The sequence below is a fragment of the Corynebacterium sp. LaCa54 genome (assembly GCF_046717495.1).
GTDB lineage: Bacteria > Actinomycetota > Actinomycetes > Mycobacteriales > Mycobacteriaceae > Corynebacterium > Corynebacterium kefirresidentii.
In genome coordinates this window covers 393,436-848,322 of sequence record NZ_CP177115.1, presented here as the reverse complement: position 1 = coordinate 848,322, position 454,887 = coordinate 393,436, and the positions used below count along the sequence as shown (strand labels likewise).

At 58.9% G+C, this 454,887-nt stretch carries 434 protein-coding genes, 3 tRNA genes, 3 rRNA genes, 1 other RNA gene and 10 pseudogenes (2 of these 451 cut by a window edge); 202 read left to right on the top strand and 249 right to left on the bottom strand.

The window, feature by feature from the left end; translation table 11 throughout:
- The 3 genes from ACLI1M_RS04275 to ACLI1M_RS04265 all read right to left on the bottom strand — a co-directional run.
- Positions 1–1,143, bottom strand: partial view of a PhoH family protein gene (locus ACLI1M_RS04275; RefSeq protein WP_411706693.1) — the 5' portion only. 222 nt of this gene lie to the left of the window's left edge; the window shows 1,143 of its 1,365 coding nt (coding positions 1–1,143); it begins with the start codon at positions 1,141–1,143; the stop codon falls past the left edge of the window.
- Between the two features lie 183 nt (positions 1,144–1,326).
- Complete coding sequence (locus ACLI1M_RS04270; protein ID WP_023021889.1) at positions 1,327–1,953, bottom strand: LGFP repeat-containing protein; 627 nt, start codon at positions 1,951–1,953, stop codon at positions 1,327–1,329.
- Between the two features lie 144 nt (positions 1,954–2,097).
- Positions 2,098–2,772 (bottom strand): LysR family transcriptional regulator substrate-binding protein, encoded by a 675-nt coding sequence (locus tag ACLI1M_RS04265; RefSeq protein ID WP_023021890.1) that lies wholly within the window; start codon positions 2,770–2,772, stop codon positions 2,098–2,100.
- Positions 2,773–2,843: 71 nt separating this feature from the next.
- Here ACLI1M_RS04265 and ACLI1M_RS04260 point away from each other — a divergent pair, with 71 nt between their 5' ends.
- The gene (locus tag ACLI1M_RS04260) at positions 2,844–3,173 is read left to right on the top strand and encodes a DUF5997 family protein (protein WP_023021891.1); all 330 of its coding nucleotides are present in this window, start codon (positions 2,844–2,846) and stop codon (positions 3,171–3,173) included.
- Here ACLI1M_RS04260 and glyA read toward each other — a convergent pair.
- Positions 3,170–4,453: a serine hydroxymethyltransferase gene (gene glyA / locus ACLI1M_RS04255; RefSeq protein ID WP_023021892.1), complete on the bottom strand. Its 1,284-nt coding sequence runs from the start codon at positions 4,451–4,453 to the stop codon at positions 3,170–3,172. The two genes, ACLI1M_RS04260 and glyA, sit on opposite strands and share 4 nt — an antisense overlap.
- A 117-nt stretch (positions 4,454–4,570) precedes the next feature.
- Here glyA and coaA point away from each other — a divergent pair, with 117 nt between their 5' ends.
- On the top strand, positions 4,571–5,497 hold the full coding sequence (coaA, locus tag ACLI1M_RS04250; RefSeq protein ID WP_023021893.1) for a type I pantothenate kinase: 927 nt from the start codon (positions 4,571–4,573) through the stop codon (positions 5,495–5,497).
- 3 nt (positions 5,498–5,500) lie between these two features.
- Here the strand turns inward: coaA and ACLI1M_RS04245 are convergent, their stop codons facing one another.
- Genes ACLI1M_RS04245 through mca form a run of 3 tightly spaced genes read right to left on the bottom strand, consistent with a single transcriptional unit; the run spans position 5,501 to position 7,495 of the window.
- A complete protein-coding gene (locus tag ACLI1M_RS04245) occupies positions 5,501–6,277 on the bottom strand; it encodes an isoprenyl transferase (protein ID WP_023021894.1) in 777 nt (258 codons plus the stop codon).
- Positions 6,278–6,289: 12 nt separating this feature from the next.
- Complete coding sequence (locus ACLI1M_RS04240; RefSeq protein ID WP_200287832.1) at positions 6,290–6,601, bottom strand: hypothetical protein; 312 nt, start codon at positions 6,599–6,601, stop codon at positions 6,290–6,292.
- Positions 6,602–6,604: 3 nt separating this feature from the next.
- Positions 6,605–7,495 carry a mycothiol conjugate amidase Mca gene (gene mca / locus ACLI1M_RS04235; RefSeq protein ID WP_023021896.1) on the bottom strand — a complete coding sequence of 297 codons (891 nt, stop codon included), beginning with the start codon at positions 7,493–7,495 and terminating at the stop codon, positions 6,605–6,607.
- A 95-nt stretch (positions 7,496–7,590) separates the two neighbouring features.
- On the opposite strand from mca, the gene ACLI1M_RS04230 reads away from it, so the two are divergent.
- The 3 genes from ACLI1M_RS04230 to ACLI1M_RS04220 all read left to right on the top strand — a co-directional run bounded on the left by ACLI1M_RS04230 (position 7,591) and on the right by ACLI1M_RS04220 (position 9,023).
- The gene (locus ACLI1M_RS04230) at positions 7,591–8,061 is read left to right on the top strand and encodes a DUF4307 domain-containing protein (RefSeq protein WP_023021897.1); all 471 of its coding nucleotides are present in this window, start codon (positions 7,591–7,593) and stop codon (positions 8,059–8,061) included.
- 120 nt (positions 8,062–8,181) lie between these two features.
- Entirely contained in the window at positions 8,182–8,703 is a 522-nt protein-coding gene (gene greA / locus ACLI1M_RS04225) for a transcription elongation factor GreA (RefSeq protein WP_200287834.1), read from the top strand.
- A gap of 41 nt (positions 8,704–8,744) precedes the next feature.
- The gene (locus ACLI1M_RS04220; RefSeq protein WP_023021899.1) at positions 8,745–9,023 is read left to right on the top strand and encodes a hypothetical protein; all 279 of its coding nucleotides are present in this window, start codon (positions 8,745–8,747) and stop codon (positions 9,021–9,023) included.
- Positions 9,024–9,064: 41 nt separating this feature from the next.
- Here ACLI1M_RS04220 and ACLI1M_RS04215 read toward each other — a convergent pair whose 3' ends face one another.
- From ACLI1M_RS04215 to ACLI1M_RS04195, 5 genes are all read right to left on the bottom strand, one after another.
- Entirely contained in the window at positions 9,065–10,564 is a 1,500-nt protein-coding gene (locus ACLI1M_RS04215) for a hypothetical protein (protein WP_411706692.1), read from the bottom strand.
- A gap of 349 nt (positions 10,565–10,913) precedes the next feature.
- On the bottom strand, positions 10,914–11,636 hold the full coding sequence (locus ACLI1M_RS04210; RefSeq protein ID WP_411706691.1) for a DUF3558 family protein: 723 nt from the start codon (positions 11,634–11,636) through the stop codon (positions 10,914–10,916).
- 360 nt (positions 11,637–11,996) lie between these two features.
- Positions 11,997–12,764, bottom strand: a complete 768-nt coding sequence (locus tag ACLI1M_RS04205) for a Bax inhibitor-1/YccA family membrane protein (protein ID WP_023021902.1) — start codon at positions 12,762–12,764, stop codon at positions 11,997–11,999.
- Positions 12,765–13,095: 331 nt separating this feature from the next.
- A complete protein-coding gene (locus ACLI1M_RS04200) occupies positions 13,096–13,989 on the bottom strand; it encodes a tyrosine-type recombinase/integrase (RefSeq protein ID WP_411706690.1) in 894 nt (297 codons plus the stop codon).
- 229 nt (positions 13,990–14,218) lie between these two features.
- Positions 14,219–14,710, bottom strand: a complete 492-nt coding sequence (locus ACLI1M_RS04195) for a hypothetical protein (protein ID WP_411706689.1) — start codon at positions 14,708–14,710, stop codon at positions 14,219–14,221.
- Between the two features lie 129 nt (positions 14,711–14,839).
- Here ACLI1M_RS04195 and ACLI1M_RS04190 point away from each other — a divergent pair, with 129 nt between their 5' ends.
- The 10 genes from ACLI1M_RS04190 (at position 14,840) to ACLI1M_RS04145 (ending at position 20,568) form a co-directional block, all read left to right on the top strand.
- A complete protein-coding gene (locus ACLI1M_RS04190; RefSeq protein ID WP_411706688.1) occupies positions 14,840–15,031 on the top strand; it encodes a helix-turn-helix transcriptional regulator in 192 nt (63 codons plus the stop codon).
- Positions 15,032–15,403 (top strand): hypothetical protein, encoded by a 372-nt coding sequence (locus ACLI1M_RS04185; RefSeq protein WP_411706687.1) that lies wholly within the window; start codon positions 15,032–15,034, stop codon positions 15,401–15,403. It abuts the gene before it with no gap.
- A 10-nt stretch (positions 15,404–15,413) separates the two neighbouring features.
- Positions 15,414–15,962, top strand: a complete 549-nt coding sequence (locus tag ACLI1M_RS04180) for a hypothetical protein (RefSeq protein WP_411706686.1) — start codon at positions 15,414–15,416, stop codon at positions 15,960–15,962.
- The gene (locus tag ACLI1M_RS04175) at positions 15,962–16,321 is read left to right on the top strand and encodes a hypothetical protein (RefSeq protein ID WP_411706685.1); all 360 of its coding nucleotides are present in this window, start codon (positions 15,962–15,964) and stop codon (positions 16,319–16,321) included. Before ACLI1M_RS04180 ends, ACLI1M_RS04175 begins: the two co-directional genes overlap by 1 nt.
- A gap of 115 nt (positions 16,322–16,436) precedes the next feature.
- Positions 16,437–16,742: a hypothetical protein gene (locus ACLI1M_RS04170; protein ID WP_411706684.1), complete on the top strand. Its 306-nt coding sequence runs from the start codon at positions 16,437–16,439 to the stop codon at positions 16,740–16,742.
- A 149-nt stretch (positions 16,743–16,891) separates the two neighbouring features.
- The gene (locus ACLI1M_RS04165; protein WP_411706683.1) at positions 16,892–17,437 is read left to right on the top strand and encodes a hypothetical protein; all 546 of its coding nucleotides are present in this window, start codon (positions 16,892–16,894) and stop codon (positions 17,435–17,437) included.
- Entirely contained in the window at positions 17,438–18,952 is a 1,515-nt protein-coding gene (locus ACLI1M_RS04160) for an AAA family ATPase (RefSeq protein ID WP_411706682.1), read from the top strand. It begins immediately after the preceding gene.
- Positions 18,953–19,267: 315 nt separating this feature from the next.
- Positions 19,268–19,402 carry a hypothetical protein gene (locus ACLI1M_RS04155; RefSeq protein ID WP_411706681.1) on the top strand — a complete coding sequence of 45 codons (135 nt, stop codon included), beginning with the start codon at positions 19,268–19,270 and terminating at the stop codon, positions 19,400–19,402.
- 2 nt (positions 19,403–19,404) lie between these two features.
- On the top strand, positions 19,405–19,641 hold the full coding sequence (locus ACLI1M_RS04150; RefSeq protein ID WP_411706680.1) for a hypothetical protein: 237 nt from the start codon (positions 19,405–19,407) through the stop codon (positions 19,639–19,641).
- A gap of 12 nt (positions 19,642–19,653) precedes the next feature.
- A complete protein-coding gene (locus ACLI1M_RS04145; protein WP_411706679.1) occupies positions 19,654–20,568 on the top strand; it encodes a hypothetical protein in 915 nt (304 codons plus the stop codon).
- Positions 20,569–21,562: 994 nt separating this feature from the next.
- Here the strand turns inward: ACLI1M_RS04145 and ACLI1M_RS04140 are convergent.
- The 4 genes from ACLI1M_RS04140 to ACLI1M_RS04125 all read right to left on the bottom strand — a co-directional run bounded on the left by ACLI1M_RS04140 (position 21,563) and on the right by ACLI1M_RS04125 (position 23,769).
- Positions 21,563–21,636, bottom strand: a tRNA-Leu gene (locus tag ACLI1M_RS04140).
- Positions 21,637–21,675: 39 nt separating this feature from the next.
- Positions 21,676–22,641 carry a Ppx/GppA phosphatase family protein gene (locus ACLI1M_RS04135; protein ID WP_023021903.1) on the bottom strand — a complete coding sequence of 322 codons (966 nt, stop codon included), beginning with the start codon at positions 22,639–22,641 and terminating at the stop codon, positions 21,676–21,678.
- A gap of 10 nt (positions 22,642–22,651) precedes the next feature.
- A complete protein-coding gene (locus ACLI1M_RS04130; protein ID WP_411706678.1) occupies positions 22,652–23,200 on the bottom strand; it encodes a DUF501 domain-containing protein in 549 nt (182 codons plus the stop codon).
- Positions 23,201–23,208: 8 nt separating this feature from the next.
- Positions 23,209–23,769: a septum formation initiator family protein gene (locus tag ACLI1M_RS04125; protein ID WP_239205314.1), complete on the bottom strand. Its 561-nt coding sequence runs from the start codon at positions 23,767–23,769 to the stop codon at positions 23,209–23,211.
- A gap of 98 nt (positions 23,770–23,867) precedes the next feature.
- Here ACLI1M_RS04125 and ACLI1M_RS04120 point away from each other — a divergent pair, with 98 nt between their 5' ends.
- The 3 genes from ACLI1M_RS04120 to ACLI1M_RS04110 all read left to right on the top strand — a co-directional run bounded on the left by ACLI1M_RS04120 (position 23,868) and on the right by ACLI1M_RS04110 (position 26,312).
- Positions 23,868–24,395 carry a ribonuclease gene (locus tag ACLI1M_RS04120; protein WP_340440236.1) on the top strand — a complete coding sequence of 176 codons (528 nt, stop codon included), beginning with the start codon at positions 23,868–23,870 and terminating at the stop codon, positions 24,393–24,395.
- A 37-nt stretch (positions 24,396–24,432) separates the two neighbouring features.
- Complete coding sequence (locus ACLI1M_RS04115) at positions 24,433–25,017, top strand: hypothetical protein (RefSeq protein ID WP_301732730.1); 585 nt, start codon at positions 24,433–24,435, stop codon at positions 25,015–25,017.
- A gap of 119 nt (positions 25,018–25,136) precedes the next feature.
- Complete coding sequence (locus ACLI1M_RS04110) at positions 25,137–26,312, top strand: HNH endonuclease signature motif containing protein (protein ID WP_340440234.1); 1,176 nt, start codon at positions 25,137–25,139, stop codon at positions 26,310–26,312.
- Here the strand turns inward: ACLI1M_RS04110 and eno are convergent.
- The 3 genes from eno to ACLI1M_RS04095 all read right to left on the bottom strand — a co-directional run bounded on the left by eno (position 26,302) and on the right by ACLI1M_RS04095 (position 29,031).
- A complete protein-coding gene (eno, locus tag ACLI1M_RS04105) occupies positions 26,302–27,579 on the bottom strand; it encodes a phosphopyruvate hydratase (protein WP_023021909.1) in 1,278 nt (425 codons plus the stop codon). The genes ACLI1M_RS04110 and eno overlap by 11 nt on opposite strands.
- Positions 27,580–27,669: 90 nt before the next feature.
- On the bottom strand, positions 27,670–28,431 hold the full coding sequence (locus tag ACLI1M_RS04100; RefSeq protein ID WP_308767404.1) for a lytic transglycosylase domain-containing protein: 762 nt from the start codon (positions 28,429–28,431) through the stop codon (positions 27,670–27,672).
- A 6-nt stretch (positions 28,432–28,437) separates the two neighbouring features.
- The gene (locus ACLI1M_RS04095; protein WP_239205309.1) at positions 28,438–29,031 is read right to left on the bottom strand and encodes a MazG nucleotide pyrophosphohydrolase domain-containing protein; all 594 of its coding nucleotides are present in this window, start codon (positions 29,029–29,031) and stop codon (positions 28,438–28,440) included.
- 57 nt (positions 29,032–29,088) lie between these two features.
- On the opposite strand from ACLI1M_RS04095, the gene ACLI1M_RS04090 reads away from it, so the two are divergent.
- Positions 29,089–30,564, top strand: a complete 1,476-nt coding sequence (locus ACLI1M_RS04090; protein ID WP_340440231.1) for an amino acid permease — start codon at positions 29,089–29,091, stop codon at positions 30,562–30,564.
- On the opposite strand, the gene mfd is transcribed toward ACLI1M_RS04090, so the two are convergent.
- The 3 genes from mfd to ACLI1M_RS04075 all read right to left on the bottom strand — a co-directional run bounded on the left by mfd (position 30,565) and on the right by ACLI1M_RS04075 (position 35,688).
- Positions 30,565–34,206 (bottom strand): transcription-repair coupling factor, encoded by a 3,642-nt coding sequence (gene mfd / locus ACLI1M_RS04085; RefSeq protein WP_340440230.1) that lies wholly within the window; start codon positions 34,204–34,206, stop codon positions 30,565–30,567. It lies immediately after the preceding gene.
- A complete protein-coding gene (locus ACLI1M_RS04080) occupies positions 34,207–34,812 on the bottom strand; it encodes a TetR/AcrR family transcriptional regulator (protein WP_239208004.1) in 606 nt (201 codons plus the stop codon).
- 159 nt (positions 34,813–34,971) lie between these two features.
- Positions 34,972–35,688 carry a trimeric intracellular cation channel family protein gene (locus ACLI1M_RS04075; protein ID WP_023021917.1) on the bottom strand — a complete coding sequence of 239 codons (717 nt, stop codon included), beginning with the start codon at positions 35,686–35,688 and terminating at the stop codon, positions 34,972–34,974.
- Positions 35,689–35,810: 122 nt separating this feature from the next.
- Between ACLI1M_RS04075 and ACLI1M_RS04070 the strand changes: the two genes are divergently transcribed.
- The 17 genes and pseudogenes from ACLI1M_RS04070 to ACLI1M_RS03990 all read left to right on the top strand — a co-directional run bounded on the left by ACLI1M_RS04070 (position 35,811) and on the right by ACLI1M_RS03990 (position 51,147).
- Positions 35,811–37,007, top strand: coding sequence for an MFS transporter (locus ACLI1M_RS04070; protein WP_411706677.1), 1,197 nt, complete (start codon positions 35,811–35,813; stop codon positions 37,005–37,007).
- Between the two features lie 68 nt (positions 37,008–37,075).
- On the top strand, positions 37,076–38,521 hold the full coding sequence (gene glmU, locus ACLI1M_RS04065; RefSeq protein WP_023021919.1) for a bifunctional UDP-N-acetylglucosamine diphosphorylase/glucosamine-1-phosphate N-acetyltransferase GlmU: 1,446 nt from the start codon (positions 37,076–37,078) through the stop codon (positions 38,519–38,521).
- A 15-nt stretch (positions 38,522–38,536) separates the two neighbouring features.
- Entirely contained in the window at positions 38,537–39,511 is a 975-nt protein-coding gene (locus tag ACLI1M_RS04060) for a ribose-phosphate diphosphokinase (protein WP_005323655.1), read from the top strand.
- A 253-nt stretch (positions 39,512–39,764) separates the two neighbouring features.
- Positions 39,765–40,418, top strand: a complete 654-nt coding sequence (locus ACLI1M_RS04055; RefSeq protein WP_023021920.1) for a 50S ribosomal protein L25/general stress protein Ctc — start codon at positions 39,765–39,767, stop codon at positions 40,416–40,418.
- A gap of 92 nt (positions 40,419–40,510) precedes the next feature.
- Positions 40,511–41,041, top strand: a complete 531-nt coding sequence (gene pth / locus ACLI1M_RS04050) for an aminoacyl-tRNA hydrolase (RefSeq protein ID WP_034656468.1) — start codon at positions 40,511–40,513, stop codon at positions 41,039–41,041.
- 5 nt (positions 41,042–41,046) lie between these two features.
- A complete protein-coding gene (locus ACLI1M_RS04045) occupies positions 41,047–41,907 on the top strand; it encodes a fumarylacetoacetate hydrolase family protein (protein WP_023021922.1) in 861 nt (286 codons plus the stop codon).
- A 76-nt stretch (positions 41,908–41,983) separates the two neighbouring features.
- Positions 41,984–42,871, top strand: coding sequence for a polyphosphate kinase 2 (gene ppk2, locus ACLI1M_RS04040; protein ID WP_086588148.1), 888 nt, complete (start codon positions 41,984–41,986; stop codon positions 42,869–42,871).
- Between the two features lie 29 nt (positions 42,872–42,900).
- Positions 42,901–44,079: a sensor histidine kinase gene (locus tag ACLI1M_RS04035; protein ID WP_200287868.1), complete on the top strand. Its 1,179-nt coding sequence runs from the start codon at positions 42,901–42,903 to the stop codon at positions 44,077–44,079.
- Positions 44,072–44,731: a response regulator gene (locus tag ACLI1M_RS04030; RefSeq protein WP_200287870.1), complete on the top strand. Its 660-nt coding sequence runs from the start codon at positions 44,072–44,074 to the stop codon at positions 44,729–44,731. The genes ACLI1M_RS04035 and ACLI1M_RS04030 overlap by 8 nt, the downstream gene beginning before the upstream one ends.
- 87 nt (positions 44,732–44,818) lie before the next feature.
- Positions 44,819–45,532, top strand: coding sequence for an ATP-binding cassette domain-containing protein (locus tag ACLI1M_RS04025; RefSeq protein WP_411706676.1), 714 nt, complete (start codon positions 44,819–44,821; stop codon positions 45,530–45,532).
- Positions 45,533–45,614: 82 nt separating this feature from the next.
- On the top strand, positions 45,615–46,985 hold the full coding sequence (locus ACLI1M_RS04020; RefSeq protein WP_411706675.1) for a hypothetical protein: 1,371 nt from the start codon (positions 45,615–45,617) through the stop codon (positions 46,983–46,985).
- An 18-nt stretch (positions 46,986–47,003) separates the two neighbouring features.
- Positions 47,004–47,123, top strand: a pseudogene (locus tag ACLI1M_RS04015) (HNH endonuclease); the annotation flags it as partial.
- 4 nt (positions 47,124–47,127) lie between these two features.
- Positions 47,128–47,688: an SMI1/KNR4 family protein gene (locus ACLI1M_RS04010; protein ID WP_200287878.1), complete on the top strand. Its 561-nt coding sequence runs from the start codon at positions 47,128–47,130 to the stop codon at positions 47,686–47,688.
- Positions 47,689–48,318: 630 nt separating this feature from the next.
- Positions 48,319–48,759: a hypothetical protein gene (locus ACLI1M_RS04005; protein WP_200287880.1), complete on the top strand. Its 441-nt coding sequence runs from the start codon at positions 48,319–48,321 to the stop codon at positions 48,757–48,759.
- A gap of 177 nt (positions 48,760–48,936) precedes the next feature.
- Positions 48,937–49,524, top strand: a complete 588-nt coding sequence (locus tag ACLI1M_RS04000; protein ID WP_411706735.1) for an HNH/ENDO VII family nuclease — start codon at positions 48,937–48,939, stop codon at positions 49,522–49,524.
- The gene (locus ACLI1M_RS03995) at positions 49,496–49,912 is read left to right on the top strand and encodes a hypothetical protein (protein ID WP_200287884.1); all 417 of its coding nucleotides are present in this window, start codon (positions 49,496–49,498) and stop codon (positions 49,910–49,912) included. The genes ACLI1M_RS04000 and ACLI1M_RS03995 overlap by 29 nt, the downstream gene beginning before the upstream one ends.
- Before the next feature lie 257 nt (positions 49,913–50,169).
- Positions 50,170–51,147 (top strand): Imm51 family immunity protein, encoded by a 978-nt coding sequence (locus ACLI1M_RS03990; RefSeq protein WP_200287886.1) that lies wholly within the window; start codon positions 50,170–50,172, stop codon positions 51,145–51,147.
- 383 nt (positions 51,148–51,530) lie between these two features.
- Here the strand turns inward: ACLI1M_RS03990 and ACLI1M_RS03985 are convergent, their stop codons facing one another.
- Entirely contained in the window at positions 51,531–52,985 is a 1,455-nt protein-coding gene (locus ACLI1M_RS03985; protein ID WP_375545473.1) for a glyceraldehyde-3-phosphate dehydrogenase, read from the bottom strand.
- 64 nt (positions 52,986–53,049) lie between these two features.
- Positions 53,050–54,033, bottom strand: a complete 984-nt coding sequence (locus ACLI1M_RS03980) for a nitronate monooxygenase (protein WP_411706674.1) — start codon at positions 54,031–54,033, stop codon at positions 53,050–53,052.
- Between the two features lie 35 nt (positions 54,034–54,068).
- On the opposite strand from ACLI1M_RS03980, the gene pth (ACLI1M_RS03975) reads away from it, so the two are divergent.
- Entirely contained in the window at positions 54,069–54,716 is a 648-nt protein-coding gene (gene pth, locus ACLI1M_RS03975) for an aminoacyl-tRNA hydrolase (RefSeq protein ID WP_316330722.1), read from the top strand.
- On the opposite strand, the gene ACLI1M_RS03970 is transcribed toward pth (ACLI1M_RS03975), so the two are convergent.
- Both ACLI1M_RS03970 and ACLI1M_RS03965 read right to left on the bottom strand, forming a co-directional pair.
- On the bottom strand, positions 54,713–55,405 hold the full coding sequence (locus ACLI1M_RS03970) for a potassium channel family protein (RefSeq protein ID WP_200435979.1): 693 nt from the start codon (positions 55,403–55,405) through the stop codon (positions 54,713–54,715). The two genes, pth (ACLI1M_RS03975) and ACLI1M_RS03970, sit on opposite strands and share 4 nt — an antisense overlap.
- Entirely contained in the window at positions 55,398–56,750 is a 1,353-nt protein-coding gene (locus ACLI1M_RS03965) for a TrkH family potassium uptake protein (RefSeq protein WP_411706673.1), read from the bottom strand. The genes ACLI1M_RS03970 and ACLI1M_RS03965 overlap by 8 nt, the downstream gene beginning before the upstream one ends.
- A gap of 80 nt (positions 56,751–56,830) precedes the next feature.
- Between ACLI1M_RS03965 and ACLI1M_RS03960 the strand changes: the two genes are divergently transcribed.
- Positions 56,831–57,667, top strand: a complete 837-nt coding sequence (locus tag ACLI1M_RS03960; RefSeq protein ID WP_340440216.1) for an SDR family NAD(P)-dependent oxidoreductase — start codon at positions 56,831–56,833, stop codon at positions 57,665–57,667.
- Positions 57,668–57,691: 24 nt separating this feature from the next.
- On the top strand, positions 57,692–59,326 hold the full coding sequence (locus tag ACLI1M_RS03955) for a peptide chain release factor 3 (RefSeq protein WP_411706672.1): 1,635 nt from the start codon (positions 57,692–57,694) through the stop codon (positions 59,324–59,326).
- An 82-nt stretch (positions 59,327–59,408) separates the two neighbouring features.
- Here ACLI1M_RS03955 and ACLI1M_RS03950 read toward each other — a convergent pair whose 3' ends face one another.
- A complete protein-coding gene (locus ACLI1M_RS03950; RefSeq protein WP_411706671.1) occupies positions 59,409–60,974 on the bottom strand; it encodes a TrkA C-terminal domain-containing protein in 1,566 nt (521 codons plus the stop codon).
- 152 nt (positions 60,975–61,126) lie between these two features.
- Positions 61,127–61,996, bottom strand: coding sequence for a patatin family protein (locus ACLI1M_RS03945; RefSeq protein ID WP_411706670.1), 870 nt, complete (start codon positions 61,994–61,996; stop codon positions 61,127–61,129).
- 25 nt (positions 61,997–62,021) lie between these two features.
- Here ACLI1M_RS03945 and ACLI1M_RS03940 point away from each other — a divergent pair, with 25 nt between their 5' ends.
- From ACLI1M_RS03940 to ACLI1M_RS03930, 3 genes are read left to right on the top strand one after another with little or no spacing between them, the layout of a single operon-like run.
- The gene (locus ACLI1M_RS03940) at positions 62,022–62,363 is read left to right on the top strand and encodes a hypothetical protein (protein ID WP_411706669.1); all 342 of its coding nucleotides are present in this window, start codon (positions 62,022–62,024) and stop codon (positions 62,361–62,363) included.
- Between the two features lie 11 nt (positions 62,364–62,374).
- Positions 62,375–62,752 (top strand): hypothetical protein, encoded by a 378-nt coding sequence (locus ACLI1M_RS03935; RefSeq protein ID WP_301716304.1) that lies wholly within the window; start codon positions 62,375–62,377, stop codon positions 62,750–62,752.
- 20 nt (positions 62,753–62,772) lie between these two features.
- Positions 62,773–63,312: a gamma carbonic anhydrase family protein gene (locus tag ACLI1M_RS03930; RefSeq protein ID WP_411706668.1), complete on the top strand. Its 540-nt coding sequence runs from the start codon at positions 62,773–62,775 to the stop codon at positions 63,310–63,312.
- Here the strand turns inward: ACLI1M_RS03930 and ACLI1M_RS03925 are convergent.
- Positions 63,309–63,962: a hypothetical protein gene (locus tag ACLI1M_RS03925; RefSeq protein ID WP_200287906.1), complete on the bottom strand. Its 654-nt coding sequence runs from the start codon at positions 63,960–63,962 to the stop codon at positions 63,309–63,311. The two genes, ACLI1M_RS03930 and ACLI1M_RS03925, sit on opposite strands and share 4 nt — an antisense overlap.
- A 231-nt stretch (positions 63,963–64,193) precedes the next feature.
- On the opposite strand from ACLI1M_RS03925, the gene ACLI1M_RS03920 reads away from it, so the two are divergent.
- From ACLI1M_RS03920 to ACLI1M_RS03910, 3 genes are read left to right on the top strand one after another with little or no spacing between them, the layout of a single operon-like run.
- Positions 64,194–66,572: an MMPL family transporter gene (locus ACLI1M_RS03920; RefSeq protein WP_411706667.1), complete on the top strand. Its 2,379-nt coding sequence runs from the start codon at positions 64,194–64,196 to the stop codon at positions 66,570–66,572.
- A complete protein-coding gene (locus ACLI1M_RS03915) occupies positions 66,565–67,164 on the top strand; it encodes a TetR/AcrR family transcriptional regulator (protein WP_411706666.1) in 600 nt (199 codons plus the stop codon). Before ACLI1M_RS03920 ends, ACLI1M_RS03915 begins: the two co-directional genes overlap by 8 nt.
- 42 nt (positions 67,165–67,206) lie before the next feature.
- Positions 67,207–68,382 (top strand): DUF6882 domain-containing protein, encoded by a 1,176-nt coding sequence (locus ACLI1M_RS03910; protein WP_411706665.1) that lies wholly within the window; start codon positions 67,207–67,209, stop codon positions 68,380–68,382.
- Here ACLI1M_RS03910 and ACLI1M_RS03905 read toward each other — a convergent pair.
- Positions 68,359–69,402 (bottom strand): 3-hydroxyisobutyryl-CoA hydrolase, encoded by a 1,044-nt coding sequence (locus ACLI1M_RS03905; protein WP_411706664.1) that lies wholly within the window; start codon positions 69,400–69,402, stop codon positions 68,359–68,361. The two genes, ACLI1M_RS03910 and ACLI1M_RS03905, sit on opposite strands and share 24 nt — an antisense overlap.
- A 68-nt stretch (positions 69,403–69,470) precedes the next feature.
- Between ACLI1M_RS03905 and ACLI1M_RS03900 the strand changes: the two genes are divergently transcribed.
- Together ACLI1M_RS03900 and ACLI1M_RS03895 are read left to right on the top strand one after the other, a co-directional pair.
- Complete coding sequence (locus tag ACLI1M_RS03900) at positions 69,471–70,268, top strand: HAD family hydrolase (RefSeq protein ID WP_411706663.1); 798 nt, start codon at positions 69,471–69,473, stop codon at positions 70,266–70,268.
- A gap of 120 nt (positions 70,269–70,388) precedes the next feature.
- The gene (locus ACLI1M_RS03895) at positions 70,389–74,081 is read left to right on the top strand and encodes an acyltransferase family protein (RefSeq protein ID WP_200287914.1); all 3,693 of its coding nucleotides are present in this window, start codon (positions 70,389–70,391) and stop codon (positions 74,079–74,081) included.
- Between the two features lie 184 nt (positions 74,082–74,265).
- On the opposite strand, the gene ACLI1M_RS03890 is transcribed toward ACLI1M_RS03895, so the two are convergent.
- Complete coding sequence (locus ACLI1M_RS03890; RefSeq protein WP_023021947.1) at positions 74,266–74,589, bottom strand: putative quinol monooxygenase; 324 nt, start codon at positions 74,587–74,589, stop codon at positions 74,266–74,268.
- Between the two features lie 86 nt (positions 74,590–74,675).
- Complete coding sequence (locus tag ACLI1M_RS03885) at positions 74,676–75,266, bottom strand: hypothetical protein (RefSeq protein ID WP_200287916.1); 591 nt, start codon at positions 75,264–75,266, stop codon at positions 74,676–74,678.
- A gap of 167 nt (positions 75,267–75,433) precedes the next feature.
- On the opposite strand from ACLI1M_RS03885, the gene ACLI1M_RS03880 reads away from it, so the two are divergent.
- Positions 75,434–76,348, top strand: a complete 915-nt coding sequence (locus ACLI1M_RS03880; RefSeq protein WP_239207990.1) for an AEC family transporter — start codon at positions 75,434–75,436, stop codon at positions 76,346–76,348.
- Positions 76,349–76,352: 4 nt separating this feature from the next.
- Here ACLI1M_RS03880 and ACLI1M_RS03875 read toward each other — a convergent pair whose 3' ends face one another.
- Positions 76,353–78,086 (bottom strand): alpha/beta-hydrolase family protein, encoded by a 1,734-nt coding sequence (locus ACLI1M_RS03875; protein WP_239207989.1) that lies wholly within the window; start codon positions 78,084–78,086, stop codon positions 76,353–76,355.
- A complete protein-coding gene (locus tag ACLI1M_RS03870) occupies positions 78,053–79,861 on the bottom strand; it encodes an ABC-F family ATP-binding cassette domain-containing protein (protein ID WP_248099114.1) in 1,809 nt (602 codons plus the stop codon). The genes ACLI1M_RS03875 and ACLI1M_RS03870 overlap by 34 nt, the downstream gene beginning before the upstream one ends.
- Before the next feature lie 92 nt (positions 79,862–79,953).
- On the opposite strand from ACLI1M_RS03870, the gene ACLI1M_RS03865 reads away from it, so the two are divergent.
- Positions 79,954–81,297: a hypothetical protein gene (locus ACLI1M_RS03865; RefSeq protein ID WP_248099115.1), complete on the top strand. Its 1,344-nt coding sequence runs from the start codon at positions 79,954–79,956 to the stop codon at positions 81,295–81,297.
- On the opposite strand, the gene ACLI1M_RS03860 is transcribed toward ACLI1M_RS03865, so the two are convergent.
- The 4 genes from ACLI1M_RS03860 to ACLI1M_RS03845 form a co-directional block, all read right to left on the bottom strand.
- On the bottom strand, positions 81,298–82,278 hold the full coding sequence (locus ACLI1M_RS03860) for a 4-(cytidine 5'-diphospho)-2-C-methyl-D-erythritol kinase (RefSeq protein ID WP_411706662.1): 981 nt from the start codon (positions 82,276–82,278) through the stop codon (positions 81,298–81,300).
- A complete protein-coding gene (gene rsmA / locus ACLI1M_RS03855; RefSeq protein ID WP_239207985.1) occupies positions 82,278–83,138 on the bottom strand; it encodes a 16S rRNA (adenine(1518)-N(6)/adenine(1519)-N(6))-dimethyltransferase RsmA in 861 nt (286 codons plus the stop codon). The genes ACLI1M_RS03860 and rsmA overlap by 1 nt, the downstream gene beginning before the upstream one ends.
- Positions 83,139–83,209: 71 nt before the next feature.
- The gene (locus ACLI1M_RS03850) at positions 83,210–84,391 is read right to left on the bottom strand and encodes a resuscitation-promoting factor (RefSeq protein ID WP_023021955.1); all 1,182 of its coding nucleotides are present in this window, start codon (positions 84,389–84,391) and stop codon (positions 83,210–83,212) included.
- Positions 84,392–84,676: 285 nt separating this feature from the next.
- Positions 84,677–85,504, bottom strand: a complete 828-nt coding sequence (locus ACLI1M_RS03845; protein WP_232212582.1) for a TatD family hydrolase — start codon at positions 85,502–85,504, stop codon at positions 84,677–84,679.
- A 25-nt stretch (positions 85,505–85,529) separates the two neighbouring features.
- On the opposite strand from ACLI1M_RS03845, the gene ACLI1M_RS03840 reads away from it, so the two are divergent.
- Both ACLI1M_RS03840 and ACLI1M_RS03835 read left to right on the top strand, forming a co-directional pair.
- Complete coding sequence (locus ACLI1M_RS03840; protein ID WP_023021957.1) at positions 85,530–86,024, top strand: GNAT family N-acetyltransferase; 495 nt, start codon at positions 85,530–85,532, stop codon at positions 86,022–86,024.
- A gap of 10 nt (positions 86,025–86,034) precedes the next feature.
- Positions 86,035–86,535: a GNAT family N-acetyltransferase gene (locus tag ACLI1M_RS03835; protein WP_023021958.1), complete on the top strand. Its 501-nt coding sequence runs from the start codon at positions 86,035–86,037 to the stop codon at positions 86,533–86,535.
- A 113-nt stretch (positions 86,536–86,648) separates the two neighbouring features.
- On the opposite strand, the gene metG is transcribed toward ACLI1M_RS03835, so the two are convergent.
- The 3 genes from metG to rsmI form a co-directional block, all read right to left on the bottom strand.
- A complete protein-coding gene (gene metG, locus ACLI1M_RS03830; protein ID WP_248099116.1) occupies positions 86,649–88,481 on the bottom strand; it encodes a methionine--tRNA ligase in 1,833 nt (610 codons plus the stop codon).
- A 151-nt stretch (positions 88,482–88,632) separates the two neighbouring features.
- Positions 88,633–90,489: a BCCT family transporter gene (locus tag ACLI1M_RS03825; protein WP_023021960.1), complete on the bottom strand. Its 1,857-nt coding sequence runs from the start codon at positions 90,487–90,489 to the stop codon at positions 88,633–88,635.
- Between the two features lie 247 nt (positions 90,490–90,736).
- Positions 90,737–91,591 (bottom strand): 16S rRNA (cytidine(1402)-2'-O)-methyltransferase, encoded by an 855-nt coding sequence (gene rsmI / locus ACLI1M_RS03820; protein WP_200287936.1) that lies wholly within the window; start codon positions 91,589–91,591, stop codon positions 90,737–90,739.
- A 24-nt stretch (positions 91,592–91,615) separates the two neighbouring features.
- On the opposite strand from rsmI, the gene ACLI1M_RS03815 reads away from it, so the two are divergent.
- On the top strand, positions 91,616–93,235 hold the full coding sequence (locus ACLI1M_RS03815) for a dolichyl-phosphate-mannose--protein mannosyltransferase (RefSeq protein WP_239205256.1): 1,620 nt from the start codon (positions 91,616–91,618) through the stop codon (positions 93,233–93,235).
- Between the two features lie 17 nt (positions 93,236–93,252).
- Here ACLI1M_RS03815 and ACLI1M_RS03810 read toward each other — a convergent pair whose 3' ends face one another.
- Positions 93,253–93,954, bottom strand: coding sequence for a zf-HC2 domain-containing protein (locus ACLI1M_RS03810; RefSeq protein ID WP_248099117.1), 702 nt, complete (start codon positions 93,952–93,954; stop codon positions 93,253–93,255).
- Positions 93,941–94,354, bottom strand: coding sequence for a DoxX family protein (locus ACLI1M_RS03805; protein WP_248099118.1), 414 nt, complete (start codon positions 94,352–94,354; stop codon positions 93,941–93,943). Before ACLI1M_RS03805 ends, ACLI1M_RS03810 begins: the two co-directional genes overlap by 14 nt.
- 154 nt (positions 94,355–94,508) lie before the next feature.
- Between ACLI1M_RS03805 and ACLI1M_RS03800 the strand changes: the two genes are divergently transcribed.
- Positions 94,509–95,225, top strand: a complete 717-nt coding sequence (locus ACLI1M_RS03800) for a DNA-3-methyladenine glycosylase I (protein ID WP_248099119.1) — start codon at positions 94,509–94,511, stop codon at positions 95,223–95,225.
- A gap of 14 nt (positions 95,226–95,239) precedes the next feature.
- Here the strand turns inward: ACLI1M_RS03800 and glpR are convergent, their stop codons facing one another.
- The 4 genes from glpR to ACLI1M_RS03780 all read right to left on the bottom strand — a co-directional run bounded on the left by glpR (position 95,240) and on the right by ACLI1M_RS03780 (position 99,784).
- Entirely contained in the window at positions 95,240–96,637 is a 1,398-nt protein-coding gene (glpR, locus tag ACLI1M_RS03795) for a gephyrin-like molybdotransferase receptor GlpR (RefSeq protein ID WP_248099120.1), read from the bottom strand.
- 143 nt (positions 96,638–96,780) lie between these two features.
- Positions 96,781–97,491, bottom strand: coding sequence for a GNAT family N-acetyltransferase (locus ACLI1M_RS03790; protein ID WP_023021967.1), 711 nt, complete (start codon positions 97,489–97,491; stop codon positions 96,781–96,783).
- Complete coding sequence (glp, locus tag ACLI1M_RS03785; protein WP_023021968.1) at positions 97,491–98,801, bottom strand: gephyrin-like molybdotransferase Glp; 1,311 nt, start codon at positions 98,799–98,801, stop codon at positions 97,491–97,493. Before glp ends, ACLI1M_RS03790 begins: the two co-directional genes overlap by 1 nt.
- Positions 98,802–98,857: 56 nt before the next feature.
- Positions 98,858–99,784, bottom strand: a complete 927-nt coding sequence (locus ACLI1M_RS03780) for a UTP--glucose-1-phosphate uridylyltransferase (RefSeq protein ID WP_034656428.1) — start codon at positions 99,782–99,784, stop codon at positions 98,858–98,860.
- 67 nt (positions 99,785–99,851) lie between these two features.
- Between ACLI1M_RS03780 and ACLI1M_RS03775 the strand changes: the two genes are divergently transcribed.
- From ACLI1M_RS03775 to mscL, 3 genes are all read left to right on the top strand, one after another.
- Positions 99,852–100,427: a 5-formyltetrahydrofolate cyclo-ligase gene (locus tag ACLI1M_RS03775; protein ID WP_023021970.1), complete on the top strand. Its 576-nt coding sequence runs from the start codon at positions 99,852–99,854 to the stop codon at positions 100,425–100,427.
- A 48-nt stretch (positions 100,428–100,475) separates the two neighbouring features.
- Entirely contained in the window at positions 100,476–101,156 is a 681-nt protein-coding gene (locus tag ACLI1M_RS03770; protein ID WP_023027832.1) for an SAF domain-containing protein, read from the top strand.
- 111 nt (positions 101,157–101,267) lie between these two features.
- Positions 101,268–101,762, top strand: coding sequence for a large-conductance mechanosensitive channel protein MscL (mscL, locus tag ACLI1M_RS03765; RefSeq protein WP_023021972.1), 495 nt, complete (start codon positions 101,268–101,270; stop codon positions 101,760–101,762).
- 125 nt (positions 101,763–101,887) lie between these two features.
- On the opposite strand, the gene ACLI1M_RS03760 is transcribed toward mscL, so the two are convergent.
- The 7 genes from ACLI1M_RS03760 to ACLI1M_RS03730 form a co-directional block, all read right to left on the bottom strand.
- On the bottom strand, positions 101,888–102,109 hold the full coding sequence (locus ACLI1M_RS03760) for a hypothetical protein (RefSeq protein ID WP_023021973.1): 222 nt from the start codon (positions 102,107–102,109) through the stop codon (positions 101,888–101,890).
- Positions 102,110–102,125: 16 nt separating this feature from the next.
- Positions 102,126–102,734 (bottom strand): molybdenum cofactor biosynthesis protein B, encoded by a 609-nt coding sequence (locus ACLI1M_RS03755; RefSeq protein ID WP_023021974.1) that lies wholly within the window; start codon positions 102,732–102,734, stop codon positions 102,126–102,128.
- An 85-nt stretch (positions 102,735–102,819) separates the two neighbouring features.
- The gene (locus tag ACLI1M_RS03750) at positions 102,820–104,268 is read right to left on the bottom strand and encodes a S1C family serine protease (RefSeq protein ID WP_248099122.1); all 1,449 of its coding nucleotides are present in this window, start codon (positions 104,266–104,268) and stop codon (positions 102,820–102,822) included.
- Positions 104,269–104,377: 109 nt separating this feature from the next.
- Positions 104,378–105,772 (bottom strand): sensor histidine kinase, encoded by a 1,395-nt coding sequence (locus tag ACLI1M_RS03745; RefSeq protein ID WP_248099124.1) that lies wholly within the window; start codon positions 105,770–105,772, stop codon positions 104,378–104,380.
- A 161-nt stretch (positions 105,773–105,933) separates the two neighbouring features.
- Positions 105,934–106,632, bottom strand: a complete 699-nt coding sequence (locus ACLI1M_RS03740) for a response regulator transcription factor (RefSeq protein WP_023021977.1) — start codon at positions 106,630–106,632, stop codon at positions 105,934–105,936.
- Between the two features lie 144 nt (positions 106,633–106,776).
- Entirely contained in the window at positions 106,777–106,950 is a 174-nt protein-coding gene (rpmF, locus tag ACLI1M_RS03735; RefSeq protein WP_005279913.1) for a 50S ribosomal protein L32, read from the bottom strand.
- A 15-nt stretch (positions 106,951–106,965) separates the two neighbouring features.
- On the bottom strand, positions 106,966–107,235 hold the full coding sequence (locus tag ACLI1M_RS03730) for a type B 50S ribosomal protein L31 (protein WP_005323793.1): 270 nt from the start codon (positions 107,233–107,235) through the stop codon (positions 106,966–106,968).
- 476 nt (positions 107,236–107,711) lie between these two features.
- Here ACLI1M_RS03730 and rpmB point away from each other — a divergent pair, with 476 nt between their 5' ends.
- The 6 genes from rpmB to ACLI1M_RS03700 all read left to right on the top strand — a co-directional run bounded on the left by rpmB (position 107,712) and on the right by ACLI1M_RS03700 (position 110,537).
- Entirely contained in the window at positions 107,712–107,948 is a 237-nt protein-coding gene (rpmB, locus tag ACLI1M_RS03725; protein ID WP_005279911.1) for a 50S ribosomal protein L28, read from the top strand.
- A gap of 2 nt (positions 107,949–107,950) precedes the next feature.
- Positions 107,951–108,115 carry a 50S ribosomal protein L33 gene (gene rpmG / locus ACLI1M_RS03720; protein WP_005279910.1) on the top strand — a complete coding sequence of 55 codons (165 nt, stop codon included), beginning with the start codon at positions 107,951–107,953 and terminating at the stop codon, positions 108,113–108,115.
- Between the two features lie 3 nt (positions 108,116–108,118).
- A complete protein-coding gene (gene rpsN, locus ACLI1M_RS03715; protein WP_005279906.1) occupies positions 108,119–108,424 on the top strand; it encodes a 30S ribosomal protein S14 in 306 nt (101 codons plus the stop codon).
- Positions 108,425–108,439: 15 nt separating this feature from the next.
- Positions 108,440–108,694 (top strand): 30S ribosomal protein S18, encoded by a 255-nt coding sequence (gene rpsR, locus ACLI1M_RS03710; RefSeq protein ID WP_005279904.1) that lies wholly within the window; start codon positions 108,440–108,442, stop codon positions 108,692–108,694.
- Between the two features lie 242 nt (positions 108,695–108,936).
- Positions 108,937–109,716, top strand: coding sequence for a putative nucleotidyltransferase substrate binding domain-containing protein (locus ACLI1M_RS03705; protein ID WP_239207978.1), 780 nt, complete (start codon positions 108,937–108,939; stop codon positions 109,714–109,716).
- A 101-nt stretch (positions 109,717–109,817) separates the two neighbouring features.
- Positions 109,818–110,537 (top strand): TetR/AcrR family transcriptional regulator, encoded by a 720-nt coding sequence (locus ACLI1M_RS03700; protein WP_239207977.1) that lies wholly within the window; start codon positions 109,818–109,820, stop codon positions 110,535–110,537.
- 7 nt (positions 110,538–110,544) lie between these two features.
- Here ACLI1M_RS03700 and ACLI1M_RS03695 read toward each other — a convergent pair whose 3' ends face one another.
- From ACLI1M_RS03695 to ACLI1M_RS03675, 5 genes are read right to left on the bottom strand one after another with little or no spacing between them, the layout of a single operon-like run.
- A complete protein-coding gene (locus ACLI1M_RS03695) occupies positions 110,545–111,177 on the bottom strand; it encodes a hypothetical protein (RefSeq protein WP_239207976.1) in 633 nt (210 codons plus the stop codon).
- Positions 111,178–111,201: 24 nt separating this feature from the next.
- The gene (locus ACLI1M_RS03690) at positions 111,202–112,149 is read right to left on the bottom strand and encodes a hypothetical protein (protein WP_248099126.1); all 948 of its coding nucleotides are present in this window, start codon (positions 112,147–112,149) and stop codon (positions 111,202–111,204) included.
- Between the two features lie 15 nt (positions 112,150–112,164).
- A complete protein-coding gene (gene purH, locus ACLI1M_RS03685; RefSeq protein ID WP_023021982.1) occupies positions 112,165–113,697 on the bottom strand; it encodes a bifunctional phosphoribosylaminoimidazolecarboxamide formyltransferase/IMP cyclohydrolase in 1,533 nt (510 codons plus the stop codon).
- Positions 113,698–113,724: 27 nt separating this feature from the next.
- Complete coding sequence (gene purN, locus ACLI1M_RS03680; RefSeq protein WP_023021983.1) at positions 113,725–114,333, bottom strand: phosphoribosylglycinamide formyltransferase; 609 nt, start codon at positions 114,331–114,333, stop codon at positions 113,725–113,727.
- Between the two features lie 22 nt (positions 114,334–114,355).
- A complete protein-coding gene (locus ACLI1M_RS03675; RefSeq protein WP_023027763.1) occupies positions 114,356–115,834 on the bottom strand; it encodes a DUF6350 family protein in 1,479 nt (492 codons plus the stop codon).
- Between the two features lie 647 nt (positions 115,835–116,481).
- Here ACLI1M_RS03675 and ACLI1M_RS03670 point away from each other — a divergent pair.
- Both ACLI1M_RS03670 and ACLI1M_RS03665 read left to right on the top strand, forming a co-directional pair.
- Positions 116,482–117,231 carry a M23 family metallopeptidase gene (locus ACLI1M_RS03670; RefSeq protein ID WP_023021985.1) on the top strand — a complete coding sequence of 250 codons (750 nt, stop codon included), beginning with the start codon at positions 116,482–116,484 and terminating at the stop codon, positions 117,229–117,231.
- A 633-nt stretch (positions 117,232–117,864) separates the two neighbouring features.
- The gene (locus tag ACLI1M_RS03665; protein WP_248099128.1) at positions 117,865–118,623 is read left to right on the top strand and encodes a M23 family metallopeptidase; all 759 of its coding nucleotides are present in this window, start codon (positions 117,865–117,867) and stop codon (positions 118,621–118,623) included.
- On the opposite strand, the gene pcrA is transcribed toward ACLI1M_RS03665, so the two are convergent.
- On the bottom strand, positions 118,620–121,133 hold the full coding sequence (gene pcrA / locus ACLI1M_RS03660; RefSeq protein ID WP_411706660.1) for a DNA helicase PcrA: 2,514 nt from the start codon (positions 121,131–121,133) through the stop codon (positions 118,620–118,622). The two genes, ACLI1M_RS03665 and pcrA, sit on opposite strands and share 4 nt — an antisense overlap.
- Positions 121,134–121,230: 97 nt before the next feature.
- Here pcrA and ACLI1M_RS03655 point away from each other — a divergent pair, with 97 nt between their 5' ends.
- The 3 genes from ACLI1M_RS03655 to pgi all read left to right on the top strand — a co-directional run bounded on the left by ACLI1M_RS03655 (position 121,231) and on the right by pgi (position 124,672).
- Complete coding sequence (locus ACLI1M_RS03655; RefSeq protein ID WP_086588683.1) at positions 121,231–121,554, top strand: chorismate mutase; 324 nt, start codon at positions 121,231–121,233, stop codon at positions 121,552–121,554.
- A 47-nt stretch (positions 121,555–121,601) separates the two neighbouring features.
- Positions 121,602–122,948 carry a Na+/H+ antiporter family protein gene (locus ACLI1M_RS03650; protein ID WP_248099132.1) on the top strand — a complete coding sequence of 449 codons (1,347 nt, stop codon included), beginning with the start codon at positions 121,602–121,604 and terminating at the stop codon, positions 122,946–122,948.
- An 86-nt stretch (positions 122,949–123,034) separates the two neighbouring features.
- The gene (gene pgi / locus ACLI1M_RS03645; RefSeq protein ID WP_248099134.1) at positions 123,035–124,672 is read left to right on the top strand and encodes a glucose-6-phosphate isomerase; all 1,638 of its coding nucleotides are present in this window, start codon (positions 123,035–123,037) and stop codon (positions 124,670–124,672) included.
- A 163-nt stretch (positions 124,673–124,835) separates the two neighbouring features.
- Here the strand turns inward: pgi and ACLI1M_RS03640 are convergent, their stop codons facing one another.
- Genes ACLI1M_RS03640 through ACLI1M_RS03630 form a run of 3 tightly spaced genes read right to left on the bottom strand, consistent with a single transcriptional unit; the run spans position 124,836 to position 130,910 of the window.
- Positions 124,836–125,249: a YccF domain-containing protein gene (locus ACLI1M_RS03640; RefSeq protein ID WP_023021991.1), complete on the bottom strand. Its 414-nt coding sequence runs from the start codon at positions 125,247–125,249 to the stop codon at positions 124,836–124,838.
- Between the two features lie 24 nt (positions 125,250–125,273).
- The gene (locus ACLI1M_RS03635) at positions 125,274–126,092 is read right to left on the bottom strand and encodes a DNA-formamidopyrimidine glycosylase family protein (protein ID WP_248099135.1); all 819 of its coding nucleotides are present in this window, start codon (positions 126,090–126,092) and stop codon (positions 125,274–125,276) included.
- An 18-nt stretch (positions 126,093–126,110) separates the two neighbouring features.
- The gene (locus ACLI1M_RS03630) at positions 126,111–130,910 is read right to left on the bottom strand and encodes an ATP-dependent helicase (protein WP_248099137.1); all 4,800 of its coding nucleotides are present in this window, start codon (positions 130,908–130,910) and stop codon (positions 126,111–126,113) included.
- 35 nt (positions 130,911–130,945) lie between these two features.
- On the opposite strand from ACLI1M_RS03630, the gene ACLI1M_RS03625 reads away from it, so the two are divergent.
- The 6 genes from ACLI1M_RS03625 to ACLI1M_RS03600 all read left to right on the top strand — a co-directional run bounded on the left by ACLI1M_RS03625 (position 130,946) and on the right by ACLI1M_RS03600 (position 134,172).
- A complete protein-coding gene (locus ACLI1M_RS03625; protein WP_200287954.1) occupies positions 130,946–131,704 on the top strand; it encodes a 3'(2'),5'-bisphosphate nucleotidase CysQ in 759 nt (252 codons plus the stop codon).
- Positions 131,705–131,714: 10 nt separating this feature from the next.
- Complete coding sequence (locus tag ACLI1M_RS03620) at positions 131,715–132,512, top strand: thymidylate synthase (RefSeq protein WP_200287956.1); 798 nt, start codon at positions 131,715–131,717, stop codon at positions 132,510–132,512.
- Positions 132,512–133,042 carry a dihydrofolate reductase gene (locus tag ACLI1M_RS03615; RefSeq protein WP_200287958.1) on the top strand — a complete coding sequence of 177 codons (531 nt, stop codon included), beginning with the start codon at positions 132,512–132,514 and terminating at the stop codon, positions 133,040–133,042. The genes ACLI1M_RS03620 and ACLI1M_RS03615 overlap by 1 nt, the downstream gene beginning before the upstream one ends.
- Positions 133,042–133,323: a glutaredoxin domain-containing protein gene (locus tag ACLI1M_RS03610; RefSeq protein ID WP_023021997.1), complete on the top strand. Its 282-nt coding sequence runs from the start codon at positions 133,042–133,044 to the stop codon at positions 133,321–133,323. The genes ACLI1M_RS03615 and ACLI1M_RS03610 overlap by 1 nt, the downstream gene beginning before the upstream one ends.
- A gap of 70 nt (positions 133,324–133,393) precedes the next feature.
- A tRNA-Arg gene (locus ACLI1M_RS03605) sits at positions 133,394–133,469 on the top strand.
- Positions 133,470–133,578: 109 nt separating this feature from the next.
- A complete protein-coding gene (locus tag ACLI1M_RS03600) occupies positions 133,579–134,172 on the top strand; it encodes a Type 1 glutamine amidotransferase-like domain-containing protein (RefSeq protein WP_411706659.1) in 594 nt (197 codons plus the stop codon).
- Between the two features lie 734 nt (positions 134,173–134,906).
- Here ACLI1M_RS03600 and ACLI1M_RS03595 read toward each other — a convergent pair.
- The 3 genes and pseudogenes from ACLI1M_RS03595 to ACLI1M_RS03585 form a co-directional block, all read right to left on the bottom strand.
- On the bottom strand, positions 134,907–135,329 hold the full coding sequence (locus ACLI1M_RS03595; RefSeq protein WP_200287959.1) for a DUF2871 domain-containing protein: 423 nt from the start codon (positions 135,327–135,329) through the stop codon (positions 134,907–134,909).
- Between the two features lie 803 nt (positions 135,330–136,132).
- Positions 136,133–137,352, bottom strand: a pseudogene (locus ACLI1M_RS03590) (IS30-like element IS1513 family transposase).
- A gap of 19 nt (positions 137,353–137,371) precedes the next feature.
- Positions 137,372–137,581, bottom strand: a pseudogene (locus tag ACLI1M_RS03585) (helix-turn-helix domain-containing protein); the annotation flags it as partial.
- Positions 137,582–138,006: 425 nt separating this feature from the next.
- On the opposite strand from ACLI1M_RS03585, the gene ACLI1M_RS03580 reads away from it, so the two are divergent.
- The 5 genes from ACLI1M_RS03580 (at position 138,007) to ACLI1M_RS03560 (ending at position 143,444) form a co-directional block, all read left to right on the top strand.
- Entirely contained in the window at positions 138,007–139,038 is a 1,032-nt protein-coding gene (locus tag ACLI1M_RS03580) for an ABC transporter substrate-binding protein (protein WP_411706658.1), read from the top strand.
- 32 nt (positions 139,039–139,070) lie between these two features.
- Positions 139,071–140,687: an ABC transporter permease gene (locus tag ACLI1M_RS03575; protein ID WP_411706657.1), complete on the top strand. Its 1,617-nt coding sequence runs from the start codon at positions 139,071–139,073 to the stop codon at positions 140,685–140,687.
- A 1-nt stretch (position 140,688) separates the two neighbouring features.
- Positions 140,689–141,717, top strand: coding sequence for an ABC transporter ATP-binding protein (locus ACLI1M_RS03570; protein WP_248100416.1), 1,029 nt, complete (start codon positions 140,689–140,691; stop codon positions 141,715–141,717).
- A gap of 192 nt (positions 141,718–141,909) precedes the next feature.
- Positions 141,910–142,338 carry an OsmC family protein gene (locus ACLI1M_RS03565; RefSeq protein WP_023022004.1) on the top strand — a complete coding sequence of 143 codons (429 nt, stop codon included), beginning with the start codon at positions 141,910–141,912 and terminating at the stop codon, positions 142,336–142,338.
- Between the two features lie 113 nt (positions 142,339–142,451).
- Positions 142,452–143,444, top strand: a complete 993-nt coding sequence (locus ACLI1M_RS03560) for a DUF1906 domain-containing protein (RefSeq protein ID WP_023022005.1) — start codon at positions 142,452–142,454, stop codon at positions 143,442–143,444.
- A gap of 2 nt (positions 143,445–143,446) precedes the next feature.
- Here the strand turns inward: ACLI1M_RS03560 and ACLI1M_RS03555 are convergent, their stop codons facing one another.
- The 6 genes from ACLI1M_RS03555 to ACLI1M_RS03530 form a co-directional block, all read right to left on the bottom strand.
- Entirely contained in the window at positions 143,447–144,493 is a 1,047-nt protein-coding gene (locus ACLI1M_RS03555) for a hypothetical protein (RefSeq protein WP_023022006.1), read from the bottom strand.
- Between the two features lie 39 nt (positions 144,494–144,532).
- Complete coding sequence (locus tag ACLI1M_RS03550) at positions 144,533–146,176, bottom strand: cation acetate symporter (protein WP_023022007.1); 1,644 nt, start codon at positions 146,174–146,176, stop codon at positions 144,533–144,535.
- On the bottom strand, positions 146,176–146,460 hold the full coding sequence (locus ACLI1M_RS03545) for a DUF485 domain-containing protein (protein ID WP_282439298.1): 285 nt from the start codon (positions 146,458–146,460) through the stop codon (positions 146,176–146,178). Before ACLI1M_RS03545 ends, ACLI1M_RS03550 begins: the two co-directional genes overlap by 1 nt.
- Positions 146,461–146,814: 354 nt before the next feature.
- The gene (locus ACLI1M_RS03540) at positions 146,815–147,678 is read right to left on the bottom strand and encodes an aldo/keto reductase (protein ID WP_200287976.1); all 864 of its coding nucleotides are present in this window, start codon (positions 147,676–147,678) and stop codon (positions 146,815–146,817) included.
- A 68-nt stretch (positions 147,679–147,746) separates the two neighbouring features.
- Positions 147,747–148,106 (bottom strand): FKBP-type peptidyl-prolyl cis-trans isomerase, encoded by a 360-nt coding sequence (locus ACLI1M_RS03535; protein ID WP_005323855.1) that lies wholly within the window; start codon positions 148,104–148,106, stop codon positions 147,747–147,749.
- A 123-nt stretch (positions 148,107–148,229) separates the two neighbouring features.
- Entirely contained in the window at positions 148,230–149,522 is a 1,293-nt protein-coding gene (locus tag ACLI1M_RS03530; protein ID WP_023022010.1) for a citrate synthase, read from the bottom strand.
- Positions 149,523–149,681: 159 nt separating this feature from the next.
- Here ACLI1M_RS03530 and serC point away from each other — a divergent pair.
- The 3 genes and pseudogenes from serC (at position 149,682) to ACLI1M_RS03515 (ending at position 152,623) form a co-directional block, all read left to right on the top strand.
- Positions 149,682–150,801 (top strand): annotated as a pseudogene (serC, locus tag ACLI1M_RS03525) (phosphoserine transaminase).
- A gap of 113 nt (positions 150,802–150,914) precedes the next feature.
- The gene (gene sepH, locus ACLI1M_RS03520; protein WP_023022012.1) at positions 150,915–151,790 is read left to right on the top strand and encodes a septation protein SepH; all 876 of its coding nucleotides are present in this window, start codon (positions 150,915–150,917) and stop codon (positions 151,788–151,790) included.
- A gap of 2 nt (positions 151,791–151,792) precedes the next feature.
- Positions 151,793–152,623, top strand: a complete 831-nt coding sequence (locus ACLI1M_RS03515) for a DUF6928 family protein (RefSeq protein WP_023022013.1) — start codon at positions 151,793–151,795, stop codon at positions 152,621–152,623.
- On the opposite strand, the gene ACLI1M_RS03510 is transcribed toward ACLI1M_RS03515, so the two are convergent.
- From ACLI1M_RS03510 to ACLI1M_RS03500, 3 genes are read right to left on the bottom strand one after another with little or no spacing between them, the layout of a single operon-like run.
- Positions 152,584–153,390, bottom strand: a complete 807-nt coding sequence (locus tag ACLI1M_RS03510) for a TrmH family RNA methyltransferase (RefSeq protein WP_200287979.1) — start codon at positions 153,388–153,390, stop codon at positions 152,584–152,586. The genes ACLI1M_RS03515 and ACLI1M_RS03510 overlap by 40 nt on opposite strands.
- Positions 153,391–153,399: 9 nt before the next feature.
- Positions 153,400–154,803 (bottom strand): NCS2 family permease, encoded by a 1,404-nt coding sequence (locus tag ACLI1M_RS03505; RefSeq protein WP_200287981.1) that lies wholly within the window; start codon positions 154,801–154,803, stop codon positions 153,400–153,402.
- 49 nt (positions 154,804–154,852) lie between these two features.
- Positions 154,853–155,521, bottom strand: coding sequence for a DUF3027 domain-containing protein (locus ACLI1M_RS03500; RefSeq protein ID WP_248100411.1), 669 nt, complete (start codon positions 155,519–155,521; stop codon positions 154,853–154,855).
- A gap of 38 nt (positions 155,522–155,559) precedes the next feature.
- On the opposite strand from ACLI1M_RS03500, the gene ACLI1M_RS03495 reads away from it, so the two are divergent.
- Together ACLI1M_RS03495 and ACLI1M_RS03490 are read left to right on the top strand one after the other, a co-directional pair.
- Positions 155,560–156,324, top strand: a complete 765-nt coding sequence (locus ACLI1M_RS03495) for a glutaminyl-peptide cyclotransferase (protein WP_248100409.1) — start codon at positions 155,560–155,562, stop codon at positions 156,322–156,324.
- Positions 156,325–156,330: 6 nt separating this feature from the next.
- Positions 156,331–156,909, top strand: coding sequence for a DUF2771 domain-containing protein (locus ACLI1M_RS03490; RefSeq protein ID WP_023022018.1), 579 nt, complete (start codon positions 156,331–156,333; stop codon positions 156,907–156,909).
- Here the strand turns inward: ACLI1M_RS03490 and ACLI1M_RS03485 are convergent.
- Positions 156,906–157,286, bottom strand: coding sequence for a cold-shock protein (locus ACLI1M_RS03485; RefSeq protein WP_005323875.1), 381 nt, complete (start codon positions 157,284–157,286; stop codon positions 156,906–156,908). The two genes, ACLI1M_RS03490 and ACLI1M_RS03485, sit on opposite strands and share 4 nt — an antisense overlap.
- Positions 157,287–157,607: 321 nt before the next feature.
- Between ACLI1M_RS03485 and ACLI1M_RS03480 the strand changes: the two genes are divergently transcribed.
- Positions 157,608–158,237 carry a resuscitation-promoting factor Rpf1 domain-containing protein gene (locus ACLI1M_RS03480; RefSeq protein WP_049360602.1) on the top strand — a complete coding sequence of 210 codons (630 nt, stop codon included), beginning with the start codon at positions 157,608–157,610 and terminating at the stop codon, positions 158,235–158,237.
- An 86-nt stretch (positions 158,238–158,323) separates the two neighbouring features.
- Here the strand turns inward: ACLI1M_RS03480 and ACLI1M_RS03475 are convergent, their stop codons facing one another.
- Complete coding sequence (locus tag ACLI1M_RS03475) at positions 158,324–158,509, bottom strand: hypothetical protein (protein WP_248100407.1); 186 nt, start codon at positions 158,507–158,509, stop codon at positions 158,324–158,326.
- Positions 158,510–158,575: 66 nt separating this feature from the next.
- Here ACLI1M_RS03475 and ACLI1M_RS03470 point away from each other — a divergent pair, with 66 nt between their 5' ends.
- Genes ACLI1M_RS03470 through ACLI1M_RS03460 form a run of 3 tightly spaced genes read left to right on the top strand, consistent with a single transcriptional unit; the run spans position 158,576 to position 162,833 of the window.
- Positions 158,576–160,591, top strand: a complete 2,016-nt coding sequence (locus ACLI1M_RS03470) for a helicase-associated domain-containing protein (protein ID WP_411706656.1) — start codon at positions 158,576–158,578, stop codon at positions 160,589–160,591.
- Positions 160,588–162,213 carry a DNA repair helicase XPB gene (locus ACLI1M_RS03465; RefSeq protein WP_248100403.1) on the top strand — a complete coding sequence of 542 codons (1,626 nt, stop codon included), beginning with the start codon at positions 160,588–160,590 and terminating at the stop codon, positions 162,211–162,213. Before ACLI1M_RS03470 ends, ACLI1M_RS03465 begins: the two co-directional genes overlap by 4 nt.
- Entirely contained in the window at positions 162,210–162,833 is a 624-nt protein-coding gene (locus ACLI1M_RS03460) for a DUF3239 domain-containing protein (RefSeq protein WP_023022023.1), read from the top strand. Before ACLI1M_RS03465 ends, ACLI1M_RS03460 begins: the two co-directional genes overlap by 4 nt.
- Before the next feature lie 203 nt (positions 162,834–163,036).
- Here ACLI1M_RS03460 and ACLI1M_RS03455 read toward each other — a convergent pair whose 3' ends face one another.
- The 11 genes from ACLI1M_RS03455 to ftsE all read right to left on the bottom strand — a co-directional run bounded on the left by ACLI1M_RS03455 (position 163,037) and on the right by ftsE (position 174,945).
- Entirely contained in the window at positions 163,037–164,284 is a 1,248-nt protein-coding gene (locus tag ACLI1M_RS03455) for an HNH endonuclease signature motif containing protein (protein ID WP_200287993.1), read from the bottom strand.
- A 179-nt stretch (positions 164,285–164,463) separates the two neighbouring features.
- Positions 164,464–165,603: a hypothetical protein gene (locus tag ACLI1M_RS03450; protein ID WP_248100401.1), complete on the bottom strand. Its 1,140-nt coding sequence runs from the start codon at positions 165,601–165,603 to the stop codon at positions 164,464–164,466.
- On the bottom strand, positions 165,591–165,818 hold the full coding sequence (locus ACLI1M_RS03445; RefSeq protein WP_023022027.1) for a hypothetical protein: 228 nt from the start codon (positions 165,816–165,818) through the stop codon (positions 165,591–165,593). The genes ACLI1M_RS03450 and ACLI1M_RS03445 overlap by 13 nt, the downstream gene beginning before the upstream one ends.
- A gap of 89 nt (positions 165,819–165,907) precedes the next feature.
- A 5S ribosomal RNA gene (gene rrf, locus ACLI1M_RS03440) occupies positions 165,908–166,025 on the bottom strand.
- Positions 166,026–166,160: 135 nt separating this feature from the next.
- Positions 166,161–169,226 (bottom strand): 23S ribosomal RNA (locus ACLI1M_RS03435).
- Between the two features lie 468 nt (positions 169,227–169,694).
- Positions 169,695–171,212 (bottom strand): 16S ribosomal RNA (locus ACLI1M_RS03430).
- The 16S, 23S and 5S rRNA genes sit together here, the layout of an rRNA operon.
- Positions 171,213–172,016: 804 nt before the next feature.
- Positions 172,017–172,397: a transfer-messenger RNA gene (gene ssrA, locus ACLI1M_RS03425) on the bottom strand.
- A gap of 62 nt (positions 172,398–172,459) precedes the next feature.
- Positions 172,460–172,816, bottom strand: a complete 357-nt coding sequence (locus ACLI1M_RS03420) for a DUF488 domain-containing protein (RefSeq protein ID WP_248099665.1) — start codon at positions 172,814–172,816, stop codon at positions 172,460–172,462.
- Positions 172,809–173,312: an SsrA-binding protein SmpB gene (gene smpB / locus ACLI1M_RS03415; RefSeq protein ID WP_005322310.1), complete on the bottom strand. Its 504-nt coding sequence runs from the start codon at positions 173,310–173,312 to the stop codon at positions 172,809–172,811. The genes ACLI1M_RS03420 and smpB overlap by 8 nt, the downstream gene beginning before the upstream one ends.
- Positions 173,313–173,356: 44 nt before the next feature.
- On the bottom strand, positions 173,357–174,259 hold the full coding sequence (gene ftsX, locus ACLI1M_RS03410) for a permease-like cell division protein FtsX (protein ID WP_248099667.1): 903 nt from the start codon (positions 174,257–174,259) through the stop codon (positions 173,357–173,359).
- Positions 174,256–174,945, bottom strand: coding sequence for a cell division ATP-binding protein FtsE (gene ftsE, locus ACLI1M_RS03405; protein ID WP_239208854.1), 690 nt, complete (start codon positions 174,943–174,945; stop codon positions 174,256–174,258). Before ftsE ends, ftsX begins: the two co-directional genes overlap by 4 nt.
- Before the next feature lie 109 nt (positions 174,946–175,054).
- Between ftsE and ACLI1M_RS03400 the strand changes: the two genes are divergently transcribed.
- Entirely contained in the window at positions 175,055–176,674 is a 1,620-nt protein-coding gene (locus ACLI1M_RS03400) for an AbgT family transporter (RefSeq protein ID WP_411706655.1), read from the top strand.
- 83 nt (positions 176,675–176,757) lie between these two features.
- On the opposite strand, the gene prfB is transcribed toward ACLI1M_RS03400, so the two are convergent.
- A complete protein-coding gene (prfB, locus tag ACLI1M_RS03395) occupies positions 176,758–177,861 on the bottom strand; it encodes a peptide chain release factor 2 (RefSeq protein WP_239208858.1) in 1,104 nt (367 codons plus the stop codon).
- A 60-nt stretch (positions 177,862–177,921) separates the two neighbouring features.
- Here prfB and ACLI1M_RS03390 point away from each other — a divergent pair, with 60 nt between their 5' ends.
- Positions 177,922–178,758 carry an inositol monophosphatase family protein gene (locus tag ACLI1M_RS03390; protein WP_023020827.1) on the top strand — a complete coding sequence of 279 codons (837 nt, stop codon included), beginning with the start codon at positions 177,922–177,924 and terminating at the stop codon, positions 178,756–178,758.
- The gene (gene hisN, locus ACLI1M_RS03385) at positions 178,751–179,533 is read left to right on the top strand and encodes a histidinol-phosphatase (RefSeq protein WP_248099671.1); all 783 of its coding nucleotides are present in this window, start codon (positions 178,751–178,753) and stop codon (positions 179,531–179,533) included. Before ACLI1M_RS03390 ends, hisN begins: the two co-directional genes overlap by 8 nt.
- Here hisN and ACLI1M_RS03380 read toward each other — a convergent pair.
- From ACLI1M_RS03380 to ACLI1M_RS03365, 4 genes are all read right to left on the bottom strand, one after another.
- Complete coding sequence (locus ACLI1M_RS03380) at positions 179,530–179,790, bottom strand: MarR family transcriptional regulator (protein WP_248099673.1); 261 nt, start codon at positions 179,788–179,790, stop codon at positions 179,530–179,532. The genes hisN and ACLI1M_RS03380 overlap by 4 nt on opposite strands.
- The gene (feoB, locus tag ACLI1M_RS03375; RefSeq protein WP_248099675.1) at positions 179,787–181,709 is read right to left on the bottom strand and encodes a ferrous iron transport protein B; all 1,923 of its coding nucleotides are present in this window, start codon (positions 181,707–181,709) and stop codon (positions 179,787–179,789) included. Before feoB ends, ACLI1M_RS03380 begins: the two co-directional genes overlap by 4 nt.
- The gene (locus ACLI1M_RS03370) at positions 181,709–181,954 is read right to left on the bottom strand and encodes a FeoA domain-containing protein (RefSeq protein ID WP_084279013.1); all 246 of its coding nucleotides are present in this window, start codon (positions 181,952–181,954) and stop codon (positions 181,709–181,711) included. The genes feoB and ACLI1M_RS03370 overlap by 1 nt, the downstream gene beginning before the upstream one ends.
- Positions 181,955–182,213: 259 nt before the next feature.
- Entirely contained in the window at positions 182,214–183,302 is a 1,089-nt protein-coding gene (locus ACLI1M_RS03365) for a S1 family peptidase (RefSeq protein ID WP_023020822.1), read from the bottom strand.
- A gap of 149 nt (positions 183,303–183,451) precedes the next feature.
- On the opposite strand from ACLI1M_RS03365, the gene ACLI1M_RS03360 reads away from it, so the two are divergent.
- Complete coding sequence (locus tag ACLI1M_RS03360) at positions 183,452–183,892, top strand: DUF1990 family protein (protein WP_023020821.1); 441 nt, start codon at positions 183,452–183,454, stop codon at positions 183,890–183,892.
- Between the two features lie 305 nt (positions 183,893–184,197).
- Here the strand turns inward: ACLI1M_RS03360 and ACLI1M_RS03355 are convergent, their stop codons facing one another.
- The 10 genes from ACLI1M_RS03355 to ACLI1M_RS03310 form a co-directional block, all read right to left on the bottom strand.
- Positions 184,198–185,019: a kinesin gene (locus tag ACLI1M_RS03355; RefSeq protein WP_200288006.1), complete on the bottom strand. Its 822-nt coding sequence runs from the start codon at positions 185,017–185,019 to the stop codon at positions 184,198–184,200.
- Between the two features lie 24 nt (positions 185,020–185,043).
- Positions 185,044–185,856: an ABC transporter ATP-binding protein gene (locus ACLI1M_RS03350; protein WP_023020818.1), complete on the bottom strand. Its 813-nt coding sequence runs from the start codon at positions 185,854–185,856 to the stop codon at positions 185,044–185,046.
- A 2-nt stretch (positions 185,857–185,858) separates the two neighbouring features.
- Entirely contained in the window at positions 185,859–186,842 is a 984-nt protein-coding gene (locus tag ACLI1M_RS03345) for a FecCD family ABC transporter permease (RefSeq protein ID WP_200288010.1), read from the bottom strand.
- Positions 186,832–187,764 (bottom strand): FecCD family ABC transporter permease, encoded by a 933-nt coding sequence (locus ACLI1M_RS03340; RefSeq protein ID WP_198010448.1) that lies wholly within the window; start codon positions 187,762–187,764, stop codon positions 186,832–186,834. Before ACLI1M_RS03340 ends, ACLI1M_RS03345 begins: the two co-directional genes overlap by 11 nt.
- Before the next feature lie 29 nt (positions 187,765–187,793).
- Positions 187,794–188,669: an ABC transporter substrate-binding protein gene (locus ACLI1M_RS03335; protein WP_248099677.1), complete on the bottom strand. Its 876-nt coding sequence runs from the start codon at positions 188,667–188,669 to the stop codon at positions 187,794–187,796.
- Positions 188,670–188,870: 201 nt separating this feature from the next.
- Positions 188,871–189,257: a hypothetical protein gene (locus tag ACLI1M_RS03330; RefSeq protein ID WP_374048530.1), complete on the bottom strand. Its 387-nt coding sequence runs from the start codon at positions 189,255–189,257 to the stop codon at positions 188,871–188,873.
- Between the two features lie 529 nt (positions 189,258–189,786).
- Positions 189,787–190,548, bottom strand: a complete 762-nt coding sequence (locus ACLI1M_RS03325) for a hypothetical protein (RefSeq protein WP_023020812.1) — start codon at positions 190,546–190,548, stop codon at positions 189,787–189,789.
- On the bottom strand, positions 190,541–190,921 hold the full coding sequence (locus ACLI1M_RS03320) for a hypothetical protein (RefSeq protein ID WP_248099679.1): 381 nt from the start codon (positions 190,919–190,921) through the stop codon (positions 190,541–190,543). Before ACLI1M_RS03320 ends, ACLI1M_RS03325 begins: the two co-directional genes overlap by 8 nt.
- A 362-nt stretch (positions 190,922–191,283) precedes the next feature.
- Positions 191,284–191,360: transfer RNA gene (locus tag ACLI1M_RS03315), tRNA-Met, on the bottom strand.
- Between the two features lie 154 nt (positions 191,361–191,514).
- Positions 191,515–194,505 (bottom strand): UPF0182 family protein, encoded by a 2,991-nt coding sequence (locus ACLI1M_RS03310; protein ID WP_248099681.1) that lies wholly within the window; start codon positions 194,503–194,505, stop codon positions 191,515–191,517.
- A 90-nt stretch (positions 194,506–194,595) separates the two neighbouring features.
- Between ACLI1M_RS03310 and ACLI1M_RS03305 the strand changes: the two genes are divergently transcribed.
- Complete coding sequence (locus ACLI1M_RS03305; protein ID WP_023020808.1) at positions 194,596–195,132, top strand: PPA1309 family protein; 537 nt, start codon at positions 194,596–194,598, stop codon at positions 195,130–195,132.
- Positions 195,133–195,178: 46 nt separating this feature from the next.
- Positions 195,179–195,841 carry a beta-N-acetylglucosaminidase gene (locus ACLI1M_RS03300; RefSeq protein WP_239208533.1) on the top strand — a complete coding sequence of 221 codons (663 nt, stop codon included), beginning with the start codon at positions 195,179–195,181 and terminating at the stop codon, positions 195,839–195,841.
- Positions 195,842–195,846: 5 nt separating this feature from the next.
- On the opposite strand, the gene ACLI1M_RS03295 is transcribed toward ACLI1M_RS03300, so the two are convergent.
- Positions 195,847–196,911, bottom strand: a complete 1,065-nt coding sequence (locus ACLI1M_RS03295; RefSeq protein WP_023020806.1) for a PDZ domain-containing protein — start codon at positions 196,909–196,911, stop codon at positions 195,847–195,849.
- A 93-nt stretch (positions 196,912–197,004) separates the two neighbouring features.
- On the opposite strand from ACLI1M_RS03295, the gene ACLI1M_RS03290 reads away from it, so the two are divergent.
- The gene (locus ACLI1M_RS03290; RefSeq protein WP_023020805.1) at positions 197,005–198,417 is read left to right on the top strand and encodes a zinc-dependent metalloprotease; all 1,413 of its coding nucleotides are present in this window, start codon (positions 197,005–197,007) and stop codon (positions 198,415–198,417) included.
- Here ACLI1M_RS03290 and ACLI1M_RS03285 read toward each other — a convergent pair.
- Positions 198,414–198,935: a M48 family metallopeptidase gene (locus ACLI1M_RS03285; RefSeq protein ID WP_023020804.1), complete on the bottom strand. Its 522-nt coding sequence runs from the start codon at positions 198,933–198,935 to the stop codon at positions 198,414–198,416. The genes ACLI1M_RS03290 and ACLI1M_RS03285 overlap by 4 nt on opposite strands.
- Before the next feature lie 36 nt (positions 198,936–198,971).
- On the opposite strand from ACLI1M_RS03285, the gene ACLI1M_RS03280 reads away from it, so the two are divergent.
- A complete protein-coding gene (locus ACLI1M_RS03280) occupies positions 198,972–199,883 on the top strand; it encodes a hypothetical protein (protein ID WP_234288121.1) in 912 nt (303 codons plus the stop codon).
- Here the strand turns inward: ACLI1M_RS03280 and ACLI1M_RS03275 are convergent.
- The 8 genes from ACLI1M_RS03275 to ACLI1M_RS03240 form a co-directional block, all read right to left on the bottom strand.
- Positions 199,861–201,918: an ATP-dependent DNA helicase UvrD2 gene (locus tag ACLI1M_RS03275; protein ID WP_248099685.1), complete on the bottom strand. Its 2,058-nt coding sequence runs from the start codon at positions 201,916–201,918 to the stop codon at positions 199,861–199,863. The genes ACLI1M_RS03280 and ACLI1M_RS03275 overlap by 23 nt on opposite strands.
- Positions 201,911–202,642: an NAD(+) diphosphatase gene (locus ACLI1M_RS03270; RefSeq protein WP_200288042.1), complete on the bottom strand. Its 732-nt coding sequence runs from the start codon at positions 202,640–202,642 to the stop codon at positions 201,911–201,913. Before ACLI1M_RS03270 ends, ACLI1M_RS03275 begins: the two co-directional genes overlap by 8 nt.
- Complete coding sequence (locus ACLI1M_RS03265) at positions 202,643–203,737, bottom strand: potassium channel family protein (protein WP_200288044.1); 1,095 nt, start codon at positions 203,735–203,737, stop codon at positions 202,643–202,645.
- A gap of 93 nt (positions 203,738–203,830) precedes the next feature.
- Positions 203,831–207,010: an ATP-dependent helicase gene (locus tag ACLI1M_RS03260; RefSeq protein WP_248099687.1), complete on the bottom strand. Its 3,180-nt coding sequence runs from the start codon at positions 207,008–207,010 to the stop codon at positions 203,831–203,833.
- Positions 207,003–210,110 carry an ATP-dependent helicase gene (locus ACLI1M_RS03255; RefSeq protein WP_248099817.1) on the bottom strand — a complete coding sequence of 1,036 codons (3,108 nt, stop codon included), beginning with the start codon at positions 210,108–210,110 and terminating at the stop codon, positions 207,003–207,005. The genes ACLI1M_RS03260 and ACLI1M_RS03255 overlap by 8 nt, the downstream gene beginning before the upstream one ends.
- 32 nt (positions 210,111–210,142) lie before the next feature.
- Positions 210,143–210,928 carry a hypothetical protein gene (locus ACLI1M_RS03250; protein ID WP_023020797.1) on the bottom strand — a complete coding sequence of 262 codons (786 nt, stop codon included), beginning with the start codon at positions 210,926–210,928 and terminating at the stop codon, positions 210,143–210,145.
- 9 nt (positions 210,929–210,937) lie between these two features.
- A complete protein-coding gene (locus tag ACLI1M_RS03245; protein WP_023020796.1) occupies positions 210,938–211,876 on the bottom strand; it encodes a DUF3152 domain-containing protein in 939 nt (312 codons plus the stop codon).
- Between the two features lie 61 nt (positions 211,877–211,937).
- Positions 211,938–212,162, bottom strand: a complete 225-nt coding sequence (locus tag ACLI1M_RS03240) for a DUF3107 domain-containing protein (RefSeq protein WP_023020795.1) — start codon at positions 212,160–212,162, stop codon at positions 211,938–211,940.
- Between the two features lie 71 nt (positions 212,163–212,233).
- Here ACLI1M_RS03240 and ACLI1M_RS03235 point away from each other — a divergent pair, with 71 nt between their 5' ends.
- Complete coding sequence (locus tag ACLI1M_RS03235; RefSeq protein ID WP_023020794.1) at positions 212,234–213,559, top strand: DEAD/DEAH box helicase; 1,326 nt, start codon at positions 212,234–212,236, stop codon at positions 213,557–213,559.
- Positions 213,556–214,794 (top strand): hypothetical protein, encoded by a 1,239-nt coding sequence (locus ACLI1M_RS03230; protein WP_248099688.1) that lies wholly within the window; start codon positions 213,556–213,558, stop codon positions 214,792–214,794. The genes ACLI1M_RS03235 and ACLI1M_RS03230 overlap by 4 nt, the downstream gene beginning before the upstream one ends.
- A 74-nt stretch (positions 214,795–214,868) precedes the next feature.
- On the opposite strand, the gene ACLI1M_RS03225 is transcribed toward ACLI1M_RS03230, so the two are convergent.
- Complete coding sequence (locus ACLI1M_RS03225) at positions 214,869–215,357, bottom strand: hypothetical protein (RefSeq protein ID WP_239205912.1); 489 nt, start codon at positions 215,355–215,357, stop codon at positions 214,869–214,871.
- A 496-nt stretch (positions 215,358–215,853) separates the two neighbouring features.
- Here ACLI1M_RS03225 and ACLI1M_RS03220 point away from each other — a divergent pair, with 496 nt between their 5' ends.
- Entirely contained in the window at positions 215,854–216,114 is a 261-nt protein-coding gene (locus tag ACLI1M_RS03220; RefSeq protein WP_005322377.1) for a WhiB family transcriptional regulator, read from the top strand.
- An 83-nt stretch (positions 216,115–216,197) separates the two neighbouring features.
- Positions 216,198–216,272, top strand: a complete 75-nt coding sequence (locus ACLI1M_RS03215) for a 50S ribosomal protein bL37 (RefSeq protein WP_100067784.1) — start codon at positions 216,198–216,200, stop codon at positions 216,270–216,272.
- A gap of 107 nt (positions 216,273–216,379) precedes the next feature.
- On the opposite strand, the gene ACLI1M_RS03210 is transcribed toward ACLI1M_RS03215, so the two are convergent.
- Entirely contained in the window at positions 216,380–216,652 is a 273-nt protein-coding gene (locus ACLI1M_RS03210) for a mycothiol system anti-sigma-R factor (RefSeq protein ID WP_023020791.1), read from the bottom strand.
- Positions 216,652–217,263, bottom strand: coding sequence for a sigma-70 family RNA polymerase sigma factor (locus ACLI1M_RS03205; RefSeq protein ID WP_023020790.1), 612 nt, complete (start codon positions 217,261–217,263; stop codon positions 216,652–216,654). Before ACLI1M_RS03205 ends, ACLI1M_RS03210 begins: the two co-directional genes overlap by 1 nt.
- Positions 217,264–217,291: 28 nt before the next feature.
- Between ACLI1M_RS03205 and ybaK the strand changes: the two genes are divergently transcribed.
- Positions 217,292–217,795 carry a Cys-tRNA(Pro) deacylase gene (gene ybaK / locus ACLI1M_RS03200; RefSeq protein ID WP_023020789.1) on the top strand — a complete coding sequence of 168 codons (504 nt, stop codon included), beginning with the start codon at positions 217,292–217,294 and terminating at the stop codon, positions 217,793–217,795.
- Here the strand turns inward: ybaK and ACLI1M_RS03195 are convergent.
- Positions 217,781–218,428 carry an SOS response-associated peptidase gene (locus ACLI1M_RS03195; protein WP_023020788.1) on the bottom strand — a complete coding sequence of 216 codons (648 nt, stop codon included), beginning with the start codon at positions 218,426–218,428 and terminating at the stop codon, positions 217,781–217,783. The genes ybaK and ACLI1M_RS03195 overlap by 15 nt on opposite strands.
- Between ACLI1M_RS03195 and aroA the strand changes: the two genes are divergently transcribed.
- Both aroA and rsgA read left to right on the top strand, forming a co-directional pair.
- Positions 218,427–219,728: a 3-phosphoshikimate 1-carboxyvinyltransferase gene (gene aroA, locus ACLI1M_RS03190; protein ID WP_034655798.1), complete on the top strand. Its 1,302-nt coding sequence runs from the start codon at positions 218,427–218,429 to the stop codon at positions 219,726–219,728. The genes ACLI1M_RS03195 and aroA overlap by 2 nt on opposite strands.
- Positions 219,721–220,746: a ribosome small subunit-dependent GTPase A gene (gene rsgA / locus ACLI1M_RS03185; protein WP_086587999.1), complete on the top strand. Its 1,026-nt coding sequence runs from the start codon at positions 219,721–219,723 to the stop codon at positions 220,744–220,746. The genes aroA and rsgA overlap by 8 nt, the downstream gene beginning before the upstream one ends.
- On the opposite strand, the gene ACLI1M_RS03180 is transcribed toward rsgA, so the two are convergent.
- The 12 genes from ACLI1M_RS03180 to ACLI1M_RS03125 all read right to left on the bottom strand — a co-directional run bounded on the left by ACLI1M_RS03180 (position 220,743) and on the right by ACLI1M_RS03125 (position 233,096).
- Positions 220,743–220,994 carry a hypothetical protein gene (locus ACLI1M_RS03180; protein ID WP_049359376.1) on the bottom strand — a complete coding sequence of 84 codons (252 nt, stop codon included), beginning with the start codon at positions 220,992–220,994 and terminating at the stop codon, positions 220,743–220,745. The two genes, rsgA and ACLI1M_RS03180, sit on opposite strands and share 4 nt — an antisense overlap.
- Positions 220,995–221,010: 16 nt before the next feature.
- Positions 221,011–221,526 (bottom strand): DUF6912 family protein, encoded by a 516-nt coding sequence (locus tag ACLI1M_RS03175; RefSeq protein ID WP_023020784.1) that lies wholly within the window; start codon positions 221,524–221,526, stop codon positions 221,011–221,013.
- Positions 221,526–221,936 (bottom strand): HAD-IA family hydrolase, encoded by a 411-nt coding sequence (locus ACLI1M_RS03170; RefSeq protein WP_023020783.1) that lies wholly within the window; start codon positions 221,934–221,936, stop codon positions 221,526–221,528. The genes ACLI1M_RS03175 and ACLI1M_RS03170 overlap by 1 nt, the downstream gene beginning before the upstream one ends.
- A gap of 585 nt (positions 221,937–222,521) precedes the next feature.
- Positions 222,522–223,340 (bottom strand): hypothetical protein, encoded by an 819-nt coding sequence (locus tag ACLI1M_RS03165; protein ID WP_248099690.1) that lies wholly within the window; start codon positions 223,338–223,340, stop codon positions 222,522–222,524.
- A 140-nt stretch (positions 223,341–223,480) separates the two neighbouring features.
- Positions 223,481–226,066, bottom strand: coding sequence for a preprotein translocase subunit SecA (secA, locus tag ACLI1M_RS03160; protein ID WP_239205926.1), 2,586 nt, complete (start codon positions 226,064–226,066; stop codon positions 223,481–223,483).
- A gap of 247 nt (positions 226,067–226,313) precedes the next feature.
- Complete coding sequence (gene hpf, locus ACLI1M_RS03155) at positions 226,314–226,958, bottom strand: ribosome hibernation-promoting factor, HPF/YfiA family (protein WP_023020779.1); 645 nt, start codon at positions 226,956–226,958, stop codon at positions 226,314–226,316.
- 145 nt (positions 226,959–227,103) lie between these two features.
- Positions 227,104–227,592: a ComF family protein gene (locus ACLI1M_RS03150; RefSeq protein ID WP_232212580.1), complete on the bottom strand. Its 489-nt coding sequence runs from the start codon at positions 227,590–227,592 to the stop codon at positions 227,104–227,106.
- Positions 227,593–227,769: 177 nt separating this feature from the next.
- A complete protein-coding gene (gene lpqB / locus ACLI1M_RS03145; protein ID WP_248099691.1) occupies positions 227,770–229,503 on the bottom strand; it encodes an MtrAB system accessory lipoprotein LpqB in 1,734 nt (577 codons plus the stop codon).
- Positions 229,504–229,505: 2 nt separating this feature from the next.
- Entirely contained in the window at positions 229,506–231,296 is a 1,791-nt protein-coding gene (mtrB, locus tag ACLI1M_RS03140; RefSeq protein WP_282439232.1) for an MtrAB system histidine kinase MtrB, read from the bottom strand.
- 68 nt (positions 231,297–231,364) lie between these two features.
- Entirely contained in the window at positions 231,365–232,057 is a 693-nt protein-coding gene (mtrA, locus tag ACLI1M_RS03135) for an MtrAB system response regulator MtrA (RefSeq protein ID WP_023027822.1), read from the bottom strand.
- 3 nt (positions 232,058–232,060) lie between these two features.
- Entirely contained in the window at positions 232,061–232,675 is a 615-nt protein-coding gene (locus tag ACLI1M_RS03130) for a dTMP kinase (RefSeq protein WP_248099693.1), read from the bottom strand.
- Positions 232,676–232,742: 67 nt separating this feature from the next.
- The gene (locus ACLI1M_RS03125; RefSeq protein WP_248099694.1) at positions 232,743–233,096 is read right to left on the bottom strand and encodes a DUF4259 domain-containing protein; all 354 of its coding nucleotides are present in this window, start codon (positions 233,094–233,096) and stop codon (positions 232,743–232,745) included.
- A gap of 248 nt (positions 233,097–233,344) precedes the next feature.
- Here ACLI1M_RS03125 and ACLI1M_RS03120 point away from each other — a divergent pair, with 248 nt between their 5' ends.
- Positions 233,345–234,142 (top strand): hypothetical protein, encoded by a 798-nt coding sequence (locus tag ACLI1M_RS03120; RefSeq protein WP_200288073.1) that lies wholly within the window; start codon positions 233,345–233,347, stop codon positions 234,140–234,142.
- A gap of 253 nt (positions 234,143–234,395) precedes the next feature.
- Here ACLI1M_RS03120 and manA read toward each other — a convergent pair whose 3' ends face one another.
- Positions 234,396–235,625, bottom strand: a complete 1,230-nt coding sequence (gene manA, locus ACLI1M_RS03115) for a mannose-6-phosphate isomerase, class I (protein ID WP_023020771.1) — start codon at positions 235,623–235,625, stop codon at positions 234,396–234,398.
- Positions 235,626–235,631: 6 nt separating this feature from the next.
- The gene (locus tag ACLI1M_RS03110; protein WP_248099695.1) at positions 235,632–236,654 is read right to left on the bottom strand and encodes an exopolyphosphatase; all 1,023 of its coding nucleotides are present in this window, start codon (positions 236,652–236,654) and stop codon (positions 235,632–235,634) included.
- 41 nt (positions 236,655–236,695) lie between these two features.
- On the opposite strand from ACLI1M_RS03110, the gene cobA reads away from it, so the two are divergent.
- The gene (gene cobA / locus ACLI1M_RS03105) at positions 236,696–237,433 is read left to right on the top strand and encodes a uroporphyrinogen-III C-methyltransferase (RefSeq protein ID WP_023020769.1); all 738 of its coding nucleotides are present in this window, start codon (positions 236,696–236,698) and stop codon (positions 237,431–237,433) included.
- 111 nt (positions 237,434–237,544) lie between these two features.
- Here cobA and ACLI1M_RS03100 read toward each other — a convergent pair whose 3' ends face one another.
- From ACLI1M_RS03100 to ACLI1M_RS03085, 4 genes are read right to left on the bottom strand one after another with little or no spacing between them, the layout of a single operon-like run.
- Entirely contained in the window at positions 237,545–238,594 is a 1,050-nt protein-coding gene (locus tag ACLI1M_RS03100; RefSeq protein ID WP_248099697.1) for a sulfite exporter TauE/SafE family protein, read from the bottom strand.
- Complete coding sequence (locus ACLI1M_RS03095; protein WP_408918798.1) at positions 238,588–239,274, bottom strand: sirohydrochlorin chelatase; 687 nt, start codon at positions 239,272–239,274, stop codon at positions 238,588–238,590. The genes ACLI1M_RS03100 and ACLI1M_RS03095 overlap by 7 nt, the downstream gene beginning before the upstream one ends.
- A 9-nt stretch (positions 239,275–239,283) precedes the next feature.
- Positions 239,284–239,535 carry a hypothetical protein gene (locus tag ACLI1M_RS03090; protein WP_023020766.1) on the bottom strand — a complete coding sequence of 84 codons (252 nt, stop codon included), beginning with the start codon at positions 239,533–239,535 and terminating at the stop codon, positions 239,284–239,286.
- Positions 239,532–241,208: a nitrite/sulfite reductase gene (locus ACLI1M_RS03085; RefSeq protein ID WP_248099701.1), complete on the bottom strand. Its 1,677-nt coding sequence runs from the start codon at positions 241,206–241,208 to the stop codon at positions 239,532–239,534. Before ACLI1M_RS03085 ends, ACLI1M_RS03090 begins: the two co-directional genes overlap by 4 nt.
- Positions 241,209–241,460: 252 nt before the next feature.
- Between ACLI1M_RS03085 and ACLI1M_RS03080 the strand changes: the two genes are divergently transcribed.
- Positions 241,461–242,816: an FAD-dependent oxidoreductase gene (locus ACLI1M_RS03080; protein WP_248099703.1), complete on the top strand. Its 1,356-nt coding sequence runs from the start codon at positions 241,461–241,463 to the stop codon at positions 242,814–242,816.
- On the opposite strand, the gene ACLI1M_RS03075 is transcribed toward ACLI1M_RS03080, so the two are convergent.
- A complete protein-coding gene (locus ACLI1M_RS03075) occupies positions 242,813–244,180 on the bottom strand; it encodes a phosphomannomutase/phosphoglucomutase (RefSeq protein ID WP_239208505.1) in 1,368 nt (455 codons plus the stop codon). The two genes, ACLI1M_RS03080 and ACLI1M_RS03075, sit on opposite strands and share 4 nt — an antisense overlap.
- 54 nt (positions 244,181–244,234) lie before the next feature.
- Complete coding sequence (locus tag ACLI1M_RS03070) at positions 244,235–244,702, bottom strand: DUF3499 domain-containing protein (protein WP_284835963.1); 468 nt, start codon at positions 244,700–244,702, stop codon at positions 244,235–244,237.
- Between the two features lie 95 nt (positions 244,703–244,797).
- Between ACLI1M_RS03070 and ACLI1M_RS03065 the strand changes: the two genes are divergently transcribed.
- Complete coding sequence (locus tag ACLI1M_RS03065) at positions 244,798–245,268, top strand: metallopeptidase family protein (RefSeq protein ID WP_248099705.1); 471 nt, start codon at positions 244,798–244,800, stop codon at positions 245,266–245,268.
- A gap of 80 nt (positions 245,269–245,348) precedes the next feature.
- Here the strand turns inward: ACLI1M_RS03065 and ACLI1M_RS03060 are convergent, their stop codons facing one another.
- The 3 genes from ACLI1M_RS03060 to ACLI1M_RS03050 form a co-directional block, all read right to left on the bottom strand.
- A complete protein-coding gene (locus ACLI1M_RS03060) occupies positions 245,349–245,597 on the bottom strand; it encodes a WhiB family transcriptional regulator (RefSeq protein WP_005528147.1) in 249 nt (82 codons plus the stop codon).
- Between the two features lie 567 nt (positions 245,598–246,164).
- On the bottom strand, positions 246,165–247,259 hold the full coding sequence (locus tag ACLI1M_RS03055; protein WP_248099707.1) for a sugar phosphate nucleotidyltransferase: 1,095 nt from the start codon (positions 247,257–247,259) through the stop codon (positions 246,165–246,167).
- Positions 247,260–247,359: 100 nt separating this feature from the next.
- The gene (locus tag ACLI1M_RS03050) at positions 247,360–248,259 is read right to left on the bottom strand and encodes a glycosyltransferase family 2 protein (protein WP_248099709.1); all 900 of its coding nucleotides are present in this window, start codon (positions 248,257–248,259) and stop codon (positions 247,360–247,362) included.
- 124 nt (positions 248,260–248,383) lie between these two features.
- Between ACLI1M_RS03050 and ACLI1M_RS03045 the strand changes: the two genes are divergently transcribed.
- The 10 genes from ACLI1M_RS03045 to ACLI1M_RS03000 all read left to right on the top strand — a co-directional run bounded on the left by ACLI1M_RS03045 (position 248,384) and on the right by ACLI1M_RS03000 (position 258,957).
- Positions 248,384–250,015, top strand: coding sequence for an LCP family protein (locus ACLI1M_RS03045; protein WP_239208501.1), 1,632 nt, complete (start codon positions 248,384–248,386; stop codon positions 250,013–250,015).
- A 25-nt stretch (positions 250,016–250,040) separates the two neighbouring features.
- Positions 250,041–250,706 carry a TIGR03089 family protein gene (locus ACLI1M_RS03040; protein WP_200288089.1) on the top strand — a complete coding sequence of 222 codons (666 nt, stop codon included), beginning with the start codon at positions 250,041–250,043 and terminating at the stop codon, positions 250,704–250,706.
- Between the two features lie 43 nt (positions 250,707–250,749).
- Entirely contained in the window at positions 250,750–251,487 is a 738-nt protein-coding gene (locus tag ACLI1M_RS03035) for a sulfite exporter TauE/SafE family protein (protein WP_239208499.1), read from the top strand.
- A 501-nt stretch (positions 251,488–251,988) separates the two neighbouring features.
- The gene (locus ACLI1M_RS03030) at positions 251,989–253,380 is read left to right on the top strand and encodes a hypothetical protein (RefSeq protein ID WP_200288091.1); all 1,392 of its coding nucleotides are present in this window, start codon (positions 251,989–251,991) and stop codon (positions 253,378–253,380) included.
- Positions 253,381–253,595: 215 nt separating this feature from the next.
- Positions 253,596–254,237, top strand: a complete 642-nt coding sequence (locus tag ACLI1M_RS03025) for an ABC transporter permease (protein WP_239208495.1) — start codon at positions 253,596–253,598, stop codon at positions 254,235–254,237.
- Entirely contained in the window at positions 254,234–255,436 is a 1,203-nt protein-coding gene (locus tag ACLI1M_RS03020) for an ABC transporter ATP-binding protein (protein ID WP_200288102.1), read from the top strand. The genes ACLI1M_RS03025 and ACLI1M_RS03020 overlap by 4 nt, the downstream gene beginning before the upstream one ends.
- Entirely contained in the window at positions 255,423–256,175 is a 753-nt protein-coding gene (locus ACLI1M_RS03015; RefSeq protein ID WP_200288104.1) for an ABC transporter permease, read from the top strand. Before ACLI1M_RS03020 ends, ACLI1M_RS03015 begins: the two co-directional genes overlap by 14 nt.
- Complete coding sequence (locus ACLI1M_RS03010) at positions 256,172–257,128, top strand: glycine betaine ABC transporter substrate-binding protein (RefSeq protein ID WP_200288106.1); 957 nt, start codon at positions 256,172–256,174, stop codon at positions 257,126–257,128. The genes ACLI1M_RS03015 and ACLI1M_RS03010 overlap by 4 nt, the downstream gene beginning before the upstream one ends.
- 161 nt (positions 257,129–257,289) lie before the next feature.
- Complete coding sequence (locus ACLI1M_RS03005; protein WP_411706653.1) at positions 257,290–258,609, top strand: amino acid permease; 1,320 nt, start codon at positions 257,290–257,292, stop codon at positions 258,607–258,609.
- 57 nt (positions 258,610–258,666) lie between these two features.
- A complete protein-coding gene (locus ACLI1M_RS03000) occupies positions 258,667–258,957 on the top strand; it encodes a YrhK family protein (RefSeq protein ID WP_234288124.1) in 291 nt (96 codons plus the stop codon).
- 260 nt (positions 258,958–259,217) lie between these two features.
- Here ACLI1M_RS03000 and ACLI1M_RS02995 read toward each other — a convergent pair whose 3' ends face one another.
- The 3 genes from ACLI1M_RS02995 to ACLI1M_RS02985 all read right to left on the bottom strand — a co-directional run bounded on the left by ACLI1M_RS02995 (position 259,218) and on the right by ACLI1M_RS02985 (position 263,977).
- Complete coding sequence (locus tag ACLI1M_RS02995) at positions 259,218–260,537, bottom strand: MFS transporter (protein ID WP_200288112.1); 1,320 nt, start codon at positions 260,535–260,537, stop codon at positions 259,218–259,220.
- Between the two features lie 399 nt (positions 260,538–260,936).
- Positions 260,937–262,211, bottom strand: a complete 1,275-nt coding sequence (locus ACLI1M_RS02990) for a threonine/serine exporter ThrE family protein (RefSeq protein ID WP_200289060.1) — start codon at positions 262,209–262,211, stop codon at positions 260,937–260,939.
- Between the two features lie 548 nt (positions 262,212–262,759).
- Positions 262,760–263,977, bottom strand: a complete 1,218-nt coding sequence (locus tag ACLI1M_RS02985; RefSeq protein WP_200288114.1) for an amidohydrolase — start codon at positions 263,975–263,977, stop codon at positions 262,760–262,762.
- Positions 263,978–264,284: 307 nt separating this feature from the next.
- Here ACLI1M_RS02985 and ACLI1M_RS02980 point away from each other — a divergent pair, with 307 nt between their 5' ends.
- The 5 genes and pseudogenes from ACLI1M_RS02980 to ACLI1M_RS02960 all read left to right on the top strand — a co-directional run bounded on the left by ACLI1M_RS02980 (position 264,285) and on the right by ACLI1M_RS02960 (position 270,282).
- Positions 264,285–265,217 carry a carbohydrate ABC transporter permease gene (locus ACLI1M_RS02980; RefSeq protein ID WP_200289061.1) on the top strand — a complete coding sequence of 311 codons (933 nt, stop codon included), beginning with the start codon at positions 264,285–264,287 and terminating at the stop codon, positions 265,215–265,217.
- Positions 265,218–265,244: 27 nt separating this feature from the next.
- The gene (locus tag ACLI1M_RS02975) at positions 265,245–266,090 is read left to right on the top strand and encodes a carbohydrate ABC transporter permease (protein WP_200289062.1); all 846 of its coding nucleotides are present in this window, start codon (positions 265,245–265,247) and stop codon (positions 266,088–266,090) included.
- 80 nt (positions 266,091–266,170) lie between these two features.
- The gene (locus ACLI1M_RS02970) at positions 266,171–267,493 is read left to right on the top strand and encodes an ABC transporter substrate-binding protein (RefSeq protein ID WP_049359450.1); all 1,323 of its coding nucleotides are present in this window, start codon (positions 266,171–266,173) and stop codon (positions 267,491–267,493) included.
- Positions 267,494–267,540: 47 nt separating this feature from the next.
- Positions 267,541–268,662: an ABC transporter ATP-binding protein gene (locus ACLI1M_RS02965; protein WP_248099711.1), complete on the top strand. Its 1,122-nt coding sequence runs from the start codon at positions 267,541–267,543 to the stop codon at positions 268,660–268,662.
- 225 nt (positions 268,663–268,887) lie between these two features.
- Positions 268,888–270,282 (top strand): annotated as a pseudogene (locus tag ACLI1M_RS02960) (GntP family permease).
- A gap of 8 nt (positions 270,283–270,290) precedes the next feature.
- Here ACLI1M_RS02960 and ACLI1M_RS02955 read toward each other — a convergent pair.
- The 3 genes from ACLI1M_RS02955 to ACLI1M_RS02945 all read right to left on the bottom strand — a co-directional run bounded on the left by ACLI1M_RS02955 (position 270,291) and on the right by ACLI1M_RS02945 (position 273,526).
- The gene (locus ACLI1M_RS02955; protein WP_200288118.1) at positions 270,291–270,800 is read right to left on the bottom strand and encodes a gluconokinase; all 510 of its coding nucleotides are present in this window, start codon (positions 270,798–270,800) and stop codon (positions 270,291–270,293) included.
- Positions 270,801–271,150: 350 nt separating this feature from the next.
- Entirely contained in the window at positions 271,151–272,092 is a 942-nt protein-coding gene (locus tag ACLI1M_RS02950) for a nucleoside hydrolase (protein ID WP_411706652.1), read from the bottom strand.
- A gap of 9 nt (positions 272,093–272,101) precedes the next feature.
- Positions 272,102–273,526, bottom strand: a complete 1,425-nt coding sequence (locus ACLI1M_RS02945) for an MFS transporter (RefSeq protein ID WP_200288122.1) — start codon at positions 273,524–273,526, stop codon at positions 272,102–272,104.
- A gap of 66 nt (positions 273,527–273,592) precedes the next feature.
- Between ACLI1M_RS02945 and ACLI1M_RS02940 the strand changes: the two genes are divergently transcribed.
- The 4 genes from ACLI1M_RS02940 to ACLI1M_RS02925 all read left to right on the top strand — a co-directional run bounded on the left by ACLI1M_RS02940 (position 273,593) and on the right by ACLI1M_RS02925 (position 278,089).
- Positions 273,593–274,201 (top strand): hypothetical protein, encoded by a 609-nt coding sequence (locus ACLI1M_RS02940; protein WP_200288124.1) that lies wholly within the window; start codon positions 273,593–273,595, stop codon positions 274,199–274,201.
- An 81-nt stretch (positions 274,202–274,282) separates the two neighbouring features.
- Positions 274,283–275,833 (top strand): alkaline phosphatase D family protein, encoded by a 1,551-nt coding sequence (locus ACLI1M_RS02935; protein WP_200288126.1) that lies wholly within the window; start codon positions 274,283–274,285, stop codon positions 275,831–275,833.
- 21 nt (positions 275,834–275,854) lie between these two features.
- Complete coding sequence (locus ACLI1M_RS02930; protein WP_301716074.1) at positions 275,855–276,760, top strand: polysaccharide lyase family protein; 906 nt, start codon at positions 275,855–275,857, stop codon at positions 276,758–276,760.
- Between the two features lie 135 nt (positions 276,761–276,895).
- The gene (locus tag ACLI1M_RS02925) at positions 276,896–278,089 is read left to right on the top strand and encodes an amidase (RefSeq protein ID WP_411706651.1); all 1,194 of its coding nucleotides are present in this window, start codon (positions 276,896–276,898) and stop codon (positions 278,087–278,089) included.
- Here ACLI1M_RS02925 and ACLI1M_RS02920 read toward each other — a convergent pair.
- Positions 278,086–278,595, bottom strand: a complete 510-nt coding sequence (locus tag ACLI1M_RS02920; protein ID WP_340439829.1) for a 2'-5' RNA ligase family protein — start codon at positions 278,593–278,595, stop codon at positions 278,086–278,088. The two genes, ACLI1M_RS02925 and ACLI1M_RS02920, sit on opposite strands and share 4 nt — an antisense overlap.
- Positions 278,596–278,698: 103 nt before the next feature.
- On the opposite strand from ACLI1M_RS02920, the gene ACLI1M_RS02915 reads away from it, so the two are divergent.
- From ACLI1M_RS02915 to ACLI1M_RS02890, 6 genes are all read left to right on the top strand, one after another.
- On the top strand, positions 278,699–280,597 hold the full coding sequence (locus tag ACLI1M_RS02915; RefSeq protein ID WP_023020735.1) for a fructose-specific PTS transporter subunit EIIC: 1,899 nt from the start codon (positions 278,699–278,701) through the stop codon (positions 280,595–280,597).
- Between the two features lie 558 nt (positions 280,598–281,155).
- Complete coding sequence (locus ACLI1M_RS02910; protein ID WP_023020734.1) at positions 281,156–281,719, top strand: CAP domain-containing protein; 564 nt, start codon at positions 281,156–281,158, stop codon at positions 281,717–281,719.
- Between the two features lie 211 nt (positions 281,720–281,930).
- Positions 281,931–282,692: a LamB/YcsF family protein gene (locus ACLI1M_RS02905; RefSeq protein WP_411706650.1), complete on the top strand. Its 762-nt coding sequence runs from the start codon at positions 281,931–281,933 to the stop codon at positions 282,690–282,692.
- Positions 282,692–284,266, top strand: coding sequence for a 5-oxoprolinase/urea amidolyase family protein (locus ACLI1M_RS02900; protein WP_023020732.1), 1,575 nt, complete (start codon positions 282,692–282,694; stop codon positions 284,264–284,266). Before ACLI1M_RS02905 ends, ACLI1M_RS02900 begins: the two co-directional genes overlap by 1 nt.
- Positions 284,256–286,037 (top strand): acetyl/propionyl/methylcrotonyl-CoA carboxylase subunit alpha, encoded by a 1,782-nt coding sequence (locus ACLI1M_RS02895; protein WP_023020731.1) that lies wholly within the window; start codon positions 284,256–284,258, stop codon positions 286,035–286,037. Before ACLI1M_RS02900 ends, ACLI1M_RS02895 begins: the two co-directional genes overlap by 11 nt.
- A 68-nt stretch (positions 286,038–286,105) precedes the next feature.
- On the top strand, positions 286,106–286,726 hold the full coding sequence (locus tag ACLI1M_RS02890; RefSeq protein ID WP_200288135.1) for a GntR family transcriptional regulator: 621 nt from the start codon (positions 286,106–286,108) through the stop codon (positions 286,724–286,726).
- On the opposite strand, the gene ACLI1M_RS02885 is transcribed toward ACLI1M_RS02890, so the two are convergent.
- The 3 genes from ACLI1M_RS02885 to ACLI1M_RS02875 all read right to left on the bottom strand — a co-directional run bounded on the left by ACLI1M_RS02885 (position 286,723) and on the right by ACLI1M_RS02875 (position 289,746).
- Positions 286,723–287,502, bottom strand: coding sequence for a putative hydro-lyase (locus ACLI1M_RS02885; RefSeq protein ID WP_198010446.1), 780 nt, complete (start codon positions 287,500–287,502; stop codon positions 286,723–286,725). The two genes, ACLI1M_RS02890 and ACLI1M_RS02885, sit on opposite strands and share 4 nt — an antisense overlap.
- Positions 287,493–288,656 (bottom strand): NRAMP family divalent metal transporter, encoded by a 1,164-nt coding sequence (locus ACLI1M_RS02880; protein ID WP_411706734.1) that lies wholly within the window; start codon positions 288,654–288,656, stop codon positions 287,493–287,495. Before ACLI1M_RS02880 ends, ACLI1M_RS02885 begins: the two co-directional genes overlap by 10 nt.
- A gap of 187 nt (positions 288,657–288,843) precedes the next feature.
- The gene (locus ACLI1M_RS02875) at positions 288,844–289,746 is read right to left on the bottom strand and encodes an endonuclease domain-containing protein (protein WP_248099727.1); all 903 of its coding nucleotides are present in this window, start codon (positions 289,744–289,746) and stop codon (positions 288,844–288,846) included.
- Positions 289,747–289,998: 252 nt separating this feature from the next.
- On the opposite strand from ACLI1M_RS02875, the gene ACLI1M_RS02870 reads away from it, so the two are divergent.
- Entirely contained in the window at positions 289,999–291,042 is a 1,044-nt protein-coding gene (locus ACLI1M_RS02870; protein ID WP_023020726.1) for an RNase H family protein, read from the top strand.
- 160 nt (positions 291,043–291,202) lie between these two features.
- Here the strand turns inward: ACLI1M_RS02870 and galK are convergent, their stop codons facing one another.
- The 6 genes from galK to ACLI1M_RS02840 all read right to left on the bottom strand — a co-directional run bounded on the left by galK (position 291,203) and on the right by ACLI1M_RS02840 (position 296,949).
- Positions 291,203–292,402 (bottom strand): galactokinase, encoded by a 1,200-nt coding sequence (gene galK, locus ACLI1M_RS02865; protein WP_239206257.1) that lies wholly within the window; start codon positions 292,400–292,402, stop codon positions 291,203–291,205.
- On the bottom strand, positions 292,395–293,489 hold the full coding sequence (gene galT / locus ACLI1M_RS02860) for a galactose-1-phosphate uridylyltransferase (RefSeq protein ID WP_200288140.1): 1,095 nt from the start codon (positions 293,487–293,489) through the stop codon (positions 292,395–292,397). The genes galK and galT overlap by 8 nt, the downstream gene beginning before the upstream one ends.
- Positions 293,489–293,731 (bottom strand): hypothetical protein, encoded by a 243-nt coding sequence (locus tag ACLI1M_RS02855; RefSeq protein ID WP_023020723.1) that lies wholly within the window; start codon positions 293,729–293,731, stop codon positions 293,489–293,491. The genes galT and ACLI1M_RS02855 overlap by 1 nt, the downstream gene beginning before the upstream one ends.
- Before the next feature lie 10 nt (positions 293,732–293,741).
- Complete coding sequence (locus ACLI1M_RS02850; protein WP_200288142.1) at positions 293,742–295,391, bottom strand: sodium:solute symporter family protein; 1,650 nt, start codon at positions 295,389–295,391, stop codon at positions 293,742–293,744.
- Between the two features lie 11 nt (positions 295,392–295,402).
- On the bottom strand, positions 295,403–296,302 hold the full coding sequence (locus ACLI1M_RS02845) for an aldose 1-epimerase family protein (protein WP_248099729.1): 900 nt from the start codon (positions 296,300–296,302) through the stop codon (positions 295,403–295,405).
- 203 nt (positions 296,303–296,505) lie between these two features.
- The gene (locus ACLI1M_RS02840; protein WP_198010445.1) at positions 296,506–296,949 is read right to left on the bottom strand and encodes a YdcF family protein; all 444 of its coding nucleotides are present in this window, start codon (positions 296,947–296,949) and stop codon (positions 296,506–296,508) included.
- A gap of 133 nt (positions 296,950–297,082) precedes the next feature.
- On the opposite strand from ACLI1M_RS02840, the gene ACLI1M_RS02835 reads away from it, so the two are divergent.
- The 6 genes from ACLI1M_RS02835 to rbsD are packed head-to-tail and all read left to right on the top strand — an operon-like array spanning position 297,083 to position 302,750.
- Entirely contained in the window at positions 297,083–298,072 is a 990-nt protein-coding gene (locus ACLI1M_RS02835; protein WP_200288146.1) for a LacI family DNA-binding transcriptional regulator, read from the top strand.
- Positions 298,069–299,613, top strand: coding sequence for a sugar ABC transporter ATP-binding protein (locus ACLI1M_RS02830; protein ID WP_248099731.1), 1,545 nt, complete (start codon positions 298,069–298,071; stop codon positions 299,611–299,613). The genes ACLI1M_RS02835 and ACLI1M_RS02830 overlap by 4 nt, the downstream gene beginning before the upstream one ends.
- On the top strand, positions 299,610–300,551 hold the full coding sequence (locus ACLI1M_RS02825; protein ID WP_023027820.1) for an ABC transporter permease: 942 nt from the start codon (positions 299,610–299,612) through the stop codon (positions 300,549–300,551). Before ACLI1M_RS02830 ends, ACLI1M_RS02825 begins: the two co-directional genes overlap by 4 nt.
- A gap of 12 nt (positions 300,552–300,563) precedes the next feature.
- Positions 300,564–301,478, top strand: a complete 915-nt coding sequence (locus ACLI1M_RS02820; RefSeq protein WP_248099733.1) for a substrate-binding domain-containing protein — start codon at positions 300,564–300,566, stop codon at positions 301,476–301,478.
- Positions 301,475–302,383 (top strand): ribokinase, encoded by a 909-nt coding sequence (locus tag ACLI1M_RS02815; protein WP_248099735.1) that lies wholly within the window; start codon positions 301,475–301,477, stop codon positions 302,381–302,383. Before ACLI1M_RS02820 ends, ACLI1M_RS02815 begins: the two co-directional genes overlap by 4 nt.
- The gene (gene rbsD / locus ACLI1M_RS02810; protein WP_023020714.1) at positions 302,376–302,750 is read left to right on the top strand and encodes a D-ribose pyranase; all 375 of its coding nucleotides are present in this window, start codon (positions 302,376–302,378) and stop codon (positions 302,748–302,750) included. Before ACLI1M_RS02815 ends, rbsD begins: the two co-directional genes overlap by 8 nt.
- Before the next feature lie 99 nt (positions 302,751–302,849).
- On the opposite strand, the gene purE is transcribed toward rbsD, so the two are convergent.
- Positions 302,850–303,350 carry a 5-(carboxyamino)imidazole ribonucleotide mutase gene (gene purE / locus ACLI1M_RS02805; protein WP_023027818.1) on the bottom strand — a complete coding sequence of 167 codons (501 nt, stop codon included), beginning with the start codon at positions 303,348–303,350 and terminating at the stop codon, positions 302,850–302,852.
- 24 nt (positions 303,351–303,374) lie between these two features.
- Complete coding sequence (locus ACLI1M_RS02800; protein ID WP_248099819.1) at positions 303,375–304,490, bottom strand: 5-(carboxyamino)imidazole ribonucleotide synthase; 1,116 nt, start codon at positions 304,488–304,490, stop codon at positions 303,375–303,377.
- Positions 304,491–304,569: 79 nt separating this feature from the next.
- Between ACLI1M_RS02800 and budA the strand changes: the two genes are divergently transcribed.
- Positions 304,570–305,301 (top strand): acetolactate decarboxylase, encoded by a 732-nt coding sequence (gene budA, locus ACLI1M_RS02795; RefSeq protein ID WP_023020711.1) that lies wholly within the window; start codon positions 304,570–304,572, stop codon positions 305,299–305,301.
- Here the strand turns inward: budA and ACLI1M_RS02790 are convergent.
- Entirely contained in the window at positions 305,279–305,719 is a 441-nt protein-coding gene (locus ACLI1M_RS02790) for a hypothetical protein (protein ID WP_023020710.1), read from the bottom strand. The two genes, budA and ACLI1M_RS02790, sit on opposite strands and share 23 nt — an antisense overlap.
- 36 nt (positions 305,720–305,755) lie before the next feature.
- Complete coding sequence (locus ACLI1M_RS02785; RefSeq protein WP_248099737.1) at positions 305,756–306,625, bottom strand: biotin--[acetyl-CoA-carboxylase] ligase; 870 nt, start codon at positions 306,623–306,625, stop codon at positions 305,756–305,758.
- Between the two features lie 44 nt (positions 306,626–306,669).
- On the opposite strand from ACLI1M_RS02785, the gene ACLI1M_RS02780 reads away from it, so the two are divergent.
- The 5 genes from ACLI1M_RS02780 to ACLI1M_RS02760 all read left to right on the top strand — a co-directional run bounded on the left by ACLI1M_RS02780 (position 306,670) and on the right by ACLI1M_RS02760 (position 312,694).
- On the top strand, positions 306,670–307,662 hold the full coding sequence (locus ACLI1M_RS02780; protein WP_248099739.1) for an ABC transporter ATP-binding protein: 993 nt from the start codon (positions 306,670–306,672) through the stop codon (positions 307,660–307,662).
- Positions 307,663–307,823: 161 nt separating this feature from the next.
- Positions 307,824–309,074 carry an ABC transporter substrate-binding protein gene (locus ACLI1M_RS02775; protein ID WP_248099741.1) on the top strand — a complete coding sequence of 417 codons (1,251 nt, stop codon included), beginning with the start codon at positions 307,824–307,826 and terminating at the stop codon, positions 309,072–309,074.
- 122 nt (positions 309,075–309,196) lie between these two features.
- The gene (locus ACLI1M_RS02770) at positions 309,197–310,201 is read left to right on the top strand and encodes a carbohydrate ABC transporter permease (RefSeq protein WP_023020706.1); all 1,005 of its coding nucleotides are present in this window, start codon (positions 309,197–309,199) and stop codon (positions 310,199–310,201) included.
- A complete protein-coding gene (locus tag ACLI1M_RS02765) occupies positions 310,201–311,022 on the top strand; it encodes a carbohydrate ABC transporter permease (RefSeq protein ID WP_023020705.1) in 822 nt (273 codons plus the stop codon). The genes ACLI1M_RS02770 and ACLI1M_RS02765 overlap by 1 nt, the downstream gene beginning before the upstream one ends.
- A 181-nt stretch (positions 311,023–311,203) precedes the next feature.
- Positions 311,204–312,694, top strand: a complete 1,491-nt coding sequence (locus tag ACLI1M_RS02760; RefSeq protein ID WP_248099743.1) for an alpha-amylase family protein — start codon at positions 311,204–311,206, stop codon at positions 312,692–312,694.
- A gap of 100 nt (positions 312,695–312,794) precedes the next feature.
- Here ACLI1M_RS02760 and ACLI1M_RS02755 read toward each other — a convergent pair whose 3' ends face one another.
- From ACLI1M_RS02755 to ACLI1M_RS02745, 3 genes are read right to left on the bottom strand one after another with little or no spacing between them, the layout of a single operon-like run.
- Positions 312,795–313,373, bottom strand: a complete 579-nt coding sequence (locus tag ACLI1M_RS02755; RefSeq protein ID WP_248099745.1) for a hypothetical protein — start codon at positions 313,371–313,373, stop codon at positions 312,795–312,797.
- Positions 313,374–313,375: 2 nt separating this feature from the next.
- Entirely contained in the window at positions 313,376–313,948 is a 573-nt protein-coding gene (locus ACLI1M_RS02750) for a hypothetical protein (RefSeq protein WP_049383651.1), read from the bottom strand.
- Positions 313,949–313,980: 32 nt separating this feature from the next.
- Positions 313,981–315,249: a hypothetical protein gene (locus tag ACLI1M_RS02745; protein ID WP_023020700.1), complete on the bottom strand. Its 1,269-nt coding sequence runs from the start codon at positions 315,247–315,249 to the stop codon at positions 313,981–313,983.
- Positions 315,250–315,599: 350 nt separating this feature from the next.
- Between ACLI1M_RS02745 and ACLI1M_RS02740 the strand changes: the two genes are divergently transcribed.
- Genes ACLI1M_RS02740 through ACLI1M_RS02720 form a run of 5 tightly spaced genes read left to right on the top strand, consistent with a single transcriptional unit; the run spans position 315,600 to position 319,069 of the window.
- Positions 315,600–317,060 carry an acyl-CoA carboxylase subunit beta gene (locus tag ACLI1M_RS02740; RefSeq protein ID WP_248099747.1) on the top strand — a complete coding sequence of 487 codons (1,461 nt, stop codon included), beginning with the start codon at positions 315,600–315,602 and terminating at the stop codon, positions 317,058–317,060.
- A gap of 8 nt (positions 317,061–317,068) precedes the next feature.
- Positions 317,069–317,278, top strand: coding sequence for an acyl-CoA carboxylase subunit epsilon (locus ACLI1M_RS02735; RefSeq protein ID WP_248099749.1), 210 nt, complete (start codon positions 317,069–317,071; stop codon positions 317,276–317,278).
- Positions 317,278–317,865, top strand: a complete 588-nt coding sequence (locus ACLI1M_RS02730) for a Maf family protein (protein WP_023020697.1) — start codon at positions 317,278–317,280, stop codon at positions 317,863–317,865. The genes ACLI1M_RS02735 and ACLI1M_RS02730 overlap by 1 nt, the downstream gene beginning before the upstream one ends.
- Positions 317,866–317,896: 31 nt before the next feature.
- Positions 317,897–318,313, top strand: coding sequence for a DUF3151 domain-containing protein (locus ACLI1M_RS02725; protein WP_034655777.1), 417 nt, complete (start codon positions 317,897–317,899; stop codon positions 318,311–318,313).
- A gap of 15 nt (positions 318,314–318,328) precedes the next feature.
- On the top strand, positions 318,329–319,069 hold the full coding sequence (locus ACLI1M_RS02720) for a hypothetical protein (protein WP_248099751.1): 741 nt from the start codon (positions 318,329–318,331) through the stop codon (positions 319,067–319,069).
- 123 nt (positions 319,070–319,192) lie between these two features.
- Here the strand turns inward: ACLI1M_RS02720 and ACLI1M_RS02715 are convergent, their stop codons facing one another.
- Both ACLI1M_RS02715 and ACLI1M_RS02710 read right to left on the bottom strand, forming a co-directional pair.
- Positions 319,193–320,116: a DUF4282 domain-containing protein gene (locus tag ACLI1M_RS02715; RefSeq protein WP_248099753.1), complete on the bottom strand. Its 924-nt coding sequence runs from the start codon at positions 320,114–320,116 to the stop codon at positions 319,193–319,195.
- 84 nt (positions 320,117–320,200) lie between these two features.
- Positions 320,201–321,262 carry a Cj0069 family protein gene (locus ACLI1M_RS02710; RefSeq protein ID WP_248099755.1) on the bottom strand — a complete coding sequence of 354 codons (1,062 nt, stop codon included), beginning with the start codon at positions 321,260–321,262 and terminating at the stop codon, positions 320,201–320,203.
- A 246-nt stretch (positions 321,263–321,508) separates the two neighbouring features.
- On the opposite strand from ACLI1M_RS02710, the gene ACLI1M_RS02705 reads away from it, so the two are divergent.
- The 7 genes and pseudogenes from ACLI1M_RS02705 to ACLI1M_RS02675 form a co-directional block, all read left to right on the top strand.
- Positions 321,509–322,372 (top strand): sulfurtransferase, encoded by an 864-nt coding sequence (locus ACLI1M_RS02705; RefSeq protein WP_023020692.1) that lies wholly within the window; start codon positions 321,509–321,511, stop codon positions 322,370–322,372.
- A gap of 154 nt (positions 322,373–322,526) precedes the next feature.
- The gene (locus ACLI1M_RS02700; RefSeq protein ID WP_248099757.1) at positions 322,527–324,290 is read left to right on the top strand and encodes an acetyl/propionyl/methylcrotonyl-CoA carboxylase subunit alpha; all 1,764 of its coding nucleotides are present in this window, start codon (positions 322,527–322,529) and stop codon (positions 324,288–324,290) included.
- A gap of 23 nt (positions 324,291–324,313) precedes the next feature.
- Positions 324,314–324,757 carry a hypothetical protein gene (locus ACLI1M_RS02695; RefSeq protein WP_248099759.1) on the top strand — a complete coding sequence of 148 codons (444 nt, stop codon included), beginning with the start codon at positions 324,314–324,316 and terminating at the stop codon, positions 324,755–324,757.
- Between the two features lie 43 nt (positions 324,758–324,800).
- On the top strand, positions 324,801–325,382 hold the full coding sequence (locus ACLI1M_RS02690; RefSeq protein WP_248099761.1) for an ATP-binding cassette domain-containing protein: 582 nt from the start codon (positions 324,801–324,803) through the stop codon (positions 325,380–325,382).
- Positions 325,379–326,401, top strand: a complete 1,023-nt coding sequence (locus ACLI1M_RS02685; RefSeq protein WP_239206229.1) for an ABC transporter permease — start codon at positions 325,379–325,381, stop codon at positions 326,399–326,401. Before ACLI1M_RS02690 ends, ACLI1M_RS02685 begins: the two co-directional genes overlap by 4 nt.
- Positions 326,402–326,543: 142 nt before the next feature.
- A complete protein-coding gene (locus ACLI1M_RS02680; RefSeq protein ID WP_248099763.1) occupies positions 326,544–326,921 on the top strand; it encodes a GntR family transcriptional regulator in 378 nt (125 codons plus the stop codon).
- Positions 326,918–327,964, top strand: a pseudogene (locus ACLI1M_RS02675) (DUF1648 domain-containing protein); the annotation flags it as partial. The gene ACLI1M_RS02680 and the pseudogene ACLI1M_RS02675, both read left to right, overlap by 4 nt.
- 253 nt (positions 327,965–328,217) lie before the next feature.
- Here the strand turns inward: ACLI1M_RS02675 and ACLI1M_RS02670 are convergent.
- Complete coding sequence (locus ACLI1M_RS02670) at positions 328,218–331,649, bottom strand: pyruvate carboxylase (protein WP_248099767.1); 3,432 nt, start codon at positions 331,647–331,649, stop codon at positions 328,218–328,220.
- Positions 331,650–332,026: 377 nt separating this feature from the next.
- Here ACLI1M_RS02670 and ACLI1M_RS02665 point away from each other — a divergent pair, with 377 nt between their 5' ends.
- The 3 genes from ACLI1M_RS02665 to ACLI1M_RS02655 are packed head-to-tail and all read left to right on the top strand — an operon-like array spanning position 332,027 to position 333,921.
- Positions 332,027–332,395 carry a GntR family transcriptional regulator gene (locus tag ACLI1M_RS02665; RefSeq protein WP_049359605.1) on the top strand — a complete coding sequence of 123 codons (369 nt, stop codon included), beginning with the start codon at positions 332,027–332,029 and terminating at the stop codon, positions 332,393–332,395.
- Complete coding sequence (locus ACLI1M_RS02660; protein WP_248099769.1) at positions 332,382–333,236, top strand: ATP-binding cassette domain-containing protein; 855 nt, start codon at positions 332,382–332,384, stop codon at positions 333,234–333,236. The genes ACLI1M_RS02665 and ACLI1M_RS02660 overlap by 14 nt, the downstream gene beginning before the upstream one ends.
- Before the next feature lies 1 nt (position 333,237).
- On the top strand, positions 333,238–333,921 hold the full coding sequence (locus ACLI1M_RS02655) for a transglycosylase (RefSeq protein ID WP_248099771.1): 684 nt from the start codon (positions 333,238–333,240) through the stop codon (positions 333,919–333,921).
- A gap of 305 nt (positions 333,922–334,226) precedes the next feature.
- Here ACLI1M_RS02655 and ACLI1M_RS02650 read toward each other — a convergent pair whose 3' ends face one another.
- From ACLI1M_RS02650 to upp, 4 genes are all read right to left on the bottom strand, one after another.
- The gene (locus ACLI1M_RS02650; protein ID WP_238801201.1) at positions 334,227–335,654 is read right to left on the bottom strand and encodes an NAD(P)H-quinone dehydrogenase; all 1,428 of its coding nucleotides are present in this window, start codon (positions 335,652–335,654) and stop codon (positions 334,227–334,229) included.
- Positions 335,655–335,724: 70 nt separating this feature from the next.
- Positions 335,725–336,915 carry a M20 family metallopeptidase gene (locus ACLI1M_RS02645; RefSeq protein ID WP_023020676.1) on the bottom strand — a complete coding sequence of 397 codons (1,191 nt, stop codon included), beginning with the start codon at positions 336,913–336,915 and terminating at the stop codon, positions 335,725–335,727.
- Between the two features lie 93 nt (positions 336,916–337,008).
- Complete coding sequence (locus ACLI1M_RS02640) at positions 337,009–337,383, bottom strand: helix-turn-helix domain-containing protein (RefSeq protein ID WP_248099772.1); 375 nt, start codon at positions 337,381–337,383, stop codon at positions 337,009–337,011.
- A 47-nt stretch (positions 337,384–337,430) separates the two neighbouring features.
- Positions 337,431–338,066, bottom strand: a complete 636-nt coding sequence (upp, locus tag ACLI1M_RS02635) for a uracil phosphoribosyltransferase (RefSeq protein WP_248099773.1) — start codon at positions 338,064–338,066, stop codon at positions 337,431–337,433.
- Between the two features lie 57 nt (positions 338,067–338,123).
- Here upp and ACLI1M_RS02630 point away from each other — a divergent pair, with 57 nt between their 5' ends.
- From ACLI1M_RS02630 to ACLI1M_RS02620, 3 genes are read left to right on the top strand one after another with little or no spacing between them, the layout of a single operon-like run.
- The gene (locus tag ACLI1M_RS02630; protein ID WP_248099774.1) at positions 338,124–338,402 is read left to right on the top strand and encodes a chemotaxis protein; all 279 of its coding nucleotides are present in this window, start codon (positions 338,124–338,126) and stop codon (positions 338,400–338,402) included.
- Positions 338,403–339,347 (top strand): C40 family peptidase, encoded by a 945-nt coding sequence (locus ACLI1M_RS02625; protein WP_248099775.1) that lies wholly within the window; start codon positions 338,403–338,405, stop codon positions 339,345–339,347.
- A gap of 51 nt (positions 339,348–339,398) precedes the next feature.
- Entirely contained in the window at positions 339,399–340,637 is a 1,239-nt protein-coding gene (locus tag ACLI1M_RS02620; RefSeq protein WP_248099776.1) for a hypothetical protein, read from the top strand.
- 327 nt (positions 340,638–340,964) lie between these two features.
- Here ACLI1M_RS02620 and ACLI1M_RS02615 read toward each other — a convergent pair whose 3' ends face one another.
- From ACLI1M_RS02615 to ACLI1M_RS02605, 3 genes are read right to left on the bottom strand one after another with little or no spacing between them, the layout of a single operon-like run.
- The gene (locus ACLI1M_RS02615) at positions 340,965–341,996 is read right to left on the bottom strand and encodes an alpha/beta hydrolase (RefSeq protein WP_248099778.1); all 1,032 of its coding nucleotides are present in this window, start codon (positions 341,994–341,996) and stop codon (positions 340,965–340,967) included.
- Positions 341,997–342,674: a type 1 glutamine amidotransferase domain-containing protein gene (locus ACLI1M_RS02610; protein WP_049383641.1), complete on the bottom strand. Its 678-nt coding sequence runs from the start codon at positions 342,672–342,674 to the stop codon at positions 341,997–341,999.
- A gap of 21 nt (positions 342,675–342,695) precedes the next feature.
- Complete coding sequence (locus ACLI1M_RS02605) at positions 342,696–343,586, bottom strand: adenosine deaminase (RefSeq protein ID WP_234288125.1); 891 nt, start codon at positions 343,584–343,586, stop codon at positions 342,696–342,698.
- Between the two features lie 39 nt (positions 343,587–343,625).
- Between ACLI1M_RS02605 and ACLI1M_RS02600 the strand changes: the two genes are divergently transcribed.
- Positions 343,626–344,819 carry a D-alanyl-D-alanine carboxypeptidase family protein gene (locus ACLI1M_RS02600; RefSeq protein ID WP_248099780.1) on the top strand — a complete coding sequence of 398 codons (1,194 nt, stop codon included), beginning with the start codon at positions 343,626–343,628 and terminating at the stop codon, positions 344,817–344,819.
- Here the strand turns inward: ACLI1M_RS02600 and ACLI1M_RS02595 are convergent.
- The 7 genes from ACLI1M_RS02595 to ACLI1M_RS02565 form a co-directional block, all read right to left on the bottom strand.
- A complete protein-coding gene (locus ACLI1M_RS02595) occupies positions 344,782–345,729 on the bottom strand; it encodes an RDD family protein (protein ID WP_248099782.1) in 948 nt (315 codons plus the stop codon). The two genes, ACLI1M_RS02600 and ACLI1M_RS02595, sit on opposite strands and share 38 nt — an antisense overlap.
- A 55-nt stretch (positions 345,730–345,784) precedes the next feature.
- Positions 345,785–346,864 carry a YhjD/YihY/BrkB family envelope integrity protein gene (locus tag ACLI1M_RS02590; RefSeq protein WP_248099784.1) on the bottom strand — a complete coding sequence of 360 codons (1,080 nt, stop codon included), beginning with the start codon at positions 346,862–346,864 and terminating at the stop codon, positions 345,785–345,787.
- Positions 346,865–346,967: 103 nt separating this feature from the next.
- On the bottom strand, positions 346,968–347,993 hold the full coding sequence (trpS, locus tag ACLI1M_RS02585; RefSeq protein ID WP_248099786.1) for a tryptophan--tRNA ligase: 1,026 nt from the start codon (positions 347,991–347,993) through the stop codon (positions 346,968–346,970).
- 120 nt (positions 347,994–348,113) lie between these two features.
- Positions 348,114–348,305: a hypothetical protein gene (locus ACLI1M_RS02580; protein WP_049383615.1), complete on the bottom strand. Its 192-nt coding sequence runs from the start codon at positions 348,303–348,305 to the stop codon at positions 348,114–348,116.
- A 51-nt stretch (positions 348,306–348,356) separates the two neighbouring features.
- The gene (locus ACLI1M_RS02575) at positions 348,357–349,328 is read right to left on the bottom strand and encodes a trimeric intracellular cation channel family protein (RefSeq protein WP_248099788.1); all 972 of its coding nucleotides are present in this window, start codon (positions 349,326–349,328) and stop codon (positions 348,357–348,359) included.
- Positions 349,328–350,245 carry an exodeoxyribonuclease III gene (locus tag ACLI1M_RS02570; protein ID WP_248099790.1) on the bottom strand — a complete coding sequence of 306 codons (918 nt, stop codon included), beginning with the start codon at positions 350,243–350,245 and terminating at the stop codon, positions 349,328–349,330. The genes ACLI1M_RS02575 and ACLI1M_RS02570 overlap by 1 nt, the downstream gene beginning before the upstream one ends.
- A gap of 21 nt (positions 350,246–350,266) precedes the next feature.
- Entirely contained in the window at positions 350,267–351,520 is a 1,254-nt protein-coding gene (locus ACLI1M_RS02565) for an MFS transporter (RefSeq protein WP_049383612.1), read from the bottom strand.
- A gap of 215 nt (positions 351,521–351,735) precedes the next feature.
- Here ACLI1M_RS02565 and ACLI1M_RS02560 point away from each other — a divergent pair, with 215 nt between their 5' ends.
- Positions 351,736–353,949, top strand: a complete 2,214-nt coding sequence (locus tag ACLI1M_RS02560; protein ID WP_248099791.1) for an NADP-dependent isocitrate dehydrogenase — start codon at positions 351,736–351,738, stop codon at positions 353,947–353,949.
- 69 nt (positions 353,950–354,018) lie between these two features.
- On the opposite strand, the gene pdxT is transcribed toward ACLI1M_RS02560, so the two are convergent.
- Positions 354,019–354,609, bottom strand: a complete 591-nt coding sequence (gene pdxT / locus ACLI1M_RS02555; RefSeq protein ID WP_049383610.1) for a pyridoxal 5'-phosphate synthase glutaminase subunit PdxT — start codon at positions 354,607–354,609, stop codon at positions 354,019–354,021.
- Complete coding sequence (gene pdxS / locus ACLI1M_RS02550) at positions 354,603–355,505, bottom strand: pyridoxal 5'-phosphate synthase lyase subunit PdxS (RefSeq protein ID WP_049383609.1); 903 nt, start codon at positions 355,503–355,505, stop codon at positions 354,603–354,605. The genes pdxT and pdxS overlap by 7 nt, the downstream gene beginning before the upstream one ends.
- A gap of 81 nt (positions 355,506–355,586) precedes the next feature.
- On the opposite strand from pdxS, the gene ACLI1M_RS02545 reads away from it, so the two are divergent.
- The 4 genes from ACLI1M_RS02545 to metX all read left to right on the top strand — a co-directional run bounded on the left by ACLI1M_RS02545 (position 355,587) and on the right by metX (position 359,645).
- Positions 355,587–356,891 (top strand): PLP-dependent aminotransferase family protein, encoded by a 1,305-nt coding sequence (locus ACLI1M_RS02545; RefSeq protein WP_248099793.1) that lies wholly within the window; start codon positions 355,587–355,589, stop codon positions 356,889–356,891.
- A 37-nt stretch (positions 356,892–356,928) separates the two neighbouring features.
- A complete protein-coding gene (locus ACLI1M_RS02540) occupies positions 356,929–357,090 on the top strand; it encodes a hypothetical protein (protein ID WP_200288222.1) in 162 nt (53 codons plus the stop codon).
- Between the two features lie 123 nt (positions 357,091–357,213).
- Positions 357,214–358,530 carry an O-acetylhomoserine/O-acetylserine sulfhydrylase gene (locus tag ACLI1M_RS02535; RefSeq protein ID WP_248099795.1) on the top strand — a complete coding sequence of 439 codons (1,317 nt, stop codon included), beginning with the start codon at positions 357,214–357,216 and terminating at the stop codon, positions 358,528–358,530.
- Positions 358,527–359,645, top strand: coding sequence for a homoserine O-acetyltransferase MetX (metX, locus tag ACLI1M_RS02530; protein ID WP_248099796.1), 1,119 nt, complete (start codon positions 358,527–358,529; stop codon positions 359,643–359,645). The genes ACLI1M_RS02535 and metX overlap by 4 nt, the downstream gene beginning before the upstream one ends.
- 81 nt (positions 359,646–359,726) lie before the next feature.
- Here the strand turns inward: metX and ACLI1M_RS02525 are convergent, their stop codons facing one another.
- The 3 genes from ACLI1M_RS02525 to ACLI1M_RS02515 all read right to left on the bottom strand — a co-directional run bounded on the left by ACLI1M_RS02525 (position 359,727) and on the right by ACLI1M_RS02515 (position 361,992).
- The gene (locus ACLI1M_RS02525; protein WP_049383605.1) at positions 359,727–360,707 is read right to left on the bottom strand and encodes an HNH endonuclease signature motif containing protein; all 981 of its coding nucleotides are present in this window, start codon (positions 360,705–360,707) and stop codon (positions 359,727–359,729) included.
- A 125-nt stretch (positions 360,708–360,832) separates the two neighbouring features.
- Positions 360,833–361,147: a DUF3017 domain-containing protein gene (locus tag ACLI1M_RS02520; protein ID WP_239208246.1), complete on the bottom strand. Its 315-nt coding sequence runs from the start codon at positions 361,145–361,147 to the stop codon at positions 360,833–360,835.
- Positions 361,144–361,992 (bottom strand): bifunctional methylenetetrahydrofolate dehydrogenase/methenyltetrahydrofolate cyclohydrolase, encoded by an 849-nt coding sequence (locus ACLI1M_RS02515; protein ID WP_023020649.1) that lies wholly within the window; start codon positions 361,990–361,992, stop codon positions 361,144–361,146. The genes ACLI1M_RS02520 and ACLI1M_RS02515 overlap by 4 nt, the downstream gene beginning before the upstream one ends.
- 23 nt (positions 361,993–362,015) lie before the next feature.
- Here ACLI1M_RS02515 and ACLI1M_RS02510 point away from each other — a divergent pair, with 23 nt between their 5' ends.
- The gene (locus ACLI1M_RS02510) at positions 362,016–362,486 is read left to right on the top strand and encodes a tRNA (cytidine(34)-2'-O)-methyltransferase (RefSeq protein WP_049383604.1); all 471 of its coding nucleotides are present in this window, start codon (positions 362,016–362,018) and stop codon (positions 362,484–362,486) included.
- On the opposite strand, the gene ACLI1M_RS02505 is transcribed toward ACLI1M_RS02510, so the two are convergent.
- Entirely contained in the window at positions 362,470–363,795 is a 1,326-nt protein-coding gene (locus ACLI1M_RS02505; RefSeq protein WP_248099797.1) for a PH domain-containing protein, read from the bottom strand. The two genes, ACLI1M_RS02510 and ACLI1M_RS02505, sit on opposite strands and share 17 nt — an antisense overlap.
- On the bottom strand, positions 363,792–364,253 hold the full coding sequence (locus tag ACLI1M_RS02500) for a PH domain-containing protein (protein WP_239208244.1): 462 nt from the start codon (positions 364,251–364,253) through the stop codon (positions 363,792–363,794). The genes ACLI1M_RS02505 and ACLI1M_RS02500 overlap by 4 nt, the downstream gene beginning before the upstream one ends.
- Before the next feature lie 111 nt (positions 364,254–364,364).
- Between ACLI1M_RS02500 and ACLI1M_RS02495 the strand changes: the two genes are divergently transcribed.
- From ACLI1M_RS02495 to ACLI1M_RS02480, 4 genes are read left to right on the top strand one after another with little or no spacing between them, the layout of a single operon-like run.
- On the top strand, positions 364,365–364,913 hold the full coding sequence (locus ACLI1M_RS02495) for a hypothetical protein (protein WP_248099798.1): 549 nt from the start codon (positions 364,365–364,367) through the stop codon (positions 364,911–364,913).
- Entirely contained in the window at positions 364,906–365,124 is a 219-nt protein-coding gene (locus ACLI1M_RS02490; protein ID WP_259824959.1) for a helix-turn-helix domain-containing protein, read from the top strand. The genes ACLI1M_RS02495 and ACLI1M_RS02490 overlap by 8 nt, the downstream gene beginning before the upstream one ends.
- A gap of 42 nt (positions 365,125–365,166) precedes the next feature.
- Positions 365,167–365,430 carry a helix-turn-helix transcriptional regulator gene (locus ACLI1M_RS02485; RefSeq protein WP_023020645.1) on the top strand — a complete coding sequence of 88 codons (264 nt, stop codon included), beginning with the start codon at positions 365,167–365,169 and terminating at the stop codon, positions 365,428–365,430.
- Positions 365,430–365,927 (top strand): hypothetical protein, encoded by a 498-nt coding sequence (locus tag ACLI1M_RS02480; RefSeq protein WP_239208242.1) that lies wholly within the window; start codon positions 365,430–365,432, stop codon positions 365,925–365,927. The genes ACLI1M_RS02485 and ACLI1M_RS02480 overlap by 1 nt, the downstream gene beginning before the upstream one ends.
- On the opposite strand, the gene ACLI1M_RS02475 is transcribed toward ACLI1M_RS02480, so the two are convergent.
- A complete protein-coding gene (locus ACLI1M_RS02475) occupies positions 365,924–369,043 on the bottom strand; it encodes an error-prone DNA polymerase (protein ID WP_411706649.1) in 3,120 nt (1,039 codons plus the stop codon). The two genes, ACLI1M_RS02480 and ACLI1M_RS02475, sit on opposite strands and share 4 nt — an antisense overlap.
- Before the next feature lie 137 nt (positions 369,044–369,180).
- On the opposite strand from ACLI1M_RS02475, the gene ACLI1M_RS02470 reads away from it, so the two are divergent.
- The 3 genes from ACLI1M_RS02470 to ACLI1M_RS02460 all read left to right on the top strand — a co-directional run bounded on the left by ACLI1M_RS02470 (position 369,181) and on the right by ACLI1M_RS02460 (position 371,823).
- Entirely contained in the window at positions 369,181–370,038 is an 858-nt protein-coding gene (locus ACLI1M_RS02470; protein WP_023020642.1) for a MetQ/NlpA family ABC transporter substrate-binding protein, read from the top strand.
- Positions 370,039–370,108: 70 nt separating this feature from the next.
- Entirely contained in the window at positions 370,109–371,146 is a 1,038-nt protein-coding gene (locus tag ACLI1M_RS02465) for a methionine ABC transporter ATP-binding protein (protein ID WP_023020641.1), read from the top strand.
- Positions 371,143–371,823, top strand: coding sequence for a methionine ABC transporter permease (locus ACLI1M_RS02460; protein ID WP_023020640.1), 681 nt, complete (start codon positions 371,143–371,145; stop codon positions 371,821–371,823). Before ACLI1M_RS02465 ends, ACLI1M_RS02460 begins: the two co-directional genes overlap by 4 nt.
- Positions 371,824–371,844: 21 nt before the next feature.
- Here ACLI1M_RS02460 and ACLI1M_RS02455 read toward each other — a convergent pair whose 3' ends face one another.
- On the bottom strand, positions 371,845–372,705 hold the full coding sequence (locus tag ACLI1M_RS02455; protein ID WP_200288236.1) for a sucrase ferredoxin: 861 nt from the start codon (positions 372,703–372,705) through the stop codon (positions 371,845–371,847).
- A gap of 109 nt (positions 372,706–372,814) precedes the next feature.
- On the opposite strand from ACLI1M_RS02455, the gene ACLI1M_RS02450 reads away from it, so the two are divergent.
- The gene (locus tag ACLI1M_RS02450; RefSeq protein WP_248099799.1) at positions 372,815–373,372 is read left to right on the top strand and encodes a hypothetical protein; all 558 of its coding nucleotides are present in this window, start codon (positions 372,815–372,817) and stop codon (positions 373,370–373,372) included.
- Here the strand turns inward: ACLI1M_RS02450 and ACLI1M_RS02445 are convergent.
- Positions 373,369–374,892 carry a Y-family DNA polymerase gene (locus ACLI1M_RS02445; protein WP_248099800.1) on the bottom strand — a complete coding sequence of 508 codons (1,524 nt, stop codon included), beginning with the start codon at positions 374,890–374,892 and terminating at the stop codon, positions 373,369–373,371. The two genes, ACLI1M_RS02450 and ACLI1M_RS02445, sit on opposite strands and share 4 nt — an antisense overlap.
- Positions 374,889–375,485: a hypothetical protein gene (locus tag ACLI1M_RS02440; RefSeq protein WP_248099820.1), complete on the bottom strand. Its 597-nt coding sequence runs from the start codon at positions 375,483–375,485 to the stop codon at positions 374,889–374,891. Before ACLI1M_RS02440 ends, ACLI1M_RS02445 begins: the two co-directional genes overlap by 4 nt.
- Before the next feature lie 130 nt (positions 375,486–375,615).
- Here ACLI1M_RS02440 and ACLI1M_RS02435 point away from each other — a divergent pair, with 130 nt between their 5' ends.
- The gene (locus ACLI1M_RS02435; RefSeq protein ID WP_239205811.1) at positions 375,616–376,035 is read left to right on the top strand and encodes a hypothetical protein; all 420 of its coding nucleotides are present in this window, start codon (positions 375,616–375,618) and stop codon (positions 376,033–376,035) included.
- A gap of 137 nt (positions 376,036–376,172) precedes the next feature.
- Positions 376,173–377,210, top strand: coding sequence for an HNH endonuclease signature motif containing protein (locus ACLI1M_RS02430; RefSeq protein WP_248099801.1), 1,038 nt, complete (start codon positions 376,173–376,175; stop codon positions 377,208–377,210).
- Positions 377,211–377,275: 65 nt separating this feature from the next.
- Here ACLI1M_RS02430 and guaA read toward each other — a convergent pair whose 3' ends face one another.
- A complete protein-coding gene (gene guaA, locus ACLI1M_RS02425; protein ID WP_023020633.1) occupies positions 377,276–378,850 on the bottom strand; it encodes a glutamine-hydrolyzing GMP synthase in 1,575 nt (524 codons plus the stop codon).
- A gap of 33 nt (positions 378,851–378,883) precedes the next feature.
- Between guaA and ACLI1M_RS02420 the strand changes: the two genes are divergently transcribed.
- Positions 378,884–379,255, top strand: a complete 372-nt coding sequence (locus ACLI1M_RS02420) for a hypothetical protein (protein ID WP_023020632.1) — start codon at positions 378,884–378,886, stop codon at positions 379,253–379,255.
- A 103-nt stretch (positions 379,256–379,358) separates the two neighbouring features.
- Here the strand turns inward: ACLI1M_RS02420 and ACLI1M_RS02415 are convergent, their stop codons facing one another.
- Together ACLI1M_RS02415 and guaB are read right to left on the bottom strand one after the other, a co-directional pair.
- Complete coding sequence (locus tag ACLI1M_RS02415; protein WP_239205805.1) at positions 379,359–380,522, bottom strand: GuaB3 family IMP dehydrogenase-related protein; 1,164 nt, start codon at positions 380,520–380,522, stop codon at positions 379,359–379,361.
- A 7-nt stretch (positions 380,523–380,529) separates the two neighbouring features.
- Positions 380,530–382,050: an IMP dehydrogenase gene (gene guaB / locus ACLI1M_RS02410; RefSeq protein WP_200288244.1), complete on the bottom strand. Its 1,521-nt coding sequence runs from the start codon at positions 382,048–382,050 to the stop codon at positions 380,530–380,532.
- A gap of 118 nt (positions 382,051–382,168) precedes the next feature.
- On the opposite strand from guaB, the gene ACLI1M_RS02405 reads away from it, so the two are divergent.
- The gene (locus ACLI1M_RS02405; protein ID WP_005326826.1) at positions 382,169–382,540 is read left to right on the top strand and encodes a DUF5319 domain-containing protein; all 372 of its coding nucleotides are present in this window, start codon (positions 382,169–382,171) and stop codon (positions 382,538–382,540) included.
- Between the two features lie 3 nt (positions 382,541–382,543).
- On the opposite strand, the gene ACLI1M_RS02400 is transcribed toward ACLI1M_RS02405, so the two are convergent.
- The gene (locus ACLI1M_RS02400) at positions 382,544–383,299 is read right to left on the bottom strand and encodes a hypothetical protein (protein ID WP_200288245.1); all 756 of its coding nucleotides are present in this window, start codon (positions 383,297–383,299) and stop codon (positions 382,544–382,546) included.
- Between the two features lie 65 nt (positions 383,300–383,364).
- On the bottom strand, positions 383,365–383,937 hold the full coding sequence (locus ACLI1M_RS02395) for a sigma-70 family RNA polymerase sigma factor (RefSeq protein WP_049359746.1): 573 nt from the start codon (positions 383,935–383,937) through the stop codon (positions 383,365–383,367).
- 306 nt (positions 383,938–384,243) lie between these two features.
- Between ACLI1M_RS02395 and ACLI1M_RS02390 the strand changes: the two genes are divergently transcribed.
- Complete coding sequence (locus ACLI1M_RS02390) at positions 384,244–384,546, top strand: WhiB family transcriptional regulator (protein ID WP_023020627.1); 303 nt, start codon at positions 384,244–384,246, stop codon at positions 384,544–384,546.
- Here the strand turns inward: ACLI1M_RS02390 and ACLI1M_RS02385 are convergent.
- From ACLI1M_RS02385 to ACLI1M_RS02365, 5 genes and pseudogenes are all read right to left on the bottom strand, one after another.
- A pseudogene (locus ACLI1M_RS02385) lies at positions 384,543–384,896 on the bottom strand (hypothetical protein); the annotation flags it as partial. The gene ACLI1M_RS02390 and the pseudogene ACLI1M_RS02385 overlap by 4 nt on opposite strands.
- Positions 384,897–384,981: 85 nt before the next feature.
- Positions 384,982–386,598 carry a chaperonin GroEL gene (groL, locus tag ACLI1M_RS02380; RefSeq protein WP_248099803.1) on the bottom strand — a complete coding sequence of 539 codons (1,617 nt, stop codon included), beginning with the start codon at positions 386,596–386,598 and terminating at the stop codon, positions 384,982–384,984.
- 8 nt (positions 386,599–386,606) lie between these two features.
- Positions 386,607–386,900, bottom strand: a complete 294-nt coding sequence (gene groES / locus ACLI1M_RS02375; RefSeq protein WP_005322702.1) for a co-chaperone GroES — start codon at positions 386,898–386,900, stop codon at positions 386,607–386,609.
- Positions 386,901–387,086: 186 nt separating this feature from the next.
- The gene (locus tag ACLI1M_RS02370) at positions 387,087–388,328 is read right to left on the bottom strand and encodes an FtsX-like permease family protein (protein WP_248099805.1); all 1,242 of its coding nucleotides are present in this window, start codon (positions 388,326–388,328) and stop codon (positions 387,087–387,089) included.
- Entirely contained in the window at positions 388,312–388,917 is a 606-nt protein-coding gene (locus tag ACLI1M_RS02365; protein WP_023020623.1) for an ABC transporter ATP-binding protein, read from the bottom strand. The genes ACLI1M_RS02370 and ACLI1M_RS02365 overlap by 17 nt, the downstream gene beginning before the upstream one ends.
- A gap of 112 nt (positions 388,918–389,029) precedes the next feature.
- On the opposite strand from ACLI1M_RS02365, the gene ACLI1M_RS02360 reads away from it, so the two are divergent.
- Both ACLI1M_RS02360 and ACLI1M_RS02355 read left to right on the top strand, forming a co-directional pair.
- A complete protein-coding gene (locus ACLI1M_RS02360) occupies positions 389,030–390,181 on the top strand; it encodes a sensor histidine kinase (RefSeq protein WP_239208232.1) in 1,152 nt (383 codons plus the stop codon).
- Complete coding sequence (locus ACLI1M_RS02355; RefSeq protein ID WP_200288249.1) at positions 390,178–390,813, top strand: response regulator transcription factor; 636 nt, start codon at positions 390,178–390,180, stop codon at positions 390,811–390,813. The genes ACLI1M_RS02360 and ACLI1M_RS02355 overlap by 4 nt, the downstream gene beginning before the upstream one ends.
- Positions 390,814–390,831: 18 nt before the next feature.
- On the opposite strand, the gene ACLI1M_RS02350 is transcribed toward ACLI1M_RS02355, so the two are convergent.
- The 11 genes from ACLI1M_RS02350 to ACLI1M_RS02300 all read right to left on the bottom strand — a co-directional run bounded on the left by ACLI1M_RS02350 (position 390,832) and on the right by ACLI1M_RS02300 (position 404,039).
- Positions 390,832–392,268 (bottom strand): purple acid phosphatase family protein, encoded by a 1,437-nt coding sequence (locus tag ACLI1M_RS02350; protein ID WP_239208231.1) that lies wholly within the window; start codon positions 392,266–392,268, stop codon positions 390,832–390,834.
- A 122-nt stretch (positions 392,269–392,390) separates the two neighbouring features.
- Positions 392,391–392,819 (bottom strand): hypothetical protein, encoded by a 429-nt coding sequence (locus ACLI1M_RS02345; protein WP_023020619.1) that lies wholly within the window; start codon positions 392,817–392,819, stop codon positions 392,391–392,393.
- A gap of 91 nt (positions 392,820–392,910) precedes the next feature.
- Positions 392,911–393,954, bottom strand: coding sequence for a tRNA (adenosine(37)-N6)-threonylcarbamoyltransferase complex transferase subunit TsaD (gene tsaD, locus ACLI1M_RS02340; protein WP_248099807.1), 1,044 nt, complete (start codon positions 393,952–393,954; stop codon positions 392,911–392,913).
- Between the two features lie 19 nt (positions 393,955–393,973).
- A complete protein-coding gene (locus tag ACLI1M_RS02335; RefSeq protein WP_248099809.1) occupies positions 393,974–394,456 on the bottom strand; it encodes a GNAT family N-acetyltransferase in 483 nt (160 codons plus the stop codon).
- Positions 394,453–395,160 carry a tRNA (adenosine(37)-N6)-threonylcarbamoyltransferase complex dimerization subunit type 1 TsaB gene (tsaB, locus tag ACLI1M_RS02330; RefSeq protein WP_239208227.1) on the bottom strand — a complete coding sequence of 236 codons (708 nt, stop codon included), beginning with the start codon at positions 395,158–395,160 and terminating at the stop codon, positions 394,453–394,455. Before tsaB ends, ACLI1M_RS02335 begins: the two co-directional genes overlap by 4 nt.
- Positions 395,160–395,669, bottom strand: coding sequence for a hypothetical protein (locus tag ACLI1M_RS02325; RefSeq protein ID WP_239208226.1), 510 nt, complete (start codon positions 395,667–395,669; stop codon positions 395,160–395,162). The genes tsaB and ACLI1M_RS02325 overlap by 1 nt, the downstream gene beginning before the upstream one ends.
- A gap of 163 nt (positions 395,670–395,832) precedes the next feature.
- Positions 395,833–397,422 carry an aspartate:alanine exchanger family transporter gene (locus ACLI1M_RS02320; RefSeq protein ID WP_248099811.1) on the bottom strand — a complete coding sequence of 530 codons (1,590 nt, stop codon included), beginning with the start codon at positions 397,420–397,422 and terminating at the stop codon, positions 395,833–395,835.
- Positions 397,423–397,511: 89 nt separating this feature from the next.
- Positions 397,512–398,012 (bottom strand): tRNA (adenosine(37)-N6)-threonylcarbamoyltransferase complex ATPase subunit type 1 TsaE, encoded by a 501-nt coding sequence (gene tsaE / locus ACLI1M_RS02315; protein WP_248099813.1) that lies wholly within the window; start codon positions 398,010–398,012, stop codon positions 397,512–397,514.
- Positions 398,002–399,105 carry an alanine racemase gene (alr, locus tag ACLI1M_RS02310; protein WP_248099822.1) on the bottom strand — a complete coding sequence of 368 codons (1,104 nt, stop codon included), beginning with the start codon at positions 399,103–399,105 and terminating at the stop codon, positions 398,002–398,004. Before alr ends, tsaE begins: the two co-directional genes overlap by 11 nt.
- 162 nt (positions 399,106–399,267) lie before the next feature.
- The gene (gene glmS / locus ACLI1M_RS02305; RefSeq protein WP_023020611.1) at positions 399,268–401,139 is read right to left on the bottom strand and encodes a glutamine--fructose-6-phosphate transaminase (isomerizing); all 1,872 of its coding nucleotides are present in this window, start codon (positions 401,137–401,139) and stop codon (positions 399,268–399,270) included.
- Between the two features lie 95 nt (positions 401,140–401,234).
- Positions 401,235–404,039, bottom strand: a complete 2,805-nt coding sequence (locus ACLI1M_RS02300) for an FAD-binding and (Fe-S)-binding domain-containing protein (RefSeq protein WP_411706733.1) — start codon at positions 404,037–404,039, stop codon at positions 401,235–401,237.
- 201 nt (positions 404,040–404,240) lie between these two features.
- Between ACLI1M_RS02300 and ACLI1M_RS02295 the strand changes: the two genes are divergently transcribed.
- Complete coding sequence (locus tag ACLI1M_RS02295; protein WP_248099814.1) at positions 404,241–405,074, top strand: dienelactone hydrolase family protein; 834 nt, start codon at positions 404,241–404,243, stop codon at positions 405,072–405,074.
- Positions 405,075–405,078: 4 nt separating this feature from the next.
- Here the strand turns inward: ACLI1M_RS02295 and ACLI1M_RS02290 are convergent, their stop codons facing one another.
- The 10 genes from ACLI1M_RS02290 to eccCa form a co-directional block, all read right to left on the bottom strand.
- Positions 405,079–405,336, bottom strand: a complete 258-nt coding sequence (locus ACLI1M_RS02290) for a hypothetical protein (RefSeq protein WP_034655755.1) — start codon at positions 405,334–405,336, stop codon at positions 405,079–405,081.
- Complete coding sequence (locus ACLI1M_RS02285) at positions 405,336–407,093, bottom strand: hypothetical protein (RefSeq protein WP_248099824.1); 1,758 nt, start codon at positions 407,091–407,093, stop codon at positions 405,336–405,338. The genes ACLI1M_RS02290 and ACLI1M_RS02285 overlap by 1 nt, the downstream gene beginning before the upstream one ends.
- Positions 407,090–407,404 carry a hypothetical protein gene (locus ACLI1M_RS02280; RefSeq protein ID WP_411706648.1) on the bottom strand — a complete coding sequence of 105 codons (315 nt, stop codon included), beginning with the start codon at positions 407,402–407,404 and terminating at the stop codon, positions 407,090–407,092. The genes ACLI1M_RS02285 and ACLI1M_RS02280 overlap by 4 nt, the downstream gene beginning before the upstream one ends.
- Positions 407,405–407,516: 112 nt before the next feature.
- Positions 407,517–408,860, bottom strand: coding sequence for a phosphoglucosamine mutase (gene glmM, locus ACLI1M_RS02275; RefSeq protein ID WP_411706647.1), 1,344 nt, complete (start codon positions 408,858–408,860; stop codon positions 407,517–407,519).
- Between the two features lie 189 nt (positions 408,861–409,049).
- Positions 409,050–409,583, bottom strand: a complete 534-nt coding sequence (rpsI, locus tag ACLI1M_RS02270; protein ID WP_023020604.1) for a 30S ribosomal protein S9 — start codon at positions 409,581–409,583, stop codon at positions 409,050–409,052.
- Entirely contained in the window at positions 409,583–410,026 is a 444-nt protein-coding gene (rplM, locus tag ACLI1M_RS02265) for a 50S ribosomal protein L13 (protein WP_023020603.1), read from the bottom strand. Before rplM ends, rpsI begins: the two co-directional genes overlap by 1 nt.
- Positions 410,027–410,428: 402 nt before the next feature.
- Positions 410,429–410,716: a WXG100 family type VII secretion target gene (locus ACLI1M_RS02260; protein WP_005322746.1), complete on the bottom strand. Its 288-nt coding sequence runs from the start codon at positions 410,714–410,716 to the stop codon at positions 410,429–410,431.
- Between the two features lie 69 nt (positions 410,717–410,785).
- Positions 410,786–411,100 carry a WXG100 family type VII secretion target gene (locus tag ACLI1M_RS02255; protein WP_023020602.1) on the bottom strand — a complete coding sequence of 105 codons (315 nt, stop codon included), beginning with the start codon at positions 411,098–411,100 and terminating at the stop codon, positions 410,786–410,788.
- A gap of 128 nt (positions 411,101–411,228) precedes the next feature.
- Entirely contained in the window at positions 411,229–412,353 is a 1,125-nt protein-coding gene (locus ACLI1M_RS02250) for a type VII secretion-associated protein (RefSeq protein ID WP_200288260.1), read from the bottom strand.
- Positions 412,354–416,073 (bottom strand): type VII secretion protein EccCa, encoded by a 3,720-nt coding sequence (gene eccCa / locus ACLI1M_RS02245; RefSeq protein WP_284835563.1) that lies wholly within the window; start codon positions 416,071–416,073, stop codon positions 412,354–412,356.
- Between the two features lie 151 nt (positions 416,074–416,224).
- On the opposite strand from eccCa, the gene eccD reads away from it, so the two are divergent.
- Both eccD and ACLI1M_RS02235 read left to right on the top strand, forming a co-directional pair.
- Positions 416,225–417,652 carry a type VII secretion integral membrane protein EccD gene (gene eccD / locus ACLI1M_RS02240; protein WP_200288262.1) on the top strand — a complete coding sequence of 476 codons (1,428 nt, stop codon included), beginning with the start codon at positions 416,225–416,227 and terminating at the stop codon, positions 417,650–417,652.
- Positions 417,653–417,708: 56 nt separating this feature from the next.
- Positions 417,709–418,848 carry a S8 family serine peptidase gene (locus tag ACLI1M_RS02235; RefSeq protein ID WP_234288126.1) on the top strand — a complete coding sequence of 380 codons (1,140 nt, stop codon included), beginning with the start codon at positions 417,709–417,711 and terminating at the stop codon, positions 418,846–418,848.
- Here the strand turns inward: ACLI1M_RS02235 and eccB are convergent.
- The 12 genes from eccB to secY form a co-directional block, all read right to left on the bottom strand.
- On the bottom strand, positions 418,838–420,124 hold the full coding sequence (gene eccB, locus ACLI1M_RS02230) for a type VII secretion protein EccB (protein WP_200288263.1): 1,287 nt from the start codon (positions 420,122–420,124) through the stop codon (positions 418,838–418,840). The two genes, ACLI1M_RS02235 and eccB, sit on opposite strands and share 11 nt — an antisense overlap.
- 75 nt (positions 420,125–420,199) lie before the next feature.
- Positions 420,200–421,081, bottom strand: a complete 882-nt coding sequence (truA, locus tag ACLI1M_RS02225; RefSeq protein ID WP_396335291.1) for a tRNA pseudouridine(38-40) synthase TruA — start codon at positions 421,079–421,081, stop codon at positions 420,200–420,202.
- A 147-nt stretch (positions 421,082–421,228) separates the two neighbouring features.
- On the bottom strand, positions 421,229–421,726 hold the full coding sequence (gene rplQ, locus ACLI1M_RS02220) for a 50S ribosomal protein L17 (protein WP_023020595.1): 498 nt from the start codon (positions 421,724–421,726) through the stop codon (positions 421,229–421,231).
- A 72-nt stretch (positions 421,727–421,798) separates the two neighbouring features.
- Complete coding sequence (locus tag ACLI1M_RS02215) at positions 421,799–422,809, bottom strand: DNA-directed RNA polymerase subunit alpha (protein ID WP_005322760.1); 1,011 nt, start codon at positions 422,807–422,809, stop codon at positions 421,799–421,801.
- Positions 422,810–422,923: 114 nt separating this feature from the next.
- Positions 422,924–423,529, bottom strand: a complete 606-nt coding sequence (rpsD, locus tag ACLI1M_RS02210; protein WP_005322762.1) for a 30S ribosomal protein S4 — start codon at positions 423,527–423,529, stop codon at positions 422,924–422,926.
- A 21-nt stretch (positions 423,530–423,550) separates the two neighbouring features.
- The gene (gene rpsK, locus ACLI1M_RS02205; protein WP_005322764.1) at positions 423,551–423,955 is read right to left on the bottom strand and encodes a 30S ribosomal protein S11; all 405 of its coding nucleotides are present in this window, start codon (positions 423,953–423,955) and stop codon (positions 423,551–423,553) included.
- Positions 423,956–423,958: 3 nt separating this feature from the next.
- Complete coding sequence (gene rpsM, locus ACLI1M_RS02200) at positions 423,959–424,327, bottom strand: 30S ribosomal protein S13 (RefSeq protein WP_005322765.1); 369 nt, start codon at positions 424,325–424,327, stop codon at positions 423,959–423,961.
- 183 nt (positions 424,328–424,510) lie between these two features.
- Complete coding sequence (gene infA / locus ACLI1M_RS02195) at positions 424,511–424,729, bottom strand: translation initiation factor IF-1 (RefSeq protein ID WP_004566852.1); 219 nt, start codon at positions 424,727–424,729, stop codon at positions 424,511–424,513.
- A gap of 299 nt (positions 424,730–425,028) precedes the next feature.
- On the bottom strand, positions 425,029–425,880 hold the full coding sequence (locus tag ACLI1M_RS02190; RefSeq protein ID WP_248100330.1) for a L,D-transpeptidase: 852 nt from the start codon (positions 425,878–425,880) through the stop codon (positions 425,029–425,031).
- 66 nt (positions 425,881–425,946) lie between these two features.
- Positions 425,947–426,741 (bottom strand): type I methionyl aminopeptidase, encoded by a 795-nt coding sequence (map, locus tag ACLI1M_RS02185; RefSeq protein WP_248100331.1) that lies wholly within the window; start codon positions 426,739–426,741, stop codon positions 425,947–425,949.
- A 2-nt stretch (positions 426,742–426,743) separates the two neighbouring features.
- Entirely contained in the window at positions 426,744–427,289 is a 546-nt protein-coding gene (locus tag ACLI1M_RS02180; RefSeq protein WP_023020592.1) for an adenylate kinase, read from the bottom strand.
- Positions 427,289–428,614: a preprotein translocase subunit SecY gene (secY, locus tag ACLI1M_RS02175; RefSeq protein WP_049360584.1), complete on the bottom strand. Its 1,326-nt coding sequence runs from the start codon at positions 428,612–428,614 to the stop codon at positions 427,289–427,291. Before secY ends, ACLI1M_RS02180 begins: the two co-directional genes overlap by 1 nt.
- A gap of 376 nt (positions 428,615–428,990) precedes the next feature.
- Between secY and ACLI1M_RS02170 the strand changes: the two genes are divergently transcribed.
- The gene (locus ACLI1M_RS02170; RefSeq protein ID WP_248100332.1) at positions 428,991–430,298 is read left to right on the top strand and encodes a class I SAM-dependent methyltransferase; all 1,308 of its coding nucleotides are present in this window, start codon (positions 428,991–428,993) and stop codon (positions 430,296–430,298) included.
- Positions 430,299–430,309: 11 nt separating this feature from the next.
- On the top strand, positions 430,310–431,812 hold the full coding sequence (locus ACLI1M_RS02165) for an FAD-binding oxidoreductase (RefSeq protein ID WP_248100334.1): 1,503 nt from the start codon (positions 430,310–430,312) through the stop codon (positions 431,810–431,812).
- Positions 431,813–431,921: 109 nt separating this feature from the next.
- Here ACLI1M_RS02165 and ACLI1M_RS02160 read toward each other — a convergent pair whose 3' ends face one another.
- The 7 genes from ACLI1M_RS02160 to rpsH form a co-directional block, all read right to left on the bottom strand.
- Positions 431,922–432,410, bottom strand: coding sequence for a hypothetical protein (locus tag ACLI1M_RS02160; protein WP_023020588.1), 489 nt, complete (start codon positions 432,408–432,410; stop codon positions 431,922–431,924).
- 239 nt (positions 432,411–432,649) lie between these two features.
- Positions 432,650–433,096, bottom strand: a complete 447-nt coding sequence (rplO, locus tag ACLI1M_RS02155; protein WP_005322777.1) for a 50S ribosomal protein L15 — start codon at positions 433,094–433,096, stop codon at positions 432,650–432,652.
- A 3-nt stretch (positions 433,097–433,099) separates the two neighbouring features.
- On the bottom strand, positions 433,100–433,285 hold the full coding sequence (rpmD, locus tag ACLI1M_RS02150; RefSeq protein WP_023020587.1) for a 50S ribosomal protein L30: 186 nt from the start codon (positions 433,283–433,285) through the stop codon (positions 433,100–433,102).
- A 3-nt stretch (positions 433,286–433,288) separates the two neighbouring features.
- Positions 433,289–433,912, bottom strand: a complete 624-nt coding sequence (gene rpsE, locus ACLI1M_RS02145; RefSeq protein ID WP_023020586.1) for a 30S ribosomal protein S5 — start codon at positions 433,910–433,912, stop codon at positions 433,289–433,291.
- 40 nt (positions 433,913–433,952) lie between these two features.
- A complete protein-coding gene (rplR, locus tag ACLI1M_RS02140; protein ID WP_005322788.1) occupies positions 433,953–434,354 on the bottom strand; it encodes a 50S ribosomal protein L18 in 402 nt (133 codons plus the stop codon).
- A 3-nt stretch (positions 434,355–434,357) separates the two neighbouring features.
- Complete coding sequence (gene rplF, locus ACLI1M_RS02135) at positions 434,358–434,894, bottom strand: 50S ribosomal protein L6 (RefSeq protein WP_023020585.1); 537 nt, start codon at positions 434,892–434,894, stop codon at positions 434,358–434,360.
- A gap of 15 nt (positions 434,895–434,909) precedes the next feature.
- Positions 434,910–435,293, bottom strand: a complete 384-nt coding sequence (gene rpsH, locus ACLI1M_RS02130) for a 30S ribosomal protein S8 (protein ID WP_005322799.1) — start codon at positions 435,291–435,293, stop codon at positions 434,910–434,912.
- A gap of 306 nt (positions 435,294–435,599) precedes the next feature.
- Between rpsH and ACLI1M_RS02125 the strand changes: the two are divergent.
- From ACLI1M_RS02125 to ACLI1M_RS02110, 4 genes and pseudogenes are all read left to right on the top strand, one after another.
- A pseudogene (locus tag ACLI1M_RS02125) lies at positions 435,600–437,891 on the top strand (FdhF/YdeP family oxidoreductase).
- 77 nt (positions 437,892–437,968) lie between these two features.
- Complete coding sequence (locus ACLI1M_RS02120) at positions 437,969–438,214, top strand: DUF6457 domain-containing protein (RefSeq protein WP_200288268.1); 246 nt, start codon at positions 437,969–437,971, stop codon at positions 438,212–438,214.
- Positions 438,214–439,044 (top strand): formate dehydrogenase accessory sulfurtransferase FdhD, encoded by an 831-nt coding sequence (fdhD, locus tag ACLI1M_RS02115; RefSeq protein ID WP_023020578.1) that lies wholly within the window; start codon positions 438,214–438,216, stop codon positions 439,042–439,044. The genes ACLI1M_RS02120 and fdhD overlap by 1 nt, the downstream gene beginning before the upstream one ends.
- A complete protein-coding gene (locus ACLI1M_RS02110; RefSeq protein ID WP_023020577.1) occupies positions 439,041–439,583 on the top strand; it encodes a hypothetical protein in 543 nt (180 codons plus the stop codon). Before fdhD ends, ACLI1M_RS02110 begins: the two co-directional genes overlap by 4 nt.
- Here the strand turns inward: ACLI1M_RS02110 and ACLI1M_RS02105 are convergent.
- Together ACLI1M_RS02105 and ACLI1M_RS02100 are read right to left on the bottom strand one after the other, a co-directional pair.
- Positions 439,480–439,941 (bottom strand): 3-hydroxyacyl-CoA dehydrogenase family protein, encoded by a 462-nt coding sequence (locus ACLI1M_RS02105; protein WP_316349567.1) that lies wholly within the window; start codon positions 439,939–439,941, stop codon positions 439,480–439,482. The genes ACLI1M_RS02110 and ACLI1M_RS02105 overlap by 104 nt on opposite strands.
- Positions 439,942–440,049: 108 nt before the next feature.
- Positions 440,050–440,378, bottom strand: a pseudogene (locus ACLI1M_RS02100) (3-hydroxyacyl-CoA dehydrogenase NAD-binding domain-containing protein); the annotation flags it as partial.
- 489 nt (positions 440,379–440,867) lie between these two features.
- On the opposite strand from ACLI1M_RS02100, the gene ACLI1M_RS02095 reads away from it, so the two are divergent.
- Genes ACLI1M_RS02095 through ACLI1M_RS02085 form a run of 3 tightly spaced genes read left to right on the top strand, consistent with a single transcriptional unit; the run spans position 440,868 to position 446,215 of the window.
- Complete coding sequence (locus ACLI1M_RS02095; protein ID WP_200288269.1) at positions 440,868–442,361, top strand: pyridoxal phosphate-dependent decarboxylase family protein; 1,494 nt, start codon at positions 440,868–440,870, stop codon at positions 442,359–442,361.
- 36 nt (positions 442,362–442,397) lie between these two features.
- Positions 442,398–443,747 (top strand): lysine N(6)-hydroxylase/L-ornithine N(5)-oxygenase family protein, encoded by a 1,350-nt coding sequence (locus tag ACLI1M_RS02090; protein ID WP_234288129.1) that lies wholly within the window; start codon positions 442,398–442,400, stop codon positions 443,745–443,747.
- Positions 443,747–446,215 carry a GNAT family N-acetyltransferase gene (locus ACLI1M_RS02085; RefSeq protein ID WP_259825592.1) on the top strand — a complete coding sequence of 823 codons (2,469 nt, stop codon included), beginning with the start codon at positions 443,747–443,749 and terminating at the stop codon, positions 446,213–446,215. Before ACLI1M_RS02090 ends, ACLI1M_RS02085 begins: the two co-directional genes overlap by 1 nt.
- A gap of 55 nt (positions 446,216–446,270) precedes the next feature.
- On the opposite strand, the gene ACLI1M_RS02080 is transcribed toward ACLI1M_RS02085, so the two are convergent.
- Positions 446,271–447,056, bottom strand: coding sequence for a formate/nitrite transporter family protein (locus tag ACLI1M_RS02080; protein ID WP_411706646.1), 786 nt, complete (start codon positions 447,054–447,056; stop codon positions 446,271–446,273).
- A 126-nt stretch (positions 447,057–447,182) separates the two neighbouring features.
- Here ACLI1M_RS02080 and ACLI1M_RS02075 point away from each other — a divergent pair.
- The 4 genes and pseudogenes from ACLI1M_RS02075 to ACLI1M_RS02060 form a co-directional block, all read left to right on the top strand.
- A pseudogene (locus ACLI1M_RS02075) lies at positions 447,183–447,563 on the top strand (ATP-binding cassette domain-containing protein); the annotation flags it as partial.
- Between the two features lie 26 nt (positions 447,564–447,589).
- The gene (locus tag ACLI1M_RS02070; RefSeq protein WP_034655739.1) at positions 447,590–447,928 is read left to right on the top strand and encodes an AAA family ATPase; all 339 of its coding nucleotides are present in this window, start codon (positions 447,590–447,592) and stop codon (positions 447,926–447,928) included.
- Positions 447,925–449,067, top strand: coding sequence for a hypothetical protein (locus tag ACLI1M_RS02065; protein ID WP_411706645.1), 1,143 nt, complete (start codon positions 447,925–447,927; stop codon positions 449,065–449,067). The genes ACLI1M_RS02070 and ACLI1M_RS02065 overlap by 4 nt, the downstream gene beginning before the upstream one ends.
- A gap of 108 nt (positions 449,068–449,175) precedes the next feature.
- On the top strand, positions 449,176–449,754 hold the full coding sequence (locus ACLI1M_RS02060) for a hypothetical protein (protein WP_248100343.1): 579 nt from the start codon (positions 449,176–449,178) through the stop codon (positions 449,752–449,754).
- A gap of 58 nt (positions 449,755–449,812) precedes the next feature.
- On the opposite strand, the gene rplE is transcribed toward ACLI1M_RS02060, so the two are convergent.
- Genes rplE through rplN form a run of 3 tightly spaced genes read right to left on the bottom strand, consistent with a single transcriptional unit; the run spans position 449,813 to position 451,054 of the window.
- Positions 449,813–450,364 (bottom strand): 50S ribosomal protein L5, encoded by a 552-nt coding sequence (gene rplE, locus ACLI1M_RS02055; protein WP_023020566.1) that lies wholly within the window; start codon positions 450,362–450,364, stop codon positions 449,813–449,815.
- A 2-nt stretch (positions 450,365–450,366) separates the two neighbouring features.
- On the bottom strand, positions 450,367–450,681 hold the full coding sequence (rplX, locus tag ACLI1M_RS02050) for a 50S ribosomal protein L24 (RefSeq protein WP_023027809.1): 315 nt from the start codon (positions 450,679–450,681) through the stop codon (positions 450,367–450,369).
- 4 nt (positions 450,682–450,685) lie between these two features.
- Positions 450,686–451,054 (bottom strand): 50S ribosomal protein L14, encoded by a 369-nt coding sequence (gene rplN / locus ACLI1M_RS02045; protein WP_005322812.1) that lies wholly within the window; start codon positions 451,052–451,054, stop codon positions 450,686–450,688.
- A 529-nt stretch (positions 451,055–451,583) separates the two neighbouring features.
- Between rplN and ACLI1M_RS02040 the strand changes: the two genes are divergently transcribed.
- Positions 451,584–452,501, top strand: coding sequence for a hypothetical protein (locus ACLI1M_RS02040; RefSeq protein WP_248100345.1), 918 nt, complete (start codon positions 451,584–451,586; stop codon positions 452,499–452,501).
- 175 nt (positions 452,502–452,676) lie between these two features.
- Positions 452,677–453,069: a multidrug transporter gene (locus ACLI1M_RS02035; RefSeq protein ID WP_248100347.1), complete on the top strand. Its 393-nt coding sequence runs from the start codon at positions 452,677–452,679 to the stop codon at positions 453,067–453,069.
- Between the two features lie 36 nt (positions 453,070–453,105).
- Here the strand turns inward: ACLI1M_RS02035 and ACLI1M_RS02030 are convergent, their stop codons facing one another.
- Positions 453,106–453,948 (bottom strand): ABC transporter ATP-binding protein, encoded by an 843-nt coding sequence (locus ACLI1M_RS02030; RefSeq protein WP_248100349.1) that lies wholly within the window; start codon positions 453,946–453,948, stop codon positions 453,106–453,108.
- Between the two features lie 85 nt (positions 453,949–454,033).
- Positions 454,034–454,887 carry the 3' portion of a FecCD family ABC transporter permease gene (locus ACLI1M_RS02025; protein WP_248100350.1) on the bottom strand. 181 nt of this gene lie beyond the right edge of the window, so the window shows 854 of its 1,035 coding nt (coding positions 182–1,035); its start codon lies off the right edge, out of view; its stop codon occupies positions 454,034–454,036.

Sequence of the window (454,887 nt, the reverse complement as noted above, 5' to 3'; positions counted from 1 at the left end):
ATTGCGCTCCAAGGACTGTGCCTCGTCCACAATAACGAAGGCATCATGCAGGGAGCGGCCGCGAATATGCGTCAAGGGCAAGACCTCAATCAGGCCGCGCTCATGTACTTCTTCCATCACGTTTTCAGACACCAAGCCTTCCAAGGTGTCATAGACTGCCTGCGCCCACGGGTTCATCTTGTCTGATTCGGTGCCCGGAAGGTATCCCAACGACTGCCCACCTACCGCATACATCGGGCGGAAGACTACGATACGGCGGTGTTCGCCGCGCTCGAGTACAGCTTCCAATCCGGCGCACAGGGCGAGTGCCGATTTACCAGTGCCGGCGCGTCCGCCAATGGAGACGATTCCGATATTTGGATCCATCAGCAAGTCCAAAGCTATGCGCTGCTCCGCGGAGCGTCCTTGCAGGCCGAAGGCATTGCTATCGCCGCGCACGAGCTCCACCACACCTTCCGCGGTGATGCGCCCCAGCGCGGACTGCGCTCCCGCTACTAGGGTAAGTCCGCAATGGACTGGTAGCTCCTCCACGGCAGTGCCCTTTTCAGTGTGAATGCCGTCTAGCATGACTTCCCCATCACGGTAGAGGGCGTCGATGACATACGAGCTGGTTTGCACGGTTGCCATTCCGGTATAGCCGGTCAGAACCACATCCTGGGCGTGGTACTCATCCGCCTGTACACCCACTGCGCCGGCTTTCACGCGCAGTGGCACGTCCTTGGTGACTAGCACGGTATCTTTACCTTCGTGTGCAAGGTTGAGGGCGCAGGCCAAGATACGGTGGTCCCCCTCTGGGCCACGGAAGGCAGAGGGCAACAAGGATTGGTCTTGATGGTTCAATTCCACGCGCAGGGTGCCGCCATCTACGTTCACGGGGACCGGCTGGTCTAGCGCCTCATAGGTAGCGCGCAGTTCCTCCAAAAAGCGAAGAGCTTGGCGGGCGAACCAGCCAAGCTCTGGGTGATGACGTTTTCCTTCCAGTTCAGAGATAACCACAACGGGAAGGACCACATCGTGCTCTGCGAATTTGCGCAGAGCCCAAGGGTCAGAAAGCAAGACCGAGGTATCCACTACATAAGTCTTGGTAGCGACGGTGTTATCGGTTGTGGCAAGCGGAGTAGAAAGTACAGAGGGACGAGTCATGGTGGCAGGGTTCTCCCTTGAAATGCGGTAGATCAAACTTCTTCCGTATAGCCCCAAATTCCGGGGTTGCCACCCAACGTAGGCACCGAAGGTTGAAATTACATGGGTGCAAGATGAACTTTAAGAAAACGAAAAATCCCTCCGCAGCAGATGCTGCGAAGGGATTACCTCAAAAAGAGCTTTTTACTTCTCTACGGAAGAGGTGAACTTGCCGCTCTCATCCTGGAGCCAGGAGATAACGCCATTGTCGAACTGCTGGGTCCAGCCCTTGCCCTCAGTAGCCTTCTCCTCGGCAGCCTTAGGCAGGCCTACCTCTGCGTCCAGACCGCCCTGCTCCTTCCAGGTTTCAGCGATCTTGCCGACGATTGGCTGAGCCTCATCGCCATCCTTAGCCATAGCCAGCAGGTTGCCGCCATCGAAGGTTGCCAAAGAACCCTTATCGGAGGACTCTACGCTCTGTACGTCGCCCCACTCAGCCTTCTTCTCCTCGATGGCAGACGCCAGAGCTGCCGGAACCTCCTGGTCGCCATTGGCGGTGGAGACGGTCTTGGTGTCGCCGTCCTTGGAATCAGCATCCTCAGACTCGGAACCATCCGCATCCTCAGACTCGGAGGATTCCGCGTCCTTATCCTTTTCGGAGGTAGCTTCATCAACGGCGGAGCCAGCAGCGTCGGAAGCATCAGCTGCTACGGAACCGGCGGTGTCCTTAGCGTCGTTAGCTGCATCCTCGGCATCGGAGCAAGCTACGAGAGCAACGGACAGGGTTGCGGCAGCAAAGCCACCTACGATACGACGAGTCATCTTCTGCATTTCTGCATCATCCTTTCATCAAGAAAGTAAGTTAATTCTAATTTTTATTAAATCGCCCTTCATGACGAACGAAACCCACCGTAATGACACCACCCAGCGGGCGCCACCCACACGGACAGGAAGCAGACAGCAAATACTAAAGTACTACCTCCGTTTGCGCTGCTTAAAAGCCTTCTTTTTATTTTGTAACGAATTGTTAACGTTTCTTCGCGCTTGCTTAGCCCTCGCCTTTTCCCTGGCGCTTCGCTTCGGTTTCTCCTGCCGTGAGGACCGTGCGGTGCGGCCCTTGGCGACGCCCACGAAGTCCTGAATTGCCTCTCCGTCATCCTCCTTGCGCCATACCAGCGCAATCTCCGTCACCGGCACGGACTCATCCTTTAGCCCGAGTGGCACCACCTGTTTCTTGCTGAGCACCTTGAGCAGGGGGCGCGGTGCAATCGCGATTCCCACATTGGCTGCCACCACTTGGAGGGCATCGCGGACCGCGGGGACATCAACGAGCCCGGAATCGGCGAGGCGGTAGTTGAGGTGTTCATCTGCGACGTCGGCAAGCGTGAGTTCCTCGCCTACTTCGGCATAGACCGAGTCCTTCGGAACCGCAATTCCTGGAGCCTCTTTATAAAGGCGCACCACATGAAAGGAGTCATCCACGCGGGCATCCGGCAGACGCGCGAGGGCCACATCCACCTCTCCACCTAGCAGCGGAGCTAGCGCATCGTCTGCATCAACGGTGTATAAACCACCATGAGCAGTATTTTCTTCGAATCGGCGGAACCACTTTCCAGGCTCCGTACCGGTGGCAAAAGCTAAGCGCAGCATAGAGGACAGTCTACTGAAAGTGCTACGGTAAAAGCGTGACTGAAGAACATAAGCAACCATCCGGCACCGCCATGCGTGCCCAGACCGCAGCGAAGAAGCTTGGCATCTACCTGCCCGCTGCGCCGGACGAGTTTCAAAATAGTGCCATTAGCCACGAAGAGCTGCGCGAATTGCAGCATAACCCGCCCGAGTGGCTGCAAACCTTGCGTCGCGAGGGTCCTCACCCCCGCCCGGAAGTCGCCCATAAGCTAGGCATCTCTGTTACCGCGCTCAAGAAAAACGATATGGATAAGCCGCTAACCACAGCGGAAATCAATCAGCTCCTCCAAGAGCAACCAGAATGGCTCCAGCAGGCCCGCGCCACCATGGCGCAGGCCCGTGGACATGAGGTAAAGGACTAGACCAGCTTCCAGTCCTCGAGGCCCTCATACAGCGGGTAGTGCTGGGCAATCTTGTCCACGCGTGCGCGGAGGGCCTCCACATCGGCGTTCTTGCCCTGTACCAAGGCGGTGCCGATGATATCTGCGACCTCGGTAAAGGCCTCAGCATCCAAACCGCGGGTTGCCAGCGCAGAGGTACCAATGCGCAGGCCAGACGTGACCATCGGCGGACGAGGGTCATTCGGGACGGCATTGCGGTTAACAGTGATGCCTACTTCATGCAGCAGATCCTCTGCCTGCTGGCCATCCAACTCGGAATTTCGCAGGTCAGCCAAGACCAAGTGCACGTCGGTGCCGCCGGTGAGCACGTCCACGCCAGCCGCCTTAGCATCCTCCGCGGTAAGGCGCTCCGCCAGAATGCGAGCACCCTCCAAGGTGCGCTCTTGGCGCTCCTTAAACTCCTCGGTCGCGGCAATCTTCATGGCAATGGCCTTCGCAGCGACTACGTGCATCAGCGGTCCGCCCTGCTGCCCTGGGAAGACGTTGGAATTGATCTTCTTGGCATACTCCTGCTTGGCCAAAATCATGCCGGAGCGTGGGCCACCCAGGGTTTTGTGCACGGTGGTGGACACGATATCAGCGTGCGGCACCGGGCTCGGGTGCAGGCCGGCGGCCACGAGGCCAGCGAAGTGAGCCATATCTACCCATAGGTAAGCGCCGACCTCATCAGCAATTTCACGGAAGGCCGCAAAATCCATGGTGCGCGGGTAAGCAGACCAGCCACCAATAATAACCTTTGGCTTCTCTTTCAGCGCTTGCTCCCGCAGCTTATCCATGTCCACGCGCATGGTCTCTGGGTCCACCTCGTAGGCGGCAACATCATAAAGCTTGCCGGAGAAGTTCAACTTCATGCCGTGAGTCAGGTGACCGCCGTGAGCGAGGGACAAGCCCAAAATCTTGTCTCCTGGCTCAGCAATGGTGGACAGCACCGCAGCGTTCGCCTGCGCACCGGAGTGTGGCTGAACATTGGCGAATTCCGCGCCAAAAAGCTCCTTCGCGCGGTTACGAGCCAGGTCCTCCACGACGTCGACATGCTCGCAGCCTCCGTAGTAGCGGCGGCCTGGGTAGCCTTCAGCGTACTTATTGGTGAGCACGGAGCCCTGCGCCTGGAGCACGGCGCGAGGCACAAAGTTCTCAGAAGCGATCATTTCCAGAGTTTCGCGCTGGCGGGAAATCTCTCCCTGGATAGCGCCGAATACGTCCGGGTCAAGGTCGCGGAGGTCAGAGGTAAAAGAAGCCATAAAGTGTGGTCCCCTTCTCAATATCAAGCGGTATGGGCTGCTGCATATCTTATCGTGCCCAGCACCCGAAGGGGGCATACTTTTACCCATGGATTAGGCAAGTGCGACAATAGAGCCATGGCGCGCACATTGGATTCGAGTCCCTACCTAGATTTTGACCGCGAGACCTGGCGTGGTTTGCGTAAATCCATGCCCCAGGTGCTCACGGAGACCGAGGTTGAAAAACTTCGCGGCCTAGGAGACCGCATTGACCTAGATGAGGTGGCTGATGTCTACCTCCCTCTCTCCCGCCTTATCCACATGCAGGTCACAGCGCGCCAGCAGCTCACCTCAGCTACTGAATCCTTCTTAGGAAATCCTCCAACGCACGTTCCGTTTGTCATCGGCGTGGCAGGTTCGGTGGCGGTAGGAAAATCCACCACTGCCCGTCTCCTACAGGTGCTGCTGCAGCGTTGGGATTCTCACCCCGAGGTCGCGCTCGTTACTACCGACGGCTTCCTCTTCCCCACCAAGACCTTAAAAGAACGCGGACTCATGCAGCGCAAGGGATTTCCGGAATCCTATGACCGGCGCGCATTGCTCCGCTTTGTCACCGACGTAAAATCAGGAAAGCCACTGGTCAAGGCTCCACTGTATTCGCATATCAGCTATGACATCGTGGACGGAAAATACCAGGAAGTCCATCAACCTGACATCCTGATCCTAGAGGGTCTCAATGTGTTGCAAACAAGCCCTACGCTCACCGTGGCGGATCTCTTTGACTTTTCAGTCTACGTTGATGCCCGCACCGATGATATCGAGCAGTGGTATATTAATCGCTTCCTCACCCTGCGCCACACCGCTTTCCGCGAACCTAATGCCCACTTCTCTGCCTTTGCAGATATGGACGATGAGGAAGCGCGCGCCCAAGCCCGTGAAATTTGGCAGTCCATCAACCTGCCCAACCTCGTAGAAAATATCCTGCCCACCCGCATACGAGCCTCTCTCGTACTCAAAAAGGGCTCGCATCACTTGGTGGAACAAGTGCGGATGCGCAAGCTCTAGCGCTTATTTACCAAAGCGGCGCGAACGTTGGGAATAGTCCCGCAGGGCACGGAGAAAATCCACCTTGCGGAATGCCGGCCAGTAGGTATCTGTAAACCAGATCTCCGAGTACGCGGCCTGCCATAGGAGAAAGCCCGAAAGTCGTTGTTCACCAGAGGTACGGATAACCAGGTCTGGGTCCGGAAGCCCCTTAGTGTACAGGTGCTCGCCAATGGAATCCGCGGTAACGCGATCCGCCATCTCCGCAGCAGAGGTTCCCTTCTCGGCTTCCGCGCGCACCAAGTTCTGCACTGCGTCTACGATTTCTTGGCGTCCGCCATATCCCACTGCCACATTGACGATGACTCCGGTATTGTCCTTAGTTTCCGCTGCCGCCGCCACCATGCGCTGGCGAATATCATCCGGGAGCAGATCAAGGTGGCCGACAAGGCGGACTTGGCAACCGACATCGCTGTGGGATAGGTGCGTAACCACATCCGAGATGATGTCAAAGAGCAGCTCTACTTCTTGTTCGCTGCGCTTTAGATTCTCCGTGGACAGCAAATAGATGGTGACTACTTCGATATCGGTATCGCTGCACCATGAGATCATCTCTCCAATTTTCTTCGCGCCTTGGCGGTGACCGTGGCTGATATCGGTAAAACCAGCCTCGCGCGCCCACCGGCGATTGCCATCGGCCATGATGGCAATGTGTTTGGGCTGCGGCTTGCCTTTAATAAGGCGCGCCAGACGGGCTTCATAAACCGGGTAAGCCAGCTGTTTGAGAGAACTCACGCTCATTAGTCTATCCGCCTAGAAAATGGACTTTTTGCGGTTATCGTAAATGCCAGCTTCTTTCATCGCCTCATCCACGGCTTCCTCATCAAATGGATCGATACCGTGGTCTTCCGCAAACATCATGCGGCGGCGGAAGCGTGAGTAACGGCGGTGAAAATTCCATCCCGCGATTAACACTGCAACTCCCATTAGGGCCAAGATCAGCAAGCCGATGGGCGAAGCTTTGCCAAATTCAGGACCCATTGGACCGCCTTCGGCGCCCTGGGTGCCTTGAGCAAGTACAAATGCATCATTTGTGGCTAGAACGAAAGAGCCATACACGCTCATGTCTTAAGCCTCCTCTTTTTCTTCGATGCCTGCAAAAAGGTTGTTTTCTGGCAAGGAGGTAGAAACGCGGGTTTTCGCCAGCTCAAACTCCTCGGTGGGCCACAGGCGTTGCTGTACCTCCACCGACGTCGCCAAGAAAGCACCAGCCGGATCAATCTGCGTGGCATGCGCACGCAGAGCCTCTTCGCGATTGCTGAAATAGTCTGCGCATTCCACCTGGGTCGTTACACGCGCCATGATATCTCCAAACGCGGTGTCCCAGCGCGCCAGCATCGGCCCATAGGGGCTAGTTTTGCCCTCCTCCAAGAGCAAATCATGGAACATCTTCATGCGCTGATAGACGAAGCCATGCGAGTAGTACAGCTTTAGCGGCGTCCACGCCTCACCCAACTCTGGGTGATACTCGGCATCGTCGGCCTTTTCCCACGCAATCATCGAGGCCCTATGCACCATCAAATGATCTGGGTGCGGATACCCGCCATTTTCGTCATAGGTGATGATGACGTGTGGGCGAAACTCGCGGATCACCTGGACAAATTCCTGCGCAACGGTGTCGTCTCCCTGCAACGCGAAGCAGCCCTCCGGTAGCAGCTCTTCCATAGACTTGCCTTCAACCGGATCCGGCAAACCGGAGTCGACGTAGCCCAGCCAGCGATGGTGCACGCCTAGCGCACGCGCAGCTTTAGCCATTTCTTCCCGACGAACCTCGCCCATATGTTCCTTGATCCCAGGGCGGTCCATGGCGGGGTTAATCACATCGCCGCGCTCGCCGCCGGTACAGGTCAGCACCAAAACCTCGTTGCCTTCTGCGGCATAGCGCGCGGTGGTTGCAGCCCCCTTGGAAGACTCATCGTCCGGGTGCGCGTGGATAGCTAGTAGGCGAAAATCGCTCACTGAAAATCCATCCCCTTATAAATCTAGGTTCTTTGAACAGATGATTATCCTAGTAGATAATTGGAAAACAGTGGTCCTCGGCTAGAGTGGGAAGCATGACTTCCGCCGGAAAATCTCGCTCAGCCGCCCGCTATGGCTCTCGGGGGCCTTCTGAAAAGAACTCAGGTAGCTGGACTAATAAGGCGCTGGTGCTGATCTTTATCGCCATTTTTATCGCGCTCATCTTCTTTGGCTTCCGGTACTTTCAACAAAAGGAGCGCGTGAACGCGCAGGTTTCCATCGTGACCCAAGAGGTTTTGAGCGATGACACCACCCGCGTCTGGGTCGACGTCACCCGTAACCACACCGATGAAGAGGCTTATTGCATTGTCCAAGCCTTTGATTATTCCAAGTCCGAAGTAGGCCGACGCGAGTTTCCTGTTCCCGCTGGCGGAAATGAAACCCAGCGTATCGCTGTTGACGTCCCGACCAACGCCCGCGCCGTCGCTGGCGGCGCTTATGGTTGCTCTGGCAATATCCCCGAATACTTGGATATGGATAACCCTGACTACGCGGAAAGCCGCTAGCCGCGTGTGCTAGGATTTGTAGCGCCTAGAACTGGGCATTTGCCTAGTTCCACTTTTACTTATGGCCCCAGGGACAACTAGGGGCTTTGACCACAATTCCTATCTACGGAAGGTTGCAGAATGGCTGAGCAGCAAAAGCAGTACATCACCCCAGAAACCAAGGCGAAGCTCGAGGCCGAGCTGCAGGAGCTTATCGATCATCGCCCAGTAGTCGCGGCTGAGATCAACGAGCGCCGTGAGGAAGGCGACCTCAAGGAGAACGCCGGTTACGATGCTGCTCGTGAAATGCAGGACCAGGAAGAGGCCCGCATCAAGCAGATCTCTGAGGTCCTCGCGAATGCCACCACCGAGCGCGGTGCTGTTCAGGAGGGTGTAGCCCACACTGGTTCCGTAGTTCACGTTTACTACAACGGCAACAAGGACGATAAGGAGACCTTCCTCATCGGTACCCGCGCCGCTGCTTCTGACAACAAGGATTTGGAAACCTATTCGGAGCAGTCGCCACTGGGCGCTGCCATCCTCGGCGCGCAGGAAGGTGAGACCCGCGAGTACACCGCTCCGAATGGCAAGACCATTTCCGTCACCATCGAATCCGCTGCGCCGTATGATTCTGCTAAGGCCGCTACTCCGCGCGAGTCCTAAACTTTAAGCCAATTACCACTTTGGAGAAAGAGCATATCCCCATGAAGAAGTTCTCCCGTTACGCTGCCGCTGGTCTCGTCTTCACCGCCGGCCTCTCCCTCGCTGCTTGCCACCCACCCAACCAGCAGGACTCTGATTCCAAGGTAGAAAATGCTTCTACCTTCACTGGTGAGGCCCCAATGCAAAAGGACGCTGACACCAGCTCTTCCGCACCTGAGTCCGTTGTTCAAGAGCAGCAGCCTGTAGTTGAGTCCGGTGTCCCTGAGGAGCCAGCACAGCCGCACCTGAATGGTACCGCCACCGAGCTGCCGCAGCAGTAAAAAGACGGAAGGGCCGAGGGTTTCCTCGGCCCTTTTTCATGTTATTTTTCCACGTTTACTTCCCGCACCCAGTCCCCGATTACGCCGGGCACTACAGCGGGCGGCTCGCCTAATAGGTCGCGTTTATTGGGGTCCTTTTCGACCTGCGTAGTCACGGACTTTACGCGCTTTTTCTCACTATCCTTACCGCGCATCCCCATCATCGGGCCATAAGCCCGCGCCCCGCCAGTAGAACGACCGGCATTGCCCCCGCGCGTTGCCGCGCTGTTTTCGCCGCTTCCGGTTCCAATACCAAGGCTGCCGCCCGCACCGGCACGCATACCGGGTCCTCCTACGGTTCCTGTACCGGCGCCAAGACCTGCGCGCGAACCAACTCCAGCGTAGGGAATTGCCGCGCCAGTTCCGCGTCCAAGGCTTTGGCCCAGTTGCGCACCTCTTCCGGCATGCCTTATATCGGCGCTACTGCTTAAGATTCCCGGGCCGGCTCCGAACCCACCACGCAGTGGCTGTTGCTTACCAAGAGCACCGCGACCGGCATCTGCAGGCCTTCCGGATGCCATCATTGGTGCCATACTCCCGCTCGCAGAATGTGCATTAACTGATGGCGCAACCGGGCCGCTACCGTTGAGCGCCCCCGTGCTCACTCCAGCACCAACGGGATGTGCTGTGCCACTAGGAACCTGCCCCATCACCCCATTCGCTGCGACAGCCCCCGGCATCGATGCCCCTTGGGTGGAAACTTCGTTACCCCCAATGGTTACTTGTTCTCCTAGCCCCAGCCTTTCCAGTGCATTCCTGCCACTGGTATGCATTTGTTGGTGAAACTCGCTGATTTCCTGCGGGCTCATCCCCACAGCATCCAACCCGTTTACGTTTCCATTGACAACGTCAAAGTTTCCGGGGCCCAAATCGCCTCGCGCAATCGCCTCCGCAATCTTTTTCGGCCACACCACTTCTTCGGTAGTGTAGCGCTGACCATCACCTTCCACTCCGGCAAGTCCCGCATCGACGCCTCCGCCTCCCGACGCCGGCGATTGCTCCATCAATGCATGCTGGTAAGGCATGGCCTCTATGGCGAATCGCTGCAGGTCTGGTTGCAGCATGGCCAATGCGGCCTTTTCCGCAATTTCACGCTCCACCGGTTCTGGGATTGCCATCACTTCCATAGCCATAGCCATCGCGGCCGGCTGCATCCCCATGAGCTTGGCATGGAATCCGGTTAGCTTCTCCCCCATGACCTTTGCATTTGCCACAAAATGGCTTCCCGACGCCGCCACCTCCCGAATCTTCGCCGCAGCCCTCGACGTAGCCTCGCTGTCATTCTCGCTTTCCAAAGACCCGGCTGCTTCCTCTAAGCCGCTGACAATATCGTCGACTTCCGACGCCAATGAGCTCCACCGCGCATTTGCCTCCGACACATTCCAAATCTGTGTCGACATCAGGTCCGTCGCGAGCTTCACGATGTCGGTGCCAACATTCACCACCGGCATAGAAAACCCGAAGGGACTGTACCCTGGCTCCGGCTGGTTCATAATCGGCATAGACTCAATGCCTATGTCCCCACCCGCATCCGCAATCTCCATTCCCCTGCTATTCGCGTCCTCCTGCGCCTGAAAGCCACGTGCTTCTCGACCTAAGCTGTCATCCAACCATTCAAGTTGTTGAGAAAACGCCCTAATCGAATTACTAGCCGAGCCTGGATCTGTCTCAAGCACTCGCTGGTGGACGGCCCCGACATGGTCTATCCCAATTACTGGAGAGAATCCCGCAGTAAGTGGTGACCTAGCTTGCGCTACTAGTGAGTTCATTTCGCGCCGCATTGTTGAAGTTTTTAATGCTGCAGACAAGATACTTTCCGTACGAATTTTCATTCTTCCCCCGAATTATTCATTAAAGTATTTCAGCCATTATTTGCTCGACTTCCGAGCATTTCTCTTGAAGATTGCTTTCAAAGCCGTAACCAGAATGGCTCACGGTAATATAGCCACGCTCTGTCTGAACTCCGCCAGTACAGAACATGTCATCAAACAACTCATTTTTGACAAATTCCACTGGCAACAGTTTTTCATCACCGTCCGACTTTTTGAGTTCTAACAGTTCCTCATCCGCCGGAGTCCTTATCGAGCTCGAAAATCCCACGACTCCCGATCGTTGAGAAGTGTCTGTAAGAGAATATGTGCAAAGAGAGAAGCCAGATTCCCTTACTACATCTCCTTCTAACTTCCCGACTCCCATATTTTTCAAAGCTTCATCTGGAATCTCCGTACACGGATCGAAAAGCTCGAAACTTGGATCAGCCGGATCGAATTCCCCCAGTGGCGGTAGGACACCGGATGATTCTCCCGGCCCCGTGGCGCCGGCCTCCCCCGGTTGGCCGGCGCCTTGCACATTTTCCTCGCCGTCGGTGCGTGCCGATTCCCCCCGATTGCTGTCCGCGTCATCCCCCAGGTCCCCGTTGGTTCCCCCTGCACCGTCGGCCGAACTAATGCCGCCAGTCTCGTCCACATTCGTGGTTTCCTCTGACGCGCTCCTCGTACCGATGTCCGCAACGCAGCTACCCAGCACAACGGAGCTACTGACCATCAACGTTGCTACGGTTACCTGACGCTTCACAACAATCCTTCGCGCACTCACTTTTCTGACGAGAGGAACAAGATAGTGAAGAAGAGAACTCTTCACTTCGTTTTCCTGTTCCGGTACACAGCATGCACGGAACTCCACGAATTTTCTACGCAACCAAGAAGGTTAACGGCGATTTAACAAAATTATTCGCCCCATATGTCACATCCATAACGCCTAAAAGGCGAAGTTTCCTGCTTATTAGCTGTACTACTCCTGAGACCACCCTTCTAGACCAAATAAAGCCTAAACCCTCACTTTATCCCCCGAACTACCCCACTAATTACACGCTTGTAAGCGTTTTATGGCAGCAAAAAGGCCCGCATCTCAGTGCGGGCCTACGTGAAAAGTTGATTAGTCTCGCTGGAAATAGCTCAAGAGACGAAGAATCTCAGTGTAGAGCCAGACCAAGGTCACAGCGAGGCCGAGAGCTACGCCCCAAGCATTGCTAGCGGGAGCGCCGGCACGGATCATACGGTCAGCCTGATCAAAGTCAGTCAGGAAGGACAGCGCACCAAGAACGATGCAAACAAGTGAAAAGATAATGGCAATCGGGCCGCCATCACGCAAAGGGTTGAAGTCGAAGAAGATTGCGCCCAAGAAGTTAACCAACGCCATGACAGCAACTCCGGCGACCAAGCCGAAGAGGATCTTGGTGAATTTCGGGGTCACCTTAACTGCACCGGTCTTGTACACGATCAACATGCCGATGAATACACCAATGGTTCCAACGATTGCCTGGCCGATGATTGCCATTCCGCCTTCACCTTGGAAGTTCACATTGGCAAACATGAAGGAGAAGCCACCAACGAATAGTCCCTCAAATACGGCGTAAATCAGTGTGACCGCAGCAGAACCCCACTTCTTGCCAAAAGAAGCAACCAGCACAGTAATGAAGCCACCGATGCCACCGACCAGAGTCAATGCCATGGCAATACCTGGATTTACCATTCCCAGCCCAAAATTGATGGCTGCGGCGACGATGATGACGCCGAGGGTGATGCCTGTCTTGGTGACGACGTCATCCACGGTCATTGGACGAGCAGCTTCGTCCCCGTATCCAGAATTTTGGCGGGTACTATTTTCGGTCAGAGAACTCATTACCGGATTGCTTGAACGCACGGTTGTCCTTTCTAAGAGAGGTGCAATTTAGCTATCTCAACCTGTTCAACGAGACACCGCCCTATAAAGTTCCGCAGTCTTTCCATGTAGCTAAAAGTTTTGCGAACAGTTTCCGCATAAAGGCTGTGGAGACTTACCAAAACAAAATCTCGAGACACCATAGGAACGATGTCTCGAGACTTCACACGGTGCCCCCAGTGGGACTCGAACCCACACTGAATCGTTCTAAATTCTAAGTCATGGGCTACTTTTCTGGCGGTTAACATTCCTGTTGTTGCAGGTAAGAAGTTTACCTATTCCGGCTAGAGTTAGGATTTTCGGCTATTTCTTACTATTTTTTGGACACTTTTTGGACACCATCTAGCGCTGCATTCACTAAATCGCCAATGGGGACACCATTGTCATTGCGTTGGACGTAAACCCGCTCCGTCAACAAGCTAGACGAGTGACCCAAAACCTCCGCAGCCTTGGCAGGACCCAATTCGTCATAGACGATAGTCCCGAGGGTGTTTCTAAGGGTGTGTATCGTCACCCAGCTAAATTCTTCGCCGCGCCACTGCCTAAGCCAACGGTTGAAATTGTTCTCCCAAAGATACGTGCCCGCCCCGGACGGGAACACCATCTCTAAGACTCCGTACTTTTCTTTTCGACGCTGCAGAATCTCAACACACATTCGGGACAACTGAATCGGACGAACCGCATTACCAGTCTTACCCCCATCTTGTCGAATTAAACCCGTGTCCTTCGAGTAGACCATTGATCCACTTACCCGAAGAATCGGCGGCTCATCCTCCAAGTCAATATCACTCCACTTCATCCCAAGAACCTCGCCAGCCCGCAGCCCAGTAGCCAAGCTAACGTCCACCACGTCCTGGAGCGTCTCATTGCCAGACTTAGCAATCTGCGTACGGAACCTAGGAATCTCATCCAACGTCAAAGCGCGGACTTCCTTTTGCTCAACGGCGACCGGTTCGACAACTTGCATAGGGTCGGACGGAATCAACCCGTATCTTGTCGCCATTTTGAAAGCGCCTTTAAGAACAGTACGAACATTCGGAGCAACGCCCGAAGGCAGGGCCTGGAGCCAACTATTCAAGTATGACGGAGTGACTTCCCGAATACGCATCTCCCCGAAGGCGGGCACAATGTGACGGTCAATTGAATTACGGTAACGGTCACGCGACTGGGGGCGAACCTTCTTCTTCGTCTCCAACCAGTGTTCCATCAAATCGGAGACTGGACTCGTCGTTGTGAGAACCTCCGAATCCGAAGCCCCTAACTTCTCTGTGCATTTCGCCTTAACAGCGTTGACGGAGCCGGATTTTGAATTGCCCCGCGCTCGAACACGGACTGTTTCGCCGTTCCATAGGCGAAGCCGCGTGGAAGACTGCCACTTCCCGGACTCCAACTGCTTGGAAGATATTTCACCCCACGTTCCCAGCGGCGTCGCCGGCCTACCGCGAGCCACTTCTAAATGCCCATTCTTTTCGTACGTCGCGTGCGAGTTCTATATGTGTGCCGATGGAGTCGAAGTATTTCTTCAGCTCCGTTAGTGCTGCAGTTGGAACATCACTGTCGATGGAAGCCAGAGCTTCATCAGCCCTGTTATACGAGTCCATGAACCCTTTAACAGCCAAATAGACCGCTTCCTCGTCCCTAACCAGATCTTGCTTGAGACTCAGATAAAATGCATCGTCCTCAGAAATGGGCCTTGCAATCATCCGGGTCAAGTCTTGTTGAAATAAATCGGCTATGGCCATCGCTTCGAGGGCTTTTGCGCTCTGCTCCCCAGATTCAATTCGCCGCAACGTTGTTGAGTGCATTGCTATCCCCCACTTGTCTTTAAGTAGGTCAATTAACGCTTGGCGCGAGATTGAACGAGATTTCCTAAGCGCACTTAAATTCGAGCCGAAATAATCTTTCTGTACGTCTTCGCCACCACTCATTACCTGCACCTTTCCAAAATGGTTCCAATCGTGTTGTTCGGTACGAACAGTTGATGTACACTCGGTGTTGCACGTAAGGAACAAACGGTTCCGAATGGTGCAACACATTACACATTGGAAAGGATACCCATGTCCCCAGCAACAACCACACTTAGGGCAGCAGCCGAGCTGCTCGGTATCTCTAAAAGCAGTGCGTATGCTGCAGCCCGCAACGGGACTTTCCCGACGAAAGTTATCCAGATTGGTGGGCGCTATGTCGTTCCAACTAACCCTCTTCTAGAGCTTCTGGGACTCGACGAGTTGCCGAAGGAGGTGGCGTAAGTGCGGAAACAGTATCTTCCTCAGGACTCGCTGGCGTATCTCGCTGATAGCGTGCTCGTTTCTCTCGACGTCGCTAACGAGGAAATCCAGGACATCGACGGCGCTTGCCCGGAGTTCGACGAGCTGCCCGAAAACCTGCAGAACGCTATCTACATCCTCGACGGCATCCGCGAAGCGGTCCGCAAAGAAGCCATGCACCACAACGTGCACCGCGCTACTCACTACAGCAACGGCCTTCCGGTTCGCCTGCATTACAAGGGCGAAGTCGTTACCGACCCCGAAGGCATGAGCTACCGGCCGGACAACATCACCACGATGCACCCCAGTGGCACGCCAGACGCTGTAATCCCACCCCAAGACAACGCCGCATAAGGAGAAGAAATTGACCACCCCTAATAAGAAAACCCTCGCAGGTGCTGCGAACACCAACGAGGGAGCAGGCGAGACTGGTAAAGGCTCGTACACCCGTAATCATAACAGCCGCGAACTTCGCCGCGCTATCGGCAAGGTTCAGGCCGCTATCTCCAACAACAACCGGGCCCTTCGCCAAATCAACGAGGAATCACTCAATGCCAGCCCGGCCGAGTTCCAGGAGCTCGACGCGGATTTTGGAGAAGTCCAGAGGACTAACACCATGCTGACTAAGCAGCTCCGCTCCCTCGTTGAGCAACACCACCAGGTGGTGCAACAGGAGCGTGACGCCGCCAAGCAGCATGAGGAAGAAAAAGCCCGCCACGATGCCCGCAGGCGCGAAGAAATCACTCGCATCACGGGAAATTCTGATTGGTCACCTATGGACCTGCAATACATGCTCGTCGAACGCTACCGCGAAGGCGGCGACTACATGACCGTCCTCGACGCCATGAAAGCTATTGATGACCTCGACCTACAGCGCGCCGGCCTGAACTCTTGGGGAGAAGGTGACGAGTAATGCAAGAACGCTACACAGTAGTTTCCTACAGCCCAGACTTCATCATTCTTCGACACCGCAATGAATACGTAAACACGGGATTTGCTGACTGTGCATCCGTCCATGTGGTGAAAGAAACCCGTGCAGACGGTCGCCGCAAATGGCGACGAGACGGATCCCACCTCAATAACTTCTACTCCGTTCTTTTCAGCCGTAGCAGTTGGAAGGTGTTCTCCATCTCTACAGAGTTTCGTGACAAGCGAAATGATGGTGCGCTCGTCCCTGGCGATAAGGAGTTCCAACTCATTGCTGACGAAGTTACCGAGTTCTTCACCCGCATGAGCACCACCACCATCGACGGATCGGAGGCCCGCAAATGACGGTAAACGCTGACGCTCTTCTTTCAGTAGCGGATCTTCTTCTCGTTGCTGACGCCGAAGACCTACTCCAGCACCTCGACCTCCCCAACACCCTCGCAGCATAAGGAGCACCAGCATGGCACGCCGAACCAAGCCGAAGTACATCCCCGAGATGAACATCACCAAGGAGACCTATGACGGCAAAGAAACCATTGACCAATACTGCGCAATGCGCAGCGACTACGGATATTCCGACATGGAGATGAATCCGCTCTACCTCGAATCGAGTATTCAAGACCGCCTCTTCGACATCCTGGCAGAGCACATTGACCAATACGACTTCAACATTTACCTAATCGCTGAAGTTATGGCGAACGCTGCGGTCGAAGCGCTTCGGAATACGGACTTAAACAAGTTCCCGTATGACCCTCACTACTACTAACCCCCATTAGCCCTACTGGCAGGCACCAGCGTTCGAGCCGCTGGAGGGCACCAGGCCCACGCAAACAGTGGTGGCAAACAGCGCGGGCGACCCGAGAAAAAACAACTGAATAACCAAAACAATCCAGACCTGTTTTAGGAGTACTCAAGTTGACGACTCACTCGTCCCAGATGCATGAGCAACACGCCCATGAATATCTGCGAATCCTCATCAGCGGAAAGCTATCCGCACACGAAGCCATCGAAGCCTTAAACCTCGTCGACGAAGACGATTATGGGGCCAACTGGCAAGCACGCACCATTCACCACGCCATCCGCGCCGCCGCTGATATAGCAACCCGCGACGGCCACGGCCTGGACCCACTTGTCGCCACCGACGTCAACGAAGTCCTCGTCAACAACGGAGACCTCGACAACGACGGTATGGGCCACACGTGGCTCCAGTTCATCAGCCCCCAAGACACCCCACCAGAGCTAAACAAAGCTCGACTCCCACAACTAGCGCGCCGCATCACCGAAGACTTCTTTAGGCTTCGCCACTCCGAAATCTACGCCGGGGCCAACAGCATGACCGCCCCACTTGTAGACCTCTGCACGCAAATGGACCGTGACCGCCAAGACCTTCTCGAAATCTACGGTCGCATGACCAAGCTCAGCACGAAGACGATGCACATCGTGAAGGGTGGTGCCGCATAAATGAGTGACAACACCACTAACAGCGCCCAAGCGCCCTTCGGTCGACGAGTATCCTTCCGAACACTGGCCGGCCAAGAATGGGACATCCCGGTATTCATGTGGGAACTCGAACACGAAGGCCAAACCACCGGAATCTTGCCCATGGGAGCCATGTCAATGGCTGCAGGCCGCCCCGCAGCAGGAAAGTCATCCTGGGGACGCGATACAGCCGCCCGAGTCAGTCGCGGCACTCTCCCCGGCGCACTCTACGGAACACCCGCCAACGTCCTCTATATCGCCGCCGAAGAGAACATTAAATACAACGTCATCCCCGGCCTTATCGCATCCGGAGCGGATATGAACCGCATCATCCGCCCCCGCGTCGACTTCCACGCCCCAGACGGCACCACGGAAGAAGTCGCCATCCTTCCCGAGCATGACATGCGCACCATCATCAACCTCTGCATTGAGCACGGCGTGAAGCTCGTCATCGTCGACCCCATCATGAACTTTATGAACGGCATCGACGCCAACCGCAATAACGAAGTCAGAGACAAACTCAAGCCCTGGACTCGACTGGCCGAAGAAATCGACGGTGTTGTCCTAGCCATCACACACCTCAACAAATCCGGAAACGGAGACGTAGTAGCTGGCATCACGGGCTCGTCAGCCTTCGGAGAAGTCACCCGCTGCGCACTAGGCTTCACCAAACTTCCAGACAGTGACGAGCGCGTTATGAGTGTTGAGAAGAACTCTATCGGGCTAGAAGGCGCGGCATGGAAGTATCGCATCGCATCCCGCACACTCACCCGAGAAGATGGTGTATCCCACGACTTCGGAGTCTTCGAACTCCTTGGGGAATCAGAGCAAACAGTTGGTGAAATCCTCCGTGACCAAGGCGAAGGAAACAGCACCGCCGAGCTTAAGACGATAGTCCTAGACTTCCTAGACCAATGCGGGGGAAGTGCCCCAGCCGTTGAGGTGCAAGCGGAGGTCAAGGCTGCTGGCATGGCCTGGAAGACCGCCCAGAATAAGCGCGGTAGTTGGGGAGTTCAGACAACCAAGATTGATAAGAAGTGGCACTGGTATCTCAAAGGCCATAAACCAGGGGAAATCCAATCCCCCCAACACACATGGGACCTTGGGACCTTGGGACCTTCACAGGTCAAGGGGCATAAATCAACATCCCAGCCGGGACCTTCCCCTACCACTCGGGACCTTGAAACCAACATCCCGAACAACAATCAACATCCCGACCGGGACCTTGAAAAACCACCCCTAACCACTGAACATCCCAACATCCCAACATCCCACGTGACTTGGGGGCCAGAAACCACCAACACCACCCAAACAGCCATCATCAACACTCTCAGCACCACCCACCCAATGAACCTCGGAGCCATCATGCGCCAAGTCAAAGAAGCCACCGGCTCAGGAGCCACCACAGGAGAAGAACTAGACCAAATGGAAAGCCAAGGCGTAATCATCCGCAACGTCAAAGGCGGATACCTCCTAGCCGTAAAGGAGACAGCATGAGGATCCGTATCCGACTTCCTCATAACCCGTGGCGTGACGGAACACTCCGCATCAAAAGGGTGGGCCGTATCGGAGGACACGACCGCCTGTCGGTCTCCCTCTTAACCAGCAAGGGCCAAGAAGTCAGCTTCGAAGTCCAAGACAAACACATCTACCAACTCGCCGACAGCATCGTCGACCACGCCGACGAGTACTTCCTCAATCAAAAGCAACACCAAGGAGAAGCCGCATGAGTACGCCACACCCCGCACGACCACCACCAACCACACCCCAACCCCGAAGACACAAACAACAACACACAGAAGGAGAAACACAATGCAAGACAACACCAACGAAATCCTCAACGAGATTCTCAACACCCTCAAAGAAATCCAGGGCGCTGTCACCTCCGACAAGGAAACCACGGCCGACAAGTTCGCAGCCGCATTCAACCAAGCACAAGGAGAATAAACATGACTCACTTCGACGAGAACGGCTACCGCGTATCAACGGGCCAACTCTTCGCAGCAGCAGCCGCCGAAGCACTAAACGGCCCACCACAACCCGACAAGGAAGCAGACCACCAGGAACCCAAGCCAGGGCCACGCCGCCCGCAACCAGTTCCCGAAGCCGGAACACCAACACCATTCCAACCTAAAGGCACGGGCGAACTCTTCGCCCTCGCAATGGAAGAAGCACTCTACCGATAAGGAGAAACAACAATGCCAGCCGGAGTCCCCAACTCATTCATCACTACCGACACGCTCTACACGTGGAGCCGCCAAGCACTGGACAACCTCTTCCTCATGTGGGGAATCAAGAAAGACCCCGAGTGCCCCGCCGCCCGCGAAGCCATCGTCAAGCTCAACGAATGGTCAACCTTCGCAGCCATGAACGGCACACCAAACACCAGCGCCAGCATCACGAACGCTAGCCCCGATGAATGGGAAGGCATCTACGACCAGGCCACAACCGCAGCCACCCGCGCCACAATGATCGCCAACGACAACGAGTCCGTCACCAACGTACTCAACTCGCAGGCACACCGCGCACTCACCAGCGACGAGCAAATCAACTATGTCCTCAAGACACTTCCACTCGACAAGGTTGAGAAGGAGTTCGCCAAAGCCGTTGAAGAAGTCGCACCCTACCTCGACGACCCCATGAGCGGCATCGCAGAGCACGCCACCGCGCTCTCCACCGTCGCCAAGACTAACCCTAAAATCGATGCCCTTATGGCCTACGTTGCCGAAGTAGCACGCGCACCACGCGCCGCAGCGGTCGCTGATGTCCCAGACCTCTTCGTCCTCGAATACCTGCGTGGAATCGGTGGCACCGGAGCACGCGTCAACTACCAAGACGAAGACGCCCACCTTCACCAACGAGTCTCCCACGCCAAGAGCATCCAAGAAGCCAACGAGGTCCACCGAATCATCACAGGCGAATGGGACGGAATCACCTTCTCCTTCCCACGCACAGTCGCCGAAATCCGCCGCCGCGCCAAGGCCTTCAACACCGCAGGCCAAACACACGCCCTAACCAAAGAATCCGAAAGGAGCGGAGAAGGCCGCACCAACCCGAACAACTCACCCAAACCCCACGACCCCAACACATGGGAAGAAGGCTGGGTGAAATAAACACCACACACCCCAACGCCACCACGGCCGCGGGGTGTTCCGCATAATCACACCACCCCGCACCACACCATGCATAAAGTGTGTATAAAACTTGCATAAACCCCTGGGGGATGCCCCTCTGGGGTCCTGAAATTCGGTCGGAAGGCATAGTGTCCAGCGGTTTATGCAAGTTTGAGGGTTTCGGCCTATTTTCGCGTTATGCATGGCTGTGTATATTTTTTAGGGTTATTCTGAGGGTAGTTTTCTTGGCGAAATGATTGGAGTGATGGAGTATGCCAGGCCCGGTTGCGAATCCGAATAGTCGGAGGAATCAGGGTAAGAATCTTGGGGGTGTGGTGCTGCCTTATGAAGGCAGGCCCGGGAAGGCCCCTGCATGGCCGCTAGAGGGCCGAGCGCCGGCCGGGTGGGCCGCACTATGGAAGATGCCCCAAGCGGTCGAATGGGAGCGTTTGCGGTGTGTTGAGGAGGTTGCTAATTATCTTCTCGTTCGCACTGCAGCACGTGAAGCGTTGGAGCGTGGGGAACCGAACGCCGCGCTGTTTGGTGAGGTTCGTCAGTGCGCGGATCGGTTGGGGTTGACGCCTATGAGCCTGAAGCGGCTGGGGTGGGATATTGCGGAGCAGGTGAATGGTGAGGTTCGTCGTTTGGATGCGGCGCGCCAGGACCGTTTCTTGAAATTGCTCTAATGTTCTCGTCCTGGCGGACGGTTCCCCATCAATAACTTGTGGGCTAGGTCCGGGAGCTATGTTGATTAGAGCCAAGCGCACCCACCGGCGAACCACAAACACGGCACGAATCAACACAGTGAAGACGGGGAGGACTGTAGTAACTACGCCCCTCGCTCTCCTCACATGTCCTCCGCTGGCCTTCTTCCCCGCCTTAAACGAGTCCGCCCCAACCTGGCATTGCAGGTCAGGGCGGATTTTTATTTGGACACTTTTTGGACAGTTTTCACTGTCCCGTCACTATTTCCCAGCGTTTCCGCTGGTAGTAGTGCCCCCAGTGGGACTCGAACCCACACTGAATCGATTTTAAGTCGACTGCCTCTGCCGATTGGGCTATGGGGGCAAGGCAAGGAATATTTTAGGCTACCTTCCCCCGCAAGAGTTAACGAGGGGTACCCTCTGCAGCAAGACCTGCAATAATGCCGTCGAGAATGTCCTTTTCACTAATGAAGAAACTACGCGCAGCGCAATTTCGCTCGATTAGTTGCATGATACCTTCCACGGCTACTGCCCCACCACCGATGACATCGGCACGGCCGGGGTGAATGACGGGGTTGAGGGCGCGGACGTCGGAAGGCAGGGCAATAAGCTGCTGCAAGAGCACGCGCAGGGCACCGAAACGGAGCTCAGAGCCGTGAATGGCATCGGCATCGTAACGCTCGAGGCCTTGCGCCAGTGCGGACAGTGTGGTGAAAGTGCCCGCACAGCCGACGATGGTACGAGCCTTAGAAATAGGTACTATGTCCTCGACCTCGGCTGTTCGCTCACCGACGTACTCCGAAGCGATCTCGATCTCCGATTCGGTAGGTGGATCGGTGCGCATGATGCGCTCGGTCAGCCTGACGCACCCCATGCGCGCCGAATGAGTACCCAAGATTTCGCCATCCGCCGTTCCTACAACGAACTCAGTCGAGCCGCCACCCAGATCAATCACGCAAAATGGACCGCGGTCCGGCTCTAAATCGGCCACAGCGCCATTAAAGGACAACAGGGCCTCTTCCTCGCCCGAAACAACTTCTGCCTGAGCACCTGGCTGGATTTGGCCGAGCAGCTCAGCGGTCATATCGAAGAATTCCTGCTGATTCTTGGCATCGCGAGTAGCAGAGGTAGCGACCATCCGCACCCGGGAGACCTTTTCAAACTTCATTTGGCGAACATAGCCCTCCAGGGCCACGCGTGCACGGTCAAGAGCCGCAGGGGCGATTTCACCTGTGGCATCCACGCCCTCTCCCAGACGGATGATTTCCATCGTACGAGTAATATCGCGGACCTTGCCATCATCTTGAACTTCAGAGATGAGCAGACGAATCGAATTTGTTCCGCAATCAATCGCAGCAACGCGAGTCATAGCATTCCTCCTATTCCGCGTTAGAAAACTCGAACTGCGCTAGGTCAATTCCCAAATCTTCTACCGTGGGCCAATCCTGGGGGATGGCACTTCCTCGAAGCTTGCCATGGTCGGCGGCCATAGCTACCGCTTCAGTTCCCAACCGGAAATGCTGCGGCCCCTCAGCCAGGGCGTAGGCAATGAGCACGTGCAGGCACTTCACGCGATCCGGCATACCTCCACCGGAGAAATCGGTGCCGAGATCTTCGATGTCATTGCGCTTGGACAAAAAGTATTCATGTGCACGCTGGTAATCAGCAGCCAAGTCCTCATCCTCACGCAGTCGGGATTCCATCCACTTCATGACGTGGGCAACTTCCAAGCGTGAAGCTTCGGCCGTAAGCCGTGGGTCAGTGAGGTAATAGAGGGTGGGGAATGGAGTGCCGTCGGCAAGCTTGGGCGCTGTCTTAATCACCGCAGGCCGGCCAGCTGGCGTGCGATAAGAAACCTCCAGCACTCCGCGCGGAGTGCGGCCCAATTGCTCAGTTACTACAGCGATGTCTGCATCAGTGACGGTCATGCGGACAATTATCGCACATCCGCTTTCTCTTCCGGTGCCGGCTCAATCGGAAGATGATTTACCTGCTCGGATGGCGCTTCTTCTTTAGGGGGTTCAGCCACGGAATCCCACAAGACCTCATACCAGTCGCGGGAATCTTCTTCCTTCTGACCGTCTGTGGTGAGCTGGTCTTCCGGCTTAATCTGCGGGTCAATGATGCGATAGGCAGTTTCGCCCTCATCAACAACCCCGAATCGGCGCCGCGCCTCCTGCTTGATGTACTCATCGGATTTATATTTATCAATCTTTTCCAGCAAAGCAGCTTTTTCATCTTGCTTGGCAGCGATTGACTCATTCAAGCGGGCAATTTCGGACCGGCCATGATAGTAATTGCGCAGGGGAACAGCGATAACCAGCAATACAACCAGCACGATAGCCATGATCACGCCTACTCCGGCGATACTCATCCGGTCTGGCTTTTGCTTCTGCTTTAGTTGTGCGCGCTGAGCTTTACGGACATCTGCAGCACGCGAGGCTACCGGAACCCTAGTGCGGCTCCGGTTTCGCTGCATCTTTCTTTCGCGTGCCATAGGTTTCCAATCCTAGCGTCGTCACTCCCGTAACAGAGACTTGGCACGCGCATTTTGGGTACACTAAAAGAAATTCTCCCTCCCAGTAAGGAATTTTTATGTCCCTCAAGCGCCTCCTACCCGTACTTACCGCAAGCCTATTTCTCGCCAGCTGCAGTCCCTCTGCCCAAGACGGTGAGTATCCCGTCTACGGCGACGATTACGATCTAAGCACCCAAGACGGCATGGCCGACTACCTCAAGGAATATAAGACCCTGCCAGATGATTACATCGACCACGATGCTAAGGAGCTAGGCGGGAACGATAAGCCGGAGAGCTTTGAAGCCAACGCAGCGTCCGTCAAGAAGGCCGGCGAAGTTACCTGTAAGAATGACGAACTGCTGCAAATCGCAAAGGACTTCTTCCAAGGCGATACGGACAAGCTAGGTAAAGCTGTAACGTCAGCAGGCGGACCCGATGAAAAATATGGTGACGTTTTTGAGGCCCTCGACATCCCCGATGACGCACCTGATAATGACAAGTATATGGCCGCAGCGATGACCCCGCTGGGGGCTGTTATGTCCTGTGGCGATGAGTTCAGCGATGAAGAACTGGAAAAGGTCGCGGCGTCCATGCACACGAGCTAAAGGCTCGAATCATATTCCCCTCACTTAAGGAATAGTCATGCCCCTCAAGCGCCTTCTTCTACTAGTAGCCGTCGGCACTCTACTGAGCGCCTGCAGCATTTCCGACCAAGAGGAAGAATCTACCGCCCAGACTAAATCCTCCACGCCCAACAGCACTACCAGCAGCGAGGTTCCCACCACCACAAGCAGAAGCTACGATCTCAATACCAAGAGCGGCTTCATCTACCACATCAAAGAGCATGGGACGATTCCGGACTACTATTTGAATGTGTTCGCCTCCGGAGCTTCCGAGGCCGAAGAAGGCCCCACCAGCTACGAGGTCAATGCCACGACCCTGAAGAAGGCGGGTGCTGTTGCTTGCAACAATGATCAGATCCTGGACGACGCCAAGTATTTGCTAACCCATGGCGAAGGCGCACTTGCGGAGCTTGCCGCCAAGCCCGAAGAGTTTGATCAGAAATACGCCCCCGTCTACGAAGCGCTTGATATATCAGCCGATGCCCCTCCTGAAGACAGGCTATTCAGCCTATACATGGCCAGTGTTGGCTCTCTGGCAACATGCGGTGATAAATACACCGATAAAGAACTCGAAGCAGTCGCTGACGCTATCTTCAGCCTATAGCCCTCCCCTGCAATTTCGCACACAATTTCGCTTTTGGCCTTGCAGGACTCGAATGAGTGTTTTAGACTAAGGGACGTAAATTCGATTAGGTGTGCGATTTATTTCAGGGGGACTATTTTGTGACAGCTACCGACACACCGTCAAAGAAGGCCTATTTTTCCACCAATAACCTCGACGACACCGTCTGCCTCCTGGCCTTGCTCCAGCGCATTCAATCTTGGCAGTTGTACCAATCTGTGCTTCCACGATTAGAGGACGATGTCGAATGCACCACCGCCGCTCTATCTAAGCGTGTGGGTCTGAGTTACTGGCGAGTTCTATCCGCGCTCCGCTCCCACCTACGCATGCAGGAATTGCCATTGACCACAGCGGTGCAAACCGAACATTGGATCCTAGACCTCCCGCGGCTGCACGTAATTGATGCCGAACTTGCCCCGCTTGGCGACGACGCAGAAAGCATCCAACTAGTCGATGCCGCCCTCGCGGACTTCCTTACCCCAAAGGAACCTGCTCAGCATGTCCCCACAGAATCCGAAATCCGGAGGTTCTTGCGTGACTATATCGACGGGATACTCATGCCAGATATTGAAAAGGAAATCGAGCGATCCGTTTCCATCTCCTATTCCAAAGGCCAAGCCACCATCACATTAAAAACGGATAAAGCCACCGCCAGCGCTATATCCCGCCATATCGACAAAGCAGCGCGAAAGAAAAACATCACCAAACCAGAGGCTTTGGAGGCGTTAATCTTTAACCGAACCCAGACAAAGGTAGTAATTAATACTTATGCATCTGGCGATGATGCATCTCGGGTGTATATCCCTTCGGCGGGGTGGTGCGTACTTACGGAGCAATTAAATAGTTACTCCATGACTCGTGAGCTGTGCCCGCAAGAAACTTCTTCTTACGTTCCCACCGAACAAATCAGAACATGGGTCCACGGTCGCGATGCCACATGTCGCTGGCCAGGGTGCTCAATGCCAGCGCATTATTGCCAGCTCGATCATCGAGTGGAGTATGCCGACGGTGGACCGACGAGCGTCGATAATTTGGTAACGCTGTGTCAGCACCACCACAACGTGAAGACCGATGGAAGAGCGCAGTACATCATGGATCCGATCACTGGGGACGTCGTCTGGCTCTTTTCGGACGGCACCTTCGAGATTGATCGCGCCCAAGGACCTTTGGCACCGCGCACCGTGAATTGGAAGCAAACTTGGCAACAATATCTGGACATGCGAAAGCGCCCCCGCAGTAATACGAGGGCGCTACACAAGGAGGCGATTAAGCCTTAAAGCGTGGGAATGCGGAGCGGCCAGCATAGACTGCGCCGTCGCCCAGCTCCTGCTCGATGCGCAGCAGCTGGTTGTACTTAGCTACGCGCTCCGAGCGGGCTGGAGCACCGGTCTTGATCTGACCACAATTCAGTGCGACAGCCAGATCAGCGATGGTGGTGTCCTCGGTTTCACCGGAGCGGTGGGACATCATGGTGCGGTAACCATTGCGGTGAGCCAGCTCGACAGCATCGAAGGTCTCGGTCAGGGTACCGATCTGGTTTACCTTCACCAGCAGTGCGTTGGCAGCCTTCTTCTCAATACCTTCCTGCAGACGGGCAGGGTTAGTAACGAAGAAGTCATCGCCAACAATCTGTACCTTTTCGCCAATGGCGGCGGTAAGGGCGGTGTAGCCGTCCCAATCGTCTTCTTGCAGAGGATCCTCGATGGAGACAATCGGGTACTCATCGATGAGTTCCTCATAAACCTTGGACATTTCTTCAGCGGTATGCTCGCCGCCTTCGAAGTGGTACTTACCGTCCTTGAAGAACTCGGAGGAAGCAACATCGAGCGCGAGGGCTACGTCCTTGCCCGGCTCGTAGCCAGCCTTCTTAATGGCGTCAACGATGACGTCCAGAGCAGCCTTGGTGGAATCAACGGAAGGAGCGAAGCCACCCTCGTCACCCAGACCAGTAGACAGGCCCTTGTCCTTCAGCACTGCCTTCAGTGCGTGGTAGACCTCGGCACCCATGCGCAGAGCTTCAGCGAAGGACTCAGCACCAATCGGGGCAATCATGAATTCCTGGACGTCAACGCCGGAGTCAGCGTGTGCGCCACCGTTGAGGATATTCATCATCGGCACTGGCAGTACGTGAGCATTGGGGCCACCGATGTAGCGGTACAGCGGCAGTGCAGCGGACTCTGCGGCGGCCTTGGCTACGGCGATGGAAACGCCCAGGATAGCGTTAGCGCCCAGCTCAGACTTGTTATCGGTACCGTCCAGCCTAATCAATGCTTGGTCAATGAGGCGCTGATCGTCAGCTTCGAAGCCAGCAATCTCATCGGAAATCTTCTCATTGATATTCTCAACAGCCTTCAAAACACCCTTGCCCAGGTAGCGCTCGCCGCCGTCGCGCAGCTCGTGGGCCTCGTGCACGCCGGTAGAGGCACCGGAAGGAACGCCTGCTACGCCGCGGGCGCCATCGTCAAGGAATACCTCTGCCTCAACGGTTGGGTTGCCACGGGAATCGAGAATCTCGCGGGCGAAAGTGTGGATGATATCAGCCATGCTGTTCTTCACTCCTCATCAAAATGTTCGCTCTGGACCAGCCGGCCCAGCCACGTTCTCAATTGTTGCAGAAAACGTAGCCGTGTGACACTACTTGGCACTTTGTGGAACTGAGTAAGCATTGGCGGCGTGCGCAACCTTATGCAAATAGTCGCTGGACTGATTGTAATTTAGGATTGCTTCCTTCCACTGATCTGGGTTAGAGAGATCTCTGTCACCGAAGCACAAAAGTCCGGCCGCCCCAACAGCGGCGTCATCGATTTGGTTGGGATCAGCCTTCCCATCACCATTGGCATCAGCGCCCACCGCTTCCCACGTGGTGGGGATAAATTGCATTGGGCCTACGGCGCGATCGTATTCGGAGTCTCCATCGATTTCGCCGTTATCGGTGTCTGGGGTGTGGGCCGTGTTGTTCAGGCCATCGAGGGCGATGCCGTTGATGGGGGGTTGGGGGTAGCCGGCGTCGTCAAGCTTGGAGTGCTTAAACCAATTGCCGTTATAGGTACCGTGGCGTGTTTCTACATAGCCCAAGCCGGCAAGGGTATTCCAACGCAGGTGGCAATTGGGCCACTTTTGCTGAGCAATGAGCTCAGCATTGCCATAGGCACGCAGGGCGGCCGGCGGGATGCCAGTGCGATCAGCTAAGTCAGAGGCCCAGTAGGTGAGTTTATCTGCGGTGCGCCCGGGCGCATTGACGTCAATGTGCGCGACCGCTTTACCTTCAACGGGCGGGATGTTTTCAGGTACGGGCTGCTGAGAAGTACCGTGCCCAGTCAATAGCCATGCTACTAGCGCGATGATCACGACTACGGCTACCCCGCAGCCCCCGAATATCTGCAGCAGCCTCTTCATGGGAAGCTATCCTACATCTCCTTTGCCTGCGCGCCACAGCCGCTCTTGCGTGTCAACATCGACTATCTCAGTGGTGCCATCAAAAAGGTAAGGGGCGCGGGCGCGCATTTTGGTGACGAAGCTTTGGGCGACGTCGTCAAGCGAAAAGGCAGAGATTTCCGCATGGAAAAGGACCTGCAGGAAGATATCGCCCAGTTCCTTGAGAATCTCGCTTTCCGGCTCACGATTGCGCACGGCCGCGGCGAATTCGGCGGATTCTTCCTCAAGGTAGGGCAAAAGGGAGGCATGGGTTTGTTCACGCTCCCATTCACCAATGCGCCGCGCAGTGGCCATAGTCTGGCGCGCCTGCATGACGGGATCCGCGAGGGATTCGGCCCGGATGACCGACTCCCCAGTAGCTATGCGAGCGCGGGTTTCAGGATCACATTCGTCGGTGCTGACTAAGGTTCCGATGGAATCTTCCCCTACGAGGAGATCGGAAAAGTTCCACCGCACGGAAACCGGAACTTCACCGGTGAAGTAAACGGGGCCGCGTAGCTTCCCGTGTGCTTGCATGGGGATCATGGTGGGCCAGCGTTCATCGAGCAACAGCACAGTCATGTGCACAAAGTCTAGCCCGAGTTCCCATTATGGGGCTATTCAAGGTATTTTAAGCCAATGACCTCCAGCCAGAATAAATCCCACTCCGTGACGTTGTGGACCCTCGTCGCGCTCATTATCGGTTCCACCGTTGGCGCGGGTATTTTCTCGCTGCCGCAAAACATTGCCTCCGTTGCCGGCCCAGGCGCGATGCTCATTGGCTGGCTGGTAGCGGGCGTCGGCATGCTCTCTGTGGCTTTTGTGTTCCAGATTTTGGCCCGCCGCAAGCCGCACCTTGATTCTGGCGTCTATTCCTATGTGCGCGCCGGCCTCGGCGATTTTATTGGTTTTACCTCGGGCTGGGGTTACTGGCTGGGCTCCGTTATGGCGCAGGTGGGATATGCCACCCTCTTTTTCAATACGCTGGGCCATTACCTGCCGCTTTTCGACGCCGACCATTACTGGTCCTCCGCCATCGCCGTCTCCCTTTTGTCGTGGGGAATTTTCGCGGTACTCGCCCGCGGCATCAAGCAGGCCGCCTTCATGAACCTCATCACCACGATTGCCAAGATCGTGCCCATCTTGGCTTTCGTGGTGCTCATTGCTTTCCTCGGGTTCAGCTGGGATAAATTCACCGTGGATTTCTGGGGACGTGCTTCCGAGGCCAGCGTCTTCGAGCAAGTCCAAGGAATCATGCTCTTTACCGTGTGGGTCTTCATTGGCGTGGAGGGAGCATCCGTGTATTCCAAGCAAGCCTCCAAGCGCACCGATGTCGGCCGCGCGACCGTGATCGGCTTCTTTTCCGTGCTGGCACTGTTGGTCTCTGTGTCCACCTTGAGCTTTGGCGTCATGAGCAAGGAAGAATTGGCCGCGCTGCCAGATAATTCCATGGCCTCCGTGCTGACCGAAGTCACCGGCCCCTGGGGCGGCGCCCTCATCTCCATCGGACTGTGCTTGTCCGTTCTGGGCGCCTACGTGTCCTGGCAAATGTTGTGCGCCGAGCCCATCGTGATGATGGCCATCGACGGCCTCATTCCCCGGCGCATCGGCACCATCAACGTGGCGGGCGCGCCGTGGGTAGCGCAGCTGATTTCCACGATGTCTATCCAGCTGTTCATCATCGTCTTCTACCTCAACGAGGCGTCCTATAACGCCATGGTGCAGCTAGCGACCATCATGTATCTGCTGCCGTATATCTTTTCTTCCCTGTACCTATTGCTTCTGACGTTGCGTGGCAAGGGGCTGTCTCACCCGCAGGCGGGCATCAAGTTCGATCTTTCCGGACCAGAGGTAAGCCGTAAGGACAATCGCAAGCACTTGATGATCTCTTTGCTCGCGTTCATCTATTCCCTGTGGCTGATTTACGCGGCCGACCCCGTCTACGTCCTGCTCGGCGCGCTGGCCGTAGTACCCGGCCTTATCCCCTATGTCGGTACCCGTTTGTGGAAGAAGGAACGCATTTTTAACACGTTCGAGTGGTGCGTGGTGGCCATTGTCTTGGCCGGTGCCGCCGCCGCCATTTGGGGCTTGAGCACCGGCTGGCTCACGCTCTAGCTACTCCCCTACGCTCACCACGTTCGAGGAAGCGGGCTGGGCGCCGCTGACGTTGACGGGAGCGACGTCGAAAAGCGCGCTTAGGAAATCCGCCGCCCACTGAATGAGCTCGGTATCGCGCAGCTTCGGCGAGGTAACATTGCGCCCCGCCTTGGGGAATGGCACATTGATGGCCTTCGCCGCCGCGCGGAAGCTGGATCCTGGATACAAACGCTTGAGGCGCACCTGCTTGGAATCCGGCAGCTCCACTGGGTGGAACTTGATACGGGTGCCCTGCACAGTGATATCCGATACACCGGCGCGGCGCGCTTGGTGACGCAGGCGGGCGACGGACAGTAAGCGTAAGACCTCCTGTGGCAGCGGGCCAAAGCGGTCTTCCATTTCCTCAATGACGGCCTTGAGGTCATCGTTATCTTGCGAGGCTGCAAGCTTGCGGTAGACCTCCAGGCGCAGGCGCTCGGAATCGATATAAGCCTCCGGGATATGCGCGTCCACGGGGAGATCGATACGGATTTCTTTCGGTCCCTCATCCGTCACGGTAGGAGCTTCGCCGCGAGCGAGAGATTTGAAGGTTTCTACCGCCTCGCCAACAAGGCGGACGTAAAGGTCGAAGCCAACGCCGGCAATGTGGCCAGACTGCTGGGCACCGAGCACGTTACCGGCACCACGCATCTCCAAGTCCTTCATGGCTACTGCCATGCCTGCACCAAGGTCATTATTCTGAGCGATGGTGGCAAGGCGGTCATAAGAGGTTTCCGTAAGCGTAGCGCCCTTCGGATACAGGAAGTAGGCATAGCCGCGCTCACGGGAACGACCCACGCGCCCACGCAGCTGGTGCAGCTGGGACAGGCCCATATGGTGAGCGTTTTCCACAATGAGGGTATTGGCATTAGCAATGTCCAGGCCGGTTTCCACGATGGTGGTACACACCAGAACGTCATACTCGCGGTCCCAGAAGCCTTGGACGGTCTGCTCCAGCACTTCCTCGTTCATCTGGCCGTGCGCGACGACGACGCGAGCCTCAGGTACCAAGTCACGCAGCTCGCGGGCCTTCTTTTCAATATCAGAGACCTTATTGTGGATGAAGAAGGTTTGACCATCGCGCAGCAGCTCGCGGCGGATGGCCGCGGCGACCTGCTTGTCTTCATAGGCACCGACGTAGGTCAGCACGGGGTGGCGGTCTTCCGGCGGGGTAAGGATGGTAGACATCTCGCGAATGCCCGCCATGGACATCTCCAAGGTGCGCGGAATAGGTGTAGCGGACATGGTGAGCACGTCCACGCTGGCTTTAAGAGCCTTGATATGTTCCTTGTGTTCCACACCAAAGCGCTGCTCTTCGTCTACGACGATGAGACCAAGGTCCTTCCAGTGCACACCGGTCTGCAGGAGGCGATGCGTGCCGACGACGATATCGACGCTGCCATCGGCCAAGCCCTTAAAGATGTCTTTGGCTTCTTTCTTCGAGGTAAAGCGCGAGAGCACCTCGATCTTGACGGGGAAGCCGGTCATGCGCTCGCTGAACGTATCAAAGTGCTGCTGGGCTAGCAGCGTAGTGGGCACCAAAACGGCCACCTGCATGCCGTCTTGTACGGCCTTGAAAGCAGCGCGGATGGCCACCTCGGTCTTGCCATAGCCCACATCGCCGACGACGACGCGGTCCATCGGCACCGTAGATTCCATGTCTTGTTTGACGGCGTCGATTGCAAGCATCTGGTCTTCGGTTTCGACGAAGGGGAAATTATCCTCCATCTCCGCCTGCCACGGATTGTCAGGGGCGAATTGGTGGCCGGGTGCTGCTTGTCGCTTGGCATAAAGCTCAACGAGTTCGCCCGCAATTTCGCGTACTGCGGCGCGCGCCTTCTTCTTGGTGTTCTTCCAATCGGAGCCGCCCATCTTAGACAGGTGGGGCGATTCGCCGCCGGTGTACTTGCTCAGCAAATCCAGAGAGTCCATGGGGACCCAGAGCTGGTCGGCGGGCTGGCCACGTTTCGAGGGTGCGTATTCGAGCACGATATATTCGCGGCGGCTGGTCTCATCGCCGGACTGGATGGTGCGTTCGGCCATCTTTAAGAATTTGCCAATGCCGTGGGTTTCGTGCACCACAAAATCGCCCTGTTTTAGGGCAAGCGGATCGACCTTATTGCGGCGCTTGGCGGGGCGCCGCTTCGCTTCGGCGATATCGCCTACGCGGTTGCCGGTCAGATCGGTTTCGGTGACGACAACCAGCGGGAGGGCCTCGGCGTCCTTAGGCTTTTTCACCTTGGGGAACACCAATCCAGCATGGCTTAGCGCCTGATAGAGGGTGACTTCTCCGGCGGTGGGCTCCCAGCCAGGGGTAGCAACCTTAGTGCGGATGCCCTTTTCCGCGAAGCGATCCACCATGCGCTTGATAGCGCCCTGTGCCGGAGCGATGAAGGCCGCACGGCCCCCGGCGTTGGTATGCGCGAGGAGTTGGGCCATCATGGCATCGATTTCTTCGATATTGCCGCGCGGGGTGGGCCCTGGCTCGAATTCGAGTGGGAGGGTCTCTTCTTCTGGGGCGGCAAGCATTCCCGGTGGGGAAAAAGTCCACAGCGGCAGGTCGGACTCGCCGATGGAAACCTCGAGCGATTCATAGGAGCGGTAGCTCGAGGCCTCGGTATCGAGTCCTTCGGTGGCCAATGGGCCATCAGCACCCATAGCCGCGGCTTCCCAGCCAGCGGCGAGGAACTCAGCATCGGTCTTTTCTAAATCCGCGACGCGGCGGCGAATCTTCTCCGGGCCGACCATCACCACGTGAGTGGTGGGGCGGAGGAATTCGGGGAGGGTGATCATGGGGGCATCGGAAAGCACGGGCAAAAGCGCCTCCATGCCTTCGGCCGGAATGTGCTCGCTCACCTTGGTCAAAAGCTCCACCAAGGCGGGATTACCGGGGTGCTTGACGGCAAGGTCGGCCGCACGCTGAGCAATAGCATCCGTAATAGGAAGCTCGCGGGCAGGGAAAATATCTACGCGGCCGACCTCGATTTCCGGGATGGTGCGCTGGTCAGCTACGGAAAATTGGCGGATATCGGTAATCTCATCGCCCCAAAACTCAACGCGGACCGGATAGTCCAACGTGGTGGGGAAAATATCGATAATGCCACCTCGGGTGGCGTACTCGCCGCGCTTGGCCACCATGTCTACGTGTTTATAGGCGCGGAACTCAAGCTCACGGACCACCTCATCGAAGTCATACTCATGGTCTTCTTCGAGGTGAATGGGAGCACGACCTTCCACTTCCTTGAGGATAGGCTGGGACAGCCCGCGGGCAGCGGTGACGATGACCTGCGCATTGTCCAAGTTGTGCAAAACCTGGGCGCGGCGGCCGATGATGTCGACGCCAGGGCTCAAACGCTCGTGCGGCAGTGTCTCCCATGCCGGAAACATGGCCACCTTTTCCCCCAGCATCGCCGTAAGCTCTGCGCTAAGGTCTTCCGCCTCGCGGCTGGTGGCGGTCACCACCAGCACCGGGGCGTGATGGGCCAAAGTTCCCAAGGCCCACGGCCGAGACTGATCCAAACCTGTGATGTGGAGGTCTTCCCCCACATGAGAAATCATGCCCTTAAGCTTGGGGTCCGAGGCTGCTACCTTGAGCAAGCCGGCCAGCATTGGGGTCGCCATCTATTTGCCTCCTAGCTTGGGCTTTAGTTCCATACCGGACAAACCATTCCAGCATAGATTGACAATATGCGTGGCGACGACTTCCTTGTCCGGGTTGCGCTCATCTAACCACCATTGCGCCGTGGTAGATACCATTCCTACCAGCGCTTGGCCATAAATATCCGCCAAATCCGGCTGGATACCACGGTGTTCAAACGCTTCTCGCAAAATATAAGACACCTGGCCTACCGCGGAATTTAACAGCGTGGAGAAACTGCGTTCATCGCCCGGCTTGGCATCGCGCACCAGAATGAGAAATCCATCGGTTTCTTCCTCAACATAGGTCAAGATGGCCATCACGGCCTGCTCGATGCGCTCGCGCCAGCTGCCGTTTTCCAAAGAATCAGTAATGACCTTTTCCAGTGCCAACATCTCGCGGTCAACAACGACCGCATAGAGGCCTTCCTTACCCCCAAAGTGCTCATAGACAACGGGCTTGGATACCCCGGCGCGAGCCGCGATCTCTTCGACACTGGCCCCTTCAACCCCTAGTTCCGCAAATGCGGTGCGTCCGATGGAAATGAGTTGTTCGCGCCGTTCTCGGCCGGTCATCCTTTGTCGAGCCATACCTTCTACCCTATCCCTCGCCCCGCAATTTGTGATTTACCCGGGTGTGTCAGGTACGCTATGCCTACAGCAATTTGCTGTGTTTCCCCATGGTGTAATCGGCAACACTACGGTTTTTGGTACCGTCATTCTAGGTTCGAGTCCTGGTGGGGAAGCTTTTTAGTTTTTCTTCCTGCCGCGTCGAAAGCCTTTGAGCTCGGCTTTCTTCGCAATCGCAGCCACCTGGGCCGCGGTGTAATTAACGGGGGCTACACCAGCGCGGGGCAACACCCAGCCGCGCCAATAAGACAAGATGGCCATGCCGCTTCCGACGATGGGGGAAATGATCATGCCGAGGGCAAATTGCCCGTTGTGGGCGAAGGTCACCATAACGATGCCGGTCAGGATGGACGGCACGGCATAAAGAGGGCTGCCGCCGAAGATAGAGGGGATTTGCCCAGAAGCTACGTCGCGAACCATTCCGCCGCCCACCGCGGTAAGCACGCCAAGGAAAACGCAGGGAATAAGTGGCATGCCGTGCGTGAGTGCTTTGACGCAACCGGTAGTGGACCAGACGCCGAGGATGATGGCATCACCATGTTCGCGGAAAAGCTCCCATGCCTTGCCCTTAAGATCGATAAGAAACGCAACGAGGGCTCCTCCACAGGCGAGTCCGAGGTACCACGGATCTGAAATCGCAGCCGCTGCCCCATCTGCGATGAGCATGTCACGAATCATGCCACCGGCCAGCCCAGAAAAGAGGGCGAGGAATACAAAACCCACGATGTCGAATTCGCGGCGGCGGGCAATGGTGCCACCAATGATGCCGTTTAGCACCACGCCAAGGAGGTCAAAGGCTTGATAGAGGGAATTGATGAGGGGATCAACATCATGCATGATTCTTAGGCCTCCTGCCCCACGGGTAGAATTTCGGCGTGATTGCGGCCGTGTTTTAGTCTCCGGCGTGTCAACATGGCTTTAATTTAACCAACTCGTTTCTCTGAAAGATCGAATTTCTCATGTCTCAATCCAATGCCCGGTATTTCATCTGGTCCAATGGCCTGCAAAATTTGGGTGATCAGATTGTGGCAGCCAAGACGGTGCTGCCAGCGCTTTTTAGTGCAGCCGGCGTGCCTGCCTTCTTCGCCGGTTTGCTCACCCCTATTCGCGAATCTGGTTCGATGCTGCCGCAGGCGGCGCTGACCCCGTGGGTGACCACGCATAGGGCCCGCAAGCGCCTGTGGATCATCGGTTCACTGGGTCAAGCACTGTCCGCCGCGGTCATCGCGCTAGCAGCATTCTTCCTTCGTGGGACGGCACTGGGTGTAGTAACACTGCTGGCCTTGGCGGCCCTTTCCCTTTTCCGCGCACTGTGCTCGATTGCGGGCAAGGACGTACAGGCGCGCACGATTTCCAAGGGTGCGCGCGGCCGAGTAACCGGTAGCGCGGCAGCACTCGGAGGCGGTGCCACTTTGCTGACCGGCGTTATCCTTTACTTTTTGGGTGAGCTCAGTATCCCCATGATGGGCACGGTCCTCGGTGTTGGCGCGGCCACGTGGGCCATCGCCGCGTGGGTATTTTCGGGCGTGGATGAGCCGGTGCCAGAGGAAACCGAAGGGGGCATCGATAAGCAGTGGTGGAAAGATACCTGGCAGCTTTTTACTAGCGACGGACAATTTCGCAACTTTGTCATCGTCCGCGCGCTGCTGTTGGTATCGGCGCTTTCAACTTCTTTTATCGTGCTGCTTAGCACCAACCTGTCCGGGCTGTACGGATTCGTGCTTGCCTCGGGGCTAGCCTCGCTGGTGGGCGGGCGAATCTCCGGGGTGTATTCCGATAAGTCCTCCAAAAACACCATGGCGGTGGGAGCGGCCGTGGCTTCGATCGTGCTGGTGCTCTTGGTCGCCAGCTCACATTGGGCCCCAGATGGGGTCAATGCCTGGGTCATGCCCATTGGCTTTTTCGCCGTGAATCTGGCTCACACGGCCATTCGAGTGGCGCGAAAGACCTACGTGGTGGATATGGCCGGTGGCGATAAGCGCACCCAGTACGTAGGTGCGGCTAATACGATGATGGGCATCATCTTGCTCGTCGTCGGTGGCATTTCCTCCGTGGTGGCGCTGGCCGGGCCAGAGGCGGCCCTGCTATTCCTCGCCCTCATCGGCTTTCTCGGGGTGTGGCGCGCCCGCAGCCTGAAAGAGGTTTCTCACACATAAATCGCACTCGGGCTATAGGATGTAGTCCGAATAAGAATTAGACTCGACCCCCAGGAGCTCAAAAACCCGTGGTAGCAACAACCCCGTGTGCCGTAGTCGTCCTTGCGGCTGGTGCCGGCACCCGCATGAAATCCACCAAGCAAAAGACCTTGCACGAGATTGGCGGGCGCAGCTTGCTCGGCCACGCTCTGCATGCCGCGGCCGGGATTAATCCGGAACGCATTGTCACGGTGGTAGGCCACCAACGCGACCAGGTCTCCCCCGCTGTGGATGCCATCTCCCAGGAGCTGGACTGCGAGGTGCTGCAGGCAGTACAGGAAGAACAGCTGGGCACCGGCCACGCAGTGGCCTGCGGCTTGGAGCCGATTCCGGAGTTTGAGGGCACCATCATCGTCACTAATGGCGACGTACCGCTACTTACCCCAGAGACCATCGAGGGCCTGCGCGCTACCCACACCGAGCAGGGCAATGCGGTAACGGTGCTATCCATGCGCTTAGAGGATCCCACCGGCTACGGCCGTATCATCCGCGCTGAGGACGGCAGCGTGTCCGCCATTGTCGAGCAAAAGGACGCCTCCGAAGAGCAGCGCCGAGTCGATGAGGTCAACTCCGGCGTCTTCGCTTTTGACGGCCGCGTGCTTGCCGACGCCCTCCAGAAGCTCGACTCCAATAACGCCCAAGGCGAGCTATACATCACCGATGTGCTCGAGATCGCCCGCACCGCTGGACACGGCGTCGGCGCGCATGTGGCAGCGGATCCGGCCGAACTGGCGGGCGTCAATGACCGCGTGCAGCTCGCCGCTGCCGGCCGCGAGCTCAACCGACGCATGGTGGAAAAGGCGATGCGCGGCGGAGCCACCATCGTAGATCCGGAGACCACCTGGATTGGTGTCAATGTCACCGTGGGCTCCGATGTCATCATTCACCCCGGCACCCAGCTGTGGGGAGCGACCAGCATCGCCGATAATGCCGAGATTGGCCCCGATACCACCCTGACCAATATGCAAGTGGGCGAAGGTGCTTCCGTCGTGCGCACTCATGGCAGCGATTCTGTCATCGGCACCAACGCTAAGGTCGGCCCGTTTACCTATATCCGCCCGAAGACCGTGGTGGGCGAGGACGGAAAGCTCGGCGGCTTCGTAGAGGCAAAGAATGCGCAAATTGGTCGCGGCTCCAAGGTGCCGCACCTGACCTATATCGGCGATGCCACCGTGGGCGAGCAGTCCAATATTGGCGCCTCTTCCGTCTTTGTAAACTACGACGGAGTAAACAAGCACCACACCACCATCGGCAGCCACGTGCGCACCGGTTCTGACACAATGTTTATCGCTCCGGTCAATGTCGGTGATGGCGCGTACTCCGGTGCGGGTACAGTAATTAAGGACGATGTTCCTGCGGGAGCACTCGCAGTCTCCGGTGGCAAACAGCGCAACATCGAGGGCTGGGTTCAAAAGAAGCGTCCGGGTACTCCCGCGGCTGAGGCCGCAGCCCGTGCGCAGGACAACGAAAAGTAAGGGGCATATTCTCCCATGACTGGCAAGGTAACTGGTAGCAGCAAAAACATGAAGCTCTTCTCTGGGCGTGCACACCCAGAGCTGGCGGAGGCTGTGGCTAAGGAGCTGAAGACGGATCTGGTTCCTACTACCGCCCGCGATTTCGCTAACGGCGAAATCTTCATCCGCTTTGAAGAGTCCGTGCGTGGTGCAGATTGCTTTGTGATGCAGTCTCATACCCAGCCTCTCAATAAGTGGCTGGTGGAGCAGCTCATCATGATTGACGCTCTCAAGCGCGGCTCCGCGAAGCGCATCACTGCCATCCTGCCCTTCTACCCATATGCACGCCAGGATAAGAAGCACTTGGGCCGCGAGCCGATTTCCGCTCGCCTAGTGGCAGACCTACTGCAGGCAGCCGGCGCGGACCGCATCGTCTCCGTGGACCTGCACACCGATCAGATTCAGGGCTTCTTCGATGGCCCGGTTGATCACATGCATGCTCAGCCCATCCTGACCGATTACATCAAGTCCAAGTACGCCACCGATAACATCACGGTTGTCTCCCCGGATGCCGGCCGCGTAAAGGTTGCGGAAAAGTGGGCCCATGACTTGGGCGATGCCCCGCTGGCCTTCGTGCACAAGACCCGCTCCAATACCGAGGCCAATAAGACGGTATCCAACCGCGTAGTAGGCGATGTTGAGGGCAAGGACTGCGTGCTTCTCGACGACATGATTGATACCGGCGGCACCATTGCTGGCGCCGTGCGCGTGCTGAAGGACGCCGGCGCCAAGAAGGTCATCATTGCCTGCACCCACGGCGTCTTTTCTGATCCCGCCCGCGAGCGTCTGTCTGAATGCGGTGCGGAGGAAGTTATCACCACCGATACCCTGCCGCAGTCCACCGAGGGCTGGTCTAACCTCACGGTGCTGTCCATCGCACCGCTTTTGGCACAGACCATCCACGAGATCTTCGAGAATGGTTCTGTCACCACCTTGTTTGACCGCGCCTAAACATGATCTACTATCACTAGCCGCCGAGAATTTACTTCGGCGGCTTTTGATTTGCTAACGGTACGCGTGCTAATCTAACCCAGTCTCGGCGAGGGCGACCTCAGGATGAGGAAGCCGTTATCGACGCGATTGAAGTTAGAGCACGTTGCTTTTATATACGCCTGCGATGACTCGTCCAAGACGTCCATCGGCAGGCTTTCGTCGTTTTATCGCGTTGGCCGCGCCGCACTACTTTGACTAAGGAGAATGAAGCATGGCACAGCGCCCAGTAATCAAGGCTGAAGCACGTACCGAGTTTGGCAAGGGTGTCGCACGCCGCCTGCGCCGCGACTGGAAGGTCCCAGGCGTCATCTACGGTGCCCACCAGGAGCCGGTTCACTTCGCAGTTCCGCTGCTGGACATCCAGTCCCTCGTCCGCAACAACGGTGTCAACGCCGTTTTGGAGCTGGAGATCGACGGTGAGCAGTACCTGACCATGGTTAAGCACGTTGATCAGAACGTCCTGACCTTCGATATCGACCACGTTGACCTGCTTGCTATTAAGCGTGGCGAGAAGGTTGAGGTTGAGGTTCCGGTTACCTTGACCGGCGAGCCGGCCCCAGGCACTATGCACATCCAGGATGCTGACGTACTGCTGGTTGAGGCAGACGTACTGAACATTCCGGAGGAGCTCGAGGTTTCCATCGAGGGCCTCGAGGACGGCGCGGTTATCACCGCTGCCGATGTCACCATGCCGGAAGACACCACCTTGGTGGCAGAAGAAGACACCGTCATCGTATCCATCTCCCTGCCTGAGGTTGATGAGGAGCTCGAGGAAGCAGCCGAGGCTGCTGAGGAAGGCGGCGCTGACGCTGGTGCCGAGTCCGCAGATGAGGACGAAAAGTCCTCTGACTCTGAAGAGGAGTAATCCCTTCCCCTTCCTGTACGTAAACCGCCGTGAGAAATACACCTCGCGGCGGTTTCGCCGTTTTCCTTTCGCTGTATGAGACAATTGAGCGCGTGACTCCACTTCTCGTAGTAGGCCTTGGTAACCCTGGCCCCAGGTACGCAGGAACCCGCCACAATATCGGCTTCGCTGTAGCTGAAGAACTCGCTGGCGAGCTCATGAGCAGCTTTTCGGTGCACAAGAAGACCAATACCGAGGTCGCCGAGGGCATGACAGGTGGCCGTAAAATTATTTGTGCGAAGCCGCGGTCTTTTATGAACCTTTCCGGCGGGCCGATCAAAGCCCTAGCACAATATTTTCATCTCTCCGCCGCCAATATCATCGTCGTCCACGATGAACTGGAACTCGATTTTGGCACCATTAAACTCCGTGACGGTGGCGGCGACCACGGCCATAATGGTTTGCGATCCACCACCAAGTCCCTGGGAACAAAGGACTATCAACGCCTTTCTATAGGAATCGGACGCCCACCGGGCCGCATGGATCCAGCATCGTTTGTGCTCAAGCCTTGGACAAAGCAAGAAAAGGTGGAGATCCCCATTATCTGCGCGAACGCGGTGGATGAGATCCTGCGCGTAGGATAGTCGCCATGAAACTGGCTACCCTACGCACCGGCTTTGGCACTTCCGCTATCCGCATCGACGGCGATAACGTGGGTGTCGAATTGGATTATGAGGATGTGGGCCAGCTGCTACGCAGCGAGGACTGGCGAAAAGCCGCACAGCTTTCCGGCGAACCCGTGGTCTTCGACCACGCCGACTTGGAGGCCGTAGTCCCGAATCCCGGCAAAATTATCTGCGTCGGGCTTAATTACGCCAAACACATCCGCGAAATGGGCCGGGAATTCCCCGAACACCCCACCTTGTTCATCAAGTTCGCCGATGCCCTCACCGGCCCCTATGATGATGTCTTCATTCCAGAATTTGCCACACAGAAGCTGGATTATGAAGGCGAGCTGGCGGTCATCATCGGCGAGCGCGCCCACCGCGTGAACCGGAATGAGGCGCTCGACTATGTCGCCGGCTATGCCATCATGAATGACTACACGCTGCGCGATTTCCAGCGTCAGACGAGCCAGTTCCATGCCGGTAAGTCCTTCTATCGCACCGCAGGCTTCGGCCCGTGGCTCACCACCGCGGAGGAATGGGCACCTGGTTCTGGTGCTTTACTTACTACTACCGTGGGCGGCGAAGAAAGGCAGCGCGATAACACCGATGACCTTATCTTTTCAGTTGCTGAGCTGATCGAGTTTTGCTCGCAGCTTTACCCGCTCAATCCGGGAGACGTCATCGTTACCGGTACCCCAGAGGGCGTTGGATTTGCACGGGAGCCGCAGCAGTTTATTCAAGATGGTCAAAATGTCACCATTGCTATTGAGGGCTTGGGGCATATTTCCAATACAACTTTTTTCGGCGAACCAGGCTGCGGTCCAGGCTGTACCTGCTCTTAGACTGTGCCCAGATTCTCACTCCAACGAGGGCGGTGCAGTTTTCTCCCCTGCTATCAACGGCGGTTAAACTGAGACAATGAGCACAAAGAGCAGTAAAGCCCCTAAGAAACTCAACAAGAAGGCCTACGAGAAGGAACTCGAGCGCCTTCAGGCAGAACTCGTGGACATGCAGCAGTGGGTCGTTGAAACCGGGGCCCGCGTCGTCATCATCATGGAAGGCCGCGACGCCGCCGGCAAAGGCTCTGCTATCAAGCGCATCACCCAGTACCTCAACCCACGTACGTGCCGCGTCGAGGCGCTGCCCGCCCCGAACTCCCGTGAGCAGGGCCAGTGGTACTTCCAGCGCTATGTGGAAAAGCTGCCAACGAAGGGCGAAATTGTCATCTTTGACCGCTCCTGGTACAACCGCGCCGGCGTCGAACGCGTCATGGGCTTTTGCACCGATCAGGAATACGTCCGCTTCCTCCACCAGGCACCTACCTTTGAGCAGATGCTGGTAGAAGACGGCATCATGCTGCGCAAGTACTGGTTCTCTGTCTCCGATGAGGAGCAGATTAAGCGCTTTGAGTCCCGCCGCAATGATCCGCTACGCCGCTGGAAGCTCTCCCCTATGGACCTGCAATCCATTACCCGCTGGGAGGACTATTCCCGCGCGAAGGATGCCATGTTCATTCACACCGATACCCCAACCGCCCCGTGGTACACCGTGGAATCGGAAGACAAGAAGCGCTCGCGTATCAATGTCATCTCGCACCTTCTCAGCACCATTCCCTACGAGAAGATCGAGCGCAAGATGCCTGAAATCCCGCAGCGCCCTGAATCTGATGGCGAGACCTACGAGCGCCCCGCCCGCGAAGAGTTCCGCTATGTGCCTGATGTAGCAGCCAAGCTGGAGCGCAAGTCCGAGCAGAAGACGGCGAAGAAAACCTCAAAGAAGGGCAAGAAGAAGGATAAGAAGAAGTAGCAGCACCGGCCGTATTACTATCTTCAATCATGAGCACTGACACCGTCGCGGAAGCGCGTTTAGGAGATAAAATCCTCACTGCGGTGGCGGTGCTCATTGCGCTATTTTATGTCATTTCTGCCGCGAAGAATCCCAGCATAATTGAGATTATTCAGGCAGGTCTATCGTTGCTATTCCTGCCATTTATGTGGGTCTGGCGGAGCCGTCCCGTGCTCAGCGCCACGGGCTTTATCGTGCTTCTCGCAGCTTGGGCGATGGCTTGGATGAGCCAGCTTCCCACTAACCTGGGAATTACCCCGTGGGCCCTGACTGCACCCATGGCGGTGTATGCCACCTCCCGCTATGTCACACGCCGCGCCATTCCCCGCACGGTACTGGCTCTAACTATTCTTGGCTCCTTCATTTCGCCATTCATGTGGCGCATAGATCCGGAGTCTTTCTTTTTGCATTACCAACTGGACCGCCGCTACTTGGCCATGTTGGTCGTGCACTGGGCGGTTCTAGGCAGCACATATTTTATAGCTGCGCGCTACTTCGATTTAGCACGCCAGCGCGAGCAGCTAGCGCAAGAGCGATTTCGCCAAGCCCAAGAAGAAGAACGCCTGCTCATCGCACGGGAGCTGCATGATGTACTCGCTCATTCCCTCACGTTGATCAAGGTTCAGGCAAACGCCGGGATCATTGCCGCTCGTGCAAACACTGAGGCTGCCCACGATGCGCTGGCCAGTATTCGTGATGGCGCGGATTCTGCTTTGGAAGAGGTCCGCGGCATCGTCACTGCACTGCGAAGCACCGGACCTACCTCACTGGAGCCCACCACGCAGCTAGAGCACATCGAGGGCATTATCGATGGCTTCCGAGCGGCAGGCTTGGACATTAACGCGCATATACCTGAGGCCTACGAGGCTCCAGCACTTACGCAATTGGCGTTGGTGCGCATCATTTCTGAGGGTTTGACCAACGCGTTGCGCCACCAGGGCCCAGGAACCCAGGTGGATGTGGAGCTTGCGCTTGCCGACGTCGCCCGACTCACCCTAATTTCTTCCACGCCCTCCCCGACTCCCAGCGAAGTCCCAGGTAGCGGCGTGGGCCTGATCGGTGTGGAAGAACGTGCCAACGCATTGGGTGGAAAGCTAGAGAGCTGGGGCGATGCCACAAAATTCACCCTGCTCGCCGAACTTCCGTTGCAGAAGGAAAACCGTGTCTAAGATTCGTGTACTGCTTGCCGATGACCAAGCGCTGCTCGTCGCGGCTTTGTCCACGATCCTCAATGCTCAGGAGGATATTGAGGTCGTTACCACCGCGCACACCGGCAACGAAGCCGTTACCGCGGCGATAAGCCACCGCATTGACGTCGCGATTCTAGATATCCGAATGCCCGGAATGGACGGCATTGCCGCGACTCAAGCCATCCTTTCTCGGGTGCCTGACTGCCGAATCATCATGCTCACTACATTTAATGAAGATGATTTGGTGGCTCAATCTATCGCCGCTGGCGCGCATGGGTTTCTCCTCAAAGACGCCGACCCAGATGTACTGGTGGGGGCTGTGCGGGACGTCGCCAAGGGCGAATCGGTCCTAGCTGCTAAGGTAACCGGCCCAGTCTTGCAGACCTACCGCGCCGCAATTGCGCGCGGACAGCTGAGCGCGCGAGAGCGCCAAGGCTTAAGCCTTGTCACCCGTCGCGAACGAGAAGTCTTAGCCCTCATCGCCCGCGGTGCCACCAACGCGGAAATTGCCCGTGAAATGGTCATCGCGGATACGACTGTCAAGACACATATTTCCTCTCTGCTTTCCAAACTGGCTGCACGCGACCGCGTAGCTCTAGTGCTCTTGGCGCAAAAGGCTGGCATCGCCTAAGCCTCCTACCGTGGTAGGAGAACTTCGCGCTAAGGTCCATAGCCTAGGCGGAGGTTATTGCGGCGCTCTGCCGCGAGACTGGGCGGTATGAGTTTTGAGATCTCCTTTGAACACGTCACCAAATCCTTTGGTTCCCACGCGGTGCTCCGGGATGTGGACTTTCGCATTTCCCCTGGCCGCGTCCACGCCTTGCTTGGACGCAACGGGGCCGGAAAATCCACTCTCTTTTCCATCTTCCTTGGCCTGCTGCCGGCAGATTCCGGAATAGTACGCGTGGCTGGTGCCCCGTGGTCACGTGAAGTACTCGACCATGTGGGGGCATCCGTGAATGGACCCGCCTTCTACGGGCATCTTTCCGCCGCTGCCAACCTGCGCGTACATACCCGCTTGCTAGGTCTGCCGGAGTCTGAGGTAGAGCGTGTTTTAGCCATTGCGGGACTCGCCGAGGTCGGTTCTAAGAAAGCCAAATCCTTTTCCACCGGTATGAAGGCCCGCTTGGCATTGGCGCAGGCTTTATTAGGGGATCCGGAAATTTTGCTGCTGGATGAACCTCAAAATGGTCTTGATCCACAGGGCATAGTGGAGCTGCGTACTTTGCTGCGAGACTTGGCAGCAGCCGGCCACACTGTTGTGGTCAGCTCTCATCAGCTTGGCGAGGTCCTTCATTTGGCCGACGACATCACCATTTTGTCTCAGGGCACCATTCGCTATTCCGGGTCCTTGCAGGAGCTTGCCCCCAGCGGACAATTGGAGTCCGAGTTCTTCCGCCTCACCTCTCCGGGTGGTGAGGCCGATGTTTAAGCGCTACCTTTCGGCAGAGCTGATACGCAGCCGCGGCAGCGCTGTGCAGTGGCTACCTCTTCTCGCCTTACCGCTTGCGCTAATGACCATAGTCTTTTCTGCTTTCGCTTCCCCGGCTAAGGATGCTACCGGTGTTCTCGGCTGGCAATCTATGTTTGTCACCGGCATGTACGCGCCGCTCGTTGCGGTATTTGCCGCAGTTACAGAGCGCCGAGAGGTTCTTGCCCGTGGCGGCGGCACCTTGTGGCGCCGCCTCACTACCCGCTACGAACACACTGCCCGCTTAGTGGTAGTGCTCGCCAGCTTGGGCGCGTTCCACCTCCTCAACTTCGGGGTGTCCTGGGTAGTAGTGTTCGTACAAGGCCGCGAACAGCACCACCTCGTGGCACTCGCCGGGCTATATTCCTTCCTCGGTGCTTTTGGCATTGCCGGCCTAGCCTCTGCCTGTTCGCGGCGCTATGGCCTTGGCGCGACACTAATACTCAGCGTTGTCTGGCAGGTTTTAAGCGTGACTTCCAAGGTCGTCGAAGGCCCTACGTGGTGGACTTTTCCACCAGCTTGGCCCATGCGACTCTTGCTTCATTCACTGCACATTCATCAAAATTCCGTGCCCTTGGATCCAGGCAATCTGCTCCTGCAAGAAAGTCCGCTGCTGGCCCTCGCTCTGACGCTACTTCTCGCAGCAGTGGGCGTCTATGCGGCCATCATCACTCCGCGCCGTCTGCTCCGTCTCGCTGTACCTCGCCGCGGCCAGACGACCCCTGCCTCTAGCGGCGCCACTGCACCGCGTGCTACCGCCCGCCCCCGCTTTGCAGGCGCGCTAGTTGGTCTCCACCGGGCGGCGTGCAGCCCAGCGGTTATCGCCTGCTTGGCGTTAAGTGCCTTGACACTGCTATTTCTTGCCCTTTTCTATCCTCCGACTTATGTCCAGGGCTTCTTTATTTTTCTGCTTCTCCCTGTAGGGGCAGGTGTGCTACCGGTTATGGTGTGGCCATTACTCGCGCCGGTATGGCCGCTCAGCCATATTGAATCCCGTCATTGTTCCAGCGCCCTCCTCTGGTGGTTTTTCGGGATAGTATCCGCAGTATGCATAGGCGCGTCGCTCGCGCTTAGTGCTTCTGGCAGCCCGGCTTCGACGACGGCCATCCAACTCCCCCTAGCCATTGGGGTGGGATATGTGATTTCGGTATTCTCTCTTCTCATCGTGATTCGTCTGGGCATCATGAGTGGCCTAGCACTGTGCATCGTCTGCACTATCATCTCCGTGACCTTGGGTGGAGACGTCCTCGCTAGAACCCCGCTGTGGTTGATCGCCTTCCCCGCATGGCCCATGAACGCGGATTCCCCTGCCCGCTATATTCTTGCGACGGTGCTGACAGGAATCTTCGCCACGGCTGGTACGTGGATGGTCATCCGGCTGCTTAAAACTAAAGCGCTGCGGCCGGCAAACTAAGCCTCGCAAGAGTATCGCTCTGCTGACGGGTTGACCTGGCACCACCATCAGGAGACTGGAAGAATGCAGCTAGTTGAAAAAGGCGCACACAGAGCATCTCACAAAGGTGGATTTAGCCTTTGGGGCAAGAAAGGATAAATAAATGAAACTTCCGTCAGACTTTTTCTCAATTAATGGCGATCCGTTTACTGAGGAGGAAATTTCAGAATTAAAGCGAACCGTAGATTCATCTCTGCCTGAAGACTATCTAGAATTTTTATCCCTTCATGGAGGTGGAGTCATTTCCGAGACCTACTCACATGTACAGCTCAGGACAAACGACTCAACTGCTCTCGAAGTTGAAGCAACCATGATTTTTGGAAACGCGACACCAATCGACATATGGGAAAATGCCATTCAACTGGACCCTACTTGGCTCCATGACTGGGGATTTTACTTTTGCGAAGCAAGCAATCCCCCCGAGGACAAGTTTTTAATTAACCTCTCCAATGAAGAGTTTTCAATCGGAAGCATACTATATGAAGACGAAGGGAAAGTTTTCCAAGTATCAAAAGATTTTACATCCTTCATATCGCTTCTAATCAATAGCCGAGGGAAGGCACCCAAGGCACCGCAAAGGCGATCAGAGAAGTTTGGAAAATTCTTTTTTCCAAGCAAGACTGTCAAAAATATAGAATTTTCAAATGCCAATCTAGAACATTAAAAGTAGTCGCAGCAACTCTATTTCCTATCGATTAATTCCACTAATACATCTTGATCGATACCCTACTTGAAAGAGCGCTTACCGAACCTTTTATCTAGATGCTTATATTGCAACAATAAAGCCTTTTTTAAGTCGCAAGAAATTCATCAATTCCCCCAATCTTTCCTACTAGATCGTCTATTTTATCGCATAAGCAGTAGAATTAACCATCAATAGGGCTACCGCCAGGGGCACAACTGCTTTGGGTCCTGACCCCGGAAAGTGGACACGCCAGGGGTTAGGCTCAAGCATCTGAAGTGGCCGGTGCACGAGCCCCCGTTGTTCGCCGGCCAGTATCGGGATACTGAATCCGAGCGGGATTACAACCGCCTCCGTTACTACAACCCCACGCTGGGCGCCTAGAACGCTCAAGACCCACTCGGGCTCGCCCTACGCCTCGCATCAGCACAATGAAGCGCCCCGATGAATTTCCGTACGCACCAAGTAGACAGGGAGGTGCAAGAGCAACCGTAAAAGGAGTGTCACGTTCTGTGCAGAGAAGTAGAGGATCATCGTCCAGTTTCTACCGTTCTAACAAAAATGGCGACGGTGGCTGTTTTAGAGAAAAATTAACTGATTAGGAGTATACGATTGAAATCCTTTCTCATTAAGATCGAGCCAACAAACTACATTTTTGAAGTGTTTGGCGACGAATCTACTGGAACCGAACTTCATTGGTCGGATAATCCGCCGGTCGGTAGAGCCAAGGGCGCATTTGCAGTAGCGCTTCCAGATCTAGAGATAGGCGAGAGGTTTTCAGCCACTGTTTGCTTTACCGATACACCCATCGAAGAGCAAAACGCTTTCTCCAAGCATGTCATTGATACTTTTGATGGGAAAATAGAAATATCAGATGTAGTTGAAAGCCAGGTTGCAGGCTCGGAGGGATTTGTCGGAGCTCTTTACTCCTTACCATGGTCCGGCTCCACAGAAATCGCATTAAGTGCCCCGAAAGGTTTCACGAAAAATAGTGAGGGCGAGTTAGTGCCGCTTAGTTTGCACTTAACATTTAGCCCCGCATCAGAGACTTAAGTCTAGTGAGTTTCTAGCAGAGTCAGCGACCGAAGCCTCTTCCTTTCCTACACCTACGACGGACTCGTCCGACGCGTGGCCCAAAGCACCATCAACACCACCACTGGAGTCTTAGAGGTACACACCACCCAAACCCTCTACGGCACACGCACATGATCTGGTCGGTGCACCAGTCCCCTGCTGTTTGCCAGCCAATATGAAGATGCTGAATCAGACTGGGCGTACAACCGGTTCCGCTACTACAGTCCCACCTTGGGTACCTATAACGCCCAAGACCCACTCGGACTTGCACCACGGCTCGCCTCCGCACAGGGGTATGTCGACCACGCAGCACACTGGGTCGACGTGCTGGGACTGCACGGCTGTTGGGCGGCCAAGGAAGTTCAAGGGAAGGTTGTATATCAACAGACTGGTAGACAGGTATTCAATCCGCACAAAGAGGTGTACCTTCCTCGGGAAATTGGTAGTGGAATTGGCACCAATGTCGATTTAATGAGGCATGGGCGCGCCCCAATAGGGGTAGATGGAAACACAGTGAATTTGCACCATATCGGACAAGATGATCGATCAGCCGTGGTAGAAATTACAAAACAGATACACACAGAAAACGCTAAATTTCTCCATATATTCCACGGAATGAATAGGAGCGAGTTTCCAACAGATGTCCCCCTGTCTACCGCGCATTCTTTAGGGAGTGGAGACACACATACTGGAAAGAAAAGGCATTGGACTATTTATGACCGGTCAGAAAAAACTCTCAGATAAGCTACTCTCATACTTGTACGGCCACGGTCTAAGTAAAAGTGAACTGTCTCAGCTGAAATCGGTGGCTCCATCTTGGATTCCCGAACAATACTTCCAATTCTGGAAGCATTACACGGCCTTTTCTCCGCCATCGTTAAATTTCTTCACACCTGCCCCATATGGAGTCTATGAAAACGCCTTCGAAGGGTTTCTAGAGGATTTCCGGTCAGCCGATCTTGTCGATTCAAAACGCTTCTTCCCAGTAGCCTATGATGACGGTTTTGTCTGGGGCGTCTTCGAACAGAAGCCCAATGGGTCGGTTATATGTGGAATGTACGATTTTCAAGAAAAGGACTACGTTGAAGGCCCCTTCAAGACATTCGAGCAGTGGGTGTATAGCTACGGATAAACAGGCGGACCTGACCCCTGTTTGGTAGACACCTGATATCCAGCCCGGTTGGGTTGGGAAGAAAGGTAATCTACCAAACAGGGGTCAGGACCCAAACAACTTGACACGCTCGGTGCATGCGCTACAACACGCGCAGACGACACTCCTGATGCAACCTTCTAGCTCCCGATGACTTCGAAGCACTCACATCAGCTATGCTGATCCAAGCAGCATAGCTAACCCCGACGTGTCTACTTTCCGGAGGTCAGGCCCCCTAGATGCTAAAATTCTCTTTAGACAGCCCTAAAGGCAGCCGCCCTAAAGCGGGACAGCTCTACCTGATGAAAACCACCCTCGGTTACATCCCTGTTGGCGTCGCCTCCACCGAAGCATTCTTTGGTGCGGCCGCAATGCTCCACCCTTATCGCGCGCTCATCAGCGATCCATCAGATACAACCTGGTTTCCACTCGTCGAAAAGAACGAACTGCTTATTCCGCCAATTCAGATCGTCAAGAGTGACTTCAGAAAAGGCGGACCTTTTCAGAGAATCCCAGCGAAAAGCCATCCTAATACCATCCCTTTTGACAACTACTTCCACTACACACTCGCGGACTTATGGTCACCAGAGGAGCAAGCATTCGTCCCCACAACAAAAGAAGATGAATGGATGCCAAAGGAAAGACGGATCATCAACTACACGATCCACGACACAAACCCGCCGCAAGGCGGCACCACGGATGAAGCCCCAGAAGGCACCTACTTTATGACCGATGTCCTAGGCGGGCACCGCGAAATCGAATATGCCCTTGAAGACGCACTAGCTTACTACGGTCTAATCGATACCCCGCGCCCCACGCGCCCCGACTTCATTGAAAGCCAGGAACACGACACTATGCAAACCGACTCACAGCAGGAAGACCAGCCACTCTTCCACCTCGCAGAAATCGACGGTATGACCACCCTGTTCGCCGCCATGGACACCATGCCAGAAGAAGCAGCCGGCGTCATAGAACAAGCAGGGCACACACCCAACGGCTACTTCCTCGACAACCTCGCCAAGTACCTACTCCGACAAGCAAACGTAACCACCAACGGCATCGAATTCGACAGCGAAGCAGGCATGTTCAGCCTCATTGGCACCACCAAGATCCTGCAACCACTCCACGACCAACTCACAGAACTCTTCAACAACACAAACGACCTACAACAAAGGCTCAAGCAAGCCGAAGCAGCAGGAATAGACTTCGACGACTAAAAAGAAGCTTTATCCTGACACGTTAAAAACTAGTCAGCTGGCTGGAATGGTGCTGCGCATTATTACTGGTATACCTACGACAGACTTGGCCGACATATAGCCAAAGACACCATCAATACCGGGCCTGACCCCTAGCAGAATCGTTGAATACCACCCTCAAGCGTGGAGTCTTGCGCAATAGGAAAGTCTTTGACAATCCGATCGCCTGAAGGCGGTGAAACCGAGACTTCAGCTACACCGGCTAGGGGTGCCCCAACCATTCAATCAGCATCCAAGAAGGTCAAATCTAGCCCCACCAACACGCCGAGTCACAAACGTATAAGCCCTTAGCCCTTAAAACGACTATAGCCCGCGGGTAACCGCGGGCTTAAAATCATTGAGCCTTAAAGCTCAGCAGGAGAAACGCGCTTCGGCAGAACAACCGGGCGGGTACCCGCCAGCTCTTCTACGATGCGTACTACCTGGTTGGAGTAACCGAACTCGTTGTCGTACCACACATAAAGCACGAGGTGCTTGCCGGAGGCGATGGTGGCAACACCGTCGACAATGCCAGCGTGGGTATTGCCGATGAAGTCAGAGGAAACAACCTCTGGGGAGGCGATATAGGAAATCTGCTGACGCAAGTCAGAGTGCAGCGAAACGTTGCGCAGGAAGTCGTTGACCTCTTCGCGGTCTACTTCCTTTTCCAGTTCAAGGTTAAGCACGGCCATAGACACGTCCGGGGTAGGAACGCGGATGGCGTTGCCGGTGAGCTTGCCTTCGAACTCCGGCAGAGCCTTAGACACAGCCTTAGCTGCACCGGTGGCGGTAAGCACCATGTTCAGGCCCGCGGCGCGGCCACGGCGATCACCCTTGTGGTAGTTATCGATGAGGTTCTGGTCATTGGTAAACGAGTGCGCCGTTTCCACGTGGCCGTGGGTTACGCCGTAGCGGTCATTGATGACCTTGAGTACTGGGGTGATGCCGTTGGTGGTGCAGGACGCGGCGGAGAGGATCTGATCCTCATCGGTGATCTTTTCGTTATTGATGCCGTAGACGATGTTCTTGATATCGCCCTTGCCCGGTGCAGTCAAAAGCACACGAGAGATGCCCTTGGCCTTGAGGTGCTGGGACAAGCCCTCGCGGTCGCGCCACGCGCCAGTGTTATCTACCAAGATGGCATCGTTGATGCCATAAGAGGTGTAGTCAATCTCGGAGGGATCGTTAGCGTAGATCATCTGGATCTTGGTGCCGTTGGCCCAGATGACCTCGTTTTCCTCATCCACGGAGATGGTGCCGTTGAAGGCGCCGTGGACGGAATCGCGGCGCAGCAAGGAGGCGCGCTTGAGGATGTCCCCATCTCCCTTCTTGCGCAGGACGATGCCGCGCAGGCGGACTCCACCATAGGCTGCCTCGCGGGCGACGAGCAGGCGGGCAAGCAGTCGGCCAATGCGACCAAAGCCATAGAGGACGACGTCGGTGGTTTCCAAATCCACGCCTGCACCGACGATCTCGCATAGCTCGCCTTCCAGGTACATGCGGAGGTTTTCCTCGTTGGACTCCTCCCAGCCCAGTACCAAGCGGCCGAGGTCAACGCTGGCGGCGCCTAGGTTCATGTCCGCCAATTCCACCAGGATTGGCAGGGTCTCCGCCGTGGACAGGTGGCGCTGCGCAATGCGGCGGCCGTAGCGGTGGGACTTGATGATGTCGATATCCGTCTGGCCCACCAGCGGGCGGCCGAAGATGGTGGTGACAACGTTATTGTTGCGGTGCAGCTGGTGGATGAGTGGAATCATCTGCTGCGCCAGCTCGAGGCGCTCGTTCCAATCATCATGGCCAACATGTGCGTTCGCAGTCACGAAATTCATTCCTTTTCTGTCACGGGGGTGGCATTAAATCTTCAAACCTAAATATTAGCGCCTACTAGTGTGGGTTTTGGCATAGTCGGTTAAGGATGTCGGCCACAGTACCCCCGTTTATTTTGCCTACCTCTGTACCTACGAGGCAGTAGGATACGGCATCATCGTGCTGCGCACGGCGTTTCTTTAGGACCGGATTCAAAAGTGGGTAGACCGGGGGCAAGTCAGGGTGTCTCCGGGTGTACTCGGTCTCCAAACCGCGGGCGAAGCGGCCTGAGAATGCACGGGTGGACACGGTTTTCCCACCACGGCGAAGAAGCTGCCGGTTATAGTCGCTCGTGCCAGCCTCGGCAGCGAGCAAAAAGGCGGACCCGCAAGAGCAGGCGGCAACTCCGCTCCAGGACATAGCGTTGGCTACATCAGCCGCGGTGCGCAGGCCACCGGCTGCGATAAGGGGAAGTTCTGGAGAAGCGGCGCGCACATCGGCTACTAGCTCTTCTAAGCCCCGGGAATCCGGGGTTGCGGAAAGCTCCCAGGTTCCACGGTGTCCACCAGCCGCCGGACCTTGGACGCAGAGCACGTCGACGCCGCCACGTGCGGCCGCAATTGCCTCCGTAGGGGTGGTAACGGTGGTCCACGCCTCTGCGCCCGCAGCGTGGATTCGCTCTATCTGTTCGGGTGTAAAGGTTCCAAACATGGACCACACCACCCGGGCGCCACCGCGAAGGGCTAGCTCCAGCTTTTCTGCATAGCCAAAGGAGTAGTCGGGCTCGGGTAGCGGCTGGTTTTCTGCTTGAGCCAACTCGCGTGCAGCTGCCAAGTACGGCTCGGTAAGTGGATCTTGAGGGCAAAAGAGGTTCACCCCGAACGGAATTCCGGCGCACTGTTCTATCTGTGTGCGAGCAGAGTCGATGCTGGCAGAGCCCAAACCTAGGGTGCCGAAAGAGCCGGCCGCAAAAGCTGCGTGCACCAGTTCCGGGGTGGTGGGACCACCGGCCATTGGCGCGGGAATTACGTTACGGGAAAAGGAGCTAATAACCTGACTCATACCACCCCACCCTACCGAGAGAGGAAGCTAGCGCAGTGGCAGATTTAGGAGATTTTTTCGCGCGGATCTTTGGCGCAGGAAAAAAGACGCAACCGGGGCTCAATCCGAATGATCTGGAGGCAGACTGGCTTATCGTGGGCTTGGGCAACCCCGGCGCGAAGTATGCCGCTACCCGCCACAATGTGGGCTATATGGCCATCGATGATCTCCTCGCAGCCGGTGGAGATGTCCTCGAACCGGTGCGCGGGATGGATGTCCAGGCAGCTCCGCTTAATTGGGAGGGCCATAAAGTACTTGCCGTGCGTTCGGGCACCTTTATGAACCTGTCGGGGGATCCTGTGGCACCGCTAGCGCAGCAATTAGGTATCGCTCCAGACCATGTGATTGTCCTCCACGATGAGCTCGATCTGCCGGCCAATAAGGTCCGGCTCAAGCAGGGTGGCAATGAAAACGGGCACAACGGGCTCAAGTCCCTCACCGAGCGCTTAGGCACGCGCGACTATCTCCGTGTGCGCATTGGTATTGCGCGCCCGCCCAAGGGCTCGTCGATTCCAGACTATGTATTAGGCCCGGTGGATACCGGTGCGGGTTTCGACGCCGCCATTGCCACTGCAGCTAAGGCGGCTCGGCTCATCGTCACCGAAGGGCTAAGCAAAGCCCAAAACCAGATTCACTCGCGCTAACACTGGGAGAATTTCTCTAGGGCCTGGGGGCTGCCGGCGGCGACGATGAAATCGGTGGGGGCGAGCTCGGTGGCGTCGGCAAGCGGGGCCCATTCCCCTTCCGCACAACGCACCGAAACCAATTGCACGCGGTGGGTGCGCCAGATGGCGGAAAGGTCGAGCGGTCGGCCCACCAATGAGCTAGGAACGGCCATTTGGGTCACGCCGTAATCGGTAGCGATTTCTGCGAAATCACGAAAGCGCCCGCCCAAAAGGTAGGCCACACGGCGGCCGGTATCGCGCTCCGGACGGATGACATGGTGGGTGCCTATCTGGCTCAAAATGCGCGCATGCGCCTCCGAATCTGCCTTGGCCCAGATATCTTTCACCCCCAGCTCCACCAGATTAGACGCGGTAAGAATGGAGTCTTCCAGGTGGGAGCCGATAGCGACGATGACGCGCTCGACTTCCTCCACGCCCAGCTGACGTAAGGCTTCCGGGTCAGTGGTATCTGCCGCAATGGTCTCAGTGAGGTAAGGCGCTTCCTCGCGCACTCGCTTTTCGCTGGAGTCAATACCAAGGACCTCAACGCCATTGGCCATCAACTCATGGGCTAGCGAGGAGCCAAATCGCCCCAGACCGATGACGACGACGGGAGGAATATCGATGCCGGCGCGGGTGCGACCCAGCGCCTTGAGAATATTAGCCAAGGAACGGCCTTTCTTCGGGATAGCTAAAACGCCGACTTACGGTTTTTGCCGCCAGCGCCGCTACCAAGGTGGTTGGGCCAACACGGCCCAGGTACATGATGAGGCACAGCACTATCTGCGAAGGTGCAGATAGGCTTGCGGTAATTCCGGTGGACAAGCCCACCGTAGCGAATGCGGAGAGCACTTCGAAAGAGACTTGGTCACCGCTAAACTCCGGATCGAAAAAGCGCAGGGCCGCCACGCCGAGTGTGACCACCATGACTCCGGCAAAGCTCAAGGCCAGGGCCTGGCGGGTTACCGAGCGCGGAAGGCTGCGGTGCCCGATGGTCGTGGTTTCGCGCCCAGTGAACTCAGCCGCCATCGCCGCCAAGAGCACGCACGCGGTGGTGACTTTAATGCCACCGGCGGTACCGGCAGACCCGCCGCCGATAAACATCAAAATATCGGTGCCCATCAGGGTAATGGGGTGAGCCTGCCCGTAGTCGATGGCATTAAAGCCGGCCGTGCGCGGAGATGCACTGGCAAAGAAAGAGTTGAGCAGTTTTTCTCCCAGCGACATGGACGACATCAGCCCGGTCCATTCCATGCAGGCGAAAAAGACCGCACCAGCGACCAAGAGCACGGCCGTAGCAACCAAAGTCATGCGCGCGGTAATGGAGATGCGGTGGACCACGTAACTGTTGCGGCGCACGAGGCGCACCAGCTCCGCCCATACCGGAAATCCCAAGCCGCCACCGATCAGCGCGGCGGCTAAGGGCAGCAGAATCCAGGCATCGGCAACAAAGGGCACTAGATTATCGCTATTGGTGCTAAATCCCGCGTTATTGAATGCAGAAATGGCGTGAAAGATGCCTTCCCATACCGCGCGCGGAAAGGAATGACCATAGCCAATCATCAACCGCGCAGCCACGATGAGAGCGATGATGATCTCTGCCACGGCGGTAAAGGCAAAGGTAAAAATCAGCGTCTTGCGAATTCCGCCAGGAGCAATGGGGCGCCCCTCATAGGCGCCCGTTTTGCGTGCTTTGAAGCTAATCCGGCCGGTAAAAAGCAGACCGGATAGCGAGGCCAGGGACATGATGCCCAAGCCACCCAGTTGGATGAGTGCCAAGATGATCACTTGGCCGGCCGGGCTCCAAAAACTACCGGTATCCACCACGATAAGTCCGGTTAGCGATACCGCAGACGTAGCGGTAAAAAGCGCAGACAGAAAAGAAGCGCGGGCGGTGCCGGCCTCGGCGAACGGTAGCATGAGCAAAACCGTTCCAAGCAAAATGAGCAAAAGAAAGCCGGCGGCGGTTAAGCGCGCCGGTCCCCACTGCCGTATGGAAAGCAGATGTTTCACGAGCGGAAGTATAGACCTGCTTGGGGTGCAAGGAAACTGCTAGCAGGCACCACCCCCGCCGCGAAGTTAAGATTGGGGCTATGACTTCGCCACATAGCACTGCCAAGACGATTGTGATTACGGGCGCATCGGGCGGGCTGGGCGCCGCGGCCGCACGCCAGTTGCACCGCACCCGCCCGCAAGACAACCTGGTTATTATTGGCCGCAACCCGGAAAAGACTCGCGCGGTGGCACAGGAAGTGGGCGGCCAGTACTTCCTTGCCGATTTCGAGTCTTTGGGGCAGGTGCGCCGCCTGGCTGGAGAGTTGAGCGAGCTGGAGCATATCCATGCGCTAGGCAATAATGCTGGCGGCATTTTCGATGGCCCCTCCACCACTGCTGATGGATTTGAGCGCACCTGGCAAGTCAACGTGGTTGCGCCCTTTCTGCTGACTTCCCTGCTTCGGGACAAACTGCGCGAGGATAACGCGAACGTGGTCCAGACCGCTTCGCTGGCCAATTTTCTCATGTCCAACTTTGCCCCAGACGATCCCAATACCGTGGAGCACTTTAGCCCCGAGCGTGCTTATGGCAACGCCAAGTTGGGAGATATCCTGCTTACCCGCTATTTCGATGCCCACGGGCTTAATGCAGTCTCTTTCCACCCGGGCGTGCTGGCCACGGACTTTTCCAAGTCCTCGACGGGCATGATGTCCAAGATTTATTCAGGGGTTCTAGGCAAAACCTTTGGCAAGCCTGCCGAAGGCGGCGATAACCTCGCCTACTACCTGACCGGCACTGAGGGAATCCATTTTGAGTCCGGCGAATACTACAACGACAAGCGCAAACCCGGGCTGCAGCGCCCCATTGCGAAGAAGCTATCGGTGGCCCGCCGCGTCTTTGATGATTTGGGGCGCCGCCTCAATGTGGAGTGGTAGCGCAAACCCACTAGACTATGCCGCATGAGTTCTGTCGTTTCTGAGGCCTCACGCCGCCGCACGTTTGCCGTCATCGCCCACCCGGATGCTGGTAAGTCCACGCTGACGGAGGCGCTGGCGCTACACGCACACGTTATTAATGAGGCCGGCGCGGTCCACGGCAAGGGCAACCGCAAGTCCACCGTGTCTGACTGGATGGACATGGAGAAGGACCGCGGTATTTCCGTGGCTTCCTCAGCGCTGCAGTTCGAGTATGCGCCCGAGGGACACGAGGGCGAGCCCTACATGATCAACCTGGTTGATACCCCAGGCCACGCGGACTTTTCGGAAGACACCTACCGCGTGCTCACCGCGGTAGATGCGGCAGTCATGCTTATCGACGCCGCCAAGGGCCTCGAGCCCCAGACCCTCAAGCTCTTCCGCGTCTGCAAGGCCCGCGGCTTGCCCATCGTCACTGTGATCAATAAGTGGGACCGCGTGGGCCGCGAGCCCTTGGAGCTCGTTGATGAGATCGTCAACGAAATCCAGCTGCAGCCCACCCCGCTGTACTGGCCGGTGGGCATAGCCGGCGACTTCCGCGGCCTGGCACACATCAACGAGGATGGCGAGGCCGATGAGTATATCCACTTCATCCGCACCGCTGGCGGTTCCACCATTGCTCCAGAGGAACACTTCGACCCGGATTCCGCCGGTAAGAAGGAAGAAGATGTGTGGGAAACCGCGGTCGAAGAGGCCGAGCTCCTCGCCGCCGATGGTGCCCTGCATGATCAGGAGCTTTTTGAGCAATGCGTGACCTCCCCACTCATTTTTGCCTCTGCGATGCTGAACTTTGGTGTGCACCAAATCCTGGATACGCTGTGTGCCATTGCCCCGGCCCCGCACTCGCGCGAATCTGATCCTAAGGCGGTTGAGGCTGCCACCAGTGCTATCGACGAGGTCCGCGAAGTAAGCGATGAATTCTCCGGCGTCGTCTTTAAGGTTCAGGCAGGCATGGACCAAAAGCATCGCGATAACTTGGCCTTCATGCGCGTGGTCTCCGGCGAATTTGAGCGCGGCATGCAGGTGCACCACGCCCAGTCTGGCCGCAGCTTTTCCACCAAGTATGCGCTGACCGTCTTCGGCCGCACGCGCGATACCGTGGATACCGCCTATCCGGGCGATATCGTAGGTTTGGTCAACGCCGGCTCACTCGCGCCTGGTGACACCATCTACTCCGGCAAAAAGGTCCAATTCAAGCCGATGCCTCAGTTCGCCCCTGAGGCTTTCCAGATTCTGCGCGCGAAGTCGCTGGGCAAGTACAAGGCCTTCCGCAAGGGCCTGGATCAGCTAGCAGCCGAGGGCGTGGTTCAGATTCTCAAGAACGAGGCCCGTGGCGATGCCTCGCCGGTCATGGCGGCGGTTGGCCCCATGCAGTTCGAGGTCATGCAGGCCCGCATGGAGTTCGAATACAACGTAGAAACCGTCACCGAACCCATCCCCTATTCCGTGGCCCGGCGCACCGATGCTGAATCCGCCCCGGAACTAGGCCGTCAGCGCGGAGTGGAGATCTTTACTCGCCAAGATGGCGAGCTCATCGCGCTCTTTGGTGATAAGTGGAAGCTCGCCTTCATTGAGAAAGAACACCCAGAGCTGACCATGGAAACGCTGGTGGCGGATTAAAGCAGCACTGCTTTCTTTTCTCTACAAGACAAGCAAAAGGCTGCTTCCCATTCTTGGGAAGCAGCCTTTTTCGGTTGCCCGGTTAAAGCATCAACATCACTGGGACAACGGCGATTTTGACCACCTGTGCCACCACAATCGTGGCGGCGTAGCCGATCATAATACGTGAGTCGGAGCTAAGCCCCGTGGCGTAATTGACTACGGCTGGCTGGGCAAAAATGCCGGAGAGTCCGCCGACGGTGCGAGTTTCAGATTGCCCCATGAAGCGATTCGCCACGGCGAACAACACAGCAGCCACCGAGGTAACAATGGCAGCAAGGATCATGCACTTCAGCCCCATCCAGGAGAATGCGGTGGACAGGAATGCCTCACCAGAAGATAGGCCCACGGATGCCAAGAAGATGACGAGGCCCCACTGCTGGAAGGCGGTATTAATGGAGGCTGGAACCTGCCACGGGATGCGGCGGGTGCGGTGCAGCGCGCCGAGGATCAGGCCGGTAATCAGCGGTCCGAGTGCAAAGCCCAGTTCGAAGGAAGCGCCTCCCGGCATCGGTACTACGACCTGGCCGAGCAGGTAGCCCAAGAAAAGACCGCCGCCTAGTGCCACCCAGTTCAACTCGGAGTAGGACTTAACGGAGTCACCGAAGTAATCCCGGATATCGCCCAAACGGTCAAACTTCACGATGAGCTCCAGCGTATCGCCAGAGGCCAAGTGGGTTTCGTTATTGGCCAAGAATTGCTCATCGCCACGCTGCACGCGCACGATGCGCCCGCCATAGCGAGAAAACAGGTTCAACTCCTCTACGGTGCGACCGGCAATATCCTGGTTAGATACAGCCACGGTTTCGATGACCAGGCGCTTATCCACGAACGGAGTCTGCGGCTGGCGCTTGCCCAGCATTTGGGTGAGCTCACGGGCCTTAGCCTTGGTGACCATCACGCGCAGGATATCGCCCTTGTGCAATTCGGGGCGATCGCCGGCAACCCGGACCTTATTACCGCGGCGAATGGTAGCGATCACAAAGTGATCCTTGAACTGTTCTTCCAAATCATCGTAGTTCACGTCTTTGGTAACGCGAATGGTGCGGGAACGGAAGATCTTGGAGGCAGAATTGTCCTTATCGTGCTTGGCGGGCCAATTCTGCTTGAGCAGGAATGCCACGACCAAAATGGCCACCGCCACGCCCACGGGATAGCCCAGCGAGTAGCCCACGGCGGGTAGCTCTTCACCGGTTTGTTGCTGGGCAACTGCCAGCGACGGCGTCGAGGTCGTGGCGCCGGCAAATACACCAACGGAAGCCAAGGTATCCAGCCCCAGCATGCCACCAAAGAGGAGGGCTGCGCCCGCAGCCACCACAATCGCAATGGCCGCCGTGAGCATGTGCTTCATCTGCTTGGAAAAGCCCTTGAAGAAGCGCTCACCAGCGGAGAGCCCCTGCATATAAATAAAGAGTCCCAAGCCCAGCTCTTGCAGGGAGCTTAGGATGTCTTTGTCCAGGTCAATAAACGAGCCGAAGGCCAAACCCACAAAAAGCGTGCCGGCCGCGCCAAAGCGCAGCGGCCCGAAAGGAATCATGCCAAATAACGTGCCGAGCAGCACTATGAAAAAGATGCTCAGCCATATATTTCCATCAAAAATTGCTAACACGCTGGAATAGTTTAGGCATTTTCCAGCAAAGTGCCACGTGAAAGACACTTTCTTCAAAGCCTGCACTCGGCATCGCTACTGCTTAGACCAGTTTCACCGTCGACCGACCACCCCCAGCAGCGGTACATCTCACAGCAACTATCCAAAGTGAACTAGTCGAGGAGGAATTCCTTCCACCGCGGCCACTCCGTATAGGTCTGGGCTTTACCCGCCTGATAATTCGCGCTCAGCTTGTGCACATTGCGCTCGGTAGAGGCGACCTGCATGTCCTCCGGAAAAAATAGCTGGGCCTTGCCTTGGCGTTCCAATTCCACAAGGCGGTCCTTGGCGGCATTGTAGATAGCGGGGCGGGCTATCAGGGCGTCGGCAATAGCGGGGTACCTGCGGAAGATGCGGCGGATTAAGGCCGGGCGCGCCACCTCAGGACGTACATACCCACGCGGCTTAGTACCGATGAAAAGGAACTTCTCGTAGCCGGCCTCCTCCGCTTGCGCGATGGTAATGCCGCCGGAAGAGCCTAAAGCGCCGTCGACATAGGGAGCGCCGTCAATAAAACGCATCGGCATAATCAGCGGGAGCGTGGAAGAGGCTCGCACCCGCACAAAAAGATCCTCTGGGGTGTGGACATCCTCGCGCGTCCAATAAACGGACTCGCCGGTATCCGCCCGCGCTGCCGCCAGCACCATATCGGCCGGGTGCTCGCGGTAAGCCGTCCAATCAAAAGGCAGGTCCTTATCCGCGGCGCGCTCATAAATATATTCCGCATTAAAATAGCCGGATCCACGCACCAGCGAGCCCACGCCGCCAAAGCTGGGATTCTTGGCAAAGTCCGTAAACGACTCTTCCGCACGCCGGGCATCGCGCGATAAATAATTAACGGTATGAGATGCCCCGGCCGAAACCCCGCCTACCCAACCAAAGTCCACGCCTTCTTCGATGAGCTTAACCATGCAGGCGGCGGTATAGGAATTGCGCATGCCGCCGCCTTCAATAACGAGTGCGGTGTTGCTGGCATCAATCATGGTGCCCCATACTACGCTGGACCCAATGAAGCGCATTTTCCGGCAATTGCTCGCGGACGAGGAAGGCACCTTCGATATTGAAACCGGCCAGCAGCCCCGCACCGGGTTTGCCTACACTCCCACCGGGAAGGCGCTGCTGAAAGCAGATGAGCCCACTCCGGATGCAATACGCACGGCCCTCGCATTAGCCAGGCAAGAAGGTGCACGCTATCTCAGTACCTGGCGCCACCCAGGCGGCCCTTTAGTATTTTTTGCTACGTCGGTTACCCAAGACGAATCTCTCGCTCGCGAGCACGTTGCCGCCACGGGACAACGCACCTACTTCGATCTAGAGCGCGGCCACACCGTTACCGTGCGCGCTCACTAGGCTAGAGGCTTATGGGATTAAAAGATGCACTTGCTCGACTCACAGGCACGCAGTCCCCGCGCTTAGCGCACCCCGATTCCACTGCCCCCACTGCCCAGGTGGAAAGGCTGGAAATCCACACCGCCGGCTCATTGATCATAGTGGTCACCAATCAGCCCGGCGCGGAGGTTCTGCGCGAGGTAGCCCGCTCCCGCGAGTCGGCCACCCTGGTTTCTCCCACCGCAACGGTTCATTTCCCGGCTGCGAAGAAGGATGCCCTGCCCATCAAGGATCCCCGGCGCGGCTGGGTTATTCCGCTTACGCCCGCGCTTGCCGACGCCCTCTTAGACCACCTTCCCCGCCCCGGCGAATATGAGCTCTCCCCCGCCTTGGCTTTAGTAGTCGAATAACTTTTGAAAGGAATCCGCACATGCTCCTGTTGCCCTTTGCTGGAAAGAAGCCACGCATCCATCGCAGCGCGTGGATTGCCCCTAATGCCACCATCATTGGAGACGTTGAAATCGGCCCGGAATCCTCCGTGTTTTATGGCAGCGTGCTGCGCGGTGATGTTGGGGAAATTCGGATCGGTGCGCGGTGCAATATTCAGGACAACTGTGTCTTCCACGTGGAAGAAGATACCCCCTGCGTACTGGAAGATGATGTCACGGTGGGGCACATGGCAATGGTCCACGCCGCACACGTGAAGGTAGGTTCTTTAGTTGGGATGTCCTCCTCGCTACTTTCGCGCTGCACTATAGGTGCGGGCTCGCTTATCGCCGCCGGTGCCGTGGTACTGGAGGGCACAGAAATCCCGCCGCGCAGCCTCGCCGTCGGCGTGCCGGCCAAGGTCCGCCGCGAACTCAGCCCAGAGGAGTCGGAAGCTTTCATCCCACATGCGGCGCGCTACGTGGAGTGCGCCCAGCGCCAATCTAATGAGCCATTAAGCCTGGATGAAGTCCTCTTTGATTAGAGCGACAATACGCCCATGAGGATAAGAAAGATCGCCACGAGGTAACCACCAAAGAGCGCCACTTGGGTGCTATTGGCACGGGCAGCGGCAAAAAGCCTGCCCGCCGCCGAATCGGGATGTGCGCGCACCACAGCGATAAATAGGCCGCAGATGGTAGGCAAGGATAGAGCTAGGCTGGCATACCACACTAGGCCTCCATATTGTGCTGCTGGAGAGATATCTTCTGTGGCCAAGTGCATGAGCCCGTAATAAAAAGGCACCGAGGTCAGTGATTGCACCACACCCATCACAAAGCCGATGAGTGCCGTAATCAGCGACGGCGTGCGGAGCGGCTCTAGTAGCCGGTTGACCAAGGCGTTGGGTTTCCCTTTGGAGCGCCACGATCCGATAGCCACGGCGATGCCAACTGCGACCAGCACCCAGCCGGCAATGGGCGAGCTCAAAATGGCCTCAATTTGATCTTTTACCCCAAGCAGCAAAAACATGACCACGGCCGCTGCAACGAGCACCCCGACCCAATCTCCTACCACCACCAATGCGGCGATGCGCCGGTACTTACCGCGGGGCAAGATGATGCCGATGGCCACAAGGATGCCAATAAGCAAGGCATTAACGGAATCCAAAAGGGCGAAACTAACGGCATGGAGCATGCCGGATAGTCTACCGCTCCACGCCGAGATCTCCGACGCTGCAGAGATTGAATGTTTTATCTCTCGAGAGCTTCAATTTATGATGCACCACACGTACCTTTGCGTACACTCAGTAATTTTGCATAGACTGTGCAATGTTTCTTATGAAATGCAATCTTTGCTCGCGGATCGCATATCCGCGCTTATCCGCGCGCATAACATTGCCCGTTCACTCGACTAGAAAGCACGCATATGTCTAAATTTCTCTACCGACTAGGAAGTTGGTCATACCGCAAGGTATGGCCCTTCCTGGCCTTTTGGCTTATCGTCTTGGTGGCCATGGTGGGCCTAACCGCCGGCTTTGCCAAGTCGCCGAACCCCAACTTCTCCATGCCGGAGATGGATTCGACCACCACCCAAGACAAGATGATGGAACGCTTTGGCCAAGACACCGATGCCATGAGCGCTCCCGAGGGCACAGTGGTTATCCAAGCACCGGAGGGCAAAGACCTCACCGATAAGCAGGTGGCCGGCGAGGTGGATAACCTCCTCGGTGACCTCAAGGACACCAGTGCGCTCAAGGACCAAGACAAGCTGATCAGCCCGGTTATGGCCGCCGCTGGCATGGAAAAGCAAATGGGCGAAAAAATGAAGGCCCAGCACATGCCGGAGGAGCAGGTGAAGAAGAACCTGCAACAGCTCTCCCCTCTCAGCGAGGATAAAACTACCGGTACCGTCACTATTACCTTCGACGCCGATGCTGTCATGGACATCCCGGAAGAGGATATGACTGCGGTAACGGATGTGTTGAACAAGTACGACGAGGGCGAACTCACGGTCAAGTACCAGGGCAATGCTTTTAACTCCGCTGGTCAAGAGATGGGTGGCAGCGCCGAAATTATCGGCCTTATCGTTGCCGCAATCGTGCTGCTGATTACCTTCGGCTCCTTCGTCGCCGCCGGCATGCCGCTTATTTCCGCCATCATTGGTGTGGGCATCGGCATCCTTGGCGTGCAGGTATCCACCGTATTCACGGATACCATTTCCGATATGACCCCGACCTTGGCCTCCATGATCGGCTTGGCGGTCGGCATCGATTACGCACTATTTATTGTTAACCGTTTCCGCAATGAGCTCATTACCTCTTCTGGCCTCAATGATCTTTCGCCTAAGGAACTAGCCGCAGAGCTCAAGAAGATGGATAAGGCCACCCGTGCTCACGCCATGGGCATGGCGCTGGGTACCGCGGGCGGTTCCGTCGTCTTCGCCGGCACCACCGTGGTCATTGCCTTGGCCGCTCTGACCATCATCGGCATTCCGTTCCTGGGCACCATGGCGATCGCCGCGGCAGCAACGGTCATCATCGCAGTGCTCGTTGCCAATACCTTTATCCCTGCCCTGCTGGGACTTTTGGGCACCAAGATTTTTGCCGGCCGCGTCCCCGGCCCCAAGGTGCCGGACCCAGAGGACGAAAAGCCCACCATGGGTCTGCGTTGGGTGCGCCGTGTGCGCGCCCATCCGTGGCTGCATCTTATCGCCGGCGTCATCTTGCTGGGCATCCTGGCTGTACCATTCGCCCAGCTGCGCTTGGCCATGCCCACCGATGGCACCGCGAAGCCGGGTACCCCGCAGCGCGAGGCCTATGAGATTACGGCAGATGCCTTTGGCCCAGGCCGCAATGCGCCAATGATCGCCTTCGTTGACGTAGCTAACGTGTCCGAACAGGATCGCATGCCGGCGTTCCAGGACCTGCTGCAGGAATTCAATGGCACTTCGGGTGTAGAAAACGCCCAGATCGTGCAGACCACTGACAACGGTGATGCTGCACAGATCATGATCACGCCAACCACTGGCGCCACCGATGAAGAAACCACCGAGACCCTCAACCACCTGCGCGATTACCAGGGTGAGTTTGAAAAGACCGGTGGCTCCTACGGCATCACCGGCATCACCCCCATCTTCGATGACATTTCTGAGCGCCTCAATAACGTACTCATTCCTTATGTAGCCATCGTGCTGGGCTTGGCCTTTATCGTCTTGATGCTGGTCTTCCGCTCCATCTGGGTGCCGCTTATCGCCGCAGCCGGCTTCGCGCTCTCCATGGCCGCCACCTTCGGCATCACCGTAGCCATTTGGCAGGAGGGTATGTTCGGCATCGTCGATGACCCGCAGCCGCTTCTTTCCTTCCTACCCATCATGCTCATCGGCCTTACCTTCGGCCTGGCCATGGACTATCAGGTTTTCTTGGTCACCCGCATGCGCGAGGGATTTGTCAATGGCAAGACGGCTGGCAACGCTACCTCCAATGGCTTTAAGCATGGCGCCCGCGTGGTAACCGCTGCGGCCCTAATCATGATTTCGGTCTTCGCCGCCTTCATTTTGATGGATGAGCCGTTTATTAAGACCATGGGCTTTGCCCTGGCTGCTGGCGTGCTTATCGACGCCTTCGTGGTCCGCATGATGATCATCCCGGCCACCATGTTCGTGCTGGATAAGAAGGCATGGTGGTTCCCACGTTGGTTGGATAAGATCACCCCAAACATGGATATTGAGGGAGAGGCTTTGCACTCTGAGCGCGAGGAGCTCTTGCGCACCCAACGGGAGAAGGTAGGCGAAACACACCGTGACTAGTCTGCGCGAAGAAAAGAAGCGAGCTACTCGTCAGGCCATGGCCGATGCGGCAGCGCGCCTCGTCCTCGACGGTGGCGCTGAAGCTGCCACGGTTTCAGGCATAACTGCCGCCGTCGGGGTTTCCCCGCGCACCTTCCATAACTACTTCTCCTCGGTTTCTGATGCGCTGTTGTCCTTTGGCACCAATGTGCTTGCCGAGTTTTCTAAGGAAGTGCCCACCGTCTTTCCTAACTCATCCATTTCTGAATTCTTCGAACAGGTAACGCTCGATGCCACCGAAAATGAAGGAAAAGAGTTGCATTCCATCACCTCTCTTTTCACTATCGGCGAGGCTTTAGAAAACTTGAGCCATACCGCCGAAGAGCGCCAACAATTCCAGGTCGTATCCGAGCAGGTTTTGGAAGCTTTCCACCAACGCGTTCCGGATAAATCGCGCTTTGAGGTCGCGGTCATCCTCCAGGCCTGTGCGGGCGCCGCCGCGGTGAGCATGAAAGAAATCCACCGCCGCTCCCAGGCCGAAGAATCACTGAGTGCTCACGCCAAGCATGAGATAGTACGCACGGCCTTTGCTGCCGTGCGCGCCATCGACTAGCTAGCCTAATGGGCGCTTTAATCCGTATGCTCGGCAGTAGTTATGGATAAGAAAGCCCCTATATCGAGCACCGCGCATAACGCCCGCTTCATTCAGGCGGGCGTTAATGCCGCATTTCAAGACCGCATTGGGAAGGCGACCGACGTGGAATTTAATTTCCTCGGCCCCTCCACGGATGGTAAAGGCGATTTTGTCACCGATCAGCTAGTGGAGGCGAGGATAAGTTCCACGCAGCAGGTTTCTGATTTCCGTGGCGTGCGGCTAGCCGTCATTTCTGCCGACACCTGGCACTGGACCACCACGGCCACCGAGAATTGTGCTGATTTGCCACAGAGTATCTCGATGACGAGAGACCCTGAAAGCATGATTGCTTTAGCTTCCCTCATCGTGGGCAATATGCCGATACTTCGCGCCCAGCAGGGTGAGCACGTGGCTATCGTTGCGGTAGATTTTCACCCTCGCCTGGAGTTTCGCCAGGCCCTGCTGCACGGCCTGCGGCACAGCAGAGCGGACGAGGATGAAAAGGCCCCTACCCTCACCCTTGCTCGTTACTTGGACATGGACTCCACCGAGGAAGAGCCGTACGTGCATTTTTCCGATGGCACCACGGTGTGTTTCGAACCAGCCGACCACGGCGTGCACAAGATTTCCAGCATCACCCCGGGTTTTAGCGCCACCAGCATCCTCGAGGATGCCTTTTATCTCGGTGTGGAGAACCAACTCTATTTCCAGGGCCGTTTCCCCGCCGCCACAATTGACCTCGATGTAGACAAGGCCACCGCTACCGTGTCCTATCGCGGTGGGCAGTTTGCGGCGAAGGCGGTGCTTATAGCCACCATATCCGCTGAGGAATTCACCTGGGCTTGGGCCGATCCTTCGCTTAAGGACTCTGCGGCCGCCCGGTGGGCAGGCAGTTTGGCACGCTTTGGCATGAACGAGGTCGTCCCCGAGTTGGTTCGCCCACACCTTCCGCTCCAGCTAGCACGCAGGCAACAACTGCCCCACCTGGCTTTGCCTATCCTTGGCATCTGGACGCTGGCTGGCACTACGCTTTCCGACGGCCGCGTGGGCCTCGTCCTCCTCGATGCGCCGGAGCTGCACTTGCCCAAGCCTACGCCCACAGCCACAGCGGCAACGTTAGAAGTTAGCCCTCCCGATTGGATCGATGCCGGTCGTGCCCGCGCCGCCTACGCGTCATTTCGCGGGGTGGACGTGTAGGGCGCTGCGGATGGCGTCCACGTCGACGTCGTCAAGCGCAGCTGGCTCAAACGCTGCATCGTTGGTTTTGTCTACCAAGACCGCACGCACTCCCTCGGCGAAGTCCGCCCGCCGATACATAAAGGCGCCCAAATTGGTCTCCATCTCCAAGGCCTCGCGCACGCTGCTGCACTCCTGCTCGGCACGGAAGAGCTCCATGGCCGCGATAATAGAGGTAGGGCACGCCTGTGCAGTCAACTTCTCTACCTGCTGCTTAAGCTCGGGGTAGCTATCCAAAGCCGCGGTAACGTCCTGCCAGGTCTCGTGGGAGAAGGCGTCTTCGATGGAATCAATAAGCTCAGCCAGAGCGGGCTCACCCGCGGGTTCGGTGGCGTGCTGGGCTAGCGCTGCGGCCATGCCCTGCTCAATTACCGCGTGAGCAAAAGCCTCTGCGTCTGCCACGTAGTGAGTGGCTAACCCGCTCCACAGGAGGTCTGCGGCGTACATGCGATACCCGGTGATACCCCAGAACTTCGCTAGCTCGGGCGAGGCTTTTCCGCGCGTTCCCACCGCGCGCTGGGCGGCATAGGCCATGCCTACGTCGGTGACGTAGCCGATATTCATCTCTGGCATAGAAGCAAAGGTCTTATCCGTAACTACTCGATGGGATCCATGGGCGGAGATACCCAGGCCACCTCCCATAGCGATGCCATCGATGAGCGCGATAACTGGCTTGGGATACTCCGCGATATCGCCGTTTAAGGTGTATTCATCCGCAAAGAACGTGTCGACTTCGCCTAATTTTCCTTCCAGGACCCCTTCGCGGGCATAGCGGACATCACCACCGGCGCAATATGCCTTTGGGCTGGCCGAGAGAAAAAGCACCTGCTCCACCTCATCGTTTTCACGCCACTGCGCTAGCGACGCCGCGATGAGTTCTACCATCTCCGGGGTGAGGGAATTGAGAGCCTTGGGACGGTTGAGTTCAATCACTCCGGTATGGTTACGGATTGAGGACACGATGGGTGAAGCGTTGGTCATACCCCCTAGTGTGACACACAGCTCACCCCCTTAGCCACCATTGATTGATTCACAGATAGGTTCGGATTTTGCTCCCACAGCTCATCGCCCTGGATATGGACGGCACCCTACTGGACGGCAACGGCCAGCTTCCACCAGATTTTTCCGCGATCAGCACCCGCGCCCGCCAGCTCGGCGTCACCCTTGTACCCGCCTCGGGCCGCCAGCTTGTCACCCTGCAAGAAATGTTTCCGCATGAAGATACCTTCATTGCAGAAAATGGCTCTGTCGTCGTGCACGATAATCGGGTCATTAGCGCCACTACCCTGCCCACCACGGCAGTGCGCGCCGCCGTTTCCGCTCTCCGCACTGTCGACGCCGCGCATACCGTAGTGCTGTGTACCCCAGATACCGCCTTTGTCCACAAGGGTGCCGATGAGCAGGCCCGCGCAGAAATTTCCAAATACTACAGGTCAGTGGAATGGGTAGATGACCTCGATGCCCTACTCGATGCGGACATCATCAAGATCGCGGCTTACTGCGCCGACGGCAGCGAAAAGCACCTCCACCAGCCTCTCCTCGCGGCCGTTCCGGAGCACAATATCGCCATTTCCGGCGCCGTCTGGCTCGACGTCATGGCCGCGGGCGTCAATAAAGGCGAAGCGCTGCACACCATGGCCAAGCTCCTCGCGGTTCCCATGTCTCGCACCGCTGCCTTTGGCGATTTCCTTAATGACTATGAGCTCCTCTGCGAGGCCGGCACTGCTATCGCAATGGAAAATGCGCACCCAAAATTAAAAGCAATCGCCGATCTCATAGCCCCACCCAATACCGAATTTGGTGTCATGACAGTCCTGCGTCAGCTTTTTGACAGCGAAGAGTCCTAGAATCGAATTTTCGCCTCCGGCCCGCGTGCCGCTTCTTTACTTCACCCTCATGGGAGAAAACCTCGTACGCAGGCTAAAATAGTCCGTTTAGAAAATATACGTAGTGCTTTGGGAGTTTTTGTGAAGCAGATTTTGCGCTCACTGCTGGGCAAGAAGAAACCTGGGCGTTCAGATGAACCACGCCCATCGGTCTATCAGGCAGTAAAGCCCAAAGCTGGCTCCACCAGTACATCTCGCCCTTCTGAGAACAAGGCCTCCGCGCCCCAAAAATCAGACAACACCGAGTCCACCACCGGTGCAAAGCCCACGACGCCGCAAGGCAAGTCCAAGGACCAAGCCAAGGAGAAGCCTACAAAGGCCCCCGAGGCCAAACCCGCGGCTGAGGGCACCCCCCGCCCCAGCACCGCGAAACCGCACGCTTCTCAGACCAATTCCGCTCAACCGCAACAGGTTAAGCGGTCCGCGCAGACACCTGCAGCCAAGGAGCCAAAGGCCAAGCCTGCCACTCAAAAGTCTGCGCCTAAGCCTGCCGGCGCCAAGCAAGACGCGCCAGGGGTTTCTCCTAAAGCAGCTACAAAGAAGCAGGCAGAATCGCGCGCGCCGGAAAAGAAGCCACAGCGCAACGCACATGAGCCGGTTCAGCGTCCACGCCGCGGTGCGAATTTTAGTACCCCGCCTACCCAGGCCGCCTCAAAAGACGACTCTGCCCGTGGTGCTTCCCCTAAACCTGCCGCAAAGCCTTCTCGGCAAGAGACCGGAAGGCCCTCACAGCAGGCTCGGCCTGCCACGCAAAAGCCAGCGCAGCCTCCCAAGCCATCCACTCCGCCTAGCGCAAAAAAGGCTTCCCAGAAAGCGGCGGCACCGCGCTCGTCCGCAACTGAAGCAAAGACGGTTTCTAAACCGGCCGCACAACAAAAATCCCATCCGCAACAGCCCAAGCCTGCCACCACCAAACCGTCCCCAAGTAAACAGCAAACGCACAAGCCAGGCCCACAGAAACGCGTACAGACACACCCGACAAAGGAACAGTCCAAGCCACAGCCATCATCACCTAAGAAGAAGGCTCAGCCTTCTAATCGTTCCCAGCCATCTCAAGGCAAAAGTTCATCGCGCACGCCTACGGCACCACAGCAGAAGTCTGCCCCAGCAGCATCATCGAACGCCCCAGCGCCGAAGAAGGGCACCACTGCCCCAAAGCCACAGGAAAACACCCCAAAGGGCGCAGCGAACGCTCCCCAAAAGCAAACTAAGCCGGCTCAGAATAAATCCGCCGCCAAGGAGGAGAAGGCAGCGCCAGCAAAGCCTCAGCAAGGCAGCCCTTCACAAACCAACCTCCACAAGCAGCAGCCGCAGGGACAGCAGCCACGGCCCAAGGAGTCTATGCCACAGGGCAAGGCCAAGAAGGCTACAAAGCTGCGTCCACAGGTAAAGCCAAACGATATCAGCCGCGGATTGGCCCGAAAGTCACAACAGGTAGGCACTCCCACCCCGGCTCAGCAAAATCCAGCACGCGCTGCCCAGAAGTCAAAGGATAAGCAACAGCCTGAACAGCCTCAGCCGAAGCAGGTAAAGCCCCAAGCTGCTTCTAAGGGAGCATCTGCCAAGGCAGGCAAGTCCGCGGCTGAGGGTGCCATCGCGGGCTCGGGTGCGGTAGCCGCTACCGCCGCAGAGAAGAAGCGCGAAAACGCGCAGTCGCCCCAGTCACAGCAACCAGCGTCCGATAAGAAAAAGGCCCAAGCTGTGGCGACGCAGGCACCAGCGGCTGCGAATAAACCTGCACCTCAGAAGGCTCCGGCTGGGCAGTCAGAAGGCAAGTCCAAATATCCGCTTCAAAAACAGACCAAGGACCCTGAGGCGCTGGCGACACCGCCGGAGAGCAAGGTAGTCAAGAAGAAGCGCCATGCCCGCCTCCGCCAGGTCAAGGGGCTTGACGGACTGCGCGGCCTCGCGGTCATTGCCGTGGTGCTCTATCACTTCTTCCCTGCCCTCCTTCCCGGAGGTTACTTGGGCGTTGACCTCTTTTTCGTCCTTTCCGGATTCCTCATCACCTCGTTGCTGGTGCGTGAATTCCGTACCTCCGGCAGGATTAGCTTGAAGGACTTCTGGGTGCGACGATTCCGGCGTATCCTCCCAGCCGCAGTATCAGTTCTCGTCATGTGCACCGCACTGGTGGCATGGATCGGCGGGGACTTAGCGGTGGGCTTGCGCCAACAGTTCTTGGGCACTTTGTTCTTTGTCAATAACTGGACACAGATTGCGACCTCCCAGTCCTACTTCGCGGACAATGAGATTCAGGTCTTTGCCCACTATTGGTCGCTGGCCGTGGAAGAGCAGTTCTATGTAATTTGGCCGCTCCTTATCACGGGCATTTTCCTCATTTCTCGCCATAAGCCGCGCCGACTTCCTATCCTCGTGTCCACGCTTTTAGCCCTCGGATCCGCCGTGGCCATGGCGCTTATCTTCGTGCCCGGTGAGGACCCGACGCGTGTCTACTACGGCACAGACACCCACGCTTTTGGCCTGCTCACTGGCGCCGTGCTGTCTCTCCTGATGACTTCTACCCAATCGAATCCACAGGCCGATTCTTGGGCCGCGGCGGGCAAGGCTGAATCCCGCATCGCTGGAGTCATCGGCACTTTGGCTCTCATCGGCTACGGTGCGCAGCTATTCCTCATGCCGGATGACGCGGAGTTCACCTACCGCGGTGGGCTCTTCCTCACCAGCGTGCTCGGTGTCCTTATGGTGTGGGGCGTGGTCCGCGAATACGGTCCTATGACCCCGCTATTTAGGACCAAGGTCATGCGCTGGTTTGGTCAGCGGTCCTTTTCGCTATATCTCTGGCATTGGCCGGTCATCATGATGCTCAAGGCGCTTTTCGAGGGCAACCAGAATTCCGATAAATCGTGGATTCTGGGCCTGGTGGCCGTACCTATTTCGCTGCTACTGTCCGAGATTTCCTACCAGTTCATTGAGAATCCTTTCCGCCGCGGCGGCTATAAGAAGACATGGAACACCTACTGGTCGTCCCGCCCAGGTTTTAGCGAATTGCGCGACGGATTTGGCAAAACCATGTGGCCGGTAGTCCCGTTCCTCGTCATCGCCTCGGTGGCCGGGGTAGTCTACGGCGTAATTAACTCCAGCGATAAGACCGAGTTGGAGCAGCAATTAGAGCAGCTTCAGCAGCAGAACCAGAGCAGCAACAATGCTCCGGCTCAACCTAATGATGCTGCCCCGCAGCCGCCTGTCGCGGGCGACGCCGACAAGGATGACTCGAAGAATACGAAGACCCGCCCCATGCCGCAGGGCAAGGACATTACCGCCATCGGTGACTCAGTGATGCTGGCTTCTAGCGGCGCCCTCAAACAACGCTTCCCGCAGATTTACGTCGACGCAGACGTATCCCGCCACTACACTGCAGGCATTCAGATTCTGCAGCAGCTCAAGGATTCCGGAAAGCTGCGCGATACCGTCTTCCTCGGGTTCGGTACCAATGGCCCTGCCTTCCCGGATCAGATCAAGGAAGCTCTCGATATCATCGGCAAAGACCGCACCGTTGTCATGGCTGTACCCTATGGTGACCGTGAATGGATGTCCCAGTCCCAGCAGGATGTCCTCGACGCAGCCAAAGAATACGACAATGTATACGTCGCTGACTGGTGCGGACACGCTCAGAGCGACCCCGCAATCCTCTATTCCGATGGTGTTCACCCAATGCCAGAGCGCACCGGCGAGTACTCGGACGCATTCTACGATGCTCTGCAGCAGTACTCGAAATACGACAAGACCGTGTCCTCGCAGTGCGTGCCGCAGTAAGGCAAAGGCAATATGGGGAGGTAACGGCGTCGGCAAGCGCCTAGCCCCTCCCCCGCCCTTCGCGCTCACGGAGGGCTCGTGCTCCACGGATAGCAACGACCACAGTGAGCGCGAAGGGTAGTGAGCTAAAGGAAAAGGCTCGTCTTCTACCACGTGGTAGAGGACGAGCCTTTTCTCTTTAGGATTAGTCGACGGAAAATTCGCCCATCTTGTCCCAGCCGGTGCGGCCGTCAATATGGACGTTAATGATGTCTGGGGTTTCCACGAGGTACTTCGGGAACTCCTCGGTCGAGCGCTGGAAGTGCTCGCTCTGGACGTGCTCGACATCCTTGCCGTCGGCGTAGGACTCCAGAAGCAAGAAACGCTGACGATCTTCTGGATCGCGGAACCACTTGAAGTCGATGCAGCCCGGCTCTGCATTGCAGGCCTCGGTGTACCAGTTGATTTCATCGAGGAAGGTCTCTGCGTATTCGGGCTTGACGTGGAACTGTACGTTGATCAAAATCATGCCCCGATTCTACCGGCGCCGTGCGGCTTCGTCATCGTTGCAGATGAATGCTAAGAACGCGGCGGAATCGAGGCTTGGGGAAAAGTTTAGTTGAGGAAGAACTCCGCAACATAGATGTAGGTCCCGTCGTAGGCGGTTGCCACGCCAAAGCCGTGCTGGGGAGCAGCGTTGACCGGGACATCGCGGTTGAACCAGTTCAGGCGATCTTGCGCCTGCTGTTCGCTAAGGCGACGAACTGTGCCCTGGCCCTCGTCCTTGTGATTCAAACCGTGAGCAATGCCGCCCTTGTACTCAAGCTTGCCGGCAGCACCTTGATTGGCCCATTCCTGGGCGATAGCCGCTGCACGCGCATCTTTATGGTGCCCAGCCTTTTCGAGGTGGGCGGTGGTGGCGGCGCCTAGCTGGCCGGCAACCTTGGGCGCCTGGCCCACCGGTTTGGCGAGGAATTCTGGCAGCGGGATATTGTACTTCTCAGCCAGCTCATAGGCCTGCGGCGGCAGGGTGAGGCGGAAATCTTCTAAAGCGGCGAAAGGATCAGAAGAAAGCTGCTGAGCCTGCGAAGAAGCCTGCTGGATCTGTGGCGGCAAGGCCGGCTGAGCAGAGGCCACGGTGGAAGTACCGGTGACGACAAGAGCGGTGGATACGGTGGCTACGATTGCGCGGTGAGAAAGCTTCATGCCCTCCACCGTGCCATAAAGCACAAGCAGTGTGGAAGGCGTTTCCGTGGTGCTCAGGCATTTCGATACAACTTTGTTATGGTCCCCCGTGTCTTATGACCGACAGAGATAATGGGACAATTGCCCACAGCGAATTTTTCTTTAGTACTGCGAAAGGTTGTTGACTGTTGCTGGACGTATTGACCGGTTTTGCAATCATTTTCGTAGTCATCGGTGTGGGATTTGTGCTGGCGCACAGGGGCGTTATTGGCAAAGGCGAGGCACGATTGCAATTCAATCGAACGGCCTTTTGGGCGGCCACGCCGGCACTCATTTTCTCCAGCGTGGCTAAATCCGATACCTCTGCCTTCGTGTCCCCAGTGGTGGCTGTTATAGCTGCTGCATCCATCGCCACCATTGCGTTGTATTGGCTGTGTAGCCAGCTATTCTTTTCCCGCAGCGGTGCCGAAACCATGGCCGGTGCCGCAGCGGCAAGCTATTACAACTCAGTCAATATCGGTCTGCCCATCGCTACCTATGTCATTGGTGATGCCACGTATGCTATCCCGGCCTTAGTTCTGCAAATGGCGGTGCTTTCTCCGTTTATCATCGCGGGGCTCAATGCGCAGGGTACAAGCCTGCAATCTATATGGCGCTCCGTAGTCTCAGGGGTTACCGCGCCCGTAGTGTTGGCAGCGGTGGCGGGATTCATAGTCTCCGCGGCAAGGTGGCAGGTACCGGAAGTAATAATGAAGCCACTGGAGATTCTGGGCGGCGCCTCTATCCCCATGATTCTCATGAGCTTTGGTGCCTCTTTAAAGGGCGACGCGCTGCTGGAGGAAGACCGCCTGCCCACCATTACCGCGACGGTATTGAAGTTGGTGGGAATGCCCGCTATCGCGCTGGCCGTTGGTGCAGCGCTAGGTCTTGACGGCGCGGAGTTGTATGCTGCGTTAATTCTGGCTGCCTTGCCCACGGCACAGAACGTGTACAACTATGCCGCCACCTATGAGGTAGGAGAAACCGTAGCCCGGGATACGGTTTTTCTCACGACCTTCCTCTCGCTGCCGGCGATGTTGGCGATCGCGGCCCTGTTTGGCTAAACACCTAGTAAACGCCGACGTCGAGCGCGGCGAATTCGTGCTGTAGCTCATCGGGGTCGATGGCTCCTGCCACGTCTGGACCTGCGATGGCGGCAAAGCCATCAAGTACCGATGCTCCATAGTTGTGACCGTGCCCATCGGAAACGTCTTTTGCACCGGGCAGATCGGCCGCCACTTGGAGAGAGGAGATGATGGGCATCCATCGCATCACGCGCTCGGCAGAATACGGCGTCCGTTCGCGCATCCAATCCGGCTCTTTGAAAGCCATCTGTGGAGACCACCAGGCCACTGGGTCCGAGGGATGTTGGATATAGAGCATGCGGGTGCGTCCCCACTCTTCTTCCGGCACCGGTCCCCACTGGCGTACCTGCGCGTCATCGTTAGCAAAACGCACCACGAGGCCCCCGGCGTATTCGGGGGAAATTTCGGAGGATCCGGGATCACGCCTTTCCACAAATTGCGTGCGCAGGCGATTGAAGTGCGGCGGGCCGGTAAGGAGGATTCCGTCCACAGAATTGGCAATATCACGCACTCCAGAAAACGCTGCTTCGATGCCCGTAGTACCCAAGGATTCGCCGTATAAGTAGAGCTTCGGGCGCTTGCGTTCTGGCAGACCGTTCCACCAGTCCACGATGGGGTTGATGAACTCTTCCCCGGCGCGCTCTACCTGGCCACCGCCCGATAGGAAGTGCAGGGCGGAAGGCATAGCGGAGTATTGGGCAGCCGCAATGGCGGTATCGCCACCGTAGAGTAGTTCGAAGGCTTGAGCAGAATAGGAAGACACCCAGCCCGTACCGGTGGTCATAATGAGAAGCAGGGCTTTGCGGTCTTGGGCGTGGGTGCGCTCGAGTTCGTCGATGAGCAGCTGCGCTCGCTCCTCATTCGAGTCACGATTGCCCAATCCGGCATAGGCGCGGATGGGTTCCTTGGCAGGCTTTCCGCTTACCTTCTCCAATTCCGCGCGGTGCGCACCGGAAGAAAGGAAACGCGAGCCCTGCAGGCCCACGCCGTTCCAGTCCACACGGGACTGCGGGGAACCACTGCGCTCTGCGGACATAGGCCGCTTCATGGCGGGATCGGGGTCGGCGTTTTGAGCGGTAAAGATCCTCTCGCCCACGCCAACGATGGCGCCAGGGATGAGGTTTTCCACGGTATACGTGCCCACTAGGGCAACGATGAGCACCGCACCCACGACGCGGTAGGCGGCGCGAAAGCGGTGGGGAAAGTGGCTGGAGAGCCAACGCACGCAAAAGCGCAGCACGCGCAGAATAAAAAGGAAAGCAGTGAATACTGCAAGAGCGAGCGGAACCACAAGAAGATAGCTGGCAATGGTCGGCGCTGGGGCGGCTAGGGCATCTGCAAGTTGACGCTGCCAGCGCACGGCGAAGACCGCAAAGCCCACCATCCACAGCACAAAAACTCCGGTGGCGATGCGAGAAGCAAGGCGGTAGCGCCGGGGCGGCCACGTGGTGGCATCGAGCCAGGAATACCGTGGTGCCGCATAACGCACTACGAGGCGGTACCACACGTGTTTGAGGGCAACACCCAGCGTATAACCAAGTCCTGCGGCAATGCCGGAGACCAGCCCTTGGTAGAGCCAGTCACGCGGCAGGAGGGATGGGGTAAGGCCTAGGGTAAAAAGCGCCGCAGCGCCGATAATGCCCCACAGGTCAAGGTGGCCGACGATATCGGCGATGCGGGCTTCTACCCTTCGAGCTTCTCCCCCAACTCTAGCCATTCCATCTCCAGTTCCTCGTAGGCGCTACGGTTGTCCTTTAGTTCTCCGTCTAGCTCGGTCAAGGCTTGAGTGTCGACCTTTTCCGCGGCAGTCGCCATCTTCTCATTAATCTGCGCGGCCGCCTTCTCGAGCTTGTGCATCTTGCGCTCCAGCGCGTTCATTTTCTTGGTGATTTCACGTTCTTGCTGGGAAGAGAGCTTCTTTTCCGGCTTAGGAGCAGAGCTGTCTGGCTTCCTTTCGCCCAAGTTGAGCACGCCGGAGTTGTGTTGCGCCTCAAGTGCGGCGCGCTTGCGCAGGTACTCATCGATGCCGCCGGGAAGGTTGGTGAGTTTGCCATCACCAAAGAGCGCATAGGTATTGTCCGCGATGCGCTCAATGAGGTAGCGATCGTGCGAGATAACCACCATCGTGCCCGGCCAAGAGTCAAGGAGAGACTCCAGTTCCTGTAGGGTATCGATGTCGAGGTCGTTGGTGGGCTCATCGAGCAACAGCACATTGGGCTCGGCCATCAGTACGCGGGTGAGCTGCAAGCGGCGGCGCTCGCCGCCGGAGAGATCCCCCACCGGGGTGCGCTGGCGCTTGGCGGAAAACCCTAGGCGCTCAGCAAGTTGGGAGGCAGAAAGTTCCTTTTTGCCGAGCTGGACATAGGTGGCAACGTCCTCGACGGCGTCGATAAGCCGACGCTGCGGATCCAAGCCATCGAGCTCTTGGCGCAACCAGCCAAGGCGCACGGTTTGGCCCTCGATGCGCTTGCCGGCCGCCAGCTCGTATTCGCCGGCCAGGGTGCGCAGCAGCGTGGTCTTACCGGAGCCATTGACGCCTACCAAACCAATGCGCTCGCCGGGGGCTAGGCGCCAGGTAAGGTGATCCGCCAAGGTGCGACCGTCTGGGGACTTCACGGTGGCATCCTCAAGCTCGATGACCACGCGACCTTGGCGCTGCTTAGAAAAGGCCATGAGCTCGACCTTATTGCGCGGCTCCGGCACGTCTGCGATGAGCGCCTCGGCAGCTTCAATCCGGTAGCGCGGCTTGGACGTGCGGGCAGGCGCGCCACGACGCAACCATGCCAGCTCTTTGCGGGCGAGGTTCTTGCGTCGCTGTTCCATGGCATCGGCCTGGCGGGCGCGCTCGGCGCGGGCGAAGGTCCAATCGTTGTAGCCGCCCTCGTAGGTATCAACCACGCCATCGTGGACTTCCCAGGTCCACGTGGCTACGGTGTCGAGGAACCAGCGATCGTGGGTGACCACGACTACGGCCAAGTTGCGCTTAAGGAGGTGATCTGCGAGCCACTGCACTCCCTCCACGTCAAGGTGGTTGGTGGGCTCATCGAGCACCACGAGATCCAAGTCCTGTACCAGCGCGGCGGCTAGGTTCACGCGGCGGCGCTCGCCACCGGAGAGTGAGCCAACTGGGGTATCCAATCCCAAATCCACAATGCCCAGGCCGCCCAAGACATCGCGCACCTTGGCATTGGATGCCCACTCATAGGTTTCCAGTTCGAGGGGTTCGATAATGACTTGGGCGATGGTCAGTTCATCGGGTAGATCGAAGCGCTGGGTGACCACGGCCATGCGTAGATCAGAGGTATGGGATACGCGGCCGGCATCGGGTGGTTCGATGCCGGTAAGTACCTCCAGCAAGGTGGTTTTGCCACCGCCATTAACGCCGACGATGCCGATGCGATCGCCGCTTTGCACACCTAGGGACACCCCGTCTAAAAGGGTTTTTAATCCATAAGTTTTGCTGACTTGCTCGAGGTTAATCAGGTTTGCCATAACGAGTGTCCATCTTAATACCTCCCTGCCTGTACCCCCGCATTTCTGCAACCTATTGCTATTGATTTTCAAGTCCAATACTCTGCCAATGTATGAAACGCTACACACTTTCTCTCTGCGCCGTGCTTTCCACTGCGGCGATAGCCATCGCTTCCTGCTCTGCCCCCACCGAGGAAGAAAAGGACTCACTGCACTCCCACGACCACGCACATAGCGAAGCCGAGCATGCCCATGAACACGACCATGACCATGACCACGAGCACGGCCATGACCACGCCGGACACTCACACGAAGGCTTTGAAGCCGAAGAGGGAGAAACCGAGGTAGCCCAGCTGCCCACCCGCATCGTTATCTCCCATGCGGATGGTCTAACCGCCTATGACGCCAAAACGGGCAAAGTAATCGGCGAGGACAAGATGAATGCCTTCCTTCGTCTCAGCGATGCCGGCGATAATCGCCACGTCATGGTCACTAAGGGCGATAGCTTCCTCACCTACGACACTGGGCGCATCACCAAGGGCCATGGCGATCACAACCACTACTACACCGCTGAGCCCGCGCTTGGCGACGCCCCCATTAAGGCACCGCATGCCGGCCACGTGGTCCACCACGATGGCTTTACCGCACTATTTTCCGATGGTGATGGCGTGGCAAAGATTTATAAGACCGAAGACATTGGCAAAAAGGACGCCCAGCCAGTCAATACCGTTGACACCGGGGCCGCACACCACGGCGTGGCCGTACCGCTGAAGGATGGCTCGGTGGTCATCACTAAGGGCACCGAGGACGAGCGCCACACCATCCAGCATCTGGATAAGGAGGGCAAAGTTCTTACTGAGACCACCAAATGCCCTGGTGTCCACGGCGAGGCTGCCGCTGGAAACGGCAATATTTTCTTTGGCTGCGAAGACGGCCCGGTGGTCTTTGATGGCAAGGAGTTCCACAAGGTAGACGCCTCTGCTTATGCCGGTGCAGGCGGCTACCAGCGCTCTGGCAATGCCGCCGGTTCGGAGGAATCCGATGTCATCCTGGCCGATAATAAGACCGACAAAGACGCAGAGCTCGAACGCCCTACCTCCGTAACCTTGGTAGATACCAAGGATTTTTCGGCCAAGAAGGTAGACCTCGATGCTTCTTATTGGTTCCGCTCCCTAGCCCGCGGCCCGCTGGGCGAGGCACTTGTGCTGACCACCGACGGCAAACTCAACGTCATCGACCCAGATTCCGGTGAAATCACCAAGCAGATTGATGCCATCTCCCGGTGGAAGGAAAACAAGGAATGGCAGCAACCAGGACCTATCCTTCAGGCTGCCGATGGCTATGCCTTTATCACTGACGCCCAGAAGAAGCAGCTCGTAGTCATTGACCTCCTGCAGGAAAAGGAAGTCAACCGCTTCGACCTCGACATCGAGCCCACCGAAATGACGGTGCTCTAGCTACAGCACCACGGCGCCGCTAGCTGGCCCCTGGGTAGCCACTCCCTTGGTTCCGGGAATCTCCACCGTCACTTGGGACACTACTTCCTGAGCTTCTTCTGCCCCAGCGCAAAGGAAGGCACAGGTCGGACCACTGCCGGAGACAATCCCTGCTAGGGCTCCGGCGGCCACACCGGCCTCCAAGGTCTTGCGCAGGTCTGGGCGCAACGACAGCGCTGCCGGCTGCAAATCGTTATGCAAGTGCTGCGCCACTCGGTGCGGATCGCCCGAGATGAGCGCCTGCGATACCGCTGCGGTGTCCAGGTGTGGCTCACCGCCGCGGCCCTTTTCCCGCATCTCATCGAGCTTATGAAAGACCTGCGGGGTAGAAAGCCCACGGTCCGAGGCGATGAGCGCCCAATCGTAGGTACCGCGCGTCATCATCGGGGTCAGCTGCTCGCCGCGCCCCGTGCCGAGCGCGGTGCCTCCCAGCAAGGTGAAGGGAACATCCGAGCCCAATGCCGCGCCCAGCGCGTCTAGGATTGGCTCCCCCACCGAATCGATGCCGTAATAGCCGCCATAGCAGCGCTCGGCCAATCGCAGCGCGGCCGCCGCATCCGCCGAACCACCTGCCATGCCACCGGCGGTAGGAATGGCTTTGTGGATTTCCAGCGCTACCTCCGGCAGCGCCTTCGGCCCATGGGTGCTGTACAGGTACTGCATGATACGGTTTACCGCGGTCCACGCTAGGTTCGTATAGTCTTCTGGCACGCCCTGCACGTGAGGGCCTGTAACCTTCAGGCCCTGAATGCGTGGCTTATCTACCTCGGGGTTCCCCAAGTCAGTCAGCGTTACTGTGTCATGTAGCTCTAAGGACTGAAAAACACTGGCAAGCTCATGAAACCCATCCTCTCGCGGTTCCTCCACTCCCAGGTGAATATTGACCTTGGAGTGAGCCCGCGCCGTGTAGACGAATGGTTCGTTATCGATGGGGGCGGTCATTAGATTCCTGCCAATCGTACGAAGTCCTCCACGGCGAGCTTTTCGCCGCGTTGCTTCGGATCGATGTCCGCAGCTCGCAATGCTTCCTCGGCGGCTGCTCCCGAACCAAAGTGACCCGACAATGCCGCACGCAGGGTCTTGCGGCGTTGGGCAAAGGCGGCGTCGATAACCGGCCAGACCTTAGCACGCGACTCGTCAGTGACGGGCCACGGAGCAGAGTCGAAGACGTCAATACGCACCAACCCAGACTCAATATTGGGCGCAGGCCAAAAGACGTTCTTACCAATAGTGCCCGCCTTGGAGACCTTGCCATAAAATCCCGCTTTGACCGAAGGCACGCCGTACACCTTGCTGCCCGGCTGCGCAGCTAGGCGGTCCGCCACCTCTAGCTGGACCATAACCAGCACGCGACAAATGGAAGGAAAAGTCTCCAATAGGTGCAGCAGCACCGGGACGGCCACGTTATACGGCAAGTTGGCTACCAGAGCGGTCGGCTCAGTGACGTCAGCTTCTGTTACCCGCAGTGCGTCCTTTTCCACCACCTGAAGACGCTGGGCATATTCCGGGGCGCGCTCAGCCACGGTATCGGGCAGCTGTGCAGCCAGGCGCGAGTCGATTTCTACCGCGGTAACTTTTTCCACAGCCTCTACCAGGCCGAGGGTTAGCGAGCCCAAGCCCGGCCCCACCTCGAGGACGCGGTCTGCGGGATCCAACTCGGCCGCAGCGACGATGCGCCGAATGGTATTCGGATCATGCAGAAAGTTCTGCCCTAGCTTCTTCGTGGGCACAATGTTGAGCTTCTCCGCGAGGGCGCGGATCTCTACGGGGCCCAAAAGCGCGGCGCCGGTGGAATCAGTCATGCCTTCTAACTTAGTAGAAGAGATGAAAAAGCCGCACACCACTTAGGTGTGCGGCGATAAAGCGCTTCAGTCTAGCGCAGGCCCAGCTTGGAAGTACATGCCGGCCAAGCGCCCCAACCCTGCGCCGCCTGCACCTTCTGTGCCACGGCAATCTGTTGCTCGCGGGAAGCCTGCCATGCCTCCGGTGCGTACTCGGTGCCACCGAATGCGGCCCAAGTGGATGGAGTGAACTGCAGGCCACCGGAGAAGCCATTGCCGGTATTGATAGCCCAGTTACCGGTAGCCTCGCACTGTGCGATGGAATCCCAGACGGAGCCATCGGCGACAGCCGGAGCAGCAGCACCAGAGTTACCGCCCTCCTCTGGCTTTTCTTCTTCGGCCTTCTTGGTGCCGCGGGCGATGGTGGCAGCCTTAGGCTCTACGGTCACCTTTTCTTTGATGACGTCATTAGATTCCTTGGCGCCGTCCTTCATCACCAGCTTGCGAGTGATAACGCGCTTGCCCTTAACGCCTTCCTCGCGGACCTCTTCGGTGCCCTCTTCCAGCTCCGGGTCATCAACAAAGTTAGGCTCGGCTTCGAACTCTTCCTCAGAGTCATAGGTCGTAGTGGAAACCTGATCCACCTTGATGGACATGCCATCGGTAACCTTGGTGTCCTTGGACGGGAAGACACGATCATCGTCATCAACGTCGATATTGCGCGCCTTAAGAACGTCCTCGACGGTCTTAGCAGCAATCTTGGTATAAGTTACCTTGCCACCATCATTAATCTTGACGATCTTCGGGGAAACGACCTCTAGGTCCATGCCCTCTTCCAGCTGGGCATCCTGGTCCACGTCAGCGTCACCGGACTTGACGGAAGCGCCCTTGGCCACGCCGCTCAAGTTACCCAATAGGTCAGAAACGGTGAGGTCGGTGGTGGACAACTGCTGCTGCACGCCGTCGATAGTCACGGCCACCGGCTTGGCGGTGCGAACGGAGATCTCATCGCCATCGCCCACAGACTCGGACGGTGCCGGGTAGACGATGTCTTCCTCGCTCACCTGAACGCCAGCTGCCTCCAGCGCGCCGTCAACGTCTTTGGCAAAGGTAGCCAGTTCCACCTTGTCGCCGTTAACGTCGACGGTGACATCCTTTTGTGCCGCAACGGCAACGACGCCGCCCACGGCCAAGGTACCCAAGACGCCACCCGTTGCCAGACGCAGTGGCAGCGAGCGGGAGTTATTGATGCGCTTGATTTGATGAGGTGACATGCTGAATGAATCTCCGATAGTGCAGGTTTCAACAATTATTAGAGTTTAGGCCAGCAAGAATTTCCGCGCAGGCAATTGCATTGCTCAGATCTGCTGCTGCCGCACCGTGGGCGGCGCTGCGGATCCCTAAAACCTAAACGAACGATTAATAACAATACGATAACAGCAACATAAAGTCGAGAACCAATCCGCCACATGCCTCACTGAGCACACAACCGCCACACCAAACACCCACGCCACCCCTGGCCAGCGGGTTTTGAAATTGTGAAAACCATCACCCAGGAGTTAGCCCAGGCCGTAGACGCGGTCAAAGGTTTCGTTAACCTCCGCCGCTAGCGCCTGCACCGTCTGGTGGCGTACACGGGCGATGCATTCATATGTGTGCCCGATAAGAGCCGGTTCATTGCGTTGGCCGCGGAAGGGTTCTGGCGTCATATACGGTGCATCAGTTTCCACCAGCAGCTGGCCGGCCGGCGCCTTGGCAGCCGCCCGCCGCAGCTCGGCGTTGCGCTTAAAGGTTACGTTGCCGGCAAAGGACAACACGTAGCCGCGCTCCAAGGCCTCCTCTGCTACCTTCAGCGGCGAGGAGAAGCAGTGCAGCATGACGGTGTGGGGAGCGGGGGCGTCGGCAAGGATGCGCAGCAAGTCCGCATCCGCTTCGCGGTTGTGGATCATCAGCGTCTTGCCATGGCGCACTGCAAGGTCAATATGCCACCGCAGGGATTCCTCTTGCTGGGCCATGGTCGCGGTGGTCTCTGGCTCATGCTGCACCCAGTACGCATCCAGTCCTGTCTCCCCCACCGCGACGCAGCGCGGATCCGCCACCATCTCTTCCAGCGCTGCCTTGGTCGGCGCATCCAACTCATTAGCGCGCACTGGGTGGATGGCACAGGCAGCATAAACATCCGGGAAGGCATGTGCAGTCGCCAGAGCCGCTGCCGATTCGCGGCGGTCATCACCAACCGTCACCATGCGGCTGATACCGGCGGTGCGTGCGCGATTCACCAGCACTTCATCGGTGTCCTTGTGCGAGAAAAGATGCGTGTGCGCATCAATAAGGCCACTGAGGCCCGGTGCCGGAACGGGAGTGGGTCGTCGCTTCTTTTTAGCCATGCACGCAATTGTAATATTGGCTGCCATGTTGATCAGACCCGCCGGCCTTGCGGATGTGCCCGCCATGACCGAAACCCTCAACTGGGCCATCGCACACACCGACGCCATCTTCCGCGCTACCCCGGCCAGCATCGCAGAGCGCGAAGACTACCTACGCGAGCTGTGGGAAAAGGACTGCCCATGCCTCGTCGCGGAGTCCGATTCTGGCGACTACCTGGGGTGGGCGCTCTACCACCCCTACCGCGATCCGCAGGTATGGACAGGCTGTTATGAAACCACCATCTATCTTTCCCCCACCGCTCAGGGCCAAGGCGTAGGCACTGCTTTACTTGGCGCCTTGGTAAAGGCGGCGCGCGCCGATAAAAAGGTTCATTCGCTGCTCGCCCTCATCGTCTCCACCAATGCGGCATCACTTAAGTTGCATGAAAAGTTTGGGTTTGAAAACGTGGGTATTCTTAAAGAGGTTTGCTACAAGTTCGATCGTTGGCTGAGCCTCACCCACCTACAACTTCTGGTGTAAAGGAATTTCTATGCATATCCGCCCTGCCGAGCTTGCCGACGCCCCCGCGCTCACCGCCATCTACAACGCCGGCTCCGCAGCGAAACCCGCCGCCAACTTGGTCACCTGGCAAGAAGATGTGGCTGACCGTGAAAAGTGGCTCAAGGAGATGTTTGAGGCCGGCTCCCCGGTCTTCGTAGCCGTACACGATGATGAAATCATTGGTTGGGCCGCCTATTTCCAGTTCGTGACCCCTGCCATCTATTACGGCACCGTCGAAGATTCCGTCTACATTGCTCCCTCCGCCCAGGGCAAGGGCGTAGGCTCCGAGCTTCTCGACGCCCTCATGGACTACGCCGCTGATGACAGCTACGTACAGACGATGATCACCTATATCGTCGATACCAACGAAGGCTCTATCGCCTTGCATAAAAAGTTCGGCTTTACCGAGACCGGCCGTATGCCGAATATCCATACCAAAGACGGCGTCCGCCTCGGCCTGGTACACCTCCAGCGCGATTTCCAGCGCTAACCGCCAGGTTTTTCCCCGCCGCTCCGCGCCCCTCAGCACTGGAGCACACAAATAGCCGCGTTATGCCCTTAACTTCCTAAAAATCGGGCGATAACGCGGCTATTTATATGGTGTTACTTGGAGACAGGCGCCCACTCTGGACCGGTTTCACCCAGCTCTGGGTCCAGCTTGGAGACGAGCGGCTTAGGCTTTGTCAAAGCGGTGCCCGGCTCTACTTGGATGCGCTCCCACTTCGCCTGCTGCTGGGTGTAGTCACCCATGATAATCGGATATTCGTGGCCCTCTGGCGGTAAACCAGGGCCCACGAGTTCTACCGGAATATCGTCCTTGACGTCGTGTACCTCCGGCTGGGCGGCCCACACGCCGCTGCGGCCCAAGGTTTCGTGCACCTTCTGCGCGGTAAACGGCAGGTAGGGCGTGAGCATGACATTGCAGTCAGAAACGACTTGGAGGGCGGTCCACAGCACGGTGGCTAGACGCTCGCGCTGAGACTCATCCTTGGCTAGTTTCCATGGCTCCTGGTCTGCAATATAGGCATTGGCCTCGCCGACGACGTGCATGATAGCGGTAATCGCCTGCTTAAATTTGGACTGCTCCAGCAAACCACCGGCAGTGTCGAAGGTCTCCTCCGCCAGCTGCAGGATTTCTTTGTCCTTTTCTTCTAATGCTGCTGGTGCGGGAACCTCTCCGAAGTTCTTAAAGGCCATAGATACGGTGCGGTTGACCAAGTTACCCCAGCCATTTGCCAGCTCATTATTGATACGGCGAACGAACTCATCCCAGGTAAAGTCCGTGTCATTGTTTTCAGGGCCAGCCACGGCAATGAAGTAGCGCAGGGCGTCAGGGCCGAACTCCGCCAAGAAGTCCTTGACATAGATGACAACACCCTTGGACGAGGAGAACTTGGATCCAGACATGGTCAAGTACTCGGAGGAGACGATTTCCGTAGGCAAGTTGAGCTCGCCGTACTTGTGGAGTTCCCCGCCCTTGTTGCCCTTACCGGCATAGCCCAATAGCTCGGCCGGCCAGATCTGGGAGTGGAAGGTGATATTGTCCTTGCCTTGGAAGTAATAGTGGCGGGCGTCTGGGTTCTGCCAAAAGTCCTTCCAGGCCTCGGGCTGACCGGTGCGGTACGCCCATTCGATGGAGGAAGACAGATAGCCGATGACCGCATCGAACCACACGTAGAGTTTCTTGGCGTTATTGTCCTGCCAGCCCTCGACGGGGATAGGAATTCCCCAGTCAATATCGCGCGTCATGGTGCGCGGGCGCATATCTTCAAGCAGGTTCAGGGAAAACTTCAGTACGTTCGGGCGCCAATCTTCGCGGGTAGAAAGCCACTTTTGCAGCTCATCCTTGATGGCTGGCAGATCCAGTAGGAAGTGTTCGGTTTCGATGAATTTCGGGGTCTCACCGTTGATCTTAGATACGGGGTTGATAAGGTCCACGGGGTCGAGCTGATTGCCGCACTCATCGCATTGGTCACCGCGGGCGCCATCCGCACCGCAAATTGGGCAGGTGCCCTCGATATAGCGGTCCGGCAGGGTACGTCCGGTAGACGGCGAAATAGCGCCCTTGGTGGTCTCTTTGAGCATGTAACCGTTGGCATACAGGCCTTTGAACAGCTCCTGCACCACGGAGTAGTGGTTACGGGTGGTGGTGCGAGTAAAGAGATCATAGGACAGGCCAAGGTTGGCCAAGTCAGTAACGATCTGACGGTTATAGCGGTCTGCGAGCTCACGAACGGAAACGCCCTCTTTATCCGCCTGTACCAATAGCGGAGTGCCGTGCTCATCCGTACCCGAGACCATGAGTACGTTGCGGCCACGCATTCGCTGGAAACGTGCAAAGACGTCGGAAGGAACACCAAAACCGGCCACGTGTCCGATGTGGCGCGGGCCGTTGGCGTAGGGCCAAGCAACATTAACTACTACAGACTCAGTCATGGGTTCTACTTTATCGAAGCCGACTCCTATACACACGATTAGGGCAGACATTTCTCCCGCAGGTGAACTGCATTTTCAGCAGAAAGCGCCCACCGCTTCCCTACCACTAAGGAAACAATGGGCGCTTTAGAGCAGCCGCGAAGAAAGCGATTTACTTCCGCTTCATCGGGTGCTTCAGGCGTTCGTTGCGGCGCTTCTTCAGAACCTGCGTGCGCTGGTACTCGCGGTGCAGGCGGCGCTCGCGGGCCATCTTGCGCTGGAACTGCTGTGCCTCGCGGTATTCGAGGTAGATAACATCCTCGCTCAACGCCTTGTAGATGGCGAACATCAGTCCAACCACGATGAACAGGAATGGCAGTGCAGCAACGATGGTGACGTTCTGCAGGTTAGACAGTGCATCCTCATTGGCCAAGAGCAGGGTCAGGCCTACCAAGGCAGTCAATCCACCCCACGCGGCGGAAAGCCACGGCTTAGCAGTAGCGGCACCATTTTGGGACATGGAGCCCATCACCGTGGACGCGGAGTCTGCCGAGGTAACGAAGAAGGTAGCCAACAGGATTGCTGCAACGATGCCGGCAACGAAACCGCCAGGCATGGACTGCAGGAGGTTAAACAGCTCTTCCTCGGCAGATTCGCCGGTGATGGATTCGCCGTTTTGCTCCATGTGGATGGCGGTGCCACCGAAGATAGCGAACCACAGGGTGGATACGCCGGCTGGGATGAGCAGGACGCCCAAGCAGAATTCGCGGACGGAACGGCCGCGGGAAATACGAGCCAGGAACATGCCCACGAACGGGGACCAGGAAACCCACCAAGCCCAGTAGAAGATCGTGTAACCGGAAAGCCACTCAGCGGCGGCGCCGTTTTCGGACTCGGCGGTGCGGCCGATCATCTCGGTGAAGTAGTTGAGGTAGTTACCAATGGAGCCAGGAATCTGGTTCAGGATGGTAACGGTCGGGCCCAAGATGAACACGAAGATCGCCAACACTGCGGCGAGGACCATATTCGCATTGGAGATATACTGAATGCCCTTGCCCACGCCGGACATCGCAGACAGGATGAACGCGAGGGTCAGAACCAACACAATGCCGATAACCACGGAGTTGGTGGGATTATCGATGATTCCGGATGCCTTCAGTCCGGCCTGAATCTGCAGGGCACCCAGGCCCAGGGAGCAGGCGGTGCCGAAGACGGTGGCGAAGATAGACAGGATGTCAATGAGCTTGCCCACTGCACCATTAGCATTACGCTCGCCAATCAGCGGCACGAAAGCCTGGCTCAACAACTGCTTACGGCCGATGCGGAAGGTGGAGTATGCAATGGCCAAGCCAACGATGGCATAGACCGCCCAAGGGTGCAGCGTCCAGTGGAACATTGCATAGGCCATGGAAGATCCAACGTTGCCGGTGCCCTCACCTGGGGTGCCGTCACGGTAGTTAGCTAGCGGCTCGGAGGCACCATAGAACATCAGGCCGATGCCCATACCGGCGGCAAACATCATGGCGATCCATGAGGGCGTGGAAAATTCCGGCTCCTCATTAATGCGGCCCAGCTTGATGGAGCCGAACTTGGAGGCGGCAATGAAGACAACGAACACCACAAAGACGGTGCCGAAGAGAATGTATGCCCAACCAAAGTTGTCGACTACCCAGGTCAGGGCCGAAGCGGAGAAGTTGGCAAAGTTATCCGGGGCAGCCAAACCCCAGACGACGATCGCGGCAACAAGCACGCCGGCGATGCCGACGATGGACCAATCGATTGGCATATTGTCACGATCGGCCGCAATTTCTACCTCAGGATCGTCGTAGCGCTCCGGGTGGAAACCGTCGGAGTGAATCATATCCTGCAGCTGGCCGGTGGCAGATTGTGCGTCCAGCTGTTCGTCTACAGTCTGATAATTCTCAATAGGCTGCTCGCTCGAAGAAGCCGAAGCCGGCTGCGCATGTGCGCCGACCGGTTCCTTTCCTTCTTCTGGCACGCCTGTGCCCATATTTTCCGAGTTTGTCATGAACTATACAGTGGTGCGGAACTACTCAATTATCAAACGAAGCAGTAAGAAACTTCGCTGCTCAGCGCCATTTCCCAGGAATTTTCCACGCTAATTTGAACAGTTTTTACGCTTCATTTCCCCATGTAAATAGCGCTTTAAGCCACCCACACGCCCGAGCACTATAACAATTCAGTTACAAAGTTTGCTTTAGTGAAGCCATCTGCGGGTACCAAAAGTTGTGACTTAATCAGCACGTCGATAGGGGCTAGTCCTTGCGAGCTGCTAAAGCGGCGTCATAAAGCTCGCGGTTGGAAACCTCGGTGTCTTTCGCTACCTGCTTACAAGCATCCTTTAGCCGCATCCCCGCCGCCGCCAATTCCATCGCCTGGGGAACCAAATCTGCGGCGGTAGCGGCCGCGGCGGTTCCGCCCTCGATCACCACAGTGATTTCTCCCCGTGCCCCTTCAGCCGCCCACTCGGCCAACTCTTCCAAACTGCCGCGCCGGACTTCCTCATAGGTTTTAGTAAGCTCCCTGCACACCGCTGCCGGGCGCTGGGCGCCGAGGATATCCGCGGCCTCGGCTAGAGTTTCGGCTACCCGGTGTGGGGATTCAAAAAAGACGATGGCGCGCTTTTCGTTACGCAGTGACTCTAACCAGGCCTTGCGAGGTCCGGGCTTGCGGGGAGGAAAGGCGTCGAAGAGGAAGTGACCCACGCCGAGGCCGGACAGCGCCAAGGCCGTTGGGACGGCAGAAGGGCCAGGAAAACAAGTCACGGGAATATCCCGGTCAGCTGCTGCAGCCACAATAGACAGTCCTGGATCAGAAATGATGGGCATGCCGGCATCCGTAACGACGAGGACGGTGCCGGCTGCGGCGGCGTCGATAAGCTGCTGGGCTCGCTCCTTTTCATTGTGATCAAAATTGGACACCACCCGCCCAGAAATCTCGATGCCCAAAGCTTGCGCCAAGTTCCGCACGCGCCGCGTATCCTCGGCCGCAATGACGTCCGCATGCCGCAAGGCATGCATTAAACGCGCGGAGGCATCTCCCACGTTTCCCAGCGGCGTGGCGGCGAGGATGACCCCGCGCGGTAATGGATCCAGACCTGAAACAGACATATCTCTAGCATTCCATACTCTCTAATGCGCGGGCGCGGTGCCTTGTCGCCTAGACTCAACCAAGTGACTATTGCTACCGCTGCCCCATCGCGCACCACGCACGACACTGTGGCCCCGCCAGCGCCCCGCACCTATCAGTGGGGCAAGGCTGACTGGATAAGCACTAGCGTCGTTGGCGTACTCGCGCTCATTACCCGCTTTGCCGGATTGACCGCGCCCGTATCAAAGGGCACTCCTGTCTTTGATGAAAAGCACTACGTTCCGCAAGCCTGGGACATGGTGCGGAGCTGGGATAACCTCTTCATCGGAGGTATAGAATCCAACCCCGGTTATGGCCTGGTGGTTCACCCACCGCTGGGCAAGCAGATTGTGGCGCTGTCCGAATGGGTCGCTGGCTATTCCCCACTGGGCTGGCGTTTTATGACTGCCCTCTTCGGCGCAGCCACCGTGCTCTTGACGATGTCCCTGGCCCGCCGCGTCTCTTTATCCTGGCAGGTAGCAACCCTGGCTGGCCTCATCGCCGTCTTTGATGGTGTGCTTTTGGTCTCTTCCAAGTTCGGCATGTTGGACATTTTCCAGGTCTTCTTTGTTGTCTCGGCCGCCTGGGCACTTGCTCGCGATCATAATCAGATGCGCCAGCGCCTCCACACCGCTTTCCTTAAAAATCGTTTGGGCTCCTCCGCCTTCGGACCACGCTTTGGATTCCGCTGGTGGCGACTCCTCGCGGGCGTCTGCCTTGGCCTTTCCCTGGGGGTGAAGTGGTCCGGCCTGTACTTCATCATGTTCTTTGGCCTCATGTCCGTCTTTAGCGATCTTGCCCTGCGCAAGCGCTATGGCGTACGCCGCTACATAGTGGGCACTCTCGTGCGCGATACCCCTGCTGCCCTAGCCTCCCTCGTACTGGTGCCGGTGCTGCTCTACGCCTGGACCTGGCGAGCCTGGTTTTCCTCCGAAACCGCCGTGTACCGCCACGCCAAAGTAGATGGAACGATCGAGGACGGATCGTGGCTGATGCACCTGCCCGAATCCCTGGCAGGCTGGTTCTACTACCATTCCTCTGTCCTAGAATTCCACGCCAGCCTGACTTCCTCCGGTGGCCACCACCACCCGTGGGACTCTAAGCCTTGGGCGTGGCTGGTAGCCGCCCGCCCCATCTTGTACTACTCCTCCACCGACCTGCAATGCGGTGATGGCAGCAACGAGTGCCGCAAGATGCTCTACCTCTTTGGCACACCGGCTATCTGGTGGCTGGTCATCCCGGCCGTCCTGTGGGGCCTGTGGTCACTTATCATTCGCCGCAATCGCAGCTTCCTCATCCCCTTGGTGGGCTTTGGGGCAGGTTTCTTGCCCTGGCTTGCAGCCTTTGACCGCCAGATGTACTTCTTTTATGCCACTGCGTTTATCCCCTTTGTCATCGTGCTCATTGCCTTAGCGCTCGGCCAGCTCATCGGCCGTGGCAGGCCAGTGCAGTGGGGATGGCTCAAGAGTTTGGCAGGCGGCCCCGTACGCTGGGGAACAATCGCCGCCGTGTTCTACCTAGCCCTGGTAGTGGCGATGTTCTTCTATTTCTCTCCCATTTTGTACGGCTACAAGATTCCAGATTCTTGGTACCACTCCATGATGTGGCTGCCTAGCTGGACCTAGCCGCACGAAAGCGGGGCTTATTGAGGTTGCGCGTTGAGGGACCTCCACCAGGCGCGCACTAAGTAGCCCTTTTCTGCCGCCCAAGCCCACGCCAAGCTGAAGGTCGCCAGCGCGGTAGCGATAAGAAAATATACCTGTTCCATGGTTACGGTGCCCAGCGCAATATCGCGCATGCCGAACCCGAAGAGGAAAGCAAACATCGTGGCCGAGACTGGGAGCAGGCCAGTCACCGCCGCGGGGCGCCAGGCACTAAAAAATAGGCCACAGGCCATGCCAAAGCGTACGGCTGCGCCTTCCATCAACAGGTTGGCTCGTTCCGGATCCGCCGTGGGATCTAAAACCTTTCCTTCCTCACCCAACGGTACGAGCCCGGAGGAATGGACGATGAGCGCTACTGCCCAGAGTGCAAAGATGGCGCCCATGAGCACCATGGCGGCACGCGCAACCGTCAGGTTGGCTTGGCGAGCGCTCGAGGTGCGCCGCCATTCCGGCTCCACGCCGGCCAAGATGACATCGGAGAGATCCGTTGGTGGCGCCATACCGGATTCCGCAGGCTCCACAAAACGCAATGATCGCGAAAGCGCGGCCGCCTTATCGCGAAAGGCGCGGCATTCGGCGCAGCTTTCCAAGTGCGCATCGATTACGTCCTCTGCTAAATCTGAGTGCTCACCATCCAGCTGCGCAGAAATCGCCGCTTGGACTTGGCTATGCGTCAACATTGCTGAGCACCCCGTCCATGCTGGCTCGACCGGAGCCAAAAATCACGATCATCAATAAGGACATCAGCAAAACCAGTGGGTATTCGATTCCGCCTTCGGCAGCAAAAAGACCATGTTCCAAATGCACAAAGTACAGTGCGCACCCCATCAGCAGGGCAAGCGCGCCGGCCACAAAAGTGGTGAGCAAACCGACGACGAGGAAGGCGCCCCCAACCATCTCCCCGATGGCGGCGATATAGCCGGAAAGCTGTGGCTGCGGCATCCCAAGGGCGGAAAATTGCCCCACGGTTTCGTCCATGCCGGTCATAAACATCTTATCCACGCCGTGTGCGACAAAGATTAATCCGAGGACCGCTCGAAAAATAAGCAAAGCAGCATCGCGTACGGCAGGTCTATTCATGCTGAACAGATTACCCTGAACCCCTCACCCGATGCGAAGGCAATGGCCTTCGCCCATACTGCTGGGGATTTCGCCCTTTGCCGGGGAAGGAACGGCATATAGTGACGCGGACTGTTTCAATGGGAACCACGCAGAAAGATTAAAGGAGAACACCATGAGCAAACCAGCTACGCAGTCCGAAAAGCGCACCGCCTTAGTCTATGACGATGATGGACTTGGCCGCCCGCCTTGGGCAATGTCCTCGCCGATGTTGAAGGAGTATTACGACACCGAATGGGGCCTGCCTATTTTTGATGAAGCAGCTCTTTACGAGCGTTTGAGCCTCGAGTCTTTCCAGTCCGGGCTTTCCTGGGCGGTGGTTTTGAAAAAGCGCGAGGCCTTCCGTGCGGACTTTTGCGGCTTCGATCCTGAAAAAGTCGCTCAATTTACCGAAACGGATGTTGAGCGATTGCTTGGCGACGCCTCCATTATTCGCAACGAGACCAAAATCCGCGCCGCCATCACTAACGCCAAAGCCACTATCGCCTTACGCGAAGAAGGCGGGCTGGCGGAATTCATTTGGTCCTTCCAACCGCCGGAGAACCTCTACCCCACCGCAATGGAAGATATTCCGAAAAAGAGCGACGAATCCAAGTTGATGTCACGCGAGCTCAAGAAGAAGGGCTTCCGCTTTGTTGGCCCCGTCACCTGTTTCGCACTCATGGAGGCGATCGGCATGATTGATACCCATCTCATCGGCTCTCACCGCCGCGGAACCTCCGGGGTATGGCACGACAGCGGTGTGCCGCATTATGGCCTAGCGCAGGAATACAACGCGCTCACGAACCCGCGGTCAGCGCCTTCCACTGAACTTCGGAACGCGGCCTGCTAAGCCGGCTTCAGTTCTTATCCAGCGCGACGGGCTGCTAGGTCATCGCGCCGGCTATAGCCGTCGGGCTCGGCGTGGGGGCCATCAAAATCGCCGTCTTCCCCATCGTTATAGCGCAGCGGAAGGTGCACAAAGTCAGGGCTTTCGTCATCGATCTCCACGATCACAGCGCCTGGGCGGCGCAAGTTGCGCGGAATCTTCAAAGCTTCATCCTCGGCGTTGCGCACGCCCAAACGGGCGCGGCGCAAGTGGCGCACACGGCGGCGCATCAGGGCTCGCTCCTGACGAACCTGAGCGCGAAGAGCCATCAGATAGACAACTGTGAGCACACCGGCCACCGCAGCCAACCACCAGGTCCAGCCGCCGGCCACGATCCCCAGTGCCACCGTGAGTACCACGGCCACGGCTAGGCCCAGCAGGGTGCGCTGACGGCGCTGGTAACGAGTAACAGACTTTTCCTTTTCTGCTACCGGGTCCCAGCCGCCACGGCCCATGCGACGCTGCGCGAATTCCACCTCATCCTCGGACAGGTTGGTATCCATACCGGCGTCGTCTGCTGCAGCGGTTTCCATGAGTTCGCCAGAGTCCTCGGCCTCTGCCTTGTCCACGGATACCGGCTCAGCGTTAGCCGTGCCTTCCGAATCGGCAGAATCCTTCTCAGCGACCTCGGCCTTATCTACGGCACCGGGGTACATAAGGTCCACCGGCGAGGTATAAGTCTCGTCGTAGTCATAGGCATCACTTGCCACGGTAGAGACTGCGGGAGCGCTAAAGACCTCTGACTCGGCGGCAGCAATATCGGTAGAGTCATCTTTTGCGGCCTGGTCTGCGGCGTCTTCCTCGTCCTCAAGAAGTACGTCATCGGCATCATCGAATTCGGTGTCGTCACCAACCGCCGCCGTATCAGCCTGCTGGGAAGCCGGGACCGCGACTGCTTGGGGCTCAACTGCAGAATCGTCGCCTTCTACAGTCGCTTCCTCGACCAGTTCGCCGTCGATAGTATCTGCTTCTGTCTGAGTGTCCTCACCAGCTGCGGGGGCAGAGGCTGCAGAAAACGCACGGCTGCCGGTACCGAAAGGCTGGGACTTAGCGCGGCGGGCAGCACCGGCAATAGTCACGGAGCGCGAAGAGGGCTTAGTAGCCTCGGCATCCGACTCATCCACGCCGGTGTCTGCGGCCTCTACTACTTCATAGTCCGCCTCGTCCTGGTCCTCGCGGCGGTGCACATCATCGGCACGCAGGCGTGGACGCCGGCGGCCAGCGACCTTGCCAGAATCTCCTTCAAAAAGGACGCGAGTATCTTCAAAGGCCTCACCAGTATGGCTCATTGGGCGGTTATTCCTACCCAGAATCCATGGTGCGAGGACGAAGAGCCACACCACGATGATCGCGATAACCGGCACAGCTGTCGACACGAAAAGGACCTTCCCCTTGAATACAGATGATTACTCCACTCTAAACGGTGAAACCGCACCATAGCACCCCAAATTCCCACAAATTACAATGTTGTGACTTCTGTGAAAATTGAGGTCGAAATCCCAGCAACTGTGGAGCTATTTCACGCCAACCGGCCAGCCTGGCGCAGGCGCTCGACAGCCGTGGAGGCATAGTCTTCTTTAACTAAAGCCACGTAATGGTGGTCCTGCCAGGCACCGTCTATATGCAAATTGCGACGCAAGTATCCCTCGTGTCGAAAGCCATTGGCGGCTAAGACGCGACCAGAGGCAGGATTGCTCTCTAGATAGGTAGCGGTCACCCGGTGTAGGCCCACCCGTCCAAAGGCGTGGTCCACGCCTAAGGCGGTGGCAGCCGTAGCCACCCCGGCGCCGTGGATAGCGGAATAAACCCAGTAACCAATCCAGCAATCGCGAATGCTGCCATGCTGAATATTCCCCAAGGTGATTTGGCCTACGAATTGGCCCTCCACTTCAATGACAAGTGGGACCACCAGTGCCTCACGGGCGGCGGTACGCAGGTACATCAGATGATTCCACCACGCCTGCTGGCTATGCGCCGCCGCCCAAGGTGCCGCTTGGGTCGGCTCGACTGAGCGGAGGAAGCTTTCATCTTCGATACGTTGGCGCCGCCACTCATGCCCATCAGATCGCAGCAGCGGCCGCAGGCGCATCCGCGCCCCCGAAGGGAAGACAGCGGAAGCGGGAAGCCTAACAAAAGGAGTAGATTCCGGCCATCCCGGATGCATGTCATCCGTGGGGCCGGTAGCGGGAAGGCGGAACCTATCCGCCGCAGTGCCGAAGGGATCGAGCATTAGCTACGCTGGGTCAAAAACAACACATCGACCACATCGCCCGGGCGGATTTCCGTTACCTCTTCCGGCACGCGAATCATGGCATTGGCCTCCGAAAGACCGGCCAATAGGTGCGCTGGGGCACCCGCGGCACCGCCCAGCCCTTCCACCAGATAATCCGCGGTTTCCGCATCGCGCATCAAACGAGCGCGGATGAAGCCGCGCCGGCCGGGGCGGGAATCGATGTGGTTCAGCGCGCGGGCACGCACCACACGGCGGTGCGCATTGCGTTTACCCAGTGCCAAGCGAATGAGCGGGCGGATATATACCTCGAAGACCACGAGCGCGGATACGGGATTAGACGGCAGCAAGAAGGTAGGAATGCGTTCCTCGCCCACCAGACCAAACCCCTGGACGGAGCCGGGATGCATGGCAACACGAGAGGTATCGATATCACCGAGGTCATCAAGAATCTCACGGATGGCCTCGGCGCCGGCTCCACCAACCGCACCGGAGATGACCAGGACCTCGCTGCGAGCGATGTGCTTTTCCAGCGCTTCGCGGATGCGGCGCGGTTCACCCTCGGCGATGCCAACGCGATGCACCTCTGCCCCAGCCTCGCGAGCCGCGGCGGCGAGGGAATAAGAGTTGACGTCAAAGACTTGGCCCAGTGCCGGTTCTTGGTCCAAATCAACCAGTTCGCGGCCAAAGGAGATGATGGTGATGCGCGGGCGCGGATAGACCAATACCTTAGAGCGGCCAACTGCGGCCAGCAGGCCGATCTGGGCGGGGCCCAAAACCGTGCCGGAAGATACAGCCACATCGCCAGGTTGGATATCGTCGCCTACCCGGCGAACAAAGTCACCGGAGCGCACCGGGCGATGGGCGGTGACGCGCTTGCGGCCGCGGTCGGTCCACTCGAGGGGAAGGACGGCGTCGGCAAGCGTGGGCAAAGGCGCACCCGTATACACACGCACGGCTTGCTTGGGCTGCAGGCGCAACGGCTGCTTGGAGCCGGCCGGAACCTCGCCCACCACGGGCAAGGAACGCTCGACCTCCGGTTGCTGGGGTGCCTTCTCTTCTTCCCCCTCCGCAGCCTGCTCCTCCTGCTCCTTGGGACGGCGGAGCCTTAGGCCGCGCTCGCCTCCAATATCAACGGCGCGCACCGCATAGCCGTCGATGGCTGCCTGCGGAAAGCCCGGCAGGGGCTGGTTTGCTTGCACCTCCTCGGCGCACATTAACCCCAACGCGTTGGAAATACCGATGCGCACCGGCTCCGGCGTGTTCGCCGCATCCGTTACCAGCGCCAACTGGTCATCAACTGAACGCATAAGGTCTATGCCAGCCCTTTCTTCGCTTTCATGTCCTCTGCCCTTGGGAAATCTCCCTAGTTTAGGCCGTGCTCATCCTCATACTCGGCCACAATCTGCTTAATCGCTTTATACAGCGTGGGGCCATACTTTTCATCGCGCAGACCAAAATCCACATTGGCGGGGATATACCCACCGGGATTTCCCAAATCATGACGCTTTCCTTGGTGGACTACCACGTGCACGGGCTCGCCTTCCTCGATGAGGAGCTCGATGGCGTCGGTAAGCTGCAGCTCGCCGCCCTTGCCTGGCTTAATACGGCGGAGGGCATCAAAAATCTTGCGATCCAATAGGTAGCGACCGGTGGCCACGAGATTAGACGGGGCATCTTCCACCGCCGGCTTTTCCACCATGCCCACGACCTTCTTAACGCCGGGGGCATTGGTATCTTCTACGTCGAAGACGCCGTAGTTATAGGTCTGCTCGCGCGGGACCTCGAAGGCGCACAGCACGCTACCGCCCAAAGCCGCGCGCACGCGAGCCATGTCTGCCATGACGGTGGCAGGCAGCACGATGTCATCTGGAAGCATGACGGCAAAAGAATCCTCATCTTCGCCGAGTACCTCTTCTGCCAGGCCCACCGCGTGGCCCAAGCCCAGTGGCTTTTCCTGCTCCACCGCAACAGGGTGAATGAGCTGATTAGCGCGCTTAACCTTGGCAACCTGCTCGTCCTTGCCGCGGGATTCAAGGGTGTCTACCAGTTCTGGGAAAGCTTCGAAGTGGCGCATGACTTCTTGCTTATCGGGCGCGGTAATCACCGCAAGGCGGCGGGCGCCTACAGAGGCCGCCTCCTCTGCGATGAGTTCAATGCCGGGAGTATCAACAACGGGAAGCAGTTCTTTGGGAACCGTCTTGGTGGCGGGCAAAAATCGGGTGCCCATACCTGCCGCTGGAACTACAACCGTGGTGATTCCGCGGGCGGAATCTTCGCGTTCTATAGCCATGCGTAATAGCGTACAACGCCACATTATTTTCCCGTGCACCGCTACGCCGCGGGGTTATGATTAATTTATGACCTCTTCCATGACTGCTAAAAACGAGCTGCGGGCCCGCTTGGTCCAGGCCCGCCGCGAACTTTCCGCCGAAGACCACGACGCCTTTACTGCTGGCGTGCGTAAGCATCTCGAGTCCGAACTCACCGAGTCCATGACCGTGGCTGCCTACTGGCCTTTGGGTTCGGAGCCGGGCGGCGCCGATTTTGTGCCGTGGCTCAAGGAGCATGTCTCCCGCGTCCTCTTGCCAATTTCCGGCGAGAATGGCACGTTGACCTTTGCTGAATACCGCGGCAAAGAAGCAATGCACGAAAGCGCGATGGGTTTGAATGAGCCCCAAGGCCCAAGCTTTGATAGCAGCGTCCTGGCCGAGTGCGATCTGGTACTCGCCCCAGCCATGGCCGTAGACGCCAAGGGCAACCGCATGGGCAAAGGCGGCGGATACTATGACCGCGCACTAGAGCCACTTCCCCACGGCAAGCCACCGGTCTTCGCCATGGTCTACCCCACCGAGCTGCTAGATGAGCTACCTACCGAGGACCACGACCGCAAGGTCGATGCCGTCGTCACCGCCCACGGCATCACTCGCTTCTAGTTTCCGGGGTACGGGAACCATGAGCGGTTTTGGACAGTCTAAAAAAGTATGCCCACTTCTCATTTTCCCCGCCTCGTTGATACCCTCCGCACCCCTGGCCACCGCCGCGGCGTACTAGTGCGCCGCGCCATTGCGGTGGCCCTCCTTATTGCCGCGCTAGCCTCGGCCCTTTCGGCGGCCAAGGAGCTACCGCGCGTTCCCGTTTTTAGCCGCGATCTGCCGGCGGGAGCAGAGCTTGCGCTTGCCGACGTCGACCTAGCCCGGCTTCCTGCCTCCTCTATCCCCGATTCTACGCTAACGGAAAAGCCAGAAGAACTAAGTGGCCGCGTTATTACCGCCGCCGCCAACAAGGGCGAAGTGATTACCGGTGCTCGCCTTCTAGGAGAAGATCTTGTCTCCAGCTTGGTGGGTGGCACAGGGGCCGAGGCCGGGCGGATGATTCCGGTCAAACTTGCCGAGCCCGATATCATCCCCCATTTGCATCACGGCGACACCGTGGACGTGGTGACCGCAGTTGAGGCGGGGGCGGCCGCCGCAACCCCTACCGCACGCGTTATCGCCTCAGGCGGACGCGTGGTGTCTACCTCCAGCCCGGAAGGCGAGGCTTCCTCGTCGACCGTTTTACTCGCATTGCCCCAAGATCACGCTAATGATGTTGCCGCGGCGTCGTTAAGCCAGCCGCTCACGGTGGTCATAGTTGGTGATCGCGCTCACCCGCAGCAACACTAGACCTTTTCAGCCACAACAGTTGTGGTCGGTTACCGGCTCCATTAAGGTTTCGCAGTGTCCATGGTTTTTACCTACCGTTAGTTATTCCCAGAAAGGTTGGTGCTTATCACCATGCTCAAGGGCTTCAAAGACTTCATTATGCGTGGCAACGTCATCGAACTTGCCACCGCGGTCATCATCGGTTCTGCCTTTACCGCAATCGTCAAATCCATTACGGATTCTATTATCCAGCCGATCATTAACTCCCTCGGCTCCGCCGAGGTTGGGGCCGTTGGCTTCCAGATCACGGAGGCGAAAAACACCTTTGTGGACTTCGGCGCCGTCATCTCCGCGGCGATCAACTTCCTCATTATCGCCGCAGTAGTCTACTTCCTCATCGTGATGCCGATTAATAAGCTCACCGAGGCCGCTAAGCGCCGCCACGGTGTCGACCCTGAGGCTCCCGCCCCAACCTCCGAGGAGCTCCTGGCAGAAATCCGCGATCTGCTCGAAGCCCAGAATGTCTCCGATACGGACATCCCGGGAACCGGCACTAGCCGTTCCTCCCACGCCGCAGAGGACGCAGACTACGGTTCCACCGGCGGCGGCCGCCACCAGGCCAAGTAGCCTTTCGCTATACGCCTGTCGCTGTTCGCAGCACAAAGCCCGCGGTTTCGCTTCCGAGGAAGTAGGAACCGCGGGCTTTTATCTATCCCTTTACTGAGTGCGTGATTGCACTCTTCTCCTTCGCACTAGCCGCCATAGTGTGGGGGCTGGTTCTCGCGGTAGAACTGCTCATCGCGCTGACCAGACTCCCCTTCTGCTGCGGTGGCCGATTCCGCGTCATCAACGTTAACAATTCGATCCTCATCGACCCCGTGGGCAGCCGATGTGCCGGGCTTATCAGCACTACGGTCATAATCGGCAGCTTCCGATTGACGGAAGACTCTCCGACGATTTTTCCGGAACGTCATAGACTATGCCTTGTGATTACTGAACGCTGGATTGTTGCAGCTGCTCAATGAGGTGGTGCACCAGCGGTGCCAAGGTAGCCATGCCATCGCGAACCGCAGCGCGCGACGAGGCAAGGTTGACCACTACAGTCGAACCAGAAACGCCCGACAAGCCGCGGGACGTGCAAGCATCCACCGCGCCACAGGCTTGACCGGAAGAACGCAGCGCCTGGGCCACGCCCGGAACCATCTTGTCAATGACGGAGCGGGTAGCCTCCGGGGTCTTGTCGCGCGGGCCTACACCGGTGCCGCCTACGGTCAGCACCAAATCCACGCCACCGACCACGGCGGTCTCAATGGCCTGGCGAATCTTGGACTTCTTGGAACGCACCACGATGGCGCCATCGACACGGAAGTTAGCTTCCGCGAGCAACTCACTGACCAACTGAGATGTGCTATCGGATTGCTCCCCAGGGTGATCAGTGACAATAACGATGAGAGCACGGCGTGGCGCGGCTAGGCTATCCTCCTGCTCGCTCGCTAGCAGGAAGGCATCATCGGGTTCGGCAACATCCATCAAGGAATCGTGCTTGCCTTCGCCTTCCGGTTGCGCGGAGTCGGTCAAGTCCTGCTGCAAATCTGGCATTATTCTCCTTAATTTAAGGCAGTAGGGCCTTTCGGCGGTGTGAGGTACGGTGCATTCAGCACCTAATGAGGTCTTGCACAGTAATTTACTCGCCTGAGAGGGTTACCTCTACCTGACGAGACTCATCCGAGTCTTCGCGTGTAACCTCCAAGGTCACTGTCGCGCCAAAATCTTGCGACCGCGCCGCCGCAATCAGGGCATCGGCATTCTCGATCAAGCGATCATTGACGCGGGTGACGATGTCACCTTCCTTCAGGCCCGCCTTATCTGCTGGGCCACCTGGCTCAACCCCGGCGATACGGGCACCATTGCCGTCGTCACGCGCCAGCACCTTCACGCCTAGGGTCGGGTGAGTGACCTTGCCATCATTAATGAGCTCGTCCGCCATGCGCTTGGCAAAGTTCGACGGGATGGCGAAGCCCAGTCCGATGGATCCGCCCTCCCCGGTGGAATTACTGGACAGCGAAGCAATCATGGAGTTCATGCCCACGATATTTCCGTCCCGGTCCACCAGTGGACCGCCGGAGTTGCCCGGGTTGACCGCGGCATCAGTCTGAATGGCGTCAATCAAGGAAGACTCGCCGCCTTCTTGGGAGGCGCGCACTGGGCGGTTTTTGGCAGAAACGATACCGGAAGTCACGGTCGCATTAAGGCCCAGAGGAGAGCCCACGGCCACAACCTCCTGTCCCACGGCGACGGAATCAGAATCACCGAACTGCAAGAACGGCAGGTCTTTGACATCCTTTATCTTCACAATGGCCACGTCAGTATTCGCATCGGAAGCCACCACGTCAGCATCATGCTTGCTGCCGTCGTTCATGGTCACCTGCATCATGCCGCCGTGCTCAGCGCCTGCAACCACGTGGTGATTGGTCAGCACGTAGCCGTCCGGGGAGATAACGGAACCGGAGCCTTCTGCCCCGCCCGTCCGGGTCATCGTCTGGATAGAAACCACCGCCGGCAAAACCTTGGAGGCTACCTCTTCAACGGAGCCCTTTTCTGGTTCTTTGCCGGTGCTGTTATTGGCCGGCTGGGCCTTGAGCGCCTCATTGACCACTGACGTATCGTTGTTGCCTCCCCCAGAATTCATACCGACCACGGCTCCAGCGATTGAACCCGCGGCGATTGCGGCTACGGCAGCCAAGGCAGTTGCGGCGCCGAGGCCAATCTTTTTCTTTTGTTCCGGTTGCGGGGGCAGCGGGGTGACCATCGGACCTTCCTGGCCCTGAGTATTAAAGCTTTGGGTCTGCGGGCCCTGCGGGTACGGCGCCTGTGAACCTAGCGCGCTGGGATCAGCTCCTTCTGCACCGCCGCGTGGTTGATTCCAGCCTTGTGAATACGAGCCAGTCCCATATTCCTGCGCGTCGGCGTCGCTGCTATAGGGGCCGGCGGTGCCAGCGTTTGGGTTTGGCTGCCCGATGTCTCCAAAGTTCGGACCACCGTGTACCGGCTCGGCCTTACCCGGCCCTTCTTGGGACGCTCCCTCCGGGAAGGAACCATCAAAGCCGCGGTAATCGTCATTCCTCATGTTCATGAGAAAACTATGCCTCACTTCGCTTAGTCAAGACTGTTACTGATCTGCCAACCTACTAGGAATTCCTGAAAGGTAGCTGTATGCGATCACCAGTATAAAAGGCCGCAGCCTACCCTTGGTTAAACCAGCGTTGAGCAAAGATTTCACCGCGATCGCTGGAATCTTCATTGCCGCCCGGCTGCCCCTCATGCGGTTCTGCCAAACCATCGACAAAGATTTCTCCGGACACGGGCTTGCCCGGCAGGACTACTTCCATGCGCGTGCCACCATCATTAGACTCACGGATCTTAATCGTGCCGTCGTGGCGCTCAATCACCGATTTCACGATAGCCAGGCCCAAACCAGAGCCAGGCATAGAACGCGCCTCTGCCGAACGGTAGAAGCGCTCGAAAACCTTCTCCCGCTCCTCCGGCGCAATGCCCGGACCGGAGTCATCAAAGCGCAAGCGCACCTCGTGGGAAGATAGCTGTTCCATGGACACGCGTACCGTGCCAGTAGCCGGCGACCACTTAGCCGCATTGTCCATCAGATTCAACGTAGCGCGGCCCAATGCGAAGGGGTCACCATCCAGCTCCCACGGGATAAAGCGCACCAGAAATTCCACGTCCGGGCGGCGGCGACGGGCACGCTCTAAGGAAGACATCATGACCTCGCACAGGTCCACCGGTTCCGGTTCTCGTTCGTTGCCATCCTCACGCGCCAAGTCAACGAGGTCACCAATCAAGGTGGAGAGTTCGTTCATCTGGGACATGACGTCATCTTCAAGGTCCTTGCGGTCCTCATCGCTCATGCCAAAGCCGCCACCGGCGCGATTAAGCATCATCAAAAGCTCAATATTGGTACGCATTGAGGTCAACGGCGTCTTCAGCTCGTGCCCGGCATCGGCGACGAACTGGGCCTGCTGCGACCGAGACTCTTGCAGAGCTTCCAGCATCTGGTTAAAGGATGTGGTCAGCTGAGCCATCTCGTCATTATTGGATACTTCGATGGGGCGCAGATCATTGGTCTGCGTCACGTAATCCACTGCGCGTTTCAAGCGCGCAATGGGTTGCATGCCGGTTTTGGACACGATGAGACCAGCAAAGATGGCGAGCAAAATGCCAAGCGCAACAATAATCAGCAAAACTGTGCCGAGGATGGCGATGAATTCTTGGCTCGGAGCCAGAGATTGCGCAACGATAACGGTAGAGCCTAGATCGTGGCGTTTGGCCAGAACACGTTCGCCGCCGACCGTACGCACGGAGGTGTCTGTATAGTCTTCCGTCCGATGGAAGTCTCCACCGAGGGGAATAGTATCGCCATAGGACAAGCTCGTTGAGGGCGGCGATAAGGAAACGCGCGTATCAGGGTTATAGGACTTAAATTCTTCAATTTCCTGATCCACGTTGTCGATAAACCGCGGGTCCTGGCTCTTGCGCAACAAGGCATCCGCTTTGGCCTCCAAGCGGTCATCTACGGAGGCAGTCAGGGACATAGATACTACCCAGTACGTTGCCAAGGTCATTACGGCAACGGCTACGGCCACCACAAGGCCAGTAACAGTAGCAAGGCGCCACCGCAGTGGCGCCCGTGAAGCCCAGCTCCCTTGACTTTCAGAGAACTCAGTAAGAGGTGTGGGCTGTGCTTTCCCGGAAGCCACTGCAGGGGAAGCGGGCTTCCTTAAGATCACGGATGAGACTCCCTCAAGACATAACCAACGCCACGGACAGTGTGGATAAGACGCGAGTCGCCGTCTCCCTCCGTCTTCTTACGTAGGTAGCCAATATAGACCTCGAGCGCATTGCCAGAGGTAGGGAAATCATAGCCCCATACCTCCTCCAGAATCTTGCTACGAGAAAGCACCTTGCGGGGATTTTCCATAAGGAGCTGCAGTAGGGAAAATTCGGTACGCGTCAAAGAAATTGAGCGGCCACCGCGGCTTACTTCACGAGTATCAGCGTCGAGTTCTAGGTCTTCGAAGCTAAGCTTGCTCTCCACCGGAGCCTCAGCAGCGATGGAATCTGCGGAAGCGCGGCGAACCAAGGAACGCACGCGCGCCAAGAGCTCTTCCAGTGCGAATGGCTTTGGCAAGTAATCATCGGCGCCAGCATCGAGACCAGCTACGCGGTCCGATACGCCATCGCGCGCGGTCAGCACGAGAATCGGACGGTCCCAGCCTTCGCTACGCAGGGTGCGGCACACCTCAAGTCCATCCATGTTTGGCATCATGACGTCCAGAATCAGCAATTCTGGATTCTCAGAGCGCACCGCCTCCACTGCCTCTAAGCCGTCGCTAGCAGTCAGCACATCGTAGCCGTTGAAACGTAGGGAACGGCGTAGCGATTCACGGACGGGTTGTTCATCATCCACCACAAGGATTTTCATGATCCTAATTATTACTGATGAAACGCAACTTCATGAAGTTATGAGAAATATTTACCCCCATAGCCCCCCAAATAATACTTAAGGTAGCAAAAATCCCCGCTCAACCCTCCTACAGAGAGCGAACGGGGAAAGTGCGAAACGAGCTTAGAACTGCTCTACGTCAACCAGGCCCAGCTTGGCAGCCTTGACCAAGCGGCGCGGGATGCGGACGGTCTGTCCGTCGATGGTGACTTCCTGGAGGGCCACGTTGTCAGCCTTCCACTGGGAACGACGTGCGTGGGTGTTCGCACGGGACTTCTTAAACTTAGGAGTTGCCATTTTCTATTCTCCTCCTTACGCGTTCTTCTTCTTACGGCGAGCCATGCCACCGAAGCGCTGGTTGAAGCGCTCGACGCGGCCGGCGGTATCCATAACGCGCTGTGCACCAGTCCAGAACGGGTGGGACTCAGCGGTAACGTCAACAACGATCAGTGGGTACTCGTTGCCATCTTCCCACTCCACGGTGCGGTCGGAGGAAGCGGTGGACTTAGTCAAAAAGGAGTGACCGGTACCAGCATCACGGAAGACTACCGGGTGGTAATCCGGGTGAATATCTTTCTTCATATATATTCCCTCAGGGTTGGACTACAGGTCGGTTCCACCCACTTATGGAGCGGATCGTGCCCGAGTTGGGACGTACAAATTTCACTCTGCTAACCGCGTGCCGTGCGGCACGGGTCAACAACCTGAATTATCCTACAGTCAACTACCCCAGATGCGAAATCCCCTCCCCGCTCCGACCACTCACTTCACACCAGTTTCTTGTATTACGCATGGCGGCACACCACAGCCAAATGCCACCCCACAACCACTAACAGCCCCACTAACCACAGCAAGGTAGCGATTAGGTAATTCGCGCCCAAGGCTGTAAGATTTTCCCTTGCTGTTGTCAAAATATACGTTTTACGCCCCGTCTACTGGCGTTCGACGATGGCGCCGCACCCGCTCACACCTCACTTTTGAGCACTGCCACCCTCACTCGGCAGTCGGCGTTTCATTGTCCATAGCCATGATGTGGGCGGCTAGGAGAAAGAAGACCCATGTCGGCTATTTGCCAGGTAACGGGCCGCAAGCCGGAATTCGGCAAGCAGGTCTCGCACTCGCACCGCCGCACTTCGCGCCGTTGGAACCCCAACGTGCAGCGTCGTCGCTACTACCTGCCCTCTGAGGGCCGTACCATCACCCTGAATGTTTCCACCAAGGGCATGAAGATCATCGACCGCGATGGCATCGAGTCCGTTGTGGCTAAGATTCGCGCACGTGGGGAGAAGATTTAAGTATGGCACGTAACGATATCCGCCCAATCATTAAGCTGAAGTCCACTGCGGGCACCGGTTACACCTACGTGACCCGTAAGAACAAGCGCAACAACCCGGATCGCATCACCTTGAAGAAGTTCGATCCGATTGCCCGCAAGCACGTCGAATTCCGCGAGGAGCGATAATCAATGGCTAAGAAGTCCAAGATCGCTAAGAACGAGCAGCGCAAGGAAATCGTCGCCCGCTATGCGGAGCGTCGCGCTGAACTCAAGAAGATCATCAAGAACCCGAACACCCCGGATGAGGAGCGCTTGGAGGCTCAGTTCGAGCTGAACCGCCAGCCTCGTGACGCTTCCCCAGCCCGCGTACGTAACCGTGACGCTGCCGATGGCCGCCCACGCGGTTACCTCCGCAAGTTCGGCCTGTCCCGTGTCCGTATGCGCGGCATGGCTCACCGTGGTGAGCTGCCGGGCGTTCGTAAGTCCAGCTGGTAAAGGGGTAATTGCACAATGGCTAATAAGCGCAATAACCAAAAGAAGTTCCGTATGGAGCAGAGCCGTCGCCCGAAGAAGAACCCTTTGAAGGCTGAGGGCATCGAGAAGGTGGACTACAAGGACACCAAGACTCTGCGTCTGTTCATCTCGGATCGTCACAAGATCCGTTCCCGTCGCGTCACCGGTCTGACCCCGCAGCAGCAGCGTCAGGTTGCTACCGCAGTCAAGAACGCACGCGAAATGGCTCTCCTGCCGTTCACCACCCGCTAAACAGTAGCTGGGTATCAACAGCGCACTTTTGCCGCTGGCAAGTGTGACACGGTAAAAGATCCATAGACTTTCGCCGCCTCCCTCCTCGAGGGCAGGCGGCGATAGTCGTTTTCTCCCTCTTACTCCCGCCTTTACACCCACATATTCAGCCCACGCGGCCAAGGTGTTAGATTTAAAGCATTCGTGCGCCCCGCAGCCGCTGGGGGAAGCACCGGCTTCGCACTAGTGAAAGGCAGTGAGCAATGGCCCTACACCAATCCCTACTCGATCTCTCCGAGCTTGCCCCGCACTGCCAGTCCCGCGCTACAGCCCGCGGGCTGCTCGCAGAGGCCCAAGATATCTTGCGCAATGCGGTCGCTCACCAAGACAATGAGATTGAATTGTCTCACTGGTATTCCCACTTGTTGGTAGATATCGTTCGCTCCCCTGGGGTCAACTCACCGGTACGCCTTACCGGTGCTGCCGCTCGGGGCGACCAGCTGCCATCTATGCCCGTGGAGTGGATTGGCCAGGATTCCGATCTCCAGGAAGTCTTTTCTGATGTCGGCCTCCAGGCTCACGAGGCCGCCGATTCGATTGCCGCGCGCGTCGATGCCGGCCTTCCCTTGGGAAACGGCGGAGAACAAGCACTCCTGGAAGAAGCTTTGACCAAGCGCCCGCCTACTCTGAAAATGGTGGACGGCCTGCCGGACCGAGATGCTGCTGTGGACATCAAGGCGACACTGCTCTCCCCCATTGCAGCTATCGCTCGCTGGGCGGCGCCGGGGCCTCGCCCGACGGTAGATCGCCTGGCGATTGGCGTTGAGCGCGCTGTCCTCACCGCCACCGACGCAGAGTCTTTGGATCTAGCGTGGCGTACCGGCTATGCATTAGAGTTGCGCCGTTGGTACGAGCGCGTCAGCGACCGTCCAGCCACGCTGCGGGATCTTCCACCGTTGGACCGCACTGCTTATGGCTCGGCATGCCGTATTGTCTCGGCCGTGTTTGAGTCCATTACCCAGCAGACAGAAGAATATAAATAGTCCCTAAGGTGCGGATTCGGAAGCAGTACCTAGTCGGGCATAAGATTGTACAGTTGGTAATTAAAAGCAATTTCTTTTTGTGAAAGGAGGCGTCCCACCGCATGGCAGGCACCGTCGGTAGGCCGCGTAAACACAGCCCGCGGCGCAGGGGAAATAGCGCCCGAGAGGAGATCTTGGACGCCTCCTCCGAGCTTTTCACTACTCAAGGGTTTGCTACCACATCCACGCACCAGATTGCAGATGCGGTTGGCATCCGCCAGGCCTCTTTGTACTACCACTTTCCGTCCAAGACGGAGATTTTCCTTACGCTGCTCAATTCCACCATCGAGCCTTCCTTGGAGTTGGCCGATGAGCTGGCCGGCACCGATGCGGATCCGGCTCAGCGCCTGTGGTCTTTGGTCGCCGCGGAATCACGTCTACTGCTCACCAGCGGCTGGAACGTGGGACGCCTATATCAGCTGCCGGTGGCTAATTCTCCGGAGTTTTCCGAATACCACGAATCACGCGACCGCCTGCAGAATCATTTCCGCTCTACCGCCGCCGCCATTGTGGGCGAGGAGGATCCCCGCGTGGAGCTTCCCTTCCACATTGCGCTATCCGTCATCGAAATGCGGACCAATAACGGCACCCCGCCGTTCGATGCTTCCCAATCGGTGCCGAAGACGGCCGCTATGCTTGCCGACGCCGCCTTAGCCGTCCTCGGTGCCTCCGTTCCCGATAACGCCGAGGAAACTACCCTCGAGCTATTGAAGAATCGCAACGACTCCATCTCCGCAGCCGCCGCCGCAGCGGCCGACCGCAAAAAGAAGAAGTCGCGCTAACCCCTCATCAGCGCTGCCACGACTCCGTGAACTCTCCCGTGGCGGCCAATCCGCCTCCCTCGCGCACGCTGACGCCACTCGGGGTCACCACGATAATCGAGGGATCCGCATTGACGTAGTAGTTATTCCCGTCCTGGGTAACGTCGTCCGTTTGGAACTGACCATCAAACATCGACGAGCGATAGACCTTGTAGCCGCCGCCGGTTTCACAAATGATGGCCCTGCCGTCGGGACCAGAGCCGGCGAATAAGGCACGCTCAAAGCGCTGACAGTTGGCGTAACCGCCATCCAGCCATCCGTACTCGTTGAAGTTGGAAATGTAGTTACCCACACCACTCTTCTGACCCCCGCCGGAAGAGGATGGTGATTCCTGCTTTTCTGTCTGCGTGACCGTAACTACCGGTGGCTCCTCGGGGGTTTCCTCATCTTTCGTTGCGGTCTCTTGCGCAGCCGTGGTTTCCTCGCCACTCTTGTCTTCTTTATCGGCGTTGTCGACCGTGGTCATTCCACTACCCTGGCCTTTAAAGCTAGGGGCAGCTTCATCCTTGGCGTTGCTGCAGCCGCTGAGCGCGAGGCTGGCGGCCACGAGTGGGACGAACCCCGCGGCGATAAGCAGGCGGAGGCGAGAGCGATAAGGCATAAGCTTTCCTTTCTAATGACAGGCCTAGCAGGCGGGGCTGGGCCACTGCGTATCGGCTTGAGCTAGTTCCTCGACCATAGAGGTAAGAACCGCTTGGGTGGAGGCGTACTGCCCATCAGGGGACGAGGCAATTAATGCTACGGCGACGTCATGCCCGCCCAACCGGACGATACCCATCTGGCGCACATCGTAGGAACCGGCAGGGTTCGGTCCCCAGCCGCCCTTCATCAAGGCGCCCGGCTGGGTGCGTAGGCCATAGCTTTGTGCAGGATCGGCGACTCCCATGGCGTCTATAATCGGCTGAGCTCCGTCCACGCAGCGCAACCCAGCCATAAACTTAGCCTGGTTGCCCACGCTCCACATGGTTTGACCAAAGGCCGTAAATTCCGGGCGGGTGACCTGGGATTGGACTTGGGTGGCGGTATCGCCTGCCTCCGCAATAACGCTTTGGGCGGCCTGTGCGGCCACGGTCGGCTCGCCTAATGCTGCCCATGCGGCCTTGGCGGCCTCGTTATCGGAGTAAGTAATTGCAGAGGACACCAGCTGACTATCGGCAACACCGGTACGATGCGCCGCAATAAGCACGGGCACCTTGGAGGTTGACCACGCGGCTTCGGGAGCGGTGCGCCCAGCCTCGACGGTAGAGGTGCCATCGGAGACCGCAATGCCCACATTTCCGTGTTCTGCCACAATGCGATCAAGTACGGCTTGAACGTCATCGGCAGGGGCTGCGACCGGAGGTTCCGTGGAGTCGGACGGGGCGCGCTCGGCAGCAGGGGCTGCGGATGAGGACGCAGTCGTTGCAGACGTGGTCTCTCCGTACAAGGGATCGGCCGTGCCGCGTGCCTCGGTATTGACAAAAGTAGGGGAATTATCCGCTGCATCCTCAGCGCTTGCGCACGCGCCCAGGGAGAGTGCGCAGGCGCTGAGGGCAGCTGCCGGGCCCCAGGCCCGGCGGATAGGGAACGTCATGAAAACTAGCTTAGGCTAGTGGGCGAAGTGGCGGGTGCCAGTCAGGTACAGCGTAACGCCGGCTTCCTTGGCCGCTGCAATGACTTCCTCGTCACGGATGGAGCCGCCGGGCTGGACTACGGCCTTCACGCCGGCGTCGAGAAGCACCTGCAAGCCATCGGCGAATGGGAAGAAGGCGTCGGAAGCTGCGAAAGAGCCCTTGGTGCGGTTGGCGCCATCGGCCAGGGTATTGGCGCGCTCGACGGCGAGCTTGGCAGAGTCAACGCGGTTGACCTGGCCCATGCCCACGCCCACAGTGGCATTGTCCTTAGCCAGCAAAATCGCATTAGATTTCACCGCGCGCACGGCGCGCCAGGCGAACTCGAGCTCAGCCATATCGGACTCGTTGAGGGCCTCACCTGCGGCCAGGGTCCAGTTTGCTGGGTCATCGCCCTCGGCCTGGTAGGTATCTGGCTCTTGAGTGAGCACGCCGCCGGAGATGTACTTGCGCTCTTCGTGCTGGTCTTCGTGTTCTGCTTGCAGCACGCGCAGGTTCTTCTTGGCCTTGAGGACCTCGATGGCGCCGTCCTCGTAGGAAGGAGCGACGATGACCTCGGTAAAGATTTCCTTGACCTGCTCGGCCATCTCCACGGTGACCTCGCGGTTGACGGCGATGACGCCGCCGAAGGCGGACATCGGGTCACACGCATGCGCTGCGCGGTGGGCGGCGGCGATGGACTCTTCAGAAACGGCAATGCCACAAGGATTGGTGTGCTTAATAATTGCAACGCAGGGGCGCTCGTGGTCCCAAGCGGCGCGCCAGGCGGCATCCGCATCCTGGTAGTTGTTGTAGCTCATCTCCTTGCCGTTGAACTGGGTGGCATTGGCAAGGCCCGTAGAACCGATGCGGGTGATGGTGGCCTTTTGGTGGGAGTTTTCGCCATAGCGCAGCGGGGTGGTTTGGCCTTCCTCGCTCAGCTGGTCCACAAACCAGGCGGAGACGGCCGCATCATAATCCGCGGTATGCAGGAAGGCGTCGCGGGCCAAGCCGCGGCGCTGCTCTAGAGTAAAGCCCCCGTTGTTGATGGCCTCCACAGCCTCGTCATAACGGGAGGGATCTACTACCACGGCAACGGACGGGTGGTTCTTGGCGGCCGCGCGCACCATAGACGGGCCGCCGATATCGATCTGCTCCACGCAGCCATCAAAGTCCGCGCCAGAAGCGACGGTCTCGCGGAAGGGGTACAGGTTGACCACGACGAGCTGGAAAGGCTCCACCTCGAGCTCGGCGAGCTGGTTGAGGTGTTCTTCCTTGCGGGTATCGGCCAGGATGCCGGCGTGAACGCGCGGGTGCAGCGTCTTGACGCGGCCTTCCAAGCACTCTGGGAAGCCGGTGAGCTTTTCTACCGGAGTGACCTCGATGCCTAGGTCCGCGATCTTCTTCGCGGTGGAGCCGGTGGAGACGATTTCTACGCCTGCCTTATCGAGGGCGCGGGCCAGATCCTCCAGCCCGGTCTTGTCGTACACGCTGATAAGAGCGCGCTTTACCTGCTTGCGGTCTTCGCTCATGAGGAGGATTAAGCCTTTCGAAAAGTCTTAGTCTGCGAGTTGAATAATAAGTTCCTCATTGTGGACGTCTGCTGCGCGCAGCACCTCCACGATGAGATCGCGCTCTACTTGTTTGATGCGCTCGTGGAGAGTGGACTCATCATCGTCCGCCATGATGGCTACGGATCGCTGCGCGATGATGGGTCCGGTATCCACTCCCGAATCCACAAAATGGACGGTAGAGCCGGTGATCTTCACGCCATAGTCTAGGGCGTCGCGCACGGCGTGCGCTCCCTTGAAAGCTGGCAGCAGCGCCGGGTGGGTATTGATGGTGCGGCCTTCGAAGCGGTCAAGAAATTCCTTTCCCAGGATCTTCATAAAGCCCGCAGAAACAACAACGTCTGGCTGCGCAGCATCTACTGCGTCAACCAGACGTTGATTCCATTCGGCGCGATCGGCACCTAGCGCCACGACCTCGGTATCGATCCCGTGGTCCTGTGCGCGCGAAATACCGTGGCATTCCTTATCCGCCACCACCTTCACCACTTGGTAGTGCCCTGCTTGGGCATCCACGATGGCTTGCAGCAGTGAACCCGTTCCAGAAACGAGCACCACCACTCGGAGGCGTTCAGGGTCAGCGGTATAGCGCGGAGGCATCGGTGAAGTCACGCGCTATAGCCTAGTCTCTCTCCCCTTCCGCGGAGGAATTTTCGCTCGAGGAAGCCTGCTCGCTCTCCCCCATTTGGTCCTTGAGCTGTTGGCTAACCGGCTTGGCGACGCCCCTTTTCTTCTCCTCAGCGTCCTCAGGTTCGTCCGATTCCTCGTGTTTCTCAGATTCCTCCGGTTCCTCCTGCTGCTTCGCCGCATCCTCAGCTGGGGTGCCTTCTTCCCCATCCGCGGCTGCGTCAGGGGCGGAGTCATCGGGCTCGTTCTCAACTACTTCGGCGTCAACGATCTCTGGATCGGTGATGGGCTCGCGCTCCGGTTCAACTGGGGTCTCGTCGGTTTCAGCGGCGGCCTCAGGGGCGTCGTCTTCAGCGGCATCCGAATCGGGAGTATCAGGGGCCGTGACACGTGCCGTGCGCGCCGCGCGCCATGCCACAAAGGCAAAACCTGCGGCAACGGCGCTGCCGACAACGGCCATCCACAGGGCGGTTAGGCCTGCGGCGGTCCACAGAATCGGACCGGTGGCGCCGTAGTAGCCAAGGTCGCCGCTGACAAGGTAGCAGGCAATAAACATCACTACCGCGGAGGCCACCGTAGCTACTAGTACGTCCTGGAAGCTTGGCCGCTTTTTATATAGGGCGTAGATTGCGGCGCCGAGCGGGACAACTAGAAGCACTACGGCCCAGCTAGGCGCGGAGGCCGGGATTCCACCGGTAATCGGCAGCGGTGGCAACGGCACGAGGTGGGCACTAAAGAGGCTGACCGAACCTTCGCCGATGGAAAACTCTGAGCCCACCACCACCGCAGCGGTGCTGACGATGGCATTGGGAATGTATAGCAGGCTCACTAGCACTAGTCCGGCCACACCTAGACCGGAGACCGTGGGATATTCATCCATCATCTCGCCCTGGCGAGAAATATTGAGGAGGAAAACCACCGCAAAGACTACGGCGGCACCAATGGCTAGGTAGCCGAGGTAGCGAAGGGCGATCTGAGTGGCGTCGACAATCTGGCGCGGCACCCCATAACGCTTGGCCAATGCCCGCCACAAGCGCGAGCCCATGCCGGCTGCCATAGCAGCAAGATGTAGAACAATAACCCGCAGCAAAGCCTGTGCCAGGTTTGGCGGGGAGACATCATAGACCTTGCCCGCGTCCCACAGCATCAGCCAGGCGATGATGGTAAATACCACTGGCACGCCAAGGACGCAGCTAAGAAGAATAAGCAAGTCTTTGACGCTGACCTTGTGCTTAACCGCGTTACGCACGCGGACTGCCACGACCGCAGCCAAGATGAGCGCGGGTAAGGCGGGCAAGAAAGACATGTGCACTTCGGCCGCCGAGACTGGCGCGAGGTTAAAGACCATCCATGACTCCGCCACGATGGTGTACCACCACGCCATGGGTGAGCCGGCCAGCATAAGACCACCGAGGGCAATGGCCATAATGATAAGGACAATGACCACGTTGGGCACTGCCGCCGTGATAAGCATGCGTCGGATGCGGCCGGCCCTAGTCAGCGGCGCAGGAGTACGGCGCGCTTTGGCTTTAGATCCGGCCTTTCGGGCGACACGTTGCGCCGATCCAGAGGGCTGGCGGGCCCCGCTGGGATGGGGCGCGCGTGGGGTGCGCTCCGTGCGCACCGTCCTGCCCCGCGCCTGGCTACGCGGGCGGGGCGTTGACCGAGAATGGGGGCTGGTGTTTTTGTTCATCGGCGTCCACTTTGCCACTTTCCGGCAGCAGATCTGGGGTGGCGCGACGAGGTAGCCATAAAATCACCGGCGACACCCCTGCACCTTGACCACACATATATATTAGGAGTATAAAATCTACCCCGGTTTCACACCTTTAACTCTGGCTACAGTAACATGAATGGAAAGTTATCGGTTTTATACGACCCACACGCAGCCCGAGTGGGATCTTGGTCGCAGTAATAATATGCCATTCGGATTATGTTGCCTGCTCGTGGGCAATTCCCTCGAGCAACGCCTAAAAATTTCTTAATTTGGGTTGCTGTTATCTTTTCGAGACGCTACTGTTACATCTCGTTGGTAACAAGAAGGTCACAATCTCGTAACTAACTCGGTGGGGACGTAACACTCAGATTGCGCAGATTGTGAAAAAGACGAAAGAAGACCTAATGCGAAGCAAAGTTCAGCGTGGCGCCGGTCGCCATCGCAAGATTGTCACCTCGCAGACCGCGAAGGGCCGCATCGCCGTAATGACGGTTGCGGCAGGTGCCGTATCCACCGCCGGCGTAGGTGGCGCAGCCGCTGCAAACATCCAGTCTGATGACGCGGCCACTACCAAGACGCAGTCCGTTGACTTCGAGCTCGCTTCTGATTCCACCCAGGTTGAGGACGCTGCTGAGGCCCCCGTTGATACCACTCCGCAGATCCTCAATGTAGCTGAAGCAAAGCCGGTTGCAGATCTATCCGATCAGCTCAACAAGGCCATCCAGGCTTCCGAGGAGCGCGCCGCCGCTGACGAAGCCGCTCGCGCACCGTCCGTAGCCCGCCCAGCCGAGGGTGCATTCACATCCCCATTCGCTATGCGCTGGGGCACCTTCCACAAGGGCGTCGACATCGCCAACTCTCCCGGCACCCCCATCCTTGCCGTCATGGATGGTACGGTCATCGACTCCGGTCCAGCTTCCGGCTTTGGCCAGTGGATCCGCATCATGCACGACGACGGCACCATGACCGTTTATGGTCACATGCAGACCCTTGACGTGGCCGTTGGCGAGCACGTGCATGCCGGCCAGAAGATCGCCGGCATGGGCTCGATGGGCTTTTCCACCGGCTCCCACCTCCACTTCGAAGTTCACCCGAACGGTGGCGAGGCAATCGATCCGCAGCCTTGGCTGGCTGAGCGAGGCATCGACCTCTAAGGCTCCCACCCAAACACCTTCTTGTTAAGCGCCGCAGTGGCTTTCCTGCGGCGCTTTTTCATGTCCACAATTGCCCCTAAAGACACCAGCGCCGGCTCCCGACCACCGCGGCTGCAGCCAACCTTCCCCAAGACGACTCAAGTGCGTCGCAGCCTTCCCATTGCGCCTCCAACAAATGGCAAGCCCCGTCGAGACAAGCGCTCCACCACCGGACCTAGACACAAATTGCGCCGCACAGGCAAGTCCAGCGCTCAGCCTTGTCGCAGGTAAATACACATTTTCCGCTAATCACTGGGTTTGAACGCAACACGCCATTTCCAGAGCGGCATACCCACCCCCAAAGTCTACCCCCAGTCCCTAAACCAACACTTCACACACGCCACTCTAGTCACATTCGTAACACGCGCAACAAGCTGGCATGTTCGAATAATTTCGAATTTTTTCCGCCGCTACCAGCGTTTTTTAAGATTGCGCGGGCCGTTCAGGCGGGCTAACTTTTAACTCGTTGCCACGAGCGATTTCGAACGCAAGCATTTCAGCTTTCGGCGTGTCGCGGTTGGCAGTTGCAAGACGCCGCCCTCACTAGGGCGCAAGCGTCCCGAGACCATGCAAGCCATGAAAAGGACTTAAGATATGAAGCGCATGAACCGCGCACGCAAGAACGTGGCGCTGAGCATCGTTACGCTCGGTACCGTACTTGCTACCGGCACCACCGCTTTTGCTGCAGAGCCAGTGGCTAGCGTGGACGTATCGGACGGCTCTTCCGAGCCCACCGCTACGAACGTAGATGACGCCGGTGTGGTCGACGCCCTCGTGGGCTTGGCCACCACTACCGTAGGCGTTCTCAACGGCGAGGCTACCCCGCAGGTAGATGGAAACGAATCCGGCGGAGTAAATATCGTCTTGGATCCGGGTTCTGTACCGGGATTGAAAGAAGCATTCGCTCCCCAGGGAAATCACTCTGGACTCACCACGAAGCGCGGCAAGGACTCCGCGGGCAATACAGTGGTCTTTCCTACCTCCGGCACCCTTACCTCCGGCTTCGGCCAGCGCTGGGGCACCATGCACAACGGCATCGACGTAGCAAACTCCGTGGGCACCCCGATTGTGGCGGTCATGGACGGCACCGTCATCAACTCCGGGCCAGCACAGGGCTTTGGCAACTGGATCCGCATCCAGCACGATGACGGCACCATCTCCGTCTACGGCCACATGTCTGCAGACCAGCTCAAGGTAAATGTGGGCGACCACGTGACCGCAGGCCAAGAAATCGCCGGCATTGGCAACGACGGACACTCCACCGGCCCACACCTCCACTTTGAGATTCACCCAGGTGGAGGAGCACCCGTTGACCCAGTCTCCTGGTTCAACGAGCGCGGCATTACGGTCTAGAGCTTTTCCATCGGCACCCCGCCGATGAGCATCAGCCGGACCTTACCGGAAGAACCAAAGTCCACGGTGACCGTGGCACGCTTACCGGAGCCGGACGTCTCGATGACGGTACCGAGCCCGTACTTAGCATGATTGACACGGTCCCCCACGGCAAGGTTGAGGTTATTGTTCTTAGGCATTGAGGTTGCCGCCGGCTTGCTAGTGCGTTGCGATGGGGAAGACGCAGCGCGCTGGCTACCGCGGGATCCACCTCTGCCCCACCCAGACCAGTCGCGGCCGTAGGAACGACCATATTGGTAATCGTCCTCGCCCCACGCACCGGTTAAGGAACTATCGGAGTCTTCGCGCTGCCAGTTGATGAGGTCTGCAGGGACCTCGCCGAGGAAGCGGCTGGCAGGATTAGTCACCGGGTTACCCCAAGCCGAGCGCAAGATGGCACGGGTGAGATACAACTGTTCACGGGCACGAGTAATGCCCACATAGGCTAAGCGGCGCTCCTCGCTCAACTCCTTCGGGTCACCGAGTGAGCGCATATGCGGGAATTGGCCATCCTCCCAGCCGGTCAAAAAGACCACGGGGAACTCGAGGCCCTTTGCGGTGTGTAGAGTCATCATAGTGACCACGCCGGTCTCAGAATCCGGAATTTGGTCAGCATCAGCCACCAGCGACACCTTTTCCAAAAAGGCCTGCAGCGAGCCCGGCGCGGCCTCACCCTCCTCCACTAACTCGGAAGGATCCACTGCATCTGCACCAGATGCTGCCAACTGGTTCGCGGCCTCTGAGGTAAATTCGCGTGCCACCGACACCAGCTCGTTTAAGTTGTCGAGGCGAGCGCCATCTTGCGGGTCGTTGGAGTTTTCCAATTCCGCCTTGTATCCCGTGGCATCCAAAATGGCGGTGAGCAGCTCACCCAAATCCGGCTGGCCAGTAACCTCATCGCGCATGGACGGGATCTGATTGCGGATGCCCTCCATCATCTCGTTGAATTTGGTGACCGCGTTAATGGCCCGGGTGGCTAGGCCAGGAACTTCGCCACGAGGGACATCGGCAAGCGCCTTGCCAAAGCTAAGGCCGTGGTTTTCTGCATGGAGGGCAATGTGCCCTTGTGCTTTATCCCCAATGGCGCGCTTGGGCACATTGATAATGCGGCGCAGGCTCACTGTATCGTCCAGGTTATCCAGGATGCGCAGGTAGGCCACCATATCGCGGATTTCGCGCCGCTCATAAAAGCGCGTTCCACCGACCACCTTGTAGGGAATTCCGGAGCGGATGAAGATATCTTCCAGCGCACGGGAGGCGTTATTGGTGCGGTACATGACCGCGATATCGGAATAGCTGCGCCCCTTATCCGCCAAGGAATCAATCTCGGAGGCGATGAACCGTGCCTCATCGTGCTCATTATCGGCAACGTAGCCCACGATCTGCTCGCCCTCACCATGGGCGGTCCACAGGTTCTTCTCGCGTCGGTTCTCATTTTTGGCAATAACGGCGTTGGCCGCATTGAGAATGGTCTGGGTGGAGCGATAGTTCTGCTCCAGCAAGATGGTATGTGCTTGCGGGTAGTCGCGCTCGAATTCCTGGATATTGCGGATGGTCGCACCACGGAAGGCATAAATGGACTGATCGGAATCGCCCACCACACACAGCTCGGGCGCGTCAGGGCCGAGCTCTCCCCTGCCCACGAGCGCAGCAACCAGCGCATACTGGGCGTGGTTGGTGTCCTGGTACTCGTCGATAAGCACGTGCTTGAAGCGCCGCCGATAAAACTCCACCACCTGCTGGTGCTGGGTGAAGATCCGCACCACCTCACCGATGAGGTCATCAAAGTCCACCGCATTGGCTGCGCGCAAGCGACGCTGATATTCGGCATAGACCTGGGCCACGGTGGTCTCAAACGGGTTCTTAGTCTGCTGCGCCTTCTCCAGCGCAGATTCAGGACCGATGAGTTCGTTTTTGTGGTTAGAAATCTGATTGGCCAGCACGCGCGGGGTGTATTTTTTCAGATCTAGCTGCATGTCCTTGGCAATCATGGACAAAAGCCGGCGCGCGTCATCGCCATCGTAGATGGTGAAGTTGGTATTAAGGCCTGGCACAAGCTGCGCGTTTTGGCGCAGGATGCGCACACAGATGGAGTGGAAGGTAGATACCCACATGCGCTCGGCCACAGGGCCCACTAGCCCGCCCACGCGCTCCTTCATTTCCGCGGCGGCCTTATTGGTAAAGGTAATGGCGAGGATCTCCCATGGATTCACCCCACGGTGGCGCATGAGATAAGCAATACGCCGGGTAAGCACGGCGGTTTTGCCGGAACCGGCGCCGGCCACAATGAGCAGCGGGCTTCCAGAGTGGGTTACGGCCTCAAGCTGCTGTGGGTTAAGGCCCTCGGTCAAAGCATCAGAGGATTCGGGGTGCGGGCTCGCCCCGCGCGGTGCGCCGAAGCCACCGAAGGGGCTGGGGGCGGGTGCACCGCCGGTAGACGGGGAAGGACTAAAAGGAGAGTTTTCGTTCATAATGCCTACCAACCTACTAGCCCCATCGGACACGCCCCGTATCCGCCGTGCGAGCTGCTATTTCCTTTTGCACGAGCGGGTGGCACAATATGGTTTTATGACCGCAGAAGATAAAAAGGACATCGTCAATAATGGCTTGGATATCCGCACGCCTTCAGGCACGGATGATCCCCTTTCTGATGCGGAGATCCAACAATATCGCGAAGAAATCAACCGCATGGACCGCATCATCCTGGATGCTGCCAAGCGCCGCACGGAAGTCTCCCAGGCCATCGGCCGCACCCGCATGAGCTCCGGCGGCACCCGCCTGGTCCACACCCGCGAGATTGCAATTTTGAATCAGTTCCGCGATGAACTCGGCGAGGAAGGCCCCACTATTGCCTCGGCGCTGCTGCGCATGGGCCGCGGGCGGTTGGGCTAGCCGAATAATTACTGGCCAGCCGATACTATGCAGTATCCTGGCTAAGCATGAATGCAGTTCTCATCGCCGTCATAGTCATGCTCGTGCTCGCCCTTTTGCGCGTGCACGTGGTGGTGGCTCTCTTCTTGGGTGCCATCGTCGGCGGGCTCATGTCCGGCATGGGACTCGATGCCACCATGGTTGCCTTCCAAGATGGCTTGGGCGGCGGCGCCAAGATTGCGCTGAGCTATGCCCTCTTGGGCGCTTTTGCGATGGGCGTGGCCTCAGCCGGGCTGCCGCAAATCCTGGCGAACTTCCTCATTCGCAAGCTCGGCGGCAGCGGCGAAGCGGATCCCAAGGCGGCCCTAGCCACAAAGTGGATGCTCATCCTCGGCCTCATCGCCATGTCCGTGATGAGCCAAAACCTCATCCCGGTTCACATTGCTTTCATTCCACTTATCGTTCCGCCGCTGCTTAAGGTGATGAATAAGCTGCGCCTAGACCGCCGGCTCATTACCACCTGCCTGACCTTTGGCCTTATTACCACCTACATGTTCATCCCGGTGGGCTTTGGCTCCATCTACTTAAATGACATCCTGTTATTTAATATCCAGCAGGCAGGGTTGGATACCTCGGATATCACTATCATGCAGGTTATGGGTGTGCCGGCGCTCGGCATGCTCGCAGGCCTGCTCATCGCTATTTTCTTTAGCTACCGCAAGCCGCGTGACTATAAGGACCTACCCATCGCCGATGCGGAGCACCAAGAGACCCCTTCTACCTATAAGGTCTGGGTTTCCGTCGTGGCCATCATTGCCACCTTTGCCGTGCAAATTGTCATGCAGGCGCTCGACTTCGAGTCCGATGGCCTCATGGTCGGCGCGCTGACCGGCCTGGGTATTTTGCTGCTTACCGGCGCGGTGGATTGGAAGCATGCCGATGACGTTTTCACCAATGGCATGAAGATGATGGCGCTCATCGGCTTCATCATGATCACCGCCCAGGGGTTCGCCTCGGTCATGACGGCCACCAATGAGGTCGGCCCACTGGTGGATGCCACCGCTAACCTCTTTGGCACCAATAAGGTCCTTTCCGCCGGTGCCATGCTGGTGGTGGGCTTGGTAGTCACCATGGGCATCGGCTCGTCTTTTTCCACCTTGCCCATCATTTCCGTTATCTACGTGCCGCTGTGCATGTCGCTAGGCTTTAGCCCCGCGGCCACCGTTGCTCTCATTGGCACTGCAGGCGCGCTTGGCGACGCCGGCTCTCCCGCCTCCGATTCCACCCTCGGCCCCACTGCTGGCTTGGGCGCGGATGGCCAGCACGACCACATCCGCGACTCGGTCATACCCACCTTTATCCACTTCAATATTCCGCTGCTCATCGCCGGCTGGGCAGGCGCACTCATCCTCTAGAAGGGCCCGACGCGGTTGCCCTTTCTGGACTACGGTGGGAGAGGTAAATGTTGCCAATGCGCTAGTTGCCAGAAAGGCCAACCATCATGGATATCACCGCATCTGCCCAGTGGAGCGAGCTCGCGAAGGCATATGAGGACAAAAAGGACCTCAACCTCCGCGAGCTTTTTGCCGCCGATGCAGACCGCGCCCGCAACTTCACCTTCGACGCCGCCGGATTGCACGTTGATCTGTCGAAGAATCTGATCGACGGGGACGTCATCAAGCAGCTGGTGGAAGTAGCCAAGGCCGCCGACCTGGAGGCCCGCCGCGATGCCATGTTCGCCGGCGAGCACATCAATAACACTGAGGACCGCGCCGTGCTGCATACCGCGCTGCGCATCCCGGTCGAAGATGACTTAAGCGTAGATGGCCAAGACGTCGCCGCCGATGTCCACGAGGTCTTAGGCCGCATGCGTGACTTCGCCACCGCGCTGCGCTCCGGCTCTTGGCTGGGGCACACCGGCCACACCATCAAAAAGGTGGTCAATATCGGCATCGGCGGCTCCGACCTCGGCCCGGCCATGGCAGCCAAGGCACTGCGCTCCTACGAGGTCGCCGGCATCTCCGCAGAGTTCGTTTCCAACGTGGACCCGGCCGATATGGCCGCCACCCTCGATGGCCTGGATGCAGAATCCACCCTATTTATCATCGCCTCCAAGACCTTCACCACCCAGGAGACGCTGACCAACGCGCACGCCGCGCGCCGCTGGCTCATCGAACAATTCGATGGCGATGAATCCGCCGTGGCCAAGCACTTTGTCGCTGTGTCTACCAATGCGGAAAAGGTAGCCGAGTTCGGCATCGATACCGAGAACATGTTCCCGTTCTGGAATTGGGTTGGCGGTCGCTACTCCGTGGATTGCGCCATTGGCCTGTCCCTTATGTGCACCATTGGACCGATGGACTTCATGCGCTTCCTCGAGGGCTTCCACGCCATGGACGAGCACTTCCGCACCGCACCGCTGGAAGAAAACGTCCCCGCGCTCATGGGCCTCCTTGGCGTCTGGTACACCAACTTCTTCGGCGCCCAGACTCACGCCGTGCTGCCCTATTCGCAGGACCTCGGCCGCTTCCCGGCCTACCTGCAACAGCTGACCATGGAATCTAATGGCAAGTCCGTGCGCCGCGACGGCACCGCGGTCACCGTCCCGTCCACCGGCGAAATCTACTGGGGCGAGCCAGGCACCAATGGCCAACACGCCTTCTTCCAGCTCATGCACCAAGGCACCCGCCTCATCCCGGCGGACTTTATTGGGTTTGCCCGCCCGAAGCAGGACTTCCCCACCGCCGATGGCTCCGGCTCCATGCATGATCTGCTCATGGGCAATTTCTTTGCCCAGACCAAGGTACTAGCCTTTGGCAAGACCGCAGAAGAAATCGCCGCCGAAGGCGTTGACGCAGACGTCGTGCCGCACAAGGTCATGCCAGGCAACCGTCCGACCACCACCATCCTGGCCGAGGAACTCACCCCGCAAACCCTCGGCGCGCTCATCGCACTCTACGAGCACATCGTGTTCACCCAGGGCGTTATCTGGGATATCAACTCCTTCGACCAGTGGGGCGTGGAGCTGGGCAAGCAGCAGGCTAATGACCTGGCACCGGCAGTCTCCGGCAAGGAAGAAGCCGCATCCGGCGACCAATCCACCGACGAGCTCATCGGTTGGTACCGCTCCAACCGCTAAACGCCCACTTTTAGCCGCGTTAACCCGCTTTCGAACCTTCCGCGGGCGGATAGCGCGGCTGCTTTATGGTCTTTCTCCCCAAGGCGTTATAAAACAAGCACGTTCTGCCCATAATCAGCACGAAATTGGGCAGAACGTGCTTGTTTTGTCTGCGGTCCGGCGCTTAAAGTTTGACCATCGGCTCCCAGCCGAAGGGAATCTCTTCCGAGTTCACAATTCGGCGGCCAAACGGGAAGCAGGTAACCGGGATCATCTTCAGGTTGGCCAGCGCGGCCGGAATGCCCACGATGGTCACTACCTGTGCCGCCGCGGTGGTTACGTGACCAATGGCCAGCCACAGGCCGGCGACGACGAACCAGACGACATTGGAGAAGGTGGACATGGAGCCACTACCCTTGACTGGCTGCACTACCGAGCGGCCAAATGGCCACAGGGCGAAATTAGCCATGCGGAACGACGCCACGCCCGCTGGGATAGTAACGATGAAGATGCAGGCAATGATGCCAAAGAGGAAATAGGCAAGGGCTAGGAGGAACCCGCCGGTGATAAACCAAACGATGTTAAGAAAGGTACGCATGTCCCCCACACTAGCGCGGGAATCTTATTTCGCGGGGTGAAGCGGCTGGCAATGAGGGCACCACCAGATGATGCGCTCGAGTTCGCCTTCATCGCCGCCGGCATCCACACCGCCGAGCGCGCCCTTGGTAATGAAGGTGCCGCAGCGGCGGCAGCGCTTGCGATTGCGCCCGAAGACATAGGTCGTCTCCCCGGCGCGGCGCACGCCGGTGGTCACGCGTACCGGGGAGGTGCGATTAGCCCACATGATGCGCCGAGAGATGTCGAGGATGCGGGCGGTATCCACCTCGGCCACCGGTGTGGCCGGGTGCACCCCCGCTAGGAAACAGGCCTCGGCGCGGTATTCATTGCCGATGCCGGCGACGACCTTTTGGTCGAGCAGCGCCGCGCCGATGGCGCGTTGGGGACGGCTATTTAGCCGCCGCAGGGCTTCCTCGCGGTCCCAGTCAGGGTCGAGAATATCCGGTCCGAGGTGCGCGATGCGTTGGTGGTACTGGTCGGCGGGATAGATATCCACGAGGCCTAGCTGGTGACCAACGACCTCAATATCGCGCGGGGCGTTGGCTAGCTGCAGGACGATGCGCGCGGTATGTCCGGGCTTGCGCCAGCGGTCGCCTGCGTAATGGATGGCCCAGGTACCTTCCATCTTGAGGTGAGTGTGCACGATGGTCTGGTCGAATTGCATGAAGAGGTGCTTGCCATAGGGCCAGACGCGCTCGCATACCATGCCATCTAGATGCACGGTGGCGTAGCGCGGCACGCGCACGGAACAGCCAGTGACCTCGCGTCCGGCCATGAACTGCAGGCGGTTGGATAGCTGCAGGACGGAATCGCCTTCGGGCATAACACCTCCAGTGGATCTTTAGCGACGGTACCCGCCGCGCGGGCGGAAGCCACCATTATTGCGCGGTGCAGGCGGTGAGTCATCAAAGCTGAGTTCTTCGATGGCCTCGCTGGCGCGGCGTCCTGCACGTGGGGTGCGCGGAGCAGCGGCGCTCGCGGAGATGCGCACTCCCTTGGGAGTAATCCCGGCGCCAGCTTCGCGCAGGTGGGCGGCGGTATCCGTCTTATGAATGGGGCTGCCATTGCACTTTTCGATAACCAACGGGGACAGCACTCCCCTTGCCACCATATCCGTGAGCGCGCCTACCAGGCGGGGATATACCTCCGCCGGGTCGATGCCTCCCGGCAGCGATTCCAGGAAGGTGGTGAGGGTTTTCCCGCCGCGGGTGAGGTGGGCGATGGGTAGGCCGTCGATAAGCACTACCAAAGCGCCGGCCGAACGGGTGGGCCCGCCGGTGGCTTTGCCGTCGGCATCGTCGCGCTGCGGCCACGGCAGGGCCGCACCGTAGGGATTGGCCGGGTCGCAGGCGGCGAGGACAAAGGTTTCGGGCTCGGTGGTTCCAGACGGCCAGCCGGTAACATCCGGGGAATCGGCCAGGCCGCGCAGGCGGTCGATGATGGCGGGGGTAGAAAATTGGGCGGCGCCCAGCCCATCGATGACATAGCCGCGCATGGCCTTGCCGGATTCTTCGAAGCCGGAGAGCACCTTATAGGCCAGCGCAAAGCCACCGAGCACGTCTTCGGCCACGACGGAGCCGCGGGTGAGCACGCCGTAGCGGTCGAGCCAAGCCTCGCCGTGTGCCACAGACCGCGAGGTGGCATCGGTAGCGGCAGACACAGCCAGCGACCACCTGCCCATCACATCGGGCGGGGTCTGCGCGGCCGCGGCGTTCTGAGCTTGGGCGAAGGAGGTACGCCCCATGCGCAGGCGAGAGCGGGTGGGCCGCCGCTTCGAACGGTGCGCGGTGCGGCCTGAGCGCGAACCGCCGGAAGACAACCGGGTACGCAACGGCGCGAAGGAATCGGGGCTTACCAAGCCCATCTCCACCAAACCCCAGAGGGCCTCGCGGGTCTCCTCGGTAGTGCCGGGGACCTCGGCAGCGATATCGGCAAAGAGGAAGCCGCCGCCGCGGCCCAGAACATCGAGGATGGCGCGTTGCAGCATGCTCACGCCCTCGGCATCGGTTTCTGGGGCTAGCTGGGCCGCGTAATCCGAGGGCAGCAGCATGATCCAGGGGTCTGCCGCGCCGGCCTTGCCGGCGCCGAGGATGAGCACCTCGCCATTAGAAGTGAGCTCATCGAGCATGGTGGGCGAATAATCTCCCACCCGCGCGGGCAGGATGAGCGATTCCCACGCGGAGGCCGGCAGGCGCACCCCGGCTAGCTGCTCGATGACGGAAAAGACGCCATCGGCCCCGCGCAGGGCCGGGCGCTTTCCGGCCGGTGCGATGCTATGCCACTCCGGCAAAAAGCGGGCAAAAGTGGCACCCGAAACCGGCTCGGTAGCGGCACGCGCAGCGGCGAGCGAACGCGAGCGGATGGTCTTGAGCACCGCTGCGGCGCAGTATTCCTGCTCATCGACGCCCTGGCGGTAGCGGCCTTCTACTACCCCATCAAGCGCGCCGAGGACGGTATGCGCGGCAGAGACGGAAATGCCGAAAGCCGCGGTGAGATCGCGCAACACGAAGGGCCCGCGAGTACGCGCCCAGCGCGAGACCAGCTGCGGCAAGGCATCAGAAATGGTGGCCACTTGGGCGGGGATGCCGGGAGGAATGGGGATGCCGAGGGCGTCGCGAAGCAGGGGTGCATCCGGGGCCTGGGCTAGGTGCTCGCGCCCGCCAATGCGCACGCGCATAATCCGCGTGCCCAGCTGGTCCAGGGCGGAAAGCGGCACGTCGGTGTGCTCGCCCAGCTCGTCTACGGGAATCGGCCCGAGCACGCGCAGCAGATCCGCTACTTCCTCGGTGGTGCGGGCCCGGCGCGAGGGGTCGGTGCGTTGGAGCTGTGCGTGGACCTCGGCGATAATCTCTGGATCGAGCAGCTCGCGCAGCTCCACCGTGCCGAGCAATTTGGCCAAAAGCGCAGGGTCAAGGGCCAGGGCGGCCGCGCGCTTTTCTGCTAACGGGGAATCGCCCTCGTACATGAACGCGCCGGTGTAGTTAAACAGCAGCGAAGAGGCAAATGGCGAGGGCTGTTCGGTGGTGACCTCCGCAATGCGAATGCGGCGGTGGCCTAGCTCCCGCATGACCTCCGTAAGCGCGGGAACATCGTAGACGTCCTGGACGCACTCGCGCACCGTCTCCAAGATGATGGGAAAAGACGGGTACTTGCGGGCAACGTCCAAAAGCTGTTCGGCGCGCTGGCGTTGCTGCCACAACGGCGCGCGCTTGCCTGGGTTGCGCCGAGGCAAGAGCAGCGCACGCGCCGCACACTCGCGGAAACGGGAGGCAAAGAGCGCGGAGTTGCCCACTTGCTCGGCCACGATATCGGCGATCTCATCGGCGTCGAAGGCGAAGATGGCCCCATCGGGCTCGGATTCTGCTTCCGGCAGGCGCAGCACGATGCCATCATCACCGGCCACGGCCTGCGGATCCATGCCGGTGCGCTCGCCTACCCGGGCGCCTACCGCTAGCGCCCATGCGGAGTTGACCGGCCGGCCAAACGGGGTATGCAGCACCACGCGCCAATCGCCCAACTCATCGCGGAAGCGCTCGAGCACCAAAGTCTTTTCATCCGGGATGACACCAGAGGCCTCGTTCTGCTCTTGCAGGTAGGCCACGATATTGGAGCGCGCATTATCATCGGCATCCGCGATGATCTCCGGCGAGGAAAAGACCTCGCGGCGATACTCCCCCAAGGCCTTGCCCAGCTCATAGGGGCGGCCCGCGCCATCGCCATTCCAAAACGGCAGGCGCCCGGTATGCCCCGGCGCGGGCGTGACCAATACCTGGTCACGCGTGATGTCTTCGATGCGCCAACTGGTAGCGCCCAAGGTAAATACATCACCTACCCGGGACTCATAAACCATCTCCTCGTCCAGCTCGCCTACTCGGCGCGGAGCGCCACCGGAGCCCTCACCCGAGCCGGTATAGAGGAATACGCCAAACATGCCCCTATCCGGAATCGTGCCGCCGCTGGTCACGGCTACCCGCTGGGCACCAGGCCGTGCGGTCATCACTCCCGCCACTCGGTCATAGACCACGCGAGGCTTAAGTTCGGCAAAGTCCGTGGACGGATAGACGCCGCTTACCAGGTCCAGAACGGAGTCATAGACTTCCCGCGCCAGATCGCGGTAGGGCCAAGCGCGGCGGACCATCTCGTACCACTCATCGGCATCGAGCCCGTCCTCGCCGGCCGCGGCCACCGCCGCCACCGTCTGCTGTGCCAGCACGTCCAGCGGGTTGCGCGGGGTATGCAGTTCTTCAATGAGCCCAGCGCGCATGCGCGATACCGTGAGCGTGGACTGCACCAAATCCGCGCGGTGCTTGGGATAGAAGGACCCGTGCGAGACCGCGCCCACAAAGTGGCCGGCGCGGCCCACGCGCTGCAGGCCGGAGGCCACGGAGGGCGGCGATTCCACCTGCACGACTAGCTCCACTGCACCCATGTCGATGCCCAGCTCCAACGAGCTTGTGGCCACCACGGCCTTGAGCGTTCCTTCTTTCAGCATGGTTTCAGTCATCGCGCGCTCATCCTTAGACACCGAGCCATGGTGGGCGCGGGCGATAACCGCCGGGGCCTTGCCGGCGACGTCGACCTGCTTCATCAGCTGGGCAGGGTCACGGCGGGTTTCGGGCGACAGCGAATCCGGATCATACTCTTGCGCATAGAGCTCATTGAGCCGGCTGGTCAGCCGCTCGGCCGTGCGCCGAGAGTTGACAAATACCAGCGTGGAGCGATGCGCCATGATTTCCGCATAGAGGTCATCCTCAATAAACGGCCAGATGGACTTCGCTGTGGGCAGCGCGGACTCATCCACGGAAGGAGAGCTGATGCCAATGGCATCATCCACCGTCATCTCCCCGATGGTGGAGCCTTGCTCCGGTGGGGGGAGATCGGACATATCCTCTACCGGCACATGCACGTCCAGCTGCCACTTCTTCTCCGCGGCCGGCGCGACAATTTCTACTGGGCGGTTGCCGCCTAAGAAATTCGATACCGCAGACAGCGGACGCACGGTGGCGGAAAGTCCAATGCGCTGGAAGTCCCCTGCCACCTGCTGTAGGCGCTCCAAGGTCAGCGCCAGGTGCACGCCGCGCTTGGTGCCAGCCAGGGCATGAATCTCATCGATAATGACGGTATCCACCGTCTTTAAAATCCCCGCTGCCTTAGAGGTAAGCATCAAATAGGCTGACTCCGGGGTGGTAATCAAGATATCCGGCGGCTTGCGCACCTGCCGCGCACGCTCCGCGGAGGGCGTATCGCCCGAGCGCACGCCCACCGAAATATCCGGGACATCCAGGCCTAGGTTCTCCGCGGTGCGCGCGATACCTGTCAGCGGGGCGCGCAGGTTATTTTCCACGTCCACACCCAGCGCCTTAAGCGGGGAAATATACAGCACCTTCACTCCAGCGGCGGATCCCGATGCACCAGAGCCCACCGGCAGCGCCAGCTGGCCTTCGCGCTCAACCAAATTATTCAGCGCCCACAAGAACGCAGCGAGCGTCTTACCGGAACCGGTAGGGGCCACTACAAGGGCGTGCTCACCGCGGGAAATCTTCTCCCAGGCCTGCGCCTGCACGGCGGTGGGGGCGGCAAATACATCCCGAAACCACTGCGCTACTTGGGGCCGGAAGCGGTCGAGGATGTTTTCTGGCATGCCCACACTCTAGTCCGCGTTGTAATGTGGGCACCATGACCGTCGAGATTTCTGATTCCCGCCTGACCAATTCCCTCGCCCAGGGCTGCGGTGAGATCCTTAAAGGCGTGCGCAACGGGGGCCTGCTACGGGGCCTTTCGCTTGGCGACGCCGGCGATGAAGCCGCCCAAGAATGGATCGCCCGCGTGCTTGAACAGCACCGCCCCCAGGACGGCATGCTCTCTGAGGAAGCCTCCGATGACCTCACTCGCCTCAAGAAGGACCGCGTGTGGATCGTGGATCCGCTCGACGGCACTAAGGAATTTGCCACCGGCCGCCAAGACTGGGCCGTGCACATCGCCCTGGTAGAAAATGGTATTCCTATCCACGCGGCGGTGGGCCTGCCGGATCTCGGCGTTACCTTCAAGTCCTCGGACGTTCGGGCGGTCACCGGCCCGCTATCTAAGAAGTTCGTCGTCTCCCGCAATCGCCCGCCCAAGGTAGCCGGCTACATTGCCGAGAAAATGGGCTATGAAATCGTGGGCGTCGGCTCCGCGGGTGCCAAGGCCATGCACGTGCTGCTCGGCGATTATGACGGTTATATCCACGCCGGTGGCCAGTACGAGTGGGATCAGGCCGCCCCGGTGGGCGTCGCACAAGCTTCCGGTCTGCACTGCTGCCGCCTCGACGGCTCCGAAATCCGGTTCAATAATGAGGACACCTTCATCCCGGATATCCTCATCTGCCGCCCCGAGCTCAAGGATGAAATCCTGGAGCACGCCCAGGCCTTTGCCGAGGAGCACGGCGGATTCTAAACTAGTGCGCATGATTGAGACCCCGTATGAGGATCTGCTGAAGAAGGTCCTAGAGACCGGCACGCCCAAAGGCGACCGCACCGGCACCGGCACGCGCTCCATCTTTGGCGCGCAGCTGCGTTATAACCTGGCCGAGTCTTTCCCGCTGCTGACCACCAAGAAGGTCTATTTCCACGCGGTATTGGGCGAGCTTTTGTGGTTCCTCAAAGGCGAATCCAATATCAAGTTCCTGCAGGACAATAAGGTCCGCATCTGGAATGAGTGGGCGGATGACAATGGCGAGCTAGGGCCGGTCTACGGCGTGCAGTGGCGCTCCTGGCCTACCCCGGATGGCGAGCACATTGATCAAATCCAGCAGGCGCTCGATACCCTCAAGGACAATCCGGACTCGCGCCGCAACTTGGTCTCTGCATGGAACGTCGCGGAGCTGGACAAGATGGCGCTGATGCCCTGCCACTTGCTCTTCCAGCTCTACGTGGCCGATGGCACCTTATCCATGCAGGTCTACCAGCGCTCGGCCGATATGTTCTTAGGTGTTCCGTTCAATATCGCTTCCTATGCGGCGCTGACCCACATGTTTGCCCAGCAGGCCGGGCTCAAGGTGGGCGAGCTTATCTGGACCGGCGGCGATTGCCATATCTATAACGACCACGTAGAGCAGGTCAAAGAGCAGCTCTCCCGCGAGCCACGCCCGTACCCGCAGCTCAACCTGCACAAGGCGAAAGACATGTTCTCCTATGACTTCGCCGACTTTGAGATTGAAGGCTACGACCCCCACCCCACCATCAAGGCGCAGGTGTCCGTCTAATGTTGGGCGCAATCTGGGCACAGTCCTTGGACGGAATTATTGGCGATGGCGAGCAAATGCCCTGGCACGTGCCGGAAGACCTCAAGCACTTTAAGGACGTGACCATGGGCGCGCCGGTCATCATGGGGCGGAAGACCTGGGAGTCGCTCAATCCTAAATTCCGCCCCCTTCCTGGCCGGGAGAATTACGTGCTCTCCTCCCGCACGCCCGGCCAGTGGTCCGCCGGCGCCCAGGTCATCACCGCTATGCCCCCGCTTTCCGACGCCTGGGTCATCGGCGGCGGCCAAATCTACACCGCCACCCTGGATCAGGTTGACCGCATTGAGGTCACCCTCATGGGCGTCAATATCGGGGATGCTTATGGCGATAGGTCCATCTACGCCCCCGAAATCCCCGAGGAATTCGGCCTCGCCCACAGCACCGACTGGCTCACCTCCGACAACGGTCACCTAGAGCTTCCGGACCAAGAGGCCAGCGATCTCCCCATCAAATACCGCTTTTTAACCTACGACCGAAAGGATGCAGCCTAATGTCTGTTACTACCCCAGAAACCAACTCCGACGTCACCATCTTCTACGCCGACTGGTGCCCCTTCTGCGCCAAGCTCATCAAAAACCTAGACCGCACCGAAACCCCGTACGAGCTTGTCGACGTCGAGGCCGACAACACCGAGGACATCAACGCCTGGATTGAATCCGTCAACGACGGCAACCGCATCATTCCCACCGTCCTTTACTCCGACGGCACCCACGAAACCAACCCACCAGCTTCCTCCGTGCGCAATAAGCAGAAGGAATTGGCCGAGAGCTAAGCCAAGCCCCAGCCATTTCGGGGCACCCCTGCCCCACTGCTATGATTAGCCAAGTTGCACACGCAACCCCGCCCCAGTAGCTCAGGGGATAGAGCACGGCTCTCCTAAAGCCGGTGTCGGTGGTTCGAATCCACTCTGGGGCACCATGTGAAGTCTCGAGACATCGTTCCGATCGGCGTCTCGAGACTTTTCCGATTATTCAATACTCCGATATTGCTGCCCCAAGCATATAAGGCGCTCACGTAGACTAAACCTATGCACTTACTCCTCGCCTCATACCTACACCCAGAAATCAGCAAATACATTTTGGGGCGAGTGCTGTACATCGATGATGCTGCCGCGGGAATGAGCCAAACCCCGTTCGCCCAAACAGAGTTGACAACCATTCGCAATGCGGCAGAGGAACTAATCCCCTTAACCGTGGCGCAGGCGCAACCGAGCGACATACGCAATGAAATCAACTTAGCCGACTGCATCTATGTTGCGAGCGGCGAGGCATTCCGTCTCCTTGATGCGCTGAGACTCACTGGTACCGACCACCTGCTAGTTGAAGCGGTCCAGAACGGCACGCTTTACGCTGGAAGTTCTGCCGGCGCAATGGTTGCAGGACCTTCAATCGAACCGGCATCAATCATGGACGATCCGCGGACGGCACCGCAGCTCACCGACCACACAGGACTAAATCTCACTCCGTATGTCATTATTCCCCACGCCCAAGGAACAACTGGTCCTTATTCTATAAACGTCATCAGTGAAACTGTTGCGCAGTACGGACAAGATTGGAATCTCCTACTGCTGAGGGATGGGCAAGCCCTCGTAGTTGAAGGTGGAAAAACTATGCTCATCTAATCCGCCCAGGAAAACAACAGACTTACACTAACTTTCTGGCAATAAATCAGTTCGGTTGCTCCATGGAACTGCTTTCGTTCGCAGCATGGCGAACCCGCATCGCACTAATAAAGCCCAGCACCAGGAATGCCGTTGCAGCAAGAATCGAGTATCGAACGGCTTCGGTCATGCCATCGCTAAGCGCCTGCACCACAACGCTGGTCTGCTCGCCAAAGGGGGGCTATGCCCACCTTGAGCGCGCAGTCCTGCAATAGCGGAACCGGCTGATGGACGCGTTGGTTCTGCTATGCCATCGTCCCCCCAGCCCCATGATGCCGGCCGACTCGAGCGTCTTCGGCAACGTTAACCCAAGGGCCCTGAAATATACCGACCCAGAAACCGCGGTACCCAGCGCGGAACCGACCTGGTGGACCGTACTCTGGGTAGCCGAAGCCTGACCGGAACTTTTCACCGGAGTCTCGCTGAGCAGCGTGCCCGTTAACTGCACAGGCACAAAGCCCAAGCCGTAGAGCGTCAATGGCAAGGCAATGATCCAACCGCAGCCACGCCAGAAATGAACGTTTGCGACCCCAGCTATCAGTAATCTTTCCTGAGGCCTACAACAGCGCTGCAGGCAGGACGATAAACGAACTCCTGCCCCATCGCGCCTTAGCTAAATCCAGTCTCGCCGTGGAGACACTGCGCCTATTTAGTAACCATCTCGCTCATCATTAGTCACCTGCTACGGGTTGGGCCTAAGCCTCTTGAGCCTCGCTGATGGCATTGCCTAGTGCCGCAATGAATGCAATCAGGCCAATCGTAATGAGGATATGACCAAGACCAGCGATCCCAGAGATCATTGCAGTGGACTCCTCCCCCATTACGGTCAGGCATCCGTGCCAGATCATGACGCCGACGGTGACGACCACGCCGACGTTATACAGCCAAAAGAACGCATTGAACTGACCACGACTGCGTGACAGACCAAAGACCTTCTCCAATACCAAGAAGATAAGGCTCATCGTGAAACCGAGCGCCAGCAAGTGAGTATGCGCCACGCTCAACTGAGTGAACTCACCCTCGGGGAAATCATTGGCACGCGTGAATTCGCGGTAGAAGACCCCGGCTCCCAATCCCAAGACAAGGTAGAAAATGGATGCCCAATACAAAGCTTTCATGGTCATTCTCCTTCCCAACCGCTGCCACGGCCGGATTAGCGACGAATCAAATACTCCAAGGACTCATCTTTCTACATCTGTTCCGGCTTTGAATCGCAGGGCTGGTTGAAACTGCAATCAACCAGTTGGTTGACCACAGACGCAAATGAAAACGAAAGCATTCCCCAGTCCCTCGCCAAGCCCAGTATTAACAAATAGGCCAAATTTACCCTCGAACAGAGATCGTTTCGGGATTTTCCCGTTATAAGTTTTATCGAAACCCACCTCCACGCACCGTGCCTTTTTCAATTCCCTGCAATACATTGACGATTTCAGAATGTCTACAGACAAAACGACCCGTGGAAAAAGTTGAACGAGTTCTTTGAATCCTTAATCTTCTAGCAGAGCTTTTAAACTCCATGGCTCTCCAATCACACCTGCGGAATAGCAAACGCTTGCCCGCCTCTGATTGGAATTGCTCCATAACTGACTTGGGAGTAGCCCTCAGAGCGCACTATCCCATACCACGGTGGAAAGCTCGGCGAGAAGCATGCCGATCTAAAGGGGGCCGCCAAGCCCCACAGCATTAGCGAAGTGAGCGCGGAACGGTTGTGGTCATCAGCTCGCGCTTGGTCCACTGCTGAGATCTGGTATTCCCTGGGGGTCGTCAGTACCAACGTCGGCACTGCTAGTTGTCCTCAAAACGGCGCCGTTGGACGGTACAGCGTGGATTCCAGACGCAACCGCGTGTGCCGAAAGTGCACCAATCCATTCGCCGTGATGCTCATATTTACAGGATCAAAACGCGAAAGTAGTTGGCGGAATCAAGCGGTGGATGCGCCACGCTTGAATAGTTCGTTAAGTATTTCACGTGGGGTTGCGCCGCCGAGGATTTGTCGGGGTGTTTCGTTGAGCTCATTTTGCACCCACGCGACATGTTCGGGTGTGACGGTGGCAAAGTCGGTGCCCTTTTTGTAGAACCTGCGCCTGATCTCGCCGTTGGTGTTCTCGTTGGTTGGTCTCTGCCACGGTGAGTGCGGTTCACAGAAAAACACCTGGCAGCCGTCTTTAATCTGGACTTGTGCTGTGACAGCCATTTCTGCGCCTTGGTCCCATGTGATGGTCTTTAGCTGCTCGGTGTTGAGGTCTTTGACCATGTCCTGCAGGGTTGCGACCACGGTGTGTGAACTGTGCTCATCGGGAAGGTGTCCAAGCAGGGTGTAACGGCTGGTGCGCTCTACTAGGGTAATCAGCGCGCTTTTGCCACCTTTACCAATAACAAGGTCGCCCTCCCAGTGCCCGGGAATAGCCCTGTCATCAGCTTCCGGGCTGCGGTGGGTGATCTCAGCACCTTTGATCCAAGGGCGACCGGTTAACACGCCAGCGTTTCGGGCACGACGCTTGCGTGTTGAGCCGCCGCGGATAAGTACGTCTTTAGTCTTCATGACTTCTTCAAGCTCGGCTCGCAGGCTGCCTTTGCCTTGAATGTATAAGGCACTGTAGATCGCTTCGTGGGAAATACGCATGCTTTCATCATCGCTGAAAGCATGCTCAAGCCATGCACTAATGCGCCCAGGTGACCACCTGCGGGCAAGGCAATCGACTACTACACCCCGAAGCGTTGGGCTTTCATCGAGCTTGCGTAGTTTTGGCCGCACCATCCGACCAGCAGTAGAAACAGCAGCGTTGTGGGCGTTATACCGCAGCTGCTCTGTGCCGTCCTCATCGACGATCTTCCAACCATTACGGGTGATTTCACGAGCGACGACACTGTGGTGCCTATTTATTTTCTGCGCGATGGCTCGTGCCGAATCACCGACACGACATCCCGCTTCAATAGCAACACGGTCTTCAACAGTAAGCCTGCGACCACGCCCTACTAAGGCGTGTTTGTCGAATACGCCGCTAGGAAATCCATCAACGGCTTGAGTTTTCATCGGTGCTGGTATAACAGAATCTTTACCCAGCTTCTTGCCTGTATCTGGCAAAGACACCACCGCCTCATCAGGCGTTCGACGATGTCGCTGCCGGCGTAACTTCGCATACCGCTGCTTCCTTATCCACCCATACACGGTAGAAGGATGCATACCGATAGCATCAGCCACTGTCTGACAGCTCTCACCAGCAAGCACTCGCTCCACGGCCTGGGCACGTTTATCAGGTGACAAGTGGGCGCGTCTAGGCCGCACTTCGATTACACCAGCTTTCTTTAACCTGCTGTGAAGCAAGCCAGTCGATATTCCAACAGTCTGTGCTGCTTGACTGATCGACATACCTGCACGCACCAACCCAACAGCCTCACGGACAAACGGATCACGCAAACGACTCGCACGCCTGCCTGGAGGTTCGACACCTCTTACCCTCAACCAACCGTAAACCGATTCGGGGCCTACACCCACATCACGCGCGACCAGGCTAACTGCCTCGCCTGCCACCACGCGCTCAACAGCAGCATCCTTAACATCCTTCGGAGTCCAACGCGTCACAACTACCTCCCGGTCGAAGTGGCGCATTCACCCCTTGACAGCACGGTTTCATTCAGTTTTGTATGAGGATTTTTAACCGCGCCGCCCTCCAAATCACCCGCTCAGGGAGTCAAAAATTAACTGCGAATTCACGTCGATCCCAAGTTTCCTTAACTTCGGAACAGTTAGATAAAGACTCCTGATCACTACTCTCTCTGGAGGAAATTCCCCAAATGAAGCCTAGGCACTCTTCTCTTACTGCTGTAGTTCTTGCTTCAACTGTACTTCTTACCTCGTGCGGTGAGCCTACATCCAAGAATGAAGATACGCAGGCAGAAAGCGGTTCAACTTCGATCACCGTCTACACCTCAGAGCCGGAAGAAAAGGCCGATGAGATCAATGCGGCCTTCAATGAAGAGTTTCCTGATATCGAGGTCAAGGTGTACCGCGCGGGCACCGGAGATTTGAACGCACGCATATCTTCAGAGAAAAAATCTGGTGACATCCAAGCGGATGTTTTCTGGGCAGCCGATGCACCTACCTTTGAAAACTATGCCGACGATGGTGACCTCATCCAGCTTGCCGATGTTGATTCCAACAACATCATCGACGAGGCCAAGGACCACGAGAATTTTTATGTCGGTACGCGCATTATCCCTACGGTAATTGCCTATAACACCGACGAACTTGCAGAAGGCGAAGCCCCGAGGTCGTGGGCAGATCTAACTGATCCGAAATATAAGGACAAACTCATCATGCCGAACCCGGCGGTCTCTGGCGCGGCGGCATTCAATGCCTCGGCGTGGAAGAACAATTCAGATCTCGGCGAAACTTGGCTCGAAGATCTCGGCCAGAACTCCCCGATGATCGCAGAGTCCAATGGTCCCACTTCCCAAGAAATCGCCTCCGGGTCACGGCCCGTAGGTGTAGTCGTCGATTATCTAGTGCGAGACCTAGCGGACAAGGGTTCCCCTGTCGCTCTTTCCTACCCTTCCGAGGGAGCACCGTATATTTCTGAACCTGCGGGTGTATTCAAAGATTCCAAAGAACAAGAAGCAGCACAAAAGTACATCAACTTCCTACTTTCGAAAAAGGCACAAAAAATCGCAGTCGAGCAGTCGTATCTTCCAGTGCGCAAGGACGTGGGAACTCCAGCAGCCACCCCAGAACTTGAAGACATTGAACTCATGGACCAAGACCTAGAGAAAATTACCAAGGATAAAAACGCCGCCGTCGAAGCTTTTCAAAAAGCAGTTTCTTCCTAGTCCCCGTCTGTTCTAATCCCTCCTAGTTCTTGATGGCTCACTTGTTGAAAAATCCCTCCGTATCCGCGCTGCGCGTTGGTGTGTGGTTCATCGCTGTTGGTCTGTTCATTACGCCTTTGGTCCTGGTTGTCTCCCTCGCACTGGGAGGAAACCAAATTCCCACCCTTCTGGAACAAGGGCTCGGCATTGCTACATGGAATTCGCTTTTCACCACGGCGCTTTCGGGGCTTGCTGCCGTCATCATTGGAACCGTTATTGCCATCGCAATAGACCGCACAGATATCTATGGCTCTTCGGTACTGCGGCTCTTCCTACTTTCGCCCCTCTTGGTTCCCCCTTTTATCGGAGCGATTGCCTGGACTCAGCTCTTCGGTCCGAATCAAGGTTTAAATAGACTCATTGGGTTCGAACTTTGGAATATCTACGGCGCAGATGGGGTCATTGCGCTGATGACTATCCACTCTTTTCCCACAGCATACGTAATCATTTCATCGGGCCTGCGCTCAATCTCACCAGATTTTGAACTCGCCGCCCGTGTATCAGGAGCTTCCGTAATAACGGTTCTGCGTACGGTCACCCTTCCCCTCCTTCGCCCTGCGTTGTTGTCAGCGTTTACCCTCACGGCAATTGCTAATCTTGCCGATTTCGGGATTCCCGCGATTATCGGCTCGCCAGCTAGGTTCGAAACCCTGGCAACGATGATTTACCGGTTCATCGATTCTGGCACCGTATCCAACCCCCTGCAGGTAGTCTCCACCATCGGAGTTGTTCTCTTGTTCTTGGGAATCGGCGCCGTCACCATGGACTATTTCACCTCATTAAGAAACTCACCTTCTACCCATGACTCCGGTAGCCCGGCGCGCTTTTCGCTGCATTCAGCGCGTTGGCCGGTCACAATCATCATGTGGGTGTGCGGACTAGCCATTTCCATTGGCCCAATCCTCGGTTTGGCCTACCGCGCATTGCTACCAGCCCCTGGGATTCCGTTTACATTAGAAACCATTTCGCTGGCGAACTTCACCAATGCTTTGTCCAACCCGCGCGTCATCGACGGGCTAACCAATTCCGCACTTCTCTCAATAACCGCAGCGTTAATCTGCGGCATTCTTGGCTGGGTCATCGGAATATTAGTTTCCCGGACCCATGCACGGGGAAATACGCTTCTAATGCTTTCTACGCTGTTACCGAGCGCCCTGCCAGGACTCATCATCGGTGTAGCCTGGCTTATCGCCGGACGTTATACGGGGTTGTATAACACGATTTGGATAATACTTATTGCCTACGTCTGCGCATTTACCGCACTCGTTGTTCAATCCGTGCGTGCTCCTTTAATAAGTACCCCGACCACAATAGAAGAAGCAGCGCGCATTTCTGGTGCCACGCCCCTCAAGGCGCTCTTTTCAACCGTCGGTGCAATGAGCATTCCAGCGGCGATTTCCGGCGCAGTTCTAGTGGCGGTGACTGCGATTCGAGAGCTAACTATTTCCGTACTACTTGTCGCTCCCGGGACGACAACGCTGGGCGTCCAAGTGTTCAATCTTCAGCAGGCGGGAAATTATAACCAGGCATCGGCTCTATCCCTACTCTTCGCGATCGTCGGCATCGTTGCCCTCGCGCTGACTATTCAGTCCCCTAAGGTAAGGACTTAAAATGGCGAAAATTGCAACTTCACACCTCTCGGTCACTTTTCCGGACGGCACCACTGGCCTACGCGATATCAACCTCTCCATCGAGCCAGGAGAACTCATCGCACTTGTAGGACCGTCAGGCTCCGGTAAAACCACCCTCCTTCGCACCATCGCTGGTTTTATTTCCCCATCATCGGGCGAGCTCGACATCGATGGCAGACAGATGACTTCAACTCCTCCCGAAGAGCGCGGCATTGGTATGGTTTTCCAACAGCACGCGATTTGGCCACACATGTCTGTTAAAGAGAATGTTGGCTATCCGCTACGCCGAGCGAAAGTATCTAAGGCTAAACGCGAAGAGCACATTTCTAAAACTTTGGCCCTCGTAGGGCTGCCGGGATTCGAAGACCGGTCTCCGAACAGTCTTTCTGGCGGACAGCGCCAGCGCGTGGCTCTTGCCAGAGCGATCGTCGCAAGTCCCAAACTTTTGTTACTGGATGAGGCTCTTTCAGCTCTTGACGAACCATTGCGCGATAATTTGCGTCGCGAACTAGTGGCGCTGACGGAAAAACAACGTCTAACCACGGTGCACGTGACCCACGATCGCGCCGAAGCGCTGGCAATTGCAGATAGAGTCGTGGTCCTAGACGGCGGCGAAATCCAACAAATCGCTACCCCGCAACAGCTGCTGGAAAATCCTGCTAGCCCGGCGGTCGCGGCGTTTATTTCGGACGCGACAATTGTTCAAACCACCACTACAGGAAGCTGCGTCGAGTGTCCCACGCTTGGTGTTTCATGGCCTCTGAGCCAAGTAACCGTGCGAGAGGAAGGTACTAAAGCCGCTATCTTGCCGCACCACGCAAAGATTGTGGACGAAGACTATCTAGGCACCACGGTTCCAGCAATAGTGGACTCCGCAATTTTCGAAGGCGACCACTACTCCGTTACCGCCACTCATGAATCTGGAACCATATTCCGCACCACTGCGGACCACAAACCCGCATTGGGACAATCGGTTTGGATTCACTTTTCGCCGCCCTTGATTTTTTAATTCGTCACGTTCCGCGAACTTTTAACAACTCGGCGGTTTCACTGTGATCTCGTTTTCCATGACAGCTGCCCCGCTTTCTGGAACAAGATCCTATGCTCATATTGACCACAAGTAGCGAGGACCGTTGACCATCGAACGATCCTCACCGCCATTTCCTTCTGCGTTTCTCGCTTCTTGCTTAAGCTCTAAGTCATGAGTGAAAGTACTAAACACTACGCCGTAGACCTCACCCGCCTCGACACCGCCCTATACCGAGCTACCAATTCCGCGGGAGCAAGCATTGAGTTTGGCAGTGGCGAGGGGCTCCTCTCCCCTGTTGAACTCTTGCTTGCGGCCGTTGCGGGGTGCTCCGCAGTAGACGTGGACGTGGTGACCTCCCGGCGCGCTGAGCCGGAGTCTTTTGATGTGCATGTAGAAGGCGACCGCGTAAACGAGGATGGCGCATCGCGCCTGTCGGAGGTTCGCGTGGGGTTCAATCTTTCTTTCCCAGATACGTCCGAGGGTAACCAAGCACGCGAGCTGGTGGACAATCTGATTCGCATCTCCCATGAGAAGGACTGCACGGTGTCGCGCACGGTTGAGAATCCCACACGAGTGTTGTTTGGCAATGACTCGAAATAGCACTACGAAGTAAATGCGCGACATGCGCTTTCGCTGCCTCTGGGGCTTTAGACCTCCTGCTATGGTGCAGTTGTTAACTACTGTGACAAATGTGATTACTGCAGGAGCTCAACATGTCACCATCTTTCTCCCGTCGCGGCCTCTTTAAGGTCGGTGCCCTCGCCTTGACCGCGGGCGCTATCGGCGCTGCCGTTCCTAATGCGGCGGCGCTCGGACCGATACGCGGCACCATCATCGATTACTCTGCCGGTGTCCCTTCTCCGCAGGCGATTAAAAAGGCCGGCCATATGGGTGCGATTCGGTACGTCTCCGACAAACGCCCAGACGCAGCGTGGATGGCCGGCAAGCCGGTAACCCTGAAAGAGACCAAGGCCAATGCGGCAGCAGGCCTGCCTACCGCTTCCGTTTACCAGTTTGGCCGCGCGGAGACCGCGGATTGGAAGCAGGGCGCAGCAGGTGCTGCAATTCACGCACCGAAGGCGATTGCGCTGCACAAGAAGGCAGGCGGCCCAACCAACCGCCCTATCTACATTGCTATCGACGATAACCCCACCCGCGAGCAGTACACCCGCCAAATCCGCCCATACCTGCAGGCGTTTTCCAAGACGCTGGAGCTGGCCGGCTACCAGACAGGTGTCTACGGCAATTACAACACCATCGAGTGGGCAATCCAGGATGACATCGGCAAGTATTTCTGGATGCATGACTGGGGCTCTAACGGAAAGATTCACCCGCGCACCACTATTCACCAGCTGCCGCACGGCAAACAGCAGACCATCGGCGGCGTCATCGTAGACGTTAACGAGGTCTACGCCGATGACTGGGGACAGTGGACACCGGGCAAGTCCGCAGCACCTGCACCGGCGAAAAAGCCAGCCACTAAGAAACCACAGCCAAAGACTCAGCCGCAGGCCACGGCGCCGAGCAATGGCTCGTCCGACCTGGTAAATCAGTTGAGCTCGCAGCTACAGAGCAAGCACCCAGAGCTGCCAGAGCTACCGCAGGTAACTGCGGATGGCGTAACTTTCAATGGCAAAACGTTGAGCAACGACCAGATTCGTCAGCTAGCGAAGATCGTCGCAGAAACGGTTGCTAAGGCGAGGTAGTACTACTTTTTAAAGGGCTCGGAGGTTTTCTCTGAGCCTTTCTTTTTATCTGTGGACTTCTTATCGGAGCTGCCTTTATCTTTCTTCTCGGACTTGGTGGACTCGCTGGTAGGTTCCTTCGACGCGGATTTATCCTTCTTCCCTGTGCTGGGTTTTTCGTCCTTATCCTTCTTGCTAGACGAAGTCGTGGAGGTCTCCGAGGTAGTGGTTTCAATCGGTGGGACGTCCTCGCCGTCTTTGTACTTGAGGAAGCGCTCGGTGGCCTTGCCCAGGCTCTTTCCGGTGACCTCATCTTTTACATAGTCAGTAAGCTCATCGGACGAGCCATTGATCGAGGCAGCGGCTACAAAGTTCTCACCAAAAGAGACGGAAGAGTTGATGGACTTATCATTGGACCAGCCCCACTTGCTTCCCACCACGTTAGAGAGCTTTGCGGTGCCATAGTCCTGGCGGTAGCCATCCTCAGAGATGGGATCGGCATGAGCCATGGCTACGAGCACTGGGTGGGTTTCATCGCGCTCGATGAGCTGCGAAATGAAGCTGGCAACGTCATACGTAGAGGTCTGCGAGTAACCCCATTTCTCGCCGGCTTTGGTAGATTCCAACTTGAATTCATCGGCAATGGTGTCGATGGACTCTGGGTATTTTTCAAAGAGGTCTTCGGCAGACTTATCGGAGGAGCTAGCGATCATATCCAGCGCCTCATACTTATCTTCGTACTCGCCCTTTTCCATGACGTAGGTGGCGATATAGAGCTTGATGAGGCTGAGCGCCGGGCGAGCCTCGTGCTCCGAGGCAGAACCCATATGCATGCCATCATGCAGCCGAATATAGGTAACAGAGCGCCCCTCATCGCCTTCTAGAAACTCATTGATTTCTGGTGGGACGTCGCGGTTGGTGTCTGTTAATCCCGAAGGGGCGTCGGCAAGCGCGCCGCTATCACTCTCGCTGTTACTGCACGCGGTGGCGGTCAAGGCGAGCATACATACGGCTAAAGCGGCACCAGCCTTGGCTGATGCCGCCTTGCGAGTCAACGACGTTCTAAACACGTCGATACATGTTACCGGTTGAGTGCACTATCTAGGCAATTAATGCTGGACGGGTGCCTCCACCCCTACGCCGGTAAGCGAGCGGACTTCCATTTCTGCAGAAAGCTCCTCCAAGTCGTCTGGCTTGGTCATGATGGAGACCAACCAGCCGACAAAGAAGGACAGCGGAATGGATACCAGCCCCGGCGAGGAGAGCGAGAAGATAGCCCAGTCCGCGCCCGAGAACATGGAGGTCTCAGAACCGGAGACTGCTGGGGAGAAGAAGATGAGCACCAAGCAGGACACCACGCCGGTATACATGGAGGCCACCGCGCCTGCGGTATTGAAGCGACGCCAGTACAGGGAGTACAAGATAGTCGGCAGGTTGGCAGAAGCCGCAACCGCGAAAGCCAAGGAGACCAAAAACGCCACGTTCTGGGTCATGGCCAGAATGCCCAAGATGATAGCCACGATGCCAAGGACCACCACGGTGGCCTGGGAAACGCGAACTTGCTCGGCTTCTGTGGACTTACCATTGCGGATGACCGCATGGTAAATATCGTGCGCGATGGATGCCGAGGCGGTAATGGCCAGGCCAGCAACCACGGCAAGCACGGTGGCGAAGGCCACTGCGGAAATAACCGCCATGAAGATAGAGCCGCCAATCTCCAGCGCAAGCAGTGGTGCCGCGGCATTAGCCCCGCCCGGCGCGGCGAGGATGCGGTCCGGACCGACCAAGGCGGCGGCGCCGTATCCCAGGACCAAGGTCATCAGATAGAAGGCGCCGATGATGACAATCGCCCAGGTAACAGAACGGCGGGCTTCAGTAGCGGTAGGCACGGTGTAGAAGCGCATCAACACGTGCGGCAGGCCGCCCACACCAAGCACCAGCGAAATGCCCAAGGAGATGAAATCCAGCTTGGTGGCGGTGGTGGCGCCGTATTTCAGGCCAGGGGCCATGATGTCTTTAGCTTCATAGCCCTTCTCCTTAATCTGTTCAGAGGCGGCGTGCATATCAATGGCGTTGTTAAACAGCGCGCTAAATCCACCGCGCAGTGCAATGAATACCAAGAAGCACATGATGACTACGCCGGCTACTAGGAGCACAGCCTTGATCATCTGAACGTAGGTGGTGCCTTTCATGCCACCGACCAATACATAGACAATCATGAGCACACCAACGATGCCCACGACGACCGCCTGCCACTTAAAATCGTGGATATCCAGCAGCACGGCCACTAGAGAACCAGCGCCTGCCATCTGTGCGATGAGATAGAAGAGCGTGACAAAGAGGGTGGCGATGGACGCCGCTACGCGCACGGGCTTCTGCTTCAAACGGAAAGACAAGACATCCGCCATGGTGAAGCGGCCCACGTTACGCATGGGCTCAGCGACGAGCATGAGTGCTACCAGCCAGGCAACAAAGAAGCCGACTGAGTACAAAAAGCCGTCGTAGCCATTGAGCGCCACAGCACCAACGATGCCCAGGAACGATGCCGCGGAAAGGTAGTCACCAGAGATGGCTAGGCCGTTTTGTCGGCCGGAGAAGGTGCCGCCGCCGGTATAAAAGTCCGAGGCTTTCTTCGTGGTCTTTCCGGCGCGCAGCACCACCGCCATGGTGATGAAAAGGAAGATGCCGAAAATGGAGATATTCAAGATGGGATTGCCAGCGGAAGATTCGGCGGCGAGGGTGGTGGTAATCATTACATGCCCTCCAGCTCTTCACGGATGGCGGCCGACTTAGGCTCGATATTCTTATTGGCATACTTCACGTAGATCCACGTGATAATGAAGGTGGTGAGGAACTGGGCTAGGCCGAAAACCAGTCCGATATTCCAGCCGCCACCAAGCTCGATTGCCATAAAGCCAGGGGCAAACACGGCAGCTAGAACGTAGACCACGTACCACACAAAGAAGGCCACGGTCATGGGAAAAGTAAAACTCCGGTAGGTACGGCGCAGCTCGCCGAATTCGGCGGAGTCGCGCATCGCGATGAACTCGCTACCGGTGGGTTCGCGGCGCGAGACAGGAGTTGCAGCTACGTCACTCACAGAGCTTCGTCTCCTTGGGTGAGAGGAACTTAGGTCACACGAGATAATGTGTTATTAATCACTATCCATGTTTCCATGTAAGTTACCGAACATTTTCTGCAAGGTTGTGAACTCTGCCAAGAAAACACCTCACCTCTCCACCCTTTCAAGCTGATAGGTTCCGCCGAGCTGGATCAACGTCTTTAGCCAACTACCCCCATCGGTGGAAACAACCCCCCTTTTGCGAAGATTGTTAACAGCCGCTTGACAAAAGAAAAGCCCCCGGTGAGGGGGCTTAAACTGCGGGTGAGACTATTCCTCGTCGCCAGGGAACTCGCGCGGGTCATTAAACATGCGACCAAAGCCCTCCTGGCCTTCCAGGGCATCGATGGCGGATACTTCCTCCGCCGTAAGCTCCAACTCGGTGGAAGCGAGGTTTTCCTTTAGCCGCTCAGTGCGCGCGGACTTCGGGATCACGGACATCCCCTTAGACATGAGATAAGCCAGCACAACCTGTCCCTCGGTGGCCTCATGGTCAGCGGCAGCTTGCTCAATCACTGGGTTATTGAGCACTACCCCGCGTGCCAACGGGGCCCATGCCTCGGTGACGATGTCATTATCGTGATGGAAAGCGCGCAAACCGGACTGCGTAAAGCCCGGGTGAATCTCCACCTGGTTAAGCACCGGAGAAATACCGGTGGTGGAAATCAAGTCCTTGAGCACGTCCTCGTAGAAGTTGGCCACGCCGATGGACGCAATCTGACCCATACCCTGCAGGCGGGCGATAGCCTCAAAGGTCTCGTTGTATAGGCCACCCTGCGGCCACGGCCAGTGGATGAGATACAGGTCAAGATAGTCCAGCTGCAGATCCTTCAGCGACTGCTGGAATGCCTCTTCTACCTTGTGCGCACCGTGGTGGGAATGCCAGACCTTGGAAGTAACAAAGAGCTCATCACGGGTGACATCGCCGGCATCCATTGCCTGCTTGAGGGCGGTGCCTACCGCCTCTTCATTCTTGTACAGCGTAGCGGTATCGAAGTGGCGGTAGCCCAAATCGATGGCCTCACGGATAACGCGGATGCATTCCTCGTCATAGAGCTTGTACGTACCTAGGCCCAGCTGGGGCATTTCGCGGTCATCATTAAAAGTTACGGTTGGCACAGTCATGCCCTCCATTGTGCCGCAGTTTTTAAAGCCGCGCCGAAAACGACGAAACCCCAGGGCGAACCTGGGGTTGAGCGCTTTTAGTCGGCGCGGATGAGGTCAATGATGAAGACCAAGGTGCGGCCGGATAGCGGGTGCGCACCGCCGGCAGGACCATAGGCCTTTTCCGGCGGAATGATGAGCTTGCGACGGCCGCCCACCTTCATTCCCGGAATGCCCTCCTGCCAGCCGGCAATGAGACCGGTCAGTGGGAACTCGATGGACTGGCCACGGTCCCACGAGGAATCGAATTCTTGGTTGGTCTCGTATTCAGCGCCGACGTAGTGGACCTCCACTACGGCACCAGGCTGTGCCTCAGCACCGTCGCCGACGACGATGTCTTCTACGACAAGGTCCGTCGGCGCTGGGCCAGACTGGGCTTCAATAACAGGCTTATCCATGGGGATTATTCTCCTTGGGAAATCTAGTTTGTTCGTGCGGTCGCATTAAAAACCGAACCGAGCTGCACCTATTATAGGTGCTACCACCCGATTCGGCTTAATTCGGCGAACCCGCGGGGCGCTTTAGCGCTCGTTACGTGGGGTAACCTTACGCAGGGACTCGCCGGTGTAGATCTGGCGCGGACGGTTGATCTTGGTGTTGATCTCCAGCTGCTCGCGGTACTGAGCAATCCAGCCCGGCAGGCGGCCGATAGCAAAGAGGACGGTGAAGAAGTCCGTCGGGAAGCCCATGGCGCGGTAGATCAGGCCGGTGTAGAAGTCCACGTTCGGGTAGAGCTTGCGGGAGACAAAGTAGTCATCGTTCAGCGCAATCTCTTCCAGCTTCATGGCCAGATCCAGCATCGGGTCGCCACCCAAGTGATCGATGATCTCGTGTGCGGTCTCCTTGACGATGGCAGCGCGTGGGTCGTAGTTCTTGTACACGCGGTGGCCGAAGCCCATGAGGCGAACGCCCTTTTCCTTATTCTTCACGCGGTTCATGAAGTCGGTAGCGTCACCATCGTGGTTGTTCTGGATATCTTCCAACATCTCCAGAACGGCTTGGTTTGCACCACCGTGCAGTGGGCCGGACAGAGCGTTAATGCCGCCAGCAATAGAGACGAACATGTTCGCCTGCGCGGAACCAATCATGCGCACGGTGGAAGTAGAGCAGTTCTGCTCGTGGTCAGCGTGCAGAATGAGCAGCTTATCCAGGGCCTTAGCTACGACCGGGTCAACCTCGTATTCCTCGGTTGGGTAGCCAAACATCATGCGCAAGAAGTTCTCGCGGGCGTTCAGGCTATTATCCGGGTACATATAAGGCTTACCCTGGGAAGCTCGGTAGGCATAGGCGGCCAGCATTGGCACCTTAGCCAGCAGGCGAACGGTTGCCTTATCCAGCTGCTCTGGGTCCAGCGGGTTGAGCTGGTCCTGGTAGTAAGCGGAGAGAATGTTAAGGGAGGAAGCTAGCACCGCCATCGGGTGTGCGTTGCGCGGGAAGATGTTGAACGCGGCCTTGAAATCCTCATCCAGCAGGGTGTGGTGGCGAATTTCCTTATTAAAGTGGCTGAGCTCTTCCTCGTTGGGCAGGTGACCCTTGATCAGGAGGTAAGAAACTTCGTTGAAGGAAGCATTTTCTGCAAGGTCTGCAATGTCGTAGCCACGGTGGCGCAGGATGCCCTCTTCACCATTAATGAAGGTGATCTTGGACTCGGTGGAACCGGTGGAGGTGTAACCAGGGTCGAAGGTAACAAGTCCGGTTTCGTTACGGAGCTTGGAGATGTCAAAGCCGGAGTCACCCTCGGTGGACTGCTTGATGTCCATCTCGTACTCGCCGCCTGGGTACTGGAGCACTACTTTGTTGTCTTCAGAAGCCACGGAAGTTCCTTTCTCTTTGTGAGAGTCATTATTAGGCACTAACTTAAAGAAGCTAGTTGGATAGCTCTTCACAGTTTAGCAAACTTTGTGACGCCGCCTACAAGTTTCGGTCGACTAAAATAACTGCCGTTCGACCGGAACTGTCCTACACTGACACTCATGAGCACTCCAGAACTTACGCTGCCCGCCCATCTCCTGCCTGCCGACGGCCGCTTTGGCTGTGGCCCCTCCAAGGTTCGCCCCCGACCAGCTTGCAGCCATAGAACCTGCAGTCATGGGCACCTCCCACCGCAAGCCAGCGGTCAAAAACCTCGTAGGTTCGGTACGGGAAGGATTAAGCGCTCTCTTCTCGTTGCCAGAAGGCTACGAAATTGTCCTCTCTGTGGGCGGCGCCACCGCTTTCTGGGATGCCGCCACTTTCGGACTCATTGAACGCCACTCCGCGCACCTTACCTTTGGCGAGTTTTCCACTAAGTTTGCAAAGTCTGCCGCGGGTGCCCCTTGGCTTGATGCCCCGTCCATCGTGGAGGCTCCCGCGGGCACCGTGCCCGACGTAGGCGATCTCTCCGCGGAGGCGGACGTGGTTGCTTGGGCGCATAATGAAACCTCCACCGGTGCGATGGCAGAGGTCACCCGCCCACACCCGCGCAACGACCAACAATTGGTGGTTGTAGACGCCACCTCTGGGGCAGGCGGCCTGCCGGTAAATATCGCCGACACGGACGTCTACTACTTCTCGCCGCAGAAATGCTTTGCCTCTGACGGCGGCCTGTGGCTAGCCGCCATGTCCCCCGCCGCCCTGGAGCGGATTGAAAGGATCAACGCCTCTGAGCGCTATATCCCTAATTTCCTCAACCTTCAAACCGCAGTGGATAACTCGCGCAAGAACCAGACCTATAACACCCCGGCGATTGCCACCCTGCTCATGCTGGATAACCAAATCCAGTGGATGAATGAGAACGGAGGCTTGGACGGCATGGTAGAGCGCACCACGCAGTCCTCTACTAACCTGTACCGCTGGGCCGAATCCCGCCCAGAGGCCACTGCATTCGTCGCACATCCTGCTTCTCGTTCGCTCGTGGTGGGCACTATCGACTTTGCAGCCTCCGTCGATGCCGCAGCGCTCGCCGCCACCCTGCGCGCCAACGGCATCGTGGACGTGGAACCGTACCGCAAGCTGGGCCGCAACCAACTGCGCATCGGCATGTTCCCCGCCATTGATCCGGAGGATATCGCTAAGCTCACCCAGTGCATTGACTACGTCTTGGATGCAAAGTAACGCATCACTCACTCAACATGCCCCGCCGCCTCGCAGGCCGTGGGGCTTTTCACGTTATAGTTGAATGCATCACAGAATTGTCCGCCGTCGATAGGCAAAAGGAGCGCCCTATTATGCGCGAGCTGTTCCCAGTTGACAGCGAATCGACTGAAACCTCTTTGGTGCTGCGCACCGAAGACGGCGAAGAGTTTTTCCTCTCCATCACCGATGAACTGCGCGAGGTCCTGCAGGGTGAGCAGCAGGAAACCCCGGAAGAAGAGCCGGCGGCTCCCGCCATCAGCCTTGCCAAGCCCGCCAAACCGGAGCCGGTTGAAGAGGCAAAGATTCGCCCGGCGGAGATCCAAAACCGCATCCGCGCCGGTGCCTCCGCGGCGGAAGTGGCGGAAGAAATGGGCGTGCCCGAGTCCCGCATTGAACCCTTCGCCTACCCGGTCATGCTGGAGCGCAACCGCATCGCGGAGATTGCCAAGCAGGCTCACCCGGTACGCGAGGACGGCCCAGCCAAGCTCACCCTGTGGGAGGTTCTTGCTACCGCCTTTGCCGCTCGCGGACACTCACTGTCCGAGTCCACCTGGGACGCCTACCGCCACCAGGGCGAGGCCTGGATCGTGCGCGTGACGTGGAAGGCCGGCCTGTCCGAGAACGAAGCCGAGTGGTACTTCAAGCAGTCCATGTCCTCGCCCGCCACGGTGGAGGCCCGCAACTCGGTGGCCGCAGACCTAACGGACCCGGACTTCGTACAGCCGGTGCGCTCGCTGACCTCGTTGGGCAGTGGCCGCTACGACGAAGCTATCGACGGCGATCAGCCCAGCAACGTCACTGACCTCACTGCGCCAACCACCCCGCCGGAAGAGCCCGAGGAAGAGGAGTTCCTACAGAACCCCTCCCCGGAAGAAAAGCCCGCCAAGCGCCGCCGCAAGGCCGTCACTCCGCATTGGGAGGACGTACTACTCGGCGTTCGCTCCAATACCAAGCGCCCTAGGGACTAATCGTGGACATCTCTCACGCAGTACTCACTCTCTGGTACATCTCTAAGCCCAACGCAGAAGAGGTGCTAAAGACCGAGCCCAAGGCGGATCGCGGCTTTGGGCGAAAATTCCTCGCCCAATTAGACCCGACATTCCCGGTCACCCCGATTGGGCAATTCCCGCTTAACCGCTCCGCGCAGACGGATCCACATGAGTACTATATCGGCGGCTACCCCGGCATCACCGTGGTACAGACGGTGTGCGAAGGAGACTCTGTCCTCCTCTCTCAGCTGCCGGAAACCCTACTCAATGCGGTCCCCGCCCAGCGCGTCATTGCGCTGGCGAGTAATGAAAAGGAAGGCTATGCCGGCTTCGCCCTGTGGGAGGGTGGCCAGCTCAAGCGCTGCCTGTGCGCTACGCGCGAGCACCTTTATGAAGACACCGGCCTGCCAGAGCCTTTCGAGGCGCCCTACTGGGCAGGAGAAAAGTACGAACCGATCGGTGGCATTTCCCTGCCCTTCGAGCCGCAGGGCATCATGGAGGCGGCCCAGGAGTACTGGCTCGGCATCGAGGTAGGACACGATGGCCCGGATCTGGACGTCGTGGGTTACGCGGTTGACGGCCGCCCAGAGCCGAAGATCGACCCGCCGAAGCCGAAGCGGACCGTGGGCGAGTTAGCTGCGCAGTCGGCCAATAAGCTGGGTCTGAACGATTATGATGATTACGAGGACCACAGCGCCGAGCCGGAATCCACTGGCGAGGAGATCATCTCCACTGCGAAGCATCTGGGTTCCCTCATCGGCAATTGGGGCGCTCAGACGTTTAGGTCGCTCAAGGAGCGCTGGCGTTCATAAAAGGAAATGGCGGCGGCCGTTGCCACATTGAGGGAATCCGTACCCGGGGCCATCGGTATGCGTGCGCGCACATCGGTGGCCTTCATTGCGTGTTCGGTAAGGCCAGGGCCTTCCGCACCGACGAGCATGGCCACCTTATCCAAGCCATGCATGGCCTCGGCCAAATGCACCGCTTGGGGGTTGGGGGTTAAGGAAATGAGGGTAAAGGAGGCGTCGGCAAGCGCCTGCAAGGAACGCTGCCACGTGGTGAACCCGCCTTCCAAATGGGCAAAGGGCAAGCGCAGCACGTGCCCCATGGATACGCGCACCGAGCGTCGATAGAGCGGATCTGCGGCCCCTGAGCCGAGCAGCACCGCGTCCACCCCCATGCCGGCGGCGTGGCGGAAGATTGCGCCAATATTCTCGTGATCGCCCACGCCCTCCAGCACTGCGATGGTTTTCGCGGTCTTCAAAATCTCTCCCAGATCCGGCTCTGGGGCGCGGTCCGCGGCGGCGACAAGCCCGCGGTGCATATCAAAGCCCGCTACCTCTGCGAGGGTCTCGCGGGAGACCTCGTAGATGGGGCACTCAGGCTCGCCATACTCGGAAACGTATGCTTCCAGCTTCTTAGGAAAGCCCACCAAGCAACGCATGGGGAACCGGGATTCGGCCAGCCGGGAGACCACCAGCGGGCCCTCTGCAATGACGAGACCCTCGCCGGATTTATCGGATTTGTTGAGGTTCCGAATATCGTCCAGGCGAGGGTCCGCAGGGTCAGTAATCAGCATGCCTTTAGGCTAGCCGATGGCATTGGATATCGGATCCATGCCAAAGAAAATCACGAAGAGGCCGGCCAAGAGCCACATGATCCAGTGCACTTCCTTGGCCTTACCGGCAAAGGTGGACATGAGCGCGAAGGAGATAAAGCCTACGCCAATACCGTTGGCAATGGAATAGGTAAAGGGCATGGTCACAATGGTCAGGAAGGCCGGAATGGCGATTTCCATCTTGGTCCAGCGGATCTCGGTCAGCTGCGCGGCCATCATCACGCCGACGATGACTAGCACCGGGGAGGCGGCCTCGATAGGCACGATTTCATAAAGCGGGGTCAAAAACATCGCGGCGAGGAACAGCAGGCCGGTCATCAGGTTGGCCAGACCGGTGCGGGCGCCATCGGCAATGCCGGCGGAGGAATCCGCGAAGACGGTATTGGAAGAAGCACAGCCTAGGCCACCGGCCACTGCGCCAAAGCCTTCTACGACGAGGGCCTTTTTCATATCGGGGAGGTTGCCGTCGGCGTCGACAAGCTTGCCTTGCTTGCCCAGGCCGGTCATGGTGCCCATCGCATCAAAGAAGTTGGTAAGCAACAGGGTGAAAATGAGCAAGACGGTGGAAACCACGCCGATTTTCGTGAATGCGCCTACCAGGTTCACATCGCCCACAATGGACAGGTCCGGAATCCCACCGAGCGCTTCTGGTTTGACGGGCGCGGCCATGCCCCAGTCCTCGGAGCCGGTAAATACCTGCACGATAAAAGCGATGATGGTGGTGAGCACGATGGCGATAAAAAGCCCACCCGGCACGTTCCGGATGACCATGAAGGAACAGATAATAAGGCCGATGACAAAGACCAGCGCCGGCCAAGTGGAAATCGATCCATTAATGCCCAAGCCCACCGGCACGGTGGTATGCGCAGCGTCCGGCACGCGGGTGACAAAACCACCGTCCACAAGGCCGATCATGGCGATGAACATGCCGATGCCTACGCCCATCGCCGCCTTCATGGACTGCGGGATGGCGTCGAAGACGGCGGTGCGGAAACCGGAAATGGCCAGCAGAACGATGATGATGCCCTCGATAACCACCAGGCCCATCGATTCTTGCCAGGTCAGCCCGCTGGTGGCGACCATGCTCACGCCCACGAAGGTGTTCATGCCCAGGCCGGCGGCCATGGCGAAGGGGTATTTGGCAATCGCGCCGAAGAGGATAGACATTACGCCCGCGACCAGCGCGGTGGCGGCAGCAACCTGCGGCACGCCCAGCGCGTAGCCGTCTGCATCCTCGGTGGTGCCGAGGATCAGCGGGTTCAAGAGAATGATATAGGCCATGGCGAAGAACGAGACCGTTCCCGCGCGTAGCTCGGTTCCAATGGAGGAACCACGTTCAGAGATATGGAAGTAGCGATCGAGAGTGGCTTTCAACGCCTGCGCCTTTCACGTACAGCGAGTCTTACGCCATAAGTGTGCTGTCTTAGTCCTCGATTTCAAAATCCTGGAAGATGGGTTTTTCATCATCGAAGGCAACTTCGGGGTTCTTTTCTTCCCGCACCCGTGTCTGCGAATGCGCGCCACAACCATAACGCGAGTGCACTACCCGTCCGTCCGCAGAATACTCATTGGCGCAGACGCCGTAGTTTTCCATCAGCTCTACATAAAACGCGCAGGTGCGGCATTGCAGGCGCGCCTTGGCCGCCATATCCGTATTCGGGCCACGCTCGGTGCGCCAGCGCTTCTTGGCGTCGTCCAAGCCGGACTTGGAAAGTTTGTCGCCGTCCAGGCGGGAATCATCTACGGCCGGTGGCATCAAATCACCCGGCCCAAGGTCGCCCGGCCGCACGCGATCCTCATAGGGCACCCATTCCGGCGGCTGCAGAGCCTCTCCGCCTGGCACCAGCGCCACTTCATTGACGGTGACGTAGCGCGATCCCTCCGCACATGCGAGCACCGCCTGCCATTCCCAGCCGGGGTAGCCAGGCATCTCTGCTTCAAATCGGTGGGTAGCAACGTTTCGGCCCATCCCAGCGACGCCGATATGCTTGCCGACGCCCCCTTCCCCCACCTCATCCAGCGCCTCGCGCGCAATGCGCACGGCGCGGGAATCGATCAACGGATTTGCTTTTCGCTTACTCACGCCCCTCATTATTCATTATGGGGCGCGCACGGTGGTACATATGGTGCATGTCGTTTCTTTCCCGCGCCGCCTGCATTCTCCTGCCCTGCACCCTCGTTGCTTGTTCCTCTACCCATGCAGAACCCGAAGTTGAGCACCTCTCCGTGGAGGTCTTAGGCACCGCTTCCCTGCCGGCCAATTCCTTTACTCAAGGCCTCGAAACCGATCCGGACGGCAACCTGCTCCTTGGCACCGGCCAATGGGGCGAATCCCGCCTGGAGCGCTTCTCCCCCGAAACCGGCGAAACCTTAGCCGAAACGCACCTGGATAACCGCTACTTTGGCGAGGGCATCACCCAGGCCGGAGATTCCATCTGGCAGCTAACCTGGAAGTCCGGCCAGGCCCTGAAATACGACCAGGACCTGCGCCAGGTCGATACCGCCGCCTACACCGGTGAAGGGTGGGGGCTGTGTAATAACGGCGAAGATCTTCTCATGTCCGATGGCTCCGCTACCCTGCGGCATATGGATCCGGAAACTTTTGCGGAGCGCTCGACCACCGACGTCAGCCTGGAAGGAAAACCCCTCGAGGACATCAATGAGCTGGAGTGCGTGGGCGATTCCGTTTATGCCAATGTGTGGATGGATGACAATATCTACCGCATCGATCCTTCCACCGGCCGCGTGACCGCCGTCATTTCCACCGACGCCATAGATAAATCCCGCTATACCGACCCCGATGACGTCCTCAACGGCATCGCGCACATCAAAGACGATGAGTTCTGGCTTACCGGCAAGCGGTGGAAAGAACTCTTCCACGTTCGAGTAAGGTAAAGGCCCATGGCAACCCGTAAGGAAGCAAGGAAAAAGTCGCTGCTGCAGATCTTGGCCCTCATCGTGGTCGTGGCAGTCATCGTCGCCGCCGTAGTGATCTTCCAGAACTGGTGGAACCAGCGGCCGGGTCCCGATCCGCGCGAAATCAAAGTGACCGCCTCCGTGGGCGATAATTCCATCGACTTCGCCCCTTATATCGCGTGCGAGCCCGGCGCCGATTGCCCAGAGGGCGAGGTCCCGAACCTCACCGTAGGGGAAGACGACACCCTCAAGCTGGAAATCCCCGAAGAGATTTCTGATCATGAATGGAAGATTCTCTCCATCTACGATGACCCCGCCGCCAATGATGAAACCGCGCACGGCGCGAACGAGACTACTGAAGTATCAATCCCCGGATCGGTAGAGCCCATCAAGGCCTCCACCGGCAAACGCCCCCGCCTCAAGGTGGTAGAGATCTCCTCCATGATGATCGGCACCGATGACAACGGTGACGAAACCCCCTTGGCCACCGTGTGGTCGCTCACCACGATGACCGATAAAGAACGAGAAGCCTCCGCGGAGGAATCCACGAAGGCTTCTGATTAGCTATCCAAATCCTTCGCAATTGCGCGAAGGATTTCTGCTACCTGGCGGCCGGTCTTGCGCTCCGGGTAGCGGCCGGAATTGAGCACCGGCTGAATCTGTGACTCCAGCAAAGTCATCACATCAGAGACCATGCTGCCGAGTTCCTCGGGCTTGCGGGCCGGCGTGCGGCGACGCGGCTTATCCAATACCTTGACCCGCAGCGCCTGCGGACCACGGCGGCCAGCCGCGAAATCGAAATCGATGCGCTGGCCTGGGAACAGTTCCTCTACTCCCTTAGGCAACACGTTGCGGCCGACATAGACGTCTTCATCGCCCGGGTTGCTGACGAAACCGAAACCTTTCTCGGCGTCATACCACTTCACTTTGCCAATAGGCATAGGTACCCACCTCTTCTCTAGGGGAAAATCTTTATTTTAGCTGCCTGGTCAAAACAACAGAAGTCGCGCACGCTAACGCGACACACCTCCGCCATGTGCCACAGATCACATGTTGCCACTCACCTGCACAAATGCCCTCGCACGCGCCACATTCGCCCCATTCCTTTCCCATTTAGTGCCCATAACGTGACACTTTCGTTATAAACCGCTACGCTGTCCCCCAGACATTTAAGAGCCGTTAAGAAAGTTGCCCTCGCCCGCCCTTTCTTTTTGGTACATATTCTTTGCACTTAATGCGGGCACACAGAGAGGACTAACTACATGGGACGCCACTCCGCTAAGAACCGCATGGCCGCTAAGTTCACCGCCGGCACCGTCGCCTTCGGCGCCGCTGCTGCCATCATGGCACCAACCGCATCTGCTGCCCCGGATTCCGACTGGGACCGCCTGGCACAGTGCGAGGCCGGCGGCAACTGGCACATCAACACCGGCAACGGCTTCTACGGCGGACTGCAGTTCAACCCGCAGACCTGGCAGGCTAATGGCGGCGGCGAGTTCGCAGCTACCGCTGACCAGGCTTCCCGCGAGCAGCAGATCGTTGTTGCTGAGCGCGTACTTGCTTCCCAGGGCTGGGGCGCATGGCCGGCTTGCTCCGCTTCCCTAGGCCTGAACTCCGCTCCTACCCAGCGCACCGCTCCGTCCGCCGCACCTAAGGCTCCGGCCCAAGCACCGGCTCCGGTTAAGCAGGCTGCTGCCCAGAAGTCCGACGAGCTGGCCGTTGATGCCCTGTACAACACCATCAAGAACGCCGCTAACTCCTACGGCCTGGCTCTGCCTCCACAGTTCACCGAGCTGTACAAGGCTAACCGCCACGACTTCAACAACTTCTACTCTGCCAACCGCAACGTCATCGACCCGATTGCGCAGATGATTGAGAACATCACCCGCTAAGACACAGCGCTGAAAGGCCCCTTGCTCATGCAAGGGGCCTTTTCTGCGTGAGAGAGAAATTCCCCGCACCGAGGCGGGGGAATGCTTTAGCGGTTGATGCGAGTATAAGGGTGAACGTAGTTCAGCTTCTCTGCCGGCATCGGCAAAACCAGATCATCGCCGTAGGGGCTGGATGCACCAGCAAAAGGCGCAGAGATTTCCGTGATTGCGTGCTCGCGATTTTCGTTCTTCGGCCAAGCCGGGGAAACGTGACCCTTCTTCTCATTCGACATAGTCCCTATTATTTCAAACCTTGCGCAAAAACGTAACTCAATCGATAGCTAAACTGGGAAGTCATCATGACTCAGTCTTCCCATCTTCCGCATTTCCGCACGTGGCTTGCCTCCCTTGACGAAGAAGAGCTGGCAACAGTCCTCCGCAACCGACCGGATGTGCTCAATCCACTACCCCCAAGTATCGCCGCGCTTGCCACTCGGCTCCTGCTGCGCACCTCTATCGCACGAGCCCTTATGGACTGCTCCGCGGAGCTGCTCGCGGAAATCGAGGACATCGCGCGCCGTGGTGGAGAGCTCGAGGAGGTAGAAGACCTGCATCCGGAGACCACCCGCCAGCTCAAGGGGCGCGGACTAGCATACGGCAACGTCCTTATTCCGCCTGAGGTCATGCCTGCCCTACCTACGGGCTGGTCCCTCCTCGAACAAATCCGAGTAAGGCCGGCAGACATCGCCGAGCTGCCAGCTGAAGAGCGCAAGGTCCTCGAGACCCTGTCCCGGTCCAATGGCCTCGGTACCACGCGGGACGCAGCCGTTGATGCGGATCCGGCCCGACCAATCCCGCGGCTCATCGCCAAGCAGCTGCTCCACCGCGTTGGCTCAACCACCGTCCGCCTGCCGCGCGCCGTGCACCTTGCGCTGAACGGCAAAGCCACCGCGCCTATCCCTGTGGAGGGAATCACCGAATCCCCCGCTCCTGATTCCAAGGTCGATGATGCTGGCACCGCAGCAGGCCTATCCACGGTGCGCGGAATGCAGCGTGTCATTGACTCCCTAGGCGCACGGCCGATAGAACTCCTCAAAGACAAGACCGTCGGCGTTCGCCAGCTCACCAATTTGAGCAAGTCCCTTAACATTGGCGAGGAGGAGTTGCGGCGCCTCATCGAACTCGGCATGAGTGGCCGCCTGCTAAGCCGCGGCGAGCCGAAAAACATGGAGGGCAATTTCCTCGCCCCGACAGAACTCGCCCAAACCTGGCTCGATGCGAACCTCGCCGAAAAATGGCAGCTCCTGCTCGAGTCATGGACAACCTCCACGTGGACCAGCGAAGGCCGCACACTGGCGCACACCAATGACCGCCTGCCAAGTTTTAGGGAAAAAGTCCTGCAGGTCTATCTGCGCGGGGCGAAACCCACCTTCGAAGAAGCCCTCCGCTTCCACTTCCCACTCTTTGCCACGCATACCGCGGACGAGACCATCGCCGATCTCCGCGCGGAAGCCGAGTGGATCGGCGCAATCGCCCTCGAGCGCCCCACCAGCGTGCTTATCGAGGGCCCCGAGGCCGCCGCCCGCCTGACCCCAGATACGGTTGACTATTTCTTAATCCAGGCAGATATGACCGTATTGGTTCCTGGCCCGCTCGATCCAGAAACACACCAACGGCTCGAATCCGTCGCGGACCTTGAATCCCCCGGCTTGGCCAGTGTCTACCGCATCTCGGACGCTTCTTTGCGCCGCGGCCTTGATCGCGGGATGACCGGGGAGGAAATCCACGCCTTTTTCGCGGCACATGGAGAGGTGCCGCAGACGCTGGAGTTCCATATCGGGGACGTCTCCAAGCGCCATGGCACCCTGCGCTCCGGCCCGACACTGTCCTACCTGCGCAGCGAGGACCCAGCTCTCCTCCAGATCGCGCTCAAGGCCGCGCCTTTGCGTTTGCTCGCTCCCACCGTCGCTATTTCTCAACTGCCGGTACACGACCTGCTGGAGCGGCTGCGCGATCACGGTCTTTCTCCCGCGGCCGAGGACCACAACGGCGCGAGCCTCACCGTCGCACCCGAACCTGCAACGCTACCGACCCCCACCGCCCGTCGAGCCACCGCTTCCCCGGACATTGCGAAGGCCATGCGCAACCTGCGCGATGACTCCGCGCCTTCCGCTCCCAGCCTCGATATAGTCCACGCAGCCGCACGCACTGCCCGGCCGATCACCATTGGCTATGCGGATAAGAACGGCAACGAAAAGCACCGCACCGTTACCCCGCTGACGGTCGCGGGTGGGCAAATCGACGCCCGCGCATCCGACGGCTCCACTATCCGATTTCCCTTGCACCGGATCACCTCCGTTACGCTGGAGCCATGAATGGACCATTAATTGTGCAGTCGGATAAGACCGTCCTGCTCGAGGTGGATCACGCCCAGGCCGCAGAGGCCCGCGCCGCGCTCGCTCCCTTTGCAGAGCTGGAGCGCGCTCCCGAGCACGTGCACACCTACCGCATTACTCCGCTCGCGCTGTGGAATGCCCGCGCGGCCGGACACGACGCCGAGCAGGTCGTCGACGTCCTCGAAAACTACTCGCGCTTTCCGGTCCCCCAAGCCCTGCTTATCGACGTCGCCGAAACCATGTCCCGCTACGGCCGCGTCCGCCTGCACGCCCACCCAGCCCACGGCCTCATTCTCGAGTCCGAAGAGCCACCTATCCTGGAAGAACTCTCCCGCGGCGCAACGGGAAAGCTCCTCGGCGCTAGCATCGACGAGCATTCCATCGCCGTCCCGCCCTCTGAGCGCGGCCGCCTCAAGCAAGCCCTCCTCAAGGCAGGCTGGCCGGCAGCAGATCTCGCAGGTTATGTCGATGGCGAGTCCCACCCCATCGCCCTCAATCATGACGGCTGGCAGCTGCGCGATTATCAGCAGTACGCCACCGAGGCCTTCTGGTCCGGCGGCTCCGGCGTCGTAGTACTTCCCTGCGGTGCTGGCAAAACCATCGTCGGTGCGGCGGCCATGGCCAAAGCAGAATCCACCACGCTCATCTTGGTCACCAATACCGTCGCCGGCCGCCAATGGCGCGACGAGCTCCTGCGCCGCACCACGTTGACGGAAAATGAAATCGGCGAATACTCCGGCGAAAAGAAGGAAATCAAGCCGATCACCATTGCCACCTACCAGGTAGTCACGCGCAAAACCAAAGGCGAATACCGCGCCCTCGAGCTCTTCGACTCCCGCGATTGGGGCCTCATCATCTATGACGAGGTCCACCTGCTTCCCGCGCCGGTATTTCGCATGACTTCGGACCTCCAATCGCGGCGTCGACTAGGGCTCACCGCCACCCTCGTGCGCGAGGACGGCCGCGAGGGCGACGTCTTTTCCCTCATCGGACCTAAGCGCTACGACGCCCCATGGAAAGAGCTCGAGATGGCCGGCTATATCGCCACCGCCGAGTGCATCGAGGTCCGCGTAGACATGGACGCCGAGGAGCGCATGCTCTATGCCACCGCCCAACCTCGCGACCGCTACCGCATCGCTGCCCAGGCTGCCGCCAAGCTACGCGCGGTCGACAAAATCCTGGCCCGCCACCCGCAGCAGGCGCTTATCATCGGCGGCTACGTCGACCAGCTCAAAGAACTTGGCGCGCATCTCGACGCCCCCGTAATCGATGGCTCCACCTCCACCGCTAAGCGCGAACGCCTCTTCCAGCAATTCCGGGATGGCAGCCTTCCCGTTCTGGTGGTGTCCAAGGTCGCCAATTTCTCCATCGATCTCCCCGAAGCCGCCCTAGCCATCCAGGTCTCCGGCACCTTCGGTTCCCGCCAGGAAGAGGCTCAGCGCCTTGGCCGGCTACTCCGCCCCAAGGAAGAAGAGGCGCTCTTTTATTCGCTGGTCACCCGCGATAGCCTCGATGCTGACTACGCCGTGCACCGCCAGCGTTTCCTCGCCGAGCAGGGATATGCCTACCGGCTTATCGACGCACTAGACTTAGAACAATGAAAATCTTCAAGTTCGACGTAGACGAGTCCTTTGCCAAGGCCAATAATGAGCTCTTGCGTGATTCCAACCGCCTTCGCCTCTCCGGCCTCGTGCTGGGCATCCTGCTCATCATCGGCGGCGCGGCCATCTGGTGGGGATTTTCCTGGGGCATCACTATCGGCCTGGGCATGATTCTATTCGGAATCATGGTGGCCATCGTCGGCTTTGCCGCCGCTCGTAAAGTTGGCACCGCCCAGCAACTCTATGACTCCTATCCCCTTGCTCCGGCCGTCATCGCCGAAGTAAATGAGCGCGATATGGTCTTGCTCGCATTGGTTAATACCAACGTGGATCCCTCCTTGCCTCCCCGCTGGGCTGCGTGCCTGCGCACTGTGACCGCCATCCCCGGCACCCAACGGACCGTAGGCACCAAGGTTCCCGTTGCGGCTGTTTCTGGCCGCGCGGACAACAACCACTGGCAGCAAATCACCCCGATGCCCATCGCTTGGGGCACCCCCGACGCCGAGACCGTCACCATCGCTCGCAAATCCATCCCCCAAGACCAGTGGCAGCGCCTCGAGCGCGCCCGCAAGCGCCTTTCCGACGTCAAGGCTACTAAGTTCGACCTGCTGGTTCTCTAGAGCTGCATAAGCTACGTCGGATACAGGTCCGTTCACAGACCCAACTGAAACTTCCACGCTAGGCAAGGGATTGGTCGTCATCTTGCCTCGTCCTGTGAGCACACGAGGCAAGATCAACGCCTCGGTAGCCCTCAACGAGAAACCGAGTTACGCGCTAAATATGCAACCCGCGCAATCACAATTAAACCGCGAGGCGGGCGTCTTTATCCTTTCACTTTCTCTCTTTTTGATCGCTGTTGTTGTAGTGCGAGGTATTGTGCCCAGGTGTGGTTCCAGTGTGTTTGGTGTGTGGCTAGGGGCCCGGTGGCGTGGTCTAGTTGGTAGGTGCCGTCTCGGTGGAGCCAGGCGATGGTGCCGGTGATGGGGTCGAGGATGTAGTGGACGCGGCGGTCGGTTTTGATGTTGTGGTGGTGTTGGCAGAGGTTTACTAAATTATCTGGGCTGGTCGGTCCGCCTTGGTGGTATTCAATGCGGTGGTCTAGTTGGCACTGTGTGGCGGGTACGGTGCAGCCGGGCCAGCGGCAGGTGGCGTCTCTGCCTTGAGTGTAGGCGCGGATGTCGGCGTCAGGGATGTAGGAGTCTACTTCGTCGGCGTTAAGCCGGCGGATGAAGGTGTTGTCTGTGGGGGCATGGTTGAGATTTATCCAACCTGCGCCGGGATGAAAGACGATATTGGTGTCTTCGTTGGTGGTGAAGGTGTTTATAGCGACGCTGGTATGGGTGTCTTCGAGGATGAGATCGATAAGGCCCTGCGCTGCGGTGGTGTGTGCCTTGTTGGTGTACACATCGATATGGCGGGCGATGATTGTGGCGGTAGCACTATCGCAGGTCAAAGATAGTGTAGTGGTGTTATCGGGGTTGTAGTTTATCCGGAGTGTGGGTTGCGGCTTTTCTTCTTTGTCTCCGGGGCGCAAGTGGGTGTCGATGAAGCCGCGGATGAAGCGGCGTAGTTCAGCATCAGTGGGGACTGTTTGATTCGGTGCGGTGGGCGTGAGGAAGTCTGCGAGTGCGGCGTCGATGGCTTCGAGGTCATCTAGGTTATTTTCCAATCGGTGTAGTTCGCGGTCGATGATGCGCAATTTGGTCAGATCGAGGATCCAGTGGAGGCCTTGCACTTCGGTGACTAGAGGTAGTTGGCGCATGCGGAAGTGGGCGCGCAGGAAGCCTTGGAGTTTCGAGTAGGAGATACCAAGGTCTTTGGCGAGACTGGTCAGGCTTAAATCAACATCTTCGTCTAGTTGGGGGAGGATTGCGCGGTAGAGGAACCAGGAGGTTTTGCGGGTGTAGGTGCCGGCTTGGCCGATGTGGTTGCCGGGTGCGTTGGTGGTGTAGAACGCTTCGGGCACATCACCTTCATCTAGAGGATCAGTATCGGGATGGCCGGAAATGAGGAGGGTGTCGGGATAGTCGAGGGCGGTATCGGGTTGAGGTGGGGATAGTGTGGCAGTCACGGGGTGTACTCCAACAAAAAGTAGGGGTTCGTACGTGGTTTCTAACCAGTGGCCTTATAGTATCCCGGCTTTCGGACATATGCTCTTGATGGGGGTGTTTATGTTCGAATAGGGTGACCTAAACCTGCAGGGATCTCCAGAGTCACACCCCACACACCGGCGGGGGTAAAAGGAATGGTTTAGAGTTCGTCGACGTCGGCAAGCTGGGATCGAATTTCGGGGCAATCAGAAAACTTCCATTTTAGTCGACCCAAGAATTCTTCAAAAGAAGTTGGTTCAGCAACCTTTTGGACCTTCCCGAGCAACGCACACGCTTGGTCGCAACCACACTCGTTTTCCAACTGCTCCTCGATTATTCGCATCAGAATGGGAATGGTCTCGTCCGGCAAGTCCGGAAGAAGCCGTTCTGCCAAGCTCCATTCAATTCCAGCGTCTGAGGCTGTTGCCCAAGCACCCTCCGGATCATTTAGGCACAGGTACTGGAACATCGCTAGGTCCCATGGTTTATCCCGCAGGCGAGTCTGGATGAGTACTGACGCGGTGTCCCCTACGGCCGCAAAAAGCCCACGCGCAGTCGATAGCATTGGAAAACTATCGAAGGCTATCCGGTGCACGGCGGGGCTGCGGTGGGGAAAGTGGGCGTCGCAAAGCGCGGCCCAAAAAGTAACGATCTGGAAAGTATCCTCCGTGGGCAACGCCAGCATGGCCTTCTCTGAGTACCTATAGGCGAGGTCAAACTGACCTATCTCCGAAAGGCCGCGAATCAGCTGCTCGTATCCGTCCGTATGAGTACGATATACGTCCTCGACAGAGCCAGAAAGCACCGCGAGCCGACGCCTCGCATACGCGCCATGCGCCCGCTCGCGAAGTTCCTTCACGCCCTCTACGCCTAAAGATTCCTCGTACTGCACGGGGTCAATATCTATTAGTTCCGCATACGGCGACTCAAGAATGCCCAAGAGCCACTGGGCCAAGTACAGCGCGTCAATCTTTGATAGTTGAGCTGCATGAGGTAGTTCCTCTGCCAAGCGCTCGGCACTCCAACGCACGGCGTCGTTGACATCCTCAATATGCGGCAACAGTTGCAGAACTTCGTCAACTGCGCGTTGTGCCACTAGGAAGATATCGTGAACCTCTATTGGCTCAATTCCATAGCCGGCTAGAAGATGAGGTTCAAACATGGCGGTCTGGAGCAGCTCGCCGGCCTTCCACACCTGGTCGGCGTACTGGCCCGAATCGTCGGGGTCAGCCAAGTTTAGTCCGGTGGGCTTTACAAAGTTAATGGTTGCTTCGGCAAGCGTCTGCCTTACTTCTGGCATTCCTTTAAATCCGCGAGGAATTCCTTGAGAGATTCCGTCAGATCCCATATTTGGTTACGCTCGTCTTCAAACATGCGATCAACGAGGAACTCTACACCGCCCAGATCATCCGGATGCAAGCTGTCTAAATAGGCCAGAAGCTTATCGATGTCTTGCAAGCCTTGAATTCCTTGCTCTACTTGTTCCACCACAGTAGAAATCTGCCTTTGGTCCATGCGTTTGAGACTAGCAAAACGACGAAAGAAGAGGGCGGTGGTATGCCGTCCTCTTCTTTGTTGTATTTTGTTGTGTTTGTGTTGTTTGGTGTCGGCGGTGACTTACTCTCCCACAACCTCCCGGTTGCAGTACCATCAGCGTGTGCAGGCTTAGCTTCCGGGTTCGGAATGGGACCGGGCGTTTCCCTGCAGCTATTGACCACCGACAAACCTTCAGAACATCTACCCTCTTTTTAATGGGTGTTCGGGTGTTGTGTCAGATACTGCATAGTGGACGCGGTCACGACAGTGACAAATTTGTTTCTTGTTTTGTTGCTTTTTGCCAGCACACATAGTGTGTGTTGGTGTTTGTTGTGGTCAATTAGTACCAGTAGCCTTCACACCTTACAGTGCGTCCAGGTCTGGCCTATCTACCCTATCGTCTTTAGGGGACCTTAACGAAACCTCATCTTAAAACAGGCTTCCCGCTTAGATGCTTTCAGCGGTTATCCCTTCCGTACGTAGCCAACCAGCGATACCCCTGGCGGGATAACTGGCACACTAGAGGTACGTCCGTCCCGGTCCTCTCGTACTAGGGACAGCTTTCTTCAAGTTTCAACGCGCGCGGCGGATAGAGACCGAACTGTCTCACGACGTTCTGAACCCAGCTCGCGTGCCGCTTTAATGGGCGAACAGCCCAACCCTTGGGACCTACTCCAGCCCCAGGATGCGACGAGCCGACATCGAGGTGCCAAACCATCCCGTCGATATGGACTCTTGGGGAAGATCAGCCTGTTATCCCCGGGGTACCTTTTATCCGTTGAGCGACACCACATCCACAAGTAGGTGCCGGATCACTAGTCCCGACTTTCGTCCCTGCTCGACATGTCTGTCTCACAGTCAAGCTCCCTTGTGCACTTACACTCACCACCTGATTGCCAACCAGGCTGAGGGAACCTTTGGGCGCCTCCGTTACATTTTGGGAGGCAACCGCCCCAGTTAAACTACCCACCAGGCACTGTCCCCAACCCAGATCATGGGCCAAGGTTAGATGCTCAATCCGATCAGAGTGGTATTTCAACAACGACTCCACCACCACTAGCGTGATAGCTTCCAAGTCTCCCACCTATCCTACACAAACCGAACCAAACACCAATACCAAGCTATAGTGAAGGTCCCGGGGTCTTTTCGTCCTGCCGCGCGTAACGAGCATCTTTACTCGTAGTGCAATTTCACCGGGCCTGTGGTTGAGACAGCAGAGAAGTCGTTACGCCATTCGTGCAGGTCGGAACTTACCCGACAAGGAATTTCGCTACCTTAGGATGGTTATAGTTACCACCGCCGTTTACTGGGGCTTAAATTCTCAGCTTCGCCAACAACGTTGACTAACCGGTCCTCTTAACCTTCCAGCACCGGGCAGGCGTCAGTCCATATACATCAACTTAACGTCTTCGCATGGACCTGTGTTTTTGATAAACAGTCGCTTCCCTCTATTCTCTGCGACCCCACAACGCTTAACACCGCAAGAGTGCTCACATCGTAGGGCCCCCCTTCTCCCGAAGTTACGGGGGCATTTTGCCGAATTCCTTAACCACAGTTCACCCGAACGCCTTAGTATTTTCAACCTGACCACCTGTGTCGGTTTAGGGTACGGGCCATACACACACATCGCTAGAGGCTTTTCTCGACAGTACAGGATCACCACCATCAACCCCAATGGGTCTACGCATCACGCCTCAACCAAAATGTGCGGCGGATTTACCTACCACACGGTCTGCACGCTTACACCACCAATCCAATAAGTGGCGTGGCTACCTCACTGCGTCACCCCATCACTTGAACCACACATCAGGCCCCACGACATCAACACCACCAGACTTCAAAGAAGACCAGCAATGCATCCGCGGTGGTTAGTATCAGTGCTTTATCATGGGCGCGCATGTACGGGTACCAGAATATCAACTGGTTATCCATCGACTACGCCTGTCGGCCTCGCCTTAGGTCCCGACTCACCCTGGGAAGACGAACTTGACCCAGGAACCCTTAGTCATCCGGCGGATAGGATTCTCACCTATCAATTCGTTACTCATGCCTGCATTCTCACTCGCACACAGTCCACGCCTCCTTACGGTAACGCTTCAACCCATGCACGACGCTCCCCTACCCAACAAAAAATTGTTGCCGCGGCTTCGGCGGTGTACTTGAGCCCCACTACATTGTCGGCGCAGAACCACTCGACCAGTGAGCTATTACGCACTCTTTCAAGGATGGCTGCTTCTAAGCCAACCTCCTGGCTGTCTTCGCGATCCCACATCCTTTTCCACTTAGTACACCCTTAGGGGCCTTAACCGGCGATCTGGGCTGTTTCCCTCTCGACTATGAAGCTTATCCCCCACAGTCTCACTGCCGTACAACACAATTAGTGGCATTCGGAGTTTGGCTGACATTGCTAAGATTGTAGTCCCGCTCAACCAACCAGTCGCTCTACCTCCACCAAGCTATAATACGACGCTGCACCTAAATGCATTTCGGGGAGAACCAGCTATCACGGAGTTTGATTGGCCTTTCACCCCTACCCACAGCTCATCCCCGCAGTTTTCAACCTACGTGGGTTCGCGCCTCCACAACCTCTTACAGCTGCTTCACACTGGCCATGGGTAGATCACCCCGCTTCGGGTCCAGGACATGCCACTTTGCACCCCATTAGGATTCGGTTTCCCTACGGCTACCCCACACGGGTTAACCTCGCGACATGCCGCTGACTCGCAGGCTCATTCTTCAAAAGGCACGCCATCACACACACGGTGCTCTGACGGATTGTAAGCACATGGTTTCAGGAACTATTTCACTCCCCTCCCGGGGTACTTTTCACCATTCCCTCACGGTACTCATACACTATCGGTCACACTGAGTATTTAGGCTTACCGGGTGGTCCCGGCAGATTCACAGCAGATTCCACGAGCCCGCTGCTACTCGGGCAACCCAACAACCCACACATCATCATCTTCAGCTACAGGACTCTCACCTACTCCGGCAGGCCATTCCAAACCACTTCACCTAACAACAATGCGAGGGCGCGGCAATGGTAGTCACCGCACATCAGGGCCCACAACACCGCACACACAACCCCTACCAGGTATCACATGCACACGGTTTAGCCTCATCCACGTTCGTTCGCCACTACTAGCAGAATCATTATTATTTTCTTCTCCTACGGGTACTGAGATGTTTCACTTCCCCGCGTAAACCCCCACAACAGCTATGAATTCACTGAAGGGTAACCCCACATAACCAGGGCCAGGTTTCCCCATTCGGACATCCTCGGATCAACGCTTAATTGACAACTCCCCGAGGCTTAACGCAGCCTTTCACGTCCTTCATCGGCTCAGCATGCCAAGGCATCCACCATGCGCCCTTAATAACGAACACACAAACCACCACACACAAAAAGCGCGGGCGGCCACACAAGTGAACTTGACAAAATAAACACAAAAAAGAAATCACACAAACACACACAACACACCACACAAAGCGCAGCACGTCATACGTGTTTAATGCTCGCGTCCACTATACAGTTCTCACACAACACCCCAACCACAAACCAGCACACACAAACCATGCACACCAGCAAAATGGTCAGGCACCAAAAAAGGGGATAATGCCCCAGACACCCAACAATGCACCAACATACAAACAAATACTTTTTTCAAACTGTGCACGACACTGTGTGTCACAAAGCGCCATTCAAACACTCGGTCTTTGTCTTAAAGGTGTATCTTCCACCCGGAAATTTTCAAACAAACAACGTTGGCAGCATGACACTCGCACACTCAACCAACACCCACCACAAAGTGGCAGGACAAGGCACAACTGTGCCCGAATAATAAAGCTCCTTAGAAAGGAGGTGATCCACCCGCACCTTCCGGTACGGGTACCTTGTTACGACTTCGTCCCAATCGCCGATCCCACCTTCGACGGCTCCCTAACAAGTTTGGGCCACCGGCTTCGGGTGTTACCAACTTTCATGACGTGACGGGCGGTGTGTACAAGGCCCGGGAACGTATTCACCGCAGCGTTGCTGATCTGCGATTACTAGCGACTCCGACTTCATGGGGTCGAGTTGCAGACCCCAATCCGAACTAAGGCCGGCTTTCAGCGATTCGCTCCACCTCACAGTGTCGCTGCGCGTTGTACCGACCATTGTAGCATGTGTGAAGCCCTGGACATAAGGGGCATGATGATTTGACGTCATCCCCACCTTCCTCCGAGTTGACCCCGGCAGTCTCTCATGAGTCCCCAACCAAATGCTGGCAACATAAGACAAGGGTTGCGCTCGTTGCGGGACTTAACCCAACATCTCACGACACGAGCTGACGACAACCATGCACCACCTGTACACCAGCCACAAAGGGAAAGACTATCTCTAGCCCGATCCGGTGTATGTCAAGCCCAGGTAAGGTTCTTCGCGTTGCATCGAATTAATCCACATGCTCCGCCGCTTGTGCGGGCCCCCGTCAATTCCTTTGAGTTTTAGCCTTGCGGCCGTACTCCCCAGGCGGGGCGCTTAATGCGTTAGCTACGGCACGAAAGTCGTGAAAAGACCCTCACACCTAGCGCCCACCGTTTACGGCATGGACTACCAGGGTATCTAATCCTGTTCGCTACCCATGCTTTCGCTCCTCAGCGTCAGTAACTGCCCAGTAACCTGCCTTCGCCATCGGTGTTCCTCCTGATATCTGCGCATTTCACCGCTACACCAGGAATTCCAGTTACCCCTACAGTACTCAAGTTATGCCCGTATCGCCTGCACGCCCGGAGTTAAGCCCCGGAATTTCACAGACGACGCGACAAACCACCTACGAGCCCTTTACGCCCAGTAATTCCGGACAACGCTCGCACCCTACGTATTACCGCGGCTGCTGGCACGTAGTTAGCCGGTGCTTCTTATCTAGGTACCGTCACAAAAAGCTTCGTCCCTAGCGAAAGGAGTTTACAACCCGAAGGCCGTCATCCCCCACGCGGCGTCGCTGCATCAGGCTTGCGCCCATTGTGCAATATTCCCCACTGCTGCCTCCCGTAGGAGTCTGGGCCGTATCTCAGTCCCAATGTGGCCGTCCACCCTCTCAGGCCGGCTACCCGTCGCCGCCTTGGTAGGCCATTACCCCACCAACAAGCTGATAGGCCGCGAGCTCATCCTACACCGAAAAAACTTTCCAACCATCACACTAAAAATGGCTCCTATCCGGTATTAGACCCAGTTTCCCAGGCTTATCCCGAAGTGCAGGGCAGATCACCCACGTGTTACTCACCCGTTCGCCACTCGAGTACCCTGCAAGCAGGGCCTTTCCGTTCGACTTGCATGTGTTAAGCACGCCGCCAGCGTTCGTCCTGAGCCAGGATCAAACTCTCCACAAAAAAATTTCAGAACAAATCCGAAACAGGCCGTGAAAAGCCCGAAACCCAACAAAAGAACAAACCACCACAAACCACACAAAATGCAGCTCATGCTGGCGTCCAAAAAATTACTACAAAGAAAAAATAAACAGTCCCCTCAACCCGACGGGGTCAAAAAGAGGAAACCAAAAAAGGTAAACACAATCACATGCCAACCAATCCATCTCAATGCAGCCGAAACACCAAACAGCATTCAAAAAGGTACGTGTTCCACATACCCAACCGGCACACACCAACCAACAAACCACTAAGCCTGCTGGCAGACAAACCAATCAACACACAACCATGCACACAAAAAATAAAAAGTACATTGGCACACTATTGAGTTCTCAAACATCATCACCAACCAACAGAAATTAACTTCCCGTTAACCTCTCATCGGCAGCCCGTACAAACTTACTCAACTCAAAGAACAAAGTCAAATCATCGAACCAAGTCCGTACAAAATGTCACCATCAAGTAACCTCCCGGCTACCTCTCGGCGACTTGGATTAATGTAGTCCACCACAACCCAACAACACAAATCCCCAGGATAACGGGCATTATGGCAGAGTTTTACCTGGCTAAGTGGCACCATAGCTACTAATGTCTCAAGGAAACCTGCAATCGAGATGCTTTCTCCCATATTTGAAAGGCCTCTCTGGTGGACCGCCCCCCTTTAGATGGACGATCCCAAAAATGGATTGGGGAGAGCGGGCAATTATCAGCAAGCTGACCACCGGGCTCCTTGCATGGAAAAAGGCCCCCGATTTCTCGGGGGCCTATCGGTGGAGCTGCCGGGAATTGAACCCGGGTCCTTCGTCACCTTGCCAGGGCTTCTCCGTGCGCAGTCCGCACAGGATCTCTGCTCGGCCCTCCGGATCGGGCGAACACGTCCGGATGATGGGCCCAGTCACCAGTAAGAGTCCCGACTGGTCCTGATGACCCGGCCAGCCGGCTAGTTCCTTAGTCGATGCCAGGTTCTAGGTCAGGAACGAAACCTAGGCTGACAGACACGCGTCGCTGTAATTAGGCAGCGAGGGCGTAGTCACGCTGAGAGTTCTTCTCTGCGTTTATTGGTTGCTACGACGCTTATACGGTGGTCGTTAGCCTGCACCGGCACGCTTCCCCTGGCTCAGTGCACGAAGTCGAAACCAAATCAACCCCATGCGGTAGGGACGGGATAGTGCATCTTCCCTACGGTTCGTATAACACTACCCCACCCACTTTTATTTCCTCAAATGCTCCTCCAGCCACTCTTTAAGGACCACCGCGTGATTGACCTTGCGGTTGGCGGCGGCGAAGAGAAGGGTGGCGTCGGCAAGCGCAAGCAGCTGGGTGAGCTCTTCGGAGTCATTGTCATCCAGCTCAGTCTTGTAGCGGCGGGCAAACTCGTCGAAACGATCCTCGTCGTGGTTCCACCATCTGCGCAGCTCCGGACTCGGCGCGACTTCCTTGAACCACTCTTTATAGTCTAGGTCGCTCTTAGCGACGCCCCGAGGCCACATCCGATCCACCAGCACCCCGACGCCTTCGATGGTGTCCTCACCCTTGACGACGTCGTGGACTTTCGCTGTCTTAAACATTGATGCCCTTCACGCGGCGGCCGAGCTCGCGGGAAATTTCACGGTCCTGGTCGCGGCGCTTAATATCCTCTCGCTTGTCATAGTCCTGCTTGCCTTGTGCCAGCGCAAGCGAAAGCTTGGCGTAGCCATTTTTGAGATAAACCTTGAGCGGCACCAGGGTTTTATTGCCATTGCGCACCTGGCCATAAAGTTTGTCGATCTCGCGGCGGTGCAATAAAAGCTTGCGGGTGCGCCGCGGGCTGTGGTTCGTCCACGAGCCCATGGAGTACTCCGGAATGTGGAGGTTCCGCAAGTACACTTCGCCATCGTCAATGGTGGCAAAGGCATCATTGAGCGAGATTTTCCCCTCCCGCAGGGATTTGATCTCGGTGCCGAGCAGGACGATGCCACACTCGTACTCCTCGAGAATTTTGTAGTCGTGCCGGGCCCGGCGGTTGGTCGCAAGCGTAGCCTCGCCGGATGCCGCCTTCTTGTTTTTCTTGCCCTTCTTAGCCATAGTTATGCCAGTGTAGTGCCCTTTTGACTGGCCCGGCAAACAGACTATTTGCGTACATATGACCGCAGGGTGATATGGGCCGTGATGGCGGTAACCACCAGCGCTAGCAGGCCGACGAGCGGGAGGGCAATCCAGAGATCGCCGGATTTCATAGGAGCCAGCAGCTGGGATTCATAAAGTCCCTGCAGGGACGGGTCCACCACTTGGGACTTACCCAAGAAGATGCCGGCTCCGCCGAGGAGTACACCGATGAGGGAAGCCAAGACTGCTTCCGTGACGAATGGCGTCTGCGTCATCCACCGGCTTGCGCCCACCATGCGCATGATCTCCGTTTCGCGAGTGCGATGGAATGCAGCAATTTGCACCATATTAGCCACCAAGAAGATGGCCGCCACAGACATCACGATAGCCAGGATGAAGGTGGCATTGCGGATGGAGTCGAGGTTGCTGGCGGCATTGCGCACCTCTTGCTGCTGGTCAACGACGTCCTCTACCGCTGGGTTATCCCGAATCGCATCGATTGCCGAGGCGTCTTCTGGGTCTACAAGCCGCACGTGGAATGCAGCCGGCAGCGCATCAGGGGAGGTTTGTTCCACCATCACAGGGTCGGTGTCTTGGAAAAGTTCTTTGAACCGCTCATAGGAATCTGCGCGGTTGCGGTATTCCACGGACTCGACGGAATCATCCGCCTCCAACTGTTCCTTGATATCCGCACAGGCCGGACTCGTACAGTCTGGATCCCCAGCAGAAATATCCTCATTGAGCTGAACCATGACCTCGACGCGGTCGAGATAGATTTCCTTGGTGTCCTTGGTCAGGTTGGTCACCATGATGCCGGCGACAACGAGCCCGACCGCAATCGCGGTAGTAATGATCATGGCGATGGTCATGGTCAAATTGCGGCCCAGACCCTTTGTGGCTTCGCGGAAAATAAATCCTAGCTTCATGCTTCCCCCTCGTATTGTGCGTCATGCTCATCGCGCACGAGCACTCCATTGCGTAGCTCCAGCACGCGCTTGCGCGCCTTATTGACGGCGCGGGCGTTATGGGTGGACATGACCACGGTGGTGCCGCGACGATTGATGCCCAGCAGCAAGTCCATGATTTCGTCGGCGGTGGCGGGGTCGAGGTTGCCCGTGGGTTCGTCGGCAAGCAAGAGCTTTGGCCGATTAACCACCGCACGAGCGATGGCTACCCGCTGCTGTTCACCACCGGAGAGTTCATGCGGATAGGCGTTGTGGCGATCGTGGAGTCCCACCAGCTCCAATACCTGCGGGACCGCGGTGGAAATGCGGTACTTACTCTTGCCAATGACCTCCAGCGCAAAGGCCACGTTTTGATACACCGTCAGCTTTGGAAGCAGGCGGAAATCCTGGAAGACGTACCCAATGGACTGACGCAGCGCGTTGATCTGCTTGCCGGAAAGCTCATTGACGTGGAAATCATCAAAGTAAATATCGCCTTCAGTTACGTTGCTATAGCGCACCATCAGCTCCAAGAAGGTGGACTTACCGGAACCGGATGGACCGATCAGGAAAGCGAATTCACCATCCGCAATCTCGAAAGACACCCCGTCAAGTGCTGGGCGGGACTCGGCGGAGTAGGCCTTAGTCACGTTGTCGAATCTAATCACGCGAATCACTGTAGCAACCAAAGTTGACACCGCGCTGTGAACTATATTTAAGTAATGTGGTCTAAGACACTAATTTGTTCCGACCCAATCGACAGAAAGTGCCGATACTATGGCCGAAACCGAAACTAAAGAAAAACCACGTTCTGCAAGCGGCTTCCTGGGCACTGTAGAAAAGATTGGCAATAAGCTACCGGATCCGTTCTGGCTCTTCGTCATCCTCGCGGCAATCGTTGCTGTGACCTCCTGGCTGGGGCACCTCATTGGCATGAGCGCCGAGGATCCTAAGACAGGCGAGACCATTGAGGTGCAATCGCTACTGACCACCGAGAATATCTCGCGCATGGTTACTGACGCGGTGGAAAACTTCACCAGTTTCCCACCGCTGGGTGTCATCCTCGCCGTAATGCTCGGCGTGGCCGTGGCCGAACAGTCCGGCCTGCTTTCCGCCTTGGTGCGCGGCATGGTCACCAAGGTCAGTGCCAAGATGCTTACCTTCGTTGTGGCGTTGGCCGGTGTGACCGGCTCCGTGGCCTCCGATGCCATTTACGTCATCCTCATTCCGCTGGGAGCCATGGCCTTCCACGCGGTGGGCCGCTCCCCCATCGTGGGCGCGATGGTGGCCTTTGCGGCGTCGTCTGCCGGCTTTAATGCCTCGCTGATTCTGAATATCACCGACCTCCTGCTGGCGGGCATTTCTACCCCGGCCGCACAGTTTGTGGACCCAGAATATGAAGTCAGCCCGCTGGCCAATATCTTCTTCGTCATTCCCTCCGCTATTGTGCTTTCGCTCATCATTACCGCGGTCACGGAATTCCTCATGGTCACAAAGGCCCGCGAGCTGGTGGACCACGATCACATTAATTATGAAGAGGTGTCTTTTTCCAAGGCCGCCGGTGGGGCCGGCGCGAATGCAGAAGAGGATGAGGAGTACGACTTCACCGACGATGAAGAGGCAATGCGCATCAAGCCCAACGAACAGCGCGGTTTGATTGCTTCCGGCATCGCACTCGTGCTCTTCCTTGCCGCCTTCTTTGCACTCCTATTTATCCCTGGCTCCCCGCTGGCAAGCCAAGAGGATAGCTTCATGAAGTCGCCGCTCATTAGCGCCATCGCGGTGCCGATTGCCTTGGCTTTCTTGGTGTGCGGCATCGTCTACGGCCTAGCGGCAGGCACCGTGAAGTCTTTTGCTGATGTACCGGAGTTTATGGCCAAGGGCATCGAGACCCTTGTCCCCATGCTGGTCCTCTTCTTCGCGGTGGCACAGTTCCTCGCCTGGTTCGAGTGGTCCAACCTCGGCGTATGGACCGCTATTAAGGGCTCCGAGCTACTTCAGCACTGGTCCCTGCCGCCGTTGCTCATGTTCGCCGCGCTGGTCGCCATGGTCGCACTGCTTAACCTCTTCATCACCTCCGGTTCCGCCCAGTGGGCGCTGATGGCCCCGGTCATCGTGCCGATGATGATGTATGTGGGCGTCTCACCTGAGGTTTCCCAGATGCTCTTCCGTATCGGTGACTCCCCAACGAATATCATCACCCCAATGTCACCCTACTTCGCTCTGGCGTTGACCTTCTTGCAGCGCTACTACAAGCACGCGGGTGTGGGTACTTTGATGTCGCTCGCTCTGCCCTACTCGCTGTGCATGCTGGTGGGCTGGTTCATCTTCTTTGTCATCTGGTACCTCATCGGCATTCCGCTGGGACCGGGTGCACCGATGGACTACGTGGGTTAGGTCCATAAAGATCAGGCCGAACTGAGGATTTTCTCCCCTCAGTTCGGCCTTTTTGCGTTCAGTTCAGCCCGATCAGTATGGACTTAAGCTTGGTCTTCTTGTTGCTGCATGCGCCAGCGAATTCCGGATTCTAGGAAGCCATCGATATCGCCATCGAGCACCTTGGATGGATCGCCCACCTCAAAGTTGGTGCGCAGGTCTTTGACCATCTGGTACGGGTGCAACACGTAGGAGCGCATCTGATTGCCCCAGGAGGCGTTACCACCAGCGCCCAGAGCGTCAAGCTCGGCCTGCTCCTCTTGGCGCTTGCGCTCCAAGAGCTTTGCCTGCAGCACGCGCATAGCCGAGGCCTTATTTTGAATCTGCGATTTTTCGTTCTGGCAGGTGACCACGATTCCGGTGGGAATGTGGGTCAGGCGCACCGCCGAGTCGGTGGTATTGACGGACTGGCCACCCGGACCAGAAGAACGATAAACATCGACGCGCACATCATTGTCCGGGATATCGATGTGGTCGGTCTGTTCCACCACCGGCAGGACTTCCACCTCGGCGAAGGAGGTCTGGCGTCGGCCTTGATTATCAAAAGGCGAGATGCGCACCAAGCGATGCGCGCCTTGTTCCACGGAAAGCTGGCCGTACATGTACTCACCATGGACTACGAACGTGGCTGACTTGATGCCCGCTTCCTCCGCATAGGAAATGTCATATACATCCACCTTGTGGCCGTGCTTTTCTGCCCAGCGGGTATACATGCGCATAAGCATTTCAGCCCAGTCCGCCGCATCCACACCGCCGGCACCAGAGCGAATATTGATAACCGCCTCACGCGGGTCATACTCACCGGAAAGCATGGTGGTGACCTCTAGGGATTCGATGGCGGACTCCAGGGAATCGAGCTCCTCGTCTGCCAGGGAAGAATCCCCTTCCTCTTCCGCAAGTTCGTACATGACGGGCATGTCCTCGAGACGCCCGCGCAGCGCTTCTAGCTTGCGAACCTTCGCCTGCGCTGCGGAAAGCTCAGAGGTGACCTTTTGGGCATGTACGGGGTCGTCCCACAGGGATGGATCCCCGGCCTGGGCCTCTAGTTCCCGAATGCGGGCAGCCAAAGCCTCTGGGTCCATGACCTTCTCAATGGTGGTCAGGGTGGATTCTAGTTGCTTGAGCCGTGCTGTTACTTCGGGACGCATAGGCCCCAATCCTACCCACCGGGCCATCACAATTAGCCATCGGCCGCGTTTAGGGTGACAATGGTGGGCATGGATCAAAAGCCGAGCTTGCAGGAGATGATCGACGCGGTCATCAAGACCTTTATTGTCGCGCATGCGGATGACGGGGATGCGCACCTTGCGCAGGCCCTCGTCTATAACGCCGGACGCTTGGCGTGGCGCCTGCGCGAGATGGGCGTTGACGTGGAGCAAAAGACTTCCATCTCGGACGTTGTCACGGATGCAGACCGCGCGGCCGAGCGCTTCGTCGCGGGCGTGCTCGAGGCCGTGCGCCCGGAGGACGGCATCCTGGGTGAGGAGGGCGCCGCCCGCGAATCCCAGTCCGGCCGCACCTGGGTCATTGACCCAGTCGATGGCACCTACAATTTCTCTTCCGGCTCCGATTATTGGTGCTCTGCCCTCGCGCTTGCCGACGCCACCGGGATCACCCTCGGCGCCGTCCACCGCCCCGCCATGGGTTATACGTGGTTCGGTGGCCGCGACTACCCCACTTCTCTGGACGGCAAAGAAGTTTCCCGCCTTGCGGCTCAGCCAGCCAAGCAGATTTCGCTATCTACCTATTTGCACCCGACCTCGCTGATGGATGCGGATATCCGCGGGGCATGGCAGCGCGTGGCGGAAAACTTTGCTACAGTCCGTATGCTCGGTGCCGGTTCTGTTGACCTGTCCTCCGTAGCCGATGGCACGTGGGGCGCATGGATGCAGCATTCGGTAGCGGATTGGGATTGGTTCCCCGGCAAAGCTCTCGTTGAAGCAGCCGGTGGTGCCGCCCGCAAGGTAGAAGCCGGCGGTGTCGAATGGTGCCTCGCCGGCAATAAATTGGTAGTGGATCAGATGGAGGATTGGCTCCGTGGGTAAGTTCAAAGAAGACTTGGGCCTCGCGCTCGAGCTGGCGGGCCATGCCGATGTGGTAACCATGCATCGTTTCGAGGCCTCGGATCTTTCCGTTAAGGAAAAGCCGGATATGTCTCCCGTATCGGATGCGGACCTCACCTGTGAGAAGCAAATCCGCGAATCCCTCAAGCGCTCCCGCCCGCGCGATGAGGTGCTGGGCGAGGAATACGGCGGCGAGGCCTGTTATAAAGGCCGCCAGTGGGTCATCGATCCCATCGACGGCACCAAGAACTTCGTGCGTGGCGTGCCCGTATGGGCCACGCTCATTTCCCTCTTGGAAGACGGCGAACCGGTGGTATCCGTCGTCTCCGCTCCCGCCCTGCGCCGCCGCTGGTACGCGGCCAAGAGCGCGGGTGCCTTCCGCGTGTTCGGCGGCGAGCCGAAGCGTTTGAGCGTTTCCCACGTAGAAAAGCTCTCCGATTCTTCGCTGGCGATGAGCTCGCTTACCGGATGGGCTGAGCGCGGATTGCGCGATAAATTCCTCGCGCTAACGGATAAAACGTGGCGCCTGCGCGGCTACGGAGACTTCTGGTCCTATTGCCTCGTCGCCGAAGGCGCAGTAGATATCGCCGCCGAACCGGAGGTTTCCCTGTGGGACCTCGCTGCGCCCTCGCTCATCGTGACCGAGGCCGGCGGTACCTTCACTGACCTTGAAGGAAACCCCGGCCCGCATGGCGGATCCGGCGTAGCCTCCAACGGACTGCTTCATAAGCACGCCCTCGCCGCGCTACAGGGCTAGGGTCTTCTCCGCAGCTGGAGCAGCACCGGACCGCGGTGCTCGGTAGCTGCAGCGGAACAACCACCCGCCTGCGCGCAACTGCCGCAGCCGCCGGTGGGGCACGAAGTGAGCGATTCACGCACCAGCTCCGCCGTGCGTTCGAGGTGGGCGAGGATGATTTCCACGGTCCCCTGCCCTAACCCAGTAGCTTTTGCAATGTCAGCCGAGTTGGATTTTCCCTGTTTAATGGCCTCCTTGACCTGCTCCGTGGGGCTCATAGGAAGACCTTGAGGACTTGGAAAACTCCCACCGCCAGGATCCAGGCGGAGCCGAGTTGTAGGGCGAAGCCGATGAGTGTCCACTTCCAGCCTATTTCTCGCCGCTGCGCGGCTACCGTGGCTACGCACGGGGTGTAGGCCAGCAGGAATACCATGTACGCCCATACTGCCGCGAGCCCGTGCCCGCCAGAGGCCGCATCAAAATCAGCGCGGATATGGCTGGCCAGTGGGGATTCTGCTTGCTCTTCCGGTGCATCGTCAGTGACGTCTTCGACTGCGTACGTCTGTGCCCACGTGGAAATGAGGGTTTCCTTCGCTACGAATCCGGTGACCAAGGGTCCGGTCAGCGACCAAGAATCAAAGCCTGCTGGGGCAAAGACGGGAGACATTGCCTGAGCAACGGCACCATAGGCGGAATCCTGTGGCGGCACTGCCTCTTCGTTAAAGGAGTGCCCGCCGGTGACCGGGATGGACATGAGTAGCCAGATGACTACCACCGTGGCCACGATGATGCCGCCGGCGGTATGCAAGAAGCCCTTGAGGCGCACCCACATGACTGAGATGGTGAGTCTAAACGTGGGCAGCTGATAGGCCGGAAGGTCGATAACGAGGGCTTCGGCCGGCATGGCCCGCCACACCGTGCGCCGCAGCGCCAGGCCTACCAATACCACCAAAGCGATGGACAGCACGTACATGGCAAATACCGCGGAACCGGCATGAGCAGGGAAAAATACCTGTGCCAGCATCATAAATACGATGAGACGCGCAGAGCATGAAGTAAAGGGAATAAGCAGGCAGGTGAGGATGCGGTGGCGGACGTCGCCAAGCACGCGCGTGGCTGAGATAGCCGGTACATTGCAGCCATAGCCCACCACGATGGGGATAAAAGCCTTACCCGGCAGGCCGATGGCGCGCATCACGCGGTCAGTGACCACGGCCGCGCGCGCCATATAGCCGGAATCCTCCAGCACCGCCAAGCACAAAAACATCAGCGCAAGAAGCGGCGCGAAGGTGAGCACCATGCCTACACCACCGATGAGACCATCCACCAACAAGCCTGTGAGCAGCCAGTTATCCGGGAGGATGCTGCGCGCAGCGGCGGAGACCGGGCCGGTGATGAATGCTTCTAATCCGTCCTGTAGCGGACCCGCGACAGTAGTGGTGATGAAGAAGACCGCCCACATCACCGCCAGAAACAGAATCGGCCCGAGCACTGGGTGCAAGACTAGGCGGTCCGCGCGGTGGCTGAGCGGTTCGCCAGTATCCGTCCGTGAAACGGCAGCCTTTTCCGCCGCGTCCAAATCCACAAAGCGCTGGTCTAGGTCAGCATTGGGCCGGATGGTCCGCGGATCAGTGTGCATTGCACGGGCAACCTCGCGCTCGAGCGCATCCAAGTTTTCACGCCGCCGACCGTTAACGCTGACCACCGGGATGCCCACCTCGTGTGAAAGCGCGGACGTATCGATGCTTATGCCCTGCTGCTTGGCGATGTCCTCCTTGGTCACCCCAATCACTACCCGGTATGGGTGCTCCGCAATCTGGAAAGCGAGGTTCAGTCCGCGCGCCGGCGCAGTGGCGTCCACGAGCACCACAACCACATCGGGGCGCTCACACGGCGGAGCCTCCACGAGCATATCGCGGGTAAATTCCTCGTCTGGGCTCATTGGATCCAATGAATAAGCACCAGGAAGATCAATGATGTCAAAGGCCTCTGGCTGCGCATTCCACAAGCCACGGCTTATCTCAACGGAGGTACCTGGCCAGTTTCCGGTCTGCACCTTCGCTCCGGTTAGCGCATTGAACAAGGTAGATTTGCCGGAATTTGGAGCCCCGACCAATGCGAGGACCGGCGTTCCCTCCTTCGCAATGCGCATCGAGGAGGTGGAATGGCAGCTCGGCGCAGCGGTTTTCCGTGCCATTATGCTGCCACCGGGATGACTTCGAGCTGGCGAAGAGTAGCCGCATCCACCGCATAGTGGGCGGTGCCTACGGTAACTAGGCGCGCGCCGCCGGCTACCTTGCGGCCGATCTGTACGCGCACACCTGGGCGGAAACCTAATTCCCGCAAGCGCAGCGCCAACGCCGGCCGCTCGTCGATGGCGTGCTGCAAGCAGCACTCAGGAAGTTCCACCAAAGCGTCTACCGGTGCCTGATCGGCGCGCATACACTCGGATTTTTCGCACCCCGGTTTGCGCCGGGTGCGGGACAATAAGGACAGCTGCAACATCGCGCGGTTACCTCAGTTCTCTCTGACCGGACCATGCCGGTGATATTAGCCACACCTAAGTAGCTACTAGATAAGGCTAACCTTAGTCCGCCTAAGCTTTTCACACAAGCTCCGATTAGTTGTGATTATCGGCACCGGGCAGGGACGCAAAAAGCCCGCCCCCCGAGCTGGGGAGCGGGCGAATGCCTCAGTACAGCTAGTCTTCAGGCAGCGTGAAACCGGCACCTACGCCACCGCGGCGGTTCATATCCGCCAAGACCGCATCCATATTGGTGGCAGCAGTCGGGTTATGAACCGGCCCCTGCAATGGGGTACGGCACGGGAAATTCACCGGCAGGAATCCACCGGAAATGGAACCAATGAGGCGGCCATTGACGAGCAACGGCGCACCAGAATCACCCATCATGGCGCAGACTTGGTTTACCTGAATCTTCTTTGCCTGCTGATAGGTAATACCGCAGGTCTTGCCGGTGGCAACGCCCTGCTTGCACACCTGCTGGCCCGGTTTGACGCCACCGCCTAGTTCATTGACAGTTACGCCATTGTAGGAACGGGACACCTTAGCCTTGGAGCCGAACTCAATGACGGCGTAGTCCAAGTCCTCGTTCTTAGACACCACGGTGCCCGTCGGGCCGATTTGCTCCGAATCAGCGGAGGTAACTGAATCGCCCACATTGCCGCAGTGGCCAGCGGTCAGCCCCACCTTGCGGCCACCATTATCGTTGCCTGCCGCGGTCAGAGTACACATCGTCTTGTCATTGACGTAGAGCGGGGTGCCTGGACCATAGAGGGAGTCACCCTGATTCATGGCTGCAACAGACTCTTCTGGAATGCGTGGGGCATCAAACATGGAACCCGGCACACGGTGCAGGACGTAATCAGCCTGTGGCTTTCCGGCGGCTACCTTGGAAAATCCATCGTTTTTCCACTTATAGTTCGGATTGGTTCCCTTCGGTTTAAACTCCGGCTGGGTAGCCTGCTCCGCTAGACCGATGGGATTCGGATTAGTCATCGGCTCCGCGTACTGTCCTTGCTGCAGGTTCTGCTGCACGGCTTGCTGCGCGTTGCGCACAGAGGAATCCACGGCATCGGTAACATTCTTATCCACCTGCGGGGTCTGGATGCCGACCCCCGCTAGGTTATCGCGGACCTGGTTAATAATCCCTGCGGAGTCGAAATCCGGTTGGGGCAATTCCTGGGCGCCTGCGGCCGGGGAACCCAGGAAAAACGCACCAGCGAAAGCCGAGCCCACTAGGACTTTCTTGAGGTGCGGAATGCGAAGCATCAAGGTACCTACTTTCAGTTGTCAACATCGTGCAAACTCGATAGTGGCACGAAAAAATTGTGGAAACAGCAAACTCTTGTGACTGTGTCCAAGCCGTTATATTTCTTCCAGACTTCGGGGGTGATCACCCCTCCCCTATCATGGAGAACATGCCCACACCGCTGTCCTATTCTGATGTCTCCGACTTTCCACAGCTGCATATGTCGCGGGTTATCGATGCTGACTTTGACGCCGCCGCACACCGACTTTTCCGCTGGTCAGTACAACGCAGCGGCCTTTTCCGTGTCCGCCCGACCCATGAGGTTGTGGAGCTCGGCGCGGAGGTCACCCTCGGCTTGGGTCCATGGGATTTTCACTGCCGCGTAGTCGATGTCTTCCATGAGGATGGCCGCTGCGGATTCACCTATGGCACCCTCCCTGGACACCTCGAGCGCGGCGAAGAGACCTTCACCCTAGAGCGTCTGCGCGATGGTCGCACGGTATTGCTTATCGACGCCGCCTCAGAGCCCTTCCTACCCTTCCTGCGCCCCCTTGTGGACGTGCCGAGGCGCCTGCTTATCAGCAGGCTATATCTCCACGCGCTGGACTAAGCGGCAACGATAGCCGCATTCATCTCGCCTTTAAGCTGTCCGTTCTACCTTTTTGTGGTGCTCACCAGGAATTGAACATCAGGTCATGCTGGGAGCGGCAGCAGCTTAGGACAGCCGTGGGTTCGTTGACAAGCAGCACCTGTGGATCCTCTACTAAGGGTGCAACCTCTTCTCCCCCATCACGTTAAGAGAACTTTTTCCTCTACGGTATCCACAAAAGATCGGATGATTGCCGAGTATATTTCGATCAAATAAAGCCGCCTCCCTGTAAGGAGACGGCCCTTTAATCCGAAGAAAACGTGGATCTAATTCTTGCGTTTATCTTCGATGGATTCGCGTGCGTCACGAACAGCGCCCTTGACGCGATCGAAGAATCCGCCCTTCTTCGTGGTCTCTTCTTGGTACTCGTGAGCCTTATCTTCCACAAAGCCCTTAGCACGCTGGAAGGCATCACCTACGGCGCTACCTGCCTCCGATGCCTTACCCTTCAGCTGGTCCAAACGCTCATTGCCAGCCTCGCCGGTGACGTCATCTGCTTCGTCTCGGTCATCGCCAGACATCTCTGGATCTACATCCAGATCATTGACAGAGGTTGGGGTCTCGCCCGAGGCTTCCAGATCAATGTTTGGCTGCTGTGGGGCAGAACCAATGTGTTCTTCCTTTGCCTCACCTACGATGTGCTGGCTCGGTGCATAGTCCGCGTTGTTCTCATCCAGCGCTTCCTGCAGGTCCGGCTGCTGTGGGGCAGAACCAATGTGCTCTTCCTTTGCCTCACCTACGATGTGCTGGCTCGGTGCATAGTCCGCGTTGTTCTCATCCAGCGCTTCCTGCAGGTCCGGCTGCTCTGCGGCCTTGCCAACATGTTCTTCCTCCGCACCAGCGACAACGTGGTTCTGCGGCTCATACTTGCTTGCGGTGGGCTCATCTCCGTCCGCAGATGGCTTACCGACCGGCTTGGACAGGCCGGCAGCACCTGCGGCGCCCGCAGCAGCTGCACCAGCAGCGACACCCGTAGCCGCCCCGGAGGACTTGTCAGACTTAGCAGCTGAAGACACAGAATCCTCAGAAGCTAAGTACTTGTATTCGTTACGGTCCAAGTCGACCTCGTGGCCTAGTTCGTTCGCCATTGCTACTTACTCCTTTTAATAGATTTATCTTCTTCCTTCTAGGGTTCCAGAAAGTTCAGGAGCGTGCACGGAAATGGGGATAGGAAAGCGTCTACCGGTGGTTGGATCAGTCATCTCTAAACACTCAACTTGGAAGGTTTCGCGTACGAGTTCAGCGGTCATCACCTCCTCGGTAGGCCCTTCGGCCACAATGTGCCCCTCACGCATGGCTACGATTCGATCGGCGTAACGCGCAGCATGGACCATATCGTGGACCACCATGACCACTGTGGTCCCGGCACCATTGAGGTCTCGGATGAGCTCCAAGATGGACAGTTGGTGCGCAGGGTCGAGGTAAGTAGTCGGCTCGTCAAGCAAGGTAATTGGTGTTTCTTGGGCCAAGGTCATGGCGAGGAAAACACGCTGGCGTTGACCGCCGGAAAGGTCTGCAGCAGGGACGTCGAGAAGGTCGCTCACCCCAGCACGCGAGGCAGCACGCTCAACCGCTGCATGATCTCCGGCCCGCATCGTCGCTAGCGCCCCTGTATAGGGATAGCGGCCGTAGCCGATAACGTCGCGCACTAGTACCCCTTCCGGAGCCGCAGGGTGTTGTGGCAGAAAAGAAACTTCACGGGCAAAGGCACGCGAGGAATACTCACTAATTTTTTGGTCCGCGAGGTACACCGCGCCTGCGCTGGGCGTAAGTTGGCGCCCCAATGTTTTGAGAAGCGTCGATTTGCCGCAGCCATTCGGCCCGATCAGAGCCGTTACTTGACCGCTAGATAAGCGGAGATTTACATCTTTGACCACATCGGGACCACCGTAACCCACGGTCAATCCGCTACATGTCAATGTCATGTCTAGCCTCCATTTCGCACTCGGGTTAGCCCAGTCAATAGGAAAATGAAATAGGGTGCGCCAATCAGCGCGATGAGCGCGCCAACGGGGATTTCCGTGGGGGCGAAGGCCCAGCGACCGAACGTATCGCATACAGTCACGAGGGTCGCGCCGCCTAGGGCCGCCACGGGCATTTGCCGGCGCAGGTTCGAACCAACCATCAAGCGGGCAGCATGTGGGACGATGAGCCCGGCGAAGCCCAAGACCCCAGCCGCGGCGACTCCCGCTGCGCCGAGGATAACGGCCAAAGCTATTGCTATTAGGCGCCACATCTTGGCGTTCACTCCAATGCCGGCCATGGTGGAACCATCCAGTGCGAGCATATCCAGGTGTTTTGCCACCACCATCGCGGCGGTTAGGGCGAGAAGGATAAAGGGGGCGACAATAGTGGCGTCGCCAAGCGAGCGGGCGTAAAGCGAACCTTTCAGCCATGTCATGGCCGCTCCTGCCTCTGGCGCGGCGCGCACCAGGAGCAATTCGGTGATGGCACCCAGCCCAAAAGATACCGCCACCCCGGTAAGGGGCAGGCGCACCGGATCGCTTGCCCCGCGTCCGGCGAGAAGGAGAACCAACCCAGTTCCAGCCAACGCGCCGATAAAGGCGATAAAGGTCAGCAGGTGGGCCGGCAGGGCGCCTGCTCCCATAAGTACCGCAACGGCCGCGAGCCCACCGCCGGAGGTAATACCCACCGTATCTGGTGCGGCCAAGGGATTGCGTAGCGCGGATTGCAATATACAGCCAGAAACAGCCATGGCACTGCCCGCGCAAATACCCACCAAGATCCGCGGTGCGCGGTACTTCCATATGAGCGGATCTCCGGTAAAGAAGCCAGTGGTCACCTCGCCCGGCGATTTCATCACCGCACCGACGCCCATGCCGATAACTGCGCTCAATATCAACGCCAGGATGAGTCCTACTAGAACCCCTACAATTCTCTTATGCCGCATGTCTCCTCCTCCCTAGCGCATGGACGGACCACAGCACTAAGGGCATGCCAGCCAAAGAAGTCACGATGCCCACTGGGGTCTCGGCTGGCGCCCAGATTGCCTGCCCAACCGAGTCGGCCACCAGAAGCACCGCTGCTCCTACAATTCCAGCCACACATAGCCCCATGCGATGGTGCGGGCCGCACACCCGCCACGCTACGGTCGCGGCCATCAGCCCCAAAAATCCAATCGGCCCGGTTGCGGCTACCGAAGGAGCAACGAGCACTACCGCCGCCACAATGGCGGCCAACCGAATGCGCTCCGGCTTCGCCCCCACAGCACCGGCCACGGCATCGCCAGCTACGAGCAAGTCCAGCGTTTTCGCACCGACTAAAGTCAAGGGAACCACGACCAGCACAGCGATCAGCGCGGGCATAATATCGCTTAGGCGTACACCGGCAAGCCGGCCAGAAAGCCACGACATCACCGTCGCCAGTTGAGCTTCATCCACCACCAGGAAAATGGAGGTCAAGGCGCTACACAGCGAGGAAACGGCAACGCCAACCAGAACCATGCGCTGGATCGCACCGCTCTTGCCGACGCCCACCGTCACCCCCACAGCAATCCCCGCACCCAACAGCGCACCGGGCAGCTGGTCAACGCTCGAGGTTTCGCTTCCTAAAAACATTGCGGTTGCGACTGCACCGAGTGCCGCACCGGAGTTCACACCAGTGATGGACGGATCGGCGAGCGGATTCGCGGTTGCCGTGCGCAGCAATAACCCACCTACACCTAGTGCAATACCGACCACCGTGGTAGCAAGGAGACGGTCAAAAGCCACGCTATGCAGCTCTTCTTCTAACCACGGGGTATCAACTGGCACCTGAACATGGCGGAGCCGCCACCACCACACAAAGGCAGCGGCAGCGGTTGCAAGGACCAAGCAGACGCTGGCTTTAGTTCGAGGTGCCACTACTTTTCAGCGGCGATAATGTCATCGAGCATATGCTCGGCAGATAATGGCCCGCGGGCGCGCGACCAGATATCTTGGTCTACCTCTACGATGTCACCGCTGCCCTTGGCATAGGGCGTCTTTTTAAACGCTTCGACGTCCTTGTACATAAAGACTCGGTCAGCCTTCATTCCAGGGAGCTTATCGCCGGTCAGTTCCGCTACATCAGTCTTAGATTCGATGGAAGACTTCTCACCTTCGAAGGCGTAGTCATAGCCCACTTTACTCAGTAGCGACTGGGGGAAAGAAGGGTTGACCCAGGTATAGAGCATCTCGCTGGACCAGCCAGCCACGACAGCACGACTCCCCGGCTTTACCGCGTCCTTGGTCTGAGCAATCTTGTCCTCGATGCGCTGACGGACTTCTTTAGCCTTTTCCTCTTTGCCGAGTTTGGCCGCGATCTCATCCATCGAATCCAGCACGTCCGAGTAAGTTTCATCTGGGTAGGATTCCGTCTGCGCAATCTCTTCCAGCTGCGACATGATATCAGCTTGACGGGTAGGGCTAGCCAAAATCAGATCTGGTTCCAAAGACTGGATAACCTCCAAGTTCGGCTGCTTGGCTTGGCCCACGGAGGTCGCCTGACCTAACTGGCCCTTCAAAGTAGTTGGTGCCTCCGACTTGCCGATTTCCACGATTCCCACTGGGTCCACATCGAGGGCCTTAAGAATTTCCTCATAGCGCCAATCGAGCGCCACAACTCGCTCGATCTTCCTATCCCCGCCCGCTTCCTGAGAAGAAGAATCAGAAGAACACGCGGCAAGGCCCACGCCTAGGGCTAAGGTGGCCACGAGTGCGATAACCGCACGCGTTTTAGTGAAGTCTCTCTTTTGCATAGGCTTACCTTAGCTTTATAAGGGTTTACTGTCTAGAGCCTGATTGCTTCCCTCTCCATGACAGACCATGCAGCCACAGGATGAGTTCCATGAGGGATAGCGGTGAGGAGCGGAAACCGAAATCCGCTCTAGCCACGATCATCTACAGCCTCTGCGAACGAACTCCAAACTGCGGTCTTTGGTGTTCATCTTTCGATTGCTCTAGCCCTTGAGCACAGCGCGGGAAACGATGACGGGGGCGTCGCTGAAAGGATCGTCCCAGATTTCTACATCGATACCGTAGGCTGCGGCTAAAATATCCTTCCGCAGTGCTTCCTTGGGAGTCCCCCGGGCTATGACCTCGCCGTTGTTCATAACCGCCCTGGTGTCGGAGTACTGACCAGCCAACATGTGGTCGTGCAGCACAACAACGACTGTCTTACCAGCGCGGGCTTGCTTGCGAACGAGCTCCAAAACACTAATCGCGTGGGCGGGATCAAGGAAGGTCGTAGGCTCGTCGAGCAGCGGCACCGGCGCGCCCTGAGCCAGAGCCAGTGCAAGCCGTGCCCATTGCCGCTGGCCGCCGAAGAAAACGAAAATGGCCCTCATCGGCGAATGGGGAGCAGTTCATCAATCTAGAGCGGCTAACTGTCATTGGCCTTACAACGGTTCCATATCTATAGGCTATGCGAAGTTTCCATAGCCAGAAATGGTGCTCACCCATAAGAACGCTGATACGACGAAAGCCGCGGCGAATGTGAAGGCAAAAGCACGCCATGATCGGTCGCTAAGCCGATCCTTTTTCAACATGTAGACAGATATGGCTAATACACCCAACACCACCAATGAAGGTAGAGGTAGCCCATAGAAGACGAAAGGTATTGGAAGCCATGTGGACAGGAGCACTCCGCCATAAAGGGTTGCGACGCCCAAGACAATTCCAAAAAGTATTCCCGGAATGATCGTTCTTTCTTTCACAACAAATTCCTTACCAATCAGTTTATCTTAATCAGGCCACCGTTTTTAGCCTGCGCATGACATTCATGGGCCTGACCCCGGAAATTAGACACGTCGGGGAGGTCAGGCCCCAGTTTTCTATCTCCAAAGTAAACAGACCCAAACCGCTTTTGAGTGGCAGCTAGATGATCGGTGATTGTGAATTGTCTAGCCAGGCCACGATGTGGTTTTCGGCTTGTCTCGCGGACGGTAGTTTGTCGAGGCGGCGGTCTCCGTTATGGTTCGTGAGAAGAAGCGGGAAGTAGTTTCCCTTGGCATTAAACTTGACCTGGAGGGTCTCGCCGTGCGAATTCTGGTACGTAACGAAGCTAGCGGACGGAGCCTCCGACAAGTGAGTCAGCCACTTGGGTACGGCTTTGGCAGAGGCGTAACGTTGCTCGCCCAATACGGTAGACGAGGTGGAGATGTCAGTGGTTTCGTCGCCTTCCAAGATCGGAATGCCCAAATGCGGGACCGAAATGGCGATGCCCTGGTGGAGGCCGAGCGCTGAAAGTTTTCGGGCGTCGCTCGAGAGATTTTCCGTGGGGATGTCGATTTTGGCTTGGCCGGGAGCTGGTGGTTCAACCTGCGCCAACTGCGCAATTGCGTCGAGTGCCACCATAGACTGAGGTGTATCTTCGAGGGCGGTGATGGCCAAGTTAAGAGACTCGCGCTGCGACGTACTCGCCGTGTACAACTCGAGCGAGTCGGACTGATTCACTGAATCCAGCAGGATGCCGAGTATTTCGCCTTGGTAGGCGTAGATGGCCTCATCGATGGCGGTGGTGTCATGAATATTGCTCAGCAGGTGGTGGAGGTGCTCAGCGGCATCCGAGTCCATGGATTGGTCGTAAACTTTCGCATACAGTCGTCCGATGAGCAGCAGTGCGGAATCGCTATGCATAGTCTTTCGCTCCGTAAAAGTCGAAGGGGTACGGGTGGCTGATCTTCCCGGCGAGGGGGTTTCGATCCTGTGGAGCGGAAAGCCATCCGGTGATGGCGCTGAGCACTTCGGCAGGCAGGCGCACTTCTTCCCCTTCTGCTGCAGCGAACCTGTAGCTGAGGGCGCCGGGTTTGTCAGCGTTTCCGTCAAGTCGCTCGGCCAGCTCGAATATTGTCAGCGCAGTGATATCTGCAACGAATCTGATTGCGTCATCAGATGACAGGGGCCCTGTTTCCTGGATTCGCGTGTGAAGCTGTTCCATGGTTGGCGTGACGATGTCTTCGAGGTCCGATTGAAATTGCGTCAGCTGTTCGTTGGTGAGCTGCGTTAACACTCTTATAACACTCCAGGGTTCCACGGGATATTTGTAGGTTGAGACAAGCCTTGTTGCTTGAGCTTCTCGATACCATAATCGGTTAGTGCTTCCGCTTCAGATTGGCTGAATCCGACCGAGGTGTGCGCCTCTACCTCGATGGCTCTCACTTCGTTCCGAGTATAGGTATCGACGTCAGGACCGAAATTCTTGGCAAAATCATCATATCCGCGTCGTTGTGCTGCAGTGATCTCTTTGTGAAGCGCAGATCCGGTTGCGGGATTGCGCGGTGCAGGATTTTGAGACTAGTGCACCAAATGGCGATTTCAGCATAAAACGAAAGAGACCCCTACCAGCGTTTCCACTGGTAGGGGCCCGGAAGTTGGTAGCGGGGGCAGGATTCGAACCTACGACCTCTGGGTTATGAGCCCAGCGAGCTACCGAGCTGCTCCACCCCGCGTCGAGATGACTTCCATCATCTGCGCTTGAACAGTACGTTAACACTAAGTGTATTCGCTCTGTCCTGGCGACTCATGTAACTATACATAGGGAAAGGCACCTACCCAAATCCGCTGGGCAGGTGCCTTAATCGCTGCTTTTAAAGAGTGAAAGAACTACTTTTCCGTCTTCTGATAAGACTCAACTGCCTTATCGAGTTCATCCAGGGCGCGGCCGTATTCCTCGAAGGAACCATCGCGAGCATCCTCTAGGCCCTTCAAAGCCTTGTTGATGTCATCGATGGCGCCTGCCTGGTCGGAAGAGGAAGGAGCGGAGGCTGGGGCCGACTGCTTATCTTCCTTGGCATCCTTCTTATTCTTGTCGTCCTTGGTGTCGGTCTTTTCGCCAGAATCGCCGTCGACTTCCTCAATATTCTGAGCAGCCTTGGCATCGATTCCAACTTGTTCAAGGGCATCACCGATAGTGGGGGCGTAGCCTACGCGGCCCTTATAGGACACGAGTACGCGCAGCAGCTTCGGGAAGGCAGAGGCCTGGTCCTTGCGCTGCGAGTAAATCGGCTCAAGGTACAGGATTTCGCCATCACCTACTGGCAGGGCCAGCAGGTTACCGTTGTGCAAGTCGTTAGTGCCTTCCCACAGGGTGCGGTCTCGGGCGACCTGGTCAGAAGACATCATCGCATCCTGCGCCTGCTTCGGGCCCTGAGTCTGCGTATTGGTCGGCAGCACCCGCACGGTGATATCGCCATAAGTTTCCGGATCGGAGGAGACAGCCATGTGTGCGGACAGGAACTCGCGGTTCAAGCCGCGATAAGAGGTCGTCAGCTGGAAGCTGGGCTTGCCGGTCTCTGGATCTGCGGCCATCACGTAGTAAGGCGGCTGGTTGAGCTGGCGAGATTCCTCCGCAGTGGGGTCATTCGGCACGGACCAGAAGGCATCGTTGTTGAAGAATACATTCGGGTCATCCACGTGGTAGCGCGCCAGCAGGTCACGCTGCACCTTGAACATATCTTCCGGATAGCGGAAGTGCTGGCGTAGCTCGTCAGAGATTTCTGCCTCTGGCTTGACGACGTCCGGGAAGACTCCCTCCCAAGCCTTGAGCACTGGGTCATTCTTATCGAACTCGTAGAGATCCACGCTGCCGTCATAGGCATCGACGGTGGCCTTTACCGAGTTACGGATATAGCCCACTTTGTCATTGACAAGGCGTTGGGTCGTGCCATCAGGATTGAGGGTGTCCTGGGTGGCGTCGGAAAGCGAAGCGCGCTGGGAATAAGGCAAGGACTCCAAAGTAGTATAGCCATCGACGATCCACTTCAGGCGGCCATCCACCACGGCCGGGTAGGTAGCAGAATCGGTGGTCAGCCACGGAGCAACCTTTTCCACGCGCTCGCGCGGGTCGCGGTCGTAGAGGAGCTTTGACTCGCTGCCGACGCGGTCAGAAAGCAAGAAGTTCAGCTCGCGGTACTTGGCGGCGTACATAGTGCGGTCGAAGATATTGCCAATGCCGACGCCACCCTTGCCGTCATAGGTATAGGTGGAGCTATCGGTGTCATATTCCACCGGGTTATCGCCAGTCTTGCCGGTAATCGCATAGTCCATGCCATCGGCAGCGCCAGCAATAACCGGGCCATAGTAGATGCGCGGCTGGTCTACCTTGATGCCCAGAGACTTCTCGGCGTCCTGGGTTTCGCCTTCGCCCTCCGACTCACCGGCCTGGGTCTGCAGATCAGAAACGGTAAAGATGGGGAAGCCTCCGCGGGCAGAGCCCGCATCGCGGGCTACCTCATCGACCTTATTGGCCTGCGCTGCCACAAAGCCATTGCCGTGGGTGTAGACGGTATGACGGTTAATCCAGTCGGACTGATTCTCCCGCAACTCATTTGGATCCAGCTCGCGCGCAGCAACGACGAAGTCACGCTTCTTACCATCGATCTCATAGCGGTCCATCGATAGCGTCTCTGGGAAGCCGTAGAAATTCTTCAGCTGCTGCATCTGGGTGAAGGTAGGAGAAAGAATCTCCGGATCCAGCAGGCGGAGGTTATTGATGGTGGCGTTATCAGAAGCCACCTTGTCATCAGAGACCTCGTCCCCACCCCAGTTGTCTTCATAGGTGACATGGTCATCGGTAAGCCCATAGGCATAGCGCGTGGCCTCAATATTGCGGGCAATGGATTCTTCTTCCTTTGCCTGACGGTTTGGCTGCACGGAAAAACGTTCCATCAGCAGCGGCCATGCCTGGCCGATAACCAGCGAGGACAGCAGCATCAACACCACGGCCAGACCCGGGATGCGCAGGTCCTTAATGACGATGGCCATAAACAATGCCACCGCTACAAAGACGCCGATGATCATCAAGATGATTTTCGCCGGCAGGTAGGCATGAATATCGGTATAGGAACCACCGGTAAAGAGATCGTGCTGGGCATATAGGAGCTCGTAGCGCTCCAACCAGTAGCCGATGACCTGAACAACCATCCACAGGCCGGCAGTAATCGCCAGCTGCAGGCGAGCCGAGTGGGAAATGGAGCCGCGAACTCCTGCGGCCTTATTGCCAATGCGGATGCCACCCAGCACATAGTGACCGAAAAGCGCGATGAGGAACGCCAAAATCAACAGGATAGATAGGGTGCTGACCACCATCTTCAATACCGGCAACGTGAAGGCATAGAAGCCTAGGTCGTGGTGGAACTGGGCGTCCTGTTGGCCGAATTCCTGGCCGTTTAAAAATAGCAGGACCGTGCGCCAATTAGCCTGGCCGATGAAACCGGCAATGATGCCCACGATGGCGGGGATGACCTTGAAGAAGACGCCCATGGACTTTTCAATGGACTTGCGGTACTGATACACCGGCGAGTTCAAGTCCCCAAGGTCGAGCGAATCCGGACGCCCGCGCCAGGCAAAGTAGCCCGCGGCCCACACCACGGCAGCGGCGATGAGGCCGAAGATGATAAAGAGTACTATCCGCGCAATAATCGCGGTGGTGAAGACGTTCCGGTATTCAATCGCACCAAACCACCTCCAATCCGTGTACAGGCCCACAAACATGGGGCCGATGAACAAAAGGAGGGCAATGATGGCCGCAATGATTGTCGCGACCCGCGGGGGCCGCTTCAACGGGGCGGCTGGTGTGGATGACCCTAAGGACAACGCCAGCTCCAATCAAATAGTGCGAATTTAAAACCTGTAGACTTCTTCCAGCTTAAGGAAGCAATACACAGATAACGAATAAGGATGTTTATGAGTTCCCCCGAATTATCACAGCCAGCTTTAAACCGCGCGATGACCGAAGCCGTGGAATTCGTCCATGCAGAGGGCTGGGACGCCCGCCCCACTATCTTCGCGCTCGTTCCTACCCACTTGGTAGCAGACCAGCTTGCCGCCCTCGATGAGGAAGATGCGGCGCCGCTTACCCTTATCGTGCAGGATAATGTGCCTGAAAACATTGAGCCCGGTTCTGAGCAGTTGGCCGACTATGTCTCCCGCTTGGCTTGGCCGCGGGAGGTGGCCGGCGTCATCCTGGCCCAAGAGATTAGGTTCCGCGATACCTCCAGCGAGGACCCCTCCCCTCGCCCGGCGCGCCTGTTTTCCGGTGCGCTGCGTGAGGAAGGGATTGAAACCACATTGCTGCAGCTGCGCCCCACCGAAGAGGAGTTGGAAGCAGCCGGGCCATTCGCGGAGGATGACATCCAGCTGCGCGGCGGCCCCCAGGTAGCACCCGGGATTATCGCGGCCCTGCGCTATGGGCTGAGCCAGGACCCGGATGAACTAGATTAGACTGGAAAGACAATTCTCGCTTGCGACTAAGGAGCAGTTTCCTACCGTGCGACGCTTTACTCTCACTCGCCTGACCGCTACCCGCGCTACCGCAGCAGCACTCCTGCTGGGGGTAGGCGTGAGCGCTGCCGGCTGTTCCTCGGATGATGCCGCGCCTGCCGACGTCCCCGTAGATACCACCACTGCCAGCGCCGAGTCCGCTCCCACTGCGGCGGATGCCACTGAGGAAACCAGCACCGCATCCAGCTCCAAGTCCGCCGCTGAATCCAGCGTCGAGTCGAGTGCGGCGGCGAGCTCGGAGGCGGCGTCGGAAAGCACAGAGCCTGGGAGCGAAAAAATGGAAAAGTCTGTGTCCAAGGCCTATGACATCTTCGCGCCCGTGGCACCGCAAGAGCTTTTCGCGCACTTCGATCGCTGCGATTCCACGGGCGGGGATGACTCGTATAACTGCTCTGGGCCGAAGGTAGGCCAGTTCCAGTTCTTCCGCTCACACTCCAAGGCAAAGCAGACCACGCAGGTGCTTACTGAGCTGCGCAGCTCGCAGGTCATTGAGGATAGCGGCGACCGCGTTGTGGGCTGGTCCACGCTGGGCACCACGGCGGTTATTACCGTGGTGGACAATAAAGAAGGCATGGTCATGCAGCAGATGATCTCCTCAGACCAGGAAGATCCGGAAGAGAAGATCAAGGAACTGGGCCTAGCTAAGTAGGCCGCTTATTGGCAGGTTTTAATTTCCTTGCCGTCCGCGAAGTCTTTCATCGTGGATACCGCTTCATCCAGGTTGGACACTTCCGCGATGGGCATGTCCCCGTGGTCGCTCGCCGCGGCTTCGGAGCAATTATCTTGTGGCGCCAGGAAGAGTTCCGCGCCGGCTGCGTGGGCGGCGGCGATTTTATGTTGGATGCCGCCGATGGGGCCCACCTTGCCATCTTCTTGAATGGTGCCGGTACCGGCCACAAATTTGCCGCCCGTGAGGTCTTCTTCGCTGAGCTTATCGATGACCGCCAGGGTAAACATCATGCCAGCGGATGGACCACCGATATCCTGCAGGTTGTATGTGACCTCTATATCGTCTTTAGGGACCGAGAGCATGGCGATGCCCAGCATCGCCTGCCCCTTCTGGTGGGGGTTTTCCCCTAGCTCTATTTCTTCTTCGTGCTTTTTGCCGCCACGCTCCACGGTCATCGTGACCTTATCGCCGGGGCTCTTTTCCTTGATGATGTCTTGAACCTCACCCGGCTCCGAGACTTCCTTGCCCGCCACGGCGGTAATGACATCATCTTTTTTCAGTTTGCCCTGCGCAGCACCCTTATCCAGCACCTCTGCGATGGAGATCTTTACCGGCAAATGCAGGTAGTCCATGGCTGCCAGAGTCGCTGCGGACTCGGACTGAGTAAAGGCCTGCTTATTGGACTCTTCTACTTCTTTATCGCTCATGTTCTGTGGGATGACGGTATCGATGGGCACGATGGTGTCATCGGTCATCATCCAGCGTCCCAGCGCCTGGGCCAAGGTCATATTGGTACGCACGGAGACCGTAGTCATGTTGAGGTGACCATCCGTGTCATAGGTTTTCGGGGCTTGAACGTCAACGACCTGGGTGCCGTCTACCTCCCCCAATGTGTCTACCGTGGGGCCTGGGCCTTCGGCAGCATAGGGGACGGTCAAAGACACATCGGTGCCGGGAATATGGTCAAGCGATACCAACGCACCGGTTAAGACGACGGGGATAGCACCCCAGGCGATGGTGCGGACGCGACGGCTAGCAGGAGAATTCACGAATCACTACCCTACAACCTTTGCCGTCGTGTTCGCTGTCAGCGTAGCAGGGATCATGGAAACTAGCCGGATGGTGTCGGTAGATTAGGACGCATGAGCAACGGATTCGGTTTTTCTTTCCCCAATAATGATGACGACGATAATGACGGACGTCGTGACCAGAACCCGTTCGGCGCATTCGGCGGCGCTAATGGTGGCGGCCTCGGTGACATGCTGAACCAGTTCGGTCAGATGCTGTCCGGCATGGGCTCTTCTATGAACTCGCCGGAAAATTCCGGCCCTGTTAACTACGACATGGCCAAGCGCATCGCCCTGCAGCAAATCTCCCAGTCAAAGGGTGTGAGCGCGGACGATACCAAGGCAGTGGAGGAATCCGTCCGCCTAGCGGAGCTGTGGCTCGATGACGCCACCTACCTGCCCACCGCCTCCGGCACGGCCAAGGCGTGGGATTCCAAGCAGTGGTTGGAAGAAACCATGCCGGCCTGGCAGCGCATGGTCACTCCGGTGGCGGAGCATATGAATGATGCCCAGATGGAATCGATGCCGGAAGAAGCCCGCGAGATGATGGGCCCGATGACCAAGATGATGAGTCAGATGTCTGGCATGAACTTTGGCATGCAGCTCGGTCACGCCTTGGGTGATTTGGCTGCGCAGGCGTTGACCGGCTCTGATTTCGGTCTTCCCATCGCCCCGGCCAATACCGTGGCACTATTGCCACAGACCATTCAGAAGGTCGCCCGGGAGCTCAATATTCCTGGCCAAGAGGTGCTGGTCTATATTGCAGCGCGCGAGGCCGCGCGGCAGCGCCTGTTCAAGCACGTGCCGTGGTTGGTAGAGCGCATCGTCTCCTCTGTGGAGGAATATGCCATCGGTCTGGTCATTGACACCTCCCACTTGGAGGAAGTCACCCGCGAGCTCAACCTAGAGTCCGGCGATCCCCAGGCAATCCAGGATGCGATGAGCAAGCTGCAAGGCATGGACCTTTCCCCACGCATCACGTCCAAGAACACTGCGGCAGCCTCTCGCCTAGAAACCCTACTAGCATTGGTGGAAGGCTGGGCCGAGCACGTCGTCACAGAGGCACTGGGCGAGCGCATCCCATCCACCTCGAAGCTAACCCAGGCATGGGCGCACCGCCGTAGCACTGGTGGTTCTGCCGAAAACGCCTTCAGCAAGGTCGTTGGTATCGAGCTCAACGCCCCCAAGGTTTCTGAGGCCGCTGAGTTGTGGCGCCGCGCTACCGTTGCCGTGGGTGCGGAAAAGCGCGATAAGGCGTGGGACCACCCGGACTTCCTGCCAACTGCAGAGCACCTAGATAACCCTGCCGCCTTTATCGACTCCCTATTGGATGACGGCCCTGATGAGGGCTTTGAGGAAGAGTTTGCCAAGCTGGAGGAAATGCTCAAAAACGGTGAGGATTCCTCTGCTACTCAGGGCGATGAGACCGGGGAAGCCGATGGTCAAGACGAGCAGAAAGAAAAGGGCAACGAGGACGACGAAAACTAGCAGCCCCAGCGCTGGTAGGCCTCAAGATAGCCCTTCGCCCGCTCAGCGTGGGGCGCCCTGTCCGCCCACTGCCAAAAATCCCGCCCGTGGCGCGGGATGAAGGTGTGGGTGAGCTCGTGAATGATTACCGAATCCAGCACATAGTCCGGCACGTGTTGTAGCCGGTCGCTCAGCCGAATATTCGCGGTGGAGGTAGTACAGCTACCCCACCGCGTATTTTGATTGCTTACCCAACGAATAGAGCCGATGGTAGCGCGGCTGTCTAAGAAAGCCGCGTTAAGCCGCCGAGCACGCTCTTCTAATTGCGCGTCCGAGCGGCGGCTACTGCCCTGTTTCTTTTCTACCCGCGCCAACATATCCGCCACTGCCTCGCGTTCATCGCGAGCGGACATCCAGGCGGGGATGCGTACCTCGAGTACCCCGGAGACCATGCGAGCCTGCACGGTTTTCTTCCGCTTGGCGGAACGAATGACTTTGACCTCTGGGGTTTGTGGTGCGGGGGGCTGCGTGCTCGACATGACAGGTGATTGTACCTGTGGTGCAATGGAATCCACATGCATCGGGAAAGGGGTATAGGCGTGGGGGCTTGTGTCACCCAGGTAGTTTTGGCGCCGGGCAGCGCAGTGTTTTGCCGCGAGGAAACGGTGGTTCAATTTGGCATGGATGCCACCCGCGTTGGAGTGGCAGAAACGGGCAGCGCGCTTTCCGTCGCGGCGGCCTTCAATACCGCTCACGAGCCAGTGAGGCCAGAAGATTTGTCTGGGAGACTATGCGCCGCAGGTCTAGATGAGGCCGCAGCGCTTAGCCTTATCGAGGACGCACTGGACTATGGCATCCTTTGGCCTTATAAAGATGCCGTAGAGAAATCGGACACTCTTGTCTTAATGGGAGAATCCGCACTGGCGCAAGGCTTACGCGCACGCCTGGAGGCAGATGGATTCCAAGTTCGCATCCCGTTAGAGGACGACAATATCTTTTCCTATATCCACGACCTCGACGGCATGTATCCGGTCCTGGCCGTAGACCAGCTGCACTGCCCGCTGGATTGCGCCAATGCGCTGGCGGGAACGGAGACCACGTGGCTTCCGGTGTCTTTATTGGACAATCGTGGCATCATTGGGCCGGTACGCGTGCAGGGCCGAGGCCCGTGCCCACTGTGTGCGCACCTGTCCCGCGTGGATACGGACCCGCGCTGGAATATCATCAGCACCCAATTACCCCGCGTGCGCCGCACGCCAGAAGCCGTAGTGCTCGATGCGGTCGCGGCGCATACGCAGGTGATCATTCGGCGGCTTATGGGGCGGCCGCTGCCGCCGGGAGCGCCGACCGCGAAGCCGCGCCCTGGGCAGCAGTGGGAGGTCGATGTCTACGGTCACCACCAGCAGCGCACCATCATTGCGCATCCGCGCTGCCCAGTATGTTTTGGCGGGAAAACCAACCTGGCTAGCTGCGCACCGAACGAATGACCTCGAGTACTTGGGCGCCATAGCGCTCCAGCTTGCTGGGGCCTACACCAGAGATGGACAGCATTTCTGCCTCATCGGCAGGAAGCTCCTCCGACATGGCCTGCAGGGTGGCATCGGAAAAAATAACATAGGCCGGCACCTTTTCCTCGCGCGCAACCTGGGAACGCCACGAGCGCAAGGCAGAAAAGGCCTCTTCATCTCCGCCTCCCTCGCAGTCTTCGTGGCGGCCGATAACCTTTTCGGCCGGTGTTCCCAGCAGACCTGAACATACGCGGCAGCGTTTCGGGCGTCGCGAGCGAGTCCCCTTGCCATAGGCGTCTTCGGCCGCCGGCACGATTCCATCGAGGAAGCGGGTACGCTCGCGCGAGGCTCGTGAACCAGTGGTCTTCGCCAACGCCCACGACAGTGCGAGGTGCTCGCGGGCGCGGGTAATGCCGACATAGAACAAACGACGTTCTTCCTCAATCTGCTCATCGCCCGCCTTGATAGCGTGGTTGATAGGCATGAGCTTTTCTGTCAGCCCCACGAGGAACACCGCATCCCATTCGAGACCCTTAGCGGCGTGCACAGTAGCTAGCGTGACGCCTTCCATGGCTGGGGCCTGTTTATCGGTGGAGCGCCGGCGCAGTTCTCCCAACACCCCGTTGAGATCTATGCCAGGAGCCGATTCCACAATCTTCTCGATGAGCCCTACCAATGCGTTGAGGGATTGCCAGCGCTCGCGGGCCTGCGCGCCCTGCGGCTCGGTGGCGCTTAGCCCCAACTCGACAAAGGCTGCGCGAGCAATTGCCACCGGATCATCCGGCAAGTCCTCACGACGGGTCGCGGCGATGAGAACGCGAATGGCCTCTAGGATCTCCGGGCGACGGAAGAAGCCCTCGCCGCCACGGACTTGGTAGACCACTCCGGCGTCAGCAAGCGCCTGCTCAAACTGCTCTGACTGAGCGTTAATGCGGTAGAGGATGGCAATCTCAGAGGCCGGCACGCCCTGATCCAGCAGTGTGAGAACCTGGCCGGCAACCTCCTGGGCCTCAGTCTCTTCAGACTCATAGGCCTTAAAGGTGGGCTCCGGACCAGGCTCGCGCATGCCCTGCAGCTCCAAGCGTGTGCCAGCCGCACGCCCTGTGGCCTTGCCAATGACCCGATTGGCCAAGTCCGTTACCTGCGGCGTCGAGCGGTAGTCACGCTGCAGCTTGACCACGGTCCCATCCGGGTACGTGCGCGAGAAATTAAGCAGATAGTCCGGAGAGGCACCGTTGAAGGAATAGATGGTCTGATTTGCATCACCCACCACGGTGAGATCGTCGCGCTCACCCAACCAGGCATTGAGCACCCGCTGCTGCAGCGGGGTTACGTCCTGATACTCGTCCACGACGAAGGTGCGATACTGCTCCCGGAAGGTTTCTGCAATCGCCGGCACATTTTCAATGGCACCTGCGATGTGCATGAGCAGGTCATCGAAATCCAGGTGCATCATATCCGGCGTGGCCTTGGACTGTTCGTAGCGGCGAAAGGCCTCTGCCACCTTGGCGGGATCAGCCGGAGCGCTGCGGTCCGTAGTGGCGATCACAGACTCATAATCCTCGGAGCTCACCAGCGCGGACTTAGCCCACTCGATCTCTGCTAGGACGTCACGGATCATATCCTTGGAATTATCCAACCCCACCGAACGCACCGCGCGGGCGACCAGCGGGAATTTATTATCCAGCAGCTGCCAAGGAAGGTCCCCTGCTACCTGGGGCCAGAAATACTTCAGCTGGCGGCGCGCCGCCGCGTGGAAGGTCTGCGCTTGTACGCCGGCCACGCCCATGGTGCGCAGGCGGTCGCGCATTTCTCCGGCCGCTCGCGCCGTGAAGGTCACCGCAAGCACGCGCTGCGGGCTCACAAAACCCTGGTCCACCAAGTTGGCAATGCGATAGGTAATAGTGCGGGTCTTGCCCGTACCCGCGCCGGCCAAGATGCACACGGGCCCGCGCGGTGCCGTGGCCGCGCGCAGCTGATCTTCATCCAGCAGGGACAAATCCGGCTTAGTCACCGTGATACCACTCCATAATCATCGTGTGTGCAATTGAACCCGGACGAGGAAGCGAAAGCTCAGGCAGCTCGGAGCGCTCCACCCACCGGATCTCTTCCAGTTCCCCATCAGTATGGCAGGTGGGGTGGACATCAGCCGTGCGTGCACAAAAGCCCAGCATAAGGGAGCCACTCGGTGGCCACGCCTGCGAGCCCCAATAGCGAATATCGTCCACCCTGCGCCCGGTTTCTTCCAGGGTCTCGCGTGCAAAAGCAGCCTCTGCGGTCTCGCCCGGCTCAACGTAACCGGCGATCAGGGAGAAAAAGCTATTGCGGCGGCGATTGCGCGCCAACAAAATTCGGTCGGCGCCGCTGAGGCGAATAAGCCCGATAACGGCAGGATCTAGGCGCGGGAAGACCATCCGGCGCTCGTCCAAAGGATCGCGCCCCACGATTCCCGGTGCTGGGTAGTCCAGCTTGTTACCGGTGCGCGGATCAAAGCGCTGCTCGCGCCGATTGCGGATCAGCGCAATGGCTTGCAGGATAACCGGCTGGTCTGCAAAAAAGGTTGCACTTTCCAAACGGCCTAACTTCCCGGCGCTATCCTCCGAGACCAAGCATGCCTGCAAGGTGCCTAGGTCCACCACGACCTGCTTGCCGACGCCCCCGGGAACCTCTTTCACCAGCACCGGCTCCCCCACCCCCGTAACCGGAACGAGGCCACTAGGAGTTACTGGGAGGAACATTTAGTCCTCGTCATCATCGTCCATGACCTCAATGGGCTGTTCCATCTCATGCTTGATATACAGCAATCGGTCTCCCGGCTTCAACGCGGAGGCGTCCGCGGTATCCACTCGGTGCAGCTCATTATTGCGCAGGACAGCAAGCACGATATCTGCCAGGTGGCGTGGGTTAGAACCAACCTCGAATTCGCGCACGGCGCGCTCGGCTACGGAGAAGCCCTCATTAGGTGAAAGCAGGTCTTCCATCATCTCCACCACCGTCGGGGTGACGGTGGCCAGGCCTAGCAGTCGACCGGCCGTCTCAGCGGAGGTGACCACGGAATCCGCACCGGATTGGAGCAACAGGTGACGGTTTTCGGACTCGCGCACCGACGCCACGATCTTGGCCTTGGGCGCAAGCTCTCGCACGGAGAGGCAGCACAGCACCGCAGTATCGTCCGTGGATGGGGTAACGACGACGGAGCTGGCGTGCTCTACCCCAGCGATCTTTAGCACGTCCTGCTTGGTGCCGGAACCAAAGATGGTGACCAATCCGTGGTGCTCGGCGTGAGCGAGGGACGCACGGTTGGTATCGATGACCACGATCTGGGAGGACGGAACATCATCGGCCAGCAGCGCGGCCACCGCTCCGGCGCCCTTGGTGCCATAACCGATAACGACGGTGTGGTTACGCAATTGCTTTCTCCAGTTCTGGATTTGGAAAGTACGTCGGGCCTTATCCGTTAGCACGGACAAGGTCGCGCCAACCAATAAAACAAGGAAGATCAGGCGGGCAGGTGTAATAAGCGTTAAGTTAATGAACCTGGCCTGCGGGGACACAGGAACGATATCGCCGTAGCCCACTGTAGTTAGCGACACCGCAGCATAGTAGGCGGAATCCAAAAGCGACATGTCCTCGCTATATCCACCGCCGTCCAAATAGACCACGACTGTCACGAAGACAACAATGCCTAAAGCCCACAGCACACGCTTGCCCAACTGACGCCACGGGCTGGAATTTTCATCCCTCGGCACCGTAATGACGTCAATGAGCGCGTGGTCCGGCTGCGAGGACAGCTCAACCTGCGGCAAGAAGCGACTCTTAAAGTGCGACTTCATAGCTCGCGCACGATTTTTGCCCACTAGCCCCGCCTTTTCTGGTCTCGAATGATTGCTCAAGAGATTGCGTGCTTACGCAACCGCTCACATACCTTAGCCCTTTTGGTGCTCAACTGACGATTCAAGGAGTTTCTTTAGCTCTTCCCCACGTGGAAGGCGGGCTGGCTCAAAGGTATAACCATCGTGCACATAGTAGAAAGCAGCGCGAATCTTCTCTCCGCCATGGATACGCCGCCATGCCTCTGCATAAACCGCAAGCTGTATCTTGGCGGCGTCCATAGCCTCCCCTTGGGGTGGGCGGCCTGTCTTCCAGTCCACCACCATCCACGTGCCGTCGTCCAAGCGGAATACCGCGTCCATGCGCCCGCGCACCACGGCCTCACCGATGGTGATTTCAAAGGGCGCTTCTACGTATTCCGGTTGACGTTGTGCCCACTCCGAGCTCAAGAAAGCTTTTTTCAGCTTTTCCAAGTCATAGTCCGCCGCCTCATCAGTACCCGGCAGCTCTTCCTCGCTCAATAGTGCAGGGCTGCCAAAGCGGTCCTCCAACCACGCGTGGAAGGCGGTACCGCGCTTGGCATAAGCATTCGGCTTAAACGGCACTGGACGGCGTTGCCTGCGTGCGAACTGGAGTGGATCTGCCCGCAGCGCAACCATGTCAGAAGCAGTCAGCTCGCTGGGTAGCTCAACGTCTACCACCGGCTGTTGCAGAGCCCTGTATTCTTCAATAAGAGCGCCAGCTTCCTGCTCCCACAACTCAAAGGTTTCACCGTGGCTGAGGTCTGGAAGTTCTTCCATTGCCTCAAGCACCGCATCGGCACCGGCAACTGCCTCAGGGTTAGCCTTCAGCGCTGGGAACTGTGCGCTCTCACCAAAGTCCTCCTCGGACGGTTCATCTGGCACGGACCATTCCACCACGTACTGCGGGAATTGCTCTTTCAGGCGCTCTAGGTATTCATAGGGCGCCTTCTTGCTCTTCCCAGAAGCGTTATTGGTTCCCGAGCCAGTAACGGTCAGCGTGGATTCGGTACGGGTCAATGCAACATAAAAAAGGCGCGCAGATTCTTCCGCCTTTAGGGCACTATTTGCTTTCTTAAATTCTTCGCAGGCGTTTTGGAACTGCGAGCGCTTTTCGGCATCCTCTGGGACCTCAATATAGTCGTCCTCCCCCGGGACCTTGTCGATCCTGCTAAGGAAGGTCTCCGCTTGCGCGTTATAGCTAGAAGAATCAGCATGCACCACGCAGACATGCTCCCATTCCAGGCCCTTGGCCTTATGCGCAGTCATAATTTGCACACGGTCCGTTGCGGCAGGCACCTCACCCATGTCCAAACCGTCTTCCTTTTCGAGTGCAAGCGCAAAATAGTCCAAGAGTGCGTACAAGGAATCACCGTGGAAGCTAGCGACGATATCGGCAAATTTATCCAGGTGCGTCGCTCCCCCCGCGCTTCCGCGCGCCAAGACTTCGGTACGGATATTAAACAATGCCTCAATATCAGCGAAGATGTCCACCAGCGGCTTGGATAGCGAATAGGTGCGCAAGTGCCGCAGTTTGGCAGATACCTCTTCCATGCGGGCAAGGCCCTGTGGGGTATAGCGGTTCCTCTCCCCCAAGTCAGCCAGGGCGTCGGCAAGGCCAACGCGCTGATCCGGTTCTTCTGCGGTGACATCTTCCAACTGCGCTCGCAGGTAATCTTCCGGGTCCATTCCTGGTTCCCAACACAAGCGCTCCTCCCTTGCTCCGGCGAGGTTTCGTTGACGCGAAGCGAGGGCTTGAATATCGCTAATCCCCAAACCGCACATAGGGCCAGCCAGTACCCGCACTGCTGCAGACAGATCTTCTGGGCGTACGAGCATCGTGGCAATCGCCACGAGATCCTGGATTTCTGGCTGCCACAACAAACCACCGAGACCGATGATTTCATTGGGTACGCCCGCCTTGTCTAAGGCCGCAGCGATTGGCGCGGACTGCCTATTTTTACGCACCAAAACCGCTGCGCTGAAGGTGTCTCCCTCGCGTTTGTCCCACTGCTTTTTCAAATGTTCGGCGATAAATTCGCGCTCGCGATTTTCGCTTTCAAAGTAGGCCAGCTGGATTTCACCCTCGCCTTTATGTGGGGCGGCAGAAAGTTCATCCACGGGACGCTCAACACCTTCAAATACCCTCTCCGCCACTGAGTTAGCCAAATCCAGCGCACCCGAAGGGTTGCGCCACGAGGTGGTCAATTGGTCCTTCGGAGCAGGTGTGCCCGGCGCGACTGGAAAATCCTCCACGAAGGCGGTGAGGTTTTCAGAGGTCGCGCCGCGCCAGCCGTAGATGGCCTGCATTGGATCGCCTACAGCCGTAACCGACAATTCATCTTTTTCGCCGCCGAAAAGGCTTCGAAGTAGAACGCGCTGGGCATAGGAGGTGTCTTGGTACTCATCCAACATGACAACCTTGTAGCGCTGGGATTGTTGCCTGCCCACCACGGGATAATCACGCGCTACTCGGGCGGCGACAGACATTTGCTCGCCAAAGGTGATGACTTGTCGCTCGGATTGTTCCTTTTTCAGGGCCTCCAGCAGCGGTACGTACTGCACGCGGCGTTCCTGTGTCTGGATATAGCCCAGCAGCTTTTGAGAGTATTCGGGGCCATTCTTCTTCGATTTGTCAAGGTTATCGATATCTGCGCGAAAATCGCGCGCATGCTCAGCGATATGGCTCGTGTCTTTGAGACCGTTATCAATATCCTGGCTGAGGCTCAGCAGGGTCTCGGTGATTGTGGCTAGGGTGCGATCGTCTTCTAGTTGGCCGGTGTAATTGCGCACCACATCGTAGGCTAAGGAATAGCGCTCGGCCTCAGTAATGATGCGCGCGGTGGGCTCAACCGGAACTAATAGGCCGTATTCACGAACGAGTTCTCCGGCGTAGGAGTCATAGGTGGATACCTTCGGCGCAATGTTTTCTAATGCTTCTGCCACATCGCTGCCTGGTGGGATGAGACCGGAATCGCGCAGGTGAATCAGCTGCCTGCGAATGCGTTGCTCCAGCTGTTGCGCGGCTTTGCGGGTAAAGGTCAGGCCAAGAACCTGTTCAGGTCGCACATAACCATTGGCCACCAAATACACCACGCGCGAGGCCATGGTTTCTGTCTTGCCAGCACCAGCGCCGGCAACCACGAGTTTAGGGCTAAATGGGCCTTCAATGACATGGGCTTGTTCGTCGGTAGGCGGGAAATCCTTGCCCAAGGCCGCAGCGATTTGCTGTGGGGAAAAGTTGCTCTTAGGCATCGGTGGTCATCCTTCCTTCTTCCTGCACGGGGCAGATGGAGCGAATTGGGCATTTGTCGCAGTCTTTATTGGTACGCGCAGTAATGCGCGGACCACGCATTTCCTCCACCAGCGGGGGCAGAAGTGCGGCGAATTCTTCGAGTGCTTCCGGAGATTTATCGCTTTGCCAAATCTCGCCAATCTTCTTAGTGGTTGCGCCTGGGTAAACCAGCACCCCTCCCTGGCGCGGCATTCCTTCACCGTCGTGGACCTGATGGCCGTCGAATGCACCGTGGGCAAGCGCGAGCTGATAGGTCATTAACTGCACATGGTCTTCGGCTTCTTTCTTGGCCGGTTGGTTTTTCCCGGTCTTGAGGTCCACGACCAAGTAGTTTCCTTCTTCATCGCGAAGGAGACGGTCCATATAGCCGCCGATGCGCACGCCTTCACCGACATGTACGCCCACAGGAATTTCCACGCCCACTAGTTCTTGATTGACCTCAGATTGGCGCGCCCATTCGCGGGCGCGGTCCAATAGCGCGGAAAACTCATCGAGTTTGAATCGCAATTGCCACTGCGGGACGTCCTGGATGCGCTCGAAAGCCTCCATCACCAAAAGCTTGGCCTTTTCCGCATCCATACCGCGGCCAATGGCTTCAAAGAAGGCGTGGGCCAACGTACCGCGGAGCAGGTGTTCCTCGGTACTTGGATCCTCAGCCACATTGCCCAGCACAGCCTTGAGCGGGCAGTTGAGCAACGCTTCTACGCGAGAGGGCGATAAACTGCCGCTAGTATGCAACGGCAGTTCAGCCGCAACGGAACGCGCCGACCACCACTGCTCCGGGTGGGCGCCGGGGATTTCGGCCGCCGCTAATCGCGCGAGCTGGCGGGCAGCTTGCTTGCGTTCAACCTCACCGGATTCCGGATTGCTAACTACCCGGCGCAGCTGCGCGACGAAGGCCGGCACGGACAGCACCGCAACATCGAGTGGATCAATCTCCAGACCATCGCGCAAAGATACGGGTGCGGGTTCGGGCACATCGAGGCCCAATTCGCGCGGAAGTTGAGCGTGGCGCAGCGCCCGCTTTGCTTGGCGACGCGCAGCTTGACCGGGAACATCGACACCACGTCCGGCGAATTCGTCGATGAACCGAGAAGGCTCGAAGACCGTATCGCCCTCTGGATTCTCCACGGCAGTAATGAGCAGGCGCTTTCGGTGGCGGGTGGTAGCGACGTGGAAGAGACGACGCTCCTCTGCCAAGCGGGAGGCAATGTGGCTGACGGGAGTATCGGGATCAATATCGTGGTCGAGGAGATCGATGAGATCTTCTTGCCCGAAGATGGAGCCAGTCTCTCCTAGCGAAGGCCAGCTGCCTTCCTGGGCGCCGGCCACGATGACGGTATCCCATTCGCGGCCCACTGCACCGTGCGCAGTCAGGATTTCTACGGCCTGCGGGATGGCGGTACGGCGGTCACGCACGCCAGTGGGAAGTTCTTGTTCAGTGATATGGGTCAAAAACGCGCTCAGTGAAGAATCCGGGCGGCGTTCTACGTAGTCTCCAGCAGCGTCAAAAAGCGCCATCATTGCATCTAGGTCGCGGTCGGCCTGCGAGCCCGTTGCACCACCGCGCAAGGCCGAGGCCTGTAGACGGTTGTCCAGCTCGGTAGCACTCCATACGGCCCACAGAATCTCCTCCACCGAAGCGCCGGAAGTGAGCGCTTCCCGGCCGGCACTGAGCACTGCACGAACGCGTTCGAGGATCGAATATTCCCGTTCAGTGAGCTGTCCGTTGAAGTCTGGGAGCTCGCCGTAGAGAAGGCCCCGGAGGCTATCGATGCCCCGAGTGGTGGAATCCCAGCGGCGCAAGCCACGGATCAGTCGGCGCAGGGTGACAGGATCGGCGCCACCCACAGGTCCGGTGAGTAGTTCTTCCAACTCAGAGTTAGATAGTTCCTCCTCCAAGGCGCGCAGTGCAAGCAGCACAGCGGAGACCAAACGCTGTTCGGCCAAGACAACGTCGGTGGGATTGATATGTACGGGCACACCGGCGGCTAGGAGGGTGCGGCGCATTTGGCCAATGTCACTAGTAGAGCGCACAATGACAGCGATGTCGCGCCAGGGCACGGCATCTTCCAAGTGGCGGCGGCGCACGGTATTAGCTACGACGTCGCGCAGCCGACCGTCCGAATCCACGATAGAGATGCACGCCGGTGTGGGCCTGCGGTAGGACTCGGTGAGCTCAATGTCATGCTCGGCTGGAAAGTCCTGCAAAAAGCGCGAGCTAGCACCACGAAAGGCAAAGACAGATTGGGCTGTATCTCCACCCACAACTACGAGGTTGGCCTGCGCAGCTAGCCCAAGAATGAGCTTTCCTGCGGTGGGGTCGAGCAGTTGAGCATCATCGACGACAATGGTGTGGAAGGGATGATCGCGCAGTAATTCAGGGCGTTGGAGAACCGCGGTAACCAACTCTGCAGCAGAGTATGAATGGGAACGGGAGAGGAGCTGCACGCGCTCATACTCGCGCAGAAATTCGCCCGCGGCGGACCACATAGGGCGGCCATATTCGTGGCCTAGGCGCTCCAGGTCTCCTGGGCCCAGACCTCGTTCAATGGAGCGCAAAAGGAAATCGCGCAACTGCCGCGCAAAGCCCACATATTCCAGCGCGGGGCGCATCTCTTCTGGCCAGGAACCGTGGCCGTCCTCTGCTTGACCGATAAGTAGCTCCCGAATGACGGCATCTTGTTCCGCACCGGTAATGAGCCGTAACTCCTCCTCGGCCGCCGTGCGCAGTAACGCAAAAGCCAAGGAGTGCACAGACCGCACCATTGAGGTCTGTGCGGCGTAATTCTCGAGGCGTTCAGAAAGTTCGCGGCGCAATCGGGCACCGGATTCCTTCGAGGGCGCAATAACGAGAATGCCGGAGGGATCCGCGCCAGTTTCCTGGGCTCTGTCCAGGGCATGAATGACGGTATCGATAAGGAAGCTCGACACGCCACTGCCTGCCGCACCGGTTACTTTCCAGGAACCGGATTCGGGCAGGTCAACCGGCCAGCTGCGGGCCGTGGCGGACGGGGTACGGGGAACGAGGCGCACTTGCGGGGACGGTGGGAGGACCACTCCCGCACGCGCGGTGGAATGGGGGTCGTAACTCACCGCTCCAGTATGGCAGATGCCCGCGACACCAGATATTGCTCCACCCGTTCAATGTGCGAACGCGCGTTTGAACGCGAAGCAGGATGCAGATCGTTGATATGACGACGATACGACACTGCACGCAAGAGCAGCTCCTGCATGCCCGGCACGTGGCTAAAGCGTTGGCAGATCTCATCATCAACCGCCTGAGCAATAAGCCCGTCGACGATGACTAGGGCGGCGCTCCAACCGGCTGGGCGCGGAAATTCGCTCGGCACAATGTCCACGATTCCCGGCGGGTTGGCGCCGTGATAGACCGTGGTGGTGAGAAGAGCGGTGTGGGCGGGGATAAGAGGGACGTCGGCAAGCAGAGCTGGGCGATAGGCCTCCCCCGTTTCTCCCCACGCGGCGCGCTCCGCGCGAGCAAAGACATCGTCACGCTGCCCGGTGGGAAGTGCCACCTCGGCCATAGCCGTATCAAGGCGCAGCGCCATCTGTGCGGTTTCATCAATGCGCCCCCGGACCTGCCCCGGAATAAACTGCGTGGCCTTCCAGCCAGCGGCCGTATGACGGCCATCGCTAGATAAAATTGGCCGGGAAACCCGGGCGCCTTGCACACTTAGGCGCTCGCGCGTCTTGGCGGACCATGCAGCAAAAGGACTGGCCTGCGAATAGACCACGTCCCCCACCTTGATGCCGTTATCCCACACCGGGCCTAATTGATCGCCCTGAGCGCGGCGAGTACCGGTAGCACCAGTTTCCGCGTGAAAGGCGCTTAAAACATGCTCTGGGGGAAGCGGCATCCTTAACTCCTATTCGGGTTGGTGGGGATCCTTATTATCCGGGTTGGGGAAAGGCCACGGGTTAGCTGCACAGGTCACGTCCTCATCAGGATAGACCTCGCTGGGCTTGCGATCGTGCAATGCCTTGTTATTGAGATCCAAGGTCTGCTGCATCATGATCGGAGCTAACTTGCCCTGCCCACCACACGGCTGGTGGGCCGCATAGCCAATGGCGTGGCCCAGCTCGTGGTTAATAACGTACTGGCGGTAGTTACCCATATCGCCTTCAAACGGCGTCGCACCGCGCACCCAGCGAGCCTCATTAATAACCGTGGTGGACTCGCCAGTAATGGTGGTATGGCAGGAGGTTTCCGTTTCAATTTTCTCCCCGCACCGCTCCGCGGCGGTACCCAAGGAGGTCAGCTGGATACGGGTATCTGGATCCGCATCAGAGGCCACGTGCTCGAACTCGAAGTCCTTGTGCGCGGTCCAGCCGCGCGGATCAGAAAGGGTGGCCTCCACCATGGCTGCAAAAGAATCATCGCCGCCATACGGTGCGGTATTGAGGCCATCTTCCACCTCGATGGAATAGCGCACCTTCTGCGCGCCACCCTTACCGGCTACGGCGCCGGGCTCGCCCACCTCATGGAAAGTGCCCTTTCCCTGCTTGGTAAACGCCCCACCGGGCGGCATCTCACTAATTTCCCGTTTGACCGCTTCCGCATCAGCCGGATCAGGCCCGATTTTCTCGGCACTCGTCGGGGCAGCTGTGGTAGTTTCTTCCGCCCCTTCTTCAGAGGAGGAAGCGGTGGCGATATCGACAATGAACCAGATGGTCAAGGCGATCATCAAAGGGATAGCCACCACGCGCCACCAGCCATATTGACGCGCAAACCGGACCACCGCATTAGGGTGGTCCGGCGAATGGCCCTGGCTCCGGTGAGCGTGGCGAGTCTCCCTGTCTTCCATGGGGCCTTAGGTTACCCGTTTATTTTTAAAAATCTGAATCAGCAGACCGGTGTGCTCGTCTTTAGGCGCCGGCGAATCCCACGGCGTGCTTCTTCGCAATGCCCACCTCAACGTAGACCACGCGGTCAGTGCGCACGAGGTACTTGCGGCCCTTGTCATCTTCCAGTTCCAAGGTGGAGTTATCCGCCAGGGCGCTATTGATCTTCTGCGTCAGGTCAGCCTGGTCACCTGCAGCGCTAATGACCAGCTCGCGAGCGGTGTCTGCGAAGCCAAACTTGATATCCATGAGGGTTCCTCCTCTAACTAGAGTTTTATTGTCAATGGCCCCACTATAACCATCCCGGCTACTATCAAGGTGTGTCTGACATAAAATCCCAGCCACCGAGCTTCGCGGAACTCGGCGTTGCGGCCGAAATCTGCGATGGACTCGCCACCCGTGGCATCACGCGTACTTTTGCAATCCAGGAATTAACCCTGCCCATCGCTTTGTCCGGTCAGGATTTGATTGGCCAAGCGCGCACCGGCATGGGCAAAACCTACGGCTTTGGCGTGCCGCTTTTGGATCGTGTCTTTGATGATGCCGATATCGAAGAGCTCGATGGCACCCCGCGCGCCCTCGTGGTGGTCCCCACCCGTGAGCTTGCTCAGCAGGTCACCAAAGACCTGCAGGTAGCCGCCGCTGACATACCGGTGCGTTTGGTTTCCATCTACGGAGGCCGGCCCTACGAGGAACAGATCACAAAGCTCAATAAGGGCGCCGATGTCATCATCGGTACACCTGGCCGCCTGATCGATCTCCACGAGCGCGGCAATCTGCAACTAGACCGGGTGGCCATCTTGGTACTCGATGAAGCCGACGAGATGCTAGATTTGGGCTTTTTACCCTCGGTGGAGGCCATCCTGCAGGCTCTGGATGGCAATGCGCACCAGACCATGCTCTTTTCCGCTACGATGCCGGGCGCGATTTTAACGCTGGCCCGCCGTTTTATGGATAAGCCCATCCATATCCGCGCCGAATCGGGCGAGCAGGATTTCACTCATTCCTCCACCCGCAAGGTCACCTTCCAAGCTCACCGCATGGATAAGGTTGCCATCGTCGCGCACGCCCTGCAGGCTGCCGACCGCGGGCGCACCATCATCTTCGCCCGCACCAAGCGAGCGGCCGCCCATTTGGCCGATGATCTCGCCCGGCGCGGCTTCCGCGTGGGAGCCGTCCACGGCGACCTTGGGCAAAAGTCCCGCGAGAAATCCCTGCAGGCCTTCCGCTCCGGCCAGGTAGACATCCTGGTCGCCACCGATATTGCTGCCCGCGGTATCGACGTCGATGATGTCACTCACGTCATCAACTACCAGGTACCAGATGATCCAATGACCTTTGTCCACCGTATTGGTCGCACGGGTCGCGCCGGGCATACCGGTACCGCCATCACCTTGGTGGGCTACGATGAGCTGGGCAAATGGCAAGTCATTAACGATGAGCTGGATTTGGGAGAGCCGGAGCCGCCACAATGGTTTTCTACTTCCCCAGAGCTGGCCCAAGCGCTAGACATCCCCGCGGATGCTGAGGAGACCGTAGGCCCCGAGACCAAGGTTGTAGGCCAGGTTTCAGTCCGCGAGAAATCCCCCACCCGTACCACTGCGCGCCGCGGCAGCTCCCGGCGCCGACGAGGAGGCCGCCGATGACTAAGGCTCCCATTTTGCGTTCCACGCTCTCTGATTGGAAGGCCACCGGCATCATTGCCGTGGTCTGCGCCATCGCGGTAGGCGGTGCAGCCGTCACTGCCAATATCAATCAGGCACATTTGAGCCAGGCGGCCGTTCCTGGGGAAAAGGATGCACCCGCACTTTCCACAGTCCCGACTAACCTCCACGAGTCCTTCAGCCTCCCCAATGAACCGGTGCCTGGCCAATACCGAGCGGTTTCGGCGCACGGCCTGACCATCACACATGCGGATCACACGCTCACGGCTACCAATCCGGACGGTTCCGAAGCGTGGACCTATGAGCGCACTGATGCCGAACTATGCTCACTGTCTGCTGCATGGGGCAAGATAGTAGCTACTTATAAGACCGGTGTGGGCTGCGGAGATACCGTGGCGATTGATGCCGCGACTGGTGAGTATGACAGCACCCGTAGTGCCATAAATTCGGACGAGGTGGTACCCATATCCTCCAATGACCGGATAGGAACGGTCTCCACCGACCGCATCGATCTGTGGCGCTCCGATATGGTACGTACCGTGGAATACGGTGACGTGGAGGCAAAACAAGAACCGGACAAGCAACCGCATGAGGATTGCACGCTCACCTCGGCCCTTACCCGTACCGAGAACTTAGCCCTGACCGAGTCCTGCCCCGATAAGCCGAATACCACCTGGTTGCGCTTCCAAGACACCACCCCCGATGATTCCCGTCAACCGGACATCGCCGCCGATGTGGACATTGCCACCAATGGCGCCCGCCTTGTCGCCGTAGGCCAAAAGGCCGCCGCCGTATACCGGCCAGGACCACACCCCTCCATCGAGTCATATAACAAAGAAGGTAAAAAGCTCGACTCTTCCCCAGCAGAGCCTTCTCCGGCTATAGACACCGGCGACTCCCCCTTCGCGCCGGCAACTGCGGACTTGCCGCACCATATGACCTGGTTTGATGGCTCCCGGCTTTACCTCTTTAAGCCGAGCGACCTCTCGGTTGATCGCATCGTGGAAGAGGCCATCGGCACCCCCATCGCTGTCAACGAGCAGATGCTGGTGCCTACCAAAGAAGGAATTGCAGTCATGGACTGGTCCACTGGCAAGACTCTGCGGACCGTCCCGGTTGACCGCGGCGCCTACCGCGGTGCCGTTTATCTCACCTTAGCGGGTGACACCATTGTGGAAACCCGCGGCGATAACGTAGTGGGCCTTAGCGCCGATTAGTACCCCACCATCGCATAAAAAGGCCGCGCATTCCGGGTTTTACCGGGCGCGGCCTTTTACACGTGAAGACGACTTTAAAAGTTTGCTGCCGCCCACTCAGTGGAGGCGCGTACGAACATCAGCAAGAAGATGACCACTGCGGCGCTCAGCAATGTCACCGCGCCCAGTAGCGGCGATCCACCGCTAAACATTTGGAAGGAGCTAGCCGCCAAGATTAGCTCCACCAAAATAATGGCTCCCCTACCCCAGCGCTTTCCCTTGACCATGGCCCAAGCGCCAATGATGACAAAACCAAACACGATAAAGATAAAGAGTGCGGTGCCTAGCCCCACAAAGCTTCCAGAGCCCGAATCCGACACCATGGAGCCGTTTTCCGCACCGGTCAATTCGCGCACGATCAGGAAGATGCCAAAACAGATTACGGCGATGGACTGAATCACGGCGAGTGCTGCGGCCACGAGGACTGGTTGCGGCGCCCCGTGCTGGGTCTTTTCTTCCCCACTAATCGACCGCGTGGAGGCAGCATTTTGCTTTGTGTTTACCTTCTTGTTTTGTTTGGACACAAGCCCACAGTCTACTCACGGGCAACGCCATTTTCTTGTGCGCCACTCAGGTTTCGCGGGGGCAAGGGCTAACCGGACAGATTTGACGCTTCTCTAGTCACCACACTCAAGTAGTTTCAGTCAATGCGCCAGTTCAGCGCGTTTCTCACAGGCTTCTTTCAACTCCAGCGTCTATCTAAATGACCCCCACACCACTTTCCATTCAGTGATGTTTAACACATTTTCGCCTCTACCCCTAGCGGAGCCTGAGTAAACATGTCATGATTCTGGGGTAGCAAAAAGAAAGAGGACGTAAACCTCTTCTTAACTTGAAGGAAACTTCAAGTAACCACAATGTGGACCATTGGCGGCGGCGACGCTGGCCCGACCTCGAGACCGGGCCCCACTGCGCGCAGACCAGTTCACACAACCACCCACCCATGGCATTGGTTGCTTTTCATTTTATGAAAAGTGCTTGTGCTTTCTGCTGTCGAATTTTTGTTAGGAGATATCAATCATGGATTGGCGCCACGAAGCTGTTTGCCGCGACGAAGACCCCGAACTGTTCTTCCCAGTAGGCAATTCTGGTCCTGCACTTACCCAAATTGCTAAGGCCAAGTTGGTCTGCAACCGTTGCCCCGTTGCCTCTTCCTGCCTGAAGTGGGCACTGGAGTCCGGCTTGGACGCCGGCGTCTGGGGCGGTCTATCTGAAGAGGAGCGCCGCGCCCTCAAGCGCCGCCGCAACCGCGGCCGTGGACGCGCCCGCGTTTCCGCTTAATCATCGGCCCCCAATTTTCGTTTCGGCGCCCTTAGCCGCTAAAGTTGAATAAAGTTCAGATACCCTCAACGAAGGAGTGCGCAATGAGCAAGCGTGGTCGCAAGCGCAAGGATCGCCGCAAGAAGTCCGCTAATCACGGCAAGCGTCCTGGCGCATAACGCACAGCACATAAGCCCGGCCCACGGTCATCACAGACCGTAGGAGCCGGGCTTTTGCTTTGCCGAATCGGCGCAGGCCGCTTAGCAGCCCGTGCCGTATGTCCGCACTACCAGGTGGTCTCGATGCGGGTGATTTCAACCGAGATGCGGCGGCGTAACGCCTGCGGCGCCTTGGCCTGCCCGTTACAACAGTTGCGCACCAGCGAACGAATAATCTCCTCGCTCTCGAGGCGTTTTTGACAAAAATCACACTGGGCGATGTGCTCGCGGATGGCAAGCGCGCGGGCATAGGTGGTGGATTCATCGAGAAGCTCGCACAGGAGGGCCTGTACCTCTGGGGAGCTACACGCACCACAGTTGTGTTCCGTTGCGCGTTCCATTACTTCTCCTCCATGTCTGGGTGTTCTAATCCAATACCTTGTTCTCGTGCCACGTCTTTCAACGCTTTTCGGAGTAGTTTTCTTCCCCGGTGCAACCGAGACATCACTGTGCCCAAAGGAGTGTCCATGATTTCCGCAATTTCTTTATATGCCAGGCCCTCCACATCCGCGTAGTAAACCACCATGCGGTAATCATCGGGCAGGTCATTCATGGCCTCTGAAATGGTGGAATCCGGCATGTCCTTGAGCGCGGCTACCTCGGCGGATTCCAGACCGGTGGAATCATGTCCGGCGGTGGTATAGAGCTGAAAATCACTCAAGTCATCAGCCGAGGACTCCGTTGGCCGGCGCTTCGCCTTGCGGTAGGAGTTGATGTAGTTATTGGTCATGATGCGATAAAGCCATGCCTTGAGATTCGTACCCGGAGTAAAGGAATGGAAGGACTTATAGGCCTTGAGGTAGGTCTCCTGCACTAGGTCTTCAGCGTCTTGGGGATTGCGCGTCATGCGCAAGGCACCACCGTAGAGCTGATCTAGCAGGGGCAGCGCTTCCGCTTCAAAGCGGCGCTGCAGCTCCTTTTCGCTGATTGTTTCTTTAGCCACAATTTCCATACTAACGCCTAGCGTTAGAATCCCAGTCATGTCTAAAAAGTCCCCGCACGCAGCCACCCCAGCGCTCAAAGTTGTAGAAGACGCCGGTATCGAGCACCACGTATACACCTTTGAAGCGGGCACCGATCACTTCGGTGATCACGCCGCCGCAGCTCTAGACGTAGAGCCGGAGCGCGTGCTCAAAACCCTGGTCATCGATTTAACCGCGGGCAAGGGACCAAAGCGCAAATTGGCGGTGTGCGTTATCCCTACTACCCACCACCTGAGCTTGAAAAAAGCCGCAGTCGCACACAATGTTTCCAAAGCCGCCATGGCCGATCCGCACGACGCCTCTAAGTCATCCGGATATATTCCCGGCGGCATCTCCCCGCTCGGGCAGAAGAATCCACTGCCCACCATTATCGAGGAAACCGCCATCCTTTTCGATACCGTCTTCATCTCTGGCGGGCGCCGCGGGCTAGATATCGAACTCAATGCGGAGGACCTCGCGCAGCTGTGTGACGCCAGCTTTGCCGATCTACTCGCCGAGTAGCTCTGGATAGTCGTTGGATACAGTGCCCACGGCCTTGTCGGCGGGGTGGGTGTGGAAGCCCCGCAGGGGCGTCGGCAAGAGCAGCTCGGCGGCCTCCTCGGGGCTGCCCTCTAGCCAGGTGCGCATTTCCTCGGCCGCCAAAAAGCGCGGCAGGCGGTGGTGCAGCCACTCCATTTCTTCCGTGGCTGCAGTGGTAATGATCGTGGCGGACAGGCGGTCTAAGCCGGTGTCCCAGAGGCCTGCGGCCCACAACAGGCCTTCCTCCGCGCGCACGAAGTAGGGCTGTTTGCCGCCCTTTTCCTGGCGCCACTCGTAGTAACCATTCATCGGGATGAGACAGCGCTGCCCCTTAAAAGCGTGCCGGAAAGAAGGCTTGGAGGCCACGGTCTCCGCCCGCGCATTAAACAGCGGCGGGCCTTCAAGATCTTTCTTCCAGTGCGGCAATAGCGCCCACCGCGCAGGATCGACTTGAGCAAGGCTTTCGCGCACGCGCACGATGGCCACCGGCTGGGTGGGCGCAATATTGTAGCGGGGTCCTGGGGTTCCTTGCGGGGCATGTACCTCGGTGACTCCGGGCAGCTCTCCCACCTCATCAAGGAGGGACTCGGTAAAAAGAACGAATCTTCCGCACATGCCCTCTATTATGGACGATATGTCTCAACCATGGTCCGCCCCGCAAGCGGCAGGCCCCATTACGTGGGCCCAGCACGTGCCGGGCTCGAAGTCTATTACCAACCGCGCCTTCATTCTGGCCGCGTTGGCCGATGGCCCCTCTACCCTGCGCGCTCCGCTGGTCTCGCGGGATTCGCAGTTGATGGAAAAGGCGTTGGAGTCTATGGGCGTGCGCTTCGAGCACGACGGCGAGGACATCCACGTCACCCCAGGCCCGCTCAAGGGCGCAACGGTAGATTGCGGCCTAGCAGGCACGGTGATGCGCTTTATCCCGCCGGTTGCAGCCTTGGCTGATGGCGCCGTGCTTGTCGACGGCGACGAGCAGGCCTACGCCCGCCCCATGTCCACCACCCTCGATGCGCTGCGCCACCTTGGCGTAGAGGTGGACGGCGATAGCCTGCCCTTCACCGTGCGCTCGCACGGGGTGCCAGAAGGCGGCGAGGTCACCATCGATGCCTCTAGGTCATCGCAGTTCGTCTCCGGACTGCTGCTAGCCGGTGCACGTTTTAAAAAGGGCATCACCCTAACCCATGAGGGCGGCCCCTTGCCCTCTTTGCCGCACGTGGAAATGACCGTGGGCATGCTGCGCCAGGCAGGCGTGCGCGTAGACTCCGGCGAGAATACGTGGACCGTGCACCCTGGCCCGATCGCCGGCCGAGAGTGGAACATCGAGCCGGATTTGTCCAATGCCACGCCTTTCCTTGCCGCCGCTGCTGTCACCGGCGGCCGCGTGACCATTAAGCGCTGGCCCGCCAATACCACGCAGCCGGGCGACGCTATTCGCCATATCTTGGTGGATATGGGCGTTATGGTCACCCAAGAGCCGGGATTTGTCACTGCAAAGGGCTCCAAAGACGGAGCGCTGCAGGGTATTGAGCGCAATATGGGTGATATTGGCGAGCTCACCCCTACCGTCGCTGCGTTGTGCGCCCTGGCAGACACCCCCTCTACCCTTACCGGCATAGCTCACCTGCGCGGCCACGAGACCGACCGTTTGAAGGCGCTGGCGGATAATATCAACGCCCTCGGTGGTAAGGTCACCGAACTTGCCGACGGCCTGCACATCGACCCCGTCCCTCTCCACGGTGGAGAATGGCCGTGCTACGCGGACCACCGCATGGCCACCGCGGGTGCCATCCTCGGTCTGAAGGTGCCGGGCATAGAGATCGAGGATATTTCTACCACCTCGAAGACCCTTCCTGGCTTCGACCGCATGTGGGAGACGATGCTGGACCCCGAACAACAGGAGAGCAATGGCTAGGCGTTTCGGTTCCTTTGATGAATCCGACGTGCGCGTGCGCCCTGGCAAGGGTTCGCGGCCGCGCACCAAGGACCGTCCCAAACATAAAAATGCCAAGTTCGGCATGGTCATCACCAAAGACCGTGGGCGATGGGGCGTCGCGCTAGATGACGGCCCGCGGGTCACCGCCATGCGTGCCCGCGAGCTCGGCCGCACCGCCATCGAGGTGGGCGACCGCGTTGGTGTCGTGGGCGATACTTCCGGCAAGAAAGACACCTTAGCGCGCATAGTGAAGCTGGAAGAGCGCACCTCCGTTCTTCGGCGCACCGCCGATGACACCGACCCCTACGAGCGCATCGTGGTGGCGAATGCGGACCAGATGCTCATCGTCACCGCCGTGGCCGATCCACCACCGCGTTCCGGGTTTGTCGAGCGGGCCCTCATCGCCGCCTTCGTGGGCAATATCCACCCGATCTTGTGCCTGACTAAAACAGATCTCACGGATCCTGAGCCGTTCGCGGCCGAGTTTGCTGATCTTGATGTCACGGTGGTGAAAGCCGGCGTCGAAGACGGCCTCGAGTCCGTGCGCCAGCACATCGATGGCCACGTCACCGCGCTCATCGGCCACTCCGGCGTGGGCAAATCCACCCTGGTCAACCGCTTGGTTCCGGATGCGGATAGGGAGACGGGGGAAGTATCGGGCGTAGGCAAAGGCAGGCATACCTCTACCCAATCGGTAGCGCTTCCCCTCCCCGCCGATGATGCATACTCTGGCGGCTGGATTATCGATACCCCCGGCATTCGTTCCTTCGGCCTCGCACACGTGGATGCAGATGACGTGCTCGGTGTCTTTGAAGATCTTGCAGCCGCCGTCGAGGATTGCCCCCGTGGTTGTACGCATATGGGCCCGCCTGCGGACCCAGAATGCGGGCTGGATGACCCTGCGCTTATCCCTCCGGATACCGCCAGTGCGCGGCGGCGCGACGCGGTGCGCGGCCTGCTCGAGGCCCTGCGCACCAACGTGGACTGGGAAAATTAAAGGTGGAAACCGGTATCGGCCATAACGCCTAGCAGGACATCTACGATGCCAAAGACCACATCCAGGATCTGGCCCCAGGTGCCCTGGGACGAGGTCTCTAGCAATGCTAGCCACGGGGTAGTGGGCACGACATCGGCAGCGGCATCTGCGGCCGGGGTGGTATCGGCCGCCAGCGCGGCTGGCGCGGAAATGAGGGCTACGCCTGCGGTAACGGTGGCTGCAGCCAGGTTCTTGAAACGCTGAGTCATGTTTTCTCCTTCAGTTTTAGAGCAATTCTACGAGGAAAGGCAGCTCGCTGGGGTGATAAAAGGCCATAAACTTATCCAGTGCATCTCCCACGGCCAGCTCCGCGTCCTCATCGCCAAGGTCTGCGGTGTCAATAGCCTCGATGGCCTTCGCGGTGGTTTCTTCGGATTCCGCAATATCCACGTGGATGGCCGCTAGATCGTCTTTGCTGAATTGCGCCGGCTGGAGTTCTACCACCGGCTCGCCCATATCCGGTCGCGGGGTGATGACAGAATCATCCAAGTCCACGGAGATGACCACGCGGCGATGCGGGAACTTTTCTTCATCGCCGATGGCCAGAAGGCGCATAGAGGCCATAGATGCCTCGAGGAATGCCGAGTAGGCAATCTCTTCTTCATCGCCCTCGGTATAGAAATCCTGCAGCGCTGGTGTCACCATGAAACCCCAGCCGGAGCGCGCAGAAAGGGAACCGGTTTCTTCCAATTCCGCCAGCATGGCGTAGGTTGCGGGAATGTAGACGCGGGCTTTAGCCACTAAAACTCACCTTCAATATCGAAGACAGCCTGGATTTCTACGGAAACGCGATCAAAGCTGGTGTACAAAAAGCCCACCATGCCGGTTTCCACGGCGGCGCGGACGTTGAGAATAGAATCATCAACCATGACGCAATCATTGAGCGGAAGCTCTAGGGCATCTGCGGCCGCCTGAAATGCAGCGACCTCTGGCTTTTCCGCCCCAACCTCACCAGAGAGAATAACTGCATCTACGTTTCCGCGGTACTCCCACTCGCGAATGTGCTCCGCGCCTGGACCGCCCGGGTCATTGGAGAGGATGGCGGTTGCCGCGCCATTTGCCTTGGCAGCGGCCAGCAGCGCCTTCCAGCGACGGTTATCTTCTTCGGTGCCGTCGAGGACGCCGACATAGTCAACGATCAGACCACGCATGTACTTAAATCCTTTGGTTACGATTTTCTCTTTAACTCCCCGAGAGTATAGCGAACCGCGCGCGCATTCGCGGCCGCCCCTTTCAGGAAACCCTCAGAAATGGCGGCCGCGGGCCGGGCATGAGACAATTATCACGCGTCCGCCTCCTGCCCTTATTCAGGAGCACTACTTCCCCATCATGTACGAGCCCATCCCTGGCTACTCACACCTCAAACTCTTCCTCGCGCCTCATCGCGTGCGCTACGGCCGCTTGCCGACGTCCGCGGAGGTCGCCGCCCAACACCGCATCCAAGGCTGGGTAATCTTCGCACTCGAGGTTGCTGCCGGCTATCGGCCGCTAGCTCACCTCAATTCCGCGCGCTATTCGGACGCAATCCGGCTGCATATTGGCTCGTGGGTGCGCCAACGCTCCAGCCCCTACACCACGGACAGATTGCAAATGACAAGCCTGCACGCGCGCTCAAACGGAGAGTATTTCGGCTCTGTTTATATAGGTCAACAGCAGCATGCTTTTACAGGATCAGCCAGTCACACGGGATTAACCTCGTTCCGCTTGCTCTAAGCTATGCGAACGGACCTCACCGCCTAGGAAATGAACTGGCCGAGTTGAGAAAGAATATCGGACCAGTTCAGTGCGGACCATCCAATTCCGGCAGCGCTTGCTAGCGCCGCAATACCGGTAGTCAGCAGACCACCTTCCAGGACGGATAGCCCGGAATTGTCATCAGCAGTGCCATCCGCGAGTACGGTATTCACACCACGGTGGGTTGCTGCGGCCTTTTCCAAGGGAGCATTGACCTGCTTGGTGATAGTGACGATATCGCGCAGCGCTGACGCGTAATCCGGGAACTCATCCGGGAAGGCGGAGCCTGTATCCCCGGTGGCGGGCCTCTGTGGCCGCGGAGAAGACTCTGCATTGCCTGCAGTGGACTGCGGCAGATCCTTAGTGAATTCACCCAGCTCGGCGCGAATCACCGCCTGGGCATAGTTGGCACCCAGCACGTCAAGGTAATCCAGCACGGCAGCTTCGGTGAACTGCTTGCCTTCCCGCGATTGTGGACGCGCTTCGGGCTCCCACGGGAAATCGAGCGGTGTGGCATAGATATTGCCATCGGCGCGCGCAGTATTGAGCCGGGATGCGCCAAAATAATGGTCAAAGGCAGCATCCGCTTTCTCCTGCGACAAAATTCCATCTGCCACCAACGCTTCCTTACGCTGGGTAGCGATAGCCAAAATGGCCGCTGCCGCGTTGTCCTGTTCTAGTTTTTCGCCCGAGTCCAAGATGATGCGCAGAGAAGACGCAGAGTCGCGCTGCATCTCATACGCCATGGCTGGGGTGGCGCCACCAAGCAAGGTAGCAGACAGAAGCGTCGTAATTCCTAGACGCAAAGAACGGCGACGCATCGTCAGTGGAGTTCCTCACAGGAAACAAGCAGATTGGACAAGATTCTTATATTCTACTCATTTTTCCCTAAAAAGAAACCCGCCCCGCTCCCACTTTTAAGAGTGGGTGCGGGGCGGAGTTTGAGAAAGAACACCGGGTTTTAGGCCTCTACGGTATCCCCACCGTTGTTGTTCGCAGCGGTCGAAGACTCACCGGCCTGTTCCTCTTCCTGCTGCTTGAACTGCTTGCGCAGCATAAAGAGCTGGCGGACGGTCTCTTCCTTGACGCCTTCGTTCATCGCATTGAACATCTCGCCGCCCTCCTTCTGGTACTCCACCAGCGGATCGCGCTGCGCCATCGCGCGCAGGCCAATGCCCTCCTTGAGGTAGTCCATCTCATAGAGGTGCTCACGCCACTTTTGGTCAATAATCGGCAGGATGACCATGCGCTCGGTATTGCGCATCTGCTGCTCGCCGCCAATTGCGGTTACAGATTCCTCTAGCTTGTCATATTCGTTATTGGCGTCTTCTACCAAAGCGTCGCGAAGCTGCTCAGCGGAAAGCTCACCTGGGGAACCATACTCGGAGCCTTCGACCAGTTCCTCGTGGGAAATGGTGGGACCGTACAGGGAATCCAATGCGTTCCACAGCGCATCTAGGTCCCAATCCTCCACGTAGCCGGTGGCGGTAGCGCCGGCGACATAAGCGGAAACGGTGTCATCAATCATGCCGCGGATATTGTCCTGAATATCGCCGGCATCGAGGATATCGTGGCGGGTAGCGTAGACCACCTTGCGCTGCTCGTTAAGCACCTCGTCGTACTTGAGAACGTTCTTACGCATCTCAAAGTTCTGGTTCTCCACCTGCGCCTGGGCGCCCTTAATGGAGTTGGAGACCATCTTGGCTTCGATTGGAACATCGTCCGGCACATTGAGGCGATTCATCATGTTCTCCATGGACTGTCCCACGAAGCGCACCATCAACTCATCGCGCATGGACAGGTAGAAGCGGGTCTCACCCGGGTCACCCTGGCGGCCAGTACGACCACGCAGCTGGTTATCAATGCGGCGCGACTCGTGGCGCTCAGTACCCAGCACGTAGAGTCCACCGGCCTCGCGGACCTGGTCACCCAACTTCTTGGAGTGTTCCTTTTCGGCATCGATCTCTGCCTCCCAGGCCTCCTGGTACTTTTCCTCATCCTCGAATGGATCTAGGCCGCGCTCACGCAGCTTCTCATCGAGGATGACCTCGGGGTTACCACCAAGCACGATATCCGTACCACGGCCGGCCATGTTGGTAGCCACGGTTACGGTGCCAGGACGGCCGGCACGGGCGATGATCTGGCCCTCTTCCTCGTGGTGCTTAGCGTTGAGCACGTTGTGCTTGATTCCCCGCTTGGATAGCAGCTGGGACAGGTACTCGGAGCGCTCCACAGAGGTGGTACCTACCAGTACTGGCTGACCGGCCTCGACGTGCTCAGCAATATCGTCCACCACGGCGGCGAACTTGGCTTCCTGCGTCTTGTAAATGCGGTCAGAGTGGTCCGCACGCTGATTTGGCTTATTGGTAGGAATCGGCACTACGTCCAGGCCATAGATGGAATGCAGCTCGGCGGCTTCGGTCTCTGCCGTACCGGTCATGCCGGAGATCTTCTCATAGAGGCGGAAGTAGTTTTGCAGGGTAACGGTAGCCAGCGTCTGGTTCTCGTTCTTGATCTCTACCTGCTCCTTGGCCTCGATGGCCTGGTGCATGCCTTCGTTGTAGCGGCGGCCGGCCAGCACGCGGCCGGTGAAGCTGTCGACGATCATGACTTCACCATTGCGGACGATATAGTCCTTATCGCGGGTGAAAAGCTCCTTGGCCTTCAAGGCGTTGTTCAGGTAGGACACCAGCTGGGAGTGCTCCGGGGCGTAGAGGTTATCGATGCCGAGCTGATCCTCTACGTATTCCACGCCCTCTTCCAGCACACCGATGGTGCGCTTTTTGTGGTCTACCTCGTAGTGGATGCCTTCGCGCATGCGCGGTGCCAGCTGGGCGAAGACACTGTAGAACTGGGAGGAACCGTCTACTGGGCCGGAGATGATAAGCGGGGTTCGGGCTTCATCGATAAGAATCGAGTCAACCTCATCCACGATGCAGAAGTTGTGACCGCGCTGCACCACTTCATTGAGGGAGCGCACCATGTTATCGCGCAGGTAGTCAAAACCTAGCTCGTTATTGGTGCCGTAAGTAATGTCGCAATCGTAGGCAGCCTTGCGCTCTGGTGGGCGCATCTCAGACAGGATGACGCCTACGGACAGGCCGAGCCAGCGGTGGACACGGCCCATCATCTCCGCGTCGCGCTTTGCCAAGTAATCATTGACGGTCACGATGTGGACGCCCTTGCCCTCAAGCGCATTAAGGTAGGCAGGCAGGAGTGAGGTCAGGGTCTTGCCCTCACCGGTGCGCATCTCGGCAACGTTGCCGAAGTGCAGGGCCGCGCCACCCATGATCTGCACGCGGTAGTGCTTTTGATCGAGGACGCGCCAGGCAGCCTCGCGGACGGTGGCAAATGCCTCGAGCAAGATGTCATTCATCTCTTCGCCGTCTTTAAGACGAGTTTTGAACTCATCGGTCTTTGCCTTAAGTTCTTCGTCCGAAAGCTCCGCGTACTTATCCTCAAGGGCAATTACGTCGTCTGCCATTTTGCCCAGGCGCTTGACCGTACGGCCCTCGCCTGCGCGCAGCAGCTTGGAAAGTCCAAACACGGTTAGTTAGTCCTTCTAGTCGCGACAATAAAGTTAACTCGTCGCTATTGTACTCACTCGCATTAACAAAGCACCTTCCGCCTAGCGCATAGGGCATGCGCGCAACCTTCATCTGGCATATCTAAGCCTTTAAAGCCGCTTGCCGACGTCGAACCTCCCCCCCACCAAGACACCATTTCCCTTGATACGAATTCGACCCCGCTGCAGTTATGCAGCGGGGTCATTACCTCAGGAAAGTGCGAGCGCTTTAGGCCTCCGCGTCTTCAGCCAGGGAGATAAGGCCATAGTCGAAGGCGTGGCGGCGATAAACCACGGAGGGCTTATTATTCTCCTCGTTAACGAAGAGGAAGAAGTCGTGGCCAACCAGCTCCATCTCGCTCAAGGCATCATCCACGCTCATCGGGGTAGCCGGGTGCTCCTTGGTGCGCACAATCTGGCCGGGACGAACATCCTCGACGGTCTCAGCATAAGGGTCAACGTAGCGCTCTTCCTTGGCGCGCTGTGCCTCAGCCTGTGCCACCATCTCAGCGGCAATCTCTCCGGTGCCCTTTTGCGCGCGGTGACCGCTCTTGACGTTTTCGCGGCGCACCTTCACCTTGCGCAGGGAGCGCTCCATCTTGCCCAAGGCGGTCTCGAGCGCAGCGTAGAAAGAATCTTCCTTTGCTTCGGCACGGGCGATGTGTCCCTTACCCGTAGCGGTGATCTGGATGCGATCCGCTTCAGAATCGCGGCGCGGGTTCGGCTCGTGCTGCAGCTCCACGTGGAAGAAGGTCAGGGTGGGGTCAAGGCGTTCAATCTTGGCCAGCTTGTCATTGACTCGCTCTTGAAAGTGATCAGGGACCTCGACATTACGGCCCGTAATCGTTACCTGAGCTTTGTTTGGCTGGGACATTGAAATGCCTCCCTTGAGTAGTGGGGACTGGATTCAATCACAGTAGCTATCTCTCTGTGACACTCCTCATGGTATCACTGGTTATGACCTGACAGGGCGAAATTTTTTCCCGCTCCCCTACCTCGAGGGTAGATCCCGCCTTTATCTAGGCATCCGCAAAGACCAATGCTCCACATACTTCTACGCCCGCGGCCTGCAGGGCAGCAATGCTCGCGGCTAGGGTGGCGCCGGTGGTAACGACGTCGTCGGCAAGCAGCGCAGGGGCGCGAGCAATGGGAGCATGAACGCGGACTCGCCCCTGCAGGTTAGCCCACCTATCCTGCGCGTTAAGCTCGGACTGATCCGCGGTGGACTGCCCCATGGAAAGAGCCGCGCACACGCCCACGCGCTGCAGCTGCGCCGCTGTATGGCACACAGCGGCCACAGGGTCTCCCCCGCGCGCCCGCGCCGAGCGCGGACGGGTAGGCGCAGGAACAAGGGTGAACTCGCGCGGGATATCACCACGGGCACTCAGATAGGCCAGCCCAGCTGCAAAGACGGCCCCGACATACTCGCGAACCGGCTGGTTGCCGCGCTCCTTCATGCCAATGATGATGCGGCGGCGAATATCGGAATAAGAGCCAAGGGCATACACGGGCGCCCCCAGCAGCCGGGGCCGTGCTACCAAGTAGGGCGGGTGCCGCAAGTGCTCGCGGCAGTGTTCACACAACACCTCGCCCGGCGCGCCGCATCCAGCACACGCGCGCGGAAAAATAAGCTCCCCCAAGCTCATCGTGTTGCCTCCCCCCTAGCCGCACAAGCCTTCCGACGGCTAGTTAGAAACGATAGGGGAAGAACGCCGGCCCTGCAGCCCAGAGACCTCACGCCAGTTGGTCTCATCCATCACGGTGGAAGGTAGCTCAAGCATGGCGTGAGAATCAGTGATGAAAAGCTTGGTGGGCGAGGAAGCTACAGCCACCACGGGGGCGGTGATATTACCGGTAGGCATGGTCGAAGCCGAGGAACCATCCTGCTCGATGCGCCAGACGGGTGACTGGCTCGAGGAGGTACCAACGATGAGCGAGCCATCCATATTCCAGTCCAACGATAGCGCCGAACCGGAAACTTCTGGGCCGACCTCGCGGGCGTTGACGATGCGCTTATCCCCACTGCTGGATTGGGCAACCGCCGCGATATACACGTGCCCATCGATAACCATGGCCACGCGGGCACCGCTATGGGACAAGCGGATGACGGAGATTTCGCCCTCAATATCGTCAATGCTGCGGGCATCCACCTCGGATTTGGAGATGCGGCCCGTGGTCTTGGAGCGCACCACGCGCACGATGCGATCTCCGTCAACCACAGTCCACGCGGCTTGCCCGTTGTATTCAAAGGTCGGCCGTGCCAGCGTGGGACCATCCACCGCATCCTGCAGCTGGCCATCGAGCTCGCCTATCTGCAGGGAGAAATCATTATTGGATTTGCGGCGCACGGCCGCAACGAGGCCGCTATCGGCCACATCCACGGACTGCACGTCTCCGCTACTGCCCAAGGTGGATTGAACGGGCTCGGCCACGCCATCGTCTACCTCCAGCAGGTTGCCCTCATTAAGGGCGTAGAGCTTAGACAACGCGGTGCTGCTTTCTTCCGGGTTATAGTCCGCAAAGTCATCCACGCTCAAGCTATCCATACCTTCCACCAGGTCACCGCCATCGGCCTTGACCTTAAAGGGACCGGTATGGCCGGCTTTGCTAAGCGTCCACACCAGTTGGGCGGCAAAGAGAGTGCGGTCGTGGGCGTCCAAGTCCACTAGGCCTTCGAATTGGTAGCCTTGCTCGCGGTCATAGCCAGCATAGGTAACATTCTCCCCCGCCGCACGGCGGGTGGCAGGGGCAATGCTGGCCGAAGGCCCCTCCATCAACAACGTGATAAGCGTCGACTCCGATTCTTCGCCCCCCTTATACAACCAGCGACGATCCGGAACCAGCACATCGTTACTCTGCTTATAGAAGTACAGCGATTGCGGGGCGTAGTGGTTGCGCATTTCATTGCGCTCCATCACCACTCCGGCCGGCAGGCCATCGACGCGCCACCTATCGTCTTGCATCTTCATGTAGATGACTGCCTCATAGCCCTCATTTTCCGGGACATACGCGCCACCGGATTTCAGGCGGCCGATAATAGTGCCACGTACTGTAAAGGCGCGTTCATTATCTTTCGAGCTTTGTTTATTGGCGGGCGCGGTAACGATATCCAGGCTATCGACCACCATCACATCGCCGCTGGCGTCCCATGCACCACGGGCAGTATCCGTAAGAAAACCACGGGCGACTTCGTGGTCATTTCCAGGCACGGCCGAAGCCTGATAGAAATCTCGCAACGTCAGATCCGGGTCATCGCCCGGTTGCGGTGCAATAACTTCCCCAGGACTGTCTTCCTGCCGTTGGTAGGTCCCGACCACCTGCGGCCCGGTGTTGCTCGGCAGAGTGGAACAACCGCTGACAAAAAGCACTGCCGCTGCGGTGCTAAAAACCGCGGTTTTGCAATAGTTCCTGCTGAACACGCTCACTTCCTCCTCCCCTCAAAGTCCGGGGCCTTATAAGCGCGCCTATCTGGGGCGGCCGCACCACGGTTGAGCTCTCGTTCCGAGGGCCATAGGATGCCATCCCCCTTCGCCTGGCCAGTGGTAGTCTTATCGCTCTTTTCGGCGCGCGGTGAGCTCATCCCGGATGCAATGGCAGGCGTAGCAGAGGCGGGTTCGACACCCGGATTATCGGTGCTAGAGTCCTGCGCTTCTGGAAGTTCAACTCCGGCATCTGGGGTCGATTCCGGCAACGAGCTGCCTTCCGCAGGGTTGTTTACGGGTGCGCCAGGGATCTCCACAGAGATGGGTTCTTCTCCCACCTCGGCATTCGGGGTGCGCGGGATAATGAGGCGGAAGCGCGAGCCAAAGCCCTCGTAGCCGGTGGCATCCAGCGTGCCGCCGTGCAGGACGGCGTCCTCGCGGGCGATAGCCAGCCCCAGGCCGGTGCCACCGGAGTGGCGCTTGCGGGAGGAATCCGCGCGCCAAAAGCGGTTAAATACCAGCTCTTCCTGGCCCGGTTTCAAGCCCACGCCATGGTCTGTAACGGTAACGCCCACCGCGGTTTCCGTGGTGGCGACATCCACCGCTACCGGATTGCCTTCCGAATGGTCGATGGCATTGGCCAAAAGATTGCGCAAGATGCGCTCAAGGCGGCGTGAATCGGCTTCGACGGCGATGCGCTCATCCGGCAGGTTGAGCTGGACCTCTACGTTGAGCTCGCGAGCCAAATGTTCGACTTGCTCATAGGCGGACTCCACGCAGGAGCGCAGATCAATGGCGGCGGTAGACAGGTCCGCCACGCCGGCATCGTGGCGAGAAATCTCTAGCAGGTCCGCGAGCAATTCCTCGAAACGATCGAGCTCGCTTGACATCAGGCGGGAAGCTCGCTGGGCGCCGTGCGGCAAGCTATCGCTTTCGGCCTCAATCATGTCCGCGGCCATGCGCACGGTGGTCAATGGGGTACGCAGCTCATGGGAGACGTCGGAAGTAAACTGCCGCTGCAAATCGCCGTATTCCTCCAGCTGCGCAATCTGGGAAGAAAGCTTATCGGCCATGTTATTGAAGGACGCGGCCAGGCGGCCCATCTCATCGTCACTATCGACGGCCATGCGTTCCTTCAAATGACCAGCCGCCAAGCGCTGTGCAATGCGCGAAGCCGAACGAATCGGCGTAATAACCTGCTGGGTGGCCAGCCAGGCAATGCCCACCAACAGCACCACGACGACCACACCGGCCGCCGAAAGCAGGCCTCGCATCAATGCCATGGTGGATTCTTCCGACTCCATGGACAGTGCCAAGTAGACCTGAGTATGCGGGATATCGGTATCGGTAGGTGTTCCTACCAGCAGGGCGTTGTAATACTCACCGTTTTCCCGCGGAGCCGGGAAATACTGCTGCGCAATCTGACCTTGATCCACCATCTCCCGCAACTGATCCGGCACGGGGAAACCTTCTGGCGAGGTAATAACCGAGCCATCCTGGTTTTCCACCACGATGACCGGTTCATAAACCGCCTGGGCATCGCCCTGCTGGGCAGAGAGCTGGCCCAGTGCCGCACGTGCAGAATTGATGCGTACCTGCACCGAATTGGCGGAACTGGTGGCATCAATCTGCTGTTCCACGGCCGTGCGGGCACGCTCCAGCTCCTGCTGCGCCACGTCTTCCTTTTGGCTAACCAAGCGCTGAGTCAGCACAGAAACCAACGCGTAGGCCAAGATGATCATGACCACCGAGGAGGCGACCAAAATCATGCCAATGACGCGCGCCTGCAAAGAGGTACGCCACGTTGTAATGAAGGCGTCTCGAATACGCCTTAAACGTTCAATGATGCCGATGGTTCTTACTCCCCGGCGCCGGGCTTACCGGTCTTATACCCCACGCCACGCACGGTCAGCACAATCTGCGGATCCTCCGGATCATGCTCGATCTTGGCGCGTAGGCGCTGCACGTGGACATTAACCAAGCGCGTATCAGAGGCATTGCGGTAGCCCCATACGGACTCCAGCAGCGACTCACGCGTATGCACTTGGCCAGGGCGGCGCGCCATCTCCAGCAGCAGGTCAAATTCCAAAGGAGTCAAGTTCAGTTCGGTACCATCCGTGCGGCGCACGGTATGCTCCGGCACGTCAATGATGAGGTCCGCCACCTCCAAGATTTCAGACTCCGCGGAATCGGTGCGGCGCAAGCGCGCGCGAATGCGGGCGATGAGTTCCTTGGGTTTAAATGGCTTGGTGATGTAATCATCCGCGCCGGATTCAAGGCCTAGCACTACATCGACCGTATCCGTCTTGGCGGTCAGCATAACGATGGGTACGGAGGATTCACGGCGAATGGCGCGGCAGATATCCACGCCGTTCATGCCCGGCAGCATAAGGTCCAGCAGAATGAGGTCCGGCTCGTGTTGCTCAAAGGCGGGCACGGCGTCATTGCCGTCCATGACCGGAATGGGCTTAAGTCCCTCAGACTCGAGCACAATGGTCAGCATCTCCGAGATAGCCGGATCGTCATCGACTACCAAAATCTTGGGCGCCACGTTTTATTCTCCTACAAGGTCTTTTATCGCTGAAATTATAGTATCCGCATCGGCGGTGACAATCCAGCGTCCACCCCAGCCCGCATCTGCTAGGCGCTGGTAGGCCACGGCGGTGCGTTCCTGCAATCCGCCATCGCGCTCGTAGCGGTCACGCTCCCGGTTGGCATCTGCTTGGGCTCTTGCCTGCGCTCTTTCCGACGCCACTTCTACCGCAGTATCCAGATAAACCTGCAGATCCGCTTGCGGCAGGCCTAAAGTGCCAAATTCCAGATCATGCACCCAGTCCATGACGGCATCGTCTTCGAGTCGCGCCGCCGAATATGCCGCATTGGAAGCCACATACCGATCCAATAGCACCACGGCGTCCGTACCCTTAGCTCGCTGCAATTGGTCTTTTACGCCGTAACGATCCAAGGCAAAAAGAGTTGCCATGGCATATGCCGAATCTGTCAGGTCACCCATTTTTCCGTAGAGCGCCTTTTGGGCGAGCTGGGCGTGAATCGATTCTGCATAGCGCGGGAAGGCGATGACCTCCACGGGTCGATCCAACGACTCCCTGATTGTGGAGACCAGCGTATTCTTACCGGCACCGTCGATGCCTTCGATGCTGATAAGCATAGGTGTGGGGTACCTTCCCTTCTATTTTGTCTGGCATGAGGCCACTGCTGCGGGCAGTAGGTATGGCTTAGGACAGGGCCTCTATAAACGCTTCGAGGTCATATTCTTCCTCGACATTTTCTAGTACCTCGAGGGCATTTTCCGTCAAGGTTTCGCTGCCAGACCCCACCAGGTCCCTAATATAGGGGTAATCTTCAACAACCTCGCCCGCACTGAAGGGCGCGCCAGCCCAAATGGCAGCGATGGTGGCTGCTGCTTGCGCGTTCTGTTCCTCTTCTTCACTGAGCTGTGGCTTGCTATGTGCTACTTCGCAGGCATCCTCAACGGCGCGAATTACCCCTTCTTCATCGAGGTTTGCCATTTCTTCCAAGAAATCGACGTTGAGGTCCGTGCTGAAAATATCTTCGTCCCAAGTACTCACTTTTTGACTCCTTCGGTGCTTTCAGCGCCATTTATACACGCTTTCCCAGCTAAAGAAAGCACGCAATGAAAAGGTTTGCAGGGCATCCTACATCCGCGAACTGGCGTTTTGTTGGCGTATCACAGAATCGCAACGCCGTAGCAATGTTTCCTAAACATGATAGTCTCGTTACCAACTTGTTACCGCGGTGCTATACCGCCACCTCCTATGGGGTTAAATCAGCCCACCTCACAGAAAGGACAGCCACGATGAAGCCAGATTCGCGCCGCGTCTACGTGTTCATTGTGGCCGGACTGATAGCCGCGGCCGTCGTCGGATTCACAGTCTGGCGCATGAGCTCGCCGAGCGCTAACTATTCCAATGCCGCGGATCAGTCCGGGACCACCTCCGTCTCCCCGACGCACACTGCGGCCGAGGAGACCACCACTTCTCCCACGGACCATTCGCCTTCAAACAAGCGCTCTGCACATGCGACAAGCTCTACAGCTTCGTCCGGCGATTCGAAGCACCACCAGCCGCATAACAGTGATCCGTATCTAGCCCCCAATGCGGTCATGCACCCGCAGGCGGCTACCCAGCCCACCAAGGTTTATCGTCCGGAGAATATTTCCCCACAAGGAGCCTCCTCGCAGGGTATGGGCAGCATCCAGGGTGAACAAGACACCGGCCAAGGCGTTCTGCGCCCGACGCCTGATTACCCAAGCAATCAAAACGGCTCGCAGGCTACCGGTTCCCCACAGGGCAACCAGGGCAACAACGGCGGCAATGGCGGCACCGCTCCGCAAACCACCACTGCCCCGTCCGCTCCGCAGCCTTCCCCGACGCAGCCTTCGGAGCAAAATGGGACGGGCACAACCACTGGTGAGAACAAGCCCAACCCGGACCGGGGACAACTAACCGAAAACAAGCAGCAAGAGGTCGCAGAGGCAGAAGTACCACGCGACGATCAAGCCGCCGCAGAGCAGCCTTCTGCCGAGCAGAACCAAGAGCCGACCGATTTCGTGCCGACCAAGCAGGCGCCGCGCAAGGCAGCCCCTTCACGCTAATCCACAGACCACTGCTCTATTAGCTGAATACAAAAAGCACGTTCCCTCGATTCTGAACGCGAATTTCGAGGAAACGTGCTTTTGTATACGCCGGACCATTAGAGCTGTAAAAGAAACAGCCATGTGAGGCACTCGCGCAGCGACGAAAGCTGCGGCAGCGCGCCTGAAATGAAGTTTCACGCCTCGCCTGAGCCCCGGCGGAGAGGGGTTCGGCAAAGCGCGCTGGTGCGCAGGCGAGCTAAGCGCAGGCGGGCTAAGCGCGGGCGACGAAGAGGTCGGCCGCGTCGGATGCCGCAGTGGCGGTGACTCGCCCCTCAGAGGCAGGCAACCAGACGGCTTGGCCGGGGGTCACGGTGAGGGTCTTGCCGGCGGCATCAGTAAAGGTAACGGAGCCTGCGGTACACAGGGCGATGGTCGGGCCATCGTAATCAAAATCCACAGAAGATGCTCCGCTAAGCTCTACACGGTCTAGCAGGAATTCTTCAATCGGGACCGGGTAAGACCATGCGGCGGCATCGTGCACATTATTCTGAGCGGACTTATCCTGCTGTTGAACACGCGGTTCATCGGCAGCCGCGTAGGTGAGAACCTTGACTAGTTCGGGAACGTCAACGAACTTGGGGGTAAGGCCGCCGCGCAAAACGTTATCGGAGTTGGCCATAATCTCTACGCCAAGGCCGGAGACATAGGCGTGCAGCTGGCCCGCATCTAGGTAGACGGCCTCGCCGGGAGAAAGTTCGATGTGGTTAAGCAACAGTGCACCCAATACACCGATATCGCCCGGGTAACGCTGGTTGAGTTCCAGCACCGTGGACATTACACGGGACTTCCAATCGGCCGGGTCCGCGGCAATAAGGCGCTCACCAGCGGAGACTATGGCGGCGATGAGTTCCTTGCGCTTGGCGGACGGGATGGTAATCCACGTGGTAAAGAGAACGCGAAGGTTGGCGGACTCGGTGGTTACCGAGGGGTCCTCGTCCAGCATGGCAACGTAATGATCCAGCTCGGGGCACTCCAAGGCAGCAAAAAGCTCGCGAGTGCGCGCCAGCGGGCGGAAGCCAGCCATGGCATAGAAATCCGTGAGCGCAACGATAAGCTCGGGCTTGTGGTTATCGTCCTTGTAGTTGCGGTTGGGTGCGGTGAGTTCAATCCCAGCGGCATTCTCGCGGGCAAAACCTTCCTCTGCCTGCTCCTTCGACGGGTGCGCCTGTAGGGATAGCGGCTCCTCGGCCGCTAGCACCTTGAGGAGGAAAGGCAGGCGCTCACCGTACTCGGCGGAAACGCGGCTGCCTAGCTGCCCTGCTGGATCCTCCGCAATGACCTCATTGAGAAGGCGGTCATCCACCGTAGACGGGTCTCCGGGGTGGGCGCCGAACCACAGCTCTGCGACGGGCTTTTCTGAATCGGGCTGACCCTGCAGGTGTGGGATGAGGGTACGCGAGCCCCAGGAATAGTTGCGGGTGGCGCTGTGCAACAGCTGCATGTGTTTCTATCCTTTAGAAATCTCGTAGGCGGTCGCGGAGAAACTCCGCGTAATAAGCTGCAGTGAGCGGGCAAGATGCCCGAGGCCCGGTTCCGGGTCAATGCTGCGGACTGCAAGCGAGTTGGGCAGGTTCGCCTCTTCCTGCCCCCAGAAAATCACCTTCAAGGGTACCAAAGCATCCGTAGTGCCATCGCCATCAATGAAGGGGTCAAAGAAGAGATCATTTGCTCGGGAGCTATCGGAATCTCGGTCGAGTGCGCGTCGCAATTCCGCAGGGTCCACGAAAGCGCTCGGCAGGCCATGCACCGCCCAGATGGTCGCAGCCATACGAGCGACGAGGGCGTCGATCTGCACGTGCTCACGCCGCTCAGAAAAGGAATAAGGGTCGAGCACGCAGGAGTGGATGATGCGGGCGCCTTCGATAAATTCGCGCAGTTGGCGGCCCGGATTGGTAGTGGCATCGCGCTCAGGGGAAAGCTGCGCGAGTTCGCAGTCCACGGCTGCAGCAAGATCCTCCAGGATCTCTTTCACCGCGGTCGGGTCCTGGTAGAGCAGGCAGCACAGAGCATGCAGTGCGGCGATGTTGCGGGCAGGCGAACTGCCCTCTGCCGTAGGTAGGCAGGGGGCGATGAGGGTATCGTCCGGGCAGTCCTCCACGAGCGGGCCCTTGGCCGGGCCAATCAAAACGGTGGTGGCGCCGCGCTGGCTGGCGGCAATTAATGCGCGCGAAGCCCAATCGCATTCGCCGGTCTCGCCTACGACAACAACCACGTCCAATGCTCCCACGTAACGCGGGAGCGATTCGGTGACGACGAGCGGGATTCGCAGCGGCTCTGCAAGGCCGACACCCAAGTGGGCGGCTTCCCTGGCAATCGCATCGGTGGGGATTATGACCAGCGAGCGAGGATTAAGCCCGCGGAGCGCCTCGCTCCAAAGCTCCACTTCTCCGGCCAATAGGCGGATTTGAGCGCCTTCGTGCGCGACATCAAAAAAGCGCACGGTTTCGGCATCATAATTACCGGTATCCATGTGGCTTAAGCATAGTCGGGCACCCACTAAGATGGAGTCCCATGACTTCCGCACAGATCCATCCCGTGACCCTCATTGGCGGCGGCCCCGGCGCGTGGGACCTCATTACTGTACGCGGCATGCGCGCCTTGCAGGATGCAGAGGTTATTCTCGCCGATCACCTGGGACCTACAGCGCAGCTCGATAGGCTGTGTGATATTTCTTCCAAAGAGCTCATTGACGTCTCTAAACTCCCCTATAAGAAGTCAATCTCGCAGGAAAAGATCAACGAGTTACTCATCACTCATGCCCGTTCTGGCCGCAAGGTAGCCCGCCTTAAGGGAGGCGATCCCTTCGTCTTTGGGCGCGGATTTGAGGAAGTTCAAGCGCTGGCGGAAGCTTCGATTCCCACCACGGTCATACCGGGCGTAACTTCAGCTATTTCCGTTCCCGCAGCCGTTGGCGTTCCGGTAACTCAGCGCGGCATCGTCCACGGCTTCACGGTGGTTTCCGGGCATCTACCACCCGGCCACGAGAAATCCTTGGTGGACTGGGAAGCTCTCGCCCGTTCTGGCGCCACGCTGGCGGTCATTATGGGGGTTAAGAATGCACCGGCGATTGCTAGCACACTTATTGCAGCCTCCCTCTCCCCTTCCACCCCCTGCGCCATCATCCAAGAAGGCACGCTTTCTACCGAGCGCGCTTACCGCTGCACCTTGGCCACACTGGCGCAGACGATAACAGAGCACGATATCTCCTCGCCGGCGGTCTATGTCATCGGCGAGGTGGCCGGCCTCTAGCGGGTTCAGGGTAGCAAGACTCGCATAAGCCCTAACCCCACTTTCGGCCGCGTTCCGCCTACTGCAGCCAAACCTTGGTCTATTGCCTGGCCAAAGGCCGCAGTCGATGCGCTACGTTCGGTCCGAGGCGGGGCTTTCGGGCGCCTTATCCTGCACGATGGTGACACCTGACCTGCGCGAACCGTGGAAGTGATGGGCGGCGGCGACACGCTCTGGGTAATCCGGGGCATGAAAGTCCGCGTGGGCGGCTTCCTCAGCGTTTTCTGCTTCCAATTCCGCTGCACGGGCACGCGTAGTGCGCAGCGTGCCACGAACTGTTGCGGCCGCACCAGCAGCGACCACGACGGCGATGACTATCGAGGTAACTGCTGATGGCACTGACCAGCCAAAGTAGGTCTCGGCGCCACCGATAACCTTGCTGATATTAAGCCCTACGATGGCCGTGCCCACCAATCCACCAAGCAGGACTGGGTTGATACGGGAGATGAGCCACGCAGCGATCGGAGCAGTGATGGCGCCGCCGATGAGAAGCGCGATAACGGCGGCAAGGTTGCCGACGATGTCGTGCCAGAGGCCGACGATAAAGCCCGCGGTGGCACCCAAGGTCACGAGGAATTCGGCGGCGTTGACCGTGCCCACAATGCGGCGCGGCTGCTCCCGACCAATGGCCATAAGCGTGGAGGTCGACACGGGACCCCAGCCACCGCCACCGGTAGAATCGACAAATCCGCCCACCAGGCCAAGGCCGGCGAGAAACGGAGTGGAATGCGAGCGCTTGTAGGCGGAACCGCGGCGGCGCGGTTGGGAGAACCGCCAGATGAGGTTAGCACCAATGCCTACCAGGATGAGTGCGGTCACCGGTGCAGCAGCGGCAGTGGAAATATTCGACAGCAACGTGGCCCCCACAAACGCGGCAATACCGCCGGGGACGCCAAGGCGGACCACCGTCTTCCAGTCCACGTTGCCGAAGCGTGCGTGGCTCAAACCGGAAATGGCAGTGGTGCCAAGCTCAGCGGTGTGCACGACGGCAGAGGCCTGCGCGGGACCTAGGCCGGCAAGGAGCAGCATCGTGGTAGACGTGACGCCGAACCCCATGCCGATGCCACCGTCCACGAGGTTGGCGGCCGCACCGGCGAGGGCGATGAGAATGAGAGTTAGCATGGCGCGAATACCTCCTGTGCACCGCGGCGTGCATGATGAAAACGGTCTGCGACGAGGCCTGAAATATCAGTGCCGAGCGGGTGCTCAACGGTCGCGGGAACACCCGCCAAGCGGTCTAGGAGCAGCCCCTCGGTGACAAAGAGCGGTATGACGCGCACGCGCTTAGGGTCCGCATGCTCGCGGCACAGGCGCACGATCCCCTCGCAGCCACCGCGGGTAGCAAATTCCACCGTCGCGGGTACGCCGGTGAGCGCGAAGGTGCGGTGGGCGAGCTCACGTATGGCATCATTCGCCGCTGAATCGGAGGAACCAACGGAATAGATGACCACGTGGGCGTCGCCAGGCCGGGTACGAGAGGCGAGCACACGGGCGAGGTCCTCGCCGGTGCCGAGGCCTGCGGCGAGGTGGAGGGACAAGTGTGAGGTCTGGGAGGCTGCGGCAAGCGCACGCGGAACATCAACGCGCTGGTGATAACCCTGGGTGAAAAGCAGGGGAACCACGATTGCCTCGGTCTCCCCCATCTGGGCAAGCTCGAGCGCGGCCGCGGTGAGGTCGGGCTCGTTGAATTCCAGGTGCGCCGCGCGAGCTGGACGCAAGCCCGTGGCCTGGGTCAAACGCTCAATTCCGGCCGCAGCACCCGGATGCCGTGAACCGTGGGCCAGGGTAATGAGTGCGGGCATGGGGCATCCTTAAGCCTTTGGCGCCGTGGTGTGGCCGCGGCGGGCAAGCGAACGCTTCAGTGCTTCGTTGGAGGACACGGCCGGTGCAGGGGCTACCGGGGCATCGTCCTGGCCGTGGAAACGCACGGAGAAAATCCGCAAGCATTCCTGGCATTTCCAGGCAAAATCGTCTTCCTCGTCCGGAAAGAGGTCGGTTCCGGCGCAATACGGGCAGAAGCTGGGATGGTTGCGGTTGGGATTGGGCTGGCGGCGAAAATTCACTGCAAGTCCTCCTCAGCTGCGCGCAAAACCCAGTGGCGGAACTGCTCACCTTCCTCGCGCTGCTCCTTGTATTTGTTGACCAAGTGGATGACGTACTCGGGCACCTCATCGGCCACGACCTTGTGGCCACGCAGCTTGCGGCCCCAGTCCGGAGACAGGCCAAGGGCGCCGCCTAGATGGACCTGGAAACCCTCGACGCGGTTGCCCTCGGAATCAGTGACGATCTGCCCCTTCAGGCCAATGTCTGCTACCTGCGAACGCGCACAGGCGTTGGGGCAGCCGTTAAGCGCGATGGAAATCGGCACATCCAGATCACCCAGGGTGTCTTCCAGGATGTCCACCAACTCGATGGCGCGGGCCTTGGTGGTCACGTGCGCGAGCTTGCAAAACTCCAGCCCGGTGCAGGAAATGACGCCACGGCGAAACTCGGATGGCTGGGAATACAGTCCGGTCTCGTCGAGCGCACGGGATAGGCTCGGGATATCCTCTTCATCGACGTCGAGGAAAAGCAGCTCTTTCATCGGGGTAGTGCGAATACGGCTAATCCCAAATTTCTCAGCCACGTCTGCGATAGCGATGAGCTGTTCGCCGGTGGCATGGCCCACGGTAGGCTTCACGCCCACGTAGAACTTGCCGTCCTTTTGGCGGTGCACGCCAAGATGATCGCGAGAGCCGGGCTCGACTTCCAACGGGACGCCATCCAGCAGCGGCTCATCTAGGTATTCCTCTTCCAACACCTGGCGGAACTTTTCAATGCCCCACTTAGCCACCAAGAACTTCAGGCGGGCTCGGTTTCGATTACGGCGGAAGCCGTAGTCACGGAAGATGCCGACCACACCGGCCCACACCTCAGGCACGCGTTCTAGGGGAACCCAGGCGCCGAGGGACTGCGAGAGCATCGGGTTAGTAGAAAGGCCTCCGCCAACAAAGCAATCGAATCCAGGGCCGTACTGTGGATGGTTCACGCCTACGAATGCGACGTCTTGTATCTCGTGTGTGACGTCTTGACGGGAGTTGCCAGAGATGGCGGTTTTGAATTTGCGCGGTAGGTTATGGAACTCCTCACGCGGCAGATAGTTATTTTTGATCTCTTCAATGGCCGGGGTGGCGTCAATAATTTCATCTTCTGCCACGCCCGCGACAGGCGAGCCCAGGATAACGCGGGGCACGTCGCCGCACCCCATAAGCGTGCTCAGCCCCACCGACTCAAGCTTGTCCCAGATGGTGGGCACATCCTCGATACGAATCCAATGCAGCTGGATATTTTGGCGGTCCGTGAAGTCCGCGGTAGAGCGGGCATAATCACGCGAGATCTCACCCACAGCGCGCAGCTTGGCGGGATCGGCGCGGCCACCATCGAAGCGCACGCGCATCATGAAGTACTCATCCTGCAGCTCAGCGTTAGAAAGCTTGGCGGTCATCTCACCGCCCAAGTTTTGGTTGCGCTGGGTATAAAGGCCCAACCACTTGAACCGAGGAGCTAGGTCATCAGAAGGGATCGAGGAAAATCCTTGCTTGGAATAGATATCGATGACGCGCTGCTTGGCAGAAAGCCCACCATCCTCCTGCTTAATTACCTCATCGTTATTGAGGGGCTTGGTACCGTCAATCTTCCATTGGCCTTCGGGCTTCTTGGCGCGGGGAGTGCGCTTGGTATTAGTCGCGGTGGTCATGGTGTAGATCTCAACCTGCCTTTCCTAAGTATTGAAAGACAACCTACCCGTCTAAATCAGACAGACAAAGCGGTCTTTTTTATTTTCAAGTAAAAAATCGCCATACCCTGCGCAAAGGTCAGAATAATTTTAGAAACTAATTCTTAGCCTTGCCGCAATCTAGACCAGACGGTTCAATTGCCAGAAAGATAAAGCTAAGAAAATGAACCCAGCGGTCTAGCCCCGCGAAAAAGAGAAAGGTCTTCGCACAACATGAATCAGCCCTTAAAAGTAGCCGTGATCGGTGCCGGTCCAGCCGGCATCTATGCCTCCGACATCTTGGTAAAAAAGACCGGTGGTGAGGTACAGATTGACCTCATTGAGCAGATGCCCGCCCCCTTTGGCCTCATCCGTTACGGCGTAGCACCGGACCATCCGCGCATTAAAGGCATCATTAAATCCCTCCACCGCGTACTCGATACGGAGCAGATTCGCCTGCTGACCAACGTGCACATCGGCCGGGATATCACCGTCGATGAGCTGCAGCAGCATTATGATGCCGTGGTCTTTGCCACCGGCGCCGTGGGCGACCGCCACCGCGATATCCCCGGCGCGGACCTCGACGGCGTGCATGGTGCCGGCGAGTTCGTGGGCTTCTACGATGGCAACCCGCGCTTCGAGCGCAATTGGGATCTTTCCGCCACAGAGGTCGCAGTCATCGGCGTGGGTAACGTGGGCCTTGATGTCTCCCGCATCCTGGCCAAGACTGGTGACGAGCTCAAGGTGACCGAACTCCCCGATAATGTCTACGATTCCCTGGCCCAGAACCAGGCCGAGACCGTGCGCGTCTTCGGCCGCCGCGGCCCGGCGCAGGCCAAGTTCACCCCGCAGGAGCTCAAAGAGCTGGACCATTCCGAGTCCATTAATGTCGTGGTCTCCCCGGAGGACATTGACTATGACGAGGCTTCGCTGGCCGCGCGCCAAGAAAGCAAGTCCACTGACTTGGTGTGCCAGGTGCTCGAGCAGTACGCCATTCGAGATCCGAAAAAGGCACCGCACACCCTGCAGATTCACCTCTTTGAACAGCCGGTGGAGATTTTGGGGAAAGACGGCAAAGTCTGCGGAATTAAGACCGAGCGCACCGCCCTTAATGGGGATGGCAGCGTGCACGGTACCGGGAAGTTCACCGAATGGCCGGTGCAGGCGGTCTATTTCGCCACCGGCTACCGCTCCGATGCGGTCGATGGCGTGCCCTTCAACCAGGACAAAAACGTCATCAATAACGATGGCGGCCATGTCATCGATGCGGCCGGCAAGGTAGTTCCGGGCCTGTACACCACCGGATGGATTAAGCGCGGGCCAGTGGGGCTCATTGGCAATACCAAGTCCGATGCCACGGAGACGATTGGCATGCTGCTTGCCGACGCCGCCTCCGGCACCCTCCCCTCCCCTTCCAGCGACGCAGACATCACCGAGGTCCTTAGCGAGCGGGGAATCGAATACTTGACGTGGCAAGACTGGCAACGTTTGGACGCGGCCGAGCGCGCACTGGGCGAACGCGAGGGCCGCGAACGCAAGAAGTTCGTGGAGTGGGAGGACATGGTCTCCCACTCGCGCGCCGAGGTTTAACGGCGGATGATGGCGAGGACTTCGTCGACGATGGCCTGAACTTCGTCGGCGGTCTTTGCCTCTACGTTGAGGCGTAGCAGCGGTTCCGTATTGGAGGCACGTACGTTAAACCATGCCTCGGTTCCCTTGAGCTCGACAGTCACACCATCCAGCTCATCGACGGACTCAATTTTATCCGCCAGCTCATCCAGCACTGCCTGGGTAGCGGCTTTCTGATCCTCCACGGTGGAATTGATCTCACCAGAGGCTTCATAGCGGGAGTATTCTGCCATGAGCTCGCTTAGCGGCTTATCGGACTGTCCGAGCGCTGCCAGCACGTGCATAGCGGCAAGCATGCCGGAATCAGCATTCCAGAACTCCTGGAAGTAATAGTGCGCGGAGTGCTCACCGCCGAAGGCGGCCTTGTGCTCAGCCATCTGCGCCTTAATGAAGGAGTGACCCACGCGGGTGCGCACAGGGGTGCCGCCCTTTTCCTTGATGAGCTCCGGCACGGTCTTAGAGGTAATCAAGTTGTGGATGATGGTAGCGCCGGGGAACTTATCCAAGTAGCGCCCAGCCACCAACGCACAAATGGCAGACGGGGAAACCGGCTGGCCTTTTTCATCCACGACGAAGCAGCGGTCCGCATCACCATCAAAAGCCAAGCCAATATCGGCTTTCTGCTCCACGGTGAACTTCTGCAGATCCACCAGGTTCTTCGGGTCCAGCGGATTAGCCTCGTGGTTCGGGAAGGTACCGTCAAGTTCGAAGTACAAATCACGAACCTCGAAAGGCAGGCCATCGAAGACAGCCGGCACGGTGTGTCCACCCATACCATTGGCGGCATCTACAGCCACGACGAGAGGCTTGGAATCCTCCAACGGCACCAGCTTGCGTAGGAAGTCCGCATAGCCAGCCAGAATCTCCTGCTCTGCAATCGCACCTTCAGTGCCGGTGTACTCCGGGGTGCCTTCAATAAGCATCTGCTTAATCTGCCCCAAACCAGTCTCCTGACCCACAGGCACTGCGCCGGCACGACAGAGCTTAATTCCGTTGTACTTGGCTGGGTTGTGGGAGGCGGTAAACATAGCGCCCGCGCACTCCAGGGAACCAGCGGCGTAGTAAAGCTCGTCGGTAGAGGTCAGCCCCAACAGGGTCACATTGAGGCCCTGCGAGGTCACACCCTCAGCGAAGGCGCGCGCTAAGGACGGTGAGGAGGGACGCATATCGTGGCCGACGGCCACGGTATTTTCGCCTTCCTCACGCAAGATGGCGGCAAACGCAGCGCCCGTATCGCGCACGAAGTTTTCATCGATGTCTTCGCCCACCACGCCACGGACGTCATAGGCCTTAATTACTGCATCAAGCTGCTCACGAGTTCGCATACCCAGCTATAGTACTCTCGCCCGCAGGGAAACTATCGCACTGCGGGGTCCGTGTCAGTCCAGTTCCGATTCCGCCGACGTTGTTTCATCGGGTACAACCGAAAGGTGGGCACGGCGGGCCTTTTTGGCATAAGCCACGCGACGGGTACGAAAGACCGGGTGATTCGAATTAGCTGGGTCAGCGCCATCAAAGGTCGCGGAATAGTCGATAGGGTCTGCCCCCGAACCGGCGCTACCGTCATCGACCAAGCCGGTGGTCACGCGGCCGTCTTCCTTGACCGCTTCTGCCAGGGCCATCAGATCGTCTTCCTCATCCAGCTCGATGCGATCGACGCGCACCAGCTCCCAGCCCACCGGAGCCGAGATGCGATCGCGGTGCGTGGCGCACAGGTCCCAACTGTGCGGGTTCTCTTCTTCCGCCAGCGGGCCGACCACGGCCGTCTGGTCCGCGTACGCATAGGTCAATGTCGCCACGGCGGGGCGGCCGCAGCCTGGGCGGGAGCAATGGCGAGAAATAGTCACAGCGCATAAGTCTAAACCCTTAGTTGAGATTTAGATAGTCTTCGCCCCGGCGTGGCACCGCTAAATCCAGACCACCTGCGCCTTAGAATCAGGGCATGACCGCCGCTCGCCCGCACATCCGCCCCGCCCGCGACCGACACGGCCACGGCATGCGCGGACCCCTCCTCCCCCAGCAGACTCCGCGCTACCGCAGCGCGCGCGAGCACTTCGACATGGCCGTCTTGGAGGCCTATGCCCCCATCCAAAACTCCTTCGTCCCGCAATTGCGTGGCCTCGACCTAGCCGTAGACACCATTCCGCGCATGCGGCTCTCACCCGATATGACCGTGCTCCCGGATGAGATTATCGCCGATGGGCCGGTCCCCCTCGGGCGCGTGGTTCCTGCCGGCGTAGACTCCGCCGGCCACCCCACGCGCGCCCGGTTGGTCATTTTCCGCATGCCCATCGAGCAGCGCGCTTCCACCCCGTCCGAGCGTTCCGAGCTTCTAGGTACGGTTATTACCGCGCTCGTGGCGAATTATCTCAACTTGGACCCGGAGGAAGTGGATCCACGCTATAGCTGGTAGCCACCTTCACGATATGACCCAGCAGAAAGGCCCCGGGCCGCACGTCATGTGCTTGCCCGGGGCCTTTCTGGACACCTTAATTATCCAATCTCGCGCTTGAGGCGGCGGCGCTCACGGTCCGATAGCCCGCCCCAAATACCGAAGCGCTCGTCGTGCTCCAACGCGTACTCCAAGCATTCATCACGCACCGCGCAGGCCTGGCAAATGCGCTTAGCCTCACGGGTAGAACCTCCCTTTTCAGGGAAGAATGCTTCAGGGTCCGTCTGCGCGCACAGCGCTTGGTCCTGCCACTCCTGCTCGACGGCACCGAAGAGTTCATCGAGTGACATCTCTGCAGCAGCACCGCCACGGAGAATGGCGTTGTTATTAGCCATTTTGTCCACGCCTTTTCCTTTCTCCGAGGTTGGGTAATTCTAATCAGTGCAACCGACCGTACACCACATTCCCTTTGGGTAACCCCGCTGGGCCGGTGTGGAAGTAACAGCGTCGGCCGCTGTTTCTTTCACTGATGTAATTTCACACCGGATCACTAAATATCGTCAACCCGAATTAGCGGCTTCTTCGCACTTTTCGGCAAAAACGCAGCACACGATCCCCACGCGTCACATCTGTAACAACTACTCCCCACCGGGGGTATAGGTAGGGGGTACTACATGTAGTGGCACCCCGTTTTTCTGTCAACAATTTTCAGAAAATTCCGGCGTGTCGCGCGCACACTCTCTCAAAGAAGGGATCTACGTACTCACCAACGCTGCACAGATTTCGCATTATGGTGGCAGCTTTAGAAGGACAGGCTGAGTAATTCCGCATGGAAAAGGCCGAACCGAGGACTCATTTTCCTCAGTTCGGCCTATCCCAGTCGGACTTATCGCATGGCCCAGCCCACGGCAGGAGCGTTAAGCATCGGAGCTAAAACGCACTCCAGCGTCCGGGATGGAAACGCCGGGGAAGACACGCATGCCGTCGAGAAGCTCGCAGCGTGCTCCAATGTGGGCGCCCTCGCCAATGACGCAGTTTTCAATGACCGCGTTGGCGCCAATATGTGCGCCGGAGGCAATAATGGAGTTATGAATGATGGCACCTGGCTCAATGCGCACGCCATCGAAGACGACGGTGCCCTCGAGGCGAGATCCGGCGCCTACCTCGGAACCACGGCCCACGGCAGTACCGGACAGCAGCAGCACGCCACCAGCGATGCCGGCCGAAGGATCCACCAAGGACTCGCCGGTCTTGCCTTCAATCAGCGGGGAAGGCGCAATGCCGCGCACCAAGTCCGACGATCCGCGAGTGAAGTCATCTGGGCGGCCCATGTCGCGCCAGTAGGAGTTGTCCACGTGACCGACAACGAGGCGACCCTCTGCCAGCAGTCCCGGGAAAGTCTCGCGCTCGACAGAGACGACACGATCGGCCGGAATAGACTCGATGACCAAACGCTTGAATACGTAGCAGCCGGCGTTGATCTGGTTGGTCGGCGGGTCCTCAGTCTTTTCCAAGAAGGCGGTTACCCGACCATTGGAATCGGTAGGCACGCAGCCGAAGGCACGAGGATCAGCCACGTTGAGCAGATGCATGGTGACATCGGCGTCCTTGTCATGGTGCGTGGTGAGGATTCCCTCCAGGTCCATGCCGGACAGCACATCGCCGTTGAAGACCATGACGGTGTCATTGCGCAGCTTGTCGTAGACATTGCGGATACCGCCGCCGGTACCGAGTGCGGTCTCTTCCACCACGTACTCGATCTCCAGGCCTAGGTCCGAACCGTCGCCGAAGTACTCCTCAAAGACCTCAGCCTTATATGAGGTAGACATGACCACGTGTTCGATGCCGGCGGCCTTGATACGGGCGAGAAGATGCTGCAGGAACGGATAGTTGGCCGTCGGCAGCATCGGCTTCGGTGTACCGATGGTTAGTGGACGCAGGCGGGTACCGCGACCGCCAACGAGAATCACTGCATCCGTGCTGGCACCGTGGGTGGTGACTGCTTCAGTCATAGTCTTCCTTATGTATGCAGACAGTTTTATTCGGTGATTTTCTGAGGGACAGTGTAGAGCTTAAAAGCGCAATCTAGGTCAACGGCACGCGCACCGCGGCCTAAGAACCTGCCGATGCCGAGGCAATTAACCCACGCACCCGCAGCCCCAGCCACAGTGCACCACGCAATGGGGCCTGCCACCAGGCGGGGTGGCGGTCTGCTTGGAAGCGGTAGGCGGAGTCATGGTGAGCGCGTAGCATGGCGCCGGCGTGCGCTTGTGTGGAATGCCCCTTGGCGTGACTGATGACTGCTTCTGGGCAGAAAATGTTTTGGTAGCCGGCACGCGCGAAGCGATCGCCTAGATCTACGTCTTCGAGGTACATGAAGTAACGCTCATCAAATCCGCCGATGGCTTCAAAAGCCTCCCAACGCACAAGAAGGCAGGAACCAGATAACCAACCAGCCGGCCGCTGCGTAGTCATATCGGTTTCATTGCGATAAGCGCGCGACCACGGATTAGAGGGCCAGATCGAGGAAAAGAGGGCGTGCCCAATGCCGGTGGCGACGGTAGGCACGGCACGGGCAGAGGGGTAATTGGTGCCGTCCGGCTCTACTATGCGCGGGCCCACGGCCGCAGCGTCCGGCCATTTGCGGGCACACTCGATGAGCCGATCGATAGATCCCGGTCTAAAGGCAACGTCCGGGTTGGAAATCAGGAAAAATTCCTCATCTACTCCGCCGCGCTCGCGGGCGAAGCGGGCACCGGCGTTCATGCCAGCGCCATAGCCGATATTCCCGCCGGTATCGAGGAAATCTACCCCGCCGCGCTCGCGGGCGGCAGCCTCGGGAACACCGTCGGTAGAGCCATTATCCGCAAGCACCACCTTGGTGCCGCGGGCGTACGCACTCGGCAGGGAGTCTAAAAAACTACCGAGGTATTGTCCGGGACTATAAGTCACGGTGATCACGGCCAGTGGGAGTTGAGTTGGAGTAGTCACAATGGCCACGAGCTTAGTCACAAGCACTCCTCGCGCTGGGCAGGGACACTGCCCGAACACGCGAAATCGGACGCGGATCACTAATTTTTTAACGTTCTGCCCTAAACTGTCTCCAGATCCCCACCAATCTAGAAAGCCTCCACTTGTGACTTCTGAGAACACTCGCCGGGCGCGCACCATTCAGCCGGCGCCCTCTGCCGCTAGTGCGGTAAAGCAAAAAGGTTCCACGGCCATAAAGACGATCGTAGCCCTGCTATCCGCCCTGATCCTGGTGGTATCTGGCGTGGGTTATGCCACCGTCGGCCGGCTTGATAATGGTATGTCTTCTGCCAAGGACTTGTCCTTAGGCGGCAAGGGACTTTCCGGTAACTCGCTCGATGGCGCGGTGGATATCTTGCTGGTGGGCAAGGATTCGCGCACCGATGCTAAGGGCGATCCCCTCTCCGATAAGGAACTAGCAGACCTGCACGCCGGCGTGGCCGATGGTGAGGAAAATACCGACACCATGATGCTCATCCGCGTGCCGGAGGATGGTTCCCGTGCTACCGCCGTGTCCATTCCGCGCGATACCTATGTTAAGGATCCGGAGTACGGCAATATGAAGATGAATGCTGTCTTCGCCTCTCACAAGAACGCCAAGGTGGACGAGCTCAAGCAGGAAAACGCAGAGGCAGAAGCAAAGGGCAAAAAGAAGCCGCACTCGGATAAGGACATCGAAAAGCAGGGCGTCGAGGCCGGCCGCGAAGGGTTATTGGCCATGGTGCGGTCCTTGACCGGTGTGTCCATCGACCACTACGCGGAGGTGGGCCTGCTGGGCTTTACCCTGCTTACCGACGCCGTCGATGGTGTCGAAGTCTGCCTCAATGATGACGTCAATGACGATATGTCTGGCGCTAAGTTCAGCAAGGGCAAGCAGACCCTCGATGGCGCCAAGGCCCTAGCCTTTGTGCGCCAGCGCTACAACCTGCCGCGCGGCGACCTCGACCGCATCGTGCGCCAGCAGGCTTTTATGGCTTCCCTGGTCAATAAGATCTTGGACAATGACACCCTGGCTAATCCCTCCAAGCTTTCCAAGATTGCCAAGGCGGTGGAACGCTCCGTAGTCATCGATGAGGGCTGGGACATTATGGGCTTTGTTACCCAGCTTGCCGGCCTGGCAGGCGGCAATGTCACCTTCACCACCATCCCTGTTACCTCCATCGACGGCCAGGGCGATTATGGCGAATCTATCGTTACTATCGACGCCGCCGAGGTTCACCGTTTCATGGACGATTTGGCTAAGTCCCACGATGAAGCCACCGATGAGGCCAAGGCCGAGGATAAGGACAAGCAGAAAAAGGCGGACAAGGACAAGGACGTCGATCCTAATATCAATATCCACGTCCTCAACGCCGGCAATATTGACGGCCTAGCTTCCGGCATCGGCTCTTGGCTTGAGGGCAAGGGCTATACGGTAGAGCGCTCCGCTAACGCGCAACCGGGCATCTACAGTGAGTCGCAAGTGGTAGCCGCTGATCCGACGAGCAAGGAGGCGAAAGCCCTAGCCAAGAAACTGGGTGGCCTGCCGGTGGCAGAGAACCCGCAGCTCGATAATGACACCCTCATCGTCGTGGCTACCGATGACTACCAGGGCCCCTCCGATAAGGAGGCCAGCGCCCAAGAGCCGGAGGAAGACAAGTCCAGCCAGCCGGTAGGCACCCCGGGCGATGACTTCGGTACCGCCAAGGTTTCCCCAGAAATCGACGCCGGTGGCGATGGCCCGCGCTGCGTGAACTAGCACTTCTCCCCTACGATGGGCGAGTATGGAACTACTCGCCCATCTTTTGCATGCCGATGCCGCCTCTCCGCGCCTTACCGTATATAACGAGACCACCGGCGCACGCATGGATTTTTCCGGGCAAACGCTCGACAATTGGGTAGCGAAGATCGCCAATATGCTGGAAGAAGAGCTCGACCTAGAGGCAGATTCCACCATTGCCATCGATCTGCCCTCCTCGTGGCAAGCGGCCGTTGTGGCCTTGGGTGCGCTCGCCTCCGGCCCTTCCTATAGCTTTGGCGAGTCTGCCGCGCTTGCCGACGTCGTCTTTACCTCCCCCTCCCGCTACCCCGCCGCCCATGATCGTCAACCCCAAGCCGATATCGTGCTCATCAGCGAGGACCCCTTTGGCCGCGGCGTCGTAGAATCCGGCGGCGATCTACCCACTGGCGCTATTGATTTCGGCCCTACCGTGCGCTTCTACGGCGATCAGTACTTTGGTGAAACCCAGCCACTGCCGCAACTCGTCAATACTCCTGCGAGCGCCGAGCGCCTGCTATCTACCGGCTGGTCTGATAATGAGTCTTTTTCCCGCGCCGTGCTCGAGCCCCTCGCCGCGGGAGGTTCCGCCGTCATCGTTGCCGGCGTGTGCCCAGCAGAGCGGTTAGAGGAAATCGCCTCCAATGAGAAAGTGACAGCTCGCCTTTCCTAGGTTTAGTCGGCAGGATTGAGCCCAGATACACTTAGCACTCGTTATGTTTCTGGGAATCTCCGCGGACGCATGGTCCTATATCTTCATCGGCCTCCTCATCCTTGCCGGCACCATCACTCAGGGCGCCATCGGTTTTGGTTTAGGGACCATTGCCACGCCCATCATCGCGCTCATTCGACCTGACCTGCTACCCACGCTCATTCTGCTGCTCGCGTTGTGCATTTCTAGCTATACGCTATCGCGCTCCTACCGCGAGACTTCTTGGCGCGTGGTGGGAATCTCTTCTCTTGCCCGCATCCCCGGTTCCTTAATAGGCGCTTGGGCAATCGCGAGTCTGTCCCCTGATGGATTATCCATCTTCATCGGTTGCGCCGTACTCTTTGCCATGACCCTATCCAGTTTGGGATGGAGCCCGCGGCCGACCACCCTCAATACGCTCATCGCCGGCGTAGCCTCCGGCATCCTGGGCACCTCCACTTCCATAGGCGGCCCGCCCATGGCGTTGATTATGAAGCGTTTTGATCCGAACCGTACCCGCGGCACTTTGGCGGGCACCTTCGTCCTCGGAACCTTAATTTCTCTTATAATTTTGACCCTCAATGGACAGATCAGCAGCACCCAAGTAACCGCTGCGGCGGCCTATTTCCCCCTTATTGTCATTGGACTTATCGCAGCGAACTACCTCAACCGATTTATAGATAGGAAACTGCTCAACCGCATCGTCATCATTGTGGCCATCTCTGCAGCCCTCATGCTGATCGTCGAATCCGCCCTCTTCTAGCCCTGCACCCCACCCTCTTCGGAACATCCTGGACAGTTCCGGTTGCGAAATGCACCAACCTCTGCCATGTAAACGCCTATAACTTATGACATGTAACATTCACGCGCAGGCATTTTATAACCACCTTTCACCCGCTTAAATGCAGCGTACGACGCATATAGTGGTACGCCCGTAATTTCCCTACAAGACTCGTACGTCACTTTTGGGAGAGGCAGAATACCCCCACACGGGGGTATTCCAATTCGCTCCAAATAGGAATTGTATAGACATCTATCCATCAATAATTTTTGACACACTATCGACCACTTAGCAGGAACAAGACCTAATAAACAGCTTGGTCTATATGAAGTATATCGCTCCTTCTGGAGGCAAAATATATAGACATCTAAGAGATGACGTAACTTTAAGCGTGTTTTAGCGTTTTCTTAGCGCAACGTCGAGAGTTGCTGGATTTCATTCATAAGTTCATTCATTTTCTACCTGCATTAGGAGAAGTTCTAGATGTCGATTCGTCGTCGCATGACCGGCTTGACCGCCGGCCTCATCGTCGCCGGCACCGCATTCGCGGCACCGCTGGCTGGCGCCACCACCCAGACCGAGTCCTACCCGGAAACCCCGGCGCTGAACCCGGATCTGCCCATCATCCACACCACCCACGGTTCCGACCACATGAAGGCGAACGTTCTGAACCCTCGCCCGGTATGTAACCCGTGGGAGGACCACCGCACCGTGGTCTACAAGGTTTCCGATCGCTTCCTGCCGGCCGGCACCATCTCCACCACCAACCAGACCAAGAAGGACATCCCGCTGCAGCAGGATCTGTCCAAGTCCCAGTCCATCTCCGTTTCCGTCAACGGTGACCGCACCGAGACCACGTCCATGAACCTGGGCGGCAAGGGCTCCGGCAAGAATGCTGAAGGCTCCGCAGGCATCTCCCACGAGATCGCAACCAAGATTGGTGCTAGCGCCTCCTACTCCCTGTCTTGGGAGGCTGGCCAGTCCATCGGACCTTACGACGTTCCGCCAAACCACACCGGTGAAGCTACCTACGGCTTCCGCGTGCTGAACATGACCGGTACCCAGCAGTACTGCAAGCCAAACGGCACCTGGTCCACCCCGACCGCTTGGAATGCAATGCAGCCGGTTAAGAACGAAGTTCGCGTCAAGCTGTACGACAAGCTGTCTGATTCCTACGCTCCTAACAAGGATGCCCAGAACACCACCGACGTCAACGACCCGAAGGTTGTGCAAGAGGACAAGAACCTCGAGGCTGACGCAGAGGTAATCAAGGACACCGAGGGCACCGCCAAGGAAGATGCCGAGAAGGTTTCTGAGGCAGAGGGCAAGAACGAAGAGGCTGCTGACAAGAAGAAGCAGGAAGAGGTTGATGCCAAGGAGGACAAGAAGGACTCCAAGCACAAGCTCGACCTCGAGCCTTACATGACCGTTTCCGGCGCTAAGCACGCTGGCTTCGCAGGCACCGTTGCAGTCCGCGCCAAGAACGTTGGCTCCGAGCGCTACTACGGCGAGTTCCCAGCTACCCAGTTCCGCGTTGATGTGAAGACCGCCAAGGGCCCGAAGGGCGTTGACCGCCTCATCACTCCGCGTTCCTCCAAAGGCGCTCACATCCGTGACCTGGGCTTCAACGAGAAGACCTCCACCCGCTCCTTCGAGGTAACCCTGGCTAACCCGATTAACGCTGGCGAGGAGGCTCGCATTGCGAACCTGGACTTCGGCGATGGCAAGACCAAGGAAGGCCGCCTCATCAATAACATCGAGGTAACCCAGACCTCCCGCATCAAGGGTGATGACTCCAAGTACAACGACCAGAACGTTGATTCCCGCGAGCACACCTTGAATGACTTTGGCAAGAAGGCTGAGGGCCTGTTCTAAGAACACCTCACTTCTGCCCTAGGAATATAGTTTCCTAGCCCGTCTCAAACAGAAGGCCGCCGCACCTCCCATGGTGCGGCGGCCTTCTTCTTGTCCATTGGCCGACCCACCTCCAACTTTGTATCCTTGACCGGTACGTCATGCCTTCTCGAAGGGAGTTTTTTAGAGACTAAAACACCAATCCCACCCTCTCCTTCTTTCTTTAAGGTGATGAAATGACAGATTTTATTGCTGCGCGTTGGCAGGACATCCTCTTCCGCAGCTATCAGCACACCAGCTTGGTCATCCAATCCGTGGCCGTAGCACTAATAATCGCTCTCGTGATAGCTATTTTTGCGGCTCAACGCCCACGCGGAGCGGCCCTAGCCAATGCCCTATCCTCCATTGGCCTAACGCTTCCCTCACTCGCCCTTCTCGGCCTCGCCATTCCCCTCTTTGGAATCGGCACAGTGCCCTCCGTAGTTCTCGTAGTCTTTTATGCAGTTTTGCCAATTCTGCGCAATGCAATTGTCGGACTACATACGGTGGACCCCAGCATTATTGAATCTGCTCGCGGACAAGGCATGAGCAAAGCGGCGATTCTTTTTCGCATCCGCTTGCCACTGGCATGGCCCATCATCATGACTGGCATCCGAGTGGCAACCCAGATGTCTATGGGCGTGGCCGCCATCGCGGCCTATGCACTTGGACCAGGCCTCGGCGGCTATATCTATTCCGGCCTTAGCCAAATTGGCGGCACCAACGCGCTGAATTACACGCTAGTCGGCACACTCGGCGTCGTGGTAATCGCTCTCATCGTGGATGCAATTCTTGCCGGCATCCAGAAACTGACCACCCCGAAAGGCATTTCCGCATGACACAAAACAAGCAATCAAGTCCGGTTTCAGCTAGCGAGACCAGCGGTGCTGAAATCGTCTTTGACCACGTGACCAAGTCTTACCCAGGACAGAAATCACCTGCGGTAAAAGAGTTGTCTTTCCGCATCCCCGCCGGAGAGCTCGTGGCATTTGTGGGACCTTCCGGCTGTGGTAAGACCACTTCGCTTAAAATGATTAACCGCCTGGTCGAACCCACCAGCGGCGAAATCCGGATTAACGGTGAAGACGTAACCAAGAAGAATTCCACCCAGCTGCGCCGAGACATCGGATATGTTATTCAAGGCGGCGGCCTCATTCCCCACATGTCCGTCGCAGACAATATTGCACTCGTGCCAAAGCTCAAGAAATGGAATAACAACAAAATCTCACAGCGCACCGATGAGCTCTTGGACATGGTGGGCTTGGATCCCTCGATCTACCGGGACCGCTTCCCCCGAGAACTTTCGGGCGGACAACAGCAGCGTGTGGGTGTAGCGCGTGGTCTCGCGGCCGATCCCCCAGTGGTGCTTATGGATGAGCCTTTCGGCGCAGTGGACCCGATTACGCGCACGCACCTGCAGGATGAACTGGTAAACATCCAATCGGAGCTAAAGAAGACCGTTGTGTGCGTAACGCACGATATCGATGAGGCGATCAAGCTGGGCCACCGTATCCTCATTTTTGAACCCGGCGCGCAGATTAGCCAGTACGATACGCCGGAAAATATTCTGGCCGCACCAGCGAATGATTTTGTGGAAGACTTCATCGGTTCGGGCTCTGCCCTCAAGCAGCTAAATTTGCGGCGCGCGGATGAACTTGAGCTTTGGTCGCCACCCATAGGGCGCATCGGCGAGAAGACTGCAGACGTTCTCGAGCGTTTAGATACCGCCGGAGAAGGGACTGTCGTTATCCTGGACGAGCACGATCACCCGCGCGAATGGATCACCAAACGCCAGCTCAGCCGCTTTGAGTTCATTCCTGATCCGACTATAGAGTTGTCCTCTGTGGTGGAAGCTCGTTCTACGCTTAGCGACGCCATGTCGGCCATGCTTGCTTCCTCCCACGGCGGCGCCATGGTTACCCGCCGCGGAAAATTCCAAGGCGTGCTCCTTTATGACACGGTCAATGACTACATCCGTCAGATCAACTCCGATGCCCACTCTCCTCGCGGTGAAGGAGGTAGCAGTGGAAAAGCTTAAACGCCTCGGAGGAGAGAACCGGCTCCTCATTTTCGGTATTCCAGTTCTAGTCATCGCGGCAGTTGTCGGATGGCTCATTTGGCACGCCACCGCGGATCTTGATGAAATTGAGGCTCGCACCTTGGAGCTCAATTCCGTCGCGGCTTTGGCGTGGGAGCACCTCGTGCTCGTGCTTATTTCCGCACTCTTGGTTATCGCTGCCGCAATCCCCTTAGGGATTCTGCTCACGAGACAGTCCACGCAATTTCTTGCCCCCGTGGTCACGGGTATCGCCAATATTGGTCAGGCAGCTCCGGTCGTTGGCGTCATTGTACTCCTGGCCATTTGGCTCGGCTTCGGCACTCCGGTTGCCATCCTCGGGTTGTGGTTTTATGCCTTCTTGCCGGTGCTGGCCAATGTCATTGCAGGTTTAAGGGGCGTCGACAAGCAGCTCATTGAGGCAGCGCACGGGCTAAGCATGTCCCCCATGCAGGTTCTCGCCAAGGTAGAGCTTCCGCTTGCGCTGCCGGTCATCATGACCGGTGTCCGCACGTCTTTGGTGCTTCTCGTAGGCGCAGGTGCGTTTGCCACGTTTATCGATGCCGGTGGGCTTGGCGGACTCATCACCTCTGGAATCAACCTTTATCGCACGCCGATCCTTGTTTCGGGCGCGGTACTTATCGCAGCCTTAGCGCTCACCGTGGAATGGGTGGGCCGACTATTGGAACTCGCTTTTACGCCGAAGGGGATGATCAAATGAAACGCCTGATGGCAACACTCACCGCGGTAGGCACCCTTTTTCTGGCGGGCTGTGGCCTTGGTACTGCAGGTGGTTTGATTCCCCGCGGCGAACTGCAAGGCGATCTCGCCGGCATTGATCTGAGAGGCGAGACCATTTCCATCGGGTCAAAGAACTTCACCGAGCAGATCATTTTGGGAAAAATTGGAGCCATTTTGCTGCAGTCAGCGGGTGCCAACGTCAAGGATCTCACCAATATTCCGGGATCTACTTCGGCCCGCCAAGCCCTCCAAGTAGGCGATATGGACACGATGTTTGAGTACACCGGTACCGCATGGATTACCTATTTGGGCCATGATGATCCCGTTCCTGGTTCACGGGAACAATACGCAGCCGTGGAAAAGGCTGATAAGGAAAATGGCTTAACGTGGCTGCCGCCAGCGCCAATGAACAATACCTACGCCTTGGCTACAAGTGAGAAGACGCACCAAGAATCGGACGTAGAGACGCTCGCGGATATTAAGGAGCTTCCTCCCGAGCAGCAAACCTTCTGCACCGATGCCGAATTCCTCGCCCGCAATGATGGACTCCTTCCCATGCTCAAGAGTTATGGGGTGAAAGAGCCTCCACGCAGCCGCATTAAGGAAATGGATTCCGGCGCGGTCTATGCCGCCTTAGACAAGGGAGAATGCACCTTTGGCTCCGTTTTCGCCACCGATGGCCGCATTAAAGCCCTCCAACTGCAGGTGTTGACGGACCCTGATCTGTTCTTCCCTAAGTACAACCTTGCCCCGGTTATCCGCACCGAGGTTTTAGATGAACACCCAGAAATTAAAGAGCTCTTCGCTCCCCTGTCACAGCTGCTTACCGACGAAAAGATGCAGGAACTCAATGCCCGCGTCGACGTCGACGGTGAGGACTACACCACCGTGGCACTCGATTTTTTGAAGGAAGAAAACCTGATCGCGGACTAGCTGCCAAGCCTTAGCAAGATTCCCAAAGACCGTTGCACCACCCTCGGTGCGGCGGTCTTTAGCTTTTATTTAATCTAGATCACACATTTGCTTTCGTTTGCCAAAACCTTCATATAGATTGTTTATGTTAGCTCATTCACACGTACTGAAGGATAAATTCTATGTCTCACACGACTGCGAATGCGCCTGCTTCACCGGCTAGTTCACCCACTACCGGCGGCGCAGACACCCCAAGCGGCAGCCAGGTAGCTACCAATAAGGCCGTCAATAGCCAGTGGACCATCACGCTCTTCGGCACTGCCGTGGGCGCAGGTATCCTCTTCTTGCCGATTTCCGCCGGCAGTTTCGGCTTTGTCCCGCTACTGGTAGCCACCCTGCTCATCTTCCCGATGACCTACCTGGCCCACCGTGCTTTCTCCTGGATCATTAGCTATTCGCCGCTGCATGGCGAAGACGTCCTTGCAGTACTCACTCACTTCTTTGGCCGGGGCAACGGCATCATCCTCGCGATTATCTACTGGTTCACCATCTTCCCGGTGGTGCTCATTTACGGCGTATCTATTACCAATACAGTCGATAGTTTCATCGTCAACCAGCTAGGCGGGCCGGAAATTTCCCGCTACATCTTGGCACCGCTGTGCGTAGGTCTGATGACGCTGGCACTTGCCTTTGGCAATGCCATCATGTTGAAGATTGCTCAGTTCGTGGTTTACCCGCTCATCGTGACACTGGCAGCAGTATCGCTCTACCTCATTCCACAATGGGACCTCGGGTCCTTCATGGAGGCCGGCGATCACACCGCTGGCGGCGTTATCAAGGCCATTATCCTTATCCTTCCCGTCTTGGTGTTCTCCTTCTCCTTCGTTGCTGCGATCTCCCAATTCTCGCTGGGCATGGAAAAGGAATACGGCGCGGACCACCACGCACAATCCGATAAGGTTATCCGCAATTCCGCCATCTTGCTAACCGTCTTCACCATGTTCTTTGTCTGGTCCTGCGCGCTGGCCATGGGTGCAGACGGCATGCAGGAGGCAAATGACAAGAACCTGCCGGTACTTTCCTACTTCGCCAACGAGACCGGCACCCCATTTATGGCCTACATGGCACCCATCGTGGTTATTTGTGCAGTGGCTTCTTCCTATTTCGGCCATGCCCTTGGCACCATCGAGGGCACCCAGTACCTCTTCAACCTGGCCGCCCCGAAAGCCACAAAGAAGATGTCTGCCCGCACGCTCGACCTATGGACCTACCTCTTCATCTTCATCGCCACGTCACTGGTAGGAATTTTCAACCCCTCCATCCTGGACATGATTTCTGTCGTGGGCGGCGTCTTCTTCGCCTTCATGACCTACCTGCTTCCCATCTGGGTCATTTACCGAGTGGACGCCCTAGCCCGCTTCCGCGGCAAAAAGACCAACTATTTCGTGGCGGTCATGGGCTTTATCGTGCTCTTTGCCACTATCTGGGGAATGTTCCAATAATCCCACAAAAACGTGGTTCGACAAGCACTTTTCCTGTCTGGCAAGGTGGGAGGCATCATGTCAGAACAGGAAAAGGACCCCGACCTAAAAATCAAGCTCGGGCAGAATAACGAAATCAAAATTAAAAACAAATACGAGACGTTTTCCATCGCCAATGATATCGCCATCTCCGTGGTGTTTATCCTCGGCTCGGTGCTAACGCTTGCCGGCTTGTCGATGGTCGCTACCGTCTTCTACCTCCTGGGCAGCCTCGGCATGGCAGCCCGCCCGGCCATCCGCTTAAAGCGCCGCACACACCTGCAACGCATTGGCGCGGATGCAAATACTGCCGAAAGTTATGACTACTAAGTCACAAATGGGCTAGCAGTAAACTTTCAGCAACTAGCAGGGACCTATCAGGCACAATCCATTGTGGTAGCAGCCCCGTGCCCCATACTTTAATCATGCGTTTGAGAGAGCGCATACGAGAGAGATAGAGAGAACCCCTCAGTTTCCAGAGGGCGGCTTAGGCCGATACATGGAAACACCTTGTAGAGAGAGACGCCTGCGGCCCTCGGTTCCTTCCGGTTCCGAGGGCCGCAGGCGTTTTATCCTGTTATAGCGAAACGCTACTGGTGCAGCTTATTCTTTTTCGACGCGAATAGCACCGCGGTTCCAGTCACCAGCGCCGCAGCCACCAAATAAAAAGCAGGGGCAAGCTGCAGTCCTGTGACATCAATAAGCCAGGTGGCAATCATCGGAGCGGTACCGCCAAAGACAGCATTGGCAGTATTAAATGTCAGCGCGAAGCCGGATAGACGCACGTGCGTGGGGAACTGCTCGGAAAGGAAGGAGGGCAGGACGCCGTCGTTAAGCGCCAGCACGCCACCCAAGCAAACCTGAATGATAATGACGAGGAGGATTCCGGCGCCGTTGAGAAGCATAAAGGCTGGAATGATAGTCACGCCCATAAAAGCTGCCGCGCACAGCATGGTTGTGCGGCGGCCCAGGCGGTCCGAAAGCATGCCGGTGAGCAAGGCAAAGCCCACATAAAATGCGGAGGCAACAGAGGACGCTATAAACGCCGGGGTTGCGGCCATACCCAACTCTTCTGAGAGGTAGGTGGGCAGGTAGGTCAAGATGACGTAGAAACCAATGGCGTTGAGCACCGCACCAGCAAAGGCAATGGCCAAGGCCTTGGGATACTTGAGCACCTCCCGCAACGGAGATTCTTCCGGTTCATCCTGATCCTCAAAGTGGGAGGACTCCTCCGTATGACGGCGAATCCACAGGCCATACATGCCCAAAGGCAGCGCAATCAAGAAAGGCACACGCCAGCCCCAGGAATCCAAGGCGGCATCGTCGAGCACGCCCGTCAGCAACGAGGCAATGAGCGAGCCCAGCAACAAGCCGGAAGCCGTAGCGGACGGTACCACCGCGGAATATATGCCGCGCTTGCCGGCCGGAGCGATCTCGGCCAAGTGCGTGGCCGCGCCTGCATACTCACCGGCTGCCGAAAAACCCTGCACCATGCGGCACAGCAGCAGCAAAAGGGACGCGGCGAAGCCGATGGTGGCATAGCCAGGAAGGAAACCGATGCACGCGGTAGCCAGGGACATCATCACAATGGAGACCGTTAGGGTCTGGATGCGTCCGTGTTTATCACCGAAGTGACCCCATACGATGCCACCCAAAGGCCGCACCAAGAATGACAGCGCAAAGAGCGCAAACGTCATAATCAGGGCACGGCGGCCTTCCATCTCCGGGAAAAAGACTCGGGAGATAATCGCGGACATATAGATATAGGCTGCGTAATCGAACCACTCAATGAAGGTGCCTATAAACGCTGCCTTGATGGCCGAGCGATGCTGGCGTTTTGTTTCTTCTGTATCTTCCACCTGTGCCGGTACGGCATCATTGGCTGGGGGTTGGGAAGTGAGAGGAGACATGCTCCTCACCTCAATTCTGTAGCTATACAAGCAGTTGAAAACGGCGCAGGCCCGCTGCGCGCATGCCCTCAACCCTACAGAATCAACTTATGGTGTACGTCACTTTTATGCGCCAATATTGCACTCCCCCACAATTGTTACGCTTGTCAGCGCCTTATCCATCCCCTCCCAGCCATTAACAGCCACCCAACAGCCGAGCCTCATGGACACTACAGCACAGTGCCCCATACTGAGATCGTGCGTTTGAGAGAGCGCATATGAGAGAGATAGAGAGAACCCCCTGCAGTTTCCACAGGGCGGCACATGCCGATATATGGAAACAGTGAGAGAGACGCCTGTGGCCCCCAGTTCCGAAAGGAAGTGGGGGCCACAGGCGTTTTCCCAGTTAAGACCCTAACTTCATGCTGTAGAGGGCTTCTGCGGAATTTTTTTATCAAAATCAATAAGTCGGCCCAATGCCCAATCCTTATCAGTTAGCAGGCGAGAAAACACCAATCCGGCGCCAATAGAACCAACCACCATCATTCCTGTCGCAACGTTTGCCAAAGCTTGATCCATTTGACCGTCATTCAAATAAAACACTGCTCGAAACATTGTCACCCCCGGAATCATAATCACGGCAGCCGGAACGGTCGTTGTAATACGAGGAAGGCGCGCCTTTTTAGAAGCAACCGCACCTAGCAGCCCAATCAATAGTCCTCCCACGAATGCCGCAAAGAAAATAGTTGTACCTGCGTGAATGAGGATCAAACGGAGCTCGTTTGCCACCGTTCCGACACACGCTGCGACCAAAACCATGCGGCGGGAAGAGTTGAAAAGAAAGGCAAAGCCAGCAATTCCCAGAAAACTTGCGACCGGCGCCAACAAAAACCACTTCATATCCTGTGCAGGGGCGGGCGGATCAGGGGTAAGTTGTGTCAACCAGCTAACCATCGAGACCGTGAAAGTCGCTGTAAATATAACAGTGAAGGCGTACCCTAACCTGACTATTCCTGCGTCCAAATCAAAACGCGCAATGTCGATCAAAGCAGAGAAAAGAGGAAATCCGGGGATCAAGAATAAAACCGCTGCTACCACGCCCGAGGACAATTCACTCGGAGCCACTGAGCCTATCGCACCAAAAAATTCCGTTAAAAGGAAGAAAACGATACTTGCCGTTGCCCCGCCAGCAATTACTCCCCCGATTTGATGGACGTGCCGGTGGAGAACCGTGTACCGCACAAACTGGCCTGCAAACGCCGCTAGAGCCACCAACCCCACCGCTTCTAGCGGGAAAAAGTTAAGATACGCAAACGCCGCGCACGCGATCGCGGCGGCAAAAGAAAGAACTAAACCGCTCCAGCGTTTTTTGACTCCAAACTCAATACCATCCAGCTTTGCCGCCAATTCTTGGGCAGTAATCCCCGCATAGAGCCGATTATGGGTCAGGTCTTCTAAGGCTTCTATCCGCGAAGCATCAACCGCAGGAGAATGTTGCCGGGCAATCACTGTCCTGAAATATTCCCCGCGGTGGAACGTACAAGTAATCTGCGTCAAACCCACTGTGGCATCTAAGTGGTCAAACCCCAAAGCACGCGCACTGCGTTTCATCCCCCTTAAAACACGGTAACCAGAAGTGCCGGCACCCATTAGGAGCATTCCCACCCGCAAGACAACATCCGCTTCCACGCCCATTTGCCGGTGCAATTCTGGATCAAATTGTTGCGACACATCTCCTCCTCTGACACGGTTTTAGCGCCTATTTAAAGGCTTCTCGACCCCAACCGAAGCCCGAGAACACACTTTTAGTTTTACCTAGAATCCTACGCAGAACCGCACCCCTATGAATAGTTCTTCATCGGCCTAGAGGTCGCCGCCCTTTACACCGTGGGCAGGTTTGCGCGTCTATTAGCCGATTTCCACCCCATTACCACAATACTCACAGGTAAAACGCAGGCCTGTAGCAGGCTAGAAAGTTATCTTAAGTTCATGCGTTTGAGAGAACGCAAGAGAGATAGAGAGAACCAGTTCCAGCGCCCTGCGGCCCCAAGTGAGGCCCGGGCGTTGGAGCTGTTTTAGGGGTCTGCCGGTTAAATGCACTAAGAAACGGTGGACGCAGGAAAACCTTGCATAGAGAAAACTCACCAGACCTGGCGGCTATGAACTACTCCCCCACAGCCCGGATGCCAGCAGCAATGGCCACACACCTTTTAAAAGCCGTGCGGCCATGTACAGTTTCCCGCTTAGTCGTTGCCCAGATAGCTCAATGCAGCGGCAGCAAGTGCTTCGGTGCCAGTGCGCAATGTGGGTTGGAGCAGTGGGGCGAAGTGCGGGCTGTGGTTGGGAACATCTTTTCCTTCTTCGCGGCCGGAAAATACCCAGAAGCAATAGGGAACCCCAAAGGCACGCGCAATGGTGGAGAAATCCTCACTGGCTGTGAGGGGTTCTGCGGTAAGAACGCGGTCGGCGCCGAAGTAGGATGTGAAGGCTTTCTGGAGCCGCGCCGTGGTCTCGTCATCATTGCTGGTAAGCGGGTAGGCATCGTGATAGTTAAATTCAGCAGGCTGAGGGCTACCGGCAGCCTGGCACTCAGCGTTGACGATGCGCTCGATGGCGCCGGAGATTTTATCGCGTACTTGCTCGCTATAGGCACGCACGTTGATCTTCAGGTTAGCCTCAAAAGGAATGATATTTGCCTTCGAACCGGCATTGATAGCACCCACGGTCAACACGCCAAACTCGGAAGGGCTTAGTTCGCGGGAAATGACTGTCTGAAGGCGCGTCACAATGGAGCTGGCCAGCACCACTGGATCGACGCTGAGGTGTGGCATGGAACCGTGCGAGCCTTGGCCATAAACCTTGACATCCAGACTTACCGCGGTGGACATAAAGGGTCCTGCGGCAAGAGCAACGGTGCCAGCAGGAAATTGGCTAGCAAAAACATGTTGGCCTAGGACAACATCGGGAGTTGCTACCTTATCTACCAGACCGTCATCCACCATGGACTGGGCACCGGCAGCGATTTCCTCGCCCGGTTGGAAAATTAGTTGCAGGGTGCCGGACCACTGGTCGGTGGCCTGCGCCATGAGCGCACCCATGCCCAGCAGGCTGGCCACGTGCGAATCGTGACCGCAGGCGTGCATGACGGAAATGGGGTTTCCATCCGAGTCAAGGGCGGTATCGGTGGAGGCATAATCCAGGCCAGTGTCCTCCTTGACTGGTAGGCCATCAAAATCCGCGCGCAGCAAGACAGTTGGCCCGGCACCATTTTCTAAGATGCCAACCACGCCACCGCCTACATCCACTTGTTCAAACCCGAGGTCAGCAAGCTTGCCCTTGATGATGCCAAGCGTGCGCTCCTCCTGCATTGATAACTCCGGGTGCTGATGCAGGTCCTTATAAAGTGGCTCCTGCCAAACTTTGACGGAGTCATAGTTGCTGCAGACAGTGCGGACAGACATTGCTTCCTCCTTGTGGAATCGCGGTGGAATATGGGTGCCAGTGTAGAAGGGCGGGAGAAAGGTGGGCGTCGGCAAGCAAGGCATTTTTGTAATGCCAGCCATAGTTTTATGGCAAAGAGACAGGCGCCATGGCACTCTGAGCTGGAGTTTTCAGAAAGTTCGATGACGTATCCACCTTTAACCCATCGGACATTTATAATTCACCGATTATTTGTTTTCCATGTATCTGGGCTTCACCCATCCGCCCTAGATTGACCGAGTGACCTTTCAGGAAGACTCTCTCAGTGGCGGCAACTCAGGCACTACCATCGCCCGTCCCGCCCACACGGAAAACCCCAGTGATTCTGCGGCGCTGCTACGCAAAGCAGCGCGCAATCGCCACAAGGAATGGCTGCTGGCCGCAGCGCTTTTAGCGCCGAACCTGATCCTGCTGGCTGTATTTACTTACCGGCCGCTGCTAGATAATATCCGGCTATCCTTTTTCAATTGGAATATTTCCAGCCCTACCTCCACCTTTGTAGGCTTGGACAATTATGTGGAGTGGTTTAGCCGCGAGGATACGAAGACCATCGTGCTCAACACTGTGGTATTTACATTCTTTGCGGTCATTGGCTCAATGGTCATTGGTCTAGCGCTGGCATTACTGCTCAACCAGAACATTAAGGGCCGCAACTTTGCACGCTCGGTGGTCTTCGCGCCCTATGCCATCTCTGGCGCGGCCATTGGTATCGCCTTCCAATTCGTCTTTGACCCGAACTTTGGCCTCATCCAGGACATGCTGGGCTGGTTCGGCATCGACTCCCCGAATTTCTATGCCGTGCCAGGCTGGGCGATGTTTATGGTGACGTTCACCTTCGTGTGGAAAAACTTGGGCTATACCTTCGTCATCTACTTGGCAGCACTACAGGGCCTAGACAAGGAACTGGATGAAGCCGCCGCTATCGACGGCACCGGACGCTGGCGCAAATTCTGGCGTGTGACCATGCCGCAGCTGCGCAATACGACCTTCTTCCTTTCCATCACGGTGCTTCTTAACTCCGTGCAGGTCTTCGACATCATCAACGTCATGACCCGTGGCGGCCCACAGGGCAATGGCACGCAGACGTTGGTCTTCCAGATTTATAACGAGACCTTCGTCAACTTCCGCGCCGGCTACGGTGCGACTGCCGCCACCATCTTGTTCCTGATCCTGCTCATCATCACCCTGATCCAGGTACGCATCATGGATAAGCGAGGTTAACCCACTATGGCTACTTCAACCCTTCACATGGTCACGGATGAATCCCCCACCACCCGTCGCGCCAAGCTCGTAGGCGGCTATTTGGGCATCCTCGCGGTACTGCTCCTTATTGGTCTCCCGCTCTTTTGGATCCTCATGACCTCTTTCAAGGCCAAGGGCGATATTTATACAGATCCGATCAACTGGCTGCCGCCGGTATGGGAGACTGAGAATTACTCCGATGCCACCACTCGCGTGCCTTTCTGGACCTACCTGCGCAACTCGGTAGTAATTACCGCGGTGCTGTCCATCATCAAGATTGTGCTTGGTGTCATCTCTGCCTATGCGCTGGCCATCCTGCGCTTCCCAGGCCGCCATCTGGTGTTCTTGTTGGTCATTTCCTCACTCATGGTGCCCAGCGAAATCACCGTCATTTCTAACTACGCCTTGGTCAATTCCTTGGGCTGGCGCAATACCTTCGTGGGCATCATCGTGCCGCTGGCCGGCGTGGCTTTCGGCACCTTCCTCATGCGCAACCACTTTTTATCCCTGCCCTATGAGCTGGTGGAAGCCGCCCGTATGGACGGCGCCGGCCCCATCCGCCTGCTTACCAAGGTGCTCCTGCCGGTCTCTTGGCCAACGCTGACCGCGTTTTCCGTCATCACCATGGTCAATGAATGGAATACCTACCTGTGGCCATTCCTCATGGCCGATACTGAGGACGTTGCCCCACTGCAGGTGGGTCTGACCATGCTGCAAAACAACGATGGCGTGACCAACTGGGGTCCGGTTATGGCCGCCACCATCCTCACCATCATCCCGATGGTGATCATCTTCCTAGCCTTGCAAAAGTACATGATTCAAGGCCTGACCACTGGCGCCGTCAAGGGATAGAAGGACTTCTACCCCACCCACGCTCGCCGTTTCCACATACTTTATTTCCCCCCTTAACCAGGATTTTTCAGGAGAACTACATGCTACGCCGCACATTCCTCGCCCTTGCTACCACAGCCGCATCTGCCACCACTCTCGCCGCTTGCGCCGGCACCTCTTCTACTAACCCACAAGGCGGTAAAGACAAAGGCGGCGATGGTGAAGTCACCGAACTGACCTGGTGGTCCAACCACCCGGGCACGTCTAAGGACATTGAGAAGGAAATCATCTCCCGCTTTGAAAAGGAGAATCCTGATATCAAGGTCAACCTCGTTGATGCCGGCAAGAACTACGAAGAGGCTGCACAGAAATTCAACGCCGCGCTCACCGGCCAAGATCTACCGGACATCGTGGTGCTTTCCGACGTCTGGTGGTACAACTTTGCCATCAACGGCCAGATCGCCAACGTGGATGACCTGGCGAAAGAAGCCGGCATCGACCTGTCTACCTATGTGCAGCCACTCTACGAGGATTACAACTACGACGGCGGCCACTTTGCGCTTCCTTTCGCTCGTTCCACGCCGTTGTTCTACTACAACAAGGACGCGTGGAAGAAGGCCGGTCTGCCAGACCGCGGTCCGAAATCCTGGGATGAGATGGACGAGTGGTCCAAGAAGCTCGCCGCGGCCGATTCCAAGATGAAGCCATTTGGCTGGGGCGATGCCGTGGACTACCTGGGCTGGATCTTCCAAGGCCCACTGTGGTCCAAGGGCGGTGCCTACTCCGATGAGTGGGACTTGAAGTTCACCGATGACAAGACCATCAAGGCCGTCGAGTGGCTCAAAGACATCACCGATGAAAAGAAGGGCTACTCCTACGTGGGCAATGACATGGCCATGGAGTTCGGCACCGGCCGCGCAGCCGCGACTGTGCTGTCCACCGGTGACCTGGCAGGCCTGACCGATACCGCTAAATTCGAGCTCGGTACTGCATTCCTGCCTAACCCTACTGGCGATGGCGCCTGCCCTACCGGTGGTGCTGGCCTTGCCATCCCAGCTGGCATCAGCAAGAACCGCCAGTTGGCTGCAATTAAGCTCATCGACTTCATCACCAATGAGGAAAACACCTGCTACTGGTCCCAGAACGTGGGCTATATGCCGGTGCGCTCCACCGCGGTAGACAACAAGGACCAGAAGAAGTTCATGGAAGAAAACCCGAACTTCGAAACCGCCATCAAGCAACTTCCGGAGACTCGCCCGCAGGATAATGCCCGTGTCTTCCTGCCCGGCGCGGACCAGGAGATTGGTGGTGCTTTCGAAAAGATTGTCACCAACCGCGATGACGTCACCAAGGTGCTTACAGACCTGCAAAAGACCCTGCAGTCCATTTATGACAACCAGGTCAAGACCGTCATCAATAAGTAGGCTCCCCCAGGCGCCCTCCTCCCCTCACTACATTCTGAAAGGTAACCATGGCTACTGTCACCTTCGATGGCGCAAGCCGCATCTACTCCAAGGATGCTAAACGCCCCGCCGTTGACCGCCTCAACCTCGATATTGCTGATGGCGAATTCTTGGTCCTTGTCGGCCCCTCCGGCTGCGGTAAGTCCACCAGCCTGCGCATGCTCGCCGGCCTCGAACCCACCGACCGCGGCTCCATTCGCATCGGCGGTAAGGACGTCACCGGCGTGAGCCCCTCGGACCGCGACGTAGCCATGGTCTTTCAAAACTATGCGCTCTACCCCAATATGTCCGTAGCGCAGAATATGTCTTTCGCACTGGAAAACCGCAAGGTCCCTAAAAGCGAGATTAAGTCTCGCGTGCAAGAGGCCGCGAAAATCCTGCAGATGGAAGATCTGCTGGACCGCAAGCCCGCCAATCTTTCCGGCGGCCAGCGCCAGCGCGTGGCCATGGGACGCGCCATCGTGCGTGAGCCGGCCGTATTCTGCATGGACGAGCCCTTGTCCAACTTGGATGCCAAACTGCGCGTATCCACCCGCGCGCAGATCTCTAACCTGCAGCGCCGTCTTGGCACCACCACCGTCTACGTCACCCATGACCAGACGGAGGCGATGACCATGGGTGACCGCGTCGCAGTTCTCAACGCCGGCGTCCTACAGCAGGTGGATACCACCCGTACCATTTATGACCGCCCGCAGAACGTCTTTGTCGCCGGTTTCATTGGCTCCCCGGCGATGAATATCTACGACCTATCCCATAACTCCTCGGAGCTGCGTATCGGCTCTACCCGCATCAACTTGGCCAATTACAACTTCGATGGCGTTGAGACTGTCACCGTGGGCATCCGCCCTGAAGACTGGCAGTTAAGCGATACCGGCAACGGTGGGGCAAAGTTTACTGTCGCGCATATCGAGGAACTGGGTAACCAGACCTACGTTTATGGCGACCTTAACGGCGCCGCGGGCAGCAGCTCCGCCGATGGCATCCTTAAGTCCTCTACCCGCATGGGCGGTCAGACAGGAATCCTAGTCAATGCCCGCAGCCGCTATGCGGTGGGCGATACTTTCTATGTTTCTCCCAGCCCAGACCATGTGCATCTGTTCAGCACCACCACTGGTGAACGTCTAAACTAAATGCCGCCGTCAGTTAAAATCCGTTTTCCTGCCACGTAAACCCGCAGGATGCAGTATCCAACACTAAACCCTGGGGCCAGTTCATTGGCTCCCAGGGAATTTTTATATGCCAACCCCAGCAGGGGTGTCGGGTTGGTCGCATTTAGGGGAAGGGGGCGTCGGTAAGCAGAGCTGCTGCTAACGTTGCCGTTATTCAAAGGTTTGCATTAGAAAAGGAGTCCGCCCATGGATACGTGGGAACCCACCCTGTCGACCGGCCCGCTGCTGGGCATTGCGGTGGCCGCCATCGCCGTAATTTAGGTGTTGGTCATCTATTTCAAGCTTCACGCCTTCCTCACACTATTGGTGGTCTCGGCACTCACGGCGCTGGCTGCGGGCATTCCCCTCGACGGAATCGTGCCCACCATGACAGAGAGCTTTAGCTCCACCCTAGGTTCGGTGGCACTGCTCGTAGGCTTGGGCGCCATGATCGGCCGGCTGGTGGAGGCTTCCGGTGGCGCTAAATCGCTTGCCGACGCCATGGTCCGCCGCTTCGGCGAATCCAAAGCACCCCTAGCACTCGGCCTAGCGTCGCTCATTATGGGCTTTCCCATTTTCTTCGATGCCGGCCTGATTGTGATGCTGCCGGTTATCTTCGCCGTCGCTCGCCGCTTGAATGGCCCTGTCCTTGCCTTCGGTCTGCCGGCAGCTGGCGCATTCTCGGTCATGCACGTCTACCTGCCGCCGCACCCGGGCCCCGTTGCAGCCAGCGAATTCTACGGCGCCGATATGGGTCTCGTTCTTTTAGTCGGACTCATCCTAGCCCTGCCCACCTGGTATATCTCCGGCTACCGCTTTGGACTGCTCTCCGGTAAGAAATTCCCCATCAAGGTAACCGATGCCATCGCCGGTCCCCTCCTCACGGAGGACGAGCAACCTCACAAGCCTGCCTCTGCCGCCACGGTGATTTCCATCCTGCTCATCCCGATGGTACTCATCTTCTTTAACACCGGTCTCAATGCTTTGGCGTCCTATGGCACCATCGACGCCGACGCCGCGTGGGTACGGTTCTTTGTCATGCTGGGCCAGACCCCCATTGCCCTGCTGATTACCCTCCTCGTCGCGCTCGTGGTCTTGGGCCTGCGCCGTGGCGTAGAAAAGACCGCGTTGGAAAAGCTTGTCGATTCCTCCCTCGGCCCCATCTGCTCGGTCGTGCTTATCACCGGTGCCGGCGGCATGTTCGGTGGTGTGTTGCGTACCTCCGGGATTGGCGATGCGCTTGCTGATTCCCTTTCCGGCCTCGGCATCCCCGTCATCCTGGCCTGCTACCTCATCGCCGTGGCCCTGCGCCTGGCCCAAGGCTCGGCGACCGTTGCGCTAACTACGGCTGCCGCCCTCATGGTCCCAGCCGTAGAAGCTGGTGGCTTCAACGAGCTCCAGCTCGCTCTTATCGTTGTTGCAACCGCCGCCGGTTCCGTCTTCGGCTCCCATGTCAATGACTCCGGCTTCTGGCTCGTCGGCCGTCTCATGGGCATGGACACCATGACCACGCTTAAGACCTGGACTGTCAACCAGGTGCTCATCTCCGTTATCGGCTTCGCCCTAGTCCTGGTCATGTACGGCGCCGCAGCCGCCTTCTAGCGCCAGCTTTAAGTACCCGCTTTAATCCATGCTGCGGCATCGCCCGCAATTTCCGACGCCGGCCGTGTCACATCAAAGACCCGGCCGGTTTCGTCATCTTCCAGCGGCTCCAAGGTATCGAATTGCGATTGCAAAAGCGATGCCGGCATAAAGTGCCCCGGCCGATGCTGCATGCGTTCATACAGCACATCAAAATCCCCGTGCACGTGGACAAACACCACGCCCGGGCAATACTCGCGAATCAGATCCCGGTATTTCCGCTTCAACGCACTACACCCCACCATCGCACCATCCGGCCTATCCGCCAACCACTGACCAATCTGCTTCAGCCACGGTTCCCGGTCCGCATCATCGAGCGGTATCCCCGCCGCCATCTTGTCGATATTGGCCTGCGGGTGCATATCATCGCCATCGCGATACTCCAGCCCAACCAGCGGCGAGAGCGCCTCCCCCACCGTTGTCTTGCCCGAGCCTGATACTCCCATGACAACGACGTGGCGGAAACTGTGCTGCTTCATGGTGGCTCCTAGGGTTGGGGTTTTAATCGAGTTTAGGCTGAACCCCAGCGCTGACCTATTTTGCGCCGTTCTCATCCCTGGCACAACCGGTGCGATCTGTGTCATTGCGACCAAGGCCTAGATGTTTGGACGAAGCACATCAAGGTAACCACGAATCTCGGCAGAAATAACTTCCACCAGAAAATTAAGGATGGCTCAATAGCTGAATTGGTTCAGCGACTACATGATTTCGCATAAATCATCCGTTGGGAGCCTCTGCCAAGGAAAGCAGCCACGCTATGGCCCCCCAACTGAGGGTTAAGGGGCGATAACGTGGCTGAAAGTTGGCTGGCTCGCGGGGTGAAGGTGGCCTAGGCGAGGTTTTTGAGGGCGTCGGTAACCAGGCACCAGAAACCGGCGTGGTCGAGGGTGGTGGCGACTTGGGTGTGGCAGGAGGCGTCGGCAGGCTCGCGGAGATCGGTGACAGTCATGCCAGTGGTAAGGGCGCCGGCAAGCTCGACGTGGACAGGTGCCTTGCGGGTCTGGACGATGTCCGGATCGATGAGATAGGCGATGGTGCACGGGTCGTGGACCGGCGGGTTATCAAAGCCTTGGTTGGCCTGGTAGGCCTTGCGGAAGAAGCCGAAAAGGCCGACGACGAACTCCGAGACTGGGGTCTCCAAAGCCTTGATTTCGGCTTCCACCTCCGGCGTGGCTAGCGCCTGGTGCGTGAGGTCGAGGCCCACCATGGTTACAGGCCAAGGCTCTTCAAAGACGATGTGGGCGGCCTCGGGATCGATCTTGATATTGAACTCGGCGACTGGGGACCAATTGCCCTCGTGGTAGCCGCCGCCCATGAGGACTACTTCCTTGACACGCTCGACGATGCGCGGCTCCTTGCGCGCGGCCATCGCAATATTAGTTAGCGGCCCAGTAGGCACGAGGGTGATGGTGCCGGGCTCGTGGGACATGATGGTGTCGATGATGAAGTCGATGGCGTGGGCGTCGGCAAGCGCGGTGCTTGGTTCCGGAAGTTGGACACCTTCCACGTCCATGCCGGTGGAGCCGTGGATGGCCTCGGCAACCTCGACGGGGCGCACGAGTGGGCGGTCGCAGCCGGCATAAACGGGAATCTCCGGGTGACCAGCGATTTCCTTGACCACCAGGGCATTATGGGAGACCTTATCCAAGGTCTGGTTGCCGCCCACGGTGGTAATGCCCAGCAGCTCGATGGTGGGGTTTCCCATGGCTAGAAGCAGGGCCACCGCGTCATCGTGGCCGGGGTCGCAGTCCAGAATGGTTTTTCGCGTCATGCCACGAGCCTACTTTCGGGCGTTGACGGCCGCCACGGTGTCATCGATGGACTCCGGTCGCGGAATGCGGAAGGACAAAGCTAGGGCTGCAAGCAGAATGATGACGCCGGCAATCATGCCCGCGCGGTAACCATGCTCGAAAGACCCGGAAACCGCGAACAGCACTGCAAAGGACAAGCCCGCGCCTAGGTTGAAGGCGCCGGCGTTCATGCCGGGCAGGTAGCCCTGGTTATCGGCCGGCGAGAGCACAATTCCTAAGCCATTGAGCATGATATTGGCAATGCCCGCGTAGGTCACGCCCAAGAAAATAGAGACGAGAAGCAGGGTCCACGCGTTCGGGGCACCAACCACGAAGATAGAAATAATCAGGCCGACGACGGTACCGATGAGGCCGGTTTGCAAGACGTATTTATAGCCCAACTTGGAGGCCATCCAGCCGGCAATCGGGCCGAAGACCAAGCCGGCGAGGGCGTATGGGGTGAGCGTGACCCAAGAAATGGCGCTGGCAGAAATTCCGGCGCCGGCATCTGCATCCTGGCCAAGGTTAGGGATAAGGCCATTCATCACGGCAAAGACACCGGTCATGGTGAGCAGCGTGGTAGAAAGCAGTGCCCACGTGCGGCGTTGTTTGAGGTAGGCCACCGGTACGAGCGGATCGGCGACCTTCTTCTCCACATTCCAGAAGGCCCAGAAGCCGGCGGCACCGATGAGGAGAAGGATGATGACGAGGAACCAATTGGCCTCAGCAAGCTTGCCGGCTTCGTTGAACGCAGTGAGAACGCAACCCAGCGCCACCGCCAGAGGTAGAACTCCTGCCCAATCCATGCGCGGGGTTTCAGTGGCCGTGGACTCCTTGGTAAATACCTGCACCGCTACTACTGCAATGACGCACAGAACTGCCATGGTCCAAAAGACCGAGCGGTAGCCGAAGTTGCCTGCCAGCCAGCCGCCGGCCAGCGCATCCACGCCGGCAATACCACCGTTTACCGAGGTCACAATGCCCAGCAACAGGGCGTACTGCTGTTCATTGAGCACTTGCTGGCGCAGCATAATCAAGCACAGTGGGACCGTAGGACCTGCCACGCCTTGAATAATGCGGCCAATAAGCAGCACGGCGACGTTCGGCGCAATGGCTGATACCACGCACCCCAGCGCAGCTACCGCCATCATGCCAACGAGGACCTTCCTGCGCCCGATGAGGTCACCCCAGCGCGGCAGGAATAGTGAGAACAGTGCCGCGGCCGTAAAGAATGCCGTTTGCGTCAGGCCGATCTGTGCGGTGGTAGCTCCCAACTCGTCTTCCATCGTCGCCAAGGCTGGCGAGAGCATCGACGCATTGAGCTGGAACGCAAACACCGCAGTAAGCAGTGCGAACATCAACGGGATATAGGAGCTGGGCTGGAGCTTTGGGGGCTCAGAGGTGGTGGAAGTCATGGCTTTCAATGTAGTTGATGAATCCTGCGCTCCAGATATTTTCTCATTGTCTACTATCCATAGATTATGAAAACTCTCTCCTACTTCGTCGCTCTCATAACGGTGATGCTTTCTTTGGCTTCTTGTTCCTCTCCGGATTCGCAGCCGGCAGGAGCAACCGCAACTAGTTCCTCCAGCACGGCCAATAGTTCAACTATCAGCTCTAGTTCCACAAGCTCTGCGCCCGAGCCGTCCTCTTCGGAGCCGCAACCGACAGCGGAAGCTGAGCCTTCGCTTGCCGACGCTCCCCTAGCGAACACCACCGAATCCACCTCAGAACCCACCCTGACCGAGTGCGTCTACGGCGGCGGTAGCTGGACTACCAACGGTTGGTACAGCGATGGAACTATCCGCTGGGCGCAAGAATGCCAAAACCTCCACGACGAGCAAATGGCAAAATACCCCTACCGGTGCCCGCAAACAGATCACTACGTCTCCGATCCGTCTCAGTGCTCGTCCCCGGTAGGCAACGGTACTGGCGGCTCAGATTCGGATTATGATCCCAGCATCCCGGCTTATATGACACGTTCCGCTGAGGTTGAGCAGATGCGCGCTGAAAACCAGAAGTGGTGGTTTAACTGCCAGGCAGAACATTCGGCTGAATACTGCCTCGAGAACGATCCTTGGAGTCCATAGATTTCATGCTGATTTAACCAGCGATTCACCGCGGCTGCTTAGGCTGAAAAAGTTCCTTTTAAACCTTTTGTGGAGCTTTGTATGCCTTATTCAAATAGTCGTTCTTCTTTTAATCGTCGTAACTTCCTGCAGATTGCAGGTGTGTCGGCCGCGGCGGTGGCTGCGGGTATTAATGCACCAGCAAAGGCGGGTGCGCAGTCGAGCCTAAGCTCATGGGGATCGTCACGAGGTGGGGATCTGCCGCAGGATTCGGAGCTTTTTGGCTTGGGCGTAGCGGCGGGTATGCCGCGGCATGATTCCATGATCCTGTGGACCCGCTTGGCCCCGGAACCGCTGGCTGAGGATGGTCACGGCGGCATGACCGGCGGCGATGTCCGCGTGGGTTGGGAAGTTGCGAAGGATGAGGGGTTTGGGGACGTCGTCAAGCAGGGCGAGGCCTTAGCCCAACGCGAGCTGGCACACTCGGTACATCCGCAGGTCACTGGACTGGAGCCGGCAACTGAGTATTTTTATCGCTTCCGCGTGGATGGCAAGGTAAGCCCAGTAGGTCGGTTTAAAACTCTGCCCGCACCCGGCGCGAAGGTGGATGATTTCACCTTCACAGTGGCTTCGTGTCAGGCGTGGTATCACGGCTATTTCACCCCGTGGAAGCATATTGCGCAGGAGCCGGATCTGGATATGACCATTTTCGTGGGCGACTATATCTACGAATACGGCATTGTGGAAGGCAATAATTTGTGGCGCCAGGGTGCAAGCGTGCCCGATGTTTTCAAGGCAAAGGTGGAGACTCTGGAGCAATATCGCCTGCGCTACTCGCTCTTCAAATCTGATGAGCACCTGCAGGCCGCGCATGCGCGCGCTGCGATGGCGATTGTGTGGGATGACCACGAGGTTGAAAACAACTACGCCGGCAATTGGTCCGAGATTGGCACCAAGGCCGAGCACTTCCTCTACCAGCGCGCAGCTGCCTACCGTGCCTTTTATGAGAATCTTCCGGTCGCCCCGCCCGCGCTTCCCGAAGGCCCCAATAACCGCATTTATGATTCCTTCGACGTGGGCACGCTAATGCGTTTCAACCTGGTCGATACCCGCCAATACCGCGAGGAATCCGCGGAGGATGCCAGCATCTTGGGCGCGGAACAGGAGCAGTGGCTCAACGATAAGCTCGCCACCTCCCCGGCACAGTGGAACGTGGTGGTCAATAGCGTGGTCGTCGTACCAATCGCCGATAGCACCGACCAATGGGACGGCTTCCCAACAGCGCGCCGCCGCCTTATCGAGTCCCTATCTAAGGTAAGCGATCCCGTTGTCTTTACCGGCGATATTCACCAACACTGCGCTGCCGAGATTCAATCCGAATCGGGCCAGCCCGTCGGCGTGGAATTGGTCGCCACCTCCATTGCTTCCGATGGCGATGGCTTTGCCGGTTCCAAGAGCACCGAGTGGTTGGAAAAGCCATATGTGAAGGCCATGGATAAGCGCCGTGGCTACATCAAAGTGCACGCTACCCGCGAGCACCTCGATTCCGAATTCGTCGTCGTGCCCTGGATTGAGCGCGATGATACCGCCCCGCGCGAGACTGCTTTCTCCTTCCGTACCAATGCCGGCGAGCACACGCTGCGCTCCCTCTAAACCCCGAAAGGACAATTCATCATGGGACTTTTTAGCTCGCTTTCCTCTTCTTCCTCTCGCCACGGTTCTTCCCGCAAACATTCCTCTGATCAAGGGTCCTCTACCCCAGCTTCTAGTGCAGTTGCTGCTCCGCCGGCCGTAGCTAACATTCAGGCAGAGCCGCGACTCATGGAAAATTACGTCACTTGGGAGCCTGTTTCCTGGGACGTCGTTTTGGATCACTACCGTGTCATCGGCACCGATCCCAATGGTGTAGACGTGCTGTTGGGCAAGACCATCTTCCCCTTTTTCCGCCACTCCCGGCGCGACGTCGCCGGTGAAAAGTGGTCCTACTACGTCAAGGTAGTAGATGCTTCCGGTACCGAGTCCGCTCCTTCTGGCAAGGCAACGTCTACCTCCCTGCCTTCGGTCACTGCTGGCCAAGCGCTAGCCACGATTGGTTCCTTTGATCGAAAAGGCACAGAGTTCCAGTACTCGCCAAAGGACTACAAGAAGATCGTCACTGCGCACCCAGACCAGACGATCACCGTTGGACCGGATGCTACGCCTGCCGACGTCCCTTATCTCCTCCCCGGTCCCGGCGATAAATGGGCCGGCAGCAAATCCTACACGCTGAAGTGGACGGTGAAATTGGATAAGCCTGCCTCAAAGGCGGCACTGGCACTGTGGCTCATTGATACCACCAAGCTCGGCGGTGTTCTCGATATCACGGTTAATGATTTTCATAAACAAATAGAGCTCCCGCAAGGCGCAACGCAAGGTTCGCGCCAAGGCGATGCCAGCGGGGAACCGACCCCGCTGCGACCGGCAGCAATCGAGTTTGCTCTCGCCGAAGATACCCTGAAGGAAGGAGAGAACCAGCTCGTCTTCACCCTCCGCGAAGGAGGCTGGCTGGCATGGGATGCACTGGGGATTTTTGCTGGGTAACACCATGCAAGCGGTGCTTTGCCTAGAAACGGGAAATTGTTCACCGATTCCTGATGTACGGTAGTAACATCTGCATTCTTCTAATACATAGTAAACAGCAGAGGACGCCGACGTTGAAAGGACTTAGCTTCCGTTATGGCTACACTTTCTGATCGCCTGCACCGAGCCCAGCAGGATTTTAACGCGGTGATTACCGTCATCCCGTTTGATGAGCACGCGGTGGATGAATCACCCACGCTCATGGGGCAACCGGTGGCGTTCAAGGACATCGTGGATGTAGCATGCGTAGCTACTACCTGCGGCACCAAGGTCAAAGTTGGGCGCGCACCGGTTAAGGATGCACCAGTGGTGCAGCGTTTGACGGCGAAGGGTGCGCTGCCGGTAGCGAAGGCGAACCTGCAGGAGTTTTCCTATGGCATTTTGGGCGATGCCTCGGCCTACGGTCGCGTTATCAACCCACGCGATCCCGAAATCTGCGGCGGTGGTTCTAGCTCTGGTTCTGCCGCTTTGGTGGCTTGCGGCGCGCTGCAGCTTACGGTGGGTTCTGATAGCGCCGGCTCGGTGCGTGTGCCTGCTGCTTGCCAGGGCGTGCTGGGGTTCAAACCCACCTTCGGGCTCATTCCGGTAGAAGGTGTCTTCCCCTTCGCCCCGAGCTTTGATTGCATTGGATTCTTTGCCAGCTCAATTGACCTCATTGAGCAGGCCTTTATTGCTACCGCAGATGAGGAACCGGCCGCGGCGCAGGATGTTTCTGCTCTTGATGTCACGGCCCTCAAGGCCAAGGGAGAGCGCTTCGCAGATCTTTTGGCGGTGCTAGAGCACTCGGACTTTAAGCTCGCCGAGGGAGTGGACTTGGAAGACACCATCGCCGCCACGGCCGAGCTCTACGAGCCGATGCGTTTGAAAGAGGTCTATGATGTCCACCGGCCATTGCTGGACCAGCGCGAAAGGTACCAGGATGTCATTTTGCAGCGAGTGCTGGGCGGAGAAAATATCAGCCAGGAAGATTATGACGCAGCTGCACAGGGCGTGAAAGAGCTGCGCGAAAAGGCTCTTGCCCTGCTTGGCGATGCCCCCATTATTCTTACCCCTACCCTCGATTCCGGCCCCCTCAAGTGGTCCGATATCACCCCGGAGAATACCGCGGAATCGGCCGCGAGCCTGCGACGCTGGACCGAGCCTTTCAATGTGCTTGGATGGCCGGCGATTACGGTGCCGCTGCGCGGCGAAGAGGAAAAAGGCGTGGGTGATGCGGTGCAGGTCGTCGGCAAGCCGGACGAGGACCTGACCGTGCTGCGCGTTGCCCGCGCTCTGCAGGCCCTGCTCTAGGCCTCGGCCAGTACTGTCTTTTCCTGCGTGCGCGGCCGCCAATAAGCAGCTTCTACGGCGCTAAACTCCTTGAAATGCGATGAGGTGAGCTCATCCATTGCGTGGATATAGCCAGGAACCTCCTCGCGCGGCAGGCGCAACCCCATGGTCAGATGCGGGGTCCACCGCGGCCCGCGCCCGTCCGGATTGGCGGCACTGATTTTTCGCGCGGCAATTTCTAGCTCGTCGGTCGTTTCAAGCAGCCAAGCCACCGTCTGCTTGCGCTTGGTGCCGAAAATGACGTTTCCTACCCGCCGGAAATCTGCCGGTATGACAGGCGGCAGCAGCTGCGCCGCTAACTCCACGACCTCTGGCTGCATGTGCGGTGAAAAGGTCACAGTAATGTGCGGGCGTTGATGCTGGACGGGAAAGCCGCGCTGGGCAAGGCCGGCAAAAATTTCGCGTACTTGGTCCTCCTGCTTTTGCGGCAGGTAGAGCAAGATATTATCCGGCGATGCTTTACTCACGGCGTGGCGTCCTTTTCTGCGGTCGGGTGCTTCCAGCGTACCGGCGCATAAGATGACAATCCCCTATTGTGCCAACGCAAACGTTTGCCGTTTAATAAGACTCATGAGCACTTCAGAGTCATCGCCCCTCATCCTCGCCATCACGGCGTGTCCGACGGGCATCGCGCATACCTATATGGCGGCCGAGAACCTTGAGGCCGCAGCCCAAGAACTGGGCTACCGCATCAAGATTGAAACTCACGGTTCTATCGGCGTCGAAGGAACCTTTAGCAAGCAAGATATCGAAGACGCCGATGCCATTGTCATTGGTGCCGATACTGTAATTTCCAAAGACCGCTTCCACGGCAAACGCCTCGAGGCCACCGGCGTGGACGAGGCCATCAAACACCCAAAGGAACTACTAAGCAGGTCCTTAAGCGCTGCGCGCTGGGAAGGATCTACAGACAGCCAGGAAGAAGAAGCGCCCCGCAAAAATAGTATTGGCCAGACCTTGTACAAAGCGCTGATGAACGGCGTCTCGCACATGATCCCGTTCGTGGTTACCGGCGGTTTGCTCATTGCGGTAGCCCTCTCTATCGGTGGCACCCCCACGCCTGAGGGCATGGCGATTCCAGAAGATAGCTTCTGGAACACTGTCAATGAACTCGGCGCTCTGGCGTTTTCACTGATGGTTCCAGTTCTCTCCGGCTACATCGCTGTGGGCATCGCGGACCGACCGGGCCTTGCGCCTGGCCTTATCACCGGCCTCATCGCCACCACCGGATCACTATATGGGTCTGAAACGGGTGCCGGCTTCTTGGGCGGCATTGTCACCGGTATTTTGTCTGGTTATGTGGCCCTGGCCATTAAGAAGATTCCAGTGCACAAATTCATTGCACCGATCTGGCCCATCATTGTCATCCCGATTTTCACCACACTCATCGTGGGCCTTATCTTTATCTTGCTCATTGGCGCACCTGTCTCGGCCGCTTTCGAAACAATGACTGAGTACCTCGCCGGCATGCAGGGATCCTCCGTCATCGTGTTGGGCCTCATCCTTGGCGCCATGATTGCCTTCGACATGGGTGGCCCCTTCAATAAGACAGCCTTCCTCTTTGGCGGCGGCATGATCGCGGCTGGCAACGCGGCGCCGATGGGCATGGCGGCCTGCGCCATTGCTGTGCCACCTCTTGCCGTGGGCGTAGCGACGCTTCTGCGTCGCCGCTGGTTTAACAAAGCGGAAAATGATGCCGGCATCGCGGCATTGTTCATGGGATTCTTCGGCATTACTGAGGGCGCTATTCCGCTCGCTGCCGCACGTCCATTGCAGGTTATTCCCGCCAATGTTGCTGGCGGTGCCGTAGCCGGTGCACTTGCCGGAGCATTTGGCGCGCAAGACCACGTGATGCACGGCGGGCCAATCGTCGCGGCGCTCGGCGCCGTAGACAATGTCGTAGGTTTCTTTATCGCCATGCTCGCCGGCATCGCGGTCTGTGCCGGCCTTATCCTCCTGCTAGTAGGGTTGACGCAGCGCAAGGATAAACCGCTGGTAGCCGTGGACACGATCAGTCTGGATAAGGACTTGGGCTCTTCCAGCGAAGAGGTCATTCGTTCCCTAGTGAAGCTCACCTCTCCGCGAATGTCCGATGCGGAAGCGGTCGCTAGCGCCGCATTGCAGCGCGAATCTACCCGTTCCACCGGTGTGGGACACGGCGTAGCCATTCCTCACGCGCGGTCTGCCGGGGTAAAGGTACCCACCCTTGCCTTCGCCCGCCTACCCCAAGGTGTCACGTGGGCCGAGGGCGAGGACCCAACCACCCTCGCCTTCCTTATCGCCGTTCCCGACGATGCCGGAAAGCAGCATCTCAAGCTATTATCCAAGCTCGCACGCAACATCATGAAGGAAGACTTCCGCGCCCAACTCCACGGAGCACGGAACCGGAAGGAAGCCGCCGACATCATTTCCTCGGCCCTTTCGCCCGCCCCCTCTACTAACAAGGCGGCCGCGACCAGCCAGGCTTAAAAAGCCTTACTTTTGCGAGCGCTCAGCATTTCTCCGCTGAGCGCTCTTTTATGCCTAAACAGCGCGAAGATACCGCGATTCTGCTGCCCCCACGGACGGGGCAATGCGCCTAAAAGGCTCCGGCGAGACTATGTGCCGACATGGTGGAATCTCATAAATCTTATGACAACCAGAAACCACAAGGTTCTTCATAGGCTCTAGCAAGAAACTGGCCAGTTTCGCCGGTGGCTGGCTTAAAACTAGACCCATATACCTTAAATCAACCTCATTTCTCCGGGAACCTGAGATATGGATTGGAAATTACCCCCGTGGGGCGAGGCGTTCAACGCCGTCACTGAGGGAATTTAGGGGTTTCCTAGCTCAAATCGAGAAATAACTAAGAAGTAATTAGTTTTCCGGGAAATCATCTTTAGGAATCCTAATAATTGCTGGTCAGTTGGCTTTTACCCCGTGGTAATTGATTAAATTTTAAGTGAAGAGGAACGGAAATTCGCCGTGAACACCCCGCGATTTCCACCCTTGTGATACCCGCTAGGTTCCAGCAGAAAGGCACCGCTTATGTTTACCCCCAAAGTTCACTTCTGCGCCAAGAAGTTCGTCGCTCCTGCACTTGCAGCAGCCGTCGCCCTCGGCGTTGGCGTAGCTCCTGCAGAGGCATCGAGCTCCTTGAGTAGCTTCGGTGGCGTGAACCTTCCGGTACCTTCCGCCAATCTTCCCGTTGCTCCGGCTGCCGCTGCAAAACCGGTCGCTCCAGCTTCCAGCCGCGTCCAGAACATCATCAACTACACCAACGACTACCGCAAGGCACACGGCTTGCGCCCGGTTCGCGCCAACGGTGCGCTCAATGGCCTAGCCCAGGATTGGGCCAATCAGCTGGTTCGCGCCGATAAGCTCAGCCACCGCCCGCAGCACTGGAACTACTACCCAGCCAATATCCCGGCCGGCGGTGAGAACGTGCTGCAGGCATGGAGCGACTACTCCGATGCGCTGCTAGTAAAGCTCTGGTACGAGTCCCCAGGCCACCGCAAGATCATGCTGGACCCACGCGCCAAGACCATCGGCGTTGGCGTTGCCATCAACTCTGAAGGCAAGCTCTACGCCGTCCAGAACTACGGACGCTAAAGATTTATAAAGCTAGGGCCTAGGAACTCTTGGACTCTAGCGAGCTATGCCGCCCCGTCTCGGATCCCTTCTCCGAGACGGGGCGGTTTCCCGTATACGGGTGGGGGTGTACACGCGGGTAGTGCAAACGTAATCAGCTTCACAAATGTCAGTGTCGAGGGTTACACTTAAACCCATTCGAATTGTTCAACAATCTTAAGGACGGTGTTGAATGTCCGCGCTCCATATCGATCTCAATGCGGATTTGGGAGAGACCACTGCAGGCAACCCGGTCGCAGATGACGCGGCGATGCTGGAGATGGTCTCCTCAGCAAACGTGGCCACCGGGTTCCATGCGGGTGACCCACACTCTATTGCCGGCACGCTTAAGGCAGCCGCAGAGGCCGGCGTGACCGTAGGCGCGCACGTGGGTTATAACGACGCCGCAGGCTTCGGTCGCCGCTTTATTGATTACAACCCGAACGAACTCGCCGATGAGGTGACTTATCAAATCGGCGCACTTGATGCTTTGGCTCGCGCCAATGGCACCACGGTCTCTTATGTGAAGCCGCACGGCGCAATGTATAACGCGATCGTGAAGGATAAGGCACAGGCAGAGGGCGTCATCAAGGGCATCAAGGCCTTTGGTGACTTGCCGGTAATGTTGCTGCCTGGGGGCGTAGCAGTGGACGTCGCCAAGCAAAGCGGGCTCACCGTCATCCGTGAGGCTTTTGCGGACCGCAATTACAACCCCGATGGCACGCTCGTCTCACGCAAGGAAGCCAATGCGGTGCTGGATAGCGCCGATGAGGTGGTACAGCGAGTGCTCGAGGTAGCACAAACCGGTTCGATTACCGCCGTGGATGGCACGAAGCTCGAGGTAGATGCGCAATCCGTATGTACCCACGGTGATTCCCCCGGCGCGGTGAAGCTGCTACGCGGCGTAGTGGAGCGCTTGCGGGCTGAGGGTATCGAGATTCGGAGCTTCATCTAATGCACATTAATTTTGTGGGCACTCGCGCATTGCTCATTGACTTGGAGGGATTAAACCAAGTCATGGACTGGCACGCTGCGCTGTCTGCCAAGCCTTTGAAGAATCAGGTGGACTGCATTGCGGCCGCCACTACCCTGCTGCTGACCTTTGAGGCACCCGATTCGGCGCGCGATGCGGCGGAATTTTTGCAACACTTTTCCCCTGCCACAGCCGCGACCGCAGAGGCGCGCACGGTAGAAATCGATGTGCTCTATGACGGAAAAGATGTCGATGAGGCTGCAGACCTACTTGGCCTCTCGCGCGAGGCACTCATCAACTGGCATACCTCCACCGAGTGGACTGCCGCCTTCGGTGGCTTTGCCCCAGGGTTTACGTACTGCGCGCCTTCGGATCCGTCCTTGGCCCGCGCCGTGCCGCGCCGCTCCAGCCCCCGTACCGCAGTACCGGCCGGTGCCGTAGGCATTGCAGGCGAGTTTTCCGCGGTTTACCCACGCGTCTCCCCAGGTGGCTGGCAGCTGCTGGGCACCACCAATACGCCGATGTGGGATTCCAATGCCAACCCGCCAGCCTTGGTGCAGCCGGGCGACCGCGTGCGCTACCGCAGCGTGGATAAGCTACCGGAGCTCGTCGATCACTCTGCGCGCTCTAAACGCGCTCCTGCCCGCCTGCCGCGCATGGAGGTAATCGATGCCGGCCTACTCACTCTCTACCAAGACTTGGGGCGCCCAGGCGTGGGCGACCTCGGCGTGACCCCATCGGGTGCTGCGGACCGCGCCGCCGCCGCGACCGCCAATGTGGCCGTGGGCAACCCGCGCGGAGCAACCGTGCTGGAAAATATTGGCGGCATTAAGCTCCACGCGCTCACCGATACCGTCATTTGCGTCACCGGTGCGACCGCCCGTGTCCGCCTTGGTGAGATGCCGGTTCACCTCGCCCGTCCTGTCCTGGTCACGGCCGGGCAAACCGTCACGGTGGATCCCGCAACGGTAGGCATGCGCAACTACGTCGCTATTCGCGGCGGCATCATCGCCGAATCCGAGCTTGGCTCCGCAGCCACCGACGTCCTGTCGGGCCTCGGCCCAGACCCCGTCACCACCGGCGATGTCATCGGTGTGCTGCCGCGTTCTACCGGCATGACCGATGCCCAGCTTTCCAACCCACTACGAGTACGCGAAAGCTCCGATGGCAAGACCCGCGCTACCTTGCGCTGCGTGCTCGGTCCCCGCGATGACTGGTTTGGCGATAATGTCTCCGCCTTCCTGGATGCTGAATGGACCGTCACCTCAGATTCCAACCGCGTGGGCCTGCGCCTCGATGGCGATGAGCCGATTGAGCGCGTTAAAGACGGCGAACTTCCGTCCGAGGGCATGGTCGCCGGATCCATCCAAATCCCGCCCAATGGCAAACCCGTAGTCTTCCTGCGCGATCACGCTGTGACCGGTGGCTACCCCGTCATCGCCACCGTTTTGGAAGAAGATATTGATATTGCCGCGCAGCTGCCGCCCGGCGCACGCGTGAATTTTGAACTCGTAGCACCTCAAGCCTTGAACACTGGAGATAAAAATGCAGATTAAAACCGTCCTCATTGCTAACCGCGGCGAAATTGCCGTGCGTATCGCCCGCGTCGCCCGCGACCTAGGCATTAAGTCCATCGCCATTTACTCCGAAGCAGATGCGGGTGCTTTGCATACCCAGGTAGCAGATGAAGCTTATGCGCTGCCGGGCAATACGGCTGCCGATACCTACATGAACGTACCCGCGCTGCTTGATATCGCGGTGCGTGCCGGTGCAGATGCTATTCACCCAGGCTATGGCTTTTTGTCCGAAAACGCCGACTTTGCCCGCACGGTGACTGAAGCCGGAATGATTTGGATTGGCCCTTCGCCCGAGCATATTGAGTTACTCGGTGACAAGATTGCTGCCCGCCGCGTGGCCGAAGAGGTTGGCGCACCACTGGCACCTGGTACTTCTGATCCCATCGATGATTGGCAAGAAGCCCGCACCTTTGCCGAAGAGCACGGTCTGCCCATTGCCATCAAGGCCGCTTATGGCGGCGGCGGACGCGGCTTGAAGGTCGTAGACAATATGGAAGAAATCGAGGGCGCGTTCAACTCCGCTGGCCGCGAGGCCATGGAGGCTTTCGGCCGCGCGGAGTGCTACGTAGAAAAGTTCCTCACCCACCCGCGCCACGTCGAGGCCCAGGTGCTGGCCGATACGCACGGCAATGTGCGCGTGCTCGGCACCCGCGATTGCTCCACCCAGCGCCGCTTCCAAAAACTCATTGAGGAAGCCCCAGCACCCGCGCTTTCCGACGCCCAACGCAACGGCATCATCGAAGGCGCCCGCTCCATTTGCGCCAAGGTGGGCTATGTCGGTGCCGGCACTGTCGAGTACATCGTCTCCGAAGACGGCACCATATCCTTCCTCGAGGTCAATACCCGTGTGCAGGTCGAGCACCCCGTTACCGAGGCGGTCACCGGTACCGATATCATCGCTGAGCAATTCCGCATCGCGGCCGGCGAGCCGCTGTCCTTCGATGAGGATCCACAATCCCACGGCCATGCTTTTGAGTTCCGCATCAACGCCGAAGACATCCTCAATGGCTTCGCTCCGTGCCCTGGCACCATTGTCTCCTTCGAGCCGCCGACCGGCCCGGGCATCCGCGTTGATTCCGCGGTACGCTCTGGCTCCATCATCCCGCCCTACTATGATTCGCTGATTGCCAAGCTGGTGGTATGGGGCCCGACCCGCGAGATCGCCTTGGCCCGCGCCCGCTTTGCCCTGCGCGAATTCACCGTCACCGGCGTGCGCACCGTGCTGCCGTTCCACCGCGACATGATGGATGAGCCCGCGCTCATCGGTACCGCTGCTCCGGCAGAGGATGCCGCTGCCGCGGGGGCTTCCGAGATTGGTGTCTTTACTGACTGGGTTGACCACAACTACCGCCCATCTGCCGCCAACCAGGTGGAAAAGGTCGAAGCCATCTACACCCAGCGTCGCAATGTTGCCGTGGAGATCGATGGCAAGCTGGTCAACGTTGGCGTTCCAGTAGATTTCCTTGCCGCACCGGGCGCCGCCTCGGCCGGCGGCTCTGCATCCACGGCACCATCTTCGGCTGGTGCGCAGTCCACCGATGACAACGCAGTCACCTCCCCATTCGAGGCCAACCTTGTGGCGTGGAACGTCGCGGACGGCGATACCGTAGCCGAAGGCGATGCCATCGCCACCGTAGAGGCCATGAAGATGGAATCTGCTATTAAGGCGCCGCGCGGCGGCACCATCAAGCTCTTGGCTGCTGAGGGAGACCGTCTGGATTCCTCGAAGGTTATTGCGACCATCGATTAATGCTCGTGTAGGGGTTGTACACCTCATATTCAATGTGAGGTGCACAACTTTTTAGTACAGTTGTGAGCATGCTTTCCCAGTCTGTCGCCTCCGCGTTGCGCGAAGCCATTTCCGCAGGCGAATTCCAGCCCGGCGAGCGCCTCAGCGAGGTCAAGGCAGCCGAACGCTTCAACTGCTCGCGCAATACCCTGCGTGAGTCCTTCACGAGGCTCGCCGCGGAGCGCATTGTCGAGCGCATCCCCAACCGGGGTGTCTTCCTCGCAATGCCAGATGCAGACTATATCCGTGATCTCTTCGCCGCCCGCGCAGCCATCGAACCGGCGGCGGTGCGTTGGGGCGCTTTTGCCGACGCCCCCTCACTCGTCACCCTCACTTCCTCTGCCTTCGACTACGCGGCGCGCGGCGAGCACCAGGAAGTCTCCGCCATCAATCAGCGCTTCCACCGCACGCTGGTGGCCGCGCTAGGCTCCCCCACCCTGAATGAGCAGATGGATAATCTACTCGCCCGCATGCGGCTTACCTTCCTCTTGGCCATCCCGCGCTACCCGCAACTACATGCGGACCATATTCAAGGAAATATCACCTTGGCCACGCTCATCGCAGATGGAAAACGGGATGAGGCTGCCACGCTTACGCATGACAGCCTCATGAATACGTGCGGCAAGATCCTCGCCGTGCTCGAGGATTAAGGAATGAGAAAATCTTGATCGCGGGCATTTGTCACTAACATTTGCCCCGGCGCGTGCGTGATAGCCAGGCGCGGCTTGGATTCCATCACGATGGCTTGTGGGGTGACACCACAGGCCCAAAAGACCGGTAGGCAGCCGTCTGGTACTTCTACCGGCTCGCCAAAGTCTGGACACGAGAGATCCGCAATGCCGATGGCCGCTGGGTCACCTACGTGCACTGGGGCGCCATGAACCGAGGGGTAGCGGGAGGTAATGCGCACGGCATCGGAGACTTGTGCGGCCGGGATAGGCCGCATGGACACCACCATGGGACCGGAAAAGACCCCGGCCGGGGTGGTAGGAATCGAGGTCTTGAACATCGGCACATTGCGCTGCTGGGCAATGTGCGCGACCTCTATGCCGTTATCCTGCAGGGCAGTTTCAAAGGTAAAGGAGCAGCCGATAAGGAAGCTGACCATGTCTGGGGTGTAGTACGAGGTGGCGTCGCCAAGCGTGGCACTGTGCTCACCGTTTTCAAAGACGCGGTAGGCGGGGATATCGGTGCGGATATCTCCACCTGGAAGTAGCTCGGAGGTGTACTGCCCCGCCTCTAGCACGCCCACAATTGGGCACGGCTTGGGGTTGCGCTGGGCAAAAAGCAAGAAATCGAAGGCGTATTCCTGCGGCACCGCCAGCAGATTAGCCTGCATAAAGCCACGGGCATGGCCAGCGGTGGTGGCCATTTCATGGGTGCGCGCATACTCGCGCACCTGCTCCGGGGTCCGCATTAAGCCCATAGTTCGGTGATGCCGGAAAAGGCCTTGAAACCAATAAAGATGGTCAGTACCCACGCCAAGGCGCCAATGACCAGAAGCCGCTTGGGGTACTTATAACCATGCAAAAGGTCGCGGCGGCGCCAGGCCACCCACATCACGAGGGCAAAGCCAATGGGCAGGATAAGGCCGTTGATGGCACCAGCGAAGATGAGCAGCTTCTGCGGAGCGGAGTTAATGGCCACGAAGACCACCGTGCACACCACAATGAAGACTATGGTGAGGATATTACGGGTGCGCGTCGAGGTCTCCTGGGAGGTCACAAAGGACACCGAGGTATAGGCCGCACCGATAACGGAGGACAAACCGGCAGCGAAGAGGACTACGCCGAAGGCACGCAGGCCGAACTCGCCAGCGGCATGGTAGAACGCATCGGCCGCGGTGTTGTCATCGGAAAGCGCCACCCCAGTGGCTACCACGCCGAGCACCGCCAAGAAGAGGAGCATGCGCATGATGCCGGTTACCACGATGCCGCTGACCGAGGTATAGGTAATGTTCTTGACGTTTTCCACGCCGGTGTGGCCAGAATCAATGAGTCGGTGCGCGCCGGCAAAAGTGATATAGCCGCCCACGGTGCCACCGATGATGGTGGTAATGACGAAGAAGTCAATCTCGCCTGGCGCGACGGTATTCTTTAGTGCCTCGCCCACCGGTGGTTGGCTGACCACCGCGACGTAGAGCATGAGCAGGATCATGACCGCACCGAGGACGGCAACAAGGCGGTCAAGTGCCATGCCGGCTTTGCGGGAGAGGAAGATAAAGACGGCGATAGCTGCGGCGATGACGCCGCCGATGCGCGCATCGATGCCCAGCATCGCGTTGATACCGAGGCCCGAACCGGCGATATTGCCAATATTGAAGACCGCGCCGCCGATAAAGACGAATACGGCAAGAACCCAGCCCAAGCCAGGAAGTACTGTATTGCCCAAGGTATTTGCGCGCATGCCGCTTACACACAGCACTCGCCACACATTGAGCTGGATGGCAATGTCAACGAGGATGGACAGCATAATCGCAAACGCGAAAGAAGCCCCCATCTGCACGGTAAAGACCGAGGTCTGGGTCAAAAATCCCGGACCGATGGCGGAGGTGGCCATGAGGAACATGGCACCGGCCATGGCGCCGAGGCCCTTTGGCGGGGTCTTATCCTCCGCCCGCGCCGGAGTGGCGTGTGATGTCTCAGCACTCACTAGATTTTACCTTTCGTGATGCAGGTCGCATTAAATTTGTGATGCGCATCATCTTAAGGGTTGCTATGCCTTTTGTTCAACAACTTTATGCTTTGTGGGGTGGCGCGGGGGTGATCTAGGCTACTTTCCTGCCGCGTTTTCCCAAGTGGCTAGCGATTATCCGCAATGCCTCGTCCGACGCTTTCACCTCGCTGGAACCAAAGCGCAGCACCACGTATCCGCGGTTTTCTAGCGCTCGCTGCCTTTTTATCTGCTGCTTGACCACGTGGACGGGCTCCTTGCCGTAGGTACCGTCATATTTGGCATCGCCATCGACCTCGACCACCAGCCAGCCATCGAGACAGAGATCCGCCCGATACTTCCCGAGCAGCGGTTTCTGCGGCTCAATTTTCACCTGCGGGAAACGCTCGATAATGAGGGCTCGCAGATAGGACTCATAGGGCGATTCCGATCCGCCATACGCGTGCTCGATAACCTTACGCATGGCTGCTTGTCCCCTAGTGCGCTGCATTCTTGCCAGTTCTTCGCGCAAGTCATAGGTGGTGACGCCGTGTTGCCTGAGAGCAGAATCGGTAGCTACCAGGCCATCTGGGAAGCCGTGTAGCCGGGCGACTTCGAGGCAGGTGCGGGCGGGATGCGTGGTGCGCACACCTGCTACCGTCACCGTGGATTCCTGGAGGGACTTTACCCGGCGGTACCGATAGCCCTTCGCGGTGAGCCTGCGTGGGGGAACGCTTCCCGAAGGCACCGCTAACTCCACCTCCTCCCCTTTCCTGGAAATTACCCACATTCCCCACAGCCGCGCGGCCGATTTACTGATGAGGACGGCGCGGTGGGTGCTCCACCCGGCAGCGACTACTTTGGCGAATTGTTGTTTATGGCGCACCCATTGCCTCCAGGTGGCCGTGGGAACGGCGACCCAGGGCGCTATCTGGGTGAGCTCACCGCACTGGAGGGCTAAGTGGTGCGGACTTTCGGCTCCGGCGTAACGAAGGTTGATGAAGTGATCTGTAATCATGGTTTCATCTTCACTACTGGAGGGGCGGAGCACGCATCATGGGGCTCAGGAAGGTGAACTTCCGAGAACCTTCAGTGAGAGGCGGAACTTTAGGTCCAAGGTAATCGGGCCGAATTGAGAGCGTTGAGGCTGAGTTGAGGGCGGGTTGTGCTCAGATCGGCTCGATCACATTCGACCTAAGGGGAAGTAGTTCAATGCGGTGGTGTGCGGGGATAATTCAGCAGCGCGGTTAACCGTGCTTTACTAGAGATAATGGAACCCATCGAGCTCTCAGAACTTACCGGTACGCAATCGCGCACCTACGGTACCCGCAAGATCACCTCGGGCATGGTCTCGGCACCAATCCATGTTGCGGTCGCGCTCTGGGACGAGCGTTGGGATTCCGCCCCCAACGGCACCATCGAAGGCTGGGTCATCGCGGTCAATACTAAGCAGACGCGTTTTGTGCGCCGCGGCCAGACTAAGAAGGGCGATATCGTCGATATCGCCGTACGGGAGGTCAAACGCGCACTCAAGGGACTCGACGGACGGGTGTGGATTGTCACTGGTCGCAGGCAGAATGCGTTGCGAGCGGCACTCACGGCAGACGGTTTCACGGTGACGGGAAGCTTTGCGGAAGAAAATAGGGCTTCGAAGAGCGCGAGCTCCGTGCGCCGAAAACAAGCCGGCCTTACTGCACGGAAGGCGCGCAAGATGGGTGAGGCACCGAAAAAGAAGCAAGCGGCACAGGTAGAGACGCCGAAAGCACACTGGTGGCCGAACTTCTCGCGCGCCTCCTCATGGTCCAAGGGCGACGTGGTTCGCATAGCCACCGACGCTTCCTCGGATACCGTATTCAAGGGGTCGATGTGCTTCGTTGCGGGCAACGGCGACTACCGGTTACGAACTCGAGAAACCAAGGCGAGCACGGATGAGCTCGAGCTCGAAGCACTGACGCTCGCGCTGAAATACCTGCTCAAGGTGGGTGCGCGCAAGGCGGTTATTGAGTCCGATTCCGTAGCCGCTTTGGAGGCGGTCGAGCAGATTGTGCATAAGCGCGGCTCTAAAGCGTCGCGGCCGGGGCGCACGTGGCGAGGGGTGTCTTCGGGTGCGCGGTCCCGATTCCAGCAAGCTTGGGGCGATATCCAAGGCCAATGCGAGGTCGACATTCGCCGTGTACTTGGGCATGCGGGTGATCCGCTGAATCGGGCGGCCGACCAGATTGCGTACATGGGGTTGCGCGCGATTGCGCATCCGATGAAGCAGTCTCGCGAGACTCTGCGCGAGGGGATCCAGAAAGCTCTCTTGGCGTTGTGACCCGAACGCTTAGGGCTTTGGGGCTGATCTGATCAGGCCGAATTGAGGGAATTAAGGCCGATCTGAGGCGGCCCGGCCTTCAGATCAGCCTGATCAGTATGGACCCAACGACAAGAGGCGCGCTGGGAGGGTCGCGGCTAAGCCGAGCCGGGCCGCGGAGTCAGACCAAGCGCCTGGCGCCTTCACCCGGACGCGCAACCAAGAAGGTAGGTTCCGGAAAGCCGCGCGAAACCGCAGCATCATAAATGGCTTGGGCGGTGGACTCGACGGAGGAGTGCGGGATGAGCGCGATAACCGCGCCGCCGAAACCACCACCGGTCATGCGAGCGCCCAGCTCGCCGGCCGCGGTAAAAGCGGAGTCGAGCTCCGGAGTGGTGACCTCATAAAGGTCGCGCAGAGAGATGTGGCTCTCGCGCATAAGACGCCGGAATGTATCTAGATCGGAAGATGCCAGCGCGGTAGCGGCATCTAGGGTCCGGTTGGTTTCTTCCACCACGTGGTGCACGCGGCGGCGATAGAGTTCCGCTTCGGCGGGATTGACGGTGGCGGCAAAGTCCACGGCATTCGAGATCTCGCGGATGGAGCAACCGGCGGCAGATTGGACGGCGTCGATGATGCCGCGGCGGGAGGCGTATTGGCCGTCGGAAAGCGTGTGCGGGGCATTGGTGTCCGCGATGAGCAGCACCATGTCTTGGGCCTCGATATTGAAAGGCACGCGCTCGACGGCGCCAGTGGAAAAGTCCAAAAAGAGGGCCTTGCCGCGCTGGCCAAAGAGACTGGCGTTTTGGTCCAATCCACCGGTAGAGGCGCCGACCACCTCGTTTTCGGCGCGAATGCAGGCTTGCGCCAGCTGGCTGCGGGCAGCGTCATCGGGAGAATGCCCGTGCGCGAGCTCATACGCGGCTACGGCCGTGGAGCACTCGAGGGCGGCAGAGCTAGACAGGCCAGAGCCGACGGGGACATCGGAGACGATGGCGATATCAAGGCCCGTGCATGACAGCGTGCCCGCCGCGGTAGCGGCCCACACGGTGCCAGCAACGTAGCCGGACCAATCGGCGGGGTGGCCCGGACGAACATCGGCGAGCGGCACCTCCGCATGGGCGATGGAGCCGTCGAACTCGGAAGCTATGCGGATAAGCCCATCGCTGCGAGGCGCGACAGCAACGGCGGTATTTTGCTCCAGCGCAAAGGGAATGGAGGCGCCGCCAGCGTAATCGATATGCTCGCCGATGAGGTTCACGCGGCCGGGAGCGGCCCACACGCCGGCGGGCTCGGGCGAATCCGGGAAGGCAGAGGCGAAGAGGGCGCGCGCAGCGGCAGCGAGCTCCTCATCGGTACGGGTCTCAATCCAGTTAAGCATCCCAGATCTCCTTGAACCGGGCGGCAATGCGCTCCGGGGTGGTGTCATTAATCCACACCGCCTGCGAAGACTCGGAGCCGGCGAGGTACTTCATGCGGCCGGGCGATCGCATAAGCGAAAAGAGCTGCAGGTGCATGCGGATGCCTGGGCGCAGTGCCTTGTCCACCGGTGCCTGGGTCCAGCCGGCGATATAGGGGGTCTTGTCCACGCCATCAAAGAAGCGATCCACCGCGGAGTACAGCTTCTTAAGCAAGGGCGCGAGGTCGGCACGTTGGGCGTCGCTAAGCGCGGCGAAGTCAGGGATGTGTTCATTGGGCAAGACCATAGCTTCCAACGGCCATTTGGCGGCGGCGGGGACGAAGACGGTGAAGTGCTCGGTCTCAGCAATGATGCGGGTGCCGGCGGCGCGCTCACGATCGAGGAGATCCTGAAAAAGGTCACCGTCGTAGGCTCGGGCGGAATCCACGATGGAGCGCAGGCGCGGCGAGAGGAATGGATAGGAATAAATCTGGCCGTGCGGGTGCTGGAGGGTCACGCCGATTTCTTCACCACGGTTTTCGAAGGGGAAAACCTGCTGCACACCGTCAATCTGGGACAACGCGGCGGTGCGGTGAGCCCAAGCCTCAATAACGGTGCGAATGCGGGATTCGGGCAAATCCTTAAAAGAAAGGGCGGGATCCTCGGTAAAACAGACCACCTCACAGCGGGCGCGCGCAGGAAGGCGCGGCACCATGCCAAGCAGGTTATCCTCCTCGGGGTGCTCGATGTCGGCCGCGGTAGCAAAAGACGGGAAGCGGTTTTCAAAGACCACCACGTCATAGCTAGGGCTGGGGATCTCCGTGGGCAGCTGGCCTTCGCGCGTGGGCGCTAGCGGGTTCTCATTGGCCGGTGGCAGGAAGGTTCGGTTCATACGGTGGGCGGCAAAGGCCACCCAGTCTCCTGTCAGGGGATCCCGGCGCATCTCAGAAGCAGGGGCGACGGTAGGGATATCGCGGGAATCAACGAGCACGCGATCAGGGTGGGGTTGGTCGTCGAAGTAGAGGATTTCGCGGCCGTCGGCAAGCGTGGCGGAGGTAATCTCAACCATTAGTCTTCTCCTGGGATGGTGATGGGCTTCAGGCGTGCCCACAGCACAAAGGCGGCGGCCACGGCCAGCAAAGCAAGGCTTGCCCATAGGTTATCGCTGACGTTTTTGGCCTGCCCGGTATCTGGGTTAATGCCTGGGTCAAGGAAGAAATAGCAGCCGAGCAAGATGAGGCCGTAGAGGCCGAGGAGTGCGGCGATGACGTTGCGCAGGTCGAATGCGCCCGCGCGCTTTTTCTCAGACATGTTGGGCTCCTTAGGCAAAGATGACGTTGAGTGCTACGGCCATAACTAGGCAGATAATGCCCAGCGGGACGGTCTGTTGGTACCACGGCAAGGACTTTTCGGTGTAGTCCTCAAAGTGGTCCTTGGGGGTTACGGAGGAAACGAAGCCGACCAGCTCGGCATCCGGCTTGGGCTGGGTAAACAAGGTAACCACGATGGAGACCACGATATCCACGGCGAAGGCCACGCCGGCCGCGACGAAGGCGGTGCCCTGGCCTGGAAGATTAATCATGTCCGTGAAAGAAGCGACGTACCAGAAAACGATGGCGGAACCAGTACCGGCCACCAGTCCGGACCAACCAGCGTGCGGGGTCATGCGCTTCCAGAACATACCCAAGATGAAGGTGGCAAAGAGCGGCGCATTAAAGAAGCCAAACAGGGTCTGCAGGTAGTCCATGATATTGCCAAAGTTCTGTGCCAAAAGCGCGGTGAAGATGGCAATAGCGGTGGCGATAACCGTAGCGATGCGGCCGAACTTCAAGTAGTAGTCATCCTCGCGGTCCTTGACCACGTAGGTCTGCCAGATGTCATAGGAAATGACGGTATTAAAAGCCGAGATATTTGCCGCCATGCCGGCCATGAACGACGCCAAGAGACCGGCAATTGCCACACCCAATAGGCCATTGGGTAGCAGGTCGCGCATGAGCAGCAGGATGGCGTCGTTCGGCTCGGCGCGCTCCTCCATCAAGTCAGCCACGGACACGGAAGCAACCATGCCCGGAATAACCACCAGGAAAGGTACGAACATCTTGGGGAAGGCACCGATAATCGGGGTCTTGCGGGCCGCGGAAATAGAATCCGAGGCCATGGCGCGCTGGACTTCTACGAAGTTGGTGGTCCAGTAGCCGAAGGAGAGCACGAAGCCTAGGCCTAGGACGATGCCGATGACAGACCACACCGGGTTTTCGAAGCCGGAGATGTCCGTGCCCGGCCAGGTGTGGAAGTGAGAGTCATTGGCCACGGCGTCTTTTAACCCGCTCCAGCCGCCCACGCGGTTCAACCCAATAATGGTTAGTGGGGCAAGCGCGGCGATGATAACGAAGAACTGCAGCACCTCGTTATAGATGGCGGCCGAAAGGCCCCCCAAGGTGATATAGGACAGCACAATAAACCCGGCGACCAAGAGCGATACCCACATCTGCCAACCCAATAGGGCCTCTACGATGGTGGCCAGCAGGTACAGGTTCACACCTGCAATGAGCAGCTGGGCTACGGCAAAGGAAATCGCGTTGACCAAGTGCGCGGCATTGCCAAAACGTTTGCGCATAAATTCCGGCACCGAGCGGACCTTGGAGCCGTAGTAGAACGGCATCATCACAATGCCCAAAAAGACCATGGCGGGGATGGCACCGATCCAGAAGTAGTGCATGGTTTGGAAGCCATACTCCACACCATTGGCGGACATACCGATGATTTCTACCGCGCCTAGGTTGGCCGAGACGAAGGCCAGTCCGGTCACCCAGGCGGGCAATCCTCGACCGGAGAGGAAGAAGTCGATGGAACTAGACACCCTGGCCTTGGCGGCCCAGCCGATACCTAGAACGAAGAGGAAGTAGATGGCTACCAATAAGTAATCCACCCAAGAGGCATCGAGCCTCAATACGGATTCAGCAGTCTCCATGGCTGACCTTTCTAGTTATTATTTTCTGCTGCCAGCAGCAGCGTATAAGTCTGCGAATTTTGAGCACTCAAGCGCGCGAGGTCTTCCCCGCTACGCAGCGCATTCGGCGGCGCGCTCATGGGCTCTACCGCAAGCGCCTTGCCTGGGCCTTGTTCCCGCGGGAAGTCGGCCGGGGTAAACATCTGCACCCAATTCAGGCCCTCGCCCATCTCCAGCCGCACGCCTTTTCCACCGGCTGTATATATGGCCGTCAGCGGCCCTTCACCGTGGAAGCAATCGTCCCAATCCACCTCGGCGATGGTTTGGTTGACAATGCGCACCTGCTCCGTCTTACCCGTGGGCAGGTTGCGCGCGTCTAGCACGTGGCGCTTGCCGACGTCCACGCTCAGCACCGCTTCCTCCGCCCCAGCTCCCTGAGGGGAGAGGTAGAGGTGGAGCCCATAGGCGAAAGGAACCTCGCCGGGGTCCGCGGTGCGGGCGGTGAGCTGGTGGTGCAATCCTTGCTCATCGAGAGCATAGGTAGCCTCCAGCTGAATGGCCCATGGCCAACCGTGCCGCGGCTCAATGTCAAAAGCGAGGATCACTCGGCTTTCTGTGCGTTCTTTTACCCGCCACCAGTCCACCGCGAAGCCGTGGATGGCGTTATTGCGCTCCGGCTCCGTAACTTCTAGCTGGTGGGCGCTCCCCTGCCATTCAAACCAGCCATCTTCGGTGCGATTGGGCCACGGCGCCAGCACCACCCCGGCCATGAGCGGTGGTTTACCGTCGTAGCTTTCCACCAAAGGCGCACCGCGATAGGTCAGCGCCTTGATTGCACCGCCGAACAGAGCAATCTCGGCCGCGTAATCGCCATGAGAAATGGCGACGCTGGGGTATTCAGCGTCAGAGCCAGCCGCTCCTCCACTGGTCATAACAAAGACCTTTCTGGCTATAACTTTCGTTGGATTTAGCCTAGGAGCACGGCAAAGCGCCGGTCAATCGTTTGCATAATAAGGAGCGTATATCTACCGTTTCACCAGCTCACCGCCATGGAGTTAACCTGCAGTTAACCTCTTTCGGGGGTTGAGGACACCTGGAAGGGACTCAACAGCCCCCCCCCAACTAAGCAGCAGTGCTATCTACACACCCGCCGCCACGCTATTCGCGCTGCGGAGTGCGGGGTAGCTAGAACTTCACGCAGATAGTTACGCGGCATTAACCGCCACGGGGTGCGCGCGGGATGCACGCGCACAGCAATACCTAGGTGCCGGGCCCACAGCGTTGTGCGCAGGACATGAAAATCATTGGTCACCACCTGCAAAACGGCGTGCGGGGCCAAGCGGTGTGCATTTTCCAGGTTCTCATTGGTACTCGTGGCGTCTGGCTCCACCACTACTCGCTCAGCAGGTACGCCGCGCTCAATAAGATAAGTGGCCATCGGACCTGCCTCGCCGCGACCAGAGACAATAATCTGCTGGCCATGATAAAGGGCCAGCGCTTTATCCAGACGCGAACGCAACATAGCGCCGGGATAGCCGTGGGTTACGCGGGAACCCAACACGAGGAGCGGGTCAGACATGGATACCAGCATAGACTCGCCACACCTTGACAGAAAGATAGAAAAGGCCTTAGGTTTAACTCGAGCATGCAATCGATTGCACCCCGTAGGGCCAGACGATGGCTCATACGCCTTAAAACCCAAGGAGGTCAGCATGGCCGGAACCACCCTTAAAGACGTGGCCGCTGCTGCTGGAGTATCCATTTCTACCGCGTCCCGCTCACTCTCGGGCAACCCTGCTATCTCTGAATCCACGCGCCAACGTGTCAAGGACACGGCCATCAAGCTGAACTATAGGCCCAACGCCCAGGCCCGCGCCTTGCGTAGCTCCCGGTCGAATGCCATCGGTCTAGTCATCCCCAGCCTGGATAATGCCTATTTCGCCGCAATGGCGGCAGCCGTTGAAGAGGCCGCCGATAAACAGGGTCTAGCCACAATGATTACCAGTTGCGGCGAGGAACCACAGCGGCTAGTCAAGGCGCTCGATGCCCTCATGGAACGCCAGGTAGACGGCATTATCGCCGTGCCGCTCGAAGGCGCCGAAGAAGCACTCGAGCAGGCGCGCACCTACCGGCCACTGGTGCTCATTGACCGGACCCTGGGCCAGATTCCCGCAGTGCTATCAGATCCACACAAGGGAATCGAACAGGCCGTGGAACAGCTCAAGGAGAAGGGGCACACGCATATCGGCTACCTGTCCGGCCCGCAGGAAACCTCCACCGGCCGGCAGCGACTCGAAGCATTTAAGGCCGCCACGCGCGGGATGCCTACCCACATCCACCACGGCAGCTACCGCCACCGCGAAGGTTATAAGGGAGCCATCGCGCTCCTGCAGGAGGGCGTCACCGCGCTTATTGCCGGCGATTCCATGATGACTGCCGGCGCACTCGAGGCCTGCCATAATGCGGGCAAGCGCATCGGAGAAGAAATCGCACTTGTCGGCTTCGATGATTTTATCTACCTGCGCTTTCAGCCCTCTCCCATCTCGGTAGTGGACCAGGATGTTGCACGGATGGGCGAGACCGCCACGGCTAAGCTCATCGCGGCTATTAACGAAAAGCGCCAGCCAGAAGGCGAAGTGCTAGACACCCGCTACATCCCACGCATGTCCACCGCCCACCACCTCGATGAGGCCACGCCATGAGTGACCACGTATTGCGCTTAGAAAGCGTAACCAAATCCTTTGGCCAGGTAGAAGTCATTAAAGGCGTGGATCTCACCGTCCGCCGGGGTCAGGTCCAAGCCTTGCTGGGTGAAAACGGCGCCGGAAAATCCACGCTCATCAAGATGATTGCCGGTGTCCACCAACCAGATTCCGGCCGCATTGTGGTGGATGGCGCAGAGGTTAAAATCCCCGACACCAAGGCCTCCGAGGCGCTGGGCATCGCCACCATCCACCAAGAGCTCAACCTCGTTCCCACCATGTCGGTGGCCGAGAACATCATGCTCGGGCGCACCCCGCGCCGCTTCGGGTTGGTCAAGCACAAACACCTCAAGGCACAGGCCCAAGCCGCGCTGCATCTCATCGGCTTGGACGTGGACCTGGATATGCCGGTGGGTGAGCTCGGCGTCGCCAAGCAGCAGCTCGTAGAAATCGCCAAGGCGCTGTCCATGAACGCACGAATTCTTATCCTGGATGAGCCCACGGCCGCGCTCACCGGTAAGGAGGTCGATGCCCTCTTTGCCGTGCTTGAGGAGCTCAAGGCCAAGGGCGTGGCCATGATTTTTATCAGCCATCACTTGGAGGAACTAGCGCGAATTGCAGAGACCACTAGCGTGCTGCGCGATGGTTCTTTCATTGCCGAAGTCCCTGCCGATACGGACGAAGACGAGCTGGTCCGGCTCATGGTCGGCCGCGAGATTGAAAATCAATACCCGCGCAAGGTTCCCCCTGAACACGGCGAGGCCCTACTAGAAGTCTCCGAGCTGACTTCCGACGGCGCCTTTCACGACGTCACCTTCTCCGTCCATGCCGGCGAAGTCGTCGGCCTAGCCGGACTCGTGGGTGCTGGCCGTACCGAGCTCATTCGCGCCATCGCAGGCGCCGATCCTTACGATTCCGGCTCCATCCGCGTTGGCGGCACGCAGCTGCGCAGAGGCGATATACGTGCGGCCATCCGCGCCGGCGTGGGCCATATCCCGGAAGACCGCAAGTCCCAGGCGCTCGTCCTTGACGCCTCCGTGGGCGATAACCTGGGGTTTGCTACCCTCTACCCCACTGCCAAGGCAGGGCTTGCAGACCGCAGCGGCCAACGCCGCCGCGCCGGTGCGGTAGCGGAAAAGCTGCGCATCCGTATGGCCGATCTCTCGCAGCCCATCCGGAACTTATCCGGTGGCAACCAACAAAAGGCCGTCTTCGGCCGCTGGGTACTGGCCGGTTCCAAGGTCCTCCTGCTCGATGAACCCACCCGCGGCGTCGACGTCGGCGCCAAGGTGGAGATTTACAACATCATCAATGAGGTCACCGCTGCCGGCGGCGCCGTGCTCATGGCCTCCTCCGATCTACCCGAGGTGCTCGGCATGTCCGATCGCATCCTCGTCATGTCTGGTGGTCAACTCGCCGGCCAACTCCCCAAGGACTCCACCCAAGACGAGGTCATGGCCTTCGCCGTATCCAATGTGACCTCCGCTACTTCCGCCGCTGCTGCCGCACCTGCCGGAACTGACCCCAAGGATGAAGCTTGACCAAGAATCGAGTAGTTAACTGGGCGATGAATAATGGCGCACTCGTTGGCCTTATTGCCCTGTGCATCGCGCTGTTTATCGCCACCCCGTACTTTCTTACCGTGGCGAACCTGCTCAATATCGGCATCCAGGCCGCCACGGTGGCAATCTTGGCCTTCGGCATGACCTTTGTCATCGTCACCGCTGGCATCGACCTTTCGGTAGGTTCGGTCGCCGCGCTCGGTGCCATGGTCTCGGCCTATATGTTCTCCACCGCTGGTCTACCTGGCTGGCTCACGTTGCTCATCGGCCTTATCGTAGGAGCGCTGGCCGGCGCCATCTGCGGCATGGCCACCGCGTGGGGCAAGATTCCGTCCTTCATCGCAACGCTGGCCATGATGTCCATCGCCCGCGGACTTACCCTGGTCATCTCCCAAGGCTCGCCCATTGAAACCGCCCCAGCCGTCAACGCCTTTGGCGGCGATATCGCGGGCTTTCCAGTTCCAATCATCATGATGGTCATCGCCGGGCTCATGTGCTGGTTCATCCTAGAGCGCACGGTACTCGGCCGTTCCATGTACGCCATCGGCGGCAACCTCGAGGCCGCCCGTCTCTCGGGCCTGCCGGTCAAGCGCATCCAGATCGCCGTCTTCGCACTCTCCGGTTTCTTTGCCGCCTGGGCCGGCATGGTCATGGCAGGCCGCCTCGAATCTGCGCAACCTCAGGCCGGCACCGGCTATGAATTGGATGCCATCGCGGCCGTCGTCATCGGCGGCGCCTCGCTCTCCGGCGGCCAGGGCAAGGCCACCGGCACGCTGGTCGGCGCAATTCTTTTGGCCGTTATCCGCAACGGTCTGAATCTGCTCAATGTCTCCTCGTTCTGGCAGCAGATCGTCATTGGTTTGGTCATTGCGCTGGCCGTCGGCTTCGACGTTATCCGTAATAAGACGGCCAGCTAAGGAGCACCCACCATGAAAAAGCTCATCGCCACCCTTCTCGTGCCTGCGCTTGCGCTTGGCCTTGCCTCCTGCAATCGTTCGGAAGAAGACCGCAACCGCATCACGCTAGCGCTGTCGACACAGACCAACCCCTTCTTCGTTGAGCTGCGCCACGGCGCACGAGATAAGGCCAAGGAGCTCGGCGTTCCGCTGGATATCCAGGACGCCTCCGATGACCCCGCCCAACAGGTCAATCAACTGGGAAACGCCACGTCGATGGGAGCAAAGGTGGTCGTGGTTAACCCCACCGATTCCGATGCCGTCGCCCCGGCCGTGCGCGGCATCAAGGATGACGGCGTGCCGGTTATCGGCGTGGACCGCGACGTCAACGGCGTAGAACTGGATTCCATGGTGGCCTCCGATAACGTCGCCGGCGGCGCACAGGCGGCGAATACACTCGCGCATTCCATCGGGGAAAAGGGAGAGATACTTATCCTGCAGGGCACCGCCGGTACCTCCGCCTCGCGCGAGCGCGGCAAAGGCTTTGCAGAGCAGATTGCGAAGTACGGGGATATTCGGGTCGTCGGCAAGCAATCGGCGAATTTTGACCGTACGGAGGGCCTCAACGTTGCCACCAACCTGCTGCAAGCCAACCCCGATATCAAGGCGATCTTTGCAGAAAACGATGAAATGGCGCTCGGCGCGGTCGAAGCCTTGGGCTCGCGCGCCGGTACTGAGGTCAAGGTGGTGGCTTTTGACGGCACCTTCGATGGCCTCAAGGCAGTCAAAGATGGCAAGCTGGAAGCTACCATCGCCCAGCAGCCCGCAGAGCTCGGTGCCCGCGCCATCGAACAAGCCGCAGCGCTCCTGCACGGTGGCACGGCGGAGAAGAACGTCCCCGTCGAGGTCATCACCGTTACCCGCGACAATGTAGAGGATTTCCAATGAGCAAGCTAACCGTCGTCGGATCCATCAATGCCGATCTCATCGTCCACGCCGAGCGCCACCCGCAGCCCGGCGAAACCCTGCTGGGCTCCGGCGGCGAGATTTTAGCTGGAGGCAAGGGCGCCAATCAGGCCGTTGCGGCGGCGCAGCTGGGCGCCAACGTGGCCTTTGTGGGCGCGGTGGGCTCCGATCCTTATGCCGAGCCCGCCATGTACTATATGCGCACCTCCGGAATCGATCTCGGCACGGTGGAGCAGGCCGATACCAATACGGGCCTCGCCGTCATTACCGTCTCGGCCGATGGCGAGAACACCATCGTCATCTCCCCCGGCGCCAATGCGCTTGTCGACGCCCCCTTTGTCACCGCCCGCGCCTCCACCATCGCCGATGCCGACGTGGTGCTCCTCCAAGGCGAGATCCCTGCCTCTGGTTTTCAGGCGGCAGTCGACGCTGCGCAAGGTCGCGTGGTGGTTAACCTCGCTCCGGTAGTCGAGGTCGACCGTGACTCGCTTCTGCAGGCCGATCCCCTGCTGGCCAACGAACACGAAGCGGGGCTCATCTTGGACCAGCTCGGCCTACCTGCAGACGGCGCCCCGCGCGAACTCGCCCACCGCCTGGTAGAGGCAGGCTTCCGTTCCGTCGTGCTGACCCTTGGCGCCCACGGCGCCCACGTTGCTACCCCGGATGGCGGCGCGGATATCCCCACCCCGCGCGTGACCGCCGTGGATACCACCGGCGCCGGCGATGCCTTCGCAGGTGCCTTTTGCGCCCAGCTCCTCGCTGGAGCCTCGCTTGTCGATGCCGCCACCTTCGCCGCCCGCGTCGGCGCCTTCGCCGCCACCGGTAACGGCGCGCAGCCCTCCTACCCCACGACCGCATCCACTTTGCCGGAGGTCACCAATGCGTAAGTCCGGTCTCCTTAATCCCGCGCTCGCCGGTGCCGTTGCGCGCCTTGGCCACACTGATACCTTTGTCATCGCTGATTGCGGCCTGCCCATTCCCCACGAGGTGCCGGTCATCGACCTCACTTTGATTTTTGGCATCCCCACCTTTGCCGATACGCTGGCCGCCCTCCTCGACGAAGTCGTAGTCGAAGCCGCCACCATCGCCGATTCCACCCCGACCGAGGTGCGTTCCTTGCTTCCCGCAGTACCCCTCACCGAGGTCTCCCATGACGACCTCAAACGCGAAGTTGCCCGCGCCTCCTTTGTCGTGCGCACCGGTTCCACCACGCCGTTTGCCAATGTCATCTTGCGCTCCGGCGTGCCCTTCTAGCGTTCGTCGACGTCACCGCGCAGAAGACAAGCACGTTTTGCCGAAACCTCCGCGGTTGTGGCTAAACGTGCTTGTTTTATTTACTTCTTTTCCTAAGAGCTACTCTCCCAGCAGCTTGTCGCGCAGGTTCTTATCCTTCTGCTCGACTTCCTCGGCCATCTGCTTTTGGTAGTCCACCATCTTGTCCTGTATAGCGGGGTCACCTGCCCCGAGAATGCGCGCAGCAAGCAGGCCGGCGTTTTTTGCACCGCCGATAGAAACGGTGGCGACCGGCACACCGCTAGGCATCTGCACGATGGAAAGAAGGGAATCGAGGCCATCGAGCTCCTTCAAAGCGCGCGGGATGCCGATGACTGGCAGCGGCGTGGCCGCTGCAACCATGCCGGGCAAGTGCGCGGCGCCACCGGCACAGGCGATAATCGCTTTCAGGCCGCGGGTATGGGCTTCTTTTGCGTATGCGAGCATCTTTTCTGGGGTGCGGTGAGCGCTGACCACGCCAACTTCGAAGGGGATGCCAAAGTCTGCGAGGACCTGGGCGGCGGGTTCAACGGTGGGCCAATCAGAATCAGAGCCCATGATGATGCCTACGTGTGGTTGCATGCTGTCCTTTCTATAAGCAGAGTTTTATGCCCATTCGGCGTGCACGAGAAAGTGCGCTGCCTTGCGGGCGATGGTCAGGGTCTCGTCGGTGTCCTCACCGGTAACGTTGACGTGGCCAATCTTGCGGCCGGGACGGTGATCCTTGCCGTAGAGGTGAATCTTGGCCTGCGGGTAACGCTTCATTACTTCACGAACGCGCTCCGGCATGGGCATGGCAGGATCTTCGTCGGCTCCCAAGACATTGGCCATGACGGTGACGGGGGCAAGCGCATCGACCGCACCTAGCGGGAGGTCGAGCACGGCGCGCAGGTGCTGCTCAAACTGGGAAGTAACACAGCCGTCCTGAGTCCAGTGACCGGTGTTATGCGGACGCATGGCCAGTTCGTTAACGGAGATATCCTCGCCGTCGGGACCGTCAAAGGCGAAGAGTTCTACGGCGAGCACGCCGGTCACGCCCAAGGACTCGGCAATAGATAGTCCCAGCTCGGAAGCGCGCTGGGAAAGTTCCGGGGTAAGGCCGGGGGCGGGCGCGATGGCCTCGGCACAGATGCCGTTTTCCTGGCGGGATTGGGTAATCGGCCACACCTTGGCCTCACCGGAGGGGCGGCGGGCAACGAGGATGGAAAGCTCGCGGGTCAGGTCCACCTTTTCCTCAGCCATGAGAGGGGTACCGGCCTCGAGCAGCTCGGAAACCAGCTCAAAGCAATTATCGGCGGTGGGGAACCACACGCCCTTGCCGTCGTAGCCACCTCGGCGGGCCTTGAGGCAGACGCGACCATCGACGGCGTCGAAGAAGGCGCGGGCATCGGCCACCGAATCGATTGCAGCAAAGCGCGGCACGGGTGCTCCGAATGTGGCGAGCTTTTCGCGCATCTTTAGCTTGTCCTGCGCGTAAATGAGGGCGGTGGGCTGGGGCTGGACGTTAAATCCGGCGTCGATAAGCGCGGCGGAGTGCTCATTGGGCACATGCTCGTGCTCGAAAGTGATGGCATCCGCGCCCTCGGCCACGCCGCGCAGCTCCTCCAGGGAGGTATAGTCCCCCAGCACCACGTCCGGGGTGGCCTGCGCCGCGGAAGAATCCGGCTTGCTGGCTAGAATCCGCAGGTGAATATCGAGCTCCGCGGCGGCCGGCTGCATCATGCGGGCCAGCTGGCCGTCGCCACAAACAGTTACAATAGGCTTTAAGTCACTCACGTCCCCCAATACTAGCCTGGATACTATGTTCACTCGTCATACCATCTTCCAAAATTCACTCATGACCGCTTTGCTTGATGGCATTTATGACGGCGAAATGACCATTTCAGAGCTGCTAGGTAAGGGAAACTTCGGCTTGGGCACCTTCGATGGCCTCGACGGTGAGATGATCATTTTGGACGGCACCTGCTACCAACTGCGGGGCGATGGTTCCGCACAGATTGCAGATTTGGATCAGCGCACCCCCTATGCGGTAGCCACCAATTTTGTTCCTCGCATTACTGCCGACGCCCCCGCGGGCCTGCGCCGCGATCAGCTCTCCGCCTTTATCGATAGGCTCGAGCCTTCCGCCAACTACATGTATGCGGTGCGCATCGTGGGCACTTTTAAGGAGGTCACCACCCGCACGGTGGTCAAGCAGGAAAAGCCCTACCCACCGATGTCAGAGGCCGTCGGCGGAGATAAAGAGCTGCACTTTCAGAACGTCGAAGGAGTCATCGGCGGCTTCCGCACCCCCGTTTATGAAAAAGGAATTTCGGTGCCAGGCTGTCACGTGCACTTTATCGACGCCGCCCGCACCTCCGGTGGGCACGTTTTGGACTACGTAGTAGATAAGGCAACGGTTGAGCTTTGCCCCGCCTCTGATTTAGAGCTGCGCCTGCCGCTGACGCAGGAATTTAGCCGCGCCAACCTCTCGCCGGAGGACCTGGATAGCCAGCTGCACACCACTGAGGTTAAAACCAAGGGCGATCATTAATAATCTCAGCCACGCGCTTGGGCTTTGCAACATTAGGGAAATACATGGCGCGGTCCCAACCATGGATGGCTAGAGACACTCCGCCGCGTCGTTTTCGAGCACCGCGAATATCCTGCAGCGGAATCGAATCGATAGTGCGCCCCTCGCGCGCGATGACGCGCCTATTGGTCACTATGAAGCGCTTGCGACGGGCCTTATAAAGCGGGATGACAAAGCGCCAGATTCCCAACAGCGCCCACACCGCGACCAGTCCATTGCGCAGCATCGGGTCTACTGCTTGGACATCGCACCAACCGATGGCAATCCACAGTAGACCGGTAATGAGGATGAGCTCGAGAAAAGGGAAAATCAATGCGCGAAAAGGCGCGGAGACATCTGCGCGCTTGATCTCGCCTTGGCCCATCTTCATTAATCCCATAGCTATGGATGCTACCTCCCGTGTCTCTTGTGCGGTCTACTGCTGTGGGCGCAGATGCGTGACATCGCCCGCGGAATAGTACTCACCAGCGACCATGATGCGGCCGTCCTCGCCGATTTCATCCACGTGCCCACTAACATCGCCGGATGGAGTTTCTAGGCGCACCTGTTGTCCCAGTGAGGAACACACCGCACGGTAATCGCGCAGGAGCTGCGGATCGTGGTTCTCCCACTGCACAATGCGGCGGCGCAGGTTCTTCAACACGGTAATGGCGAGCTCGGTGCGGTCGGTATCGCGGCCTTCGAGAGCGAGCGAGGTAGCCTTTTCAATCGGCAGGTCCTCGCGGGTCAAGGTGACATTGATGCCCATGCCCACGACCACGCGCGCAGAGGGCGCGGCACCGCCTACGGCTTTATTGAGCTCCGCCTTGTTGACCTCAGCTTTGTTGACTTCGGCCTTATTGACCTCTGCCTTACCTACCTCCACCTTGGTGAGCTCGGTCTTTGGCGCGGCCTTGAAAGCCTGGCCCACGGGTCCGGCCTCAGCGAGGATGCCGCACAGCTTATTGCCATCGATATGCACATCATTCGGCCACTTGAGTACAGTGCCCTCGATGGAATCGGTGACCGCCAAGCCCGCGGCCAGAGGTAGGGTGCCCAAGTGATCGAGAGATTCCGGTAGCAAAAGCACAGAAAAAATGACCTGGGAGCCGGCCGGTGCGGTCCAGGAGCGGCCGAGGCGGCCCTTGCCGGAAAGTTGTTCGTCGGCAAGCAGCACAGTGCCATCCGCAACGTTGGTGGCCTGCATCAAATCGGTATTGGTGGAGCCGGTCTTTTCCACGAAATCGATGGTGGTGAAATCATCGGCCAATGCGGTGCGAATGCGTTCCAAATCAAGTGCAGTCATAAGCCTTAAGGATACCGGCCACCAATGGTGCTAGTGTGTTGCGCATGGCAAAGGTCACTTTTGAAAAGGTCAACATCACCTACCCCGGCGCGAGCGCGCCCACGGTAAAGGACTTGAACCTCGAAATCGCGGACGGCGAGTTTCTGGTGCTCGTTGGTCCTTCGGGCTGCGGTAAATCCACGACGCTGCGCGCACTGGCGGGATTAGAGCCGACATCGAGCGGCCGCATCACCATTGATGGCAAGGACGTGACCGACTTAGAGCCAGGCGATCGCGATATCGCCATGGTCTTCCAGAATTATGCGCTTTACCCACACCTGACAGTAGAACAAAACATGGGCTTTGCTTTGAAGCTGGCGAAGTTGCCCAAGGCCGACATCAAGGCCAAGGTGCACGCAGCTGCGGAGACGCTCGGTCTGACCGAGTACCTCAAGCGCAAGCCCAAGGACCTTTCCGGTGGCCAGCGCCAGCGCGTGGCCATGGGCCGCGCCATTGTGCGCGAGCCGAAGGCCTTCCTCATGGATGAGCCACTATCCAACCTGGATGCCAAGCTGCGCGTTCAGACCCGCGCCGAGTTGGCCAGCCTGCAGCAGCGACTGGGTACGACGACGGTATACGTCACCCACGACCAGGTAGAGGCGATGACCATGGGTGACCGCGTAGCGGTGCTCAAAGACGGCGAACTGCAGCAAGTGGCTCCGCCGCGCGAGCTTTATGACGCCCCCGCAAACGAATTCGTCGCCGGCTTCATCGGCTCACCAGCCATGAATATCTTTGACTACAACGGTGGCCGCGTAGGAGTGCGCCCAGAAAAGATGTTTATCAACAAGGGCCCAGTGGGTTTCCAGGGCGTGGTGGACATTGTGGAAGAGCTGGGCGCCGAGTCCTATGTCTACGTCACCGTGGGCGAAAACCGCTTTGTTGCTCGCGCCGAAGGTACCCCACCACAGCGCGGCGAAGATGTCGTACTGACATTCAACCCGCGCGAAGCACTCCGCTTTGACCCAGAAACGGGGCGCCGTATCTCACAGGATTAGCCCCACGGCGGACACTGGGTCACAGTGCCGCAGGTACGTAGTCCAACCTCCCACCGCCCCTTTACTACCCCCATTTAGAGTTAAATAGGTCAAAATTATCCACCTTTCGATTTCCGTATTTTAGGTTTAAAGAACCGAAAGTTTTCCGAAAGGTGAATTCCATGAAGAGATTCCTGCTTCGCACCACCGTTGCGACTACTGCAGTTCTGGCTCTGGCCGGCTGCTCTTCGTCCTCCTCCGATTCCGCTGCGGGCGATTCCTCCGAAGGCGGGGCGGATGCGCACGGCCCCATCACTTTTGCCATGGGCAAAAATGACACGGACAAGGTGACCCCCATCATCGAAAAGTGGAACGAGCAGCACCCAGACGAGAAGGTCACGCTCAAGGAGCTGGCCGGCGAGGCTGACGCCCAGCGCGAGACCCTCGTGCAGTCCCTGCAGGCGGGCAGCGATGACTACGATGTCATGGCGCTGGACGTCGTGTGGACCGCGGAGTTCGCTGCCAACCAGTGGCTCCAGCCGCTCAATGGTGATTTTGAAACCAATACGGATGAGCTACTGCCGGCCACCGTAGAGTCCGCCACCTATAACGACGTCCTCTACGCGCTGCCGCAGAACACCAATGGTCAGCTGCTTTTCCGCAATACCAAGCTCGCGGATAAGGCTCCCGAGAAGTTCGCAGATCTCAAATCTGCATGTAAGGCGCTGGAAGACGGCAAGAACTGTCTGACCACCCAGCTCAAGCAGTATGAAGGCCTTGCGCTCAATACCGCTGACTTCATGGAAGGCTGGGGCGGCTCTGTCTTGGATAAGGACGGCAATGTCACCGTGGATTCCAAGGAAGCCAAAGACGGCCTGCAGGCCATGGTGGATGCGTACAAGGAGGAGACCATCTCCAAGGACTCCACCGCCGCCACCGAGGAAGAAACCAATATGGCCTTCACCGAAGGCAAGACCGCCTTCGCCGTGAACTGGCCATATATGTACTCCAATGCGGTTGATGCCGGCGTCGACGTCGAGGTCCAGGCCCCACTGGGCAAGGACGGCGTAGGCGTTTCCACGCTGGGTGGCTACAACAACGGTATCAATATCAACTCCAAGAATAAGGGCACTGCGCTCGACTTTATGAAGTTCATCATCAACGAAGACAACCAGAAGTCCTTCGCGGAGCAGTCCTTCCCACCGGTCTTGGCCTCCATCTACGATGACCCGCAGCTACAGCAGGAGTTCCCATACCTGCCGGCGCTCAAGGAGTCCTTGGAGAACGCGGCACCGCGCCCGATTTCCCCGTTCTACTCGGCGATTTCTAAGGCCATCCAGGACAATGCCTACGCTGCATTGACGGATGACAAGTCGGTCGATGATGCCACCGCCGATATGAAGGCGGCCATCGAATCGGCTTCCCAGGGTTAAATTCCCAATCCGGGTGAGGTAGGCGGGCATACCGCCGCCTCACCCTTTGTGGTTTTCACTCCCCTATTGGGGATAGAATCTAGCCAATAGACAGCATTTCTTTAACAGAAAGGCGGACCAGCGTGGCTATAGCTTCGCCGACTGCGTCCAAGGGGACGCCGAAAGGGGCGTCGGCAAGAGCGCCGAAACCCCAGCGCAAAAATTACGGGCGCGTGGCCGGGCTGATTGCTCCGGCGCTCATCGTGCTCGCCGTCATCATCGGCTACCCCATCATCCGCGCCATCTTCCTGTCCTTCCAAGGCAATAGGCACCTCAACCCGCAGACGGGGCTTTTTGAGGAAGGCGGTTTTGCCGGACTGGAAAATTACCTGTACTGGATCAATAACCGATGCGTTTCCGGTACCGGCCAGATTTCCACCTGCCCACCGGGGGTTATCGCCACAGATTTCTGGCCCGCAGTCAAGATTACGCTCTTTTTCACCGTCGTTACCGTGCTGCTGGAGACCATCCTGGGTATGCTGATGGCTCTCATCATGAATGGTGAGTACCGCGGCCGCGGCCTCGTGCGTGCGGCGGTACTTATCCCCTGGGCCATTCCAACGGCCGTCACGGCCAAGCTATGGCAGTTCATGTTTGCCCCGGATGGCATCGTCAACTCGCTGCTTGGAGCACAGATCGCCTGGACCACGGACCCGTTCTACGCCCGCCTGGCCGTCATCATCGCGGATGTGTGGAAGACCGCCCCGTTTATGGCACTGCTTATCCTGGCGGGCCTGCAGATGATTCCTAAGGACGTCTACGACGCCGCCCGCGTGGACGGCGCCAATCGTATCCAGACGTTCTTCCGGATCACTCTCCCGCTGGTGCGCCCGGCGCTCATGGTGGCCGTACTCTTCCGCACCCTGGACGCACTGCGCATGTATGACCTGCCGGTCATCATGATTTCTAGCTCCTCCAACTCCCCTACCGCGACCATCTCGCAGCTGGTGGTGGAGGATATGCGCCAAGGCAACTTCAATTCCGCCTCCGCGCTCTCCACCCTCATTTTCCTTCTTATCTTCGTCGTCGCCTTTATCCTCATTCGCTTCCTTGGTGCGGATGTCTCCGGCAGGAAGGCAGCTAAATAATGCGTAAATTCGGACACTTCGCCGGCATCATTTTCATCATGTTCTGGGGCCTCGCTCCCTTCTACTGGATGCTGGTAACCGCGCTGCGGGATCAGCGATTCACCTTTGATACCACGCCATGGCCTACCCATGTCACGCTGGATAATTTCCGCGATGCCTTGGCTACCGATAAGGGAAATGACTTCCTTGCCGCGCTCGGTAACTCGCTTCTCATCTCACTGATTACCACCGCGGTGGCCGTGCTCATCGGTGTCTTTACCGCCTATGCGCTCTCCCGTTATGACTTTCCTGGCAAGGGAATCGTGACCGGCATTATTCTGGCCGCCTCCATGTTCCCGGCGATTGCCTTGGTCACCCCGCTCTTCCAGCTCTTTGGCAACCTGGAGTGGATTGGTACCTACCGCGCAATGATCATCCCCAATATTTCCTTTGCGCTTCCTCTCACGGTCTATACGCTGCTGAGCTTCTTCCGCCAACTTCCCTGGGAACTGGAAGAAGCAGCCCGGGTAGATGGAGCCTCGCGTTCTCAAGCTTTCCGTTTGGTGCTATTGCCACTGGCGGCGCCAGCGCTGTTTACCACCGCGATCATCGCCTTTATCACCACGTGGAATGAGTTCATGCTGGCCAAGCAGCTCTCCACCACCGATACTGAGCCGGTGACCGTGGCCATTGCACGCTTCTCCGGCCCCTCGGCCTTTGAGTACCCCTATGCCGCGACCATGGCCGCTGGCGCGCTGGTTACCATCCCACTGGTCATCATGGTGCTCATCTTCCAGCACCGCATCGTCGCTGGCCTGACCGCAGGTGGTGTCAAGGCCTAATGCGCAGGGCCATGCTGTGGGATACCGCGCTGGGCTTCCTTGGTTTCTTCAGCATCCTCGCGGTTATTCAGGCCATCATCAACATCTTTCACGACTCCCCCGCCATCTGGCCCGGTCTCGTGGCCGGAGTACTGTGCCTTCTTACCTACCTAACCTGGCGGGCCAAAAGAAAGGACCTTTCATGAGCTGGTACCACAATGCAGTCTTCTACCAGGCCCTCGTCGGCTCGTTTAAGGCCGATGGTGATAAGGAGGTAGGAACGCTGCGCGGGGTCATCGATAAGCTGGACTACCTTCAATGGCTCGGCGTGGACTGCCTGTGGCTGTCGCCGTTTTATGCCAGCCCCTTGCGCGATGATGGCTACGATATTGCGGACTACTACTCCATCCACCCAGATTATGGCACGATGGAGGATTTTGAAGAGCTCATTGCGGAGCTGCACCGCCGTGGCATGCGCATTATGACGGACTTGGCGCTCAACCACACCAGCTCCGATCACCCATGGTTCCAGGCCTCCCGCACGGATCCCACAGGCCCCTATGGCGATTTCTACGTCTGGGGCGATGACCCGGAGCGCTACCCCGAAATCCGCGTCATTTTCACTGACGTGGAGACTTCCAACTGGACTTGGGATGACAAGCGCGGCCAGTACTACTTCCACCGCTTTTATTCCCACCAGCCGGATTTGAACTACGATAACCCGGCCGTGCAGGAGGAAGTATTCAAAATTTTGTCTTTCTGGATGGACAAGGGCTTGGACGGTCTGCGCCTCGATGCTATTGCTTATCTCTTTGAGCGCGATGGTGTAGGCGGTGAGTCCCTGCCGGAGACCATCGAGTTTGTGGAAAAGATTCGCTCCTTCATGGATGCGCACTACCCGGATGCCGTGCTCATCGCGGAGGCCAACCAGCCGCCGGCCGAAACCATGCAATTCTACGGCCAGGGCGAGCGCTTCCACATGGTCTTCAACTTTCCGGTCATGCCGCGGTTGTATCAGGCTTTGGCGCTTGGCGACGCCACCCCGGTCTACTCCATCCTCGACGAACTGCCTTCCCTACCGGAAGGCTGCCAGTGGGGTACCTTCCTGCGCAACCACGATGAGCTCACCTTGGAAATGGTGGACGATACCGTGCGAGATCTGATGTACCAGGAGTACCTGCCAGAAGACAGTATGCGCGCGCACGTGGGTATTGCCCGCAGGCTTATGCCACTGATGAACGGCGACCGCCGCAAGGTGGAGCTGATGTTCTCCCTATTGATGACCCTGCCGGGCGCACCGTTTATCTACTACGGCGATGAGATTGGCATGCTCGATGACACGACACTTCCGGACCGCTATGCGGTCCGCACCCCCATGCAGTGGGACGATTCCGAACACGCCGGTTTCAGCATCAATGCGCCGTCCCGGCTGCCGGTTGTAGGCGGAACGTCTGTGGCCGCCCAGATTGAAGACGCCGCCTCGTTGCTCAATACTGTGCGCTCCATGATCGCCGAGCGCCATGCCCACTCTGATCTCGGTACCGCGCCGTGTGAGCCGGTTGAGACCGGCGAAGAGGCCGTCCTTGGTTACCAACGCGGCGATCTGCTGTGCCTGCACAATTTCAGCGATCGCTCCATCGATCTCGGACCGGTGGAGCTTGGCCCTTATGGCTACGCTTGGCTACCTGCCTAACCCCTGTCCTCTCGACTCAAGCTTCCGAAAGCGCCTAGCCGAAAGAAAAGCGCCTCGCCAGTCCTTTCAGATTGGCGAGGCGCTTCCTTAATGGGGTGGATTAGTTCCACTCAGGGGCGTCTTCCAAGCGCAGCTCAGAGTAGCGCGCTTCTGGCACGGAGGCCGAGTACGGCTTGCCCTGGGCTTCCCACTGCTGGTCAGAGTTGCAACGAACGTCCTGACCGTCAGTATCGAGCATGGTAAAGCCCCACACCAGCTTGCCCTGCGAATTCGCTGGCAGGGTGTACGGACCAACCACCTGGTTTAGCTTCCAGTGCTGCTCACTGACGTAGTTGAAGCCATAGGTCTTGGTCAACACCTTGGCCAGATCACCGGTACCCTCAACGGAGCCGGAGACCTCGATGGTCTGGGTGCGGGCCTTGGTGACGGTGTGCTTGACCGGCACTTCTTCGTCGTTGCGGTTGGCCACGCTGGTGGCATCAGTCTGTTTGAACCAGCGGCGCTTTGCGGTGACGTAGGTGCCGTTTTCACCCGGTGTCGAGCAATGCGTGCCCGGCTTATAATCGTCGTTCCAGCGCTGGGGCAGCTCGAAGTCCCCACCGAAATCAGCGGCGTGGGCAACAGGAGCGGCCACCAGGCTCAGCGCCGCGAGGACGCTAGCGATGGACGTCTTGCTCACGATTAGCCCCAATCGTTGTTGTCACGAGTGGAAACCTCGACGTGGCGTTCCTTCGGCAGAGAAGCCGTGAAGGTGCCGCCATTAGCCTGCCACTTGTGGTCGGAGCCACACACGGTCTTCTGACCTTCGAAATCAGAAACAACCCAACCGGCGCGCAGCACGGCAGTCTTGCCCGGAGCAATGTTGTACGGACCAACCTGCTCGCCTACCTCGTAGGACTGGCTATCGGTGTAGCTGGAAGAGAAGGTGAAATTAATGAGATCCAACAGCTTGAAATCGACGCCAGCAGACACGTTCCAAGTCTTTGTCTTGGTCTCCTTGATAGAACGGGTAACTGGCAAAGGCTCATCGTTGTAGTTGGACACGGTCCAAGAGCCAGCGGAGCCGTCGAAGTAGGTGCGCTTGATCTTTACGGTCTGGCCGGTGTCACCTGGGTTGGAGCAGCGCTCGCCGATGGTGGTCGGGTTAGCTGGGCCTAGGTCGCGCTGTGGTAGGGCGTTAGCGGCCGGAGCGAAGATCAGGCCGGAGGCAACGGCGAGAGCCGCGGTGGTAGAAGCAATCTTGGACTTGAACATGGAACTTTCTCCTTGTGTAGGTGTGGTGGGGTTTAGTAGATGGTCTGGGTCGGAACCGGCAGGTCGCGGAATTCGTCCGGAGTGACGTCCTCAGTACGGGTATTGCCGGCCTTATCGGTGATCTTGGCCTCTGCCCAGAACCCACTCGGGGCGGAGGTCTGCTTGTAGTTAGAGGTGAGGTCGTAGTTTCCGCTCTTGCCGCAGTGAATCTCGCGGTAGTTGATGCGGGTCATGGTGGTGCCATACTCCACGCGCACGCGCTCGCCTGGCTTGAGGTCAACGTGCTTGAGCTCGGTGCCGACCGGCATGTAGGCGCGCTTTACGGCACCGACGGACTCCAGCCAGCCCTTCGGAATATCGCCGCGGTTGCCCTGCCAGTTGGTGTACGGGGCGTGCTCGGCGCCAACGACGAAGTCAGTCACTGGGGCGAATTCATAATCGCCCTTGGACCAGTTGAGGAAGTCGGTGGAGTAGCCGGCCTTGCGGTAGGTCGGCTTTACAGCGGTGATGTCCAGCGGGTACCAGGAGGTATCGCCAGCTTCACACTTATCGCCTTCCTTTGGCCAGGATGGATCGCGCTGCAGTTCCGCGGCCGGCTGCATGATCTCATCCTTTTTAGGATCGGCAATCTTTTCTAGGCTCGGGCCGGATACGGAGGTGTAGTTACCCTCGATCGGCTTGGAGTTTGCCCCCGGAGAGCGGGAAGGAATTTCCATGGCCAGATCGGACACGGAGCCATCTGCCTTAATGATGTAGGCAAAGGCGTAACGCTCGGCCGGGCCCTTACCGCGGATGACGTTGGCACCCGGGATGTTTTCCAGGCGGTCATCATTGCAGCCCACGAACATGGAGATGAAGTCCTTTTCGATGACCCCGTACTCGACGCGGAAGGACTCACCCGGCTTCAGCTTCACTGGGCCGAAAGTTTCTTTATCGCGCCAACCATTGGTCATCTTCAGACCAATATCGGACTTGGCGGTGGTGTCCCAACCAGAAGGCAGCTTGGCCTTAGAATTGGCATCAATCTCGTGATTGGTACCGGTTTCTACCTCGGCGGTGTAGGGCACTTCTTGATTGGTGGTGTTTTTGAACTGCAGGGTGCCATCGCTCATGTAGCGGCGGCCGGTTTCTGCAAAGCGCCATTCGCGCTCGACATTGTCGCCAGCGGCACTGCAGCTCTTATAGAGGTTGGAAATGGGATATGCCTGCGGCATCGGGGGAATATCTCCCGCGTGCGCCACTGGCGTGAAGAGAGTCGCTACGGCGAGCGGTGCGAGCAAGCGCAGTCCCTTTTTAATCACCAGAAGACCGTCCTTAATAGATCGTTAAAAAACAGGGGAAACATTCATGAAGACTCAGATAATAATAAGGGATTACAAGACTCACATCAATAGTTGAATGAAAACTTTTCTAATCTTTTTACCTCCCTTGAGGTGCAACAATTAGCGCTCACCTGCCCAGCGCCCTAAAATGTTTACACTGGTCACCACCCCCACAATAGGGTAAGCGAGCGGGGTGACATTCAAGGAATTCCCAGGTTTAATGCTTAGTCCACGGTGCGGTGGCAAGTACCACATAAACGATTTTCACTCCTCGCTCTTACTGCCTTTCATTCCGCATTGACCGGGGTGCGCTAGTAGTGTGGGGGCCTATGACTGACCTGAAAACCACCGTCGGCAAGATCGAGGACCTGGACGCCAAGCTTGCCGAGTCCCGCGCACCGCTGGGAGAAGGCGAGCCGGCCGCCCGCACCCGCGTGACGCAGCTGCTCGATGAGGGCTCCTTTGTGGAAACGGACGCACTGGCCCGCCACCGTTCCACCGACTTCGGCCGCGAGCATGACCGCCCCTATACAGATGGCGTGGTTACCGGCTACGGCACCATCGATGGCCGCCGCGTATGCGTCTTTAGCCAGGACGGAGAAATCTTCGATGGAACGATGGGTGAGGTTTATGCCGAAAAGCTCACCAAGATTTATGACCTCGCCATCAAGACCGGTGTTCCCGTTATCGGCATTTATGAATCCACCGGCCCGCGTGTACAAGAAGGCATCGTCACCATGGCTGGATACGCCCGCCTCATGGCGCGTGTCTCCCAAGCCTCGGGCCTCATTCCGCAGATCTCCGTTATCGCGGGCAATACCAGCGGCATTGCGGCGTTCGCGCCGACGTTTGCTGATGTCCTCATAGTCACCCAAGGCACCGCCCTCCACCAGGCTGCCAGCCACGTGGCCGGCGCGGAGCCAGAGACCTTTGGCGGCGCCGCAGCCCACGCAGAGTCCGGCACCGCTCACCTGGTGGCCAGCGACGACAAGCAGGCTTTGTCCCTCGTGCGCGACGTTTTGGCTTACTTCCCCGCCAATAACCGCGCGGAGGCGCCGCGTGTGGATGCCGGTAGCGTCGCGGACTTTGATCTCAATAGCGTCATTCCGGATACCGCCGCGCAGGCCTATGACATAAACGATGTCATTAAGGCTGTAGTCGATGAGGGGTCATTCTTCGAACTCTCTGCAGAAGCGGCCCAAAATATCGTCACTGGCTTTGCCTACATCGATGGCCGCACCGTCGGCATCGTTGCCAACCAGCCGCTAGCATTGGCCGGTGCACTGGATTCCGCCGCCGCAGAAAAAGCCGCGCGCTTCGTGCGCACGTGCGATGCCTTCAATACTCCCATCGTGGAATTCGTGGACTCCCCAGGCTTTGTGCCTACCCCGGAAGAGGAAAAGGCAGGCCTGCTTCGCAGGGCGTCGAAGTTTGCCTGTGCGCAGGCCGAAGCGAGCGTCGGCAAGCTCACTGTAATTACCCGCAAGGCTATTGGCCCGGCCTACGTATTTATGGGTGCAAAAGACCTGGGGGCGGACCTGGTCTACGCGTGGCCCACCGCAGAAATTGCCGTCACCCAAGCCTCCCAGGCTTCCCTGGCCATCTATGGCTCTGAGGAAAAGGAAGAAGAGATGGACGAGCTCTTCTTGCACCCGTATGCCGCTGCGGAGCGCGGGCTGGCCGATAATGTCATCGAGCCTTCCGCCACCCGCCACTACCTGGTGGAAGGCCTGCGTCTGCTAGAGCGCAAGGCCGTGGCGCAGGTACCCAAGAAGCACGGAACTGTTTAGGAGGCGAGATGTCTACGCCTGAAATCAAGGTAGTAAAGGGCAATCCCACTGAAGACGAGCTCGCGGCCCTGCGCACGGTGTTGGCGCAGATGAGTGCAAAGCACTCGGGTGCTATCGGCGAGCGCAATGAATGGGGCAACCCGGCTGAGCGCTTCGAGCGCTTTGGGTCGCAGCGCATTTATAATCCCTCCGCTTTCCATACAGTGCGGTACTTCTAATGCGGCTCATCCTCGCCTCCCAATCGCCCTCGCGTGCGTCCATCTTGCGCGGCGCGGGCGTAGAACCTGTCTTGGAACCGGCCGACATTGATGAGCGCTCCCTTGAAGCCTCGCTCGCCGGCCGCCCACCGGCCGATATCGTGGCGGCCCTAGCGACAGCCAAGGCCGAAAAGGTGGCCGAGCGCTACCCCACCGAGCCCGTCATCGGCGGCGATTCTATGCTGTTGCTCGGCGGCGAGTTACAAGGCAAACCGCACACCGAGGAAGCCACCATCGAACGCTGGCACCAGCAAGCCGGCCGCACGGCCGAGCTGCTTACCGGCCACTGCCTCCTCTTTGGCGATAGGCGCCATGTGGAAACATCTACCACCACGGTTCACTTTGCCCACGCCAGCGAAGCCGATATCGCAGCGTATGCCCGATCCGGTGAGCCACTCCAGTGCGCCGGTGCTTTTACTTTGGAGGCAATGGGCGGCTGGTTCATTGACCGCATCGAAGGCGATCCTTCCTCCGTTATTGGGCTTTCCCTGCCGGTGGTGCGCCGCGCGCTGTATTCATTTGACCTTAACGTCTCCGATTTCTGGTAGCTGGGCGCCGGCGTCGCTACAGTGGGGTGGCATGGAAATGAAAGACATGCTTGCCCCGAAACCCATTGAGCTGCCAGCCGATCCCGGTGCGGACTCCACCTCGGATCTCGCCGCCGGCATCGTTGCCCATCCGGATTCTCCGCTGCTGTGGGCCTTGCTTGCTGAGCAAGAGCTTAAGCAGCAGGAGGGCGCTGAGCCAGCCGCTTTCATCACCGCCTACGCCTACGCGCGCACGGGCTACCACCGTAGCCTGGACCGCCTGCGCGGGAATGGGTGGAAGGGCTGGGGCCCGGTCCCCTTCTCCCACGAACCGAACCAGGGCGTGCTGCGCGCCATCGCCGCCCTCGGCCATGCCGCTAAGGCCATCGGCGAGGACGATGAGTACGACCGCATTCGCCAAATGCTTTCCGACGCCGACCCAGACAGCGTCGCCACCCTCCTCGACTAGACCTGGAGAGCCGCCATGCCTGTCGTGCCACCTCACTGCCTGCGGCGATTCTCCGCCGCTCTGCTACTTGCTACTTCCCTGCCACTAGCGCTAAGCGCCTGCGGTACGCAAAAGGATTCTTCTTCCTCCGAACGGCCAGTCTTTTCCAGTCAAGCACCTGCCGAAAATGATTCCGCCGGCGGGGATGATGCAGCTTCCGCAGCAGCGCCCTCCCCGTCAGAGTCCACCGATAAGGGCGAGAAGTCAGCCACGCAGGAGCAGGATAAGAGCAAGGACAGCGAGTGCACGAAGCTGCCTAACGACCCGCGCAAGGTCTACGCCTCTGGCACGGCACCTGGGCGCATGCCCGCTGACGATGGCAGCGATTTCAACTTTTGGATCGGCGATATCGAGAACTCCTACGACCCCTGCGCGACGATTAGCTGGATTATTTTCCGCGGTTCAATGGGCGACGTGGAAGGCCCGGCAGGCACCGGCGCCTCGATTGCTGATGGGCTAGCTCTCTATGTCAATGGCGCCCCGGCCAAGGACATGTCCGCCTTCGACAGGGTAGAGAGCGTCACCCCAGTCTCCGACAACCAAGTCGATTTCACCTGGGGAGAGCGCAGCCGCTCCACCGCGGAGGGCATTACCGCGCACCACACCGTGCGCCTACAGGCACAAGGCGACACCATTGAACCAATTTCTGGTGAAGTCGAGGAATTCAACAAGATGTGGGTCAATCATCACAGCTATCAGCTGGGTACATACGATTAGCCTTTAGCCAGCCCGCAAAAGGCCTCGGACTCTACGACAAACGCCCCAGCACAATCTGCTGGGGCGCTCCTCATTTCTCGCATTGCTACTCGCCTTGTTCAGCGAGCCACTCATCGCAAAAGATTAGTCCATTTTGTCGAGGATATCGCCGGTGTTTTGGGCGATCCTCACGTTTGCCACCATGGCTTCTAGAAACAGCCTGATAGCCACCATAAAGGCGTAGTAGATAATGGTGCACAGGACTGCTAAGAAGATGAACGCGAAGATGCTTCCGAAGATGGCGGAGGCGGAGTCCTCCTCGATGCCATAAATGCCCATGCCGGTAGCGAATAAGAAGGCACCGAGAAGGTGCAGAATCCACATGATTCCACCAAGAATCATGGCGACCTTATAGATCTCCTTCACGTGGGTGATGGTCAAGAAGTGCTTGAACTCGAATTCAAAAAGTCCGCCCAAGAGCCCATCCTTTTTGGCCAAGCCCTTGAGAGCACCGCTCATGCGACTGTTCTTATTACCCAGATCTTGGCCAGAATCGGCAGGAGCAGCGCTAACCGAAGGGAACTCTCCGAATCCTTGGCCCGTGCTCTGCTGTTGAGCGTAACCGCCAAAAGCCGGTTGCTCGTTCGTGGACTGGGCGGAACCGAATTGGTTGCCGTTCGCAGCAGCGTCCGTTGATGCCGAATCCGTGAATGGGTTCTGCGCACGGGAGGCAGCGCCCTGACCTGCGGCGGAAGACTGCGTGGCCCAGAAATCGGAGTTGCCGGTACTTGGAGATGCCGCAGAAGCAGCCGAAGCATCCTCCTCGGCTGGCTTCTGAGAGGACAGATCCCGCGGGTTTCCAAAATCACCAGACGGATCAGTGTGACCGAATGACTTCGTTTCATCTACATCGAAAGAGCCAAACTCCTTGGTCTCATTCACCTCGGCAGCGCTGGCTCCCTCAGCGTTTTCCGCAGCATCCCCAGCGCGGTGGTGCGGAGTTTCGGAAAAATCGCGCGGGGAAAAATCCTTCGGGAAACCGGCGGAATTGAAATCATTATCAGCCATTATGCGGTCCTCAAAATGTTTTAGGGATGGTAGGAAAATGCCCCACGGTGTCCCGTGGGGCTACTTGGCAGGATACAGCGAGCGCTAGGCGTTCGCGGCCTCAACGCGACGAATTGCCTCGGCGGCGACCTTTTCTTGGATTCCCATGTCCAGCTCGGAAGTGAAGCCAACGCAGGAGCAGTTGATCTCGCCGAGGACGTAGTTGTCGGTGCCATCTGGGGCGTCGTCAAGCATGAAGTCCGCGGTCCAGATCAGCGGAACGTCCTTGGTATCGCCGAGCTTTTCAGCGATAACGGGACGCGCCTTATCGAACATCTCCAGCAGCTCCGGCCACGATTCCGGCTTATCGTAGGTGTACTTGGCACCGGAGAAGAGCGTAGCGGAGAAGTTATCGCCGCCCTCCGCCGGCTTCTTGTGCACGATAAATACCGGCTCATTGCCCACGAGCAGGATGCGGATTTCGCCCTCTACAATGCGCGGCATAAAGCGCATATCCACCAGCATGCCGTTATCGCCCACAATGTACTGGTCGCAGAAGTCCATGAAAGCACCCAGCTTGTAGTCATGGGTCTGGTTATCCACTGCCTCGGTGCACTTCAAAGCGGTATCGAGCGGGAGCGCAGTCCCCGGCTCAACGGACTGGGCAAGATCCGTATCCGCGAGGCGCACGCGCCAAATGCCTTCACCCGTGGAGCCGCGGTTTTGCTTGAGCACGCGCTCGCCATAGGACAGCGAGGTGGGGAAGGTATTATGCAGCTCTTCCACCTCGTAGTACGCGGCAGTATCGTCCGGCACCAGCGGGGTGTCATTGAGCTTAACCAGGGCGTCCTTGGCGCCATAGGCCATCATGTCCGCCGGAGTGGACATACCTACCAGGCCGGCATCTGCCAGCTTGCTCAGCAATTCGAAGTAGCCCTTCTCACCGCCGGGGATATTGCCGGGGTTGACGCGGGAGATATAGGCATCAAAGTTTTCAGAAACCTGAGTGTAGATCTCTTCAGACTTGTCCGGATGGAAGTAGATTACCTCTGCCTCCCAGCCTTGTTCCTTGATCGCATTGACGATTGGCATGGTGTCTTTGCGGTGGCCATCTGCGCCTTTATCCGAGCCGCCTTCTACCTCAAATACAACAATTGCCTTGTGCACTTGCAGTTCCCTTCATAGGTGGTGTTCATAGCACGTTGTCGCACCATATCCCGAGTTTATCCCAGCTCTTCTTCCTCCGCGCGCCCAACTGCCCCTCCCTTTAACCCCGCCGGCCGGCGGCCCCAATCACCGGTTAAAACCTGTATCTCAGGCCACAGGAATAATGCCCGAGTGATCATCACGGGAAAAATCGGGTTAAAGTGGTGGGAGCGAATTATTAACCCTTATAGGAAAGGCAGGCGGACAGTGGCTGACGTTGATCCCTATCCCCCATTCCAGGAATACGCACATCCCGAACGCCTCGTGTCTGCACCGTGGCTGTCCGCACGCCTAGGCATCAAAGGCCTGCGCGTTATTGAGGTGGATGAAGACTCGCTCCTCTATGACATTGGCCATATCCCCACTGCCACCCGCATTAACTTCCGCACGGAACTACTTAGCCCACTTACCCGTGATTTCATCGACGGAGAAGAATTCACTTCCCTAATGCGAGAGAAGGGCATTAACGCCGACGATACGATTGTTCTTTACGGCGACAAGTCCAATTGGTGGGCTGCCTACGCCCTGTGGGTATTTACCCTCTTCGGGCACAAGGACGTTCGCCTGCTCGATGGCGGCCGCAATGCGTGGATGGCCGAGGAACGCGATACCTCTTTCATGGTTCCAGACTTCCCAGCATCCGAATATCCCGAAGTAAGCCGCGATGACTCTATGCTGCGCGCCTTCGTAGATCAGGTGCGCGAGACCGAAGGCACGCTCGTAGACACCCGCAGCCCAGAAGAGTTTGCGGGCGAGGCCACCGAACACGATCCCAATGGCGATTCCGCCTACGGCACCACCATGCGCCACGGCCATATCCCTAGCGCGATCAACCTCGAGTGGGATCGTTCCACCTACCCCAACTCCTGCTTCCGCTCGGCCGAAGAGCTTCAGGTCAATTACGGAATGTTGGAGCCTGAATCTGCCACAATCCTCTATTCCCACGTGGGCGCCCAAGCCGCGCATACGTGGTTTGTACTCACGCATCTTTTGGGATTCACAAAGGCGCAGGTCTACGATGGTTCGTGGTCTGAGTGGGGCAATATGGTGAAAATGCCGATTGAGCGTTAGTTTTTCGGTTTAGCCGTATAAGCCCATGTCCACACTGGATGTGGGTTTATTTTTGTTCAAAAATGTCCCCCTTGCGTGCGTGAAAATTAACTCATGCTTTTGTGTGCAAGAATAGATTGCGTATTCAACCTAATGTGTTCAGGAGGTTGCTGCCGTGGCAGTAGAAACCAAAAAGATCTCAAAGGTTCTCGTAGCGAACCGCGGTGAGATCGCCGTTCGCGTGATCCGCGCGGCCCGCGACGCTGGCATTGCTTCCGTCGCCGTCTACGCCGAGCCAGACGCCCAGGCACCTTTCGCCTCGCTTGCCGACGAAGCCTTTGCACTCGGGGGCACCACTTCTGCCGAGTCCTACCTCGTCTTTGACAAGATTTTGGACGCCGCAGAAAAATCCGGCGCAGATGCCATTCACCCCGGCTACGGTTTCCTATCCGAAAACGCCGACTTTGCCCAAGCCGTCATTGACGCCGGTTTGACCTGGATTGGCCCCTCTCCTGAGTCCATCCGCAACTTGGGCGATAAGGTCACCGCGCGACACATCGCCGAGCGCGCCGAGGCCCCTATGGCCCCGGGTACTAAGGATCCGGTAGCCGGTGCCGATGAGGTGCAGTCTTTCGCCATGGAATACGGCCTTCCCGTTGCCATCAAGGCGGCCTTTGGCGGCGGCGGTCGCGGCATGAAGGTGGCCTACTCTGCAGAGGAAATCCCCGAGCTCTTTGAATCTGCTACCCGCGAGGCTACCTCCGCCTTCGGTCGCGGCGAGTGCTTCGTGGAGCGCTATCTGGACCGCGCCCGCCACGTCGAGGCTCAGGTGCTGGCGGATAAGCACGGCAATGTGGTCGTCGTCGGCACGCGCGATTGCTCCCTGCAGCGCCGCTTCCAAAAGCTAGTCGAGGAAGCCCCCGCGCCTTTCCTTACCGATGAGCAACGCACCTCCATCCACGAGTCTGCCAAGCGCATCTGCCGCGAGGCCGGCTACTACGGCGCCGGCACCGTTGAGTACCTGGTGGGCGCCGATGGCCTCATTTCCTTCCTCGAGGTCAATACTCGCCTGCAGGTGGAGCACCCCGTATCCGAGGAAACCACCGGCCTCGACCTCGTACGCGAGCAGTTCCGCATCGCCGAGGGCCACGAGCTTTCCCTGCAGGAAGACCCCGCCCCGCGCGGCCATGCTTTCGAGTTCCGCATCAATGGTGAGGATGCCGCGGCAAACTTCATGCCGGCTCCTGGCACCATCGTGAAATACTCCGAGCCGGCCGGTCCGGGTGTGCGTGTGGATTCCGGCGTCGTCCAGGGCTCCGTCATTGGCGGCCAGTTCGATTCCATGCTGGCCAAGCTCATCGTCTGGGGGCCAGACCGCGAGACCGCACTGCGTCGCTCCGCCCGCGCCCTATCCGAGTACACGGTTGAGGGCCTGCCCACCGTTATCCCGTTTGACCAGGCTATCGTTGCTGACCCAGCTTTCACCGCAGAAGACGGCAACTTCGGTGTCTACACCAAGTGGATCGAGGAGGAATGGGATAACCAGCTTCCCGCCCACGATGATTCCACTGATGCCGAGGCTGCCGAGGCAGAGCCTTCCCAGGTACACACCGTAGAAATCGACGGCCGCCGTATCGAGGTAGCCCTCCCCGCGTCCTTCGGTATCAACGGCGCCCCACGGAAAAAGAAAAAGCGCAAGGGTTCCGGCGCCAAGGCTGCCGTTTCCGGCGATGCGGTTACCTCCCCAATGCAGGGCACGGTCATCAAGGTCAACGTGGAAGAAGGCCAAGAGATCGCCGAGGGCGAGGTCCTCCTCGTTCTCGAGGCCATGAAGATGGAAAATCCCGTCAAGGCGCATAAGGCCGGCACCGTTACCGGTCTGGCAGTAGAAGCAGGCGCTTCTACCACCAAGGGCAGCGTGCTGCTGGAAATCAAGTAGCCTACCCCGCTAGCCTTGGAAGAATGACTGCTTCTTCCCTCGGCGTGCGCTTGGCCAAGGAAGAGGACCGCGACTATCTCGCGGGCCTCTTCCCTTCTTATATCTCTGAGTGGTCCCCCATCGTGGACGGCGGTGTCCTCGCCTTGCCCATGTCCGCGAACGAGGATCCCACCATTGCTCCCCGCGGCGCCGCGCTTTTGCGCTACTACCCCGCCGCTGACAAAGGCCCAGCTTTCTTGGGCGATCCCTTAGCCCACCCGCTTGACGACGCCGCCTGGCTCACCCCCTTCGATCCCGAGGAAATCCCCGAGCTCGTCGTCGCCACCGACGATCCAGCCGCCCGCACCCTGCTCATTAGCAACGCCATCGACCTCGCGGCCGAGCAGACCGCTCCTGGTATCTCGTCGGCCACGCCCCTGCCTGGTTTCGAGGAGCTTGCCCCAGGTAAATTCTTCCGCCGCTTTTAGCCCCCCCCCTAGGGCCAGCCGCCTGTCTGCTAACCTATCAACGATGTTGAAAATAGATGCAGCCTACGGACATGCCACTGCCCTAGGGCACCTCAATCGCGGCTTTGATGTCGGTCGCGTATACGGCCTGAAAGGCCCGAATGGTGCGGGTAAATCTACGCTGCTGCAGACGTTGAGCGGCGAGATTGCCCCACTAAATGGCACCGTTTTCATCGACGGTGCCGCGCCCGGTAGCGCTGCGGCGGCCGGTTCCGTCATCTCCGTCGGGGACCCAGTCTTTCTCCCCGACCTCACCGTGGGTGAGCACTTTAGTGTGCTATCCCGCCGGACCGGCGTGGACTTTACCGAGATCCATGAGCTCTGGGCCCTCGACCAAGCCATCCTGAATTCTGCGGTCAGCGATCTTTCCTCGGGCCAGCGCCAGCGCGTCTACCTCGCAGCCCAGCTCTATCAGCCGGCCAAAGCCCTGCTTATCGACGAGCCCGAACGCCACCTCGACCACACCTGGATCGACTTTTTGGCCGAGGAGCTACGCCACCTCGCAGCCGATGGCCGCTGTGTTGTACTTGCTTCCCATTCTCCAGCCATCTTCGATGCCTGCGACGAGGTGGTGGAGATATCATGAAACTTCTCTCCACAGCCTCCTCAGCCATCTATTACGCCTTCATCGCGGCACTTATCGCGAGCGTCAGCGTTTACGCCTGGCACAATGCTGCAGCGCTTCTGCCCTCGCTCGCGCAGCGCACGGCTGCCGCCCTTCCTGCCACCGCAATCATTGGTGCCGGGTTCGGCTCGCTCGCCCTCATCGTTCTCCTCGAGGCGCTCTATCCGCTGCGCAGCCTTTCGCTCGGGCGTTGGGTCTATGCGGATAGGCCGCGGGGGCGCATGGGAGGCGTCGATAAGCTGTCTATTGCGCAACTCGCCGGCATAAGCCTCCTTGGCCTCGCCCTGTGCACGTCACTGCATCTTCCACTCTATGCGGCGATAACCCTACCCCTGCTGCGGTTTGTCATCGGCTGGCGGTCCTTCGATCTCGCCTCGCTCCTTCACGCGGGCCGTACCCGTGCCATCGGCTCGTCCTCCTTTGGGCTACTGGATTCTGAGGTTTCTGCCGATGCCATCGCCTCCCAATCCGCGCGCCTGCGCCCGCGCTCGCGTGCCACGGCTTCGCTCAGTCTCCTTTTTGCTTGGCGCCTGTATCGCCGGTGGTACATCCCCCTCGGTGCAGTCGCCGTCATGGGGCTGACCCTGGCGCTTGCCCCACAGCTCGGCAGCCTTGCGCTCATTGGATTCACTGCCGCTTGGACCATTGTCAGCGCCGCTACCAGCCGCGCCGCCTCCTTCGGCCGCATCGTCGATGGTGCGTGGCCCGACTGGGGACTGCCGCTGGCTGCCACCGCAGGTGCTGCCGTTCTTGGCACCGCCTTCATCGCCACCGTGTGGAAGCTGTCCCTGTTCACGCTCGCAGCATGTTGTTTGGGGCTTAGCTACGCCGCCTTTAAGCGCTCCCGTCCCGCACGTGTGACCACCATGAATATCATCGATACCGGCGGCTTCGGCGCCTCCTTCTCTCCCGAGGTCTTCGGTTACTTCATGCGCGGGAGCTACGGTATTGCTGCCATCGCAGTAGCTCTTTTCCTCTAGTCTCCCTGCCCCAACACCCCAGGTATGTCACTGCGTTAAGTCACACATACCTGGGGTTTCTTTGGGATCTCATTTTGTATTACAACTAGCAATACAGATTGTGTTACTATAAGTAATACAGAAAAGAGATTGGAGGTGACAGATGTTCATTACCCTTAACCCCGAATCTGACGTCCCCGTATTTCAACAAATTCACGATGAAATCGTTTTGGCTATCGCTCACGGACAGCTTTCCGATGGCGACAAGCTAGATCCCGTCCGCCGCGTTGCCAAAGATATAGGCATTAACCCCGCCACCGTAAAGAAGGCTTACGACCTCTTGGTTTCCGAGGGCCTTGTAGAAACCGCCGGCCGGTCCGGATCCATCGTCAGGCCTGGTTCTCGCACCGCCTCACAAGAAAAACAACTGAATGAGCAATTAAGCCGCGTAGTCGCACTCGCCCGCGCCCAAGGCTTTAGCCCAGATGAGCTCCACGCTCGACTCAGCTACACCCTTAATGACCTGGAAGTATCACCATGATTTTCACACTTTTAATGGCCGCCACCACCCTCGTTATCACCTGGATCATGGCCACAGCCCCCTCCCTGGCCTCGCCTGGCACACCGCTCGGAGTGCGCGTGCCCAAGGCTTATCTTTCCGATCCTGCAGTTACCTCTGCCCTCGCTGGATTCAAGGCACGCACGTGGAGCTGCGGCATCGTGGCAACGGCCATGTCCCTCTTTGCCTGGAAACTGCCGTTATTAGCTGCACTACCTTCCCTCGTGGTAGCGCTCGGTGGCATGTGGGCCTACATCTCCCAACGTCGCCGCATCATCGCCGCTAAAAAGGCGGGCGGCTGGTTCGACGAGGTGGAAACCACCATCGCTGCCCGTGTTTCCCGCAAATCCATTGGCACGCCCAACTTCGACGGCTTCCCTACGCCGACTTTTCCATGGGTAACCATGCTCTCTTCCCTGTTGTGCATCGCGGCCGGTGCAATCATCGTCGCTTCCCACTGGTCCGCCATTCCGGACCCCGTTCCCGTGCATTGGAATGGCTCCATGGAAGCCGACAATTGGAGCGACAAATCAATCGGGAGCGTGTTTTTCTCCTCATTCGTGGCTCTAGGCGAGCTCTGCCTATTTGCCATTATCTGCTCTTTTATCGCGCATAGTGAGGTGTCCCCACGCTCTGAGCGCAGCATTAAAGCGCGGCTGCGTAACGAAGCCAACCTCGCTGTCACGAACACCGGAATGGGAGTACTTACTCTGCTCATCAGCGCCGGGATGGCCTTCATACAGGTAACCGGCCCTATCCCGCACTATCAACGCTTCCACAGCGCCGCGATCATCACAATGTTGATTCTCGCCATTGGTGGCAGCATCGGTCTAGTTGTATTTCTTCTCTACAAGCAATCCCGGTTATCCGAGCAATTGCGCGGCATTCCCTTTTCCGATGAAGACAAAGAATCACCGGACAATGACCACCTCTATAAATGGGGCGTAATGTATTACAACCCGGATGACCCAGCGGTACTGGTAGATAAGCGCTTCGGTACGGGAATGTCGTTTAATTATGCCCGGTGGCAGGCCAAGGTCTTTTTCGGCCTCGTGATACTCATCCTGGTCGGCTCGTTAGCATTGCCCGTCCTCCTTGGCTAAGGCAAACCTCCGCTATCATCGCGAATCAACGATTTCGTCCATCTAAAGCAAGGATTTCGTCGACGGATCTGGTCATTTGGATGGGCGAAATCGTTGATTTCTACCGCTGCTAGACACCAAGGCGCCCCGCTGCCTCGAGATAAATCGAGGGAAGCGGGGCGCTTGAGTGTGCAGACTAGTTGATTACAGCAATGAGGTCGCCGCCTTCAACCTTGGTGGCCTGGCCGATGGCCACGCGTTCGACCACGCCATCCTTAGTGGCGGAGATGGAAGCTTCCATCTTCATTGCCTCAATGACGGCAATTTGGTCGCCGGCCTTCACCTCGTCGCCAGGCTTGGCGGTGGGATTGACCACGCCGGCGAATGGTGCGGCGACATGTCCCTCGTTGGAAGGGTCAGCCTTTTCTACGGTGGCGACGGTGGACTCGGCGTTTTCGTCGCGAACCTTCATCGGGCGAATCTGACCGTTGACATTGAGTACGACGTTACGCATGCCCTTTTCATCCGGCTCACCCACGGCGTCGAGACGCACCACGACCTGCTTGAGATCGGCGCGATCGGTGGAGCCTTCTGGGAAGTAGTGGACTACCTTTTCTTCGCCTTCAGTCAGACCGTAGAAGAAGGTGGTATCCGTCAGCGCCTCGGTATTGCCGTACTTACGGCGGAACTCGTTGAACTCCTCGAACTGCTTGGGAAAGAGCAGGCGGTTCAAGCTGGCACGGCGTTCATCCGAATTATCGGACTCGAGGTGCGGCTGCTCCTCAGCAGGAACTTCGCTGATTTGGGCGCCGGTCGCCTCGCGACCGTCGAGCACCTTATCGCGCAGTTCCGGCCAACCACCAGGAGGGGTACCGAGCTGTCCGCGGAGGAACTGGTTAACCGAGTCCGGAATATCAAACTTCGTCGGGTTAGCGGCGAAGTCTGCAGGATCTACGCCCGCGCCAACAAGGTGCAGGGCAAGATCGCCCACGACCTTGGAAGATGGGGTGACCTTGGTCGGACGTCCCAGCATCTCATTGACCGCTGCATAGGTGTCCTCGATGACCTCGAAGCGATCCGCCAAGCCAAGAGCAACGGCTTGGGCACGCAGGTTGGAGAGCTGACCGCCTGGAATCTCGTGTTTGTACACGCGACCGGTCGGGCCAGGGATGCCGTTCTCGAACGGAGCGTAGAGCTGGCGCACGGCCTCCCAGTACGGCTCGAGATCGGAAACCGCCTGCAGGTCGATGCCGGTATCGCGGTTGGATTGGGAGAAGGCGGCAATAAGCGCGGACAGCGATGGCTGCGAGGTGGTTCCTGCCAGCGGCGCAGAGGCGCCATCGACGATGTCGGCACCGGAGAGCGCAGCCGCATAGTAAGTGGCCATCTGTCCACCGGCGGTATCGTGCGTGTGCACGTGCACCGGCAGATCGAATTCCTTGCGCAGCGCCATGACCAGCTTGGAAGCAGCCTCTGGGCGAAGCAGACCCGCCATATCCTTGATGGCGAGGATATGGGCGCCGGACTCCACAATCTGTTCGGCCAGCTTGAGGTAATAATCCAGCGTGTACAGGTTCTCCTTCGGCGAGGCAAGGTCGCCGGAGTACGCCATGGCCACCTCAGCAACGGTGGTATTGGTCTCGAGAACGGCCTCGATGGCGGGGCGCATCTGGGAGACGTCGTTAAGTGCGTCGAAGATGCGGAAGACATCAACGCCCGACTTGGCTGCTTCTTGGACGAAGCCGCGGCAGACCGAATCTGGGTATGGGGTATAGCCCACGGTATTGCGGCCGCGCAGGAGCATCTGGATATTTTGGTTCGGCATAGCCTCGCGCAGCATGTCTAGGCGTACCCAGGGGTCCTCGTGGAGGAAGCGCATGGCGACGTCATAAGTCGCACCACCCCAAGCCTCCACGGAGAAGAGATTCGGGGTCATGCGAGCGACAGCCTCGGCGGCGGAAACCAGCGCAGTACTACGCACGCGGGTGGCCAGCAGGGACTGGTGGGCATCGCGGAAGGTGGTATCCGTAACCATGAGTGCGTGCTGCTTACGGATCTTTTCTGCCCACTTCTGTGGCCCAAACTCGAGCAGATCGTCGCGGGAACCGCGCGGTAGCGGCTCAGAAGAGTCCAGCTCGGGGAGCTTGTCAAAGGGACGAAGTGCCGTCGGGCGCTCGCCGTTGGGTTTATTAACGGTGGTCTCCGCAATGTACTCGAGGATTCGACCAGACTCATCGACGGCGGGCGGTGCCTTGAGGAGGTGCGGGTGTGCGTTGATGAAGCTGGTGTCCACACGGGTCTGAGTGAAGTCCGGCTCGCGCAGCAGGGCGCGCAAAAAGCCGATATTGGTGGCCACACCGGAGACGTGGAATTCGTTGAGCGCGCGCTGGGCGCGCTGCACGGCCTGCTCGAAATTGACGCCGCGACAGGTCATCTTTACCAGCAAGGAATCGAAGTTCGGCGATACCTCTGCACCCACAGAGGTTGCACCGTCCAAACGCACGCCAGCGCCGCCCGGCGAACGATACGCGGTCAGCGTACCGGTATCCGGGCGGAAACCATTATTCGGATCTTCAGTGGTAATGCGGCACTGAAGGGCAGACCCGGTGATGGAAATCTTGTCTTGGGCGAGGTGAATATCCTCCAGCGAGGCACCGGCCGCGATATTCATCTGGGCCTTCACGATGTCGACGCCGGTGATTTCCTCGGTCACGGTGTGCTCCACCTGCACACGCGGGTTCATCTCGATAAAGACGTGGTTGCCGCGCTCATCCACGAGGAATTCCACGGTACCTGCACCCTCATAGTTGATGTGTTCGCAGAACTTTACCGCATCTTGGCAGATGCGGTCACGCAGCTCTGGGTCTAACGTCGGCGCTGGGGCGATTTCCACTACCTTCTGGTGGCGGCGCTGGACGGAGCAGTCACGCTCAAAGAGGTGAATAACGTTGCCTTGGCTATCAGCCAGAATCTGCACCTCGATGTGCTGTGGCTTGATTACTGCGGTTTCAAGGTAGACGCTGCCATCGCCGAATGCGGCTTCCGCTTCGCGGGAGGCCTCGGCAGCCTTCTCGCGCAGCTGATCTTCGGATTCTACGAAGCGCATTCCGCGCCCGCCGCCACCGGCAACGGCCTTAACGAATACGGGGAAATTGAAATCCTTGGAGTATTCCACCAGCTTATCGACGTCCGTCGATGGTTCTGAATCCTGCAACGTCGGCAGCCCAGCTTCCTTCGCGGCGCTTACCGCTGCAGCCTTATCACCAGTCAAATCCAGCGTGGAGGGGGTCGGGCCAATGAACTTAATTCCATTGTCCTCACAGGCACGAGCAAGATCCGCCCGCTCCGAAAGGAAACCGTAGCCGGGGTAAATAGCATCCGCTTCCGCTTTCTTCGCGGCGCGAATGATTTCATCGATATCGAGATAAGCCTTTACCGGCTGCCCCTCGGTACCAATACGGACGGCCTCATCCGCAAACGCACGATGGAAGGAGTTACGGTCTTCACGAGGGTAGACCGCTACGGTCTTTGCCCCAGTTTCAAAGGCAGCGCGAAATGCACGCACGGCGATTTCGCCGCGGTTGGCTACCAGAATCTTTTTGAACGATGGAAGCGCGGGATTAGCCACTTCTGTGTTCCTTTCAGCTCGGAAGACGCCGCGATGCAACGCCTCCTGTTGGGTGATCCGCATCTCAGTCTAGAGGGCCACTCCTCAAATGTCTGCCCTTTTTAACGCCGAATTCGCCACACTTACCAGCCACGGAGCCACCTTGCGGACATTTCTACAGGTCGACCAGTAATAACAAGGTTGGCGATTCTGTAAATGTTGCAAATTTTTAATTCAACAACTTACACAGCGGGGACACCCGCTTTTACACCGCAGCTCCACCCCATATCACTCCTACCGTTGACCGCGGGCACCTTTCGTTATATGGTTACCCACATAAATGGTTAACCCATACACCGGAAAGGGAATCATATGCCACGAATCAGAGGGGCCGCAGGATGAGTGACACCCGGCCTATTTACCAGCAACTGGCAGGAGGGATTAGGGACATGATCATCAGTGGCGAACTGCCAGAGGGCGAACGCGCCCCCAGCACCAACGAGCTTTCCGCATTCCACTCCGTCAACCCGACCACCTCTGCCAAGGCGCTCACCGTCCTCTTCGAGGAAGGGCTGCTGGAAAAGCGCCGCGGCTTGGGCATGTTTGTACGCGAAGGCGCTCGCGAGAAGGTTCGCCATCAACGCCAAGAATCACTTAGGGAAGACTTCATCGTTCCCCTCCTGAAAGAAGGGGCCGCATTGGGATTAAGCGCCAGCGACATCGCCGACCTCATCGAAGCCGAAGGAGACCATCATGACGCACCTTAAGTTGCAGAACGTCACCTGCAAGCACCGCCTGCACGTGCCGCACCTCGATCTCAACTCCGGTATGTACGGATTGATCGGCCCCAATGGCGCAGGCAAGACCACTCTCTTGCGTGCGGTAGCGGGGTTCCTGCCTACCAAGGGCAGCATCGACGCCTCGTCAGTGGCGATCGCGCGCACCGGCGCCGATATCTTGCTTTCCGGTTCTACTGTGGCCCAACATCTGCGGGCCGCAGAGCACGTCCGCGATAAATTCGACGTGGAGTATGCGGAGGAGCTTTTGGATAGTTTGGGCGTCGATAAGCGCAGCAAGAACCGCTCTTTAAGCACCGGCCAGCGCCAACTGGTTGCCTGCGCCACTGCCCTGGCAGCGCGCACACCGGTCACCCTCCTCGATGAGCCTTTCAATGGCCTGGACGCACCGACGCGGACGCGCCTGCGAGAGCTCATCATCGCCCATGCCGCTGCCACTCCGGATTGGCTACTCGTGCTTTCTTCGCACCGCGCGGAAGACCTCGTAGGTTTGGTTGACCAGGTCATCACCGTGCACGACGGCACGGTCAATAAGCCCACCGACCTGGAATCCCAACGGCCGCACTACCCCGTGCTCACCGGCAGCGCAAAGGACGTTGAGCAAGCACTCGCGCTTGCCGACGCCCTGCCCCTCCACCAATCCTCCCTAGGCTCGACCACCAAGGTTCATGCCTGGTCCCCAGTACCATTTCCAGCTGATACCGCAGCTGCCGCCCACGTCACTGTTTCCTACCTCGATGACGGCCAGCTCATTGATTCCCTTGTTTCCCACGCCCTTGAATCCGCCCGCACCCGACAAGAGGAGTCCTAAAATGTCCCTGCTGAAGACCTTTAATCTCAACGCCACAAAGACCCTTATTGCCGTTTGCATTATCGTCGCGTTGCTGTGGAGCGTGCCTTATTTCCTGCCCACCGACCCAACAACGATTAGCGCTAACCCTGCTGGCTGGGGAATTCTCGCCGTATTCATTTGGGGCCTCTACTGCGCCTTCACCGCAACTGAATACCGGGCCCTTCGTGGCCTGGGAATGCGCCCACGGCAGTGGCTGATGAGCATGCACGCGACCCTATGGCTCGCCGCGTTCGTATTCGGCGCCATTGCTTGGCTGACATTTTATGCCGCGCTACGCGCTGGCGTAGACATGTACTCATCGTGGGTTATCTCTCCAGGCAGTTCCGGTCTCAGGCCTCTCTTCGCTCGAATCGCGACCTTGGGAAGCTTTATTTGTGGCCACCTACTTACCGGATACATCGGCACTTTCATCGGCTTAGTGGTCAGTAGCGCCAAACAACGCTCTCTGTTCACCCGGTTCTTGCTTATTGCTGGCATCCTTGTCGGCTTCTATGCAGCAGCACTCCTGCTGGCAATTCTTATTGATAGCCTAGGGACTGTCCAAATCGGCGCCCCTTGGCCGGGTCTATTCTTCTTCTCAGCTTTGGCTGTCATCGTTTTCTCACTATTGATGCATCAGTTAGCACAGCGCGTCCATCCTTAGACTATCCGTGGAAAACGGCTGCTCCCCCACCCTGAGAATGAAAATTGTCTCTGGAGGAGGGGGAGCTTGTGAGTTTTAGAAGGACTTCGGCGGGACCGAACGCTGCTCCTCGCCGTTATAAGCGGATAGCGGGCGGATAAGCGAGTTATTCTCGTTCTGCTCTATGCGCTTCACCACGTCCCCACCGAAGCCCAAGAAGTAGCTACTTTAGGTCTCGCGCAATACGTCGCTGCCGCGGTCACCATGCCGGATGGCCATGCCTACCTGTGGTTGGGCGGTTTTGTGCAAGGAACCGGAGGGAAACTTTACTCCAGGTCGTCGTGAGCCACGAGGCGTCGCGCGGCCTCGGTAATGGTGCCGGACAGAGACGGGTAAACGGCGAAGGAATCGGCCAGCTGATTTACGGTGAGCTGGTTGGTCACGGCCATGGCGATGGGCAGAATGAGCTCGGAGGCGGTCGGTGCAACGATGACGCCACCGATAACGCGGCCGGAGGTCGCGCGGCAGAAAAGCTTGACAAAGCCGTGCTGCAGGGAACGCATCTTCGCGCGCGGGTTGGTATTGAGCGGCATGGTGATGGTGCGGGCGGCGACCTCACCGGCCTCGATTTCTGCCTGGGTAAAGCCTACGGCTGCGATCTCTGGGCGGGTGAAGACGGCGTTGGCCACGGTCTTCAGACGCAGCGGGGACACACCCTCACCCAAGGCGTGGTACATGGCCACGCGGCCCTGCATTGCGGCAACGGAAGCCAGCGGGAAAAGGTCAGAGCAGTCGCCAGCGGCGTAGATGCCGGCGATATTGGTGCGGGAGACGCGGTCAACCTGAATGTGGCCAGACTTGGCGGTTTCCACGCCAACGTTCTCCAGCTTCAAATCCTGAGTATTCGGGATGGAGCCGATAGACATAATGACGTGGGAACCGGTAATTTCACGCCCGTCCTGAGTGGTCACCAGCACGTTGCCGTCCTCAGTGCGGTTAACGGTTTCCACGCGGCAGTTCTTTTCCAGCTCGACGCCGCGCTCGCTAAGCACGGTCTCGAGGACGTCGGCCGCGTCGGCGTCGTCATGCGGCAAAATGCGGTCGCGGGAGGCAACCATGGTGACCTTAACGCCCAGCTCCGCAAAGGCGGAGACGAACTCGGCACCGGTGACGCCGGAACCGACGACGATGAGGTGCTCCGGCAGCTCGGTGAGGTTATAAACCTGCTGCCAGGTAAGGATGCGTTCGCCATCTGGCTGCGCACCAGGTAGCACGCGCGGGGTGGCGCCGGTAGCTACCAAGACGAGATCTGCGTTAATGGTTTCTTCGTGACCATCCTCGTTAAAGACGGCGGTGACCTTGTGACCGCCAAAGGCATCGGCTTCCTGATCCTCTGGGAAGTAGCCGCGGCCATCGATAACGCGTGCGCCCAGGGACTCCACAGTGGCGCGGATATCGGCGGACTGCTTGCTTGCCAGATCCTGCACGCGCTTATTCAGTGCGGTCAAGGAAAGGTGGGCCTGGCCAATGCCCTGGTTAAGTTCCATATCTTCGGCGCGGCGCAGGTCAGTCTTGATATTGGCACCAGCGATGAAGGACTTGGAAGGAACACAGTCCAAGATAACGCTGTTGCCGCCCATGCCTTGGTCTTCAATAATGGTGATTTCTGCACCATATTTCGCACCTGCCAGCGCGGCCTCATAGCCGGCTGGGCCGCCGCCGATGATGACGATTCGCTTGGTCTGGTTCAACACGCACTTGCTCCTTTATCGGCTCCACTTTAAAAGTCGCTTACGAGTCTAACGTGTGGGACCTTAAAGCGCGTTAGTCTGTCTCCGCATTCTCCCCTATGAACTGCTCAACCACGGCGCCGAAGAGTTTGATGCCCACGCCGATGGCTCGCTCGTCCACGATGAGATCGCCCATGTGCAGGTCATGCTGTTCGCCTTCGCCGGACCAGCAACCCAGCCGCGCCATGGAACCGGGGACCTTTTCCAAGTACCAAGAAAAGTCTTCGCCACCGGAGGACTGCGGGGCCTGGACCACGGCCTGCGGATCGATGGATTGGGCGGCGGAGGCAAGCAGGGCGGTTGCGACGTCGTCGTTAAGCACCGGTGGTACGCCGCGGTTATAGGTCAGCTCATGTTCTACGCCTACCGGCGCGAGGATCTGATCCACCAGTTCGGTAAAGAGGCTTTGCATATCGCGCCAGATGCCAATATCGGCTGTGCGCATGGTGCCGGTTAGGCTGCCAGTCTCCGGAATGGCATTGGGCGCATAGCCGGAATTGACCTGGCCAAAGACCAAAACGGTGCCGGTGCGCGGGTCAACGCGGCGCGAAAGCAGCGCGGGCAGTTCGGTGATGACCTTGCCCAGGGCATAGACGACGTCGGCGGACAGGTGCGGACGGGAGGTATGCCCGCCCGGACCCTTGATATTGAGCTCCACTACGTCAGTAGCGGAGGTTATCGCCCCGGCGCGAATGCCAATTCGGCCTACGCGCAACTTGGGCTCGGCGTGGATGGCAAAAATGGAATGCACGCCTTCCAACGCGCCCCATTCAATAACGTCGGTCGCACCGCCGACCCATACTTCTTCGGCGGGTTGGAAGATGACTCGAATACCCAGCGGCAGGTCGTGGACGCGCTGAAAATCCGCCAACGCGCAGGCCAAGCCGAGCGCCACGGTGGTGTGTACATCGTGGCCGCAAGCATGCATCTTGCCGGGCACCTCAGAGGTATATTCCAGGCCGGTGACCTCGGTAACTGGCAGGGCATCAATATCCGCACGGAAAGCTAATCGGCCTAATTCCGTATCGGGGCCAATATCTACCATGAGGCCGGTCTGTGGGAAACGCTGGGGCACCAGACCGTAGTCCTGCAGGATTGAGGCGAGAAAGTTGGTGGTTTCTACCTCTTGGTTCGCGGTTTCCGGGTGGCGATGGATATGGCGCCGCCACGCAATGACCTCCGCACGGTGGGCATTGAACCACTCGTTGATGAATTCCGAGATCATCCGCGTGCCTTCCCTGTCGTTGAAATACGTCTGGGTGCAAAGTCTACAACTAGACCATGCGGTTCAGTAACTCAGGTGGTGATGCGGGGTGCTCTAGCAAAAGGCGCCATTCCACGTGGCGGCAAACCGACGCCGGTCCACATAGCCTTGTGGGAAGGGCGCGACGTCCTCGGCGGCGGCCACCGCGGAATCGGTCAAATGCCCTTCCACCACGTCCCCGCCGGCCGGCAGCAGCACCGCCGGCGGGATTTCTAGGGCCAAGGCCAGCTTATATACCGTAGACAGCTGCGGGTCGGCCATGGCATGCACGCCATTTTCATTGCGCTCCAAATTGGAAATTTGGCTGCGGGAGACCCCAGAAATCTCCGCGAGCGCCTGTTGCGAAATCCCCCTACGTTTCCGCACGCGCCGCAATTGCTGTGAAAATCCGTGGCCATAACTCGACCACATTAAATGAATGAAACTCATATACTCCCCCTGGAAAGTGCGGTCGCCTTTCCAGGGAGAACACTACCTTAAAGGTCGATATTGCGCGGGCCGTAGAGGCGGTCGCCCGCATCGCCCAAGCCCGGCACGATATAAGCATCCTCGTTGAGCGAAGGATCGATAGCGGCGGTGACTAGGCGCACCGGCAGATCGGATTCAGCCAGCGCATCCACACCCGGCTGCGCCGAGACCATGCAGATGGCGGTGATATCGGTGGCGCCACGATCGGCAAGCAGACGCAATGCGTGCAGCAGGGAACCACCGGTGGCCAGCATCGGATCCACCACGAACACCGTGCGGCCGGTCAGATCCTCCGGCAATGCCTCCAGGTACGGCACTGGCTCGTGCGTCTCTTCGTTGCGCGCCATGCCGATAAAGCCGACCTGTGCATCCGGAATCATGGACAGGGCCGGATCCACCATGCCCAGCCCGGCGCGGATAATTGGCACGATAATGGGCGGGTCCTGCAGGCGGGTGCCTTGGGCGGTAGAAACCGGGGTGGCGCAGTCGAAGTTCTCCACGGCAAGGTCGCGAGATCCTTCGTACACGAGCATGGCGCCCAAGTCTTTTAAAGCGGCACGGAAGGCGGAGTTATCGCTGCGCGCATCGCGCATGAGTGTCAGGCGGGCGGCGGCTAGCGGGTGGTCTACTACGTGGATGTCCATGACCACCACTTTAAACTTTTTGGGAACCAAATGGGCCATTGGGCAGTCCAATAGGGCATGAGACCTTTCACGATCGATACCGACTATGCCCGCCACCTTGCCCGCGACCTGCATGCCCAGTCCCAAGGGGAGAATCCGCCCCATCCCGTTTTGCCGGAAGATTCCGCTTTCACTGCTTTTAATGAGGCCGTGCATGCCGCGCTCGATAATGTGGGCGCGCGCATGAGCGTGCTACGCAACGATATGGGGCAGGTAGCCCACTCCGGTTTCCACATGTCGCGCGAGGCAGAAGATACCGATGCCGCGCTAGGCCAGCGTTTTGGGGTGGCGATGTAGATGCTCGATACCGCGCTCAAGCAGATCGCCACCATGCAACCGGCGCAGCTTCCGGAGGTAGAGCTTCCCCGCGTGCCGGACCTTTCCGCCGCCGCGCCTTTGGCAGCCATCGCCCACGGCAATCCCGCTCCTTTACTCGAGTCAGCGAAAAACATCGACCTCGATAATGCAACCATCTCTGCCGCGCTCGGCCAGGCCCGCACCTTGGTAGCGGGCACCATCCGGGATTTGGTGGGCATCGCCACGCAGCTGGTGCGCCAGGCCCTGCCCACCGCGCTGGGTTTCCTGTCGCTGGATCCGTCGGCGCGTGCAGCCGCTCTGGCTCAGCTTCGCGCACTTATCTCCCAGCACCTGGGCATGGCTACTGCTCGCGTGCAACGCCTGATGGGTGATCTCAGCGCTGCCGCTCAGTCTTTGCATCCGGTAGCGCAGCGGCCAGTGCGCTCCGCGCTTGCCGACGCCCCCGTAAGCCCCACCGGTGCCCAGCAAGCCACCGCTCTTCCTGCACAATCTGCGGCGGGCGAGGGGGCTGGCGCCGACGCCACGGCACACGAGGCTCCTTCTCCCCCGCCGGCACCGGAGCCCTCTGCCGAAGGTGGTTCTGCCGCCGGTCAGGCTGCCGTCGCCGCCGCAAAGAGCCAAGTGGGCCAACCCTATGTATGGGGTGGCACCGGAAACGGTGGCTTCGATTGCTCGGGCCTTACCCAATGGGCATATTCACAGGCCGGAGTGGACTTGCCGCGCACGGCGGATCAACAAGCGGTGGGCCAACAAGTCAGCGCGGACCAACTCCAACCTGGTGACCTGGTGGTATGGGATGGACACGTGGCAATGTATTCCGGCAATGGCGAAATCGTAGAGGCCGGCGATCCGGTGCAAACCAACCCGCTGCGCACTACAAATATGGGTATGCAATTCAAAGGCTTTTGGCGCCCTACGTCCTAAGGCCGATGCGCTCTCGCGCGCTACTTGGGGCGTTGGGTAGACTAAAACGCCATGAGCACCCGCGCAATTGTACCTGTAAAGCTCTCGCTGACCGAGGGCGATTTTTATACCCTCTGGGCACCCAAGTGGCGCCAAAATGGCTCCGAGTGGCAGGCCTTTTTGGGCGACGACGAGGCCGTCCTAGCCTTTAACTCGCCTGCCGAGCTGCTGTGCTTCTTAGAGTCTGGCACCAAGCACGATCTGCTGGACCACCCGCAGTGGGACCAGTTTGCCAGCCGCGATGCGAACCGCGTCACCCCGGCCGAGCGCAATGAGTATGACCTCATCGGTATGCCGGAGGCACTGGCTGGTCGCCCGAGCCACCAGAACGTATCCACGGTGGCCCGCAACCTGGAGATTGCCTCCGCGCTTGCTGACGTCGCCGGTGCAGAACACACCACCATCTTCTTCGCTTCCCACTCCATTCTGCGCAATGTCTCCCGCGGCGCCGACCACTACTCCGGCGAGCAGGGCATGAGCGAGTGGTCCGGCGTGGGCCACGTCATCGCCGGCAATTGGAAGGGAGTCATCGAGGATCTGGATCAGCACGTTCGCGTGGTCTCCACCGATGACTTTGACGCGGCCAAGGTTTCCGATGCCGAGGAGCGCATCTCTTCTGCTGCCGCCGCCTCCGCAGCAGCGGCCAAGGAAGCCGAAGAAAAGCGCAAGGCCGCCGCCGAGGCAGCCGACCCGTATGACAACTCCCCGTGGGCCGCCGCCGGCATCGATCCCATCAAGATCACCGCGCAGTCCAAGTCCGTCTACACCCTACGCACCTACCTGGACGGCAAGCCCATCTTCTTGGGCAAGTGGGGCGAAATCTTCACCTTCGATTCTCCGAAGACCTTGGTGCGCTGGATCATGGACAACGATGACCACGACCTAGCCCGCGTATCCACCTGGGAAGAGGTTGTCTCCGCTGCCAACGCCGGCGAATTGGAAGTGCAGGTCCACCCGGATAACCAGTACTCTTTCATTGGCATTGTGCGCGATATTGAAAAGGGCCCAGAGGCCGTCGATTCTGATCAGATGGCGCGTTGCTACGAAGTATGCGCCGATGCCGCCGACTGGGCCGGCGACGATTCCATTAACTCCTATATGCTGGCCAACCCCCGCCTGCAGGACTACTTGGGCTATATGCTCGGCTCTACCGAACACGCCGGCTATGTGCCGTCCAAGCCGTACAACGAGCATGCAGAGTCGTGGAAGGGCTTGGAAGACATGCTCATCAAGCGCTTCTCCAAGTTCTAAACCAGCACGGTTCGCACGGCCTCGGCCGCGCGTGGCATCAGCCGCCTCGCCTTTCCTCCCCACTCCCAGCACGTGGGAGGAGAAGGGGGCGGCTTTGTGCGTCTAGTCGCCGCGTGCTTCTTGCTCTTGGCGTCGGCTCCGGTCGCGCATGTATTTATCGAAAATCAGCCACCCTATGCCCGCACTAAGTCCAACAATGGAGCGGCCTAGAGTTCCTATTCCAAAGACCCCGCCCAGTATCAGGCCGAGCACAATAGCGCTGACGAAGAATACGACCCACGATACGTGCGTGTTGTAGTTCACCGCTTGACCTCCCTGAGTGTGACTTTAAAGGTGGCGGCGGAGGTGGTCAATGAGGGCGTCGATAAGCTCACGCGATTGCGGGGCCTTGGGTTTAATCTGGTCAAACCCGTGGTAGGCACCGGCCCATACATCGAGGGTAGTTTCCACGCCGGCTGCGTCGAGGGCTCGAGCAAAAGCGACGGATTCATCGCGGAAAAGATCAATGCCACCGACTCCGATCCAGGTCGGCGGCAGGCCGGAGAGATCGGCTCGCGTGGCCGGCGAAGCATAGCGCGGCAGGTCAACATCCAGGTGATCGTTTCCCAGGTACATGGACCACGCGCCGCGGTTCGAGCCGGCCGTCCAGATGAATTGGCCCACCGCGCCGGACTTATCCGTGGTGCGGTGATCGAGCATGGGATAGACCAATCCGAGCGCGCGGACCGGGTGCCCCTCGTCGAAGGCACGTTCAACTAGGCCTGCGGCGAGTCCGCCGCCTGCGCTATCACCGGCGACGGCGATGCGCGAGGTATCCCCGCCCAAGGTATCGCCGTGTTCTTGTACCCAACGCAGCGCGGCATAGCATTCATTATGGTCTGCTGGAAACGGCTCCTGGGTGGACTTGTGGTAGCGCGGGGCTACCACGATGGCGCCCAACTCGGCCGCCATGCGAGCATTTTGCGGGTCATACATAGCAGGCCCACCGATGAGATGGCCGCCGCCGTGCGTCCACACCACCACGGGGCGCGGTCCTGATGCGGCTGCCCCTGCGGTAGCGCCGCGTGGGGTAAGTACGCGGGCGCTAAAAGCGTGGCCATCGAAGGAGGCGGAAAACTCCGTAATGTCCACCGCATGCCGGATTGGTCGAGAAAAGTCGATGGTGGCGAAGAAGCGGCTGGCGTGGGCAAAGGTGGCGTCGGGAAGCACATGCATCGGCAGATATAAAACCGGGCTGCGCAACCCCGGTGCCACCTCGCGCAGGTACGGCCGGCGGCTTAGCCCATACGCCACCGCCCCCGCGGCCGCGGCAACCCCGGTTAGGGCTGCCCCGGCCTTGAGAACTCGCGGTATGTGCATTTAGAAGTCGCGCAGGATGCGCTGTGCCAACGGCTCGGAAGATGCCGGGTTCTGACCGGTATAGAGGTTGCGGTCCACAATCACGTTCGGGGACATGGGATCGGTTTCCTGGTAATCCGCGCCGAGCTCACGCAGGCGGGTCTCCAGCGCCCACTTAGCGGCGGCAACCATCTCCTCGCCTTCCTCTGCATTGCTAAAGGCGGTCATCTTGTAGCCCTTGAACGGCCAATTCTCGTTATCCACTGCCAAGAGCGCGGCCGGGGCATGGCAGACCAAGCCGAGGGCGCGGCCAGAATCCATGCGCGCCTGCAAGAGCTTAGCGGAATCCTGGTCATAGGCCAGATCCTCCATTGGTCCGTGGCCACCTGGGTAGAAGATAAGGTCATAATCTTCCTCCTTGACCTCAGCCAGGTTCATCGGGTTTTCCAGCGCTACACCCAGCTCTGCGAGGTAATTTTCCTGTGCTTCGCGCACATTATCTGGCAGAACCTCCAGGCTGTACTCGTCTACTACGGGAGCCTTTGCGCCCGGAGTAGCGAAGTGGATATCCCAGCCCGCGCCCTGGAAGACGCGGTGAGGGGCAATAAGCTCCTCGGCCCAGTAGCCGGTGGGGCGCTTAGTGCCATCAGCCAGCGTCCACTCTTCAGCGGCGGTAACAACAAAAAGTACAGAAGGCATCTAAATCTCCTCTAATCGTTTTTATTCTTCAGCGGCTTCTGCCGCATCAGCGAGGGACTCCTCCGTGTCCGGGCCGGCAAGCTCCGGATCAGATAATTCCTCGTATGCTGGCAGGATAACCGTTTCTAGCAGATGCTGCCGTAATTCCTGGTCAGCGAAGGAATTCTCTACCGCTTTGACGGTGAGATCGAAAAATTCCTCCAGCCCATACCCGAAGGCCTCGCTTAGCGCGAGGAACTGCTTGGTCAGCGTGGTCTCGCCCGAAGAAATGGCGCAGGTAAAGCCCAGCTGCTGCAGCAGCGGCAGCGGGTGGTCATTGAGGTCTTCGGCTTCCTCAAGTGGAGTAAAGACGAGCGGGATGTGACGGTCGCGGATGTATCCAGAGGCCTGGCCGGGCACAATGCCCTCAATATTCGCGCTGAAGTCATCGATCATATTGACCGGATGGATCAGGCGATTCACGCCTGCCTGGGCGGCACGTTCTACTTCTGCGAAGTCTTCTCCCACCTGGATCTGGGTGGGCAGGTAAGCCGCACGAAAATCTGCGGCCCCGCTCGCTTGGCCCTGCGGCAGGCTATAACCCACCACGGGGGCATCATCAGGCACTGCTTCCTCTGGGGCCGAGCCAGCGAGGACAAGGCGGGAGTCAAGACCAGCGATGCGGGCGGCTGCGGCGGCCTCCACCACAGCGGCAGCGTCGAGACCAAGCTCTGCGGGGTCTAGGTGCACCTCTGCGTAGACCACGCCGTCTGCGGCCAAGGCCTCGTAGCGCTCACGGATGGTCGCGGTAAGCTCCTCCGGCGTAGCGGCCGTGGAGGTAATGGTCTCAAAGAGGGAGACCTTAGGAAGCTTGGCCACCACGTCGGCGGCGGAGTCCTTATTTTCTGGGCTAATTAAAGGCGCGTCATGCATGCGTCCCATCGTAGGCACGGGCCTAAGATGTGTCATGTCATGAAAAGAATTCTCGCTAGTTCTCTCACCGCCGTCTTGCTGAGCGGCCCACCGCTCGCGCTGGCGGAAGCGCCGACTACTCCTACCACCACGCGAACCACTGCCCCGGATACCGATAGGTGCCCCCACGCCGAGCGGCCGGAAAAGGCCACTACCACCTCGGAGCGGCTCGCCCCCGGGCAAGCCTCACCCACCCCGCTGCCACCGGTGGATAGCGATGAGGCATGCGGTACTACCCTGCCTGCGGGGTTCCATGTGGACAAGGATGTAGTGGCCGCAGCATGGATGGTCTCCGATATCGATACCGGCGAGATTATCGCGATGAAGGACCCTAACGGCCGCTACCGGCCGGCCTCTATCATTAAGGCGCTGCTGGCGCTCGTGGTCATCGACGAACTGGATCTGCACAAGAAGGTCGAGGTAGGCGAAGAATCTGCACAGATTGACGGCTCTGCGGTAGGCATCGGTCCCGGTGGCAAGTACACGGTGGAGCAGCTCCTTGAGGGCTTGCTCATGGCTTCCGGCAACGATGCCGCGCACGCGCTGGCACAGGAATTGGGCGGCGACGAGGTCACTTTGCGCAAGGTCAATGACAAGGCGGCCGAGATTGGCACGAATTCCACCTTTGCGGCCAGCTACTCCGGGCTCGACGCCCCGGGGATGTCTACCTCGGCCGAGGATATTTCCCGCATTTACCGCGCGGCCTTCCATAACCCGACCTTTGCGCGCATTGTCGATACGGAGTCCGTGGATTTTCCCGGCTGGGGAGATTTTGACGGCTACCAATTAGGCAACGATAACGGGCTTTTCCTCAACGATCCGGACGGCATTGGTGGCAAGACGGGTTTTACCGATGATGCGCACCATACCTTCGTCGGTGCGCTCGATCGCCATGGTCGGCGCTTGCAGGCGGTCCTGCTCGATACCACCGTGGAGCACGGCCCGCGTGCCTGGGAACAGGCCCAAAAGCTTTTGTACGAGGCCTATAAGGTTTCCCCTGGGGATGGCGTAGGCCAGCTGCTTGCCGACGCCGACTCTCCTGCCTCCCTCGCACCCACACCTGCGCCCGATACCCAGGCACAATCTGCAAACTCCTCTTTAGCTGGGGTGCAGGGGTGGCTTGGCTGGGTCATCGCTGGCGCTGTAGCTTTGCTGGCTATTTGCGTGGGTGCTTTTTCACTACTTCGGCGTTAGCCCACTCATCGTGGGAGCCGCGGCGGTTATTTTTCTCCGTAATGGTGAAGGTGTGCACGCCGGCACCCACCCAGCTGGCGAAGGTACCAGGTCCCGGCACAATATTGACTAGGCGCCACCACTGACGCTTTGCGGACTGGGTGAGGCTAAGCCGCTCTTTGGTATCGACATCGCGCACTGTGTAGCCCATCAGCAGCTTGGCCGGGCTGGCGCCGAGCCAACACTCAGTGCCCAAAACGTAGAGCAGCAAGATGATGGCACCACCGATAAACGTCGAGAGTTCATCCACACCACCAGAAAGCAGCGCGCCGCCGAAGCTACCGCTGATGAGTGAGAAAAAGAATAGGTCCAAAATGGCCATTCCGATGCGCGCATCTTGACCGGCGCGCTGACTGATTTCAGGCGCTGGGTGTTGTAGCAGCGGTGCGGGGACGGCCGCGTTCGCCGTTGCCGGAGGGAAAGGATTGTGCTGCGGGGCAAAGGGGTTGCGTGAATACGGCGACCCGTAAGGGCTAGCAGTCTGCGCAAATCGTGATTCTTGGTGCGCTTGGTACCCCGGTCCTGCCGCCTGACCAGACTGAAAGAACTGAGCCTGCTGCGACTGCTGCGGCTGCTGCTGTTGCTGCGGCCGCGGGCTCCACTGGCCTATCGCGCCCAGCTGTCCCAAGTCACCCCACGTGGGGCGCAGACCCGCCTCACACGCCTTATCGTATTCCGCGCGCTTCGCAGCAGAGCCCAAGACGCTGGCGGCGATGCGCAGCTGCGCACGCCGCGGGTCCTCGATGTCTTGACCTTGCTGCTCTAGCGACAAATCCTTGGACTCCAGTAAAACTAAGAGTTCCCGCTCGCCATCGCGGCGGTCTAGTCCCCATTCTTCATAAAGATTCGGTGCGATGTCATTGGCGTTCATAATGTTCTATCTTAAAGCCGAATAGCAGCGGCGTCCTCACCCCTTAGGAGGAGATTTACTTGCGGCGCAGCAAGCTAAACGCACCCACGGCCGCAGCACCCAAAGCAGCACCAATGCCGAAGGTCGCGCCTGCCGGTGCGCCCTCCTTGACCTCATTGCGCACGCGAATTACGGCTGGCTCTGGGACAGGCGGGTGCGCAAACTTCAGGGACTCGGCGGTGGTGGCGGTCCACGCGGAGATATACAGCACCACGCGCCAAATCAGGTACATGACCACCATGATCACGATGACCGGACCGAAGACCGCACCGGCGGGGCTGCCGGTAGCAGAAGACATGATGACCGTAGACAGTTGCTTGAGCAGCTCGAAAGCCACCGCACCGATGGCCGCACCGATGAGGCCAGATTTCTTCGGCACCTTGGTGCGCGGCAGGATCATAATCATCCACCACATGACGATGAAGTTAGCCAATAGGCCCACTGCCAAGCCGACAAAGAAAATCACAAAATCCATGCCCGGGAAGGACTCGATGCCGACCTTCTCAAAAATCTTCTGGGTAAGACCAGAGGAACCGGCGGCAGTCACGCCAAAGGCGATGAGGAACGCCAGGATCAGGCCGATGAGACCTACCAAGTCAGAAAGCTTCTTCTTCAGGAAGGAACCGCCTTCGTTGGCGTCGATGCCCCACATAGCCGAGATGCCGATGCGCAGGTTATTCATCCAGCCCAGTCCGGACCACAGGGTGGTCAAACCACCGATACCAAACATGGCCCCGCGCTGCTCAATGGCCGTATCGAGAATCTCGTTGACCGTATCGCCCATATCGCCATCTAGCGAGCTGGTGATCTGGGACTGCAAGTCATTGAGCAAGTCCTCGCGATTAGCCAAGACGGCGGCGACGGTAGCCACGATCAGCATCGCGAGCGGGAAGATAGACAGCACCGAGTAATAGGTGATGCCGGCGGCAAATTGGTTTCCGCCTTCTGCACCATAGCGCTCGTTCATGCGCATCAGATGATCAACGAATCCGGACTTGGCGCGGATCTTATCTACCGCACCGGGATCGTCGGCATTGGCGCGTTCGATGCCGTAGTGGTCCGTCTTCTTCGAGGAGGATTGCGTGGTGGTAGGCACGTGCTTCCCTTCTTGCTCGCACAGTATTTATCCCACCTAGAGTAACTGGCAAATGTCCTGTTGTCCCTTTGTGGGGTGGAGCACGGGGGAAGCAGCCCCCTTGCTACTTGCGCAGGCGAGGAAGGAAGCCGACCTTTTCATAGACGTCGTCGACAAGCGGCTGGGCAATTTCTTGCGCCGTTTCTGCGCCCTTGGCCAGGATGCGCTCGAGCTCGCCGCGATCCGCCATCAGCTCATCAAAGCGTGCCTTGAGCGGAGTGGTAAATTCCTGCAGCGCATCTGCGGTATCGACCTTAAGGTGGCCATAGCCTTGGCCGGCGTACTTCTCCACCAGGGAATCGATGGATTCACCGGTCAGCGCGGACTGGATGACCAATAGGTTAGACACACCCGGCTGATTTTCGCGGTCAAAGGCTACCGAGCCCAAGTCATCCGTTACGGCGGACTTAATGCGCTTGGCTGAGGTCTTCGGCGCATCCAAGAGGTTGACCAAACCCTTGGGGTTGGCTCCGGACTTAGACATCTTGGAGGTCGGCTCCTGCAGGTCATAAATCTTGGCCGCGCCCTCTGGGATAAACGGCTCGGGCACCTTGAAGATATCGCCGTACTTATTGTTGAAGCGCTCGGCCAGGTTGCGGGTCAACTCCAGATGTTGGCGCTGGTCTTCGCCCACGGGCACATAATCCGGCGAGTACAGCAGAATATCTGCGGCCATGAGGATCGGGTAGGTAAATAGGCCTACCGAGGTGCGGTCCGATCCCTGCTTGGCGGATTTGTCCTTGAACTGGGTCATGCGGGAGGCCTCACCAAAACCGGTCAGGCACTGAAAGACCCAGGTCAACTCCGTGTGCGCAGGCACGTGCGACTGGACAAAGAGCGTGGACTTGTCCGGGTCAATGCCTAGGGCAATAAGCTGGGCGGCACCCGCGATGGTGCGGTTGCGCAGCTCCTCCGGATTTTGCTCTACGGTTATCGCGTGCAGGTCAGGGATGAAGTAGAAGGCATCATAGCCGTCCTGCAGGTCAATCCACTGCTTCAGCGCTCCCAGGTAATTACCCAGGTGATAGGAATCAGCGGTGGGTTGGATACCGGACAGGACGCGGGAAACGGTGGAATTGTCTGCAGTCATGGTGCTTTATCCTACCCCCTAGCTCCGGCGCGCGGTCCACATCCTTCCCCCAGCAGTGTCCCTCCCGGATCGAAAAATTCCCCCCCGCCCGGAGGGCAGAGGGAATGCGACGCAAAGATTTTAAATCTTGCGGGAGGTGGGGCTGACCACGTCCATCAGGATGGCCCAACCGGAAACCATCAGCGCGCCGCCCACGCCCATGAGCACGATGGGGCCGAGGAAAGCGAAGGACGGACCAACAACGGTCCACCACCAGATGCTCAGGCCGAGGATTACAGCGCCGAGGACGAAAGAAATAATTGCGCGAGCCATGAACTTTCTCCGTTGCAGATTACTGAATTTTTTGACCTACCCATAGTAGCACTACTGCTTGTGTTTAGGCGCCTTGCGCTTGCCGACGTCCCCCTTATTAAAGCTCCACTGCTGCTCCACGTTTACTCCCCTCGCCCCTGGCGAGTGCCGGCCACTCGGCCGGGTAATCGATTGTTGCTTCGGGCGGCGCGCGATGCGGTTGCTGGAAATATCGTCGTAGTCCGCCCTCTCTGCCGCAGTAGAAAAAGCTCGTGTCTTGTTCTTAAACGGGCGGCTTAAAGGCCTAGTCAACGGACGCGTGATGGGGCTGGCGTATCGCGTGGCCGCGCCTGCCTTGCGCTTGGCCTTGCGGGCGCCATCGCGCACGATGCGCGCGGACAACCGCAGGCGCGGGTCCATCTGCTGTTCGGCATCGCGATATTCAAAGACGGGCAGGCCCTTCTTGAAGTAGATCGCGGCCAAGCGGGCAATAAAGCACACGGAGGCGGTGATGATCGCGGCCGGTTCTTCGGCTAGGCCGCCGTGGTAGAGCGCCATAAAAAGCGCCGCGGCCAGCAGGGAAATGGCGGCATAATATTCGCCGGAAAATACCAGCGGAATGCGATCTGAAAGCAGGTCACGCAGCACGCCGCCAAAGACGCCGGAAATCACCGCAGACACCGAGGCAATAATGAACCCGTGGCCCAGGTGGACTGCAATTTGGGTGCCCAGCACCGAAAAGACCGCGAGCCCTAGGGCATCCAAGATGAGGAAGAGATGCCGGAAGTAGTGCATGAGGAAGGACATGCCCACCGTCACCACTGCTGCCACGATGACAATCACCAGATAAATGGGGTGTTCTACCCAGGTAAATGGAGGGTCATCGAGGATCATATCGCGCACCGTGCCGCCGCCGAGCGCAGTCATGGAGGCGATCATGGTGACACCAAATAGGTCGAGTTTTTGGCGTCCAGCGGATAATGCGGCAGTCATGGACTCGGCGGTAATGCCGACTACGTAAAGGACGCTAAATAGTGGCGTCATCAGCTGTACTCCACCACTAGTGGGGAATGGTCGGACCAGCGCTGCTCCACGGTGGGGGCCTTTTCCACCCAGGTGCGCTGCGCGCGCTCCAGCATCGGACGGGTAGCCGCCTGGTAATCGATGCGCCACCCAGCGTTGTTATTAAAGGCCTGGCCGCGGTAGGTCCACCAGGTATAGGGGCCGTCTTCGTCCGGATGGAGGCGACGGGCTACGTCGAACCACTGTGGCTCTGTGGTTGGGGCCCACGGCTCGCCGCCGGCGTAGTCGACGACGCCCTGCCATTGCCCCAGGTTCTTCTTTTCCTGCGGCTTATCATCCGGGAACGCCCCAAAGACGTGGTCCATGAAGGCGCGCTCTTCGGGCAGGTGTCCGGCCTTCTTTTCATTGGCCTTATTATTCTTTAGGTCTTGGGCGCGGTGGCAAATATTCCAGTCGCCGCCGATCACCATTTCGGCCGGGCTGCCATCGGGGTTCGTTCGCGCCGCGTTATCCGCCAGAATGTCTTGGAACTCGTCCAAGAAGCGGTACTTTTCATCCAACTTCGGCGAATCCGTATCACCGGAAGGCAGGTACAGAGAGGCAACGCGGATATCGCGGGTGGTGGCCGCAACCCAGCGGCCGGCGTCGCTAAAGGAGCCGAAGCCCACTTCGACGTCAGCAAGCGGGGTTCGAGATAAGATGCCCACGCCGGCGCGGCCCTTTGCGGCGGCGTCGGCAAGAGCCAAGTGCCAGCCCGCCTCCAGGGCCGGGGCCAAGGCCTTTTCGGCCTGCTGCGGGGTAGCGCGCACCTCTTGCATGAGCACGATATCGGCCGAAGTCGCCTCTAACCAGGCATTCATGCCGGGATTATTTTCATTGCGCTGCTTACACGCAGCGCGGATTCCGTTAACGTTAACGCTCGCGATGGTAAGGGTCATGCAACCAGCATATCGGTCCGTTTATGAATGGCGAGCAAGGCGCTTTTTATCCCACATCGTCGCAGCCCACACCAGGCAACCCGCAGCCGCCAGGCTGGCCCCCGCCAGCGCCGGAGCGGAGTAGCCCAAACCAGCACCCACGACGGCGCCGCCAATGGTCGCGCCCGCTGCATTCGCTATGTTCAGCGCGGACTGATTGAGCGCAGCGGCCAAAGTCTGGGCGTCGCCAGCCACATGCACCAAGCGCAGCTGCAGCGAAGGCACAAGTGTGGAGCCCATAAAGGCCACGCAGCCAAAGCAAATCGTGGCCGGGATAGCGTGTCCAGAGAGGAAGTAAAAAGCGGTAAGGATAACGATAAGGCAGGCCAAGGCAAAGATGATGCCAAACTCCAGGTTGCGGTCCGCCAGCCAGCCGCCGAAGGCATTGCCGATGGTCATGCCGATGCCATAGGCCATGAGCACGACCCAGATGAGGCTCTGATCCATGCCGGCAACCTCGGTCATGGTCCAAGAAATATAGGTATAGACGGAGAACATGCCGCCAAAGCCCACCACGCCCATGATGACGGTGAACCACACCTGGCTATTTTTAAACGCCCCAAACTCCGTGCGGATATCGGTCTGTTTCATCTCCGTCATGTGCGGCATCAGGAAAAACAACGCAATGGCGGTGATAATGCCCAGCGCCACAACCACAAGGTAGGCCGCCTGCCAGCCTAACGCGGAGCCAAGCGCCTGCGCGGCCGGCACCCCAATGACCGTGGCGATGGCCAGACCCATGCCTACGTAGGCCATGGCCTTGCCGCGGCCGCCTGGAGGCGCCATGGATGCGGCCGAAAGGTTCGCCACGGAGAAATAAGCACCGTGCGGCATACCCGCAATGAAGCGCGCCACCATGAGGATGGCGTAATTCGGTGCCACCACCGATAGCAGGTTTCCCACCACGAGGAATCCAATGAGCAGCAGGATCAAGCGACGGCGTGGGAGCTTGCCGGTAAAGGCCGCAATCAGCGGGGCACCGACCACCACGCCCATCGCGTAAATGGTGATGAGAGTCGAGGCGTTTTCTTCCGAAATGCCAAAATCATCCGCGATAAGCGGCAGCAGGCCCATCGACACGAACTCCGTAGTGCCAATGGCAAAGGCACCAAGCGCCATCGCCACCATGACAATAGCGCGGCGACCAGCGGTAATCTCCGTTTGTAAAGGCAACGGACGACGCCGAATGCGGGGTTCATGGGCGCTGCGCGGGCTTAGCTCGTAGATGATTTTCATGGAGAGTGAGGGTACACCCCGCGTTTTTCTGCAGCATGCCCGCAGCGGGCGGCCGTGAATATCTCCACCCCGCCAGCCAGTGGGTGATGCTAGCCACGCAACCCTTTTCAAGGGGCGCAAATGGGGGATCACTATCAGCAAACTGGCCCACATGCCGCCCACAAAATCGGTACTCTGGGCACTTGAGCAATTTTCCAACGTTAATTAGGAGAATCATGGCAAAGATTACGTGGACCCGTACCGATGAGGCGCCGCTGCTGGCGACCTACTCTCTCAAGCCCATCGTGGAGGCCTTCGCTTCTACTGCGGGCATTGACGTAGAAACCCGAGATATTTCGCTGGCCGCCCGCATCGCCGCGCAGTTCCCAGAGCGCCTGACCGAAGAGCAGAAGGTCGAAGACGCCTTGGCAGAGCTGGGCAAGATGGCCAAGACTCCGGAAGCAAATATCATCAAGCTGCCGAATATTTCCGCTTCCCTGGTGCAGCTGAAGAAGGCCATCGCGGAGCTGCAGGCTGCCGGCTACGACCTGCCTGATTACCCGGATAACCCTTCCACCGAGGAAGAAAAGGACATCGCTACCCGCTACGATTCCGTCAAGGGCTCCGCTGTTAACCCGGTGCTGCGTGAGGGCAACTCCGACCGCCGCGCACCGGAGGCCGTGAAGAACTTTGTCAAGAAGCACCCGCACCGCATGGGTGAGTGGTCCAAGGACTCCAAGACCAACGTTGCCACCATGGCGGACAACGACTTCCGCCACAATGAAAAGTCCGTCATCCTGGAAAACGAGGACACCTTGTCCATCGTCCTTAAGACCGCCGACGGCGAGCAGACCCTGCTGCCGGAGTTGCCGGTTCTCAAGGGCGAGGTCATCGACGGCACCTTCATGTCCGCCAAGGCTCTGGATGAGTTCCTCATCGCACAGGTCAAGCGCGCCAAGGAAGAGGGCGTGCTCTTTTCCACCCACCTGAAGGCCACCATGATGAAGGTCTCTGACCCCATCCTCTTCGGCCACGTCGTCCGCGCTTTCTTTGCTGATGTATATGACAAGTATGGCGAGGAGCTGCTGGCTGCCGGCCTCAACGGCGAGAACGGCTTGGGCGCTATCTACGAGGGCCTGAAGAACCTGGACAATGGCGAAGAAATCAAGGCCGCTTTCGATGCCGCGCTTTCCGACGGCCCCGACCTTGCCATGGTCAACTCCCACAAGGGCATCACCAACCTGCACGTGCCTTCCGACGTCATTATTGACGCCTCCATGCCCGCCATGATCCGTACCTCCGGCCACATGTGGAATAAGAACGACGAGGAGCAGGACACCCTCGCCGTCATTCCGGATTCCTCCTACGCTGGCGTGTACCAGGCTGTTATCGAGGACTGCAAGGAAAATGGTGCCTTCGACCCGACCACCATGGGTACCGTGCCGAACGTTGGCCTGATGGCGCAGAAGGCCGAGGAGTACGGCTCCCACAATAAGACCTTCAAGATCCCGGCCGCGGGCACTGTTGAGGTTCGCAACTCCCAGGGCGAGGTCCTCATCTCCCACGATGTGGAGGAAGGCGATATCTGGCGCGCCTGCCAGACCAAGGACGCCCCGATCCAGGACTGGGTCAAGCTCGCCGTCAACCGCGCTCGCCTGTCCGGTATGAAGACCATCTTCTGGCTCGACCCGGAGCGCGGCCACGACCGCAATATCCAGTCCCTGGTGGAGAAGTACCTTAAGGACCACGACACCGAGGGCCTAGACATCTCCATCGAGGACCCGGTAACCGCTACCAAGACCTCCATCGAGCGCATCCGCCGCGGCGAGGACACCATCTCCGTTACCGGCAACGTGCTGCGTGACTACAACACGGACCTCTTCCCCATCCTCGAGCTGGGCACCTCCGCCAAGATGCTATCTGTGGTTCCACTCATGGCAGGTGGCGGCCTCTTCGAGACCGGTGCCGGCGGCTCCGCCCCGAAGCACGTCCAGCAGGTAGAAGAAGAAAACCACCTGCGCTGGGATTCCCTCGGCGAGTTCCTGGCCTTGGCTGAGTCCTTCCGCCACGAAAAGCAGACCAACGGCAACGAGAAGGCCGGCGTCCTGGCCGCTACCTTGGACAAGGCCACCGAGCGCCTGCTCAATGAGGGCAAGTCCCCGTCCCGCAAGGTAGGCGAAATCGATAACCGCGGTTCCCACTTCTTCCTGGCCACCTTCTGGGCCGAAGAGCTGGCTAACCAGACCGATGACGCCGATCTCGCCGCCGCCTTCAAGGACGTAGCTTCCCAGCTGTCCTCCCAGGCAGACGAGATTGCCCAGGCGCTTGTCGACGCCCAGGGCAACCCCGCAGACCTCGGCGGCTACTACTGGCCAAATGACGAGAAGACCTCTGCCGTCATGCGCCCGGTAGCAAAGTTCAACGAGATTATCGACGGCCTGAAGAAGTAATTCTTCCCAAAAAGCCGCCCCGCAGCGTTCATTGCTTCGCTGCGGGGCGGCTTTAGTGTGCGCGCGGGTTTAGAAGCTATCGAGCCAGGCGGCGTGCACGCGGGCGTCGCCATTTTCTTCTGGGTGGAAGCTCAGCGCTGTCACGCGGCCCTGTCGCACGCCGACCACTGCGTCGCCGCCCTCTCCCGGCACCGTCGCGATGACCTCGACGCCCTCGCCTAGGCGGGTAACCAGCGGCGCGCGGATAAAGCTCGCCTCAATGTCGAGCGTTTCCTCCCCCATCGCGACCGGCACGGTACGTTCCTCGGAAAAGCGCTGGTTGCCAAAGGCATTGCGGCGCACGGTCACGTCCACTAGCTCCAGGGTTTGCTGCCCCGGCGCGGGGTTATCGAGCTCGCGGGCGCAGTAGATGAGTCCCGCGCAGGTCGCGAGCACCGGCAGGCCTGCAGCTGCGGCGTCGCGCAGCGGCTCGGCCAGATCGAAGCTGCGCGCCAGCTTGTCGATGACACTCGACTCGCCGCCCGGAATCACCAGCCCGTCGAGCCCGTCCAGGTCCCGCGGCACCCGCACCCGGCGAGTAACAACACCGAGCTCATCAAGAATGCGCAGGTGCTCCTCGACGCCACCTTGCAGCGCCAGCACCCCAACGGTGGCTACCATCCGCGCTCGGCCAGGCGGTGCGGCGCAGGCACGTCGTTGACATTGATGCCCACCATGGCCTCGCCCAAGCCGCGGGAAAGCTTTGCGAGTTCGGCCGGCTGGTCGTAGAGGGTCGCCGCCTTGACGATGGCCTCCGCACGCTTGGCGGGCTCGCCGGACTTGAAGATGCCGGAGCCGACGAAGACGCCTTCGGCGCCCATCTGGCGGACAAGGGCGGCGTCGGCAGGCGTGGCCACGCCACCGGCGACAAAAAGCACAACCGGGAGCTTGCCGGTCTCCGCAACCTCTGCGACCAGGTCGTACGGTGCCTGCAGCTCCTTGGCCGCGACGTAGAGCTCATCGCGATCCAGGTAGCGCAGGCGGGCAATCTCGGCCTTAATCGTGCGCAGGTGCTTCACGGCCTCCGAGACATCGCCCGTGCCGGCCTCGCCCTTGGAACGAATCATGGCCGCACCCTCGGTGATGCGGCGCAGCGCCTCACCCAGGTTGGTCGCGCCACACACGAATGGCACATCGAAGTCCCACTTATTGATGTGGTTGACATAATCGGCCGGGCTGAGCACCTCGGACTCATCGATGAAATCCACGCCCAGCTCGCCGAGGATCTGAGCCTCCACAAAGTGGCCGATGCGGGCCTTGGCCATGACCGGGATGTCCACCGCTTCGACGATGCCCTCAATTAGCTCTGGATCCGACATGCGGGCCACCCCGCCCTGCGCACGAATATCGGCCGGCACACGCTCCAACGCCATAACTGCCGACGCACCCGCGTCCTCCGCAATGCGCGCCTGCTCCGGCGTGACGACGTCCATAATGACGCCGCCTTTCAACATATCGGCTAGTCCTCGCTTCACGCGCGTAGTGGCGCGTCCTTGTTCATTTACCTGTTCAGTCATAGGTCACATAGTGGCCCACACAATTGGTACAAGACAAGAGCCATTTTCAGCGTGTTGGATTAGACCACTTATGATGAAGGAGTGCCTCTCCGCCTCGATCCCTCTGATACGCGGCCGCTGCCCGTGCAAATCGCCGCGGCCCTCCGCACCCAGGTTGCCGCCGGCGCCCTCCTGCCCGGCGAGCGCGTTGCCTCCACCCGTACCTTAGCCACCCAGCTCGGCGTTTCCCGAGGCAGCGTAGTCACCGCCTACGAGCAACTCACGGCCGAGGGATACCTTACGGCCGAGGTTGGCTCCGGCACCGTCATCAACCCGCTGCTCCCCCACGCACGCGCCCCGCGGCCGGAGCCGGCCCCCAAACCGGCCGCCGAGCCCGAGCTGGTGTCACTGACGCCCGGACTGCCCGACACCGCGGGAATCCTCACCCCTGAATGGAGGGCCGCGTGGCGCGCTGCGGCCGTCGACCCCTCCGGAGACCTCCCCCGCGAGGTCGCCGCGCACCTGCGCCACATGCGCGGGCTTAACGTCGACCCAACCTGCGTCCTCATCACGGCCGGCGCCCGCGATGGCCTTTCGGTACTCCTGCGCGCCCTCGGCCGCCAGCTGCAGGTGGGCGTGGAATCACCCGGTTACCCCAGCCTGCGCCGGGTCCCCCAGGCTCTCGGCCACACGCTGCTGGAAATCCCCACCGGCCCCGACGGCGTCACCGTTCCCACCGCCAACCTCGACGCCCTCATCGTCACCCCCAGCCATCAATATCCCTACGGCGGCTCCCTGCCTGCAGCCCGGCGCGCGGAGCTCGTCGAATGGGCCCGCGCGCACGATGCCCTCCTCATCGAGGACGACTTCGACTCCGAGCTGCGCTACGTCGGCCAGCCGCTGCCTGCCCTGGCCGCACTCGCCCCAGAACACACCGTGCTACTCGGGACCTTTTCTTCCGTCATTTCCCCCTCGATTGCCTGCGGTTACCTCGTCCTCCCGCCACGCTTGCGCCCGGCCGTGGACCGCGTGCGCGATATCTTCGGCCAACCCGTCGGCTCCATCCCCCAGGCCGCGCTCGCCCACTACCTTGCCAGCGGCGCTTTACGACGCCACACCGGCCGCATGCGCCGCACCTATAAACACCGCCGCAACCTAGTGGCCGAAGCGCTTGGCTCCATCGATGGCACCCAGCTCCTTCCCATCCACGGTGGTCTCCACGCAGTCCTACTGTGCGATCCGGCCGTTGTCCCCCGCGCTGCCGCCCGCGGCATCAAACTCACCCCGCTGCGCGATTATTGGGGCGGCGCCGATGCTGAAGACGGCGTCGTACTCGGCTTCGGCCACCTCAGCGATGCCGAGCTACGCGAAAGCCTTTCTGCAGTCGCGGCCGCTTTACGGCAGTGATACCTTAATTCCAACGATCATAAACGAAAGGTACTAGATGTCTTTAGGTCCGATTGAGCTCCTTCTCATCCTCGTTTTCGTCCTTATCCTCGCTGGAATTATCGCCCTCGTGGTCACGCTCGTGCGCAATAGCAATGACACCCGCGCGAATACTAGCCGCATTGCTAATCAGCTCGAGGAGCACGACCGCCGCCACTAAGAAAGACACCCCACCAGACCAAGCGCCACACCGACCGCTTGGTCTATTTTTATTCTCACGGCTGCCAGCGCGTTTCTACAAAATCATTCGCTATATATACCGCTTGGTCTAGTCTTGCCAAGCATGACGACGAAATACGATAACTCCAATTCCAACTGGTCCTTCGCTACCCGCTCTGTACACGCAGGCCAAAACCTCGACGGGCACCACAACGCCCGCAATGTGCCGATTTACCAGACCACCTCCTACGTTTTTAACGACGCCGAGCACGCGGCCAACCGCTTCAATCTTTCCGACGCCGGCCCCATCTACACCCGCCTCACCAACCCCACCCAGGACGCACTGGAAGAACGCCTCGCTTCCCTCGAGGGCGGCGTCGCCGCCGTCGCTTTCGCCTCCGGCCAGGCCGCTGAAACCGCAGCCATTTTGAACCTCGCCTCGGCAGGCGACCACATCGTGACTTCCCCGCGCCTCTACGGCGGCACCTCCACCCTCTTTACCGTCACGCTCAAGCGCCTAGGCATCGACGTCACCCTCGTCGAGGACCCGGACGACCCGGCCTCCTGGCAAGACGCCGTGCAGCCAAATACCAAGGCCTTCTATGGCGAGACCTTCGGCAACCCCGTGGCCGATGTGCTCGATATCCCCGCCATCGCCGAGGTTGCCCACAATAACCAGGTCCCGCTCATCGTGGATAACACCATCGCCACCGCCGCCCTCGCCCGGCCGCTGGACCTCGGCGCAGATATCGTCGTGGTCTCCACTACCAAGTTCTATACCGGCAATGGCTCGGCCGTCGGCGGCGCGATTATCGACGGCGGCTCCTTCGACTGGACCGTCACCCGCAACGGCGAGCCCGTATTCCCCTATTTCGTCACCCCGGATGAGGCCTACCACGGACTCAAATACGCCGACCTCGGCGCTTCGGCCTTCGCGCTCAAGGCCCGCGCTGGCCTGCTGCGCGATACCGGCGCCGCCATCTCCCCCTTCAACGCCTGGCTGACGCTGAATGGAATTGAGACGGTGGGACTGCGCGTCGAAAAGCACAATGCCAACGCCCAAGCCGTCGCCGAGTACCTGGAAGGCCACGCCAAGGTCACCAAGGTCAACTACGCCGGCCTCGACTCCTCGCCGTATAAGGCCACCAAGGAAAAGCTCGGCTATGCCTATACCGGCTCCGTGCTCTCCTTCGACATCGACGGCGGCCGCGAAGAAGCCTGGGCGTTTATCGACGCCCTCAAGCTCCACTCCAACCTCGCCAATATCGGCGATACCCGCTCCCTGGCCGTGCATCCGGCAACCACCACGCACTCGCAATCCGATGAACCTGCGCTGGCAGCGGCCGGCATTACTCAATCCACTATCCGCCTGTCCGTGGGCATCGAGCACATCGATGACATCATCGCGGACCTCGAGCTGGGCTTTAACGCGCTGGCATGAAGCTAGTTAGCATCGGCGATTTTCACACCGAAGCCGGCGCCACGCTTGCCGACGCCCACATTGCCTACCACCGCTTCGGCCACCTCCTCGGCGATCCGCATGGGGCCAATAACGTCATCCTGGTCGAACACGCGCTTACCGGTGACTCGAATGTGGCCGAGTGGTGGGCCGACCTAGTAGGCCCCGGCAAGGCGCTGGATACGACGAAGTGGTGCATTATCGCTACCAATACACTGGGCGGCTGCGGCGGCTCTACCGGCCCGGCTTCCCCGCACCCAGACGATGGCCGTGCTTGGGGTTCGCGTTTTCCCGCGCTTTCCGTGCGCGACCTCGTTGCGGCCGAGCGTGCCGCATTGCACGAACTTGGCATCACCCACGTGCATGCCGTCATCGGCGGCTCAATGGGTGGTGCGCGCACGCTCGAGTGGACACTGATGCACCCCGATTTCCTCGACGCGGCCTGCGTCATTGCCGTATCGGCCCGCGCCTCCGCTTGGCAGATTGGCATCCAGTCGGCGCAGATCGCGGCCATCGAGCAAGATTCGTTCTGGCACGGCGGCGATTATTACGCTTCCTCCCAGCGCCCGCGCGAGGGGCTGGCGGCCGCGCGCCGCATTGCGCACCTGACCTACCGCGGCGAACAGGAGATTGACGAGCGCTTCGGTGTTCAGGCACAGACCGGCGAGAACCCGCTCGGGCCTTACCGCCGCCGCGATAATCGCTTTGCCGTTAACTCCTACCTGGATTATCAAGGCATCAAGCTGGCCGACCGCTTCGATGCCGGCTCCTATGTCACTCTCACCGAGGCACTAAACCGCCACGATATCGGCCGTGACCGCGGTGGGCTCAACCGCGCGCTGGGATCATCCAAGGTACCTACAATGGTCGTAGGCGTAGACACGGACATCTTGTACCCGTATCACCAGCAAGAACATATCTCGCGCAATCTGGGAAATCTATTGGCTATGGCCAAGGTGGTCTCCCCGGTAGGCCACGACGCCTTCCTTACCGAGTCACGCCAAATGGATCGCATACTGCGTAACTTCCTTAGACTTTCCCAGCCAGACCCGCGCATTGATGCAGCGGCAGGCGATCCCACCGAGTACTCGATTTAAAAAACTCGCGGCAGCAATGATCGCCAAAGCCGCGCAGCGCGCACTATGCGCTGCGCTGGAGCGGCGAAGGGACGAAGCGGCTCAGCGATCGTCGGGTGGCTTCGCCCAAGGCGGGCGCCACACGATGCCTTCTCCAGGACGACGCTCGAGCCGGCCGCGACGCGGCGGTGCATTCGGGTCATCGTCGTTCACAGCATTGTGATACTTGCACGCAATGGTGAGGTTTTCGGGATTCGTATCGCCGCCCAGCAGCCACGGGGTGAGATGGTGGACTTGGCATTCATCCGCCGGCGTGTGGCAGTCGGGCCACGGGCACACCGGGTTTTCTGCCATCGCCATTTGGCGTTGCTTCCATGTAGCCAAGCGCCGCGATTGATAAAGGTTGACGGGGCCGGTGACGGGGTGAATGAGGGTGATAAGGCCGACGTCGGCAAGCGCGCGGCGGACAAGATCCGCACCAGATATCTGGGCGCCGTTGGTCAGCTGCAAGGTGACGTCCTCGCCGTGGGTGACCTTCACCATCTCATTCAGGTTGAGCACCACATTGGTGGTGATTGTGGAGGTAGAGGCGCCCTCGGCAAAGACGCGACGAGCATCGGCGACGGTGGAGACGTGGTTATTAATTTCTGCAACCAACTCGGACTCGGCGGTAATTGTCAGGGTCCACAGGTCATCGCGGCGGCGGGTCAGGCGCACGCCTTCGGAGCGCTTGGTGGTACGCTCCTCGCGCACTAGGCGACGGGCGTGCTTATCAATTTCGCTGGTGGAAAGGCGCAGGGCACATAGTTCCTCGCGCAATGCCCAGGCCGCCCGCTGGGTTTTCATCTTCTGTGCGAAGTGCTCGATAATTTTCAGCGCGTCGAGCGGCAGCGAAGTGCGGCGGGCGGCGCGCTGTTTAGCACCAAAGGCGGTGCGGCCGAAGTAAGTATCGGCCAGGCGGGCAAACTCGGCGGCCTCGCGATCACTAAAGCCCTTATCGACGAGCTCTTCTACCGACAGCCCAACGCACTCCTCGATGAGCACCATCGGGGAGTTCACGGCAGCCAGGTAGTTCGAAATCATGGCACCGAACCTAAGCCGGCCGTGCATAACGGCGCGCGGTGGTGGCCCAGAGCCTGTGGATAACCGCCCGAACCACACCCTTTCGGGCCGAGTTAGGTGAAGGCTCTACAAAAACCTGTGGATAACTAGCTACCGAGCGCGTCCACAGAAAAGGCCAGAAAGGCCATCGTGGCGCCGAGCAGGCCGGTAAAGCAGGCGTCAAAGCGGCGCGAGCGTACGGCCAGCACGCCGACGCGGCTGGAATCACACGTCAGTCGGACCACGGTGAGCCACAGCAGGGCCAGGCCGAGGAGGAACGTGGCCCGGCGCCAGTATTCGAAGACAGCATAGCCGCCGGAGATAACCACGCCGGCCACGAAGATGCCAATTGCTGCCCACTGCGCGGCAGGCGGCAGTGGGGAGGGCGCGAGCTCGGCGTCGTGCGGATTATCTAGATTCACGCCAACTTTTCCGCGCGTTCGACGATATTGCGTACCAGGAAGGCACGGGTCAGCGGGCCGACGCCACCTGGGTTCGGAGAGACGAACCCGGCCTTATCCCAGCAATCTGGGTGAATGTCGCCGGTGAGCTTGCCGTCGACGCGGGAGACTCCGACGTCGAGAAGCGCGGCGCCTTCCTTAATCATGTCCGCGGTGAGCATGTGGGGCTGGCCGGCGGCGGCAATGACGATATCGGCCTCGCGGGTCTCAGCGGCCAAGTCCTTGGTGCCGGTGTGGCACAGCGTGACGGTGGAGTTCTCGCTGCGGCGGGTAAGCATCAGGCCGATGGGGCGGCCTACGGTAACACCACGGCCGATGACCACGGTCTTGGCGCCGTTGAGCTCGACGCCGAAGCGGCGCAGCAGATGCAGGCAGCCGTTCGGGGTGCACGGCAAGGGCGCCTCCTCGTTGAGCACGAGCTTGCCCAGGTTGACTGGGTGCAGGCCATCGGCATCCTTGGCGGGGTCAATGCGCTCGAGGATGGCGTTTTCATCCAGGTGCTTAGGCAGCGGCAACTGGACGATGTAGCCGGTGCAGGCATCATCGGCGTTGAGCTCATCGATGACGGCTTCTAGTTCTTCCTGGGTGATATCGGCCGGCAGGTCCTTGCGGATGGAGTTGATGCCAAGCTTTTCACAGTCACGATGTTTCATCTTCACATAGGATTGGGAGCCCGGATCCTCACCTACGAGGACGGTCGCCAGGCCAGGGGTAATCCCCTTCTCCTTCAGCGCGGACACGCGCTGGGCAAGGTCGGAAAAAATCTCGTCGCGGTACAGTGTGCCATCTAGTTTGGTAGCGCTCATAGCCACCATCCTAGACTGAAGGCATGAGCCAGCTGCACATTGTCTTTGATAACCCAGTCATCCCTACTAATACGGGCAACGCGATTCGCACGGCCGCGGTGACGGGCGCGAGCCTGCACCTGATTGAGCCGCTGGGTTTCAATTTCGACGATAAGCACTTAAAGCGCGCCGGTCTGGATTATCACGATTTGGCCGATGTGCAGATTCACAAGGACTTCCAGGCCTGCATGGATGCGCTGCCGGGCGCGCGCGTCTTCGCTTTTACCACGCATACGGATAAGTGGTTTACGGATATCGAATACCAAGAAGGCGATGTCCTACTCTTTGGCACGGAGCCGACCGGCCTGCCAGAGGAGCACATCAATCATCCGCGCGTAACGGACCACGTGCGCATTCCGATGGTGCCGGCCAGGCGCTCAATGAACTTGTCGAATTCGGCCTCGACGGCCGTATTTGAGGCGTGGCGCCAATTGGGATTTAACGGGGCGGTTTAAGCTCCGGCAGTTGGCGGGAGCGTAGCTGGGTAAGGAGTGCGGTGGCGTCGGCAAGCGTGAGGTTGCGCGCGTCCATGCGCACGGGCCCCTGGACTAGGTCGAGGCCGACGGTGGCTAGGCCGAGCGCCTGCGAAATCGGTCCGCGGCGATAGGTCAACTCCTGGATATGGGAGGTGTGGATGGCCTTGACGCGGCGATTGAGCCGGCCGTTGCGCACTATGACGTAGCCGCCGGTAAGCGCCACGGTTTGTTGGCGGTAGTCCAGCGGGGAAACCCACTTGGCGCGGGTTGGCGAGGCGTAGGTAGGTGCGGCGTCGGCCGGCAGGAATTGCCGGGCTTGGGCGAGGGTGCCCACCGGCAGGATGCGGGTGGAACCAGAAGCCTTCCCGCTTGCCGACGCCCCATACCCCGCCACCGAAACCCGTACCTCGTACCAGCCCAGCGGCCGCCAGAGGAAGGGCTGGGTGATCTGCACGGCGTGGATGCGGTCGAGGCGAATGCTTTGGCGGCGGCGATCGGCCAGGCCGTAGGTGATATTGAGTACCTCGCCGTCGGTGCGGGCGGTATAACGCCAGGAAGAATCGAGCACGTTCCAGGCGTTGGGCAGCGCGCCGACGAGGATGGGCAGCGCGGCCGAGAGCGGCAGCCGCGTAACCACAACGAGGATAAGGAAGCCGACGAGGAAAAGCGTGGACGTGCGCAACGCGGCCGCAATCAGGGAGCGGGCGATGGGGATCTCGGGCACGAGAGCTGGTTCCTCGGCCGGTTCTTCAGCCGATTCCTCGGCCGGCGCCTCGGTTTGGGAGGTGGGAGCGCCGTGAACGCGGGCGAGGATGTCATCGCGTAGGGCCTCAGCGTCGGACTTTTTGAGGTAGGCGATTTCGATGACAGAAGATTGGCCGCCCGCGGTTTCCACCCGCACGGCCGCGAGACGAAAGAGGCGGGCGATGACGGGTTCCACGACGTCAACGGCCTGGGTGCGGTCATAGCGCGCGGTGCGCAATTGGACAGATAAGAGGCCGCGGCGCAGGGAAAGCTCTTCCGCGCCGAGCTGATAGCCCATGCGGCGCCACCATAGGCCGGAGGCGAGCCACACCACCGCGCAGACCGCGATGAAACCAGCGAGGGCGAGGGCGGTATCACGCAAGGCCTCGCCGCGGTGTTCGCCGGTAATAAAGGCGAAGATATCGCGCAGGGCCTCCATGTTGACGTTGAGGGCGAAAGCTGCGATGAGGGCCAGGATGACCGACCACAGACGCAGCAGCGGGGTGAGGCGGTGGACGCGACGGAAGTTCGGCTGGGGGCTCATAGGCCGCTCATCCGTTCGCGGGCTTGGTGGGCAAGGCGGGTGCGGAGGGCGTCGGCAAGCGGGGCTTCCAAGCCTTTGATGGTGGCATCCGTGCTGGCAGAGGCCGTGTGGAGCTGCAGCTTTTTCAGGCCAAGGGCGCGGTCGATGGGCCCGGAGGTCACGTCGACGAACTGGATGCGGCCGTAGGGCACCACGGTGAAGGAATGCCAGAGCTTGCCGCGAGTGATAAGTAACTCATCGTCGGTCTCGAGCCAGCCCATATTGCGCACTTGAGCGGGAATGAGCCAGAGCAGCCAGAAGAAAAGACCGACGAAGATGCCGGCCGCCCAGTAGAACCACGGGGTCCACCAGAAGCCTGCCGCAGCGGCGGCCGCGGCGAGCAGAAACATCCAGCTCAGGTGGTGGATATAGCGCGAGGTCACAAGGCGCGGCGAGACGGGATTCATTTCTTCGCTCATAGTTATTGACAGTATCAATCGGGCCCACCCCTTGCGCAACTTATCGTTACTCGATATTATCGAATTACGACAACATCGAAAGTCGATAAGTTATCGACAGAAAGGATTGTCATGACCACCCCACAGCCCACCTCCAAGGCCGAGCGCCGCGAAATTAATGCGGCAGCCGGTCTCGCCCTCCTTACGATCATCATCCTCGGCCCGACTTACCTGCGCGACCTTGCCACCGGAAGGTTTTCCACCGCCCTGAGCGCGGCCGTTCCGGAAGGTCTAAGCAAACACAACCTCGACGGTGGACCATTGTGGCTACTTAGCGCGGCGCTCGTCGTCAAGATTGCGGCCATCCTAATTATCGCGTTCTTTGCCTATCACTTGGTCAAGCCGATGCTTCGCGGACAGGTTTTTAATACGAAAAATATCCGCCCCCTAAACGGAATGACCATTGGCATCCTCGTCTGGTTTATCGGACGGTTCGTGCTCGAAGGCCTAGGAAATAACTGGGCTTCCTCACAGCTTGGAATCGACTGGTGGGCCAGCCAGGATGGAACGTCGCTTGGCGAGCTTGCGCTTCCCTACCTCTTCGTCTGCACCTTGCAGCTCTTCTCGGCCGCTATCAAGCGCGGCTGCACGCTGGAAGAGGAGGTCGAAGGCCTTGTCTGAGGCACAAGAACCCCAAGTAATCTGCCACCTCGACCGGATTATGCAAGAGCGCGACATTACCGGCGCGGCGCTCGCTAAAGAAGTGGGCATCACCCCAGTTAACCTCTCCGTTCTAAAGAATAATCGCGCCAAAGCCGTACGCTTTAGCACCCTGGCAGCGCTGTGCACGGCACTGGACTGCCAGCCAGGGGATATCTTCAGCGTCGAGTAGCAACCCTTGCCAGGATGTTGGGTTTATGCAATACTTTGACTTATGTCCCCAAAGAAGAAGCCCTCCGCACCCATTTATAACCGGGTACGTGTACTGCGCGCCGAGCGGGACATGTCGCGCGCGCAGCTGGCCGAGGCCATCGACGTCAACCCCCAAACCGTCGGCGCGCTTGAGCGCGGGGATCACTCCCCCAGCCTGGACCTAGCCTTCCGCGTCTGCGAGGTCTTTGACCTCCCCGTGGAGGCTATTTTTTCCCGCCAGGAATTTTCCCCCATGTCCACTGAAATCTATAGGAAGAATTCCTAATGGCTAGCCCAATCCCCGCCTCCGTTTCCCGCCGCAAGCGCCTTGTCCTGGCCGGCGACATTTTCCTCGGCCTGGCCATCGTGACGGCAGCCCTGCACTTCATCGCGCTCAGCTTGTCTAACTTGCTATGGCCGATTGCCGGCATCGCGGCGACTACCTGCACCACATGGCTGCGCCAGTCCATCCGTCACCTCGACGTGCCTACCACGGAGATGGATGAGTACGAACTGCGCCTGCATACCGACGCCCGCGACCAAGGACTCAAGACCGCAGTGGTTACTTCCACAGTGCTCTTCCTCGTCGCCGTTGCCACCGCATTCGGCCTACGCTTCCTCGGAGCGGAGGAAACCGCAGTGGAGGAGGCGACCTCGGGGGCGAGTATCGCCATCTTCTTTGCCAAGCTCATCTATACCCAACTGCTGTGGATCCCTTTTGCGGTAGCCAAGGAATTGGCCAATAAGCTCAACGCAGACGAGCTGCGCAGCGGAGGAAACTAGCGGAAATCGCGGGAGCCGCGGGAGAGGAATTCGCCAAAGTCCAGCGGCTCGAGCTTATCCGCGACCACGCTGACCGCGCCGGTGGCGTTTTGTACGATGCCGCGAATGATCATTGCACGGGCGGTGCGGGCCACAACCTTATGCCGCGACCACAATCCGGGCGAAACCATCACGTTCATCAGGCCGGTTTCATCCTCCACGCCCAAAAAGGTCAAGCCAGACGCAGTACGCGGGCGCTGGCGGTGGGTAATAATGCCGGCGATGCGCACGCGGGTGCCATCGGGAACATGGGGAAGTTGGGAAGCAGGCAGGACGTCGGCAAGCGAGGCACGCACCAGCTCCATCGGTTGCTGGCTATGGGTCACGCCGGTGGAAGCGACGTCGGTAGCCATAAGCTCGAAGGCGGACATGCCAGGCAGGTGCGGTGCAGCCAGCGCGGAAGTGCCAGGCAGCATTCCCTCGCGCTCGGTGGCGGCAACTCCGGCCTGCCACAACGCTTGACGACGATCCAACCCCAGACACTCCAATGCCCCAGCCGTGGCCAGCGCTTCCACCTGCTCCACGCTGAGATCCGCCCAGCGCGAAAGATCGGACACGCTAGCAAAAGGCGCGGCCGCCTCCACGCGCTCGGCGGCGGACTCCCCCAACCCCTTAATGAGGTTGAGGCCCAGCCGAATCTCGCCCGACCCCATTGCGCGGGCCTGCGCACCAGAATCATTGATACTCACCGGCAGCACCCGCACGCCGTGGCGCCGGGCATCTTGGATGAGCGACTGCGGGGAATAAAAGCCCATCGGCTGCGCGCGCAGCAGGCCCACGCAGAATTCCGCCGGGTAGTGGTACTTAAACCACGCGGAGAAATACACCAGTGAGGCAAAGGACTGCGAGTGCGATTCGGGGAAACCATAGGCAGCAAAGGCCACGATTTTGGCCCAGAGCTTATCCGCCACCTCGCCCTCGATGCCGTTAGTCTCGCGCAGGCCGTTAAAAAAGCGGCTGCGCAGCGCGGCCATCTTCGCCGGCGAGCGCTTCGACCCCATGGCGCGGCGCAGGTCATCGGCCTCGGCGCCGGAAAAACCTGCCGCGTCTACGGCAATCTGCATCAGCTGTTCTTGGAAAAGGGGGATGCCCAGCGTCTTGCCTAGGGATTTTTCCAAGACGGGGTGGTCATAGGTCACCTCTTCTAGGCCATCGCGGCGGCGCAAGTAAGGGTGCACGGATCCGCCTTGGATGGGGCCGGGCCGAATAAGCGCGACTTCGACCACTAGGTCAAAGAAACGGCGCGGCTTCAAGCGCGGCAGCGTGGCTAGCTGCGCGCGGGATTCCACCTGGAAGACGCCCACCGCATCGGCGCGGCAGAGCATGTCATAGACTTCCGGCTCGGCGAGGTCGAGTTCCCACAGATGCACCTCGCGGCCGGTGGTGGCGCGCACGGCGTCAATCATGTGGTGCAGCGCCTCCAACATGCCAAGGCCGAGCAGGTCGAATTTCACTAGGCCGGCGGCCGCACAATCGTCCTTATCCCATTGCAGCACGGAGCGGTTTTCCATGCGGGCCCATTCCATGGGGACGACGTCCGCAATGGGTCGGTCACACAGCACCATGCCGCCGGAGTGGATTCCTAGGTGGCGGGGCTGGCCGAGGAATTGCTCGGCCAAAGATGAGACCTCAGCAGGCGGTTCGGAGGTACCCTTCGACCACGCATCGGCCGATCCCTGCGGGTAGCCTAGCGCGCGGGCGGCATCGCGGGTAGCCCCCTTGCGGCGATAAGTAATGACATTGGCCACCTGCGCGGCTCGTTCCCGGCCGTGGGTGCGATAGACATACTGGATTACCTCCTCGCGGCGGCCGGATTCGATATCGATATCAATATCGGGCGGGCCATCGCGGTCCGGGGAAAGGAAGCGCTCAAAAAGCAGCTGCGCGGAGATGGGCTCGGCGTTGGTAATACCCAGTGCGAAACACACCGCAGAGTTAGCGGCCGAGCCGCGGCCCTGGCACAAAATATTTTCCTGGCGACAAAAATCCACCAGGTCGCACACAATTAGGAAGTAGCCGGGAAAGCCCAGTTGCTTGATGACGCCCAGCTCATGCCTAATCTGCTTCTTCGCCGCCTGCTTAATCTCGGCCGGCCGCGAGGCATAACGCTCCTTGGCACGGCGCCAGACCTCATGCTCCAGCCAGCTCATCTCGGTATGCCCCTCCGGAACGGGAAAGTGCGGCAGGTTCGGGGCAAGCGCATCCCAGGTAAAGGAACACTCGCGAGCCAGACGCACAGTTTCCGCAATAAGCTCCGGCCGGTCAGGTAAAAGTTGTGCCATCTGCTCGCCGGATCGTAGCCAGCCGGCGCCCATGGGGTGGGCGTGCGGCGCAGCGGCCGCGAGGGATTCGCGGCGAGCCAAGGCGCGCTTGGCGGCGGCGAGCCGAGCTTGGTCACGGGTCGCCGCCGCGGGCCGTGCGGTTGCGATGGCCCGCAAGTTATTGTATTTATCGAGGAACCGGTGCCGATCCGCATCCTCAGGGGACATGCTGCACGAATATTCGAGAACTATGCTGTCTATTTTTATTCTTTCGAGCAGGTTATCGATTTCTGCTAACGCTTCCGGCCCCACCAGAAAGAAGCACTCCCCTTCCAACTCGCGCGCCACCTCATCTAGTGGCGGATAATCCACCCGATCCTTCTCCCCAGCTTCCATCCGCGCGTGTGCAATAAGGCGCGATAAACGGCGATAGCCTTCCGGGGTGCGCGCCAACACGGTCACCGGCGCTTCCGCGAGCGATAGTTCCGCGCCATATACGGCCGGAAGATTCGCTTTAGCAGCGGCTTCAGCGAATTTCATGAGCCCATAAAAGCCATCGCGGTCCACGATTGCCAGCCCCTCGAGCCCCAGCTCCACAGCCCGGCCAACCAGCTCTTCCGGCTCAGCAGCGCCGTCGAGAAAGCTATACGAACTTACCGCGTGCAACTCCGCAAAGGGGACGGCAGAATGGCCGCGCTGAGCAGAATCGGCTGGCCCATGAAGGTGATTAACCGGCACGGGCGCGGCAGATTCGCGGCCAGAGAGAATGCGCTCCACCCGCGACCACGACAGTGCTTTTCCGCCATTAAATTCCACCCCGCACAGCGTAATATCGAATCATTGTTCTATACAACCCCGTAAGACGTGATGCCGACAATAGACAAAGCGGTTCGCTGATTGCTAAGTTGCTAAACAGACAAATTATTTCAACTCCTACAAGAAGGGGAACCCCCATGCAGATCCGTCGCGTAGTGGCTGCTGCCGCCGCTGTAACTATCGCTTCCACCAGCTTGGTGGCCTGCTCCTCCGATGATTCCAAGTCCATCAAGGTGGGCACCACCGACGACGCCAAGAAGGCGTGGGTAGCATTCGAGCAGGAAGCGAAAAACGCTGGCTATGACATTGATATCCAGCCATTCGCGGACTACAACACCCCGAACCAGGCTCTGGATCAAGGCGAGTTGGATACCAATAACTTCCAGCACCTGAAGTTCTTGGCGGAGTACAACCACGGCAATGACACCAACCTGGTGCCTATCGTGGCCACCGAAATCGTGCCGCTAGCACTGTTTTGGAAGGACCACGACTCCCTCGACGGCATCGAGGGCGAAGAGGTCGCCATCCCGAATGACTCCACCAACCAGGCCCGCGCCATTAACGTGCTAGTCCAGGCCGGCCTTCTTACCCTGAAGGACAAGGACAACTTGGAGCCCACCCCGCTGGATATTGATGAAAAGAAGTCCAAGGTCAAGGTCACCCCGGTAGACGCCGCGCAGACCACGTCCGCGCACGGCGAGGGCACCCCGGCGATTATCAATAACTCCTTCCTGGAGCGCGCCGGCATCGATCCGAAGACCGCCATCTTCCAAGACGATCCGAATTCTGAAGAAGCAGAACCGTACATCAATGTCTTCGCCGTTCGCGAGGAGGACGCCGATAACGAAGACATCAAGAAGCTTGCCGAGCTATGGCACTCCGACGCCGTCCAGGAGGGCGTCGATGAAGACTCCGCCGGCACCTCCGTCGAGGTGGAGCGCAGCCAGGAGGATCTGCAGAAGATCCTAGATAAGCTCGAAGCAGATCTGGACTAATCACCCTTGCTTTTACCCCGCCGGAACCCCCGGCGGGGTTTGGCACTTTCCTAACTAAGGACGCAAACACGTGGCAGATTCCACTCAACGCGGCACCCGCATCGAGTTCCGCGAGATCACCAAGATCTTTAAACAGAAAAAGGCGCGAGTTAAGGCACTCGACCATGTCTCTATGACCATTGAGCCCGGCGAAATCGTCGGCATCATTGGCTACTCCGGCGCCGGCAAGTCCACCCTTGTACGCATGATCAACGGCTTGGACACCCCGTCTGCGGGAGAGCTGCTGCTTGATGACACCAATATCGTTGGCATGTCCGAGAAGAAGCTGCGCGGCATTCGCCGCAATATCGGCATGATTTTCCAACAGTTCAACCTGATGAACTCGCGCACCGCTGCCGGCAATATTGAATACCCGCTGCAGCTGCAGGGCGTCGGCAAGCAGGAGCGCGCCAAGCGCGTGCAAGAGCTGCTGGATTTCGTCGGCCTAGGAGACAAGGGCAAGAGCTACCCAGAGCAGCTTTCCGGCGGCCAGAAGCAGCGCGTCGGCATTGCCCGTGCGCTGGCCACCAACCCTTCGCTGCTGCTTGCCGACGAAGCAACTTCCGCCCTCGACCCCACCACCACGCAGGAAGTCCTCGACCTACTGCGTCAGGTAAACAAGGAATTTGGCATCACCATCGTGGTTATTACCCACGAGATGGAAGTCGTACGCTCCATCGCCGATAAGGTCGCCGTGATGGAAAACGGCCGCGTCGTGGAACAAGGCAGCGTCTACGAGGTCTTCTCCAACCCACAGACCTCCGTGGCCGCCAAGTTCGTAGCCACCTCGCTGCGCAACGAGCCCGACGTCGTTGAAACCGACGACCTGCTCGCGCACGAAGGCCGCCTATTTACCATCAACCTCACCGAGGAATCCGGCTTTTTCACCGCCGCCGCCCGCCTTAAGGAAGCCGGCGTATCCATCGCCGTCGTCCACGGCGGCATCACCACGCTGCAGCAGCATTCCTTTGGCAAGCTGACCGTACGGCTCAGCGGCGACAATAACGCCATCGAAGAGTTCTACCGCACGCTTTCTACCACCACCCAGATTGAGGAGATTGCACGATGACCGTCACCACCCTCGCCCAAGCCAACTGGGACCGCCTCGGCCCTTCACTGGCCGATGCCATCGTCGATACCCTCATCATGGTCTCGACTACCCTCATCGTTTCCGGCATCCTCGGCCTTGGCCTAGGCATGCTGCTCTATACCACCCGCACGGGCGGCATCCTGCAAAACCGGTTCGTCTATTTCATTGTCAACCTGCTGGTTAACTTCGTCCGCCCCATCCCGTTCATCATTTTGCTGGCTTTTGCCCAGCCACTGACCGTCATAGTGATGGGCGGGTCCATCGGCCGCGGACCGGCCACCTTCGTCATGGTCATCGCCGCGACCTTCTCCGTGGCCCGCGTGGTGGAACAAAACCTCGTGTCCATCGACCCCGGCGTTATCGAGGCCGCCCGCTCCATGGGTGCCTCGCCGTGGAAGATCATTACCTCCGTTATCGTCCCAGAGGCCCTCGGCCCACTGATTTTGGGCTACACCTTCCTATTTATCGCCATCGTGGACATGTCCGCTATGGCCGGCTACGTCGGCGGCGGCGGCTTGGGTGACTTTGCAATCGTCTACGGTTACCGCGCCTTCGAATGGGAGGTCACCGTCGTGGCCACGCTCATCATCATCGTGCTGGTGCAGGCCGCCCAGTTCTTCGGTAACTGGCTCTCCTCCAAGGTCATGCGCCGCTAGCCCCCGCTTGCCGACGCCGCCCTACCCCGCGACCGGCTCCACGCCGGTCGCTACGATGGCTTGGCCCGTCTTCGGGGCGTCACCACACGAGGAAACCACACCTTCTACCTCGCGCTCCTCGAGCGTCACGCGCCAGCGCCGGCCGTCAATGTGGCTGACCTCGCCGCTATCAGTGGCGGTGAGCTGGCCGTAGGAGAGCTCCTCGCCGGCGTCGATAAGCGCTCGGGCCACCGCCAATTCCGCCACCTGGCCGCGCGGGCCGAAAATACCGCGCCCGCGATTTACCGGGTAAAAATACTTTCCCCGCGCCGCCGCCGCAATCATCTGCGCGGCGGCTTCTTTATTCATTCGTCCAAAGGAATAGCCCCACGGCATGAGCATGACCGATGGCGCGAACCGGTGTCCCTTCGTGTGCGAGGTCTCCCAGACCATATCCGGGTAATCCTCCACCAGCTCCGCGGCCAACGGCCGCCCCTTGACCGCACAGCAGGTATCGCGCTTCGCGTGCGTACACACCAAAACCAGCGGTGTTTCCACTGCGCCGCCTCCATTGCGTCCAGGCCCTGTCAGATCCAGATCAAGGATTTTCTCTGGCCCTGTCAGCAGCACGAGTTCCATCACTCCCTGCTCGGCCCACACCAGGTAACAGCGGTGCATCTTGCCTACCTGGCGGCCGTCGCGGCCCGGCCGACGGATAAGCTGCAGCCCCGCCACCCCCTTCAGTTTGGCCTTAAGCTGCGCCGTGAGATCCGGCCCAAAGGTATCGCCATCGAGCACGTCTCGCGACCATCCGCCCGGCCACTCAAAAAGCACATAGACGGATTCCTTCTTGGCCGTGCCTGGCAGCGGCTCTACCTGGATATCTGAACAGAACTCGGTCATATACCTAAGCCTAACCTTTCTGCATTTCAGCTCACACCCTTGGCCACAATTCGGCCACGAAATACCCCCTCGGCTATACAGTTCACGGCCGAAACTATAACCTAGGGGCATGTTGAAAGTCCGTCTCGTCGCAACGCTTCTCGTCGCTGCTTCCCTCAGCGGCTGCGCCGCCCAAGAGACGGACCGCACCACCATGGCTGCATCTGCGGATAACTCCCGGCTCAATCCACTAGGCCAGGCCAATATGGAAATGAAAACCCTCCGGCCGCAGGCCCCCTCCGAGCTCACGGTGACCAACGTGCGCATCGGCCAGCACGAGGGTTTTGAACGCGTTGTCTTTGAACTCGACGGCAGCGGCTCTCCCGGCTGGTTCGTAGACTATGCCGACACGCCCACGCAGCAGGGTTCTGGCAAGACTATTGACCACTCCGGCGAGACCGCACTCAATGTCAATATCGACGGCGTGGTCTACCCCTTCGAGGCGGGGAAGGACGATCCCCACATCGGCGTGGTGGATGCCCCCGTAGAGGGAGTCGTCACCCAGGTGGTCAATGGCGGTACCTACGAGGGCCGCTGCCAATTCGTCATCGGCATGACCTCGCGCAAGCCCTATTCCGTGCAGGTGCTCGATAACCCCACCCGCCTCGTAGTCGATATTCGCGATTAATAGGTCGCCTCCACCCGCCAGCGCCCGCCGGACCATACCACAAGCCAGGCCCGCTGGTGCTCTTCGTGGTCGGCTTGGCCCACCACCTGCAGGCGCGCTACGTGCTGCGGGTTACTAGTCCACCACTGCGTATCCACCGGCCAGGGACCGGCCCAGCCCAGCACGCGGAAGCGATGAGCGCCCCAGCTCAATGCCACCGGCGCCCCCGAAAGGAGAGCCTCGGCGGTGACGAATACTTCGCGACGAGCGGCGTCGATAAGCCGGATGCGCGCGGCCGGATGATTAGGCCCACCGCCCAGCCGCGCAGGCAGGGGTGCCGGAATACGGCCGGGCCACTCGCCTTGTGGCGGTGCGTCGCGCTGCTCGCCATAGGGCACGTACTCGATGCGCTCGGCCACCCCACGGCCGCCCACCGCCCGCGGCTGCAGCACGCGGTCAACCCCCAGCTGCGATTGCACGCGAGCGATCACACGTTTGACCTGCTCCTGAGATCCCTCTCCGCCCCAGAGCCCGGTGGCGGACGGGGTGGCAACCTCTACCGGCTCCAGTGCGAGGCGGCGGATGGCCGCGCCCCCACCAGTGGCACGCGAGAGCCAGCCATCGAGCTGCCAGCGCACGCGGTCCGCGGTGGCCTGCTCCGTCAGTGCTTCCTGTGTGCGCCACACCCGCGCCAACTCCTCGCCGGTGCCAAACTCCGCCACCACGCGCAGCCGCAGGCAGACCTTGCCGGCCTCTTCCAAGCGGGCATGCAGCCGGGACGCTAGCTGACGGGCCGCGAAGGCCGCCGCGTCCACGCGCTCGATGCGCTCTTCCATTTCCACGGCCAGGTCTGGGCGCGCCATTTCTGGAGCTACGCGCCTATCCGCACGGGCTTGGGCCAACTCGTGCGCGCGACGCCCGGTCTCACCGAAACGGGTGGCTACCTGCTTAAACGGCAGCGCCGCTAAGTCACCCAGGCGCCGCACACCCAACTTATCGAGCTGCGCAACAAACCCAGCATCAAAGCCCAAGGCCTCATCGGCGGCGAGCACTCCTATGGGCTGGGTGGCCAAAAACTCTCGCGAGCCGCCCTCTGGCACCACCGCGCCCATGCCACGGTGCCGGGCCGCGATAACGGCCGTAGCAATCTCATCGGCGACGCCGAGGGTGGAATCGAAGCCAGCGTACGAAGAGGCGTCGACAAGCATCTCTAATGCTTTCTCCCCGTGGTAGCGCAGCGCCGCGCCCGCGTCCACAATGGCCAGGCCGGGACGCAGCACCTCCACCGAGGACGCCACCGCATCCAAACCAGCCGCAACCTCCGCAAACGCCGCACCATCCCGGTCCGGGTTAGCCTCCATCACCGCCGCCTCGGGACACAACGCTTGGGCCTGACGCAGGCGCATCCCCCGCCGCACCCCCGCCCGGCGCGCCGCTCTATCACATACCGCAACCGCGTGATTGCGCGCAATGACCATAGGACCCTGCCCGCCGACGGCCTGGATGGGCCAATCCGGAAACCACACAGCCGCTACCCTCATACGGCCTCCAACCGGCGCCGCTGGCCCACCGTGAGCACCCCATGCACGCTAGCCTGCTTCGAGGTCACCTCAACGTCCATGTCCACGCCGCGAATGCGCCCACTGCCCTTGCCGACTCCCCGATAGGCACTCACCTGCGCCCCTATCTCCACCGCCGTGCCGGGCAAGCGCGTGCCCACCGTCAGCACCGCCGCGCGCCCGCCGCGCACCTTCGCCAGCACCGGCCGGGCCTTGGTTGGGCTCACCTCACCGGGCGGCCCATGATGGATGACTAGGTCCAGTCCTTCCGCCAATACCCCTGTCACCATCCAGGAATCCACGCCCGGATCTGGGACGGTTACCACACGTTCGATAACACCTTCCTCGGCCACTTGTGCGAGTAGAAGATCTGGCCACCCCACTACACCCACATGCCCACCGCGGGCCGTGAGGTGACAGATAAGCTCCACCACAAGCGCTGGACAGTTAGTACAGTGCACCACGTGCCGGCGCGCCAAGCCGCCCGCAGGAAGCAGACGTGCCAGGCCAGGAAGCGTATCTACCAGCTCCTCTTCCGGGCCACGCTCCATAGCGCGCATGCGAGTACGCAGCATCGCCACACGGTCCGACCTACTTAGTCCGGCCACCGCTTTTTCTAGGCGAACGCTCGTTTGATTCACCCGAATAGTATGAACCCTCACCCGGACACATGCAAGTGTATGTTCGAATGGTAGCCTTAGCGGCATGAACTTCAACGCTGCCTACGGTGCCATGCGCGAGCACACCACCCCCATTCCCACTCCGCCATGGGTGCGTTTGGGTTCGTCCATCCTCATCGGTGCGGCCGTGGCGCTTTTGGCCAGCCGCGCACATATTTTTGCTGCACTAATCGGGGCGCTCGTGTGCCTCGTGGCGGCTTTCGTTCTCGTCTTTGCCCACCCCTACCGCCACGCGATGCGCGATTATGCCACCAAGCGCAATGTCACTCTGGTTCCTAGCATCGCACAGCTCGTGCCGCTGATGATTCTGTGGCTTATGGTGATGCTCGCCCCCATCGTGGCCCTACCCGCGTGGGGCGCCGGCCTGGTATGGCTGGTGGTTTTTGGCCTGAGCTTTCTCGTCTTCCCCCACGTGGATGGCACGCGACGGCTCGCGTTTGCCTAATCTATACGACACTTTTCGGGGTTATCCACAGCTTTTCCGCCCCGCCTCGGGTATGTAGGCCGGGTTATCCACACAACTGGCCGCAGCGGTTGCGCCGGCCGTGCGCCGGTGTAGGTGCGCGTCGTAGCGTTGCAGGCATGAACGCACTCGAGACCTACCTCACTGCCTTAGGCCCCGGCATGGACATCATCGCCGGGTGCCAGGGCATGTCCGGGTCCGAGCTTATGGACCACGGCGCGCCCGATGCCATCGCGGCCGATCTGCTTCTTTTGTGTGAGAGCTACTTTGGCCGCACCAAATTTACCCGGCTACAGCGCCGTGCTATTGCCGACGCCCGTCGCAACACCCATTCTATCGCCACACTCACCGCCCTAGAGCGCATTGTTAACCGCGCCCCGAGCAAGAAACAGGCCTGGGAGCTACGCGCGGAGTGCTGCGCAATGACCGGCGCGATGAGCCATATTCTCAAGCACGCCCGCCGGCGCCTGGGCGAGATGAAAGACAACACCGTTACTCCAGGTGTGCGCACTTACCGACGCCCCAATGACTACTGGACGCTTGCCATCACCGGAACCTCTAGTTTCATCGCGGATCTCAACGCCGCGCTGGCCGCGACCGGGAAGCAATCGCTCGAGGCGGTAGAAAAAATTTTCTTTGACCAGGCAGCGGCCGCGCGGGCAGAGGTGATAACCAATGCCATCGTGCCATTAGACAAATTCATTCGCATCCGCGACGGCCACGGCGACGATATCGAGCTCGACCTGACCAATGGCGCCACCATTACCGGCACCGAATATCTGCGGCGCGTACTCAACGACGTCGGCTTTTCTGGCGATAGAGAAACCGGCTACGTCACGCTCGTGCACCCCGAAGAAGGGCCGGTCAACCTCTACCGCACGGCGCGCGTGGCCAATGACAAACAGCGCATCATGGCCGCTGCAGAAAACCCACGCTGCGCCTGGCCGGGCTGCAACCAACCGGCCGATCTCTCCCAGGTCCACCACCTCAAGGCGTGGAGTAACGGTGGGGAGACGAATATGAAAAACCTGGTCATGTGCTGCGCCTACCATAACGGCGTCAACGATGATGACCCCAACGCTCCGCCCCGGCGCGGCCGCCTCGAGCGGGTGGGCGGGCGCATTGTGTGGCGTCCACCGTTTACCCCGCGCGAGTAAACACGCTCCTCAAACGCGCGAAAAGGCGCTCAGAGATAGCCTGAGCGCCTTCTACGCATGCCGTTTTACTCCCACTCGATGGTTCCCGGTGGCTTGGAAGTGCAGTCCAAGACCACGCGGTTGACGTCCTTCACCTCATTGGTGATGCGGGTAGAAATTTTCTCCAGTACCTCGTATGGCAAGCGGGTCCAGTCCGCAGTCATGGCGTCCTCCGAGGACACTGGGCGTAGCACGATCGGGTGGCCATAGGTGCGGCCATCACCTTGCACACCAACGGAACGGACGTCGGCCAGCAGCACGACCGGGCACTGCCAAATCTGGTCATCCAAGCCGGCATTGGTCAGCTCGGTGCGGGCAATGAGGTCCGCCTCACGCAGCGTCTCCAAGCGTTCCTCGGTTACCTCACCGATAATGCGGATACCCAAACCTGGGCCTGGGAATGGCTGGCGGTTAACGATTTCTTCCGGCAATCCCAGCTCGCGGCCGACGGCGCGTACCTCGTCTTTAAACAGCAGACGCAGCGGCTCAACCAGCTCGAACTCCACGTCATCTGGCAAACCGCCAACATTGTGGTGAGACTTAATATTCGCCGTGCCGTCGCCGCCGCCAGACTCGACCACGTCCGGGTACAGCGTGCCTTGGACGAGGTAGTCGACGGTGGAGCCTGCAGGGGCGTCGTCAAGCACGCCCGCAACCGCACGCTCAAAGGCACGGATAAACTCCGCGCCGATGGCCTTGCGCTTTGCTTCTGGGTCGTCAACGCCGGCCAACTTCTCCAAGAAGGCACTGCGCTCATCCGCAGTCACCAGCTTCGCGCCGGTGGAGGCGACAAAGTCCTTTTCCACCTGCTCCCGCTCGCCAGCACGCAGCAAGCCGTGGTCGACGAAGACACAGGTGAGGCGATCACCGATGGCACGTTGCACCAGTGCCGCCGCTACAGCGGAATCCACACCGCCGGATAGGCCACAGATGGCGCGGCCGTCCTCGCCCACCTGAGCGCGAACGTCCGCGATGAGCTGCTCGGCGATATTATCGGCCGTCCAGTTCTGCTCTAGGCCGGCAATCTCGGTCAGGAAGCGGGTAAGTACCTCTTGGCCGTGCGGCGAGTGCTGCACCTCAGGGTGGTACTGCACACCGGCCATCTTCTTTTCCAGGCACTCCATCGCTGCAACCGGGGCACCGGCCGAAGTGGCCGTAACTTCAAAGCCCTCGGGAGCGGCAGATACGGCATCACCGTGGGACATCCATACCTTATGGGTAGTCTCCAGGCCAGCGTGCAGTACGCCGCCCTTAACGTTCATATCGGTGCGGCCGTACTCACGCTCGCCAGTCGACGACACAGTGCCACCAAGAGCGTGGTTCATGGCCTGGAAGCCATAGCAGATGCCGAAGACAGGAATGCCGAGCTCAAGCAGCTCCGGCTTCAGGGCCGGGGCACCGTCAGCATAGACGGAGGACGGGCCACCCGACAGGATAAGCGCGGCGGGATCTTTAGCTTTGATTTCCTCCACAGACGCGGAGTGAGGGACAACCTCGGAGTAAATCTTGGCCTCGCGCACGCGACGGGCAATAAGCTGCGCGTACTGAGCGCCAAAGTCCACAACGAGGACGGGGCGCGGGGTAGTGTTTGGCTTAGTCACGCCCCATAGTCTAACCCACTAAACTGATAGCTTATGAAGCGCTTGGCTATTGTGCTCACCACCGGGCTATTGTTATGCGGTTGTGACGCTACCCCAACTACGGCCGAGGTGACGTCTGCGCTGGATGAACAAGGTCCACAACGGGTAACACTCCCAGCCGCAGAAGTCTTTGGAAGCAAGTGGGACGAGTGGGCTCCCTTATGCGGCACTCAGCAGGCAGAGCGCATGGGATACCCAGAAGTAGCGCATAATTCGGTAGTGCTGCGCGCGAAAGAGGAAAAGAAGGTTGTAGAACTCAATCCTGCGGGAGCACGCGTGTGCCCTGTCCACGATGCAGGACAATGGCGGCCGATGTCGCGCGAGACCACATGGAGGAGGGAAGGCGGTTGGCAGTTGGTTTCCTGACCACCCTCCTTCTCCGCCACGCTCTACCTCTCCAGAGGAAAAGAAAGCTTGAAGACAAAACGCGGCTGCGCCAAGAAAGCACAGCCGCGTTCGAGATTGCCGATTAGTGGCGGACGGCGAGCTCAACCTTCTGGAAGGACTTCAGGTCGGTGTAGCCGCACTTTGCCATGGAGCGGCGTAGCGCGCCGACCAAGTTGGTGCGGCCGAAGGGCTCGCTGGAGGGACCGTGCAACACCGTTTCAAGCGAAGGAGCGGCAGACTCTTCTGCAGCTTCGGCCGGGGTACCGGCGGTGAGGAAATCAACATCCAAGTCGGCATCAGCTCCGGAGAACTGGACGAAGCCGCGGGGGAAACGCGGGTGACCGGCCGTGGCGGGCCAGTACCAGCCTTTACCGCCGGCCTCGCGGGCCTGAGCAAGCAGTGGGCCGAGAGCGACACTGTCGGCGCCACAAGCAAAAGCCTTGGCAATATTGCCGGAGTTTTCAAACTCGGTATCGGCGATGATGTGCACGTAGCGGCCGCCAGTCTCGTCGAGGTAATCGCGGCGGGCTGCGGCGGCGTCGGCAATCGCAGTGGCCATGGCCGAGTCGATACCAACGGTCTCGGCGTTGGTCGTCACACCAGCGCCTACGATAACGCCGGCCGCGCCAGTGCGCATCAGGTGCAGCGCGGTGGTGTAGTCGGTAACTCCGCCCGCGATGACCGGCACATCCAGCGATCCGATGAACTCCTTGAGGTTCAGCGGCTCGCCCCCGGTAGCCACGTGTTCGGCCGAGACCAGGGTGCCCTGAATAAACAGCAACTCAGCGCCGGCCGCGATGACCTTCGGGGCCATCTCACGAGCATTTTGCGGAGAAACGCGCACAGCAACGGTGACACCGGAGTCACGGACTTGGGAGATGCGTTCGGTAAGGAGGGCGTCGTCAAGCGGGGCAGCGTGTAGCTCCTGAATGATGGAGTTATCGCCCGGCTGCGAGTAAATGCGAGCTAGAGCGCCCTCGAGGTCCTCGTGGCGGCCCCACAAACCCTCAGCATTAATGACGCCCAGGCCACCTTGCTTGCCCATCTCGATGATGAACTCGGGCGTGGCGAGCGCATCGGTGGGGTGGGACACGAAAGGGATGTCGAAGGTATAGGCATCGATGTGCCAGGTGGTATCCACGTCCTTGGAGGAGCGGGTACGGCGTTGCGGCACGATGGATAGTTGCTCTAGATCAAAGGTGCGGCGGGCCTCGCGGCCGATGCCAATTTCGGCGTATTCACGCATGATATTCCTAGCGGTAGTTTGGTGCTTCTGCGATTTGCTGCAGGTGGTGCGGGTGAGATTCCTTCAGGCCCGCGGCGGTGATTTGAACGAAGCGCTTGGTCTTTAGCTCAGCCAGGGTGGCGGAGCCGGTATAGCCCATTGATGCGCGCAAACCGCCGACGATCTGGTGCACAATGGCATCGATATCGCCGCGGAAAGGCACTCGACCCTCGACGCCTTCCGGAACCAGCTTGTCTTCGCTGCGGACATCGGCCTGGAAGTAGCGATCCTTGGAATAGGAGCGCTTTTCGCCGGAAAGTCCACGGCCCTGCATGGCGCCCATGGAGCCCATGCCGCGGTAGCGCTTGTACTGCTTGCCCTGGTAGACCACGATGTCACCGGGTGCCTCGGTGGTGCCGGCAAACATGGAACCCAGCATGACGGTATCGGCGCCGGCCGCTAGGGCCTTGGCGACGTCGCCGGAGTACTGCATGCCGCCATCGCCGATCACCGGTACACCGGCCGGGCCAGCTACCGCGGCGGCTTCCATCAGGGCCGTAATCTGCGGCGCTCCCACGCCAGCGACGACGCGGGTGGTGCAAATGGAGCCCGGGCCAATGCCGACCTTGATGGCATCCGCGCCGGCATCAATCATTGCCTGGGCGGCCTCACGGGTGGCAAGGTTACCGCCGATGACATCGACCTTGGAGCCAAAGTCCTTTTGGACGCGGGAAACCATTTCCAACACGCGGTTGTTGTGGGCATGGGCGGAATCGACGACGAGGGCGTCCACGCCGGCGTCGACAAGCGCGGCGGCGCGCTGGTAGGACTCCTCGCCGGTACCGATGCCGGCCGCAACCAACAGGCGGCCGGCCGAGTCCTTCGACGCGTTAGGGTACTGCTCGGACTTTACAAAGTCCTTGACGGTAATCAGGCCGGTGAGCTTATTATCCGCATCGACGATGGGCAGCTTTTCCACCTTATTGGCCGACAACAGCTCGAGGGCTTCCTCCTTGGATACGCCCTCGCGCGCTACGACGAGCGGCATGGCCGTCATAACCTCGCTGACCTTGCGATCAAAGTCAGGCTCGAAGCGCATATCGCGGTTGGTGCAAATACCGACTAAAGTGCCGTCCTCATCTACCACCGGCAGGCCGGAGATACGGAAGCGGGCGCACAGCGCGTCTACCTCCCCAATGGTCATATCCGGGCGGGCAGTGATGGGGTCGGTGACCATGCCGGACTCGGAGCGCTTGACTATTTCTACCTGCTCGGCCTGGTCCTCGGTAGACAGGTTGCGGTGCAGCACGCCGATGCCGCCCTGGCGCGCCATGGCAATGGCCATGCGGGCCTCAGTCACGGTATCCATGGCGGCCGAGGCAAGCGGGACGCCGAGGCGAATATTGCGGGTAAACTGCGCGCCGGTATCGACCTCGGAGGGCACGATATTGGATTCGGCGGGCAACAGAAGCACATCGTCAAAGGTCAGGCCGCGCAGGGCTACCTTGTTCGGGTCATCTCCACCAGTATGAATACGGTTCTCGCTCATCGAGGTCTCTCCTTAACAGGTTTAGCGGCTACCACAACTGTAGTGCTTTGCCGGCCGACGACACCATTTGGGCAGGGGTAAATTGCCTCGGGAGGGTAAGTTCAATAGGCTCGCAGGCGTGAACTTCTTCGCCAATATGCCCCGCGATCCTTTCGCCGATGACCCGAATGACCCCGCCTCCTTCCTGGAGGAGGACGAGCAGGTCATGCCGCTTACCGACGACGACCGAATCGCCATCATCCACGACCTCGCGCTGGTGCAGAAATTCGCGTCCATCCTCGGCCCGCGCGGCATCGATGGCATCTTCTTCCTGTGCGAGGATTGCCAGGAAAACCACTTCTACGAGTGGGATATCATGGCCGCAAATATGCGCGCCACGCTCGAAGGGGAGCTAGCGCCAGTACATGAGCCGGGCGCCGAGCCGGATCCCTCCCGCTATGTTCCCTGGGACTATGCCTTGGGATACTTGGATGGCCTAGAGGGCCGCTAGCTTCTACAGCTGCTGGCCCATATCGATGGTGGTTGTCGGCTCATCCTCAACGTTCGGGTTGGGCTGTGGGTTCTGCTGCGCCGGCTCCGTGACTACCACGGTTTCGGTGGCGTACTGAGTTTCGGTCACGGTAACCTGTTCCGGCTGCTGTTCCGGTTGGGAAGCTTCTTCCGCCACGGTTTCGGTGGCGGTCTCCGTCACGGTGTGCGGGGCGGGCTTCGGGTGCGCAGAGCGCTTGTGTTCCGCCTCACTGTTGGCGGCGATGGCCTTTTCTTCCTTGCCTTCGGCCGCGTCCAGCTTGGCTCGGGCATCCCTCATCAGTTCCCGAGCACCTTCAATATCGCCTTCGGCCGCGCGAGATTCCATCTCTTCCAGCGTTCCGGCCAGCTCTACATTGCGGGTCTTATCCCCTTTATCAAAAGTTCCGGCATGCAGCATTGCGCCACCGGCTCCAGCAATGACTAGGGTTGCAGCGGCCGCGCCAATGAGACCATGCACGAAAGGCCCGCCGCGGCGACGCTTGCGCACCTTACCAAGATCAATAACCTGAGGCTCCGCCTCAGCGCCTTCTACCAGCGGGGCCGGAGGCATGTGCTTGTCGACGTCCCCCTTTAATTCCAGCAGCAACCCCGCCAGGTCATCCTGACGGTCGGAAGGGTCGTTGCCTTTCGAAAGCTCAGTGAGGAATGCATCATCATCGACCAAGGGCTGGAGCTGGTCCGCTAGGTCGTCGTTATCGCCGTGGTGCTTAGAAGCCATGATGGTGTCTCTCCCCCTTCCTTTCTGTTATGAAATACCTGCTGTGAGATTGGGCCACAAGCCGCTTAGTGTGCAGTTTCCTGCGCGACTTGGAGGGTCTTTCGCAATTGAGCTAGTGCTCGGTGTTGTGCCACACGGACCGCGCCTGGAGTGGAACCCACAATTTCCGCAGTCTCTTCTGCTGACAAACCGTTGAACACGCGCAGAATAACGATGTTTTTCGCCTTATCACTTAATGTATCGAGCAAGGCGCGCATTCTGTTACTACCGTCGGCCTCTAGCGCCCACTCTTCAGGAGTGGCTTCACGCGCGGAGTCTTCCGGAATTTCTTCGGTAGGCGTGGACTTATCGCGGCCCATCGCGCGGTGAGCATCAGTGACCTTATTAAATGCGATGCCATAAACATAGGCCATAAAAGGACGGCCCTTGTCCTCATAGGAACCAATCGAGGTAGCCACTGCTAGGCAAATCTCTTGGGCCACATCTTCCGCGGTGGGTTGGCGGCCGCCCCCGATGCGGGCGCGGCAGTAACGCAGGACCTGCGGGTGAATGATCTGCAGGACTTTTTGCAGCGCTCGACGGCTGCCGTCGACGGCATGCGGAACGAGATCCGCTAGCTCCTGTTCCCTATCGCTCACGTATGCACCCTCTGAGATGTTTTCGACCGGTAACTAACCATATTGGCACACGGGGAGTTTATGCAAAGGCAACGCGCAGCCCCATTACCTATGCAAGCTGAGCGGAAGAAAATTCACAAACCGTTAACCTTCGGCGTTTGCGCTGGTAAACCATGGTGCAGGAAGAGGAAGTGCGAGAATAATACTTAAAAGTCAAAAATCGGTAACCCACCGTTTACCCACGCGCGAAACACTACGTGAGGTTGCTTTCCGCGACGCTGCGGAAGCCACACAAGAATTCTCGCCCTTACAAAGGAGCTTAGTAACGTGTCTCAGCCTCATTTGCTTCCCGGTCCCACCGCTGACCTGTGGGATTGGCAGCTACAAGGCGCCTGCCGCGGAGAAAACTCGGACGTATTTTATCACCCGGATGGCGAGCGCGGCCGCGCCCGCGCCCAGCGCGAGAATCGCGCCAAAGCCATCTGCAATTCTTGCCCGGTCATTGATTTGTGCCGCGAGCATGCCTTGCAATCCGCCGAGCCCTACGGTGTCTGGGGCGGAATGAGCGAATCCGAACGCGTGGTAGAGCTTCGCCAGCGTCGCCGCGCCGCCGCGCCGGTCAACGCTTAAGGCAGGAAAGTTAGGGGGAGACGAGGGCGTCGGCAAAAACGCCCCGTCACCGAGTCACGCTGTTCGGCTAAGTCTGCTGGCGTGCCGCTAAAGACCGCCTGGCCGCCGGCCAAACCGGCTCCGAGGCCCAAATCGATGGCGTAGTCCGCGTGCGCGAGCACAGCCAGGTTGTGGTCGATACGGATGACGATATGGCCGGAGTCCACCTGCTCATCACGCCCGGCTCCACGTAGACCACACCCGCGCCGTTGCGCTTGAGGCAGGCACCCTCGAAACTCGCGGAATAAGAGTGCGGGTTTGATGCCATTGGCCTTGGCGAAGGTCTTGCGAACGGGGTCGGTATCACCGGTGACCTTGATGTATTCCACGGCCCTAGTCTAGGCACAACAAAACCCGCCGCGCGCAAAGCGGGGCGGGCGATGTTGGTAGCCCAGTTTAGTGCTGGTGGCCGTGACCGGCGTCAGCAGGCTGCTCTTCCTGTGGCTTTTCCACCACGGAGGCCTCGGTGGTAAGAACCATGCGGGCCACGGAGGTGGCGTTGACCACGGCCGAGTGGGTTACCTTGACGGGGTCGATGATGCCGTTATCGATGAGGTTGCCGTACTCAAGGGTATTGGCGTTAAAGCCTTCACCGTTGGTCATCTCAGCAACGCGGGAAACGACAACAGCACCGTCGAGACCAGCGTTTTCAGCAATCCAGTATGCCGGGCGGGTCAGGGCGCGGGCGACGGCGAGGACGCCGACCTTTGCTTCGCCCTCAAAGCCCTCAGCGAAGGACTCCAGCTCCTTAGAGATCTGGACCAGCACAGAGCCACCGCCGGCGATGACTCCTTCTTCCACGGCCGCGCGGGCCGCGTTGATGGCGTCTTCGACGCGCAGCTTGCGCTCGTTGACCTCGGTCTCGGTAGCGGCGCCGACGCGGATGACGGCCACGCCACCAGAAAGCTTTGCCAGACGCTCCTCCAGCTTTTCCTTATCCCAGGTGGAGTCGGTGCGCTCGATTTCGCGGCGGATCTGCTCGCGGCGCTCCTCTACCGCTTCAGCGGTGCCGCCACCATCGACGATGACAGTGTCTTCCTTGGTGATGGTCACGCGGCGAGCGGAGCCCAAAACGTCGAGGTCAGCCTCGTTGAGGTTAACGCCCACCTCTGGGTCGATGACGGTGGCGCCGGTAACGACGGCCAAGTCATCCATGAAGCCCTTGCGGCGCTCGCCAAAGTACGGAGCCTTCACGGCTGCGACCTTGAGCACCTTGCGGATGGAGTTGACGACGAGCGCCTGCAGCGGCTCACCCTCAACGTCCTCTGCGATGATGAGGGTTGGGCGGTTGGTCTCGGCGATCTTCTCCAGCAGCGGCAGGAAGTCCGGCAGGGAGGAGATTTTATTGCGGACGAGGAGCACAGCGGCGTCGTCCAGCACGGCGTGGTAGGTCTCTTCCTCCGTAGCGAAGTACGGGGAAAGGTAGCCCTTGTCAAAGGAAATTCCCTCGGTGACATCGACGGCGGAGTCGATGGTCTGGGATTCTTCGACGGTGACAACGCCGTCCTTGCCCACCTTGTCCATAGCACCGGCAACCATCTCGCCGACCTCCGGGTCGCGGGAAGAGACGGTGGCTACCTGGGCAATCTCGGACGAGGAATTGACTGCGGTGGCGCGGGCCTTGAGCTCCTCCACGGCCTTTTCGGCCGCCGCCGCGATGCCGCGGTTAAGCTCGATTGGGTTAGCGCCAGCTGCGACGTTGCGCAGGCCTTCGAAGATGAGTGCCTGGGCCAGCAAGGTGGCGGTAGTGGTGCCGTCACCTGCGATGTCGTTGGTCTTGACTGCAACGGACTTAACCAGCTGGGCGCCGAGGTTCTCGAATGGTTCCTCGATGTCGATATCGCGGGCGATGGTCACGCCATCATTGGTGACGGTGGGGCCGCCAAAAGCCTTGGACAGCACGACGTTGCGGCCGCGCGGGCCGAGAGTGACCTTGACGGCATCAGCCAGCGTATCGACGCCGCGCTGAATTCCCTCGCGGGCTTCTTGGTCGAATGCAATAAGCTTTGCCATAGTGAGGCCTACTTCTCGATGACGGCGAGCAGGTCACGGGAGGACAGCAGCAGGTACTCCTCACCGTTGTACTTCAGCTCGGTGCCGCCGTACTTGGAAAAGACCACGGTATCGCCCTCGTTGACGCCTACCGGGGTGACCTCACCCTTGTCGTTGGTGCGGCCTGGGCCTACTGCAACGACGGTAGCTTCCTGCGGCTTTTCCTTAGCGGAATCCGGGATAACCAGGCCGGAAGCGGTGGTGGTTTCAGCTTCTACGATCTGTACGAGGACGCGGTCCTCGAGAGGCTTAATGTTTGCCATGATGTTTCCTCCGTAGTGTTCTTATGCGCGCCGGTATGGCACGCGCGTGCCGGTTGTGGATGTCCAGCACAGCCGTCGTCGCGGGTGAACAACTGTGGGTCAAACAACCTGATTAGCACTCTACCCTCGCGACTGCTAACCCTCAACAATGACCCGGCCCACATTCTTAAGCCCTCAGCGATCCTTTCAGCGCTCCCGATTCCCCGCGCGTACAAAGCCGGCAAGCGCCAGCTTGACGACGCCCAGGGCGATAGACATCGCACCAAAAATTACGGCGAAGGCCGGCCACCACAGCTGCTCCACCAACGTCTGGCCGAAAGGAACCTGTGGGCTGAGCAGGTGGTGGAGTGGGAGGAGCGTCGCCAAGCACAGCGCCCAGACCACTCCGGCCGCAGTCAGGGTGAGGCAGGCCGCCTCCCCCACTTGTATGCGCGCCCAGGCCCCGGGGGTAGCGCCGGCGAGGGTGAGGCCGCGGATATCGGAGGCAATGCGCCCGTGCATGAGCAGCGAGGTGAGCACGGCACTCACGATGCTGGGGGCAAAGACAGGCCCTAAAAGGGCGACGAAGACCTGCCAGGACGATAGGGTGCCGCCGGCGCCTGCGGCGCTTTCAAAGCGCAGGCCAGAGCCTACGGCGACGATAAATCCGCCGACGAGGACCCACGGCACGATGTGCGGGGTAGAAAAGTTGCGACGCACGCGTACATTGGCCCCAGCGATGCCGGCCGCGTGGGTCCATTGGTCGATAGCGGGCATAAGCCAGGGCCAAAAGAGGGCGACGAGGATGACCAAGCCCATCTCGGCCGAGAGAAGATCGCCGGGATCGGCAATGTGCAGGCACCCGTAAACCGTGCTGCCGATGGCCGCGGACGCGAGCAAGAATTTCACCACGGTCCAGGCCGGGTGTGCGGTGGTGCGCGGCCGGAAGACTCGGCGTAGTGGAGGCAGCGCGCCAACTAGCGCTGCGGACATGCAGACTATGACCGCAATGACCGTGACCTGGCCGGTAATGGCAAGGTCCGGCATGGGGATGCCATCGCTGCGTAGCGCGCGTACGCACGGAGCGAGCAGCGGGCCGGCCGGCAGTACTCCAAGCAGCCCTGCGGCCGCGCTGACTACGGCGACCTGGCCTAGAATGAAGGCAATAATCATCCACCCCGGCATGCCCACCATGCGCCAGGAACGGTAGACCGGCTCGCGCTCGGCGATGATAAGGCGCATTTGCGATAGCGTCACCAACACCACCACGCACAGGGCCATGCCGAGTACCGTGCCGCCCACCGGGCCGGCGGGGTTTTCTTCGGCCCCGGAGGAGGCGACCAGCATGGCTAGCGCCAGGGTGCACGAGGTGGAAGAGACCACCAACGTCAGCGCCACGGCCAGCCACGATAACCAATTGGACTGTAAGTCCTTAAGCCACACCAGCATGGGCTACCTCCTCAAGGGAAATAACGCGGTCGGCCGCTTCAGCGGCGAGGTGCGAGTGGGTCACCATAATCACGCTGGCGCCATCGCGGGCGGCGGTGCGCAGGTGGGAAAGGACGGTGGATGCGGTGGCGTCGTCAAGCGCGCCTGTGGGTTCGTCGGCGAAGATATAGGGCGCTTGAGCCAGCAGGGCCCGGGCTACAGCCACGCGTTGTTGCTGACCACCGGAAAGCTGTGCGGGCAGGCGGCGCTCCAGACCAGCAAGGCCGAGCGAATCAAAGACCTCCGCCACCCGGCTGCGTGACGGGCGCCGGCCGGAAAATCGCGCGGTCAAGGTGGCATTGCGCTGCGCATTGAGGGATTCCAAGAGGTTATAGTCCTGGAATACAAAGGCACGCTGCCTGCGCCCCGGCGCGTTGACTTGTCCGGAAGTGGGTTTATCCAGCCCGGATAGCAGGTTTAGGAGCGTGGTTTTACCGCTACCGGAAGGCCCCATGATGGCGACGAATTCGCCCGGGGCGATGGAAACAGTGACCCGCTTGAGCACAGTGCGGCGGCCGTAGCGCTTAGTGAGATTTTCTGCTTTTAACATGCCTTTGATTCCACTCGGCCGCGCAGAAGAAAGACATGGGGCGGGCTGCCCAGAAAATGGTAGAGCTAGCTCTACTGCTCCACGCCGGGTAAGGCGGCTAGGCTCTTGGGTTATGCGAACCCTCAAAGCCTGCGCGTGGAGCCTTGTCCTTGGCGCGCTATTTATCCCGGCGTTGGTGGTTTCGGTGCTGATGCTGCCGTGGGTTCCGCTGGTGGGACGCGCCGCGGAATTTGTCGGCCGGTTGGGTGCACGGTGGATGGGCGTGGAGATCCCTTCCCGGCGTGCGGGCCGGTGGTTTGATTGGCAGCAGTTTTATCACCTTATTATGCAGCTATTGCTTTCAGCTGCCTGCTTTGCCGCGTGGACTGCCTTGGGTTTTACGGCGGGTGTGCTGGTCATTGCGCCATTCGTGCCAAAGACCGAATTCTCCTTTGGCGAGTGGTCTACCACCAACCGGCCGCTCATTTTCTTTACCTGCTGGCTCACCGCGCCGTTGCTGGTGGCTTTATTGGTGGGGCTCAACCGCCTGTTGGTCTTGGCGTCGACCTCGTTGACTCGGCTGGCGTTGAGCCCCTCGGCCGAGGAGTTGGCGGCCTCGCGCGCCACGCTTATCGATGCCTTCTCCGGCGAGCGCCGCCGCATCGAGCGCGAGCTGCACGATGGACCGCAGCAGTACCTGACCGCGCTCAAGCTCAACTTGGCGGCGGCGAAGTTGCAGGCCCCGTCCGAGGCGCTGCCTGCTTTGGCCGATGCGGAACATAATGCTTCTTTGGCCCTGGCTTCCCTGCGCGCAACGGTGCGCGGCATTGCCCCGCAGGTGCTTTTCGACGCCGGGCTTATCCCCGCCCTCGACGAGCTACTCGCCCACTCCGGGCTGGAGACTGAACTGCACGTGGACGGGCCGGAACGCTCCGTGGACGAGACCACTGCCCTGCTGGCCTATCATGCGGTGGCCGAGGCACTTACCAATGCCTCCAAGCACGGCGCGGCCACCGAGGCGAAGGTAACGGTTACTTTCGGGGACATGCTGCGCCTGGACATCGTTGATAATGGCACCGGCCCCGACCTCAGCCCCACGGCCAAGGCGTCCACCACGGACGCGGCGACAGTCGCCACGTCGGGAGCCGGTACCGGCATAGCCGGGCTACGCGAGCGCGCCGCCGCACTGGGCGGCACGCTAAAACTTGCCGCGGCACACGAGACTGCCGCGGGCGAACGCGGCGGCCGACTACTAGTCGAGCTGCCGCTGAAGGAGGCGGAATGAAACTATTACTCGCGGAAGATTCCGCGCTGCTGCGCGCCGGGCTCGAGCAGCTACTCAGCTCTTTGGGCCATAGAGTTACAGCCGCCACGGATGCCGAAGAACTGCGCGCAATCGCTGGGCGAGAAGCCTTCGACCTCATTATCAGCGATGTGCGCATGCCGCCCACCATGACTGACGACGGCCTGCGAGCCGTCCATGACCTGCGAGCGCTAAACCCTACCCAACCAGTGGTGGTGCTAAGCCAATACGTAGCGGCAAGCTACCTCGACCGCCTCTTGGAGCACGGGGGATTTGGCTATCTGCTCAAAGAGCGCGTCTCTGATGTAGAGGAATTCGTGCGCACGCTCGACGAGGTCGCCCGCGGCGGCACCGTGGTGGACCCAGAGGTGGTTACGGCACTGCTGTCTGCAAAGCGCACTGGCCTCGCCCAACTCACCGCCCGCGAACGGGAGGTGCTGGGACTGATGGCGCAGGGGTTGAGCAATAAAGAAATTGAAGACACGCTCGTTCTTAGCGCTGGCGCGGTAAGCAAGCATGTCTCCAATGTTTTTACGAAGCTCGGGTTCCTGCCCGAGGATTCTAACCGACGGGTCAAGGCCGTGCTGGCGTGGCTGCGCCACACCGAGCGCTAATAACGCCGGCGACGCGAGCTACTTCTTGGAGCTGAGTCCACTCAAAGCATCGCTGGAGCTCAGGGAGCTGCCGCCTTCCGGATCCTGTGGCACCTCTGGGGTGTCGGGGTCGGTAGAGGCGTCGGCAGGCGCAGCGCCACGGTCCTTCTTCTTCAGCGAAACCTTGTCTACCAGGGTGTTATCGGCTTCGTTGAAGGTAGCGAAGGTGAGCTTGTCATCGGAGACATCCACGCGCATGTAGTCCTCGGTGTAGTCCTGGCGCCACATGGCGGTGGACTCATGGGCGAGCTTCGGATCGATGGTCTCCATGCGTGCGCCCTTGTGCTTCTGATTATTAACGTCAGTGAAGTCGTAGTACTTGCCGCCACCCGCGGTGGTGGTGGTCAGATACAAGGCCTCACCATCCTTGGGTTCGAGGACATCGCCGCGCTGCGGCTTCTTTTCTGGCAGGACTGGCTTGTTGTTTTTCATCAGGTGGCTGCGGGTGTAGATGTGGTCGTGGCCGGAGAGCACGGCATCCACGTTGAGCTCAGAGAGTACCGGGGTGAGCTTCTCGCGCAGGTTGGTGACGTCCTTATCAAAGTGGTGCGAGCCCTGTGAATACGGACCGTGGTGCATGCCAACTACGATCCAGTCATTATCCGCGCCACGAGATTCCACGGCCTCGCGCAGGAATTGCTCGTGGCGAGCAATATCGGCGTCGGAAGAAGCATTGGAGTCCAGGCCAATAAAGAGCACGTTATTGCGCTCGAAGTAGTGGTCGCGGATATCTTCGGCCTGGTGGGGGTTAGAGAAGTGCTCATCATGATGTTTCATGGTGAGGTTATAAGTCTCGTGGTTGCCCGGAACGGTATTGGTCGGGATGTGACGAATTTCCGGGGCGGAGAAGTAGGCATCGTACTGCGGCACTTGGGCGCCCCAGCCTTCTACTTGATCCCCTAGGGACCAGATCATGTTGGCATTGGGCACATGGGAAGCCGCGTGAGCGATGGTTTTGCGCCATTGCTCCGCTTGGTCATCTACCTTGAGGTCCACGCCGATTTGTGGGTCCGCAACGGTGAGGAAAGACCACTCATCACCGTTGGAGCCGGTGTTGAAGGTTTCTGGTTCGGACCAGCCGCTTTCCTCGGAACCGACGCGATAGGAGTACTCGGTATCCGGCTGCAGATCGGTGGCGGTGGCGAACTGGGATTTATAAAGCAGGGCGCCGTAATCGCGTTCCTCGGCGCGGAAAGTCTTGGTGCCTTCCGGGCCGGTAACCTCGAGGACTTCGTCGGCTTTGGACTTGGTGCGCCACGTAACCATTACCTGGGATTCATCCTCGCCCGGCTGCAGGATGGTGCGGTAGATGGGCGAATCAGCGGCCAGCGCCGGGGTGGCGGGCACGATGGTGGCGGCACCGCCCACGGCAAGGGCGGTAACGAAGGAGGCGACGAAGCGCGATGATCGAAGCATACAGTTTTCACCTTTTGGAGTCTTAGAAAAAGCAGTACGGCTCCCTAGGACACCATAAGAATGTGAACACCGTATTACGAGCGCGCGAAAAGCGCTTGAACCCTACCTGTGAGGGGCTAGGTTTAAAGGCTCTTGGTGGAATTGATAACGGCCGCGCGCCAGAGCGTGTACTCCTCTGGGTTATCTTCGCGGTAGTTCTTGACGGCGCGAATGCCCTGCTCCACGGACTCGATGACGGCGTCAATGGTTTTATCTTCGCCCTCGGCATCAACGAAGATGACCGGACCACAAATGGAGCGGATGGGGTCTTGCAAGAAAGCGGCATTGCCGGTGGCGGCGGCGTTGCGCGCCAAGGAGGCTACTGGGTTGGGTTCGGCGCCTTCGGCCTTGGCTTCGGGGTTGTAGAGCGCCGCATAGGTGGTGCCGTCTTCTTGGAATACTACGGAGACGCGGTCCTCAGTGGTGCCGCCCAAGAACTGGTTGGCGTGCTCCAGCTCGAATTCCAGCTTGCGGCGGGTGAGATCAGGGTTGACAAGGAAACCGACGGTCATGAGAGAAAGCTCCTTCACAAAGCCAAGAGGGCATGAACGCCTTTTAGGGTACCGGCCCCGCACCCCGCCTGCAGAGCGAGAAAGAAGAACTTTAGGTTAACTGCGGCTCTTCCACATCCAGCTGGGTATCGGTGCCAACTCCGAGGCCAGAGGGCTGGGCACCTTCATGAATAAGCTGCGCACCAATGGCCGCGATCATCACGCCATTGTCGGTACACAGCGAAAAGCGCGGCACGCGCAGCTCGACCCCAGCGGCGGCACAGCGCTCGCTAGCCAGCTTGCGCAGGCGGGAATTAGCGGCCACGCCGCCTCCCAGTAGCAGCACCCGGGCGCCCGTGTCCTCGCAGGCACGCACGGCCTTGGCGGTCAGGACATCGGCCACGGCTTCCTGGAAGCTGGCGCAGACATCTTCCACGCTGATGGTTTCCCCTGCCTTTTCGGCGCGCTCCACGTAGCGGGCCACGGAGGTCTTGAGCCCAGAGAAGGAAAAATCGTGGCGGTGCGGGCCGCGCAGATCCTCGGGGCGGGACATGCCGCGCGGAAAATCGATGGTGGCTTTACCGCGCGCGGCGAGCTTATCAATCACCGGGCCACCCGGGTAGCCGAGGCCAAGCAGGCGCGAGACTTTGTCGTAGGCCTCACCGGCGGCGTCATCAAGCGTGGAGCCCAACTCGCGCATAGGCTTGCCGACGGCCTCTACCTCCAACAGCTGTGTATGCCCACCCGAGACCAAAAGGGCCACCGAATGCGGCAGCTCTTCGCCTTCCAGGTTGGCCACGGCAACGTGGCCGCCTAGGTGGTTCACGCCGTAGAAAGGCACGCCCCAAGCCGCGGCATAGGCCTTGGCGGCCGAGGCACCCACCAGCAAAGCACCGGCTAGCCCTGGCCCCACGGTGGCGGCGATGGCATCTGGCTTAGCGATACCCGCCTCATTCAGCGCCGCCTGCATGACCTGCGGCATGGCCTCAAGGTGGGCACGGGAGGCGATCTCCGGGACGACGCCGCCGAAACGCGCGTGCTGCTCCATGGAGGAAGCGACAGCATTGGCGATGATTTCCATGTGGCCGTCCTCGCGAAGCTCGACAATGCCCACGCCGGTTTCGTCGCAGGAGGACTCGATGCCCATGATCTTCATGACTGCTCCTTAAGTTTCTTTAACGCTCGGACTGGCGCGGGCGCACCATCACGTGCGCATCTGCTCCGGAAGGTTGGTAATAATTCTTACGCATCCCCTGCTTGGCAAAGGCATACCCCTCATAAAGGCCGATAGCAGGTTCGTTGCCTACCCGTACCTCGAGGAAGACCGGGGCGTCTTTAAGATCCGCAATATGACAAATATTGTCCATCATCATGCGAGCGATGCCGCGGCGCTGTGCGGCGGGATCGACGCCGATGGTGTGGATTTCAAATTCTGGATCAGCCGCTGGCCCCATCATGCCGATTCCCGCATAACCTAGCAGCACTGTGGATTCGTGCGCGGGGTCGAGCGCGCCTTCTACCCCGAAATAGAAGTTGAAGGGCTGGGCCATTTCCTGGTGGAAGACTCCGCTGGACCATGGGGTCTCTCCGGGGAAAAGGACCTTTTCCAGCTCGGCGCACCGGGGTGCGTCGGCCGGGGTCAACTCGCGCAGCTTCACAGTTCCACCTTGGGGATGGCGGCCGACAGCTGTTGCTGCTTCGGCGGAACCGCATCCGGGCGGCGTAGGTAGAGCGGCACAACGGGGGCCGGTTCCGCAGTGAGGTCAGCTACAGCCACTAGGGCTGCTGCGGTGGGATGGGCCGCGCGGTGCGGCAGCTCGGTCAGCTCCTCCGGTAGCTGAGCGGCGAGGCGCTCGGGGATGATGACCTCGGCAGTACCGGTGAGTCCCACCTCAACTTCTGCCGGCTTAGTTACCTCAGGACCAGAGATGCGCTGCACACCAGAATCGGTGGCGCGGTAGGTGGCCCAATAGATCTCTTTGCGGCGTGCGTCGGTAGCCACCAAGGCGGTGGCCTCGCCGTCCGCGTCTGCGGGGCTCGCGGGGAGGCCGGCAGCATGGGCGATTGCATCGTGGGTGCATACGCCGTGGAGGGGGATGGACAGGGCGTCGGCAAGCGCGGAGGCAGTCGCCATCCCCACGCGCAACCCGGTAAACGGGCCTGGGCCCACGCCGGTGACCACCGCATCTAGGTCGGAATACTCCATGCCTGCCTCTGCGAGGGCGTCAGTGATCGTAGGTATGAGCAGCTCATTATGAGCGCGGGTATCTTCCAATACGCGCTCGGTGGTCTGCCCAGTGGCGGTATCTACTACCCCGGTGACCAAGGCGGTAGTTGCCGTGTCGATCGCGAGGACGCGCATTAGCCAACCAGCTTCCAGGTTCCATCCTGACGCTGGAACGCCAAAGGCTGAGCGCCCTGGACCATCGGTACTCCGCCATCCAGGCTCTGGCCCTGCTGCTCCATGGCCTTGATTTGGGTATTGATCATTTCACAGACTTCGACCTTTTCCGGGTCCAGCTCTTCGATGAAGGGCTCAGTGCTCTGGGAGATGGCAACCGCATAGCTCTTGCCCTCTGGGACCTTGCCATCTTCAAAAGTGATGTCCTTGGTATCGATCTGTGCCTCTTTGACCTTATCTTCCTTCATGCCCGGGCAGATGAAGCCAATAGCGGCATAGTCCTTGCCGTAGACATCGGAAGGAATAAGGCTCATCGCCTCCAAGTTTTTCGGCGTCTTAGACAGCGTGGAGCTGAGGTTTCCCTCCAATGGATTGTCCTCGCGCAGGGTAGACGAGGCGAGGAGAACCATCATGACAACAATAAAGATGGCGATAATGGCGGCGGTAAGGTTGCGAGCGAATTTAGTCATGGGGTGAGTAAGGCTCCTTGAAAAGTTTTTAAGTTTCAGGCGGTGGGCGGTTTATCTGGCAACCGATGCTACCTGGTTAACCGCAACACAAAACCCACAGGGTAGTGCCTGCCAGTGTAGGCGGGCGACCCTGTGGGTGAGTAATTAACGCGATGTATTGGCGCTATAGCAACAACAGGAGCAATACCTGCGCGGCAATAATCTTGCCGATCATCGTGGTGGGATAAACCGTGGCCCATCCACGAGCTGCCAGCTCGGTGCCGGTTTGGTCACGAATATAGGCAAAGACCGCAGGGTTGGTGGTCATACCAGCCGCACAGCCCATGGCCTCGTCCCACTTCAGCTTCAGCACTAGCATGCCGATGACACCGATAAGAATGGCGGAGATCAAGGTGATGATAAGGCCCACGCCCATGATGGTCAGGGAGGACGGATCAGTTAGGGCATCGCGGAAGGAGGCGCCGGCCGAGGTGCCCACGCCAGCGAGGAAGAGGGTCAGTCCCATATTAGAAATGGTTTCGCGCGTGTGAAACGGCATCTGCCAGTTAAGCGGACCCGTCCGGTTGAGGTAGCCCAGCAGCAGGCCGACGACCACGGGGCCGCCGCCGAAGCCTAGCTGCAAGGTGGAGCCGCCCGGCATCGGAATCGGAATGAGGCCGAGCAACATACCCAGCGTCAGGCCGATAGCCATGGATAGCAGGTCCGCGTTACCCAAAGCAGCTTCAGAGTCACCGAGGTACTTGCGCACGTACGGCAGGCGGCTCGGGCTGGTTACTACGCGAACGCGGTCAGAATAGTTAAGCACCGTATCCGGGTGCGGGACGAGGTCTTTATCGCCCTTGCGGACACGAGCGATGATAAAGCCGTGGTCAAGAGCTTTGATCTCGCGGATCGACTTACCGGCAATGTCCGGGTTGGACACGGTAACGCGGGTGTACTTTAGACCGGCTTCCTCGGTCAGCTCCACCGGGTATTCTTCACCCAAAATCTCAATGGCCTTATCGACGGCCTCTTCGGAGCCATTGAGGAGGTATGCTTCGCCCTCGCATAGCGGCATTTCTGGGACGGCGAGGCGGTGACGCTCTTCGTCAGAAACGATACGAGTAGCAACGACAGTCTGGCCGGTTACGCGATAGATATGACCAGCGGTATCATTAAAGTTCTTGGTCAAGCGCACGCCCTTGGCCACGAGCTCGGCGGGAATCATGCCCTCCGCGCGGGCATCTTCCTCATGGTTGACCTTAACCACCTTGGCGCCGATAGCTGCGACCAGAATCGCGCCGATAACCGCACCCGGGTAGGCCAGGGAGTAACCGACAACCGGGGTGGAATCGCCCACCATTTCCACCACGGCGGCCATACCCGGTGTGGAGGAAAGCGAACCGGCGAACATACCGGTAGCTTCTGGCACGCTCAGGCCAAAGGCGCGGATGAGGCCAAAGCCTACGGCGACCAGGATAACCAGCATTCCCAGCATGAATACCGTGAGCTTCCAGCCACGGGTCTTAAACTCGCGGACGAAGGAAGGCCCAAAGCTTAGGCCAATGGCATAAACGAAAATCGCCAGGCCAAATTGATAGACCAAAGGCGGGATTTGGATATCAGGATTAGCGGTAGATAGACCCAAAGCTACGAACATCGCAGCCGCGGCACCGAGGGAGATGCCGAAGATCTTGATCTTGCCAATCGCTAGACCCACCGCCATGATGACGAAGAGAGATAGCAAAGGACTAGAGGCGAGAAAATTCAACACCTCAATAGAATTACGTACTGGTTATACTCGGAGCAAGTTCTCCACCTAGGATATTCATCACTTATCCGCCCTTAAGGTGGGCATATGTGTTATAAACCTCCCCGCCACGACCATGTGAAGCGGCGAACATCCTCGTCTGCGCCCGCATATTCCGCCGGCTCGCGGTCGATGCTAATAAACAGGTAACGTTCCGCAATCTGCTCTACCAGTCCCCCGCCCCATTCGGCGATGACCACGGCGTCTTCTAGCTCCGTGTCCAAGTCCAAAGCATCGAGCTCCCCTAGCGGATCCCCGGAATTAGCGCCGCCTTCATCGAGCAAACGGTAGGCATCAACGTGAACGAGGTCCGGCCCACCTACGGTTGAGCGGTGCACCCGGGCAATCACGAAGGTCGGCGAGGTTACCCGCCCCTTGACCTGCATGCCCTTGGCGACGCCCTGCGTTAGCGTCGTCTTTCCAGCCCCCAATGGCCCATCCAGGATCACCACATCGCCAGCCTCGAGCGCCGCGCCCAGCTCTTCGCCGAAAGCATAGGTTTCTTCCACCGTGGATAGGTCACGGCTGCCGGATTCCGGAAAGCTACTGCGCATCTTCTTCTCCTATGTATTCGCGTTCGGTGCGGCCATCGGGCAAGCAGACCACCTCGTAGTTGATGGTTCCTGCCGCCGCGGCGAGATCCGTAGCCGATACTCCCCCGTTGCCGAAAATCACGGCAGCTTGACCCGTGTCCACGCCATGGGGGTTGTCGCCCAAGTCCACCACAATCTGATCCATACAGATTCGGCCTACCTGTGGATACAGGTGCCCGCCGATGCCTACATGCAAGTCGCCTTGATAACCACGCGGTAGACCATCGGCGTATCCGCAATCCACGGTGGCCAAAAATCCCGGCTTATCCGCCTTCCAGGTCAGTCCATAACAGGTGCCTTCCCCTGGCTGAATCGGCTTTACGTTAAAAATCTGCCCGGACCAAGTCATGGCTGGGCGCAGACCATGCTCGCGGCCGTCAATAGGCTCCAAACCATAGCAGGCGGCGCCCACACGTACCTGCTCAAAATAGGAGGAAGGACGCGTCAGCACAGCTGGTGAATTGGCCAGGTGATTGACTGGGCACTCCAGCCCAATCTCGCGCGCGAGCCGCAGGGCCTTGCGGAACGCCTCCTCTTGGGCGTCGTTGTGTGGATTATCCGGCTCATCAGCACAGGCAAAGTGCGACATAAGGCCGAGGACCTTGATTTGTGGGGCGTCGCGCAGCACCTTAAAAGTGTCCGCCCAATCCTCTTCATCCACACCGGAACGGTGCATGCCGGTTTCTACCTTGACATATATCTCAGCAGGAAAATCGGCTTTAACCAGCTTATGTGCCTGTTCAAGAGAGTTAACTGCTACCTCAATGCCGCAGGCAAGTGCCTCTTCGAGGATTTCGTCCGTCTGCCAAATCCACGCCACGATGGGTGCCTCCACACCCGCGCGGCGCAAATCCACCGCCTCCCGCAGAGTGGCCACGCCAAAGCTATCCGCGCCTGCACGCGCCATTACCGGCACGACTTTGGCCGCGCCGTGGCCATAGGCATCGGCCTTGACCACGCACATGAGCTTGACCTCAGGCCCTACCTTTTCCTTGATGAGGCGGACGTTGTGCGCGATGGCGGAGAGATCAATGGTGGTTTTCAGCATGTCCACCATTGTGCCACTGCTCACCCCTTTGCTGAATTCGGGCGGGTAGGGGCCGGTGAGCGAGCAACGTGCCTACACAAATTTGTACAAACAAAAAGGAAGCCCCCTTTCCTACCACGCAAGAAACGCGGCAGGTAAGGGGGCCTAACGGCGGACGCTTGGAGTGGATTACTCCACGGTCACGGACTTGGCCAGGTTGCGCGGCTGGTCCACGTCGTAGCCCTTGGACTTGGCTACGTGGGCGGCGAAGATCTGCAGTGGCACGGTAGCCAGCAGCGGCTGCATGAGGGTCGGGGCCTTCGGGATGCGGATGACGTGGTTTGCGTAATCCTCCACGGCGGTATCGCCTTCTTCCGCTATCACGATGGTGATGGCACCGCGGGCACGGATCTCCTGAATATTGGAGACGACCTTGGAGTGCAGGGAGTCGCGGCCACGTGGGGATGGCACGATAACGAAGACCGGCTGGCCCTCCTCAATAAGCGCAATTGGGCCGTGCTTGAGTTCACCTGCGGCAAAGCCCTCGGCGTGCAGATAAGCGATCTCCTTGAGCTTCAGCGCGCCCTCGAGAGCCACCGGGAAGCCGACGTGGCGGCCCAAGAAGAGCACGGATTCCGCGTCCTTCATGGAATTGGCCAGGTTGGCCACCTGGTCTTCCTCGTCGATGACGCTTTGGACCTTATCCGGCATGTGGCGCAGCTCAGCAAGAACGCCCTGGATCTCATCGGCGAACATATTGCCGCGCAGCTGAGCCAGGTAGAGGCCAAGCAGGTAGGTGGCGGTAATCTGCGCGAGGAAGGCCTTGGTGGAGGCCACGGCGATTTCCGGGCCGGCGTGGGTGTAGAGCGCGGCGTCGGATTCGCGCGGGATGGACGAGCCCTGGGTATTGCAGATGGCAATAACCTTGGCGCCCTGCTGGCGGGCGTGGCGCACGGCCATCAAGGTATCCATGGTCTCGCCGGACTGGGACAGCGCAACAACGAGGGTCTTCTCGTTCACGATCGGATCGCGGTAGCGGAACTCGTGGGCGAGCTCGACCTCGGTAGGAATGCGGCACCAGTGCTCGATGGCGTAGCGCGCCACGTGGCCGGCGTAGGCGGCGGTACCGCAGGCAATGACGATGATCTTGTCGATGGACTTCAGCACGGTCTCATCGATGCGCAGATCATCGAGGGTCAGTTGGCCTTGCTCATCGAAGCGGCCCAGCAGGGTATCGCGCACGGCGGAAGGCTGGTCGTGGATTTCCTTTTCCATGAAGGAATCAAAGCCGCCCTTTTCCGCAGCGGCGGCATCCCACTTGATTTCAAAAGGCTTGCCCTGTGCAGGGTTGCCCTCATAATCGGTAATTTCCACTTCGTCCGCGGTGATGGTCACAACCTGGTCGTTGTCCATCTCCACGGCAGACTTGGTGTAATCAATAAAGCCGGATACATCGGAGCCGAGGAAGTTCTCGCCCTCGCCCAAGCCGATAACCAGCGGGGAGTCGCGGCGAGCGGCAACAATGCGATCGGCCTGCTCGGCGTGGATGGCTAGCAGGGTAAACGCGCCCTCCAGGCGAGCGCAGGTTAGCTGCATAGCCTTGGTCAGGTCACCGGCTGCCTCGTTGTGGAAGACATCTCCCAGCAAGGTGGCAGCGACCTCGGTATCGGTCTCGGAAACAAAATTATAGCCCTTGTGCAAAAGCTCGGACTTGAGCTCCGCAAAGTTCTCGATGATGCCGTTGTGTACCACTGCCAGCTTGCCGCCATCGACCACGTGCGGGTGCGCATTCAGGTCGGTGGGGCCACCATGGGTAGCCCAGCGGGTATGGCCGATACCCAGCACGGAGTCAGGCAACGGGCGGGCTGCAATCTCAGCATCCAGCGCAGCGACCTTACCGGCCTTCTTGCGCCAGCTGATATCTCCATCGGCGTACATTGCTACGCCAGCGGAGTCATAACCGCGGTATTCCAAACGGCGCAGCCCTTCTAGAACTACGTCGAGGGCGAAGTAATCACGGCCACCACCAGCGTGACCAATATATCCAACAATTCCACACATGGTTGCTGATTTTACAGCACAAGGGGCAAAGCTCTAGGCGGGCGGGGCGTCGGCAAGCAAGGCACGGCACCCCACCCGCTACTGTGCTGGGAAAACTAGCGCGATGCCTGTTCCAAAAGCTCCAAAATGTGGTGGTAATCCTCGCCGGTGGCTCGGGTGAGACCAAGCTCGCAAGTGCGGTTGGTCGAGGCGTGATACTGCGCTCCGATTGCCCTGACCTGTGCCGCTTCGGCGCGGGTGGCGGCAGCGGTAAGCTCCGGGTGAAGCATGCCGCGGTCGCCGGCATAGCCACAGCAATTCCACTCGGTGGGAATGTGTACCTCGGCCGCGGCGGCGCGGGCCACCTTTTCTACATCATCCATCATGCCCAGTTGGAAAGCAGAGCAGGTAGGGTGCACAGTCACGGAAGCCACTGGATTCTTTACTTCCAGCTGCGGCAGCAAGGTATCGGCCGTAAAGCTAATGGCGTCAATAACGGTGATACCCACCGACTCCAACATATCTTTAAAGCCAGCGGTGCAGCTGCTGGCGTCCACGATAACCGGCAGGCGCGCACCATCAGTAGCGTCCATGATAATATCGCGCACGCGCTGCTCCATTGCATCGTGGCCGGCCTGCATGCCCTTGGAAGACCATGGTGTACCACAGCAAAGCTTGTCGATGCCCTGCGGAACCTCCAGCGCGACCCCGGCGCGCTCCAAGAGTGCCACAAAGGAATCGGTAGCACCCTTGCCGCCGCCTTGCGGGCCGAACATGGTGTTCACGCAGGCGGGCAGATAGATTCCGGTGGTCTGGGCATAGCGATCACCTACGCGGCCGGCCAAGCGGCCGCGGGACTTGCCGCCCTTGCCCAACTCTGGCTGGTACTGCGGGAGATTATCGGCACCGATGAGACTGCGGCCCACATCGGTAACCTTTTTGACTAGCTCGGTGGGCAATAGGTGCGCGCCGGTAAGCGCTACCCCGGCGCCTTGGCTGACTACCTGCCAGTTCTTGGCGGCAGCACCCCACAGCTTTTGCTGCGCTGGCTGGGCTTCCTCGCGGCGCAAGCGCTTGATGAACTTGCCGGTATCGATGCCTACTGGGCAGGCAGTGCGGCACATCGAATCCACGGCGCAGGTCTCGACGCCCATGTACTCGTAGGCCCGATCTAGCTCAGCGACGAGTTGGCTATCGCCAGCTTCTTCCGCGCGCTTGCGGGCGCGGCGCACCACAATGCGTTGGCGTGGGGTAAGCGTGAGGTCGCGCGACGGGCAGACCGGCTCGCAGTAGCCGCACTCCACGCAGCGGTCTACTTCCTCTTCCACGGTGGGATTGAGCTTGATGTTTTTGATGTGTGCATCGGGGTCATCGTCCAAGATGACGCCGGGGTTCATCGTGTTGGTGGGATCGCAGGCCCGCTTGAGTTCCTGCATTACCTCATAGAGCTCATCGCCGTACTGGCGGCGCACATACGGCGCCATGGCGCGGCCGGTGCCGTGTTCCGCCTTGAGATTGCCCTCGGCCGAGAGGACCAAGTCCACCATGCCCTCGTTGAAACCGTTATAGCGACCGATGGCATCATCGCCTTCAAAGCGGTCCGTAAGCAGGAAGTGGATATTGCCGTCCTTGGCGTGGCCGAAAATGACGGCATCATCATATCCATAGCGGGCAAAGAGTTCCTGCAGCGAAGAACAAGTATCTGCCAGATCGCCGACAGGCACGACGATGTCTTCCAAAAGGGCCGTCGTGCCAGACGGGCGCGCCTCTGCTACCTGGGCGTACAGACCCTTGCGGAAATTCCAAGCGGTAGTGCGCGTTGTGGCATCAGCCGAGAAGGCTGCCGGGGACTGCAGCGGCAATTCGCGCAAGAGCTGCGATCCCTTGCTTTCTTTCTCCTGCAGTTCCTCTTGGGCATCAGCGTGATACTCAATGAGCAACGCGGCCTGCTTATCCACATCGAAACCGGTAATGGCCTGCGGCACCTTATCAAAGCCTTGACCGACGCGAATAGAGGCAGAGTCCATCAGCTCCAGGGTGGCCGCTCCGGTCTCCAAAAGTGCCGGCAGGGACTTGGTGGCAGCGCTGAGATCATCAAATACGGCCACCGTGGTGGTGGTCAGCTTAGAAATCGGCACCGTGCGGAAAACCGCTTCCGCAATGAAGGCCAGGGTTCCTTCCGAACCGATAAGCAGGTGCTCAAAAAGCTTGACCGGGCTATCAAAGTCGAGGAAGGAATTGAGACCATAGCCCATCGTGTTTTTCAGCTGGAAGTGACGGCGGATAATATCCACGGATTCCTGGTTATCGCGTACACGGCGCTGCAGGCGGATAAGCGTGTCCACCAGCTCCGGTTCCTGCTCCTGGAACTGCCGGTCTGCATCGGGATCGGCGGTGTTAATTACGGTGCCGGTAGGCAGCACAAAGGTCAGCGATTCCAGAGTGTTATACGTATTGAGCTCAGTGCCGCAGGCCATGCCGGAGGAGTTATTAGCCACCACGCCGCCGATGGTGCAGGCAGACTCGCTGGCCGGATCCGGCCCCAGTTTGCGGTTGCGCAGGCCTAGGCGGGCGTTGACCTGACGCACCGTCGCGCCGGGCTGGACGCACACGCGCTTGCCCTCATCAAGAACTTCTATACCGCGGAAGTGCTTGCGCACATCCACCAGGTATCCATCGCCGGAAGCCTGACCTGCCAGAGAGGTGCCACCGGAGCGCAGAGTTACCGGAACATTCTGCTGCCGGCCCGCACGGAAGATGGCCGCCACATGCTCGGCGGAGCGAGCCTCGATGACTGCCTTGGGGGTGTACAGGTAGTGCGAGGCATCGGAGGCATGTGCCACGCGGTCAATGACTTCGGTCTTTACCTCCATCCCATAGCGAGTAGAAAGTTCTTGCACATCAACGACGCCGGTAGTCATGTACCGCAGCCTGCCTTCCCAGAAAAAGAGTACGTAGTTGTTCACACATTGCACTCCCCTGCGCTTAGCGTCGCAAGTTAGGAGGGGCTTAGGAAAGCTCGCCGCCACACCCGCTCCTCGGCCGGATACTGCGTAGATTTTTCTCAGATAAACCCGCACCCTTTCCCGCCTGGCGGGTGATCTTCATCTATCCTGGAATGCGTGTCTGCGAATTTGAAAAAACATCTAGCAACGTTGTCGAAGCGTGGCCGCAACCGAGTTTTGGTTGGCGACCTTGACTATGCCGGAATCACCGGCAAGGTTTATACCCCCGCGGAGGGCCAGAGCCTGCCCGCGGTGGCTTTTGGCCATGACTGGATGCACAAAATTAAGGATTACCACGCCACCCTGCGCCACCTGGCTAGCTGGGGCATCGTCGTGGTAGCCCCCGATTCTGAGACCGGCCCCTTCCCCGACCACCGCAACCTAGCTGCGGATATGGAATCCGCGTTGCAGATTGCCGCCGGGGTAAAGCTAGGCTCCGGAAACATTACGGTCTCCCCGGGCAAGCTCGGCATGATTGGCCACGGCATGGGCGGTGGCACCGCCGTGCTTGGGGCCTTGGACAATAAGAAAGTCGCCGCCGTCGCCGCTATTTACCCCTCGGTCACCTCCCCCTCTGCGGTGCAGGCTGCCCGCCGCATTGACACCCCGGGCCTAGTCATCGGTTCCGGCCAAGAAGACATCTTCAATGCTGGCAACCCCGCCAAGCTGGCCTATAACTGGCGTGGCCCGGTGTGCTTCCGCGCCGTCGACAAGGGTAGCCAGGCTGGTTTTACCGAGGATCGCCTGCGCAAGTTGGCCATCGGAACGGCTGCTTTCCAGTCCGGCCCTACCGAAATCACCCGCGGTTTGCTCACCGGCTTCCTGCTGGCCACCCTAAATGATGATTCCACCTACGCCGCCTTTGCAGATCCAGAGGCAAGCGCGAAGAAGGTAGAAAGCCTGGTAGGCGAAGACTTGGCCGAGCGCGCCGGCGTAACCCGCGACGCCTAAGGCTTTAGCCCCGCCGCAGCACTGATTGCACCTGCCCCGACGCGTTTCGTGAACGCGCCGGGGCAGCGCCATATCGGGGCCTGGGCGCCGCTGCTTGTCGACGCCCCACTTGCCCCTTCTCCCTCCGTGCCTCCTGCATGGCCTTATCCGCGGATTTTTCAAGCTCGTCTTGCGCTTTCGCCAGCGTTTTTTCAAATTCCAGCAAGCGTTTAGCCGTCCTTTCTCGAAAGCCCTGCGCAAACTCTGCGAAATCATTATTCATTACCACTGCCCTGCCTTTCGTGCCTTAATGGATGGTTCTTCTGGTGCGGGTGCCGCCTCCTGCTGTGGCGCTGGCGCTGGATCCGGTACAGGTGCTGGGTCCGGTGCCTGGCTCGGTGCTGGGCCCTGCTCAGGTGCTGGCTCAGAAGCCGGTGCCGGGGCCTCCGCTGGACCGGCGGCTTGGAGGTGAGCCACCTTCTCTGGCGGCGGCGTTGGCTCCTCTACCTGAGACAGCTCTGGGGGCGGTGTTATGACTCCGTCATCACCAGTCGGTTCAGGTTCAGGGCAAGGCTCCGGTTCTGGCTCTGGCTTAGGCTCAGGGCAGGGATCAGGCTCCGGCTCATCTACAGTCTCGGGTTCGGGTTCTTGCACCGGACAATCCAGTTCGGACATGTTCTCCAAGCACTGTGCAGCGCCTTCCACTATGAGGCCCACTCCCACCAATGCGATTCCGGCTCCGACCAGGCCGAGGCTACCGCTACAGGAGGATTCGATCTCACAGCCTCCTGAGCTGGCTTGGCTCTTATCCACGCATTCTTCAGTACTCTCCGCGGTATTGTCTGGGCACAGAGGTTCCTCGCTTGTGCCCGGTTCAGAAGCGGGTTCGGTATCCATTTCTGGCTTGAGCTTCGGCTCTGGATTAGCTTCTGGCTCGGGACATGGCTCTTCTACCCGCTCCGGCTGTTCTGGCGGCTCCTGCGGCGGAATGATCTCCGCCTGTGCTGGCTTAGTGGTCCCTACTTCGCACTCCGGCTGTACTGTCCGCTCGGTGTTTGACTGCTCGGTGCACTCACAGCAGTGGCACCCAGCACCATGCTCTGATGAGGTCTCCGTGTGCATTTCCGTCTCGGCTGCAGGCTCCGGTGCAGGGCATGCCTCAGGTGGAGTAGGCGTTGGTGAAAGAGGCGTCGGTTGTGGCGGCTTGGAAGTGGCATGGTGTGATTCCGGCTTGGAGTCAGGCTCTGGCATGGGCTTGGACTCTGGTGGGCACTCCACTTGGGCAGGCTCGGTGGACTGCGGAGGCGGGCACTCTTCCTTCGGCATCGGCTTGGTGGGAGCTGGGGTATCCGGGCACTTTTCTACTGGTGCGGGGCAGGCATCATCTGTAGGCTTCGCCGGCTTCGGAGATTCTTCTGGCAATGGGCGCTCACAGACGCACTCACAGCGCGATTCAAACTCGCTATAACAGGATTCGATCGCATCATCGCGGTCGCGGCAGGTGCTGGCGATATTGTGATTTGTCTCCTCAATAATTTGCCCCCCGATCGTGGAAAGAATCGGGATGATGAACCTGGCTAAAGGGTGTTTGGTGGCGACCATGGACAAAATATTTAACAGTGGGATGACCGCAGAGACGAGCTCGGTAAGGGCCGTGTCAGAGACATCAACGACGTCAGCAATAGCGCCTGAGCACTGCTCCGCCGAGCTAGTCAGATGTGCGGCATCTTGGCGGTCAATGTCGAAGTCTTCCTGCACGCCGCACAGGTGCTCACGCATGGCGCCCTGAGCAACCTCGGAATCATCCTGCTGCAAATAGCCCGCTAGTCCAGCACCGCCTCCCTTCGGGCGATTGCCGCCCACTGCCGCAACGGTATTTTTCACCAAATTTTCGGGCGCAATGCCATCAACCGCACCGACTAACTCTCCTAGTAGATTCATCGGCATGCTGGGGCCCGAGTAGCTGCCCAGGCAGGCGAATTGGAATTGAGAAATAGCGTTAGAGTAGTCCCCCAACAGGGATTTTGTCAGCGTACTCACTTGCTGCCAGCCTCCCTACCGCGTGCAAAGGAGCTGCCAAAGGACTTATCAAAATCGGCGAAGGCGCGCACCTGTTCATGAGCGGCGTGGGCGGTGGCGGATAAATTATCCAACCTCTGCCCGCCGCGCTCATGGATGCGCGCCAAGACATCACGAATGCGCTCACCGTGGCCGCCAAAATTGCGTCCAGCCGCGGCCACCGGAAAATCCGGTACCTCGGCCCGGTGGGCATCGCGTTGCTCGTCGTTATCGGCTACGACCTGCCGTAGTGCGGACATCGCCTCCAAGGGGCGAAGAAAAACCTCAGACACTTGTGTATTCCCCCAAATCCATATGCGGTAAAAGTTCTCACCTTCATTGGACTGGGGATTGCGCCAAATGGTTCCCTCGGATTATAAAAATCTTCCACACTAAGCGGTGACTCTAGACCGAAGAAACGATGGCGGAAAGCCTCCCTGCAACCTTGCGGGCCTGCTCCTTGTCCGCAGTCTCTACCATGACGCGGAAAACTTCCTCGGTGCCGGAAGGTCGCAGCAGGACGCGGCCGGTCTCGCCGAGTTCTTCCTCGGCCTGAGCGATGGCTTCTTGTACTTCGGGGGCATCCATGATGACGCCCTTATCAGAAACCGGCACGTTGATGAGCACCTGCGGTAGCACGGTCATTACCGATGCTAATTCCTTTAGGGACTTCCCGGACTTGGCCATGCGCGCCATGATAGACAGGCCGGTAAGGGTGCCGTCGCCGGTCGTGCAATCATCCGTCAACACCACGTGGCCGGACTGCTCGCCGCCCAAGGAGAAATCGCCGCGGTTGAGCTCTTCTAGAACATAGCGGTCGCCTACTGCGGTGTGACGCACCTCGATGCCTTGTTCCTGCATCGCCAGCTTCAGGCCTAGGTTGGACATCACGGTTGCTACCAAGGTGTTATAGCGCAGGTCATTATCATCCTTCATGCCCACGGCCAACAGCGCCATAATCTGGTCGCCGTCAATCACATTGCCCTCGGCGTCCACAGCCAAGCAACGGTCGGCGTCACCATCGTGGGCCAGGCCCAAATCGGCGCCATGCTCGACGACGGCCGCCTGTGCCTTTTCAATATGCGTCGAACCGCAGTCCTCATTGATATTAAAGGCGTTCGGCTCATTGTGGATAGCAATAACCTCAGCCCCGGCCGCCTCATAGGCGATGGGAGCAACCTTGGAGGCCGCACCATTGGCGGTATCTACGACCACCTTGATGCCGCTCAAATCCGTGGAGACCACTTCCTTTAAATGGTTGAGGTAGCGCTCGCGTCCGTCTGGCGCCTCCGAAATGATGCGCCCCAACTTGGTGCCAGTCGGGCCGTCCTCAGTGAGGTTTTCCATAGTGGCCTGAATCTTGTCTTCTATTTCGTCCGGTAGCTTCTTGCCGCCGGCGGAGAAAAACTTAATGCCGTTATCCGGCATAGGGTTGTGGGAGGCAGAAATCATTACGCCGAGATCCGCGCCATAATCATCCGTCAGGTAGGCAATCGCCGGGGTCGGCAACACGCCCACGCGCACCACGTCAACGCCGCGGGAGGCCAAACCGGAGGCAATCGCCGCATCCAGCATCTCGCCGGAAACGCGCGGGTCGCGACCAATAATGGCCAACGGCCGACGCTCATAGGATTCCCGCTGGGCGGTGAATACCTCCGCAGCGGCCTGGCCTAGTTGCAAGGCCAGAATCGGAGTCAGCTTCTTGTTCGCGAGGCCGCGAACGCCATCGGTTCCAAAAAGTCGAGTCATGCAGTCAATTATGCATGCCTGTGCCCAGCGATTGCATGTTGGGGCAGTTTAGGCGAAATCAAGCTTTTGGTTTATCGACAGGTTGAGCAATATTCCTTCCACCCGCGCTTCCATAAAACGACGAAAGCCGCCTCCTCCAAAAGGGAAGCAGCGGCATTCTCGGCGTTTGCGCGCGCAGTAGAAGCGAGATTAACGCTTGGAGTACTGCGGTGCGCGACGTGCCTTGTGCAGACCAGCCTTCTTACGCTCAACTGCACGAGCATCACGGGTGAGCAGACCAGCCTTCTTGAGGGCGGTGCGGTCACCTGGGTTGTAGATGTTCAGTGCACGAGCGATAGCCAGACGCAGGGCGCCAGCCTGACCGGTTGGGCCGCCGCCGTTGACGGTGACCTTGAGGTCGAACTGGTTCTCGCGCTCCAGCAGGGTAAGCGGCAACAGGATGTCCTGCTGGTGCAGCTTGTTCGGGAAGTACTCGCCGAACTCGCGGCCGTTAACCACGATCTGGCCGGAGCCAGCAACGAGGCGAACACGAGCGACGGCGCGCTTACGGCGTCCGACGGTCTGGATCGGGCCCTCGTGTACCGGAGCGGCAGCCTCAACCTCTTCGGTCTCGGCCGGTGCGATGGAATCACCGATGGTGTTGGTGAACTCTTCGGTAGCGGCGCTTGCTGCAGCGATGTCAGCAGCGTCGGCTACGTTGTTGTCGATGTTCTGCTCAGACATTACTGTGCCACCTGCTTAAACTCGAAGGTTTCCGGCTTCTGGCCGGCGTACGGGTGCTCTTCGCCTGCGAAGACGTGCAGCTTCTTGATGGAAGCGCGGGAGAGCTTGTTGTGCGGCATCATGCCGGCAACGGCTTCTTCGATAACGCGAACCGGGTTGGCGTCCAAAGACTGACCCAGGGTCATGGACTTCAGGCCGCCCGGGTAGCCGGAGTGACGGTAGCGCATCTCGCGGCCGCGCTTAACGGAAGAAACGTGGATCTTGTCAGCGTTGAGGATGATGACGTGGTCACCAGCGTCAACGTTCGGTGCGAACTGTGGCTTGTGCTTGCCGCGCAGCAGGTCTGCAACGGTGGAAGCGAGCTTGCCCAGCACCACATCAGTAGCGTCGATGACGTACCACTTGCGGGTGATGTCACCGCTCTTTGGGTGGAAAGTAGACAATTTGACTCCTTGAAAGTCTGTCTCGGAACTGCCGGCCAGCGCTAAGCATCCATCCACTCCCGTACAGCGGCCGGTGGAGACCTGCAGGGAGCGCTTCGTCAGCTGCTAACCGACGAGCGAACACATAGGTCTCCTACCCTACTTGCTGACCCGCTCGAAAACCAAAACGCCGAAACCGGTACCTTCCGCGGCTCAAACGGAAGGTACCGGCTCGTGGGTGTGGGCTAGAAAGGTACGACTTGAAAAGGTGGAAGAGAGGAAAAGAGGTGTTGGTCAAAAAGTGCTCACGCTGCAATCTTTTGCCAAGACTGCGGCTGCGTCCGCCTCCTGCCACTCAAGTGTGGTCAGTGGCACCGCAAGCTCGGCCAAGACAGCCTGAAACAGTGCAGGCGGGGCGCGGATCTAACCCCAGCTTGCGGCGGCGCGACGATTGACGTCACTCATTGCATCATTGCCCTGAGAGACGGTCTTGGAGATGGTCGCGAGCACGGTATTGAGTTCCTGAGATGCCTTGTCCCACTTGGCCTGTGCCTGGTTATAAGCCACTGCGGACTCGCCCTCCCAAGTGCTCACCATCGGCTGCAGCCGCGCCTTCAGGTCTGCCAAGGTGCTGTTGATGCGACCTGAGGTAGCGTTGATATCAGCTGCGGCGGAAGAAATGGCACCGAATTCGTACTTGATCTCGGACATGTGGTGGTGGATTCCCTTCTGTAAATCTATAGGTTTTGGTCAGTGGACTAGAGAACTGTGCAGTGCGGTTTAGAGGGCGAGGCCGCCACCAACATTGGAGAATGCCTGGGCGTTTTCTGCTTCCACGTTGTCGAAGTTGTGGGCGTTGCTGCGGATATTGTCAGAGATAGAGGCCAATGCCTCGCGCAGCTGTTGTGCAGAGGTGTTGTAGCGCTGCATCAGGTCATCGAAAGAGACCTGGGCTTGGCCTACCCAGCTTCCGCGCACAGAGTCGACGACTCCCTGCAGGCGGGTGAGCTCGCCTTGGACTTCATCATTGGTGTTATCGACTTTGCCGGCGGTGGCAACCATGACATCGGCTTGTGTCTTGAAAGTCTGAGACATAAGAGTGCGCCCCTCCTTAGGGCGGATGAGATTGTGTATATTCCCCCGAAAAAGCATCTGTGCTTTCTCATCTTTATTGGACTGAACTTTCCACCAAACGGTTCCCGCCTGGGGCAAAGTTTTTAAGACTATTTTTTGACCAGGCTTTCCGTAGCCATGCGGCAGGCTGCCTTTTGCACAGCATTGGAATTGTGGCGGGTATGGCACCCCACAGACATCTGATGCCCACGGTCTTCCCAGGTAGTCCACTCCACCAAAGAGCCGTCCCCTGGGTCTTCGGTATAGCTCAGGCGCCCGGCCTTATCGGTGGCATCGCGTAGCGCCGGGTCTTCGTCGACCTGCGCGCGGATTTCTTTAAAAAGTGCATCCGCCGGAACGTTAAACATTTCATCCGCCGCCAATAGGATACGCAGGTTCGGATCCTCCCCGGTGGCGGTAACCAACCCATCTTCTACCTTGGTATGAAACCCGGTGGGAACGACCACAAACATCCCCTCAATATCTAGATGCTTCTCCCCTGGATTTAATTCGTTACCACCTGGTTCTGCAGTATCCACGGCACTGGACTCTGGCGAGTTGGGCACGGATTCCATTGCGCTGTCGCGGCCCGGCTGTGCGGCGCGTGGTTGTGGGCGGGAATCACCTGAGGCGGCATCACTGTCTGCTGAATCTCGTGCGCCGATAGCCCACCAGGAAGCTCCGGCAACGGCAATAATGACCACTGCAATTGCGAGGTGGAAGATATCAATAGCCCCGAGCCAACCGCGCAGCCGGTCGGACCAGCTTGGTGTTACTGGCTCATCATAGGCTGGCGCTTCCATCACTCTGGTGGGAGAAGCTGGTTCCGCAATCTCCGTAGCCGGATGAGTAGGGGTTCCAAATGAGGTTGACGTAGCTAACGAGGAGATAGCTGGTTCTGGGTCAATGAGCCGCACCCCGGTGACTTCCAATTGCCGGCTGACAATGGTGGTGGCCTCCTGCGCAATGTCCGTGCCGGACGAGTCTGCCACCACGCAAGCTTCCACGTCGGGCCAGGACGGCCCGGCCAACTTTGAAATCTGATCCATGACCTGCCCCAAAGCCCAACCTTCCACGATGCCGGTACCCGGCAGGTCGTAGCGGTATACCGAATCAGGCCCTTCAAAAATGGTGGCCGCGTCTAGGATCGTGACGGTAATTGGTACAGCGTTAGTCTCCCCACCGTCAGTGATTGGGGCGCCGGTATGCGAATTCGCGCTGAGGTTGGTGGTCATTTACTTCTCTCCTTCTGGGTACACCACTTGGGCGACGCCGAGGTTTTCACCCCGGATGCTCCACTGACCGCGGCCGGGTGGTTGTTGGCTGGGTTTAAGGCCAAAGATGGTGCCTTCGTCCCGGTCGGCGTCGAAAAGCAGCAACGCTGGTTGAAGATCGCGCACTGCAGAGAAGAATTGGCCGAAAAGGGCGCGGCCAATGCCACCGGACTTGCGAGCGACGATGAGATGCAGGCCAATGTCGCGGGCGTGCGGGAGTAGCTCCAGGAGCGGTGAAAGGGCAATATCGCTCAGCAGGTCCGCATCGTCGATGACTAAGTAGATATCTGGGCCCTTCCACCAGTCTCGTGCGGCGAGCTGCGCTGGGGTAATATCCGGGCCCGGCAGGCGGGATTCCAGTGTCCGGACAGTATCGAGAATGGTCTCTTGTGCACTTGTCTGCGTTGCGGCATAAGCGGCAACCATGTCTTGGTTCAAAGTTCCCAAGTGGGCCCGCCGCTGGTCGATGACCACAAGGCGAGCGTCTTCCCGCGCGAAGGCGCAGATACCGCGCATTATTTGTGCCAAGAAGGTGGACTTGCCGCAACCCTGCGCTCCTATTGCCACTAGGTGCGGCTCGCGCGATGGATTCCACGTCAGCGGATCGAGATCCCGTCCGCCGATGCCCCAGGCGATCTCGCCGTCGGGAATTTCCCCTTGAGTAGCAAGGGCAGACGGGGTGAGTACCGCGGGCAGCATCTTGAGTTGCGGAACTGGATCGGCTGCGGTATGAACGCGGCAAATGTGGGCGATGTCCTGGTTTGATGTGCGAGCTAGGAGCATATTCTCTCCGGCCAAGGTGAGCCCGCGGCCCGGCGCGCTGGGTAGCTTCTGCTGCAACTTGCGGTCAATAAGCGAATCCAAGGACTCACCAAGGCGCAGCTCAAGTCGGTTCGCTATGAGATCGCGGATAGCGGGGCGCATCGTGGTCCACCGCGAGGTGGCAATGACGACATGCACGTGGGCAGAGGCGCCATCGGCGACTATCTCTGTGACTTTCTCCGCTATGTCTTCAAACTCCGCGCTGGAGGTGCCAATGTGGTGCCAGCCATCGATGACGAGGAAAGTTGCGCACTGTTCCGGGCGGCGAACAAGACCGGCTACTTCGTCCACAATGCGCCGCACCTTTTCCCCCTCCTCACGCCCGGCAACTCCGGCAACGTGGGGCAGTCTCTCCAGAGACGCTAGCTGACCGCCACCCAAATCGATGACGTAGAAGCGTGCCGCCTTGGGGCTATGCCGTAGCGCCAGAGCCGAGACGATGGTGCGCAGCGCACTTGATTTTCCTGACTGCGGGCCGCCGCATAAGGCCATGTGCCCGCCGTGCTGGTGGAAATCAATTATCAGCTCATCTTGGCGTTGGTAATACGGTCTATCAATAATGCCGACGGGAGCCAGCAGCGTCCCGTTACCTGCAACAGACGACGAGGCGCCCACGTCCGCTCCGCTAGACAGTCCGGGTAATGCAGATAGCTCAATGACCGGTGGTAGCGGCGGCAGCCAGATACGGTGCGCCGATTGATCACGCAATCGGGCTTCTTCTGCCGCGGCACGCACGACCTCGCTAAGCACAGTGGTGGTGTCATCGAGAACAACCACAGGGCTAGTGCTTTCTTCCTCCTCTGCCCAACCTCGAAAGAACTGCACGCGGCCGCGGGCTACGGCGGGTCCGTCCCCATGAGCTTCAGCTATCGCCCGGCGCGGCACGGGCCCAGAAACATAGGAGGCTTGGAAACGAATCAACGCCTCGGCATCAGACTTGAGGTAGCCCGCGCCGGGTTGGCCGGGCAAATGGTAGGCATCGGTCACGCCCAATACTTGACGGGATTCCGCCGAAGAGAAGGTTTTTAGCCCGATTCGGTAGGACAGGTGGGAATCCAGCCCCCGCAACCGGCCTTCTTCAAGTCTTTGAGAGGCTAAAAGCAGGTGCACGTGGAGACTGCGCCCCAAGCGGCCAACGGCAACGAAAAGTTCCGCAAAATCAGGGTGCTGGCCCAAAAGCTCCGAGAACTCGTCAACAACAATGACCAAGGCGGGCAGTGGCCCGTGCTCGCGTACTGCAGCGGCGGAAGCGTTGTACTCGCTGACGTTGGCGAAGTTTCCGGCGGTGCGCAACAACTCTTGGCGGCGGTTCATCTCACCGGAGATGGCATCGTACATGCGCTCTACCAGCGTAGATTCCTCTTCCAAGTTAGTAATCACTGCAGAGGTATGCGGCAGGTGGTCACATCCTAAGAAAGTAGCGCCGCCTTTGAAATCCACCAGTACGAGGTTCAGCTCGTCCGGACTATGGGTAGCTGCAAGCGCGGTGACGAGGGTGCGTAGGAGCTCCGACTTGCCGCTGCCGGTCGCGCCGATGCACAGGCCATGCGGGCCCATGCCACCGTGGGCAGATTCCTTAAGATCCACCGTGACGGGTTGGCCGACCGTATCGATGCCGACGGGCACCATGAGGCGCGCCGAGCCTTCTCGGCCATGCCACATGCCGCTGGCCGCTAGTTCTTCCACGTCGCGATAGCCTAAAAGGCCCATGAGGTCACTTCCATGGCGGCCAGAGGTGCTATCGGGCCGGCGAAAGGAAGCCATGCTGCGCGCAAGCAATGTCGCAGCGGCCACGCTCATTCCATCGGGAGCCCCTAGTTCTTCCACCCCGGCTGCGGTGACTACCTGCAAGTGCTCCCCTGCCACCAGGCTTAGGCCTTCGTGCTCGGCACGTACCCCCAGCGCCGAAGACGGCGCCCCTGCGACCTCGATGATGGTGGTGTAAGAATCATCGTGGAAAAAATCCTCGGTGCCCGTAGTCAGCACGCCATCGACAATGAGGATGCGAAAGCGTGCCTTCTCCGGCGTGCGAGCGTGGGGCAGCCACTTTAGCCATTCCCACGGCCCACCACGAGCCTCGATGCCGCAAGCTTCTGGGCCATGCGCCAATGCCATCTGGAGGACCATAGCGCGCACCATATCGCGGGCGGGATCCGCAGGCTCTTCACCTCGCGTCGACGCCGTACCGGAAACAGAAAGAAAGCGAAAAGCCTGCAATTGAATAACCACCGGCATATCGGGCACGGTACCCACCGCTTTGATGGTCTGGCGCATGCTCACTGCACACACTGGGTCTAAGTCCTCGGTGGCTCCAGAATCCGGCACGTTGATGGGAGTGCACAGCGTGGTAGGCCCAGTTCCTACGCGTACCTCGAGGGCATCCGAGTCATCGGGGCCGCGCTCCCACATGCGACGCGAGCCTATCAGCGCGCTAAGCTCTTCCGGTGCGGGGTGGCGATAGTTCTCATGTGCGCGCTGCGCAGAAGCGTTGCATAGGGCCTTTTCCCGTAAGGCTTTGATGTGGCGCAGGTAGGTGCGTCGGGTTTCATCAGGATCCTGCCCGCTGTTATTGGGCCCAAACATCATCGCCATGCTCGCCAGCATCATCAGCGGAAACATCAAGGCCATCGGGCTTATCTGCCGGGAATCTCCCGCACCAAGCACCATAAGGGCGACCATGCCAAGCATCGCCGCAATCATCACCACCGGAAGGAGCAGCCGCACCAGCGGTACCGGTTGTGGGCGTACTGCCTCTGGGACCTCCTCGGCCTCAATGCTCCCGGTGGGCAGCGGCGGTGCAGCATCCCGCAATGGCATGGTCAACGGCTCAATTACACGGGTATCCCCGATCCCAAGCATGCTTAGGTAACCTCCCCCGAGCCACGCGCCAGCGCCCTTAGCCCCCTGCCAAGATTCCTCGCGCTGCGGTGGACACGTCGCCACTAGTAAGCCACAATATGTGGCATTGGGCAAGGGGGACGCCCACAATCCATTGACTTTCGGGGGAATAATGACTACTGCTACAGCGCACCACCTGCGCCTTACCATCCGCATTCACGCCGGTACATTCCACAAAGAGGCGGACGTGGCACTACCGTTGAGTTCCAGCGTGGGCGAGCTTTTGGCTGAAATCACGGACTTAGTGGATGCGCCCACGATTTCCGAGCCCTGGCGCGCCAGTACTGTTTCTGGCCGCGCTATCGATCTCACCGCCCCGCTGGCCGCCACTCCACTTACCGAAGGCGCCATCCTGGTTATTAGTCCGCGCGAGCGCCGCCCTGCGCCGGTGATTCGAGATGCAGCAGAATCGCTTGCCGCCGCGGCCGAGGAGGATACTACCGCTGCCCTTCCTGTTGTTTGGGCGTGGGGAGGGCTACTTGCCGCCTTCGCTTTGCTCTGGGTTAGCACCCTTCCCCTTGCGGCGTGGGCGGCGCTGGCCGCAGGAGCGCTTTTGCTCGCCCTGTGGATCCGTGTCCTGTCGCTGGTGCACCTTAGCTTGGTGGCCAGCATGGCGTGCGGCTGGGTGATAATTTCGCCCTCGCTGGATGAGGCGCCTTTTGCCGCATTTACCGCCTGTTTCACCCTGCTCATCGTGCTACTTGCCTGCCACGTCACCGGGTTAAGCACGGTTCGCACCAGCTCTGCGGCACTCACTGTCTCGGCTCTCATCTTCATCGCGGCATTGGGGTATCTGCTGCCTGGACCAAAGGCAGGACTACACGCCAGCCACGGTACGGCGGCCGCTGCCTGTGTCATCATCGCCGGCATTATTATGCTGGCCACTGCCCCTGCATTGAGCATTGCTACTGCTGGCCTCAAGGTTCCGCAGCTGCCCACGGCCGGCCAAGATCTTGCGGTATCCGATGCTAGCCAGCCGGATGTCGATAGCCGCGCGTGCCGCGCCAGCAGCGCCTACGAGGGAATGTGCTGCGGCCTGTCACTCTGTCTTATTCCGGCGCTCATCGCTCTCTCGTTTACAGGCAGTGGTCCGGCCCTATCGCCGACCCATGGCGCGCCTGATTCTTTCACCGAGTACATTTCGGTGCTTTTTGGAACTGAGGGCTCCGGCGCGGGCTTCGTCCAAGCACTCTGTGTTACTTCCGCGGGTGCCGTAATTATGCACGCCTCCCGGCACGGTCGTGCGCTAGCCAGTTGGGCACTCATGGTTTTGGCAATTGCCGCGTGCCTGGCTACTTGTCTCTGTGCCACCCACGCGATAGTAGATTCCGGGCTCGCACATGCTTGGGCACCAGCCTTGATTTCCGGTCTCGTTCTCATCGCTATGATTAGTGCCCCGCTGTGGGCGTCCAAGGTGGCGGGGCTAGAACCCACCACCATCGCTTGGTTTGAGCGCATCGAATCCCTAGCTATTGCCGCCAGCTTGCCACTCGCCGCCCACCTAACCGGCGTTTTCATGCTCATCAGGGGTATCGGATGATGCGCAGTCTACCTACTACATTGTGGATAAGCCCGGCGCTTCTTGCTTGCATAGCTGTGGCAATACTTCCCGTTACCTTAGGTGCTGCGGCATTAGTAACCGCTCCCGATGCGACCGCACGTGAACCGGACCGCGAATGCGCAATCGCGCATTCCTCACCGCTTTCGCCCCAACCTAGCGAGGATCAGCTCAACTACCGCGCCCGTCTGCACTCCTTTGCCACCGGGGAGGGCGTAAAGGTTGCCGTTATCGATACCGGCGTGGCTACCCACGATCAGCTGCGGCACCTCAGCGGCGGCGCGGACCTTATCGCGCCGGAGGAACCGGAGCCGCACCGCGACTGCGACCTGCACGGCACCGTCGTAGCCGGTATCATCGCCGGCCACGATATTGGTATCGCGCCACGGGCGGAAATCTACGCTGTGCGCCAAACCAGCGCGCATTATCGCCAAGAGCGAGAAGACAATACCACCGGCTCGCTAGATACCTTGGCCCAAGCGATTGATGACGCCGCCGATGGCGGCGCCCGCATCATCAATATCTCCGTTGTTTCTTGCGTCCCGCCGGATGTGGCCGCCCAGGTGGATACTTCCCGGTTGGACGGTGCTTTAGCACATGCGGAAGAATCTGGATCCGTGGTAATTGCCGCATCCGGCAACGCTTCTTCCGGTAGCTGCGAGATGGGTGACCGAGTATTTCCAGCGGATTCGCCCACAGTGCTCTCAGTAAGCGCCCAAGCGGATTCGCACGAGCTCGCTGACTACTCTCTGAGTTCGGCGGATGGCCCACAACTGGCCGCGCAAGGATTTGTACCACTCGCGCTCAATCCCGCCGGCGGATGGGCCGACGGCAAAGAGGGCACGGACGGCACGTCCCAATTTCACGGCACCTCCTTTGCCGCGCCGGTAGTCAGCGGCACGGCGGCCCTACTGGCGCAGCGTTTCCCCGATGACAGCCCGGCCGCCCTGCGTAAACGCTTAGAAGACGCCGCGGAGCCGGGACACGGATTCGTCGACCCGCTCACGGTGCTCACCCACGTGGAATCATCCACGCTCGGAGATACCCGAGCAATGGCTATCCGCCCCGCCGAAAAGAGCACATCACGCGCACCTATGCACAGTGCATGGGTACTCGGCGGGTTGGCGTTGGCGCTAGCCGCGTGGGCAACGTGGCGCGGGCTGTGGTCTAAGAGCTGACCTGCAGCGCCTGCTCCCGGCTAAGCGCCGAGCCTTCCGGCAGCAAACGCAGAATCTCCCAGGGCACCCGCGCGCCTACACCAGTGCCCAGCGCCTCTAAGGTCTCTTTATCCTTGACCTCGTGCCGCTGACCCGTCGGTGCAACCACGTGGTAGCCATGACCGCTATCTACTCCTACGCCTCCGCCGTTGAGACCACCAAAGCGCTGCGCCACCGCCTCACCAGCCAAGGCTACGGTACCCGCTTGGGCAGGTACCACTTCCCCGCCGCCCTCATTACTCGCACACATCCAACCATCGTCTGGGCTCACAAAGCGGAAAGTGGTGGAGGGAAGGTTGAGGTTTAAGGGGACGTCGGCAAGCGCAGCAATCTCCTGGGCCGTGGATGTCGCCGTCTTGGCGCCTAATCCAATAAGCATCTGCGCCTGCGTGGGCGTAAGCTCGGCGACGCCATCGGGTGTGCGCGCCCATAGGCCCTGGCCTGTGTCTACGACCTCCGGCGGCTGCGCCGGAAAATTCAGCGGAGGCAACTCCGCAAAAGCATTGAGCAGCTCAGGCGGCATGGGCCAGGCGTGGGTGCCGTCGTCCACACCAATCGCGCGACGCACCACACGCCCCTGGGTGCTAGAGGGATCAGGCAACGCCACCCGGCCGTCCTGAGTAATAAGCCACTGCGTGCCTTCGGTCTCCACCAATGCGGCGCGCTCCGGCCCTAGGCCTTCCTGGTCGGGCTCGGCAAGCACGATGACCTCTTGTGCAGCAACCTGGTGGCCGCCGATGCTAGTCGGGTTTTCCGCCCCTGAGGACTCCTCTTTACCTGCCAAACAGGCCGCCCAGCGCTGCTGCGGAGTCTCGCTGGCAGCCGCAAGGTACCCCGGGGCATCCGCGATCCCTACCGGGGACCCCAGAAGCGCGTCGTGCAGGTGTTCATCCCCTATCGCCTGAGCCTCGGCAGCCTGACCGGCGATGATGCGCGCAGAAGCCAAGTTGAAGACTGGGTGGTAGGTATCATTGACATCCACAAATAGCTGGCCTTGCTTCGAGCGCACGATGGGCGCATCACCCGGCTGTGGGCTCGGTTGCAGCCATGCGAGCATGCCGGAGCCCACCGCAAGGAAGGCTACGCCCACTCCGCCGAAAAGCAGGGCCTTGCGCCGCCTTGCCAAAGGATCATGAATCATCCTGATATCGCCCAATACGAGCCCGTGCTCGACGCGGCGGCGCAGAAATTTATGCCCCGAAACTTGGGCCTTAGTAGTAGGCAGCGGACGTGCCATGATTTTCCCCCGAAAAGTCTGTGTACACCCAGAACACAGGCTATCCCAGGTAGGCTCCTACCGCCACCTGGAAAGCTAGTCGGCGCTGCGCCGTTCCCGAGTAGCCTCGGCGCGGGCGGCCAGCTGATCCGCCGCCGGGTAATCCACGGCCACCAGAGAAAGCCCTTTCGCCGGAGCCACGGGGATGCTGGAGGAGCGTTTGGTCTCGTGGAGCAGCGCTGCGGCGAAGTCGGCATCGCGGCGCCCCTCCCCTACACGCAGGCAGCACCCCACCAAGGACCTAACCATCGACCAGCAAAACGCATCGGCGCTCACGCGGGCCTCGAAGAGCTCTGGTTCCTCAGGCGTTGAAATATCCCGCCAGGAGAACTCTTGCAGCTCACGAATGGTCGTGGCATTCGGCTTAGCTTTGCAGAAGGCCGCGAAGTCATGCAGGCCTACCAACGCGGTGGCGGCCTCCTGCATGGCATCGATATCCACTGGCTTTATCCACTCGGCGGTATCCCGCGCACGCGTCGGCAAAGCGCCCCGCGGGCTGGTAGTAATCCGGTATACATAATGCCTGCGCAACGCCGAGAAACGCGCATCAAAGCCCGCGGGCGCAAACTCGCAGCTATGTACCCGCACGTCTTCAGGCAAAAGCTTTGCTAACCGACGCACCAGCTTCCCCGGTTCCCCCGCCACTGAGCGCTGCTCCAGCATCTCTTTGGGAACGTCCACGTGGGCAACCTGGCCACGCGCATGGACCCCGGCGTCCGTCCGGCCGGCGACCGTTAGCGGTACCTTTGCGCGGGCAATCATCGCGAGTGTTTCTTCCAGCACGCCTTGCACGGTGCGCAGACCGCCTTTTTGCTTCGCCCAGCCGTGGAAATCCGTTCCGTCATAGGCCAAGTCCAAGCGCAGGCGCACGAACCCGTCTGCCGGCCCTTCTGCGGTGGTAGATGCTGCAACAGTCATGGTGGGACTCATGCTACCGGAGGCACTTCCCTCGACCAGAGCCGGGCCCAGCTCCCCGTGCACCGTTCGGAAGAGTCCAGAAATAAAAAGCCGCCGCCCTCCCACAAGTGGGAAAGGCGGCGGCAAAGCGCTAAGGCCGAAGGGGAACTACTTCTCCTCGGACTCCTCAGCTGCGGTCTCCTCAGCAGGTGCCTCGGTTTCTGCAGCCTCGTCTGCCTTAGCTTCCTCAGCCTCGGCGGCCTTAGAAGCGGCAGCGCGGGTAGCGCGGTTAGCCTCGGAGGTCACGGTCTCCTCAAGAACGAGGGAGATCTGGGACATCGGGGCATTGTCACCGGTGCGGTTGTCCAGCTTGATGGTGCGGGTGTAGCCACCCTCACGGTTCTCAAACTTCGGTGCGACCTCGTCGAACAGGTAGGAAACGACATCCTTGCGTGGGATGAGCTTCAGCACTGCGCGGCGGTCAGCAACGGTGCCGGACTTAGCCTTGGTGATGATCTTTTCGATGTACGGGCGAAGAACCTTCGCCTTAGCATCGGTGGTCTTGATAGCGCCGTGCTCGATCAGGCTGGCTGCCAGGTTGCTCAGCATGTGAGCCTGCTGCTTGGCGGAGCCGCCGAGACGGGCACCCTTCTTAGGGGTTGGCATTGTGTACTCCTCGTATGCGGTAAAAGTTGAGCGCGCGGCAATTAGGTAATTGCCGCAAGTCAGCGGGGTTCTTTACTCGGAATCCTCAGCAGCCGGGTCCTTGAAGTCACCGGTTTCTGCGTCGTAGCCCTCGAGCTGGGTCGGGTCAAAGTCCTCAGGGGTGTCCTTGAGAGCCAGGCCCAGGTTAGCCAGCTTGATCTTTACCTCATTGATCGACTTCTGGCCGAAGTTGCGGATATCCAGCAGGTCGGACTCGGTGCATTCAGCGAGCTCGCCCACGGTGTGGATCTCCTGACGCTTCAGGCAGTTATAAGAGCGGACGGAGAAGTTCAGGTCCTCGATCGGCATGCCATAAGCAGCGATGTACTCGGTCTCCTGCGGGGAGGGTCCGATCTCGATGCCTTCGGCAGCGTTGTTCAGCTCGCGAGCCAGGCCGAAAAGCTCAACCAGGGTGCCACCGGCGGAAGCCAGTGCATCGCGTGCGGAGATCGAGTTCTTGGTTTCGACGTCGATGGTCAGCTTGTCAAAGTCGGTGCGCTGCTCAACACGAGTTGCCTCGACCTTATAAGAGACCTTCAGAACCGGGGAGTAAATCTGGTCGACCGGGATACGGCCGATCTCACCGGAGGTAGGAGCGGCTGGGACGTAACCACGGCCGCGCTCGACGACGAGCTCAATGTCCAGCTTGGCGGTGTCATTCAGGGAAGCGATGTGCAGATCCGGGTTGTGGATCTCCACGCCAGCCGGCGGCTGGATATCGCCCGCGGTGACATCGCCCGGGCCCTCCTTGCTCAGGTACATAACTACCGGCTCATCAGAGTCGGAAGAAAGCACCATGCTCTTGATGTTCAAGATGATCTCAGAAACGTCTTCTTTCACACCGTTGATGGTGGTGAACTCGTGGAGAACACCATCGATCTTGATGGAGGTTACTGCTGCACCCGGAATGGAAGACAGCAGGGTACGACGCAGCGAGTTACCGAGGGTGTAGCCAAAGCCCGGCTCGAGCGGTTCGATGACGAACTTGGAACGAGACGAGTCGATGAATTCCTCGGTGAGTTGAGGACGCTGGGAAATGAGCATTGCAATTCTCCTTTTCGGCGACCGCTATTTGACGCCGGTAGAGGGGTAAAAATCTTCGGGTTCGAAGATTCCTGGTTCTCCGCCAGGCCATTAAAGGCCTCGCGGAATAACAGTTTACTTCGAGTAAAGCTCGACGATGAGCTGCTCCTGCAGCGGAATGTCGATCTGAGCGCGCTCGGGCAGCTGGTGCACGAGGATGCGCAGGGTATCAGGAACAACCTGCAGCCATGCCGGTACGTTGGCATCGATGAGGGCGTCCTGAGCATCTTCGAACCATTCCATCTTCTTGGAGCGGTCACGGACATCGATGATGTCGTACTGGGTGACCTTGTAGGAAGGAACGTTGATGTTCTTGCCGTTCACGGTGAAGTGACCGTGGGAGACAAGCTGGCGAGCCTGGCGGCGGGTGCGTGCCAGACCTGCACGGTAAACTACGTTGTCCAGGCGGGACTCGAGCAGGATAACCAGGTTATCGCCGGTCTTGCCCGGGAGGCGGTTAGCCTCTGCGTAGTAGCGACGGAACTGACGCTCCAGCACACCGTAGGTGTACTTTGCCTTCTGCTTCTCCTGGAGCTGCAGCAGGTACTCAGATTCCTTGATGCGGTTGCGGCCAGCCTGTCCCGGTGGGTACGGGCGGCGCTCGAATGCCATATCTCCGCCGACCAAGTCGACGCGAAGACGGCGGGATACGCGGGTAGCGGGGCCAGTGTAACGAGCCATTTTCTTACCTCTTCCTTTCCCTTAAACCTTGCGGCGCTTGGTCGGACGGCAGCCGTTGTGCGGCTGTGGGGTGGCATCCGTGATCGAGGAAACCTCGAGGCCTGCGGCCTGCAGGGAACGGATGGCGGTCTCACGGCCGGAGCCCGGACCCTTGACGAATACGTCAACCTTCTTCATGCCGTGATCCATTGCCTTGCGTGCAGCGTTCTCAGCTGCCATCTGAGCGGCGAACGGAGTGGACTTACGGGAACCCTTGAAGCCAACGTGGCCGGAGGATGCCCAGGAAATAACAGCACCGGTCTGATCGGTGATCGAGACGATGGTGTTATTGAAGGTGGACTTGATATATGCGTGGCCGAGAGCCACATTCTTCTTTACGACGCGACGGCCGGAACGGCGCGCGCCGGAACGAGTCTTTGGAGGCATGAATTACTTCTTCTTTCCTGCGATCGTCTTCTTCGGACCCTTACGAGTGCGCGCATTGGTCTTGGTGCGCTGGCCACGTACAGGCAGGCCACGACGGTGGCGCAGACCCTTGTAGCTACCGATTTCAATCTTGCGGCGGATATCAGCCTGAACCTGACGGCGGAGGTCACCCTCAACCTTCCAGGTAGCCTCAATTGCGTCACGGAGCGCCGACAGCTGGTCATCATCCAGGTTGTCAGTGCGCAGGTCAGGAGAAATGCCAGTCTTTTCTAGCAGTTCCTTGGCACGGGTTGGACCGATGCCGTAGATGTAGGTGAGAGCGACCTCCATACGCTTATTGCGTGGGAGGTCAACACCAGCTAGACGTGCCATATGGCGTGTCCTTTCGGGTTGTTACGGCGGTTTTCTCCCCATCCGTCCCACTCCATGCAACGCTTCGCCCGGACCGTGCCGGGAATCCTTGGGTTACTTACCAGTGTGGGCTCAGGCCACCGTAGCCTGAGGTGGACAGGGTGAACCTACAGGTCCACCCTTGGGTGAGGAGGCTTACAGTTTTTACTTGTAGCGGTAGACGATGCGTCCACGGGTCAGGTCATAAGGAGACAGCTCTACAACCACGCGGTCCTCTGGGAGGATGCGAATGTAGTGCTGACGCATCTTGCCAGAAATATGTGCAAGAACCTTGTGTCCATTGTCGAGCTCGACACGGAACATTGCGTTGGGCAAAGGCTCGATAATGCGGCCTTCTACCTCGATTGCGCCTTCCTTAGCCATAACCTCTACTTTTCTGGCGACGGACAAGTGTGCCGTCACCTGCATGTTTGTTGTCTACTGCGGTGGCGTATCTGCGCCAGTCTCACTGGCGTAATACACCGACTTAACAGCATACGCTGCAGCGACACGTTTTCCAAACCAGTGCGCTTTCCGACGTCCCATAATGGACCTCTCCGCTCCCCTACCCTTGTGCCCACGGTCAGAGTTTTAAGACTGGCAGATCGAAAAAATCCCCCAACACCGACCCCCTTCTCGGGGAACCAGCGCGGGGGAATCAATGAGCGCAGTGGCGGGAGGTTTTAGTAAATGAATACCTTATCGCCGACCTGCACGTTATCCCAGTAACGCTTTGCAGCGTCCGGCGGCAGGTGTACGCAACCATTGGAGTCAACGGCCGGGTCATCCAAGTGGAAGGCGTGACCATTGTTGGTGAAGTAGATGGAGTACGGCATCGGCGCGTTATTGAACTCGCGGGAGATTTCGTGCTCTACCTTGCGGGTGACGTGGAAGGTGCCGCGTGGGGTTTCCTGACCTTGCATGCCTGCGGACATTGCCGGGGAGACATAGGAGACCTTGCCACCGTCCTGCAGCCAGGTGCGGCGACCGTTCAAGTCAACACACACCTTGGCGTCCGCTGGGCACGGACCACGGTCAAACTCGTTAGCGCGGCGCTGTGCTTCCGCCTTGCGTGCGGCAGCCTCGGAGCGAGCCTTCTCAGCGGCAACGCGCTCGGCATTAGCGCGGGCCGCAGCCTCGCGAGCCTTGCGTGCTTCCTCATTCTTCTGAGCAATCAGGCCTGGGAAGAGGAATTCAACGGCGCCATCCACCGCAGTCTGAACGCTAGGGGCCAGCTCAGGAGAGAACTTCTCTGCCTGGTCCAAAATCTGGTTGCGGGTGTTCCACGCCTGTTCGCGGGTCTGGCCGTAGAAATTATCCAGCTGTGCCTTTGCATCAGCGGTGAGCTTATCTAGGCCGGACTGAGAAGCGAGCTGTGCGAGGTCAGAGTTTGCCTTGGAGCTGAGCTGATCCAGGTTAGGAACCTCCTGGGCAGTAGCGGCTGGAGCCGCAACGGTGGCGCTCAAGGCCATCACGCTAGCGACTGCGGGCGCTGCGACCGTGGCACGGAACTTGCGGAAGCTAAATTTAGACATAGCTGTGAGTATAACCTTTCGGGGGGGTATCTGCCTAGTACAACAGGCAATATTGGGGAATATATGTCAGTAGCGACGGGTGAGAATACGGGGACCATCGGCGGTGGCGGTCACCGTATGCTCCCAGTGGGCGGCAAAGGAACCATCGAGGGTAACGACCGTCCAGTCATCCTCCAAGACGGCGGAATCCTCTGTGCCCAAAGTTAGCATGGGTTCGATGGCCAGTACGGAACCTTCCTGAATCAGCGGGCCGCGTCCGGGCCGGCCTTCGTTAGCTAGGTAGGGATCCTCATGCATGGTGCGGCCAATTCCGTGTCCGCCGTAGCCATCGACGATAAAAAGCTCCACACCGAACTTCTCCTCAGCACGGCGAGTGGCTTGTTCGAGGGCATAGGAGACATCGGTAAGCAGATTGCCTGGAACCATAGCCTGCATGCCCTCCATAAGGACATACTCGGTGGCCTTATTGAGGGCGTCGACATCTGGGGCGAGCTCGCCCACGGCGAAGGACCAGGCGCTATCGCCGACCCAGCCGTCGAGCGTAGCACCACAATCAATGGAGACTAGGTCGCCTTCGGCGAGGACGGTTTCCTGGTCTGGGATTCCGTGGACGATGACATCATTAACGGAAGCGCAAATGGAGCCCGGGAAGCCTTCGTAGCCCTTGAAAGTGGGATAAGCCCCGGCATCGCGAATGGTCTGTTCGGCCACTGCATCTAACTCGATGGTAGATACGCCAGACGCCGCAGCAGCGCGGACTTCCTGCAGTGCCTTACCGACGATCTCGCCGGCGGCCTGCATGGCGTCTAGCTCACCCGGGGTACGGGCGGGGATGCGCTTACTGCGGCGTCGAAAAGCCATGCTTACTTACCCAGTGCTTCCATCGCACGGGCGTTGATCTCCTCCACGGTGCCTTCGGCCTTGATGGGGATAATGGCATCGCCGTAGTGCTCAATGAGCGGGAAGGTCTCCTCACGGTATACACCGAGACGGGTGCGAATGGTCTCCTCGTTATCGTCGGCGCGGCCGCGAGCCATCATGCGCTCGACAACTACGTCCTCAGATACCTCGAAGTTGAGCACGCCGTCGAGCTTCTCACCCTTCTTGGACAGCAGCTCTTCCAGGATGTCTGCTTGCTCGGTAGTACGAGGGAAGCCGTCCAGCAGGAAGCCATTCTTGGCATCGTCCTGGTTGAGGCGATCCTCGACCATACGAGCGGTGACGTCGGTAGGTACCAGCTTGCCTGCATCGATATAAGACTTTGCTTCCACACCCAGCGGAGTGCCCTCGCCAATATTGGCGCGGAAGAGGTCACCGGTGGAGATATGCGGAACGTTCAGCTTCTCGCTGAGGATAGCTGCCTGGGTGCCCTTGCCGGCACCGGGAGGGCCTAGAAGTACAAGACGCATTACTTAAGTAGTCCTTCGTAGTTGGATTGCAGTAGCTGGGACTCGATCTGCTTGACCGTAGTCAAAGCGACAGAGACCATAATCAGGATGGCCGTACCGCCAAAGGCGGAGGTACCGCTGGCAGAAGCGCGGCCCACACCGAGATCCAAGAGGATATTCGGCAAAATGGCGATAACTGCCAAGTACAGGGCGCCCACGCACAGCAGACGGTTCATCACATAACCAAGGTACTCCGCGGTCGGACGGCCCGGGCGGATACCCGGAATGAAGCCACCATACTTCTTCATATTATCCGCCTGCTCTGCCGGATCGTACTGAACCGAAACGTAGAAATAAGCGAAGAAGATAGTCAGCACGAAGTACAGCACGATGTACTGCCAGGACGATGGCGCCTGCAGGTGTGCGATGACATTGCGCTGCCACCAGTTATCGGGGGTACCGGCGGAGCCAGAGTTCACGATCTGGGTAATGAGCACCGGCATGTAGATAAGGGAGGAGGCAAAGATGACCGGAATAACGCCGGCCTGGTTGACCTTCAGCGGCAGGTAGGTAGAGGAACCACCGTACTGACGGCGGCCAACCATGCGCTTGGCGTACTGGACCGGGATACGGCGCTGGCCCTGCTCGATGAAGGTGATGCCCACAACGAGGACAACCAAGCCAGCAACGACCATGGCAAAGACGAGGCCACCGTTATTCTGCAAAATGCTGACACCATCGGTAGGCAGGCGGGTTGCAATGCCGGCGAAGATGAGCAGGGACATACCGTTACCAATGCCCTTTTCGGTGATGAGCTCGCCCATCCACATCACCAGCACGGCGCCCGACGTCATGGTGATTACCAGGACGATGAGGGTAAAGAAGTTACGGTCTTCTGCCAAGACCTGTACGCCCTGGCCCAGCAGCTGCTCGCGGTCTGCCAGTGCGACGATGCCGGAGGATTGTAGCAACGCCAACGCCAAGGTCAGGTAGCGAGTGTACTGGGTCATCTTGGCCTGACCGGACTGGCCTTCCTTCTTCAATTCCTCGAAGCGGGGAATGACCACGGTCAACAGCTGCACGATAATCGAGGCCGTAATGTACGGCATGATGCCGATGGCGAAGATCGACAGCTGCAGCAACGCGCCACCCGAGAAGAGGTTAATGACGGAGTAAAGGTCTCCGGACTGCTCGGTCAGCTGGCGCAAGCGGCCAGCAATTGACGCATAGTCAACACCCGGGGACGGGATCTGTGCGCCGACGCGGTACGCAATGACCATCACGATGGTGAAAATGATCTTCTTACGTAGGTCGGCATCCTTAAAAGCCTGGATAATGGCGGACACTACAAAATCCTCCTGGCCTACCGCTGCCGAACGCGAAATCTAGGGAGGGTTTCGCGCTCATACACGGAGGTGGAAACTCATCTGCCCCTAGGAAACCGCACCCCTCAAGCTGGACAGCTAAGGGGAATTTTAGGCTTCTTTCAGGGACGGTTGAACACTTATGACCCCACAACCCTACCAGCCTTGTCCCCCATAGCCACATTAATACCCAATAGTGTGACCATCATTGCTTGTTCTTTCGCACGTTTTGCCTACGGGGTTTACCATGAGGGGGTATTGCACACATGCAATCCCCTAGTAAAGTCTCCGACCTCACAGCCCCATGAGCCACGAGGCCGTTATTGGTGTGAACCAACTATTTTCGAAAGAAGTACTTATGAAAAAGAAATTCACGCCGATGACCGTAGCTGAGATCATCGACGTATTTGTCCCTAGCCCCAATCCCTTCCGCTGGGAAGCCTTCGACGGATCCGCGACCGGACCGGAGGATGCCCAGTACAAGGTGACTATTAACAGCCTTGAAGGCTTGTCTTTTATAGCCACCCATCCCGGCGATGTGGGATTCGCCCGCGCCTATGTCACCGACGGCATCACGGTACACGGCGATCACCCAGCCCACCCCTATGGCATCTTCGACGCCCTACATGCCATGTACGACAAATTCCACAAGCCGGATGCAAAAACGCTGGCACGTGTTGTCCGTTCCCTAGCGTCCATGGGTGCCTTCCAAATCCAGCCGGTACCAGAGGTAGAGCGAGCCTCGTGGCTGCGCCGCAAGCTACACGACGGCCTATCCAAGCACTCGAAGCAGCGCGATGCTGATGTCATTTCTGATCACTACGACGTGGGCAATGACTTTTATGAGCTCTTCTTGGGCGATTCGATGACCTATACCTGCGCCTACTACCCTTCCCCAGACGCCACTTTGGAGGAAGCGCAGGAGAATAAGTACCGCCTCATCTTTGACAAGCTGCGCCTCCAGGAGGGCGACCGCCACTTGGACGTGGGCTGTGGCTGGGGCGGCATGGTGCGCTACGCAGCGCGCCGCGGCGTGAAGTCCATTGGCGTCACCCTATCCAAGGAACAGGCAGAGTGGGGCCAGCGCAAGATTGAGGAGGAAGGCCTCCAAGACTTAGCGGAAGTACGCTTCATGGACTACCGCGATATCACCGAAGAGGGCTTCGATGCTATCTCCGCCATCGGAATTATCGAGCACATCGGTGTAAAGAATTACGATGACTTCTTCAAGTTCCTCCATGGCAAGTTGAAGGTGGGCGGCCTGATGCTCAACCACAACATCACCTACCCGGATAACCACAAGACGCCCAAGGGCGGCTTCATTGACCGCTATATCTTCCCCGACGGCGAGCTCACCGGTTCCGGCAACGTCACCAAGGCCATGCAGGACAACGGCTTTGAGGTCATCCACACCGAGTCACTGCGCTTTGACTACATGCGTACGCTGCATGATTGGTGCGAGAACTTGAAGGAAAATTGGGACGAGGCCTGCGCCACCGTGGGACTGCCTACTGCCCGCCTCTACGGCATTTATATGGCCGGTTCAGAGTGGGGATTTGAGCGCAATATCATCAACCTGTACCACTTCCTCGGCGTCAAGCTGGGCGAGGCCGGCTCCCGCGCCGGCGTGCCCGAGCGCCGGTGGTGGGAAGATAGCCGCTTTTAAGGAGGCTTGCTATGACTCTCATTGATAATCTGCGCGAACGCGTTGCCTCCGCTCAACCACGCCCGGTAGATGCCATGCCCATTGAGCCGGTGGGGTGGGCGGCGCACCAGGAGGGCGTCGACAAGCTGCTCGCCAGCTTCCGTGCCGTACCGGCCGGAAAGCGCGTGCGCCTAGCCAAGAAAACTTCTAATCTTTTCCGCAGCCGTAGCGAGGAGCAAGAGGGCCTAGACGTATCCGGCCTGGGCAGCGTCATCGAGGTCGATCCGGTTGCTCGCACGGCCGATGTGCAAGGTATGTGCACCTATGAGGACCTCGTCGATGCCACCCTTCCCCATGGCCTCATGCCCTTCGTCGTACCGCAGCTTAAGACCATTACTTTGGGCGGTGCGGTTACTGGCATGGGCGTGGAATCCACGAGCTTTCGCAATGGCTTGCCGCACGAGTCCGTCCTCGAGATGGACGTGCTTACCGGCACGGGTGAGATCCTTACCTGCTCCCGCGAGCAGAATGTGGATCTCTTCCGTCTCTTCCCCAACTCCTATGGCTCGCTGGGCTATGCGGTGCGCCTGAAGATCGAGTTAGAGCCCGTGCCCGCCTATGTGGAATTGCGCGAGGAGCGTTTCCACACCGTGGAGGAGGCGAGCCGCGTGCTTGCCGACGTCGCCTCTTCCCACACGCACCGCGGCGAGCCCGTCCATGGCCTCGACGGCGTGGTCTTCTCCGAGGACGAGGCCTACCTCGTCTTCGCCCGCTTTACCGACGAGGAGGGCCCAACCTCCGATTACACGCGGGACAAGATTTACTACCGCAGCCTCCAGCACGCCTCTGACATTCGGCGCGACCGCCTGACCATCCGCGACTATATCTGGCGCTGGGATACCGACTGGTTCTGGTGCTCGCGCGCCTTTGGCGCGCAGAACCCGAAGGTGCGCAAGGTGTGGCCGCGCGAATTGCGCCGCAGTTCTTTTTATTGGAAATTGGTCCGGCTCGACCGCAAATACGAGCTGGAATATAACTTCATCAAAAAGCCCCACGGCAAGCCACGTGCTGAACGCGTGGTCCAAGATATCGAGGTCACTCCAGAAAACCTGCCGGAATTCCTCCATTGGTTCTTTAATGCTTCCGATATCCAGCCGGTGTGGCTCTGTCCAATCCGACTTCGCGATGGCGTGGAAGAGCTAGTAGGCACCGGCGACCTCGCCTCTAACTCGAGCGACCCCTGGCCGCTCTACCCGCTTCGCCCCGGGCAGACCTGGGTCAATGTTGGCTTTTGGTCCGGCGTAGAAGGCGACCACGTCGACCCTTCCGCCCCGAATAATGGCGCTTTCAACCGCGTCATTGAATCCAAGGTCAACGAGCTTGGCGGACACAAGTCCCTTTACTCTGAAGCCTTCTATTCCCGGGAAAAATTCGAAGAACTCTACGGTGGCAACCTTCCCGCCACCATCAAAGCGGTTACCGATCCGGATGACCGCTTCCCTGGCCTGTACGAAAAAACCGTAGACGAGGCCTAGGCCTTCCCTCCCCCGCGCCTACCCTGGTTGGAAAAGCATAAAGGGTGGAACGCCCTCCCCGAGCGTTCCACCCTCTTTTTTCGTCCCGAAGTCTTGGGACACTCGCGCTTTAGTAGGCCGCGGTGATGTTGTCGTAGCCGTTGATCTTCAGGGCGTCCATGACGCGCTGCACAGCTGCCTCATCCTTCTCCGGGTTATAGGTCTCCGGGAAGGTCAGGTGAGCAGAGTGGTCATCCTTAAACTCGATGTTCATGAACTCGTGGCCGGCCTCCTGGGTAGCTAGGGCCAGCTCACGCTGCACGGCCAGCTTACCGCTCTGCAGGTTGCCACCGTTGAACCCTGGATCGACCTCTTCGGCACCCTCTGCGTCACCGTTGATGACGTCTTCCTTGTCACCGGTGATACGGCCCTTCTCAGCGTGAGCGCCGGGCTGCTGGTCCTGAGCGTTCTGCTCGCCAACTTCGGCAGGCGCGGTCTGAGTGGTCTCAGCAGGATCCGGCTGGGAGAGCTGTTCCTGGGCGTCGACTGGGCCGGTAGAGCCGGCAAATGGCATGATGGCAGCGACTGCGGTTGCGAGCAGCGAAGAAATAGACGACATAAGAGTCTCCTTAACGGTAGATGATTTTCAACTAAGATTGACTTTAACACTCATGAATATATATCGCCATACCGGCAACCTTATTTATTAATAAAGGTTTCCTGTCAGCTATTTCCAGCACCAATTGTGTCCATAACCAAGGTACTGCGCTCTATACCGGCACCAGGGCGCTTACCAAACGAAATCGTCCCCCTGCTCCGCTGGTGCGGAGAGGGGGACGAAAATCTACTTGAAAGAGATTACTTGGTGTTGGCGGATCCGCCAGCAGCCTCGATCTTCTCAACAGCAGACTTGGAGAACTTGTCAGCGGTGACGTTCAACTTAACGTTGATGTCGCCGTTGCCCAGAACCTTGACCGGCTTATTAGCGCGGACCAGGCCAGCAGCTGCGATGTCAGCAACGGTGATGTCGCCGCCATCTGCGAACTTCTCAGCCAGGTCAGCAACGTTGACTACCTGGTACTCAACATGGTTCGGGTTCTTGAAGCCCTTCAACTTAGGCAGACGCATGTGGATCGGCATCTGGCCACCCTCGAAAGCAGCGGAAACCTGCTTACGAGCACCGGTGCCCTTGGTACCGCGACCAGCGGTCTTACCCTTGGATGCCTCACCGCGGCCAACGCGGGTCTTAGGCTTATTTGCTCCTGCGGTTGGGCGCAGGTCGTGCAGCTTGATGATATCAGCCATGGTTTACTCCCCTGCCACTTCTTCGACGGTGACCAGGTGGCGAACCTTGTGAACCATACCGCGAACGATCGGGGTGTCCTGCTTAACTACGGACTGACCGATGCGCTTGAGGCCGAGGGCCTCAATGTTCTTGCGGTGGTTCGGCTTGGTGCCCACCAGGCCCTTTACCTGTGTAATCTTCAGAGCCATTGCTTATGCCTCCTGACCTGCGCGCTTGCGCAGCATACGGGCCGGGGTGACCTCTTCGATGGACTTGCCACGACGTGCGGCAACCTCTTCAGGGCGGACCAGCTGCTTGAGGCCGTCCACGGTAGCGCGGACGACGTTGAGTGCATTGTCGGAGCCCAGGGACTTCGACAGGATGTCCTGCACGCCAGCGCATTCAAGCACTGGACGAGCAGCACCACCGGCGATAACACCGGTACCAGGTGCGGCAGGCTTCATCATAACGATGCCAGCTGCGTCGCGACCCTCAACCGGGTGGGTGATGGTGCCGGCAATCATCGGAACGCGGAAGAAGTTCTTGCGAGCCTCTTCAGCACCCTTCTGGATTGCGGCCGGGACTTCCTTGGCCTTGCCGTAGCCAACGCCAACCTGACCCTGGCCGTCACCAACGACGACGAGAGCGGTGAAGGACATGTTGCGGCCACCCTTAACGGTCTTGGAGACGCGGTTGATGGTCACAACGCGCTCGATGTACTTATCGCGCTCGTTGTCCTGGTGGTTACGACGATCGTTGCGGCGGCCGTTGCCACCGCGGTTGTTCTTGTTGTTCTCGGCGGAGCGTCCGCCGTCACGCTGTTCACGGTCCGACATTAGGCGTTCCTTCCGTTGATGTTTCCGTTGACGATGATCATTAGAACTTCAGACCACCTTCACGTGCGGCGTCAGCCAGCGCAGCGACGCGGCCGTGGTACTTGTAGCCTGCGCGGTCAAATACGACGTGCTCGATGCCAGCGGCCTTTGCGCGCTCGGCAACCAGCTCGCCTACCTTGGCAGCCTTGGCCTTCTTATCGCCCTCGAGTGCACGAACGTCCGCCTCCATGGAGGATGCGGAGACCAGGGTGTGGCCTGCCAGGTCATCGATGACCTGGACGTGCATGTGACGTGAGGAGCGGTGAAGAACCAGGCGCGGTGCCTCAGGGGTGCCGCGCAGGGTCTTACGGATACGGAAGTGACGGCGTGCGCGTGCTTCGCGACGACGGGAGGAGATGTCCTTGCCGACTGGAGTGCGCTTGGTGTTTTCAGTGTTTGCCATTGCTTACTTACCCGTCTTTCCGACCTTGCGACGGATCTGCTCGCCTTCGTAGCGAATACCCTTGCCCTTATAAGGATCGTCCTTACGCAGACGACGGATATTAGCGGCGATCTGTCCGACTAGTTGCTTGTCAATACCGGTAATGGACAGCTTGGTTGCGCCGTCCACTGCGAAGGTAATTCCCTCCGGAGCCTCGATGAGGATCGGGTGGGAGTAGCCCAGGCTGAATTCCAGGTCCTTGCCCTTCTGCTGGACACGGTAGCCGACACCGAAGATTTCCATCTTGATGGTGTAGCCCTCGGTCACGCCGATAACGGCGTTGTTCAGCAGGGAGCGGGACAGACCGTGCAGAGCACGGTGCTTGCGGTGGTCATCAGGGCGGGAGACGGACAGTACGCCGTCTTCCAGGTTGATGGCGATTGGCTCTGGAACGTTAACGCTCTGGGTACCCTTTGGGCCCTTCACCTCAACGTCTTGGCCGTTGATCTTGATTTCGACGCCGTTTGGCACGGCGATTGGTGCTAGACCGACTCGAGACATGTGTCAAACCTCCCTTTACCAGACGTAGGCGAGAACTTCTCCGCCTACGCCCTTCTCCTCAGCCTGACGGTCAGTCAGCACGCCGTGGGACGTGGAAATAATAGCCACGCCCAGGCCGCCCAAAACCTGCGGCAATTCGGTGGACTTTGCGTACACACGCAGACCCGGCTTAGACACGCGACGCAGGCCAGACAGGGAGCGCTCGCGGTTGTTGTACTTCAGCTCGAGGGACAGGGTGTGGCCCTCGACGGTGTAGTCAGCGATGTAGCCTTCCTGCTTCAAGATGTCGGCAATATTTGCCTTCAGCTTGGAGGTAGGCATCGACACGGTGTCATGGTGCGCATTACTTGCGTTGCGCACGCGCGACAGCATGTCGGCAATAGGATCAGTCATAGTCATATGAGTGACCGTGTACCTTTCTCGTTGCGGTTCCCGTGCTCACCAAAGCGTTCTCCGTGTGATTTCGGGCTACTCACGCTCCCCACGGTCAGTACCGTGAGGCGCTCGCCACCCTTTAATTCAGACAACGGTCCGCTATCTACGGCGAGGGGCCTACAACAAAGTTGAAATGAACTTCTTGAATTGCGGGTACTCATCCCCATGTGAGCTGCATAAACAGCGTGCGGGCACGAGTCCGAGCATTTACATTACACGTCGACCTGGCCTTTTCCAAAATTCTCCCTGCTTATCGGCAAGCTTGCCGGCATGACCCCAAACGTTACAGTTTCTCGTGCCAATCCCGTCGCTAACCGCTTCGACAACCCACGCATCGGCCACCGCGTCACCGCGCCTGCAGGCGTGGGCGGCGTATACCACGCGATGGAGAAGGCAATCCCGAACCACGGCCTCGTGCCGCTGCTGAAAATGAACCAGCATGGAGGCGTTGACTGCCCCGGCTGCGCCTGGCCGGAGCCGGGGCAGGGCGACATCAACTTCGTCGAGTTCTGTGAGAACGGCGCCAAGGCCATCGCCCAGGAGACCACGTCCAAGCGCGTGTCCCGCGAGTTCTTCGCCAACACCACCGTCCGGCAGGTGCGCGAGATGCCGGACTAGGAGCTCAACCAGCTCGGCCGTCTCACCGAGCCCATGCTCTGCGACCGCTCGCTCGGCGACGAGAAGTACCACCCCGTCTCCTGGGACGAGGCCTACGACCTCATCGCGGAGCAGCTCAAGGCCACGGACCCGAACCGCGCCATCTTCTATACCTCCGGCACGGCCGTCAACGAGTCCGCCTTCATCTTCGGTGTGCTGGGCCGCCGCCACGGCTCCAATAACCTGCCGGACTGCGCGAACCTCTGTCACGACTCCACGGGTGTCGCGCTCGCCAAGACCGTGGGCGTGGGCAAGGGCTCCATCGTCATGCAAGACATATACAACACGGAACACATCATCTCCGTGGGCCAGAACCCGGGTATCAACCACCCGCGCTCGCTGACCGCCTTTAAGAAGCAGAAGGAAAACGGCGGCAGGTTCATCATTATCAATCCCATGCCGGAGACTGGTTTAATGAAGTTCAAGGAGCCGCAGTCCGTCAAGGGCGCCCTCGGCGTGGCCGACAAGATTAGCGACGAGTACGTCCAGGTTCGCCTCGACGGCGACCGCGCGCTGTTCCAGCAGATCAACCGCGAGGTCATTCGCCGCGACTTGCTCGACCGCAAGTTCTTGGAGGAGTTCTGTTCCAACGTCGACGAGACCATCGCGCACCTTAATTCGCTTGACGATGCCGCCCTTTCCCGCGGATCCGGAGTCTCCCAGGCCGAGGTCAAGAACATCGTCGACTACGTGGAGAAGTCCGAGACGGTTGTTCTCGCGTGGACGCTGGGCGTGTCCCAGCACCGCAACGCGGTGGCCACCATCCAGGAAATGATGAACTTCCTACTGCTCACCGGCAACTACGGCAAGCCCGGCGCGGGCTCCGGCCCGTTCAGTGGCCACTCCAATGTCCAGGGTGACCGCACGATGGGCATCTCGTAGAAGATGCCGGAGTGGTTCCTGGCCAACATGGAAGAAAAATTTGGCTTCGACGTTCCGCGCGAGCACGGCGTTTCTTCCACTGGCGCGGGTATCCAGCTGCGCGAAAAGAACGTCGATTTCTTCCTGTCACTGGGCGGAAACTACATCCGCGCGATGTCGGACACGACGGCGCTTGAAGACGGCATTTCTGCCACCTAGCAGTCGGCCCACATGCTCACCAAGCTCAACCGCACGTGTGCGTGGCTGGGTGAGAAGTCGCTTATCTTGCCGGTGCGCTCCCGCACCGATGTCGACATTCAGGCCTCGGGCCCGCAGAAGGTCTCTGTCGAGGCATCGGACTCCAAGGTTTCCGCGTCCTTCCCGAAGCGCCGCGGAAACCGCGACCTGAATCTCCACTCCCAAATGCAGATCATCTGCGGCATCGGCGAGCGTGCATTCGGCGACGCCTTCTAGCGCCCGATGATGGACAACTACGATGTCATCCGTGATCACATCGCGAACGTCATCCCTGGTTTTGAGAACTACAACGAGCACCTCAAACGCCCCAGCGGCTTCATGCTCCCGCACGCGGCCCGCGAACGCATCTTCAACACCTCGGACGGCAAGGCCCAGCTGACCATCAATGCCACCGACACCATCGAGCTTGAGGGCGACCAGCTGCTGCTGACCACGGTGCGCAGCCACGACCAGTACAACACCATCTCCTATGGCCTGGTTGACCGCTACCGCGGTGTGCGCGGTGGACGCCGTGTCATCTTCATCCGCAAGAAGGACCTGGCCGAGCGCGGGCTCAAGGACGGCGACATCGTCGACGTTGTCTCCGAGTACGCCTCGGGCCGCCGCGTCGCGCCGAACTTCCGCCTGGTCGAGTACGACATCGCCAAGGATTACGTGGGCGGCTACTTCCCTGAGCTCAACATCCTCGTGCCTGTGGAAGAGATGACTAAGGACTCCGAGACTCCCGTTTCCAAGTCCCTCATTGTCCGTCTGGAACCGACCGGCAAGAACGCGAACGACTTCTAAGTCGCCGCACCCCCGTTAGTCCCGTCGCGAGCGGGACTTTCGCGGTTGTAGGCAGGGCCGCGACTACAGTTGAGTTCATGACTGAAGACAAAGACCCCATCCAGACCGCGCACGAGTGGCTTGAAGAGGTCGCAACGACGCTGGATCTCGATCCGCACGACGCCACGGCGCTGGTGCGCGAGCTGCTCGATCTCACCAAGGACGTCGCGCACTATCGCTCCCGCCCGGCCGCCCCGCTCACCGCCTTCGTGGTCGGTCTGGCCAGCAAAGACGTCGAGGAAGCCCGCGCCAACATCGCCAAGCTCAAGGAAGCCGTGCAGTAGTGGCGGGCCGCACCACCTCCAAGTTCGCGGTCACCAAGGTCCGCCTCAACGAGGAGCGCACGCAGGTCACCCAGGTCGATACCCGCGCCGATACCGTCGCTGGCGAGGAGCCGCTCGAAATCCGCGTCGATGGCCAGACTCTCACCACGACCATGCGCACCCCGGGCCACGACGTTGAGCTCGCCCATGGATTCCTCCATTCCGAGGGCCACATCCAGGCCGCCCGCGACATCGAGTCCGCCAAGTACTGCGAGGGCACCACCCGCGACGGTGTCAACACCTACAACCTCCTCGACATTGAGATGCGCGACGACAACGTCATCTCGCTCAAAGAGCTGCGCCTAACACTCACCAACTCCGCGTGCGGCGTGTGCGGTACCTCGTCCATCGAGGAGCTAGCCAAGAAGACCCGTTACCCCATCCCCCACGTGCCGGTCGACCCGCTCGTTATCGCCCAGCTGCCGGATAGGCTGCGCGAGGGCCAGAAGCAGTTCCGCAAGACCGGCGGCATCCACGCCGCTGGCGCCTTCACGCTGGGTGGCGAGCCCATCGTCATCCGAGAAGACGTCGGCCGCCACAACGCCGCGGACAAGGTCATCGGCCACCTGCTCATGGAGGGCTTGCTTCCGGCCAGCGATCTCATCCTCGTGATGAGCTCGCGCGCCAGCTTCGAGCTCGTGCAGAAGGCTGCGATGGCGGGCTTCTGCCAGCTCGTGGCGGTATCGGCAGCCTCCTCGCTCGCCGTCGACACTGCCCGCAAAACCGGCATGGCACTCGTCGGTTTCGCACGCGGCGACCGCTTCAACCTTTACTCGGGAGACCTGAAATGAGCCTTATCGATTTCCTTGTCAACGTCGAGCTGGACACCCCGCGCCCCGACTACCGCGCGCTGCTCATCGCCGCACGCAACGTCACTTCCCCGGTTGCCGAAACCCCCGCCGCCCCGTCAGCATTCCAGCCCCATGTCGCCGCGTGGCGCACGGCGTGGCAGAACGCCGGGCTCGATCCCGCGCTTTTTGATCTGGGCGCCCAGCCTTCCGATGCCCCCGTAGTTGCCCTCGGCAACGCCGTCGCCCGCCGTTTCGAGCTGCCTGTCACGGCGTTCGCCCTCGATGGCTTCGCGGGCCTAGTGCGCATCGAGGTAGGCACCGCTACGGTGCGCGATGCCGCGGGTAGTGCCGCGCGGCGCTTCCGGCCCGAGCACCGAGTCCAGCCCACGCCGGAGACCACCAGCGTGCTCTATATCCTCGAGGCCTTGGATCCGCTCACGGACGACGATCTGCGCCTGGCGGCAGATGACATCCTCGACGCCCTGCGCGCGGCGAACCCTGATGTCGAGGTCGCCCAGCGCATCCTGCGCCCCGAATAACTCCGCGCGCCGAGTAAGCGCTAGTGTGCAGCGCGCACGTCGAGGAAGCCGCGCAGCAGCGCATTGCGGCGGCGGGTGCCGGACTCGAAGGTCTCGGCGTAGTTGTCGTAGGGACATCGACTTGCGCGTACACCTCGTCGAGATGCGACATGTCGGGCACTCCGGCGACAGGCTCGGTCTCCCAGGCTCCCGCGATATGTTCGATAGTCGACTTGATGCCCTCGGGGCCGCCGCCCAAACGGTTGGACTCGAACGGGCCTGTGGCCGCGTAGCGCAGCCCCAGCGAGTTGCGCAAAATCGTGTCGAGGTCCTTCGCGTCAATGACCCCCTGTTGCACGAGTGAAATCGCCTCCCACATGTCGACCTTTTGAATGCGGTTGCCCACGAATCCGGGGATTTCCTTCTTCATCGCGCTGGGCTCGAAGCCGAGCTCTCGGTAGACCTCCAGCGCGCGTTCGACCGTCTCCGGCGCGGTCTCCGGTCCCGGCACGACTTCGAGAACCGGCATGAGTGCCGGCGGGTGAACGGGTGACCGATGACGATCCGCTCGGCTGCGGGATTGTCTGCCGCGCTCTTGGAAGGAAGGATGGCTGAGGTCGAGCTGGCGAGGATGGCGGCATCGGTAAGTCCCGCCAGCCGTGCGAAGATCTTGTGCTTGAACTCCAGCGACTCCAGCCCTGCTTCCTGGACGAAATCGACGCTGTCCGTGAGATCCTCCAGGTTTGTCGAGAACCGAACCTTGTCCCCGAACTCCTGCGCCACCGCGTCCGCGAGTTCTGCGCGCACGTCTGTCATGCGCACCTGCCACCCCGCGTCGACGAAGCGCTGGGCAAACGAGAAACCGATCAGGCCGCCACCTACAAGCAATGCTGTCTTCATGTTTTTTAGCCTGGGCCTTCTGGCTCGCGGCCACACGGTTTGTTGTATGGCCACCGCCACACAAAAGGTCTACAAGAATTGATTTATCCCGCCTCGGCCTTGTCCGAAGTGAAAGACGCTTTTCCACATCCCACCCTCGCCACGTCCTGCGCCCGCAACCAACCCGTAGAAATGCACCGCACGCCCATTCCTTCTACTCGCCCCTGTGCCGCTCCTGCTATGCCCGAGACCTCAGCCGTCGACCCCGCGCACTGCGCATCAGACCAGTGCTTTCGCACCCTTCCCCGAGCCGGTGCAGCAAATACATCCCGCCGTGACCACGGATCACCGCAGCGTGCCCGCGCGCGGCACCACTTTCCATTAAATAATTTTACCGTAGCCTACTCTATGTTAGGGTATCCTAACATGCACAAAATTCGTCACGAGAGACCGGCCCCTTTCGTCGATTCCTTCGTAAGAGCCGATCCGACTGCATTAAACACAATCATCCACCACAGCCAGCACACCCTCACGCAGTATCTCGCCGAGGGCGACGCGCCACGCTCCGGTCGCAACGCCCATGAGACAGCAGCGGCCGTCACACGCGTTGACCTCGAGCACCCAATTGGTACATTCGACGCCGCGTTGGCTGAGCTTTGCGAACTCTGGCTCGACCACGCCGTGTGGTACCACCACCCGCGCTACATCGCCCACCTCAACTGTCCGATCACCGCCACCGCCGTGGGCGCGGATCTGCTCGCCACCACAGTTAACACCGCGGTCGAAAGCTGGGATCAGGCCTCGAGCGCCGCCGCAATCGAAGGCCACCTCCTCGAGTTCTTCGCGCGCAAGCTGCGCTGGCCGGAAGACCCGCATTCCCGCACCCGCGGGGTCTTTACGTCCGGTGGTACGCAATCCAATCTGCAGGCGCTCTACATTGCGCGCGAAAAGGCGCTGGGCGCTCAAGGCGTGCAGGGACTTTCCCAGTTGCGCCTCTACACCAGCAGCCACGCCCACTACTCCGTGTTGCGCGCCGCCCACCTCCTTGGGCTCGCGGACACCGCCGTCATCACTATCGAATCGGATGCCGAACACCGACTCGACGCAGCTGATCTCGCCCGGCGCATCGCGGCCGACGTGGCGGACGGCTACACGCCGATGGCCGTCGTGGCCACCGCTGGGGCAACCGACCGCGGCACCATCGATCCGCTAGAGAGCATCGCCAAGGTCTGCCGCCACGCAGGGGTGCACTTGCATGTCGACGCCGCGTACGGAGGCATCCTGCTGCTCTCACCCACGCAACGGCACCGTTTGCGCGGCATGGACGCGGCCGATAGCGTCACCGTCGACTTCCACAAGGGCTACTTCCAGCCGGTGGCCTGCAGCGCGATTCTCTTGCGCGATCCCGCCGACTGCGCCCTCGTGTCGTGGCACGCGGACTACCTCAACCCCGAAGACGCCACCGACCACAATCTCGCAGACTTCTCGCTCCAAACCACGCGTCGCTTCGACGCGCTCAAGCTCTGGATGACGCTGCGCACCCACGGCGCCGACGCCCTCGGGGAGGCCTTCGACGCCTGCTGCGCCGCGGCCCGCGATGCCGCCCGGCGCGTCGACGCCCATCCACGCTTTGCACTGCGCGCCACACCGGAGCTTTCCACAGTGCTGTTTACGCCTGCCGATGCCCCCGCCAGCCTCGTCCACATCGTCCGCCAGCGCTTGCTCGAGCGGGGCGACGTGATTGTCGCGACCACCACCTTCGAGGGCGCGCCGTGCTGGAAGTTCACCATTCTCGATCCGCAGCTGCGTGGCACAGATATCGACGCGATCCTCGGGCTCATCGAACGCGAGATGGACGCCGTCGACCAAGCCAACGCTCAACCGAGCCCCAGCGCTCTCGCGGTACAACCCGCGCGCTAGACCACGACCCACAGAAACTTAAAACAGGAGTTTGTAATGTCTTCTTCCACCACCGCCCGCACTGCCGCCGCCGCTGATGCCGAATCTAGCATTAAGCCCTATGACCTGGTGGGCATCGGGATCGGGCCGTTCAACCTGGGCCTGGCGGCGCTGAGCCAGCCGCTGGTTGACGGCGGCGCGCTGCGCGCGGCGTTCTTCGATTCGCGCGCGGAATTTTGCTGGCACCCCGGGATGATGATTCCTGGGACGACGATCCAGGTTCCGTTCATGGCCGATCTGGTCACCCTCGCCGACCCCACGAGCCCGTACAGTTTCCTCAACTACTGCAAGCAGCAAGGGCGCATCCACCAATTCTACATCAAGGAGGATTTCAACCCGCTGCGCGAGGAATACTCCGATTACTGCACCTGGGTCTCCCAGCAGCTGAGCACGCTCGAGTGGAACTCCACGGTGACGTCGGTGCGCCGCGTCGACGATCTGTGGGAGGTCACCGTCAACGGGCCACGGGACACCTGCACGGTGCTCAGCCGCAACGTCGTGGTCGGAGTGGGCACCATACCGTTTATTCCCGCCGAGCTGCGGGCTGCGCCGGAAGCCGGGCTCGCCGTACACTCGGCGGACTATCTTGAGCACAAGGAGGAGTTGCTCGCCCAGGAGTCCGTCACCATCATCGGGTCGGGGCAGTCCGCGGCCGAGATTTACGCCAATCTCATGGAACCTGCCGCGTACCAGGGCACGCGGCTGGACTGGGTCACCCGCTCGGGGCGCTTCTTCCCCATGGAATACACCAAGCTCACCCTCGAGATGACTAGCCCCGAGTACGCGCAGTTCTTCCGCGGCCTGGACGCCGCGACGCGCGACCGGCTCAACCGCGAGCAGCGCAATCTTTACAAGGGAATCTCCGGCCAGCTCGTCAATCACATCTACGACACCTACTACCGGTTGTCCATCACGAAGGGCCTGCCGCGCCCATTCGCCTCGACGCTCCTAGCCGGCTGGAGCGCGGCGCTATGCGACGCAGACGCGTCCGCCCCGTTCCAGCTGACGTTGACCCACGGCGAGACCGGCGAAACCCGCACGCACGCGACAAACGCGCTGGTGCTCGCCACCGGCTACAAGGCCCCGCTCTTCCCCAGCTTCCTGGAGACCGCACGCGAAGAAGTCCAGTTCGACACGGCCGGGCGCCTGGCCATCGATCCCGAGTTCGCCATCGACGCCGCCCAGTCGCTCTTCGTCCAAAACGCCGAGGAACACCTTCATTCGCTCATCGCGCCGGATCTCGGGATGGGACCGTGGAGGAACTCCATTATTCTCAAGGCCATCACCGGCCGCGAGTACTATCCCATCGAGCGTTCCGTCGCCTTCCAGACCTTCGGGGGTCAGTAATGCTCAATACCGAACGTGACGAAATCTTCACTCCCCACGGCACGGTGCGCCTTCGCCCGCTCACCCCCGGCGACACCGAGCTCGTTCACGGGTGGCTCACCGATCCTCACTGCGCGTTCTGGGGCATGCAACAGGCCAGCGTCAACGACGTCGCCGTCGAATACGACCGGCTCCGCGCCTCCCCGCACGAAGAAGCCTGGATCCTCGAGCTGCGCCCGTACCCTGCCGCCCCGCGCAGACCGATGGGCATCGTCGAGGACTACGACCCGCGCCGCGTGGTGCTGGACTCGGTGTTGGCCGGGGCTGCTAGCTCGGAGGCTGCTGGTGTCAGGGAGTTGACGCTGGAAGAGCCACTACGCGGACTGCACTTCCTCGTCGCCCCGCCGGCCGGTGCCCACGTTTCTGGGCTAACCAGCAGCCTTTTCGCCGCGGTCATCCGCTGGCTCATCGACTGCCGAGGTTTCCGCGAACTCCTCGTGGAGCCCGACGTAGCCAATGGCGCAATTCACCGCAAGAACGCCGAGGCCGGCTTCCTTGATGTGCCGGGACTTAACGAGGTCCGCCTGCTTCAAGGCGGGCACACGAAGACGGCACGGGTGCAGCGTTGTACTGCCTCAGACTTCTATTCCTCAGCGGCTGCCGCGCGCGCCTCGCTGTCGCCGGTGGCGAATGCGCTGTGCGCGGCCGAGACCGCTGAGCGCCAGCTCATCGCCAAGGCCATCCGCGAATTTAGCCATGAAAGACTGCTGACGCCGAGCTTTCACCCGGACTCAGAACGATGGTCGGTCCACTTGGGGCCGCGGGAGCTGAGCTTTTCGGCCCACCAGTACGGGCTGGAGCATCTCGAAGTCGTCCCCGAAAGCATCGAAGCTGCCGATGCCGCCCCGCTGCACCTGGCTGAGCTCATCGCCGGGGCCGCAGAACAGCTGGGCATAGAACCGGGGTTCCTGCACACCTACATCGAAGAAATTCAGGCGACCCTCGCCGGCCGTGCCCGCGCCCTCGCGACTCGCCCCGCCGCGCAAAGCTTGCGCGCACCGCAGCTCGCCGCCAGCGCCCAGGAGCGCGCGAATGCCCAGGCGGACTATCTCGTCTCCGCTGAGTCAGCAATGTATGAGGGGCACCCCGGGTTCCTCGCGAATTCGGGGCGCGGCGGGATGAGCCTTACCGAGCTACGCGCCTACGCGCCGGAGGCGGGAGCCGACGTACACATCGTGTGGCTCGCCGCCAAGCGGGAGCACTGCGTGGTGGCGGCATCAGAAGACGTCGCGGACCTAGCCGGGTTCTTCGCCGAACAGCTCGGAGACCTCGAGCCGCGCTATGAGCAGGCGCTCGCAGAATTGGGCTGCGACCCGGATGACTATGTGCCGCTGCCGCTGCACCCGTGGCAGTGGGACAACTGCATCTCCACGATCTTTTTCGCCCAGCTCATTTCCCGGGATCTGGTGTACATCGGCACCAGCAGCGACCTATTTCGCCCCCAGCAGTCGCTGCGGACGTTCTTCAACCACTCGCGCCCGGCGCTGCCCTATGTCAAGACTGCCGTGGGCATTCGCAACATGGGGTTCGTCCGCGGGCTCTCGCCGGCGTACATGGAAACCACGCCCGCCATCAACGATTGGTTAGCCCAACAGCTCAATGTCGATCCGGAATTCCGGGCCTGCAACGTGCGTCTGCTCAAAGAAATCGTCGCCGTAGGCTACCGCGGCGACACCTACCACCGCCACCCGCTGCCCGCGGACTCAACAAGCGGGCGAGAGAAAATGCTCTCCGCGCTGTGGCGCGACTCGCCCGTGCCGCAGCTATCCGCCACGAGCGTGGCCGTGACCCTGGCGGGCTGCCTCTACGTCGACCCGGCAGGAGAGTCACTCGCCGCCGAGTGGATCGCGCAATCGAGTCTACCGCCGCAAGAATGGCTGCGTCAGCTGCTCGACGTGTACCTTGTCCCAGTCCTCCACGCGCTCGCCCAGTACGGAATCGTGTTCATGCCGCACAGCGAGAATGTCATCCTCGAGCTCGACAACGGCGCGCCCGTCGGCGCGTTTTTCAAGGACCTGGGGGAAGAGGCCGCGGTCGTTGACGCCCGCGTGGACATGCCTGCGGGACTAGAGCGCCTGCAGGTCGATCACGGCGACTTCACCGGTGCCCAGCGCGCGCTATCTATCCACACCGACGTCCTCGACGGCGTGCTGCGCCACCTCGCCGCGCTCTTCGACCGGGAGGGATTGCTCACTGAGACCGAATTTTGGCTCACCTGCCGTGAAGTCGTACTGGATTACGAACGCCGCTTCCCCGGCACGCTGGAGAAACTTCCGGTGCTCGCGCCGCAGTTCAAGCACTCGTGCCTCAACCGCTTGCAGTTACGCAACCCGTTATCGATGGTGAACTTGGGCGACCAGGAGTCCTCGCTCATCTACGCCGGGGACATGGACAACCCGTTGCATTCTCCAGAATCGACGGCGCGATAAGTAAAGGCCAACCCCGCTCGTGCGGGGTTGGCCTTCTCGCGTACTACGCCGCAGCTTAGTCGCGATACGCTTCCGGGCCAGAGTTAAGCCAGGCGTACACGCCACCAATTAGGAAGCCATCACCGATGAGGTTTCCTACCCACACGATGGACCAATTGGCCAACACCACCCAAAGGGTAAAACCTTCCGGTAGCGGGCTGGCGCAGAAGAAGGTCAGGGTCATCAGGCAGAAATTCGCGATGACGTGCTCGAGGCCCAAGCCCACGAAGCAGGCGATGATCGGCACGATGACGAAGAACTTGGAGGCAATGTCTTTGGCAAAGATAGCGCCGATAATCGCCATGTTGACCACGAAGTTGGCCAGTATGGCCTCCACGAACATGCCGCCTGGTCCTTTGAGGAGCTTGCCCATCGCGAGGTCGACGATAAGGTGATTTGGGTCGATGCCGCCGAGCTTGGCGGACATACCCATGGCTGCGGCGAAAAGCACGGCGCCAACTAGGTTGAATAGCGTGGTGACTGCGAGGAGCCACAGCGCCTTTCCCCAGCCCACCTGCTTCTTCACGGCGCCGTAGACCATGTACATCATGTTGCCGGTGGCTAGGTCCGCGCCCAGAATGACGATGGCAAAAAGGCCCAAACCGAACAGGCAGGCAAAGACCAGAGAACCGAGGCCTTCCACATGCTTCTCGACGCCCATACCCATCACCGCAGCAAATGCCGTACCGATCGCCAGGTACACGCCGGCCAAAGTAGAACGGACAGCAAAGCGGGAGAAAGATTGCTCTAGGAGCGTGACCTTCTTCGTCACGGCTGCTGCGGCAGCATCATTCAAGGACATCAAGTACCTCGTACGGTTCAGATTTCAGAGACCTTTGTATCGTACTCCGCCGCACGCACCGCAGGTGAATCCCTGATCTTCAGCAACCAATTGCAATCACTTTTCACTTAAGAAAAACTGGCGGGAATGACACCCTTCCTGTCTGTCCAGCACCTCAGCTACGGCTACTCCGCCCGCACTAAGGTTGTTCGCGATATATCCTTCGACCTCGCCCCAGGGCTCACCGTCCTTCTCGGCGCAAATGGCGCGGGGAAAAGCACGCTCATGCAGCTCATCGCCGGTGAGCTACGCCCGCCAACAGGAACCATCTTCGTGGGCGGTGAAGACGTCCGCCGTTCCGACTCGTGGCGGCAACGTGTCGGCTGGGTTCCGCAACGCAGTGTGTTTGATCCGGCGCAACGCGCAGTGGATTTCGTAGCAGACGTTGGCTGGCTGCGCGGACTAGACCGCGCGACAGCACGCCAGCACGCGGTAAATGCCTTGCGGATAATTGGCTTGGAGGACCACAGCACTACCCGCCTGCGCGATGTCCGGTGGAATGCAGCGCCGCGCCATGGTCGCGGCGGGCCATTGTCCACGAGCCAGATGTACTGCTTCTCGACGAACCCACCGCAGGTCTCGACCCACACCAACGATCCTCACTCATCCGCGCACTGCGTGACATGGCTTCGAACGGCACCACTGTCCTCATGTCTACGCACGTCGCGGCTGATATGGACTCCGCCGATCGCACGCTCATTCTTCATCGTAGGTGCATCGCAGTCGATTCTTCTGTTGCAGATTTCATCGAAAGGTACGGCTCCGTAGAACAAGGATTCTGCGCCGTCACCGAACAAGCTACCGACGGGGCACGGGGAGGGGCTGCTTTGTGAGACACGTTCGCTTCATTCCTGTTGTACTCTTCACCGCACTGCTGAGTTTTGCCTCTGCGCGGGGCAGTAACGTCGCCGGTTCCTGGCCAGAGGCCACCGCAATCTGCGCGGTTGTCGCCGCGGCTACGGGCGTACTTCTCGAAAGTATTGCTGCATGGGACGCAGGAAGCCAGGACGCCACGTTTCTACGCTCCACATCCACCTCGCGCGCCCGCACAGCAGTACTTCTCGTCGGCCTGGCGCTGGCATGGGGACTGGCCAGCATTCTTATCGACTTCATGATCCTGGCAGGGTTTGTCTATACCGCACCCGTGGGCAGCTCGCCATGGTTCCTCGTCATCATTAGCAGCCTTGTGTGGGTTGTGTTGTGTGCGGTTCTCGGTGCGGGTTTGGGTGTCTTTGTCCGGCGCCGGCTTCTCGCCGCGTTACTCGCAGCACTGCTCACGCTAGCTTTGTGCGTGGTATCGGCGTGTGCGGATTCCACGCCGGCTTCCCTACGCTTTCTTTTCTTCCCCGGCAATGGGTACGAGCTGATAGCACGGCAGCGACGGGTGGCTTCGGTCGCAATTTCTGCCGTCATGGTAGCGGCCTTAAGCGCCTGTGTCCTTGCCGCACTGACACGCCACCACCCTGCCCCGCGTTACACCGCGCTGACTCTCCTCGCCATCATCACCATCGCCGCTGTTGGCTCCGCCGCAGTGGGGCCCCAAGGTACGCGGGCACGGGACACCACGGAGGCGTCGGCAAGCTGCACCCGGGATGCGAACAAACAGCGATACTGCAGTTGGCCAGAAGATCACGAACTCGTCGTAGCCGCAGACGCGCACTGGCAGGAATTCACGCAGATGCTTGTCGACGCCGGCCTTCCTCCCCTCACCGGCACATACGGTCAACCCGGCTCCGATCACGCCACGGAGTTGTCCCACACAGTGGCCAGCCCAGCGGCCCTGTACACGCGGGTTTATGAGGCTCAAGCTGCGGCGCTGCGCTCTCAGCGCCCCCTGCGAAGAAACTTCTGCCTCTCGCAACGCACACCAGGTACTTTCGGACTGGGCCACGTATGCGTTCAGAGCGGAGGACGACAGGTTTACTACCCTCAGCGCACAAAGTTCAACTACTCCTGCGCGCGCCTGGATTGAAAACGAGCTTTCTCACCGTTCGCCCGCAGAGCAAGCCGTGGCTCTGGCTCCCTTTATTCACACCATGCAGACGTGCAGCTCCGAGCTACCACCGCTGGGGGTTGCACAATGAGTCCCTACCTGAGACTTCGCCGTTGGCCGGAGTTCTTTTTAATCCTCTGCCTTGGCGTGGTAGCGCAGTTCCTGGATAACTTGGCCGTTCCACAGCTCTTCGGAGCGCCACTGAACCGTCCCGTATTCGTTTTCAATCTGCTGCCACTGCTCGTCGCAGGCTCCATACTGGCGTTGCTGAATAGTTCATGGGATGAGAAATACGAGGCCACGAGCACGGCCCGTTCGCTACGCAAGGAGAAAACTGCCTTGTTGGGTGCAGCTACCGCAGCGTGGACCGCTGTGTTCGGATTCGGATTATTCATTGGGGTAGTACCTATTCATTCAGCATCCACGATCCTTTTCTGTCTCGCTGCGGTTGGCGTCGCGTTAACGCTGCGTAGCGCACTGGACTCGAAGGCATCTGCGGGAATTGCGCTCCCCCTGTCGTTGCTGGCGCTCCTTTTTCCCTGGTACTTGGGCGAAACCACGCCGTTGGGCAATTCCCTCGGCCAAAGTATGTCTCCCATCATTGCCATCGTGTGCGCCACTATCTTCCTTGTAGGCGCGGCTGCGTGGCTTCACCGACGGCACTAAAACCAAAAAATTCCCCCGGCCTCCTTTCGGAGTGCCGGGGGAATGCCTCAAGCGCTATTTACTTGAACGGGAAGCCGAGCTCGCGCAGGAGCTTGCGGCCCTCGTCGTCGTTAGTAGCGGTGGTAACGACGGTGATGTCCATACCACGAGGGCGGTCGATCTTGTCGATGTCGATCTCGTAGAACATGGACTGCTCGGACAGGCCGAAGGTGTAGTTGCCGTGGCCGTCGAACTGCTGATCAGACAGACCGCGGAAGTCACGAATACGTGGCAGCGCGATGGTCAGCAGGCGGTCTAGGAACTCCCACATGCGGTCGCCGCGCAGGGTAACGCGTGCGCCAATGGGCATGCCCTCACGAAGCTTGAAGTTCGCGATGGACTTCTTAGCGCGACGCAGCTGCGGCTTCTGACCGGTAATAGCGGTCAGATCCTCGAGTGCGCCGTTGATGACCTTGGAGTCACGTGCGGCTTCGCCAACACCCATGTTGACGACAACCTTGGTGACACCAGGGATCTGCATGACGTTGTCGTACTTGAACTCGTCATTCAGGGTCTTGCGGATTTCCTCGCGGTAGCGAGTCTTCAGACGCGGGGTGTAGTTCTCGCTCATTTTTAGATGTCCTTCCCGTTGCTACGCGCGATACGGACCTTCTTGCCGTTCTCGTCGAAACGGTAGCCCACGCGGGTCGGGTTGCCTTCGGAGTCAACGATCGCAACGTTGGACACGTGGATCGGTGCTTCCTGGGTAACGATTCCGCCGGACTCGGCGCCACGCTCGGCAGCAGAGTTTGCGACGTGCTTCTTGATGCGGTTAACGCCCTCTACGAGGACCTTGTCACGCTTTGGGTATGCCTCGATGACCTTGCCCTTCGCGCCCTTATCTGGGCCCGAAATGACGATCACCATATCTCCCTTATGGATCTTCATAAGACTAGATCACCTCCGGTGCGAGAGAAACGATCTTCATGAAACGCTTGTCACGAAGTTCGCGAGCAACCGGTCCGAAGATACGGGTACCACGAGGCTCGCTATCGCCCTTGAGAACAACTGCAGCGTTCTCGTCAAAGCGAATGTAGGAGCCGTCTGGACGACGGGTTTCCTTCTTCGCACGGACGATAACTGCCTTAACTACGTCGCCTTCCTTGACGTTGCCACCTGGGACAGCGTCCTTGACAGTCGCGACGATGACGTCGCCGATGCCAGCGGAGCGTCGGACAGAGCCGCCGAGAACGCGGATGCACAGCAGTTCACGTGCACCAGAGTTGTCGGCGACGCGCAGACGCGATTCTTGCTGAATCACTATGGGTCTCCTGACCTGGATTGATGTGCGGTAAGATTTCCGTCCTTGCCGCACGCGGTCTACAAACTTGCGATGCTCAAGCCTTGACAACGGACTGTGCCGAAGGGTCTCGGACCGGCGGTTCGGAAACGCACCACTACGGGCCGACCAGCTTTTGCAACCTATACATTCAACCACACGCCAGCGCCCATACCAAAACGCCGCTTAGTGATTACCGACGCCCCCTACCTCCACATATGTTTCCGTCAGTACACCCACTTACCCCTCGGCCTCTTATTTCGAATACTACGACACGCATAGGCTCCAAAATCATCGCCACAATCTGCACATATGAACCACACTTTAACAACGCTCAGTGCAAAGTCCATCGCGCAGCCATTCTAATGGTTTGATCTTTCACTGCTGTAACGCATGAGAATTTCAGTTAACTTCTGATTTTCATGCAACAACTGCAAATTCTGTGACTACTGGTATTTGCCCGCGAAAGACGTTTCTTTGCTCTTTCCCATATTTCCCGAAGGAGAAACACATGAAGCGTTTGCCACAGACCCTGACTGCTGCTGTACTGACCGGCGCACTCGCCTTTGGCGGCGCAGCTATTGCCCAGGCTCAGATGCCACTACCGGCTTCCATCGAGACCAATGGCATTACCTACGACAAGCAGCCCGACGGCAGCTACGCACCACGCAACCGCTTTGAGAACCCAGCCGGCGAGGACACCGTACCTACCCTCACTGAGGATCAAGCTCGCGCCATCTGGGAGCGTCAGCAGTCAAAGGATGGTGAAAGCGCTGATCCTGAGACCCCTGGAAACGAGACTGACACTGAAGGCGCAGCCGACGCCGAGGGGACTGACTCCGAGAGCTCCAACAAAGAAGGTATCCCTGCTCCAGCTACGAAGAAGGACGCCGAGGGCAACGAGTGGTACCAGAGCCTGAAGGATCCGAAGGTTTACGTCAACGACCCAGCTCTGGTGAATGAAGAGATCACCGACGAGATGCGCAATTCTTACGCTGAGGCGTTCCTGTCTGAGGATTCGAAGCCTGAATTCGACAAGAATAAGCTGGCTTGGTTGGCACTGCCAGCTGCACTGATCATCGGTGGCATCACCTGGTACCTTTCCCAGGACGGCAAGACCTACGTCAAGGACGAGGCACGCAAGAACCAGGAACCGACCGCTGAGGAAAAGGCTGCTTCCGAGCAGATGCTGAACGCTAACAAGGACGAAGTTATCGCCCAGGTCGGTCAGCTCGCTGAGGGCGACGCTGCTCAGGCTGACGCTCCTTCCGCTCCATCTGCACCAGCTGCTGGCGAGTCCGCAGACTCCGCACGTGGTATGTCCGCTGAGACCGGCTCCAACTCCGTTGCACAGGCTCTGGCTGCTCTGGCCGTAGCTGCAATGGTCGCTGCTGGCGCTTTCGCCGCACGCTGCAAGTTCTTCGCTTAAGCAAGAGCCTTCCTAGTAAATAGGAAACTGAATTGAGACTGGCTGCGCCGGTCGGGCTTCGGCCCGGCCGGCGCAGTTTTGTTTCGTCAAAAACAGGATCCACGTAAACGGAAAACGAAGCCCCTACAAGATTGAAATGCCCGGACGCCGGGTAATTCTTAGTACAGTTTCCAGTATGACCTACACCAAGCGCACCCTGTGGCTGCACTCCGCGCTCTTTATCCTCGCGTTTCTCGCGTTTATCCTGCCCGTAGTCTTTGGCACCTCCGCTCTACTTCCTGTTTGGTTGACCGGCGGGCTGAGTCTGGGGCTAGCGGCTTGCGCGCTTGTCGACGCCGCCTATAAATTCTTCGCCCCTACCTCCCCTCGTAGCCTCCGCCTGCTCTCTGGTCTTGCCGGCCTCGTTCTGCTCATCGGCTGGGGCATCTGGGTCTATATCTACGGCAATATGGCGGCCGTGGGCACAGGTTCCTATCGAATCGGTACCTTTTTGCTCGGCGCGGGAAGCGTGCTCAATCTTTTTGTAGTGGCAATTTCCTTTCTAGATATACAAAGAAAGGTCAACTAGAGCGACTGGGCAACAGCCACAATTGGCAGGCTTCCACTAATGCGCCGCTACGACGCGGCGGGGAACAATGATGGGAGCATCGCCGAGCGGATCCTCCCAGGCTTCAGCCTCGATGCCATAGGCCTGCTCCAATACCTTCGGGGATAGCGCTTGTTTCGGCGCCCCGCGAGCGATAATTTTGCCGGCTTTCATCACCACCATGGAATCAGAATAGTGGCCGGCCAGCATGAGATCGTGCAGGACTACAACCACTGTTTTTCCCACCTGCGCCTGTGCGCGAGCCAACTCCAGCATGCGCATGGCATGGGCGGGGTCGAGAAAGGTCGTGGGTTCGTCGAGAAGCAGCACAGGCGTATCTTGTGCCAGTGCCAACGCCAGCCAGACGCGTTGGCGCTGCCCACCCGATAGCGAAGCGATATCACGATCGAGGAAGTCCACAATGTCGGTAGCCTCGCAGGCCTGCGCGATAGTCTCCCGATCCGTAGCGGAAAGGCCGCGCATCCTCCCCTGATAGGGATGACGCCCGCGCGCGACCAACTCGCCTACCCGTAGCCCATCGGGGGCCACGGGGTGCTGCGGCAGCAGCGCCACCTGCTGCGCGGCATCCTTCGCGGACAGCGCATGTAGGTCAGCGTCCCCGACCATGACGCTGCCCTGCCGCGGGGCCAGGATTTTCGAGAGAGTTTTCAGCAGCGTGGACTTGCCACAGCCATTGGGCCCAATGAGCGTGGTGACTTCGCCGGCACGGGCGTGCAGATCGACGCCGGCAAGGATGTCCTCGCCATCCTTATATCCCGCATGAATGCCGGTGGCGTGGAGACTGCACCGAGGCTTCGCGCTCGTGGGCTGTTTAGGCTGATTAGGCCGATTATTCGTCATATCTTTTCCTTCATCCACGTACGACTATCTAGCACCATCCGGCGCTGTGTTTGTCCGTTTCCCCCGCTGTGCCGCGGCGCAACGTTTAGCTGCGCCCGGCCGCATTCCACACCACTATCACCAAGGCGCAGCCGCCGATGACCGAGGAAACCGCACCCACCGGCGCGTTTACCGGGATAGCGCCAGCGATGACGGCGCACACGGTAAGCAACGCCGCGCCCGCGGCTGCCGACGCCAGCGGCGATGGCGTGGGGGTGCGCGCCACCATCCGCGCCAGGTGCGGCGCTAGCAGCGCGATAAACCCAATGGGTCCCACCACCGAAACCACCACGGCGCTGATACCGGTTGCCGCAATAAGCAGCAGGGCGCGCTGGCGGGAAATATTCACGCCCAGGGTGGTTGCGGAGGAATCATCGTGGGCAAGCAGCGGCAGCTCCCCCGCGCACCAGATGCCTATAGCGAAAAACGGCGCTAATGCCGCCAGCAGGGGGAGGATGACCTCCATGCGCACAAATCCAGTCGATCCCGCAAGCCACGTTTGCGCCTCCGCAGCGCGCAGGACCTGGGTGCTGCGCATCAAATACGCCACGATGGCCTGAAACAGCAGCGATAAGGCAATACCGACGATGACGATGCGGTTGCTCGTACCGATGCCACCAAGGGTGGCGAGGAGGAGGACAACGAGGAGGGCGCCGATCGTCGCCAAGCATGCCCGCCACCAAAACTCCGGGATACCCTCAGCGAAACTGGGGCGCGAATGCACGGTACCCAGGACCACCAACACCGATGCCCCGCCGGTAACGCCTAAAATATCCGGCGAGGCGAGCGGGTTGCGGGCCATGGTTTGCGTCCAAGAACCGGCCAGGCCGAGGGCGGTGCCCACGATGACGGTGGCGATAGCAACCGGCAGGCGCAAGTCCCACACCACCCTGATGTGGC

Bases quoted from the DNA above. Each gene is read 5' to 3' on its own strand.
- ACLI1M_RS04270 (WP_023021889.1), bottom strand. From the start codon at position 1,953: ATGCAGAAGATGACTCGTCGTATCGTAGGTGGCTTTGCTGCCGCAACC.
- ACLI1M_RS04265 (WP_023021890.1), bottom strand. From the start codon at position 2,772: ATGCTGCGCTTAGCTTTTGCCACCGGTACGGAGCCTGGAAAGTGGTTC.
- ACLI1M_RS04260 (WP_023021891.1), top strand. From the start codon at position 2,844: ATGCGTGCCCAGACCGCAGCGAAGAAGCTTGGCATCTACCTGCCCGCT.
- glyA (WP_023021892.1), bottom strand. From the start codon at position 4,453: ATGGCTTCTTTTACCTCTGACCTCCGCGACCTTGACCCGGACGTATTC.
- coaA (WP_023021893.1), top strand. From the start codon at position 4,571: ATGGCGCGCACATTGGATTCGAGTCCCTACCTAGATTTTGACCGCGAG.
- ACLI1M_RS04245 (WP_023021894.1), bottom strand. From the start codon at position 6,277: ATGAGCGTGAGTTCTCTCAAACAGCTGGCTTACCCGGTTTATGAAGCC.
- ACLI1M_RS04240 (WP_200287832.1), bottom strand. From the start codon at position 6,601: ATGAGCGTGTATGGCTCTTTCGTTCTAGCCACAAATGATGCATTTGTA.
- ACLI1M_RS04230 (WP_023021897.1), top strand. From the start codon at position 7,591: ATGACTTCCGCCGGAAAATCTCGCTCAGCCGCCCGCTATGGCTCTCGG.
- greA (WP_200287834.1), top strand. From the start codon at position 8,182: ATGGCTGAGCAGCAAAAGCAGTACATCACCCCAGAAACCAAGGCGAAG.
- ACLI1M_RS04220 (WP_023021899.1), top strand. From the start codon at position 8,745: ATGAAGAAGTTCTCCCGTTACGCTGCCGCTGGTCTCGTCTTCACCGCC.
- ACLI1M_RS04215 (WP_411706692.1), bottom strand. From the start codon at position 10,564: ATGCCGATTATGAACCAGCCGGAGCCAGGGTACAGTCCCTTCGGGTTT.
- ACLI1M_RS04200 (WP_411706690.1), bottom strand. From the start codon at position 13,989: ATGGAACACTGGTTGGAGACGAAGAAGAAGGTTCGCCCCCAGTCGCGT.
- ACLI1M_RS04195 (WP_411706689.1), bottom strand. From the start codon at position 14,710: ATGAGTGGTGGCGAAGACGTACAGAAAGATTATTTCGGCTCGAATTTA.
- ACLI1M_RS04190 (WP_411706688.1), top strand. From the start codon at position 14,840: ATGTCCCCAGCAACAACCACACTTAGGGCAGCAGCCGAGCTGCTCGGT.
- ACLI1M_RS04175 (WP_411706685.1), top strand. From the start codon at position 15,962: ATGCAAGAACGCTACACAGTAGTTTCCTACAGCCCAGACTTCATCATT.
- ACLI1M_RS04170 (WP_411706684.1), top strand. From the start codon at position 16,437: ATGGCACGCCGAACCAAGCCGAAGTACATCCCCGAGATGAACATCACC.
- ACLI1M_RS04160 (WP_411706682.1), top strand. From the start codon at position 17,438: ATGAGTGACAACACCACTAACAGCGCCCAAGCGCCCTTCGGTCGACGA.
- ACLI1M_RS04155 (WP_411706681.1), top strand. From the start codon at position 19,268: ATGCAAGACAACACCAACGAAATCCTCAACGAGATTCTCAACACCCTC.
- ACLI1M_RS04150 (WP_411706680.1), top strand. From the start codon at position 19,405: ATGACTCACTTCGACGAGAACGGCTACCGCGTATCAACGGGCCAACTC.
- ACLI1M_RS04145 (WP_411706679.1), top strand. From the start codon at position 19,654: ATGCCAGCCGGAGTCCCCAACTCATTCATCACTACCGACACGCTCTAC.
- ACLI1M_RS04135 (WP_023021903.1), bottom strand. From the start codon at position 22,641: ATGACTCGCGTTGCTGCGATTGATTGCGGAACAAATTCGATTCGTCTG.
- ACLI1M_RS04130 (WP_411706678.1), bottom strand. From the start codon at position 23,200: ATGACCGTCACTGATGCAGACATCGCTGTAGTAACTGAGCAATTGGGC.
- ACLI1M_RS04125 (WP_239205314.1), bottom strand. From the start codon at position 23,769: ATGGCACGCGAAAGAAAGATGCAGCGAAACCGGAGCCGCACTAGGGTT.
- ACLI1M_RS04120 (WP_340440236.1), top strand. From the start codon at position 23,868: ATGTCCCTCAAGCGCCTCCTACCCGTACTTACCGCAAGCCTATTTCTC.
- ACLI1M_RS04115 (WP_301732730.1), top strand. From the start codon at position 24,433: ATGCCCCTCAAGCGCCTTCTTCTACTAGTAGCCGTCGGCACTCTACTG.
- eno (WP_023021909.1), bottom strand. From the start codon at position 27,579: ATGGCTGATATCATCCACACTTTCGCCCGCGAGATTCTCGATTCCCGT.
- ACLI1M_RS04100 (WP_308767404.1), bottom strand. From the start codon at position 28,431: ATGAAGAGGCTGCTGCAGATATTCGGGGGCTGCGGGGTAGCCGTAGTC.
- ACLI1M_RS04095 (WP_239205309.1), bottom strand. From the start codon at position 29,031: ATGACTGTGCTGTTGCTCGATGAACGCTGGCCCACCATGATCCCCATG.
- ACLI1M_RS04090 (WP_340440231.1), top strand. From the start codon at position 29,089: ATGACCTCCAGCCAGAATAAATCCCACTCCGTGACGTTGTGGACCCTC.
- mfd (WP_340440230.1), bottom strand. From the start codon at position 34,206: ATGGCGACCCCAATGCTGGCCGGCTTGCTCAAGGTAGCAGCCTCGGAC.
- ACLI1M_RS04080 (WP_239208004.1), bottom strand. From the start codon at position 34,812: ATGGCTCGACAAAGGATGACCGGCCGAGAACGGCGCGAACAACTCATT.
- ACLI1M_RS04075 (WP_023021917.1), bottom strand. From the start codon at position 35,688: ATGCATGATGTTGATCCCCTCATCAATTCCCTCTATCAAGCCTTTGAC.
- ACLI1M_RS04070 (WP_411706677.1), top strand. From the start codon at position 35,811: ATGTCTCAATCCAATGCCCGGTATTTCATCTGGTCCAATGGCCTGCAA.
- ACLI1M_RS04060 (WP_005323655.1), top strand. From the start codon at position 38,537: ATGACTGGCAAGGTAACTGGTAGCAGCAAAAACATGAAGCTCTTCTCT.
- ACLI1M_RS04055 (WP_023021920.1), top strand. From the start codon at position 39,765: ATGGCACAGCGCCCAGTAATCAAGGCTGAAGCACGTACCGAGTTTGGC.
- ACLI1M_RS04045 (WP_023021922.1), top strand. From the start codon at position 41,047: ATGAAACTGGCTACCCTACGCACCGGCTTTGGCACTTCCGCTATCCGC.
- ppk2 (WP_086588148.1), top strand. From the start codon at position 41,984: ATGAGCACAAAGAGCAGTAAAGCCCCTAAGAAACTCAACAAGAAGGCC.
- ACLI1M_RS04035 (WP_200287868.1), top strand. From the start codon at position 42,901: ATGAGCACTGACACCGTCGCGGAAGCGCGTTTAGGAGATAAAATCCTC.
- ACLI1M_RS04025 (WP_411706676.1), top strand. From the start codon at position 44,819: ATGAGTTTTGAGATCTCCTTTGAACACGTCACCAAATCCTTTGGTTCC.
- ACLI1M_RS04020 (WP_411706675.1), top strand. From the start codon at position 45,615: ATGACCATAGTCTTTTCTGCTTTCGCTTCCCCGGCTAAGGATGCTACC.
- ACLI1M_RS04010 (WP_200287878.1), top strand. From the start codon at position 47,128: ATGAAACTTCCGTCAGACTTTTTCTCAATTAATGGCGATCCGTTTACT.
- ACLI1M_RS03995 (WP_200287884.1), top strand. From the start codon at position 49,496: ATGACCGGTCAGAAAAAACTCTCAGATAAGCTACTCTCATACTTGTAC.
- ACLI1M_RS03990 (WP_200287886.1), top strand. From the start codon at position 50,170: ATGCTAAAATTCTCTTTAGACAGCCCTAAAGGCAGCCGCCCTAAAGCG.
- ACLI1M_RS03980 (WP_411706674.1), bottom strand. From the start codon at position 54,033: ATGAGTCAGGTTATTAGCTCCTTTTCCCGTAACGTAATTCCCGCGCCA.
- ACLI1M_RS03960 (WP_340440216.1), top strand. From the start codon at position 56,831: ATGACTTCGCCACATAGCACTGCCAAGACGATTGTGATTACGGGCGCA.
- ACLI1M_RS03955 (WP_411706672.1), top strand. From the start codon at position 57,692: ATGAGTTCTGTCGTTTCTGAGGCCTCACGCCGCCGCACGTTTGCCGTC.
- ACLI1M_RS03945 (WP_411706670.1), bottom strand. From the start codon at position 61,996: ATGATTGATGCCAGCAACACCGCACTCGTTATTGAAGGCGGCGGCATG.
- ACLI1M_RS03940 (WP_411706669.1), top strand. From the start codon at position 62,022: ATGAAGCGCATTTTCCGGCAATTGCTCGCGGACGAGGAAGGCACCTTC.
- ACLI1M_RS03935 (WP_301716304.1), top strand. From the start codon at position 62,375: ATGGGATTAAAAGATGCACTTGCTCGACTCACAGGCACGCAGTCCCCG.
- ACLI1M_RS03930 (WP_411706668.1), top strand. From the start codon at position 62,773: ATGCTCCTGTTGCCCTTTGCTGGAAAGAAGCCACGCATCCATCGCAGC.
- ACLI1M_RS03925 (WP_200287906.1), bottom strand. From the start codon at position 63,962: ATGCTCCATGCCGTTAGTTTCGCCCTTTTGGATTCCGTTAATGCCTTG.
- ACLI1M_RS03920 (WP_411706667.1), top strand. From the start codon at position 64,194: ATGTCTAAATTTCTCTACCGACTAGGAAGTTGGTCATACCGCAAGGTA.
- ACLI1M_RS03910 (WP_411706665.1), top strand. From the start codon at position 67,207: ATGGATAAGAAAGCCCCTATATCGAGCACCGCGCATAACGCCCGCTTC.
- ACLI1M_RS03905 (WP_411706664.1), bottom strand. From the start codon at position 69,402: ATGACCAACGCTTCACCCATCGTGTCCTCAATCCGTAACCATACCGGA.
- ACLI1M_RS03890 (WP_023021947.1), bottom strand. From the start codon at position 74,589: ATGATTTTGATCAACGTACAGTTCCACGTCAAGCCCGAATACGCAGAG.
- ACLI1M_RS03885 (WP_200287916.1), bottom strand. From the start codon at position 75,266: ATGAAGCTTTCTCACCGCGCAATCGTAGCCACCGTATCCACCGCTCTT.
- ACLI1M_RS03875 (WP_239207989.1), bottom strand. From the start codon at position 78,086: ATGGCTAGAGTTGGGGGAGAAGCTCGAAGGGTAGAAGCCCGCATCGCC.
- ACLI1M_RS03870 (WP_248099114.1), bottom strand. From the start codon at position 79,861: ATGGCAAACCTGATTAACCTCGAGCAAGTCAGCAAAACTTATGGATTA.
- ACLI1M_RS03865 (WP_248099115.1), top strand. From the start codon at position 79,954: ATGAAACGCTACACACTTTCTCTCTGCGCCGTGCTTTCCACTGCGGCG.
- ACLI1M_RS03860 (WP_411706662.1), bottom strand. From the start codon at position 82,278: ATGACCGCCCCCATCGATAACGAACCATTCGTCTACACGGCGCGGGCT.
- rsmA (WP_239207985.1), bottom strand. From the start codon at position 83,138: ATGACTGATTCCACCGGCGCCGCGCTTTTGGGCCCCGTAGAGATCCGC.
- ACLI1M_RS03850 (WP_023021955.1), bottom strand. From the start codon at position 84,391: ATGTCACCTCATCAAATCAAGCGCATCAATAACTCCCGCTCGCTGCCA.
- ACLI1M_RS03845 (WP_232212582.1), bottom strand. From the start codon at position 85,504: ATGGCTAAAAAGAAGCGACGACCCACTCCCGTTCCGGCACCGGGCCTC.
- ACLI1M_RS03840 (WP_023021957.1), top strand. From the start codon at position 85,530: ATGTTGATCAGACCCGCCGGCCTTGCGGATGTGCCCGCCATGACCGAA.
- ACLI1M_RS03835 (WP_023021958.1), top strand. From the start codon at position 86,035: ATGCATATCCGCCCTGCCGAGCTTGCCGACGCCCCCGCGCTCACCGCC.
- metG (WP_248099116.1), bottom strand. From the start codon at position 88,481: ATGACTGAGTCTGTAGTAGTTAATGTTGCTTGGCCCTACGCCAACGGC.
- ACLI1M_RS03825 (WP_023021960.1), bottom strand. From the start codon at position 90,489: ATGACAAACTCGGAAAATATGGGCACAGGCGTGCCAGAAGAAGGAAAG.
- rsmI (WP_200287936.1), bottom strand. From the start codon at position 91,591: ATGTCTGTTTCAGGTCTGGATCCATTACCGCGCGGGGTCATCCTCGCC.
- ACLI1M_RS03815 (WP_239205256.1), top strand. From the start codon at position 91,616: ATGCGCGGGCGCGGTGCCTTGTCGCCTAGACTCAACCAAGTGACTATT.
- ACLI1M_RS03810 (WP_248099117.1), bottom strand. From the start codon at position 93,954: ATGTTGACGCATAGCCAAGTCCAAGCGGCGATTTCTGCGCAGCTGGAT.
- ACLI1M_RS03805 (WP_248099118.1), bottom strand. From the start codon at position 94,354: ATGAATAGACCTGCCGTACGCGATGCTGCTTTGCTTATTTTTCGAGCG.
- ACLI1M_RS03800 (WP_248099119.1), top strand. From the start codon at position 94,509: ATGAGCAAACCAGCTACGCAGTCCGAAAAGCGCACCGCCTTAGTCTAT.
- ACLI1M_RS03790 (WP_023021967.1), bottom strand. From the start codon at position 97,491: ATGCTCGATCCCTTCGGCACTGCGGCGGATAGGTTCCGCCTTCCCGCT.
- glp (WP_023021968.1), bottom strand. From the start codon at position 98,801: ATGCGTTCAGTTGATGACCAGTTGGCGCTGGTAACGGATGCGGCGAAC.
- ACLI1M_RS03780 (WP_034656428.1), bottom strand. From the start codon at position 99,784: ATGGCTATAGAACGCGAAGATTCCGCCCGCGGAATCACCACGGTTGTA.
- ACLI1M_RS03775 (WP_023021970.1), top strand. From the start codon at position 99,852: ATGACCTCTTCCATGACTGCTAAAAACGAGCTGCGGGCCCGCTTGGTC.
- ACLI1M_RS03770 (WP_023027832.1), top strand. From the start codon at position 100,476: ATGCCCACTTCTCATTTTCCCCGCCTCGTTGATACCCTCCGCACCCCT.
- mscL (WP_023021972.1), top strand. From the start codon at position 101,268: ATGCTCAAGGGCTTCAAAGACTTCATTATGCGTGGCAACGTCATCGAA.
- ACLI1M_RS03760 (WP_023021973.1), bottom strand. From the start codon at position 102,109: ATGACGTTCCGGAAAAATCGTCGGAGAGTCTTCCGTCAATCGGAAGCT.
- ACLI1M_RS03755 (WP_023021974.1), bottom strand. From the start codon at position 102,734: ATGCCAGATTTGCAGCAGGACTTGACCGACTCCGCGCAACCGGAAGGC.
- ACLI1M_RS03750 (WP_248099122.1), bottom strand. From the start codon at position 104,268: ATGAACATGAGGAATGACGATTACCGCGGCTTTGATGGTTCCTTCCCG.
- ACLI1M_RS03745 (WP_248099124.1), bottom strand. From the start codon at position 105,772: ATGACCTTGGCAACGTACTGGGTAGTATCTATGTCCCTGACTGCCTCC.
- ACLI1M_RS03740 (WP_023021977.1), bottom strand. From the start codon at position 106,632: ATGAAAATCCTTGTGGTGGATGATGAACAACCCGTCCGTGAATCGCTA.
- rpmF (WP_005279913.1), bottom strand. From the start codon at position 106,950: ATGGCAACTCCTAAGTTTAAGAAGTCCCGTGCGAACACCCACGCACGT.
- ACLI1M_RS03730 (WP_005323793.1), bottom strand. From the start codon at position 107,235: ATGAAGAAAGATATTCACCCGGATTACCACCCGGTAGTCTTCCGTGAT.
- rpmB (WP_005279911.1), top strand. From the start codon at position 107,712: ATGTCGGCTATTTGCCAGGTAACGGGCCGCAAGCCGGAATTCGGCAAG.
- rpmG (WP_005279910.1), top strand. From the start codon at position 107,951: ATGGCACGTAACGATATCCGCCCAATCATTAAGCTGAAGTCCACTGCG.
- rpsN (WP_005279906.1), top strand. From the start codon at position 108,119: ATGGCTAAGAAGTCCAAGATCGCTAAGAACGAGCAGCGCAAGGAAATC.
- rpsR (WP_005279904.1), top strand. From the start codon at position 108,440: ATGGCTAATAAGCGCAATAACCAAAAGAAGTTCCGTATGGAGCAGAGC.
- ACLI1M_RS03705 (WP_239207978.1), top strand. From the start codon at position 108,937: ATGGCCCTACACCAATCCCTACTCGATCTCTCCGAGCTTGCCCCGCAC.
- ACLI1M_RS03700 (WP_239207977.1), top strand. From the start codon at position 109,818: ATGGCAGGCACCGTCGGTAGGCCGCGTAAACACAGCCCGCGGCGCAGG.
- ACLI1M_RS03695 (WP_239207976.1), bottom strand. From the start codon at position 111,177: ATGCCTTATCGCTCTCGCCTCCGCCTGCTTATCGCCGCGGGGTTCGTC.
- ACLI1M_RS03690 (WP_248099126.1), bottom strand. From the start codon at position 112,149: ATGACGTTCCCTATCCGCCGGGCCTGGGGCCCGGCAGCTGCCCTCAGC.
- purH (WP_023021982.1), bottom strand. From the start codon at position 113,697: ATGAGCGAAGACCGCAAGCAGGTAAAGCGCGCTCTTATCAGCGTGTAC.
- purN (WP_023021983.1), bottom strand. From the start codon at position 114,333: ATGCCTCCGCGCTATACCGCTGACCCTGAACGCCTCCGAGTGGTGGTG.
- ACLI1M_RS03675 (WP_023027763.1), bottom strand. From the start codon at position 115,834: ATGCTTATCACGGCGGCAGTGCCCAACGTGGTCATTGTCCTTATCATT.
- ACLI1M_RS03670 (WP_023021985.1), top strand. From the start codon at position 116,482: ATGCGAAGCAAAGTTCAGCGTGGCGCCGGTCGCCATCGCAAGATTGTC.
- ACLI1M_RS03665 (WP_248099128.1), top strand. From the start codon at position 117,865: ATGAAGCGCATGAACCGCGCACGCAAGAACGTGGCGCTGAGCATCGTT.
- pcrA (WP_411706660.1), bottom strand. From the start codon at position 121,133: ATGAACGAAAACTCTCCTTTTAGTCCTTCCCCGTCTACCGGCGGTGCA.
- ACLI1M_RS03655 (WP_086588683.1), top strand. From the start codon at position 121,231: ATGACCGCAGAAGATAAAAAGGACATCGTCAATAATGGCTTGGATATC.
- ACLI1M_RS03650 (WP_248099132.1), top strand. From the start codon at position 121,602: ATGAATGCAGTTCTCATCGCCGTCATAGTCATGCTCGTGCTCGCCCTT.
- pgi (WP_248099134.1), top strand. From the start codon at position 123,035: ATGGATATCACCGCATCTGCCCAGTGGAGCGAGCTCGCGAAGGCATAT.
- ACLI1M_RS03640 (WP_023021991.1), bottom strand. From the start codon at position 125,249: ATGCGTACCTTTCTTAACATCGTTTGGTTTATCACCGGCGGGTTCCTC.
- ACLI1M_RS03635 (WP_248099135.1), bottom strand. From the start codon at position 126,092: ATGCCCGAAGGCGATTCCGTCCTGCAGCTATCCAACCGCCTGCAGTTC.
- ACLI1M_RS03630 (WP_248099137.1), bottom strand. From the start codon at position 130,910: ATGCCAGAAAACATCCTCGACCGCTTCCGGCCCCAAGTAGCGCAGTGG.
- ACLI1M_RS03625 (WP_200287954.1), top strand. From the start codon at position 130,946: ATGACCGTCGAGATTTCTGATTCCCGCCTGACCAATTCCCTCGCCCAG.
- ACLI1M_RS03620 (WP_200287956.1), top strand. From the start codon at position 131,715: ATGATTGAGACCCCGTATGAGGATCTGCTGAAGAAGGTCCTAGAGACC.
- ACLI1M_RS03615 (WP_200287958.1), top strand. From the start codon at position 132,512: ATGTTGGGCGCAATCTGGGCACAGTCCTTGGACGGAATTATTGGCGAT.
- ACLI1M_RS03610 (WP_023021997.1), top strand. From the start codon at position 133,042: ATGTCTGTTACTACCCCAGAAACCAACTCCGACGTCACCATCTTCTAC.
- ACLI1M_RS03600 (WP_411706659.1), top strand. From the start codon at position 133,579: ATGCACTTACTCCTCGCCTCATACCTACACCCAGAAATCAGCAAATAC.
- ACLI1M_RS03595 (WP_200287959.1), bottom strand. From the start codon at position 135,329: ATGAAAGCTTTGTATTGGGCATCCATTTTCTACCTTGTCTTGGGATTG.
- ACLI1M_RS03580 (WP_411706658.1), top strand. From the start codon at position 138,007: ATGAAGCCTAGGCACTCTTCTCTTACTGCTGTAGTTCTTGCTTCAACT.
- ACLI1M_RS03575 (WP_411706657.1), top strand. From the start codon at position 139,071: ATGGCTCACTTGTTGAAAAATCCCTCCGTATCCGCGCTGCGCGTTGGT.
- ACLI1M_RS03570 (WP_248100416.1), top strand. From the start codon at position 140,689: ATGGCGAAAATTGCAACTTCACACCTCTCGGTCACTTTTCCGGACGGC.
- ACLI1M_RS03565 (WP_023022004.1), top strand. From the start codon at position 141,910: ATGAGTGAAAGTACTAAACACTACGCCGTAGACCTCACCCGCCTCGAC.
- ACLI1M_RS03560 (WP_023022005.1), top strand. From the start codon at position 142,452: ATGTCACCATCTTTCTCCCGTCGCGGCCTCTTTAAGGTCGGTGCCCTC.
- ACLI1M_RS03550 (WP_023022007.1), bottom strand. From the start codon at position 146,176: ATGATTACCACCACCCTCGCCGCCGAATCTTCCGCTGGCAATCCCATC.
- ACLI1M_RS03545 (WP_282439298.1), bottom strand. From the start codon at position 146,460: ATGCGCGACTCCGCCGAATTCGGCGAGCTGCGCCGTACCTACCGGAGT.
- ACLI1M_RS03540 (WP_200287976.1), bottom strand. From the start codon at position 147,678: ATGGAGGGCATGACTGTGCCAACCGTAACTTTTAATGATGACCGCGAA.
- ACLI1M_RS03535 (WP_005323855.1), bottom strand. From the start codon at position 148,106: ATGGATAAGCCTGTTATTGAAGCCCAGTCTGGCCCAGCGCCGACGGAC.
- sepH (WP_023022012.1), top strand. From the start codon at position 150,915: ATGCGCGAGCTGTTCCCAGTTGACAGCGAATCGACTGAAACCTCTTTG.
- ACLI1M_RS03510 (WP_200287979.1), bottom strand. From the start codon at position 153,390: ATGCTGATTACTGACCCTGCGGACCCTCGCCTGGACGATATTCGGAAC.
- ACLI1M_RS03500 (WP_248100411.1), bottom strand. From the start codon at position 155,521: ATGAGGGGCGTGAGTAAGCGAAAAGCAAATCCGTTGATCGATTCCCGC.
- ACLI1M_RS03495 (WP_248100409.1), top strand. From the start codon at position 155,560: ATGTCGTTTCTTTCCCGCGCCGCCTGCATTCTCCTGCCCTGCACCCTC.
- ACLI1M_RS03490 (WP_023022018.1), top strand. From the start codon at position 156,331: ATGGCAACCCGTAAGGAAGCAAGGAAAAAGTCGCTGCTGCAGATCTTG.
- ACLI1M_RS03485 (WP_005323875.1), bottom strand. From the start codon at position 157,286: ATGCCTATTGGCAAAGTGAAGTGGTATGACGCCGAGAAAGGTTTCGGT.
- ACLI1M_RS03480 (WP_049360602.1), top strand. From the start codon at position 157,608: ATGGGACGCCACTCCGCTAAGAACCGCATGGCCGCTAAGTTCACCGCC.
- ACLI1M_RS03475 (WP_248100407.1), bottom strand. From the start codon at position 158,509: ATGTCGAATGAGAAGAAGGGTCACGTTTCCCCGGCTTGGCCGAAGAAC.
- ACLI1M_RS03470 (WP_411706656.1), top strand. From the start codon at position 158,576: ATGACTCAGTCTTCCCATCTTCCGCATTTCCGCACGTGGCTTGCCTCC.
- ACLI1M_RS03465 (WP_248100403.1), top strand. From the start codon at position 160,588: ATGAATGGACCATTAATTGTGCAGTCGGATAAGACCGTCCTGCTCGAG.
- ACLI1M_RS03460 (WP_023022023.1), top strand. From the start codon at position 162,210: ATGAAAATCTTCAAGTTCGACGTAGACGAGTCCTTTGCCAAGGCCAAT.
- ACLI1M_RS03450 (WP_248100401.1), bottom strand. From the start codon at position 165,603: ATGCCAGAAGTAAGGCAGACGCTTGCCGAAGCAACCATTAACTTTGTA.
- ACLI1M_RS03445 (WP_023022027.1), bottom strand. From the start codon at position 165,818: ATGGACCAAAGGCAGATTTCTACTGTGGTGGAACAAGTAGAGCAAGGA.
- ACLI1M_RS03420 (WP_248099665.1), bottom strand. From the start codon at position 172,816: ATGTTTAAGACAGCGAAAGTCCACGACGTCGTCAAGGGTGAGGACACC.
- smpB (WP_005322310.1), bottom strand. From the start codon at position 173,312: ATGGCTAAGAAGGGCAAGAAAAACAAGAAGGCGGCATCCGGCGAGGCT.
- ftsX (WP_248099667.1), bottom strand. From the start codon at position 174,259: ATGAAGCTAGGATTTATTTTCCGCGAAGCCACAAAGGGTCTGGGCCGC.
- ACLI1M_RS03400 (WP_411706655.1), top strand. From the start codon at position 175,055: ATGGCCGAAACCGAAACTAAAGAAAAACCACGTTCTGCAAGCGGCTTC.
- prfB (WP_239208858.1), bottom strand. From the start codon at position 177,861: ATGCGTCCCGAAGTAACAGCACGGCTCAAGCAACTAGAATCCACCCTG.
- ACLI1M_RS03390 (WP_023020827.1), top strand. From the start codon at position 177,922: ATGGTGGGCATGGATCAAAAGCCGAGCTTGCAGGAGATGATCGACGCG.
- ACLI1M_RS03380 (WP_248099673.1), bottom strand. From the start codon at position 179,790: ATGAGCCCCACGGAGCAGGTCAAGGAGGCCATTAAACAGGGAAAATCC.
- feoB (WP_248099675.1), bottom strand. From the start codon at position 181,709: ATGGCACGGAAAACCGCTGCGCCGAGCTGCCATTCCACCTCCTCGATG.
- ACLI1M_RS03370 (WP_084279013.1), bottom strand. From the start codon at position 181,954: ATGCGCGCCGATCAGGCACCGGTAGACGCTTTGGTGGAACTTCCTGAG.
- ACLI1M_RS03365 (WP_023020822.1), bottom strand. From the start codon at position 183,302: ATGCTTCGCATTCCGCACCTCAAGAAAGTCCTAGTGGGCTCGGCTTTC.
- ACLI1M_RS03360 (WP_023020821.1), top strand. From the start codon at position 183,452: ATGCCCACACCGCTGTCCTATTCTGATGTCTCCGACTTTCCACAGCTG.
- ACLI1M_RS03355 (WP_200288006.1), bottom strand. From the start codon at position 185,019: ATGGCGAACGAACTAGGCCACGAGGTCGACTTGGACCGTAACGAATAC.
- ACLI1M_RS03350 (WP_023020818.1), bottom strand. From the start codon at position 185,856: ATGACATTGACATGTAGCGGATTGACCGTGGGTTACGGTGGTCCCGAT.
- ACLI1M_RS03345 (WP_200288010.1), bottom strand. From the start codon at position 186,842: ATGCGGCATAAGAGAATTGTAGGGGTTCTAGTAGGACTCATCCTGGCG.
- ACLI1M_RS03335 (WP_248099677.1), bottom strand. From the start codon at position 188,669: ATGCAAAAGAGAGACTTCACTAAAACGCGTGCGGTTATCGCACTCGTG.
- ACLI1M_RS03330 (WP_374048530.1), bottom strand. From the start codon at position 189,257: ATGAGGGCCATTTTCGTTTTCTTCGGCGGCCAGCGGCAATGGGCACGG.
- ACLI1M_RS03325 (WP_023020812.1), bottom strand. From the start codon at position 190,548: ATGCATAGCGATTCCGCACTGCTGCTCATCGGACGACTGTATGCGAAA.
- ACLI1M_RS03305 (WP_023020808.1), top strand. From the start codon at position 194,596: ATGAGTTCCCCCGAATTATCACAGCCAGCTTTAAACCGCGCGATGACC.
- ACLI1M_RS03290 (WP_023020805.1), top strand. From the start codon at position 197,005: ATGAGCAACGGATTCGGTTTTTCTTTCCCCAATAATGATGACGACGAT.
- ACLI1M_RS03285 (WP_023020804.1), bottom strand. From the start codon at position 198,935: ATGTCGAGCACGCAGCCCCCCGCACCACAAACCCCAGAGGTCAAAGTC.
- ACLI1M_RS03280 (WP_234288121.1), top strand. From the start codon at position 198,972: ATGCATCGGGAAAGGGGTATAGGCGTGGGGGCTTGTGTCACCCAGGTA.
- ACLI1M_RS03270 (WP_200288042.1), bottom strand. From the start codon at position 202,642: ATGTTCCTCCCAGTAACTCCTAGTGGCCTCGTTCCGGTTACGGGGGTG.
- ACLI1M_RS03265 (WP_200288044.1), bottom strand. From the start codon at position 203,737: ATGAAGTCGCACTTTAAGAGTCGCTTCTTGCCGCAGGTTGAGCTGTCC.
- ACLI1M_RS03260 (WP_248099687.1), bottom strand. From the start codon at position 207,010: ATGCCTAAGAGCAACTTTTCCCCACAGCAAATCGCTGCGGCCTTGGGC.
- ACLI1M_RS03250 (WP_023020797.1), bottom strand. From the start codon at position 210,928: ATGCCGCTTCCCCCAGAGCATGTTTTAAGCGCCTTTCACGCGGAAACT.
- ACLI1M_RS03245 (WP_023020796.1), bottom strand. From the start codon at position 211,876: ATGGAAGACAGGGAGACTCGCCACGCTCACCGGAGCCAGGGCCATTCG.
- ACLI1M_RS03240 (WP_023020795.1), bottom strand. From the start codon at position 212,162: ATGGATATCAAGTTTGGCTTCGCAGACACCGCTCGCGAGCTGGTCATT.
- ACLI1M_RS03230 (WP_248099688.1), top strand. From the start codon at position 213,556: ATGACTAAGGCTCCCATTTTGCGTTCCACGCTCTCTGATTGGAAGGCC.
- ACLI1M_RS03220 (WP_005322377.1), top strand. From the start codon at position 215,854: ATGGATTGGCGCCACGAAGCTGTTTGCCGCGACGAAGACCCCGAACTG.
- ACLI1M_RS03210 (WP_023020791.1), bottom strand. From the start codon at position 216,652: ATGGAACGCGCAACGGAACACAACTGTGGTGCGTGTAGCTCCCCAGAG.
- ACLI1M_RS03205 (WP_023020790.1), bottom strand. From the start codon at position 217,263: ATGGAAATTGTGGCTAAAGAAACAATCAGCGAAAAGGAGCTGCAGCGC.
- ybaK (WP_023020789.1), top strand. From the start codon at position 217,292: ATGTCTAAAAAGTCCCCGCACGCAGCCACCCCAGCGCTCAAAGTTGTA.
- aroA (WP_034655798.1), top strand. From the start codon at position 218,427: ATGCCCTCTATTATGGACGATATGTCTCAACCATGGTCCGCCCCGCAA.
- ACLI1M_RS03195 (WP_023020788.1), bottom strand. From the start codon at position 218,428: ATGTGCGGAAGATTCGTTCTTTTTACCGAGTCCCTCCTTGATGAGGTG.
- rsgA (WP_086587999.1), top strand. From the start codon at position 219,721: ATGGCTAGGCGTTTCGGTTCCTTTGATGAATCCGACGTGCGCGTGCGC.
- ACLI1M_RS03180 (WP_049359376.1), bottom strand. From the start codon at position 220,994: ATGACTCAGCGTTTCAAGAACCTGGCTGCAGCCACCGTTACCGCAGGC.
- ACLI1M_RS03170 (WP_023020783.1), bottom strand. From the start codon at position 221,936: ATGCGTGGTCTGATCGTTGACTATGTCGGCGTCCTCGACGGCACCGAA.
- ACLI1M_RS03165 (WP_248099690.1), bottom strand. From the start codon at position 223,340: ATGCGTCGCCGTTCTTTGCGTCTAGGAATTACGACGCTTCTGTCTGCT.
- hpf (WP_023020779.1), bottom strand. From the start codon at position 226,958: ATGTCCCAGCCAAACAAAGCTCAGGTAACGATTACGGGCCGTAATGTC.
- ACLI1M_RS03130 (WP_248099693.1), bottom strand. From the start codon at position 232,675: ATGCTTATCAGCATCGAAGGCATCGACGGTGCCGGTAAGAATACGCTG.
- ACLI1M_RS03120 (WP_200288073.1), top strand. From the start codon at position 233,345: ATGAAGCCAGATTCGCGCCGCGTCTACGTGTTCATTGTGGCCGGACTG.
- manA (WP_023020771.1), bottom strand. From the start codon at position 235,625: ATGCAGCTGTTGCACAGCGCCACCCGCAACTATTCCTGGGGCTCGCGT.
- ACLI1M_RS03110 (WP_248099695.1), bottom strand. From the start codon at position 236,654: ATGGATACCGGTAATTATGATGCCGAAACCGTGCGCTTTTTTGATGTC.
- cobA (WP_023020769.1), top strand. From the start codon at position 236,696: ATGACTTCCGCACAGATCCATCCCGTGACCCTCATTGGCGGCGGCCCC.
- ACLI1M_RS03100 (WP_248099697.1), bottom strand. From the start codon at position 238,594: ATGCTAACTCTCATTCTCATCGCCCTCGCCGGTGCGGCCGCCAACCTC.
- ACLI1M_RS03095 (WP_408918798.1), bottom strand. From the start codon at position 239,274: ATGCCCGCACTCATTACCCTGGCCCACGGTTCACGGCATCCGGGTGCT.
- ACLI1M_RS03085 (WP_248099701.1), bottom strand. From the start codon at position 241,208: ATGACCACCGCGACTAATACCAAGCGCACTCCCCGCGCCAAGAAGCCC.
- ACLI1M_RS03080 (WP_248099703.1), top strand. From the start codon at position 241,461: ATGAATCAGCCCTTAAAAGTAGCCGTGATCGGTGCCGGTCCAGCCGGC.
- ACLI1M_RS03075 (WP_239208505.1), bottom strand. From the start codon at position 244,180: ATGCGAACTCGTGAGCAGCTTGATGCAGTAATTAAGGCCTATGACGTC.
- ACLI1M_RS03065 (WP_248099705.1), top strand. From the start codon at position 244,798: ATGACCGCCGCTCGCCCGCACATCCGCCCCGCCCGCGACCGACACGGC.
- ACLI1M_RS03060 (WP_005528147.1), bottom strand. From the start codon at position 245,597: ATGTCACTCGATGAACTCTTCGGTGCCGTCGAGCAGGAGTGGCAGGAC.
- ACLI1M_RS03055 (WP_248099707.1), bottom strand. From the start codon at position 247,259: ATGACTGAAGCAGTCACCACCCACGGTGCCAGCACGGATGCAGTGATT.
- ACLI1M_RS03040 (WP_200288089.1), top strand. From the start codon at position 250,041: ATGGAACTACTCGCCCATCTTTTGCATGCCGATGCCGCCTCTCCGCGC.
- ACLI1M_RS03035 (WP_239208499.1), top strand. From the start codon at position 250,750: ATGTTTCTGGGAATCTCCGCGGACGCATGGTCCTATATCTTCATCGGC.
- ACLI1M_RS03030 (WP_200288091.1), top strand. From the start codon at position 251,989: ATGTCGATTCGTCGTCGCATGACCGGCTTGACCGCCGGCCTCATCGTC.
- ACLI1M_RS03025 (WP_239208495.1), top strand. From the start codon at position 253,596: ATGACAGATTTTATTGCTGCGCGTTGGCAGGACATCCTCTTCCGCAGC.
- ACLI1M_RS03020 (WP_200288102.1), top strand. From the start codon at position 254,234: ATGACACAAAACAAGCAATCAAGTCCGGTTTCAGCTAGCGAGACCAGC.
- ACLI1M_RS03010 (WP_200288106.1), top strand. From the start codon at position 256,172: ATGAAACGCCTGATGGCAACACTCACCGCGGTAGGCACCCTTTTTCTG.
- ACLI1M_RS03005 (WP_411706653.1), top strand. From the start codon at position 257,290: ATGTCTCACACGACTGCGAATGCGCCTGCTTCACCGGCTAGTTCACCC.
- ACLI1M_RS03000 (WP_234288124.1), top strand. From the start codon at position 258,667: ATGTCAGAACAGGAAAAGGACCCCGACCTAAAAATCAAGCTCGGGCAG.
- ACLI1M_RS02995 (WP_200288112.1), bottom strand. From the start codon at position 260,537: ATGTCTCCTCTCACTTCCCAACCCCCAGCCAATGATGCCGTACCGGCA.
- ACLI1M_RS02990 (WP_200289060.1), bottom strand. From the start codon at position 262,211: ATGGGCGTGGAAGCGGATGTTGTCTTGCGGGTGGGAATGCTCCTAATG.
- ACLI1M_RS02985 (WP_200288114.1), bottom strand. From the start codon at position 263,977: ATGTCTGTCCGCACTGTCTGCAGCAACTATGACTCCGTCAAAGTTTGG.
- ACLI1M_RS02975 (WP_200289062.1), top strand. From the start codon at position 265,245: ATGGTCACGGATGAATCCCCCACCACCCGTCGCGCCAAGCTCGTAGGC.
- ACLI1M_RS02970 (WP_049359450.1), top strand. From the start codon at position 266,171: ATGCTACGCCGCACATTCCTCGCCCTTGCTACCACAGCCGCATCTGCC.
- ACLI1M_RS02965 (WP_248099711.1), top strand. From the start codon at position 267,541: ATGGCTACTGTCACCTTCGATGGCGCAAGCCGCATCTACTCCAAGGAT.
- ACLI1M_RS02955 (WP_200288118.1), bottom strand. From the start codon at position 270,800: ATGAAGCAGCACAGTTTCCGCCACGTCGTTGTCATGGGAGTATCAGGC.
- ACLI1M_RS02950 (WP_411706652.1), bottom strand. From the start codon at position 272,092: ATGACGCGAAAAACCATTCTGGACTGCGACCCCGGCCACGATGACGCG.
- ACLI1M_RS02945 (WP_200288122.1), bottom strand. From the start codon at position 273,526: ATGACTTCCACCACCTCTGAGCCCCCAAAGCTCCAGCCCAGCTCCTAT.
- ACLI1M_RS02940 (WP_200288124.1), top strand. From the start codon at position 273,593: ATGAAAACTCTCTCCTACTTCGTCGCTCTCATAACGGTGATGCTTTCT.
- ACLI1M_RS02935 (WP_200288126.1), top strand. From the start codon at position 274,283: ATGCCTTATTCAAATAGTCGTTCTTCTTTTAATCGTCGTAACTTCCTG.
- ACLI1M_RS02930 (WP_301716074.1), top strand. From the start codon at position 275,855: ATGGGACTTTTTAGCTCGCTTTCCTCTTCTTCCTCTCGCCACGGTTCT.
- ACLI1M_RS02925 (WP_411706651.1), top strand. From the start codon at position 276,896: ATGGCTACACTTTCTGATCGCCTGCACCGAGCCCAGCAGGATTTTAAC.
- ACLI1M_RS02915 (WP_023020735.1), top strand. From the start codon at position 278,699: ATGAGCACTTCAGAGTCATCGCCCCTCATCCTCGCCATCACGGCGTGT.
- ACLI1M_RS02910 (WP_023020734.1), top strand. From the start codon at position 281,156: ATGTTTACCCCCAAAGTTCACTTCTGCGCCAAGAAGTTCGTCGCTCCT.
- ACLI1M_RS02905 (WP_411706650.1), top strand. From the start codon at position 281,931: ATGTCCGCGCTCCATATCGATCTCAATGCGGATTTGGGAGAGACCACT.
- ACLI1M_RS02900 (WP_023020732.1), top strand. From the start codon at position 282,692: ATGCACATTAATTTTGTGGGCACTCGCGCATTGCTCATTGACTTGGAG.
- ACLI1M_RS02895 (WP_023020731.1), top strand. From the start codon at position 284,256: ATGCAGATTAAAACCGTCCTCATTGCTAACCGCGGCGAAATTGCCGTG.
- ACLI1M_RS02890 (WP_200288135.1), top strand. From the start codon at position 286,106: ATGCTTTCCCAGTCTGTCGCCTCCGCGTTGCGCGAAGCCATTTCCGCA.
- ACLI1M_RS02885 (WP_198010446.1), bottom strand. From the start codon at position 287,502: ATGGGCTTAATGCGGACCCCGGAGCAGGTGCGCGAGTATGCGCGCACC.
- ACLI1M_RS02880 (WP_411706734.1), bottom strand. From the start codon at position 288,656: ATGGCCGGTGCCATGTTCCTCATGGCCACCTCCGCCATCGGTCCGGGA.
- ACLI1M_RS02875 (WP_248099727.1), bottom strand. From the start codon at position 289,746: ATGATTACAGATCACTTCATCAACCTTCGTTACGCCGGAGCCGAAAGT.
- ACLI1M_RS02870 (WP_023020726.1), top strand. From the start codon at position 289,999: ATGGAACCCATCGAGCTCTCAGAACTTACCGGTACGCAATCGCGCACC.
- galK (WP_239206257.1), bottom strand. From the start codon at position 292,402: ATGCTTAACTGGATTGAGACCCGTACCGATGAGGAGCTCGCTGCCGCT.
- galT (WP_200288140.1), bottom strand. From the start codon at position 293,489: ATGGTTGAGATTACCTCCGCCACGCTTGCCGACGGCCGCGAAATCCTC.
- ACLI1M_RS02855 (WP_023020723.1), bottom strand. From the start codon at position 293,731: ATGTCTGAGAAAAAGCGCGCGGGCGCATTCGACCTGCGCAACGTCATC.
- ACLI1M_RS02850 (WP_200288142.1), bottom strand. From the start codon at position 295,391: ATGGAGACTGCTGAATCCGTATTGAGGCTCGATGCCTCTTGGGTGGAT.
- ACLI1M_RS02845 (WP_248099729.1), bottom strand. From the start codon at position 296,302: ATGACCAGTGGAGGAGCGGCTGGCTCTGACGCTGAATACCCCAGCGTC.
- ACLI1M_RS02840 (WP_198010445.1), bottom strand. From the start codon at position 296,949: ATGTCTGACCCGCTCCTCGTGTTGGGTTCCCGCGTAACCCACGGCTAT.
- ACLI1M_RS02835 (WP_200288146.1), top strand. From the start codon at position 297,083: ATGGCCGGAACCACCCTTAAAGACGTGGCCGCTGCTGCTGGAGTATCC.
- ACLI1M_RS02830 (WP_248099731.1), top strand. From the start codon at position 298,069: ATGAGTGACCACGTATTGCGCTTAGAAAGCGTAACCAAATCCTTTGGC.
- ACLI1M_RS02820 (WP_248099733.1), top strand. From the start codon at position 300,564: ATGAAAAAGCTCATCGCCACCCTTCTCGTGCCTGCGCTTGCGCTTGGC.
- ACLI1M_RS02815 (WP_248099735.1), top strand. From the start codon at position 301,475: ATGAGCAAGCTAACCGTCGTCGGATCCATCAATGCCGATCTCATCGTC.
- rbsD (WP_023020714.1), top strand. From the start codon at position 302,376: ATGCGTAAGTCCGGTCTCCTTAATCCCGCGCTCGCCGGTGCCGTTGCG.
- purE (WP_023027818.1), bottom strand. From the start codon at position 303,350: ATGCAACCACACGTAGGCATCATCATGGGCTCTGATTCTGATTGGCCC.
- ACLI1M_RS02800 (WP_248099819.1), bottom strand. From the start codon at position 304,490: ATGATGCAGCCGGCCGCCGCGGAGCTCGATATTCACCTGCGGATTCTA.
- budA (WP_023020711.1), top strand. From the start codon at position 304,570: ATGTTCACTCGTCATACCATCTTCCAAAATTCACTCATGACCGCTTTG.
- ACLI1M_RS02790 (WP_023020710.1), bottom strand. From the start codon at position 305,719: ATGGGATTAATGAAGATGGGCCAAGGCGAGATCAAGCGCGCAGATGTC.
- ACLI1M_RS02785 (WP_248099737.1), bottom strand. From the start codon at position 306,625: ATGACTGCACTTGATTTGGAACGCATTCGCACCGCATTGGCCGATGAT.
- ACLI1M_RS02780 (WP_248099739.1), top strand. From the start codon at position 306,670: ATGGCAAAGGTCACTTTTGAAAAGGTCAACATCACCTACCCCGGCGCG.
- ACLI1M_RS02775 (WP_248099741.1), top strand. From the start codon at position 307,824: ATGAAGAGATTCCTGCTTCGCACCACCGTTGCGACTACTGCAGTTCTG.
- ACLI1M_RS02765 (WP_023020705.1), top strand. From the start codon at position 310,201: ATGCGTAAATTCGGACACTTCGCCGGCATCATTTTCATCATGTTCTGG.
- ACLI1M_RS02760 (WP_248099743.1), top strand. From the start codon at position 311,204: ATGAGCTGGTACCACAATGCAGTCTTCTACCAGGCCCTCGTCGGCTCG.
- ACLI1M_RS02750 (WP_049383651.1), bottom strand. From the start codon at position 313,948: ATGTTCAAGTCCAAGATTGCTTCTACCACCGCGGCTCTCGCCGTTGCC.
- ACLI1M_RS02740 (WP_248099747.1), top strand. From the start codon at position 315,600: ATGACTGACCTGAAAACCACCGTCGGCAAGATCGAGGACCTGGACGCC.
- ACLI1M_RS02735 (WP_248099749.1), top strand. From the start codon at position 317,069: ATGTCTACGCCTGAAATCAAGGTAGTAAAGGGCAATCCCACTGAAGAC.
- ACLI1M_RS02730 (WP_023020697.1), top strand. From the start codon at position 317,278: ATGCGGCTCATCCTCGCCTCCCAATCGCCCTCGCGTGCGTCCATCTTG.
- ACLI1M_RS02725 (WP_034655777.1), top strand. From the start codon at position 317,897: ATGGAAATGAAAGACATGCTTGCCCCGAAACCCATTGAGCTGCCAGCC.
- ACLI1M_RS02720 (WP_248099751.1), top strand. From the start codon at position 318,329: ATGCCTGTCGTGCCACCTCACTGCCTGCGGCGATTCTCCGCCGCTCTG.
- ACLI1M_RS02715 (WP_248099753.1), bottom strand. From the start codon at position 320,116: ATGGCTGATAATGATTTCAATTCCGCCGGTTTCCCGAAGGATTTTTCC.
- ACLI1M_RS02695 (WP_248099759.1), top strand. From the start codon at position 324,314: ATGACTGCTTCTTCCCTCGGCGTGCGCTTGGCCAAGGAAGAGGACCGC.
- ACLI1M_RS02690 (WP_248099761.1), top strand. From the start codon at position 324,801: ATGTTGAAAATAGATGCAGCCTACGGACATGCCACTGCCCTAGGGCAC.
- ACLI1M_RS02685 (WP_239206229.1), top strand. From the start codon at position 325,379: ATGAAACTTCTCTCCACAGCCTCCTCAGCCATCTATTACGCCTTCATC.
- ACLI1M_RS02680 (WP_248099763.1), top strand. From the start codon at position 326,544: ATGTTCATTACCCTTAACCCCGAATCTGACGTCCCCGTATTTCAACAA.
- ACLI1M_RS02665 (WP_049359605.1), top strand. From the start codon at position 332,027: ATGAGTGACACCCGGCCTATTTACCAGCAACTGGCAGGAGGGATTAGG.
- ACLI1M_RS02660 (WP_248099769.1), top strand. From the start codon at position 332,382: ATGACGCACCTTAAGTTGCAGAACGTCACCTGCAAGCACCGCCTGCAC.
- ACLI1M_RS02655 (WP_248099771.1), top strand. From the start codon at position 333,238: ATGTCCCTGCTGAAGACCTTTAATCTCAACGCCACAAAGACCCTTATT.
- ACLI1M_RS02645 (WP_023020676.1), bottom strand. From the start codon at position 336,915: ATGATCTCGGAATTCATCAACGAGTGGTTCAATGCCCACCGTGCGGAG.
- ACLI1M_RS02640 (WP_248099772.1), bottom strand. From the start codon at position 337,383: ATGAGTTTCATTCATTTAATGTGGTCGAGTTATGGCCACGGATTTTCA.
- upp (WP_248099773.1), bottom strand. From the start codon at position 338,066: ATGGACATCCACGTAGTAGACCACCCGCTAGCCGCCGCCCGCCTGACA.
- ACLI1M_RS02630 (WP_248099774.1), top strand. From the start codon at position 338,124: ATGAGACCTTTCACGATCGATACCGACTATGCCCGCCACCTTGCCCGC.
- ACLI1M_RS02625 (WP_248099775.1), top strand. From the start codon at position 338,403: ATGCTCGATACCGCGCTCAAGCAGATCGCCACCATGCAACCGGCGCAG.
- ACLI1M_RS02620 (WP_248099776.1), top strand. From the start codon at position 339,399: ATGAGCACCCGCGCAATTGTACCTGTAAAGCTCTCGCTGACCGAGGGC.
- ACLI1M_RS02615 (WP_248099778.1), bottom strand. From the start codon at position 341,996: ATGCACATACCGCGAGTTCTCAAGGCCGGGGCAGCCCTAACCGGGGTT.
- ACLI1M_RS02610 (WP_049383641.1), bottom strand. From the start codon at position 342,674: ATGCCTTCTGTACTTTTTGTTGTTACCGCCGCTGAAGAGTGGACGCTG.
- ACLI1M_RS02605 (WP_234288125.1), bottom strand. From the start codon at position 343,586: ATGCATGACGCGCCTTTAATTAGCCCAGAAAATAAGGACTCCGCCGCC.
- ACLI1M_RS02600 (WP_248099780.1), top strand. From the start codon at position 343,626: ATGAAAAGAATTCTCGCTAGTTCTCTCACCGCCGTCTTGCTGAGCGGC.
- ACLI1M_RS02595 (WP_248099782.1), bottom strand. From the start codon at position 345,729: ATGAACGCCAATGACATCGCACCGAATCTTTATGAAGAATGGGGACTA.
- trpS (WP_248099786.1), bottom strand. From the start codon at position 347,993: ATGACTGCAGACAATTCCACCGTTTCCCGCGTCCTGTCCGGTATCCAA.
- ACLI1M_RS02580 (WP_049383615.1), bottom strand. From the start codon at position 348,305: ATGGCTCGCGCAATTATTTCTTTCGTCCTCGGCGCTGTAATCCTCGGC.
- ACLI1M_RS02575 (WP_248099788.1), bottom strand. From the start codon at position 349,328: ATGACGCCACTATTTAGCGTCCTTTACGTAGTCGGCATTACCGCCGAG.
- ACLI1M_RS02570 (WP_248099790.1), bottom strand. From the start codon at position 350,245: ATGACCCTTACCATCGCGAGCGTTAACGTTAACGGAATCCGCGCTGCG.
- ACLI1M_RS02565 (WP_049383612.1), bottom strand. From the start codon at position 351,520: ATGAAAATCATCTACGAGCTAAGCCCGCGCAGCGCCCATGAACCCCGC.
- ACLI1M_RS02560 (WP_248099791.1), top strand. From the start codon at position 351,736: ATGGCAAAGATTACGTGGACCCGTACCGATGAGGCGCCGCTGCTGGCG.
- pdxT (WP_049383610.1), bottom strand. From the start codon at position 354,609: ATGGTAGCCACCGTTGGGGTGCTGGCGCTGCAAGGTGGCGTCGAGGAG.
- pdxS (WP_049383609.1), bottom strand. From the start codon at position 355,505: ATGACTGAACAGGTAAATGAACAAGGACGCGCCACTACGCGCGTGAAG.
- ACLI1M_RS02540 (WP_200288222.1), top strand. From the start codon at position 356,929: ATGTCTTTAGGTCCGATTGAGCTCCTTCTCATCCTCGTTTTCGTCCTT.
- ACLI1M_RS02535 (WP_248099795.1), top strand. From the start codon at position 357,214: ATGACGACGAAATACGATAACTCCAATTCCAACTGGTCCTTCGCTACC.
- metX (WP_248099796.1), top strand. From the start codon at position 358,527: ATGAAGCTAGTTAGCATCGGCGATTTTCACACCGAAGCCGGCGCCACG.
- ACLI1M_RS02525 (WP_049383605.1), bottom strand. From the start codon at position 360,707: ATGATTTCGAACTACCTGGCTGCCGTGAACTCCCCGATGGTGCTCATC.
- ACLI1M_RS02515 (WP_023020649.1), bottom strand. From the start codon at position 361,992: ATGAGCGCTACCAAACTAGATGGCACACTGTACCGCGACGAGATTTTT.
- ACLI1M_RS02510 (WP_049383604.1), top strand. From the start codon at position 362,016: ATGAGCCAGCTGCACATTGTCTTTGATAACCCAGTCATCCCTACTAAT.
- ACLI1M_RS02505 (WP_248099797.1), bottom strand. From the start codon at position 363,795: ATGAGCCCCCAGCCGAACTTCCGTCGCGTCCACCGCCTCACCCCGCTG.
- ACLI1M_RS02500 (WP_239208244.1), bottom strand. From the start codon at position 364,253: ATGAGCGAAGAAATGAATCCCGTCTCGCCGCGCCTTGTGACCTCGCGC.
- ACLI1M_RS02495 (WP_248099798.1), top strand. From the start codon at position 364,365: ATGACCACCCCACAGCCCACCTCCAAGGCCGAGCGCCGCGAAATTAAT.
- ACLI1M_RS02485 (WP_023020645.1), top strand. From the start codon at position 365,167: ATGTCCCCAAAGAAGAAGCCCTCCGCACCCATTTATAACCGGGTACGT.
- ACLI1M_RS02480 (WP_239208242.1), top strand. From the start codon at position 365,430: ATGGCTAGCCCAATCCCCGCCTCCGTTTCCCGCCGCAAGCGCCTTGTC.
- ACLI1M_RS02470 (WP_023020642.1), top strand. From the start codon at position 369,181: ATGCAGATCCGTCGCGTAGTGGCTGCTGCCGCCGCTGTAACTATCGCT.
- ACLI1M_RS02460 (WP_023020640.1), top strand. From the start codon at position 371,143: ATGACCGTCACCACCCTCGCCCAAGCCAACTGGGACCGCCTCGGCCCT.
- ACLI1M_RS02455 (WP_200288236.1), bottom strand. From the start codon at position 372,705: ATGACCGAGTTCTGTTCAGATATCCAGGTAGAGCCGCTGCCAGGCACG.
- ACLI1M_RS02450 (WP_248099799.1), top strand. From the start codon at position 372,815: ATGTTGAAAGTCCGTCTCGTCGCAACGCTTCTCGTCGCTGCTTCCCTC.
- ACLI1M_RS02445 (WP_248099800.1), bottom strand. From the start codon at position 374,892: ATGAGGGTAGCGGCTGTGTGGTTTCCGGATTGGCCCATCCAGGCCGTC.
- ACLI1M_RS02440 (WP_248099820.1), bottom strand. From the start codon at position 375,485: ATGCTGCGTACTCGCATGCGCGCTATGGAGCGTGGCCCGGAAGAGGAG.
- ACLI1M_RS02435 (WP_239205811.1), top strand. From the start codon at position 375,616: ATGAACTTCAACGCTGCCTACGGTGCCATGCGCGAGCACACCACCCCC.
- ACLI1M_RS02430 (WP_248099801.1), top strand. From the start codon at position 376,173: ATGAACGCACTCGAGACCTACCTCACTGCCTTAGGCCCCGGCATGGAC.
- ACLI1M_RS02420 (WP_023020632.1), top strand. From the start codon at position 378,884: ATGAAGCGCTTGGCTATTGTGCTCACCACCGGGCTATTGTTATGCGGT.
- ACLI1M_RS02415 (WP_239205805.1), bottom strand. From the start codon at position 380,522: ATGCGTGAATACGCCGAAATTGGCATCGGCCGCGAGGCCCGCCGCACC.
- guaB (WP_200288244.1), bottom strand. From the start codon at position 382,050: ATGAGCGAGAACCGTATTCATACTGGTGGAGATGACCCGAACAAGGTA.
- ACLI1M_RS02400 (WP_200288245.1), bottom strand. From the start codon at position 383,299: ATGGCTTCTAAGCACCACGGCGATAACGACGACCTAGCGGACCAGCTC.
- groL (WP_248099803.1), bottom strand. From the start codon at position 386,598: ATGGCAAAGCTTATTGCATTCGACCAAGAAGCCCGCGAGGGAATTCAG.
- groES (WP_005322702.1), bottom strand. From the start codon at position 386,900: ATGGCAAACATTAAGCCTCTCGAGGACCGCGTCCTCGTACAGATCGTA.
- ACLI1M_RS02370 (WP_248099805.1), bottom strand. From the start codon at position 388,328: ATGCTGGTGTGGCTTAAGGACTTACAGTCCAATTGGTTATCGTGGCTG.
- ACLI1M_RS02365 (WP_023020623.1), bottom strand. From the start codon at position 388,917: ATGTTAAAAGCAGAAAATCTCACTAAGCGCTACGGCCGCCGCACTGTG.
- ACLI1M_RS02360 (WP_239208232.1), top strand. From the start codon at position 389,030: ATGCGAACCCTCAAAGCCTGCGCGTGGAGCCTTGTCCTTGGCGCGCTA.
- ACLI1M_RS02355 (WP_200288249.1), top strand. From the start codon at position 390,178: ATGAAACTATTACTCGCGGAAGATTCCGCGCTGCTGCGCGCCGGGCTC.
- ACLI1M_RS02350 (WP_239208231.1), bottom strand. From the start codon at position 392,268: ATGCTTCGATCATCGCGCTTCGTCGCCTCCTTCGTTACCGCCCTTGCC.
- ACLI1M_RS02345 (WP_023020619.1), bottom strand. From the start codon at position 392,819: ATGACCGTCGGTTTCCTTGTCAACCCTGATCTCACCCGCCGCAAGCTG.
- tsaD (WP_248099807.1), bottom strand. From the start codon at position 393,954: ATGAAGATCATGGGCATCGAGTCCTCCTGCGACGAAACCGGCGTGGGC.
- tsaB (WP_239208227.1), bottom strand. From the start codon at position 395,160: ATGCGCGTCCTCGCGATCGACACGGCAACTACCGCCTTGGTCACCGGG.
- ACLI1M_RS02325 (WP_239208226.1), bottom strand. From the start codon at position 395,669: ATGACTAAATTCGCTCGCAACCTTACCGCCGCCATTATCGCCATCTTT.
- tsaE (WP_248099813.1), bottom strand. From the start codon at position 398,012: ATGCGCAGTAGCTTTCCGGAATCCGGCAGCCGTGACCTATCCACGGTG.
- glmS (WP_023020611.1), bottom strand. From the start codon at position 401,139: ATGTGTGGAATTGTTGGATATATTGGTCACGCTGGTGGTGGCCGTGAT.
- ACLI1M_RS02300 (WP_411706733.1), bottom strand. From the start codon at position 404,039: ATGACTACCGGCGTCGTTGATGTGCAAGAACTTTCTACTCGCTATGGG.
- ACLI1M_RS02290 (WP_034655755.1), bottom strand. From the start codon at position 405,336: ATGAATAATGATTTCGCAGAGTTTGCGCAGGGCTTTCGAGAAAGGACG.
- glmM (WP_411706647.1), bottom strand. From the start codon at position 408,860: ATGACTCGACTTTTTGGAACCGATGGCGTTCGCGGCCTCGCGAACAAG.
- rpsI (WP_023020604.1), bottom strand. From the start codon at position 409,583: ATGTCTGAGCAGAACATCGACAACAACGTAGCCGACGCTGCTGACATC.
- ACLI1M_RS02260 (WP_005322746.1), bottom strand. From the start codon at position 410,716: ATGTCCGAGATCAAGTACGAATTCGGTGCCATTTCTTCCGCCGCAGCT.
- ACLI1M_RS02255 (WP_023020602.1), bottom strand. From the start codon at position 411,100: ATGTCTCAGACTTTCAAGACACAAGCCGATGTCATGGTTGCCACCGCC.
- ACLI1M_RS02250 (WP_200288260.1), bottom strand. From the start codon at position 412,353: ATGACCACCAACCTCAGCGCGAATTCGCATACCGGCGCCCCAATCACT.
- eccCa (WP_284835563.1), bottom strand. From the start codon at position 416,073: ATGCTTGGGATCGGGGATACCCGTGTAATTGAGCCGTTGACCATGCCA.
- eccD (WP_200288262.1), top strand. From the start codon at position 416,225: ATGACTACTGCTACAGCGCACCACCTGCGCCTTACCATCCGCATTCAC.
- eccB (WP_200288263.1), bottom strand. From the start codon at position 420,124: ATGGCACGTCCGCTGCCTACTACTAAGGCCCAAGTTTCGGGGCATAAA.
- truA (WP_396335291.1), bottom strand. From the start codon at position 421,081: ATGACTGTTGCAGCATCTACCACCGCAGAAGGGCCGGCAGACGGGTTC.
- rplQ (WP_023020595.1), bottom strand. From the start codon at position 421,726: ATGCCAACCCCTAAGAAGGGTGCCCGTCTCGGCGGCTCCGCCAAGCAG.
- ACLI1M_RS02215 (WP_005322760.1), bottom strand. From the start codon at position 422,809: ATGCTCATTTCCCAGCGTCCTCAACTCACCGAGGAATTCATCGACTCG.
- rpsD (WP_005322762.1), bottom strand. From the start codon at position 423,529: ATGGCTCGTTACACTGGCCCCGCTACCCGCGTATCCCGCCGTCTTCGC.
- rpsK (WP_005322764.1), bottom strand. From the start codon at position 423,955: ATGCCTCCAAAGACTCGTTCCGGCGCGCGCCGTTCCGGCCGTCGCGTC.
- rpsM (WP_005322765.1), bottom strand. From the start codon at position 424,327: ATGGCACGTCTAGCTGGTGTTGACCTCCCACGCAATAAGCGTATGGAG.
- infA (WP_004566852.1), bottom strand. From the start codon at position 424,729: ATGGCTAAGGAAGGCGCAATCGAGGTAGAAGGCCGCATTATCGAGCCT.
- ACLI1M_RS02190 (WP_248100330.1), bottom strand. From the start codon at position 425,880: ATGTCTAAATTTAGCTTCCGCAAGTTCCGTGCCACGGTCGCAGCGCCC.
- map (WP_248100331.1), bottom strand. From the start codon at position 426,741: ATGGCTTTTCGACGCCGCAGTAAGCGCATCCCCGCCCGTACCCCGGGT.
- ACLI1M_RS02180 (WP_023020592.1), bottom strand. From the start codon at position 427,289: ATGCGTCTTGTACTTCTAGGCCCTCCCGGTGCCGGCAAGGGCACCCAG.
- ACLI1M_RS02170 (WP_248100332.1), top strand. From the start codon at position 428,991: ATGAAAAAGAAATTCACGCCGATGACCGTAGCTGAGATCATCGACGTA.
- ACLI1M_RS02165 (WP_248100334.1), top strand. From the start codon at position 430,310: ATGACTCTCATTGATAATCTGCGCGAACGCGTTGCCTCCGCTCAACCA.
- ACLI1M_RS02160 (WP_023020588.1), bottom strand. From the start codon at position 432,410: ATGTCGTCTATTTCTTCGCTGCTCGCAACCGCAGTCGCTGCCATCATG.
- rplO (WP_005322777.1), bottom strand. From the start codon at position 433,096: ATGGCTGATATCATCAAGCTGCACGACCTGCGCCCAACCGCAGGAGCA.
- rpmD (WP_023020587.1), bottom strand. From the start codon at position 433,285: ATGGCTCTGAAGATTACACAGGTAAAGGGCCTGGTGGGCACCAAGCCG.
- rpsE (WP_023020586.1), bottom strand. From the start codon at position 433,912: ATGTCGGACCGTGAACAGCGTGACGGCGGACGCTCCGCCGAGAACAAC.
- rplR (WP_005322788.1), bottom strand. From the start codon at position 434,354: ATGGCAAACACTGAAAACACCAAGCGCACTCCAGTCGGCAAGGACATC.
- rplF (WP_023020585.1), bottom strand. From the start codon at position 434,894: ATGTCTCGAGTCGGTCTAGCACCAATCGCCGTGCCAAACGGCGTCGAA.
- rpsH (WP_005322799.1), bottom strand. From the start codon at position 435,293: ATGACTATGACTGATCCTATTGCCGACATGCTGTCGCGCGTGCGCAAC.
- ACLI1M_RS02120 (WP_200288268.1), top strand. From the start codon at position 437,969: ATGACTGAAGACAAAGACCCCATCCAGACCGCGCACGAGTGGCTTGAA.
- ACLI1M_RS02110 (WP_023020577.1), top strand. From the start codon at position 439,041: ATGAGCCTTATCGATTTCCTTGTCAACGTCGAGCTGGACACCCCGCGC.
- ACLI1M_RS02105 (WP_316349567.1), bottom strand. From the start codon at position 439,941: ATGTGGGAGGCGATTTCACTCGTGCAACAGGGGGTCATTGACGCGAAG.
- ACLI1M_RS02095 (WP_200288269.1), top strand. From the start codon at position 440,868: ATGCACAAAATTCGTCACGAGAGACCGGCCCCTTTCGTCGATTCCTTC.
- ACLI1M_RS02090 (WP_234288129.1), top strand. From the start codon at position 442,398: ATGTCTTCTTCCACCACCGCCCGCACTGCCGCCGCCGCTGATGCCGAA.
- ACLI1M_RS02085 (WP_259825592.1), top strand. From the start codon at position 443,747: ATGCTCAATACCGAACGTGACGAAATCTTCACTCCCCACGGCACGGTG.
- ACLI1M_RS02080 (WP_411706646.1), bottom strand. From the start codon at position 447,056: ATGTCCTTGAATGATGCTGCCGCAGCAGCCGTGACGAAGAAGGTCACG.
- ACLI1M_RS02060 (WP_248100343.1), top strand. From the start codon at position 449,176: ATGAGTCCCTACCTGAGACTTCGCCGTTGGCCGGAGTTCTTTTTAATC.
- rplE (WP_023020566.1), bottom strand. From the start codon at position 450,364: ATGAGCGAGAACTACACCCCGCGTCTGAAGACTCGCTACCGCGAGGAA.
- rplX (WP_023027809.1), bottom strand. From the start codon at position 450,681: ATGAAGATCCATAAGGGAGATATGGTGATCGTCATTTCGGGCCCAGAT.
- ACLI1M_RS02040 (WP_248100345.1), top strand. From the start codon at position 451,584: ATGAAGCGTTTGCCACAGACCCTGACTGCTGCTGTACTGACCGGCGCA.
- ACLI1M_RS02035 (WP_248100347.1), top strand. From the start codon at position 452,677: ATGACCTACACCAAGCGCACCCTGTGGCTGCACTCCGCGCTCTTTATC.
- ACLI1M_RS02030 (WP_248100349.1), bottom strand. From the start codon at position 453,948: ATGACGAATAATCGGCCTAATCAGCCTAAACAGCCCACGAGCGCGAAG.